This window comes from Achromobacter sp. CF-sbj1-Ac2-l (assembly GCF_052698165.1).
In genome coordinates this window covers 2,990,651-3,442,192 of record NZ_CP199855.1, presented here as the reverse complement: position 1 = coordinate 3,442,192, position 451,542 = coordinate 2,990,651, and the positions used below count along the sequence as shown (strand labels likewise).

At 69.1% G+C, this 451,542-nt stretch carries 398 protein-coding genes and 2 pseudogenes (2 of these 400 only partly in view); 206 read left to right on the top strand and 194 right to left on the bottom strand.

Annotated features, from left to right (window positions below):
* Positions 1–174: the start of a M15 family metallopeptidase gene (locus ACUDCK_RS15645; protein WP_054504393.1), read on the bottom strand. 678 nt of this gene lie to the left of the window's left edge; the window shows 174 of its 852 coding nt (coding positions 1–174); it begins with the start codon at positions 172–174; its stop codon lies off the left edge, out of view.
* Between the two features lie 190 nt (positions 175–364).
* Here ACUDCK_RS15645 and ACUDCK_RS15640 point away from each other — a divergent pair, with 190 nt between their 5' ends.
* Genes ACUDCK_RS15640 through ACUDCK_RS15615 form a run of 6 tightly spaced genes read left to right on the top strand, consistent with a single transcriptional unit; the run spans position 365 to position 9,027 of the window.
* On the top strand, positions 365–1,297 hold the full coding sequence (locus ACUDCK_RS15640) for a hypothetical protein (protein ID WP_445659242.1): 933 nt from the start codon (positions 365–367) through the stop codon (positions 1,295–1,297).
* Positions 1,298–1,323: 26 nt separating this feature from the next.
* Positions 1,324–4,200: a type VI secretion system Vgr family protein gene (locus tag ACUDCK_RS15635; RefSeq protein ID WP_175166908.1), complete on the top strand. Its 2,877-nt coding sequence runs from the start codon at positions 1,324–1,326 to the stop codon at positions 4,198–4,200.
* A gap of 8 nt (positions 4,201–4,208) precedes the next feature.
* A complete protein-coding gene (locus ACUDCK_RS15630) occupies positions 4,209–5,177 on the top strand; it encodes a DUF4123 domain-containing protein (RefSeq protein WP_175166909.1) in 969 nt (322 codons plus the stop codon).
* Positions 5,170–5,949 carry a DUF3304 domain-containing protein gene (locus ACUDCK_RS15625; RefSeq protein ID WP_063580023.1) on the top strand — a complete coding sequence of 260 codons (780 nt, stop codon included), beginning with the start codon at positions 5,170–5,172 and terminating at the stop codon, positions 5,947–5,949. The genes ACUDCK_RS15630 and ACUDCK_RS15625 overlap by 8 nt, the downstream gene beginning before the upstream one ends.
* On the top strand, positions 5,942–8,242 hold the full coding sequence (locus ACUDCK_RS15620; protein ID WP_064522801.1) for a DUF2235 domain-containing protein: 2,301 nt from the start codon (positions 5,942–5,944) through the stop codon (positions 8,240–8,242). Before ACUDCK_RS15625 ends, ACUDCK_RS15620 begins: the two co-directional genes overlap by 8 nt.
* A 35-nt stretch (positions 8,243–8,277) precedes the next feature.
* Positions 8,278–9,027, top strand: a complete 750-nt coding sequence (locus ACUDCK_RS15615) for a hypothetical protein (RefSeq protein ID WP_244976836.1) — start codon at positions 8,278–8,280, stop codon at positions 9,025–9,027.
* A 36-nt stretch (positions 9,028–9,063) separates the two neighbouring features.
* Here the strand turns inward: ACUDCK_RS15615 and ACUDCK_RS15610 are convergent, their stop codons facing one another.
* The 6 genes from ACUDCK_RS15610 to tssJ form a co-directional block, all read right to left on the bottom strand.
* Positions 9,064–9,453 (bottom strand): hypothetical protein, encoded by a 390-nt coding sequence (locus tag ACUDCK_RS15610; RefSeq protein ID WP_175166911.1) that lies wholly within the window; start codon positions 9,451–9,453, stop codon positions 9,064–9,066.
* Between the two features lie 32 nt (positions 9,454–9,485).
* A complete protein-coding gene (locus ACUDCK_RS15605; protein WP_211485659.1) occupies positions 9,486–9,980 on the bottom strand; it encodes a hypothetical protein in 495 nt (164 codons plus the stop codon).
* A gap of 127 nt (positions 9,981–10,107) precedes the next feature.
* On the bottom strand, positions 10,108–15,216 hold the full coding sequence (locus ACUDCK_RS15600; RefSeq protein WP_445659241.1) for a type VI secretion system Vgr family protein: 5,109 nt from the start codon (positions 15,214–15,216) through the stop codon (positions 10,108–10,110).
* Between the two features lie 25 nt (positions 15,217–15,241).
* Positions 15,242–16,021 carry a type IVB secretion system protein IcmH/DotU gene (icmH, locus tag ACUDCK_RS15595; RefSeq protein ID WP_054504401.1) on the bottom strand — a complete coding sequence of 260 codons (780 nt, stop codon included), beginning with the start codon at positions 16,019–16,021 and terminating at the stop codon, positions 15,242–15,244.
* 50 nt (positions 16,022–16,071) lie between these two features.
* On the bottom strand, positions 16,072–17,418 hold the full coding sequence (tssK, locus tag ACUDCK_RS15590; RefSeq protein ID WP_054504402.1) for a type VI secretion system baseplate subunit TssK: 1,347 nt from the start codon (positions 17,416–17,418) through the stop codon (positions 16,072–16,074).
* Between the two features lie 75 nt (positions 17,419–17,493).
* The gene (gene tssJ / locus ACUDCK_RS15585; protein ID WP_231132838.1) at positions 17,494–18,111 is read right to left on the bottom strand and encodes a type VI secretion system lipoprotein TssJ; all 618 of its coding nucleotides are present in this window, start codon (positions 18,109–18,111) and stop codon (positions 17,494–17,496) included.
* Between the two features lie 156 nt (positions 18,112–18,267).
* Here tssJ and ACUDCK_RS15580 point away from each other — a divergent pair, with 156 nt between their 5' ends.
* The 15 genes from ACUDCK_RS15580 (at position 18,268) to ACUDCK_RS15510 (ending at position 46,247) form a co-directional block, all read left to right on the top strand.
* Positions 18,268–19,020 carry a hypothetical protein gene (locus tag ACUDCK_RS15580; RefSeq protein ID WP_244976837.1) on the top strand — a complete coding sequence of 251 codons (753 nt, stop codon included), beginning with the start codon at positions 18,268–18,270 and terminating at the stop codon, positions 19,018–19,020.
* Positions 19,021–19,086: 66 nt separating this feature from the next.
* The gene (gene tssB, locus ACUDCK_RS15575; protein WP_054504404.1) at positions 19,087–19,611 is read left to right on the top strand and encodes a type VI secretion system contractile sheath small subunit; all 525 of its coding nucleotides are present in this window, start codon (positions 19,087–19,089) and stop codon (positions 19,609–19,611) included.
* Positions 19,604–21,094 (top strand): type VI secretion system contractile sheath large subunit, encoded by a 1,491-nt coding sequence (tssC, locus tag ACUDCK_RS15570; protein ID WP_175166913.1) that lies wholly within the window; start codon positions 19,604–19,606, stop codon positions 21,092–21,094. The genes tssB and tssC overlap by 8 nt, the downstream gene beginning before the upstream one ends.
* A gap of 40 nt (positions 21,095–21,134) precedes the next feature.
* The gene (locus tag ACUDCK_RS15565) at positions 21,135–21,638 is read left to right on the top strand and encodes an Hcp family type VI secretion system effector (RefSeq protein ID WP_006384074.1); all 504 of its coding nucleotides are present in this window, start codon (positions 21,135–21,137) and stop codon (positions 21,636–21,638) included.
* A gap of 70 nt (positions 21,639–21,708) precedes the next feature.
* Positions 21,709–22,194: a type VI secretion system baseplate subunit TssE gene (tssE, locus tag ACUDCK_RS15560; protein WP_054504406.1), complete on the top strand. Its 486-nt coding sequence runs from the start codon at positions 21,709–21,711 to the stop codon at positions 22,192–22,194.
* A 53-nt stretch (positions 22,195–22,247) separates the two neighbouring features.
* Entirely contained in the window at positions 22,248–24,086 is a 1,839-nt protein-coding gene (tssF, locus tag ACUDCK_RS15555; protein WP_054504407.1) for a type VI secretion system baseplate subunit TssF, read from the top strand.
* Positions 24,050–25,150 (top strand): type VI secretion system baseplate subunit TssG, encoded by a 1,101-nt coding sequence (gene tssG / locus ACUDCK_RS15550; RefSeq protein ID WP_054504452.1) that lies wholly within the window; start codon positions 24,050–24,052, stop codon positions 25,148–25,150. The genes tssF and tssG overlap by 37 nt, the downstream gene beginning before the upstream one ends.
* Positions 25,151–25,169: 19 nt before the next feature.
* Entirely contained in the window at positions 25,170–27,854 is a 2,685-nt protein-coding gene (gene tssH, locus ACUDCK_RS15545; RefSeq protein WP_175166914.1) for a type VI secretion system ATPase TssH, read from the top strand.
* A 16-nt stretch (positions 27,855–27,870) separates the two neighbouring features.
* Entirely contained in the window at positions 27,871–30,564 is a 2,694-nt protein-coding gene (locus ACUDCK_RS15540) for a type VI secretion system Vgr family protein (protein ID WP_175166915.1), read from the top strand.
* Positions 30,557–31,543, top strand: a complete 987-nt coding sequence (locus ACUDCK_RS15535) for a DUF4123 domain-containing protein (RefSeq protein ID WP_054504410.1) — start codon at positions 30,557–30,559, stop codon at positions 31,541–31,543. The genes ACUDCK_RS15540 and ACUDCK_RS15535 overlap by 8 nt, the downstream gene beginning before the upstream one ends.
* Positions 31,527–34,700: a toxin VasX gene (locus ACUDCK_RS15530; RefSeq protein ID WP_175166916.1), complete on the top strand. Its 3,174-nt coding sequence runs from the start codon at positions 31,527–31,529 to the stop codon at positions 34,698–34,700. The genes ACUDCK_RS15535 and ACUDCK_RS15530 overlap by 17 nt, the downstream gene beginning before the upstream one ends.
* Complete coding sequence (locus tag ACUDCK_RS15525; protein ID WP_231132837.1) at positions 34,700–35,758, top strand: hypothetical protein; 1,059 nt, start codon at positions 34,700–34,702, stop codon at positions 35,756–35,758. The genes ACUDCK_RS15530 and ACUDCK_RS15525 overlap by 1 nt, the downstream gene beginning before the upstream one ends.
* Before the next feature lie 122 nt (positions 35,759–35,880).
* On the top strand, positions 35,881–36,792 hold the full coding sequence (locus ACUDCK_RS15520) for a DUF6708 domain-containing protein (protein ID WP_244976838.1): 912 nt from the start codon (positions 35,881–35,883) through the stop codon (positions 36,790–36,792).
* A gap of 78 nt (positions 36,793–36,870) precedes the next feature.
* Positions 36,871–38,211 (top strand): carotenoid oxygenase family protein, encoded by a 1,341-nt coding sequence (locus ACUDCK_RS15515; protein ID WP_064522843.1) that lies wholly within the window; start codon positions 36,871–36,873, stop codon positions 38,209–38,211.
* Between the two features lie 413 nt (positions 38,212–38,624).
* A complete protein-coding gene (locus ACUDCK_RS15510; RefSeq protein ID WP_445659240.1) occupies positions 38,625–46,247 on the top strand; it encodes an autotransporter-associated beta strand repeat-containing protein in 7,623 nt (2,540 codons plus the stop codon).
* A gap of 64 nt (positions 46,248–46,311) precedes the next feature.
* On the opposite strand, the gene ACUDCK_RS15505 is transcribed toward ACUDCK_RS15510, so the two are convergent.
* The 6 genes from ACUDCK_RS15505 to ACUDCK_RS15480 form a co-directional block, all read right to left on the bottom strand.
* Entirely contained in the window at positions 46,312–47,055 is a 744-nt protein-coding gene (locus ACUDCK_RS15505) for a DUF2894 domain-containing protein (protein ID WP_244976839.1), read from the bottom strand.
* On the bottom strand, positions 47,045–47,701 hold the full coding sequence (locus tag ACUDCK_RS15500; RefSeq protein ID WP_175166919.1) for an OmpA family protein: 657 nt from the start codon (positions 47,699–47,701) through the stop codon (positions 47,045–47,047). The genes ACUDCK_RS15505 and ACUDCK_RS15500 overlap by 11 nt, the downstream gene beginning before the upstream one ends.
* Positions 47,698–50,997, bottom strand: coding sequence for a DUF802 domain-containing protein (locus tag ACUDCK_RS15495; protein WP_175166920.1), 3,300 nt, complete (start codon positions 50,995–50,997; stop codon positions 47,698–47,700). The genes ACUDCK_RS15500 and ACUDCK_RS15495 overlap by 4 nt, the downstream gene beginning before the upstream one ends.
* A 10-nt stretch (positions 50,998–51,007) precedes the next feature.
* Positions 51,008–51,895, bottom strand: a complete 888-nt coding sequence (locus tag ACUDCK_RS15490; protein WP_175166967.1) for a DUF3348 domain-containing protein — start codon at positions 51,893–51,895, stop codon at positions 51,008–51,010.
* A gap of 172 nt (positions 51,896–52,067) precedes the next feature.
* Positions 52,068–52,709 (bottom strand): glutamine cyclotransferase, encoded by a 642-nt coding sequence (locus tag ACUDCK_RS15485; protein WP_175166921.1) that lies wholly within the window; start codon positions 52,707–52,709, stop codon positions 52,068–52,070.
* Positions 52,710–52,745: 36 nt separating this feature from the next.
* Complete coding sequence (locus tag ACUDCK_RS15480; protein ID WP_175166922.1) at positions 52,746–53,963, bottom strand: helix-turn-helix domain-containing protein; 1,218 nt, start codon at positions 53,961–53,963, stop codon at positions 52,746–52,748.
* A 182-nt stretch (positions 53,964–54,145) separates the two neighbouring features.
* On the opposite strand from ACUDCK_RS15480, the gene ACUDCK_RS15475 reads away from it, so the two are divergent.
* Positions 54,146–55,375 (top strand): SMI1/KNR4 family protein, encoded by a 1,230-nt coding sequence (locus tag ACUDCK_RS15475; protein ID WP_175166923.1) that lies wholly within the window; start codon positions 54,146–54,148, stop codon positions 55,373–55,375.
* A 12-nt stretch (positions 55,376–55,387) separates the two neighbouring features.
* Here the strand turns inward: ACUDCK_RS15475 and ACUDCK_RS15470 are convergent, their stop codons facing one another.
* The gene (locus tag ACUDCK_RS15470; RefSeq protein ID WP_175166924.1) at positions 55,388–56,818 is read right to left on the bottom strand and encodes a CoA transferase; all 1,431 of its coding nucleotides are present in this window, start codon (positions 56,816–56,818) and stop codon (positions 55,388–55,390) included.
* 109 nt (positions 56,819–56,927) lie between these two features.
* Here ACUDCK_RS15470 and ACUDCK_RS15465 point away from each other — a divergent pair, with 109 nt between their 5' ends.
* Positions 56,928–58,139: a citrate synthase family protein gene (locus tag ACUDCK_RS15465; protein ID WP_175166925.1), complete on the top strand. Its 1,212-nt coding sequence runs from the start codon at positions 56,928–56,930 to the stop codon at positions 58,137–58,139.
* Positions 58,140–58,170: 31 nt separating this feature from the next.
* Here ACUDCK_RS15465 and ACUDCK_RS15460 read toward each other — a convergent pair whose 3' ends face one another.
* The 3 genes from ACUDCK_RS15460 to ACUDCK_RS15450 all read right to left on the bottom strand — a co-directional run bounded on the left by ACUDCK_RS15460 (position 58,171) and on the right by ACUDCK_RS15450 (position 60,103).
* Entirely contained in the window at positions 58,171–58,650 is a 480-nt protein-coding gene (locus ACUDCK_RS15460) for a DUF6882 domain-containing protein (protein ID WP_054504422.1), read from the bottom strand.
* Between the two features lie 137 nt (positions 58,651–58,787).
* Positions 58,788–59,282: a GNAT family N-acetyltransferase gene (locus ACUDCK_RS15455; RefSeq protein ID WP_175166926.1), complete on the bottom strand. Its 495-nt coding sequence runs from the start codon at positions 59,280–59,282 to the stop codon at positions 58,788–58,790.
* An 11-nt stretch (positions 59,283–59,293) separates the two neighbouring features.
* Positions 59,294–60,103: a nucleotidyltransferase domain-containing protein gene (locus ACUDCK_RS15450; RefSeq protein ID WP_064522758.1), complete on the bottom strand. Its 810-nt coding sequence runs from the start codon at positions 60,101–60,103 to the stop codon at positions 59,294–59,296.
* A 135-nt stretch (positions 60,104–60,238) separates the two neighbouring features.
* On the opposite strand from ACUDCK_RS15450, the gene ACUDCK_RS15445 reads away from it, so the two are divergent.
* Positions 60,239–60,781 carry a MarR family winged helix-turn-helix transcriptional regulator gene (locus ACUDCK_RS15445; RefSeq protein ID WP_082889686.1) on the top strand — a complete coding sequence of 181 codons (543 nt, stop codon included), beginning with the start codon at positions 60,239–60,241 and terminating at the stop codon, positions 60,779–60,781.
* Positions 60,778–61,539: a DNA alkylation repair protein gene (locus tag ACUDCK_RS15440; RefSeq protein ID WP_175166927.1), complete on the top strand. Its 762-nt coding sequence runs from the start codon at positions 60,778–60,780 to the stop codon at positions 61,537–61,539. The genes ACUDCK_RS15445 and ACUDCK_RS15440 overlap by 4 nt, the downstream gene beginning before the upstream one ends.
* Before the next feature lie 61 nt (positions 61,540–61,600).
* On the opposite strand, the gene gstA is transcribed toward ACUDCK_RS15440, so the two are convergent.
* On the bottom strand, positions 61,601–62,206 hold the full coding sequence (gene gstA, locus ACUDCK_RS15435) for a glutathione transferase GstA (RefSeq protein WP_175166928.1): 606 nt from the start codon (positions 62,204–62,206) through the stop codon (positions 61,601–61,603).
* A 112-nt stretch (positions 62,207–62,318) separates the two neighbouring features.
* Between gstA and ACUDCK_RS15430 the strand changes: the two genes are divergently transcribed.
* The 3 genes from ACUDCK_RS15430 to ACUDCK_RS15420 all read left to right on the top strand — a co-directional run bounded on the left by ACUDCK_RS15430 (position 62,319) and on the right by ACUDCK_RS15420 (position 64,605).
* Positions 62,319–63,194 (top strand): LysR family transcriptional regulator, encoded by an 876-nt coding sequence (locus ACUDCK_RS15430; RefSeq protein ID WP_175166929.1) that lies wholly within the window; start codon positions 62,319–62,321, stop codon positions 63,192–63,194.
* Positions 63,195–63,274: 80 nt separating this feature from the next.
* The gene (locus ACUDCK_RS15425; RefSeq protein ID WP_054504427.1) at positions 63,275–63,703 is read left to right on the top strand and encodes a GNAT family N-acetyltransferase; all 429 of its coding nucleotides are present in this window, start codon (positions 63,275–63,277) and stop codon (positions 63,701–63,703) included.
* 95 nt (positions 63,704–63,798) lie between these two features.
* Positions 63,799–64,605, top strand: coding sequence for a DUF169 domain-containing protein (locus ACUDCK_RS15420; RefSeq protein ID WP_175166930.1), 807 nt, complete (start codon positions 63,799–63,801; stop codon positions 64,603–64,605).
* A 41-nt stretch (positions 64,606–64,646) separates the two neighbouring features.
* Here ACUDCK_RS15420 and ACUDCK_RS15415 read toward each other — a convergent pair whose 3' ends face one another.
* Positions 64,647–65,549, bottom strand: coding sequence for a LysR family transcriptional regulator (locus tag ACUDCK_RS15415; protein ID WP_064522747.1), 903 nt, complete (start codon positions 65,547–65,549; stop codon positions 64,647–64,649).
* 107 nt (positions 65,550–65,656) lie between these two features.
* Between ACUDCK_RS15415 and ACUDCK_RS15410 the strand changes: the two genes are divergently transcribed.
* Both ACUDCK_RS15410 and ACUDCK_RS15405 read left to right on the top strand, forming a co-directional pair.
* Positions 65,657–66,865, top strand: a complete 1,209-nt coding sequence (locus tag ACUDCK_RS15410) for an MFS transporter (RefSeq protein WP_064522745.1) — start codon at positions 65,657–65,659, stop codon at positions 66,863–66,865.
* Positions 66,866–66,949: 84 nt separating this feature from the next.
* Positions 66,950–67,618, top strand: coding sequence for an HAD family hydrolase (locus ACUDCK_RS15405; protein WP_175143774.1), 669 nt, complete (start codon positions 66,950–66,952; stop codon positions 67,616–67,618).
* A 68-nt stretch (positions 67,619–67,686) separates the two neighbouring features.
* Here ACUDCK_RS15405 and ACUDCK_RS15400 read toward each other — a convergent pair whose 3' ends face one another.
* From ACUDCK_RS15400 to ACUDCK_RS15355, 10 genes are all read right to left on the bottom strand, one after another.
* Positions 67,687–68,070 carry a c-type cytochrome gene (locus ACUDCK_RS15400; RefSeq protein WP_054416582.1) on the bottom strand — a complete coding sequence of 128 codons (384 nt, stop codon included), beginning with the start codon at positions 68,068–68,070 and terminating at the stop codon, positions 67,687–67,689.
* Between the two features lie 173 nt (positions 68,071–68,243).
* Positions 68,244–69,197 carry a DMT family transporter gene (locus ACUDCK_RS15395; protein ID WP_175166931.1) on the bottom strand — a complete coding sequence of 318 codons (954 nt, stop codon included), beginning with the start codon at positions 69,195–69,197 and terminating at the stop codon, positions 68,244–68,246.
* 129 nt (positions 69,198–69,326) lie between these two features.
* Positions 69,327–70,199, bottom strand: coding sequence for an AraC family transcriptional regulator (locus tag ACUDCK_RS15390; protein WP_175166932.1), 873 nt, complete (start codon positions 70,197–70,199; stop codon positions 69,327–69,329).
* 105 nt (positions 70,200–70,304) lie between these two features.
* Positions 70,305–71,597 carry an RNA polymerase sigma factor gene (locus ACUDCK_RS15385; protein ID WP_175166933.1) on the bottom strand — a complete coding sequence of 431 codons (1,293 nt, stop codon included), beginning with the start codon at positions 71,595–71,597 and terminating at the stop codon, positions 70,305–70,307.
* Positions 71,594–72,001, bottom strand: coding sequence for a VOC family protein (locus ACUDCK_RS15380; RefSeq protein ID WP_175166934.1), 408 nt, complete (start codon positions 71,999–72,001; stop codon positions 71,594–71,596). Before ACUDCK_RS15380 ends, ACUDCK_RS15385 begins: the two co-directional genes overlap by 4 nt.
* A gap of 42 nt (positions 72,002–72,043) precedes the next feature.
* Positions 72,044–72,457 carry a YciI family protein gene (locus ACUDCK_RS15375; RefSeq protein WP_054504434.1) on the bottom strand — a complete coding sequence of 138 codons (414 nt, stop codon included), beginning with the start codon at positions 72,455–72,457 and terminating at the stop codon, positions 72,044–72,046.
* Positions 72,458–72,616: 159 nt separating this feature from the next.
* Complete coding sequence (locus ACUDCK_RS15370) at positions 72,617–72,970, bottom strand: YciI family protein (RefSeq protein WP_054504435.1); 354 nt, start codon at positions 72,968–72,970, stop codon at positions 72,617–72,619.
* Between the two features lie 127 nt (positions 72,971–73,097).
* On the bottom strand, positions 73,098–74,228 hold the full coding sequence (locus ACUDCK_RS15365; protein WP_144657624.1) for an OmpA/MotB family protein: 1,131 nt from the start codon (positions 74,226–74,228) through the stop codon (positions 73,098–73,100).
* Positions 74,225–75,088, bottom strand: a complete 864-nt coding sequence (locus ACUDCK_RS15360) for a motility protein A (protein ID WP_175166935.1) — start codon at positions 75,086–75,088, stop codon at positions 74,225–74,227. The genes ACUDCK_RS15365 and ACUDCK_RS15360 overlap by 4 nt, the downstream gene beginning before the upstream one ends.
* 277 nt (positions 75,089–75,365) lie before the next feature.
* The gene (locus ACUDCK_RS15355) at positions 75,366–75,962 is read right to left on the bottom strand and encodes a GNAT family N-acetyltransferase (RefSeq protein ID WP_175166936.1); all 597 of its coding nucleotides are present in this window, start codon (positions 75,960–75,962) and stop codon (positions 75,366–75,368) included.
* Positions 75,963–76,069: 107 nt separating this feature from the next.
* Here ACUDCK_RS15355 and ACUDCK_RS15350 point away from each other — a divergent pair, with 107 nt between their 5' ends.
* Positions 76,070–77,587 carry an NYN domain-containing protein gene (locus tag ACUDCK_RS15350; RefSeq protein WP_175166937.1) on the top strand — a complete coding sequence of 506 codons (1,518 nt, stop codon included), beginning with the start codon at positions 76,070–76,072 and terminating at the stop codon, positions 77,585–77,587.
* A gap of 41 nt (positions 77,588–77,628) precedes the next feature.
* Here the strand turns inward: ACUDCK_RS15350 and ACUDCK_RS15345 are convergent, their stop codons facing one another.
* Positions 77,629–78,459 carry an AraC family transcriptional regulator gene (locus ACUDCK_RS15345; protein ID WP_395756572.1) on the bottom strand — a complete coding sequence of 277 codons (831 nt, stop codon included), beginning with the start codon at positions 78,457–78,459 and terminating at the stop codon, positions 77,629–77,631.
* Between the two features lie 106 nt (positions 78,460–78,565).
* Here ACUDCK_RS15345 and ACUDCK_RS15340 point away from each other — a divergent pair, with 106 nt between their 5' ends.
* A complete protein-coding gene (locus ACUDCK_RS15340) occupies positions 78,566–78,862 on the top strand; it encodes a hypothetical protein (RefSeq protein ID WP_175166969.1) in 297 nt (98 codons plus the stop codon).
* Here ACUDCK_RS15340 and ygfZ read toward each other — a convergent pair.
* On the bottom strand, positions 78,852–79,850 hold the full coding sequence (ygfZ, locus tag ACUDCK_RS15335) for a CAF17-like 4Fe-4S cluster assembly/insertion protein YgfZ (RefSeq protein ID WP_064522853.1): 999 nt from the start codon (positions 79,848–79,850) through the stop codon (positions 78,852–78,854). The genes ACUDCK_RS15340 and ygfZ overlap by 11 nt on opposite strands.
* 157 nt (positions 79,851–80,007) lie before the next feature.
* Here ygfZ and mltG point away from each other — a divergent pair, with 157 nt between their 5' ends.
* The 10 genes from mltG (at position 80,008) to hutG (ending at position 88,879) form a co-directional block, all read left to right on the top strand.
* Positions 80,008–81,138: an endolytic transglycosylase MltG gene (gene mltG, locus ACUDCK_RS15330; protein WP_064522855.1), complete on the top strand. Its 1,131-nt coding sequence runs from the start codon at positions 80,008–80,010 to the stop codon at positions 81,136–81,138.
* A complete protein-coding gene (gene tmk, locus ACUDCK_RS15325) occupies positions 81,135–81,758 on the top strand; it encodes a dTMP kinase (protein WP_054504442.1) in 624 nt (207 codons plus the stop codon). The genes mltG and tmk overlap by 4 nt, the downstream gene beginning before the upstream one ends.
* Positions 81,755–82,804, top strand: a complete 1,050-nt coding sequence (gene holB / locus ACUDCK_RS15320; protein ID WP_054504443.1) for a DNA polymerase III subunit delta' — start codon at positions 81,755–81,757, stop codon at positions 82,802–82,804. The genes tmk and holB overlap by 4 nt, the downstream gene beginning before the upstream one ends.
* A 76-nt stretch (positions 82,805–82,880) precedes the next feature.
* Positions 82,881–83,651, top strand: a complete 771-nt coding sequence (locus ACUDCK_RS15315; protein WP_175166938.1) for a TatD family hydrolase — start codon at positions 82,881–82,883, stop codon at positions 83,649–83,651.
* Between the two features lie 40 nt (positions 83,652–83,691).
* Positions 83,692–84,624, top strand: coding sequence for an ankyrin repeat domain-containing protein (locus ACUDCK_RS15310; RefSeq protein ID WP_175166939.1), 933 nt, complete (start codon positions 83,692–83,694; stop codon positions 84,622–84,624).
* A 264-nt stretch (positions 84,625–84,888) separates the two neighbouring features.
* A complete protein-coding gene (locus tag ACUDCK_RS15305) occupies positions 84,889–85,626 on the top strand; it encodes an IclR family transcriptional regulator (protein ID WP_064522863.1) in 738 nt (245 codons plus the stop codon).
* Positions 85,627–85,744: 118 nt separating this feature from the next.
* Entirely contained in the window at positions 85,745–86,488 is a 744-nt protein-coding gene (locus ACUDCK_RS15300) for a transporter substrate-binding domain-containing protein (RefSeq protein ID WP_049074185.1), read from the top strand.
* Positions 86,485–87,153: an amino acid ABC transporter permease gene (locus ACUDCK_RS15295; protein ID WP_049074183.1), complete on the top strand. Its 669-nt coding sequence runs from the start codon at positions 86,485–86,487 to the stop codon at positions 87,151–87,153. Before ACUDCK_RS15300 ends, ACUDCK_RS15295 begins: the two co-directional genes overlap by 4 nt.
* Positions 87,150–87,932 (top strand): amino acid ABC transporter ATP-binding protein, encoded by a 783-nt coding sequence (locus ACUDCK_RS15290; RefSeq protein WP_277355987.1) that lies wholly within the window; start codon positions 87,150–87,152, stop codon positions 87,930–87,932. The genes ACUDCK_RS15295 and ACUDCK_RS15290 overlap by 4 nt, the downstream gene beginning before the upstream one ends.
* The gene (hutG, locus tag ACUDCK_RS15285; RefSeq protein WP_054504447.1) at positions 87,929–88,879 is read left to right on the top strand and encodes a formimidoylglutamase; all 951 of its coding nucleotides are present in this window, start codon (positions 87,929–87,931) and stop codon (positions 88,877–88,879) included. Before ACUDCK_RS15290 ends, hutG begins: the two co-directional genes overlap by 4 nt.
* 67 nt (positions 88,880–88,946) lie before the next feature.
* On the opposite strand, the gene ACUDCK_RS15280 is transcribed toward hutG, so the two are convergent.
* Entirely contained in the window at positions 88,947–90,620 is a 1,674-nt protein-coding gene (locus ACUDCK_RS15280; RefSeq protein ID WP_175166940.1) for a BBE domain-containing protein, read from the bottom strand.
* Between the two features lie 493 nt (positions 90,621–91,113).
* Here ACUDCK_RS15280 and ACUDCK_RS15275 point away from each other — a divergent pair, with 493 nt between their 5' ends.
* Positions 91,114–92,403, top strand: a complete 1,290-nt coding sequence (locus ACUDCK_RS15275; RefSeq protein WP_054504449.1) for a Glu/Leu/Phe/Val family dehydrogenase — start codon at positions 91,114–91,116, stop codon at positions 92,401–92,403.
* Between the two features lie 124 nt (positions 92,404–92,527).
* A protein-coding gene (locus tag ACUDCK_RS15270; RefSeq protein ID WP_445659239.1) for an IS3 family transposase occupies positions 92,528–93,873 on the top strand; the annotation gives its coding sequence in 2 pieces (ribosomal slippage) (positions 92,528–92,992 and positions 92,995–93,873; 1,344 coding nt in all).
* A gap of 129 nt (positions 93,874–94,002) precedes the next feature.
* Here the strand turns inward: ACUDCK_RS15270 and ACUDCK_RS15265 are convergent.
* The 6 genes from ACUDCK_RS15265 to ACUDCK_RS15240 all read right to left on the bottom strand — a co-directional run bounded on the left by ACUDCK_RS15265 (position 94,003) and on the right by ACUDCK_RS15240 (position 98,177).
* Positions 94,003–94,821 carry an RsiV family protein gene (locus tag ACUDCK_RS15265; protein ID WP_064526022.1) on the bottom strand — a complete coding sequence of 273 codons (819 nt, stop codon included), beginning with the start codon at positions 94,819–94,821 and terminating at the stop codon, positions 94,003–94,005.
* Positions 94,822–94,887: 66 nt separating this feature from the next.
* Positions 94,888–95,664 (bottom strand): lipoate--protein ligase family protein, encoded by a 777-nt coding sequence (locus ACUDCK_RS15260; RefSeq protein ID WP_175168008.1) that lies wholly within the window; start codon positions 95,662–95,664, stop codon positions 94,888–94,890.
* A complete protein-coding gene (locus ACUDCK_RS15255; RefSeq protein ID WP_006385315.1) occupies positions 95,661–95,936 on the bottom strand; it encodes a lipoate protein ligase C-terminal domain-containing protein in 276 nt (91 codons plus the stop codon). The genes ACUDCK_RS15260 and ACUDCK_RS15255 overlap by 4 nt, the downstream gene beginning before the upstream one ends.
* Before the next feature lie 41 nt (positions 95,937–95,977).
* A complete protein-coding gene (locus tag ACUDCK_RS15250) occupies positions 95,978–96,442 on the bottom strand; it encodes a GNAT family N-acetyltransferase (RefSeq protein ID WP_054504307.1) in 465 nt (154 codons plus the stop codon).
* Between the two features lie 11 nt (positions 96,443–96,453).
* Complete coding sequence (locus tag ACUDCK_RS15245) at positions 96,454–97,152, bottom strand: glutathione S-transferase N-terminal domain-containing protein (RefSeq protein ID WP_054504306.1); 699 nt, start codon at positions 97,150–97,152, stop codon at positions 96,454–96,456.
* Between the two features lie 125 nt (positions 97,153–97,277).
* Complete coding sequence (locus tag ACUDCK_RS15240) at positions 97,278–98,177, bottom strand: DMT family transporter (RefSeq protein ID WP_116792670.1); 900 nt, start codon at positions 98,175–98,177, stop codon at positions 97,278–97,280.
* 121 nt (positions 98,178–98,298) lie between these two features.
* Here ACUDCK_RS15240 and ACUDCK_RS15235 point away from each other — a divergent pair, with 121 nt between their 5' ends.
* A complete protein-coding gene (locus tag ACUDCK_RS15235; protein WP_054504305.1) occupies positions 98,299–98,766 on the top strand; it encodes an Lrp/AsnC family transcriptional regulator in 468 nt (155 codons plus the stop codon).
* A gap of 100 nt (positions 98,767–98,866) precedes the next feature.
* Here ACUDCK_RS15235 and ACUDCK_RS15230 read toward each other — a convergent pair whose 3' ends face one another.
* The 4 genes from ACUDCK_RS15230 to ACUDCK_RS15215 form a co-directional block, all read right to left on the bottom strand.
* Complete coding sequence (locus ACUDCK_RS15230) at positions 98,867–99,361, bottom strand: glutathione peroxidase (RefSeq protein ID WP_049074158.1); 495 nt, start codon at positions 99,359–99,361, stop codon at positions 98,867–98,869.
* Positions 99,362–99,376: 15 nt separating this feature from the next.
* Complete coding sequence (locus tag ACUDCK_RS15225; RefSeq protein ID WP_064526025.1) at positions 99,377–100,579, bottom strand: MFS transporter; 1,203 nt, start codon at positions 100,577–100,579, stop codon at positions 99,377–99,379.
* A 126-nt stretch (positions 100,580–100,705) separates the two neighbouring features.
* Complete coding sequence (locus ACUDCK_RS15220) at positions 100,706–101,908, bottom strand: DUF1501 domain-containing protein (protein ID WP_054504303.1); 1,203 nt, start codon at positions 101,906–101,908, stop codon at positions 100,706–100,708.
* Between the two features lie 22 nt (positions 101,909–101,930).
* Complete coding sequence (locus tag ACUDCK_RS15215) at positions 101,931–103,610, bottom strand: DUF1800 domain-containing protein (protein WP_420867716.1); 1,680 nt, start codon at positions 103,608–103,610, stop codon at positions 101,931–101,933.
* Between the two features lie 277 nt (positions 103,611–103,887).
* Here ACUDCK_RS15215 and ACUDCK_RS15210 point away from each other — a divergent pair, with 277 nt between their 5' ends.
* A complete protein-coding gene (locus ACUDCK_RS15210; protein WP_081273528.1) occupies positions 103,888–104,223 on the top strand; it encodes a hypothetical protein in 336 nt (111 codons plus the stop codon).
* Between the two features lie 57 nt (positions 104,224–104,280).
* Here ACUDCK_RS15210 and ACUDCK_RS15205 read toward each other — a convergent pair whose 3' ends face one another.
* On the bottom strand, positions 104,281–105,972 hold the full coding sequence (locus tag ACUDCK_RS15205; RefSeq protein ID WP_175168007.1) for a methyl-accepting chemotaxis protein: 1,692 nt from the start codon (positions 105,970–105,972) through the stop codon (positions 104,281–104,283).
* Positions 105,973–106,140: 168 nt separating this feature from the next.
* On the bottom strand, positions 106,141–107,559 hold the full coding sequence (gene phrB, locus ACUDCK_RS15200) for a deoxyribodipyrimidine photo-lyase (RefSeq protein ID WP_175168006.1): 1,419 nt from the start codon (positions 107,557–107,559) through the stop codon (positions 106,141–106,143).
* 302 nt (positions 107,560–107,861) lie between these two features.
* Between phrB and ACUDCK_RS15195 the strand changes: the two genes are divergently transcribed.
* On the top strand, positions 107,862–109,310 hold the full coding sequence (locus tag ACUDCK_RS15195) for a CoA transferase (RefSeq protein ID WP_081273531.1): 1,449 nt from the start codon (positions 107,862–107,864) through the stop codon (positions 109,308–109,310).
* Between the two features lie 16 nt (positions 109,311–109,326).
* On the opposite strand, the gene ACUDCK_RS15190 is transcribed toward ACUDCK_RS15195, so the two are convergent.
* The 6 genes from ACUDCK_RS15190 to ACUDCK_RS15165 all read right to left on the bottom strand — a co-directional run bounded on the left by ACUDCK_RS15190 (position 109,327) and on the right by ACUDCK_RS15165 (position 114,658).
* On the bottom strand, positions 109,327–109,866 hold the full coding sequence (locus tag ACUDCK_RS15190; protein WP_064526030.1) for a peroxiredoxin: 540 nt from the start codon (positions 109,864–109,866) through the stop codon (positions 109,327–109,329).
* Positions 109,867–109,989: 123 nt separating this feature from the next.
* Positions 109,990–111,351: a YXWGXW repeat-containing protein gene (locus ACUDCK_RS15185; RefSeq protein WP_175168005.1), complete on the bottom strand. Its 1,362-nt coding sequence runs from the start codon at positions 111,349–111,351 to the stop codon at positions 109,990–109,992.
* 31 nt (positions 111,352–111,382) lie between these two features.
* Entirely contained in the window at positions 111,383–111,541 is a 159-nt protein-coding gene (locus ACUDCK_RS15180; RefSeq protein WP_006385045.1) for a hypothetical protein, read from the bottom strand.
* A 252-nt stretch (positions 111,542–111,793) separates the two neighbouring features.
* Positions 111,794–112,201: a DoxX family protein gene (locus tag ACUDCK_RS15175; RefSeq protein WP_049074147.1), complete on the bottom strand. Its 408-nt coding sequence runs from the start codon at positions 112,199–112,201 to the stop codon at positions 111,794–111,796.
* A 175-nt stretch (positions 112,202–112,376) separates the two neighbouring features.
* Positions 112,377–113,765, bottom strand: a complete 1,389-nt coding sequence (gene dbpA / locus ACUDCK_RS15170) for an ATP-dependent RNA helicase DbpA (RefSeq protein WP_116792663.1) — start codon at positions 113,763–113,765, stop codon at positions 112,377–112,379.
* A 131-nt stretch (positions 113,766–113,896) separates the two neighbouring features.
* Complete coding sequence (locus ACUDCK_RS15165; RefSeq protein ID WP_054504298.1) at positions 113,897–114,658, bottom strand: IclR family transcriptional regulator; 762 nt, start codon at positions 114,656–114,658, stop codon at positions 113,897–113,899.
* Between the two features lie 160 nt (positions 114,659–114,818).
* On the opposite strand from ACUDCK_RS15165, the gene xsc reads away from it, so the two are divergent.
* The 10 genes from xsc to ACUDCK_RS15115 all read left to right on the top strand — a co-directional run bounded on the left by xsc (position 114,819) and on the right by ACUDCK_RS15115 (position 127,405).
* Positions 114,819–116,630 carry a sulfoacetaldehyde acetyltransferase gene (gene xsc, locus ACUDCK_RS15160; RefSeq protein ID WP_064526035.1) on the top strand — a complete coding sequence of 604 codons (1,812 nt, stop codon included), beginning with the start codon at positions 114,819–114,821 and terminating at the stop codon, positions 116,628–116,630.
* A gap of 4 nt (positions 116,631–116,634) precedes the next feature.
* On the top strand, positions 116,635–117,564 hold the full coding sequence (locus tag ACUDCK_RS15155) for a bifunctional enoyl-CoA hydratase/phosphate acetyltransferase (protein WP_445659238.1): 930 nt from the start codon (positions 116,635–116,637) through the stop codon (positions 117,562–117,564).
* A gap of 98 nt (positions 117,565–117,662) precedes the next feature.
* The gene (locus ACUDCK_RS15150; protein ID WP_445659237.1) at positions 117,663–119,282 is read left to right on the top strand and encodes an ABC transporter substrate-binding protein; all 1,620 of its coding nucleotides are present in this window, start codon (positions 117,663–117,665) and stop codon (positions 119,280–119,282) included.
* A 10-nt stretch (positions 119,283–119,292) separates the two neighbouring features.
* Complete coding sequence (locus ACUDCK_RS15145; protein ID WP_054504295.1) at positions 119,293–120,261, top strand: ABC transporter permease; 969 nt, start codon at positions 119,293–119,295, stop codon at positions 120,259–120,261.
* A complete protein-coding gene (locus ACUDCK_RS15140; RefSeq protein WP_175168002.1) occupies positions 120,258–121,160 on the top strand; it encodes an ABC transporter permease in 903 nt (300 codons plus the stop codon). Before ACUDCK_RS15145 ends, ACUDCK_RS15140 begins: the two co-directional genes overlap by 4 nt.
* Positions 121,160–122,791: a dipeptide ABC transporter ATP-binding protein gene (locus ACUDCK_RS15135; RefSeq protein ID WP_175168001.1), complete on the top strand. Its 1,632-nt coding sequence runs from the start codon at positions 121,160–121,162 to the stop codon at positions 122,789–122,791. Before ACUDCK_RS15140 ends, ACUDCK_RS15135 begins: the two co-directional genes overlap by 1 nt.
* Positions 122,784–124,460: an amidohydrolase gene (locus ACUDCK_RS15130; protein WP_175168000.1), complete on the top strand. Its 1,677-nt coding sequence runs from the start codon at positions 122,784–122,786 to the stop codon at positions 124,458–124,460. Before ACUDCK_RS15135 ends, ACUDCK_RS15130 begins: the two co-directional genes overlap by 8 nt.
* Before the next feature lies 1 nt (position 124,461).
* The gene (locus ACUDCK_RS15125) at positions 124,462–125,388 is read left to right on the top strand and encodes a CobW family GTP-binding protein (RefSeq protein ID WP_175167999.1); all 927 of its coding nucleotides are present in this window, start codon (positions 124,462–124,464) and stop codon (positions 125,386–125,388) included.
* A gap of 142 nt (positions 125,389–125,530) precedes the next feature.
* A complete protein-coding gene (locus ACUDCK_RS15120) occupies positions 125,531–125,923 on the top strand; it encodes a nuclear transport factor 2 family protein (RefSeq protein ID WP_064526043.1) in 393 nt (130 codons plus the stop codon).
* Positions 125,924–126,013: 90 nt separating this feature from the next.
* Positions 126,014–127,405, top strand: a complete 1,392-nt coding sequence (locus ACUDCK_RS15115; protein WP_175168019.1) for an NAD(P)/FAD-dependent oxidoreductase — start codon at positions 126,014–126,016, stop codon at positions 127,403–127,405.
* An 84-nt stretch (positions 127,406–127,489) separates the two neighbouring features.
* Here ACUDCK_RS15115 and ACUDCK_RS15110 read toward each other — a convergent pair whose 3' ends face one another.
* Entirely contained in the window at positions 127,490–132,853 is a 5,364-nt protein-coding gene (locus ACUDCK_RS15110) for a S6 family peptidase (RefSeq protein ID WP_244976948.1), read from the bottom strand.
* Positions 132,854–133,107: 254 nt separating this feature from the next.
* On the opposite strand from ACUDCK_RS15110, the gene ACUDCK_RS15105 reads away from it, so the two are divergent.
* Positions 133,108–133,788 (top strand): MFS transporter, encoded by a 681-nt coding sequence (locus ACUDCK_RS15105; protein ID WP_217481231.1) that lies wholly within the window; start codon positions 133,108–133,110, stop codon positions 133,786–133,788.
* 20 nt (positions 133,789–133,808) lie between these two features.
* Positions 133,809–134,027: a hypothetical protein gene (locus ACUDCK_RS15100; protein ID WP_217481230.1), complete on the top strand. Its 219-nt coding sequence runs from the start codon at positions 133,809–133,811 to the stop codon at positions 134,025–134,027.
* 56 nt (positions 134,028–134,083) lie between these two features.
* Here ACUDCK_RS15100 and ACUDCK_RS15095 read toward each other — a convergent pair whose 3' ends face one another.
* From ACUDCK_RS15095 to ACUDCK_RS15065, 7 genes are all read right to left on the bottom strand, one after another.
* Positions 134,084–134,803: a class II aldolase/adducin family protein gene (locus tag ACUDCK_RS15095; RefSeq protein ID WP_081273529.1), complete on the bottom strand. Its 720-nt coding sequence runs from the start codon at positions 134,801–134,803 to the stop codon at positions 134,084–134,086.
* Positions 134,804–134,831: 28 nt separating this feature from the next.
* Complete coding sequence (locus ACUDCK_RS15090; RefSeq protein WP_054504290.1) at positions 134,832–135,827, bottom strand: tripartite tricarboxylate transporter substrate binding protein; 996 nt, start codon at positions 135,825–135,827, stop codon at positions 134,832–134,834.
* Between the two features lie 190 nt (positions 135,828–136,017).
* Complete coding sequence (gene pdxR / locus ACUDCK_RS15085; protein ID WP_175167998.1) at positions 136,018–137,541, bottom strand: MocR-like pyridoxine biosynthesis transcription factor PdxR; 1,524 nt, start codon at positions 137,539–137,541, stop codon at positions 136,018–136,020.
* 168 nt (positions 137,542–137,709) lie between these two features.
* A complete protein-coding gene (locus ACUDCK_RS15080; RefSeq protein ID WP_063583226.1) occupies positions 137,710–138,537 on the bottom strand; it encodes an ABC transporter permease subunit in 828 nt (275 codons plus the stop codon).
* Positions 138,530–139,366 (bottom strand): taurine ABC transporter ATP-binding protein, encoded by an 837-nt coding sequence (locus tag ACUDCK_RS15075; RefSeq protein ID WP_049074125.1) that lies wholly within the window; start codon positions 139,364–139,366, stop codon positions 138,530–138,532. The genes ACUDCK_RS15080 and ACUDCK_RS15075 overlap by 8 nt, the downstream gene beginning before the upstream one ends.
* An 89-nt stretch (positions 139,367–139,455) precedes the next feature.
* On the bottom strand, positions 139,456–140,484 hold the full coding sequence (tauA, locus tag ACUDCK_RS15070) for a taurine ABC transporter substrate-binding protein (RefSeq protein WP_175167997.1): 1,029 nt from the start codon (positions 140,482–140,484) through the stop codon (positions 139,456–139,458).
* Between the two features lie 262 nt (positions 140,485–140,746).
* Entirely contained in the window at positions 140,747–141,598 is an 852-nt protein-coding gene (locus tag ACUDCK_RS15065; RefSeq protein WP_064526056.1) for a LysR family transcriptional regulator, read from the bottom strand.
* A gap of 105 nt (positions 141,599–141,703) precedes the next feature.
* On the opposite strand from ACUDCK_RS15065, the gene ACUDCK_RS15060 reads away from it, so the two are divergent.
* Positions 141,704–142,636 carry a DMT family transporter gene (locus ACUDCK_RS15060; protein ID WP_244976947.1) on the top strand — a complete coding sequence of 311 codons (933 nt, stop codon included), beginning with the start codon at positions 141,704–141,706 and terminating at the stop codon, positions 142,634–142,636.
* 73 nt (positions 142,637–142,709) lie between these two features.
* Here the strand turns inward: ACUDCK_RS15060 and folE are convergent, their stop codons facing one another.
* From folE to ACUDCK_RS15045, 3 genes are all read right to left on the bottom strand, one after another.
* Entirely contained in the window at positions 142,710–143,255 is a 546-nt protein-coding gene (gene folE, locus ACUDCK_RS15055; protein WP_026383761.1) for a GTP cyclohydrolase I FolE, read from the bottom strand.
* 99 nt (positions 143,256–143,354) lie between these two features.
* Complete coding sequence (locus ACUDCK_RS15050) at positions 143,355–144,011, bottom strand: response regulator (RefSeq protein ID WP_006387204.1); 657 nt, start codon at positions 144,009–144,011, stop codon at positions 143,355–143,357.
* Positions 144,008–145,435 (bottom strand): cache domain-containing protein, encoded by a 1,428-nt coding sequence (locus ACUDCK_RS15045; protein WP_054504286.1) that lies wholly within the window; start codon positions 145,433–145,435, stop codon positions 144,008–144,010. The genes ACUDCK_RS15050 and ACUDCK_RS15045 overlap by 4 nt, the downstream gene beginning before the upstream one ends.
* A gap of 317 nt (positions 145,436–145,752) precedes the next feature.
* Between ACUDCK_RS15045 and ACUDCK_RS15040 the strand changes: the two genes are divergently transcribed.
* The gene (locus ACUDCK_RS15040) at positions 145,753–147,837 is read left to right on the top strand and encodes a carbon starvation CstA family protein (RefSeq protein ID WP_054504285.1); all 2,085 of its coding nucleotides are present in this window, start codon (positions 145,753–145,755) and stop codon (positions 147,835–147,837) included.
* A 17-nt stretch (positions 147,838–147,854) separates the two neighbouring features.
* Positions 147,855–148,067: a YbdD/YjiX family protein gene (locus tag ACUDCK_RS15035; protein WP_100504858.1), complete on the top strand. Its 213-nt coding sequence runs from the start codon at positions 147,855–147,857 to the stop codon at positions 148,065–148,067.
* Between the two features lie 62 nt (positions 148,068–148,129).
* On the opposite strand, the gene ACUDCK_RS15030 is transcribed toward ACUDCK_RS15035, so the two are convergent.
* Positions 148,130–148,993: a DMT family transporter gene (locus ACUDCK_RS15030; RefSeq protein WP_175143806.1), complete on the bottom strand. Its 864-nt coding sequence runs from the start codon at positions 148,991–148,993 to the stop codon at positions 148,130–148,132.
* Between the two features lie 116 nt (positions 148,994–149,109).
* On the opposite strand from ACUDCK_RS15030, the gene ACUDCK_RS15025 reads away from it, so the two are divergent.
* Complete coding sequence (locus ACUDCK_RS15025; RefSeq protein WP_175143807.1) at positions 149,110–150,504, top strand: aminotransferase-like domain-containing protein; 1,395 nt, start codon at positions 149,110–149,112, stop codon at positions 150,502–150,504.
* A 25-nt stretch (positions 150,505–150,529) separates the two neighbouring features.
* On the opposite strand, the gene ACUDCK_RS15020 is transcribed toward ACUDCK_RS15025, so the two are convergent.
* Entirely contained in the window at positions 150,530–151,720 is a 1,191-nt protein-coding gene (locus tag ACUDCK_RS15020) for an MFS transporter (RefSeq protein ID WP_054504282.1), read from the bottom strand.
* A gap of 109 nt (positions 151,721–151,829) precedes the next feature.
* A complete protein-coding gene (locus tag ACUDCK_RS15015) occupies positions 151,830–152,531 on the bottom strand; it encodes a DAPG hydrolase family protein (RefSeq protein WP_420867714.1) in 702 nt (233 codons plus the stop codon).
* Between the two features lie 127 nt (positions 152,532–152,658).
* Here ACUDCK_RS15015 and ACUDCK_RS15010 point away from each other — a divergent pair, with 127 nt between their 5' ends.
* Positions 152,659–153,324, top strand: a complete 666-nt coding sequence (locus ACUDCK_RS15010) for a TetR/AcrR family transcriptional regulator (protein ID WP_175167996.1) — start codon at positions 152,659–152,661, stop codon at positions 153,322–153,324.
* Between the two features lie 157 nt (positions 153,325–153,481).
* On the top strand, positions 153,482–154,033 hold the full coding sequence (locus tag ACUDCK_RS15005) for a Dps family protein (RefSeq protein WP_049074093.1): 552 nt from the start codon (positions 153,482–153,484) through the stop codon (positions 154,031–154,033).
* A gap of 84 nt (positions 154,034–154,117) precedes the next feature.
* Here ACUDCK_RS15005 and ACUDCK_RS15000 read toward each other — a convergent pair whose 3' ends face one another.
* From ACUDCK_RS15000 to msrB, 4 genes are all read right to left on the bottom strand, one after another.
* Positions 154,118–154,618: a hypothetical protein gene (locus ACUDCK_RS15000; RefSeq protein WP_063583237.1), complete on the bottom strand. Its 501-nt coding sequence runs from the start codon at positions 154,616–154,618 to the stop codon at positions 154,118–154,120.
* A gap of 187 nt (positions 154,619–154,805) precedes the next feature.
* The gene (locus tag ACUDCK_RS14995; protein ID WP_175167995.1) at positions 154,806–157,592 is read right to left on the bottom strand and encodes an autotransporter family protein; all 2,787 of its coding nucleotides are present in this window, start codon (positions 157,590–157,592) and stop codon (positions 154,806–154,808) included.
* A 534-nt stretch (positions 157,593–158,126) separates the two neighbouring features.
* Positions 158,127–158,825, bottom strand: coding sequence for a peptide-methionine (S)-S-oxide reductase MsrA (gene msrA, locus ACUDCK_RS14990; protein ID WP_175167994.1), 699 nt, complete (start codon positions 158,823–158,825; stop codon positions 158,127–158,129).
* A 35-nt stretch (positions 158,826–158,860) separates the two neighbouring features.
* Positions 158,861–159,361 carry a peptide-methionine (R)-S-oxide reductase MsrB gene (gene msrB, locus ACUDCK_RS14985; protein ID WP_116792642.1) on the bottom strand — a complete coding sequence of 167 codons (501 nt, stop codon included), beginning with the start codon at positions 159,359–159,361 and terminating at the stop codon, positions 158,861–158,863.
* On the opposite strand from msrB, the pseudogene ACUDCK_RS14980 reads away from it, so the two are divergent.
* A pseudogene (locus ACUDCK_RS14980) lies at positions 159,349–159,696 on the top strand (pentapeptide repeat-containing protein); the annotation flags it as partial. The gene msrB and the pseudogene ACUDCK_RS14980 sit on opposite strands and share 13 nt — an antisense overlap.
* On the opposite strand, the pseudogene ACUDCK_RS14975 reads toward ACUDCK_RS14980, so the two are convergent.
* The 3 genes and pseudogenes from ACUDCK_RS14975 to ACUDCK_RS14965 form a co-directional block, all read right to left on the bottom strand.
* Positions 159,643–159,810 (bottom strand): annotated as a pseudogene (locus tag ACUDCK_RS14975) (pentapeptide MXKDX repeat protein); the annotation flags it as partial. The pseudogenes ACUDCK_RS14980 and ACUDCK_RS14975 sit on opposite strands and share 54 nt — an antisense overlap.
* A 47-nt stretch (positions 159,811–159,857) precedes the next feature.
* A complete protein-coding gene (locus ACUDCK_RS14970; RefSeq protein WP_064523105.1) occupies positions 159,858–160,649 on the bottom strand; it encodes a molybdopterin-dependent oxidoreductase in 792 nt (263 codons plus the stop codon).
* A gap of 10 nt (positions 160,650–160,659) precedes the next feature.
* The gene (locus ACUDCK_RS14965; RefSeq protein WP_175143813.1) at positions 160,660–161,298 is read right to left on the bottom strand and encodes a cytochrome b/b6 domain-containing protein; all 639 of its coding nucleotides are present in this window, start codon (positions 161,296–161,298) and stop codon (positions 160,660–160,662) included.
* 211 nt (positions 161,299–161,509) lie between these two features.
* Between ACUDCK_RS14965 and ACUDCK_RS14960 the strand changes: the two genes are divergently transcribed.
* A complete protein-coding gene (locus tag ACUDCK_RS14960) occupies positions 161,510–162,241 on the top strand; it encodes a response regulator transcription factor (protein WP_049074082.1) in 732 nt (243 codons plus the stop codon).
* Positions 162,238–163,710 carry a sensor histidine kinase gene (locus tag ACUDCK_RS14955; protein ID WP_445659236.1) on the top strand — a complete coding sequence of 491 codons (1,473 nt, stop codon included), beginning with the start codon at positions 162,238–162,240 and terminating at the stop codon, positions 163,708–163,710. Before ACUDCK_RS14960 ends, ACUDCK_RS14955 begins: the two co-directional genes overlap by 4 nt.
* A 49-nt stretch (positions 163,711–163,759) precedes the next feature.
* On the opposite strand, the gene ACUDCK_RS14950 is transcribed toward ACUDCK_RS14955, so the two are convergent.
* The 4 genes from ACUDCK_RS14950 to ACUDCK_RS14935 form a co-directional block, all read right to left on the bottom strand.
* Entirely contained in the window at positions 163,760–164,917 is a 1,158-nt protein-coding gene (locus ACUDCK_RS14950; protein ID WP_054504273.1) for an NAD(P)H-dependent flavin oxidoreductase, read from the bottom strand.
* 182 nt (positions 164,918–165,099) lie between these two features.
* Positions 165,100–166,488, bottom strand: coding sequence for a tripartite tricarboxylate transporter permease (locus tag ACUDCK_RS14945; protein ID WP_020927869.1), 1,389 nt, complete (start codon positions 166,486–166,488; stop codon positions 165,100–165,102).
* Complete coding sequence (locus ACUDCK_RS14940) at positions 166,485–166,958, bottom strand: hypothetical protein (protein ID WP_049074074.1); 474 nt, start codon at positions 166,956–166,958, stop codon at positions 166,485–166,487. Before ACUDCK_RS14940 ends, ACUDCK_RS14945 begins: the two co-directional genes overlap by 4 nt.
* Positions 166,959–167,052: 94 nt before the next feature.
* Positions 167,053–168,342 carry a hydroxymethylglutaryl-CoA reductase, degradative gene (locus tag ACUDCK_RS14935; protein ID WP_175167991.1) on the bottom strand — a complete coding sequence of 430 codons (1,290 nt, stop codon included), beginning with the start codon at positions 168,340–168,342 and terminating at the stop codon, positions 167,053–167,055.
* Between the two features lie 141 nt (positions 168,343–168,483).
* Here ACUDCK_RS14935 and ACUDCK_RS14930 point away from each other — a divergent pair, with 141 nt between their 5' ends.
* Positions 168,484–169,914, top strand: coding sequence for an aminotransferase-like domain-containing protein (locus ACUDCK_RS14930; protein ID WP_175167990.1), 1,431 nt, complete (start codon positions 168,484–168,486; stop codon positions 169,912–169,914).
* Here the strand turns inward: ACUDCK_RS14930 and ACUDCK_RS14925 are convergent.
* The 7 genes from ACUDCK_RS14925 to ACUDCK_RS14895 form a co-directional block, all read right to left on the bottom strand.
* The gene (locus tag ACUDCK_RS14925; protein ID WP_175167989.1) at positions 169,905–170,696 is read right to left on the bottom strand and encodes an anaerobic ribonucleoside-triphosphate reductase activating protein; all 792 of its coding nucleotides are present in this window, start codon (positions 170,694–170,696) and stop codon (positions 169,905–169,907) included. The two genes, ACUDCK_RS14930 and ACUDCK_RS14925, sit on opposite strands and share 10 nt — an antisense overlap.
* Positions 170,662–170,844: an anaerobic ribonucleoside-triphosphate reductase gene (gene nrdD / locus ACUDCK_RS14920; protein WP_049074065.1), complete on the bottom strand. Its 183-nt coding sequence runs from the start codon at positions 170,842–170,844 to the stop codon at positions 170,662–170,664. The genes ACUDCK_RS14925 and nrdD overlap by 35 nt, the downstream gene beginning before the upstream one ends.
* A gap of 66 nt (positions 170,845–170,910) precedes the next feature.
* The gene (locus ACUDCK_RS14915; RefSeq protein ID WP_175167988.1) at positions 170,911–172,911 is read right to left on the bottom strand and encodes a ribonucleoside triphosphate reductase; all 2,001 of its coding nucleotides are present in this window, start codon (positions 172,909–172,911) and stop codon (positions 170,911–170,913) included.
* Positions 172,912–173,050: 139 nt separating this feature from the next.
* Positions 173,051–173,401 (bottom strand): DUF3325 domain-containing protein, encoded by a 351-nt coding sequence (locus ACUDCK_RS14910; protein ID WP_049074062.1) that lies wholly within the window; start codon positions 173,399–173,401, stop codon positions 173,051–173,053.
* Positions 173,398–175,011, bottom strand: coding sequence for a PepSY-associated TM helix domain-containing protein (locus tag ACUDCK_RS14905; RefSeq protein WP_175167987.1), 1,614 nt, complete (start codon positions 175,009–175,011; stop codon positions 173,398–173,400). The genes ACUDCK_RS14910 and ACUDCK_RS14905 overlap by 4 nt, the downstream gene beginning before the upstream one ends.
* 166 nt (positions 175,012–175,177) lie before the next feature.
* Complete coding sequence (locus ACUDCK_RS14900; RefSeq protein WP_175167986.1) at positions 175,178–176,170, bottom strand: Bug family tripartite tricarboxylate transporter substrate binding protein; 993 nt, start codon at positions 176,168–176,170, stop codon at positions 175,178–175,180.
* Between the two features lie 12 nt (positions 176,171–176,182).
* On the bottom strand, positions 176,183–177,607 hold the full coding sequence (locus tag ACUDCK_RS14895) for a M20 family metallopeptidase (protein WP_175167985.1): 1,425 nt from the start codon (positions 177,605–177,607) through the stop codon (positions 176,183–176,185).
* A gap of 112 nt (positions 177,608–177,719) precedes the next feature.
* Between ACUDCK_RS14895 and ACUDCK_RS14890 the strand changes: the two genes are divergently transcribed.
* Positions 177,720–178,646, top strand: a complete 927-nt coding sequence (locus ACUDCK_RS14890; protein ID WP_054504267.1) for a LysR family transcriptional regulator — start codon at positions 177,720–177,722, stop codon at positions 178,644–178,646.
* 28 nt (positions 178,647–178,674) lie between these two features.
* Here the strand turns inward: ACUDCK_RS14890 and ACUDCK_RS14885 are convergent, their stop codons facing one another.
* From ACUDCK_RS14885 to ACUDCK_RS14870, 4 genes are all read right to left on the bottom strand, one after another.
* Entirely contained in the window at positions 178,675–181,743 is a 3,069-nt protein-coding gene (locus ACUDCK_RS14885) for an efflux RND transporter permease subunit (RefSeq protein ID WP_175167984.1), read from the bottom strand.
* On the bottom strand, positions 181,740–184,817 hold the full coding sequence (locus tag ACUDCK_RS14880; RefSeq protein ID WP_116791114.1) for a multidrug efflux RND transporter permease subunit: 3,078 nt from the start codon (positions 184,815–184,817) through the stop codon (positions 181,740–181,742). The genes ACUDCK_RS14885 and ACUDCK_RS14880 overlap by 4 nt, the downstream gene beginning before the upstream one ends.
* 4 nt (positions 184,818–184,821) lie before the next feature.
* Positions 184,822–185,994, bottom strand: coding sequence for an efflux RND transporter periplasmic adaptor subunit (locus ACUDCK_RS14875; RefSeq protein ID WP_175143824.1), 1,173 nt, complete (start codon positions 185,992–185,994; stop codon positions 184,822–184,824).
* A gap of 67 nt (positions 185,995–186,061) precedes the next feature.
* The gene (locus ACUDCK_RS14870) at positions 186,062–187,030 is read right to left on the bottom strand and encodes a LysR family transcriptional regulator (protein ID WP_175167983.1); all 969 of its coding nucleotides are present in this window, start codon (positions 187,028–187,030) and stop codon (positions 186,062–186,064) included.
* Between the two features lie 128 nt (positions 187,031–187,158).
* On the opposite strand from ACUDCK_RS14870, the gene ACUDCK_RS14865 reads away from it, so the two are divergent.
* Both ACUDCK_RS14865 and ACUDCK_RS14860 read left to right on the top strand, forming a co-directional pair.
* Positions 187,159–188,313 carry an FAD-dependent oxidoreductase gene (locus ACUDCK_RS14865; protein ID WP_175167982.1) on the top strand — a complete coding sequence of 385 codons (1,155 nt, stop codon included), beginning with the start codon at positions 187,159–187,161 and terminating at the stop codon, positions 188,311–188,313.
* A gap of 70 nt (positions 188,314–188,383) precedes the next feature.
* Entirely contained in the window at positions 188,384–189,199 is an 816-nt protein-coding gene (locus tag ACUDCK_RS14860; protein ID WP_175167981.1) for a hypothetical protein, read from the top strand.
* Between the two features lie 23 nt (positions 189,200–189,222).
* Here ACUDCK_RS14860 and ACUDCK_RS14855 read toward each other — a convergent pair whose 3' ends face one another.
* Positions 189,223–190,473 (bottom strand): NnrS family protein, encoded by a 1,251-nt coding sequence (locus ACUDCK_RS14855; protein WP_175167980.1) that lies wholly within the window; start codon positions 190,471–190,473, stop codon positions 189,223–189,225.
* Positions 190,474–190,714: 241 nt separating this feature from the next.
* Here ACUDCK_RS14855 and ACUDCK_RS14850 point away from each other — a divergent pair, with 241 nt between their 5' ends.
* The 15 genes from ACUDCK_RS14850 to ubiT all read left to right on the top strand — a co-directional run bounded on the left by ACUDCK_RS14850 (position 190,715) and on the right by ubiT (position 208,332).
* Positions 190,715–191,974, top strand: a complete 1,260-nt coding sequence (locus ACUDCK_RS14850; RefSeq protein WP_049074042.1) for an MFS transporter — start codon at positions 190,715–190,717, stop codon at positions 191,972–191,974.
* A 19-nt stretch (positions 191,975–191,993) separates the two neighbouring features.
* The gene (locus ACUDCK_RS14845; protein WP_063581760.1) at positions 191,994–193,379 is read left to right on the top strand and encodes a NarK family nitrate/nitrite MFS transporter; all 1,386 of its coding nucleotides are present in this window, start codon (positions 191,994–191,996) and stop codon (positions 193,377–193,379) included.
* 148 nt (positions 193,380–193,527) lie between these two features.
* Positions 193,528–197,283, top strand: coding sequence for a nitrate reductase subunit alpha (locus tag ACUDCK_RS14840; RefSeq protein WP_175143829.1), 3,756 nt, complete (start codon positions 193,528–193,530; stop codon positions 197,281–197,283).
* Positions 197,280–198,842 carry a nitrate reductase subunit beta gene (gene narH / locus ACUDCK_RS14835; RefSeq protein WP_175143830.1) on the top strand — a complete coding sequence of 521 codons (1,563 nt, stop codon included), beginning with the start codon at positions 197,280–197,282 and terminating at the stop codon, positions 198,840–198,842. Before ACUDCK_RS14840 ends, narH begins: the two co-directional genes overlap by 4 nt.
* 14 nt (positions 198,843–198,856) lie before the next feature.
* A complete protein-coding gene (gene narJ, locus ACUDCK_RS14830) occupies positions 198,857–199,504 on the top strand; it encodes a nitrate reductase molybdenum cofactor assembly chaperone (protein WP_175143831.1) in 648 nt (215 codons plus the stop codon).
* A 17-nt stretch (positions 199,505–199,521) separates the two neighbouring features.
* On the top strand, positions 199,522–200,205 hold the full coding sequence (gene narI, locus ACUDCK_RS14825; protein ID WP_116791123.1) for a respiratory nitrate reductase subunit gamma: 684 nt from the start codon (positions 199,522–199,524) through the stop codon (positions 200,203–200,205).
* A gap of 17 nt (positions 200,206–200,222) precedes the next feature.
* Complete coding sequence (locus ACUDCK_RS14820; RefSeq protein ID WP_116791124.1) at positions 200,223–200,993, top strand: peptidylprolyl isomerase; 771 nt, start codon at positions 200,223–200,225, stop codon at positions 200,991–200,993.
* 47 nt (positions 200,994–201,040) lie between these two features.
* Positions 201,041–202,036 carry a GTP 3',8-cyclase MoaA gene (gene moaA / locus ACUDCK_RS14815; protein ID WP_116791181.1) on the top strand — a complete coding sequence of 332 codons (996 nt, stop codon included), beginning with the start codon at positions 201,041–201,043 and terminating at the stop codon, positions 202,034–202,036.
* Positions 202,037–202,039: 3 nt separating this feature from the next.
* Entirely contained in the window at positions 202,040–202,699 is a 660-nt protein-coding gene (locus tag ACUDCK_RS14810; RefSeq protein ID WP_175167979.1) for a carbonic anhydrase, read from the top strand.
* Positions 202,696–203,193: a molybdopterin-guanine dinucleotide biosynthesis protein B gene (mobB, locus tag ACUDCK_RS14805; protein WP_026384272.1), complete on the top strand. Its 498-nt coding sequence runs from the start codon at positions 202,696–202,698 to the stop codon at positions 203,191–203,193. Before ACUDCK_RS14810 ends, mobB begins: the two co-directional genes overlap by 4 nt.
* Positions 203,194–203,293: 100 nt before the next feature.
* Entirely contained in the window at positions 203,294–205,231 is a 1,938-nt protein-coding gene (locus tag ACUDCK_RS14800) for a type IV pili methyl-accepting chemotaxis transducer N-terminal domain-containing protein (RefSeq protein ID WP_175167978.1), read from the top strand.
* Between the two features lie 12 nt (positions 205,232–205,243).
* On the top strand, positions 205,244–205,915 hold the full coding sequence (locus ACUDCK_RS14795; protein ID WP_116791128.1) for a response regulator: 672 nt from the start codon (positions 205,244–205,246) through the stop codon (positions 205,913–205,915).
* A gap of 82 nt (positions 205,916–205,997) precedes the next feature.
* Positions 205,998–207,014 carry a ubiquinone anaerobic biosynthesis protein UbiU gene (ubiU, locus tag ACUDCK_RS14790; RefSeq protein ID WP_175167977.1) on the top strand — a complete coding sequence of 339 codons (1,017 nt, stop codon included), beginning with the start codon at positions 205,998–206,000 and terminating at the stop codon, positions 207,012–207,014.
* Positions 207,011–207,901: a U32 family peptidase gene (locus ACUDCK_RS14785; protein WP_175168015.1), complete on the top strand. Its 891-nt coding sequence runs from the start codon at positions 207,011–207,013 to the stop codon at positions 207,899–207,901. Before ubiU ends, ACUDCK_RS14785 begins: the two co-directional genes overlap by 4 nt.
* Complete coding sequence (ubiT, locus tag ACUDCK_RS14780; RefSeq protein ID WP_175167976.1) at positions 207,898–208,332, top strand: ubiquinone anaerobic biosynthesis accessory factor UbiT; 435 nt, start codon at positions 207,898–207,900, stop codon at positions 208,330–208,332. The genes ACUDCK_RS14785 and ubiT overlap by 4 nt, the downstream gene beginning before the upstream one ends.
* Before the next feature lie 38 nt (positions 208,333–208,370).
* Here the strand turns inward: ubiT and ACUDCK_RS14775 are convergent, their stop codons facing one another.
* Positions 208,371–210,530, bottom strand: a complete 2,160-nt coding sequence (locus ACUDCK_RS14775; protein WP_336235373.1) for an ABC transporter permease subunit — start codon at positions 210,528–210,530, stop codon at positions 208,371–208,373.
* Between the two features lie 93 nt (positions 210,531–210,623).
* Positions 210,624–211,664, bottom strand: a complete 1,041-nt coding sequence (locus tag ACUDCK_RS14770) for an amino acid ABC transporter substrate-binding protein (RefSeq protein ID WP_175167975.1) — start codon at positions 211,662–211,664, stop codon at positions 210,624–210,626.
* A gap of 169 nt (positions 211,665–211,833) precedes the next feature.
* On the opposite strand from ACUDCK_RS14770, the gene ACUDCK_RS14765 reads away from it, so the two are divergent.
* The 3 genes from ACUDCK_RS14765 to ACUDCK_RS14755 are packed head-to-tail and all read left to right on the top strand — an operon-like array spanning position 211,834 to position 215,132.
* On the top strand, positions 211,834–212,973 hold the full coding sequence (locus tag ACUDCK_RS14765; protein WP_054504245.1) for an aminotransferase class V-fold PLP-dependent enzyme: 1,140 nt from the start codon (positions 211,834–211,836) through the stop codon (positions 212,971–212,973).
* A 39-nt stretch (positions 212,974–213,012) separates the two neighbouring features.
* Positions 213,013–214,308 carry an O-acetylhomoserine aminocarboxypropyltransferase/cysteine synthase family protein gene (locus ACUDCK_RS14760; protein ID WP_054416933.1) on the top strand — a complete coding sequence of 432 codons (1,296 nt, stop codon included), beginning with the start codon at positions 213,013–213,015 and terminating at the stop codon, positions 214,306–214,308.
* A gap of 5 nt (positions 214,309–214,313) precedes the next feature.
* The gene (locus tag ACUDCK_RS14755) at positions 214,314–215,132 is read left to right on the top strand and encodes an alpha/beta fold hydrolase (protein ID WP_231132949.1); all 819 of its coding nucleotides are present in this window, start codon (positions 214,314–214,316) and stop codon (positions 215,130–215,132) included.
* Positions 215,133–215,225: 93 nt separating this feature from the next.
* On the opposite strand, the gene ACUDCK_RS14750 is transcribed toward ACUDCK_RS14755, so the two are convergent.
* Positions 215,226–216,143 (bottom strand): AraC family transcriptional regulator, encoded by a 918-nt coding sequence (locus ACUDCK_RS14750; RefSeq protein ID WP_064525380.1) that lies wholly within the window; start codon positions 216,141–216,143, stop codon positions 215,226–215,228.
* A 211-nt stretch (positions 216,144–216,354) separates the two neighbouring features.
* On the opposite strand from ACUDCK_RS14750, the gene ACUDCK_RS14745 reads away from it, so the two are divergent.
* From ACUDCK_RS14745 to ACUDCK_RS14725, 5 genes are all read left to right on the top strand, one after another.
* On the top strand, positions 216,355–216,912 hold the full coding sequence (locus ACUDCK_RS14745; protein ID WP_054504242.1) for a carboxymuconolactone decarboxylase family protein: 558 nt from the start codon (positions 216,355–216,357) through the stop codon (positions 216,910–216,912).
* Positions 216,909–218,021 (top strand): acyl-CoA dehydrogenase family protein, encoded by a 1,113-nt coding sequence (locus ACUDCK_RS14740; protein WP_175143837.1) that lies wholly within the window; start codon positions 216,909–216,911, stop codon positions 218,019–218,021. The genes ACUDCK_RS14745 and ACUDCK_RS14740 overlap by 4 nt, the downstream gene beginning before the upstream one ends.
* Entirely contained in the window at positions 218,018–218,827 is an 810-nt protein-coding gene (locus ACUDCK_RS14735) for an ABC transporter ATP-binding protein (RefSeq protein WP_054504240.1), read from the top strand. The genes ACUDCK_RS14740 and ACUDCK_RS14735 overlap by 4 nt, the downstream gene beginning before the upstream one ends.
* Positions 218,817–220,007: an ABC transporter substrate-binding protein gene (locus ACUDCK_RS14730; protein WP_054504239.1), complete on the top strand. Its 1,191-nt coding sequence runs from the start codon at positions 218,817–218,819 to the stop codon at positions 220,005–220,007. The genes ACUDCK_RS14735 and ACUDCK_RS14730 overlap by 11 nt, the downstream gene beginning before the upstream one ends.
* Positions 220,008–220,135: 128 nt before the next feature.
* Positions 220,136–220,834: an ABC transporter permease gene (locus ACUDCK_RS14725; protein WP_082402005.1), complete on the top strand. Its 699-nt coding sequence runs from the start codon at positions 220,136–220,138 to the stop codon at positions 220,832–220,834.
* Between the two features lie 12 nt (positions 220,835–220,846).
* On the opposite strand, the gene ACUDCK_RS14720 is transcribed toward ACUDCK_RS14725, so the two are convergent.
* Positions 220,847–221,422 carry a surface-adhesin E family protein gene (locus ACUDCK_RS14720; RefSeq protein ID WP_054504238.1) on the bottom strand — a complete coding sequence of 192 codons (576 nt, stop codon included), beginning with the start codon at positions 221,420–221,422 and terminating at the stop codon, positions 220,847–220,849.
* Positions 221,423–221,595: 173 nt separating this feature from the next.
* On the opposite strand from ACUDCK_RS14720, the gene ACUDCK_RS14715 reads away from it, so the two are divergent.
* Together ACUDCK_RS14715 and ACUDCK_RS14710 are read left to right on the top strand one after the other, a co-directional pair.
* Positions 221,596–222,954, top strand: coding sequence for a hypothetical protein (locus tag ACUDCK_RS14715; protein WP_116791137.1), 1,359 nt, complete (start codon positions 221,596–221,598; stop codon positions 222,952–222,954).
* Positions 222,955–222,957: 3 nt separating this feature from the next.
* Entirely contained in the window at positions 222,958–223,413 is a 456-nt protein-coding gene (locus tag ACUDCK_RS14710; protein ID WP_064525368.1) for a GNAT family N-acetyltransferase, read from the top strand.
* Positions 223,414–223,424: 11 nt separating this feature from the next.
* Here ACUDCK_RS14710 and ACUDCK_RS14705 read toward each other — a convergent pair whose 3' ends face one another.
* The gene (locus tag ACUDCK_RS14705) at positions 223,425–224,114 is read right to left on the bottom strand and encodes a GntR family transcriptional regulator (RefSeq protein WP_054504235.1); all 690 of its coding nucleotides are present in this window, start codon (positions 224,112–224,114) and stop codon (positions 223,425–223,427) included.
* A 154-nt stretch (positions 224,115–224,268) separates the two neighbouring features.
* Here ACUDCK_RS14705 and araD point away from each other — a divergent pair, with 154 nt between their 5' ends.
* The 3 genes from araD to ACUDCK_RS14690 all read left to right on the top strand — a co-directional run bounded on the left by araD (position 224,269) and on the right by ACUDCK_RS14690 (position 227,810).
* Positions 224,269–225,999: an L-arabinonate dehydratase gene (gene araD / locus ACUDCK_RS14700; protein WP_063581779.1), complete on the top strand. Its 1,731-nt coding sequence runs from the start codon at positions 224,269–224,271 to the stop codon at positions 225,997–225,999.
* Between the two features lie 46 nt (positions 226,000–226,045).
* Positions 226,046–226,756 (top strand): ribonuclease activity regulator RraA, encoded by a 711-nt coding sequence (locus ACUDCK_RS14695; RefSeq protein WP_049073996.1) that lies wholly within the window; start codon positions 226,046–226,048, stop codon positions 226,754–226,756.
* Between the two features lie 64 nt (positions 226,757–226,820).
* A complete protein-coding gene (locus tag ACUDCK_RS14690; protein ID WP_006395211.1) occupies positions 226,821–227,810 on the top strand; it encodes a Bug family tripartite tricarboxylate transporter substrate binding protein in 990 nt (329 codons plus the stop codon).
* 60 nt (positions 227,811–227,870) lie between these two features.
* Here the strand turns inward: ACUDCK_RS14690 and ACUDCK_RS14685 are convergent, their stop codons facing one another.
* The 3 genes from ACUDCK_RS14685 to ACUDCK_RS14675 form a co-directional block, all read right to left on the bottom strand.
* A complete protein-coding gene (locus tag ACUDCK_RS14685; protein ID WP_336235369.1) occupies positions 227,871–228,884 on the bottom strand; it encodes a CAAX protease in 1,014 nt (337 codons plus the stop codon).
* 91 nt (positions 228,885–228,975) lie between these two features.
* Positions 228,976–229,950 (bottom strand): tripartite tricarboxylate transporter substrate binding protein, encoded by a 975-nt coding sequence (locus ACUDCK_RS14680; RefSeq protein WP_064525366.1) that lies wholly within the window; start codon positions 229,948–229,950, stop codon positions 228,976–228,978.
* 13 nt (positions 229,951–229,963) lie between these two features.
* Positions 229,964–230,866, bottom strand: coding sequence for a dihydrodipicolinate synthase family protein (locus tag ACUDCK_RS14675; RefSeq protein ID WP_064525362.1), 903 nt, complete (start codon positions 230,864–230,866; stop codon positions 229,964–229,966).
* A gap of 278 nt (positions 230,867–231,144) precedes the next feature.
* Here ACUDCK_RS14675 and ACUDCK_RS14670 point away from each other — a divergent pair, with 278 nt between their 5' ends.
* Entirely contained in the window at positions 231,145–231,867 is a 723-nt protein-coding gene (locus ACUDCK_RS14670; RefSeq protein WP_374700862.1) for a GntR family transcriptional regulator, read from the top strand.
* A 93-nt stretch (positions 231,868–231,960) separates the two neighbouring features.
* On the opposite strand, the gene ACUDCK_RS14665 is transcribed toward ACUDCK_RS14670, so the two are convergent.
* Together ACUDCK_RS14665 and ACUDCK_RS14660 are read right to left on the bottom strand one after the other, a co-directional pair.
* Positions 231,961–232,947 carry a tripartite tricarboxylate transporter substrate binding protein gene (locus ACUDCK_RS14665; protein WP_155865960.1) on the bottom strand — a complete coding sequence of 329 codons (987 nt, stop codon included), beginning with the start codon at positions 232,945–232,947 and terminating at the stop codon, positions 231,961–231,963.
* Positions 232,948–233,029: 82 nt separating this feature from the next.
* Entirely contained in the window at positions 233,030–234,154 is a 1,125-nt protein-coding gene (locus ACUDCK_RS14660) for a muconate/chloromuconate family cycloisomerase (RefSeq protein WP_175167973.1), read from the bottom strand.
* 107 nt (positions 234,155–234,261) lie between these two features.
* On the opposite strand from ACUDCK_RS14660, the gene ACUDCK_RS14655 reads away from it, so the two are divergent.
* Positions 234,262–235,146: a LysR family transcriptional regulator gene (locus ACUDCK_RS14655; RefSeq protein ID WP_047990854.1), complete on the top strand. Its 885-nt coding sequence runs from the start codon at positions 234,262–234,264 to the stop codon at positions 235,144–235,146.
* A gap of 99 nt (positions 235,147–235,245) precedes the next feature.
* The gene (locus ACUDCK_RS14650) at positions 235,246–235,743 is read left to right on the top strand and encodes a hypothetical protein (protein WP_054504231.1); all 498 of its coding nucleotides are present in this window, start codon (positions 235,246–235,248) and stop codon (positions 235,741–235,743) included.
* A gap of 7 nt (positions 235,744–235,750) precedes the next feature.
* On the opposite strand, the gene ACUDCK_RS14645 is transcribed toward ACUDCK_RS14650, so the two are convergent.
* Positions 235,751–236,419, bottom strand: a complete 669-nt coding sequence (locus tag ACUDCK_RS14645; protein ID WP_064525354.1) for a class I SAM-dependent methyltransferase — start codon at positions 236,417–236,419, stop codon at positions 235,751–235,753.
* Between the two features lie 170 nt (positions 236,420–236,589).
* A complete protein-coding gene (locus tag ACUDCK_RS14640; RefSeq protein ID WP_054504230.1) occupies positions 236,590–237,747 on the bottom strand; it encodes a hypothetical protein in 1,158 nt (385 codons plus the stop codon).
* A 295-nt stretch (positions 237,748–238,042) separates the two neighbouring features.
* On the opposite strand from ACUDCK_RS14640, the gene ACUDCK_RS14635 reads away from it, so the two are divergent.
* Complete coding sequence (locus ACUDCK_RS14635; protein ID WP_054504229.1) at positions 238,043–238,651, top strand: class I SAM-dependent DNA methyltransferase; 609 nt, start codon at positions 238,043–238,045, stop codon at positions 238,649–238,651.
* A gap of 26 nt (positions 238,652–238,677) precedes the next feature.
* Here ACUDCK_RS14635 and ACUDCK_RS14630 read toward each other — a convergent pair whose 3' ends face one another.
* Positions 238,678–239,253, bottom strand: a complete 576-nt coding sequence (locus ACUDCK_RS14630; RefSeq protein ID WP_064525347.1) for a hypothetical protein — start codon at positions 239,251–239,253, stop codon at positions 238,678–238,680.
* Positions 239,250–240,215, bottom strand: coding sequence for a LysR family transcriptional regulator (locus ACUDCK_RS14625; protein ID WP_175167972.1), 966 nt, complete (start codon positions 240,213–240,215; stop codon positions 239,250–239,252). The genes ACUDCK_RS14630 and ACUDCK_RS14625 overlap by 4 nt, the downstream gene beginning before the upstream one ends.
* Positions 240,216–240,355: 140 nt before the next feature.
* On the opposite strand from ACUDCK_RS14625, the gene ACUDCK_RS14620 reads away from it, so the two are divergent.
* Entirely contained in the window at positions 240,356–240,754 is a 399-nt protein-coding gene (locus ACUDCK_RS14620) for a RidA family protein (RefSeq protein ID WP_100504811.1), read from the top strand.
* An 84-nt stretch (positions 240,755–240,838) separates the two neighbouring features.
* Here ACUDCK_RS14620 and ACUDCK_RS14615 read toward each other — a convergent pair whose 3' ends face one another.
* Both ACUDCK_RS14615 and ACUDCK_RS14610 read right to left on the bottom strand, forming a co-directional pair.
* The gene (locus ACUDCK_RS14615) at positions 240,839–242,380 is read right to left on the bottom strand and encodes a hypothetical protein (RefSeq protein ID WP_175167971.1); all 1,542 of its coding nucleotides are present in this window, start codon (positions 242,378–242,380) and stop codon (positions 240,839–240,841) included.
* Between the two features lie 248 nt (positions 242,381–242,628).
* The gene (locus ACUDCK_RS14610) at positions 242,629–243,195 is read right to left on the bottom strand and encodes a hypothetical protein (protein WP_054504225.1); all 567 of its coding nucleotides are present in this window, start codon (positions 243,193–243,195) and stop codon (positions 242,629–242,631) included.
* A 305-nt stretch (positions 243,196–243,500) separates the two neighbouring features.
* On the opposite strand from ACUDCK_RS14610, the gene ACUDCK_RS14605 reads away from it, so the two are divergent.
* Complete coding sequence (locus ACUDCK_RS14605) at positions 243,501–244,334, top strand: DUF4189 domain-containing protein (protein WP_175167970.1); 834 nt, start codon at positions 243,501–243,503, stop codon at positions 244,332–244,334.
* Positions 244,335–244,417: 83 nt separating this feature from the next.
* Here ACUDCK_RS14605 and ACUDCK_RS14600 read toward each other — a convergent pair whose 3' ends face one another.
* Complete coding sequence (locus tag ACUDCK_RS14600) at positions 244,418–245,344, bottom strand: LysR family transcriptional regulator (RefSeq protein WP_054504223.1); 927 nt, start codon at positions 245,342–245,344, stop codon at positions 244,418–244,420.
* A 93-nt stretch (positions 245,345–245,437) separates the two neighbouring features.
* Between ACUDCK_RS14600 and pcp the strand changes: the two genes are divergently transcribed.
* From pcp to ACUDCK_RS14510, 18 genes are all read left to right on the top strand, one after another.
* Complete coding sequence (pcp, locus tag ACUDCK_RS14595) at positions 245,438–246,085, top strand: pyroglutamyl-peptidase I (RefSeq protein ID WP_054430555.1); 648 nt, start codon at positions 245,438–245,440, stop codon at positions 246,083–246,085.
* A gap of 13 nt (positions 246,086–246,098) precedes the next feature.
* Entirely contained in the window at positions 246,099–246,986 is an 888-nt protein-coding gene (locus tag ACUDCK_RS14590; protein WP_175167969.1) for an alpha/beta fold hydrolase, read from the top strand.
* A gap of 261 nt (positions 246,987–247,247) precedes the next feature.
* Positions 247,248–248,273, top strand: a complete 1,026-nt coding sequence (locus ACUDCK_RS14585) for a Bug family tripartite tricarboxylate transporter substrate binding protein (protein ID WP_420867713.1) — start codon at positions 247,248–247,250, stop codon at positions 248,271–248,273.
* A gap of 105 nt (positions 248,274–248,378) precedes the next feature.
* The gene (locus ACUDCK_RS14580; protein ID WP_054416957.1) at positions 248,379–249,218 is read left to right on the top strand and encodes a transporter substrate-binding domain-containing protein; all 840 of its coding nucleotides are present in this window, start codon (positions 248,379–248,381) and stop codon (positions 249,216–249,218) included.
* A 31-nt stretch (positions 249,219–249,249) separates the two neighbouring features.
* On the top strand, positions 249,250–250,110 hold the full coding sequence (locus ACUDCK_RS14575) for a transporter substrate-binding domain-containing protein (protein ID WP_054504221.1): 861 nt from the start codon (positions 249,250–249,252) through the stop codon (positions 250,108–250,110).
* Positions 250,111–250,171: 61 nt separating this feature from the next.
* Positions 250,172–251,416, top strand: coding sequence for an aminotransferase class I/II-fold pyridoxal phosphate-dependent enzyme (locus tag ACUDCK_RS14570; protein WP_054504220.1), 1,245 nt, complete (start codon positions 250,172–250,174; stop codon positions 251,414–251,416).
* Complete coding sequence (locus ACUDCK_RS14565) at positions 251,413–252,150, top strand: amino acid ABC transporter permease (protein ID WP_054416961.1); 738 nt, start codon at positions 251,413–251,415, stop codon at positions 252,148–252,150. The genes ACUDCK_RS14570 and ACUDCK_RS14565 overlap by 4 nt, the downstream gene beginning before the upstream one ends.
* A complete protein-coding gene (locus ACUDCK_RS14560; protein WP_054504219.1) occupies positions 252,140–252,958 on the top strand; it encodes an amino acid ABC transporter permease in 819 nt (272 codons plus the stop codon). The genes ACUDCK_RS14565 and ACUDCK_RS14560 overlap by 11 nt, the downstream gene beginning before the upstream one ends.
* On the top strand, positions 252,945–253,796 hold the full coding sequence (locus tag ACUDCK_RS14555; protein ID WP_175167968.1) for an amino acid ABC transporter ATP-binding protein: 852 nt from the start codon (positions 252,945–252,947) through the stop codon (positions 253,794–253,796). The genes ACUDCK_RS14560 and ACUDCK_RS14555 overlap by 14 nt, the downstream gene beginning before the upstream one ends.
* 25 nt (positions 253,797–253,821) lie before the next feature.
* Positions 253,822–254,448, top strand: coding sequence for a cysteine dioxygenase family protein (locus ACUDCK_RS14550; protein WP_047990843.1), 627 nt, complete (start codon positions 253,822–253,824; stop codon positions 254,446–254,448).
* Positions 254,445–255,650: a cystathionine beta-lyase gene (gene metC, locus ACUDCK_RS14545; protein ID WP_175167967.1), complete on the top strand. Its 1,206-nt coding sequence runs from the start codon at positions 254,445–254,447 to the stop codon at positions 255,648–255,650. Before ACUDCK_RS14550 ends, metC (ACUDCK_RS14545) begins: the two co-directional genes overlap by 4 nt.
* A 122-nt stretch (positions 255,651–255,772) precedes the next feature.
* Positions 255,773–256,120 carry a VOC family protein gene (locus tag ACUDCK_RS14540; protein ID WP_049077856.1) on the top strand — a complete coding sequence of 116 codons (348 nt, stop codon included), beginning with the start codon at positions 255,773–255,775 and terminating at the stop codon, positions 256,118–256,120.
* Between the two features lie 40 nt (positions 256,121–256,160).
* Entirely contained in the window at positions 256,161–257,090 is a 930-nt protein-coding gene (locus ACUDCK_RS14535) for a CysB family HTH-type transcriptional regulator (RefSeq protein ID WP_049073954.1), read from the top strand.
* 117 nt (positions 257,091–257,207) lie between these two features.
* Positions 257,208–259,415: a rhodanese-like domain-containing protein gene (locus ACUDCK_RS14530; protein ID WP_175167966.1), complete on the top strand. Its 2,208-nt coding sequence runs from the start codon at positions 257,208–257,210 to the stop codon at positions 259,413–259,415.
* A gap of 245 nt (positions 259,416–259,660) precedes the next feature.
* The gene (locus ACUDCK_RS14525; RefSeq protein WP_198513057.1) at positions 259,661–260,590 is read left to right on the top strand and encodes a sulfurtransferase; all 930 of its coding nucleotides are present in this window, start codon (positions 259,661–259,663) and stop codon (positions 260,588–260,590) included.
* A gap of 84 nt (positions 260,591–260,674) precedes the next feature.
* Positions 260,675–261,898 carry a YeeE/YedE family protein gene (locus tag ACUDCK_RS14520; RefSeq protein WP_420867715.1) on the top strand — a complete coding sequence of 408 codons (1,224 nt, stop codon included), beginning with the start codon at positions 260,675–260,677 and terminating at the stop codon, positions 261,896–261,898.
* 273 nt (positions 261,899–262,171) lie between these two features.
* Positions 262,172–263,374 (top strand): hypothetical protein, encoded by a 1,203-nt coding sequence (locus tag ACUDCK_RS14515; protein WP_175167965.1) that lies wholly within the window; start codon positions 262,172–262,174, stop codon positions 263,372–263,374.
* Positions 263,375–263,529: 155 nt separating this feature from the next.
* Positions 263,530–264,780 (top strand): hypothetical protein, encoded by a 1,251-nt coding sequence (locus ACUDCK_RS14510; protein WP_144657459.1) that lies wholly within the window; start codon positions 263,530–263,532, stop codon positions 264,778–264,780.
* Between the two features lie 33 nt (positions 264,781–264,813).
* Here ACUDCK_RS14510 and ACUDCK_RS14505 read toward each other — a convergent pair whose 3' ends face one another.
* From ACUDCK_RS14505 to ACUDCK_RS14485, 5 genes are all read right to left on the bottom strand, one after another.
* Positions 264,814–265,485, bottom strand: a complete 672-nt coding sequence (locus ACUDCK_RS14505) for a PepSY-associated TM helix domain-containing protein (RefSeq protein WP_054504211.1) — start codon at positions 265,483–265,485, stop codon at positions 264,814–264,816.
* Positions 265,482–265,874 (bottom strand): hypothetical protein, encoded by a 393-nt coding sequence (locus ACUDCK_RS14500; RefSeq protein ID WP_175167964.1) that lies wholly within the window; start codon positions 265,872–265,874, stop codon positions 265,482–265,484. The genes ACUDCK_RS14505 and ACUDCK_RS14500 overlap by 4 nt, the downstream gene beginning before the upstream one ends.
* A 2-nt stretch (positions 265,875–265,876) precedes the next feature.
* Positions 265,877–268,282: a TonB-dependent siderophore receptor gene (locus ACUDCK_RS14495; protein ID WP_175167963.1), complete on the bottom strand. Its 2,406-nt coding sequence runs from the start codon at positions 268,280–268,282 to the stop codon at positions 265,877–265,879.
* Between the two features lie 128 nt (positions 268,283–268,410).
* Positions 268,411–269,400 (bottom strand): FecR domain-containing protein, encoded by a 990-nt coding sequence (locus ACUDCK_RS14490; RefSeq protein WP_175167962.1) that lies wholly within the window; start codon positions 269,398–269,400, stop codon positions 268,411–268,413.
* Complete coding sequence (locus tag ACUDCK_RS14485) at positions 269,370–269,885, bottom strand: sigma-70 family RNA polymerase sigma factor (RefSeq protein WP_049073943.1); 516 nt, start codon at positions 269,883–269,885, stop codon at positions 269,370–269,372. The genes ACUDCK_RS14490 and ACUDCK_RS14485 overlap by 31 nt, the downstream gene beginning before the upstream one ends.
* A 259-nt stretch (positions 269,886–270,144) precedes the next feature.
* On the opposite strand from ACUDCK_RS14485, the gene ACUDCK_RS14480 reads away from it, so the two are divergent.
* The 3 genes from ACUDCK_RS14480 to ACUDCK_RS14470 all read left to right on the top strand — a co-directional run bounded on the left by ACUDCK_RS14480 (position 270,145) and on the right by ACUDCK_RS14470 (position 274,062).
* A complete protein-coding gene (locus tag ACUDCK_RS14480; RefSeq protein ID WP_445659235.1) occupies positions 270,145–271,332 on the top strand; it encodes a hypothetical protein in 1,188 nt (395 codons plus the stop codon).
* A 43-nt stretch (positions 271,333–271,375) separates the two neighbouring features.
* Positions 271,376–272,533 carry a hypothetical protein gene (locus ACUDCK_RS14475; RefSeq protein ID WP_445659234.1) on the top strand — a complete coding sequence of 386 codons (1,158 nt, stop codon included), beginning with the start codon at positions 271,376–271,378 and terminating at the stop codon, positions 272,531–272,533.
* Positions 272,534–272,781: 248 nt separating this feature from the next.
* The gene (locus ACUDCK_RS14470; RefSeq protein ID WP_162876553.1) at positions 272,782–274,062 is read left to right on the top strand and encodes a hypothetical protein; all 1,281 of its coding nucleotides are present in this window, start codon (positions 272,782–272,784) and stop codon (positions 274,060–274,062) included.
* An 81-nt stretch (positions 274,063–274,143) separates the two neighbouring features.
* Here ACUDCK_RS14470 and ACUDCK_RS14465 read toward each other — a convergent pair whose 3' ends face one another.
* The 5 genes from ACUDCK_RS14465 to ACUDCK_RS14445 all read right to left on the bottom strand — a co-directional run bounded on the left by ACUDCK_RS14465 (position 274,144) and on the right by ACUDCK_RS14445 (position 278,600).
* Positions 274,144–274,632, bottom strand: coding sequence for a GlcG/HbpS family heme-binding protein (locus tag ACUDCK_RS14465; protein ID WP_064525291.1), 489 nt, complete (start codon positions 274,630–274,632; stop codon positions 274,144–274,146).
* Between the two features lie 137 nt (positions 274,633–274,769).
* Positions 274,770–275,384 (bottom strand): response regulator transcription factor, encoded by a 615-nt coding sequence (locus ACUDCK_RS14460; RefSeq protein WP_175167961.1) that lies wholly within the window; start codon positions 275,382–275,384, stop codon positions 274,770–274,772.
* Positions 275,381–276,820, bottom strand: a complete 1,440-nt coding sequence (locus ACUDCK_RS14455) for a sensor histidine kinase (RefSeq protein ID WP_175167960.1) — start codon at positions 276,818–276,820, stop codon at positions 275,381–275,383. The genes ACUDCK_RS14460 and ACUDCK_RS14455 overlap by 4 nt, the downstream gene beginning before the upstream one ends.
* Before the next feature lie 63 nt (positions 276,821–276,883).
* Positions 276,884–278,044 carry an HPP family protein gene (locus ACUDCK_RS14450; protein ID WP_420867712.1) on the bottom strand — a complete coding sequence of 387 codons (1,161 nt, stop codon included), beginning with the start codon at positions 278,042–278,044 and terminating at the stop codon, positions 276,884–276,886.
* Positions 278,045–278,150: 106 nt separating this feature from the next.
* Entirely contained in the window at positions 278,151–278,600 is a 450-nt protein-coding gene (locus tag ACUDCK_RS14445) for a MarR family winged helix-turn-helix transcriptional regulator (RefSeq protein WP_054504202.1), read from the bottom strand.
* 120 nt (positions 278,601–278,720) lie between these two features.
* On the opposite strand from ACUDCK_RS14445, the gene ACUDCK_RS14440 reads away from it, so the two are divergent.
* On the top strand, positions 278,721–280,505 hold the full coding sequence (locus ACUDCK_RS14440) for a chloride channel protein (RefSeq protein ID WP_175167959.1): 1,785 nt from the start codon (positions 278,721–278,723) through the stop codon (positions 280,503–280,505).
* 33 nt (positions 280,506–280,538) lie between these two features.
* On the opposite strand, the gene ACUDCK_RS14435 is transcribed toward ACUDCK_RS14440, so the two are convergent.
* Positions 280,539–281,435: a LysR family transcriptional regulator gene (locus ACUDCK_RS14435; RefSeq protein WP_175167958.1), complete on the bottom strand. Its 897-nt coding sequence runs from the start codon at positions 281,433–281,435 to the stop codon at positions 280,539–280,541.
* A gap of 143 nt (positions 281,436–281,578) precedes the next feature.
* On the opposite strand from ACUDCK_RS14435, the gene argC reads away from it, so the two are divergent.
* The gene (argC, locus tag ACUDCK_RS14430; RefSeq protein WP_175143861.1) at positions 281,579–282,523 is read left to right on the top strand and encodes an N-acetyl-gamma-glutamyl-phosphate reductase; all 945 of its coding nucleotides are present in this window, start codon (positions 281,579–281,581) and stop codon (positions 282,521–282,523) included.
* 106 nt (positions 282,524–282,629) lie between these two features.
* Positions 282,630–283,148 (top strand): DUF6622 family protein, encoded by a 519-nt coding sequence (locus ACUDCK_RS14425; RefSeq protein ID WP_175167957.1) that lies wholly within the window; start codon positions 282,630–282,632, stop codon positions 283,146–283,148.
* A 76-nt stretch (positions 283,149–283,224) separates the two neighbouring features.
* Here ACUDCK_RS14425 and ACUDCK_RS14420 read toward each other — a convergent pair whose 3' ends face one another.
* Positions 283,225–284,151 carry a LysR family transcriptional regulator gene (locus ACUDCK_RS14420; RefSeq protein WP_240317223.1) on the bottom strand — a complete coding sequence of 309 codons (927 nt, stop codon included), beginning with the start codon at positions 284,149–284,151 and terminating at the stop codon, positions 283,225–283,227.
* Between the two features lie 139 nt (positions 284,152–284,290).
* Between ACUDCK_RS14420 and ACUDCK_RS14415 the strand changes: the two genes are divergently transcribed.
* Genes ACUDCK_RS14415 through ACUDCK_RS14400 form a run of 4 tightly spaced genes read left to right on the top strand, consistent with a single transcriptional unit; the run spans position 284,291 to position 288,660 of the window.
* A complete protein-coding gene (locus ACUDCK_RS14415; RefSeq protein ID WP_175143863.1) occupies positions 284,291–285,874 on the top strand; it encodes an ATP-dependent acyl-CoA ligase in 1,584 nt (527 codons plus the stop codon).
* Between the two features lie 37 nt (positions 285,875–285,911).
* Positions 285,912–287,225, top strand: coding sequence for an MFS transporter (locus ACUDCK_RS14410; RefSeq protein WP_175167956.1), 1,314 nt, complete (start codon positions 285,912–285,914; stop codon positions 287,223–287,225).
* Entirely contained in the window at positions 287,222–288,364 is a 1,143-nt protein-coding gene (locus ACUDCK_RS14405) for a thiolase family protein (RefSeq protein ID WP_064525261.1), read from the top strand. The genes ACUDCK_RS14410 and ACUDCK_RS14405 overlap by 4 nt, the downstream gene beginning before the upstream one ends.
* Positions 288,361–288,660, top strand: coding sequence for a zinc ribbon domain-containing protein (locus tag ACUDCK_RS14400; protein ID WP_175143865.1), 300 nt, complete (start codon positions 288,361–288,363; stop codon positions 288,658–288,660). The genes ACUDCK_RS14405 and ACUDCK_RS14400 overlap by 4 nt, the downstream gene beginning before the upstream one ends.
* A gap of 73 nt (positions 288,661–288,733) precedes the next feature.
* On the opposite strand, the gene ACUDCK_RS14395 is transcribed toward ACUDCK_RS14400, so the two are convergent.
* Positions 288,734–289,558, bottom strand: coding sequence for a TlpA family protein disulfide reductase (locus ACUDCK_RS14395; RefSeq protein ID WP_175167955.1), 825 nt, complete (start codon positions 289,556–289,558; stop codon positions 288,734–288,736).
* A 142-nt stretch (positions 289,559–289,700) separates the two neighbouring features.
* On the opposite strand from ACUDCK_RS14395, the gene ACUDCK_RS14390 reads away from it, so the two are divergent.
* From ACUDCK_RS14390 to ACUDCK_RS14375, 4 genes are all read left to right on the top strand, one after another.
* Complete coding sequence (locus ACUDCK_RS14390) at positions 289,701–290,774, top strand: NAD(P)H-dependent flavin oxidoreductase (RefSeq protein ID WP_175167954.1); 1,074 nt, start codon at positions 289,701–289,703, stop codon at positions 290,772–290,774.
* A gap of 234 nt (positions 290,775–291,008) precedes the next feature.
* Positions 291,009–291,800, top strand: coding sequence for an amino acid ABC transporter substrate-binding protein (locus ACUDCK_RS14385; RefSeq protein ID WP_049073911.1), 792 nt, complete (start codon positions 291,009–291,011; stop codon positions 291,798–291,800).
* Between the two features lie 116 nt (positions 291,801–291,916).
* The gene (locus tag ACUDCK_RS14380; protein ID WP_006384524.1) at positions 291,917–292,570 is read left to right on the top strand and encodes an amino acid ABC transporter permease; all 654 of its coding nucleotides are present in this window, start codon (positions 291,917–291,919) and stop codon (positions 292,568–292,570) included.
* A 25-nt stretch (positions 292,571–292,595) separates the two neighbouring features.
* Positions 292,596–293,348, top strand: a complete 753-nt coding sequence (locus ACUDCK_RS14375; RefSeq protein WP_026383076.1) for an amino acid ABC transporter ATP-binding protein — start codon at positions 292,596–292,598, stop codon at positions 293,346–293,348.
* A 57-nt stretch (positions 293,349–293,405) separates the two neighbouring features.
* Here ACUDCK_RS14375 and ACUDCK_RS14370 read toward each other — a convergent pair whose 3' ends face one another.
* From ACUDCK_RS14370 to ACUDCK_RS14315, 12 genes are all read right to left on the bottom strand, one after another.
* The gene (locus ACUDCK_RS14370; RefSeq protein ID WP_144657429.1) at positions 293,406–294,230 is read right to left on the bottom strand and encodes an ABC transporter ATP-binding protein; all 825 of its coding nucleotides are present in this window, start codon (positions 294,228–294,230) and stop codon (positions 293,406–293,408) included.
* Positions 294,209–295,267, bottom strand: coding sequence for a FecCD family ABC transporter permease (locus ACUDCK_RS14365; RefSeq protein ID WP_054504189.1), 1,059 nt, complete (start codon positions 295,265–295,267; stop codon positions 294,209–294,211). The genes ACUDCK_RS14370 and ACUDCK_RS14365 overlap by 22 nt, the downstream gene beginning before the upstream one ends.
* The gene (locus ACUDCK_RS14360; protein WP_244976942.1) at positions 295,264–296,301 is read right to left on the bottom strand and encodes a FecCD family ABC transporter permease; all 1,038 of its coding nucleotides are present in this window, start codon (positions 296,299–296,301) and stop codon (positions 295,264–295,266) included. The genes ACUDCK_RS14365 and ACUDCK_RS14360 overlap by 4 nt, the downstream gene beginning before the upstream one ends.
* Positions 296,301–297,416, bottom strand: coding sequence for an ABC transporter substrate-binding protein (locus ACUDCK_RS14355; protein ID WP_244976941.1), 1,116 nt, complete (start codon positions 297,414–297,416; stop codon positions 296,301–296,303). The genes ACUDCK_RS14360 and ACUDCK_RS14355 overlap by 1 nt, the downstream gene beginning before the upstream one ends.
* Before the next feature lie 39 nt (positions 297,417–297,455).
* Positions 297,456–299,672, bottom strand: a complete 2,217-nt coding sequence (gene fauA / locus ACUDCK_RS14350) for a TonB-dependent alcaligin siderophore receptor FauA (protein ID WP_155755521.1) — start codon at positions 299,670–299,672, stop codon at positions 297,456–297,458.
* A 155-nt stretch (positions 299,673–299,827) separates the two neighbouring features.
* Positions 299,828–301,057 carry a multidrug effflux MFS transporter gene (locus ACUDCK_RS14345; RefSeq protein WP_054504313.1) on the bottom strand — a complete coding sequence of 410 codons (1,230 nt, stop codon included), beginning with the start codon at positions 301,055–301,057 and terminating at the stop codon, positions 299,828–299,830.
* A 130-nt stretch (positions 301,058–301,187) separates the two neighbouring features.
* Positions 301,188–302,102, bottom strand: a complete 915-nt coding sequence (locus ACUDCK_RS14340; RefSeq protein ID WP_116791168.1) for a helix-turn-helix transcriptional regulator — start codon at positions 302,100–302,102, stop codon at positions 301,188–301,190.
* A gap of 209 nt (positions 302,103–302,311) precedes the next feature.
* Positions 302,312–303,478, bottom strand: coding sequence for an aromatic ring-hydroxylating oxygenase subunit alpha (locus ACUDCK_RS14335; protein WP_175167953.1), 1,167 nt, complete (start codon positions 303,476–303,478; stop codon positions 302,312–302,314).
* Between the two features lie 39 nt (positions 303,479–303,517).
* Positions 303,518–304,309, bottom strand: a complete 792-nt coding sequence (locus tag ACUDCK_RS14330; RefSeq protein ID WP_064525237.1) for a siderophore ferric iron reductase — start codon at positions 304,307–304,309, stop codon at positions 303,518–303,520.
* Positions 304,264–306,117 (bottom strand): IucA/IucC family protein, encoded by a 1,854-nt coding sequence (locus tag ACUDCK_RS14325; RefSeq protein ID WP_054504184.1) that lies wholly within the window; start codon positions 306,115–306,117, stop codon positions 304,264–304,266. Before ACUDCK_RS14325 ends, ACUDCK_RS14330 begins: the two co-directional genes overlap by 46 nt.
* On the bottom strand, positions 306,114–306,719 hold the full coding sequence (locus ACUDCK_RS14320) for a GNAT family N-acetyltransferase (RefSeq protein ID WP_175167952.1): 606 nt from the start codon (positions 306,717–306,719) through the stop codon (positions 306,114–306,116). The genes ACUDCK_RS14325 and ACUDCK_RS14320 overlap by 4 nt, the downstream gene beginning before the upstream one ends.
* Positions 306,720–306,736: 17 nt before the next feature.
* Complete coding sequence (locus ACUDCK_RS14315) at positions 306,737–308,134, bottom strand: lysine N(6)-hydroxylase/L-ornithine N(5)-oxygenase family protein (protein ID WP_175167951.1); 1,398 nt, start codon at positions 308,132–308,134, stop codon at positions 306,737–306,739.
* 376 nt (positions 308,135–308,510) lie between these two features.
* On the opposite strand from ACUDCK_RS14315, the gene ACUDCK_RS14310 reads away from it, so the two are divergent.
* From ACUDCK_RS14310 to ACUDCK_RS14300, 3 genes are all read left to right on the top strand, one after another.
* Positions 308,511–309,125, top strand: coding sequence for an ABC transporter ATP-binding protein (locus tag ACUDCK_RS14310; RefSeq protein WP_231132945.1), 615 nt, complete (start codon positions 308,511–308,513; stop codon positions 309,123–309,125).
* On the top strand, positions 309,116–309,916 hold the full coding sequence (locus ACUDCK_RS14305) for an ABC transporter permease (RefSeq protein ID WP_175167950.1): 801 nt from the start codon (positions 309,116–309,118) through the stop codon (positions 309,914–309,916). The genes ACUDCK_RS14310 and ACUDCK_RS14305 overlap by 10 nt, the downstream gene beginning before the upstream one ends.
* Positions 309,917–310,071: 155 nt before the next feature.
* On the top strand, positions 310,072–310,698 hold the full coding sequence (locus ACUDCK_RS14300) for a VTT domain-containing protein (RefSeq protein WP_231132944.1): 627 nt from the start codon (positions 310,072–310,074) through the stop codon (positions 310,696–310,698).
* Between the two features lie 146 nt (positions 310,699–310,844).
* On the opposite strand, the gene ACUDCK_RS14295 is transcribed toward ACUDCK_RS14300, so the two are convergent.
* Positions 310,845–313,073 carry an NADP-dependent isocitrate dehydrogenase gene (locus tag ACUDCK_RS14295; protein ID WP_175167949.1) on the bottom strand — a complete coding sequence of 743 codons (2,229 nt, stop codon included), beginning with the start codon at positions 313,071–313,073 and terminating at the stop codon, positions 310,845–310,847.
* Between the two features lie 444 nt (positions 313,074–313,517).
* On the opposite strand from ACUDCK_RS14295, the gene ACUDCK_RS14290 reads away from it, so the two are divergent.
* Both ACUDCK_RS14290 and ilvA read left to right on the top strand, forming a co-directional pair.
* Complete coding sequence (locus ACUDCK_RS14290) at positions 313,518–315,044, top strand: winged helix-turn-helix domain-containing protein (protein WP_175167948.1); 1,527 nt, start codon at positions 313,518–313,520, stop codon at positions 315,042–315,044.
* Between the two features lie 237 nt (positions 315,045–315,281).
* A complete protein-coding gene (gene ilvA, locus ACUDCK_RS14285; protein WP_081273490.1) occupies positions 315,282–316,868 on the top strand; it encodes a threonine ammonia-lyase, biosynthetic in 1,587 nt (528 codons plus the stop codon).
* Here ilvA and ACUDCK_RS14280 read toward each other — a convergent pair.
* From ACUDCK_RS14280 to ACUDCK_RS14265, 4 genes are read right to left on the bottom strand one after another with little or no spacing between them, the layout of a single operon-like run.
* Complete coding sequence (locus ACUDCK_RS14280) at positions 316,865–317,677, bottom strand: ABC transporter ATP-binding protein (RefSeq protein WP_175167947.1); 813 nt, start codon at positions 317,675–317,677, stop codon at positions 316,865–316,867. The genes ilvA and ACUDCK_RS14280 overlap by 4 nt on opposite strands.
* Before the next feature lie 4 nt (positions 317,678–317,681).
* Positions 317,682–318,137, bottom strand: coding sequence for an azurin (gene azu / locus ACUDCK_RS14275; protein ID WP_054504178.1), 456 nt, complete (start codon positions 318,135–318,137; stop codon positions 317,682–317,684).
* Positions 318,138–318,168: 31 nt separating this feature from the next.
* Positions 318,169–319,245, bottom strand: a complete 1,077-nt coding sequence (locus tag ACUDCK_RS14270) for a FecCD family ABC transporter permease (RefSeq protein ID WP_175167946.1) — start codon at positions 319,243–319,245, stop codon at positions 318,169–318,171.
* Between the two features lie 20 nt (positions 319,246–319,265).
* Complete coding sequence (locus ACUDCK_RS14265; protein WP_175167945.1) at positions 319,266–320,387, bottom strand: ABC transporter substrate-binding protein; 1,122 nt, start codon at positions 320,385–320,387, stop codon at positions 319,266–319,268.
* 215 nt (positions 320,388–320,602) lie between these two features.
* On the opposite strand from ACUDCK_RS14265, the gene ACUDCK_RS14260 reads away from it, so the two are divergent.
* Together ACUDCK_RS14260 and ACUDCK_RS14255 are read left to right on the top strand one after the other, a co-directional pair.
* On the top strand, positions 320,603–321,286 hold the full coding sequence (locus ACUDCK_RS14260; RefSeq protein ID WP_054504175.1) for a response regulator transcription factor: 684 nt from the start codon (positions 320,603–320,605) through the stop codon (positions 321,284–321,286).
* On the top strand, positions 321,279–322,583 hold the full coding sequence (locus ACUDCK_RS14255) for a sensor histidine kinase (RefSeq protein ID WP_175167944.1): 1,305 nt from the start codon (positions 321,279–321,281) through the stop codon (positions 322,581–322,583). Before ACUDCK_RS14260 ends, ACUDCK_RS14255 begins: the two co-directional genes overlap by 8 nt.
* On the opposite strand, the gene ACUDCK_RS14250 is transcribed toward ACUDCK_RS14255, so the two are convergent.
* The 10 genes from ACUDCK_RS14250 to kdgD (ACUDCK_RS14205) form a co-directional block, all read right to left on the bottom strand.
* Positions 322,561–324,894, bottom strand: a complete 2,334-nt coding sequence (locus tag ACUDCK_RS14250) for a TonB-dependent receptor (protein ID WP_175167943.1) — start codon at positions 324,892–324,894, stop codon at positions 322,561–322,563. The two genes, ACUDCK_RS14255 and ACUDCK_RS14250, sit on opposite strands and share 23 nt — an antisense overlap.
* A gap of 221 nt (positions 324,895–325,115) precedes the next feature.
* Positions 325,116–325,856, bottom strand: coding sequence for an amino acid ABC transporter ATP-binding protein (locus tag ACUDCK_RS14245; RefSeq protein ID WP_006386910.1), 741 nt, complete (start codon positions 325,854–325,856; stop codon positions 325,116–325,118).
* A 60-nt stretch (positions 325,857–325,916) separates the two neighbouring features.
* Entirely contained in the window at positions 325,917–327,020 is a 1,104-nt protein-coding gene (locus ACUDCK_RS14240) for an amino acid ABC transporter permease (RefSeq protein ID WP_175144231.1), read from the bottom strand.
* Between the two features lies 1 nt (position 327,021).
* Complete coding sequence (locus ACUDCK_RS14235; RefSeq protein ID WP_395757791.1) at positions 327,022–328,209, bottom strand: amino acid ABC transporter permease; 1,188 nt, start codon at positions 328,207–328,209, stop codon at positions 327,022–327,024.
* 3 nt (positions 328,210–328,212) lie between these two features.
* Positions 328,213–329,421 carry an aminotransferase class I/II-fold pyridoxal phosphate-dependent enzyme gene (locus tag ACUDCK_RS14230; RefSeq protein ID WP_054504563.1) on the bottom strand — a complete coding sequence of 403 codons (1,209 nt, stop codon included), beginning with the start codon at positions 329,419–329,421 and terminating at the stop codon, positions 328,213–328,215.
* A gap of 106 nt (positions 329,422–329,527) precedes the next feature.
* The gene (locus ACUDCK_RS14225; RefSeq protein ID WP_175167779.1) at positions 329,528–330,544 is read right to left on the bottom strand and encodes an amino acid ABC transporter substrate-binding protein; all 1,017 of its coding nucleotides are present in this window, start codon (positions 330,542–330,544) and stop codon (positions 329,528–329,530) included.
* Between the two features lie 460 nt (positions 330,545–331,004).
* Positions 331,005–331,727: a FadR/GntR family transcriptional regulator gene (locus tag ACUDCK_RS14220; RefSeq protein ID WP_054504564.1), complete on the bottom strand. Its 723-nt coding sequence runs from the start codon at positions 331,725–331,727 to the stop codon at positions 331,005–331,007.
* Positions 331,728–331,957: 230 nt separating this feature from the next.
* On the bottom strand, positions 331,958–332,872 hold the full coding sequence (kdgD, locus tag ACUDCK_RS14215; RefSeq protein ID WP_059270414.1) for a 5-dehydro-4-deoxyglucarate dehydratase: 915 nt from the start codon (positions 332,870–332,872) through the stop codon (positions 331,958–331,960).
* Between the two features lie 179 nt (positions 332,873–333,051).
* Entirely contained in the window at positions 333,052–334,632 is a 1,581-nt protein-coding gene (locus ACUDCK_RS14210; RefSeq protein WP_175167780.1) for an aldehyde dehydrogenase (NADP(+)), read from the bottom strand.
* A gap of 61 nt (positions 334,633–334,693) precedes the next feature.
* Positions 334,694–335,608, bottom strand: coding sequence for a 5-dehydro-4-deoxyglucarate dehydratase (kdgD, locus tag ACUDCK_RS14205; RefSeq protein ID WP_059270414.1), 915 nt, complete (start codon positions 335,606–335,608; stop codon positions 334,694–334,696).
* A gap of 247 nt (positions 335,609–335,855) precedes the next feature.
* On the opposite strand from kdgD (ACUDCK_RS14205), the gene garD reads away from it, so the two are divergent.
* Complete coding sequence (gene garD, locus ACUDCK_RS14200; protein ID WP_175167781.1) at positions 335,856–337,430, top strand: galactarate dehydratase; 1,575 nt, start codon at positions 335,856–335,858, stop codon at positions 337,428–337,430.
* Positions 337,431–337,481: 51 nt separating this feature from the next.
* Positions 337,482–338,459, top strand: coding sequence for a Bug family tripartite tricarboxylate transporter substrate binding protein (locus ACUDCK_RS14195; RefSeq protein ID WP_116793544.1), 978 nt, complete (start codon positions 337,482–337,484; stop codon positions 338,457–338,459).
* An 87-nt stretch (positions 338,460–338,546) separates the two neighbouring features.
* Here ACUDCK_RS14195 and ACUDCK_RS14190 read toward each other — a convergent pair whose 3' ends face one another.
* Positions 338,547–339,221 carry a ProQ/FinO family protein gene (locus tag ACUDCK_RS14190; protein ID WP_175167782.1) on the bottom strand — a complete coding sequence of 225 codons (675 nt, stop codon included), beginning with the start codon at positions 339,219–339,221 and terminating at the stop codon, positions 338,547–338,549.
* A 148-nt stretch (positions 339,222–339,369) separates the two neighbouring features.
* Here ACUDCK_RS14190 and ACUDCK_RS14185 point away from each other — a divergent pair, with 148 nt between their 5' ends.
* From ACUDCK_RS14185 to copD, 3 genes are all read left to right on the top strand, one after another.
* Positions 339,370–339,825, top strand: coding sequence for a hypothetical protein (locus ACUDCK_RS14185; protein ID WP_175167783.1), 456 nt, complete (start codon positions 339,370–339,372; stop codon positions 339,823–339,825).
* A gap of 189 nt (positions 339,826–340,014) precedes the next feature.
* On the top strand, positions 340,015–340,371 hold the full coding sequence (gene copC / locus ACUDCK_RS14180) for a copper homeostasis periplasmic binding protein CopC (RefSeq protein ID WP_175167784.1): 357 nt from the start codon (positions 340,015–340,017) through the stop codon (positions 340,369–340,371).
* Position 340,372: 1 nt separating this feature from the next.
* Entirely contained in the window at positions 340,373–341,260 is an 888-nt protein-coding gene (gene copD, locus ACUDCK_RS14175) for a copper homeostasis membrane protein CopD (protein WP_175167785.1), read from the top strand.
* Positions 341,261–341,297: 37 nt separating this feature from the next.
* Here copD and ACUDCK_RS14170 read toward each other — a convergent pair whose 3' ends face one another.
* From ACUDCK_RS14170 to ACUDCK_RS14135, 8 genes are all read right to left on the bottom strand, one after another.
* Complete coding sequence (locus ACUDCK_RS14170) at positions 341,298–342,758, bottom strand: hypothetical protein (protein WP_217481227.1); 1,461 nt, start codon at positions 342,756–342,758, stop codon at positions 341,298–341,300.
* Positions 342,752–343,465 (bottom strand): glutamine amidotransferase, encoded by a 714-nt coding sequence (locus tag ACUDCK_RS14165; RefSeq protein WP_175167786.1) that lies wholly within the window; start codon positions 343,463–343,465, stop codon positions 342,752–342,754. Before ACUDCK_RS14165 ends, ACUDCK_RS14170 begins: the two co-directional genes overlap by 7 nt.
* A 145-nt stretch (positions 343,466–343,610) precedes the next feature.
* Positions 343,611–344,987, bottom strand: a complete 1,377-nt coding sequence (locus ACUDCK_RS14160) for an LLM class flavin-dependent oxidoreductase (protein ID WP_175167787.1) — start codon at positions 344,985–344,987, stop codon at positions 343,611–343,613.
* Positions 344,988–345,090: 103 nt separating this feature from the next.
* Positions 345,091–345,957, bottom strand: a complete 867-nt coding sequence (locus ACUDCK_RS14155; RefSeq protein ID WP_064525120.1) for an ABC transporter ATP-binding protein — start codon at positions 345,955–345,957, stop codon at positions 345,091–345,093.
* Positions 345,958–345,975: 18 nt separating this feature from the next.
* Complete coding sequence (locus tag ACUDCK_RS14150) at positions 345,976–346,800, bottom strand: ABC transporter permease (RefSeq protein WP_116793538.1); 825 nt, start codon at positions 346,798–346,800, stop codon at positions 345,976–345,978.
* Positions 346,797–347,630 carry an ABC transporter permease gene (locus ACUDCK_RS14145; RefSeq protein ID WP_240317424.1) on the bottom strand — a complete coding sequence of 278 codons (834 nt, stop codon included), beginning with the start codon at positions 347,628–347,630 and terminating at the stop codon, positions 346,797–346,799. The genes ACUDCK_RS14150 and ACUDCK_RS14145 overlap by 4 nt, the downstream gene beginning before the upstream one ends.
* Positions 347,631–347,642: 12 nt before the next feature.
* Entirely contained in the window at positions 347,643–348,734 is a 1,092-nt protein-coding gene (locus ACUDCK_RS14140; RefSeq protein ID WP_175167788.1) for an ABC transporter substrate-binding protein, read from the bottom strand.
* An 81-nt stretch (positions 348,735–348,815) separates the two neighbouring features.
* Positions 348,816–350,339 carry an amidohydrolase family protein gene (locus tag ACUDCK_RS14135; RefSeq protein WP_175167789.1) on the bottom strand — a complete coding sequence of 508 codons (1,524 nt, stop codon included), beginning with the start codon at positions 350,337–350,339 and terminating at the stop codon, positions 348,816–348,818.
* Positions 350,340–350,503: 164 nt separating this feature from the next.
* Here ACUDCK_RS14135 and ACUDCK_RS14130 point away from each other — a divergent pair, with 164 nt between their 5' ends.
* Positions 350,504–351,766 carry an LLM class flavin-dependent oxidoreductase gene (locus ACUDCK_RS14130; protein ID WP_175167876.1) on the top strand — a complete coding sequence of 421 codons (1,263 nt, stop codon included), beginning with the start codon at positions 350,504–350,506 and terminating at the stop codon, positions 351,764–351,766.
* A gap of 12 nt (positions 351,767–351,778) precedes the next feature.
* On the opposite strand, the gene cysW is transcribed toward ACUDCK_RS14130, so the two are convergent.
* The 4 genes from cysW to ACUDCK_RS14110 all read right to left on the bottom strand — a co-directional run bounded on the left by cysW (position 351,779) and on the right by ACUDCK_RS14110 (position 355,705).
* Positions 351,779–352,606 carry a sulfate ABC transporter permease subunit CysW gene (cysW, locus tag ACUDCK_RS14125; protein WP_175167790.1) on the bottom strand — a complete coding sequence of 276 codons (828 nt, stop codon included), beginning with the start codon at positions 352,604–352,606 and terminating at the stop codon, positions 351,779–351,781.
* A gap of 3 nt (positions 352,607–352,609) precedes the next feature.
* Entirely contained in the window at positions 352,610–353,452 is an 843-nt protein-coding gene (cysT, locus tag ACUDCK_RS14120; protein ID WP_054430478.1) for a sulfate ABC transporter permease subunit CysT, read from the bottom strand.
* Positions 353,453–353,532: 80 nt separating this feature from the next.
* Positions 353,533–354,549, bottom strand: a complete 1,017-nt coding sequence (gene cysP / locus ACUDCK_RS14115) for a thiosulfate ABC transporter substrate-binding protein CysP (RefSeq protein ID WP_175167791.1) — start codon at positions 354,547–354,549, stop codon at positions 353,533–353,535.
* 211 nt (positions 354,550–354,760) lie between these two features.
* Positions 354,761–355,705 (bottom strand): LysR family transcriptional regulator, encoded by a 945-nt coding sequence (locus tag ACUDCK_RS14110; protein WP_054502460.1) that lies wholly within the window; start codon positions 355,703–355,705, stop codon positions 354,761–354,763.
* A 181-nt stretch (positions 355,706–355,886) separates the two neighbouring features.
* Between ACUDCK_RS14110 and ACUDCK_RS14105 the strand changes: the two genes are divergently transcribed.
* The 8 genes from ACUDCK_RS14105 to ACUDCK_RS14070 all read left to right on the top strand — a co-directional run bounded on the left by ACUDCK_RS14105 (position 355,887) and on the right by ACUDCK_RS14070 (position 364,898).
* Positions 355,887–357,092 (top strand): aminotransferase class V-fold PLP-dependent enzyme, encoded by a 1,206-nt coding sequence (locus tag ACUDCK_RS14105; RefSeq protein WP_054502461.1) that lies wholly within the window; start codon positions 355,887–355,889, stop codon positions 357,090–357,092.
* 45 nt (positions 357,093–357,137) lie between these two features.
* A complete protein-coding gene (locus ACUDCK_RS14100) occupies positions 357,138–358,691 on the top strand; it encodes an ABC transporter substrate-binding protein (protein WP_054502462.1) in 1,554 nt (517 codons plus the stop codon).
* A gap of 7 nt (positions 358,692–358,698) precedes the next feature.
* Complete coding sequence (locus ACUDCK_RS14095; RefSeq protein ID WP_054502463.1) at positions 358,699–359,655, top strand: ABC transporter permease; 957 nt, start codon at positions 358,699–358,701, stop codon at positions 359,653–359,655.
* Positions 359,652–360,482 (top strand): ABC transporter permease, encoded by an 831-nt coding sequence (locus ACUDCK_RS14090; RefSeq protein WP_175167792.1) that lies wholly within the window; start codon positions 359,652–359,654, stop codon positions 360,480–360,482. Before ACUDCK_RS14095 ends, ACUDCK_RS14090 begins: the two co-directional genes overlap by 4 nt.
* Positions 360,479–361,345, top strand: coding sequence for an ABC transporter ATP-binding protein (locus ACUDCK_RS14085; RefSeq protein ID WP_144657371.1), 867 nt, complete (start codon positions 360,479–360,481; stop codon positions 361,343–361,345). Before ACUDCK_RS14090 ends, ACUDCK_RS14085 begins: the two co-directional genes overlap by 4 nt.
* A complete protein-coding gene (locus ACUDCK_RS14080; RefSeq protein WP_175167793.1) occupies positions 361,342–362,163 on the top strand; it encodes an ABC transporter ATP-binding protein in 822 nt (273 codons plus the stop codon). The genes ACUDCK_RS14085 and ACUDCK_RS14080 overlap by 4 nt, the downstream gene beginning before the upstream one ends.
* 139 nt (positions 362,164–362,302) lie before the next feature.
* Positions 362,303–362,701, top strand: a complete 399-nt coding sequence (locus tag ACUDCK_RS14075) for a DUF2946 family protein (protein ID WP_175167794.1) — start codon at positions 362,303–362,305, stop codon at positions 362,699–362,701.
* Between the two features lie 88 nt (positions 362,702–362,789).
* Positions 362,790–364,898: a TonB-dependent copper receptor gene (locus ACUDCK_RS14070; RefSeq protein WP_175167795.1), complete on the top strand. Its 2,109-nt coding sequence runs from the start codon at positions 362,790–362,792 to the stop codon at positions 364,896–364,898.
* Here ACUDCK_RS14070 and ACUDCK_RS14065 read toward each other — a convergent pair.
* Complete coding sequence (locus tag ACUDCK_RS14065; RefSeq protein WP_116793526.1) at positions 364,888–365,802, bottom strand: LysR substrate-binding domain-containing protein; 915 nt, start codon at positions 365,800–365,802, stop codon at positions 364,888–364,890. The two genes, ACUDCK_RS14070 and ACUDCK_RS14065, sit on opposite strands and share 11 nt — an antisense overlap.
* Positions 365,803–365,910: 108 nt before the next feature.
* On the opposite strand from ACUDCK_RS14065, the gene metC (ACUDCK_RS14060) reads away from it, so the two are divergent.
* The 9 genes from metC (ACUDCK_RS14060) (at position 365,911) to ACUDCK_RS14020 (ending at position 377,264) form a co-directional block, all read left to right on the top strand.
* Positions 365,911–367,059, top strand: a complete 1,149-nt coding sequence (metC, locus tag ACUDCK_RS14060) for a cystathionine beta-lyase (RefSeq protein ID WP_054502470.1) — start codon at positions 365,911–365,913, stop codon at positions 367,057–367,059.
* 155 nt (positions 367,060–367,214) lie between these two features.
* Positions 367,215–368,378 carry an amino acid ABC transporter substrate-binding protein gene (locus ACUDCK_RS14055; RefSeq protein WP_175167796.1) on the top strand — a complete coding sequence of 388 codons (1,164 nt, stop codon included), beginning with the start codon at positions 367,215–367,217 and terminating at the stop codon, positions 368,376–368,378.
* 19 nt (positions 368,379–368,397) lie between these two features.
* A complete protein-coding gene (locus tag ACUDCK_RS14050) occupies positions 368,398–369,546 on the top strand; it encodes an amino acid ABC transporter permease (protein ID WP_175167797.1) in 1,149 nt (382 codons plus the stop codon).
* Positions 369,543–370,637 carry an amino acid ABC transporter permease gene (locus tag ACUDCK_RS14045; RefSeq protein ID WP_175167798.1) on the top strand — a complete coding sequence of 365 codons (1,095 nt, stop codon included), beginning with the start codon at positions 369,543–369,545 and terminating at the stop codon, positions 370,635–370,637. The genes ACUDCK_RS14050 and ACUDCK_RS14045 overlap by 4 nt, the downstream gene beginning before the upstream one ends.
* Positions 370,634–371,389, top strand: a complete 756-nt coding sequence (locus ACUDCK_RS14040) for an amino acid ABC transporter ATP-binding protein (protein WP_269873916.1) — start codon at positions 370,634–370,636, stop codon at positions 371,387–371,389. Before ACUDCK_RS14045 ends, ACUDCK_RS14040 begins: the two co-directional genes overlap by 4 nt.
* 90 nt (positions 371,390–371,479) lie before the next feature.
* Positions 371,480–371,983 (top strand): sigma-70 family RNA polymerase sigma factor, encoded by a 504-nt coding sequence (locus ACUDCK_RS14035; protein ID WP_049073825.1) that lies wholly within the window; start codon positions 371,480–371,482, stop codon positions 371,981–371,983.
* A complete protein-coding gene (locus ACUDCK_RS14030; RefSeq protein WP_175167799.1) occupies positions 371,970–372,956 on the top strand; it encodes a FecR family protein in 987 nt (328 codons plus the stop codon). The genes ACUDCK_RS14035 and ACUDCK_RS14030 overlap by 14 nt, the downstream gene beginning before the upstream one ends.
* A gap of 162 nt (positions 372,957–373,118) precedes the next feature.
* The gene (locus tag ACUDCK_RS14025) at positions 373,119–375,500 is read left to right on the top strand and encodes a TonB-dependent siderophore receptor (protein WP_244976936.1); all 2,382 of its coding nucleotides are present in this window, start codon (positions 373,119–373,121) and stop codon (positions 375,498–375,500) included.
* A gap of 90 nt (positions 375,501–375,590) precedes the next feature.
* On the top strand, positions 375,591–377,264 hold the full coding sequence (locus ACUDCK_RS14020) for an NAD(P)/FAD-dependent oxidoreductase (protein WP_175167800.1): 1,674 nt from the start codon (positions 375,591–375,593) through the stop codon (positions 377,262–377,264).
* Positions 377,265–377,378: 114 nt separating this feature from the next.
* On the opposite strand, the gene ACUDCK_RS14015 is transcribed toward ACUDCK_RS14020, so the two are convergent.
* Genes ACUDCK_RS14015 through prpB form a run of 3 tightly spaced genes read right to left on the bottom strand, consistent with a single transcriptional unit; the run spans position 377,379 to position 382,032 of the window.
* Positions 377,379–378,356 carry a Bug family tripartite tricarboxylate transporter substrate binding protein gene (locus ACUDCK_RS14015; RefSeq protein ID WP_054502477.1) on the bottom strand — a complete coding sequence of 326 codons (978 nt, stop codon included), beginning with the start codon at positions 378,354–378,356 and terminating at the stop codon, positions 377,379–377,381.
* A 38-nt stretch (positions 378,357–378,394) separates the two neighbouring features.
* On the bottom strand, positions 378,395–381,064 hold the full coding sequence (gene acnA / locus ACUDCK_RS14010) for an aconitate hydratase AcnA (RefSeq protein WP_054515229.1): 2,670 nt from the start codon (positions 381,062–381,064) through the stop codon (positions 378,395–378,397).
* Positions 381,065–381,123: 59 nt separating this feature from the next.
* On the bottom strand, positions 381,124–382,032 hold the full coding sequence (gene prpB, locus ACUDCK_RS14005) for a methylisocitrate lyase (protein ID WP_054502479.1): 909 nt from the start codon (positions 382,030–382,032) through the stop codon (positions 381,124–381,126).
* A gap of 175 nt (positions 382,033–382,207) precedes the next feature.
* Between prpB and prpR the strand changes: the two genes are divergently transcribed.
* Complete coding sequence (gene prpR / locus ACUDCK_RS14000; protein WP_082401928.1) at positions 382,208–384,154, top strand: propionate catabolism operon regulatory protein PrpR; 1,947 nt, start codon at positions 382,208–382,210, stop codon at positions 384,152–384,154.
* Between the two features lies 1 nt (position 384,155).
* On the opposite strand, the gene ACUDCK_RS13995 is transcribed toward prpR, so the two are convergent.
* Both ACUDCK_RS13995 and ACUDCK_RS13990 read right to left on the bottom strand, forming a co-directional pair.
* Entirely contained in the window at positions 384,156–385,115 is a 960-nt protein-coding gene (locus ACUDCK_RS13995) for a Bug family tripartite tricarboxylate transporter substrate binding protein (RefSeq protein WP_175167801.1), read from the bottom strand.
* A 66-nt stretch (positions 385,116–385,181) separates the two neighbouring features.
* The gene (locus ACUDCK_RS13990; RefSeq protein ID WP_175167802.1) at positions 385,182–385,991 is read right to left on the bottom strand and encodes an amidohydrolase family protein; all 810 of its coding nucleotides are present in this window, start codon (positions 385,989–385,991) and stop codon (positions 385,182–385,184) included.
* A 72-nt stretch (positions 385,992–386,063) separates the two neighbouring features.
* Between ACUDCK_RS13990 and ACUDCK_RS13985 the strand changes: the two genes are divergently transcribed.
* Positions 386,064–386,966, top strand: coding sequence for a LysR family transcriptional regulator (locus ACUDCK_RS13985; protein ID WP_081273488.1), 903 nt, complete (start codon positions 386,064–386,066; stop codon positions 386,964–386,966).
* 115 nt (positions 386,967–387,081) lie between these two features.
* Here ACUDCK_RS13985 and ACUDCK_RS13980 read toward each other — a convergent pair whose 3' ends face one another.
* Together ACUDCK_RS13980 and ACUDCK_RS13975 are read right to left on the bottom strand one after the other, a co-directional pair.
* Positions 387,082–387,540 carry a universal stress protein gene (locus ACUDCK_RS13980; RefSeq protein ID WP_175167803.1) on the bottom strand — a complete coding sequence of 153 codons (459 nt, stop codon included), beginning with the start codon at positions 387,538–387,540 and terminating at the stop codon, positions 387,082–387,084.
* 27 nt (positions 387,541–387,567) lie between these two features.
* Positions 387,568–388,401, bottom strand: a complete 834-nt coding sequence (locus ACUDCK_RS13975; protein WP_116793517.1) for a universal stress protein — start codon at positions 388,399–388,401, stop codon at positions 387,568–387,570.
* 258 nt (positions 388,402–388,659) lie between these two features.
* On the opposite strand from ACUDCK_RS13975, the gene ACUDCK_RS13970 reads away from it, so the two are divergent.
* Genes ACUDCK_RS13970 through ACUDCK_RS13960 form a run of 3 tightly spaced genes read left to right on the top strand, consistent with a single transcriptional unit; the run spans position 388,660 to position 390,117 of the window.
* A complete protein-coding gene (locus tag ACUDCK_RS13970; protein WP_049073753.1) occupies positions 388,660–389,085 on the top strand; it encodes a universal stress protein in 426 nt (141 codons plus the stop codon).
* Between the two features lie 13 nt (positions 389,086–389,098).
* Entirely contained in the window at positions 389,099–389,989 is an 891-nt protein-coding gene (locus ACUDCK_RS13965; protein ID WP_244976926.1) for a L,D-transpeptidase, read from the top strand.
* Positions 389,986–390,117 carry a hypothetical protein gene (locus ACUDCK_RS13960; RefSeq protein ID WP_275887439.1) on the top strand — a complete coding sequence of 44 codons (132 nt, stop codon included), beginning with the start codon at positions 389,986–389,988 and terminating at the stop codon, positions 390,115–390,117. Before ACUDCK_RS13965 ends, ACUDCK_RS13960 begins: the two co-directional genes overlap by 4 nt.
* A gap of 114 nt (positions 390,118–390,231) precedes the next feature.
* On the opposite strand, the gene ACUDCK_RS13955 is transcribed toward ACUDCK_RS13960, so the two are convergent.
* A complete protein-coding gene (locus tag ACUDCK_RS13955) occupies positions 390,232–391,605 on the bottom strand; it encodes an MBL fold metallo-hydrolase RNA specificity domain-containing protein (protein ID WP_175142307.1) in 1,374 nt (457 codons plus the stop codon).
* Between the two features lie 167 nt (positions 391,606–391,772).
* Here ACUDCK_RS13955 and ACUDCK_RS13950 point away from each other — a divergent pair, with 167 nt between their 5' ends.
* The 6 genes from ACUDCK_RS13950 to ACUDCK_RS13925 all read left to right on the top strand — a co-directional run bounded on the left by ACUDCK_RS13950 (position 391,773) and on the right by ACUDCK_RS13925 (position 396,124).
* Entirely contained in the window at positions 391,773–392,258 is a 486-nt protein-coding gene (locus ACUDCK_RS13950) for a CBS domain-containing protein (protein WP_049073744.1), read from the top strand.
* A complete protein-coding gene (locus ACUDCK_RS13945) occupies positions 392,255–392,776 on the top strand; it encodes a flavodoxin family protein (RefSeq protein WP_175167804.1) in 522 nt (173 codons plus the stop codon). The genes ACUDCK_RS13950 and ACUDCK_RS13945 overlap by 4 nt, the downstream gene beginning before the upstream one ends.
* A 142-nt stretch (positions 392,777–392,918) precedes the next feature.
* On the top strand, positions 392,919–394,007 hold the full coding sequence (locus ACUDCK_RS13940) for a PAS domain-containing sensor histidine kinase (RefSeq protein ID WP_175167805.1): 1,089 nt from the start codon (positions 392,919–392,921) through the stop codon (positions 394,005–394,007).
* Positions 394,004–394,657, top strand: a complete 654-nt coding sequence (locus ACUDCK_RS13935) for a response regulator (RefSeq protein WP_175167806.1) — start codon at positions 394,004–394,006, stop codon at positions 394,655–394,657. The genes ACUDCK_RS13940 and ACUDCK_RS13935 overlap by 4 nt, the downstream gene beginning before the upstream one ends.
* A 181-nt stretch (positions 394,658–394,838) precedes the next feature.
* Positions 394,839–395,567, top strand: coding sequence for a helix-turn-helix domain-containing protein (locus ACUDCK_RS13930; RefSeq protein WP_116793511.1), 729 nt, complete (start codon positions 394,839–394,841; stop codon positions 395,565–395,567).
* A gap of 110 nt (positions 395,568–395,677) precedes the next feature.
* Positions 395,678–396,124, top strand: coding sequence for a hypothetical protein (locus ACUDCK_RS13925; protein WP_175142309.1), 447 nt, complete (start codon positions 395,678–395,680; stop codon positions 396,122–396,124).
* Here the strand turns inward: ACUDCK_RS13925 and ACUDCK_RS13920 are convergent.
* Entirely contained in the window at positions 396,109–397,341 is a 1,233-nt protein-coding gene (locus tag ACUDCK_RS13920; protein ID WP_116793509.1) for an MgtC/SapB family protein, read from the bottom strand. The two genes, ACUDCK_RS13925 and ACUDCK_RS13920, sit on opposite strands and share 16 nt — an antisense overlap.
* Positions 397,342–397,546: 205 nt before the next feature.
* On the opposite strand from ACUDCK_RS13920, the gene ACUDCK_RS13915 reads away from it, so the two are divergent.
* Together ACUDCK_RS13915 and ACUDCK_RS13910 are read left to right on the top strand one after the other, a co-directional pair.
* On the top strand, positions 397,547–398,005 hold the full coding sequence (locus ACUDCK_RS13915) for a universal stress protein (RefSeq protein WP_049073734.1): 459 nt from the start codon (positions 397,547–397,549) through the stop codon (positions 398,003–398,005).
* Positions 398,006–398,037: 32 nt separating this feature from the next.
* Positions 398,038–399,339: an NRAMP family divalent metal transporter gene (locus ACUDCK_RS13910; RefSeq protein ID WP_175167808.1), complete on the top strand. Its 1,302-nt coding sequence runs from the start codon at positions 398,038–398,040 to the stop codon at positions 399,337–399,339.
* Here ACUDCK_RS13910 and ACUDCK_RS13905 read toward each other — a convergent pair.
* Positions 399,336–399,962: a hypothetical protein gene (locus ACUDCK_RS13905; protein WP_175167809.1), complete on the bottom strand. Its 627-nt coding sequence runs from the start codon at positions 399,960–399,962 to the stop codon at positions 399,336–399,338. The genes ACUDCK_RS13910 and ACUDCK_RS13905 overlap by 4 nt on opposite strands.
* 189 nt (positions 399,963–400,151) lie before the next feature.
* On the opposite strand from ACUDCK_RS13905, the gene ACUDCK_RS13900 reads away from it, so the two are divergent.
* Positions 400,152–401,930, top strand: a complete 1,779-nt coding sequence (locus tag ACUDCK_RS13900) for an adenosylcobalamin-dependent ribonucleoside-diphosphate reductase (protein ID WP_175167810.1) — start codon at positions 400,152–400,154, stop codon at positions 401,928–401,930.
* A gap of 10 nt (positions 401,931–401,940) precedes the next feature.
* Here the strand turns inward: ACUDCK_RS13900 and ACUDCK_RS13895 are convergent, their stop codons facing one another.
* Entirely contained in the window at positions 401,941–402,990 is a 1,050-nt protein-coding gene (locus tag ACUDCK_RS13895) for a CHAD domain-containing protein (RefSeq protein WP_175167811.1), read from the bottom strand.
* A 238-nt stretch (positions 402,991–403,228) separates the two neighbouring features.
* Here ACUDCK_RS13895 and ACUDCK_RS13890 point away from each other — a divergent pair, with 238 nt between their 5' ends.
* Complete coding sequence (locus ACUDCK_RS13890) at positions 403,229–403,876, top strand: BON domain-containing protein (RefSeq protein ID WP_063583044.1); 648 nt, start codon at positions 403,229–403,231, stop codon at positions 403,874–403,876.
* 79 nt (positions 403,877–403,955) lie between these two features.
* Here the strand turns inward: ACUDCK_RS13890 and ACUDCK_RS13885 are convergent, their stop codons facing one another.
* From ACUDCK_RS13885 to ACUDCK_RS13850, 8 genes are all read right to left on the bottom strand, one after another.
* Positions 403,956–404,939 (bottom strand): zinc-dependent alcohol dehydrogenase family protein, encoded by a 984-nt coding sequence (locus ACUDCK_RS13885; RefSeq protein ID WP_063583045.1) that lies wholly within the window; start codon positions 404,937–404,939, stop codon positions 403,956–403,958.
* 22 nt (positions 404,940–404,961) lie between these two features.
* The gene (locus ACUDCK_RS13880) at positions 404,962–405,609 is read right to left on the bottom strand and encodes a BON domain-containing protein (RefSeq protein ID WP_049073724.1); all 648 of its coding nucleotides are present in this window, start codon (positions 405,607–405,609) and stop codon (positions 404,962–404,964) included.
* Between the two features lie 86 nt (positions 405,610–405,695).
* Positions 405,696–406,121, bottom strand: coding sequence for an Hsp20/alpha crystallin family protein (locus ACUDCK_RS13875; protein ID WP_063568915.1), 426 nt, complete (start codon positions 406,119–406,121; stop codon positions 405,696–405,698).
* A gap of 115 nt (positions 406,122–406,236) precedes the next feature.
* On the bottom strand, positions 406,237–407,379 hold the full coding sequence (locus ACUDCK_RS13870) for a hypothetical protein (RefSeq protein WP_445659319.1): 1,143 nt from the start codon (positions 407,377–407,379) through the stop codon (positions 406,237–406,239).
* A gap of 225 nt (positions 407,380–407,604) precedes the next feature.
* Complete coding sequence (locus tag ACUDCK_RS13865) at positions 407,605–407,910, bottom strand: hypothetical protein (RefSeq protein ID WP_175167813.1); 306 nt, start codon at positions 407,908–407,910, stop codon at positions 407,605–407,607.
* Positions 407,911–407,977: 67 nt separating this feature from the next.
* On the bottom strand, positions 407,978–409,204 hold the full coding sequence (locus ACUDCK_RS13860) for a hypothetical protein (RefSeq protein ID WP_175167814.1): 1,227 nt from the start codon (positions 409,202–409,204) through the stop codon (positions 407,978–407,980).
* 144 nt (positions 409,205–409,348) lie between these two features.
* Positions 409,349–409,978: a glutathione S-transferase family protein gene (locus ACUDCK_RS13855; protein ID WP_054502486.1), complete on the bottom strand. Its 630-nt coding sequence runs from the start codon at positions 409,976–409,978 to the stop codon at positions 409,349–409,351.
* A 101-nt stretch (positions 409,979–410,079) separates the two neighbouring features.
* Positions 410,080–410,697, bottom strand: a complete 618-nt coding sequence (locus tag ACUDCK_RS13850) for a TetR/AcrR family transcriptional regulator (RefSeq protein ID WP_175167815.1) — start codon at positions 410,695–410,697, stop codon at positions 410,080–410,082.
* Between the two features lie 134 nt (positions 410,698–410,831).
* Between ACUDCK_RS13850 and ACUDCK_RS13845 the strand changes: the two genes are divergently transcribed.
* From ACUDCK_RS13845 to ACUDCK_RS13815, 7 genes are all read left to right on the top strand, one after another.
* Positions 410,832–411,902, top strand: a complete 1,071-nt coding sequence (locus ACUDCK_RS13845) for an MBL fold metallo-hydrolase (RefSeq protein ID WP_175167816.1) — start codon at positions 410,832–410,834, stop codon at positions 411,900–411,902.
* A 398-nt stretch (positions 411,903–412,300) separates the two neighbouring features.
* Positions 412,301–414,010, top strand: a complete 1,710-nt coding sequence (mqo, locus tag ACUDCK_RS13840; protein WP_175167817.1) for a malate dehydrogenase (quinone) — start codon at positions 412,301–412,303, stop codon at positions 414,008–414,010.
* Between the two features lie 152 nt (positions 414,011–414,162).
* Positions 414,163–415,143, top strand: coding sequence for a hypothetical protein (locus ACUDCK_RS13835; RefSeq protein ID WP_244976927.1), 981 nt, complete (start codon positions 414,163–414,165; stop codon positions 415,141–415,143).
* Between the two features lie 250 nt (positions 415,144–415,393).
* Positions 415,394–416,719, top strand: a complete 1,326-nt coding sequence (locus ACUDCK_RS13830; RefSeq protein ID WP_054502491.1) for an MFS transporter — start codon at positions 415,394–415,396, stop codon at positions 416,717–416,719.
* Complete coding sequence (locus ACUDCK_RS13825) at positions 416,716–417,735, top strand: histone deacetylase family protein (RefSeq protein WP_054502492.1); 1,020 nt, start codon at positions 416,716–416,718, stop codon at positions 417,733–417,735. The genes ACUDCK_RS13830 and ACUDCK_RS13825 overlap by 4 nt, the downstream gene beginning before the upstream one ends.
* Before the next feature lie 64 nt (positions 417,736–417,799).
* A complete protein-coding gene (locus ACUDCK_RS13820) occupies positions 417,800–418,771 on the top strand; it encodes a LysR family transcriptional regulator (RefSeq protein ID WP_054502493.1) in 972 nt (323 codons plus the stop codon).
* Positions 418,772–418,863: 92 nt separating this feature from the next.
* Complete coding sequence (locus ACUDCK_RS13815; protein WP_175167818.1) at positions 418,864–419,490, top strand: glutathione S-transferase family protein; 627 nt, start codon at positions 418,864–418,866, stop codon at positions 419,488–419,490.
* 96 nt (positions 419,491–419,586) lie between these two features.
* Here ACUDCK_RS13815 and ACUDCK_RS13810 read toward each other — a convergent pair whose 3' ends face one another.
* Positions 419,587–420,054, bottom strand: a complete 468-nt coding sequence (locus ACUDCK_RS13810; protein WP_175167819.1) for a DUF6389 family protein — start codon at positions 420,052–420,054, stop codon at positions 419,587–419,589.
* Positions 420,055–420,132: 78 nt separating this feature from the next.
* On the opposite strand from ACUDCK_RS13810, the gene ACUDCK_RS13805 reads away from it, so the two are divergent.
* The 3 genes from ACUDCK_RS13805 (at position 420,133) to ACUDCK_RS13795 (ending at position 422,499) form a co-directional block, all read left to right on the top strand.
* On the top strand, positions 420,133–420,663 hold the full coding sequence (locus ACUDCK_RS13805; RefSeq protein ID WP_054502496.1) for a GbsR/MarR family transcriptional regulator: 531 nt from the start codon (positions 420,133–420,135) through the stop codon (positions 420,661–420,663).
* A gap of 109 nt (positions 420,664–420,772) precedes the next feature.
* Positions 420,773–422,029, top strand: coding sequence for an SDR family oxidoreductase (locus ACUDCK_RS13800; protein WP_175167820.1), 1,257 nt, complete (start codon positions 420,773–420,775; stop codon positions 422,027–422,029).
* The gene (locus ACUDCK_RS13795) at positions 422,026–422,499 is read left to right on the top strand and encodes a DUF2269 family protein (RefSeq protein ID WP_175167821.1); all 474 of its coding nucleotides are present in this window, start codon (positions 422,026–422,028) and stop codon (positions 422,497–422,499) included. The genes ACUDCK_RS13800 and ACUDCK_RS13795 overlap by 4 nt, the downstream gene beginning before the upstream one ends.
* Positions 422,500–422,587: 88 nt before the next feature.
* Here ACUDCK_RS13795 and ACUDCK_RS13790 read toward each other — a convergent pair whose 3' ends face one another.
* The 10 genes from ACUDCK_RS13790 to ACUDCK_RS13745 all read right to left on the bottom strand — a co-directional run bounded on the left by ACUDCK_RS13790 (position 422,588) and on the right by ACUDCK_RS13745 (position 431,335).
* Complete coding sequence (locus ACUDCK_RS13790) at positions 422,588–423,568, bottom strand: Bug family tripartite tricarboxylate transporter substrate binding protein (protein WP_054502498.1); 981 nt, start codon at positions 423,566–423,568, stop codon at positions 422,588–422,590.
* A 99-nt stretch (positions 423,569–423,667) separates the two neighbouring features.
* On the bottom strand, positions 423,668–424,468 hold the full coding sequence (gene hpaH / locus ACUDCK_RS13785) for a 2-oxo-hept-4-ene-1,7-dioate hydratase (RefSeq protein WP_175167879.1): 801 nt from the start codon (positions 424,466–424,468) through the stop codon (positions 423,668–423,670).
* A gap of 49 nt (positions 424,469–424,517) precedes the next feature.
* A complete protein-coding gene (locus tag ACUDCK_RS13780; protein ID WP_231132831.1) occupies positions 424,518–424,925 on the bottom strand; it encodes a nuclear transport factor 2 family protein in 408 nt (135 codons plus the stop codon).
* A 19-nt stretch (positions 424,926–424,944) separates the two neighbouring features.
* The gene (locus ACUDCK_RS13775; protein WP_175167822.1) at positions 424,945–426,171 is read right to left on the bottom strand and encodes an NAD(P)/FAD-dependent oxidoreductase; all 1,227 of its coding nucleotides are present in this window, start codon (positions 426,169–426,171) and stop codon (positions 424,945–424,947) included.
* Complete coding sequence (locus ACUDCK_RS13770; protein WP_049073688.1) at positions 426,168–426,488, bottom strand: non-heme iron oxygenase ferredoxin subunit; 321 nt, start codon at positions 426,486–426,488, stop codon at positions 426,168–426,170. Before ACUDCK_RS13770 ends, ACUDCK_RS13775 begins: the two co-directional genes overlap by 4 nt.
* A gap of 2 nt (positions 426,489–426,490) precedes the next feature.
* Positions 426,491–427,759, bottom strand: coding sequence for an aromatic ring-hydroxylating dioxygenase subunit alpha (locus ACUDCK_RS13765; RefSeq protein ID WP_175167823.1), 1,269 nt, complete (start codon positions 427,757–427,759; stop codon positions 426,491–426,493).
* 22 nt (positions 427,760–427,781) lie between these two features.
* A complete protein-coding gene (locus ACUDCK_RS13760; protein ID WP_175167824.1) occupies positions 427,782–428,273 on the bottom strand; it encodes an aromatic-ring-hydroxylating dioxygenase subunit beta in 492 nt (163 codons plus the stop codon).
* Between the two features lie 28 nt (positions 428,274–428,301).
* Positions 428,302–429,402 (bottom strand): cupin domain-containing protein, encoded by a 1,101-nt coding sequence (locus ACUDCK_RS13755; protein ID WP_175167825.1) that lies wholly within the window; start codon positions 429,400–429,402, stop codon positions 428,302–428,304.
* 66 nt (positions 429,403–429,468) lie between these two features.
* Positions 429,469–430,467, bottom strand: a complete 999-nt coding sequence (locus tag ACUDCK_RS13750) for an ornithine cyclodeaminase family protein (RefSeq protein ID WP_175167826.1) — start codon at positions 430,465–430,467, stop codon at positions 429,469–429,471.
* Positions 430,468–430,483: 16 nt separating this feature from the next.
* Entirely contained in the window at positions 430,484–431,335 is an 852-nt protein-coding gene (locus ACUDCK_RS13745) for a fumarylacetoacetate hydrolase family protein (protein WP_175167827.1), read from the bottom strand.
* A gap of 218 nt (positions 431,336–431,553) precedes the next feature.
* Here ACUDCK_RS13745 and ACUDCK_RS13740 point away from each other — a divergent pair, with 218 nt between their 5' ends.
* Positions 431,554–432,288, top strand: a complete 735-nt coding sequence (locus tag ACUDCK_RS13740) for a GntR family transcriptional regulator (RefSeq protein ID WP_054502507.1) — start codon at positions 431,554–431,556, stop codon at positions 432,286–432,288.
* 108 nt (positions 432,289–432,396) lie between these two features.
* Here the strand turns inward: ACUDCK_RS13740 and ACUDCK_RS13735 are convergent, their stop codons facing one another.
* Complete coding sequence (locus ACUDCK_RS13735) at positions 432,397–432,744, bottom strand: hypothetical protein (protein WP_054502508.1); 348 nt, start codon at positions 432,742–432,744, stop codon at positions 432,397–432,399.
* A 118-nt stretch (positions 432,745–432,862) separates the two neighbouring features.
* On the opposite strand from ACUDCK_RS13735, the gene ACUDCK_RS13730 reads away from it, so the two are divergent.
* The 12 genes from ACUDCK_RS13730 to ACUDCK_RS13675 all read left to right on the top strand — a co-directional run bounded on the left by ACUDCK_RS13730 (position 432,863) and on the right by ACUDCK_RS13675 (position 446,235).
* A complete protein-coding gene (locus tag ACUDCK_RS13730; RefSeq protein ID WP_175167828.1) occupies positions 432,863–434,008 on the top strand; it encodes an NAD(P)/FAD-dependent oxidoreductase in 1,146 nt (381 codons plus the stop codon).
* A gap of 11 nt (positions 434,009–434,019) precedes the next feature.
* A complete protein-coding gene (locus ACUDCK_RS13725; protein WP_175167829.1) occupies positions 434,020–434,427 on the top strand; it encodes a RidA family protein in 408 nt (135 codons plus the stop codon).
* A gap of 50 nt (positions 434,428–434,477) precedes the next feature.
* Entirely contained in the window at positions 434,478–435,923 is a 1,446-nt protein-coding gene (locus ACUDCK_RS13720) for a M81 family metallopeptidase (protein WP_175142332.1), read from the top strand.
* A 49-nt stretch (positions 435,924–435,972) separates the two neighbouring features.
* Complete coding sequence (locus ACUDCK_RS13715) at positions 435,973–437,550, top strand: ABC transporter substrate-binding protein (protein WP_175167830.1); 1,578 nt, start codon at positions 435,973–435,975, stop codon at positions 437,548–437,550.
* A gap of 106 nt (positions 437,551–437,656) precedes the next feature.
* Entirely contained in the window at positions 437,657–438,592 is a 936-nt protein-coding gene (locus tag ACUDCK_RS13710) for an ABC transporter permease (protein WP_049073665.1), read from the top strand.
* A gap of 13 nt (positions 438,593–438,605) precedes the next feature.
* On the top strand, positions 438,606–439,481 hold the full coding sequence (locus ACUDCK_RS13705) for an ABC transporter permease (RefSeq protein ID WP_054502511.1): 876 nt from the start codon (positions 438,606–438,608) through the stop codon (positions 439,479–439,481).
* A gap of 8 nt (positions 439,482–439,489) precedes the next feature.
* The gene (locus ACUDCK_RS13700; RefSeq protein ID WP_244976928.1) at positions 439,490–440,503 is read left to right on the top strand and encodes an ABC transporter ATP-binding protein; all 1,014 of its coding nucleotides are present in this window, start codon (positions 439,490–439,492) and stop codon (positions 440,501–440,503) included.
* The gene (locus ACUDCK_RS13695) at positions 440,500–441,489 is read left to right on the top strand and encodes an ABC transporter ATP-binding protein (protein WP_054502513.1); all 990 of its coding nucleotides are present in this window, start codon (positions 440,500–440,502) and stop codon (positions 441,487–441,489) included. The genes ACUDCK_RS13700 and ACUDCK_RS13695 overlap by 4 nt, the downstream gene beginning before the upstream one ends.
* Positions 441,490–441,516: 27 nt before the next feature.
* Positions 441,517–442,971 carry an N-acyl-D-amino-acid deacylase family protein gene (locus tag ACUDCK_RS13690; RefSeq protein WP_064522948.1) on the top strand — a complete coding sequence of 485 codons (1,455 nt, stop codon included), beginning with the start codon at positions 441,517–441,519 and terminating at the stop codon, positions 442,969–442,971.
* Positions 442,972–443,063: 92 nt separating this feature from the next.
* Positions 443,064–443,708, top strand: a complete 645-nt coding sequence (locus ACUDCK_RS13685) for a helix-turn-helix domain-containing protein (protein ID WP_054502515.1) — start codon at positions 443,064–443,066, stop codon at positions 443,706–443,708.
* A 327-nt stretch (positions 443,709–444,035) separates the two neighbouring features.
* Positions 444,036–445,343: an APC family permease gene (locus ACUDCK_RS13680; RefSeq protein WP_144657310.1), complete on the top strand. Its 1,308-nt coding sequence runs from the start codon at positions 444,036–444,038 to the stop codon at positions 445,341–445,343.
* Positions 445,344–445,383: 40 nt separating this feature from the next.
* Entirely contained in the window at positions 445,384–446,235 is an 852-nt protein-coding gene (locus ACUDCK_RS13675; protein ID WP_064528500.1) for an SAM-dependent methyltransferase, read from the top strand.
* A 31-nt stretch (positions 446,236–446,266) separates the two neighbouring features.
* Here ACUDCK_RS13675 and ACUDCK_RS13670 read toward each other — a convergent pair whose 3' ends face one another.
* The 5 genes from ACUDCK_RS13670 to ACUDCK_RS13650 form a co-directional block, all read right to left on the bottom strand.
* Positions 446,267–447,415: a zinc-binding metallopeptidase family protein gene (locus ACUDCK_RS13670; RefSeq protein WP_175167831.1), complete on the bottom strand. Its 1,149-nt coding sequence runs from the start codon at positions 447,413–447,415 to the stop codon at positions 446,267–446,269.
* Between the two features lie 16 nt (positions 447,416–447,431).
* Entirely contained in the window at positions 447,432–448,385 is a 954-nt protein-coding gene (locus ACUDCK_RS13665) for a S66 peptidase family protein (RefSeq protein WP_054502859.1), read from the bottom strand.
* Between the two features lie 406 nt (positions 448,386–448,791).
* Positions 448,792–449,517 (bottom strand): RNA pseudouridine synthase, encoded by a 726-nt coding sequence (locus ACUDCK_RS13660; RefSeq protein ID WP_175167832.1) that lies wholly within the window; start codon positions 449,515–449,517, stop codon positions 448,792–448,794.
* A gap of 149 nt (positions 449,518–449,666) precedes the next feature.
* Positions 449,667–450,773, bottom strand: coding sequence for an AI-2E family transporter YdiK (gene ydiK, locus ACUDCK_RS13655; protein WP_175167833.1), 1,107 nt, complete (start codon positions 450,771–450,773; stop codon positions 449,667–449,669).
* Positions 450,774–450,845: 72 nt separating this feature from the next.
* Positions 450,846–451,542, bottom strand: partial view of a DNA-binding protein gene (locus ACUDCK_RS13650; protein ID WP_175167834.1) — the 3' portion only. 359 nt of this gene lie beyond the right edge of the window; 697 of the gene's 1,056 nt are visible here — the last part of the coding sequence; its start codon lies off the right edge, out of view; the stop codon is at positions 450,846–450,848.

Sequence of the window (451,542 nt, the reverse complement as noted above, 5' to 3'; positions counted from 1 at the left end):
CGCGGAGCCGCCGACCATCCCGCCCGCATGTCCCGCGCCGCGCGCCACGCGGCGCCGCATTCCCTGCGCGAACGCACGCAGGCTCCGCGCGGTTCCCGTCCGGAATGACGGAAAGACCAGCAGCGCGGAGACGCCAATCGCAAGCAGAAAATATAGGGGCAGTAGAACTAGCAACGGTATCCCTCAATCACGAAGGCGTAATCTTTTGTTCTATTCGGGATTGAGGCAAGCGCTTGGGCGTTGCAGACAGCGTCGATGCTTTAGAAATCGTAACAAGAAGCCGTGATCTAAAAGATGTCATCAGGTATTCTCGGACACCTTGGTTAAAGGAGCTTCGTGCGCCCTTGCCGACACGGGATCTCGCATGGCAGAAGACGAAAAAAGATCGCGACCACCGCCTCCTATTCCCAGCTTGCTAGCCGGACGCTCATCCTCCGCGGATGCGCAGCAGTCGTCGCGCATTCTCGCCACGCTCGAGGGCCGCGTGCCCGAAGCCGAGGCGGGGCACTTGCCGCCCAGGCAACGTTCGAGGGCGCCGCTGCGGGTGCTGCTGGTGCTGCTCCTGGTATGTCTCGGCGCGGGGCTGTGGGCGGTCTATGACACGGCGGAATTGCCGGCCGTCGTGGCGCGCATCGAGCCGGATGCCCGGCCCGCGGGCAACCCGTCCGCCGGTGGCGCCGCCGCGGTCGCGACGCAAGCCAACCCGCAGGGCAATGCTCCCGCGAGCGCGCAGGCGCGCATGCCGGCGGACGCGCCTGCGCCGCCGCCCAGCGCGGCCGCCATCATCGACGATCATCCGTTGGCGCAATTGACGCAGCCCGCCGACGAGGGCGAACCCGCCAATCCGCTGGCGGCGCTGGCCGTCACGGCCGCCGCGCCCAAGCCCGCCACCGCGCCGCGCGCCGCAACGCCGAAGGCCCCCGGCCCGACCACGCAGCGCGCCGAGCGCTCGCGCGAAGCCACCGTGATCGCCGCGGCAACGCCCGGCGCGGCGGCGTCGACGTCGAAGAGCGCGCCGGCGCGCGGCAAGGCGACGCCACGCAATGACAGCGACGCGGCCTTGCTGGCGACGCTGATGGCCTACGGCTTGCCGCCGGCGTCGCCGCCCGGCACCAAGGTCTACAAGACCGACGGTATCTTCGTGCGCGAGTTGCCGGGATCGTCGCTCGCCACCCGCCTCGGGGAATGCCGCAAGCTCGGTTTTCTCGAAAGCGAACAATGCCGCCTGCGCGTCTGCGCGGGCCACTGGGGCACGGCCCCTGAATGTCCCAACGCGCAATCCCACATCGAACCGTGATCGCGCCTGACCAAGGTTTTTCCTCGATGGATCCGACCGCAACCGCTGGCTTGTTCAATGCAGATGCCCGACTCTACCGTTTGCAAGGCGAGGGCGCGCTTGCGTCCCTGCAGGTGGAGGGTTGGATCGCGCGCGAGGCGCTTTCGAGCGTGGGCCAGTTGCGCGTGGTGGCGCTGTCGGATGACGCTGGCCTCTCGTTGCAGGACATGATTTCTCGCCCGGTCACGCTGTGGACCGCGCGCGCCGACGGCAGTCGCGCGGCGCGCAGCGGCGTGATTCGGGAAGCCGAGCTGCTGTCGGGCGACGCCGGCCTGGCGCGCTACCGGCTGACCGTGGCGCCGTGGCTGTGGCTGGCCACGCAGCGGCGCGCCAGCCGCGTGTTCGAAGGCAAGGCGGTGCTGGACATCGTGCGCCACGTGCTCGATGGCTATGAAGGTTATGTCTACCGGTTGGCGGCCGACGTCGAACCGGCGTTGGCGGGCCTGAAGCCGCGTCCCTACACCACGCAATATCGCGAGACCGACTACGACTTCCTGGCGCGCCTGCTGGCCGAGGCCGGCCTGGGCTGGACCGTGCTGGAAGACGAAAGCGTGCCCGCTCGCCACGTCGTGCAGTTGTTCGCCGACAGCCGCAACCTGGCCGAGGACGCCGAGTCCGCGAACGGCGGCATCCGCTTCCAGCGCGCCGCCGCGACCGAATCGCGCGACACCGTACAGGCGCTGGCGCGCCAGCGACGCCGCACGCCGGACAGCATCACCGTGCTGGGCTGGCATGACAGCGGCAAGCGCGCGGTGGCCGCGCAGTCGCTGGTCAATCCGGCCAGCGGCAACGGCGACGAGCATGGGCTGGATTGGTACGAGGTCGCCGGCCACGGCGGCTTTGCGGATGAAGCCCAGGCCCGCCGCCAGGCGGACCTGGCGACCGAAGCCGTGCGCGCCCGCGCGGAAACCTTCGTCGGGCGCGGGGTGGTGCGCACGTTCCGCTCGGGCACGCGCTTCACGCTGCAGGACCTCTCGTCGCTGGGGCCGGCGGGCGAAGCCGGCTTCGAACCGGTCTTTGCGCTGGACCGAGTCGAGCACGTGGGCATCAACAACCTGCCGCCCGAAACGCGCGCCTCGCTGGCGCAGCGGCTGGGCGGGCTGGATCAGTACCTGGCGCTGGATGGCGACGCCTTGGCCGGGCCGGGCGCGCAACCGCATGACGCCATCGCCTTGCGCGCGGATGCGGCCGTGCTGGCCAGGGCGCGCGAGGTCGGTTACGCCAACCGCTTCGAGGCGGTGCGCTGTGACCGTCCCTGGCGGCCCGCGCTGCCGCAACCACGTGGCGCGCGCCTGACGGGCGCGCCGTCGGTGCACGGCGTGCACACCGCTGTCGTCACCGATGCCGAGGGCGGCACGCAACCGAAAGAGCAGGACGAGATCCTGCGCAACAAGCGCGGCGACGTTCGCATCCGTTTTCATTGGCAGGCCAACGCCGCCGAGGGCGAGGCCGCCAGCCGCTGGGTTCGGGTGGCGCAGCGCCAGTCAGGCGCGGGCATGGGCATCAGCTTCGTGCCGCGCATCGGCCAGGAGGTGCTGGTGCGCTTCCTGGATGACGACATCGACCAACCCATCGTGGTGGGCGCGCTGTACAACGGCCGAGGTGAAGGCGGCACGCCCGCCACGCCCGGCGGGCGCCAGGGCGCCAAGGCCGACACGCAGGTCTATGCCGCCGCGCGCGATGGCGCGCCCAGCGCCCAGGCCAACCTGGCCTCGGGCAACGCGCCGGCCTGGCACGGCGCGGCCGGCGGCGACGAAAACCATCGCAACGCGGCCGCCTTGAGCGGCTTCAAGAGCAAGGAGTTCGGCGGCGCTGGCTACAACCAGATCGTGTTCGATGACACCGATGGCCAGTTGCGCATGCAGGTCAAGAGCAGCGCGCAGGCCAGCGAGCTGAACCTGGGACACCTGATCCACCAGGCTGGCAACTACCGCGGCGGCCTGCGTGGCCTGGGCGCCGAGCTGCGCACGGATGGCTACGGCGCGGTGCGCGGCGGCGCGGGCGTGCTGCTGAGCACGTATACGGCGACCGGCGGCCTGGCCAGCGCCATCGGCGATGCGGCCGGGGTGCAGGCGCTGGCGGGCCAGACTGAGCAGATGGCGCGTTCGCTCGACGGCGTGGCGGGCGCGCATCAGGGGCTGCGGCTGGCGACTGTGCAGGGCACGCGCGGGCCGGGCGCCAGCGTGCTCGATGGCGACAAGGCGCCGCTGGCGGCCATGCATCGCGCGGTTTCGGGCACGGTGGCCGGTGACAGCGTGGAAGGCGCGCGCGGTGACGCCTCGTCCAAGCATACCGACGCGGCGCAAGGCAAGGTGCCGCACGCCACCGATCCCGTGGTGCTGATGGCGGCGCGCGCCGGGCTGGCGCAGGTGGCCGGCCAGCACCTGCAATACACCGCCGGCGAGGCGCTGCACTGGTCGGCGGGCAAGGACCAGAACCTGGCGGTGATGGGCGCGCTGCGCCTGCACACGGGTCAGGGGCTGGGCATCGTGGCGGGACTGCAGCAGGGCGGATCGGAGTCCGGGCTGGACCTGATCTCGGCCAAGGGCAATGTCGACGTGCAGGCGCAGCACGACATCCTGCGGGTGCAGGCGCAGCAGGACATCACCATCGGCAGCGCCCAGACGGCGGTGGAATACGCCGCGCCCAAGCGCATCCGCATTGCGACGGCGGCGGGCGCCAGCATCGTGCTCGAGGGCGGCAACATCACCGTCACCGCGCCGGGCCGCATCGACGTCAAGACCGGCAACAAGCAGTTCGCCGGGCCGGACCGCCTGCCGTATGCCTTCCCCCAGTTCACCGTCTGCAAGCAGTGCGTGCTGGACGCGCAGGATGGCGTGCAGTCGATCACCGACAAAGCATGAGGGGCGGCATGATGGATTGGGAGTCGCGCCTGAACGACACGCTGGCCCAGGCAGTTGATCTGGCCGCCGATGTCGGCGCAGGATTGAATACCTTTCTGCTGGTGGATTTTCGCGGCCACGCCGAACTGTCCGCTCCGCTTCGGGCCAGCGCGGATCTGAGCCATGGCTCCATCTGGGTTGGCACCGAACTGGCGATCTACGAAGACATCGCGCCGTTGCTGATCGAGGTCGATGACCTGACCCGTTTCGAACTGTCGCGCGACCCGGGCGAGCCGCGTACCTCGGAATTGCTGCGCCTGCTGAAGCGGCTGCACCAAAGCGATAGCGGCGCGTATGCGCTGATCCATCTGGTGTCGCCCTTGCCGCTGGCCGAACTGATGGCGCACTTCGCCTATTACGGGGAGTACGGCCTGCCCGATGGCCGCGAGTACTACCTGCACCTTTACGACAGCCGCATCCTGGACCGCGCCTTCCAGGTGTGGACGCCGGCCGAGCGCGCGCGTTTCCTGGCGCCGTTCAATCTGCTGCGCTACCCGCGCCGCGACGGCACCCTGGCGCAGTGGACCGGCCCCGGCCAGCGGCCGGCCGACGATGCGCCCCGGCAGCAACCGTTCACGCTGGCGCAGCACCAGGCGCTGCTGGAGCTGGACTATCCGGACAAGCTGGCGGTGCAGATCCGCCGCATCTACCTCGGCGTGCTGGGCGAACTGCGGCAGGATGAACTGGTCGAGCGCGTGACCGAACAGATGGCGCGGGCGCGCTCATACGGCATCGCCAGCGAGCGCGACATGCTGGACTACGTGGCGTGGGGCATCACGATTTCCCCGCGCTTTGACGAACACGAGGCGATCTCGCCGGCGCTGCGCGCCTTCCAGGGCGAGGGGCTGTCGCAGGCGCTGGCACATGTGCCCGACGCGGTGTGGGATGGGCTGCTGCGGGCGGAGCAGGAACGGGAACAGGGGGTTTTGAATGCGTAAGGGCTTGGTCATTCTGTTGATGTGGCTGGGGATGCTGGCGGGATGCAATGGCGAGCCTAGCTACAAGGGACTCTCGTTCGTAACTTACAACTACACGCCTTGGGATTTGGATCGTGTCGAGGTCACGGATAAAGAGGGAAACTCGGCCACTACAGGTGCCATCATCGCGGGTGGCGGGGAAGGTTCGGTGACCTGCTGCTATCACCTCAAGGGCACCGATTTCAAGGTGCAATGGCGTGGGGCGGACGCGGAGGAGGCCCGCCAACACATGTTTGACGGCAAGTTGGAGGAGGTGATCTTCAACAAGGAGACGCCCGTCCGTTTCCCAGCGGCCGAAATTCCGCCGGGTGATGGGCCGCTATATCTGGAGTTGCACATCTACCCCGACGAGCATATGGAGCTGGCGCTGAGCCGCAAGTTGCTGGGGCAGGTACGCATTCCGATCGTCGAGGTTACGCGTTGGCTCTATGCCCAGCATCGTGACGCTCTGGGCGACTATCGCAGTAGTGCCGAGGTTCGCAGGGTTGTCGCCAAGGTGACCAAAACGGCCTGGACGAAATACCGTCTCGAGGATAAGCAGGACCTGCAGGAATACATGCTGCTGTATTTCACCGTGGCATCGAACTTCAACACCGACCCGGACATCGCGGCGCTGCTGGCCAAATCTGGTCGCCAGCCGGGCGACTTTGCCAAGGCCGTGCAGGCCTTGCCTGCGGACAAGATCGCGCATCTGAAAGCTACGGGAACCGCCCCGGGAGACAAGAATGGCTGACCGCCTACCGCCGGTGGATCGCACCCCCGCCACCGTGCTCAAGAAAATGGCCGAGAACGAGGCTGCCTATCCCAAGCAGGACTGCCAGGAATGTGGCGCCGTGATCCGCATCGGGTTCTTCTTCGACGGGTTCGGCCGCAGCCGCGATGTCGATAACAAGCATCCCACGTTCTACTCGAATATCTGTCGGCTCTGGGAAGCGCACTATGCTCATGACGACGAAGATCGTCCCGTGAATCAGTATTGGTTCCGGTTCTACTATTCAGGACTGGGCACGGAGTTGAATGCGGACGCCAAGAATGACGATTTGATCTACGGAGCGACCACCGCCGGAAAAAAAATCCTGAGCGAAGCCGCGAAGAACGCCAAGAACGCTGCCAAGAACATCACCCGCACCGACGAGATTCCGGAGACGGATGCGCTCAAGCGCTTGCGCAGCGCTACCCAGAAGATGATCAAAGAGGGCTCGTTTCAGCCGGTGGTCAAGGCGTACAAGGATGTGGTGAAGGACGTCAAGACGCTTCCCGACAAGGTGGTGCGGATCTGGAATGCCTGGGACCCGGAACGCCTGGTCAATCGAGCCAAGGGTACGGTGCGTGGTTTCTGGGCAGGCTTCAAGAAAAATCCCTTGAAAGTTGGTTGGACCGCGGCCAAGGAAGTCGCCAAGACCACGGCGCTGGAAGGCGTGCCCGTCATTCGTGACAACGAAACCGTGGCCTACCTGATGGGAACCGGTGTTGACGTGCGGGTCGATGCGGCGCTGCGCCAGTTGCGTGCGGTGCATGAGGCGGTAAGCGCCGAAATGAATAACGTGCGGCGGATCGAGATTTCGGTGTTTGGCGGCGATCGGGGAGGCGTCATGGCACGCCAGTTCATCAACGACGTGGTCAAGAAGTACCGCCGTCGCCATGACAAGGATCTCGTCTTTCCGGGCGTGAATGGCGCGCGCGAGGCTGAAATCCGCATCCGCTTCCTGGGGTTGCTCGATTCCGTCTCGTCGATCATGGATGAGAATACCTTCCTGGGTTTTCTGCCATTTACGGATCTGATCAAACAGACTCACAAGGATCGTACGCTGACGGTGCCGGGCGCAGTCGAAAAATGCGTCCACTTTGCCGCCGCGCAGGAGCTGCGTGCCAACCAGCGTGTGGATAGCCTTGAGAAAACCCGGGGTGAGCAGTATCTCTACCCCGGGTCGAGCGGGGATGTCACGGGTGTCAGTCCTGAGGGGTCGCTTGGATCACGCGGCGAGCTGTCGCGGGTGCCGTTGCGCGACATGCTGAATCTTGGCCTCTGCCACGGAGTGGGCTTCTACAGCATGGAGCAACTATTCGACAAGCGGGCGCTGACTTATGCCAAGTTCAGCATGGCTGCGTCTATCCAGGATGGCGGCCAGACATACCATATCAACGAGTTGGTTGATGCCTATCGCAGCGTAGTGAAATACGAGCCAGGCATCGACTTTATGCCCCACATGGAAGTCTTCCTGCGCTGGCTCGCCGTCCGCTACCAGGACCCCGTCTTCAAGAGCGAGCTGTCAGATCCCGCGGAAAAGTGGATCAAGGATCGCGATTTCTTCACGCCCGAACAGGAATACAACGAAGAACTCCGCCGCGTGTCGGGGCTGTCGCGCGAAGAGCGGGCAAAGCCCGAAAACACGGCTCGCCTGAAAGAACTGGAGGCGCTGAAGGACGAACGCTGGGAGCGCGCAGCGGCCAGCCGTGGCGAGTTGCCGCCCAAGCGGTTCAAGCCGTTGTGGCAGCGGCTTGAGGAGGAATACCGGGCGCTGGAAGACGCCGAGCGCAAGGATGCCGAGAACGAGCGGCGCAAAGACGAACTCCGCCGCACTAATCCTGAGCTGGTGCGCCGCATCGAACAGGTGAACCAGGGTCCGCGCGATATGCAAAAGATGCGCAACGACATCATCGTGCGCAATGGCGGCAAGTTGACCGACGAAGACCAGCCCAAGGACCCCTTCGCCGACATGAAGGCAAGGCGGGCCACCGAACAGCGCCTGCTGAACGTATGGCGCGAAGCCAGTGCCGGCAAGAATCCGCTGCCGCCCAAGGTCATGGCCCTGTTCGACTTCCTGGTGCACGACGCCATGCTGAGCAGTTGGCCGGATCACCTGCTGGCCAGCACCACGCTGTACTTCCGCACGCGCGACAAGGACATTTTCGGCAAGACCGATTTCAAGGCCGAGGAGGCGAAGTTGAAGACCGATACCGCCGCTGCGGCGCGCGTGGACCAGATGCGGGCGAACCTGGATAGTATGGCGCCGGCCCGGCCATGAAGGGGCGGCACGCAAGCCGGGTTTTCGCAATCGCATTGCTGGCCGCATCGGCCGCTTGTGGCGGCGAGCCCGAGTATCGTGGTCTGAACCTGATCGCCTACAACTACACGCCGTGGGACATCGACACCATCCTCATTTCCGACAAAGCGGGGCGGACCGCCAGCAGCGGCGCCATGGGTGTTGGCGGCGGCGAGGGATCAGTGACCTGTTGCTACACCTTGAAGGGCACGGAGTTCACGGTTCGATGGTCAGGTCTGGATGGTGAAGAGGCGATCAAGCATCTCTATGACGGTACGATGGACAGCTTGCTGTTTCGCAAGGAAACCAAGGTCCATCTCGGCCCGACGCCCATACCCGCAGGCGATGGGCCTTTGTACCTGGAACTGCACATCTACCCCGATGAGCATATGGAGCTGGCCCTGAGCCGCAAACTGCTCGGCCAGACACGCTTCCCGTTGGTCGACACGACGGACTGGCTTTACCGGGAATACCGCGGCGCATTCGAAGATTATCGGGATGGCCATGAGGTCCTGCGTGTGCTTGGCAAAGTCGCCAGGACGGCCTGGATCAAGTATCGCATCGTGGAGGAGCAAGACATGCGCCAATACATGCGCCTGTATTTCACCGTCGCCTCCGACTTCGACACCGACCCGGAAATCGCCGCGCTGCTGTCGCAACCCGGCCGCCAGCCCGGCGATTTCGCCAAGGCCGTCGCCGCATTGCCGGTGGCGACCATCGCACGCTTGAAAGCCCAGGGTACGCCGCCGGGCGACAAGAATGGTTGACGCCGACGCGGTCGCAACGCCCAGGCTACCGCGTATTCACGATTCGGACCGCGCCCCTGAGCGCCGCAGCCATCGCCGCAACCTGTTCCACAGCCAGTGCTTGATCCTGCCTCCATAGGCCCAGGACAGCACCATCAACCCCAGCATCGCCACCATGTAATACTCCGTCGCCCAGGGGGGCACCGGATTCAGCTCATGGATCCGGTCGAAGATCGGGTGAAACGGCAGGATTTCGCTGGCGGCCAGCAGGCTGAACACCAGGGCCAGCAGCGGGCCGGTGAAATGGGGCCGCTCGCCGTGGGTCGCATCGTCGGCCCAGTACCCCCAGTGGATGAAGCGCAGGACCTGGATCGCCACCACCAGCGCGGCGATGCCGACGGCCAGCGCCATGCCGCCGATGAGCAGAAGGATTTCGAGCGGAAACATGGCCGGCCGGCGTGGGCGGCGTCGCGCCGGGCCTAGGGCGCCGCCTGTACTTCGATCGTGACGGTATTGGACCGCACGCCATTGGACTCGATATAGACCTCGTACTTCGCCGGCTCCGTGGGCAGTCCCACCTGCGCCGCCAGGTCGGTGCTGAACTGCGTGCCGACGCTGATGCCCGGGCTGATCGGGATGCCCTTGGGCGGGCGCGAGCCCGGGATCTCGTCGACCTCGACGCCGGCGCGGGGCGGACGGCGCTTGTATTCGTAGGCCACGCCTTCGTAGGTCTTGCCGGTCTGGGTGTTGACCGCCACGAAGCGCGGCAACTTCTGATTTTGCGAGACGGGGATGATGCCCTGCGCGCATACCGGGATCACCAAGGCGCCGGTGGCCTGCGGCCGCACGCGCGTGGGCGCGGCGATGTTCAGTTGGTCATCGCTGCCGTGGTTGGGCGGGATGCAGGCGTGGTCCAACACGGTGCCGATGGGGGCGGTGGCGAAGGCGGGCGGGTCAATCCAGTCGGTGGTCATGGAAGCGGTCTGGGTAGCGGGTTGAGAGGGGGCGCGCGGACCGCCGACGGTCCGCGCCGACGCGGGCAGGGCGCAGAGCGCGGCCGCGAGCAGCAAAACCAGGGCCGGCGCCGCGCGGCGCCAGCCGTCAGAACGTGGGCCAGCCACCGGACATATCCACTTTGCGGACGGCCTTGGCGCAATGGACGCAGAAGCGGATGCTCATGCAGTCGGCGCCGAACATGACGCAGGCGCCGGTGTCGGCATCGCTGAACCGGTTCGCGGGCAGGCCCTGATGGCAGTGGTTGCCCCACTTGGAATAGAAAAACGGCCCCTTGTCGAGCTTGGACGAGTCCATGTCGGCTTCGTCCGGATGCGCCTGGACCCATTCCGGGCCGCTGGGCGTCATGCCGATCAGGTGGCCGATTTCATGGACGAAGGTCTCCTGCTGGTAGTTCATCGTCACCGGGTCCCAGGGGGACATCGCGGCCACGCACAGCAGGTTGGTGTTGTAGAACGCGAGACCGGCCGCCGCGCTTTCCATGAGTCGCACGCGCAATACGATCTTGCCGGACGTGGGCACGGGCAGCAGCCCCTCCAGGCGTACGTTCACCGCATGGCAGGCCTTGGGCTGGGCCGGATCGTAGGGGACCGGCGTGACCCGATCGCGTGGCACCACCGCGCGCCGCACGCCGGCGGCCGGGTCGGTGTACTCGAACAGGCATTCCAGGAACCAGTCCTGGGCCGGATCGATGTTGTACCAGAGGAAGCTGACGTCGCCGGCGGCGTCGGCGAACTGGACCTGTGTGCTGCCGGCGCCCGGGCCCGCGTTGGCGCGGATGTAAAAGGGCTGCACCGGCTTCGGCGTGGCGAGCCGGTCCACGTGGCAGGCCACGATGGTGTACGGCTCGCGCTCGGCGCCCTGCGATTGGGCGTAGACCGACCGTGCCGCGCTGCGCAGGCGGGCATCGTCAGCGCTGTTGTCGTAGATCACATCGTAATTGGCCTGGCCGCGCGTGGTCAGCGGCGGCAACTGCACCACGTCCACGCCGTGCCGCGCGTACTCGGTCGCGGTCGGCTGGAAGCCGTGGGGGCGCTGCATCGGCTCGGGGCCGGGCAGCATGATTTCCTGGATGTACAGGCGCCTGACCGTTTCCACGACCTCGGTGGAGATGATCTGGTTCTTGTCGTTGACCACCTCGAACAGATAGGTGTTCAGTCCGGCGGCTGGCAGCGCGATATCGTCGACGATCTTGGTGCCGTCCGGATCGGTGACGTAACTGTAGGAGCGCTGGCTCGGCTCGCGGTAGAGCGGCTGGCGGCTCAGTTCGCGCGCCGAGTACACCGCATTGCCCGGCCGCGGGCTGACCTTGACCGTGAAGCGGTGTTGGCCGGCCTTGTCGAAGCGCACGCGGATCTTGGGCTTGTTGGTCTGGCGGTCCAGGCTGGTGAGCGCCTGGCCGTCGTTCCAGCGTTCCTCGGCCTGCGGCAGGTTGACGTATTGCAGCTTGGCGCCGCTACGCGCCTGGTAGGCCGAGGCCACCGTGGTGGCCGGCCTTGGCGTGTCGCCCGCCGGTTCGCCGGTGGCGTCGCCGGGCACCCGCGCGGCGCCGGGCAGGTTGATGCCGGCCGCTTCCATCACGCGCCGGGCCAGGCCCGGATAGGGCGAGTTGGCCACCGCGGGGATGTTCATGATGGCTTGCGCCACCTTGGGCAGCGTCACGCTGGAAATGCTGGGCGATTGCAGGATGGCGCCCACCACCGCCGGGACCGCGGAGTGCGTCAGCCCCGGCGTGCTGAGAATGGCGCCGGCCACGGCGGGCAGGTTGCCCTGGGTGACGTCCGGCATCGACAGCAGCGTGTTCACGGTGGAGCCGAGCGCCGAGCCGCGGTCGCCGATGACGCCCATGGCCTGGGTCATCATCGGGCCGATGGCTGCGCCCACGCCGCCAGCGGATGCCGCCGCGCCCGCCGCGCCACCCGCAGCTGCCGAGGCACCCGCCGCGCCAGCGGCACCGTCCGAGGCGCCGGACAACATGCCGCCGGCTTTCGAACCCAGCGCGGCGGCCTGCGATGCCATCGCCGTGGCCTGGCCGGCCATGGCGCCGGCCTGGGAGACCGCGTCGGCGGCGTTGGCCAGGCCGGCTGGCATGGGCACGGCGCTGGCGAGCGCGCCGCCGGCGCCTTGCGCCAGGGACGCGGCGCTTTCACTTACCAGCGATTGCGTGGCATTGCCGGCGGCCGAAGCGGCGCGCCCCATCAGCGGCGGGGTGGCGCCGCTCATCAGCGACGGCGTGACCGCGCTCACCGCGGACTGCGCCATGCCGCCGGCCTTGGCCGCGACGCCCGAGACCAGGCCGGAGCCGGCTTCGGTGACGGCGCCCATGGCTTTGCCGGCCATCGCACCCAGGTCCTGCACCGGCTTGAGCACGGCGCCGGCCATTGACTTGGCTTTGTCCAGCATGCCGGAAGCGGCTGTCAGGCCGCTCGAAAGCGCGCTGGCGCCACCGGCCAGGGCCGAGCCGGGGCCGCCCGCGGCGGCCGCATCGGCGGCGGCCGGCGCGGCGGCCAGGGCGTCCGAAGCGCCAGCGGCATTGAGCGCCTTGCCTGAACCGCTCAGGGCCTGGAGCAGCGCGTTGGGCCGGTGCACCAGTTCGGCCGTCACCAGCATCGGATCGCCGACCTGGCTGGAGGGCAGCGCGGGCAGGGCGGCCGCGTCGCTGGCCGGCCCGATCAGGTTGTGCGAAGCGCCCTTGACCGAGAACATGCCCGGGCCCTTGAAGAGGATGTCGCCGCCGTCCATGACGATGCTGCCCCCGGCCGCCTGCAAGGTGATGCGCGTGTTCGCCAGGATCTCGATGCTGTCGGTGGTGGAGGTGATGGTGATGTCCTGGCCCGCCAGCATTTCCAGCATGTCGGTGTGCGCGTGGATCGACACCGGCGCGTTGGCGGCGATGGCGCGCAGGCCGCCGTCCTGCACGAACAGGCTGGTGGAACGGCCCGAGGCGCTGGCGAAGGTCTGGCGCGCCGCGACGTGGCCGTCGGCCTGGGTGGTGGCGTGCAGGTTTTCGCTGGCATGCAGGATCGCGCTGGCGGGGGTCGCCAGGTTCAGCGACGAGGGCGCGTCGACCAGCATGCGGGCGCCATCGATGCGTTCGACCGGGTCGGTGCCGCTGCGCTCGTTGGCGCTGGCCTTCACCGCCTGCTGGCCGCCGACGCTGCCGGCATAGCGGCCGTCGGCCTTCGGGTCCAGCGCCTGGATCAGCGGGTTGAATTGTTCGTTGGCCGCCAGCGCGCGCGCCTGGCTCTGCGTGGCAACGTTGTCGATACGCTGCGCGGCATGTTGCGCGCCACGCAGCAACAGCAGCGCTTCCTGCGCATCGGCCTGGGTGGAGCGGGCGCTTTCGCGGGCGTTGGCCGACAGCAGCATGCCCTGGCCCGAACGCACCACGGTCCAGGCGTCGGAACGCAGCTCGAAGCCCGTGCCGCGCCATTGGCCGCGCGAGGATTCGTCGGCGCCTTGCTGCACCAGATAGCCCAGTCCCAATTGCGACGCGGCGATGGAGCTGGACAGGCGCGTGCGCACCTGTCCGGCGGTGTCGTCGAACAGCCACTGGCTGTAGCCGCTGCCGTCCAGGGCCTGGCTGTGCCAGCCGCTGAGCGTGCCGGGATGGTTGGCATCGGCGTCCACGCCCGCGCTCCAGGGCGGCAGGTCGCTGTCGTTGTACAACTGCGCCACCACCACGGGCTGGTCGATGTCGCCGTCGAGGAATTCCACCACGACTTCGGTGCCCTGGCGCGGCAGGTGGTGCGCGCCCCAGTTCGGACCCGCTTGCGCGCCGGCCACGCGCAGCCAGGTGCCGGAGCGGTCGTCGCCGGGCGCGTTGCCGGCGTCGTCGCCGTGGCTGCGGTGGCGCAGCCCGCCCGGCAGCGGCCGTTCGCCGCGTTGCCAGGGGAACTGCACCTTGACGCGAAGGTCGCGGCCGGTGGTGACGCTGGCGTCCTGCGCCGTCACCACCAGCGCGGTCACGCCCTCGGGGGCCGTGGGCCGGGCGCGCCAGGCCGGCAGCAGCGCGGCGGCTGCCGGCTGCGCGCCGAAGTTGTTGCGATAGGCGCCGTGCTCCAGATCGGGCGTGTCCAGCGCCTGGGCGGCCTGGCTGCCCAGGTTGTTGGCGGCCTCGTGTTCCACCCACAGCAGGGTGTATTGGTTGCCGCCCAGCTCGTCGCCGGGGGCGGCATCGCCCTGCGCGTAGCGGTCGTGCTGGGTCAGCGCGAAGACGTGGCCCGGCATCATCTGGCGGGCCGTGCCGCCGCCCTCGAATTGCAGCGCGCGCGCTTCGTGCGCCTGCAGGCCGCGGCTGGCCAATTGCTCGGCCGTGGCATCGTCGGGATGGCGGCCGTGGCCGTCGTAGTCGTAGTCTTCCAGTGGCGGCAGCGCGCCGGCGTCCAGGGCCGATTCGGCATGAGCGCCGTGCGCCAGCAACGCGCGGTCGTTCCAGGCGACGCGGGTGACGGTGTTGGCGCGCAGCGCGCGCGCCGCGCCAAAGCGCGTGACGCTGTCTTCGGATTCGGTGGCGTCGCTGCGATGAAAACGCAGCGAGGCGGCGGGGTTGGCCGGCCGCGCCGCGCGGGCGTCGAACACCACCAGGCGGTGGCGCGCGCCGCCGCCGTCGGCCTGGCCTTCGCCCTGCTGGTGGTCGAAGCGAAAGCTCAGGCCGGCCTCGGCCATCAACCGCAGCACGAAGTCCAGGTCGGTCTCCCGGTACTGGGTGCGCACCGGGCGCGGCGCCAGCGGTTCGGTGATCTCGAAGGCGAACGCGGCCAGCGGGTAGTCCGCGAACACGTCGGTCAGGATGTCGGTGACCGACTTGTCCTGGAACACGAAGCTGTCGCGCCGCAGCCGCAGCGTGGCCAGCCAGGGCGCGGCGTGCAGGCGGTAGTGCGCCAGCCCGCCGTCGGCGCCCAGCGCATCCACGCCTTCCACCACCGCGTGCCAGCGGCGCTGTCCGCCATCGGCCAGCAGCAGGCCGACGCTGATCTCCTTGCCCAGCAGGGATTCGATATCCAGTTCGGCGGACGAGGACAGGCAGTCCAGCGTCAGCGCGAACAGCTCGGACACGCCTTCGCGCAGATGCATGCGTTCGACGGCGAGCGCCTCGCCCAGCGGGGTGTCGACGCGCAGCAGGCGGGCGTTCTGGGACAGCGAGGCAACATTCAGGCTGCTATAGCCCGCGGGCGGGGAGGAGCGATCGATCATGGTGCGTGGCGGTGTGCGTGAACCTTCAGGGCAGCGAGATGGTCAGGTGGGCGGCGCGCGGCCCGAGCTTGACGATGTCGTGATAGGGCGCCATGGCGGTCTGCATGTCGCCGTTCAGGAAGTGGGCCATGCCCAGGTAGGCCAGCAGGCCCAGCAGGGCGAACAGCGCGCCGATGCTCCACAGCGGCACGTCGCGCTTGAGCGTGTGGGCGATCTTGTCGGGCAGCGGCCAGTGCGGCGCGAAGCCGGCGCGCTTGCCGCGCAGCAGCGCGATCTCGTCGCCCAGGCGTGCGGTCAGGTAGCCGAGTTTTTCCTGGCCCTCGATCATGTATTTGCCCTGGAAGCCCAGCAGCAGGCACATGTAGAACACTTCCAGCGACTGCAGCCGCGGCGCGCCCTGGGCGCGCAGGTCCTCCAGGCGTGTGAAGAAGTTCTCGCCGGCCAGTTGCTCGCCGAACAGCGTCAGTTGCAGCGGTTGCAGCATCCAGGCATCGCGGATCGAGAAGCCGGAGTTCAGCACGGTTTCGTCAACCGCGGCGCAGAACGCGTACTTGGTGGCGTAGACGTCCTCGGCCGGGATGTCGAGCTTCTTGGCGCTGCGTTCGAAGTCCGCGAGGAACTGCTGCACCCGGGCCGAGAACGACGCGGCGCTGGCCGGCTCCTGCCCGCTCTTGAGCAGGAACAGCATCAGGAAACCGTCGTACAGCAGGTCCAGCAGTGACTTGGCGGGACGCGAGCCGTAGAAGTCGGCGGCGTGGGGCGGGAGCGAGGTTGCAGGCATCAGAGAGGGCGCGGCGGTGTTCATGGCGGCTCTTTCAGTGGGCGTCGGGTTGCGTCGGGTCGTACGGGCGCCGGTCAGCGGGTGACGGCGATCAGGTCCAGTTTCAGTTCGGGTATGCCGGCAGGCGCATAGATGGCGATGCTGCGGGCCTGCAGCATGCGGTCGTACAGCGAACCGCGCGTCTGCAAGGCGAAATAGCACGCGCCGGGCTTGACCGGCACCGCCGGCGGCACCTGCGGGGTGTAGGCCAGTTGCACGCCCGGCATGGCCGACAGCACCAGCTTCTCGACGTCGTCGGGCGCGCCGACCTTGAAGCGCAGCGGCACGGTCTCGGCCAGTTCGCTGGCGGGCGTTGCGGCCGACACCGACAGGTACAGCGCGGTGGTTTCGTCGAGCTTGTCGGAATCGAGCCGGCCGACGTGGAACGACGGCCGCAGTTCTTCCAGCACGATCGAGAAGTAGCGGGTCGAGATGACGGTGTCGAGCAGGTCGCGCAGGATCGTGTCGAGCTGCGCGAAGGCCGCGCCGGGCTGCTCGTGGCGATACACCGGCAGGTCGGCCAGCGTGTGCACTTTCGAGAACGTCATCAGCGCGCCGGCCAGCCGCAGCATTTCCTGGAACAGGCGCTCCGGATGCAGTTGCGGGTTGTGGAACAGGTGCGACAGCGCCGAATAGGCTTCGTTGGCGGTGTGCAGCAGCCAGAACGAGGCCACGTCGCCCGAGCGGAACTCGATGATGTTCTTGTTGGGTTCGCGGTGAAAGCCGTACAGCGCGTTGACCTTGGCCTGCAGCGCGTCCAGCAGGCGGCGCAACTGCTCGAACAGCGCGCCGCAGGCCTGCACCGTGAGGCTGGGGGCGATGAAGCTGGTGTCCAGTTCGTAACCGGCGCTGGCGGTGCGGCGCACGCGCGCCACCGGCAGGGTCAGCAGCGCGTCGCGCGGTTCGTGCTCGGACAGCAGCCGCACGTTCTTGCGCAGGAACGCCAGGTCGGCGGTGCTGGCGTTGGTGTAGAGGTCCGGCGCCGGGCTGTCCTGGTGCGCGTAGCGGGCATCGAAGCCTTGCGATTGCTGCGCGTCGCGGTAGTTGCCGCCGATGTCCTTCATCGGATGCAGGGCCAGGTAGAACACGGCCTCGCTGGCGCCGTCGAGCCCGTCCAGCGCCACGGCCGGCGGCAGGTCGTCGTTGTGCGGCGCGTTGTAGATCTCGCCGTCGGGAAAGATCGCCGACAGCTCGGTGGCGCGCAGCATGCCGTTGGCGAGCGCGGCGGCATCGAAGCGCGCCGCGCGCAGGCCCCAGGAATAGGGATGCAGCGCCCGGCTCATCTCCGCCAGGCGGGCCTCATGGTAGGCGTCCTGGCGCTGAAAATGCTGGGGCCGCAGGAACAGCCCCTCTCCCCACAGAATCTTCGCTGAATAACTCACGTTGGCGGGCTCTCGTTATTGACTATCTATATATAAAGAGGACGTTTCGGTGAACGCATCCGGCTCGCGCCGGATTCAGTTCGGGCATTGCAACGAACCGAGCCGGGACGGATCGAACGCGGGCATGCCTGGCGGCACCACGATCTTGCCGGTGGCGACCGTCATGGCGCAGGCATGCGCGCCCAGGACGATGCCGGTGTCCTCGACCTCTTTGACCTCGAACACATATTTCCAGCGCTGCGGCGCGGGCGCGTAAAACAAGGCGGCAACGGCGATATACGCGGCGCCTTTCGGCACCTTCTCGACGTTTTCGAAACGCTGGCCTGGAGTCAGGGTGATTTCGCGCGACGCGATCAGACTGTCGCCCAATGCCGCCTTTTCCTGCGCAGTATCAACCAATTGCGTGAGCGGTGCGCGCTGAAATGCCTCGGCATTCTTCAAATAGTATGCTTTCGTAACGACGGCGGTTGGCTGGCCGCTGCTCGCATTCAAATTTTCTCCGGCGTGTATCGCCAATTTCACGTCCGTGGGCGCATTTGGGTCCTTTTTCAGGCCCGCCGCATCGAGCGCCGTGCCGGTGATTCCGGCCACCGCGCCAAGGGCGGAAACCGCCGCACAACCAGTAATGACGGGGGCTGCCGCGATAAGCATCGTGGCGGCCAGGCATCGCGATAAATTGAGATGTTTTGACATGGCTCTTTATACCGGATCATTGCGACGGCATACAGATGACGGCACGTTGAGCGACATTTCGGCGTGAGTTACATGACGTAATGCCCTGTAGTGGTGTACTAACAAAAAGTTGTTGAAATACGCGGCCCTTGGTTACATCAGACACGTGCCCAAAAAATGCAACTTTCCCGGTATTTCCTCATAGGTGGCATGGTGGCGTTAATGGCCGGTTGCGCCACCACCAGCAAGCCCCAGACGGACGCTGAATACAAGCAGTCGATCACCCAGGCCACGGAGACGCTGGCCAACAAGGGCGGCGACGAGGCCGTGGCCCAATTCCAGGAAATCGCACAACGCAACCCCTCGCGCGGCGAGCCCTGGTCGTATATCGCCAAGATCCGCTTTGACGAGCAGAAGTACGGGGAAGCCATCGTCGCCGCCGACGAGGCGCTGAACCGCGATTCGAACGATTTCACCGCCAAGACGGTGCGCGCCGTGGGCGGCCTGCGGGTCGCGATGCAGTCGCTGGCGGACCTGCGCGCCGACGCGCTGCTGGCCGGCAATGCCCGCAGCGACGCGGTGGCCCTGGCCGCCGCCATGCGCGAGACGCTGGGCCAGGACGTGTTGTTCCCCGAGGGCCGCAAGCCGCCGCGCGGCGGCGGCGCGCGTCCGCCCAAGCCGCGCAACGAAGGCGCCGCCGGCACGGGCACGCCCGCAGCCGGTACGCCCGCAGCCGGTACGCCCGCAACCGGTACGCCCGCAGCCGGTACGCCCGCCACGAGCGGCGCGCCGGCCTCGGCCGCCAACACCCCCGCGACGCCCGCGGCCAGGCCGGCGCAGTCTGGCGGCGCCGCCTCGTCCGCCCAGACGCCTCCGCCCGCATCGGGCCGCGCGCCGGATCCGTTCGGCAACCTCCTCAACAAACCCTGATCGGCCGCCGGACCCGGCTGGCCGGGTCCGCTTGCCATCGTCAATACGCACCCGCTTGGAGCCCCCATGGCTAAGAAAGAAAGCGTTCAGAAAAGACTCCAGAAAGTACGCCCGCCGCGCGTCCAGTTGACCTATGACGTCGAGAAGGGCGACGCGATCGAGCAAAAGGAACTGCCCTTCGTCGTGGGTGTGGTGGGCGACTTCAGCGCCCAGTCGGAAGCCGAGCTGCCGCGCCTGAAGGACCGCAAGTTCGTCAACATCGACGTCGACAACTTCGACGACGTGATGCGCGGCCTGGAGCCGCGCGCCGCCTATCGCGTCAAGAACCGCCTGACGGAAGAGGGCGGCACCTTCGGCGTCGACCTGAAGTTCCGCTCGATCGAGGACTTCCGGCCCGAGGCGGTGGTGCAGCAGATCGAACCGCTCAAGGAATTGCTGGAGATCCGCACCAAGCTGGCCGACCTGCGCAACAAGCTGGCCGGCAACGACAAGCTGGAAGACCTGCTGGGCGAGGTGCTCAGCAGCACGGAAAAACTGCAGCAACTGACCAGCGAAGCCGGCAAGGACGGCAAGGGAGGCAGCAATGAGTAATTCCGCCGCCGCGCAGAACGCGGCCGCCCCGGCCGCCGCCGACTCGGGCCTGCTCGACCAGATCGTCGAGCAGAGCCGGGTGGCCAAATCCACTGCCGAACACGATCGCGCCAAGGACCTGATCGGCGAACTGGCGCGCGAAGTCATGAAGGGCACCGTGGTGGTGTCGGACAATCTGTCGGCCATGCTCGACGCCCGCGTGGCCGAGCTGGACCGCCTGATCTCGGCCCAGCTCAGCGAAGTCATGCACGGCGCCGAGTTCCAGAAGCTCGAAAGCACCTGGCGCGGCCTGCATTACCTGTGCCAGGAAAGCAATACCGGGCCGATGCTCAAGATCAAGGTGCTCAACGTCACCAAGCGCGACCTGGTGCGCGACTTCCAGACCGCCATCGACTTCGACCAGAGCCTGATGTTCAAGAAGGTCTACGAGGAAGAATTCGGCACCTTCGGCGGCTCGCCATTTGGCGCGCTGCTGGGCAACTTCGAGATCACCCGCCAGCCCGAGGACATGTACTTCATCGAGCAGATGTCGCACGTGGCCGCGGCCTCGCACGCCCCGTTCATCGCCTCGGCCTCGCCCGAACTGCTTGGCCTGGACAGCTTCGCCGACCTGGGCCGGCCGCGCGACCTGGCCAAGGTGTTCGACACCGTCGAATACACCAAGTGGCGCAGCTTCCGCGATTCCGAGGACTCGCGCTACGTCGGCCTGACCATGCCGCGCTTCCTGGGCCGCCTGCCGTACGACCCGAAAGAGGGCACCTCGGTGGAAGGCTTCAACTTCGTCGAGGACGTCGACGGCACCGACCATTCCAAGTACCTGTGGTGCAACGCCGCCTGGGCCTTCGGCGCGCGCCTGACCGCGGCCTTTGCCGACTTCGGCTGGTGCGCGGCAATCCGCGGCGTCGAAGGCGGCGGCCTGGTCGAGAACCTGCCGACGCACACCTTCAAGACCGACGACGGCGAGATCGCGCTGAAGTGCCCGACCGAAATCGCCATCACCGACCGGCGCGAGAAGGAACTGAGCGACCTCGGCCTGATCCCGCTGGTGCACTGCAAGAACTCCGACTACGCCGCGTTCTTCGGCGCCCAGTCGGTGCAGAAGGCCAAGAAGTACAACACCGACAGCGCCAACGCCAACGCGGTGCTGTCGGCGCAGTTGCAATACATCTTCTCCGTGTCGCGCGTGGCCCACTACCTGAAGGCGATGATGCGCGACAAGATCGGCAGTTTTGCGTCCGCGCAATCGGTCGAGAGCTTCCTGAACCGCTGGGTCTCGCAGTACGTGCTGCTGGACGACAACGCCAACCAGGAGCAGAAAGCGCAATTCCCCCTGCGGGAAGCATCGGTGCAAGTAGCCGAAGTGCCGGGTCGTCCTGGCGTGTTCCGGGCCGTGGCGTTCCTGCGGCCGCATTTCCAACTCGACGAGCTGTCGATTTCCCTGCGCCTGGTTGCGGAACTGCCCGCCCAGGCCCAGAAATCGTGATGACCGTCTGATTCAAAGCTTTTAACCGGAGAGTACTTTAATGAAGGACATCTACGTCAAATTCGGCAATCCCGCGCTCAAGGGCGAGTCCCAGGACAAGGACCACCCGGACTGGATCGAAGTGGGCTCGTGGCGCCACGAGATCATCCAGCCGCGTTCGGCCACCGCCTCGACCTCGGGCGGCCATACCGCCGAACGCACCGAGCACGGCGAAATGGTCTTCACCAAGGATCTGGACGTGGTCAGCCCGCTGCTCTACCAGCACGCCTCGGGCGGCACGACGTTTGACGAAGTGACCATCGACTTCCTGCGCGCCGACGGCGAAGGCAACCGCGTCAAGTACCTGGAAATCAAGCTCAAGTACGTGATCATCTCGCGCGTGGCGCCGGAAGTGGTCAGCGAAGGCCTGCCGCACGAATCGTTCTCGCTCAAGTACGCCGCGGTGCAGTGGAAGTACACGCAGCAGAAGGTGGGCGGCAACCAGGGCGGCAATTCCCAGGGCGCCTGGAGCCTGACCAAGAACGACAAGACCTACTCGGTCTGATCCCGACCGCGCGGCAAGGCGAAGGCCGCGGCTCGTCCCCGGGCCGCGGTTTTCCTGAAAGAGGTCCGTGATGAAGGGATTCGAACCCAGCCTGTTCGACAAGCTGTTCGAGGCGGACGGCCCGGCGCCGCACGCGCTGCGCCGCCTGTCGGTCGAGGAAATCAAGGAAACCGTCGCGCGCGACATCGAGGCCCTGCTCAATACCCGCATGGTCTTCACCGAGGCGTCGCTCAAGCGCTATCCGAACTGCCAGCGGTCGATCCTGACCTATGGCCTGTCGGATTTCTCCGGGCTCAGCCTGGCCAGCCACTACGACCGGGAATTCATCTGCCGGTCGCTGGAGCAGGCCATCGCCCGCCATGAGCCGCGGTTGACGCACGTGCGGGTGGTGCTGCAGGTCGACGGCCGCGCCACGTCGGTGCTGTATTTCGCGATCACCGCGATGCTGGACGTCGGCCCGGCCCACGAGCCGGTGACGTTCGACGCGACCCTGCAGCCGTCGACGCTGCAGTATTCGGTCAGCAAGGGCTGGGCCAAGGCCGCGGCGGCCGCCTGACAACATAAACGCACGCGGGCGCCGGCGGCCAGCCGCCGGCGAGGAAGGGAAAGATGGAAGAACTGCTGCCGTACTACGAACGCGAGCTGGGGTTCCTGCGCGGTTCGTCGCGGGATTTCGCCCAGCGCTATCCGAAGATCGCCGCGCGCCTGGGGCTATCGGGCGAGACCTGCGAGGATCCGCACGTCGAACGCATGATCGAGTCGTTCGCCCTGTTGGGCGCGCGCATCAACAAGAAGCTGGACGACGACTATCCGGAGTTCACGGAAGCGTTGTTCGAAGTGATGTACCCGCATTACCTGCGGCCGTTTCCGTCATGCTCGATCGCGCAGTTCGACATGGGCGGGGTGGCGGCGCAATTGACCGCGCCGGTGCGCGTGGCGCGGGGCACCGAATTGAAATCGCACGCCGTGCGCGGCGTGGCCTGCCGCTTCCGCACGGCCTATGACGTGACCCTGGCGCCGGTGGCCATCCGCCAGGCCACGTTCGCCTCGACCGCCAACGCGCCATCGGCCACGCAGTTGCCGCCGGGCGTGACCGGCCGGCTGTCGCTGACGCTGGCCTGCCTGGCCGAGACGCAAAGCTTCGCCACGCTGGCCGTGGACCGCCTGCGGGTCTATCTGCATGGCGAGCCGTCGTTCGTGGCGGCGCTGCGCGACTGCCTGTTCCTGCGCACCGCGGCGGCTTACATCGAAACCCAGCCCGGCCGCTGGAACCGGCTGCCTGACGTGCCGCTGGCGCAAGTGGGGCTGGCCGAGGACGACGCGCTGATCGACTTTCCGGCCAGCTCGCATCCGGCCTATCGGCTGCTGGCCGAGTACTTCGTCTTCTCCGAAAAATTCAATTTCGTCGACATCGACCTAGCGGCGCTGCGGCGCGCGGTCGGCCCGGCGCGCGAATTCACGCTGCACCTGCCGGTCAAGGGGCTGCGCGCCGATTCGAATACCGCGCGCCTGCTGGAGTCGGCGTCGGCGGATAACTTCCGGCTGGGCTGCACGCCGGTGATCAACCTGTTCGAGCAGCGCGCCGATCCCATCCGCGTCACGCATGCGGCGGCCTCCTATCCGGTGGTGGCCGACGCCCGCCGTGCCTACGGCTACGAGGTCTATTCCATCGACCGCGTGCGGCTGGTGCGGCAGAACGCGCAGGGCGATTCGGTGGTGGAGTTCCGGCCGTTCTATTCGCTGCATCACGGCGAAACGCCCGAGGGCGCCAGCCATTACTGGACCGCGCGGCGCGATGCGATGGTGGCCGAGCGCAGCCCGGGCTACGAAATGGAGATGTCCATCGTCGACATCGACTTCAACCCGGCCTTGCCACAGACCGAAACACTGAGCCTGGAACTGACCTGCACCAACCGCGACCTGCCGTCGCACCTGGCGGTGGGCCAGCCGGGCGGCGACCTGTTCCTGGAGGGCGGCTCGGTGGCGCGCGAGATCCGCATGCTGCGCCGCCCGACCCACACGCACCGCTTCCAGCAGGGCCGCGCGGCGCACTGGCGGCTGATCTCGCACCTGGCGCTGAACCACCTGTCGCTGGTGCACAGCGGCCTGCCGGCCCTGAAGGAGACGCTGCGCCTGTACGACCTGTCGCACGCGGCGGTGGCGGCGCGCCAGATCGAAGGACTGGTGGGGCTGGACTACAAGCCCGCCACCCACTGGATGCCCGGCGAGCCGTTCGCGACCTTCGTGCGCGGCATCGAAATCCGGCTGACGATCAATGAAGACAACTTCGTGGGCACAAGCCTGCATGCCTTCGTGGCGGTGCTCAACCGCTTCTTCGGCCTTTACGTGCACGCCAACAGCTTCGTGCAGTTGGTGGTGCTGTCGCGCCGCGGCGCGGAAGAGATCCTACGGTGTGCTCCATGCAACGGCGACGCGATCCTAGCGTAATCGAATCGCTGCTGGCCGAGCCGCAGCGCTTCAAGTTCTTCCAGGCCGTGCGGGTGCTGGAACTGTGGTTCGCGCGCCAGGAAGGCACGCGCGCCAAGAATGCCGTGCCGGCGCACCTGCGCTTCGTCAACTCGTCATCGCTGGGCTTTCCGGCCAGCGAGATCGCGGGGTTGACGGCCTTCGACAAGAACGGCCAGGCCCTGCATGACGCCGACGCGCGCCTGGCGGCGCTGGCGGCCGGCACGCTGGGGCGGGTGGAGATCGAGCCGGCCTTCTTCGGCCTCTTGGGCGGGCAGGGCGCCTTGCCGCTGCATTACTCCGAGATCCTCAGCCACCGCGAAAGCGCCACGCGCGATCGCGGCGCCCGCGCTTTCTTCGACATCTTCTCGAACCGGGCCGCGGCGCTGTTCTACGCGGCCTGGAAGAAGTACCGCATGCCGTTGCGGCACGAGACCGAGCAGGACCATCACTACCTGCCGCTGCTGCTGGCGCTGGGCGGGGTCGGCCATCCGGCGCTGCGCGACCGCCTGCATGCGGGCGAGGGCCGCGTGTTCGACGAATCGCTGGCGCACTACGCGGCGGCGGCGCGGCAGCGGCCGGTGTCGGCCGCGTACCTGCAGCGGGTGCTGGCCGACTATTTCCAGGTGGCCTTGCGGGTCGAACAGTTCGTCGGCCGCTGGTATCACGTGCCGCCCGAGAACCGCACCCAGTTGGGCCGGCCCGGTGCGGTGCTGGGCGTGTCCGCCATGGCGGGCGACCGCATCTGGCAGCGCGACTTGCGCATCCGGCTGTGGATCGGCCCGTTGTCCAAGTCGGCGTTCGCCGACTTCCTGCCCGGCGGCGCCCGCGCCCAGGCGCTGGAAAAGCTGCTGACGATGTTCGGCGGGCTGAGCTTCGAATACGAGGTGCGCCTGGTGATGGCCAAGGAGGACGTCGCCGGCAGCGCGCTGGGCGGCGACGCCGAGGGCGGCGGCGCGCGCCTGGGCTGGAATTCCTTTCTCTGCACCGAACCGTCGGCGTCGGACCGCGACGACGCCAGCTACGAACTGCATACCATCCACTAAGAACAAGACAACCCAGAACATGGCCACTCCCCTGAAAACCCTGATCGGGAAACTGAACCAGACCTGCCGCCAGGCCGCCGAGCGCGCCGCCAGCCTGTGCATGGCGCAAGGCCACTACGAGGTGGACCTGGAGCACCTGTTCCTGGCGCTGCTGGAAAAGCCCGCCAGCGATTTCAGCATCGTGGCGCGCCGCAGCGGCATCGAGGCCTCGGTGCTGGAGGCCGACCTGAACGCCGAGATCCGCGGCTTCAAGAACGGCAATACCCGCACCCCGGTGTTTTCGCCGCACCTGCCGCGCCTGTTCGAGCATGCCTGGCTGATCGCCTCGCTGGACACGCAGACCACCCGCATCCGTTCCGGCCACCTGTTGCTGGCGCTGCTGACCGAGCCCGATCTGGCGGCGCTGGCGCGGCGCGGCTCGCGCCTGTTCGAGTCGTTCCGGCTGGAAGAGCTGAAGCACGATTTCGCGGCCCTGACGGCCGGCTCGGAAGAGGCCGGCCAGTCCGTCGCATTGGGCGATGACGCCGCGCAGGGCGAGGCCGCCACGCCCGCGGCCGCGCTGTCCAAGACGCCGGCGCTGGACCAATACACCACCAACCTGACCGAGCGTGCCCGCGAAGGCAAGATCGACCCGGTGATCGGCCGCGATGCCGAGATCCGGCAGATGATCGACATCCTGACGCGGCGCCGCCAGAACAATCCCATCCTGACCGGCGAGGCCGGCGTCGGCAAGACCGCGGTGGTCGAAGGCCTGGCGCTGCGCATCGTGGCCGGCGACGTGCCGCCGGCGCTGGCCGGCGTGGCGCTGCGCACGCTGGACATGGGGCTCTTGCAGGCCGGCGCCAGCGTCAAGGGCGAGTTCGAGAATCGCCTGAAAAGCGTGATCGACGAGGTCAAGCAAAGCCCCACGCCCATCATCCTGTTCATCGACGAGGCCCACACCATGATCGGCGCAGGCGGGCAGGCCGGCCAGAACGATGCGGCCAACCTGCTCAAGCCGGCGCTGGCGCGCGGCGAACTGCGCACCATCGCCGCCACCACCTGGAGCGAATACAAGAAGTATTTCGAGAAGGACGCCGCGCTGGCGCGGCGCTTCCAGGTGGTCAAGGTGGAAGAGCCCAGCGAGACGCTTGCCGCCAGCATGCTGCGCGGCATGGCGCCGCTGATGGAACAGCATTTCGGCGTGCGCATCCTGGACGAAGCGATTGTGGCCGCCGCCCGCCTGTCGCACCGCTACATCAGCGGCCGCCAATTGCCGGACAAGGCGGTCGGTGTGCTGGACACCGCCTGCGCCCGGGTGGCATTGGGCCGTAGCGCCACGCCGGCCCTGATCGACGACGCCCGCCACCGCCTGGCGCGCCAGGAAACCGAGCGCGCCGCCCTGCGCCGCGAGGCCGCCGCCGGCGCCGCGCAGTCGGTCCGCCTGCGCGAACTGGACGAGGAAATGGCCGCCACCCGCCAGCAACTGGCCGACGCCGAAGCGCGCCTGGCCCAGGAAAGCGAGCTGGTGCGGCAGATCCACGCGCTGCGCGAGGAGCTGGAAGCCGCGGGCCAGGAGCCCGACGCCGAAGCGGGCGCCAAGCGCCGCGGCGGCAAGGCCGCCGAGCCGACGCCCGCCCAGGCGCAACTGGCCGAGTTGCAGCAGCAACTGCGCGCCCTGCAGGGCGATGCGCCGCTGGTGCCGGCCTACGTGGATGCGCAGGTGATCGCCGAGATCGTCTCGGCCTGGACCGGCATCCCGCTGGGCCGCATGGTCAATGACGAGATCCGCACCGTGCTGGAACTGCAGCCGCTGCTGGCCGAACGCGTGATCGGCCAGGACCACGCGCTGCACGCCATCGCCCAGCGCGTGCGCACCGCGCGCGCCGGCCTGGAAGACCCGAACAAGCCCAAGGGCGTGTTCCTGTTCGTCGGCCCCTCCGGCGTGGGCAAGACCGAGACCGCGCTGGCGGTGGCCGACATCCTGTACGGCGGCGAGCGCAAGCTGGTCACGATCAACATGAGCGAATACCAGGAGGCCCACAGCGTCTCGGGTCTGAAGGGTTCGCCGCCCGGCTACGTCGGCTACGGCGAAGGCGGGGTGCTGACCGAGGCCGTGCGGCGCCAGCCCTACAGCGTGGTGCTGCTCGATGAAATCGAGAAGGCCCATCCCGACGTGCTGGAATTGTTCTTCCAGGTGTTCGACAAGGGCGTGATGGACGACGCCGAGGGGCGCGAGATCGACTTCCGCAACACGCTCATCATCCTGACCTCCAACGTCGGCTCGTCGACCATCATGCAGGCCTGCCTGAACAAGACCGCCGAGGAGCGGCCGGACCCGGACGCTTTGCAGGAACTGCTGGCGCCGCAACTGTACAAGGCCTTCAAGCCGGCCTTCCTTGGCCGCATGAAGACCATCGCCTACTACCCGGTGGACGACGACGCCCTGGCGCGCATCATCGGCCTTAAGCTGGCCCGCATCGCCGAGCGGGTGCAGGCCAACCACCGCGCCGTGTTCGATTGGGACGACGCGCTGGTCGAGGCCGTGCTGGCGCGCTGCACCGAGGTGGACACGGGCGCGCGCAACGTCGACCACATCCTGAACGGCACGCTGTTGCCGCAGATCGCCGAGCAGGTGCTGGGCCGCATGGCGCAGGGCGAGGCGATCGCGCGCATCCGCGTCACGGCCGGCAAGAACGGCGACTTCCGCTACCGCCTGACCTGAGCCCGGAGCCAAGACCATGCCCCAGGATGCTTCCGGACTGTCCCGCCTGTCGACCGCCGGCATCGCGCAGGCCAACCGCCTGCTGGACCTGCGCACGCCGCTGGGCGATAACCGCCTGGTGGCCGAGACCCTGTCGGCCACCGAACAATTGAGTGGCGGCGCCTATCGCCTGGAGATCACTGCGCTGTCCGACGACGCGCATATTCCATTGAAGGCCCTGATGGGCCAGCCCGTCACCCTGCGCCTGCAGACCGCGCTGGACCGCGAGCAGCCGCGCCTGTGGCACGGCCACGCCACGGCGGTGCGTTTCCTGGGCGCCAACGGCGGCCTGGCGCGCTATGGGCTGACCGTGGAGCCGTGGCTGGCGTTCCTGCGGGCGCGGCGCGACAGCTTCGCCTATCAGGACAAGACGGTGATCGACATCGTCGACAGCATCTTCGGCGACTACAAGGGCCAGGGCACGCTGGCGCCGCAATGGCGCTGGGAGGTCAAGGACCGCGCCGTCTACGCCAAGCGCAGCCTGACCATCCAGTACCGCGAAACCGACTACGCCTTCATCGAACGCCTGCTGGCCGAAGAGGGCCTGTTCTACTGGGTCGAGCATGCCGACGACGGCCATACCCTGGTCATTGCCGACCACAACGATGCCTTCAAGGCCGGCCCGCAGGCCAGCGTGCGCTTTGCGCGCGCCGACGTGACCGAGACCGAAGACAGCATCCAGCGTTGGAGCCCGCGCCAGCGCTGGCAGACCAACGCCGTGCGCATGGCCAGTTGGGACTACCGCAGCGCCCAGGCGCGGCCGGTGTCGGCGCAGGCGGACGCCGGCAAGCTGGCGAACCCGTTGGAGCTGGTCAGCGACGACTACCCCGGCCAGTACGCCTACGAAGACAGCGCGCAGGGCGAGCGGCTGGCGCACAACGCGCTGGCGGCCCTGCGCGTGCGCCAGCAGAGCGTCGAGGGCGCCGGCACGGTGCGCACGCTGGCGCCAGGCCAGCGCTTCACGCTGACCGGCCACTATCAGCAGGGCGGTCCGTCCGCGTTCGTGGTGATCGCGATCACGCACCAGGCCCGCAACAACTTCGACGCCGACATGGGGCGCGCCGTCAGCGAGGCTTTGGGGGGCGACGACGGCGACGACGCCGATTTCTATCGCAACACCTTCACCTGCATCGGCAGCGACACCGAATTCCGTCCCGCGACGCAGGATGGCCACGGCGAGCGCCTGCATCCCCGTCCCACGGTGTTCGGCGCGCAGACCGCCCTGGTGATCGGCGCCGAGGAACCGGTGCACACCGACCGAGACCACCGCATCAAGGTGCAGTTCCATTGGCAGCGCGGCAAGGCTTCCAGCAGCCGGATGGCGCATCCATCAGGCGATGAGAACGCGCCCGCCAAGGATGAGCTGGGCACCTGGGTGCGGGTGGCCGAGCCGGTCGCCGGCGGCGACTGGGGCGGCCATTTCGTGCCGCGCGTGGGCCAGGAAGTGCTGGTGGAATTCCTGCACGGCGATATCGACCGTCCGGTGGTGGTGGGCGCGCTCTACAACGGCGAGGGCGCCGAGGATGCCGCGCACAACAAGGTGCAGGCGGGCGGCGCCAACGCCACCGGCAATGCGCCGGCCTGGTTCGCGGGCGCCAGCGAGGGCCACGCCCACAACGCGGTCATGTCGGGCTTCAAGACCCAGGCGCTGGCGACCAGCGGCGCGGGCACCGGCGGCTACAACCAACTGGTGCACGACGACACGCCGGGCCAGTCGCGCCTGACTGCATCGACCACGCAGGCCGATTCGCGCCTGAACCTGGGCCACGTCAAACAACAGCGCGACAACGAACGCCTGCAGGACCTGGGCCACGGCGCCGAGCTGTCGACCAAGGAGGCCGTGGCGCTGCGTGGCGGCCAGGGCCTGTTGATCAGCGCCGACCTGCGCGAGAACGCCGAGGGCGCATTGCTCGATAGCGCCGAGGCGGCCAAGCAGATCGACGCCGCCCTTGAATCGGCCAGGGAACTGGGCGACATCGCGGTCAAGCAGAAGGCTTTCCTGGAGGGGGATCCGCAGGCGCTGCCGGCGCACGAGGCGCTGGGGCACGTGCGGGACGTGGTCGAGGCGACCCAGGACGACCCCCGCGCGCAGGGGGGCGGGGCCAAGGTCGCGGCCTATAGCGAACCGCATATCCAGGTCAGCGCGCCCAGCGGCATCGGCCAATACACCCCGGGCAACGCCTTCCTGGTGGCCGGCGGCACGCTGGCACAGGTGGCGCCGGACGTGAACTGGGTCAGCAGCGCCAACCTGGCGGTGGGCGTGGCGGCCGGCGTGGTGCTGTTCACGGCGGGCCACGAGGCGGGCGGTAGCCGCCCGGTGAAGGACCGTGGCCTGCGGTTGCACGCGGCGGGCGGCAAGCTGCGCCTGCACAGCCAGGGCGCCAAGATGACCCTGACGGCAGAGAAGGCGGTGACCTTTGCCTCGGCCAGCGCGGCCGTGATGGTGCAGGCCAGGCAGCGCGTGCTCGCCACCGCCGGCGGCGCCTATCTGCGCCTGGAGGGCGGCGGTATCCAGTTGCACGCGCCGGGCAAGGTCGAGCTCAAGGCGAGCGCGCATAGCTGGGTGGGGCCGCAGACCGCCAGTGGCGACTTGGCGCTGCCCTCGGGGGAATTCAAGGATTGCCCGAGCAAGGTGAATAGCGCCGCGGCGGGAGGGTCGGCCTTTGTTTGATGGCGACTTTCTCCACGACGCGGACCGGGCCGCCTGCGCGCGGCTCTATCAGCAACTGCTGGCCGCGGCTTCACGCCCGCAGCACAGCCGGCTCTATGTGCTGATCGACCCCACTATCGAGGATCCGCTGGCCCATGCCGCGCACCGCGGGCAGGCTGTGGCATTGCCGCTCGATCGCAGCCGCTTCCTGCCCGAGCACTGCCCCTATCTGCTCGAATTGGGCGAGTTCGGTCGCGATGACGCCATCGAGCTGTCTGTCCAGGCGGCTTGCGCGGCCGCCGGTCCTGGACAGACGCATCGGCCGGTCTGTGGCTGGATCGCCAGTCCCTTGGTAGCCTCCGTGCTGGCCCGGCATCTGGCCCGCATGGCGCGTTGCCTCGTGCCGGATCGCGTCGACCCGGTGACGCTGCGCCATTGGGATCCGCGCGTCGCTGAAGTCCTGGCGCAAGTGCTGTCCAGCGACCAGATGGCCCAATGGCTGGCACCGGTCCAGGCCTGCTGGCGGCCGGGCCGCGCCGCCGGCGAACTGGAACTCCAGTACGAACGGCCAGCGACGGCCGGCGTGGCGCAAGCCGGCCCGGCCGCGCCGCTGGTGCTCGATCACGCGCAGTGCGCCGTGCTTGAACGTGCCGGCTGGGTCAACCAGGCGCTCGACGCCTTGGCCGAGGCCGGCCACCACATGGCCGAGGCCGGTCTGCGCGCGCGCGCAGACCGGCTGGTGGCGCGCGCCCAGGCGCGTTGGGGGCTGGAGACGGATACCGACATCGTCGACTACACGCTGCATGGTTTGTTGGTGCACCCGCACTTCGACCAGCACCCGGATATCCGCCACGCCATGGCGACGGTGCAGGCCAACGGCATCGCGGCGGTGGCGGCCCTGAACGACATCACGCAAGAACAATGGAACCGCGTGCGGCAATGGACCGGCGAGGCATCCGAATCGGAGCAGACAGAGGTGAGGGATGGCGGAGCTTTCTAACGCGCGCTGCGCCGCGGCGGCGAATACCTGCGGCGAAACCAAGGGCAAGTGCATCAACTGCGACAAGCAGGGCGGCGTGGCGATCATGCCGCTGGTGCCGGCGCCGTTGCCGCGCCCCATGGTGCGCGAAGCCTGGGCCAATAGCGAGCATGGCGGCGCCAGCAATACGCAATGGGAGATTCCTGCCCATCGCATGTACAGCACCTGGCTGGAAAAAAAACTGAACGCGCACGCCAAGGTGCGGCTGTTCGATCCGCGCTTCGACCCCGCCGGGCTGCCGGTGGAAACCTATTTCGTGCGCGTGCCCGCCGCCGGCTACCTGTACGTGCTCAAGCAGGACAAGACCTGGGACGGCTACCTGCTCGACAAGAAGGGCTACTACCGCAAGATCCCGGTCGCCAAGATGCCGGAGGACGCCGAAACCACCAAGCCGCTGTCCGAGGCCTGCTCGTCGGAGGGGCACAACAACACCACCACGCAGTTCATCACCATCGATCACGTGCGCAGCCCCAAGGTCTGGATCGCCTACAGCCGCTACGTCTGGGACAGGGAGACCCGCAAGGATTACGAAGACGACAAGGACGGCTGCCGCACGGCGCGGATGACCGAACTGAACCTCAAGGACATTGCCGACGGCAAGGTGGGGCCGGGCAGCACCGCGCCCAACACCTGCAAGCTGACCATGCCAGACATCACGGAGATCGTCGCCGACTACGCGCCGGCGGACGTGCAGCGCTGCCTGAACGCGGGGCTGCACAACCCGCTGCAGCTGCGCGCCGAGCCGGAACCGCAGTTGCTGACGTCGTTCATGTGGGCGGTGAATTCGAAGCTGCCAGCGTTGCAGTGGGGGGTGGGGCTGGTGCTGCCCGATCCGGTGGGGATCGTGCAGGAGTTGAATCTGCGGCGCAATATCGCGGCGGCGCGGGCGTCGGAACTGGAGGGGGCGCTCGACCCGGAGCGTGCTCGCAAGCGCATCATTGCCGATATCATCCAAGGCATGTGCTTGAGCGCCAAGGCCAATCCGGGGCCGTTCTGGGCGCCTAATTATGGGCCGGAGCGCTACCAGCGCAATATCGACACCGGTGCATGGCAGAGTTCGCTTGCCGACAGCGAGGGCAGGGTTTCGCTGATGAACCAGATCGAGAGCGTCAGTGCCCTGTTCTGCACATGGATGGGAAGTCCATGCTGGAAGCAGCAGCAGCGTTCGGATTTTCACGACAAAGACGAAATGGCCGGCGTGCGGCGTGAGTTCATGGCTGCATCGTGCGTGGCCGGGTCCGGTCATACGGAACGGGAACGAAACCAGATCTGGGGCGAACTCTGGAAGTTGCCTATCGAATCCCCTGACAATTGGTACTACCGTAGTCTGGCTGCCGGGAACCCTGATTTCCTGAAATTGCTGGCTGACACTTCGTCGGTTGACGAAGCGATCACCACGATCAAGGCTGCGGTCGACATGAGCAAGGAGTTCAGCCAGGAGTACGCGAAAAAAATCGACACTTTGCGTGAAGTCTTGAGAGCCAAGCGCCGTTACAACGAGGCGACTGCGGCGCTCGTGGAAACGGTTTCGGGGCAGTTGGCCAGGCTGCTGGTTAAAGACATCAAGACCTATAACCGGTTGATGCGCGGCGTCGCTATGACCCTGGTGACGCGCGAAGACTTGCTGGTGAAACCAACAATCCTCAGCGGTCCGCTGGAGGAGATCAAACGTTTGGTCGAAGAGGCTGCCACCAAGCCCTTGAAAGGTGCTGCGCCCGTTACCTTGGGAGATGCGCTGCCTGTTGGTCGCGGCTATTTGTCCCAACCGGGCAACCTTGGGCAGAAAGGACTCAGCCTATCGGAGTCTGTTGGAAGAGGCGTCTATCTCGATCTCCCCTCGGAGAAGACGACCATCGCAAGCGTAGTCGCGTTCACGGTCCAGAAGCTGGAACAGGGCCAGACCTTGAGCAGGGCGTTGGCAGGGGGTACGCCACTGCAGGAGCTGGAGTTGCCCATGCGCAATCCGGCCCAGGTCAATCCTTATCTGGAGACGCGAGTGGCCCTGGCTGGTTCCATTGCGGGAACGGTGTTGGGGGCGGGCATTATGTTCTTCCAGGTTCAAGGCGCAATGAATGCGTTGAACGCGATGCTCAAGGAGGACGCGGGCCTCGACGACAGGATGGTGAGCGGCGCGGGAGTCGCGGCCAATGTCCTGGCGCTGGTCAGTGTGGGTATGGACATGTCCACCACGATAGTGGCGTTGGTGTCGCAGACCGCCGCCAAGAAGGTAACCACAATGGGCGCGAGGTTTGGCCTGTTCGCCGGCGTCCTCGAAGGAGGGGCGACGCTGATCGGCGCTTCGTACAAGATATATCAGGGGAAGAATACCCGCTCCGCGTATTGGAGTAGCGCGTCCGGGTTGGCCACGATCATCGCTGGCGGGGCGTCTTATGGGCTGACCATGGCGTCGGTTTCGACCGTTGGGGGGGCGGGCGTGGCCACGGTATTGGGCGTTACGCTGGGCCCGGTAGGCTGGACATTGTTGCTGGTCGCCGCGCTGGGCGTGGCGATCTGGACCGCCATCAATGCGGCGGGTACCGACGAGGGCAACCGTCTCCCGGTGGAGTATTGGCTCGATAGCGGGGTTTTTGGAAAAAAGGAGCAGCTTTCCAACACTCAGGCCAACCCGTTCGCGATCAAGGCATCAGGGGGCCAGAAAGCGGCGCCAGCTATTCCCTTCGCCAATCTTCGCGATGAATTGCAGGCGCTGGAGCGCATTTTGTTGGTGGCGGCAGGCTATCTGATGCCGGGGGCCCGGGGCGGCGGGTATGCTTATATCCATTTTCACGTCTCCGTTCCGCGGTATATCTCGCAGAGCCGAATCAGTATCGAGTTTTTCCGCAACGAGCGCGCTGGTGCCAATACATTCCGCAAGCTGGTGGCAGCCAGGAATGCGCAACAACCCACGGTCACCGATACCCCTTCTTTTATCCCGGCGCCGACGTTCCGGTCTACGGAAATGGAAGTGGATGGATCCAGCAAGAGTGTCAAGATCGTAGGGCTGTTTCAGGTTTTCCAGGGGCAGGGCGGATTCTATTGCATGCGGGTCAAGTATTGGCCGGATGAGCACAGCCGTCCCGAGCTGGAAACGGGCTTTGAGTCTTGGGTATACATTTGATGAATCGAGCCAGCAAGAAGCAATCAGTGGGCAATGAAATTCCGGAAAAAAGCGGAGCGTGGGGCTGGCTGCTGCCCGTGGGAAAAGAGCGTGGAACGTCGACGCCTTCTGGCCATGATCATGTCGTCGAAATATCCCCGGCATGCCTGCGGCTCGTACCGCCCCGGGATTCCATGCGTGGGTATGGGGCGGCGGTAGCCTATCTGTTCGGATTGCTGATGAGTTTCACGGCGATCAATTTCATCGTGAAATTCGATCCCACCGGCCGAGGCTACGGCCAGGATTTCTTCATATTTGCAACGTTGTACGTTGTCCTTGCCTTGGTCGGCCTGATTACCGCATTGAAGCTGACGTTCGCGCTCGTGCCGGATACGGTGATCATCAGTCGCCGTCTGCGCCGCCTGTACGCGTGGGAAAAGAAGGCGGGCTGGATCGCGGTCGACTATGACCAGGCTGTTCCCTATGTTGCCAACCGCATGGTTGTCACCACGACCGGCGCGGGTGCGCTGTATCCGTTGCGTGTGGCGCAGCTGTGGCCGGGGAGCCGTCGTGTCAAGACGGGGGTGACGCCCACCAGTCCGTTCGCCAGTCCGCAGTTGGCGGGGGAGGTCTGGGAATTCATTCGGTGCTACATGGACGGGGAACCGGCACAGGCGCCGCCGGTGGCGCTGATTCCCGATCATCGCGCCAATGCGTATGCGTGGATGGACCGTGAATTGTTCTCGGACTCGGTCGATCGGCGGCACCGCTTGAAGGGAGGACTGCAGTCGGTGGCGTTCTGGTTCTTCGGCAGCATGTATTACGTGCCCAATTGGCTGGAATACTGGATCCGTTGCCACGGCCGCCGTCCGGCGCTGCCGGCGGAGTTGGCCGAGTCGATGAAGTGGGAGGGCGAGAATCCTTATCCCATTATCCCGCCCACGCCTGAAGAGCGCTTGGCGATTGAAGGCAAGCTGCCGCATATGCTGAATCGATGGCGCTTGGTAAGCGTTTTCGGGCTATTGATCTGGGTGGCGCTGCCCATCGGGTTCGTGTCGGTATTTGCGTTTTTCCTGTAGTTGGCGCGTTGACGCCGACTCGCTTGCGCCTGACGCGAGAGTATTCCCCGCTCGGTGCCGGGGGCGTCTTGCCGCCGTTTTTCCTTGACCCAGGGAGGGTCCCGATGGATTTCAACGGACTCATGTCCAAGTTTCCCAACGACCGTCCACTGACGGAATTCGAGCGTGAGCACCGACTGCTGCAGAAAAAGCGGCTGGATGTCCCGCTGCTGGCGCAACTGTGCGTGGTGAGGATGAATTCCAACAGCCTGCTGTCGGTCGACCGTTGGTATGCCTGGCGTGGTTTCGTGGCGCTGCTGGGTGCGATCGGCCTGGCCTTCGGCATCGGCGGCGTCCTGATGCTGGCCTGGATCCTGGTGGTGGACCGGCTGCCCAATGAAAACGGCCTGTGGGAAGCCGTCTTCTTCGGCATGGCCATTTGCGCGGCGCTGGGCGCGGCGAGCGCCTGGGTCGCCCAAAAGGAAATGTTCCGCTGGACCTACTATCCCATCGCGCTGGATCGCAAGCGCCGCCTGGTGCATGTGTTCCGGCTGGACGGCACCGTGCTGACCGCAGCGTGGGACAAGATCCATTTCACGCTGGGACGGGGCAGGCGCAGCTTCGGTTTGCTCAACCGGGATATCCGCAGACTGATCCTCGATCAGGACGGGGTCACGGTCAAGGAGACCTTTGCGTTCTGCATCGCCACCAGCCGCGTCGAGAATGCCTACTCGCACTGGGAGTTCCTGCGCCGCTACATGGAAGAGGGGCCGCAGGCCGTGCTGGACGCGGTGCTGTTCTGCATGCCGGTCGACGGCAAGCGCGAGAGCTTTGCCTTCGGCAAGGAGCGCATCTTCGCCAACGACGCGCAGCAGCCGGGCCTGGCCTACCTGATCTTGGCGCCCTTCAACTACCTGCACGCGATCATGCGCTGGGCCGTCATGCGCACCAGCAACATCCCGGCGTTTCCGCCCGAGATCGAGGCGACGCTGCGGCCCGAACCGGGCGATCCGTATGTCCGCGACGCGTCGATGAATCCCGAAGACTTGCGCTAATTAAATCCGGGTAATATTGACAGCGTAATTTAATCCGGGTAAAAATTGCATCCTTCTCTCACCCGAAGGATGCAAGGCATGACCCTATTCGACCTGAACACCGGCGCCACCGCGCCGCTTGCCGATGAAACCGACCTGACCGACCTGCCCGTGGAAGGCGCGCTGCCGCCCGAACTGGACGGCGCGCTGGTGCGCAACGGTCCCAACCCCCTGCGCGGCCGCTTCGAGGGCAACGACGTGCTGTCGTGGTGGCCGCAACCGGCGATGCTGCACGCCATCGTTTTCCGCGACGGCCGCGCCACCGGCTACCGCAACCGCTGGGCCCGCACCCGCCTGTGGGCGCGCGAATACGCGCCGACGCTGGCCGCAGACCTGCCCGACACCAATCCCAACGTCAATGTGCTGCGCCATGCCGGCGAGACCCTGGCGCTGGCCGAAGGCGGCGCGCCGCTGGCGATGACGGCGGGGCTGGACTTCCTGGGCGCCAGCCGCCGCCATCCCGGCCTGGCCGGCGGCATGACCGCGCATCCCAAGATCGATCCCGCCACAGGCGAGCTGATAAGCTTTCGCGCCCATTGGGAGCGCCCCTGGCTGCGCTACGGCGTGACGGGCGCCGACGGCCAGCCGCTGCTGGACCAGCTGATCGAAGTGCCGGGGCCGTCGATGATGCACGACATGGCCATCACCGCCCGCCACAGCATCCTGCTCGACCTGAACGTGGCCTACGACTTCTCGATGCTGTCGCGCGGCCACCGCATGCCGCTGCGCTGGCACGACGAGCGCCAATCGCGCCTGGGCGTGATCCCGCGCCACGGCGGGCCGGTGCGCTGGTTCGAGGTGGCGCCGTGTTTCATCCAGCACGTGGTCAACGCCCACGAGGCCGATGACGCCACGCTGGTGCTGGACGTGGTGCGCTATCCGCATTACCTGCGGCTGGCGCGCGACGGCGCCGCGTTCGAGGAAAACCCGCTGGGCGTGCTGTGGCGCTACGTGATCGACCTGGCCGGCGGCCGCGTCAGCGAACGCGCGCTCGATGATGCCGGCATCGAATTGCCGCGCATCAACGAAAGCCGCACCGGCCACGCCTACCGCTACGCCTACGCGGTGCATCAGCCTAATAATCGCGAGATGCGCGGGGTGCTGCGCTATGACCTGGAGACGGGCGCGCGGCAGAGGTATTCGGTGCCGCCGGGCGACCAGAACAGCGAACCGGTGTTCGTGCCGCGCCCCGGCGCGCGGGACGAGGATGACGGTTGGGTGCTGGTGTGTGTCTACCGGCAGGAGGGCGACCGCAGCGATGTGGTGGTGCTGGATGGGCGCGACATCGGCGCCGGACCGGTGGCCACGGTGCGCCTGCCGCGCCGGATTCCGGCGGGTTTTCATGGCGCGTGGTTGCCGCGGGAGGCGGGCGGCGCGTGAGGGCAGCGGCCGGGCGCCCGTCCCGGCCGGCGTCCGCGCCAGTCCCTATAATCGCGTGCAGCGGTCGGCCCTCGCGGCGGTCGGCCGCTTCGTGGCGTGTGCGCCGCGCAGATACGTTGGCGGTTCCGCCAAACGTATAAATAACTCCTGGCCGCTTCCTCGTTTTATCCCACCCCCCCTACCTAGAATTCTTGAGGCGCCTGCCCGTCGGCACCGCGTCCGTTTTTCATTCCCGGAAGAATCGCGCCAGCCGCCGTAGGTCGCGGCGGCCGGCGCACGTACAGGTAGTAGTCATGACCCTATTTCGAAAGGGGCCCTCGTCCCGCCGCATCTTGAACAAAAACAAGCGCGGAACACAAAAATCGGCTGCGGGCGCGACGGAACGGGGGGCGGACTCGGCCGCATTGACCGGCATGCCCGGTCATGCCGCGTGTACTCCGTTCCGCCTGCACGCGACGACCGCCGCGCTGTGCGCCGTCCTGGCGTTCGCCGGAGCGGTTCCGGATGTGCTGGCCGCCGGCCCCGAGGAAGAGGGGGCACCGGCCGATGTCCCGATGGCGGAAGACGGCACCGACGGGGTCGCCATCCGCCTGACCGGCGGCGCCAGGCAAGTCAAGCTCGAGCCTGGCGGCGGCATCGAAGGCGATATCGTACTGTCGCATGACGACAAGACGCTCACTCCGCCAAAATTGTCCATTCTCAACAGCGGCGACCAATCCGTCCGGGTAACCGGCGGCCTGGACGTCGGGACGGGGGCCGAAGTCGGATTCGCGGGCGATCCCCTCGGGCTGGATGGAAATGTCACGCTGCATGACGGTTCGGCCTTGGTCCTGCGCGGTGCGCTGCAAAGAGAGACGCCCGCCGCCAGCTTCAGCGCCGGCAAGGTGTTCCTCGGCCAGGACGTCACGCTCTCGCTGTCCGGCATCGCTCATCGGATCGTGCGCGACGCGCCGCTATTCAGCGCGGCCGGCGGCATCGAGGGCGACTTCGCCCGGCTGATGTCGGACGGATATGAAAAACGGGTCGATTACCTGACCTTGACCACCAGGAAGTCCGAGGACCAGACGCGTTATCTGGCGGACTATGACCTGACCTGGCTGGACACCGGCGGCCGGTCCCATGGCACGTTCACCATCGGTGCCGACCTGTCTGACACCATTGGCGCCGACCTGCATGACATGGCCGCCAATGGCGCCAGCGGCTGGGACGGCAGGAGCCTGACCAAGCGGGGAACGGGCGCGCTGACGCTGACGGGCGACAGCACCTACACCGGCGGCACCACGGTTGCGGCCGGCACGCTTCGGATCGGCGACGGCGGCCTGACCGGTTCCGTCACAGGAAACATCCGCAACAATGCCGCGCTGGTCTTCGATCGCGGCAATGAAGTGATCCACGCGGGGGTCATTTCCGGCGTGGGCACCGTCACCAAGCAAGGCGCCGGCACGTTGACGCTGACCGGCAACAACACCTACACCGGCCTGACCTCCGTCGACGCCGGCATGCTGCGTATCGGCGGTGGCGGCACGACCGGCGTTGTGGCGGGCGATATCGCCAACCAGGCCACGCTGGTCTTCGATCGCGGCGACACGGCGACCTACGCCGGCGTCATCTCCGGCGAGGGGGCGATGATCAAGAAGGGCACCAGCACGCTGATCCTGACCGGCGACAACACCTATACCGGCCCGACCACGATCGAGGGCGGCCAGCTGCGCATCGGCAACGGCGGCGCGACAGGCTCGCTGGCCGGCGATATCGCCAATGCCGGCACGCTGACCTTCGACCGCGGCAACGCGCTGACGTACACGGGCGTCATTTCCGGCCCCGGGGCGGTCAGCAAGATCGGCGCCGACGCGGTGAATCTGGCCGGCGCCAATACGTACGACGGCGACACCACGGTCGGCGCCGGCACGCTGGAATTCGGCAGGGCCCTCGGCGCCGCCAATACGCTGGGCGGCGGCATCACCGTGGCTGGCGGAGCCACGCTGGCCATCCATACGCCGGCAACGGTCGACATGGCCGGGGCCGCCGTCCTGAACGACGGCGCGTCCCTGTCCATCACAACGGCGCGCGCAGCGGAAGGCGAGCTGCCGGAAAGCTGGCGGGTCAAGGCCGTGACCATCGGCAATGGGGTCACCTTCAATCTGTCCGGCGTCGCGGCCGCGAGCGCGACCGACACCGCGCTGTTCAGCGCCACCGACGGCGTGATCGAGGGCGATTTCGCCCGCGTCTTCATTGGGGGCAAGGCCGACGACGGTGACGCCGCGGCCCCCGGCGTGCGTATCACGGATTTCCTGACGCTGCGCACCCGCAAATCCGACGACGGCAGAAGCTACCTGGCGAGTTACCAGCTCTCCTGGTTCGATACGCCGGCCAGGGCGCACGGCACGTTCCTGCTCGGGGCGGACGAGGAATTCGACGTCGGCGCGACCTTGAGGCGGATGCGAGCCAACGGCGACTGGGATGGCAACAGCCTGACCAAGCGCGGGGCGGGCACCTTGATCCTGAGCGGCGACAACAGCTATTTTGGCCTGACCACCGTCGAAGCAGGCACGCTGCGCGTGGGTTATGGCGGCGGCACCGGCTCGGTGAATGGCGACATCGTCAATCGCGGCGAGGTGGTTTTCGACCGCGGCAATGGGCTGACGTACCCGGGCGTCATCTCCGGCGACGGCGTCGTGACGCAGGCCGGCAGCGGCACGCTGACCTTGACCGGCGCGAATACCTATAGCGGCGGCACCAGGATCCTGGGCAGCACGCTGCGGATCGGCGACGGCGGCGCAACCGGTTCGGTGGCGGGCGATATCTTCAACGATGGCGGCCAGTTGTTCTTCGCCCGCGGCGACGACGTCACCTATGACGGCGTGATTTCCGGCACGGGCAGCGTTTTCAAGGGCTATACCTTCGATGACGGGGTGCAGTATGGGGCCGGCACGCTGACGCTGACCGGCGATCACACCTACACCGGCAGAACCACCGTCATCGCCGGCACGCTGCGGATCGGTGATGGCGGCGCCACCGGTTCCCTGGCGGGCAACGTCCTCAACAGCGCCGCGCTGGTCTTCGACCGCGCCGATGCGGCATCCTACGCGGGCATCATTTCCGGCGTGGGCACGGTCACCAAGCGAGGGACCAACACGCTGACCCTGACCGGCGAGAACACCCACTCGGGCCAGACCCTCGTCGAAGGGGGCGTGCTGCGCCTGGGCGACGGCGGCCTCACCGGTTCCGTGGCCGGTCCGGTCCTGTTGTCCGGTGACGCCGCGCTGCATTTCGACCACGGTCGCACCTGGCGGGGCACCTACGACAACGTGATTTCGGGTTCGGGTTCGGTCACGCTCACGAACGGCATGCTGATCCTGACCGGCGACAACACCTACACCGGCGGCACGCGCATCAGCAACCCCGACAGCACGCTGTTCGTGGGCTACAACGGCACCTCCGGTTCCGTGGCGGGCGATATTGTCAACGATGGCGGCAAGCTGTTCTTCGTGCGCAGCGATGATGCGATGTATGACGGCGTGATTTCCGGCACGGGGGAGGTCTACAAGGGCTATACCGTGAACGCCAGCCCCCGCGGGGATGGCACGTTGACCCTGACTGGCGACCATACCTACACCGGCAGGACCGCCCTGGTCGCTGGCACGCTGCGGCTGGGCGACGGCGGCGTCACCGGCTCCATCGCGGGCAATATCCTCAACAACGCCGCGCTGGCCTTCGATCGCAGCGATCCAGTGACCTACGCGGGCGTCATCTCCGGCGGGGGCAGGGTCGCCAAGGACGGCGACAATGTCCTCACCCTGACCGGGGGCAACACCTACACGGGCGTGACGACGATCAACGCCGGCACGCTGCGCATCGGTGACGGCGGCGCGACCGGCGCGGTAAGAGGCGATATCGTCAACCATGCCGAGCTGGTCTACGACCGCAGCGGCGCGGTGACCTACGCGGGCGCCATTTCCGGCGAGGGCACGGTTACCAAGAAGGGGACCAACACGCTGACCCTGACGGGCAACAACACCTATACCGGCCTGACCACGCTCGAAGGCGGCACGCTGCGCATCGGCAACGGCGGCACGACCGGGTTCGTGACCGGCGATATCGCCAGCGCCGCGACGGTGATCTTCGATCGCAGCGACGCGGTGACCTACTCCAGCGCCATGTCCGGCACGGGGGCGCTCGTCAAGAACGGCGCCGAGGTCCTGACCCTGACGGGTGCCAATACGTATGGCGGCGACACCAGGGTCACCGCCGGAACCCTGAAATTCGGCGACGGCGCGTCCGCCGCGGCCAACACGCTGGGCGGCGGCATGACCGTGGCCAGCGGGGCGACGCTGGACATTCATACGCCCGTCGCGGTGAATCTGGCCGGAACGGCATCCCTGCGGGACGGCTCGGTGCTGATGCTGCGCGACGCGCTGCGCAACCCGGCGTCCGCCGTCAGCCTGACCGCGGGCAAGGTGACCCTCGGCGCCGACGTCACTCTCCTGGTGTCCGGCATCGCCGACCAGATCCGGCGCAGCGTGTCGTTGTTCGAAACAGACGGCGGCATCGAGGGCGACTTTGCGCGGGTGATCTTCGACGGCTACGAAAGAAAGGTCGATTACCTGACTCTGGCCGCCAGCAAGTCCGAGGACCTGATGCGCTATCTGGCCACCTATGACCTGAGCTGGCTGGACGAGAGCGGCCAGGCGCATGGCACGTTCACGCTCGATCCGGGCGTGGCGGACACCGTCGGCGCCGACTTGCATGACATGGCCGCCAATGGCGCCACGGGCTGGGATGGCCGGAGCCTGACCAAGCAGGGTTCGGGCACGCTGACGCTGACGGGCGCTGGCACTTACACCGGCGGCACCACGATCGCCGCCGGCACGCTGCGTATCGGCGACGGCGGCGTCAGCGGCTCCGTCACGGGCGATATCCTCAACCATGCCACGCTGGTGTTCGACCGCGGCGACGCGGCAGCGCACGCGGGTGTCATTGCTGGCGAGGGCTCGGTCACCAAGCGCGGCGCCGGCACGCTCACCCTGACCGGCAACAGTACCTACGGCGGCTCGACCCGCATCGAAGCCGGCACGCTGCGCATTGGCGACGGCGGCACGGCCGGGGCCGTGGCGGGCGACATCGCCAACGACGCCACGCTGGTCTTCGAGCGTGGCGACGCGGTGAGCTACGCGGGCGTCATTTCCGGCAGCGGCACGGTCATCAACAAGGGGACCGGCACGCTGACCCTGACCGGCAACAGTACCTACAGCGGCCCGACCCGCATCGAAGCCGGCACGCTGCGCATTGGCGACGGCGGCACGGCCGGGGCCGTGGCGGGCGACATCGCCAACGACGCCACGCTGGTCTTCGAGCGTGGCGACGCGGTGAGCTACGCGGGCGTCATTTCCGGCAGCGGCACGGTCATCAACAAGGGTACCGGCACGCTGACCCTGACCGGCAACAGTACCTACAGCGGCCCGACCCGCATCGAAGCCGGCACGCTGCGCATTGGCGACGGCGGCACGGCCGGGGCCGTGGCGGGCGACATCGCCAACGACGCCACGCTGGTCTTCGAGCGTGGCGATGCGGTGAGCTACGCGGGCGTCATTTCCGGCGTGGGCACGGTCACCAAGAAGGGGAGCAACACGCTGACCCTGACCGGCAACAGCACCTACAGCGGCCCGACCCGCATCGAAGCCGGCACGCTGCGCGTCGGCAACGGCGGCACGGCCGGGGCCGTGGCGGGCGACATCGCCAACGACGCCGCGCTGGTCTTCGAGCGTGGCGACGCGGTGAGCTACGCGGGCGTCATTTCCGGCAGCGGCACAGTCATCAACAAGGGAACCGGCACGCTGACCCTGACCGGCAACAGCACCTACAGCGGCCCGACCCGCGTCGAAGCCGGCACACTGCGCATTGGCGACGGCGGCAATACCGGTTCCCTGGCGGGCGACATCGTCAATCATGGCATCCTGGCGTTTGAGCGCGGCGATGACGTGACATATGGAAGGCTGGTCTCCGGCACGGGGGCCCTGGTCAAGAATGGCACCAATACGCTGACCCTGGGCGGCGCGAATACCTATTCCGGCGCCACCCGCGTCGAGGCCGGCACGCTGAAAACCGGCGTGGTCAACGCATTCGCGCGAACCGCGGGCGTGATGATCGCGCGCGACGCCAGCCTGAATCTGGGCGGCTACAGCCAGATCATCTCGCAACTGGACAACAGCGGCGTCATCCTGTTCAACGACCTGGGCGCGCCCGTGTCGATGGCCGGCCTGACGGTCGCCGGAAACATGAAGCACAGCGGCATGCTGGTGCTCAATACATGTGCCGATTGCGCGGGTCAGGTCTATACCCAGGCTGGCGATTGGGTGGGGGATGGCGGCACCGTTTCGTTCGGCGCGGTGCTGGGCGGCGATGACAGCGTCACGGACAAGCTGATCATCGGCGGCGCGGCGAGCGGCACCACGTACGTCACCGTGGCCAACGAGGGCGGCGCTGGCGCGCAAACGGTGGAAGGGATCGAACTGATCCGCACGGCCGGGTCCACCGAAGACGCCTTCGTGCAACGCGGCCGCATCGCGGCCGGCGCCTACGATTATTTCCTGAGAAAGGGATCGGCTTCCGGAAATAGCCCGAACAGTTGGTATCTGACCAGCCTGGACATGACGCCTGAACCTCCCACGGAGAACCCGGACGTTCCTCCGGCCGACGACGGCGCGCAGATCCCCGAGGTTCCTCCGAGCGAGGATGACGCACAGGTCCCGGAACTTCCCCCGGCCGACGATGGCCCGCAGGTTCCCGAGGAGCCCCCGAGCGACGATGGCGCGCAGGATCCGGAGCTCCCCCCGGTTGACGATGGCGCGCAGGATCCCGAGGTTCCCCAGGTCGATGGCGGCGCCCAGGATCCGGAGGTTCCCCCGGTTGACGATGGCGCGGACCCCGCCGATCCCCCGCCTGGCGCGGACACGGCCGAACCCGCTGATCCTCCGGTCGATGACAAGGCCGACCTTCCCGATGGCCCCGCCGATACGCCGCCAGGGGGCAATTCCGAAGGCAATGCCAACGCGGTCCGTGTCTTCCGCCCCGAAATCGGCAGCTATGCCAGCAACCTCGCTGCCGCGAGCGTGTTGTTCAACACGAGTCTGAGCGATCGTGAAAGTGGCGAAGCGGTCGATCCCGTGACGGGGGCGCGCCGGCACGCGTGGGCCAGAACGGCCGCCGGGCGCAGCCATGGGAACATGTCGGATGGGCAGAATCAGTTCTCGGCCGACCGTAGCGTGCTGCAGATGGGCAGCGCCATCGCAGGCGGCACGTTCACGGGCAAGGACGGTTGGCGCCTGGGCGTCATGGCTGGCTATGGCAATCAGCACAGCAAGACCCGCAGCCGCCTCTCGGGCTATCAGTCGCGCGGCGCGGTGGAGGGCTACAGCGCCGGTCTGTACGGCACCTGGTATCAAGACGCGCTGACGCATCGCGGCCTGTACGTGGACGGCTGGGCGCTCTATAACCGGTTCGACAATACGGTCAAGGGCGATGGGTTGGCCAAGGAGACGTACCAAAGCCAGGGTGTCACCGCGTCCCTGGAGTCGGGTCTGCTGCTGGAAGCCGGTTCATACACAACGTACGGTGGCATGGAAAACCGCTTCCGCTTCCAGCCGCAGGTGCAGGTGCTGTGGTCCGGCGTGAAAGCCGCCGATCACACCGAGCGCACCGGCACGCGCGTGCAAGGCATGGGCGCCAACAACGTGCAGACGCGCCTGGGCGCGCGGTTGTCGATCAGCAGTGGCCATCGGTCGCGGGGGCCTGGCAAAGCGGGCACGTTCGAGACCTTCCTGGAAGCGAATTGGCTGCATGCGTCCAAACAATACGGCGTGATGCTGGACGGCGTCGGCGCCACGATCCTGGGCAACAGGAACGTGGCCGAATTGAAGGCGGGCGTGGAAGGCCAATTGACCGAGCGCCTTGGCGTCTCGGCGAGTCTGACGCGGCGGCAGGGTGGCCAGGGCCTGCGCGCCACCCAGGGGGCGCTGACCCTGACGCTGCGCTTCTGAGCGCGAGCAGCCGGGGCGCTTGCGTGGGGCCCGCGGCCTGGGTGGCCGCGGCAAGCACCGCGTATCAACGACTCTTGGCGCGGCCCCGCTTCTTGGTGGGCGCCGCGCTGGGCGCTTCCTTGGCGGGGGGCGTGGCCGCGATCACTTGTTCCATCCAGGCCAGCGTCTCGGTGTAGGTCACGAACTGCTGCAGATAGCCCGGCGACAGCTCGCGCATCAACGACAGGGCGCGGTGCACGAGCTGGTTGGAATTGAGCGGGCCGGCGTTCTTGTGCACCTGCTCCTGCGACTGGCGCACCTGGCGGTCGGCGCTCAGGCCGGACCAGATCTCGCGCAGGCCATCCAGCACCGGCAGATCCGGATAGGCATCGCGGCGCGCCTGCGCGGCGATGGCGTCGGGGTCTTCGCCGGGCGCGCCGGGGTAGGCGAGATACGCCGCCAGTTCCGCCAGCGGCCCGCGCGCGGGCTTGGGAGCCGCCGTGGCCGGCGCGGGGCTGGCATCGGGCGTGGCGGCATCGTCCAGCGCTTCGGTGGCGTTGGCCGCGCGGGCCGCGGCGACGCGCGCCGCATACGCCCGCAGCAACTGCGCCAGCCGCTCGTCCAGCCGGGCGCGGGCCGCGCCGGCGTGGGCGGCCGCGCGCCGGGCCAGCGCCTCGATGAAATGGAAACCGACCGGATCGAGCCGGTCGTCGCCGCGCTCGCGCCAGGCCTGCAAGATGGCGGACGCGGCGTCGGCGGGCGGGGCGGCGTCGGGCGCGGCATCCGCGCCGGTCGTCATCGCCAGGCCCAGGCCGCCATCACTGGCCACGCGCGGCCTCCGTGCCGTTGGACGGCTTGGGAAGGGGCATGATCTCGACCCGGCGGTTCTTCGCGCGGCCGTCTTCATCGGCGTTCGAGGCCACCGGCTGCTCGGCGCCGAAGGCGGCGGCGAACACCAGCGACGACGGCACGCCTTCGTCGATCAGGGCGCGTGTCACCGTCAGCGCGCGCTGCGCCGACAGGTCCCAGTTGTCGGCAAAGCGCCGGTTGCCCTCGCGCACCTGCTGGTCATCGGTGAAGCCGCTGACCATCAGGATCTCGTTATTGGCCTTCAGGTAGGCCGACAGCGGCTCGATCAGGCTTTTCAGCACCTCGCGGCCTTCCGGCTGCAACTGGTCGGAATTGAGCGCGAACAGCACGCTGCCGCTGATGCCGATGCGGCCGTTGATGAGCGTCACGCGGCCGGCCGCCAGCGGCGCGGCCAGGGCCTGCTCCAGCGTCTGGCGGCGCTGGGTCTCTTCCTGGCGCTGCTTGACTTCGCGTTCCAGCTGGGTCGACAGCTCCAGCTGCACGGCCACCACGCTCACCAGGATCAGCACGAAGGCGCCCAGCAGCACCGACATCAGGTCGCCGAAGACGGCCCAGGTCGGCACCGCGGGTTCCACGCCGCCGTCGATGTCCTCGCCCGCGCTCATGCCGCCTGCGCTCCGGCGGTGGCGGCGCGCTGGCTGGCCAGTTCGCGCAGGTTCTCGACGATCTGCTTTTGCGACATGGTGCTCAGGTCGACCACTTCACGCGCCTGCGCCACGTAGTAGGCCAGTTGTTCGTCGCCACGGGCGATGGACTTGTCCAGCGCCGCTTCGATGCGTTCCAGGTGCGCCACGAGCTTGTCGTTGGACTCGCCGAACAGGCGCACCGCGGCGCCGAAGGCTTCGCCCAGGCTGGCCACTTCGGCCGCGCCGCTGGTCACCTGCGCGGCCACGTCGTCCAGGCGGGCGGTCTCGGATTCGACCTGCTCGGTGAACTGCGCGCCGACCCGGTCCAGCAGGTCGGTCGACGACGACACCAGCGCGTCCACCGCGCTGCGCTGTTCGCTGGAGGCGTGGTTGACGGCATCCAGCAGCGTCGCCAGCGTGTCCAGCAGGCGGTTGCGTTCTTCCAGCATGGCGTTGTCGTAGGCCAGGCTGTCCGACAGTTTCTGGCGCAGTTCGCCGATGACTTCGGCGGCCGCGCGCGGCGCTTCGGAGGCGGCCTGCACCAGTTGGCCGATCTCGGCGATGGTGCCGCTGGCGTGGGCCTCGGTCTGGGTGGCGATGTCCTGCGCGGTCTGGGCCAGGGTGGCGCAGATTTCCTGCTGCAGGGCGGCGCTGCGGGCGCCGGCTTGTTCCCATTCGTGGCGCAGCGCTTCGGCCATGCGGCCCAGCTCGCCGGTCCAGGCGGCCAGGCGTTCCTGGTCGCGCGCGGCCAGTTCGGCCTGCAGGCCGGCCTGCGATTGGCCCAGGGTCTGCAGCAGCGATGCCGAATGCTGCTCGAAGGCGGACGCCGCCGTGGTCAGGGCCTGCTGGTTGTCGCTGGCCAGTTTCTCGTTGGCCAGTTCCTGGCGTACCTGCGCCTCGGTCCAGGCCTGCGTCACGCCGCCGGCGGCCGTTTCCAGGCGGGCCGACAGGTTTTCCAGCAGCGCGGCCTGCGCCTGGGTCTGGGTGGTCAGGTCCTGCGCGGTGCGGGTCAGCAGTTGTTCCAGTGCCTGGTGGCGCGCGGCGGTCTGCTCGCCGGCCTGGCGCCATTCGCGGCCCAGGTCGGCGGCCATAGCGCCGAGCGAGGCGTGCCAGGCGGCCAGGCGCGCTTCGTCGCGCGAGGCCAGGGCGGCCTGCAGCTCGGCATGCGACTGGTCCAGCGTGCGCAGCAGCGACGCGGAATGTTGTTCGAACGCGGCGGCGGCCGTGGCCAGGGCCTGCTGGGTGTCGCCGGCCAGCTTCTCGCTGGTCAGTTCCTGGCGCACCTGCGCCTCGGTCCAGGCCTGGGTCACGCCGGTGGCGGCCGTTTCGATGCGGGCGGCGACCGTGTCCAGCAGCGCGGCCTGCGCGTCGGAGCGGGTCGCCAGTTCCTGCGCGGTCCGCGCCAGCGTCTGGCTCACTTCCTGCTGGCGGGCGGCGGCGTGCGCGCCGGCCTGTTCCCATTCGCGGCCGAGCTTGTCGGTCAGGGCGCCGAGCGTGCTGGCCCACGTGGCCAGGCGCTGCTCGTCGCGCGAGGCCAGGGCGGCCTGCAGGTCGGCGTGCGACTGGTCCAGCGTGCGCAGCAGCGTCGAGGCGTGTTGTTCGAAGGTGGCGGCGGCGGCGGCCAGGGCTTCGCGGTTGTCGCCGGCCAGCTTGTCGCTGACCTGCGACTGGCGCTCCAGCGCCTCGTGCCATTGCGCCGAGACGTTGCCGGCAGCGCTTTCCAGGCGCGCCGACACGTTCTCCAGCAGGCTGGCCTGGGTCTGCGCGTGCTCGGTCAGTTCCTGGGCGCTGCGCGCCAGGGCCTGGTTGATTTCGAGCTGGCGCTCGGCGGCCTGCGCGCCGGCCTGCTGCCATTCCTGGCGCAGGGTGGCGGACAGCGCGCCCAGGGTTTCGGTCCACGCCGCCAGGCGTTGCTGGTCGCGCGAGGCCAGTTCGGATTGCAGGGCGGTGTGCGACTGGTTCAGCGTGCGCAGCAGCGACGCCGAGTGCTGCTCGAAGCTGGCGGCAGCGGCTGTCAGCGCCTGCAGATTGTCGCCGGCCAGTTTCTCGCTGGCCCGCTCCTGGCGGTTCAGCGCCACGTTCCAGGCTTCGGACATGCTGCCCGAGGACGCCTCCAGCCGTTCGGACACGCTGTCCAGCAGCGCGGCCGAGCGCTGCTCGAAGGTCTGCGCGAAGCGGTCCAGCGAATCGCGCAGGTCCTGCGCCAATGCTTCGCTGGCGCGCTGCTGGCCGGCCAGCGCCTGGTTCCAGATGCCGGCCACGTTGCTGGTGGCGGCCTGCAGGCCGGCGGTCATGCCGTCGAGCTGGCGCTGCACCGCCTGGGTCACGCTTTCGTGCAGCGAGGCGGTCTCGCGCGACAGGCCGGCCATGGTGGCCTCGACGGCGGGCTGCAGCGCCGCGCCGGCCGAACGGGCGCTTTCGGCCACGCTTTCCTTCATCGATTGTTCCATCACGGCGGCCAGGCGCGCGTAGGCGGCCTCGGCCTTGCCCTGGAACGCATCCTGGCTGGCGAGCTGGCGCTCGTTCAGCGTGTGGTTCTGCTGCTCCAGGTTGCGCATCATGGCGTCCAGGCGGTCGACCAGCGCGGGCATGGTCTCGGCCTGCCGTTGCAGCACTTCGGCCTGGCGCTGCAGCAGCTTGAAGCTTTCTTCGCGCTGGTGCGCCTGGCTGTACAGGCGCAGCGTGGTGGCCGCCTTGGCGTCCAGCAGTTGCGCCGCCTGGATGCGGTCGCGCCGGCACAGCGCGGCCAGCAGGCCCAGCATGGCGGAGGTGGCCACGCCCGCGATCGAGGTGCCGAAGGCGAAGCCCAGGCCCTTGACCGGCGCGGCCAGCGAGGCGCGGATGGCGGCCAGGTCGGTGGCGCTTTCCAGGGCGGTGCCGGTGCCGCGCAGCGTCACCACCATGCCCAGGAAGGTGCCCAGCATGCCCAGCAGCACCAGCAGGCCGACCAGGTAGGGCGCCAACGCCGGGCCGGGCAGGCCCACGCGTTCGCCTTCGATGCGCAGCCGCACGGCGTTGCGCAGGCCGGCCGGCAATTGGTCGAGCCAACCGCCCAGGCTGGCGGGCGCTTCCGACAGGTTGCCGACCGCGCGTCTGAGCGACGCGGTGGCCTGTTGGTAGCGCAGCAATTCAAGCGCGCCCGCCACGTAGCAGGCGCAGATCAGCAGCGTGACGGCCAGCGCCAGGGGGTTGGTGCCCGCGTAGCCCGCGCCGATCCAGCCGGCCACGGCCAGGCCGCAAATGAAAACAACGATATTGATCAGATACTTGGACATAGTGTCCCGGTTAGCTGGCGCGAAGGGTGGCAAGCAGCCCTTCCACCGGTTGTAAACGAACATCCAATTCGGCCAGCAGCACGCTGCGCATATCCTTGCGGAACGTCTCCAGCCACGCGCCCGGCGTGGGCGCGGATAAAGCGGGTTGCGGCGCCGTGCAGGCCGCCGCCTGCGCGGGCGCGGCGGCGGGAGCGTCGTCCGTTGCGCTGCCCCCCGGCGCGGCCGGCGCCTGGGCATCGGCCGCCGGCTCGTCCGCGGTTCCGGCCGGCACCCCGGTCTCGGCTTGCGCTTGCGCCGCCGCTTCCAGCGCGGCCTGTTCGGCCAGCCGCAGCCGGTCGAAATGCCCCTGCAGCAACTTCGGAATCGCGCCCAGCAGCGTCCGCTCGCGCGGCAGCAGGGCGCGGTCCATGATGGCGTCCACCACCGCCAGACGCGTCATCTCCGGCGTTTTGGCCGCGAGCATGCCGCGCAGGCGGCTGCGCAGGTTGCCGATGCTGGTTTCCATCGTGTGCTGCAACGACAGATAACGCTGACGAAAATTCGAGTAATCGGCGTCGTCGGCCTGCAGCGCCGCCACCTTGGCGGACACCTGTCCCGGCATCTGCCGCTTGGCGGCCGTGGCCGCGGTGTCGCTGGCGATGGCATCGGCCAGCGTGGTGCGGACGCGCTCGCACTCGCGCTCCTCGGCGCTGCTGAACTGGCGCGCGCCCGGCGCGATCGCCGGCGGTCGGTTGTTCAGGGCGGCGGACAGGGCAATCGCGTCAGTCCAGCCGAGCCACTGGCTCAGATGATCCGACAACGGTTGCCGGGATTCCGGCGCGTCGACTTCCGTCAGGCGAGTCAGCAAGCGAATGAGCGTCGGGCCGCTTAAACCTGTGCGCTGTGGGGCTTGCAACATACCACCAGAGTCAAAAAGGGGGGAGTTTACACGCTGGCGGGGGCTCGCTGGGTCGGAAAAGGGCCGCCGCGCCAATGCCTGCAACAATTTGTCAGGACGGCGCGGCGGCGCGGGACACCGCGGATCAGCGGGATCAGCGGGATCAGGGCGGATCGGGGCGGATCGGGGCGGATCAGGCGCTGGCGCGTGGCCGGCGCACCGCGCGCACCCGGCCGCTGCTGGCGCCGCCGCAATAGAGCACGTCGCCGCCGTCCGACTCCAGGCCGGAGACGTACACGCCGGGCGGCATCGCCAGTCGTTCCAACACCTCGCCACTGGCCGGGTCCACCCGCCGCAGCTCGCTGGCGTCGTCCTCCCAGGTGCCGTGCCACAGGTCGCCATCGACCCAGGTGACGCCGGTCACGTAGCGGTCGGACGCGATGGTGCGCAGGACGGCGCCGGTGGCGGGATCGACCTGGTGGATCCTGCGGTCCTTGTAGCGCGCGATCCAGAGCATGCCTTCGGCCCAGGTCATGCCCGAATTGCCGCCGCCTTCGGGCGCCGGCACGGTGGCCAGCACGCGGCCCGATGCCGGGTCGATTTTCTGGATGATGCTGTCGGCCAACTGGTAGAGATGCTTGCCGTCGAAGGCGGTGCCGGCGCGGGCGATGACGTCGATGGTACGAACCACATCGCCGCAGGCCGGATCCAGCGCGTGCAGCTTGTCGCCGACCGCGATCCAGATGCGGCTGCCGTCGTACGAGACGCCGTGCACGTCCGTGACGCCGGGGAAGGGGCCGTATTCACGGAGAATTTCTGCGGGCTTGGTTTTCATGACGCTTTCCTTGTTGGGAGGGGTGACGTCTCCATGCTAGGCATTCGGCAGCGGGACCGGGAGTAACAATGTCGTCGCGAAACCGGGCAGGGGCGGCGTGATCCAGCGCCGCGCCCGGCCCTGGCCGAACGGATGCGCCTGGCCGGAAGCCGCCAGCGCCTCCAGGGCGCGCTGCACCTGGCGCTGACTGGCGCCGGTGGCCAGCGCCAGCGCCGAACTGGACCAGGCTTGGCCGTCGGCCAGCAGCGCCAGCACGGCGGCGTGGCGGTCCCGCACCGGCGGCGTCAACACGGCAACGGTGTGCGCGGCCGGCATCAATGCAAAGCCTTGCCGCGTTGCCCGGATTTCTGCCCAGGGCGCCAGGGCCGCCCGCAACCGGCCGATTTCCACCCGCAGCCGCGCGCGGTGCGAGTCATCGGGATAGCGGGTGCGGAACGTCTGTGCAATCAACGCGTCGCGCGGCGCGTCGTCCGGCCACGCCTGGCCCAGCGCCTGCGCCAGGGTGAAGAGCACGGGCCGGCTGGCCAGGGGCAGGGTGCGGCCCGCGCCATGCACGGCATAACGGCACGCGTCGATCACCAGCGTATCGGACGCGAGCAGCGCTTGCACCTGCTCCAGGCGCAGCACCTGCGTGTCGCCGGCGCGGTGCAGGTGCGCGGCCGGCGCTTCCAGTACGAGCGACGCCTGGCGCACCTCGGCCTGCAGCGCCGGGATGCCGGCCGCTTGCGCGGCGCGCGCGGCCAGGTCCAGCGCGGCGCGTGCCGCCGTGGCCTGCAGGCGCCGCAGCGCAATGCCGGCCAGGGCCAGCTCGTGCACCGCTCGCAAGGCCGGTGGAAAAGGGGCGGGATTCAGTTCCGACAGCACCTGCTCGGCCTGCTCCAGCCGTCCCATCAGGATCAGGCGGCGGCCGGCCAGATAGCCGGCGTAGGCCGCATTGCGCCGGTCGCCATGTTGCTCGAGCGTGGCGCGGGCGGCGTCGAGCGCCGTCTGTGGCCAGCCCAGGTCGCGCGCGGCCAGCGCGATCTCGGCCTCGGCCACCGCGCAACGGGCGCGCGCCACCGGATCCTTGGCGCCGAACGCGCGGGCGGCGCGGCGCACCAGCGGCCGGGCCCGTTCGAAGTCGCCCAACTGCGCCAGCGCGATGCCGCGCAGTGCCAGCGCCGGCGCATCGTCGCGCAGTGCCACCCGGCTCAACGCGCCCAGCGGATCGCCGCTGGCCAGCGCCCGCGCCGCGGCCATGATCAGCCCGTCCATGACGCTCCCGCCATCGTCCCCGCGCCCCGTTGCCACGTCCATTCGTGGATGCCGCCAATCTACCACCGCGCCACGGGCGCGGGGAGTTCGTCGGCGATGCGGCAGGGCGCCTGCGTCTGCCGTGGCGTCGTCCCCATCCCCCACGGGTAGAATCCGAACCGCCATCTCCCAGGAAACCTGACATGAGCGAGCATCATTTTTCCGCCGACGACATCCAGTCGCTGCGCCAACACGGCATTGCCCTGTTCGCCGATCGCGTCCTGATCGCGGTCCAGCCGCCCCTGGACGAGGCGCGCATCGACGAGATCGAAGCGGCCTGTGCCGGCCCCTTGCCCGATGCGCTGCGCGACTTGTGGCGCCTGACCGCCGGCGGCGAACTGGCCTACGACCTGCATGCGCGCATGGACGGCAACGAAGAGGCCCTCAGTTGGTCCGAGCTGTTCTATGACGGCAGTGACCAATACCGCGACCTGGCGGGCTGGATCGAGCACGAGCAGGAATGCGCCGAAGAGGCCGCCGCGGAACGCGGCGAGGCCTGGGACGGCAAGCTGCGCTATCTGCCGATCGGCGGCTTCGAATACTGCGACCGGATCTATGTGTGCGTGGAACCCGGCCCGCGGGCCGGCAGCATCGTGGCCTGGAAGCAGGGGCTGCCGGGCTGGACGCATGCGTTGCAGCAGGACGCCATCGCGACCGTCGCGGCGGACCTGCACGCGGCCTTTGCCGCGCTCTACCTGGAACAGGATATCGACGACCCCGACAGCACCGGCATACGGGTGCTGGAATACCTGGACGAGCGCGTGGCCGATCACGGCATGCCGCAGGCCCTGGCGGACAAGCTGGCGGCGTTCTATCGGCGCGCGCTGGTGGACTGGCGCGCGCCGTTGGCGGCCGGCACGCTGGGCCAGTCGCCCACGCTGGCCAGGCTGGCCTTGCGGCATGCGTTGGCGCATGACGACGGCGCGCTGGTGGCGCAATTGGCGGCACAGGGCGTGGGCTTTGACCAGCCGTTGCGCGGCAGCGCGCTGGCGCTGGACGTGGCGCTGACGCAGCATGCCTATGCGGCGGCGCGGGCGCTGTTGCGGGCCGGCACGCCGGTCAGCGCGGAGGCGATCCATCGATTCGATCGCAAGCCGCCCGCCGACCTGGTGGCGCAGTTGCTGGCGCGCGGGGCGCGGGCCGACGGCCTGGGCGTGGCGCGCTGCGTGGCCTGCGGGTCGCCCGAGGCCGCGCGCGTGATCGCCGCCGCCGCCGGCGAGGGGATCGCGGCGGCGTATGCCGAGGCGCGCGACGCGATGGCGGCCCGCTACGAGGAAGACCTGCGCCGCGTGCGGGCGGGCAAGCTGGGCCATTACCTGGGCGTGGACGGCCTGGCCGAACGGGTGGCCAACTTGCGCGCGTTTGTGCTTTGAGTCGGCCCCGGGCTAACGCGAGCCATCGCGCCAGGCCGCCTCGGAGGATCCCAAGGCGCTTGCCGGGTAATCCCAAGATTGCGGCGTGTCCGCGATCCGCAGCGGCGGCTTGACGCGCCGGACCGGGCCCCACGCGGTTGCCTCGATTTGTTCGGACCAGTCGGCTGCGCTTTCCGGCGCCAATGCCGGCCCGCCTTCCAGCAAGCCGCCATGCGCGACCAGCAATTGGGCGCTGCGGGCGAGCGACGCGCGCGTGGTGCTGCCCGCGCCGGTGGCCAGCCGTTCGGTCAAGCCCCGGATCGCCGCCGCCGCCATCAGATAGCCGGTGCCGTGGTCCAGCGCCTGGCACGGCAACGGCACCGGGCGGTCGCCACCCTTGGCGCGCATGCCGGCCTCGGCGATGCCGGTGCTCATCTGCACCAGGCTGTCGAAGCCGCGGCGGCCCCGCCACTCACCGCTCCAGCCATAGGCGTCCAGCGATACGTCGACCAGCGTCGGGTTGAGCTGGCGGCGGCGCTCGGCGTCCAGGCCCAGGCGGGCGAGGGCGTCGGCGCGATAGCCGTGGATCAGCACGTCGGCCTGGGACAGCAGGCGTTGCAGCGTGGCCAGCCCCTCGGCGGACTTGAGGTCCAGGCGCGCGCAACGCTTGCCCAGCACGACCTCGGGCACGGTGCCGGGCTCTTCCCAGCCGGGCGGGTCGATGCGCAATACATCCGCGCCAAAGCCCGCCAGGAAGCGCGTGGCCACGGGGCCGGCCAGGATGCGGGTCAGGTCCAGCACCCGCAGACCCTGCAACGGACGCTGGCGCGAAATGCGCCAAGCAGGGCGGGCGCCGCCGCCGCTGGCGGCGCGGTGCAGCAGGGGTTCGGCGGCAACGCTTTGGCCTTGCGGATGCTGGCGCCAGGCGTCCAGGCCGCGCATGGCGGCGGCGCAACCGTTGTGTTCGACCACCGCCGCTTCCAGTTCGTCGGCGCGCCAGCCTGCCACGGCGCGGGCGACGGCGTCGCGGTCGGCGGCCACGCCCAGGACCGCCAGGGCGGCGTCGCGATGATGGGGCGCGTTGGTGTGCAGCCGGATCCAGCCGTCCGCCGCGCGGTAGTCGCCGGCGACGGCGTCCCACAGCGGCGGCATGCTCCAGCCGATGGGGCGCAGGCTGGTGCCGAACCAGAAAGAGGCCAGTCGTTGGTCGACCTCGACCGCCGGCACGGCGGGCGCACCGGCCGCGCCTGCGCCGGCCGCGACGAATTCCGCCATGGCCAGGCCGGCGGCGCCGATCGCGGCGGTGGCGAATTCCGTGACGGCGAAGGCCGAGGGCAAGGCGCCCTGGCCGGTGATGGCGACCTGGCTCAGCAGGGCGGGATCGCCGCCCGCCGCGAGCCAGAACTGGCGCAGGTAGTCGGCGGTGGCGGGCGAGGGGGGGAGGGGGCGATGGATGGCGGACATGTTGCTTGCGGGTCGTTGAGGGATGACGCCAGGATTCATCTTGCCGCATTAATTGTCAATATTGATTAATATAATCAACCCATTGCCCTCGTTCCCCGTCTCGGAACCCATGCCCAATTACCTGACCTCCGCCGCCGCGGCCACCCGCCTGGGGGTGTCGCGCCAGACCCTGTACGCCTACGTCAGCCGGGGATTGCTGCACGCCGAGACCGGCGCCACGCCGCGCGAAAGCCGCTACCTGGCCGAGGAGGTCGAACGGCTGGCGGCGCAGCGCACCCGTGGCCGCAAGCCGAAAGAGGTGGCCAAGGCGACGCTGAACTGGGGTCTGCCGGTGCTGGAGTCGGCCATCACCCTGATCGAGGATGGCCAGTTGTTCTATCGCGGTGAAAACGCCGTGGCGCTGGCGCAATCGTCCTCGGTGGAAGCGGTGGCCGCGCATCTGTGGCAATGCGACCAGGCCATGGCGTTCGGCGCGGCCGCGCCGGGGTTGCCCGAGGATCTGGCGGCGCTGTTCGCGCGCCATCGCGGCCAGCGCGCCGAGGCCGCGCTGTTGCCGCTGTTCACGGCGGCCAGCGATGACGATGCGACCGCGTTGTGGCAGCGCTCGCCCGAGCGCCAGGCGCAGGGCTGCGGCGCGCTGGTGCGCATGCTGGCGGCCTGCCTGCTGCAGACCGCGCCGGACGACGCGCCGATCCACGCGCAGTGCGCCCGCGCCTGGGGCGTGGACGCGGCGGGCGCGGATCTTATCCGCATGGCGCTGGTGCTGTGCGCCGACCACGAACTGAACGCCTCCAGTTTTACCGCGCGCTGCATCGCGTCCACGGGCGCCAGCCTGCGCGCCGGTATTGTCGGCGGGCTGGCGGCGTTGACGGGCGGCCGCCACGGCGCCACCACGGCGCGCGTCGAGGCGATGTGGGAGGAACTGGAACGTGGCGGTGGCGGCGCGGACGCCGGCCAGCGGCTGGCGCGGGGCTTGCGCGAGCGGCTGGCGCGGGGCGAAGACATGCCGGGTTTTGGCCACCACCTTTACCCCGCGGGCGATCCGCGCGCCAGCGCCTTGCTGGCGCGGATACTGCCGCGGCGCCCCGAGTGGGAGACATTGATCGAGCAGGCGTTCGAGCTGTCGGGGCAGCGGCCCTCGGTGGACTTCTCGCTGGTGGCGGTGCGGCGCCATCTGGGCCTGCCGCCGGGCGCGGCCTTCGGCCTGTTCGCGCTGGGACGCTCGATCGGCTGGCTGGCGCATGGCCTGGAGCAGCGCGGCAGCCCCGATGTGATCCGGCCGCGCGCGGCTTATACCGGGATTCATCCGGACGCGGCCTGACGGCGGCGCGGTGGCGCACGCCGCCGGCGCGTCAGGCCTTGGACAAGGTCACCTGGCCGAACGTCATCCAGACGTGGGCGGTCTCCGAGGCCTGCGCGCGGTACGAGCCGCTGGCCTCGCCCAGCCGCATCGCCACGGCGGTGAATTCCCAGGCCAGGGCGTCATCGCATGGCACCTTGCGGTGGGTGTATGCCTCCAGGCCGTGGGCCTTGCCGAAGGCCAGCGCCAGTTGGGCGTGTTCGGCCAGTTCGGCGGGCACCGACGGGTGATCCCAGCCCCACAGGAAGCTGCCGTCCTCGCTGTTGGAGGTGCCGACGATCTGCACCGGCGCTTGGGCGGTGATGCCGCCGGGCAGTTGGAACACGATCAGGCCGCTGTCCATGTCCACGGACCATTGCTCGGCCTCGTCCAGGTGCCAGGTGGCGCAGTGCGCCGAGGTGGCGGCCCGCATGCCTTCCAGGCTCTGGGCGATGTAGTTGGAAACGTCGAAGGGCTGGGTGGTGTCGGACATGCGGGGCTTTGCGGGGGATGGAAAGGCCATAGGGTACCCGCAAAGCGCTGGCCGCCGCATCGCTCATGCGCGACCGGGCCGCCGCGATCGCGCGGCGCCATGCCAAAGCGGGTGAACGGCGGCGTTCAGGTCGGCGATCAGTGACCCGGACGCGCCAGCACGTAGACGCGAGTGTCGCGGCCATAATGCGTTTCAATGGCGCGGAAGGCGAAGCCCAGCTTGTCCAGCACGCGCTGTGAGCCCAGGTTGTCGGGCCAGGTGACGGCCACCAGTTCCGTGGCGTCCAGCGCGTGCCAGGCGTAATCGCACAGTTGGCGCGCGGCTTGCGTGGCATAGCCGCGACCCCACGCCGCCCGCTGCAGCCGGTAGGCCAACTGCAACGCGCCCGTGTCCTCCAGCCGCGTCAGGCTGATCCAGCCCACCGCGACATCGTGGGGATCGACCACCGCCCAATGGCCGATGTCATCCGGCGGCGTCCGCAACCATTCCAGCAGTTCCTGGCGGCGCGCCTGCGTGGCGGGTTTGACGCCGGTGCTGTGGCGCATGACCTCGGGGTCGGATTCCAGCGCCAGGATCATGGGTACGTCGTCCGTGCGCAGGCGGCGCAGGGTGATGGTCGGGGTGGGCGGCATTGCGGCGGCGCTCAATACGTCAGCGGCGCGCCGGTCACGACTTCGTACAGGAACCGGTCCAGCCGCTCGGTCTGGCCGTCCGGCCGGTCGAAGAAGGGCGCCTTTTCCAGGGTCGGCAACGTGGTTTCCAGATAGGCGTGGATCAGCGGGAAGCGCGGGCCGTGCTCGGCCTCGCCGGCCTGCATCTTGATGGCCAGCAGCGCGTTGATCTCGTCGCGCAGCGCGGGGTCGGTGACCATGGCGTCGGCCAGGTCCGCGAAACGCATCGGCGGGATGCCGCGGCCGCTGTCGATCCATTGCGCGGCCAGCACCGGACGCAGCACGTACAGGTATTTCTTGAGCCGCACCGTGTCGCCCTGCAGCGATTCGCGGAAGTTGCGGCCGGCCATGGCCACGTAATGCCAGCGGCCCTTGATGTGCGAGAAATACTCGCTGCGGAAGTGCCGCAGCCAGGCGCTGGTGGCGTCGTCCTGGCGATACAGCACGGGCGAATCCAGCCATTCGAACAAGGTCGGGTTGGAGCCGCGCAGCAGTTGCAGCGCCTTGCGCAATTCCCAGCCGGACACGTCCAGCTCGTCGTCGATGGGCAGCTCGATCACGTCGCGCTGGGGCACCACGCGCAGGTACCAGTCCAGCTTGTGCACGTACAGGAAGCGCACGTCGTAGTCGCTGTCTGGCGAGGCGAACCCCCAGCCCCGGCTGCCGGATTCGCAGGCGAGCAGGACGCGGACATCGTGGCGCTGTTCGATGTGTTCCAGGGTCGCCATGACGCGCTCGCGGATGGCCGGGTCGATGGGGTGGGCATGCAGGATCGAAGTCATGCTTCGGATGCTAGCACTTCGCCAGGCGGGCGCCGCGCGGGGCGATTGATCGGCGGAATGTCGCCATGGCCCGCCGGGTTGCCTCATATGGTTAGGCGCCTTATCATATGCTGCCGTATCAAATGCCGAAACCCCATGCCACCCGCCATTTCCCTTATTTCCGCCATGCTGGAACCCAAGCACCACGCGCTGCTGGACGAGGCTGCCCGCCGCGGGCTGCAATCCGCGGACGGCATGCGGTTGTGCCTGCAGGTGCTGGCCCTGGCCGGCGCCATCGACCGCGATTGCGCCGCGCGCCTGGCGCCGCGGCAGTTATCGGAAGGCAAGTTCGTGCTGCTGTTCCTGCTGCACGGGCAGGCGGGCGGCCTGTCGCCGCACGAACTCGCGGCGCGCGCGGGCGTGACGCGCGCCACCGTCACCGGCCTGCTCGATGGACTGGAGCGCGACGGCTTCGTTTCGCGCCAGCCGGGCCAGGACGATCGGCGCCGGATCGCGGTGGTCCTGACGCCCAAGGGCAGGACGGCGGCGGCCAGGTTGTTCAAGGAGCACACGCAGTGGATCGGCTCGTTGTTCGACCCGCTTTCGCCCACCGAGCGGCGCCAGCTCGGCGAACTGCTGGCGAAGGTATGGCGCGGCACCGACAGCGGGCGCGCGGCGTTGGCGAAGGACGCGCCATGAGCGCCGCCCGTCGAGGCGTCAAGGACATCGGTGCCGACCGCCTGGGGCGGCTGAACGCGGGCGCGCCGGCCACGCACCTGACCGAGTGCCTGGCGGTGGACTTTGCCGTGTTGATGCAGGCGCTGGCGCCCGAGGTGGGCGCCGATGGCATCGCCGCCATGCGGGCCGCGGCGGCGCTGGGCATCTCCAGGCGCATGGCGGTGGCGGCGCGCATCCTGCATGAACGCCTGGACCCGGCCGGCTGCGCGCGGATGGCGGCGCAGGCGTCCGACACCGCGCGCGGCTGGGCCTGCTTCATGATCGGGGCGGCGCCGGACGTGCCGCTGGCGCAGCGCCTGGCGCGCATCCGGCCGTTGGCCGACGACGCGCACTTCGGCGTGCGCGAATGGGCCTGGCTGGCGCTGCGGCCGGCGTTGACGGCCGAGCTGGACGCGGCCATCACGCAACTGCAACCCTGGACGGCGCTGCCGTCCGAGCGCCTGCGCCGCTTTGCCAGCGAAGCGCTGCGGCCGCGCGGCGTCTGGTGCGCGCACATCGCCGCGCTCAAGGCGGATCCGGGGAGGGCGCTGCCGCTGCTGGAGCCGCTGCGCGCCGATCCGGCGGTCTACGTGCAGGATTCGGTGGCGAACTGGTTGAACGACGCCAGCAAGGACCAGCCCGACTGGGCCCGGCGGGTGTGTGCGCGCTGGCTGACGCACAGCCCGGTCGCGGCGACGCAGCGCATCTGCCAGCGGGCGCTGCGCACCATCGGACCGTAGCGCCGATCGTTGCGCCGCAAGCGCGGCCATCGGTGTCGATAATGCGTTGGCCGCGTGCGGCTCAACCCTGCGCTTCGGCCGCCAACGCGGCCTGCACGGCGGGGCGGGATTCGATGCGGCGCTGGAATTGCACCAGGGCAGGCCAGCGTGTCAGGTCCACGCCGAGTTGCGGCGCCCAGCACAGCACCGCGTACAGGTAGATATCGGCCACGCCATAGCGGTCCTGCACCAGGGCGTGCCGCGCGTGCAGCGCGGAGGCCACGTAATCGAGGCGTTTTTCCAGCCGCGCCTGCCACCACGTGCGCGCAGCCTCGGGCAGGTCGCGATTGAACAGCGGGCCGAATCCGCCGTGGATCTCCGCGGAGATGAAATTCAGCCATTCATGCAGCCGGTTGCGGGCCCAACTGCCGGCGGGCGGGACCAGGCCGGAATTGGGACGCAGGTCGGCCAGGTACAGGCTGATGGCGGGGCCTTCAGTCAGCACCTCACCCCCCTCGACCTCCAGCGCGGCAACGTAGCCCTTGGGGTTGATGGCCAGGAAATCGCGGCCGTCCGCGGTGCGCTTGGCGCGGTTATCGACGCGGATCAAGTCGAATCGCAGGTCCAGTTCGCGCAGCAGGATGTGGGGCGACAGCGAGCAGGTGCCGGGGGCGTAGTAGAGCTTCATGGAATCGTTTCGGGGGTGGCCCGATCTGGGGGAAAGGACACCCAGGATCGCTCGGCCTGGAGTATTCGTAAAATTACTTCTTCAGAAACAAGGAATAAGTTGAGCTACTTCCATGATGAATCTGATCCATTGGCGGCTGCTGCTGGCGGTGGTGGACGCCGGCAATATCACCCATGCCGCGCGGCAGGTGGGCATGACGCAGTCGGGCGCGAGCCAGGCCATCGCCCAGCTTGAACATCATCTGGGCGCGCCCCTGTTCACGCGCGAGCGGCGCCAGAGCGTGCCGACCGCGCTGGGACTGCGGGTGGCGCATGAGGCCCGCGCCATGCTGGCCTCGCTGGGCCGCATCCAGGCGCTGGCGCGCGAAAGCGCCGGCGTGGCCGGCGGCGTCCTGCGGCTGGCCAGCTTTCCGATGGTGTTCTCGACCATTCTGCCGCCGGTGCTGCGACGCTTCCGGCAGTTGCATCCCGCCGTCGAGGTGGTGCCGTTGGAAGCCAGCGACAGCGAGATCGAGACCTTGCTGGCCGCCGGCACCGTGGACGTGGGCGTGGTGCTCAATCCGCCCGCGCGGCGCGGCGCCTGTCCGCTGGGCGAGGACGACTGGGTGGCGGTGCTGCCGGCCTCGCATCCGCTGGCGCGCGGCGCGTCGGTGACGCTGGCGCAACTGGCGGCGCAGCCGTTCGTGCTGGCCACGGGCGGTTGCAGCGTGCACGCGGCCAGCGTCGCGGCGGATGCCGGCCTGGCGCTGGCCGACGTGCGCGCCACGGTCATGGAATGGTCCAGCGCCTACGCGCTGGTGCGCGATAACGTCGGCGTGGCCCTGGTGCCCGAACTGACGCTGCCCGAGAATCGCCGGGGCCTGCGGGTGCTGCCCCTGGCCACGCCGGTGCGGCGGCGTTTCGCGCTGGCGGCGTCGCCGCAGGCCGCCAGCGCGCCGGCGGTGCTGGCCTTGTTCGAGATGTTGCGGCAGGATGACAGCAAGGCCTGAGGGCCGGGCGCGGGCCGTTGCGCGCCGTCATCGCGGCGACATCGGGGCGGCCTACGATCGCGGTTTTTGGCCGAGGCGACATGATCATCCGCAACGCAGAAGCCGGCGACAGCGCCGATATCGTCGAATTGCTGGCCCAACTGGGCTATCCGGGCACCGCGGCTTTCCTGCCCGGGAAGATCGAACGCCTGCTGGGGCACCGCGACGCCGAGCTGCTGGTGGCCGAGGACGGCGACCGGCTGCTGGGCTTCATCGGCCTGCACTTCATGGTGCAACTGGCGCTGCCCGGAGACTTCTGCCGCATCACCTATTTCTGTGTCAGCGACGCGGCGCGCGGCAGCGGGGTGGGCCGGGCGCTGGAAGAGGCGGCCGAGGCGCTGGCGCGGGCGCGCGGCTGTGACCGCATCGAGGTGCACTGCCACCAGCGGCGCACTGACGCGCACCGCTTCTATTACCGCCAGGGCTATGAGGAATCGCCGAAGTACCTGATGAAGTCCTGCCGCCCCTGAGCGCGGGCGGCGCGGTTGCGGCCGCACAGGGTTGGCGCGCGCGCGCCGCGCTCGTGTAGTCTTGCCCGTTCCAACGACAAGTCCAAAGGACGGGCATGGAAGAGACAACCCAAGTGACCACGCAGGATGCGCCGCGCGACTGGGCGGCGCTGGTCAACGACCTGAACCGCCTGCTGCGGCTCAAGACCACGGTCATCGGCATGAAGCTGTACGAGGACGAGGCGGCGCTGGCGGGCGTGAAGGGGCTGCGCCGGCCCAGGGCCACCCATACCACCGACCAGATCGTCGGCATGGCGGCGCGGCTGGGCTGGACCGTTGGCATCACCGGCGACGACCTGGTCGGCGCGCAGTGCCGCGCGGTGATCGGCCTGGGGCCGCAGGACGAGGCCTGGCGCAGCGGCAAGGAGTACGTCGGCGTGTGGCACGCCACCGAGGCCGACGCCCGCGCGCGCCAGGAGGCCCTGTCCTGCGTGCCGGCGGGCAGGTACCGGGCGATGGTGGTGTCGCCGCTGGCCTCGGGCCGGCTCGATCCGCCCGACATCTGCCTGATCTATGCGACGCCCGGGCAGATGATCATCCTGATCAATGGCCTGCAATGGAAAAACTACCGGCGCTTCGACTGGAGCGTGGTGGGCGAGACCGCCTGTGCCGATTCGTGGGGGCGGGCGCTGGCCACCGGCGAGCCCAGCCTGTCCTTGCCCTGTTATGCCGAGCGCCGCTACGGCGGCGTGCCGGACGAGGAAATGCTGATGGCGCTGCCGCCGCGCTACCTGCCCATGGCGATCGAAGGGATGAAGGCGCTGTCGGCCAATGGCCTGCGTTATCCCATCCCGCCATACGGCATCCAGAACGACGTGCGCGCCGGCATGGGCGTGAGCTACGCGCAGCCGCCGCGCGGCTGAGACGGGCGGGCCTGGGATGGGCCTGGGATGGGCGGGGCTGTTCAGTCCCCGGCCAGCGCCGCCGCCAGCGTGCGCGCCGCCGGGCCCAGCGGCTGGTCGATGCGGTGCGCCAGGTAGACCTCCGTGGCCACCTGGCTGCCGCGCCCGAGGCTGCCGGTGGGCAGGCGCAGCAGCCGGCCTTCGGCCAGGTCGCGCTCGACCAGCCACAGCGGCAGGCGGCCCCAGCCAAGGCCTGCCAGGATCAGCGCATGTTTGGTGTCCTGGCCGCTGACGCGGCAGGTCTGCGGCGACAGCACCGCGAAGTCGCGGCCGGCGCTGAGCGTGGACGGATCGATCTGCACCACCTGCAGGTGATCGGCAAGGTCGGGCGCGGTCAGCGCCGCGCCGTCGGCCACGCGCGCGGCCAGGGGATGGTTGGCGCCGACCACCGCCACCATCTGTACCGACGACAACGCCTGCATGGCGATGCGCGGATGGCGGAAATGTTCGCCGGCGATGATGCCCAACTGGTGGCTGCCATCGAGCAGCGCGGCGATCGGTCCGCCCAGCGGCAGCACCGCGACGCGCGTGGCGACCGACGGATAGGCCGCCCGCAGGCGGTTCAGCGCGGCGCCGACCTGGGCGATCGGATACAGGGTGTCCACCGCCAGCGACAGTTCCAGCTCGACTCCTTCGCCCAATCCCTGGGCGCGGGCCCGCATGGCGTCGACCCGCAGCAGGATGTCGCGCGCATTGGCCAGCAGCGCCTGGCCTTCCGGCGTCATGACAGGGCGGTGGCCGCCCCGGTCGAACAGCTTCACGCCCAACTGCGTTTCCATGTTGGCGATGGCGTGGCTGACCGCCGACTGCACCCGCGCGAGCTGCCTGGCGGCGGCGCGGAAACTGCCGGTGTCGGCCACGGCCGCGAACACGCGTAGCTGGTCCAGGGTGAGGGCGTCTATCATCGTGCGTCCTGATCTATTTTCAAGATCGGTTCCATCAAAAGATTATCACTTATCAGAATCGGTTCCGGCCGGCATGCTGGCGGCATTGCAAGCGAGGAGAGGCAGGGATGGAAAAGGTGGAAGGCGCGGCGCGGGCCGGCCGGCCGGCGGCGACCCGTTGGGGGGCGGTGCTGGCGATCGTGGGCGCCGGCGTGGTGGCGTCGTTGCAGGTCGGCAAGGTGATCATCGCGGCGCCCTTGCTGCGGCGCGACCTGGGGCTGGACCTGGCGTCGATCGGCACGCTGACGGCGGTGTTCTCGATCCTGGGCGTGCTGGGCGGCATCGCGGCGGGCGGCGTGATCGCGCGTTTCGGCGCGCGCCGCATGCTGCTGTCGGGCCTGGCGACGGTCGCGGCGGGCACGGCGGCGGGCGCGCTGGCGCCAGGTTATGGCGCGCTGCTGACCTCGCGCGTGGTCGAGGGCCTGGGTTTCCTCCTGATCACGGTGGCAGGGCCGGCGGCCTTGCAGCGTCTGGTGCTGCCCGCCAGCCGCGACCTGGCTTTCGCGCTGTGGAGCTGCTACATGCCGGCGGGCATGGCGATCGCGATGCTGGCCTCGCAGGCCTTCGGCGACTGGCACGCCTACTGGTGGTGCGCCGGCGCGGCCGCCGTGATCGCGCTGGCCTGCGTCGCCGCGCTGGCGCCGCCCACGCCCGCCGGCGCCGGCCTGTCCTGGCGCGGGCTGCGGCAGGACACAACCGATACGCTGGGCGCGGCCGGCCCGATGCTGCTGGCGGCTTCGTTCACGCTCTACAGCCTGATGTTCTTCGCGCTGTTCACCTTCCTGCCGGTGCTGCTGATGGACAAGCTCGGCCTGCCGCTGGCCACCGCCGGGCTGTACAGCGCGGCCGCCAGCGCCGCCAACATCATCGGCAACCTGGGCGCCGGCGTGCTGTTGTCGCGCGGCTGGCGGCGCTCGACCCTGATCGCCTGCGCCAGCGTGGCGATGGGCGGGGTGGCGCTGCTGATTTTCCGCTCGGTGTTCCCGGCGATGCCGACCTTCCTGCTGTGCGTGCTGTTCTCGGCCGTGGGCGGCCTGATCCCGGCGACGCTGCTGGGCACCGCGCCGCGGGTGGCGCCGCGGCCCGCGCTGACGGCGGCCACGGTGGGCCTGGTGATGATGGGCAGCAACCTGGGGCAGGTGATCGGGCCGGTGACGGTGGGCGGGGTGATCGACCGCTATGGCTGGGCGCAGGCCTCGCTGGTGGTGGCGGCGGCGGCGCTGGGCGGCGTGGCCATCGCCTGGCGCCTGCGGCGGCTGCACGGCGCCCGCTTGTAGGCACGGGATCCGGCCGCGGCGCGCCGATGCGGCGGCTGTCATGCGAACGGCCTATCATGGGGCATTGTTCCCGCTGGAGTCCCCATGCCTACGCCCGCCCCGCGCCTGGTCATCTTCGATTGCGATGGCGTCCTGATCGATAGCGAAATCATCGCGGCCCGCGCCCAGTCGCGCGCGCTGGCCGAACACGGCATCGCCATCACGCCGCAGGAAGCGGCGCGGCGATTCGCCGGCATTCCCGACGCCGATATGTGGCAGACCCTGCAGGACGAGAACGCGCGCGCCTTGCCGGCGGATTTTGCGCGCCAGTACGCAGATCGGCTGCAGGACACCTTCCGCCAGGAGCTGCGCGCGTTGCCCGGGGTGCGCGAGACCCTGGCCGCCCTGCGCCAGCGCGGCATGGCGTATTGCGTGGCCTCCAGCAGCACGCCGCCCAAGCTGGAGGCGGCGCTCAAGCTGGTCGGGCTGTGGGAGGAATTCGCGCCCAACGTATTCAGCACCGCGCAGGTGGCGCATGGCAAGCCGGCGCCGGACGTGTTCCTGTTCGCCGCGCGGCAGATGCGCACCGCGATCCTGGAGTGCGTGGTGGTCGAGGACAGCGTGCCCGGCGTGCGCGCCGCCCGCGCCGCGCGCATGCGCGCGGTGGGCTACATCGGCGCCTCGCACAACGGGCCGGACCAGCGCAAGCGCCTGCTGGACGAAGGCGCGTTCGAGGTGATCGACGACCTGCGGCGGCTGTCGGAGATCATCTAGCCGCGGTCGTGCGCGCGCCGCCATGGCATTGCCACCGGCGCGCGTCGGCGATGGCGGCGGGCCATGCGTCAGCGGCTCTTGGCTATCACGCCGGTCATGTATTCGTTCAGGTCGCGGAAATCCTTGACCGTCCAGGCGTGCGGCGGCACCTTCACGCCGTTTTCGCGCAAGGTCCTGGGAATCAGGTCGCCGTTGGGACGCAGGATCACCGAGGACACGATGACGCCCGGATAGTCGATCAGCCGCTTCCTGAATGCGGCGGTGGTCAGATCCGGGGTGGGCGGGTTGCTTTTCCTGGCCAGCGGCCCGCTTCCCTTGATGTCCGCGCCATGGCACATGGCGCAGCGTTGCTGGAACAGATTCCTGCCGTTGATGTTCTCGGCATGGGAAGGCGAAGTTTGAACCAGCGCGGAAAATCCCAGCGCGGCCAGGGCAATCGTTGTTGTTTTCATGAAGGCGTGTGGTATCGATCGGCGTCCCGCTCGGCCGGCCCGGCGGCGCCAGGCCATGGTCCCGATCCGGGTGATGGCATCCAGGTCCTGGATCGCGCAAAAAAAAGCGCCTCGCATTCTAGGGCCTGGCGGCCTTGTCCGCTTGCCCGCGCGCGCTTGAGCGCCGACGCCGTCTAAGCGGGCAGCGGCTCGGGCTTGACCCGCACCGCGCTGAGCACGCCGATCATCAGCAGGGCGATGCCGGCCAGCGTCAACGGCTGCGGCATGCTGCCGCGCAGGATGAAGGCGTAGGCCAGCGCCGCCAGCGTCTCGAACACGATCAACTGCCCGGCCAGCGCGGTCGGCAGGCGCTGGCTGGCTTCGTTCCAGCACAGCGTGCCCAGCCACGAGGCGAACAGGCCGATGAGGATCATCAGGCCCAGGAACACCTGCGGGCGCGGCCCCAGCGGCATGTCGAAACTGCTGCCGGTGGCGGCCATGCCGCCCCACAGCAGGCCGTAGCCGGCCAGCGCCAGCGGCAGGGTGGCCACGCCCTGGGCGGTGGCCCAGGTGCGCGGACTGCGGCCCGGATGGTCGCGCAGCCAATCGGCGTTGCGCAGCGGATACCAGGTCCAGCACGCCACGGCGCCCAGCGCCAGCACGGCGCCGATGGCGTAGCGCGACAGGTCGGCGTCGGCCTCCTGGCGCAGCGCCTGCAATTCGACCTGGTTGACGCAAGCGATGCCCAGCGCGATCAGCGCCAGCGAAGGCGCCAGCCGCTTCCAGGGCAGGCGGCCGTCGCGGCGCGCGTTGCGCAGGTTGGCGCAGATGGCGATCACCACCGGCAGCGTGCCGATGATCATGGTGGGCACCGGGCCGCCGGCGCGCTGGATGGCGCTGGCCAGGCACAGGTAGTACAGCAGGTTGCCGATGGCGGCCAGCTTCAGGGCCTCGATCCAGTCGGCGCGGCTGAGCTGGCGCAGCGCCTTGCGGTCGAGCCAGGCCAGCGGGATGGCGATCAGGCCGAAAGCCAGATAGCGCGCCACCGATTGCAGGGCGGCGGGGTATTCCGGCAGCAGCAGCGGGCCGACGAACACCAGCCCCCACATCAGTCCGGCCGCCAGCGCGTACAAGGTTCCTGCCCACATGAAGATTCCCAACGGGTATTTGATAGACGGGGCAGTCTAGCGGCGGCCGGGGCGGCCGGTCTTGTACCAGATTGCTGCGGGCCGCCAGCCCCGGCGCGGCAGCCGATTCGCGGCCCGGCGCCGGGCGGCTCAGGCGCGCACCTGCCTCTGGTAGCGGGCGGGCGTGACGCCGTAGCGGCGGGTGAAGGCGCGGGTCAGGTGGGCCTGGTCGGTCAGGCCGGCGGCCAGCGCGGCCTGGGCGGGCGGCTCGCCGGCGGCCAGCAGGCGCTTGGCCTCGAACAGGCGCAGCGCCATCAGCGTCTGCTGCGGCGTGGCGTGGTACTGGGCCTGGAAGCTGCGCAGGAAGTGGAACGGACTGAGGCCGGCCACGGCGGCCAGCTCCTCCAGCGTCAGGCGGCGCGCCAGATTGGCGCGCAGATAGTCGATGACCGGCGCGAAGCGCGGCGCGCCTTCGGGCCGCGGCGGCGCCGGCACGCGCGCATGGCGCCGGAACTCGGCCAGCAACGCGTGCAGCGCGCTGTCGAACGCCAGGGGTTCGCGCGCGCCCCACAGGGCGTCGAGCAGGGCGGTGACGCGCTGCGCGCTGGCGGCGTCATGGCCCACCGCGCAATCGAACCACCAGCCGGCCTCGCCGGCCACTTCGGCGACCACGTCCGGGTCGATATAGGCCATGCGATAGCGCCAGCCGCCCGCGGTCTCGGCGCGGCCGGTGTGCAGTTCGTCCGGGTTCATCAGCACCACCGAGCCGGGCGGCGCCAGATGTTCGGCGCCGCGGTAGCGGAAGCGCTCCACGCCGGTTTCGATGGCGCCCAGGCCATAGGCCTCGTGGGTGTGCGGCTCGAAGGCGTGGCGAATGATGTGGGCGCGATACAGCTCGATGCCGGGGCGGTGCGCCGGGCGGCGGAATTCGGCGCGGTCGTTGGGATGGTCGAAGGCCTGCGGCACCCCCGCGAGCGGCGGCTCGGGGCGCGCGTCGGAGGCGGCGGGCAGGAGGGAAGCCATGGCGGGATTTAAGCACGTCCGGCGCCGGCGTGTCCGGTGGCGTGGGAAGGCTGCCGGGCGGGCGCGGCGCGCGGCCGTCGGGATGGGGGAGGGGCGCGGCGGCGCTCAGTCCGCCGCCGGCTGCCCCCGCGCCCGGGCCAGCAGCATCTCGCGCTCACGCGCGTTGCGCGTCATGGCGGCGGCGCGTTCGAATTCCGTGCGCGCCTCGGCGTGGCGCCCGAGCCTGCCCAGCAGGTCGCCGCGCACGCTGGGCAGCCAGTGGTAGTTGGCCAGCGCCGGATCGCGCGCCAGTTCGTCGGCCAGGTCCAGCCCGGCCTGCGGGCCGAAGGCCATCCCCACGGCGACGGCGCGGTTCAGTTCCACCACCGGCGACGGCATGGCCTGCGCCAGCGCGTCGTACAGCGCCACGATGCGCGGCCAGTCGGTCTCTTCCGGCCGGCGCGCACGCGCGTGGCAGGCCGCCAGCCCTGCCTGCAGCGCATACGGCCCGCTGGCCCCGCCCAGGCTTTCGGCGCGTTCCAGCGCGGCCAGGCCGCGGCGGATCAGCAGGGTGTCCCAGCGGCCGCGGTCCTGCTCCAGCAGCAGCACGGGCCGGCCCTGGGCGTCGCTGCGGGCAGGCAGCCGCGAGGCCTGCAGTTCCATCAGCGCCACCAGCCCATGCACCTCGCTGTCGCCGGGCGTCAATTCAGCCAGGATGCGGCCCAGCCGCAGCGCTTCGTCGCACAGCGCCGGCCGCATCCAGTCCTCGCCCGAGGTGGCGGCGTAGCCTTCGTTGAAGATCAGGTAGATCACTTCCAGCACCGAGGCCAGCCGCTGCGTCCGTTCCCGCGGCCCGGGCACTTCGAAAGGCACGCGCGCCGCCGACAGGCTGCGCTTGGCCCGCACGATGCGCTGGGCGATGGTGGACTCCGAGGCCAGGAAGGCGCGCGCGATCTCGGCGGTGGACAGCCCGCCCAGCAGCCTGAGCGTCAGCGCCACGCGCGCCTCGGTCGAGAGCAGCGGATGGCAGGCGGTGAACACCAGGCGCAGCAGGTCGTCGCCGATGTCGTCCTGGCGCGCGGCGTCCAGCGCCTCGACGAAATCGGGTTCGACGTCGGCCTGCAGCGCCTCCAGTTCGTGGCCGATCTGCTCGTGCTTGCGGCGGTGGATGGCGTCCAGCCGCAAGCGGTCGCGGGCGCGGTTCTTGGCGGTGGTCATGAGCCAGGCTCCCGGGTTGTCCGGCACGCCGCTGGCCGGCCAGCGCTCCAGCGCGGCCACCAGCGCGTCCTGGGCCAGTTCCTCGGCCAGGCCGACATCGCGCACCAGGCGCGCGACGCCGGCGATGACGCTGGCGGCCTCGATGCGCCAGACGGCCTCGATGGCGCGGTGGGTCGCCGCCGATCCGGCCGAGGCGGTCATGCCTGCGGCGTCGCGCCGGGTTCCATGTAGAACACTTCCCAGATGTGGCCATCCAGGTCATCGAAGCCGTGTCCGTACATGAACCCGTGGTCCTGCGGCGGGCGCGGCGCCGTGCCGCCGGCCGCCTTGGCGCGCGCGACCAGGTCGTCGACCTCGGCGCGGCTTTCGCAGGACAGCGCGATCAGGGCTTCGGTGCCGCCCTTGGCGTCGACGACGGGCTTGTTGGTGAAACCCTGGAAGAAATCCTTCACCAGCAGCATGACATAGATGTTGTCGCTGACGACCATGCAGGCGCCCTGGTCATTGGTGAAATGCGGATTGAAGCTGAACCCCAGGCTCCTGAAGAAGGCCTGCGATTTCGCCATGTCGGCGATGGGAAGGTTGACGAAGATCTGCTTGTGCATGATGGGTCTCGCGGCGGGCGTCGTTGACAGGGATGGAGCGGTTCACTGGCCGTTGCCGGGCAGGTCGCGGAAGCGATCGATTTCCTGGCCGGGGCCGAAGTCTTCCAGCTCATACATCTGCCGCACTTCGATTTCGCAGGGCTGGCCGGGGAAGGGGTCGGGAAAGCGCAGCGTCCATTGCAGGGCTTCTTCGCGCGAGCGGGCCTGGATCACCGTGTAGCCGGCGATCAGTTCCTTGGTGTCGGCGAACGGGCCGTCGATGACCTTGCGCTGTCCCTGCGCGTCGTAGTGCACCCGCCAGCCCTTGGACGACGGCTGCAGGCCGCTGGCGTCGAGCAGCACGCCGGCCTTGGCCAGGCCTTCATGGTAGGTCGCCATGGCGTCGAGCAGGCTGGCTTCGGGCAGCCTGCCGGATTCGCTGTCGGCGTTGGCGCGGACGATGATCATGAATCGCATCGGGAATCTCCTGGTATCGATGGGCCCGGCCGCACGGCGCGGCTGGGTCGGTACTGGCACGACGCATGGGACGCGCGCGAATCGACAGGGAATTGGGCGAATCAGGGTAAACACCTATCCGGGTCCGTCCTCGTCATCGCCCGCGGCGATGACCCGGCGCTACATGAAACAGGGCCCGAGTTCGCGCACCTCGACCGTGGCCCACTGCGCCGCCGGGCATTCGGCGGCCAGCGCCAGCGCCTGTTCGCGATCGTCGCAATTGAGCAGGAAGAAGCCGCCGATCATTTCCTTGGCCTCCGCGAACGGGCCGTCGACCAGCGTGCGCTGGCCGTCGCGTACCCGCAGGCGCACGCCTTCCTGGTCGGACTTGAGGGATTCGGCGCGCGCCAGCAGGCCGCGCGCCTGCAGGCCTTCGGCGTAGCGCAGCATCTGCGCGTAGGCGTCGCGCCCCTGTTCGGGCGTGCGCTCGGCGCGCTGGCCGATGGGTTCGACGATGAGCAGCATGTACGGCATGGCGGATTCCTGTTGGCGCCGGTCCGGGCGCGGGGCCGGCAGCCGCCAGATTACCGCCGTTTGGCCTGGCCCGGCCCCGCCGCGGCGCGAAAAAAAACCGGCCGGGGCCGGTTGGGATCGGGAGCGATCAGGACTGGGTGGCGGCCATGGCCTCGGTTGGCGTCAGGGTCGAGGGCGGCGCGGCTTCCAGCGGGGAGACGGCGGAAGCGGCTTCGGGGCGGGCGGCCACGGGCGCCGGCGCGGCCGCGGCCGGCTTGGCGTCGGCGGTCTTGGCATCCGTGGGCTTGGCGTTGCCGTTCGCGGCGGCGGCCGCCGGCTTGCCGTCGGCGCCCTTGGCGTCGGCCCGGGCCGGCTTGGCGGGGGCGGTGATGTCCATGATGAGTTCGACCCGGCGGTTGGCGGCGCGGCCGGCCGGCGTGTCGTTGGACTCGATCGGACGCGTTTCGGCGTAGCCCACGGCGCGCAGGCGGCTGCCGGCCACGCCGTCGCGCACCAGTTCGCGCAGCACGCTGGTGGCGCGGCTGCTGGACAGTTCCCAGTTGGAGGCGAACTGGCGGGTCTGGATCGGCACCGGGTCGCTGTGGCCTTCGACCGACACCTGGTACTCGTTCTTGTTCAGGATCGCGGCCAGGCGCTTGATCACGTCCAGGCCCGACGGACTGAGCGTGGCCTGGCCCGACGGGAACAGCAGCTCGTTGCTGATGCGGAAGCTGACCGATTGCTCGTTGATGATGACGTCGACCGACTTGCCCAGGTCGCCCAGGCCCAGCGACTCCTTGGACGGGGCCTTCAGGGGCGGGGCGGCCTGCGCAACCACCTCGCCGCCGTCGGGCGTGGCGTCGGCTGCGGCGGCGGTGGCCGTGGCGGCGGGCGCCGCCGGCTCGCCCCAACTGGCCGGGATCGCGGGCGTGTCGAATTCGGCGTATTCGCCGTCGTAGGCCGGCAGGCCCTTGGCCGCCAGGCTGCCGACGATGTCGACCTGCTTCTCGCCGGATTCGTGGAAGTCGCCATGCAGGCGCGACACGGCCAGCATCACCACCAGCATGGCCAGCAGCAGCGTGATCAGGTCCAGGTAGCTGAGCAGCCAGTTCTCGGCGTCGCTTTCAACCGTTTCATCGACGTGCCAGCGGGCGTAGCGGTCCTTGCGGTCGCTCTTGCTGGGGCGCCAGCCGCTGTTGGCCGCCGCCTTCTGCGCGCGCAACTGGGCCTGGCGGGCCTGCTCGATCCGCTGCGCCAGGGAGGGGGAAATCAGGCTCATTGGCGCGCGGCGGCGGGGCGGGTGAAGGACACGGGCTTGGCGGCGGAGGGCACCTGGCCCTCGGTCTTGCCGCGCGCGGCGGAGGCGCCGCCGTCGTAGATTTCGTCCTCGACGTGCATGACGAACGAGTTCAGGGTCTCGCGCACCACGGCCGGTCCGCGCTTCTCGCACATCATCGAGATGCCCTGCAGCACCATGTTCATGGACTCGACGCGGCGCGCGGTGCGGCGCTCGAGCTTGACCGCGATCGGCTTGCACACCAGGTTGGCCAGCAGGATGCCGTAGAAGGTGGTCATCAGGCCGATGGCCAACTGCTGGCCGATGGTGGTCATGCTGCCGTCGCCCAGCACCGCCATCAGGTTGATCAGGCCGACCAGCGTGCCCAGCATGCCGAAGGCCGGCGCGAACGTGGCCATGACGCGGAACATCTGCGCCTCGGCCATTTCACGGGCCTTGAGCCGCGCCACGCGCCATTGCAGCAGTTCGATGATCTGGTCTTCGGGGGTGTTGTCGATGATCAGTTGCACGCCGGTGCGCAGGAACGGATTGGTGACTTTCTTGAGTTCCTGTTCGACCTTGTGGACGTCGGTGTTCATCCACAATTGCGCCATGTTGACCAGTTCCTCGATGTCGCGCTGCTGGTCGTGCTGGTCGTGGCGGAACACCGTGCCGACCAGCTTGAAGACCCGCATCACTTCGGACAGCGGATAGGCGATGAACAGCGCGGCGCAGGTGCCGCCCAGCACGATGGCCAGTCCCGGCAGGTTGAAGTACATGCCGGGGTTGGTGGCGGCCAGCGCGATGACGATGACCAGGGTGAGCAGGCCGACAACGGCGCCGATGACGGTAGACGGATTCATGGATCTTGCCCGATTGCGAGGGAGCATCCCGTGCACGGAATGCGGGATGGTGGCAAATTCTAGCCACGCAAGCAGCCGGCCAATCCGTCGGAAAACGGGGCGAAAGGGGCGGTAAGCGCCGGCTTGAACCGGCGCCGGGGCGCGGCCGCTGGCGGAATAAATAGGGTCGGATTTATTTCGCGATCACGGGTTCAAGGCGGGCCAGGATGGGGGAGGCGTCGCTTCCTCCTAATGCGTCGGCAAGAACGCCGCGAGATCCGGCGGCCGCCGGCTGCGCTCAGGCCGGGCTGCCGTCCGTGCGGTCCGGCGTGGTCGACAGGCACCGCCCCCGCCATTCGTCGCGCGTGATCTCCCAGATCTCGGCCATCTGCCGTCCCGAAACGAAACCGCGTTCCTCGGTGGCCACCAGCCGCATGCCGGTGCGCTCGGACAGGCGGCGCGAGCCGTCGTTGGCCGCCGCCTTGGGCGCGCGCAGCACTGGCTCGTCCAACACCTCGAACCAGAAGGCCGTGACCGCCTCGCTCGCCTCGGTCATGAAACCCTGGCCGCGATAGTCCGGGTCGAGCCAGAAACCGCGGTGGTTGCCCGGATCGTCGCGCATCAGGCTGATCAGCCCGATCAGGCGGCCAGGCTCGGCGCGCGGGCGCAGCGACCAATGCCACTGCGCGCCACGCCGCATGGCCGGCAGCGCCACCTGTTCCACATAGGTGCGCGCGCCGTCCTCGGGGTAGGGCCAGGGCACCTGTTCGGCCAGGTAGCGCACCACGTCCCACTGCGGGAAGATGCGCTGGATGGCGGGCGCGTCGTCCAGCGACAACGGTTGCAGCAGCAGGCGTTCGGTGCTCAACGGGGGATGGAGAAGGTCGTCAGGCATCGCGGTCGCGGAAAGGGGGCGGACGGAAATGTATATCATGGGCGGCAAATCGCGGCCAATCGCCCCGGCCAGGCGGCCGGGATGACCGCCGCAACGGAGAAACACTTATGAATGCCAACGAAAACGTCAGCATGGCGCTTTTTTGCGACTTCGAGAACGTGGCGCTTGGCGTGCGCGACACCAAGTACCAGAAGTTCGACATCCGCCCGGTGCTGGAGCGCCTGCTGCTCAAGGGCAGCATCGTGGTCAAGAAGGCCTATTGCGACTGGGAGCGCTACAAGGAATTCAAGGCGCCGATGCACGAGGCCAATTTCGAGCTGATCGAAATCCCGCACGTGCGCCAGTCGGGCAAGAACTCCGCCGACATCCGGCTGGTGGTGGACGCGCTGGACTTCTGCTACACCAAGTCGCACGTCAATACCTTCGTCATCATCAGCGGCGATTCCGACTTCTCGCCGCTGGTGTCCAAGCTGCGCGAGAACAACAAGAAGGTGATCGGGGTGGGGGTCAAGCAATCCACCTCGGACCTCCTGATCGCCAATTGCGACGAATTCATCTTCTATGACGACCTGGCCCGCGAAGGCCAGCGCGCCGCCGACGCCCGCCGCGACAACCGTGGCGGCGGCAACGCCGGACAGCGCCGCTCGCCCGACGAGGAGCGCCGCCGCAAGGAAGAACTGGAAGCCCGCAAGACGCAGGCCGTGGACATGGTGGTCGAGACTTTCGAGGCGCTGATGGCCGAGCGCGGCGACAGCGGCAAGATCTGGGCCTCGGCCCTGAAGGACGCCCTCAAGCGCCGCCGGCCCGATTTCAACGAGTCCTATTACGGTTTCCGCGCCTTCGGCAACCTGCTGGACGAGGCGCAGTCGCGCGGCTTCCTGGACGTCGGGCGCGAGGAGAAATCGGGCACCTACGTGTACCGCGACAGCGCGGGCGGCACGCCTGCCAGGAGCGGCGGCAAGCCGGCGCTGCGCGCTATGGCGGCGGCGGTCGAGACGCCCGAGGGCGCGGCCGATGCGGCCGTGACCCCGGGTTCTCAGGCCGACGAAACCGATGCCAAGCCCGCGCGCGGCGCGCGCGGAGGCCGCAAGAATGCGTCGGGCGGGCGGGGCGGCCGCCCGGGCGCGGGCCAGGCGTCTGGCCGCCAGGGCGCGCCCGCGGACCGGGAGGGGGACGAACCGGTAGAGCGAGAGGATCGCGAGGCCTGGCCGCGACCTGGCCAGCCGGCCGCAGTCGAGACCGCATCGGTGGCGCCGCAAGCGGCGCCCGTCCTGGCCCCCGTGCCGGCCCCGGAGCCGGCCGCGCTGTCCGTCACGGACGACCCTCCGTCCTCCACTGAGGCGCCGGCCGAACCGAAGAGCCGGCGCGGCGCGCGCAGCGGCCGTGGCGCGGCCAAGACCGCGCGGGCGGCCAAGACGCCGGCGCCGCAAGCCAGTCACGCGGACGGCGCCGCCGAGGCGCCCGCCCGCGCCAAGGCCACGCCGCGGGACACGCCGGCCCCCGACGCCGGAACCCCGGGCAATGCGGCCGCCGATAGCGCCACGGCCGACGCCGCCCCGGCCAAGCCGGCGCGCAAGACCGCCACGCGCGCACGCCGTCCGCGCAAGGTCGCCGACGCCGAGTAAACCGGCGCGTTGGCACGGGCCGGCGCCATGCCGCCGGCCGTTCAATCTCCCACCGGACCCCGGCCGTCGTAGCGGCCGGGCGTCACGCCGTATTCCCGCTTGAACATCGCGATGAAGGCGCTGACGTTGTCATAGCCCGATTCCAGCGCGGCGGCCGTCACGCCCCGGCCGGCCGCCAATATTTCCTGCGCCCGCATCAATCGGGCGCGCTGACGCCACGCCCCCAGCGACAGGCCGGTCTCGGCCAGGAAGCGGCGCGCCAGCGTGCGCGGCGCCATGCCGATCGCGTCGGCCCAGGCGGCCAGCGGCCGGGTATCGGCCGGCGCGTCCGACAGCGCCAGCGCCAGGCGCTGCAGCCGCGGGTCGCGCGGCAGCGTCAGGCCATCGCCGGCGCGCGGCAGGGTGCGGATCTCGTCGCGCACCACGTCGGCGATGCGGATACGGACAGCGTCCCAGGCCGCATCCGGCCAGCCGGCGGCGCGCTCGACCGCCGCCAGCAGCAGCGCCGACGCCCGCAGGGCGCAGGGCGCCGCCGGCAGGTCGGCGCAGGCCGCGGGGCTGAGGTAGACGCTGTAGCCCGCGTACGGGCCATGCGAACGCAGCCCGTGCGGGCAGTCGGGCGGAATCCAGATCGCGTGCGCGGGCGGCGCGACCCATTGGCGGTCGCCCGCCACCACCGTCAGCAGCCCGCGATAGGCGCCGAACAACTGGCCGCGCGCATGCCGGTGCGTGGCGGTGTGGCGCAGCGCCGCGTCCTGGCGCCGCACGGCCAGCAGGGGCGGCCCATCGGGCGCGGCGGCCAGGTCGGGGGCGATCAGGGGCGGCGCGGCCTCGGCGGGTGCGGGGGGCGGGCAGGGGCGGCGCGTGGACAAGGGGGCTCCGGATTGGCACAAATGCGGTATTGATTGTCAAAATTACCGCAGATTTGCCGCGCGAGGGCGACTATCGTGAGTCTCTGCTCATCGACAGGAGAACATGATGCAAGCACAGGACCTATTGCCGGACGACCGCGACGCCGCCCAATTCGGGGGCGTGACCGTGCGCAAAGGCACGGTCGGCGCCTTTCTGCTGAACGCGCGGGTATGGTGCGATGCCGAGGCGGCGCCGGCCGCGCGCGAGGTCGCCGCCCGCGACATGCGGGAGGCCCTGCCGGCGCTGCGCGCGCTGGGGTTGTTCGAGGTGCTGGAGGTGCGCGATCCGGCGCTGCGGCGCTGGCTGGACGCGGCCGGGGCCGGGGCCGGGGCCGCGTCCGCGGGCGGCGAGGTTACGGCGTGATGGAATAGGGCAGCGGCGCGGCGGCGATGCGCGGACCGTCGGCCGCGCCCAGCCGCAGGTCGCCCTCGGGCAGCGCGGCCAGCGTGGTCTCGAACAGCACCGACACGCCGTCGTCGCCGCGGGCCGCGTCGACGATGCGGCCGGTCGGCTCGCCCGGCTGGGTGGCGTCGAACACGTCCTGGCCGGCCAGCCCGGCATCGGCCACGCCGGCATCGGCGATGGTGCCGAACGCCATGCGGCGCTTGACGGTGCCGCGGTAGTGGCTGCGCGCCACCACTTCCTGGCCCGGATAACAGCCCTTGGTGAAGCTGACGCCCTGGATCAGGTCCAAGTTGACGGTCTGCGGAATGAAGACGTCCTGGGTCGCCGTGGTGATCCAGGGAATGCCGGCGGCCAGGTCGGCCGCGTGCCATTGCGCGGCCGGGACCTGCCGGAGCACGGCGGCCAGCGGCGCGGCCGCGGCCAGTTGCTCGTCGGACGCGATCCACCACCAGCGCGCCACGGCGCCGGCCGAGGGCGCGGCGATCCAGGTGCCGGAAGGCAGCTCGGCGCGTTGCCAGGGCGTGCGCGGCAGGGCGCCGGCGGCGGCTTCCAGGGCGGGCAGTTGCGCCGGGTCGGCCTGCACGCCGGCCACGTGCAGCGCGGCGGGGGCCAGCTTGACCTTGGCGCGCAGCACGAACATGGACAGACGCTTGATCAGCGCCGCGGCCAGGTCCTGGCGCACCAGGGCGTACAGTTGCGGGGCATCTTCGGCCGGGGCGGCGCCGCGCCACATCACCAGGGTCGCCAGCAGGCGGCCCTTGGCGGTGCAATAGCCGGCCAGGCGGGCGGCGTCGGCGGGCAGTCCGGTGACGTCCTGGGTCAACTGACCGTGCAGGAAGGTCAGCGCATCGGCGCCGCTGGCGCTGAAAACGGCGAAATCGTCCAACGGCGCCAATTGCGCGCAACCTTCGGCGCGCGCCGGGATCGAAGAATGGAAAGCATGCATGGCTGCGTGGGCCCGTGACTCGTCATCAAAGGCTTGATGATAGCCGTGTTCTCATCGCCGCAGGCCGATGCCCGCGCAGGGCAAAGGGGCGCGTGACGCGCTCCGGCCCTCGTTTTGCTCCGACAGGTCCGCGCGATCCATTAAACTTCCCAGACTTATGAAGAAGCGACTCCGTTTTTACGTCCTGTGGTCATTCGTGCTCATCGTGCTGGCCGTCGCCGCGACCGTCGGCGCGGCCTGGCATTGGATGCATCGACCCATTCCCCTGTCGGCCGACAGGATCGATTTCGTGGTGGACCCGGGCAGCAGCCCGCGCACCGTCGCGCGCGCGCTGAACGCAGCCGGCGTGGCGGTCTGGGAGCCGGGTTTCGTCTGGATGGCGCGCCTGACCGAACAGGACAAGCTGATCAAGGCCGGCGGCTACCAGGCCATCAACGGCGACACGCCCTGGCTGCTGCTGCAACGCATGGCGCGCGGCGACATGACCCAGCGCCAGATCACCTTCCTGGAGGGCTGGACCTTCCGCCAGATCCGCCAGGCGTTGCGCGAGAATCCCGACGTCAAGCAGACGCTGGGGGACATCAGCGACGAGGCCCTGATGGAACGCCTGGGCTCGGACATCAAGCATCCGGAGGGCATGTTCTTCCCCGACACCTACATCTTCACGCCGGGCAGCACCGACTATGACCTGCTGCGCCGCGCGTACCAGGAAGGCCAGCGCATCCTCGACGACACCTGGGCCAAGCGCCAGTCCGACCTGCCGCTGTCCACGCCGTATGAAGCGCTGGTGCTGGCGTCCATCATCGAAAAGGAAACCGGCCATGGCCCGGATCGCCGCCGGGTCGCGGGCGTGTTTGCCAACCGCCTGAAGATCGGCATGCTGCTGCAGACCGACCCCACCGTCATCTACGGCATGGGCGACGCCTACCAGGGCCGCATCCGCAAGCGCGACCTGCAGACCGACACGCCCTGGAACACCTACACGCGCCCGGGCCTGCCGCCCACGCCGATCGCCGCGGCCGGCCGCGCGGCGCTCCTGGCCGCGGTGCAGCCTGAGCAGCACAAGTTCCTGTTTTTCGTCTCGCGCGGCAATGGCACCAGCGAGTTCTCGGTGAACCTGTCCGAGCACAACCGCAACGTTTCCCGCTATATCCTGGGCCAGACGCCGGCGCCCCGCCCGGCGCCTGCGGGCAGGCCCGCCGCGCCCGCCGCCGCGCCGACGCCCGAGACGGCAGCCACTTCCACGCCGGGCGACGATCCGGCGCCAGCACAAGGACAAGAACAATGACCTCACGCGGACGCTTCATTACGCTGGAGGGGGTCGACGGGGCCGGCAAGAGCACGCATACCGAGTGGATCGCCGAGTTCCTGCGCGGCCAGGGCCTGGAGGTCGTCTCCACCCGCGAGCCCGGCGGCACGCCGCTGGGCGAAAAGCTGCGGGCCCTGGTGCTGACCGACCCGATGGGCCTGGATACCGAAACCCTGCTGATGTTCGCCGCCCGCTGCGAGCACCTGCACCAGGTGATCGAGCCGGCCCTGGCGCGCGGCGCCTGGGTGGTCTGCGACCGCTACACCGACGCCACCTACGCCTACCAGGGCGGCGGCCGCGGCCTGGGGGCGGCGCGCGTGGCCGCGCTGGAAACCTGGATGCAGGCCGGCCGTCCGGACCGCACCTGGCTGTTCGACGTGCCGCTGGCGGTGGCGCGCGCGCGCCTGGCCGACGCCCGCGAGCCCGACCGCTTCGAACGCGAAGGCGCCGCCTTCTTCGAACGCACGCGCGCGGCCTACCAGGCGCGCGCCGCGGCCGAGCCCGACCGTATCCACGTGATCGATTCGACCCGCGCGATTCCCGAGATCCGCGCCGAGCTGGAAGCCGGCCTGCGCCAACTGGTGGCGGCCCGGCCATGAGCGCGCCCCAGTTCCTGCCCTGGCAGATGGAGACGGCGCGGGCCTGGCTCGGCAACCGCGAGCGTTTCGCTCACGCCTGGCTGGTGCACGGCCTGGCCGGCATCGGCAAGCTGGATTTCGCCAATGCCGCCGCCGCCAGCCTGCTGTGCGAGACGCCGCAGGACGGCCTGGCCTGCGGCCATTGCGCCGCCTGTGCCTGGTTCGCCAGCGGCAACCATCCCGACCTGCGCCGCATCCGGCCCGAGGCCGTGGCGGTCGAGGAGGGCGCCGACGCCGCCGAGGGCGCGGAAGAGGCCGAGCCGGCCACGGGCGCGGCCAAGAAAGCGCCGTCCAAGGAAATCCGCATCGACCAGATCCGTTCGCTGGAATCCTGGTTCAACACCGCCACTCATCGCGGCGGCTGGCGCGTGGCCCTGCTGTACCCCGCGCACACGCTGAACGTGGTGTCGTCCAACGCCTTGCTCAAGGTGCTGGAAGAACCGCCGCCGCATACCGTGTTCCTCCTGGTGGCCGACGCGCCCGACCGGCTGCTGCCTACGCTGGTGTCGCGCTGCCGCCGCCTGCCGCTGCCGGCGCCCGATGCCGATACCGCCTTGCAATGGCTGCGCGACCAGAATGTCGAACCGGCGCGCGAATGGCTGGCCGCGGCCGGCGGCGCGCCGCTGGCCGCGTTGCGCCTGGCGCAGAATGCCGAGACCGCCTGCCCGCCGTGGCTGTCCCAATTGGTGGGCCCGCTGGCCAAGGGCCAGACGCCCGACGTCGGCACCCTGGCCGAAACCCTGGAAAAGGCCCCGCCGCTCGAGTGGATCGACGCGCTGCAGCGCCTCTATACCGACCTGATGCTGGCCGCCGCCGGCGCGCCGGTGCGTTATTTCCCGGCGCTGGCCGCCGCCGTGGCCGAGGTCGCCGCGCGCATGAACACGGCGCGCGCGGCCGAGGCCGCGCGCTGGCTGACGCGCCAGCGGGCGCTGGCCACGCATCCCTTGAATGCCAAGCTTTTCGCCCACGCGACCTTGCAGCGCGTGGTGCTATCCTGCCAGGCGTAACCTGCCGCGGCGCGGCGGCGGATCCGGCCAGTCCGGGTCGTCGTCCGGACGCCGCGCCTTTCCTCATCCCCGTCTCATGTACGTCGATTCCCACTGCCATTTGAATTTCCCCGAGCTGGCGGCCGACCTGCCCGCCATCCTTGAGCGGATGGCCGCCAACCAGGTGACCCACGCGCTGGTCGTCAGCGTCAACATGCCTGAATGGCCGGGCCTGATGTCGCTGGTCGAGCCGCAGCCGAACCTGTGGGCCTCGGTCGGCGTGCACCCCGACTACGAGGACACGCCCGACCCCGAGCCCGAGGAGCTGGCGCGCCTGGCGGCCCACCCGAAGGTGGTGGCCATCGGCGAGACCGGGCTGGACTACTACCGCCTGTCCGAGCCGCTGGACTGGCAGCGCGAGCGTTTCCGCCGTCATATCCGCGCCGCCCGCGACACCGGCCTGCCGCTGATCGTGCACACGCGCTCGTCGGCCGAGGACACGGTGCGGATGCTGAGCGAGGAGCGCGCCGCCGAGGTCGGCGGGGTGATGCACTGTTTCACCGAGACCTGGGAAGTGGCCCAGGCCGCGCTCGACCAGAATTTCCACATCTCGCTGTCCGGCATCGTGACGTTCAAGAACGCGCATGTGGTGCACGAGGTGGCCGCCAAGGTGCCGCTGGACCGCCTGCTGATCGAAACCGACTCGCCGTACCTGGCGCCGGTGCCGTACCGGGGCAAGCTCAACGACCCATCCAAGGTGATCCACGTGGCCGAGAAGATCGCGGACCTGAAGGGCATCAGCGTGGCCGAGGTGGCACGAGCTTCAACGGAAAATTTCTTTAATCTTTTCAACAAGATAAAGAAATAATCTGACGTCAATTATTTAAAGTAATTTATCAGGATTGCCCATGGCTGCCAGCGCTGCGTTCTCCCGTCACCGCCTCGTTTCACACTGCCGCAGCGCGCTGCTGGCGCTGTGCGTCGCCGTTTCGACGCCGGCGCTGGCCCAGGCCGCCAATCCGTCGGACTGGTGGGTCTACGTCGCCAACGACTATCCGGACGAAATCAAGGATCTGCTGGCGCAGGGCGCCGACCCCAACGTGCGCTACCGCAATGGCCAGCCGGCCCTGATGCGGGCGGTGGTCGACGGGGCCTGGAAGGTGTTCGACGTGCTGGCGGCCAACCCGCGCACGGACGTCAATGCCGAGAACCCGGCCGGCGAGACGCCGCTGATGTACCTGGCCATCGCCGGCCAGACCGAGCGGGCGCGGGCGCTGATGGCGCGCGGCGCCCAGGTCAACCGGCTGGGCTGGACGCCGCTGCACTATGCGGCCTCCAAGGGCCAGTTGGCCATGGCCAGCCTGCTGCTGGAACGCAAGGCGATGGTGAACGCGCCGGCCCCCAACGGCGAAACCCCGTTGATGATGGCGGCGTTGTCGGGCAACAAGGCGATGGTCGAGCTGCTGCTGAAGGCGGGCGCCGACGTCACCACCCGCGATACCAAGGACCAGAATGCCGCGGACTGGGCCCGCACCGGCAAATCGACCAGCCTGGCCGCCGAGCTGCAAACGCTGATCGCCCAGCAGGAAGCGGCCAAGCGCGCCCGCCGCGCCAGCGGCCCGGCGGAGCCGGAAGCCGATCCGGCCGAGGCCGTCGAGGCGGCGACCGGCGTGGCTCCGGCCGATACGGCGGCGGCGCCGCCCGCCGTCCAGCCCGCGCCGCTGGACGCGCCGCCGCCGCTGGCCCAGCCGGCCGCGCCCGCCAAGCCCGCCAACGCGCCCAATGTGGGCGGCGTGTCCGGGGTGCGCCTGAACAACTACGACAAGCCCGCGACGCCCTGACCGCGGGCCGCGCCCCGCTGGTTCCAAAACCCGCCTTCTGGCGGGTTTTTTTATTGCCGGTCGCCGGCGGACCCGCGGCGCGGCTCGGGTGTGCCGGCGCCGAGGGGCGGCGGCCAGGCAAGGCTTCGGCGGTCCGGGGAGGGCGGATTCGTGATCGGGTGTTTCGGGGTTTTCCCTGTAATTTCTCAATCAGTGGGAAAAATTTCCATCGTCACCACCATAAATTGATAATCTCCCTGCCATCACCACCAGGAGTGCTTGTTGATGGATCAGTCGGTAGGACCGGGCGCGGACCGGGTGCTTTACGTGTTGGCCACGCTGGCCCGGCACGATGGCCCGCTGAGCATTGCCGCGCTGGCTGAGAAGACCGGCCTGGCGCAGAGCACGCTCTACCGCCAGGTGGCGCTGCTCAAGCGCTGGGGCTTCGTCGCCGAGCACGAGGGCGAGTACGGCCCCGGTCCGCTGTGCGTGCAACTGGCCTGGGGCTTTGACCAGTCGTCGTTCCTGATCCACGAGGCGCAGCCGGACATGGCGGCGCTGGCGGCCGCGTCGGGCGAGACCATCGGCCTGCTGGTGGCGGTCAAGGACCAGGCCGTTTGCCTGGACATGGTCGAGAGCCAGCATCCGCTGCGCTGCTCCTTCACCAAGGGCCGCGGCCTGCCGCTGGCGCGCGGCGCCTCGGCCAAGTCGCTGCTGGCCTTCATGCCGGCGCCGCGCCTGCAGGCCGCGCTGGCCATCCTGGCCCGGGAGTCGGGCGTGGATCCGGCGCGGCTGGCCGACGAACTCGAAGCCATCCGCGCCCAGGGCTACGCCGTGACCGACAGCGAAGTCGACGCCGGCGTCTGGGGCGTGAGCGTGCCGATCTTCCAGCGCGCCAACCAGGCGGTTGCCTCCATCACGCTGATGGCCCCGTCCACCCGCGCCGCCCAGCGGCCGCAGGCCTTCATCGACCTGACCGTCGCGGCCGCCCGCCGCATCTCGGGCAGGCTGCAGGCGCACTGACGCCGCCCGTTTCCGGATTCCATGTTGTCCCCGATATTCCTGCCGCCTCTCTAGACGCCATACCCCACGCCGTACCGATCGCCGTATCCGTATCCACTTTCTCCTATCAGGATTTGCCATGACCACTCGCCGCACCCTGCTGACCGCCGCCCTGACCCTGGGCCTGGCCTGGAGCATGGGCACCGCCCACGCCCAGGAAACCATCCGCGCCGTGACCGACGCCACCTTCCCGCCCATGGAGTTCGTCAAGGACGGCAAGCGCACCGGCTTTGACATCGAACTGGTCGAGGCCCTGGCCGCCGCCATGGGCAAGAAGGTCGAATGGATCGACATCGACTTCAAGGGCCTGATTCCCGCCCTGCAGGCCGGCCGCGCCGACATCGCCGTGTCCGCCATCTACATCACGCCCGAGCGCAGCAAGGTGGTGGATTTCACCGACCCGTACTACGCCGGCGGCCTGGTCGTGCTGACCAAGAAGGACGGCCCGGTCAAGACCCTGAAGGACCTGGACGGCCGCAAGGTGTCGGTGCAGGTCGGCACCAAGTCGGTCAACTACCTGAAGGAACACTATCCGTCGGTGCAGCGCGTCGAGGTCGAGAAGAACCAGGAGATGTTCAACCTGGTGCAGATCGGCCGCGCCGATGCCGCCGTGACCGGCAAGCCGGCCGCCAAGCTGTTCGCCCAGAGCACCACCGACCTGACCGTGCTGGCCGACCAGGTCACCACCGAGGACTACGGCATCGCCGTGCCCAAGAACAAGCCGGAACTGACGCGCGGCCTGAATGAGGCGCTGCAGAAGATCAAGGCCGATGGCAGCTACCAGGCCATCGTCAACAAGTGGTTCGAGGCGCCCGCGAAATGAACCTGGATTTTGCTCCCGTCTTCGCCGACTTCGACGCCCTGCTGCGCGGCGCGGTGGTCACCATCGAGGTGACCGCCGGCGCCTTGCTGCTGGGCTGTGTCATCGGCCTGCTGGTCGGCGTCGGCCGGCTCAACCCGCAGCGCAGCATCATCTACAACCTGTGCAGCGTCTACCTGCTGTTCTTTCGCGGCACGCCGCTGCTGGTGCAGTTGTTCATCTGGTTCTTCGGCCTGCCGCAGTTCGGCGTGACGCTGCCGGCGTTCGCCTGCGGCGTGCTGGGGCTGGGCATGTATTCCGGCGCCTACGTGTCGGAAATCGTGCGCGGCGCGATCCAGTCGGTCGACCGCGGCCAGACCGAGGCGGCCCGCTCGCTGGGCATGTCGTCGGGCCAGGCCATGCGCATCATCATCCTGCCGCAGGCGGTGGTGCGCATGATCCCGCCGCTGGGCAACGAGTTCATCGCGCTGATCAAGAATTCGGCGCTGGTGTCGCTGCTGACCATCCATGACCTGATGCACGAAGGGCAGAAGATCATCAGCGTGTCGTACCGCTCGCTGGAAACCTATCTGGTGGTGGCGCTGATCTATCTGGTCCTGACCACGGCCGCCATGTTGATACTGCGCAGGATCGAGCAACGCCTGCGCGCGGGGGGGATGGTGCAATGAACGCCGCGAATTCGAAAGAAATGATCCGCATCCGCGGCCTGCAGAAATCCTACGGCGACCACGCCGTGCTGCGCGGCATCGACTTCGATGTGCTGCCGTCGCAGGTGGTGGTGGTGATCGGCCCCAGCGGTTCGGGCAAAAGCACCTTGCTGCGTTGCTGCAACGGGCTGGAAGTGGCCCAGGGCGGCACTGTGGAAATCTGCGGCCAGACGCTGCAGAACGAAGGCGAGCTTTTGCCGGAGGCGGCGCTGAACCGACTGCGCATGCAGGTCGGCATGGTGTTCCAGGGCTTCAACCTGTTCCCGCACCTGTCGGTGCTGGACAACGTCACCGTCGGGCCGCGCACGCTGCGCGGCATGGGGCGTGACGAGGCCAACGCGCTGGCCGAAGACCTGTTGCGCAAGGTCGGCCTGGCGCAGAAGATGTCGGCCATGCCGGCCAGCCTGTCGGGCGGCCAGAAGCAGCGCGTGGCGATCGCCCGCGCCCTGGCGATGCAGCCCAAGGTCATGCTGTTCGATGAACCGACCTCGGCGCTGGATCCGGAACTGGTGGGCGAAGTGCTGCAGGTCATGAAGCTGCTGGCGCGCGAAGGCATGACCATGATGGTCGTGACCCACGAAATGGGCTTTGCCCGCGACGTGGCCGACGTGGTCGCGGTGATGGACGGCGGCGTGATCCTGGAATCGGGCGCGCCCGAGGTCATCTTCAGCCAGCCGCGCGAGGCCCGCACCCGCGAGTTCCTGCAGGCCGTGCTGAGCACGGGGCAGGGGGCGGCATGACGGCGGCGCAACTCGACCGGAGCCTGTGGACCGCGCGCGACGACAGCGCCGAGCGCGGCGACACGCGCCGCCTGGCGCACATCGTCGAGCCGGCCGCGGGCCAGGCGCCGGTGGCGGGCGAGCCGGTGCTGCTGGGATTCGCCTGCGATGCGGGGGTGGCCCGCAACCAGGGGCGCGTAGGCGCGGCCGCCGGCCCGGCCGGCATCCGCAAGTACATGGCCGGCCTGCCGGCGCATGGCCTGACGCGCCTGCTGGACGCGGGCGACGTGGCCTGCGAGGGCGACCAGTTGGAGGACGCGCAGGAGCGCCTGGGGCTGGCGGTGGCCGACCTGTTGCGCCAGGGCGCGCGCCCGGTGGTGCTGGGCGGCGGCCACGAGATCGCCTGGGGCAGCTTCCAGGGCCTGGCGCGCTGGCTGGCGGACCGGGGCGATGAGGGCCCGGTGCTGGTGCTGAACCTGGACGCGCATTTCGATCTGCGCACCGGCCGGCCGGGCAGTTCCGGCACGCCGTTCGACCAGATCGCGCATTACTGCGAGGCGCAGGGGCTGGCGCTGCAATACGCCTGCCTGGGCGTGTCGCGGCTGGCCAATACGCCGGCGCTGTACGCGCGGGCGGCCGAAGTGGGCGCGGTGTGGGTCGAGGACCGCGACATGCAGGAACGCCACCTGGCGGCCCGCCTGGCGAACGTCGACGCCTTGCTGGCGCGGGCCCGCCACGTCTACCTGACCATCGACCTGGACGTGCTGCCGGCGGCGGTGATGCCGGGCGTGTCGGCGCCGGCGCCCTATGGCGTGCCGATGGCGGTGATCGAGGAGATCGTGCTGCGCGTCAAGGCCAGCGGCAAGCTGCGTCTGGCCGACATGGCCGAGTACAGCCCGCGCTTCGACATCGACGGCCATGGCGCCCGCGCGGCGGCGCGCCTGGCCTGGCAACTGCTGTCCGCCTGACACGGTCCGCGGCGGACTTCCGGCCCGCCGTCATGGCCGCTCGCGCGGCGCATGGCGGCGGGCTTTTTCACGCCTGCGGCGCGGCCAGCGGGATCGACATCTCGTGGTGGAAGAGATTGTCGGGATCGACGCTGCGCTTGGTGGCGATCAGCGCGGCGGTCTTGTTGCCGTAGTACAGGTCGAGCCACTGCGGATCGACGTGGCTGTGGCTGGCGTCGGTGTACTTCATGTCGGTGTCGGGGTAATTGATGTAGCACCCCTCGAACGGCGAGCCCGGCTGGTTGCTGGGCTTGCCGCCGTACTGCGCGAAGTACTCGTCGTACAGGTCGGCGATCCACTTGATGTGGAAGGCGTCCTGCGCCGGATCGGTCCAGTACACCTGGAACTGCGACTTCAGCAGCGACGAGCGCTGGCATACGCTGGTCGGGTTGGCCGTCTCGTCGTTGCGGTTGATGCGGCCGCCGTACGAGTCGATCTGCACCAGCGCCTGGTTCAGGCGCGGATCGTCCGAGCCGTTCAGGTATTCCCACAGGGCCATGATCTCGACGTCGCTGAAATTGGCCTTGTGATAGGCGGACTTGTACTTGCCGCGCTGGTTGCTGCCCGAGCCGTTGATGCTCTGCGTCAGCCACAGCCAGTCCATCTTCTGCGCATCGTTGACCGCATGGGCCAGCATCCGCGGCGCCGGATGGACCACGCGGTGCGACGGGCCGTGCCAATGCGTGGACAGGTTGACGGCGGGGGCGGCGCTGGCCGCTGCGTTCATGGTGGCGACGAAGTCCAGGAACGGCTGGTCGCGCGCGCCGCCGACCTTGCCGTCCTTGCCGGTGTACTGGATGCTCAGCACCACGTCGCCGGTCGAGCGATGCTGCACCTTCAGCAGCGTGAACAGGCCGCCGTTGGCCTTGGCCGGGTCGGGGCTGTTCCAGTCGGCGTCGTGGTCGGCGAACCACTGCCAGTAGGCGCGCATGAAGCGCGCGAAGTTGGCGCGGCCCGTGGCGCCGGCGCCGAAGCTGGCCCAGGGGTAGGACAGCGACAGCCAGTAGGCTTCCTGGGGCGCGGCGGGCAGGTCGGCGTAGTAGTAGGTCAGGATGATGCCGTAGTTGCCGCCGCCGCCGCCGCGGCAGGCGATGAAGAGGTCGCGGTCGGCGCCGGCGCTGTGCAGGTTGACGTGCTTGGCGACCAGCTTGCGCGAACCCGGGCCCTGCGGCACCAGGATGTCCACGCCCGAGAGCCAGTCCACCGTCAGCCCGTGCAGGCGCGACAGCAGGCCGTAGCCGCCGCCGACGATGTGCCCCCCCGAACAGACCGAATAGCACGAGCCGCCGGGCAGGGTGCGGTTGGCGGTCTTGTACAGGTCCAGGTAGCCGTCCCAGTTCTGGTTGCCGGACGCGGCCGCGAAGCGGTAGCGCGCGGCGGGGTTCCAGGGCGAGGGGATGTCGCCAGCCTCGCGGTAGCGCAGGCCGGTCATCAGGCTCAGGTCGATGATGGCCAGCGGCTGGTCGTGGTCCTCGGGCAGTTTGTTGGCCACGAAGCCCTCGTAGCAGTGGCCGCCGCTGCGTACCGTGATGCGGCAGCCCTGGGCCAGCGCGGCGTTGGCCGCGTCGAGCACGTCCTGCGGGGTCTTGCAGACGTAGATGGCGTTGGCGCCCTGGCCCGTGGTGGGGAAGCGCAGGTTGAAACCCTTTTGCAGGGTCGCGTAACGCGGGTCATTGCTGTCAATCAGGGAAAAATCCGACATGCGCACCTCTATGGTTGATTTTCATGAGTGCAGTGATGCCAGCGGGAGTCGCCCGCCGGCAACGCGGGATGACAAGCTTTGGAACGCCGCCGGTGCCGGGTACCGCTAAAACCGGGGCCGGTTGATTCTGATTTAACTGGATGACGCTTTCAAGCAAGGTGCGACAGGCGCCCCGGGTCGAACTGACACGCGAATGTGATGTGGCGTCGGGGGGGCGCAGGCAAGAGGGGGGAGGGGGCGACCGGCGCCCGGTACGCAGGGCCTTGCTGGCGCCGGTGACTGGCCTGGGGCGAGTCGAGTGCTCGGGGCGGGCGCGCACAGGGTGGACGCTGCCGACGAGCGGGGCTAGGATAGGCGCAGCGTTTCGGCAGGCTCGGCAACGCTCGCGGTCTCCGTTTCCGTATTATGTCCCTAATTAATATTTTTTCATAAAATAGGGGGACACAATAAGGATATGGATAAAATGGCGCAACTTTGTCAGGAGAGCATGTCCATGTCTCAAACTCCCACCCATGCCTTGCCGTCTTATCTGAATGCCGACGATCTCGGCCCCTGGGGTAATTACCTGCAACAAGTCGACCGGGTCACGCCGTACCTCGGTTCGCTGGCGCGCTGGGTCGAGACCCTGAAGCGCCCGAAGCGCTCGCTGATCGTCGACGTGCCGATCGAGCTGGACAATGGCAGCGTGGCCCACTTCGAGGGCTATCGCGTGCAGCACAACACCTCGCGCGGCCCGGGCAAGGGCGGCGTGCGTTTCCATCAGGACGTGACGCTGTCGGAAGTGATGGCGCTGGCCGCCTGGATGTCGGTCAAGAACGCCGCGGTCAACCTGCCGTACGGCGGCGCCAAGGGCGGCATCCGCGTCGACCCGCGCAAGCTGTCGCAGTCCGAGATCGAGCGCATGACGCGCCGCTACACCTCGGAAATCGGCGTCATCATCGGCCCGTCCAAGGACATTCCCGCCCCTGACGTGAACACCAACGCCCAGACCATGGCCTGGATGATGGACACGTACTCCATGAACGAAGGCTCGACCGCCACCGGCGTCGTGACCGGCAAGCCGATCGCGCTGGGCGGCAGCCTGGGCCGCGTCGAGGCCACCGGCCGCGGCGTGTTCGTGGTCGGCTGCGAAGCCGCGCGCGACCTGAACATCGACGTGTCCAAGGCGCGCGTGGTGGTGCAGGGCTTCGGCAACGTGGGCGGCACCGCCGCCCGCCTGTTCCATGAGGCCGGCGCCAAGGTCATCGCGGCGCAGGACCATACCGGCACGGTGCACAACGCCGCCGGCCTGGACGTCCACAAGCTGCTGTCGCACGTGTCGCAGCATGGCGGCGTGGGCGGCTTCTCCGGCGGCCAGGCGATGGACAAGAACGAGTTCTGGACGCTCGAAACCGAATTCCTGATCCCGGCCGCCCTGGAAAGCCAGATCACCGCCGACAACGCCGCCAAGGTGCGCGCCAAGATCGTGGTGGAAGGCGCCAACGGCCCGACCACCCCGGAAGCCGACGACATCCTGTTCGAGCACGGCGTGTACGTGGTGCCGGACGTGCTGGCCAACGCCGGCGGCGTGACGGTGTCGTACTTCGAATGGGTGCAGGACTTCTCCAGCTTCTTCTGGAGCGAGGACGAAATCAACCAGCGCCTGGAGCGCATCATGCGCGAGGCCTACGCCTCGATCGCGCTGGTGGCCAAGGAGCACAAGGTGACGCTGCGCACCGCCGCCTTCATCGTGGCTTGCACGCGCATCCTGCAGGCCCGCCAGGTGCGCGGCCTGTACCCGTAAGTCCTTCTGGCGCCGGGCCCGGCCCGGCCCGGCGCGCGGAGGAGCCAGAGGAAGACAGGAAAACCGCCCCGACTGAACTGACCCCCGAAAGTTGGATATTGATCCGACCTTCGGGGGTTTTTACATGGCGAAGTATGAAGAGCAATTCAAGATCAAAGTGGTGCAGGCGTACCTGCAAGGCACGGACGGCTTCAAATCGGTGGCGCGCCGATACGAAGTGCCGCACTCAATGGTGCGGCGCTGGGTCGGGAGTTTTCGAGCGCATGGCGTTAACGGGTTGCGCAGGCAATCTGGCTCGTACAGCGCGGCCTTCAAACAATCGGTGCTGATCAAGATCCGGCGCGAAGGTCTGTCGGACACGCAGGCAGCGGTGTTGCTGGGGATTCGTCATACAGGGCACATTACGAAATGGCGCGCCCAGTATGATGCTGGGGGTATAGAGGCGCTGGCGCGCAAGCGCCGAGGAGCAAGCATGCCGCATAAGTACCCCCCAGAGCCGGTGTCCAAGGACATGACCAAGGAAGAACTCGAGCAAGAGCTGGCCTATCTGCGCGCGGAGAACGATTACCTAAAAAAAATGAAGGCCTTGATCGAAGCGGAGAAGACCCGGGCGCTGGTTGGAAAGCGCAAGTGGTCCAAGGATTAAGGCCCAAGCATCCGCTGGCACTACTGCTACGCGTCGCCAAGCTGTCGCGCAGCACGTTTTATTACCACCTGAAGTCGTTCGGAGCCGTGGACCCGTACACCGAGCTCAAGCAGCGCATCAGCGCGGTCTACGCCCGTCACAAGGGCCGCTACGGCTACCGCCGGATTACGGCGGTCTTGCGCCAGGCCGGTGAGCTAGTGAACCACAAGACCGTGCAGAAGCTGATGCAGGCGCTAGGCTTGAAGTCGCTGGTGCGCGCCAAGAAGTACCGGTCCTACCGAGGCCAATCGCACCACGTGGCGGCCAACGTGTTGGCGCGCGACTTCGAGGCGGCGCGTCCGAACCAAAAGTGGGTCACCGATGTGACCGAGTTCAACGTACGAGGCGAGAAGCTGTACCTGTCGCCGGTGATGGACCTATACAACGGCGAGATCGTGGCCTACGAGACCAGCCGCCGGCCGGTGTTCAAGCTCGTGGGCAGCATGCTGAAGAAGGCGCTGGCGCGGCTGCTGCCGACGGAGCGTCCAGTGCTGCACTCCGATCAGGGTTGGCAGTACCAGCAGCAGAACTACAGGCGGATGCTGGCAGATAGATCGGTGACGCAAAGCATGTCACGCAAGGGAAACTGCCTGGACAATGCCGCTATGGAAAGCTTCTTCGGCACGCTCAAGGCTGAGTTCTTCCACTTGAATCGCTTCGAAAGCATCGAGCAGTTGCAAGCCGGCATTCGACAGTACATCCGTTACTACAATCACGATCGCATCAAGCTCAAGCTAAAAGGCCTGAGCCCGGTGCAATACCGAGCTCAGGCCTTCGGGCTTTAGCTGACTGTCCAACTTCTGGGGGTCAGTTCAGACAGGGGCGGTTTCGATTTCGGGCCGCGGAGTGGGCGGGCCGCGTCGCTTACGGCCGGATGGCGGCCACCGGCGCCGCCGGCCGGAACGCGCGGGTCCTCAGGACTTGGGCAGCAGTTCCGGCTTGAGGATGCCGCGCAGGTCCGAGTACGGAATGCTCAGTTCCGGTTCGCCATGCGAGTAGGGGGCGATCGAGTAGGCGTCGTACTTGACCACGATGCCGTCGCGCGTGAGCGCGAAGTTGTCGCTTTCCTGGAACGGCCACATCTTGTTGTAGGCCGCCGGGTCGCGCTTGGCGTCCGCATTGCCGGCCAGCCACTTGGCGTGCGCCTGCCGCAACGCGGCGACGTATTCGGCGCGGCGCCCGGGAATCAGCGCTTCGTCCAGCGCCATGACGCGGCCGCGGCTGCGTTCCCAGTTCAGGTACTGGGTGGCGGGAATGCCGTGCGCGGCGCCGGTCAGGAACTGCTCGGTGTGCAGCTCGATCGAGACGATGTCGCCCACGGTGTCCTTGACGCTGGCCTTGAAGTAGGTGGCGTCGCGCGGCCGCGCGGTGGACCAGAAATATTGCGTGTATTCCGACAGCGTCTCGTACGGGCCGCGGCGATTGGCGTCGGTGCCGGTCATGTAGGCCAGTACGTGGTCGACCAGCGCGGTCAGCTTGGGGATGCCGGGAAAGGCCACGCTGTCGATTTCGATGCGAGGACAGTCGCCCTTGCAATCGGGCTTGTTGGACGCCCACTTGATGCGCTCGGTGGCCAGGTCGCCGATCTTCTCGGGCGTGGCCGTGCTGGCGGCCGCCGTCGGCGAGTCCAGCGTGATGTTGGCGGGGGGCGAACTGCCGCAGCCGGCCAGGGCCAGCAGGACGGCTCCCAAACCCGCGGCGGACAGGCCGCGCGGCTTGCGGGGAAGACGCATTGAACTACCTCCAGAAAACCCGGCCGCGCCCGCGGGCGCGACCGTCCGACTCAAACCCGCGGCGCCTCAGGGGACGACCGCGGTCCATTCGTGCGTGGAGAACTTCTCGGCGGCCTGAGCCTCGGCCTGCGCCAGCGTGGCCGCGCCCACTTGGCCCGGCGTCAGCCGGTGCAGGCTGGCGAAAGTGTCCACCATGCGCTGGATGATGACCTCGCGCGCCAGCCCGGTCTGGGTGCGCAGCGGGTCGACCCGCTTCTTGGCGCTGGTGGTGCCTTTGTCCGACAGCTTCTCGCGCCCGATGCGCAAGACTTCCACCATTTTATCGGCGTCGATGTCGTACGACATGGTGACGTGGTGCAGCACTGCCCCTGCGCGGCGGGCCTGGGCGGCGCCGCCGATCTTGCCGATGTCCGAGGCGATGTCGTTGAGCGGCTGGTACCAGGCCTTGATGCCCAGCCCCTGCAGGGCCTGCAGCACCCACGCGTCCAGGAAGGCGTAGCTTTCCTGGAAGCTCATGCCGTGCACCAGCGCCTGCGGCGCGCTCAGCGAATAGGTGATGCTGTTGCCCGGCTCGATGAACATGGCGCCGCCGCCGCTGACGCGGCGCACGACCTCGATGCCGTGGCGCCGGGCGCCCTCGGGATCGACTTCGTTCTTGAGCGATTGGAAGCGGCCGATCACGACCGCGGGCGCCGACCATTCCCAGATGCGCAGCGTGGGCGGGCGGGTGCCGGCGCCGACTTCGTCGGTGATGACGGCATCCAGCGCCATGTGCAGCGCGGGGCGTTGCGGCGCTTCGTGGATCAGTTGCCAGTCGTAGTCGTTCCAGTCGGTGCGGGTCATGCCAGCGCCCTCCGCAGCACCACCGCCACGGCCTCGGCCGAGAAGCCGAACATTTCGGTGTCGGGCGGCAGCGCCGACTGCACCGCCAGCGCCAGCTCCAGTTCGCCGGCGTCGGCCGGCAGGCCGTTCAGGCCGCGGTTGATGGCTTCCAGCGCCTCGGGCGGCTCCAGGAAGAAATCACCGCTGATGCGGACATCGGCCAGGCGGCCGTCGCGGACTTCCAGGTCCGCGACCACCAGCTTGCCGCCGGGGACTTTGTATTCGCCGTGCATGGGCGCTCCTTTATGTATCAGGCCTGGCGCCGGAGGCGGCGCTACAGGCTCAGTTTCATGCCGTCATGGCTGGCCACGAAGCCGAGGCTTTCGTAGAAGCGGCGGGCGTCGGGCCGGGCGCGGTCGGTGGTCAGTTGCACCATGGCGCATCCCTGCGCCCGGCACTGCTCGATGGCCCACTCGAACATGGCGCGTCCCAGGCCCTGGCCGCGCGCCGACGAGGCGATGCGCACGCTTTCGATCTGTCCGCGCCATTGGCCCAGCCGCGACAGGCCGGGTATGAACGATAACTGCAAACAGCCGATCAGGCGCGCGTCGCGTTCGACCACCGCGAAGAACTGGTTCGGGTCCTGCTCGATGGCGGCAAAAGCCGCAGTGTAGCGGGGGTTGAGCGGAATCGAGGGATCTTCGCGCCTGGCGCCCAGTTCGTCGTCGGCCAGCATGGCCACGATCTCGGGCAGGTCGCCCAGGCGCGCGCGGCGGAACCGCAGCGGGGAATCGGTCATGGCGGCCTCGCTCAGCGCACGTTCTGGGCGGTCTGGCCGAACAGGATGCGGCGCGACTCGTCGTCGCTGACCGAGGGCGCGGTGTTGACCTTGTCGGCCAGCGCGTAGGCGCGCTGCACGGCCGGGCGCGCGGCGATGGCGTCGAACCAGCGCTTCAGGTGCGGGAAGTCGTTCAGGTCCTGGCCCTGCTTGGCGTGCGGCACGATCCAGGGGTAGGACGCCATGTCGGCGATGGAGTAGTCGCCGGCGACGAACTCGCGGTCGGCCAGGCGCTTGTTCAGCACACCGTAGAGGCGGTTGGTTTCCTTGACGTAGCGCTCGATGGCGTAGGGGATGCGCTCGGGCGCGTAACCCGAGAAGTGGTGGTTCTGGCCGGCCATGGGGCCCAGGCCGCCCATCTGCCAGAACAGCCATTGCGAGACCTCGGCGCGGCCGCGCAGGTCGGCGGGCAGGAAGCGGCCGGTCTTTTCGGCCAGGTACTGCAGGATGGCGCCGGACTCGAACAGCGACAGCGGCGCGCCGCCGTCGGCGGGCTGCTGGTCGACGATGGCCGGAATGCGGTTGTTGGGCGCGATGGCCAGGAATTCGGGCTTGAACTGGTCGCCCTTGCTGATGTTGACCGGGTGGATCTCGTAAGGCAGTCCGGCTTCTTCCAGGAAAATCGTGATCTTGTGGCCGTTCGGGGTGGTCCAGTAATAGAGATCGATCATGGGGATTCCTCAGCGTCTTGGCGCCGCCGGCCACTGCCGGCGGATCGGAAGGTCCATGATAGCGGCGCCCCGGGCGGGCGGCCGAATACCCGGGGGCGCGGTGCGGGTTTGGCGCCCGGCCCCGTTCAGGCGGCGCCGGGCCGGGCGCCGCCGCGCAGGCGCCACTGCCAGTTCAGGCTGACGCCGGCGGCCGCCAGGAAGATCATGGCCACGCCCAGCACCTGGGTGGCGTCCATGCGGTGGCCGTACACCACCAGGTCCAGCAGGATCGCCACGGCCGGATAGATGAAGCTGAGCGCGGCGGTCGAGGTGGTCGGCAGCTTCTGGATCGCCGAATACATCAGGATGTACATCAGGCAGGTGTGGATCAGGCCCAGCGCCACCAGGTAGCCCCATTGCAGCGGGGCCGCGGGCAGCGCCTGGAAGTCGGCCATCGGCAGCAGCATCACCGCGCCCAGCGTCACCTGCACCAGCGCCAGCACCTGCGGCGGGATGCCCTTCAGGCGCTTGACGATGACGGCAGTGACGCCGTAGAGCGCCGCCGCGCCCAGCCCCAGCAGCAGGCCCGACAGATAGGCGTCGCCGCCGCTGTGGTCGGTGAGCTTGAGCACCAGCAGCAGGCCGGCGAAGGCGATCACCGACCAGGCCAGCTTGCCGCGCGTGGGCCGTTCGCCCAGGAACAGCGCGCCCAGGCCGATCAGGAAGAAGGGCTGCACGTTGTAGACGGCGGTGGCCAGCGAGATCGAGGCCAGGCGGTAGGCCGAGAACAGCAGCACCCAGTTCAGCACCAGCGCGGCGCCGGCGGCCAGGGCCAGCGCCAGAGTGCGGGCCGTGAACAGGCCGGGCTTGAGCAGGCCGCGCGCCCAGCAATACAGGAACAGCGACAGGGCGCCGAAGACGCAGCGGAAGAACACCACGTTCCAGGCGCTCTGGCCGGATTCCAGGACGAACACGCCCAGGGTGCCGGACAGGGTCATGGCGGCGGCCATCTGGGCCAGGCCAATGCGATCGGATGAGGGGGACATGGAAGGCTCCAGGGGACCATGGGTCCGTGATTCGATGGAGAAATTATCCCAGGCCGATCAGCACGGTTATATGATGTTGCTGCGGCAGTTTTGTGTTTGAACCTTCGTTCAGGTGGAATTTATGCAGAATGACCTAAAAAATGAAAGTCCGGTCCTGGACGGCATCGACCGCCGCCTGGTGGAGATGCTGACGGCCAATGCGCGCACCACCACCGCCGACCTGGCGCGCCAGGTCGGGATGTCCGCGCCGAGCGTGGCCGACCGCCTGCGGCGGCTGGAGGAATCAGGGGTGATCCGCGCCTACACGCTGGACGTCGATCCGGTGGCGCTGGGCTACACGCTGGAGGCCATCGTGCGCATCCGGCCGCTGCCCGGGCAGTTGCGGCGGGTCGAGGGCCTGATCCAGGAAATTCCGGAATTCGTCGAATGCGACAAGGTCACCGGCGATGACTGCTTCATCGCGCGGGTGGTGCTGCGTTCGATCACGCATCTGGACGGCATCCTGGAACGCGTGACCGAGTTCGCCGAGACCAACACCGCCATCGTCAAGGCGCACACCGTGCGCCGCCGGCTGCCGCCGTTGCGTTGAACGGGCACGGCGGAATCGGGCGCGTCGCCGGCGCGAAGGCCAGCGCGGCACGTCCTGTGGCGGCGCCAGGATCCGGGCGCGGCTGCCGGCTTGGCAGCCGTCAGGCGGCCGGCGCGGCTAACGCGCGGACGATGTCGTCCTTCAGCCCGGCCGGCGTGTCGGTGGGGGCGTAGCGCTTGATCACCTGGCCGTCGCGGCCCACCAGGAACTTGGTGAAGTTCCACTTGATGCCCTCGGTGCCGAAGACGCCGGGCTTCTCGCCCTTGAGCCAGCGGTACAGCGGGTCGGCGTTGGCGCCGTTGACGTCGATCTTGGCGAACAGCGGGAAGGTGATGTCGTACTGCGTGGTGCAGAAGTCGAGGATCTCGGCCTCGTTGCCCGGCTCCTGGCGGCCGAACTGGTCGCACGGGAAGCCCAGCACCGTCAGGCCGTCGTCGCGCAGGGCGCGGTACAGCTCTTCCAGGCCCGAATACTGCGGCGTAAAGCCGCATTTCGAGGCCACGTTCACCACCAGCAGCACCCGGCCGCGGTAGGCGGCCAGCGGCTGGTCGGCGCCGTGGATGTCGCGGGCCGAGAAATCGTAGATCGTGCTCATGCGGGCTCCTTGGGGTCAGGCGTCGGAACGGGACGAGGCCAGCGCGCCGGTTTGCGGCGGCTGCGCCATCCCGGCGTGGCGCCCATAGTAGCGCGTGCCCCACAGGGTCAGCAGCAACACCGCCGCGGTGATGGCCGCCGACATCCACGGCAGGTCGGTCAGCGGCAGCCCGTGGCCCAGCGCCAGGCTGCCGAGCCAGGCGCCGCCGGCGTTGCCCAGGTTGAAGGCGCCCTGGTTCAGCGTCGAGGCCAGGTTGGGGGCCTCGGCCGCCTGGTCCACGATCAACGTCTGCAGCAGCGGCACCACGGCAAAGCCGAGGGTGCCCCAGATGAAGGTCATCACCAGCATTGGCGCCAGCGCGTGGATGGCCTGGCTGAGCGCCAGGAACACCAGCAGCAGGCCCAGGAAGATGCGGCGCAGCGACACTTCCAGATTGCGGTCGCCCAGCTTGCCGCCGAGCGTGCTGCCCACCGTGAGCGCCACGCCGAATAGCAGCAGCACGCCGGTCACGCCGCGTTCTGACACGCCGGTGATGTCGCGCAGGATCGGCGCGATGTAGGTCAGCACGCAGAACAGCGCGGCCGAGGCCAGCACGCTGGCGACCAGCGGCCACAGCACGCGCACGTCGCGCAGCACGCGGAATTCGCGCAGGATGTTGCCGGGCTGCATCGGGATGCGGCCCGGCAGCCACGCCGCCAGCGCCGCCACCGCGACCAGCCCGATGCCGCTGACCACCCAGAAGGTCGAGCGCCAGCCCGCCACCTGGCCCAGCGCGGTGCCCAGCGGCACGCCCAGCACGTTGGCCAGCGTCAGGCCGGTGAACATCAGCGCGATGGCGCTGGAGCGCTGGTGGCGCGGCACCAGGTCGGCCGCCACCACCGCGCCGATGCCGAAAAAGGCGCCATGGCAGAAGGCGGTGAAGACGCGCGCCGCCATCAAGGTGGCGTAGCCGGGCGCCAGCGCACAGAGCAGGTTGCCCAGCACGAAGGTGCTGGCCAGGCCGATCAGCGTGGCCTTGCGCGGTAGCCGCGCGGTGATGATGGCCATGATGGGCGCGCCGATCACCACGCCCATGGCGTAGCCCGTGATCAGCAGGCCGGCGATGTCGATGCTGACGTCGAGGTCGGCGGCCACGTTGGGCAGCAGGCCCATGATGACGAATTCGCTGGTGCCGATGCCGAAGGCGGCGGCGGCGAGCGCGATGAGATGCAGGGGCATGTAAAAGCGGGGAGAGGGCCGGAGACGCACGGGGCCGCGGCGGCAGGGAAGGGAGCGTGGATTTTAGAGCAGCGGCCCGCGCGCGCCGGCGCAAATCCCTGTTGCCGATACGGGTATACCCTTAGTTCAGGCCAGTTTCAGGTCCAGCGGCGTGATGCCCGGGAACACCTGCGCCAGCCGCGCCGGACTCAGGCCGTACAGGCGCGAGAACAGGCCGGCGAATAGCGCGCGGTATTCGTTGAGCACCGGATAGTCGCGGTCCTGGAACAGGGTGTCGCGCCTGACCGCGACCTGGCGGCCGGCAATGCGCCCGCCCCGCACGTTGCCGCCCATCACCCAGTAGACCGTGCCGTGGCCGTGGTCGGTGCCCTTGTTGCCGTTCTCGCGGAAGGTGCGGCCGAATTCGCTGATGACCACCACCGTGGCCTGCTTCCAGGCCGGACCCATCGCATCGGCGTAGCCGGCCAGCGCCCGCCCCAACTGGCCGAGCCGGTTGGCCAGCATGCCGCTGGCGCCGCCCTGGCCGACGTGCGTATCCCAGCCGCCGACGTCGACGAAGCCGAGGTTGTAGCGGTCGCGCATGAAGCGGCCGATACGGCGCGCTTCCTGTTCCAGCCTGTCGGCCGATACGGCGTTGCCGCTGGCGGCCTCCATCTCGGCGTCGAGTTCGGCGCGCGTGGCGCCCATGATGCGCTGGCCCTCGGCGACCGAGGCGCCCAGGTCGGTGTGCTGGTACATGGCGGCGATGGCGCGGTTGTCGGCCTCGGACAGGCGCGACTTGCGGGCCGCGCCGCCCAGGTCGATGTTGGGCACGCGTTCGGCGCCGCGGAAGATCTGCGGCACCTCGGAGGTGAAGGCCGCCGCCTGTTCGTCCTTGCCGCCAAGCGTCGCGGCCAGGCGGTTCAGAAAGCCCGAGCGGAAGTCGCCGTTCCTGTCGCGGGCCGCGCCCTGGCCGAGTTCGATGCGGTTCTGGGTCTCGAAGTGGCTGCGGCTGGTGTCGTCGGTGCCGGCGAACGGCACGAAGGCCAACTGGCGCTTCTGGTAGAAGGGCATCAGGCTGTCGGCCAGCGCCGGGTGCAGGGCCCAGCCGTCGGCCAGGGGCAGCGCGGCGCCGGCGCCGCTGCCGGGCCTGGCGATGGCGATGCTCGGGCGCGACTCGTAGTAGAAGTCGCTGCCGGCCGGCACCAGCAGGCTGGCGGCGTCGTAGGCGCCGCGCATGAAGACGACCAGCAGCTTGTTGCCGGCGGCGGCCGGCGCGGCGTACAGGCGGTTGGCGCCGAAGACGAGCGGCGCCGAGGCCAGGAGTTGCAGGATGCGGCGGCGGTCCATGATGGGTTTCTCCCGCGGCGCCTCAGCGCCGCATGAATTCGGGCGAGGCCAGCAGATAGGTGTTGGCGTCCCTGGGGTTCTTCGCCTGCGCGATGGCGTCGCGGGTGGCGGGCGACAGGCGCGCGAACAGGCCGTCGCCGGCGTTCTCGCGCAACAGCTCGGGCAGGCGCGGCAGTTCGACCGGCCCCTTGTCGTCGCCTTCGCGATAGAAGGCCTGCGGCGCGGCGGCGATGGCGCGCGCCACTTCGAAGCGCGCGGTCATCTGGCCCGAGCCGGCCCAGTCCGACTGCGCCTGCGGGTAGCCGTCGGGCGTCAGGCGCTGGTTCAACGGCTGACCCAGTTGCCGCAGCATGGCCAGGCCCGGCCGCGGGTTGACGATGGGCGGCAGGTCGGCATAGGTCAGGCGCAGTGCCGAGTAAACGTAATGCACCGGGTCCTTGAACACGCCCGTCTTAAGCGACTGCGTGAATTCCGGCGAGCCATACAGCGTCTGCAAGGTGGCGGCGATGTCGCCGTCGCTGGCCTGGAAGGTCTTGGCCATCTTGTCGATCACGGAGGCCGGCGGCGCGTCGCCCATGAAGTAGGCGGCCAGCTTGGCGCTGATGAAGCGCGCGGTGGCGGGATGGCGCGCCAGCAGGTCCACGGCCTCGTCGACCTCGGCCAGGCCGGCGCCGCGGATGGTGTGCCCCAGGAAGCGCTTGTCGCCGTAATCGTGGCGCGCCGGGTTGAACAGGAACAGGCCGTCCAGCGCCACCTGATCGCGCAGCGCCGGCCGGACCTTGGGCGGCCCGTCCTGGTTGTGGATGCCCAGGCCAGTGAGGATGCGCGCCAGTTCCTGCACGTCGGCCTGCGTGTAGCCGCCCTTGACGCCCAGCGTGTGCAGCTCCATCAGTTCGCGCGCGTAGTTTTCATTGATGTGCCCGGCGGCGTTCTGGGTGTTGTCCAGGTACGCCAGCATCGCCGGCGAACGCAGCGTGGCCGCCAGCAGGTCGCGGAACTTGCCAAGCGCGTGCGGGCGGATGGCGCGTTCCTCGTACTGGTCGATGTAGGTGCCGATGTCGTTCTTGGCCGCGTAGACGTTGAAGTGGTTCATCCAGAACCAGGTCATCTGTTCCTGCAACTGGTTGGGCGAGTACAGCGCGCGGTAGAACGCGCGGCTGGCGGTGTCGTCGGCGCGCTGGCGCGAGATGGCGCGGGCGTCGCGCTGGGCCTGCTGGCTGGCGTCGGGGGCGGCGTTCTTGGCGCCCTGGCGCAGGCTGCGCTGTTCGGCGTGCGCGTCCTCGGCGCTTTGGCGCGAGATCGACAGCGCGTCGATGCGCTGCTGCACGGCGGCGGGCAGGCGCGCCTTCGGGTCGGGATGCAACTGCGCCTGCAGGTAGCGCTGCGGGCCGAGTTGGCGCATGCGCGCCAGCTCGGCGGGGGTGGCGCCCCAGGTGATGCGGTTGACCAGCGCGGCCTCGAGCGCCTGGGCCTCGGAGCCGGTGGCGGCGGCGGGTCTGGATGCGGTGGGCGGCGCGGCCGTCGCAGGGGCCGCGGCCAGCAGGGGGGCGGCGAGCAGGGGCGCGGCGAGCGCCAGGGCCGCCAATGGCGGCCGCCGGGCCGCGAGGCGACGCAGGAAGAAGCGGCGCAGGAAGAGGCGGCGTAGGAAAAAGCGACGCAGGAAAAGGAGGCGCGGGAAAAAGCGACGCGGGAAAAGGCGCATGTTCGGCATGAAGCGGCACCTTGCGGGTTGACGGTTGCGGCCTGCCTTCAGCAGGCGGTCAGGGTCGGCCGCGCGCGTTGCGGCCGAGTCTGAGCATGTGACAGGATAGTCGCACCGCCATTCCCGTCGCGGCGCTGCTTGAAACGCAAGGAAACCGATGCTTGTGCAATGCGCCGCCGCTTTCCCTGCGCGGCGCGGGGCCATTGCCGCCGATGGGCGGTCCGCGGCCTATCATGTGCCATCGCAGTCAGCGCAAGCGGCGCAAAGGAGGCCGGGCATGCGGGAAATGATCGATCGACTGGAAACCATGTTGGCCAAAGGCACCGACAATATGTTGTTGCGATTCTCGCTGGGCAAGGCCTACGCCGAGCAGGAATGCTACGGCGACGCCGAGACGCATCTGCGCGCCTCGCTGGTGTTCGATCCGGCCTACTCGGTGGCCTGGAAGTGGCTGGGCAAGGCCTGCCTCGGCCGCGGCGACAAGGCTGGCGCCCGCGCCGCCTGGGAGTCGGGCCTGAAGGCCGCGCAGGCGCGCGGCGACAAGCAGGTCGAGAAGGAATTGCTGGTATTCATCAAGCGGCTCGACAAGGAGGCCGCCGCGCCGCAAGAGTGACCCGCTATTGCCGCTTGGCCGGCCGGGTCCGCGCCCGAATCCACGCCGGCGCCGGGGCTATGAGGGACGCCGTTCCAGCAATGGTTGTCCTTGCCGGGGCGCGGTGATCAACGCCGCGGGCACGGGCGCGACGGCGCGCTTGGGCAACACGGTCTGGGCGCCCGCGATGCGGAACACCTCGATGGCGTGGCGCAGTTGGGCCCCGCGTGTGCGCAGGTTGTCGACCGCCAGGCTGGCCTGCTCCACCCGCGCCGCGTTGCTTTGCGCGGCGCTGTCGGTTTCCGAGATGGTGCGGCTGACGTTGTCGATGCCGGTGTGCTGCTCGTTGGACGTGGCGGCAATCTCGTTGACGATCTGGGTCACCTGCTGCACCGAGCCGACGATGTCGAGCATGGCCTCGCCGGCGCGCTCGACGTGGCGCACGCCGTCCTCGACCTTGTGGTTCGACGCCTCGATCAGTTCCTTGATCTCGCGCGCTGCCGTGGCGCTTTTCTGCGCCAGGCTGCGCACTTCGGAGGCCACCACCGCGAAACCCTTGCCGGCCTCGCCGGCGCGGGCCGCTTCCACTGCGGCATTGAGCGCCAGGATGTTGGTCTGGAAGGCGATGCCGTCGATGATGCCGACGATCTCGCGGATGCGCGCGGTGCTTTGCACGATGCCCTGCATTGCCCGCACCGCGTCGTCCACAACCTCGCCGCCGCGCTTGGCCACGTCGGACGCCTGGTTGGCCATCTGGTCGGCGCCGTGCGCGTTGGTGGCGGTCTGTTTCACCGTGGACGCCAGTTGTTCCATGCTGGCCGCGGCTTCCTCCAGCGAGGCTGCCTGGCGCTGCGTGTGGGCCGAGAGGTCGGCATTGCCATCGGCGATTTCGGCGGCCGAGGTCAGCGCGCTTTCGATGCCGCTGTGGACGTCGCGGGTGATGCTGACCAGGCTCTTGCGCATCACTTCCAACGAGAATTTCAGGGCCCCGATCTCGTCGCGGATGCTGGCGGGGGGCAGCGGCGTGCTGAGGTTGCCAGCGGCGATCTGGCGCGTGAAGTCGGTGGCGGTGACCAGCAGGCCGGTGATCGAGCGGGCAAAGCCCCAGCCCGAGGCGAAGATCAGGATCACGCCGCCGGCCAGCATGGCCGCCGCCAGCGCGATCTCCTCGGTGCTCATGCGGTCGAGCATGCCGCACAGCGCCACGCCGGCCGCGCCCAGGAACAGCGTCGAAGCCAGCATGGCCCAGGCCAGCATGCGCGAGCGCACGCCGGTCAGGCGCCAGATCTTGAGACGCGCCAGTACGCCGCGCAGGCCGGTCGGCTTGACCTGGCCGCGGCTGAGCCTGAAGCCGCGCGCGGTGCCGGCGCGCAGTTGCCGGTAGGCCGTGTCCGCGGCGTCGATCTGGGCCCGGGTCGGCTTGACCCGCACCGAGGCATAACAGACCGTCTCGCCGCGCTCGATGATGGGGGTGACGTTGGCCAGCACCCAGTAGAAGCCGCCATCCTTGCGGCGATTCTTGACCACGCCGGTCCAGGATTCGCCGCGCTGGATGGTGCGCCACAGGTCTTCGAACGCCTCTTCCGGCATGTCGGGGTGGCGCACGATGTTGTGGGCCGCGCCCACCAGTTCCTCGCGGGCGAAGCCGCTGACCTCCACGAACGCGGGATTGGCGTAGATGATGCGGCCGCGGGCGTCGGTGCGCGAGATCAGGTACTGCTCGTCGTGAAGCGTGTATTCCTTGTCGTAGACCGGCTGGTTGTTGCGCATGCGTCTTTCGTCCTCTGATGGGCGGGGGCGTGTTGCTGCTGCCGGATCATCGGGGACGGGCGATATCGCCGGGTTGATCTACATCAAAATATTTTGAAACGATGCGAAACGTAAACGGCCGCAAGCGGGCGGGGCCGTGATGTGATGGACGATTTTTGGCCGGCCGGCTCAGGCCTTGGGCAGGTTGCCGAAGGCCTCCAGCGCGCGCAGGCGGCTCTGCGCCAGGTCGACGATGGGCAGGGGATAGCCGGCCGCCGCGCGTTCCATCGGGCTGGGATCGTGGATGGCGCTGTCGTCCAGGTGGGCCAGCTCGGGCAGCCATTCGCGCAGGAACACGCCGCGGGGATCGAACTTGCGCGATTGCGACAGCGGATTGAAAACGCGGAAGTAGGGCACGGAATCCGCGCCGGTGGACGCGCTCCATTGCCAGCCGCCGTTGTTGGCGGCCAGGTCGCCGTCGACCAGGTGCGCCATGAACCAGGCCTCGCCCAGGCGCCAGTCGATCAGCAGGTTCTTGGACAGGAACATGGCCGTGACCATGCGCAGCCGGTTGTGCATCCAGCCCAGCACCAGCAATTGGCGCATGGCGGCGTCGACGATCGGCAGGCCGGTGCGGCCCTGCTGCCAGGCCGCGAGGTCGTCGGGCGCGTCGCGCCACGGCACCGCGGCGGTTTCCGGCTTCATCGGCCGGTGCATCGACAATTCGGGGCAGGCCGCCAGCAGATGCTGGTAGAACTCGCGCCACAGCAGTTCGTTGATCCAGGTGGCGGCGCCGGCATTGCCGCTCTCCAGCTCGCCGTGGTTGGCCGCCTGCGCCGCGCGCAGGGCCTGGCCCGGCGACAGCACGCCGGCGGCCAGGTACGGGGACAGGCAACTGGTGGCCGGCAGGCTGGGGAAGTCGCGTTCGTCGCGATAGGCGTCGATGACCCCATCGACGAAGGCGTCCAGTCGTTCGCCCGCCGCGGTCTCGCCGGCCGGCCACAGCGCGCGGATGGCGTCGCTGGCGGGCGGGTAGCCGTCGAACGCGTCGGGCAGCGGGTCGGCCTGCCAGGCCGGCGCGGCCTGCGGCCTGGGCGCCGGCGTCGCGCGCAGCGGGGCGCTGCGCAGGCGTTCGCGGCAGGCGCGCGCATATGGGGTGTAGACACGGTAGCAGTCGCCCTTGCCGGTCACCACGGTGCCCGGACGCAGCAGCGAGGCGCCGTGGTGCAGGTGCCAGTCGATGTCGGCCTCGGCCAGCCGCTGCGCCACGGCGTCGTCGCGGCGGCGCTCGTTGACGGCCCATTCGGTGTTGGCGTGCACCTGCGCGATGCCGTGTTCACGGCAGAAACCGGCCAGCGCTTCGGGCACCTGGTCCCAGGTGTCCAGCGTCAGCAGCTTCAGCGGAATGCCGAGGCGGCCCAGGTCCCGCGACAGCTCGCGCAGGTTGCGCAGCCAGAAGTCGACCTTGGCCGGCGCCTCGCCGTGGCGGCGCCATTGGCCCGGCGCGGCAATGAACAGGGCAGTGACCGTGCCCGCCTGCGCCGCGGCTGCCAGGGCGGGGTTATCGTGCAGGCGCAGGTCGGTGCGCAGCCAGATCAGGGTATGCATGAGGGCGGTCGTTCCGGAAAGGGGCGGCGGGAAGGGCGCGGCAAAGGCAGGCATTCTATCGCGCCCCGGCGGCGCCTCCGCGAGCCGGGCGGCTGCCCACACCATGTAAAAACTACGAGTAGATGTGACGGCGGTGACGGCGCGTGCGCCGCCAGCGGGCGCAGGGGGGGGACGGCGGATGCCCGGGCGATGCCGCCCGGCCGGCGGTCAAACCATGAAACACGCTGGCGCCGCCGCCTTATTGACGCCGCCGCGGCCCGCGCCATGTAATCCAATTATCGACAAAGCAAAAAATGAACGCCATGGGACATCTGATGGATTTCCGCGCGTCCTTCCTGAGGGGACGCGCACCCGCCGCCAAGACGCCAGGCGATGTATTGCAGGATCTGTGGCGTTCCTTCGACCTGCCCGGTGAATCGCTCGAGCACGTGGTGCTGATCGGTAACGAGCCGGTGCTGCCCTCCTCATTCGCGGTGGGGACGGCGGCCCAGGTCAGCATGGCGGCGGCGGCGCTGGCCGCGGCCGAGTTGTGGCATCTGCGCGGCGGCGAGCGGCAGCAGGTTGGCGTGGACATGCTGCACGCGGCGCAGGAATGCCGCAGCCACTTCCTCATCAACGGCGCCTCGCCGGATCCGCGCGATCCGATCACTGGCGTGTATCGCTGCGGCGATGGCGGCTGGGTCCGCATCCACGCCAATTTTCCGCACCATCGCGACGGCGCCCTGGCCTTGCTGGGCTGTCCGACCGGCGACGGCGCCACCCGCGAAGCGGTCGAGCAGGCGCTGGGCCGCTGGCGCGCGCAGGATTTCGAGCAGGTGGCGGCGGACGCAGGCATGGTGGTCACCGCCATGCGCAGTTTCGATGAATGGGACCGCCACCCCCAAGGGCAGGCGATCGCGGCTCAGCCGCTGCTGACGGTCGAGCGCATCGGCGAGGCCGACCCGCGGCCCCTGCCCAAGTATGGGCACGATCCGCGCCCGCTACAGGGCATCCGCGTGCTGGACCTGACCCGCATCATCGCCGGCCCGGTCTGTGGCCGGGCGTTGGCGGCCTACGGCGCCGACGTGATGCTGGTGAATTCGCCGCACCTGCCCAATATCGCCAACCTGATCGACACCAGCCGCGGCAAGCTGTCGGTGCACGCCGACCTGGACACCGCCGACGGCCGCATCGCGCTGGCCAATCTGCTGCGCAGCGCGCATGTGTTGGTGCAGGGCTATCGGCCCGGCGGCATGGCCGCGCTGGGGTTCGGTCCGCAGGACGCGGCGCGCCTGCGGCCGGGCATCGTCTACGTGTCCCTGTCCGCCTACGGCGCCTCCGGCCCATGGGCGGGCCGGCGCGGCTTCGATTCGCTGGTGCAGACCGCCGCCGGCTTCAACCATGCCGAGGCCGAGGCCGCTGGCCAGGACGCGCCCAGGGCGCTGCCGATGCAGATCCTGGATCACGCCTCGGGCTACCTGATGGCGTTCGGCGCACAGGTGGCGCTGGCGCGCCAGGCCACCGAGGGCGGCAGTTGGCATGTACAGGTGTCGCTGGCGCAGACCGCGCATTGGTTGCGCACGCTGGGCCGCATCGAAGGCGGCCTGAACCGCGCCATGCCAGGCTTCGAGGGCATGATGGAAACGGAGGCATCGGGGTTCGGCGAATTGATCGCGATGCGCCATGCCGCGCAGTTCTCGCTCACGCCGGCCCGCTGGACCCGGCCTTCCAGCCCGCCCGGCACGCATCCGACGGTGTGGCCGTTCAATTGACGGCATCGCGGCCGCGTTATTTCTTGCCGGCCTTCCAGTCGCGCAGCGCCTTCATGGTGTTGGTGACGTGGGCCTCGGGGTTCATGTTGGTGTATTCGTACAGGATCCTGCCTTCGGGCGAGATCACGTAGGACACGCGCTGGGCGCGCTCGGGCCGCGCGTCCAGCACCGCGTCGTAGGCCTTCATGATCTTGCCGTCGCTGTCGGCCGCCACCGCGAACTTGCTGCGGCATTCGCTGACCGAGAATTTGTTCAGGGTGTCGATGTCGTCGGCCGAGACGCCGATGACGGTGGCGCCCAGCGACTTGTATTCGTCGGTGGCCTCGGCGAAGTCATGGGCCTCGATGGTGCAGCCCGCCGTGAAGGCGGCGGGGTAGAAATACAGGACGACCGGACCCTTCTTGAGCGCCTCGGCCAGCTTGAAGGTGAACACATTGCCGCCAAGCGAGGCCTGGGCGCTGAAGTCGGGCGCGGGCGCGCCGACGTTGAGGGCGGCCTGGGCGGCGGGGCCGGCCAGCAGGCCGCAGGCGAGGAACAGGGGGGCAAGGCGCTTCATAGGGGTCTCCGCGAATCGATGGGCCGTGGGCCGCGTGGACATCGACGGGGCCGGGCCTGACCACTGTAGCCGCGTCGTCCGCAGGAATCCAGCCCGGCGGACGACGCGGCCGTGGTTGCGAGGTCAGTCGCGGCCGCCACGTTCATGCGGCGCGCCGCGCTCGCCGCCACCGCCGCGTTGCGGTTCCTGGCCGCCGGATGGCCGCCCGCCACCGTGTTGCGGATTGCCCTGGGGCCGGGCCTCGGGGCGGTTGGCGGGAACCGCATGCGACTCGCGTGGCGCACGGGGCGCCAGGTTGTCCGGGGCCTGGCCGGGACGCGGCCCTTGCTGCGGCCGAGCCTGGGGCTGGGCTTGCGGCGGCCGCGATTGCATCTGACTGGGCGGCTGGGCCTGTGGCGGCCTCGATTGCGCTTGACTCGGCGGTTGGGCCTGCGGCGCGTTTTGCGGTTGCCGCGCTTGCGGTTGGCCGGGCGTCTGTGCCTGCGGCGGGCGGGCCTGCTGCCCCGGCGCCTGCGCAGCACGCGGGCCGCCGGCACCGCCACGATTGAAATCCGCGCGCGGGCCGCCGGGCGTCGCGGCGCCCGGTCCACGGTCCGGGCCATTGCCCGGTCGATTCTGCGCGCCGCTTCCCGGACCGTTTCCTTGGCCATATCCTGGCCCATTTCCAGGCCCATTGCCCTGGCCCGCGCCGGGGCGCGGTCCCGCAGCCGGCCCGCCGCGGCCCGGCGCATGGTCCACGAACGCCTGCGGCGGCCGCCCCTGGTTGTGGTCGAAGAACTGGGCGCGGTTGCCGCCGGCCTCGCGCACGAAGCCGCGTTGCACGTCGGTGGGCGGATGGTGTGGCTCGTTGCGCGCGGCGACCTCACGCGGGTCGGGCCGGCGCTGGATGCCGGCCGGGCCGCCGTTGTAGCTGATGCGGCGGTTGTCGATATTGTTGTTGACCACCACCGTGTGGTTGTAGACGTTGGTGACGCGGGTGACGTTCACGTTGGTCACGGCGCGGTTGTAGAAGAAGCGGTCGTGATCCCAGTAACCGCCGACGTAGCCGATGCCGATATAACCAAAGCCGTAGTTGACGCCGCCGTAGAAGCCGATGTGCGGCCCCCAGTAACCCGCATGCCACAGGTAGACGCCGTCGACGAAGCCCCAGTAGCCCGGGGTCCACAGCGCGCCGGTGTAGGGCGCCAGCACCCAGGCGCCAGGCACCCAGAAGTAGCCGTAGCGATTCAGGCTCCAGTAACCCGGCACCCACATGTAGCCGTCGCCGGGGGCAGGCGGCTGCGTGTAGACCGGCAGGGGCGGAGGCGGTTGCGGGCTGCGGTCGATCGGCGCCAGGTTGGCATTGGCGGGATCGCCGTTGTCGTAGGCGGGGGCGGCTGGAGCGGCGGGCGGCGCGTACGTCTGCGCCATTGCGCCGGCGCAGACGGTCATCAGCACGACGGCGGCCAGGGGGCGCAGGCGGGGAAGCGGGGCGAGGGCATTCATGGCGTTTCCTTTGCGCGGCGCGGCGCGCGGATCAATAGCCGTGGTAGTAGCCACCGTGATAGTAATAGTGCGGCGCGGGGTAATAGTAATAAGCAGGCGCCGGCCGGTAATAAGCCGGGCGCGCCGGCACCACCACACAGCCGGTCAGGGCGCTGGCCATCGCCAGCATCAACAGAATCGTCTTCTTCATTTGGGATCTCCTGCCGAGCGCCTGGCGTGCGTCACGCCTTCCTTGGGCTCGTAGGGATTAGGCCATGCCCGCGGGGGCGAGTTCTGGGTCTGTAATGGATCCGAAACAGCTTTCAGGTGACGGATGTTTGCGCCGGCGTGACCGTTGATGTCGTTCGTAGCAATTGTTCCGGCGCGCGGCCCAGCGGCCGGCCGTCCATGAAAAAGGCCGCCTCGCGGCGGCCTTGAGGGGTGGCGCGAGGCGCCGGGGCGGTCAGTTCCAGCGGCCGCCGTTGCCGGCCAGGCTGAAGCGGCCGGCGCCCATGAAGGCGATGGCCAGGGCCGTGAACAGGAACATGCCTTGCAGTTCCAGCGCCCAGCCGCCGTTGTTGGTCAGGCTGCCGATCTGGCCGGTATGGGCCAGCAGGATCGCGACCACCATGTTGATGGCGATGATCAGGCCGCCCAGGCGGGTGTAGACGCCGATGATCAGCAGCACCGGCGCGATGATTTCGCCGATGTAGACGCCGTAGGCCAGGAAGCCGGGCAGGCCGTGCGAGGACAGCATGCCGGCGATGCCGCCGACGCCGCCGCCGGTGATCTTGAACAGGCCATGGAGCAGAATCAGAATGCCGAGGGTCAGGCGCAGGATCAGCTTGCCGGTGTCGTCGGATTTGATCATGGTGGATTTCTCTTATGGTGGTTAAGGGGGATGCGATGCGCCGGTTGGAGCGCACGCCGAGCCTTTGGTTCCCGCTCCCGCGCCGGCTGGCGCGGGGTGGGCCATTATTACAAATCCGGAATGTGACCAGCAAGCGTTTTGCCGGGGGGGACGGCCAGTCGGTGCTGACGAATGCTTACAGTTCCTCGAGATAGCGCATGCGGAAGCGCCGGCCCTTGATGTTGCTGTTGGACAGGCGCGAGAAAGCCTGCTTGGCGATCTTGCGGTCCAGCGCCACGTAGGCGTTGAACTCGGTGATGTTGATCTTGCCGACCTGCTCGAAGGCCAGGCCGCCGTCGCCGGTCAGGGCGCCCAGCAGGTCGCCGGGGCGCAGCTTGTCCTTCTTGCCGCCCTGGATGCACAGCGTCACCATGGGCGCGCGCAGGGGGCGGTCGGCCTTGGGGCGCAGCGATTTCAGGTCGCCCCAGGTCAGCGGCGCGCCCTGGTATTGCTCGATCAGGTTGGCCCAGCGCATTTCGTCGGGCGAGCACAGGCTCAGGGCCAGGCCTTTCTGGTCGCCGCGGCCGCTGCGGCCGATGCGGTGCACGTGGACTTCGGTGTCCTTGGTGACGTCGACGTTGATGACCGCGCCCAGGTTCTGGATGTCCAGGCCGCGCGCGGCCACGTCGGTCGCCACCAGCACGGCGCAGCTCTGGTTGGCGAACTGGATCAGGATTTCGTCGCGCTCGCGCTGTTCCAGGTCGCCGTTCAGCGCCAGGGCGCTGATGCCTTCGGCCTGCAAGCGTTCGACCAGGTCATGGCTGCGGATCTTGGTGTTGCAGAAGGCCAGCGTCGAGACCGGGCGGAAATGCGCCAGCAGCCTGGCCACCGCGTCCAGGCGTTCGGCTGGGTCGATCTCGTAGAAGATCTGTTCGATGCGGCTGGCGTCATGCTGCGCCTCGACCTTGACCTCGGCCGGGTTGCGCAGGAAGCGCGCGCTCAGCTTGCGGATGTTGTCGGGGTAGGTGGCCGAGAACAGCAGGGTCTGGCGCTTGGCGGGGCAATGCGAGGCGATCGCCACGATGTCGTCGTAGAAACCCATGTCGACCATGCGGTCGGCCTCGTCCAGCACCAGCGTGGTCAGGCCGGACAGGTCCAGGCTGCCGCGTTCCAGGTGGTCCTGGATGCGGCCGGGCGTGCCGACCACGATGTGGGTGCCGCGCGCCAGCGATTCAGCTTGCGGGCGGGCCGCGGCGCCGCCGCACAGCGTCAGGATCTTGACGTTGGCAATCTGGCGCGCCAGCCGGCGCAGCTCCTGCGCCACCTGGTCGGCCAGCTCGCGGGTCGGACAGAGCAGCAGCGCCTGCGGCGTCAGGCGGGTGGGATCGAGCTTTTGCAACACGCCCAGGCCAAAGGCAGCGGTCTTGCCGCTGCCGGTCTTGGCCTGCGCGATCAGATCGCGGCCTTCCAGGATCAGCGGCAGGCTTTGCGCCTGGATCGGCGTCATCTGCTCGAACCCCAGGCTTTGCAGGTTATCGAGCAGGGCGGGCAAAAGGGGCAGGGAAGTAAAGGGCGTCTGGGTCACGGCAGGGGCTCTCGCAGGAACTGCGATAAATACGGATTCGGCCGACAGTGTAAGGCCTGCGGGTCCCCAGGGCGCCCGGACCGGCGCACGCACCGGCCGCCGGGCGCGCGCCAATTCGGGGGCGCGTGGCGCTATCCGGCCGACGGTTCGTAGGTGCCCGCCAGCGCCCGCGCCGCTTCCTGCATGCGCGGCAGCCAGGCGCGCGCGCCGTCGATCGACAGCCGCGCCATCGGCGCGTGCAGCGCCACGGCGGCGATGGCGCGGCGCCCGCGCATGATGGGCACCGCCATGCAGACGATGCCCAGCAGGAATTCCTCGCGGTCGAAACTGGCGCCTTCCTTGCGGATCGCCAGTAGCTCGCGTTCCAGCGCCGCCGCGTCGCATAGCGTGTTGGGCGTGTAGCGCGGCAGCGGCGCCGCCGCCAGCAGCCGCGCGCGCGCCTCGCGCCGCATGTGCGCCAGGAACAGCTTGCCGCTGGCGCTGCAATGCAGCGGCACGCGCGAGCCGGGCTGCAGGTTGACGCGCAGCGGCCAGGCGGTCTCGACCCGGTCCAGGTAGATGACCTCGTCGCCGTCCAGCATGGTGCAGTTGCAGGTTTCGCCGATCTCGTCGACCAGGCTGTCGAGGATGCGGTGGCGTTCGGCCCGCAGCGGCGAATTGAGCAGGGTGTCGCGCGCCAGCAGCGCCAGCCGCGGGCCGGTGATGTAGCTCTTGCCTGCGGGCTCGCGCAGCAGCATGCCGGCGTCCACCAACCGCGACACGATGCGCAGCACGGATGGCTTGGGCAGGCCGGTGGCCTCGGTCAGCGCCGCCAGCGATACCGGCGTCTCGGAACCGGCGACCTGTTCCAGCAGGGATAGCGCGCGCAGCGCCGCGGAGGATTCGTCTTTCATCTTTCAATATTTGAAGATTTGGCGAAAGGCCGCCAGGTTGATGCGGATTCTGCAGAAAATGGAACGCTGCAGGGTGGGAAATGCGGGAGTTCTGCTGCAGTATCGGTTCACCCCGGCCAATATGCAATCCAAGCCGCGCCGGTCCGCCAGGAGAGAGACCATGAGCAGCAAACAACACATGACCCCCAGCGAAGCGTTCGTCGAGACGCTGGTGGCGCAGGGCGTCAAGGACGTTTTCGGCATCGTCGGCTCGGCCTTCATGGACGCGCTGGACCTGTTCCCGGCCGCCGGCATCCGCTTCGTGCCGACGGTGCACGAGCAGGGCGCCGCCCACATGGCCGACGGCTATTCGCGCGTCACCGGCCGCCACGGCGTCTGCATCGCGCAGAACGGCCCGGGCATCACCAACTTCGTCACCGGCGTGGCCGCGGCCTACTGGGCCCACAGCCCGGTGGTGGCGATCACGCCCGAGACCGGCACGTCCGGCATGGGCCTGGGCGGCTTCCAGGAAACCGAGCAGTTGCCGATCTTCTCGCGCATCACCAAGTACCAGGCGCACGTCAACCGCCCCGACCGCATGGCCGAATTCACCGCCAAGGCCTTCGACAACGCGCTGGCCGAGCGAGGCCCGACCCAGTTGAACATCCCGCGCGATTATTTCTATGGCGAGATCGACGTGGCCATTCCGGAGCCGCGCCGCATCCGCCGCGGCCCGGGGTCCGACGAGGACCTGGAAGCGGCCGCGCACCTCCTGGCCAGCGCCAGATTCCCGGTGATCGTCGCCGGCGGCGGCGTGCTGTTCTCGGCCGGCCAGGCCGAATGCGTGGCGCTGGCCGAATTGCTGGGCGCGCCGGTGGTCACCAGCTACCTGCACAACGACGCCTTCCCGGCCAGCCATCCGCTGTGGTGCGGACCGCTGGGCTACCAGGGCTCCAAGGCCGGCATGAAGCTGCTGTCGCAGGCCGACGTGGTGCTGGCGCTGGGCACGCGCCTGGGACCCTTCGGCACCTTGCCGCAGCACGGGCTGGACTACTGGCCGCAGAACGCGCGCATCATCCAGGTCGACGCCGACCACCGCATGCTGGGCCTGGTGCGGCCGGTGTCAGTGGGCATCTGCGGCGACGCCAAGCCGGCGGCGGCGGCGCTCGCCGCGAAATTGCGCGATCGCGAGGTCGCCTGCGTGGCCACCAAGGCGGCGCGCGGCGAAGAGATCGCGGCGCAGAAAAGCGCCTGGGAAAAGGAACTGGACGGCTGGTCGCACGAGCGCGACGACTGGAGCCTGGACATCATCGAGCACGGCGGCGGCCGCATGCATCCGCGCCGCATGCTGCGCGAACTGGAGCGCGCCATGCCCAAGCATGTGATGGTGTCCACCGACATCGGCAACATCTGCTCGGTGTCCAACAGCTACCTGCGCTTCGACGAGCCGGATTCGATGCTGGCGGCCATGAGCTTCGGCAACTGCGGCTACGCGCTGCCCGCGCTCATCGGCGCCAAGCTTGGGCGCCCGGACCGGCCGGCGGTGGCCTACGTTGGCGATGGCGCCTGGTGCATGAGCTTCCAGGAACTGCTGACCTGCGTGCGCGAACGCATCCCGGTGACGGCGGTGGTGTTCCACAACGGCCAGTGGGGCGCGGAAAAGAAGAACCAGGTGGATTTCTACGGCCGCCGTTTCGTCGGCAGCAACCTGCAGAATCCCAACTTCGCGGAACTGGCGCGGGCCATGGGCGCCGAGGGCATCCGGGTCGAGCATGCCGACCAGGTCGGCGCGGCGCTGCAGGCCGCGTGCAAGGCGCAGTCCGAGGGCAAGACCACCGTGCTGGAAATGATGGTGAGCCAGGAGCTGGGCGATCCGTTCCGCCGCGACGCGCTCAAGCAGCCGCTGCGCCTGCTGGACAAGTACAAGCGCTACGTCAACCAGCCGTTCCAGCCGGGCGAGGTGCCGCTGCCGATCGACCCGGTGCGCGGCTGACGCCATGGCCAGCGACCGCTTGTTCGAGCCGCTGCGGGCCGCGGCGCTGTCGGCCGGGCGGGTGCGCACGGCGGTGGCCTATCCGCTGTGCGCGTCCAGCCTGGGCGCCGCGGTGCAGGCGCGAGAAGCCGGCTACATCGAGCCGCTGCTGGTGGGGCCGGCGGCCCGGCTGGCGGCCTTGATGGCCGAACTGGGCCTGCGTGCCGGCTCGCTGGAGATCGTCGACACGCCCGACGACGAGGCGGCCGCCGCGCGCGCCGCCGCCGGCCTGGCGCGCGAAGGCGCCGTCGGCATGCTGATGAAAGGCAGTCTGCACACCAACCACTTCATGTCGGCGGTGGTGGCGCGCGAATCGGGCCTGCGCACCGGCCGGCGCATCAGCCATGCCTTCGTGATGGCGGCGGCCGCGTATCCCAAGCTGTTCATCCTGACGGACGCCGCCGTCAACATCGCCCCGACCCTGCAGGAGAAGGCCGACATCGCGCAGAACGCCATCGACCTCGCGCGCGCGCTGGGCGTGGCGCGGCCCAAGGTGGCGGTGCTGTGCGCCACCGAATCGGTCAACCCGGCGATGCCGGCCACGCTGGATGCGGCGGCCCTGTCGAAGATGGCCGATCGCCAGCAGATCCGCGGCGGCCAGATCGACGGCCCGCTGGCGTTCGACAACGCCATCTCGCGCCAGGCGGCCGAGCAGAAGGGCATCGTCTCGCCGGTGGCGGGCGACGCCGACATCCTGCTGGTGCCCGACATCGAGGCCGGCAACATGCTCTACAAGGAGCTGACCTGGCTGGCCGGCGCGGCCACCGCCGGGCTGGTGCTGGGCACGCGCGTGCCGGTGCTGCTGACCAGCCGTTCGGACGCGGTGCAGGCGCGGGTCGACAGTTGCGCGGTGGCGGCGCTGTATGCGCGGGCGCTGGCGGCCGGCGCGCGTTGAAGCGGGTCGCGCGCCGGCCTGGCACCATCAAGTCCGGCGGTTTGGTACTAAGCGGGGGCCCCGGGGTTGACTAGGCTAGCGCCATAGCCATCGTTTGAATGGCTCATGCCAACAATGCCAAGGGGTGGATGATGCGCAGCGCGACACGCGGCTTTGCCGCAATACTGACTGCATGGGCAATGGCGGCCGGTGCGCCGGCTGCGCAGGCCGCCGATGCGCCCAAGCCGGGCGGCACGCTGGTGATCGGCTCGACCCAGGTGCCGCGACACCTGAATGGCGCGGTGCAATCGGGCATTGCCACGGCGCTGCCCAGCGCCCAGTTGTTCGCCAGCCCGCTGCGCTACGACGCCAACTGGAAGCCGCAACCCTACCTGGCGCAGTCGTGGGAGCTGGCGCCGGACGCCAAATCGCTGACCCTGCACCTGCGCCGCGACGCGCTGTTCCACGACGGCCAGCCGGTCACGTCCGAGGACGTGGCGTTCTCGGTGATGGCGGTCAAGCAGAACCATCCGTTCCAAAGCATGCTGGCGCCCGTCGAAAGCGTCGACACGCCCGATCCCTACACGGCCGTGCTGCGCATGAGCAAACCGCACCCGGCGATCCTGCTGGCGCTGTCGCCGGCGTTGATGCCGGTGCTGCCCAAGCACATCTACGGCGACGGGCAGGACCTGAAGAACCATCCGCGCAATTCGGCCAACGTGGTCGGCTCGGGCCCCTTCACGCTCAAGGACTTCAAGCCGGGCCAGGAGATCGTGCTGGAGCGCTTCGACAAGTTCTTCGAAAAGGGCAAGCCCTACCTGGACCGGGTGGTGGTGAAGATCAATCCCGACGCCACCAACCTGCTGATCGGGCTGGAGCGCGGCGACATCGGCGTGCTGCCGTACATGACCGAGCCGACCATCCTGCGCCGCGCCAAGGACAATCCGCAGATCGTCATGACCGATCGCGGCTACGAGGGCATCGGCGCGCTTGGCTGGCTGGCGTTCAATACCGCGCGCAAGCCGCTGGACGACGTGCGCGTGCGGCAGGCCATCGCCTACGCCACCGACAAGGGGTTCATCACCAAGGCGCTGAACGCCGGCTTCGCCAAGCCGGCGGACGGGCCGATCGTGGCCTCCAGTCCCTACGCGACCCAGGACCTGAAAAAGTATCCGCTGGACCTGAAGAAGGCCGAGCAGTTGCTGGATGAAGCCGGCTTCAAGAAGGACGGCAAGGGCGAGCGCATGGCGCTGACGGTCGACTACATGCCGGGCAGCGACGTGCAGGGCAAGAACGTCGCCGAATACCTGCGCAGCCAGTTGAAGAAGATCGGCATCGCGGTGCAGGTGCGCGCCTCGCCCGACTTCCCGACCTGGGCCAAGCGCATCGCCAGCCATGACTTCGACATGACCACCGACATCGTCTTCAACTGGGGCGATCCGGTGATCGGCGTGCACCGCACCTATCTGTCGAGCAATATCCGCGACATCATCTGGACCAACACGCAGTCCTACAGGAATCCTAAGGTCGACGAACTGCTGGCGCAGGCCGGCACCGAAACCGACGAGGCCCGGCGCCGCGCGCTGTATGCGCAGTTCCAGCAGATCGTGACCGAGGACCTGCCGATCGATTTCCTGACGGTCATCCCGTACCACACGCTGTCCTCCAGGAAGGTGCATGGCCTGCCCGATGGCATCTGGGGCCTGCTGTCGCCGCTGGACGACACCTGGCTGCAATAGGAGAGCGGCCATGTTGCGCTATCTCGCGCGTCGCATCGGCTATGCCGTGGTGCTGCTGCTGGCGGTGGTGACGCTGAACTTCCTGTTGATCCACATCTCGCCGGGCGATCCGGTCGAGACCATCGCCGGCTCCATGGGCGGCATCAGCGAGGAACTGCGGGCCCAGTTGCGCACCCAGTACGGGCTGGACCGGCCGTTCCTGGTTCAACTGGGGCTGTATCTGTCGCAGGTGGCGCGCGGCGACCTGGGCTATTCCTACTTCTTCAACCTGCCGGTGGCGCAGTTGATCTGGGAGCGGGTGCCGGCCACGCTGCTGCTGGTGCTGACGTCGGTGTCCAGCGCCTTCCTGGCGGGCACCGCGCTGGGGGCGCTGGCGGCGCGCAAGCCCAACGGGCCGCTGTCGCAGGGCATCACGCTGCTGTCGATCGTGGGCTATTCCGCGCCGGTGTTCTGGACCGGCATCATCCTGATCATCCTGTTCGCGTCGCTGCTGCCGTGGTTCCCGGTGTCGGACATGCGCTCGGCGGGCGGGCCCGAGGGCGGCTGGGCCGGCGCGCTGGACGTGCTGCACCACCTGGTGCTGCCGGCCTTCACGCTGGCCTTCGTGTACCTGGCGCAGTACAGCCGGCTGGCGCGCGCCAGCGTCATGGATGCGCTGGCGGCCGACTACATCCGCACCGCGCGCGCCAAGGGCCTGCCCGAGCGCACCGTGCTGTACCGGCACGCGCTGCGCAACGGCGTGCTGCCCGTGGTGACCATGCTCGGCCTGCAATTCGGCAACGTGCTGGCCGGCGCCATCCTGGTGGAAACGGTCTTCAACTGGCCGGGGCTGGGCCGGCTGGCGTTCGATTCCGTGCTGCGGCGCGACTATCCGACCCTGCTCGGCATCCTGCTGTTCGCGTCCCTGCTGGTGGTGGTGATGAACCAGCTTACCGACCTGGCCTACCGGCTGATCGATCCCAGGATAAAGACCTCATGAGCCACGTTCCTCCCGCCATGTCCGGCGCGCCCGCGCCGGCGGTCGCCCGTGCGGCGCGGCCATCGTACGAAGCGCTGCGCGCGTTTGCCCGCAATCCGGGCGCGCTGATCGGCTTGCTGTTGCTGGCCGCCATCCTGGCGGTGGTGCTGATCGGCCCCTTGGTGATGCCGGCCGATCCCTTCGAGATCGCCAGCGCGCCGATGGAGCCGCCTGGCGGCGAGCTGCTGCTGGGCTCGGACTATATGGGCCGTGACGTGCTGACCGGCATCATCCATGGCGGGCGCGCCACCTTGCTGGTCGGCGTGGTGGCGGCGGTGCTGTCGATGGCCATCGGCATCACCGTGGGCGCGCTGGCCGGCTACTACGGCGGCTGGGTCGATGAAACGCTGATGCGCATCACCGAGTTCTTCCAGGTGCTGCCGGCGCTGTTGTTCGCCATGGTGCTGGTGACGCTGTTCTCGCCGTCGCTCGGCACCATCGCCGTGGCCATCGGCGTGGTTAGCTGGACCGCCACCGCGCGCCTGGCGCGCGGGGAATTCCTGAGCCTGAAGCGGCGCGAATACGTGCTGGCCGAAAGAGTGATCGGCTCCAGCAACGCGCGCATCATCTGGCGCGTGATCCTGCCCAACGCGCTGGCGCCGCTGATCGTCTCTGCCACGTTGGCCATCGGCACCGCCATCCTGTTCGAGGCGGGCCTGTCGTTCCTGGGGCTGGGCGATCCCAACGTGATGAGCTGGGGGCTGATGATCGGCAGCAACCGCCCCTACATCCTGACCGCCTGGTGGGCGGTGACCCTGCCGGGCGCGGCCATCTTCCTGACCGTGCTGGCGGTCAGTCTGATCGGCGACGGCCTGAACGATGCCCTCAATCCCAAGCTGGCCAGCAAACGGAGAAGCTGATGAGCGCCTTGCTTGAAGTCCGCGATCTCGGCGTGTCCTCCGCCCACGGCGGCCCGGTGGTGGTGCGCGGCGTGTCCTACACCGTCAACCGCAACGAAATCCTGTGCATGGTGGGGGAGTCGGGATCGGGCAAGTCGGTCACCGCGCAGGCCATCATGGGGCTGCTGCCGCCGGATCAGTTGCGTGTGACCCAGGGCCGTATCCTGTACGACGGGCGCGACCTGGTGGGCCTGTCGGCGGCCGAATGGCAGGGGCTGCGCGGCCGCAGGTTCGGCATGGTGTTCCAGGAGCCCATGACGGCGCTCAATCCCATCATGCGCGTGGGCCGGCAGGTGGAGGAGGTGCTGGCCTGGCACACGGACATGGACGCCGACGCGCGCAGGCAGCGGGTGCTGGAGCTGTTCGGTCAGGTGCTGCTGCCCGATCCCCGCGCCATGTACGCGGCCTTTCCATTCCAGTTGTCCGGCGGTCAGCGCCAGCGCGTGGTGATCGCGATGGCGCTGGCGCTGGAGCCGGACGTGTTGATCGCCGATGAGCCCACCACCGCGCTGGACGTGACCACGCAGGCGCAGATCCTGGCGCTTATCAAGGACATCCAGCGGCGCATGGGGATCGGCGTCATTTTCATTACCCATGATTTTGGCGTGGTGGCCGACATTGCCGACCGCATCGTGGTGATGCGCCACGGCGCGGTGGTGGAGGCGGGCGCCGCCGCCGAGATCCTGAACCGGCCGCAACATCCCTACACCCGTCAATTGATCGCGGCGGTGCCGCACAAGCCCGAGGGCAAGGACGAGGCCGCCGCCACGCCGCCGCTGATGACGGTGGCCAAGCTGTGCAAGACCTACGTCACCGGCGGCCGCCGGGTCGAGGCATTGCGGGATATTTCGCTGGAGATCCGCCAGGGCGAGACCCTGGGGCTGGTCGGCGAATCGGGCTCGGGCAAGTCCACGCTCGGCAGCGCCCTGATCGGGCTGGTGGCGCCAGACAGCGGCAGTGTGCGCCTGGACGGCCGCGAACTGGTCGGCATGACGCCAAGGGATTTCCGGCCCTACCGGCGTCAGATCCAGATGGTGTTCCAGGACCCTTACGCTTCGCTCAACCCGCGCCAGCGCGTGGTCGATTCGGTTGCGCAGGGGCCCATCGGTTTCGGCGAAAGCCGCCAGACCGCGCTGCGCGAGGCGCGCGAACTGCTGGCCCTGGTGGGGCTGGGCGGCGACGCGGGCGAGCGCTATCCGCACCAGTTCTCGGGCGGCCAGCGCCAGCGGGTCGGCATCGCCCGCGCGCTGGCGCTCAAGCCGCGGCTGCTGGTGGCCGACGAGGCCGTCTCGGCGCTGGATGTGTCGATCCAGGCGCAGGTGCTGGACCTGCTCAAGACCATCAGCGGCCAGTTCGACCTGTCGGTGCTGTTCATCACGCACGACCTGCGCGTCGCGGCGCAGATCTGCGACCGCATCGCCGTGATGCGGCACGGGCAACTGGTGGAGCTGGACCGCGCCGCCACGATTTTCTACCACCCGCGACACGAATACACGCGCCGCCTGATCGATTCGGTGCCGGGCAAGGCCTGGAACAAGCCCGACCTTCAGGCGCTGGCGGACATCACGAACAGGAGCAAGCAGCATGCATGACGCCCCGCATCCGGGACCGGCGCAAGCCGCCCGCACCACCATTTTTGCCGCCCGCGCCATCCTGACGATGAACCCGGCCCAGCCGCGCGCCACGCACGTGGCGGTGCGCGACGGCCGCATCCTGGGCGTGGGCAGCCGCGAAGACCTGGCCGGTTGGGGACCCGCTGACCTGGACGAGCGCTATGCCGACCACGTCCTGATGCCGGGGCTGGTGGAGGGGCACTGCCATCTGCCGGAAGGGGGCATGTGGCAGTTTGCCTACGTCGGCTACTACGACCGCCGCGGGCCCGACGGCCGCGTGTGGCCGGGCCTGCGAAGCTTCGAGGCGGTGGCCGCGCGCCTGCGGGAATTCGCCGCCAGCCTGGCGCCGGAACAGACACTGATCGGCTGGGGCTTCGATCCCATTTTCTTCGGCGGCCAGCGCATGAGCGTGCGCGACCTGGACGCGGTGTCGGCCGAGCGGCCCGTGGTGGTGATGCATGCCAGCATGCATCTGATGAATGTGAACACGCCGATGCTGTCCCGCGCCGGCATCGACCGCGATACGGATATCGAAGGCATCAGCCGCTTCGCCGACGGCCAGCCCAGCGGCGAGCTGTGCGAATTCGCCGCCATGTTTCCGGTAATGCGGTTGATCGGCAATCCGTTCCGCACCGTGGGCCTGTCGGAAAACGGCCTGCGCATGTTCGGCAAGGTGGCGCAGTGGGCCGGCGTCACCACCGCCACGGATCTCGTCAACGAACTGGGCGACGAGGGCCTGGCGACGCTGGCGCGGGTCACGGCCGAGCCCGACTACCCGGTGCGCATCGTGCCGGCGGCGTCGGCGCTGACCTACGCCGGCGACCCGGCCGCCTGCCTGGCGAAGCTGCGCGAGGCGGGCCGGCTCAATCATGGCAAGCTGCGCCTGGGCATGGTCAAGCTGGTGGTGGATGGCTCCATCCAGGGCTTCACCGCCAGGGTGCGCTGGCCGGGCTATTACAACGGCGCGCCCAATGGCATCTGGGTGATCGCGCCGGGCGAGCTGGACGCCATGGTGCAGGCCTATCACGACGCCGGCGCGCAGTTGCACATCCACACCAATGGCGACGAAGCCACCGAGCTGGCGATCGACGCCATCGACCGCGCCTTGCGCCGCAGCCCGAGGCGCGATCACCGCCACACGCTGCAGCATTGCCAGATGGCCGATGCCGCCCAGTTCCGCCGCATGGCCAGCCTGGGCATGTGCGTGAACCTGTTCGCCAACCACATCTTCTACTGGGGCGACGCCCATTACGCGCTGACCATGGGACCGGATCGCGCCAACCGCATGGATGCCTGCGCCTCGGCCGCGCGCGCGGGAGTCCCGTTCGCCATCCACTCGGATGCGCCCATCACGCCGCTGGGGCCGCTGTTCACCGCCTGGTGCGCCGTCAACCGCCAGACCGCCTCGGGCCGGGTGCTGGGCGAGTCCGAGCGCATCAGCGTCGAGGCGGCGTTGCATGCCATCACCCTGGGTGCGGCCTACACACTGCACATGGACCACCTGGTCGGCTCGATCGAGGTCGGCAAGCACGCCGATTTCTGCGTGCTGCGCGACGATCCGCTGGACGTGCCGCGGTCACGGCTCAAGGACATCGAGGTGCTGGGCACGGTCATCGGCGGCCGGCCGCTGGCGCCCCAGGCAGCCTGACATGGCGCGCATCCCGCTGACGGTGGTGGGCGGTTTCCTGGGCGCCGGCAAGACCACCTTGCTGAACCACGTGCTGGCGACCGGCCGCCGCCGCGCTGCGGTGCTGGTCAACGATTTCGGCCCGGTGGATATCGACGCCGGCCTCTTGGCGCAGCGCGCCGATAACGTGATCCGGCTGGCCAACGGCTGTGTCTGCTGCTCGATGGCCGGGGGCCTGGACGACGCGCTGGCGCGGGTGCTGGCATTGGATCCCGCGCCCGAATGGATCGTGATCGAGGCCAGCGGCGTGTCCGACCCCGGGCGCATCGCGCAGGTGGGCCTGTCGGATCCGCTGCTGCAACTGGAGGCGGTGGTGGTGCTGGTGGACGGCGGCAACGTACGCGATACGCTCGCGGACCCGCTGCTGGCCGATACCGTGCAACGCCAACTGCGCGCGGCCGACCTGCTGGTGCTGAACAAGACCGACCTGCTGCCGGCGGACGACCTGCCGGCGCTGCGCGACTGGCTGCGAGAGCAGTCGGATGGGGCGCCGATCGTGGCGACGCGGGAGGCGCGGGTGGAACTGGCGATGCTGGCCGGCGGCCCGTCCGAGGCCCATGCGTGCTGCGGACCGCATTGCGGCCACGCGGCGCACGATCCACGGCATCCCTTCCAAAGCTGGCTGTGGCCGGCGCCGGCCCTGTTGCACGCCGACCGTCTGGCCGACGCCCTGCGGCAACTGCCGCGCCATTGGTTGCGGGCCAAGGGCTGGGTGCGCACGGAACGCCACGGATGGGTGCTGGTGCAACTGGCCGGGCGGCGGGTGCGTTTCGACACGCGCGCGGCGCGTCCGGCCGAGGTGCAGTCGCCGGGGCTGGTCTTCATCGGCATGCGCGGCCTGACGCGCGGCGAAGAGGTCGCGGCGCGGCTGGCGCCGGCGGCCGCTTGAGTCGCGGCGCCCTCGTTCGCGCGGGCGGTCGGCTGGTGCAAGCGATTTGCCGCGTCTGGTTCTAGACCCTGCCTGGCCCCCAGCGTACCTTGGGTTCAGAGCCTGGGCGCACGTCGCGCCCGGCGATCGAGGAGGGTAGGCAATGCAAAAGACCGTCACCGTGGACATGCTGGCCGAATTCGCGGCCGCATGGAACCGCCACGATATCGACGCCCTGATGTCCTTCATGAGCGAGGACTGCGTCTTCGAAACGGTGGGGGGGCCCGAGCGCTGGGGCGCCCGGCACAGCGGTCGCGAGGCGGTCCGCGCCGCTTTCGAAGCGGCCTGGAAGAACTTCCCGGATGCGCAGTGGAACAACGGCCGCCACTGGGTGGCGGGCGAACGCGGCGTGTCGGAATGCACCTTCACCGGCACGGCCGCGGACGGCTCGCGGGTCGAGGCCGACATGGTCGACGTGTTCACCTTCCAGGACGGCAAGATCCGCGTCAAGAACGCCTTCCGCAAGCAACGCCCGGCCTTGCCGGCCCGCGCCTGAGCCGACGCCGCCACCGGACACCGCCCCATGGATGCCGCTATGTCTTCCGATCCGTCGAATACCGCCGGTACCCTCATCGACCCCGCCGGCATGCCGGCCGCGCCGCCCGCCGCCAGCCCGGCCGCCAACGCCTACGATCCGCTCTACGATCCGCTGGTGTCGGGGCCGGGACGCGGGCAGGAATACGCGCCAACCTACTGGGTCGACACGGCCGGGCCGCCCCCCGCGGACGACGGCCCGATCCACGGCGACATCGAGGCCGACGTGGTCATCGTCGGCTCGGGGTTCACCGGCCTGTCGGCGGCGCTGGCGCTGGCGCGCGACTACGGCGTGCGCGCGGTGGTGCTGGAGGCCAACCGCGCCGTGTGGGGCTGCACCAGCCGCAACGGCGGGCAAGGGCAGAACGCGTCGGGGCGGCTGTACCGCTCGCAATGGATCGAACGCTGGGGGCTGGATGTCGCGCGGCGCCTGGACGCCGAGATCCACGAGGGCTTCGATTACTGGAAGAGCCTGGTGGCGCAGATCGATTGCGACGCGCAACCCGGCGGCCATCTGTACACCGCGCATCGCGAGAAGAAGATGGCCTTCCTGCGCAACGAGGCGCGCGTGATGCGCGAACTGTTCGGCTACGACACGCACATGCTGACCAAGGCGGAACTGCGCGAGCGCTACGTCGACGACCACGAGGCGGTCGGGGCCTTGCACGAGCCGGACGGCATCGGCGTGCATCCGTTGAAACTGGCCTATGGCTACATGCGCCAGGCCCGCGCGCTGGGCGCGCGCGTCCATCCCGGCAGCCCGGTGTCGGGATGGAGCGAGGAGGGCGGCGGCTACCGGCTGCATACGCCGGGCGGCACGGTGCGCGCCAGGCGGGTGGCCTTCGCCACCGGCGGCTATACGGCGCAAGGGGTGAACGGCCTGCTCGACAACCGCATCATGCCGATCCTGTCCAATTCCATGGTGACCCGGGTGCTGACGCCGGACGAACGCGCCCGCGCCGGCCTCAAGAGCACGGTATTCATCACCGACACGCGCACGCTGCGCTTCTATTACCGGCTGCTGCCGGACGGCCGCATGCAGATCGGCAGCCGCAGCGCGCTGCGCGGCGCCGACGCGCAGCATCCGCGCCACCTGGCGCTGCTGCGGGAAGGGCTGGCGCGCAAGTTCCCGTCGCTGCGCGGCATCGAACTGGACTATGCATGGACGGGCTGGGTCGACGTCAGCCACGACATGATGCCGCGCATCACCCAGCCGGACCCGGCGCGGCAGGTTTATTACGCCTTCGGCTATGGCGGCAACGGCGTGTCGTTCTCGGCCCATGCGGGGCGCCGCCTGGCGCAGCGCATGATGGGCCAGGACGGCCTGTCGTGGAACCTGCCGATCTACGACTCGCCGCTGCCCGGGCACCTGTTCGCGCCGTTTCGCCGGCTGGGACAGGCGTTGCTGTATCGCTGGTATTACCTGCGCGACGAAGTGCTGTAGCGGCGGGGGCGTGGCGCGGAACGCGCCCGGACCATCGGCGAAGCGGGGCCGGGCGCGGTGGGCCGCGTTCAGAAAGGGGCGCGCTCAGAACTGATAACGCACGCCGATCTGGCCGTTGTAGTCGTGCTTGAGCTTGCCGGCGAAACTGCTTTCCACCTGGCTGTAGAGGCGCCAGTTGGCGGACAGCCTGGCGTTCAGCGACAGGTTCACCAGATAGCGGCTGTCGTCCGCCATCGGCTTGCGCAGCACGTCGTCCGGATTGCCGTTGTTCACGATGTCGACGCTGCCGCCGCGCCGCAGGTTCTGCAGCCGGAACAATCCGGCGGACACGGCCAGCGCCTGTTGCTCATCGGACTGCAGGTTCAGGCCGACGGCCGCGCCGATCTTGGCGTAGACCGGCCGGCTGGCATTGACGCGCACATCGACGCTGTCTTTGCCGCCATGCAGGGTGTAGCCGCTGGTGGCGCCCGCGACGACTTCGGCCGATGGCTCGATGAAGGCGCTGCCGTTGAACAGGTTCTGCCGCCATCCCGCCTGCACGCTGGCCAGCAGCGAGGTCGAGCGCGCACCTCGCGCGCCGATGTCCAGTTGGCCCGGGAACTGGTAGGTCTGGTTGGTTTTCAGGTACTTGGCGACGACGTCGATGAACGGGCCGTCCTCGTGGATCAGGGCGTAGTAGAGACCGATGCCGCCCGTGGTGTGCCGCTCCGACAACTGGCCTTCGCCCTGGCCGGAACCCTGTGTGTAGCTGCCCATGATGCCGTATAGCTGCCTGCCCTGCTTGCGGTCGAGGCCGAATTGCAGCGTGGTGTGCTTCAGGCGGATCTGCTGGTAGTCGGCCCGTCCATGGCTGGTCTTGATCCAGAGTCCGGCGTCTTCATTGAGCTGGCGCACGTCGCCCAGGCGCTTGTCGAGCTGGTTGGTTTCGAGCACGAAGGCGACGCGCGGCAGGCTGGCCAACGCGCCGGTGCGGTCGATCTGCCGGCGCACCTCGGTGATCTGTCGGATGGTGCTTTCGTCCGCCGCGACGCCCGCCTGTCCCAGGCGCTTGATGATTTCCTCGCGCGACCGCAGGCTGTCCAGCTCGGTCAGCCTCAACGACACGGCCGTGAACAGCGACAGGCCGGGCCTGGCCTGCGCGCCGCCGCCGGCATCCGGGGTGACGACAAGGACGGGATCGTCGGCGGGCTGTGGCGCGGGTTCGGTTGCGGCGGTATCGCCGGGGGCTTCAGGTGAGCCGGAGGAATCGCCCGTTTGCGGCGTGTCGGTGGCGCCGGGGTTGGTGGCGGGGCCGGGATCGCCATCGGGCGCGGCCCCGTCGCCGGGACTGGCGCCGCCGCCCTGCGGCGTCTCGATATCCGGCATTTCGGCGGGCTTTTCTACCGGCGGTTCCGCAGGTTTTTCGACTGGCGGGTCAGCGGGCTTTTCGGCCGGCGGGTCGGCGGGCTTTTCGACCGGCGTGTCGGCAGGTTTTTCGACTGGCGGGTCAGCAGGTTTTTCGACCGGCGGGTCAGCGGGCCTTTCAACCGCCCTGTACGCCAACTGCCATTTTTTCTCCGTGTCGGTGCTGACGATTTCAAGGTTGGGTACGTAGACGGTCAGGCCCTGCGTGACCGAACCGGTCTTGAAATAGCTGTCGGCCGTGCCCACGGGCGCGGACGCCAGCAGCAGACTGCCGCTGGCGTTGTCCGGCACCTCGCCACGAACCAGGAGCGTGAGGTCCAGGCTGTTGTCATCGCCCAGCGCCTCGGTAGCGACGTGGATGCTGTCGCTTGCGCCGTCCTGGGGCCGCGCGGTCAGGGCGAAATGCACGCCGCTGGCGTTCAGGGTGTCGGTTTGCAGGGTGCGCGGCGTCCAGTCGGCCGCCTGGGGCCGGGACAGCTCCACGCGGCCGCCCGTCGGCAAATGCAGCGCGTCGAACTGGCGATCCTGGCTCAAACGCCAGGGGGCGTCGCCGCGCATACTGATGAACCACCATTGCCGCTGGTCGCCGTCATGGCTGACCGCGAGGCCGCCGAGCCACGGGTTGGTGTCCTCGCTGGCGCCGGCCGTGCCATGGATGTCGGCCCGCTCCAGTTGAAACAGGTCAGCCGGCGCAGAGGAGGGGGCGCTCAGCAACAGGTCTTCGCGCGCGACTGGCGCGGCGCTGGCGGGGCGGTCGCCGAAGTCGGTGATCCGCAAGCGGTTGCCGCTGCCGCTCAGCCCGGTGGTGATAATCAGGCGGTCATGATCGCCGCCATTCGGATCGACCCGCAAGGCAAACGTGCTGTCCGTCGCGGCGACGGTGTCGGCTGTGAGGGTGTAGGCGGACGGGCTTGCCGCCGTTGGCGACAAAATGCCGGCCACGTCGGGGCCGGACTGCGCCCGCGCCATGAATCCATTCCGGGTCTGGGTCATGTCGTCGAAGCTCAACAGCGCCTGGGTCGCCTGGAGTTGTTTCAGCGTGGAATCGCCCGTGACGATCCAGTGGGCCTTTTCCTGGACCCGCATGCTGGCCTGCGCCGCGTTCACGCTTCCCGCGTAGATCGTTTCCGGCGCGTCGGCCGTGGCCGAGGCGCCCAGCGTGATGCGGCTGGCCGCCGGGCTGGAGAGGTCGCTGAACGAATGGCTGCCCGGCGCCAGGTACAGGTTCGCATTGTCGCCCTGCAACGCGATGGCCTGGGTGAAGTAATGGGCCGGACCCGCGGGCGCGCCGGACAACGTCAGCGCCGCGCCGTCCGCCAGCGTGACGGCGCCGTCGTCGTACCAGCCGCCCGAGGCCTTGAGATGCGCGCCGCGTTCCAGCGTCAAGGGACTGCCGGCGAACCGGCTGTGACCTGTCAGCGCCGCCTGATCGGAAAGCACGCTGACGGCGCTGCCGCTGGCGTCGATGGCGCCGTTGAATCTCTCGCGGATTTCCAGCGTGGAACTGTCCTGCAAGGTGACCTTTCCGTGGTAGCTGCTCTTGTCGGCATCCGTGGCGGCGATGGAGGTGCCCCGTTCCGGTTCCTGCGCCAATGGGCCGCCGTCGTTCTTGTTGATGTACAGCGACGGGCTGCCCAGGATGACCCGCGCGCGGCGCGCGTCGATGTCGCCCTGCAGCGTGGCGTTGCGCGCCAGGCGGAAAGTGCTGTCCGTCAGCGCCAGCTTGCCGAGGGTGAAATGGCGCGTTTCCCAATCCGGCTGGTCGAACGATACGGATTGGGTCAGGACCGAATCATCGCCGATATCCCGCAGCATCTGGGCGACATCCGGCGTATTGGTGGCATGGATGACGGGATGCCCCTGGAAAACCACTTCGCCCTGGCGCGCGCTGACGGCGTTGTCGCCAATGGCAATGTCGCCGTCGGCGATGAAGGCCGTGTTCGCCTGGTTGACGATGTCGACGTCGAGATTGTCTTTCAGGGATCCGGCAAAAATGAATGCCGTGCGAGGGGGAAAGTACTCCCGCTTGCGCGCATTCGCGATTTCCAGCGCGGGATCCAGGAATTGTCCGGCGTATTCCCAATAATCGTCGCTGGCTTGGGAACCCGTGGAGGGAACGGTGGCGAAGCTGTTCTGCTTCAAGACAAAAAAGCTGAGGCCGCGCTTGTACAGGTCGCCCCGCGATCCGGTGCCCGCGCGCGACGGCATGATGATGTAGTCAGTGACGGCAGCGGGGCCGACCGGGCTCAGGTTGACCGTCACGCCGGCCTTTCGGGCGGCGTGGTTGGCGATCGTGGCGCCATGGTCCAGGGCGTTGTCGGCGAGCTGGTTGAACGTGATGTCGTTGCCGTTGATGTCCAGCACGCCGCCGCGCGCGCCCCACTGGATGCGGTCGGGATTGACCTGCCTGGCGTCGCCCAGCACGACTTCGGCGCGGCCGCTGGCAATGGTGATGCCGGCGAATGCCTGGACCTTGTCGTCAGCGCCTGGCTGTTGCGCGAGGATGACCTTGCCCTCACCCACGCGCAGGCCGCCCGGGTTGACGCCGGTGCCGCCGATGGCCAGGGTGCCGGCGCCGATCTTGTGCAGGTTGTCGCCGGCTACGCCATTGACGTTCCACGCGACCGTGACGTCCTGCTTCACGTCGATGCCCGCGCCCATCCAGGTCTGGTTCGTGTCGGGGGAAACGGTGTAGTCGTTGTGGAAAGTCAGCGCGCCGGCGCCCTGGTTGACCGAGTCTTTCAGGCGGATCTGGCCCGCGCCCGTGCCGCTCGCGGTGCGAAAGGCGAGGTTCTTTCCCGCATCCAGGCCAGGGAAGTCCAGCGCGCTGTTGGCCAGCGCAAACGTCGGCGACTTCTTGTAGCCGTGCATGGCGTAGGCGGGGCCGGCGGTCTGTTGCAGGGCGCCCGTGCCTTGCGTACTGTCGAAGGTCCAGGCCAGCGCCCCGTTGCCGGCCGTGTGGATGACGTCCGGATCGTTGTCCTTCTTGAGAATGCCGTCGATGAAGTCATCGGGCAGGTGCGACCAATAGACGTAGCTGCCCTGTTCGGACATTTTCAGGTCCGCCGCCGTGCCGGCGACCACCCATTGTGCCTTCGCGGCGTCCCAGGCAAACAGGGGGGAGCCGCTGTCGCCTTGCTCCACGTATGACGGCAGCAGGCCCTTGTCTCCCTGGGCGATGACGAAAGTCTCATTCGACCAGGTCGGCGTCACCATGCCGCCCGTCGCCCATCGGTAGGCATAGCCGAGATAGTGCTCGCCGTCCTTGAGGGGCTTATTGGCAGGGTTGGGATCTTCCCCCGCCATGTTGACGCCCAGGTCTGGATTCGGGCCGACGAACTGGATACCCATGCCGACGCGGTAGAACAACGGAAACTGCTGGCGCTGCGCCTCTGTCCAGCGGTCCTTGTCGTTGCCGTCCAGCGCCGGCACCGGCGCCCGCGCCACCACGGACCTGGCGATGGGCGCGACGTCGGTCACCAGTTTGCTCATGCGGGTAAGGTCGAAATCCCATTCCTGGGTGTAATCGCGGATCGCATGATAGTTGGGATGCAAGTCTCTCCTGACCTGCGAGTACACCGTGCCGCCGAAGCGGGCCTCGTCGTGATCGACGTTGTGCGCCACGCCCACGGCGTATTGGGGCGCGATCAGGGTTTCAATGGCGCGGTCGTTGCTGACGCTGGAAAAATCGATGAACGGGATGGCGGCGCTTGTATTGCCGCGCAGCGTGCCATCCTTGTTGAGGATGGGAATGCCCAGGGCGCCGGGCTGGAAAGCCCCCTTGTTCTCGGCGAAATCGCGGTAGGTCTGGTAGGGAATGTCGATGCTGACGTAGCTGGCGCAGGCCGCGCCCGGCAAGAGGGCGGCGGCCAGCAGGGGCAGGCAGGCCGCGAGCGCGGCGCGCCGGCCTTGCCCGCGAGCGCGCCGGGTGGCGCCGATGGTCGAGCCCCGCTTGCGCGCGCCGCAGACTTCGGAGACCGGGACCAGCAGGTTTTGATGGTTGTACTTGAGCGAGTGGATCTTGTTCATGAGGAGAGGGGGCATGCGCCAATGGAAAGCGCAGGGGCGGGCATCGGGGGGGCGGTCGGCATCGCCTCGAGCAGGCGAAGGGTGTTTGCCGGGCCGCGCATCGTGGGATGGGATTGAACTTGAGTTTGGCGAGCCTGGCGTCGCAATCGTCGATAAATCAGACGGCTTCAACCTCACGGCATCGGACCAGCGGATGCGACCGAATTCCTGGTAATGTTCTGCAACCCTGGAACCTCCCGTTTGCAGAGATGCGTCGCCCGCCGCTTGCCATGCCGTCGCCCCGCGTCAATCCGCCATGCCTCGCGCCGCGCGCGGCCGCCGCCCTGTTGGGCGACCGATTGCCCGCGCGGCTGCTGGTGCCTTATCTATTGGCGGCGCTGGCGCTGGCGATCGCCTATGGCGCCAGCTTCCTGTTGGTCGATGCCTTGCGCGCGGCCGGCTTTGACGCGGCCGATGCCGGCACCGTCATCAGCATTGGCACGGTGGCGACACTGATCGGGGCCGGCGGGGCCGGCAGGCTTGCGCAGCGCGCCGGCATCCTGCCCGTGATCGCGGCGGCCGCGGTGGTCATGGCGCTGGCGATGGCCTGCTTTGCCGTGGTTGGCACGGCCGGCATCGGGATGGCCTATGCCGGCGGCGTGCTGCTGGGGCTGGGATGGGCGCTGTTCTACATGCTGGCGCCGATCCAGTTGATCCATTGCCTGAAGCCGGCGGCCCGGCTGGAGGCCCTGACCCTGTTGTCCGGTTCGCAGATGCTGGGTCTGGGGCTGGCCGCGCCGCTCGGCCATTTCCTGGCGGACAGGTTCGGCGGCGCCGCGTTCGCCTTTGCCGTCTATGCGGCGCTCAGCGCCGTGGCGGCCGCATTGGCGTGGCGGCTGCGGCGCCCGCTGGCGCGCCTGCCGCAACTGCCGCTGGACGCCGTGGCGCTGACGCCGCCGGCGATGGCCTGACGTATTCGACCCTGAACGCGATGGTCGTCAACCTGGCCGGCGAGTCGAACCTGTCCATTCCGGTGGCGTCGCAGGTATTCACCCTGGGCTACTTCGCCGGGGCGTTCGGCTTTCCGTACGTCGCGGGCAGGCTGATCGCCGCCCACGGCATCGGCTTCGCGTTGGCCGCGATGATGGCGCTGGTCGCGGTCAACATCGCTATCATCGGCGTGGTGCTGCTGCGGGGCCGCCAGGGCTGACCGTCGCGGCGTTCGCGCCGGGCGGCGTCATGGCGCCGCCCGGCGCACGGAGGCCATCAGGGCTGCCCGGATGCCTGCTTCTTCCACAGCTCCCAGGGGCGGTTCATGACGCCCGCCATCATGTCGTCGGCCATGGCGGCTTCCTCGTCGGACAGGTAGGTGATCTCGCCGTTCAGGCCGATGGCCTTCTGCTGGAGCGCCGCATTCATCTCGGTGTAGATGGCGCGGTAGACCGCCACGGGGATGTCGCCGCCCACCGCGACGAAGCCATGTCCGCGCATCAGCGAGACCTTGCTCTGGCCCAGGGTCCGCGCCAGTTCGCGGCCATGGTCGCGATTCCTGACGAGCATGTCGGTGTGGCCGAAGCAGCAACGGATGTCGAACACCGGGGCGCCGGCGCCGAGAAACCCCGCCATGTGATAGATCGGGCGCAGGCGCACATTCGATCCGGCATAGGGGATCACCGACGGCGAATGGCTGTGGACGATGGCCTGCACGTCGGGCCGCGCGCGGTAGATCTCGCCGTGGATGTAGCGCTCCAGATAGGGCTTGCGCGCGTCCGCGCCGGCCGGCTCGGAGGTCTCGTCGAATTCCATGATGTCCTGCGCGGTCACCAGTTCCGGCGCGAGCGAGCGCGACAGCAGGAAGTGCGCGGGATTGCCCGGGTGGCGGACGCTGACATGGCCGAAGCCGTCAAGGACGCCGAAACGCGCCAGGATGCGGTTGGCGGTGACCAGGTCGTCGATGACCTGTTGGTGTTGCGTGGGGGTGCTCACGTGATTTTTCCCTTGTCGTTCGTGGTGGCTATTGGGCGTCCAGCGAAATGCCGGATCTGCTGGCCAGCGCGCTGTACAGGCCGAGATCGCCGTCAAGCTGCCGCGCCATCGCGGCCGGGCCGGTCTCGACTGCCTCGTAATAGCGGTCGCGGAATTCCTGCTGCACCGCCGGGTCCTTCATCGTCGCGGCTACGGCCTCTTCGAATTTCGCTTTCACGCCCGCCGGCAGATCGCGCGGACCGAGGATGCCGAACCAGACGGAGATGTCGAGGTCGCCGAAGGGCGCGGTCTCGGCGATGGCGGGCACGTTCGGCAGGAACGAGACCCGCTGCCTGGATGCCACCGCGATCATCCGCAGCTTGCCGGCGTCGGCGTGGGGCGCCAGGTTGGGAATGGTGCTGAACAGCACCGGCACCTGGTTGCCCAGTCCGTCGTTGATGGCGGGCGCGCAACCCTTGTACGGCACGTGGACGATGTCCAGCTTCGCCATCTGCTTGACCGACTCGCCCACGAAATGCTGGGGCGTGCCGTTGCCGCAGGACGAATAGCTCAGCTTGTCCTTGTTCTGCTGGATATAAGCGACCAGTTCCGGCACTGTCCTGGCGGGAATGGCGGGGTTCACGCCCAGCGCGACCGGCGCCGAAACCAGCAGCGAGATCGGCGCCAGGCTTTTCTTTACGTCCGGCGTGCCGCGCATCTGCAGCGCGGCGTTGATCGTCAGCGTGCTGTTGGTCAAGAGGAAGGTATAGCCGTCAGGCGCCGCGCGCGCCACCTGCTGCGCGCCGATGTTGCCCGAGGCGCCCGGCTTGTTATCGACAATGACGGTCTGGCCGCCCAGCCGCTGCGGCAGTTTCGCCGCCACCAGGCGGGCCACGACGTCAGCGCCGCCGCCCGCGGCGAAGGGCACGATCAATGTGATGGGCTTGGCGGGATAGGGGGCCTGGGCCCACGCGGGCGCACCTCCCAGCGCGAGCGCGATGGCGGCGCCCAGCCGCCAGCGCCTCGCCATGCGTGGCTTGGTCATGTTGATGTCTCCGTATGGTGTTTTTATGTGGAGCCATTATCTGGACCCGGCCATGCGAGTTCCAATGAAAAAATATTATTTTCCATACGATGCCGCGTATGGCTGTATGGGCCCGCAGGGCTATGGCCCCGCCATCGGTGGCGGTCAGGCGAGGCGCGGCCTCACCGTGATGGCGCGGCGAACGGCGTCCTCACGCGGCGGCCCGCAGGCGGAAGCGGTGCACCACCTGTGCGAGTTTCTCTATGCCCGGGCCGATATGCTCGGCGCGGATGGAGGTGAAGCCGACGCGCAGGAAGTTGCGCGGCGCGCCGGCGGCGTCCATGAAGAACACCTGGCCCGGCTCCACCACCACGCCTTCGGCCTGCGCCGCCTGCGCCAACGCGGTGGCGTCCAGCCATTGCGGGCCCTTGAGCCAGCACGATGACGAGCCGGTGATGGGCACGGCGGTGAAGTCGGGCAGCCAGCGCGCCAGCGCATCGGCGAGCTCGGCGCCGCGCTTCTGGTACGCCTGCGACTGGCGCCGCAGCAGCGAATGGTGGTGCCCCAGCGAGATGAACAGCGAGAACGCGCGCTGGATATAGGCCGATGGGTGGCGCAGCATCAGGCGGCGCAGCGCGCGCAGTTCGGCGGTGAGTTCGCGCGGCGCGACGATGTAGCCGATGCGCAGCCCCGGCGCGAATGACTTGGCCAGGCTGCCGACGTAGATGACGCGGCCGTCGCGGTCCAGGCTCTTGAGCGCCGGGATGGCGCCGTCGCCCCAGCGGCTTTCGCTTTCGAAGTCGTCTTCGATGATGAGGCTGTCGGCCCGGCGCGCCAGCGTCAGCAGTTCCTCGCGTCGCGCCGGCGACAGGGTCACGGTGGTGGGGCACTGGTGGCCCGGGGTGACGAACACGTAGTCGCAGCCCAGCAGTTGGGTGCCGGTGCGCAGGCCCTGGTCGTCCACCGGCAGCGGCAGCAGGTGGCGGGTATGGCTGGCGAAGATGTTGCGCGCGTCCGGGTAGCCGGGGTCTTCCATGCCGACCACGGTGTCCTCGTTGACCAGCAGGTCGGCCAGCAGGTAGAGCGCGTGCTGGGCGCCGACGGTGATGACGATCTCCTCGGCATCGGCCCACACGCCGCGGCGCGGCAGCACCTGGGTGCGGATCTGTTCGATCAGCGCGGGATCGTCATGGGTGATGAGGTCGGGCGCCCAACTGCGGATGTCCAGCACCGACAGCGCCTTGATGCAGCATTCGCGCCAGTCGGCGGTGGGGAACAGGTCCTGGTCGAACTGGCCATAGACGAAAGGGTAGGGCTGCTTTTGCCAGTCGCGCGGCTTGACGATGTTGCGCTGGCGGCTGGGACGAAAGCGCAGCCGCTCGTCCCAGCGAACGTGGTCGACCGACGAGGCGGGCCCGCTGTCCATGCTGGGAGGCGCGGCGCGCCCTTCGAGCACGCCGTCGTGGACGAAATGACCGCTGCGTTCGCGCGATTCGAGGTAGTCTTCGCTGACCAGTTGCTGATAGGCGAACACCACGGTGTTGCGGGCAATGCGCAACTGGTCGGCCAGGTAGCGGCTGGATGGCACCGGCGCGCCGGGCGGCAGGTGCCCGCTGAGGATCGCCGACACCAGCATCTGCCGCACGCGGCCCTGCAGGCTGAGGTTGGGGGCGCTTTCCCGTTCGAACAGGCGTTCCCACAACACAGGCTTGAGCATCGAGGCCTGGCTGGACATGGCGGCTCCTTGTAGGGGGCGCGTCTGGCCCGGTCGGCACGCTGGAGCGGCCGACACCGGGGACGCGCTCCCAGGATAGAGTAGCCGTGCGAAAAAAAGGAATGCGGGATTGCCCTGTCGATGGGCAGGGTTTGGGCGTATCGGCGCAAAAATGGAACGGTGAGCGTCTTAGACCCGTCCCTTCCAAGGAATCGCGAACCTCTCCAGATACCGCACCAGCAGATCGAACGCGAAGGCGAACACGCCGATCACGATGATGCCCATGATGACCGTGTCGCTGGCCAGGAACTGCGCAGCGTTCAGCACCATGAAGCCCAGCCCGCGATCGGCCGCCACCATCTCGGCGGCCACCAGCGTGGTCCAGCCGACGCCGATGCCGATGCGCATGCCGGTGAAGATCTCGGGCATGGCGGCCTTCAGGATCACGTGCCAGACGATCTGCATGCGGCTGCCGCCCATGGCGTAGGCGGCGTGGATCTGCTCGATCGACACCGAGCGCACGCCGGCGCGCGCGGCGATCGCCATGGGCGCGAAGATGGCCAGGTAAATCAGCAGGATCTTGGGGAATTCGCCGATGCCGAACCAGATGATGATGAGGGGCAGGTAGGCCAGCGGCGGCAGCGGACGGTAGAACTCGATCGGCGGATCGAAGATGCCCCGGGCGTAGCGGTTCACGCCCATCAGGATGCCGACCGGAATGGCGGTGGCGCAGGCCAGGAAGAAGGCCGAGAACACCCGCGTCAGGCTGGCCAGGGCATGCTCGGCCAGGGTCGAGTTGGCCACGCCGTCGGTCATGGCGGACACGAACTTGCCGTACACCGCCTGCGGCGACGGCAGGAACAGCGGCTTGACCCAGCCGGCGTTGGTGGCCAGGAACCACAGCGCCAGCAGCGCGATGCTGGTCAGCAGGCTGATGTGGCCGCTGTAGCCGGCGCCCGGCGCGCCGTACACCTTGCCGGGCGCGGCGGGCCGGCGGCCGCCCAGCCCGCTAGGCATGGACGGCCTGCGCGTCGGCGGCGGCAAGTTCGTCGCCGTAGATGATGCCGAGGACTTGTTCGCGCATGGCGATGAAGTCGGGACTTGATTTGATGCCGCGGCCATCGCGCGTCTCCAGGTAGCGCCGGTTGAAGTCCGGCTGGAAGGTGTGGGTGATGCGTCCCGGGCGCGGCGACATGACGATCAGCCGCGAACCCAGGAACAGCGCCTCCTCCACGCTATGGGTGATGAAGAAGAACATCTTGCCGGTCTGGCGCCAGATATCCAGCAGCAGCTCCTGGATGGTCTCGCGCGTCAGCGCGTCCAGCGCCGCCATCGGCTCGTCCATCAGCAGCATGGCCGGATCGCAGGTCAGGGCGCGGGCGATGCCCACGCGCTGCTGCATGCCGCCCGACAACTGGTAGATCATGTGGCGGTGGAAGTCCTTCAGGCCCACCAGCTCCAGGTTGCGGCGCGCGCGGGCGCGCCGCGTCTCCTTGTCCACACCCTGCAGCTTGAGGCCGAATTCGGTGTTTTCCAGCACGTTCAGCCAGGGCAGCAGCGCGTGCTTCTGGAACACCACGCCGCGGTCGGCGCCGGGGCCGGTAATGGGGCGTCCGCCCAGCGTGATCTCGCCGTCGGTGGGTGACAGGAAACCGGCCAGGAGGCTCAGAAGGGTGGTCTTGCCGCAGCCGGAGGCGCCCAGCGCGACGACGAATTCGCCGGGTTCGATGGTCAGGTTGACGTCCTGCAGCGCGATCACCGGTCCGCTGTCGTGCAGGCCGGGGTAGGTGACGCTGACGTGGTCCGCGCGCAGGGCCTGCGCGGCGGGCGTGGCGGGTGGAGTCATGCGGGGTCCCCTTGCATGGTGCGACGCCCGCGGCCAGGCGGGCGCCGGGACCGGGCGCGGCTTGCGGCGCGCCCGGCGTCTCGCCGCGGCTATTTGGCGGCCGCTTTGGCGTACTGGTCGGTGACGTGGGCGCTGTAGTCGTCCAGCGACTTGTCGATCTGCTTCTGGTCCTTGAGGAATTTGGCGCTGGCGGCGAAGGCGCGCGCGGCGCCCGATTCCTTGCCGCCGCCCAGCCATTCGGGCGAGGCCTGTTCCTGGGCGGTGGGGAAGGTCAGCAGCGTGAGCGCGGTGGCGACGTCGTCAGGCTTGCCGCCGATCAGCTTGACGATGCTCTTGACCTGCGCCGAATCGGCGGTCCAGGCGGCCGGGTTGGCGCGATAGGCAGCGTACGACTTGGCCAGCACGGTGGTGAAGGCGGCCATGAACTTGGGGTTCTTGGCGGCCCAGGCGCGATCGACCACCAGGCCGTCGAAGGTCGGCACGCTGGCGCGGCCGATGGCTTCGGAGTCGGCGATGACCTTGCCCGTCTTCTCGATCTCGGTCAGCGCGGGCGGCCAGACGTAGGCGGCGTCGATGTCGCCGCGCTGCCAGGCGGCCACGATCTGCGGCGGCTGCATGTTCAGGATGCGCACGTCGCGCGGGTTGATCTTCCAGACCTGTTCCAGCCCCACCAGCAGGTGAAAGTGCGAGGTCGATACGAACGGCGTGGCGACGCGCTTGCCCTTCAGGTCGGCGGTGCCGTTGATGCCGGAGCCGTTGCGCGCCACCAGCGCTTCCGACTTGCCGATGTTGTCCAGGATCCAGAACAGTTGCAGGTCGACGCCGCGGGTGGCGGCTGAGGTGATGCCGGTGGAGCCGAGCACGCCGACCGGCACGTTGCCCGAGGCCAGGGCGGTGGAAATGTCGCCGCCCGAGGTGAACTGGCGCCAGTCGACCTGGTAGCCGGCGTCTTTCAGGGCGGCATCGAAGCTGCCATCGGCGATGGCGGTCAGGAAGGGGCCGACGATGAGCTGGTAGCCCACGGTCAGGCGGGTCTGGGCGTGGACGGGCGCGGCCAGCAGGGTGGCGGCCAGGCCGGCCAGGATGCCGCGGCGGATGAGGCGGTATAACGCGTTCATGGGTGATCTCCGATAGAGAATGGGCCGCGCCCCGACGCGACCCGGCTTGTGCCGGTGCGGCCTGTGGTGCCAGTTTGCCCGGATGGGGCCACAGCGCTAGGGCCAGATGCCGTATTCGATAGGAGCCAAGGGGGGTGGCCCCCCTTGGGGCGGCGGCCCGGGCGTCCTACGTCTTTTGGGGGAGAGGGGGCGGAACAAGGGGGCGAGCCGGGCGGACCCTTGCCGACAGGTCTCGCCGTGACCGGCGATCCCGCTCGTCGCGCTAGAGCCTGAAATGCCGCCGCAGGGTCTGTTCCAGCAGGTCGGTGGCCGGGGCGGTTTGCGGCGAGGCCGCGCGCAGCAGAACGATCTCATGCGCGGCAATGGCCGGCAGCGTGTCCAGCACCCGCATGGCGCTTGTCACCCGCGAGCGATCGATCAGGCTGACGGCCAGGCCCGACTCGACGCAGGCTTCGACCGCCTGGCTCGACGGACTGCTCAAGACCGTCCGCCAGGCCAGGCCCGCGCGATCCAGGCTGGTGGTCATTGCCTCCCGGTAGGGGCAGTGCGCCGCGTGCAGGGCCAAGGGCAGGGGATCGGGCAATGGCGTCCCCAGCCTGGCGCTTCCCACCCACACCGGCGTGGTCGAGGCCAGTGACTGCGGGTCCGGCCGCCGGGCCATCGCCTGCGCCGCCAGCGCAAGATGCAGGCGACCGCGCCCGACCTGGTCGCGCAGCGCCAGGCTGGGCGCCGTCGTCACTTCCAGCACGACGCCCGGCCAGTCCGCGGCGAACAGCGGCAGGATGTCGCGGATGACGTGGGCCGCGTACTCGTCGGGCAGGCCCAGCTTGATACGGCCGGCAAGCGCCGTCCCCTGGATACCGCCCAGCACCCGGTCGTGCACGCGCAGCAGCTCGGCCGTGCTGCCCAGCACACGCTGGCCCAGGGGCGTCAAGGTCACCGACTGGTTGTCGCGCTCCAGCAGCCGGCCGCCAACCACGGCCTCCAGCCGCTGGATGTGGACACTGACCGCCGCCGGGCTGCGGTGGACATGTTCGGCGGCGGCGCGGAACTGCCCCAGCCGGGCCACGGCATGGAATGTGCGCAACAGGTCGATATCCAGGGAGGCGCTCATGGTTTTGGTTTCATGAATCAGATGGCAAATATATTTTGATTTATTTGATTATGGCCTGGCTTTAAGGTCAAGGGCATGAGGACGCCCACCACGAGCAAGCCAGCCATGCCCCGCCGGGACGCCCGTAACGCCACATTCGCCCCGGGAACGGCGCCGCGCGCCGCCCTGGCGGCCGTGCCCCTGCTGGTCCTGGAGGCCGCTTTGATCGTGACGTGGAGTTCGGGGTTTGTCGGCATGCGCTTTTCGATCGATCACGCCTCGGCTTTCCTGGTGGTGTTCTGGCGCTGCGTGGTGGTGGCGCTCGCGCTGCTGCCCTGGGTGGCGGGCGAGCTGCGACGCACGCCGCCGGCGCTGCTGCTGCGCCACGCCGGCATCGGCCTGCTGGCGATGGCGGGCTATCTGGCGGGCGTTGCCAAGGGCATTGAGTACGGGGTGCCCGCGGGATTGGCCGCACTGATCGCCGACCTTTTGCCGATCGGCACGGCGCTGCTGGGCGTCGGGCTGCCTGGCCAGCGCCTGCGCCGGCAAGCCTGGCTGGGATTGTTGCTGGGATTGCTGGGCGTGGTCCTGGTCACGCGCGATGCCCTGGCCTGGGGCGGGACGCCCCTATGGACCTACAGCCTGCCGCTGCTGGGCATGCTGTCGCTGGCGCTGGCCACCCTGTGGCAGAAGCAGGCCGATTCCCCTGCGTCCATGGGGCTGCTGTCCAATCTGTGGGTGCAATGCGCGATTTCGGCGGTGGCTTTCGCCGCGCTGGCGGGCAGGGAAGGCAGCCTGCTGCCGGTTGCCAGCGCGGGGTTCGCGCTGAGCGTGCTGTGGACAGCGGCGCTGTCGACGCTGGGCGGCTACGGCCTGTATTGGATCTGCCTGCGGCGCTCGTCTCCCACCCGTGTCGCCAGCGTGCTGTACCTGAGCCCGGCGGTTACGCTGGTGTGGGCCTGGGCCATGTTCGGCGAGCCGCTGTCCTGGCTGATGCTGGTGGGCACGGCCGTGTCGGCGTGCGGCATCTGGATGGTCGTGCGGAACGAACCGCGCTAGCGCTCGCTTCGTGCGCCGACAAAAAAGCCGGTCCCGAGGGGGCCGGCCATTCCCGGGCGACGCCAGGCGCGCTTCAGCGGATCAGGCTGAGGAACTCGGCGCGGGTCGACGGGTTGTCGTGGAACTCGCCCAGCATCACCGAGGTGACCATCGACGAATTCTGCTTTTCGACGCCGCGCATCATCATGCACATGTGCTGGGCCTCGATGACCACCGCCACCCCGGCGGCGCCGGTGACGGACTGCACCGCCTCGGCCACCTGGCGGCTGAGGTTTTCCTGGATCTGCAGGCGGCGGGCGTACATCTCGACGATGCGCGCCACCTTCGACAGGCCCAGCACCTTGCCGTTGGGCAGATAGGCCACATGCGCCTTGCCGATGAAGGGCAGCATGTGGTGTTCACAGAGCGAATACAGCTCGATGTTCTTGACCAGCACGATCTCGCGCGTGTCGGAGGTGAACAGGGCGCCGTTGACGATTTCTTCCAGATTCTGGTTGTAGCCGCGGCACAGGTGGCGCATGGCCTTGGCCGCGCGCGCCGGCGTGTCCGCCAGGCCTTCGCGGGACGGGTCTTCCCCCAGTGCTTCGAGAATGGCGGTGTAGTGACTTTCCAATGACATGGGAACTCCTGGGGGCTGCGCGCCGGCGATGGCGATGAACACGCAAGTCTACTCCAGCGCGGGCCGGCTTCGCAGCCGGAAACCTGACGGCCAGAGGGGTTATACGCCGCGGTTTTCCACCGCGTATTTGATCAGTTCGGCCTGGCCGTCGATGCCCAGCTTGCGCTTGATGTTCAGGCGGTGGGTTTCGACGGTGCGCACCGACAGGCCCAGCGCCTGGGCGATCTGCTTGTTGGCGTGGCCACTGGCGATGTGGCGCAGCACGTCGCGCTCGCGCTGGGTCAGCAGGGTGGCGGGGGCGCTGGCCTGCGACAGGCGCAGCGACACGGCGGCGCTGAAGTAGGTGCGGCCGGTCATGACCGCGTCGATGGCCGCCAGGATCTCCTGGGCCGGCTCGTCCTTGAGCAGGTAGCCGCGGGCGCCGGCGCGCACCGCCTGCACCATGTATTCGGCGTTGTCGTGCATCGACAGCACCAGCACCGCGATCTGCGGATAGCGTTCATGCAACTGCGCGGTCAGCTCCAGGCCGCCCACGCCCGGCATGTTCAGGTCCATCAGCACCAGTTGCGGCAGGGTGCCGCCCAGCGGGTCCTCCGCCAGGCAGGCCTGCAGGAAGGCCAGGGCGGCGGCGGCGTTGCCGGCTTCGCCCACCACCTGCAGGTGCGGCACGGTCTCGAGGCGCAGGCGCAGGCCGTCGCGCACCAGCGGGTGGTCGTCGATCAGGAGCAGTCGGATGGGGGAGCCAGGGTCGGTCATGCGGGTCGGGAAGCGTCGGAGGCGTCGGAGAAGGGCGGCGGCAAGGGCAGCCAGGCCTGCAGGGTGGTGCCCTGGTCGGAGGTATGGAAACTGAGGCTGCCGGACAGCGCGGTCATGCGTTCGCGCATGTTGCGCAGGCCGATGCCGCGGCGCGGATCCTGCTGCACCTCGGCGTAGTCGAAGCCGCGGCCGTCGTCATGGATGGTCAGGCGCAGGTCGCGTTCGGTGTAGGCCAGCGTCAGGTCGGCGCGGCGGGCGCCGGCGTGGCGCACGACGTTGGTCAGGGCCTCCTGGGTGACGCGGAACAGGGCGGTGGCGTAGGCGTCGGGCAGCTTCACCGGCCGGCCCTGGGTCGACAGGCGCACGGTCAGCGGCGCGGCGCCGTGCTGGCTGGCGCCGGCGAATTCGCGGCCCAGGTGTTCCAGCGCGGCCGGCAGGCCCAGGTCGTCCAGCAGGGTGGGGCGCAGGTTGTGCGAGATGCGGCGCACTTCGCCCACGGCGGTATTGAGGCGGTCGAGCGCGCCGCCCAGCGGCGTGTCGATGTGCGCCAGCGCGCGCGGCTCGGCGCCGAGGGCCTGGCGCAATCGTTCGCGCGCGGCCTCCAGCGCCAGCTTGATCGACACCAGCACCTGGCTGATGCCGTCGTGCAGCTCGCGCGACAGGCGGGCGCGTTCGTCTTCCTGCGAGCGCACCAGTTGCTGCGCCATCAGCCGCAGCTTGGCGTCGGACTGGCGGTGGTCGCTGATATTGAGCGCCAGGCCGCAGGCCGCCACGCCGAGGATCGAGACCGCGGCGATGCCGGCAACCCAGGCGAACATGTTGCGGATGTTGGACTGGGCGGCGGCGTCGATGTGCGCCAGGGTCTGCTCGACGTCGTCCAGGTAGATGCCGGTGCCCAGCATCCAGCCCCAGCGTTCCAGCACCACCACGTAGCCGAGCTTTTCCACCATCTGGTGGGTCGAGGGCTTTTCCCACTGGTAGTGCACCGCCTCGCCCTGGCTGCCGCCGCGGCGGGCCGCCGTCAGCAGGTTCTGGATCACTGGCTGGCCGCGGGTGTCGCGCAGGTTCCAGAGATCCTGGCCGACCAGTTCGGGCTGGCGCGGGTGCATCAGGTTCCGTCCTTGCAGGTCGTAGACGAAGAAATAGCCGTCGTGGCCGAATTCCATCTGTGCCAGCAGCGCCAGCGCGCGCTCGCGGGCGGCGTCGCCGTCGCTGGCGTCCTGCAGCGGGGCAATCGCGCTGTAGGCCAGGCTGACGTAATGGCGCAGCTCGCTTTCCTTGCTGCCGAGCCAGGCGCTTTCCACCACTTCCTTTTCGCGCTGGGCCAGTTGCAGGCCCTGCACGTAGACGGCCACGGCGATGGCCGCCAGCGCCACCAGCAGGGGGACGGCGGCCAGCAGCAGGATTTTCAGGCGCAGCTTCATCAGGGGATTTGTATCAGCGCCGAATGCGCGTGTTGCGGTGCATCAAGGGAAAAAGGCCCACGCCGGACAGGAGTCCGCGCCGCCGATTTTACGATCCCCGCGGGGAATATGCTGCGGCGCATTCCGTAGTACCACGTAGGGGGCTTGCGTAGTTCCGCGCTTGTTGCGCCCCGGGCAAACCGAAATACTAACGCCCGCGTCGACCGGACGCCGTGCGGACGTTCGCGCCCGCCACCCTACAACAATGAGTCTGCCTACCCGCGGGACGAAAAAAGCGTTTCACGCCAAAAGCATGGCGGGAGGCAAGAGGAGCACTTATGCAAACCAGCAGTAAGGGACTGGGTCAGCACCTGGTCTGGCTGGCGGTTGCGGTCCTGGGCGCGTTCGCGCTGGGCACCGTGGCGCTGGCCAGAGGGGAGACCATCAACGCGCTATGGGTGGTGATTGCCGCCGTCTGCGTGTACTTGATCGCATACCGCTATTACAGCCGCTTCATCGCCAACAAGGTGTTCCGCCTTGATCCCACGCGCATGACGCCGGCCTGGAAGTACAACGACGGCCTGGACTACGTCCCGACCAACAAGCACGTGCTGTTCGGCCACCACTTCGCCGCCATCGCCGGCGCCGGCCCGCTGGTCGGCCCCGTGCTGGCCGCGCAGATGGGCTACCTGCCCGGCATGCTGTGGATCCTGGCCGGCGTGGTGTTCGCCGGCGCCGTGCAGGACTTCACCATCCTGTTCATCTCGACCCGCCGCGACGGCCGCTCGCTGGGCGACCTCGTCAAGTCCGAGCTGGGCAAGATCCCGGGCGTGATCGCGCTGTTCGGCGCCTTCATGATCATGGTCATCATCCTGGCGGTGCTGGCGCTGATCGTGGTCAAGGCGCTGACGCACTCGCCGTGGGGCACCTTCACGGTGGCCGCCACCATTCCCATCGCGCTGTTCATGGGCGTCTACCTGCGCTACATCCGCCCGGGCAAGATCGGCGAAGTGTCCATCATCGGCTTCGTCGGCCTGATGGCCGCCATCACCTTCGGCCAGGACGTGGCCGCGCATCCGGTCATCGGCCCGATGTTCGACTTCGACGGCAAGGGCCTGACCTGGATCCTGATCGTCTACGGCTTCATCGCCTCGGTGCTGCCCGTGTGGCTGCTGCTGGCCCCGCGCGACTACCTGTCGACCTTCCTGAAGATCGGCACCATCGTCGGCCTGGCCATCGGCATCGTGGTGGTCGCGCCCGAGCTGAAAATGCCGGCGCTGACGCAGTTCGTGGACGGCTCCGGTCCGGTGTGGTCGGGCAACCTGTTCCCGTTCCTGTTCATCACCATCGCCTGCGGCGCGGTGTCGGGCTTCCACGCCTTGATCTCGTCGGGCACCACGCCCAAGCTGATCGAGAACGAAACCCAGGCCCGCTACATCGGTTACGGCGGCATGCTGATGGAGTCGTTCGTCGCCATCATGGCGCTGGTGGCCGCTTGCGTGATCGAGCCGGGCATCTACTACGCCATGAACAGCCCGGCCGCCGTCATCGGCACCACGCCCGACCAGGTCGCCCAGGTGGTGTCCAGTTGGGGCTTCGTGATCACCCCGGCCGACCTGGTGCAGACCGCCAAGGACGTCGGTGAAAGCACCATCATCTCGCGCGCCGGCGGCGCGCCGACGCTGGCCGTGGGCATGGCGCACATCCTGCACCAGGCCATCGGCGGCCCCAGCATGATGGCGTTCTGGTACCACTTCGCCATCCTGTTCGAAGCGCTGTTCATCCTGACGGCCGTGGACGCCGGCACCCGCGCGGGCCGCTTCATGCTGCAGGACCTGCTGGGCACCTTCGCGCCGTCGCTCAAGCGCACCGAGTCGCTGCCTGCCAACCTGATCGCCACCGGCCTGTGCGTGGCGGCGTGGGGCTACTTCCTGTACCAGGGCGTGGTCGATCCGCTGGGCGGCATCAACACGCTGTGGCCGCTGTTCGGCATCGCCAACCAGATGCTGGCCGCGATCGCGCTGACGCTGGGCACCGTGGTGCTGTTCAAGATGAAGCGCGACCGCTACGCCTGGGTCACCGTGCTGCCCACGCTGTGGCTGCTGGCGTGCACCCTGACCGCCGGCTGGCAGAAGCTGTTCCATGCCGACCCCAAGGTCAGCTTCCTGTCGCACGCGGCCAAGTACAACGCCGCCATCGCCGAAGGCAAGGTGCTGGCCCCGGCCAAGTCGCTGGCGGAAATGTCGCGCGTGGTGCTGAACGACTACATCAACGCCGGCCTGTGCGCGATCTTCATGTTCGTGGTGGTCAGCATCGTGGTGTTCGGCATCCGTTCGGTGATGCGCGCCCGCGCCGAGAACCGGCCGACCGCGCGCGAGACGCCCTACGAAGCCCTGCCGGCCGTGGCCGCCGGCGCGGACTGACGCAAGGAGGCGCCGCCATGCTGTTTTCCAACATGACCTCGGCGGCCGGCGCCGCCGGCCGCTACCTCGGGCAGACCCTGCGGTTGATGGTCGGCGTGCCCGACTACGAGAACTACGTCGAGCACATGCGGCGCACCCATCCCGACCAGGAGCCCATGAGCTACGAGGACTTCTTCCGCGAGCGGCAGGACGCCCGCTACGGCGGCAAGAAACGCATCGGCTGCTGCTGACGGGCCACGGCTCGTCGATCGCGATGGCAAAAGGCGCCGGCTTTGTCCGGCGCCAATGGCGTTCAACGGGCGTGCTTGCGGGCCCCGGCCACGCAGACGACGGCGGCCAGTGTCACCAGCAGCATGGTCCAGTTGACCTGCTCATGCAGCAGCAGCGCCGCCAGGCCCAGGCCCATGAAGGGCTGGAACAACTGCAACTGGCCTACCCCGGCGATGCCGCCCTGGGCCAGGCCGCGATACCAGAACACGAAGCCGATCAGCATGCTGAACAGCGACACGTAGGCCAGGCCGATCCAGCCGGCCGCGGTGACCTGCGCGAACGACGAAGGCAGGGTCAGCAGCGCAAGCGGCAGCATTGCCGGCAGGGACAACACCAGCGCCCAACTGATGACCTGCCAGCCGCCCAGCGTGCGCGAGAGCCTGGCGCCCTCGGCGTAGCCCATGCCGCAGACCACGATGGCGGCCAGCATCAGCAGGTCGCCCTTGAGCGACACGTCCAATCCGCCCGTCAGCGCGTACCCCACCACGAAGGCCGAGCCCGCCACCGAGAACAGCCAGAATGCCGGCCGCGGCCGTTCGCCGCCGCGCAGCACCGCGAACACGGCGGTGGACAGCGGCAGCAGGCCGACGAACACGATCGAATGCGCCGAGGTGACGTGCTGCAGCGCCAGCGCCGTCAGCAGCGGAAAGCCCAGCACCACGCCGATTGCCGTCAGCATCAGGGCGGGCAGGTCGGCGCGCCGCGGTCGCGGCTGGCGCAGCAGCCACAGCAGGGCCCAGCCCAGCGCGGCGGCGATGGTGGCGCGGGCGCAGGTGAGGAAGATGGGATCCAGCTCCGCCACCGCCACCCGCGTCGCGGGCAGCGAGCCGGCGAAGATCGCCACGCCGATGAAACCGTTGATCCAACCGCTGGTTGCCTTGTCCATGCACTGCTCCGCGCAAAGCGTCCAGTGAAGCATCCGGACGCCGCGTTTCCCAGAGACAGTCCAGTACAATTTAAAATAACTGTTATGCAAAACAGTCCAGTACGGATGGAGGCGAAATGACATCAGGCGGCACCCGGATCGAGGCGGTCATGGCGCAGGTGCGATCGCGCATCGCATCGCGCGCGTACTCACCGGGTGCGCGCCTGCCGTCCGTGCGCGCGCAGGCCGGCGCCATGGGCCTGTCGGTGTCGACGGTAGTGGAGGCGTATGAACGCCTGGCCGCCGAAGGCAGCATCACGTCGCGACCAGGTTCGGGCTTCTACGTCGCCGGCCCGGTGGCGCCGCTGGCGCTGACCGAGATCGGCCCCAAGCTGGACCGCGAGATCGATCCGCTGTGGGTCTCGCGCCAGTCGCTGGAGGCCGCGCCCGACGCGCTGCGGCCCGGCTGCGGCTGGCTGCCGGGCGACTGGATGTACGAGTCCGGCATCCGCCGCGCGCTGCGCGCGCTGGCCAAGTCCGACTCCCTGGAATTGACCGATTACGCCACGCCCCTCGGCCACCCCGCGCTGCGCCAGGTCCTGTCGCGGCGCCTGGCCGCCGCCGGCATCGAGACCGCGCCCGAGCAGCTCATGCTGACCGAGTCCGGCACCCAGGCCATCGACCTGATCTGCCGCTTCCTGCTGGAACCGGGCGATACGGTGCTGGTCGATGATCCCTGCTATTTCAATTTCCACGCCTTGCTCAAGGCCCACCGCGCCTGCGTGGTCAGCGTGCCGTACACGCCACACGGGCCCGATGTGGCGCGTTTCGAGGCGGCGCTGCGCGAGCACGCGCCGCGCCTCTACATCACCAATTCGGGCATCCACAACCCCACCGGCGCGACGCTGTCGCCGCTGGTGGCGCACCGGCTGCTCAAGGCCGCCGACGGCGCGGGGCTGGTGATCGTGGAAGACGACATCTTCGCCGACTTCGAACACGCGCCGGCGCCGCGGTTGGCGGCCTTCGACGGCCTGTCACGCGTGATCCAGATCGGCAGCTTTTCCAAGACCATCTCGGCCTCGCTGCGCTGCGGCTTCATCGCGGCGCGCGGCGACTGGATCGACAGCCTGGCCGACCTGAAGATCGCCACCACGTTCGGCGGCGGGCGGCTGGCGGCCGACGTGGTGTTCCGGACCTTGACCGACAGCGGCTACCGCAGGCACATGGAGTGGGTGCGGCAGCGGCTGGCCGAGGAGCGCGACAGCGTCACGGCGCGGCTGCGGGCGCTCGGCATCGTGCCGTGGCTGCAGCCGAAGGCGGGCATGTTCCTGTGGTGCCGCCTGCCGGCCGGCATTGACGCGGCGACGGTGGCGCGATCCTGCCTGCGCGACGGCGTGGTGCTGGCGCCCGGCAACGCCTTCAGCGTGTCGCTGAGCGCGGGCGACTGCCTGCGCTTCAACGTGGCCCAGTCCACCGATCCGCGCGTATTCGACACGCTGGCGCGGGCGTTGGGCGCGGCGCGATCGGCGTGAGCGGTCCCGCGGATGGGGCCGCGCGCTAGGAGTTGTTGGCCGGCGCGTCGCGGCGGGTCCGCTTCTCGGCGGCCAGCACCAGCGGAATGGCGCAGGCCGCGCACAGCGCCATCACCAGGAAGCCTGCCGGCGCGTAACCGCGATACAGCGCGCCGCCCAGTTGAATGCTGCCAAACATGAACACCCCGCCCGACAGCAGCGCATACAGCGCGATGGCCGACGTCTTGCAGGCCGCCGGCACGCGGCGCGCGATGTACCACATGATGGCGGCATTGTTGCCGGCCAGGGTGAAGCATTGCAGCACTTGCAGCGCCGCGATCCAGCCCGGGTCGGTGGTGGCCGACAGGCCGGCCCAGCGCAGGGCGGTCATGGCGGCCGAAACCAGGATCAGCCATTGGGCGCCGAGCCGCGCCAGCACCTTGGGCGCCAGGAAGAAGAACAGCACTTCGCTGGCCACGCCCACCGCCCACAGCGTCGAGATCAGCGCCGTCGACAGGCCGCGGTCGGTCCAGTAGAGCGTGGAATACGAATACAGGAAGCCGTTGCTGGCCTGTACCAGCGACGCGGCGGCGATGCACAGCAGCAGCGGCCGGTCGCGCAGGATCTCGCGCATCGGCAGCCGCACGCGCTCGGCCGGCGCCTCCTCAGCGCTCGGGCGCGCGGCCCGCGGCAACAGGCGCACGCACGCCAGGCAGGCGACGATCAGCAGGATCGACAGCCACATCACCCAATCGGTGTCGAAGGTCTTGATGAGGTAGCCGCCGGCCACCGTCACCACGGCGAAGCCGAGCGAGCCGCAGGCGCGGATGATGGTGTAGGAATTGCCCTGGCCGCGGCTGCTGGCGATGGCCATGCGGTCGAGCAGCGGCAGCACCGCCGGGAACACGGCGTTCAGCAGCAGCGTGACGGCGAACAGCCAGGCCGGCGCCGCGCTGAACGGGTAGCAGATGAACAGCAGCAGCGAAGCGGCCAGCGCGGCGAAGATCAGGCCATGCGCGCTGCCGCGCTGGTCGGCCACGTGCGCCACCACCGGCGTCGACAGGATCTTGGGCAGGAACGAGGTCGCCACGATCAGGCCGATCAGCGCCGGGTCGAGGCCGCGGCTGGCGAACCACAGGGGAAGAAACGGGATGCTGACGCCCTGCAAGCCGTAGTACAGGAAGTAGAACCCATGCAGGGCGATAGCGCCTTGCCGGGCGTCGGGGTTGCCGCGCATAGCGATGTGACAGAAGTGTGGCTGGGAGGAAGCGCCGTAGCATACTCCTTCCGCCCGGCCGGCTCCGCGCCGCCGCGCCGGCCTTGCCATCGCAACGGCCGTGCCGGCCTTACCAGGGCAGCGGCGCGGCTTCGCCGTTGGCGTGCTCGCCGTAATAGATCGACGGCAGCAAGCGCGACAGGTAGGTGAACTCGGTATAGCAATGGCGCAGCAGGTTCAATCCCAGCACGTCGGGCACGTCCTGTTGCGGCCGTGGGCTCGACAGGCCCAGGTAAAAGCGGCTGCGCAGCACGCAGCCGAACGGCGTGTCGCGCGCCAGGTGGATCATCTGGCCATCCCGCGGATCGCCATCGGCGTCGAGTTGGATGTGGTCGCCGAAGCCGATGCGGGCGTAGATGGCCGCCGACACGTCCTGGTTGCCGTGCGCGGCGCGCAGGCGCGCGGCGTCGAAGGCCTCCTGCGGGGCGTGGAATTTCAGCCGGGCGGCCACCGGCGGCAGGTCGGCCAGCGACTCCACCGCGTGGATCGAGGCGCCGATATAGCTTTCGCCGCGCCGCCAGGCGTTGTCCCAGCCACGATGCTCGACATGGTCGTGCGGATGCCACCACTTGATGTGCTGGGTGGTCTGGAAGAACTTGAACCACCAGTCGAGCATGCGGCCCTTGCAGCCATGCAGGTCGGTGCGCGTGGCCACCACCAGGCCGCCGCCGGGCAGCCGGGCAATGCCGGTCTCCAGCCGCAGCGGCGCGGGATCGAGCAGGCTGTCCATGTCGGCGGCGATGTGCGCCGCATCGGGGTGCGGGGTGGTCATGCGAGGTCTCCGGGATAAGGGAAAGCCATAAGGGAAAGCCGATTCTACATTAAAGAAACGTAGATCGTTTCCAAAATAAGCGGACCGTGTAAGATCGCCCACTCGACATCAGGAGAACCAATCGCCCATGGCGTCCCTTGCCTCATCCGCCGCGCCGCGCCCGCGCGGCCGTCCCGCCCGACCCGACGCCGAACTGCGCGCCGCGATCCTCGACGCCGCCACCTGGCTGCTGCTGAACGAAGGCTATGGCGGCGCGACGCTGGAAGCGGTGGCCCGTCGCGCCGGCATGGCCAAGAAAACCGTGTACCGCTTCGCCGCCAATCGCGAGGACCTGGTGGCGCAGGTGGTGCGCGGCTGGACCGACAGCTTCGAGCCGGCGCTGGCGCAGGAGGTCGCCAGCGCCACCGAGGTGCTGCCGGCGCTGGCGCGGGTGCTGCAGACGATCGCCGACCGCGCCCTGTCGGCCGACGCCGTCGGCATGTTCCGTTTGTTGACGGCCGACTTTCCGGCGCGCAACGCGCTGCTGGCGGTGTATCAGGAAAACGGCATCGAGCGCGGCACCGCGATGCTGGCGGGGTGGTTCGAGAAACTGGCCGCGCGCGGTTTGATCCGCATCAAGCAACCGCGCGAGACCGCCGGCCTGCTGTTGGCCATGACCATCGCCGAACCGCTGCGGCAGATGGCGCTGGGCCTGGCCGAGCCGCTGCCGCGGGGCTCCATCGCGGATCGCATCCAGGCTTGCGTGGCGCTGTTCTCCGGGCAGGGGCGGGTGTTCGAGGTCCTGCCGGACTAGTGATGGCGTCATGCCCGCGCGGGCATATCGATTCAGCTTGGCGCCAGCCGCGCGCGGCCATTGGCAAAGCGCGCATACGGAATTACCCTGGGACGTCGCGGCGCGACCGATCGCGCCGCGCGCGTGTTTTCCGAATCATTTCCAGGAGCTGCGATTCATGGCCAAGAAACTGAATGCGAAGACCACCAAGGCGGCGAAGACGCTGCGCAAACGCCCGCTGGCAACCCCCACCGATCTGGCCGCCGCCGCCACCCGCGATATCTCCGCGGTGTTGAACCAGGTGCTGGCCGACGTGTTCGCGCTGTACCTGAAGACCAAGAACTTCCACTGGCATGTCAGCGGGCCGCATTTTCGCGACTACCACCTGCTGCTGGACGAGCAGGGCGACCAGTTGTTCGCGATGACCGATCCCATCGCCGAGCGCATCCGCAAGATCGGCGGCACCACGCTGCGTTCCATCGGCCATATCGCGCGCACCCAGCGCATCGCCGACAACGATGCCGACTACGTCCAGCCGCTGGACATGCTGGCCGAGCTGCGCGAAGACAACAAGACCCTGGCGGCCACGCTGCGCGAGGCCCACAACGTGACCGACGAGCATCGCGACATCGCCAGCTCCAGCCTCATCGAGAACTGGATCGACGAGACCGAGCGGCGCACCTGGTTCCTGTTCGAGGCCAGCCGGCAGGGCGACAGCACCGGTCATTGAACGGCGTAGGCAGCCGTTTCCCGGCCCTTGTATCGGGGGGCGGGAGAGGGCGGGGCGAAGGGCGGTCCGCCGGTTGCCGGTGTGTCAGCCCTCGCGCCCAAACCCGCCGCGGGCCCATTCCGAGGCTCGTTGCACGCTCAGCTTGTAGGTGGGCGCCACGTGGATTTCGGCCAGTTGTTCGCCCGATTCGTCGTAGGCGCTGAGCACGGCATAGGGCTCGTCCTCGTCGGGCACGATATCCAGCTTGACGGTGACGCGGCCGGCGGCCGCATCGATCTTCACGCTCTTGTGCAGCGTTGCGTGCAATTGCTGTTCGTGGCGCCGCAGGACTTCGTTGGCGGTCTTGACCAGGGTATGGAAGGCGGGCGTGTCGAGGGGCTTGGGGTTCTTCTTGTCGCGGCCCATGGTCCACGGGCCCACCAGGGCCGGTTCGGCCTGCCCGTCCAGGGTCATCTCGACGGCCCAGCCGTCGTCGTCTTCGTTCTTGATGATGCGGGCGGTCCAGCCATCGTCGCGCCACAGCGTGGCGCCCTGTTCCTTGCGGTCGTGGAAGTCGCCGTCGTCCGGCATGTGGGTGTCGTTCACTACTGTGCTGTTCCTGGGGGCATGGGTTCGCGGCCTCGCGGGCGGGGTTGACGCGCCAGGCCGAAGAGATCATGGGTGCGCAGGGCGGATATCCGGATGGCCGGATTCCGCCTGCCCCCCGCACTGTAGCGCAATGCGCGCGGGCGTTCCCGGCGCGGCGGGAACGCCCCGGTCTCGCGGCGTTGCCCTAGAAGCGCACGGCCAGCTTGAGCAGGCCCGACTGCTGGCGGTTGCCGCCGCCGAACTGCGCGTCGTAGGCGACGCCGGCGGTGGTGTTGCGGGCGAGCGCGATTTCGGCGCCCAGGCCGACCACCGCGGCATTCCTGGCGATCGGCACGCCGCGCACCGAGAACGTGCCGCCGCCGTCGAAGGCCAGTTGCTGGCTGGGCGTGACGTCGCCCATGGCGTGGCGCCAGCCCAGCGAGGCGGTCAGGCGGCCCGGCGCGCCGCTGGACTCGAACTGCCAGGCGCCGCGCACGCCCAGCGTGCTGCTGGTCACGTCGTCGGTGCGGCCCTTGCCGCGCAGGGCGGCCGATCCGCCCGATTCCTCGAAATCACGCGTGCGAAGCTGGTTCCAGGCCAGGCCGGCATAGGGTTCGATGCTGTAGGCATCGCTCAGCGGCAGGTGGTAGCCGAGTTCGCTGAAAAGCTGCGTCGACGAGGCGCGGTAGGACGACTCCAGGCGCTGGTTCAGGCTGCCGGCCGCGACGTCGCGCTTGGTGTTGATGTCGTGCCAGGTGTAGGCGGCGCCGGCCATGAAGCGCAGGTGGCCGGGACCGGCCTGGAAATTGCGGCCGCCGAAGATCGTGGCGGTGTAGCTGTCGACGTCGGTGCGCGAGGCGGAATCGGCCAGCGAGCTGTGGCTGCCGACGTAGCCGACCGCGCCGCCCAGGCGCCAGCCGCCGCCGACCGCGCCATCGCCGCCGACGAACAGGCCGCCGGACGATTGGCTGACGCTCGAGGCGTTGCCGTCGCCAGCGAAGGTGCTCCAGTTGCCGAAGGCCTGCGCCCAGACCGGCGAGGCGCCGCTTTGCGGCAGCGCGTCGGCCGACGGCGCGCCCAGTTGGGCGGTCGGCTGTCCGGCGCGCACCGGCGCGTCGAGGTTGCCGCGCAGGTGATCCAGCGGCAACGCGCGCACGCTGTCGGCCTGGCTCTGCAGCACGGTGGCGGTGCTGGCGTAGGCCTCGCCGGACAACTGCTTCAGGGCCGAACGCGCTTCATTGGGCGTCATCGTCAGCACGGCCGTGGTCACCTGGCGGGCGCCGGTGCCGGCGGCCGCAGTGCTGCCGCTGCCGACCACGGGCGAGCCGTTGCCGGGGGCCGTCGCGCCATTGCCGCCTGAGGTCGAACCGTTGCCGCTCGCGGGCGGATCTTCCTGGTCCAGCGCGCCGCCGACGCTGGCTTCGTTGCCGGTGCCGCCGATGCTGCCGATCGGCACGTCGTTGCGCGTGAGCGTCATGAAGGCATTCTTGGCGTCGTAGCTGAGCGTGGGCGTCAGGAAGGCGTAGGCGCTGGAGGCGCCGGTGAAGCGGCCCTGAATGCCGCCGTCGGCGGTGAGAATGTTGTAGGTGGTGCGCGGCGCATAGTTGCCGGCCGGGCCGACGTGCGCCACGGTGCCATCCAGCGTGGCGACGCCGGTGACGTGGATGCGGTCGCTGGCGCTGCTGGCCGGATCGGCGTGCACGCGATAGACGGTATCGGCGCCGAAGGCGAGGTTGCCGTTGACCGTCAACGTGCCGATGGGCGAGCCGTCGTTGCCCGGGGAGATCACGGCGGTGGGGTAGAGCGTGGTGGTGCCGACCTGGCCGACGCCCGCCAGCACGACCTCGCGGCCGATGTCCAGGGGGCCGTTCAGCTTGCCGTCGATCTCCAGGGCGCCGTCGGCGATCAGGATGGGGCCGCTCAGGCCGCTGCTGTCGGCCGTCAGGATCAGGGAGCCCGGGCCGGTCTTGACGAAGCCCTGGGTGCCTTGCAGCGGGTTGTGGATGGTGTCGACGAACTGGCCCGAGGCATAGGTGCCGTCGCCGACCACCAGGGCCGGCGGGTTGCCGCCGCTGCCCACCAGGGTGATGGGCGCGCCCTGCACGGTGTAGCGGTCGGTCGCGAACTGGATGCCCGACACGCGCACCGGGCCGGCGCCGCCATCGACCGTGACCGTGCCCGCCGCGCCGGTGAAGATGGCGTAGCCGCCGTCGGGCAGGGCGCCCGTGGCGTTGGTGGGGCTGTTCCAGTTGCCGCTGGCGGCGCTCCAGGTGCCATTGCCGCCGCCGGCGCGGGTGGCGGATGCCGCGCCGTTGCCGTTCCACAGATTGGTGGTGCTGGGGCCCAGGATCAGGTTGATCTGTTTGTCGCCGGTCAGCGACTGGATGGTCGCCGCGGGCTGCGAGTCGCCGGTCACGCTGCCCAGCGTCAGGCCGTTGCCGCTCAGGGTGCCGCCGTATGACAGGATGCGGTAGTAGCCGGCGTTGGTGCCCAGCGTGTTGACCGACACGTTCAACGTGGTGTTGTTCAGGGTGGCGTTGCCGGCGACCGTGATGTTGTCGCCGGTGCCGGGCTGCGTGATCGGCAGGCCCGCGTAGCCGGTCTCGAAGTCGAATACGGCGTTGTTCATCGACAGGTCGCCCCTGACGACGAGGTTGCCGTTGGATACGCCGGTGGGCGTGCCCACCGGGTAGCCGGGGGCGACGCGCGCGCCGTTCACGTCGAGGTTGCCGTTGATCGCGCCGAAGCCCGAGACGGTGCCGTTGGCGGCCGCGTTGACGTTGCCGGTGAGGGTGACGCCGGCGCCGCCGCCGTTGCCGCCGATCACCAGGGTGCCGCCGTTGACGTCAACGCCGCCGGGGAAGGCGGCCGAGCCGTCGAACACCTGCGTGCTGCCGGACGCCACCGTCAGGTCGGCCGCCATGGCGGCGCCGCAGCAGGTGGTGCTCAATGCGACCGTGGCCGTCAGCCACTTGTTCGTGCCGTATATCAAGACTGGAATCCTTTTTGTCTCGGCCCGAGGTCCCGATACCATACGCAATTGCCCACGGAAATCGTGTTTCCGGTGGCTGAAATACTTTGTATGGAATGGACGGGCCGGTGGAAAAAGGACGCAATTTATACCCGCTTTTTTGCAGATTAAAAAACTGCCTTAAAGATACCATCCAAGGCCGCGGTTTTCGGTCGTTTGGATACCAACCATTTGTTTTTATTGATGTTTTGGATACCGTCCGTCTTATCAATATGGCGGGAATTGATACATTCCATATTATCTGTCAGGCACGATAGATGCTGATTTTCTATTTTAAGAATCGGCGCGGTTTTTATTATTTATCCTGCTTATCGAGGCGCCGCGAAAAAACGTCAGGACGCGCGTTTTTTCGGCCATCGCGACGGCGCCTTCCCGGCTGCACGGCGCGCGATGGCAACGGCGGTCGCGCGTGGCGCGGCCGCCGGCGCGGCAACCCCTGCCGGCGGCCTCCAATGACAGCCCTGTCCGCCAGCCGCCCGCGGATTCAGCCGCTGCCTACGGATTCACCAGCACCGGCTTGTCGCGATACGCCGCCGGGAAGGTCTTGGCCAGGTTCTCCACCTTCGGCACGTCGTTCACCATGATGTACATGCTGTACGGGTGCCGCACCAGGTAGTCCTGGTGGTAGCCCTCGGCGGGGTAGAAGGCCTTGAGCGGTTCCACCGTGGTCGCCAGCGCCTTGGGGTACACACCGGATTTGTTCAACTGGGCGATGTAGGCCTCGGCCACCTTGCGCTGGTCGTCGTTGGCCGGGAACACCGTGGAGCGGTACTGGGTGCCGCTGTCCGGGCCCTGGCGGTTGAGCTGGGTCGGGTCGTGCGCCACCGAGAAATAGATCTGCAGCAGTTGGCCGTAGCTGACCTGCTTCGGGTCATAGGTGATTTCCACCGATTCGGCGTGGCCGGTGCGGCCGCCGCTGACGGTGTCGTAGTCGGCGGTGGCTGCCTGGCCGCCTGCGTAGCCGGAGACCGCCGATGAGACGCCCTTGACGTGCTGGAACACCGCCTGCACGCCCCAGAAGCAGCCGCCGGCGATCACGGCTTTTTCCTGGGCCGCGCCGGCCGCCGACGCGTCGAGCGCGGGCGGCGGAATGATGAAGGCGGTCTCGGCGGCGCCGGCCGTGCCGAGGGCGAACAGGGCGCCGGCGGCGACCAGCGCGGCCTGGCGGGCGCGGGAGAAGGGACGAAGGAACATGATGCGCAATCCTCGAAAAATGACGCCGGCCGCGATCAGGCCTGCGGGGTGAAGTTCATGGCCACGCCGTTCATGCAGTAGCGCAGTCCGGTCGGGCGCGGGCCGTCGTCGAAGACGTGGCCCAGGTGGCCGCCGCAATTGCCGCAATTGACGGCGGTGCGGGTCATGCCGAAGCTGCGGTCTTCCAGCGTGTCGACGGCGTGTTCCAGCGGCTGCCAGAAGCTGGGCCAGCCGGTGCCGCTGTCGAACTTGGTGGCCGACGAAAACAGCTTCTGGGCGCAGCCGGCGCAGGCGAAGGTGCCGGCGCGATGCTCGTCGTTGAGCGGGCTGGTGTAGGGCCGTTCGGTGCCCTCGCGGCGCAGCACGTCGTACTGCGCCTGGGTCAGCCTGGCGCGCCATTCGGCGTCGGTCAGGGTATAGGGGTAGGCGCGGGGCTGCGCGGCGCGCGCGGCGCGCCCGCCCAGCAGCGGCGCCAGGCCGGCGGCGGCCGCGAAGGCGCCGCCCGCGCCCAGGAAATGCCTGCGTGTCAGTCTCATGGGGGCTCCTCGGGAAAGCGGGCCCGCGCGCGGCGCGGCCGGGGCGGCGCACGCGGGACGGTTGGCGGGCGGGCTTACTTGCCCATGCTGTCCTTGCTCATGGAGCCGCCCTTGGACATGCCGTCCTTGGACATCCCTTCCTTCGACATGCCATCCTTGGCCATGCCGTCCTTCTTCATGCCGTCGTGCGACATGCCGTCCTTGGACATGGAGTTCTTCGACATGCCGTCCTTGGACATGCCGTCCTTGGACATGCCGTCCTTCGCCATGCCATCCTTGGCCATGCCATCCTTCGACATGCCGCTCTTGGCCATGCCATCCTTCGACATGCCGCTCTTGGCCATGCCGTCCTTCGACATGCCGTCCTTGGACATGCTGTCGGCCGCGTGCGCGGCGACCGCGCCAAAAGCCAGGCACAGCGAGAATGCGGCGGTGGTGAGTGTCTTCATGATGCGTTCCTCTGGTGTGTCGTGGTGGGAAAAAAAGTGAAAACCACCTAGCTGCCGCCGAACCAGTTGTAGCCCTGGTCCTCCCAGTAACCGCCCGGGTAGGTGTTGGTGACGAAAATCGCCTGGATGTGCTTGGGGTTCTTGTAGCCAAGCTTGGTGGGCATCCGCAGCTTCATCGGGAAGCCGTACTCCGGCGGCAGGGTCTTGCCGTCGTAGGTCAGCGCCAGGATCGTCTGCGGATGCAACGCGGTCGGCATGTCGATGCTGGTGTAGTAGTCATCGGCACACTTGAATCCCACATATTTCGCGGTCAGGTCGGCGCCCACGCGCTTCAGGAAGGTCGAGAACGGCACGCCGCCCCATTTGCCGATGGCGCTCCAGCCCTCGACGCAGATGTGGCGCGTGACCTGGTCGATCTGCGCCATGGCGCGCAGCTCTTCCAGCCGCCAGCGGCGCTTGTCCGCCACCATGCCGGTGACTTCCAGCCGGAAGCTCTCTTCCTCGACCTGCCGCACCTCGTCGATGCCGTAATAGGCATTGAACGGGAACGGGCGGGTGATCATCGATTCCGGGTAGGTGGGGGCCAGCTTGTTCGGATCGAAGATCCAGCCTTGCACCCGGTCGTTGAAGCGCGACACCGCGCTCAGCGCCTTTTCCACGTTCTCATCGTCGGACAGCGTGCAGCCGGACAGCATCGCCAGCCCGCCCAGCGTCAGGCTGCTGCGCAGGAAGGCGCGGCGCGAGGGCGCCTCGACCCGCTTGTCCAGGATCTTCACGGCTTCCTTCAGGATCGCCGGGCCATCCAGGCCCAGCAGCGACAGGCGTCGTTTTGCGCTCACGTCAGGCTCCTTATTTGCCGCGGATCATGGCGATCAGGCTGCGCGGCACGAGCGCCACCATGACCAGGTGGACCGCCACGAACGCCACCAGCAGCGCCATGGCGAAGAAATGGATACGGCGCGCGAATTCATAGCCGCCCAGCAGCGTGCGCAGCGTGTCGAACTGCACCGACTTCCACAGCACCAGGCCGGACAGGACCAGCACCGTGATATCCGCGATGACGAACAGGTAGGCCAGCCGCTGCACCTGGTTATAGTGGCGCGGGTCGGCATGCGACAGCTTGCCGCGCAGGGCGGCGGCCAGGTCGCGGGCGACGCCGCGCGGGCCGACCGGGAAGAACTTGCGCCACAGGCGGCCGGTGGTCAGGTTCAGCCCCAGGTAGAGCAGGCCGTTGACCAGCAGCAGCCACATGCCGGCGAAGTGCCATTGCAGCGCGCCGCCCAGCCAGCCGCCCAGGGTGGCGCCGTTGGGAAAGGTGAAGTCGAAGAACGGCGCGGCGTTGTAAATGCGCCAGCCGCTGGTCACCATGATGACCACGGCCAGCGCATTGAGCCAATGCATGATGCGCAGCCAGCCGGGATGGACCGGGCCGCGGCTGTCGGCCGCCGGGGCGGCGGGGGCGTCTGGGGTGGCGGGCGTGGCCATCATGGCGGGGCTCCTCGGGGAGGCGGTTGTTGTCGTTGGAGCCATTCTTCCCCGGGCCCGATATCGAAGTCCTCACGCAAACTTAAAATAAATGTGATAACTCGCCGGCCATGGATTGGCGACAATAGCGCTGCCGGGGGCGGATCGCCCGCGCCCGGCGTTGCCGGCCGCTGGCGGTCGGCTCACCCTGATTTCCACCCCTGACCGAGCCCCTATGGATACGCCCCGCCGCGTCCTGATCGTCGAAGACGACGCCCACATCGCCGAATTGCTGCGCCTGCACCTGCGTGACGAGGGGTACGCGGTCGAGCACGCGGCCGACGGCAACGAAGGCATGCGCCGGCTGGAGGAGGGCGGCTGGGACGCCCTGGTGCTGGACCTGATGCTGCCCGGCATCGACGGCCTGGAGATCTGCAAGCGCGCCCGCGCCATGACGCGCTACACCCCCATCATCATCACCAGCGCCCGCTCCAGCGAGGTGCACCGCATCCTCGGCCTGGAACTGGGCGCCGACGACTACCTGGCCAAGCCGTTCTCGATGCTGGAACTGGTGGCGCGGGTGCGCGCGCTGCTGCGCCGCACCGAGGCGCTGGAGCGCAATGCCCGCATCGACGCCGGCAGCCTGCGCCAGCACGGCGTGGCCATCGACCCCATTGCCCGCACCGCCTCGGTCGACGAGCGCCGGCTGGAACTGACGCCGCGTGAATTCGACCTGCTGCATTTCTTCGCCCGCAATCCCGACAAGGTGTTCTCGCGGCTGGACCTGCTGAACCAGGTCTGGGGCTACCAGCACGAAGGCTATGAGCACACCGTCAACACCCACATCAACCGGCTGCGCACCAAGATCGAGGCCGATCCGTCCAATCCGCAACGCATCCTCACGGTCTGGGGCCGCGGCTACAAGTTCGCGGCCGCGCCCGGCGCGCCGGCGGAGTCAGCATCATGAAGCGCCTGACCCTGACCCAGCGCCTGTCGGCCGTGTTCGCGCTGCTGCTGCTGGCGTGCTGCGGCGCGTCGGCCTGGCTGCAGATCTCGGCCCATGCGCGTTACGAGCAGGAAGTGGTGCAGCGCCTGTCCAGCGGACTGGCGCAGCATATCGCCGGCACCAATGAACTGATGGACGCCAACGGCTGGAAGCCGGACGCGGTGCGTTCGCTGTTCTCGATGCTGATGATGGTGAATCCCGCGGTCGAGGTCTACCTGCTGGACAACGACGGACGCATCGTCGGCGATGCCGCGCCGCCCGGGCAGATCAAGCGCGACCGGATCGACCTGGCGCCGGTGCGGCGTTTCCTGGCGGGCGGGGCGCTGCCGATCGAAGGCGACGATCCGCGCCACCTGGATACGGCCAAGGTATTTTCGGCCGCGCCGGTGCGGGTGGCGGGGCGCGACGAGGGCTATGTCTATGTGGTGTTGCAGGGCCAGGCGCATGACGCGCTGGCGATGGCTGCGTCGCGCAGCGCGGTGCTGCGCACCACCCTGTGGTCGATTGCGCTGGTGGCCTTGTTGGGCCTGGTGGCGGGCCTGGCGGCGTTCGGCCTGATCACGCGGCCGCTGCGCGGGCTGACGCGCGCGGTGCGGGCCTTTGGCGACGACGACGGCCGCGCGTTGGCGGCGCTGGAAAAGCCCGCCGACGCCACTGATGCGGGCGGCGACGAGATCTCGCTGCTGCGCCGCAGCTTCGTGCAGATGGGCCGCCGCATCTCCGAGCAATGGCGCCAGTTGACGCAACAGGACCAGCAGCGGCGCGACCTGGTGGCGAACATTTCGCACGATCTGCGCACGCCGCTGACCTCGCTGCACGGCTACCTGGAGACCCTGCGGTTGAAGGACGAGACGCTGGACGCGGCCGAGCGCCGCCGTTACCTGGACATCGCCCTGGCGCAGAGCCGCAAGGTCGGCCGGCTGGCGCAGGAACTGTTCGAGCTGGCGCGGCTGGAATCCGGGCTGGTGCGGCTGGAACCCGAGACCTTCTCGCTGCCCGAGCTGGCGCAGGACGTGATCCAGAAATTCGAATTGGCCGCCGAGGCGCGCCAGCAGCGGCTGACCACGGCGATTGACCAGGAACTGCCGCCGGTGCGCGCCGACCTGGGCATGATCGAGCGGGTGCTCACCAATCTGCTGGACAACGCCATCCGCCATACGGCGCCGGGCGGATGCATCGAGCTACGCCTGCGGCAGGCGCGCGACGGCGTGCAGGTGCGGGTCAGCGACAATGGCGCCGGCATTCCCGACGCCTTGCGCGCCGGCCTGTTCACCCGCGCCTCGGTGCTGGCGGACGGCCCGCGCGATGGCGGCGGGCTGGGGCTGGTGATCGTGCACCGCATCCTGAAGCTGCATCACAGCGATATCCGGCTGGTGCAACGGCCGGAGCCGGGCGCGGTGTTCGAGTTCGACCTGCCGGCGGCGCGCTGACGCGGCGTCAGCCGCCCGCGCGCCGCCGTAGCCTGGCGCTGGCGTGCCGTCAGGCCGCCGTCGGCATCCTGCCGTTGAGCAGGTAGTCCATCAGCTCGCGCACGCTGCGCATGGCGTCGCCGAACGGCAGCTTCGACGCGCCGCGGAAGAACAGGCCGCGGCTGACTTCGCCGCGCATGGCGGCGGCCAGCTTCAGGTCGATGCAGAACTGGCCGAAGCGCGCGATGCCGTCGCGCAGGCCGCACTGCGTCAGGCAGTCCATGCGCTGGCTGCAACGGCGCGCGTCGCAGCGGGTGCTCTCCTGCAGGGTCTTTTCCTGGCGCAGGTAGCGCGTCAGCCACGGCGTCGGCACGGCGCGCGCCGGCAGGCCGGCCACGCTGGTGAATTCGGCCAGCTTGTCGGGGTCGGCTTCCATCAGCACGCGCTTGAAGTTCTCGTGGGCGTCGCCTTCTTCGGTCACGGCGAAAGCCGTGCCCACCTGCACGCCGTCGGCGCCGTGGCCGAGCCAGTGGCGCACCTGCTCGTGGCTGCCGACGCCGCCGGCCACGATCAGGCGCGGGGCGTCGCGGCCCAGTTGCAGGTCCTGGAACAACTGGCGGCATTCGGCCAGCACGCGCTTGAAGTCGAAGCGTTCGTCGTGGATGTCGTCCAGGCGCGCGGCGCCCAGGTGGCCGCCGGCGTAGCCGGGGTGTTCGATGACCACGGCGTCGGCCATGCGGCCTTTCTTCATCCACTTTTTCAGTACGGCGGCCACGCCGCGCGCTTCCGACAGGATGGGGACCAGCGCCACCTTGGGGTAGTCGGCGGTCATGTCGGGCAGGTCCAGCGGCAGGCCGGCGCCCATGACGATGGCCTGGGCGCCGCTTTCGCAGGCCTGGCGCACCAGGGCGGGATGGTCGCGCACCGCCTTCATGACGTTGACGGCCACCACGCCGCGACCCTGCGCGGTGTCGAGCGCGGCGCGCACTTCGCGGTCCAGCGCGACGCGGTTGGCGCTGTCGATCTGTTCACGGTCGCGGCAGTCCTCGGTCTGCTCGATCAGATCGGGATGGTGATGGCGCAAGTCCACACTGGCGATGGTGCCGACCGCGTTCTGGCTGGCGACCGCGCCGGCCAGGCGATGGGCGGATACGCCGACGCCCATGCCGCCCTGGACGATGGGCAGCAATTCGCGTCCGGCGAGAGTGAGGGATTTGAACCACGTCATGAAATGGGAGCCTTTATTGGGAACAGTGGCTCCGAGGCTAGAGCAATGCATGACGCGCCGCCTTGCGCGGGATCAAGCGGGCGGGTGAAAGCGGGGAGAGGGAACGCGGCAGGGGCGTGGCCCGGCCGGGCAGACAAAAAAGGGGCGGAGCCGGCGGGCTCCGCCCTTGGCCAATGGTGGCCTTACGCCACCAGCTTGACCAGCGCCGGCACCGTCAGCACGGCGGTGTAGTAGCCCATGAACTGCACGCCGGTGTTAAAGCCGAAGAGGCGCGACAGCAGGCCGCCGAACAGGCCCATGGTCAGGATCACCAGCAGGCCCAGGAACTGGCCTTCCCACACGCTGATCACGATGATCAGGCCGACGAAGGTGGCGATGATGGCCTCGTGGCTGACCTTGCGCGACACGAACAGCGCGGCGCGGCGGGCGAAGTTCATGGCGAACGGATACGACACGATCGCCGCCAGCAGCACCGCCAGCATGCCGTAGCCCAGGAACTCCCAGTGGTTCAGCAGGTTGTGCAGGTTGTGCGTTTGGCCGCTGGCCGCGTCCACCGTGAAGCGCGGCGGCGCGTTGAACAGCGGCGCGGCCGGCCCGGCGGCCACCGGGCTGAGCGGCAGGCCGAAAGCGATCAGCGGGATCAGGGCCTCGGCGATGTAGGTCGCCTCGGTGACGCCGTTGCGCGCGCTCAGCACCGTGGTCAGGCGGTGATAGGCATGCTTGACGCGCGAGCCCACCAGTTCGCCCAGCACCACCGTCATCGCCACCGGGCTGAACACGAAGGTGGCGCTGGAGATGGTGGCGGTGGCCAGGGTCCAGCGGGTCTGGATGCGGTCCATCACCTTGAGCGGGTTGGGGAAGTAGCCCGACCAGCCCTTGACGTCCGGCGCCAGCGAGAACGTGCGCACCTTGTCGCGCATCATTTTGGCGCGGCCCTGCGGCGCGATCACGGTGAACAGGTCCGCGATCAGCGGGCCGATGGCGATGCCCAGGAAGTAGCTGATGCTGAGCTTGACGCCGTATTTGGCGGTCAGGCTCTGCAGCGCCACGATCACCACCACGAACGGCACCAGCAGCGCCACCGCGGCCCAGCGGCCGGCCGAGAAATAGGCGATCAGCACCGCCGCGGCCAGGAAGATCCACGGCGCCGACTTGGTGATGGCGCCGCCGAACGGCGCCAGCAGCACGGCGAACAGCACCGCCAGCGGCACCGCCACGAAAGCGGCGACGATGGCGCCCGACACCATCTTGCGCAGCGCGATGTGCGGCACGCCGAGCTTGCGCAGCATGTTGGCGTCCTGCAGCAGCGGCGTGGCGAGCGTGTCGCCGGGGATGCCCAGTAGCGCCGTCGGCACCGCGTGGGTCATGTGCTTGGCCACCGCGCCGGCCAGGAAGAAGGTGAAGACGCCGGCGGGCGGCACGCCCAGCAGCACCACCAGCAGCGTCAGCGGCGCCAGCGTGGTGGTCTCGTCGGTGCCGGACACCAGGCCGATGGCGGCGAACACCACCGCGCCCAGGAGGCCCATGCCGGCGGCCACCATGATCTGTTCAAGCAACACGGGATCGCTCATGCCGGCACCTCTTCACGCACGTTGCGCGGCTGGGCCTGCGGCGCCTGCGCCGCGGCGGGCGCGGCGAACAGCTCGTACAGGTCCAGTTCCTTCAGTTCCTTGACCACCGCCGGTGGCAGGTCCGCCAGCGTGCCCAGGCCGCCCGGTTGCGCGGCCAGTTCGGCCAGCACCTCGGCGCGCCAGGCCGGATCGTGCGAGGCGCTGTGCTCGACCACTTCGCGCTTGGGCGGGAACAGGCGGGCGCAGATCACGCCCGCCAGCACGCAGCCGGCCAGGCCGGCCAGCATGGCGTAGGCGTGCGCCAGCTCGGGCGAGGCGACCTTGTCGCGCAGCCAGCCGCTGGCGGCGTAGAAGCCCGCCACGCTGACGGCGATGCCGATGGCGATGGCCCACGCCAGGTGGCGCAGGTCGACCGTGTCGTTCCATACTTCGGCCAGGCGTCCGGCGGACGCCTTGCTGTCTCTTTCCATGTCTGTCTCCTTGATGGACGGGCGGCGCGGGAGGTTCCCGGCGCCGCCTCTGTTCTTGTGCGGCCGGCGTGCGTGCGCCGGCCGTGCCGCGCCGTCAGGCCGGTTTCCGCAGTTCCTCCAGCAGCGCCAGCGCGCGGTCGGCGCGCACGTCCTTTTCTTCGGCCATGCGTTTGGCCAATTGGTCGACCTCGGCGCCCACCGCGCCCACGGTCAGCGCGATGTTGCGCGCGTGCAGCGCCATGTGGCCGCGCTGGATGCCTTCGGTGGCCAGCGCCCGCAGCGCGCCCAGGTTCTGCGCCAGGCCCACGGCCACGGCGATCTCGCCCAGCTCCTGGGCCGAGCGCACCGCCATGATCTTGAGCGCCAGCCGCGCCAGCGGATGGGTCTTGGTGGCGCCGCCCACCAGGCCCACCGGCATCGGCATTTCCAGCGTGCCGACCAGGGCGCCGCTGGCGTCCTTTTCCCAATGGGTCAGCGAGGTGTAGCGGCCGTCGCGGCAGGCGTAGGCATGGGCGCCGGCCTCGACCGCGCGCCAGTCGTTGCCGGTGGCGACGATGACCGGGTCGATGCCGTTCATGATGCCCTTGTTGTGGGTGGCGGCGCGGTACGGGTCGGTGGCGGCGAATACGTAGGCGTCCAGCACGCCCTCGATGATCTCGGCGCCGCTGCGGTCCTTGGTGTCGAGGGTCTGCGGCGCCAGGCGCACGCGGGCCCGCGACAGGCGCAGGTCGGCCAGGTTCGACAGGATGCGCAGCCGCACCGTGCCACCGGTGATCTCCTCGACCAGCGGCGCCACGGCCTCGGCCATGGTGTTGACGGTGTTGGCGCCCATGGCGTCGCGCACGTCGACGATCAGGTGCAGCACCAGCATCGGGCCGCGCGGCGTGTCGGCGAACACGTGCGCCTCGATGTCCTGGCAGCCGCCGCCCAGGCCGATCAGCACCTGGTCGCGGCTGTTGGCCAGCTTGACGATGCGCTCGCGCTCGCGCAGCAGGGCAACGCGCGCGCCGTGCGGATCGGTCAGGCCCAGCACCTGCACCTGGGCGCGCATCAGCGGCCGGGTGCTGGAGGTCTCGAAGCCGCCGTTCTCGCGCGCCAGCTTGGCCATGAACGAGGCCGCGGCCACCACCGACGGTTCTTCCACCGCCATCGGCACCAGCACGTCGCGGCCATTGACCTGGAAGTTGCCGGCCACGCCCAGCGGCAGCTCGAAGGCGCCGATGACGTTCTCGATCATGCCGTCGGCGCGCTCCAGGCCGAGCGCGCCCGGTTCGGCCAGTTGCTGGCGTTCCTCGGGCGTCAGGCCGGCCGCGTCGGCGATGGCGGCGAGGCGTTGGGCGGGGGGGAGGGCGCGGAAGTTGGGCAGGCGAGAATCGGCCACCATGGCATGTGTCTCCATCTGGAAATCTAGGAATTGGGTGACCGGATTCTAGGTAAACTGTACCGGCATTCAGAGGTACAGTTTGGACGAACAGTACCATCGCACTGCACCAATTTTCGACTTTTCCCCGCTGGAAACCACGCCGTGGACGCCGACAATTCCCCGGGCCGCGCCCCGCGCGCCGCGCCCATCGCCGAAAGCCTGGCGCGCCTGATCGGGCGCCAGATCGCCGAGGGCGTCTACCGCCCGGGCGATAAATTGCCGTCGCTGCGCGAGCTGGCGCAATTGCATCGCTACGCCAAGAACACCGTGGTGGTGGCGTTCGAGATGCTGGTGGCGCGCGGGCTGGTGGAGCCGCGTCGCGGCTCGGGCTTCTACGTGCTCGACACCGGGCCGGCGCGGCGCGCCGCCGATGAAGAGCCGGGGCAGTTGAGCCGCGCCATGGACATCGTCTGGCTGATGCGCGAACAGCTCAAGACGCAGCCCGACGCCATTGCCGCCGGCGACGGTTTCCCGCCGGTGGAATGGCTGGCCGATATGCGCATGGACCGCTATCACCAGAAGGTCGTGCGCACCGGCCTGGGCACGCTGTTCCGCTATGGCAGCCGCTTTGGCTACGCGCCGCTGCGCGAGAGCCTGGTGCGCAAGCTGGGCGACGTCGGCATCAGCGCGGCGCCGTCGCAGCTGGTGCTGACGCAAGGCGCCAACGAGGCGATGGACCTGGTGATCCGCTACTTCCTGCCGCCGGGTGCGGCGGCGCTGGTGGACGATCCGGGCTACTACCCGCTGTTCGGCAAGCTCAAGCTGGCCGGCGTGCGCATGCTGGGCGTGCCGCGCCTGTCGGACGGCCCGGATCTGGCGGCGCTGGAGGCCTTGTTGCAGCGCGAGAAGCCGCGCCTGTTTTTCACGCAGTCGCTGGCGCACAATCCCACCGGTTCCGACATTTCGCCGGCCAAGGCCTACAAGCTGCTGCAACTGGCCGAGCGCCACAACCTGATCGTGGTCGAGAACGATCCGCTGGCCGACTTCAAGCCGACCTCGGCGGTGCGGCTGTCGGCGCTGGACCAGCTGGAGCGCACGGTCTACATCGGCAGTTTCTCGAAGTCGTTCTCGGCGGCGCTGCGGGTCGGCTTCATCGCCTGCGGCGCGGGCCTGGCCAGCGACCTGGCGGACCTGAAGGCGCTGGTGCACGTCAGCAGTTCGGAATACTGCGAGCGCATGGTCGACGTGATGCTGCGCGACGGCCACTACGAGCGCCACCTGGTGCGCCTGCGCCAGCGGCTGGAAGCGGCCACCGGCGACGCGCTGCGGGTGCTGGATTCGCTGGGCGCGACGGTCTACACGCGGCCCACCCGCTCGCTCTATCTGTGGGCGGCGTTTCCCGGCATCGACAATTCGCTGGCGCTGGCCGAGGACCTGATGCCGGAGAAGGTCATCATGGCGCCGGGCCGCGTGTTCAGCGTCGATCCGACGGCGGCCTCGCCCTGGTCGCGCTGCAATGTGGGCGCGGTGGCGTCGCCGCGCTTTCACGCCGCGCTGGCGGCGCGCCTGGGGCGCGGCGGCGCTCAGCGGTAGCTGAATTCCTCGAACCAGCCGCGCAGCAGGGCCTGCGCCTGCGCGCCCAGCAGCCGCGCCGGCGGGGTGCTGGGGCAATTGCGCGCGCCCTGCACCGCGAAGCGCTTGACGCCGCGCCGCGCCAGTTCGCGCGCCAGGCCCAGCAGCCGGGTCTCATCGAGCCAGTCGGGATGCCAGGTGATGCGGCATTCGAAATCCACGCCGGCGGTCAGCAACTGCGTCAGGCAGGCCTGCGCCGGACGATGCGAGTCGCGGCGGCCGGTGATGTCGTCATAGCCCTGCGCGTCGGCCTTGATGTCCAGGCCGACCCAGTCCAGGTAGCGCAGCACGTCGGCCAGCCGTAGCGGATAGATGCCGGCGGTGTGCAGGCCGATGCGGTATCCCATGCGCCGCGCCTCGCGGATCATCGACGGCAGGCGCGGCTCGCTGAGCGGCTCGCCGCCCGAGAACACCACGCCGTCCAGCAGGCCCTGGCGGTTGTCGAGGAAGGCGCGCACGTCGCGCCAGTCGTAGCGCGCGTTGCGTGTCTGCAATTCGGGGTTGTGGCAGTAGTGGCAGCGCCAGGGACAGCCGGCGATGAAGACGACGGCGGCCAGCGTGCCCGGCCAGTCCACGGTGGAGAAGGGCGTCAGGCCGCCCACCGCCGGCGAATGGCGCGGCAGCGGCTGGGCCGCCGGCCGGGGCGGCGCGGCGTGGGCCAGGCGCGGCGGGTGGCGGGCGGGGGCGGCCTTGCGGCCGCCGGCCGCTTCAGGCACGTTGTTCGACGAAGAAGCGGCGTTCATTGAATTCGCCTTGTTTGCCGGTGTTGAAGGAAGACACGGGGCGGTGATAGCCCATGACGCGGGTCCAGACTTCGCAGCGCACGCGCTGGCTGTCGTCCAGATGCGCGGCCTGCGGGGCGATGGCTTGCGGGGTGATCACGGTTTGCATGAGGGCTCCTGGGGAAAGGGCCGGGCGCGGATCGCCCGGGGGAAATAAAAGCGATGGACGCCGCGGTCAGGCCGGCGCGCAGCAAGACGCCTGCTTGGCCAGCAGTTCGGCGTCGCACTTGGGGCAGAACTCGTGGTGCCCGGCCAGATAGCCGTGGTTCGGGCAGATCGAGAACGTCGGCGTGACGGTGATGTACGGCAGGCGGAAGTTCGACAGCGCGCGCCGCACCAGTTCCTTGCAGGCGCTGGCCGACGACACGGCCTCGTTCATGTACAGGTGCAGCACGGTGCCGCCGGTGTACTTGCCCTGCAGCGCTTCCTGCAGCGCCAGCGCCTCGAACGGATCGTCGGTGTGGCCCACCGGCAGTTGGCTGGAGTTGGTGTAGTAGGGCTGCGCCTCGGTGCCCGCCTGCAGGATGCCGGGATAGCGCTTGCGATCCTCGCGAGCGAAGCGGTAGGTGGTGCCTTCGGCCGGCGTGGCCTCCAGGTTGTAGAGGTGGCCGGTCTCTTCCTGGAACTCGGTCATGCGCGCCCGCACCCGGTCCAGCAGCCGCACCGCCAGCGCGTGGCCGGCCGGCGTGGTGACGTCGTCGGCGTCGTCGCTGAAGTTGCGGATCATCTCGTTGATGCCGTTCACGCCAAGCGTGCTGAAGTGGTTGCGCAGCGTGCCGAGGTAGCGCCGGGTGTACGGATACAGGCCCTGGTCGATATAGCGCTGCACCACCTTGCGCTTGGTCTCCAGCACGTCGCGCCCGAGGCCCAGCAGGTGGTCCAGGCGCGCCATCAGCGCCGCCTCGTCGCCGCGGCAGGTATGGCCCAGGCGGGCGCAATTGATCGTCACCACGCCCACCGAGCCGGTCTGCTCGGCCGAGCCGAACAGGCCGTTGCCGCGCTTGAGCAGCTCGCGCAGGTCCAGTTGCAGGCGGCAGCACATGGAGCGCACCATGTGCGGCTCCAGGTCGGAATTGAGGAAGTTCTGGAAGTACGGCAGGCCGTAGCGCGCGGTCATCTCGAACAGGCGCTCGGTGTTGGGATGGTCCCAGTCGAAGTCGGGCGTGATGTTGTAGGTGGGAATCGGGAAGGTGAACACGCGCCCCTTGGCGTCGCCGGCCATCATCACCTCGATGTAGGCGCGGTTGATCATGTCCATCTCGGCCTGCAGGTCGCCATAGGCGAACGGCATTTCCTCGCCGCCGACGTAGGGGATCTGTTCGCGCAGGTCGGCCGGGCAGGTCCAGTCGAAGGTCAGGTTGGTGAACGGCGTCTGCGTGCCCCAGCGGCTCGGCACGTTCAGGTTGTAGATCAGCTCCTGCATGCTTTGCTTGACCTCGGCGTAGGTCATCGCATCGCGCCGGATGAAGGGCGCCATGTAGGTGTCGAACGAACTGAAGGCCTGCGCGCCGGCCCATTCGTTCTGCAGCGTGCCCAGGAAGTTGACGATCTGGCCGATGGCCGCCGACATGTGGCGCGGCGGCGTGGCCTCGATCTTGCCGGGGATGCCGTTGAAGCCCTCGGTCAGCAACTGGCGCAGCGACCAGCCGGCGCAATAGCCGCTGAGCATGTCCAGGTCGTGGATGTGGATGTCGCCGTCGCGGTGGGCCTGGCCGGCCTCGGGCGTGAAGACGTTGGACAGCCAGTAGTTGGCGGTGACCTTGCCGGCCACGTTCAGGATCAGCCCGCCCAGGCTGTAGCCCTGGTTGGCGTTGGCGTTGACGCGCCAGTCGCGCTGTTCCAGGTATTCCTCCATGGCGCTTTCCACGTCCACCAGGGTGTGGCGCAGCGCGCGCAGGCGGGCGTGCTGTTCGCGGTAGACGATGTAGGCGCGGGCGGTGCGCCAGTAGCCGGCCTTGACCAGCGTTTCCTCGACCTGGTTCTGGATGGTCTCCACGCCGGGGCAGACGTTGCCCTCGGCGGCCAGCGCCTCGATCACCGCGCCGGTCAGCGCCTGGGCCACGTCGGCGTCCAGTTCTCCGGTGCCGCGGCCGGCGGCGGCGATGGCCGCCGCGATCTTGGCGCGGTCGAATGCGACGAGCCGGCCGTCGCGCTTGAGGATGTGTTGGAGTTGCATCGCTGACACCATATGTTGTGGGGTGGAAAAACTCTACCACCACCTATGGTGTCAAAGACCGAGTCGCCGAGGCGTTTGTCAGGCCGGCTTGATGCCGGTCAAACGGCCCCGGCCGGGCCGGGGCGGGCGCAATGCGGCCCTAGAAGCCGAAGCCGACCCCGGCGATCGAGATGACCACCGCCAGCGCCGCGGTGCGCATCGCCGGGCGCGGCGACCACGACAGCATGCCGACCCACAGCAGGGCGCCGGCCGACAGCCAGCCGAGCCAGGCCACCACGCCTACGGTGTTGCCCCACAGGCCGACGCAGGGCAGCAGCGCCAGCAGCAACAGCAGGATGCCGGCGGCGCGCAGCACGCGCGAATGGCCGGCGGACGGATCGCGGCCCCAGACCTGGTCATAGTGGCGCGGCATCGCCAGGCTCAGGCAGGCCATGCCGGAATAGGTCAGCAGCAGCGCCATGGCGATGCCGTATGCGTCGTTCAGATTCATGCCGTGGCTTCCTGGGGCGGGCGGGCGTTGCGCGGCGGCGGCGCCGACAACGGTTTCTTGCGCAATCGTAGCGCGGCCCAGCCGGCCGCCAGGCCGGTGGCCACGGCCGTCAGTTCGACGCCGGCGCTTTCCCAGTCGCCACGCGCGATCTGCGCCAGCGGATGGTCGCCGATCGTCGCCAGCGACAGCAGCGGCAGCAGCAGGCACAGCGCCGACAGCGTGGCCAATTGTCCGATCCACGCGCGCCGCGGCGCGCACAGCCAGGCGTGGGCCAGCGTCAGCGCCCAGACGATGAAGAAAGCGCGCAGCTCCCAGCCGGCGCGCTGCGGCAGCGCCACCGGCAGCAGGCGGTTGGCCCACAGGTAGGCGACGCAGGCGATCGCCAGGCCGGCCAGCGCGGCCACGTTCAGGCCTTCGATCAGGCGGTAGACGCGCGCGGTGGCGGCGCCGAACTCGTTGCCCATCTTGTTGCGGCGCTTGACCATGAACAGCACCGCGCCCGTGCCCATCATCGCGGCTCCGGCCAGGCCGCACAGGAAATACAGCCATTTCATGGCCAGGCCGCCGAACTTGACCATGTGCAGGTCGGCCATCACCTGGCGCGTGAGCGGCGCGGCGCCGCCTTCGACCCCGCCGGGCGCGCGCACGCGCAGCAGTTCGCCGCTGGCGGCGGAGAATTCGGCCATGCCGGTGGTGGTGCTGATGAGGACCTGCTGGTCGGCGGCCTCGTTCCAGCCATAGACCGCGATCCGCATCGAGCCGTCTTCGGGGTTGTTGATGACGACGGCGCGGGCGGTCTGCCCGATCAGTTGTTCGGCGCGGGCCACCAGCGGTTCCAGCGGCGGCACCGCCAGCGCGGCGCCGGTCGGCGTCGGCCGGTCTTCGCGGGAGAGTTCGGCCAGGTACTGGCGCGCGGCCTCGGCGCCGCCGCCATAGGCCGCCGTGATCGGCGCGGGCATCAGCGTCAGGGCCGAGATCACGATGCCGGTGTAGGCGATCATGAACTGGAACGGCAGCGTCAGCACCGCCGTGGCGTTGTGCGCGTCCAGCCACGAGCGCTGGCCTTTTTTCGCGCGGAAGGTGAAGAAGTCCTTGAAGATGCGCTTGTGCGTCACCACGCCCGAGATCATCGCCACCAGCATCGCCATGGCCGCGAAGGCCACGATCCAGACGCCCAGCGGCTGGGCATGCAGGTTGTAGTGGAAGTCGACGAAGTGACTGCCGCCGAGCGTGGCGCGGCCGGCCGCGTGGTGCGCTTGCTCTGGCAGTTCCTGGCCGGTCTCGGGATCGAGTTCGGCGTCGGCGTATTCGCCGTTCTGGTCCAACCAGTACGCCACCAGGCCGTTGTCGTGAAAGCGGTCGACCGGCCAGATCTCCCACATGCCGGCGCCGGGGTGATGCCGCGCCATGTACCGCACCGCCAGGTCGAGCCGGCGCGCGCGATCCACCTTGACGGGCTCGCGCGCCGCCGCCTCGGCCTCGGCCGCGTGATGCTCGGGCGTCATCCAATGGGTGATGGGTTCGGCGAATACCGCCAGGGTGCCGGTCAGGAAGGCGGCGAACAGCAGCCAGGAAAACCACAGGCCGACCCAGGTGTGGAGCCAGGCCATGGAAAGACGGAAAGTGGGTTTCAGAACGCGCCTCGTTATTTTTCGACGCGGCCGCGGACCGCCGTCCTTTATTGAGAATGGTTCTGATTCTAGTCGAAATGGGGCCAGAGTAGGACGAAATCCCTACGCGCTGGCCCCGCGGCGCAACGCGGGGCGCCCGCCGGCCTCAATCCAGTTTGATGTTGGCGCGCCGGCCCACTTCGCCGAAGGTCTGCAACTCTTGCCGCATGCGCGCCGTGAAGGCCGCGCCGTCCAGGTAGACCGGTTCCAGCGCCAGATCCGTGACGGCGCGTTGCACCTGCGGATCGGCCATGATCCCGGCCACCGCGCGGTTCAGCGTGTCCAGCACGGGCTGCGGCGTGCGGGCCGGCGCCACCAGGCCGTACCAGCCCACCATCGACACGCCCGGCAGGCCGCTTTCGATGAAGGTCGGCACGTCCGGCAGTTGTGGCACGCGGTGTTCGCCGGTGACGGCCAGCGCGCGCACCTTGCCGGCCTTGACCTGCGGCGCGGCCGACGACACCGTGTCCACGCCCAGCGCGATCTCGCCGCCGATCAGGGCGGTGATGAACTGCGCGCTGCCCTTGTAGGGCACCGGCGTCATTTTGGCGCCGGCGGCCTCGGCGAACATTTCGCCCACCAGGTGCGGCGCCGATCCCGGGCCGAAGGTGCCATACATCAGGCCGCCGCTGGCGGTCTTGTCGCGCGCCAGCTCGGCGGCCTGTTGCGCGGTCTTGGCCGGCACGCTGTTCTGCGCCAGCAGCACCACCGGCGCCAGGGCCACGATGGCGATGTGCTCGAAGCTGCGGCGCGGATCGTACGGCAGGTCGCGCTTGAGCGCCGGCAGCACGGTGTAGGTGGTGCTGCCCGACAGCATCAACGTGTAGCCGTCGGGCTGCGCCTGCGCCACGGCGTTGGCGCCGATGACGGTTGACGCGCCGGGCCGGTTCTCGACGATCACGGCCTGGCCCAGCTTGCCCGACAGGCGGTTGGCCAGCAGGCGGGCCACCGCGTCGGTGGCGCCGCCGGGCGTGAACGGCACCACCAGCTTGATGGCCTGTTCGGGATAGGCGGCGTGGGCGGCGGGCGCGCCCACGGCGGCTTGGAGGGCAAGGGCCGAAAGGCAGGCCAGCGCGGCGGCGCGGATTCTGGCGATCATGGTCGGGTCCGGTCAGGGTTGGGCAATGGTAACGGGATTGCGGGCGGCCTGGCGCAACGCGGCGCCCTGGTCGCCCAGGTCCCAGAACAGGCCGGCCATGATGGCCAGGCCCTCGCGCGCCACGCTGCCCAGCAGATGTTCGTTGGGGGCGTGCTGGGCGCAGGCGGGGTAGGAATGCGGCACCCACAGCGTGGGCAGGCCGAGCAGGTCGGCGAAGATGTCGTTGGGCAGCGAACCGCCCAGGTTGGGCAGCAGCGCCGGCCGCAGGCCCGTGCTGCGCTCGATCGAGGCGGCGGCCCAGCGCGCCCACGGGTTGTCGGGCGACAGCCGGGTGGCGCCGGCCTGCATGCCGACGCGCACCTGCACGTCGCCGAAGCCGGCCTCATCGAGGTGGGCGCGCACGTGGCGTTCCAGCGCCTTCCAGTCGGTGCCGACCACGAAGCGCAACTGGCACCAGGCCGAGGCGGCCGGCGGAATGGCATTGACCGGCTTGGCCGGATCGCCGGCGCCGAAGGTCAGCACGTCCAGGCTGTTCCAGCCGAACACCTGCTCCGCGGGTGACAGCCCCGGTTCGCCCCAGTCATTGTCGATCGCGGGATCGTCGGGGCCGCCGCCGACCTCCAGGTCGGCCAGCGCCGCGGCCACCGCGGCCGGGATGGGGGGCGGGCGCAGGCCCGGCACCTGGATGCGGCCGCGCGCGTCCACCAGCGTGGCGATGGCGTGCGACAGGATGATGGCGGGGTTGGCCAGCAGGCCGCCCCAGTTGCCCGAGTGATAGCCGCGCTCGCGGGCGCGCAGCGACAGTTCGAAGTTGACCGCGCCGCGCGAGCCCATGAACAGCGTGGGGCGGGCAGCGGCCAGGCGCGGGCCGTCGCTGGCGATGAAGACGTCGGCGGCGAGAGTCTCGCGCTGCGCCTCGCAGAACGCCGCCAGGCCCGGCGAGCCGGCTTCCTCGCCGGTCTCGATCAGCCAGGTGGCGTTGAATCCCAGCCTGCCGTCGCGCGCCCGCAGGACTTCGCGCAGCGCCGCCAGGTTGATGGTGTGCTGGCCCTTGTTGTCGGCGGTGCCGCGGCCGTACCAGCGGTCGCCCTCGACCCGCAGGCGCCAGGGATCGCGGCCGGCGTCCCATTTGGCCGCGTTGCCGCGCACCACGTCGCCGTGGCCGTACAGCAGCACGGTGGGCAGCGCCGTGGACTCGATGCGCCGCGCCACCAGGATCGGCAGATCGACCCCGGCCGGGTTGGGATGGACGCGACAGGCAAAGCCGAGTTGTTCCAGGCCCGGCGCCAGCTCGTCGCTCAGGTAGGCGTGCTGGTCAGGGGCCTGGCTCGGTTCCTCGCTTTCGGTCTGGAAGGCGACGCGGCGGGCCAGGTCGGCCTGCAAGGTGCCATCGTCATAGGCGCCGGTGGCGTGGGCTAGGGCTTGTTCGCGGGTCACTGCGGTCTCGGGGGAAGCGGCGGAGGCACAAAGTTATTACGCTTATGGACATGCCACAATTAGATAATTCGCATTTGATCGTTGCCATTAAGGCAACGATTGGGGGAGCACCATGATTTCGCTGGGATTGCGGTATTTCCTGGAGGTGGCGCGCTGCGGCTCGATCGCCGGCGCGGCGGCCGCGCAGCATGTGGCGGCTTCGGCCGTGAGCCGCCAAATCGCCAAGCTGGAGGAAGAGCTTGGCATTGCGCTGTTCGAACGCCAGGCGCGTGGCATGGCCTTGAGCGAGGCAGGGCGCCAGTTGGCCGCCTACGCCAACGCCGCCGCGCTGGAGGCCGAGCGCGTCACCACCGCCATCCGCCAGCGCAGCGCGCAGGGCGACGTGACGGTGCGGCTGGCCTGTACCGAGGGCTTCGCGCACCGCTTCCTGCCGCAGTGCATGGCCGATTTCAAGCGCCTGCATCCCGAGGCGCGCTTCCATCTACTGGTGGAGCGGCCGGAGGAGGTCAACCGGCTGATCCTGGAGGGCCTGTCGCAGTTGGCGCTGCGCTACACGGTGGCGCCCGACGAGCGCCTCAAGACCGAGCTGCTGTGCCGCGCGCCGGTCTACGCCATCATGTGCCGTCGCCATCCGCTGGCCGCGCGCCGCAGCGTCGGCGTGCGCGACCTGGCGCAGGCGCCGCTGTCGCTGGGCGATCCGGGCACCACGGTGCGCGACCTGTTCGACACGGCCTGCGCCAATGCCGGCGTGCACATCGAGCCGGCCTATGTGTCCAACCATTCGGCGGCCTTCCTGCCGATGCTGCCGGGCAGCCAGATCGTGGCGTTGACGGGCTACCTGACAGTGATCGGCCTGCTCGACAGCGCCGGCCTGGTGGCGGTGCCGTTCAGCAATCCCGAAATGCGCCAGCGCAGCATCCAGGTCGTGACCTTGCGCGGCGCCACCCTGCCGCCGCTGGCGCGGGCCTTCCTGGCGCTGCTGGCCGAACGCCTGAGCGTGGCGCCGCGCGCCCCGGAAGTGGAACGGGGCGCGGGCTGAGGCGTCGGGCGCGGTGTGGACGGGCGGATCAGGCGCGGCGCGCGCGCCAGTCCGCCACCTTCAAGCGCAGCCGCTCCAGCGCCAGGTACACGATCGGCGTGGTGTACAGCGTCAGGAACTGGCTGATCATCAGCCCGCCGACGATGGTCACCCCCAGCGGCCGGCGCAGTTCCGAGCCTTCGCCCATGCCCAGCACCAGCGGCAGCGCGCCCAGCAGGCCGGCCAGGTTGGTCATGACGATGGGCCGCAGGCGCAGCATGGCGGCGCGATGGATGGCCTGTTCCGGCGTCAGGCCCTCGCGCCGCTCCAGGCCGAGCGCGAAGTCGATCATCAGGATGGCGTTCTTCATCACCACCCCCACCAGCAGGAACAGGCCGAGCAGCGCGATCAGGCTGAACTCGATATCGGCCAGCCGCAGCGCCAGCAGCGCGCCGACGCCGGCCGAGGGCAGGGTCGACAGGATGGTCAGCGGATGCAGCGGGCTTTCGTACAGGATGCCCAGCACCAGGTAGATCGCCACCAGCACGCCCAGGATCAGCCAGGGCTGGTCCTGCAGGCTCTGCTGGAAGCTGCGGGCGTCGCCGCCCAGCCGCGTCTGGATGTGGGCTGGCACCATCAGCCGCGCCATGGCGGCGTCGATGGCGGCCAGGCCCTGCTGCAGCGAGACGCCCTCAGCCAGCGAGAAGCCGACGCCGACGGCGGCAAACAGGCCGTCGTGGAACACGCGGTCATTGACCAGGCCGTGTTCGTAGGTGGCGAAGGCCGACAGCGGCACGCGGCTGCCGTCGGCCGCCACCACCTGCACCCGTTCCAGCACCTCGGGGTCCTCGGTGTAGCGCGGGTCCAGCTCCAGCACCACGCGGTATTGGTTCATCGGGTCGTACAGCGTCGCCACCTGGCGCTGGCTGAAGGAGTTGCCGAGCACGCTGGCGACGGTGCGCATGTCCACGCCCAGGCGCCGGGCGGCGGCGCGATCGATGTTGATGACCACCTGCTGGGTGGCGGCGTCGCCCACCGCGTCGACGTCGCGCAGCTCGGGAATGTCGCGCATCGCGCGCGAGATCCTGCGCGACCATTGCCGCAGCGCCGGCACGTCGCTGGCCATGATGGCCAGCTCGTGGTCGCCGGAATTGCCAAAGCCTCCCGGCATGCGCAGGTCCTGGTCGACGTTCAGGAAGAACATCCCGCCGGGCACCGGCGGGGCGTTGGCGCGCAGCCAGTCGATCACCTGGGCCGAGGATTCGCGCCGCTCGGCAACCGGCTTCAGGCGGATCAGGAACAGCGAATTGCTGATGCCCAGGCTGCCGCCGTTGTAGCCGATCACGTCCTGCACGGCCGGATGCCTGAGCACCAGTTGGCGGTAGACGTCGATCTTGGGCTGCATCACCTGGAACGAGAAGCCGTCGTCGCCGCGCACGAACCCCATCAACTGGCCGGTGTCCTGCTGCGGCAGGAAGCCCTTGGGCGCCTGCGCGTACAGATAGGCGTTCAGCGCCACCACCGCGGCCAGCAGCAGCAGGGTCAGGCGGGCGTGGCCCAACACCCGCGCCAGCGACGCGCCATACCATTGGTGGATGCGGGCGAACACCGCGCGCAGCCGCGAGGGCCGCGTTTGGGTCTCGGCCGGCGGCCGCAGCCAGCGCGCGCACAGGCTGGGAATGATGGCGACCGACACCACCAGCGAGATCAGGATGGCGGCCACCAGCGTGATCGAGAACTCGCGGAACAGCCGCTCCACCAGCCCGCCCATGAACAGGATCGACACGAACACCACCGACAGCGCCAGCGTCATCGCCACCAGGGTGAAGCCGACCTCGCGCACGCCGCGCAGGGCCGCCTGGCGCGGACCCAGGCCGCGCTCGAGGTGGCGCGAGATGTTCTCCAGCACCACGATGGCGTCGTCCACCACCAGGCCCGCGGCCACGATCAGCGCCATCAGCGACAGGTTGTTGAGCGAGAAGCCCCACAGGTACATGACGGCGAAGGTGGCGATCAGGCAGACCGGAATCGCCACGCTGGGAATGGCGGCGGCGCGGGCGCTGCCCAGGAACAGCCACACCACCAGGATCACCAGCCCCACCGCCAGCCCCAGCGTGACGTGGGCCTCGCGCAGCGTGGCGTGGATGCCGGGCGAGCGGTCCAGCACTACGGTCAGGTCGACGTCGGCCGGCATCAGCGCGCGCAGGCCGGGCAGGGCCTGGTTGATGGCGGCGATGGTCTCGATGATGTTGGCGCCCGGCTGGCGGCTGACGGTCAGTACCACCGCCGGGTTGTGGTTGTGAAAACCGCTGCTGTAGCGGTTCTCGACCGAGTCGCTGATCCGCGCCACCTGGGCCAGCCGCAGGGCGGCGCCGTCCTGGTGGCGCACGATCAGGCCGTTGTAGTCGGCGGCCGTGCGCGGCTGGCCGGGCGTGCCGACCTCCCAGCGCTGCGAGGCCGAGTCCAGTTGGCCCTGCGGACCCATGGGGGCGGCGTTGGCGATGGACTGGCGCAGGTCGTCCAGCGCCACGCCGTAGTGCGCCAGCGCATTGGGGTTGACCTGCACTCGCACCGCCGGCAGCGAGCTGCCGCCCAGCGTCACTTCGCCGACGCCGACGATCTGCGAGAGCTTCTGCGCCAGCACCGTGGCGCCCAGGTCGTAGAGCCGGCCGGCGGGTCGGGTGGGCGAGCTGAGCGCCAGCGCCATGATGGGCGCCTGCGACGGATTGACCTTGCGGTAGCTGGGATTGCCCGGCATGCCCGAGGGCAGCTCGGAGCGGGCGGCGTTGATGGCGGCCTGCACGTCGCGCGCGGCGGCGTTGATGTCGCGGTCCAGCGCGAATTGCAACAGCACGCGGGTGGCGCCCTGGTTGCTGGACGAGCTCATGGCGCTGACGCCGGCGATGCCGCCCAGCGCGCGTTCCAGCGGCGCGGCCACGGTGCTGGCCATGCTCTCGGGGCTGGCGCCGGGCAGTTCGGCGCGCACCTCGATGGTGGGGAAGTCGACCTGCGGCAGCGGCGCCACCGGCAGCAGGCGCCAGGCCACCGCGCCCAGCAGCGTCAGGGCCAGCGCCAGGAAGATGCAGGCGATGGGCCGGTGCAGCAGCGCGCGGATCATGGCGCCGGCCGGTCCGCGGGGGCGGGCAGGGCCTTGCGGCGGCCCGCGCCCAGTCGGTGGAAGAACAGGTAGACGGCGGGCGTGGTGAACAGCGTCAGCACCTGGCTGACCAGCAGGCCGCCGACCATCACCCAGCCCAGCGGCTGGCGCAGCTCGGCGCCCGAGCCGGTGGCCAGCATCAGCGGCAGGGCGCCGAACAGCGCCGCCAGCGTGGTCATCAGGATCGGCCGCAGCCGCAGCAGCGCGGCTTCGCGGATCGCCTCGCGCGGCGCCAGGCCGCGGCTGCGTTCGGCTTCCAGCGCGAAGTCGACCATCATGATGCCGTTCTTCTTGACCAGCCCGATCAGCAGGATGATGCCGATCACTGCGATCAGGTCCAGCGGCCGGCCGGTCAGCAGCAGCGCCAGCAGCGCGCCCACCGTGGCCGACGGCAGGGTCGAGAGGATGGTGACCGGGTGGATCGCGCTTTCATACAGCATGCCCAGCACCAGATACATGGTGACCACGGCGGCCAGCATCAGCCACAGGGTGTTGGACAGCGAGGCCTGGAACGCGGACGCCGCGCCCTGCAGGCGCAATTCGACGCTCGCGGGCATGGCGATGTCCTGGCGCGCCGCTTCGATGGCGGCGATGGCCGCGCCCAGTGAACCGCCGGCCGGCAGGTTGAACGAGAAATTCACGGCGGGGAACTGCGACAGGTGGTTGACCGCCAGCGGCACGGCGCGCTCGCTGACCGTGGCCAGCGCCGATAGCGGAATCGGCTGGCCGTCCGCCGTGCGCAGGTGGATGCGTTCCAGCGCTTCGGGGCTGGCGGCCAGGCGCCGGTCCACCTCCAGCACCACGCGGTACTGGTTGGACTGCGTGAACAGGGTGGCGACCTGGCGCTGGCCAAAGGCGCTGTAGAGCGCCTGGGCCACGTCGTCCATGGTCAGGCCCAGGCGCGCGGCGGCGTCGCGCGAGACCTCCAGGTAGGCCTGGCGGCCATCGCCCTGCAGGTCCGACGAGATGTCGGCCAGTTGCGGCGCGGCGGCCAGGCGCTGGGTCAGGGCGTGGCTCCAGCGCGCCAGCAGCGCGCTGTCGGGCGAGGTCAGGGTGAACTGGTATTGGCCGCGGCTGACGCGATCCTCGATGTTCAATTCCTGCACGGGTTGCAGGTACAGCGAGATGCCCTGCACCTGGCGGGCGCGGGCGTCCAGCCGCGCCATGATGTCGGCCAGCGGCGCGCCGCGCTCGCTCCAGGGCTTGAGGTTGACCAGCAGGCGGCCGGTGTTGAGGGTGGCGTTCATGCCGTCGATGCCGATGAAGGACGACAGGCTGGCGACGTCGGGGTCTTCCAGCAGGCTTTGCGCCAGCGCCTGCTGGCGCCGCGACATGGCCTCGAACGAGGTGCTTTGCGCCGACTGGGTCACGCCTTGCAGCGCGCCGCCGTCCTGCGCCGGGAAGAACCCCTTGGGCACCGCCAGGTACAGCAGCCCGGTCAGCGCGACGGTGGCCAGCATCGCCAGCAGCGTCAGGCGCTGGTGGCGCAGCGTGATGTCGAGCCAGCCGGCATAGCGCGCCTGCAGGTGGTCGAGCAGGCCGGGCGGGCGCTCGGCGTGCGGCGGCAGCAGGCGCGCGCACATCATGGGCGTCAGCGTCAGCGACACCGCCAGCGAGATCAGGATGGCCACCGCCAGCGTGATGGCGAATTCGCGGAACAGCCGGCCGACCACGTCTTCCATGAACAGCAGCGGGATCAGCACGGCGATCAGCGACAGCGTCAGCGACACCAGGGTGAAGCCGATCTGTCCGGCGCCCTTGAGCGCGGCCGCCATCGGGCTGTGGCCCTGTTCGCGGTAGCGGGCGATGTTCTCCAGCATGACGATGGCGTCGTCGACCACGAAGCCGGCGCCGATGGTCAGCGCCATCAGCGTGAGATTGTTGGTGGAGAAGCCCGCCAGGTGCATCACGCCAAACGTGCCGATCAGGGACAGCGGCACCGCCAGGCTCGGGATCAGCGTGGCCGGCAGGTTGCGCAGGAACAGGAAGGTCACCAGCACCACCAGCCCGACGGCGAAGGCCAGCTCCCATTGCACGCCGCGCACGGAGGCGCGGATGCTTTCGGTGCGGTCGGTCAGCACCCGCACCTGCGCCGCCGCCGGCAGGCTGGCGGTCAGTTGCGGCAGCAGCGCCTTGACCTGGTCGGCCACGGCGATGACGTTGGCGCCCGGCTGGCGTTGGATGTTCACCAGCACCGCCGGCTGGCGATCGACCCAGGCGGCCAGGTAGCGGTTCTCGGCGCCGTCCTCGACCGTGGCGACGTCGCCCAGCCGCACCGGCGCGCCGTTGCGCCAGGCCACGATCAGGTCGCGGTATTCCTGCGCGCTCTGCAACTGGTCGTTGGCGTCCATGATGACCGAGCGTACCGGGCCGTCGAAGCTGCCCTTGGGCTGGTTGGAGTTGGCCTTGGCGATGGCTTCCTGCACGTCGGACAGCCGCAGGCCGCGCGCGGCCAGCGCCATGGGGTTGGCCTGCACCCGCACCGCGGGCCGCTGGCCGCCGGCCAGGCTGACCATGCCTACGCCCGACAACTGCGCCAGGCGTTGCGTCATGCGCGTGTCGACCAGGTCGTAGACCTGCGGCAGCGGCAGCGAATCCGAGGTCACCGCCAGCGTCAGGATCGGCACGTCGGCCGGGTTGACCTTGCGGTACACCGGCGGCGTCGGCAGGTCGGACGGCAGCAGCGAGCCGCTGGCGCTGATGGCGGCCTGCACCTCCTGTTCGGCCACGCCCAAAGAGACGTCGAGCGAGAACTGCAGCGTGATCACCGAGATGCCGCTGCCGCTGGAGGACGACATCTGCTTGAGGCCCGGGATCTGCCCGAAGCGGCGCTCCAGCGGCGCGGTGACCGCGCGCGCGGTGACGTCGGGGCTGGCGCCGGGGTAGGGCGTGGTGACCTGGATGATGGGGTAGTCGACCTGCGGCAGCGCCGCCACCGGCAGCAGGCGCCAGGCAAGGATGCCCGACAGCAGCAGCGCCAGCATCAGGAACGAGGTGGCGACCGGGCGCAGGATGAAGGGGCGTGACAGGCTCATGGCGTTACGGCTGGGTTTCCACGATCCGCACCTCGCGGCCGTCGTGCAGGCGGTCCACGCCTTCGACCACCACGCGTTCGGCCACGGCCAGGCCGGAGCGGACTTCGACACGGCCGGCATTGGCGCGGCCCAGCGTCAGGTCGCGCCGGGTGGCGCGCTGGTCGTCGCCGATGACGAAGACAAAGGCGCCGTCGGCGCCGTACTGCACCGCCGCCGTGGGAATCGACAGCACCTCTTCCTGCCGCGCCAGCGCCAGGCGGATATTGACGAACTGGTTCGGGAACAGCGCCTCGTCGGCATTCTCGAACAGGGCGCGCAGCTTGACCGTGCCGCTGGCGGCGTGGATCTGGTTGTCCAGCGCCTGCAGGGTGCCCAGCGCGATCAGGCGGCGTTCGTCGGCGTCCCAGGCCTGCACCTGCAGGGCGGCGTCGCCGGCCTGCGCCTGGGCCTGGCGCAGCAGGTCCAGATGGGTCTCCGAAATCGAGAATAGCGCCGAGATCGGGCGCGTCTGCACCAGGGTGGCCAGGCCATTGGCGTCGGCGGCGCGCACGTGGTTGCCGGCGTCCACGCGCCGAAAGCCGATGCGGCCGTCGTGCGGCGCCTGGATGCGGGTCTGTGCCAGCAGGCGGCGGGCGTCGGCGACGCCGGCCATCAGGCGCTGGCGCTGCGCGGCGTAGCTGCGCGCCTGGGCCTCGGCGGTGTCCAGTTGCTGCCCGGCCACCGCTTCCTGGCGCGCCAGTTGCCGGTAGCGGCGCAGGTCGATCTCGGCATTGCCGAGCAACGCCTCGACGCGCGCCAGCTCGCCTTCGGCGGCCGCCAGCGCCGCCTGGTAGGGGCGCGGATCGATCTCGGCCAGCAGTTGGCCGCGGCTGACCGCCTGGCCTTCGGTGTAGTGCAGGCGCTGCAACTGGCCGTCGACCTGGCTGCGCAGCACCACCTGCGCCAGCGGCGTGATGGTGCCCAGCGCATGCAGGTCGCGTGGCAGCGGACCGCGGCGCGCGGCGGCGATGCTGACGGGCACGGGTTGCTGGGCGTAACCGGGAATGGCGGCGGCGGGCGGACCTTGCAGGGCGTAGCGCCAGATTGCCCAGCCGGCCAGCGCGGCCACGGCCAGGAAGGTGGCCAGCGCCAGCCGCTGGCGCAACGCGGCGGGGCCCGCGGAAGAAGGCAAGGGCATCTCGGTACTGCCGGGGGATAAGTTGGGGACAGTACGGATTCTAGCTGAATAATAATTATTAGCGTTTTTATATCAGCTTATCGTCAGGTTTGATGCGGCCTCCCTTGCGCCGGTTTGCCGCCGGCGCGCCCAGGCCGGCCTCGGCCAGCCGCGTCTGGATCAATTCAAGCAGCGCCCGGGCCCGCGCGCTGACCGAGTGGCGGTGGCTGTAGACCCCGAGCAACTGCAGCGGGGCCGGTTGCAGGTCCAGCGGCACTTCGCACAGGCGGCCGGCGGCCAGGTCCTCCTGGCATGAGACGGCCGCCAGGATCGCGAAGCCGATGCCCTGGCGCGCGCCCATCAGCGCCAGTTCGCCGCTGTTGACGCGGTAGCGGCTGCGCACCGGCACCTTGACGATGTCTCCGGCCGCGTCCACGAATTGCCAGGGCATGCCCTTGAGCGCGCTCAGGGTGGTGATGCAGGGCAGCGCCTTGAGCTGGCGCGCCTGGCGCGGCACGCCGACGCGGGCCAGCAGCGCGGGCGAGGCAACCACGATGCTGGGCAATATCGCCAGTTCGCGCGTGATGAGGCTGCTGTCGTCCTGGCGGCCGCGATGGAACACGATCGACAGATCGACATCCTCGCGCAGCGCGTCGATGCCATCGAGGCGGGTGTCGCAGGCCAGGTCGATGCCGGGGTGGCGATCGCAGAACTCCGCCAGGATCGGCGCCAGCAACCGTGGCGCTTCGCCCGGCATGCACAGGTGCAGCGGTCCGCGCAGTTCCTGCCTGGCCGCGCCCAGTTCCTCTTCCGTGGCGTCCAGGCTGTCCAGCAACGGCTTGGCCCGCTGGTACAGCAACTGACCGGCTTCGGTCATGCGCAGATGGCGGGTGCTGCGTTCCAGCAGCCGCAAGCCCAGCCGCCGCTCCAGTCCCGCGACATGGCGGCTGACGTTCGACGACGGCATGGCCAGGCGCCGCGCCGCGCCCGCGAAGCTCTGTTCGTCCACCACCGCCGCGTAGACGCGAACGCTGTTCAGATCCAGGGCCTGACCCATGATTATCCCGTTTGCGATATGAAAGGAACCCATTTTTCCATACTAGTTCTCACATCCGGCGGAATCTACGATGCGGATCCTGTGTGCGGCGTCGGGCCGGCACGCGGGATTTGAAGCAAGGATTCAGCATGGATATCGGAATACTGGGCGGCGGGATCGCCGGCCTGAGCGTCGCGCTCGCCCTGCATCGGTCGGGACACCGGCCGCGGGTCTACGAACGCGGCGCCGCGCCGGCCACGATGGGGGCTGGCGTGACGCTATGGCCCAATGCGGGTTGCGTGCTCGACCGGCTCGGGTTGCTGCCGGACGTCGCGGCGCTGGGGGGCAAGCCGGTGGCGATGCGCCGTTACGACCCCGCGGGCAATGCCCTGGGCGGACTCGACATCACCGCGCTGGATCGCCTGATGGGTTACCCGACCCATGCGATCCTGCGCCGCGACCTGCTGGCCGTGCTGCTGGCGCACACGGCGCGCGCCGGCATCACGGTCGAGTACGGCCATCGCGCGGTGGCGATCGAGCCGGGCGATGATGGCCGCGCCACGGCGCGGTTTGGCAATGGCGCCGCCATCCGGCCGGACCTGCTCATCGGCGCGGACGGCCGGATGGACTCGGTGGCGCGTCGGTTCGTCACGGGCGACAACACGCCGGTGTACCAAGGGTTCGTGAACTGGATCGGCGTCGCGTCGGCTCCAGGCCTGGCCGATGACATCGCCATCCAGGACTATTGGGGCGTCGGCGAGCGTTTCGGCTGCGTCGCGGTGCGGCGGGATCTGGTCTATTGGGCCGGGGCCCAGGTCCGGCCGCTGTCCGCCGCCGGGGAGGGGGCGGATCCGCGCGCGGAGGTTGCCGGCCTTTTCGCCGCTTGGGCCGCGCCGGTCGCGCGCCTCATCCAGGCGACGCCCGCCGACGCCGTGCGCCTGATTGCCGTGCATGACCTGGACACGCCGGCGGTCTGGCATCGGGACAATGTGCTGCTGGTGGGCGATGCCGCGCACGCGCCGTTGCCGACCTCGGGCCAGGGCGCGTGCCAGGCGCTGGAGGATGCCTGGCACCTGGGCCAATGCCTGGCGGCCGGGCCGCGCGACCTGGAGGCGGCGCTGGCCGCCTTCACCGCGATCCGCCGGCCCAAGACCGCCGGCTTGACCGAGCTGGCCCGCGTCCATGCGCGCGGCCTGTTCGAGCGCGATCCGGAGATCTGCCGCCTGCGCGACCAGCAGGCCAGGGCGGCCGACCCGGCGGCGGCGCTGCGGGGCTTGGCCAGCGCCTGGGGCGCAGGGCTGTGAACGGGGATAATACGGTTTTCCAGCCAGTTTCCGCCCCGGCGCGCGCCGGGCCGCTCATAGGGTTTCATCCATGCAAGAAAATACCTCCGCCGCCGCGCTGATCGACGCGCTGCGCACCGACCGCGCCGCGTTGCAGTTGTGGCAAACCGTGGCGCGCGAGTACCAGGGCAAGCATGCCAAGGTGCTGGCGCCGCTGGAGGTCACCGAGATCGAGCTCAAGGCCAGGCTGGTGCTCTGCTTCGACCATGCCGCCAGGCAGAAGGAGCTGACCAAGGCGGAACGTCAACTGGTGTCCGAGATCGCCGCGCAATTGGGGCAGGAGACGCTGTTCTCGATCCTGCTGGACGGCACGCCGGCCGAATGCGACATCGAGCGCCTAAAGGCGGTCTACCGCAAGCACAGCGGTTCCGACATCGACGCCGAAGTGGCCGAGGAACGCGAGGCCGAGGCGGCCGAGATGGCCGAGATGGCCGCCTCCGCGCAGGCCCAGGCAGACGCGCCCGCCACCGCCGCGACGTTCGCGCCGGACGCGCTGGCGCAGGCCGAGGCCTTGCTGGCGCTGGGGCCGGACGGCCTGGACGGCGTGCCCCAGGACAAGCTGGCGCTGGCCATTCCCGTGCTGCGGGAGCAACTGGCGGCCGTGAACCGCGAGCTGGCCGCGTTCGAGCGCGACTTCAAGGCCGAATACCGCTTCGATCCGGAGCAGCCGATCGACCCGGCCGACCTGATGGAAGACCTGGACGCGGAAATCGCCGATGTGCAGGACTACATCGGCGAGCTGGAGTTCGAGCTGTCGCAGTTCGTCGACATGCAGCAGCTCAAGGCCTGGCTCAAGGCCATGAAGAAGCAACTGGAAGCGACCCGCCGGCGCGAAGCGCGCGGCTGATAAACGGGGCGGCCGCCCGCGCTTCAAGGCGCCCGGCGCGGCCCGGCGGGCACGATCTTCATCATCGGCGCCGCCGGCTTGGCCGCGGCGTCCGCGCGCGGCCGGATCATCCACGGCCAGAAGCGCCACAGGTACAGGCCGAACCCCAGCGCCCAGGCGCCGGCCGACGCATGCAGCAAGCCCAGCGCGGCGCCGGTCGGCACCAGGGCGGCCAGGCGCAGCAGCGCCGCCAGGATCACCAGCGCATAGCTCAGCACCATGCTGCGGTCGGCGCGCAGCGGCCGGCCCAGGTGGCCCATCGCCGTGCGCGTGGCCATGCCGATGATCAGCACCGAGAAACCGGCCACGCCGATGACGTGCGCCGGCCAGGCGGGCCGCGCCACGTAGCCGGCCAGTTGCGCCGCGCCCGCCAGCAGGCCGAGGCCCAGGCCCAGATAACCCGCGTACAGGACCCACAGCAGCGGCACGCGGCGCGCGGCCCACGGCTTCCAGGCCAGCCACTGCGCCAGCGCCAGGATGCCGGTGACCGCGAGCAGCAGCGCGGCGGCACGCGGCGCCCCGGCCAGCAGGCCGGCAATCGCCAACACGCCGGCGCCGAGCTGCAAATGGCCGCTGCGGGTGTGGGGCGGAATTTCCAGGCCCTGCACGGCCCGCTTGGCGAAGAACGGCAGCACCCGGCGCGCGATCAGCAGCGTCAGCACCGCCATCGTCAAAAGGCCGGCGTTGAAGTAGCGCATCAGCGCCAGGTAATCGCCCGCCAGCGCGGCGCGCAGATACAGCGCGTGGGCCGCGGCCAGCGCCAGCAGCAGCAATGGCACGCCGTAGTTGCGGCGATTGCGCGTGATCCAGACGGCGCGCGCCAGGGCAATGGCGGCCGACAGGAAGAACAGCAGGTCGGCCACGGCGGCGACGGTGAAGGCCGTCATGCCGGGCGCCAGGTAGGCGCCGCGCGCCACCAGCCAGACCACACACAGCGCCGCCAGCGGCGCGCCGCGCAGCGGATTGCGGCCGGTCCAGTTGGCGCCGGCCGTCAGCAGGAAGCCGACCGCGATGGTGGCCACGAAGCCCCACAGCATCTCGTGGGCGTGCCACGGCATGGCGGTCAGCACGCCCGTCAGTCGGGCCGGCGCGAACACCCATAGCAGCACCGACAGCAACGCCCAGGCGCAGCCAGCCAGGTACAGCGGGCGAAAGCCCATTTCGGTGAAGGCGCGCCAATTCGGCCGCGGGGCGCCGTCGGCGGCGGGTTCTTCCAGGGTGAGCAGGGTGGACATGTTGGCCTTTGCGCGGATGGCCGGCGGAGCGGCCTTGAATGTGTATTTGAAATACATATTAACGCCGCCAGACGCTTTCGGCCCATCGCGCGGATTTGATCCCGCGCAAACGCGGCGGCTTTTCCGGGGTGACTAGTCACATCGGCGGCGCCGATATGGTCGGCCGGCGAATGGTGGCGGCAGGCGCGGATGCCTAGGCTTGGGGCTGTCGTATTCCGTGTGCAAAAAAGCGAGAACCACCATGGCATCAACCCACCCCTCGGCCAGCGCGCCCATGCGGGTCCTGGTATCCAGCACCTTCGCCTTCACCATCTGCTTCGCGGTATGGATGATCTTCGCGGTGCTGGGCATTCCCATCAAGACACAGCTTGGCCTGTCCGAGACCGAATTCGGCCTGCTGGCCGCCATGCCGGTGCTGACCGGCTCCCTGGTGCGCGTGCCGCTGGGCATCTGGACCGACCGCTACGGCGGCCGGCCGGTGTTCTTCGTGCTGATGCTGCTGGCGGTGGTGCCGATCTGGCTGCTGTCCTACGCCACCGAGTACTGGCAATTCCTGGTGCTGGCGCTGTTCGTGGGCCTGACCGGCGGCTCGTTCTCGGTCGGCACGCCTTACGTGGCGCGCTGGTTTCCGCGCAACAAGCAGGGCCTGGCCATGGGCGTGTTCGGCGCCGGCAATTCGGGCTCGGCCATCACCAAGTTCGTGGCGCCGGCGCTGATCGCCGCGGCCGGCGGCGCCTGGGTGATCGTGCCGCAGGTGTACGCGGTGGCCTTGCTGGTGACGGCGATCCTGTTCTGGCTGTTCTCGGCCTCGGATCCGTCGCACCGGGTGGCCGGCGGCGCCAGCCTGAAGGCGCAATTCGCGATGCTGAAGGACCCGCGCGTGTGGCGCTACTGCCAGTACTACTCGGTGGTGTTCGGCGGCTACGTGGCGCTGGCGCTCTGGATGACCAAGTACTACATCGGCGAGTATGGCTTCGACATGAAGCTGGCGGCGCTGCTGGCCGCGTGCTTCTCGCTGCCGGGCGGCGTGCTGCGCGCCATGGGCGGCTGGATCTCGGACCGCTACGGCGCCTACAAGACCACCTGGTGGGTGATGTGGGTGTGCTGGGTGGCGTTCTTCATCCTGAGCTATCCGCAGACGCACTTCACCGTGCTGACCACCGGCGGCCCGCGCCAGTTCGACATCGCCCTGGGCCCGACCAGCTTCACCATCCTGCTGTTCATCGTCGGCATCGCCATGGCGATTGGCAAGGCCTCGGTCTTCAAGTTCATCTCGGATGAGTTCGGCCAGAACATCGGCGCGGTCTCGGGCATCGTCGGCCTGGCCGGCGGCCTGGGCGGCTTCATCCTGCCGATCCTGTTCGGCGTGCTGCTCGACCTGACCGGCGTGCGCTCCAGCGCCTTCATGCTGCTGTACGGCACGGTCTGCGTCTCGCTCATCTTCATGCATTTCAGTTTCCGGCCCGAAAGCGCCGCCACCGCGCGGCGCCAAGCCGCCTGACCCCCACCGGAGAACACCTATGTCTTCCCATGTCCTGGCGCGCTGGGAGCCGGAAAACCCCGGCTTCTGGAAACAGACCGGCGCCCGCATCGCCAACCGCAACCTGTGGATTTCCATTCCCGCGCTGATGCTGGCGTTCAGCATCTGGATGCTGTGGAGCGTGGTGGTGGTCAACCTCGACCGCGCCGGCTTCATGCTGTCCAAGAACCAGTTGTTCTGGCTGACCGCGCTGCCGGCGCTGTCGGGGGCCACGCTGCGCATCTTCTATTCGTTCCTGGTGCCGGTGTTCGGCGGCCGCAAGTGGACCGCGATCTCGACCGCCTCGCTGCTGATCCCGGCGCTGGGCATGGGCTTCGCGCTGCGCGACCCGACCACCTCGTTCCCGACGCTGCTGATCCTGGCGCTGCTGTGCGGCCTGGGGGGCGGCAACTTCAGCTCCAGCATGGCCAACATCAGCTTCTTCTTTCCCAAGGACAAGAAGGGCCTGGCCACGGGCCTGAACGCCGGCATCGGCAATCTGGGCGTGTCGCTGGTGCAGTTCGTGGTGCCGGTGGTGATTTCGATGGGCGTGTTCGGCGCGCTGGGCGGCGAGCCGCAGACGATTACCGCCGGCGGCGTCCAACGCAGCCTGTGGCTGCAGAACGCCGGCTTCATCTGGGTCATTCCGATCGCGCTGGCCTCGCTGGCGGCATGGTTCGGCATGAACGACATCGCCGACGCGCGCGCCTCGTTCGCCGACCAGGCCGTGATATTCAAGCGCAAGCACAACTGGCTGATGTGCTGGCTGTACGTGGGCACCTTCGGCTCGTTCATCGGTTTCTCGGCGGGCTTTGCCATGCTGACCAAGACGCTGTTCCCGCAGGTCGACCCGACCACCTACGCCTTCCTGGGCCCGCTGGTGGGCTCGCTGACCCGGCCGGTGGGCGGCTGGGTCTCGGACAAGCTGGGCGGGGCGCGCGTCACGCTGTTCACCTTCATCGGCATGATCGCCGCGGTGCTGGGCGTGGTGATGTTCCTGCCGCTGAACGGGCAGGGCGGCGATTTCAACGGCTTCCTGGCCATGTTCATCGTGTTGTTCGCGCTGACCGGCGTGGGCAACGGCTCGACCTTCCGCATGATCCCGGTGATCTTCCTGCGCGAGCGCACCCAGGCCGCGCACGGCAAGGGCGCAGCCGCGCAGAAGCAGGCCCTGACCGACGCGGCGCGCGAATCGGCCGCGGTGCTGGGCTTTTCCGGCGCCATCGGCGCCTATGGCGGCTTTTTCATCCCGCGCAGCTTCGGCACCTCGCTGGAGCTGACCGGCAGCGCCCAGGCGGCCCTGTATTGCTTCATCGGCTTCTACGCCACCTGCGTGCTGATCACCTGGTGGTACTACGCGCGCCGCAACGCGCCGGTGCCCTGCTGAAGCGGGGCTGGCCGGGGTGACTAGTCACTCTGCCGCGCCCGCCCTGTGCCACCGGCGAATGGTCGGCGCGGCGGGCGACCACTAAAGTGATTTTGACAGCACGGATTGCAGTACGCGCCGGCCGCGCCGGCGCTCTTGGAGAAACGCAATGAGTCATTTTCTGGACCGGTTGAAGTTCATGTCGCGGGTGAAATCCACCTACGCGGACGGTCACGGGGCAGTGGTCAATGAAGACCGCAAGTGGGAAAACGCCTATCGCGCCCGCTGGCAGCACGACAAGGTGGTGCGCTCGACCCACGGGGTCAATTGCACCGGCTCGTGCTCGTGGAAGGTCTACGTCAAGAACGGCCTGATCACCTGGGAGACCCAGCAGACCGACTACCCGCGCACGCGGCCGGACCTGCCCAACCACGAGCCGCGCGGCTGTCCGCGTGGCGCGTCCTATAGCTGGTACGTCTATTCGGCGCAGCGCGTGAAGTACCCGATGATGCGCGGCCGCCTGATGGAAATGTGGCGCGAGGCGCGCAAGACCATGGACCCGATCGCGGCCTGGGAATGGATCAGCCAGGACCCGGCGCGCGCCAGGCGCTACAAGTCGGTGCGAGGGCTGGGCGGCTTCGTGCGCACGGACTGGGACACGGCCACCGAGATGATCGCCGCCGCCAATGCCTACACCATCAAGAAGTTCGGCCCCGACCGCCTGATCGGCTTTTCGCCGATTCCCGCCATGTCGATGGTCAGCTACGCCGCCGGCGCCCGCTACCTGAGCCTGCTGGGCGGCGCCTGCCTGAGCTTCTACGACTGGTATTGCGACCTGCCGCCGGCCAGCCCGCAGATCTGGGGCGAGCAGACCGACGTGCCGGAATCGGCCGACTGGTACAACTCGACCTACCTGATGGTGTGGGGCTCGAACGTGCCGCAGACCCGCACGCCCGACGCCCACTTCTACACCGAGGTCCGCTACAAGGGCACCAAGACGGTGGCGGTGTCCAGCGACTTCGGCGAAATGGTCAAGTTCGGCGACATCTGGCTGGCGCCCAAGCAGGGCACCGACGCCGCGCTGGCGATGGCCATGGGCCATGTCATCCTCAAGGAATTCCACCTGTCGGGCGCCTCGGCCTATTTCCGCGACTACGTGCGGCGCTACACCGACATGCCGATGCTGGTCCTGCTCAAGGAGCGCGACGGCTTTTATGCGCCCGACCATTTCCTGCGCGCCTCGCAGCTTGACGGCGCGCTGGGCGAGCAGAACAACCCCGACTGGAAGACGCTGGTATTCGACGAAACCAGCGGCGACCTGGTGGCGCCCAACGGCAGCATCGGCTTTCGCTGGGGCGAGGGCGCGGTCAACGGCGGCGAGAAGGTCGGCCGCTGGAACCTGGAAGCGCGCGACGGCGGCAGCGGCCGCGCCATCGAGCCGCGCCTGAGCCTGGCGGACAGCGCCGACACCGTGGTCGGCGTGGGTTTCCCGTACTTCGGCGCTGAGCACGACGAACTGCTGGTGCGCAACGTGCCGGCGCGCCGCATCCGCCTGGCCGACGGCAGCGAGGCCCTGGCGGCCACGGTGTACGACCTGCAGATGGCCAACTACGGCCTGGATCGCGGCCTGGGCGGCGGCAACGTGGCCGCGTCCTATGACGACGACGTGCCCTACACCCCGGCCTGGCAGGAAAAGCACACCGGCGTGCCGCGCGCGCAGGTGATCCAGGTGGCGCGCGAGTTCGCCCAGAACGCCCACGACACCGAGGGCAAGTCGATGGTCATCGTCGGCGCCGGCCTGAACCACTGGTACCACATGGACATGATTTACCGCGGCATCATCAACATGTTGATGATGTGCGGCTGCGTCGGCAAGAGCGGCGGCGGCTGGGCCCACTATGTGGGCCAGGAAAAGCTGCGGCCGCAGTTCGGCTGGGCGCCGCTGGCGTTCGCCTCCGACTGGGTGCGCCCGCCGCGCCAGATGAACGGCACCTCGTTCTTCTACGCCCATACCAGCCAGTGGCGCCATGAAAAGCTGAACGTGCAGGAAGTGCTGGGCCCGACCGCCGACCGCGGCCGCTATGGCGACCTCAGCATGATCGACCTGAACGCCCGCGCCGAGCGCATGGGCTGGCTGCCGTCGGCGCCGCAGCTGCGCACCAATCCGCTGGACCTGACCGCGCAGGCCGAAGCCGCCGGCAAGGACCCGGTGGCCCACGCCGTCGAGCAGCTCAAGTCCGGCGAACTGCGCATGTCCTGCGAAGACCCCGACGACCCCGCCAACTTCCCGCGCAACATGTTCGTGTGGCGCTCCAACATCCTGGGCTCCAGCGGCAAGGGCCACGAGTACTTCCTGAAGTACCTGCTGGGCACGCAGAACGCGGTGTTCGGCGACGAGGCCGAAGCCATCAAGCCGGTCGAGGTCAACTACCAGGAAGACGCGGCCGAGGGCAAGCTCGACCTGCTGACGGTGCTGGACTTCCGCATGAGCACCACTTGCCTGTACGGCGACATCGTGCTGCCGACGGCCACCTGGTACGAGAAGGACGACCTCAACACGTCCGACATGCACCCCTTCATCCACCCGCTGAGCGAAGCCGTGCAGCCGCTCTGGGAAAGCAAGACCGACTGGGAGATCTACAAGCTGCTGGCCAGGAAGTTCAGCGAGATCGGCGGCCCCTACCTGGGCAAGCGCCGCGACCTGGTGCTGACGCCGCTGATGCATGACACCCCGGGGGAACTGGGGCAGGCCTTCGAACCCAGGGACTGGAAGCTGGGCGAATGCGACCTGGTGCCGGGCAAGACCGCGCCCAACATGACCGTGGTCGAGCGCGACTACAACGACATCTACCGCAAGTTCACCTCGGTCGGTCCGCTGCTGGACAAGCTGGGCAACGGCGGCAAGGGCATCAACTGGAACACCGAGCACGAAGTGGGCGAACTGGCCGGCATCAACGAGCGCGTGGCCGAAGCTGGCGTGAGCCAGGGCCGGCCGCGGCTGGACAGCGCCATCGACGCCGCCGAAATGATCCTGACCTTCGCCCCCGAGACCAATGGCCACGTGTCGGTCAAGGCCTGGGAAGCGCTGGGCAAGATCACCGGCCGCGACCACACCCACCTGGCGGTGGGCCGCGAGCACGACAAGATCCGCTTCCGCGACATCCAGGCGCAGCCGCGCAAGATCATCTCGGCGCCGACCTGGTCGGGCCTGGAAAGCGAAGAAGTCAGCTACAACGCCGGCTACACCAACGTGCACGAGCTGATCCCGTGGCGCACCCTGACCGGCCGCCAGCAGTTCTACCAGGACCACCGCTGGATGCTGGACTTCGGCGAGGGTTCGTGCGTCTACAAGCCGGCGATCGACACCAAGACCATCGCGCCGATGCTGGGGCGCTATCCCAATGGCGAGAAGGAGCTGGTGCTGAACTGGCTGACGCCGCACCAGAAGTGGGGCATCCACAGCACCTATTCCGACAACCTGCGCATGCTGACCCTGAGCCGCGGCGGTCCCCACGTGTGGATCTCCGAGGCCGAGGCCAAGCAGGCCGGGCTGGTCGACAACGACTGGGTCGAGGTGTTCAACGTCAACGGCACGCTGACCGCGCGGGTGGTGGTGAGCCAGCGCGTGCCGGTCGGCATGTGCCTGATGTACCACGCCCAGGAAAAGATCGTGAACGTGCCGGGCGCGGAGACCAGCGGCAAGCGCGGCGGCATCCACAACTCGGTGACGCGCACCGTGCTCAAGCCGACCCACATGATCGGCGGCTACGCCCAGCAGGCCTACGGCTTCAACTACTACGGCACCGTGGGCGCCAACCGCGACGAATTCGTGGTGCTGCGCAAGATGAAGAAGGTGGACTGGCTGGAAGGCCCGCTGGTCGAGGATCCCGCCGCCCAAACGCAACAGGAAGAGAAGCAATCATGAGGATACGCGCCCAAATCGGCATGGTGCTGAATCTGGACAAGTGCATCGGCTGCCACACTTGCTCGGTCACCTGCAAGAACGTCTGGACCAGCCGCGACGGCGTCGAGTACGCCTGGTTCAACAACGTCGAGACCAAGCCCGGCATCGGCTATCCCAAGGAATGGGAGAACCAGGAGAAATGGCAGGGCGGCTGGCGCCGCACGGCGGCGGGCAAGCTGGAACCGCGCCAGGGCGGCAAGCTGCGCATCCTGGCCAACCTGTTCGCCAACCCGAACCTGCCGCAGATCGACGACTATTACGAGCCGTTCACCTTCGACTACGAGCACCTGAAGAACGCGCCGCTGTCGCAGACGCCGCCGACGGCGCGCCCGGTGTCGGTGCTGACCGGCAAGAAGATGGACAAGATCGTCTGGGGTCCGAACTGGGAGGACGACCTGGGCGGCGAATTCGCCGCGCGCAGCCGCGACGCCCTGTTCGAGGGCGTGCAGAAGGAGATGTACTCGACCTTCGAGAACACCTTCATGATGTACCTGCCGCGCCTGTGCGAACACTGCCTGAACCCGGCCTGTGTCGCCAGCTGCCCGTCGGGCTCGATCTACAAGCGCGAGGACGACGGCATCGTGCTGGTCGACCAGGACAAGTGCCGCGGCTGGCGCATGTGCATCTCGGGCTGCCCGTACAAGAAGATCTACTACAACTGGCATAGCGGCAAGGCCGAGAAGTGCACCTTCTGCTACCCGCGCATCGAGGCCGGCCAGCCGACCGTGTGCTCGGAGACCTGCGTCGGCCGCATCCGCTACCTGGGCGTGATGCTGTACGACGCCGACCAGATCGAGCGCGCCGCCGCCGTCGGCAACGAGCAGGACCTGTACCAGTCGCAGCTGGACCTGTTCCTGGATCCGCACTCGCCCGAGGTGATCGCCGCCGCGCGCGAGCAGGGCATCCCGGAATCCTGGCTGGAAGCCGCGCGCCAGTCGCCGGTCTACAAGATGGCGGTGGAGTGGCGCGTCGCCTTCCCGCTGCATCCGGAATACCGCACGCTGCCGATGGTCTGGTACATCCCGCCGCTGTCGCCGATCCAGACCGCCGCCGAGGCCGGAAAGATGCCTCAGCGCACGCTCGGCACCAGCGCCATGATCCCGGATGTGGCCAGCCTGCGCATCCCGGTGCGCTACCTGGCCAACCTGCTGACGGCGGGCAAGGAAGCCCCCGTGCTGCGGGCGCTCGAACGGATGCTGGCGATGCGCGCCTACAAGCGTGCCGAGACCGTGCATGGCGAGCGCGATACGGCCCTGCTGGAGCAGGTCGGCCTGTCGGAAGAAACCGTGCAGGACATGTACCGCATCATGGCGATTGCCGACTACGAGGACCGCTTCGTGGTGCCCAGCAGCCACAAGGAAATCGTCGAGGACAGCTTCAACGAGAAGGGCAGCTGCGGCTTCACCTTCGGCAACGGCTGCTCGGGCGGCGTCTCGGAAGGCACGCTGTTCGGCCGCAAGCCGCAGGGCAGCGAGATCTTCATCGACATGCCGAAGTCGCGCAAGAAGGCCGCGGCCTGAGACGGGAGAAAACCATGAGCCTTTATCGCCTGCTTTCCGCGCTGCTCTGCTACCCCGAACAGGAACTGCTGGACGCCCTGACCGAGGTCGAGGGCGCGCTGGCCGCCTATCCGGAAGCCGAGGAAACCCTGCAACCGCTGATCGGCCACCTCGCCAGCCAGGACCTGATCGCGCTGCAGGAGACCTACGTGGCCACCTTCGACCGCAACCGCGCCCATTCGCTGCACCTGTTCGAGCACGTGCACGGCGAAAGCCGCGACCGTGGCCAGGCCATGGTCGACCTGCTGGAGACCTACCGCCAGCACGGCTTCGAACCGGTGGTGTCGGAACTGCCGGACCACGTACCGCTGTTCCTGGAGTTCCTGGGCGTGATCGACCCGGCCGTGGCGCAGGACCTGCTGGACGACGCCATCCACGTGCTGGCCGCCATCGGCGCGCGCCTGGCGCGCAACGAGAGCCCGTACGCCAGCGTCTTCGTCGTGCTGCGCGGCCTGTCGCGGGTCACGCCGCGCGAGCAGACCGCGCCGCCGGTGCGCGACATGGACGAAGCCATGGAGACCTTCGGCGCTGGCGCCGACGGCGTCGAACCGCTGCTGCGCCCGTTCTCGGGCGACGGCGCGCAGGCCGTGCGCTTCTATCCCCGGGCGCCGGTCACCCGCTAATTTCCAGGACACGCATCATGAATTCCCTGAACCAGTTCTTCTTCGGCATCTATCCCTACATCGCCCTGACGGTGTTCCTGCTGGGCAGCCTGGCGCGCTTCGAGCGCGAGCAGTACACCTGGAAGACCGACAGCTCGCAGCTGCTGCATCGCGGCCAGCTGCGGCTGGGCAACATCCTCTTTCACGTCGGCATCCTGGGGCTGTTCTTCGGCCACCTGGTCGGCTTGCTGACCCCGGTGGTGGTGTGGGACACGCTGGGCGTGTCGCACACGCTCAAGCAGACGGTCGCCATGGTGGCCGGCGGCGTCATGGGCGGGCTGTGCCTGATCGGCCTGCTGATCCTGATCCACCGCCGCCTGAGCGACCCGCGCATCCGCAAGGCCACCCGGCCCGGCGACAAGCTGTTGCTGCTGTGGATCCTGGTGACGCTGCTGCTGGGCCTGTCGACCATCGCGCTGTCGGCCGGCCACATGGATGGCGAGATGATGGTGCGCCTGATGCACTGGGCGCAGCACATCGTGACCTTCCGCAGTGGGGCCGCCGACTTTGTGGCCGAGGTGCCGCCGCTGTTCAAGGCGCACCTCTTCATGGGTCTGACGCTGTTCGTGATCTTCCCGTTCACGCGCCTGGTGCACGTGTGGAGCGGCTTCGCGTCGCTGGGTTACCTGGGCCGCGCCTGGCAACTGGTGCGCCCGCGCTGAGCGGCAAGGAGGCCGACATGCCTGTGACCATCAATGGCGTCGAACTGACCGACGCCGACATGGAACAAGAACTGCCGCTGCATGCGGACGCGCCCAACCCGATGCGCGCCGCCACCACGGCGCTGGTGCTGCGGCGGGTGCTGCTGGACGAGGCGGCGCGGCTGGGGCTGGGGTCGGAATCGGAGCCCTTGTCCGAAGACGACGCCATCGGCGCCTTGCTGGCCCGCCAGGCCCAGGCGCCCGAGGCCGACGAGGCGGCCTGCCGCCGCTACTACCAGGCCAATCCGCAGCGCTTCATCGTGGGCGAGCTGATCGAGGCCGACCACATCCTGTTCCAGGTCACCCCCGGGGTCAACCTGGACATGCTGCGGGCCCACGCCAGCGCGGTGCTGGCGGACCTGCTGGCCGACCCCTCCGGCTTTGCCGAGGTGGCGCGGCGGCAGTCCAACTGCCCGTCGGCGGCGGTGGGCGGCAACCTGGGGCAGCTGGGGCGCGGCGACACCGTGCCCGAATTCGAGAAGGCGGTGTTCGCCTTGCCGGCGGGCGGCTTGCTGCCGCAGGTGCTGGAGACCCGCCACGGGCTGCACATCGTGCGCGTGACGCGGCGCATCGAAGGGCGCCTGCTGCCGTTCGAGCAGGTGCGCGAATCGATCGCCTCGGCCCTGGCCGCCGCCAGCCGCGACACCGCCTGGCGCCAGTATGCCCGGCTGCTGGTGGAGCGCGCCGACGTGCGCGGCATCGACCTGGGCGGCGCCGAGGACGACCGGGTGTTCGGGAGCCCGTCATGACACCCGCGCCCGCCCTGGCGGTGGCCCCGGCGGCCCCGGTCGCCGCCATGGCGTCCGCCGCGCCGCGGGGGCTGATCGACGGCTTCGGCCGCCGCATCGACTACCTGCGGGTCTCGGTCACCGACCGTTGCGACCTGCGCTGCGGCTACTGCATGCCCAAGGGCTTCAAGGGCTTCGAGGAGCCCGCCAACTGGCTGCGCCATGACGAAATGGCGCGCCTGGCGGGCCTGTTCGCCGGCCTGGGCGTGCGCCGCTTGCGGCTGACCGGCGGCGAGCCGCTGCTGCGCCGCGGCGTGGCCGGCCTGGCCGCCGCCATCGCGGCGCTGCCGGGGGTGGATGACCTGTCGCTGTCGACCAACGGCACCCAGCTGGCGCGCCATGCCGCCGCCTTGCGGGCGGCGGGCGTGCACCGCCTGAACATCAGCCTGGACACCCTGGACGCGGCCGCGTTCGGCCGCATCACCGGACGCGATTGCCTGGATGCCGTGCTGGCCGGGCTGCGGGCCGCGCGCGAGGCCGGTTTCGTGCCGATCAAGCTCAACAGCGTGGTGCATGCCGCCACGCCCGAGGCCGACGTGCGCCGGCTGCTGGACTACGCGCTGGCGCAAGGCTTCATCCTGCGCCTGATCGAGCCGATGCCGGTGGGCGATTGCGGCCGCCGCTATGCCCATGCCGACCTCGGCGAGCTGGGCGCGCGGCTGGCGGCCGACGCCGGCCTGGTGCCGGCGCTGGCGGGGCAGGGCGCGGGCCCGGCGCGCTACTGGAGCAGCGGCGGCGGCGCGCCGGTGCTGGGCGTCATCACGCCCATGTCGCGCCATTTCTGCGCCGCCTGCAACCGCGTGCGGCTGGGCGTGGACGGCACCCTGTACCTGTGCCTGGGCCAGGAAGACCAGGTGCCGCTGGGGCGGCTGCTGCGCGAGGGCGCCAGCGACGCCGACCTGGAACGGGCGATCCGCGCCGGCATCGCCGCCAAGCCGGAACGCCACGAATTCACCACCCGGCCCGAGCGCATCGTGCGTTTCATGTCGCAGACCGGAGGCTGAACCATGCGCGACATCGAACGGCTGGTGGACGGCTTCCAGCGCTTCCAGCATCAATACTACGAAGCGGCGCCGTCGCTGTACCGCAACCTGCGCGACGGCCAGCACCCCAGCACGCTGCTGGTGGGCTGCTGCGATTCGCGGGTCGATCCGGCCATGCTGCTGGGCTGCGACCCGGGCGACATCTTCACCGTGCGCAACGTCGCCAACCTGGTGCCGCCGCCCGACCGCGACCAGGGCCACCATGGCGTGCTGGCGGCGATCCAGTTCGCGGTCGAGCAACTCAAGGTCAGCCGCATCATCGTGCTGGGCCATGCCCAGTGCGGCGGCATCCGCGCGCTGATGGAGCGGCCGACGCGCGGCGACGGCGAACCGGACTACCTGAACCGCTGGATGGATATCGCCGAACCGGCGCGCCAGCGCGTGTTGAGCGACATGCCGGCGGCATCGCTGGCGGAGCACCGGCGCGCCTGCGAGCAGGCGTCCATCCTGATCTCGCTGCGCAACCTGGAGGCGCTGCCGTGCGTGCAGCGGCGCCTGCAGGCCGGCGACCTGACCCTGCACGGCTGGTACTTCGACCTGGTGGCGGGCGCTTTGCTGGCATACTCGGCCCGGGCGGACGCGTTCCTGCCCATTGTCTGTCCCTTGTTCACGGAGCCCGCATGACCCCCGTTTTCGGCATTGCCGGCCGCTCAGGCAGCGGCAAGACCACTCTGATCGAGGCCATGCTGCCGCTGCTGCGCGCGCGCGGCCTGAAGGTCAGCGTCATCAAGCACAGCCACCACGACTTCGAGATGGAGCCGCCCGGCAAGGACAGCGCGCGTTTCCGCCAGGCCGGGGCGCAGGAGGTGATGGTGGCGTCGCCGTTCCGCTATGCCATCGTGCACGAGCTGCGCGGGGCGCCGGAGCCGTCGCTGCAAGAGCAGTTGCTGCGCCTGGCGCCGGCCGACCTGGTGCTGGTGGAGGGTTTCAAGCAGGCGGCCATTCCCCGCATCGAGGTCTACCGTCCGGCGCTGGGCAAGCCGCCGCTGCATGCCGAGGACGCCGGCTTCCTGGCGATCGTGACCGACGCGGCGCTGGCCACGGACCTGCCTTGCCTGCCCCTGAACGACCCGGCCGCGGTGGCCGATTTCATCATCCGGGCGGTGCGGCAGGGTTGAGCGGAACGACTACACTGGAGTCTGCCAGCCGCGCGGCGTGCGCCTCAAGGCTGGCAATCGCCCAACCCGCTTCAGGCACGCCCGCGCGCAAGCCCAGTCCATGACCACACCCGATTCCCCCTCCGACGCCCAGGGCCTGCCGTCGCCACGCCACCGGCTGTCGACGCGCATCGTCGCCAGTTCGCTGCTGGCGTTGATCGTGGTGCTCGGCATGATCGGCCTGACGCTGTGGCTGTCGTGGCAGCTGGAAGGCGCGGGCGCGGCCATCAACGACACCGGCAGCCTGCGCATGCGCGCCAACCGGGTCGCGGTGGAGCTGATGCGGCCCGAGGCCGGGCGCCAGGCGCGCACCGAAGAGCAGGTGCAGTTGATGGACGACACCATCGCCCGCCTGGCGCGCGGCAATCCGGCCCGGCCGCTGTTCATTCCCAACGATCCGACCATCCGCCAGCATTGGCTGGGCGTGGCCGACTACTGGCGCGACATCATGCGGCCGGCGGCAATGCGCGCCATCGCCCGCGAGGACGCGGCCGAATACCTGGAGACGCTGCCCGATTTCGTTGCCCGCGCCGACGAGCTGGTGCGCATGATCGAGCAGGACAACGCCGGCAAGACCACCTCGCTGCGGCTGTCGCAGGGCGTGCTGGCGGCCATCGCCAGCGCCGGCACCCTGGCCATGATCTACCTGCTGTACCTGTGGATCATCGCGCCCGTGCTGCGCCTGCGCGACGGCCTGCAGCGCATGGCGGCGCGCGAGTTCAGCACCCGCCTGCCGGTCGAGAGCCAGGATGAATTCGGCGTGCTGGCGCGCGGCTTCAACCGCATGGCCGACGAATTGCAGAGCCTGTACACCGGCCTGGAGCAGCGGGTGGGCGAAAAGACCGCCCAGCTCGCGGCGCAGAACCGCGACATCGGCGCGCTGTACGACATGGCGGCATTCCTGAACCAGCCCAACGACATCGAGGCGATGTGCCAGGGGTTCCTGCGCCGCGTCATGTTGCAGTTCGACGCCGAGGGCGGCAGCATCCGCGCGCTCGACCCCGACAACGAAAAGCTCAACCTGGTGGTGTCGGTGGGGCTGTCCGAGGAACTGGTGGAATCCGAGCACTGCATGCGGGTCGACGACTGCTACTGCGGCGTGGCCACCCGCCAGGCCGGCGTCATCGTGATCCAAGATCTGCGCCAGGCGCCGTCGCAGGCGGAGCTGAACTGCCAGCGCGACGGTTTCGCCAGCGTGGCGGTGTTCCGCATCGTCACGCGCGACGAGGTGCTGGGCTCGTACTCCCTGCATTTCCGCCAGCCGCGCAAGCTGGCCGCGTCCGAATCGCAGTTGCTGGAAACGCTGGGGCAACTGCTGGGCGTGGCGCTGGACAACCGCCGCCTGGGCGCCCAGGCGCGTCAACTGGCGGTCGTGCAGGAGCGTGGCCTGGTCGCGCAGGGCCTGCACGACAGCCTGGCGCAAGGCCTGAATTTCCTCAACCTGCAATTGCAATTGCTGGACGCCGCCGTCAAGCGCGGCGACCAGGCCGAGGTCGAGGAGATCCTGCCGCTGCTGCGCACCGGCGTGGACGAAAGCTACAAGGACGTGCGCGAACTGCTGACCAATTTCCGCGACAAGCTGGGCCAGGGCGACCTGAAGACGGCCATCGAGGACACGGTCGAGCGCTTCCGCCGCCAGACCGGCGTGCGCACGGAGCTGGCCTTCAGCCAGGGCGTCGGCGCGCCGCTGGCGCCGGAGCAGCAATTGCAGGTGCTGTTCATCCTGCAGGAAGCGTTGTCCAACGTGCGCAAGCATTCCGAGGCCGACCGGGTCGACGTGGTGGTGCGCAACGACCGCGACTTCAACCTGCTGATCGCCGACAACGGCCAGGGCTACGATCCGGACGAAGTGGCGCAGCGTGGCGAGGCCCACATCGGCCTGCACATCATGCGCGAACGCGCCGCCCGGATGCATGCCTTGATTACAATGAAGTCCCGGCCCGGCGGTGGCACGCGCATCGCGTTGACCCTGCCCGACGCCGAACGCCAGGCCGCCTGACCCATCAAGACCATGCCCATCCGTATCCTGCTCGTCGACGACCACACCCTGTTCCGCTCGGGGATGCGCCTGCTGTTGCAGCGCCAGCCCGATTTCGAGGTCGTGGCCGAGGCCGGCGACGGCGTCGAGGGCCTCAAGCGCGCCAAGGAACTCAAGCCCGACGTGGTGCTGCTGGACCTGAACATGCCGGGCCTGTCGGGGCTGGAGACGCTGCAACTGCTGACCCAGGATCTGCCTTCCTGTGCAGTCATCATCCTCACCGTGTCGGAAGAGGCCGACGAACTCGGCCAGGCGCTGCGAGACGGCGCGCGCGGCTACCTGCTCAAGAACATCGACGCCGAGGCGCTCACCACCGCCGTCCGCCGCGCCGCCGGCGGCGAGCCGGTCATCGCCGAAAGCATGACGGCCAAGCTGGTCGAGCAGTTCCGCGGCCAGGCCAGCCTGGCCGCGCAGGCGCCGGCGGGGCAGGCCGAGCGCCATCGCCTGACGGCGCGCGAACGCCAGATCGTGCAGTGCCTGGCGCGCGGCGCCAGCAACAAGGTCATCGCGCGCGAACTCGACGTCAGCGAAAGCACGGTCAAGATCCACGTGCAGAACGTGCTGAAGAAGCTCAACCTGACCAGCCGCGTGCAGGTGGCGGTCTACGCCGTCGAACACGGGCTGCACGGCGACGATCCGGTCTGACGGCGCCGCGCCGGCTCGCGCTGGCCGCGCGGTTTGATCTGCGACAAGGCCACGGGCCGCGCCGGCCCCTAGACTGGCCGGCATGCAAATCCGAACCACTCCCCTGGAACTGGTGGCGCCGGCCGGCAGCCTGGCCGCGCTGAAAGCGGCGGTCGAGGCCGGCGCAGACACGGTCTACCTGGGCCTGAAGAACGCCACCAACGCCCGCAACTTCGCCGGGCTCAATTTCACCGAACGCGACATCCGCGCCGGCGTCGAACTGGCGCACAGCCGCCAGCGCAAGGTGCTGTTCGCCATCAACACCTTCGTGCAGGCCGGCCGCGGCCATGAATGGCGCGAGGCGGTCGACGCCGCGCATGGGCTGGGCGCGGACGCTGTCATCATGGCCGATGCCGGCCTGCTGGCCTACGCCCGCGACCGCTATCCCGACCTGCGCCTGCACCTGTCGGTGCAGGGCTCGGCCACCCACACCGACGCCATCGAACTGATGAAGGAACAGTTCGGCATCCAGCGGGTGGTGCTGCCGCGCGTGCTGACCCTGGCCGAGATCGCCCGTATCTGCGCCAACGTCAGCGTCGAGGTCGAGGTGTTCGGCTTCGGCAGCCTGTGCGTCATGGCCGAAGGGCGCTGCCTGTTGTCGTCGTACGCCACGGGCGATTCGCCCAACAACAAGGGCGTCTGTTCGCCCGCCAGTGCGGTGCGCTGGGTTGAGCAGGACGGCCGCCTGGATGCGCGCCTGAACGGCATCCTGATCGACCGCTATGGGCCTGGCGAGGCCGCCGCTTATCCGACGCTGTGCAAGGGGCGCTTCGAGGTCGACGGCCATGCCGACCATGCGCTGGAGGAACCGACCAGCCTGAACGCCATCGGCCTCTTGCCCAAACTGGCCGAGATGGGCGTGGCGGCGATCAAGATAGAAGGGCGCCAGCGCAGCCCGGCCTACGTCACGCAGGTGGTGTCCACGCTGCGCGCCGCGCTCGACAGCGCGCACGCCGATCCCAACCGCTACTCCCCCCGTCCCGAATGGAACGCCATGCTGGCGCGCCATGCCGAGGGATCCCAAGTCACGCAAGGCGCATTCGAACGTCCATGGAAATGAAACCCAAGGCTTTCCGCATCTCGGTCGGACCGTTGCTGTACTACTGGCCGCGCCAGCGCACGCTGGCGTTCTACGCTGAACTGGCCGACAGTCCGGCCGATATCCTTTACGTCGGCGAAACCGTCTGTAGCCGGCGCCACGAACTGCGCGCCGACGACTGGCTCGACCTGGCGCGCGACCTCGCGGCCGCCGGCAAGGAAGTGGTGCTGTCCGGCCGCACCCTGATCGAGACCGGCGCCGAAGCCTCGGCCCTGCGACGCCTGTGCGAGCAGCGGGATTTCATGGTCGAGGCTGGCGAGGCCGGCGCCATGCGCCACCTGGGCGGCCGGCCGTTCGTGGCCGGTCCGCACATGAACGCCTACCACGGCGGCACGCTGGAATGGCTGGCCGCGCGCGGCGCGACCCGCTTCGTCGCGCCGCTGGAAATGCACGTCAATGCGCTGGCGCGGCTGCTGGCCGAGCGGCCGGCCGGGTTGCAGGCCGAGATCATGGTGTGGGGCCGCATGGCGCTGGCGTTCTCGGCGCGCTGTTTCACCGCGCGCCACTTCCGGCTGAAAAAGGACGAGTGCGGCTTTCGCTGCATCGAGCATCCCGACGGCCTGGACATGCGCACGCGTGAATCGCGCGAGTTCCTGGCGATCAACGGCATCCAGGTGCAGTCGGCCGCCTGTCTCGACCTGCTGGACCAGGCCGCATACCTGGCCGACATGGGCGCCGACGTGCTGCGCGTCAGCCCGCAGTCGGCCGGCACGCTCGAAGCCATCGCGGCGCTGGACGCCGCGCGCGGCGGCCGCGCGCCGGAAGCGGTGCAGCCGCCGGCCGGCATCAGCCGCTGCAATGGCTATTTCCATGGACAGGCGGGGATCGCCTGGCAGGAGGCGCTATGAGCGACAGCCGATTCGCCGTGCCGGGTCTGGTCGCGCGCCTGGGCCGGCGGCTGCCCGCGCCGCTGGTGTCGCTGCACTTCGTCGCCGGGCTGGAGTTGGCGCGGCGTTTGAACTGGCTCAGCCCGCCGCCGGAACTGGAGGGCCGCAGCTTCGCCATCACCATCGAGGACCTGGGCCTGTGCAGCCGCTTCACCGTGCGCGGCGGCGTCTTTCGACCGATGTGGAACCGCGAGGCCTGCGAGCTGGAGCTGGGCGCGGGCGTGGCGGAACTGCTGGCCCTGATGCGCGGCGAGACTGATGCGGACACCTTGTTCTTCCAGCGTCGGCTGCGTATCTCCGGCGACACCGAACTGGGGTTGATCGTCAAGAACTGGCTGGACGCGGCGCCGCGTCCGGCCTGGCTGGAACGGCTGGGCGCAGGGGTGCAATAGGCGTGGCCGCGAAGGCGGCACGCGCCCGGCCGCGGATCTCAGGACGCCGCCGGTCCTTCCATGCGCCGCGCCACCCGCGACAGCGCCAGGCTGGCGCCGAAGTACAGCAGCGCCACCGCCAGGTAGACCTCGACGTGGTACGGTCGCCAGTCGGTGCCCGCCACCACCGCCTTGGCCGCGCCCAGCACGTCGAATACGCCGATGATGCTGACCAGCGAGGTGTCCTTGACCGCGCCCACGAACACGCCCAGCGCGGCCGGCGCCGCGATGCGGCGGGCCTGCGGCCAGATCACCGTCCAGTAGGCCACTGCCGGGCGCATGCCGAGCGCGCGCGCCGCCATCATCTGGCCCGGCGGAATCGCCTGCAGCGCGCCGCGCAGCACTTCGGCCAGCAGGCAGGCGGTATGCAGCGTCAGCGCGGCCAGCGCCATGCCGAACTTGGACACGCCGCCGCCCAGCAGCAGCGGCAGCACGAAGGAGGCGAACAGCAATTGCGTCACCAGCGGCACGCCGCGCACGGCCTCGATCAGCGCGGCGGCGGCGAGCGACCCGCCCAGGCTGCCGCCGCGACGTAGCAGCGCCAGGCCGAAGGCCAGCGGCAACGCGGCCAGCATCGCCGCGATCGCCAGGATCAACGTCACCAGCAGGCCGCCCCAGCGCAGCGGGCCGATGGCGCTGCCGCCCCACGGCCAGCCGCCCAGCGCGGCCGCCGTGACGGCGACCATCAGTGCGATCCACGCCAGGCGCGGGCGGGCCGCGAGCCGACCCACCCCCAGCGCGACCGCCACGGCGGCGAGCAGGGCGGCGCAGGCGACCAGCGCCTGCGCGCGGTCGGCCGGCGCCATGGCGCCGAACAGCAGCAACGGCAGGTTCTCGCCCACGGCGGCCCAGCAGGCGCCCGCGGCGGCGGCGCAGGTGGCCGGGCTGCCGCTCCAGACGGCGCGCAGCAACGCCCAATCGAGCAACGCCCAGCCGGCGGCGGCCAGCAGCAAGACCGTCAGCGCCGCGCCCAGCCAGCCGTTGATGCCGCGTCCCTCGCGCGCCAGCAGGCGCAACGCGGGCCGCTCGCCCAGGCGGGCGCCGTGGCTGTCGCCGGGGCCGTGGCGGGCGTGGCGCGCGTTCCAGGCCGACAGCGCGCCGCCCAGCGCCAGGGCCAGGCCCAGGTAGACGGCCACGGCCAGCGTGATGCCTTCCAGCGCCAGCCCGGTCTGGGTGATGGCGGTGTTGATCACGGCCATCAGCTCCTGGTAGCCGATGGCGATGGCCAGGGTGCTGTTCTTGACCAGCGCCAGGCACTGGTTGGCATACGGCGGCAGCGCTACGCGCGCGGCGTAGGGCGCGACGACGTGGCGCAGCACGCCCCAGGGCGTCAGCGCCATGGCCTGGCCGGCTTCCACCAGGCCCACCGGCACCGCCCGCACGGCGGCGCGCACGATGTCGGCGATGTAGGCGGCATGGAACACCACCAGGCCGATCACCAGGGCGGCGAATTCGATGCTGGGCTGCCAGCCGCCTTGCAGGCCCAGGCCGCGCTTGACGGGCAGATCGATGGTGACGCCGGGCAACAACGCCCAGGCCAGCGCCGTCGCCGCCAGCGCGGCCCAGGGCGCGGCGCGGCCGAGGCGATGACGCAGGCGCCAGCCGAGCAGCACGGCGCCCGCCGCCGCCAGCGCGTACGGCAGCCAGCCATGCAGCGCCGGCAATGCCAGCCCGCGGTTCGACAGCAGCACGGACGGCAGCGGCGTCCACGCCTGGCGCGCGTCCGGCAGGCGCAGCAAGAGGCCGTACCAGACGAACAATTGCAGCAGTACCGGGGTGTTGCGCAAGGGCGCGATGACGAGCGCGGCAGTGCGCGATGCCAGCGGCTGCGACGACAGCCGCAGCAGGCCCAGGCCGACGCCCAGCAGGGTGGCGAGCGGAACCGCCACCAGCGCGACCGTCAGCGTGTTCACCAGCCCGGCGGCGATCGACATCCAGTAGGGATCGTCGGGCGTCACCGGCAGCAGGCTTTCCGAAATGCGGAAGCCCGCCGGCTGGAACAGGAAGCCGAAGCCGCCGCGGATGCCGCGGGCCGCCTGCGTGGCCTCGATGTGCAGCAGCAGTAACGCCGCCAGGGCGGCAAGCCCCAGGGTCCAGGCGGCGGCTGGCCACCAGCGCCGCAGCGCGGCGTTCCAGGGCGAGGGGTGAAGGGCAATCATGTCTGTCCTGGCCTGCGCCGGAAGGCCCGGCGACTTCTCAAAAGCGCGCAGGCGAGCCGTCGGCCCGCCTGGCGGCAGCGCGTGCGTGAAGGCTTATTGGAACGGCGGCGAATACAGCAGGCCGCCCTGGTTCCATTGCCGGTTCAGGCCGCGATCGAGCTTGAGCGGCGTGGCCGCGCCCAGGTTGCGGTCCCACACCTCGCCATAGTTGCCGACGGCCTTGATCACGTTGCGGGCCCAGCCTTCGCCCAGCCCGAAGCTCTTGCCGATACCGGGGTCCAGACCCAATAGGCGGCGCACCTGCGCGTCGCTGCTTTGCGCCTGGCTGTCGACGTTCCTGGAGGTGATGCCCAGTTCCTCGGCGGCCACCAGCGCGTTGACGGTCCAGCGCACGATGGCGGTCCAGTTGGGATCGTCCTGGCGCACGAAGGGGCCGAGCGGCGACTTGTTGATGCGTTCGGGCAGGATGACGAAGTCGTCCGGATTGGCGGCGCGCGCGGCGCGGCTGGCGGCCAGCGTCGAGGCATCCGACAGGTAGACGTCGCAGCGTCCCGCGTAGAAGGCCTGTTCCAGCTCGACCAGGTTCTCGATCACCACCGGCCGATAGTTGAGCTTGTGCTTCTTGAAGTAATCGACCAGGTTCTGTTCGTTGACGGTGCCGGGCTGCACGCAGACCTGCGCGCCGTCCAGTTCGGTGGCGCTTTTCACGCCCAGCTTCTTCGGCACCAGGAAGCCCTGGCCGTCATAGAACACGATGCCGGCCGAGACGATGCCCAGGCCCGCGTCGCGGCCGGAGGTGATGGTGGTGTTGCGGTTGAGCACGTCGATCTCGCCGCCTTGCAGAGCGGGAAAGCGCTGCTGCGAGCTGAGCGGCACGAAGCGCGTTTTTTCCGGATCGCCCAGCACCGCCGCGGCCAGCGCGCGGCACAGGTCGGCGTCCAGGCCGGTCCAGCGGCCTTGCTTGTCGGCGATCGACAGGCCGGCCGAGCCCTGGCTCACGCCGCACACCAGTTCGCCGCGCTTCTTGATGGCATCGACCGTGGCGCCCGCCGTGGCGGCGTTGGCCGTGGACATCGTCATATGCGCCAGCGCCGCCGCCACCCCGGCGGCTTTGAGTAGAGAGATCAACCGCATGCCGTTCCCGTATTTGAAGTATGCAAGAAAGGCATGAATTCTAGGGCTGCGCATCGCCATTGTGAGCGACTGTATCGTCATATGGTTATGAGAACTTAGCCTTATCCAAATTCGCGTCATATACCTAGAATCCGTCCATACCAAGTTGCAGGATTGAAGAAGGTTGCGCATGAGCTGGCAGGATGAATTCCGGGAATGGTTTCCCATCACTCGCGACAAGGCCTACGCCAACATCGCCTACACCAGCCCGCTGGCGCCCAAGGTGGCCGAGGGCGTGGCCGCCTTCTTCGACGGCATCACCCATGCCCGCAGCGACAAGCCGCAATGGCTGCGCGATGCCGGCGCGCTGCGCGCGCGGCTGGCGCGGCTGATCGGCGGCGACGCGCGCCGGCTGGCCTTCACCAAGAACACCACCGAGGGCCTGAATACCGTGGCGCAGGGCCTCTCCTGGCAGGAGGGCGACAACCTGGTGGTCGACGACCAGGAACATCCCACCAATGCCTTGCCCTGGCTCAACCTGCGCCGTCGCGGCGTGCAGGTGCGGGTGCCGCCGTCGCGCGCGCACCGCTATACGGTCGATGACCTGTGGCAGCACGTCGACGCGCGCACGCGGCTAATCGCGGTGTCGTGGGTGCAGTACGGCACGGGCCTGCGCACCGACATTGCCGAACTGGGCCGGCGCTGCGCCGAGCGCGGCATCTGGCTGGTGGTCGATGGCATCCAGGGCGCGGGCCTGTTGCGCGCCGAGGTCGATGCCTGGGGCGTGGACGCGTTCGCCAGCGGCGCCCACAAGGGCTTCCTGGGACCCCTGGGCGTGGGCCTGCTGCACGTGTCGCCGCGGCTGCTCGACGCGCTCGATCCGCTGTATGTCGGCCCCTCGGAAGTCACCACGCTCGACAAGGCCGGCCTGCAGTGGCAGGTGGGCGTGTCCGATGCCGGCGACGCCCGCCGCCTGGAGACCGGCAATCTCAACTATCCCGGCATCGCCGGCTGGGCCGCGGCGCTGGATCTGATCGAGTGGGCGCGGCCAGAGCGCATCGAGCCGTGGGTGCTGGAGCTATCCGCCGCATTGAGCGACGGTTTGCGCGCCCAGGGCCTGCAGGTGGTATCGCCGGCCGACGCGGCGCTGCGCAGCACCACCACCGCCGTGCGCGTGCCCGATCCCGCCGCGGCGCTGGCGCACCTTGCCCGCGAGGGCGTGGTGGCCAGCATTGTGGAGTATGGTTACCTGCGCCTGTCCGTGGGCGCCTATAACAATCACGGGGACATCGACCGCATCCTGCGCGCCGCGCGCGGGTTCGCCGCCTGATCCCATCACCGATAACGCATTTTCGAGGAGCACTACATCATGACCGAAGCGAAGAAGCCCGACTGGCGGCTGGAAACCATCGCCGTGCACGGCGGCTACAAGCCGGACCCGACCACGCGTGCCGTGGCCGTGCCGATCTACCAGACCGTGGCCTACGCCTTTGACGACACCCAGCATGGCGCCGACCTGTTCGACCTGAAGGTCGCGGGCAACATCTACACCCGCATCATGAACCCGACCACCGACGTGCTGGAGCAGCGCGTCGCGGCCCTGGAAGGCGGCATCGCCGCGCTGGCGCTGGCCTCTGGCCAGGCCGCCGTGACCTACGCGATCCTGACCATCGCCGAGGCGGGCGACAACATCGTCTCGTCCAGCACGCTGTACGGCGGCACCTACAACCTGTTCGCCCACACGCTGCCGCAGTACGGCATCACCACGCGCTTCGCCAACCCCAGCGACCTGGCCGCCTTCGAGGCGCAGATCGATGAGCGCACCAAGGCCATCTTCGCCGAATCGGTCGGCAACCCGCTGGGCAACATCACCGACATCGCCGCGCTGGCCGAGCTGGCCCACCGCCACGGCCTGCCGCTGATCGTCGACAACACCGTGCCGTCGCCGTACCTGCTGCGTCCGATCGAGCACGGCGCCGACATCGTGGTGCAGTCGCTGACCAAGTACCTGGGCGGCCACGGCACCAGCCTGGGCGGCGCCATCATCGACTCAGGCAAGTTCCCCTGGGCCGAGCACAAGGCCCGCTTCAAGCGCCTGAACGAACCCGATGTCAGCTACCACGGCGTGGTCTACACCGAAGCCTTCGGCCCGGCCGCCTACATCGGCCGCGCCCGCGTGGTGCCGCTGCGCAACACCGGCGCGGCGATCTCGCCGTTCAATGCGTTCCAGATCCTGCAGGGCATCGAGACGCTGGCGCTGCGCGTGGACCGCATCGTCGAGAACGCGGTCAAGGTGGCCGGCTATCTGCGCGAGCATCCCAAGGTCGAGTGGGTCAACTACGCCGGCCTGCCGGACCACCCGGATCACGCCCTGGTGCGCAAGTACCTGGGCGGCAAGGCGCCCGGCCTGTTCACGTTCGGCGTGAAGGGCGGCCGCGAAGCCGGCGCGCGCTTCCAGGACGCGCTGCAGTTGTTCACGCGCCTGGTCAACATCGGCGACGCCAAGTCGCTGGCCACGCACCCGGCGTCCACCACCCATCGCCAGCTCAATCCCGAAGAGCTGCAGAAGGCGGGCGTGCGCGAGGAAACCGTGCGCCTGTCGATCGGCATCGAGCACATCGACGATCTGCTGGCCGATCTGGACCAGGCGCTGGCAAAGGTGTGAGGGGCATGAACATGATTTCCCGCAGGACCCTGTTGCAACTGGCCGCCGGGCTGCCCGCCCTGGCGGCGGCCCCGTCCATCGCGGCCCAGCCGGCCGCCGGCCGCGCCAAGACCTACGTGCTGGCGCACGGCTCCTGGCATGGCGGCTGGTGCTGGCGGCCGGTGGCCGAGCGGCTGCGCGCCGCCGGCCATCGCGTCCACGCGCCCAGCTTCACCGGCATGGGCGACCGCGCCCACCTGCTGCACAAGGGCATCACCATCGACACCTTCGTCGAGGACCTGGTGCAGGTGATCCAGAGCGAAGAACTGAACGACGTGATCCTGGTGGGCCACAGCTTCGGCGGCATCCCGATCTCGGGGGTGGCCGACCGCATTCCCGAGCGGCTGGCGCACCTGGTGTACTTCGATTCGATCGTGCTGCAAAGCGGCCAGGATGCGTTCTCGGTGTACCCCAAGGCCGACGCCGAGGCGCGCATCGCGGCCGCGTCCAAGGCCACCAACGGCCTGGCCGTGCCGATTCCCGACCCGCTGCCGGCGGCCTGGGGCTTCAAGCCGGGCAGCGCCGACGAGGCCTGGGTCAAGCGCCGCCTGACGACGCACCCGCTGGCCAGCTACACCACGCCCTTGACGCTCAGGCATCCCATCGGCAACGGCCGGCCGCGCACCTACATCCATTGCACCCAGCCCGAGCTGCCGGTGCTGGAGCAGTCGCGCCAATTGGTGAAGTCGCAGCCGGGCTGGAACTGGGTCGACATCGCCGCCCCGCACGAGGCCCACATCACGCACCCGCAGGTGCTGGCCGACCTGCTGCTGGGCCTGTCCTGACGCGCGGGCAAGTTGGGGGCCACGGCGCGCCCGATAGCGAGTGCGTAGGGTGCGCCGCGCCTCCGCGGGCCGCGGCCGGGACCGGCGTTCAGTTCAGGCGCCGCCGCGACGCCAGGCCGAGGGCGCCACGCCCTCGGTGCGTTGGAACACGCGGCTGAAGGCCGCCTGCGAGCGATAGCCGACCCGTTCGGCGGCGTCCGCGATGGCGGCGCCCTGGGCCAGCAGGCGCCGCGCCACGCGCATGCGCAGCAGTTGCAGCAATTGCGCCGGCGTGGTGCCGCTTTGCAGCGTGAAGCGGCGGTGGAAGGTGGCTTTGGACATGTGCACGTGGCGCGCCATGTCGTCCATGCTCCAGGGATCCGCCGGCCGCGCCAGGATCGCCTGCAGCAGGCCCGCCATGGCCGGGTCGCGCGCCAGCACGAACAGGCCGTGGGCCTGGCGGTCGTGGATCGCCAGGTGGCGCAGCATGAAGAAGATCAGCATGTCGGTGAGCCGCTCCAGCACCACCTCGGATGCGCCACCGTCGCGCGCGGTCTCGCCCAGGATCAGGTCGAACACGCCGCGCGCGCTCGCGTAGCGGGCATCGTCGGCGCGCAGCACCAGTATGTCGGGCAGCGTCTCGGCCACCAGGTCCGCCAGGCCCGGGCGGAATTGGAAGAAGCCGCAGGCCAGCCCGGTGCCGTCGGCCTGGCGCGGCAGCAGCGGGCGCATGTCGCGGCACACCGGAGCGTCGGCCGCGTCCAGCGGCGTCAGCGTGTGCGGCAGGTCGCGCAGGAAAAACACGCCGTCGCCCGCCGCCAGGGTCAGCGGCGCCTGACCCGTTCCCAGCTCGACGCGGCAGCGGCCGTGCAGGATAAGGTGGAAACTGGCGCGGGCCCGGCCGCTGGTGCTGGCCGACCAATTGCCGCAATACTGGCCCAGGTGATACAAGCTGGACTGCACCTCCAGGCTCGACAGCAGCAGGGCGTCGACGGCGGCTTGATCGGCGTTCGGGGCGGGCGAGGGCGGCATGGCGAAGTTGGCAAGGCGTGTGGCGGCCGTACTGGTATGGCGGCACGACCGGATCAGTTTGGCGCGATGATACGCGGGGCGCCTGGCTGGTTATAAGCGCATAGCTGAAAGTCGATAAGATCGAGCATCAGCTTGCGATCCGCGTGCATTGTCGCGCGGGGCGGGGCGCCCGCACAATCGAGTTTTCGTTGTTCCCATTCCGGAGACCCTCATGGCCCGTTTGCCCGTCCATACCGCGCAGAGCGCGCCCGAACCCACCCGCGCCGCCCTGGCCGCCGCCGAGCAGGGCGCCGGCTACCTGTCCAACCTGCTGGGCGTGCTGGCCAATGCGCCGGTGGCCCTGGAGGCCTACCAGACGCTATCGCAGATCAACGCCCGCGCCGGGCTGACGCTGCAGGAGCGCGAGGTGGTCCAACTGGTGGCCGGCACCCGCCATGGCTGCACCTTCTGCGTCGCCGGCCACACGGCGCTGGCGCGCAACAAGGCCAAGCTGTCGCCCGAGGTGGTCGACGCGCTGCGCGCCCAGGGCACGCTGCCGGACGAGCGCCTGCAGGCGCTGGCCGCTTTCACCGAAGCCGTGATCCGCACCCGTGGCCGCGTCAGCGACGCCGAACTGCAGGCGCTGCGCGAGGCCGGCTACAGCGACGGCAACGCGCTGGAGGTGATCGTCGGGGTGGGCCTGGCCACGATCTGCAACTTTGGCAACAACCTGGCGCAAACCCCGCTGAACGAGCAACTGGGCGCCTATGCCTGGAGCGGCGCGCAATGACGGCGCGGCAGCCGGACCCGCGACTGGCGCCCGGATTGGCCGCCTGGCTCGACGACCATGCCGGCGCGCTGGACGACGGCAGCCATGACGCCGCCGAGGTCCTGCCGCGATTGGCCGCGGCGGGCGTATTCCGCCTGGGCGTGCCGGCCGCGCACGGCGGCGCGCCGGGCACCGACATCGGCGACGCCATCGAGGCCGTGTCGCAGGTGGCCGAGCATTCCGTGGCCGCGGCCTTCGTGGCCTGGGGCCAGCGGGTTTTCATCGAGTACCTGCTGCGCAGCCCCAATGCCGCCTTGTCGCAGGCCTGGCTGGCGCCCTTGCTGGCGGGCGAGGTGGCCGGCGCCACCGCGCTGTCGAACGCCATGAAATTCCTCAGCGGCATCGAGTCGCTGCAGATCGGCGCGCGGCAGGATGGCGCGCACTGGGTGCTGGATGGCCGCATGCCGTGGGTCACCAACCTGCGCAAGCAGGGCTTCCTGGTGGCCGCGGCCGTCTCGGCCCCCGACGGCACGCCGGCCGTGGTGGCCTTGCCGCATGATATCGAAGGCCTGACGCGCAGCGCCGACCTGGATCTGTTGGCGCTGCAGTCCAGCAACACCGCGGCGCTGGATGTGCGCGGCGTGCGCATCGATCCGCAATGGCTGATTCACCCGGATGCGCGCCAATATCTGCCGCAGGCGCGGCCTGCGTTCGCGGGGCTGCAATGCGGCCTGTCCATCGGCCTGGCGCGACGCGCGTTGCGCGCCGCCGGCGAGGCGGGTCAGGGCCAGGCGTCGCGCGGCATCCTCGGCGAACCCTTGCAGGCGCTGGCGCGCCAGCTCGACGAGGCGACCGCGCGCCTGGTCGACGGCGTGCGCAGCGAACGTTTCGTGGCCGAACCCTGGCTGCTGTTCGAAAGCCGCATTGCGCTGGCCGAGATCGCCAGCCAGGCGGTGCAGCTCGAATTGCAGGCCAGCGGCGGCGCGGCCTACCTGAAGCCTGCCGGCGACGGTTTTGCGCGCCGCTGGCGCGAGGCCGCTTTCCTGCCCATCGTCACCCCCAGCCTGGTGCAGCTCAAGACCGAGCTGGCCAAGCGCCGGGCGCGTCTGGCGGCCGAGGGCGCCGCATGAGCGCGCCGCGTCCGGTGTTGCAGGCGCAGGGCCTGGCGCTGCGCTATGCGCAGGCGCCGGCCGACGTATTCCAGGATGTGGATCTGGTGCTGGACCGGGGCGAGGTAGTGGCGGTGCTGGGCGCCAGCGGCGCCGGCAAGTCGAGCCTGTTGCGCGTGCTGGCCGGACTGCAGCCTGCCAGTGCCGGCACGCTGCTGATGGAGGGCGCGCCACTGACTGGCGTGCATCCGCGCGTGGCGGTGGCGTTCCAGGATCCCGGCCTGCTGCCGTGGCTGTCGCTGGAACGCAATGTCGCTTTCGGCCTGGATTTCACCCATCAGCCCAGGCTGACCGCCGCCGAGCGCCGGTTGCGGATCGACCAGGCCATCGACGAGGTCGGCCTGTCGCACGCGCGCCAGTTGCGGCCGGCGCAGTTGTCCGGCGGCATGGCGCAGCGCACCGCGTTGGCGCGTTGCCTGGCGCGCCAGCCGGCGGTGCTGCTGCTGGACGAGCCGTTCGGCGCGCTCGACGAGGTCACGCGCGGCGAGATGCAGACACTGCTGCGCAAAGTGGTGGCCGACTTTCATACCGCCGCCGTCCTCATCACCCACGATATCGACGAAGCGCTGCTGCTGGCCGACCGCATCGTGCTGCTGGGCGGCGCGCCCGGACGCATCCTGGGCGTGTGGCCGGTGGACCTGCCGCAGCCGCGCGCCGATCTGTTGCCTGAAATGGGCGCGTTGCGCCTGGAAATCCTGACCCGCCTGCGCGATGCGCTGCGGGTCGCACGCGGCCAAGCCGCCAAGGAGCCTGTTGATGTGCCTTGAACACATGTCGCGTCGCGACTGGTTGAAACTGTCGGCCCTGCTGACCGCGGGCGGCGCCGCGCCGCTGTTGTCGGCATTCAATGCCCGCGCCCAGAGCGAGCCCGACGCGCCGGTGCGCATCGGCTACCTACCGATCACCGACGCCGCGCCGCTGCTGGTGGCGCATAACAATGGCCTGTTCGACAAGGCCGGCGTCAAGGCCGAGAAGCCGACCCTGCTGCGTAGCTGGGCGCAGGTGATCGAGGCCTTCATTTCCGGCCAGGTCAACGTGGTGCATCTGCTGTCGCCCATGACGGTATGGGCGCGCTTCGGCAGCCAGGTGCCCGCCAAGGTGGTGGCCTGGAACCACGTCGGCGGCTCGGGCCTGACGGTGGCGCCGGCCATCAACGGCGTCAAGGAACTGGGCGGCAAGACGGTGGCGATCCCGTTCTGGTATTCCATCCACAACGTGATGCTGCAGTACCTGCTGCGCGAGAACGGCCTGACGCCGGTGTCGCGCAAGGACGGCGCGCCGGCCGCCAACGAGGTCAACCTGGTGGTGATGGCGCCGGCCGACATGCCGCCGGCGCTGGCGCAGAACCGCATCGCCGGCTACATCGTGGCCGAGCCTTTCAACGCCGTGGCCGAGACGCTGGGCGTGGGCAAGGTGCTGCGCTTTACCGGCGACATCTGGCGCAACCACGCCTGCTGCGTGGTGTTCATGCACGAGCGCGACCTGCAGCAGCGGCCCGAGTGGTCGCAGAAGGTGGTCGACGCCATCGTCCAGGCGCAGTTGTGGATCCGCGACAACCGCGAAGAGACTGCCAGGCTGCTGTCCAAGGAAGGCATCAACCGCTATACCCCGCACGGCCTGCCGGCCTTGAGCAAGGTGCTGGCGCCGCCGCCGTCCGACCGCGAGCAATACCTGGCCAGCGGCGCGATCCGCCATGCCGACTGGGACGAACGCCGCATCGACTTCCAGCCGTATCCGTTCCCCAGCTACACCGAGGAACTGGTGCGGCGCCTGCGCGACACGCTGATCGAGGCCGACCGGGGCTTCCTGGCCGGGCTGGACCCCGCCCGCGCCGCGGCCGAGCTGGTCGATGACCGCTACGTCAAGCGCGCCATCGAGGCCGCGGGCGGCCTGCGGCGTTTCGGCTTTCCCGACGCCTACACCCGGACCGAGACGGTGCAGGCGTGACGGCGCGCGAGTCTGCCGCGGCGGGCGCGCGCGTCGCCGCACCGGTGACCGGCCCGGCGCGCGCCAGGCCGCCGCGCCAGGGGCTGCTCGCGCGCTGCGCGCTGGGGCTGGCCGGCCTGGCGGCGCTGATGGCGCTTTGGTGGCTGGGCACCGACGCGCTGGCGCCGGCCGGCGGCATGGCGCGGCGTTTCGCGCCGGGCGCCACCTTCGCCAGCCTGTGGGCATTGCTGACCGGTTCGGACCTGCCGTTGCATGTGCTGGTGAGCCTGCGCCGCGTGGCGGTGGGCCTGGGGCTGGCGTTGGCGATCGGCGTGCCGCTTGGCCTGGCCATCGGCAGCTACCGCCGTCTGGAGGCGGCGCTGTCGCCCGCGATGCAGTTCCTGCGCATGATCTCGCCGTTGTCGTGGATGCCGATCGCGGTGATGGTGTTCGGGGTAGGCGACGATCCGGTGTATTTCCTGCTGACCTTTGCCGCGGTCTGGCCAATCGTGCTGAACACGGCGGCCGGCGTCCAGCAGTTGGACGCGCGCTGGATGCTGCTGGCGCAAAGCGTGGCCGCGACCCGCTGGGAGACCCTGCGCCACGTGATCCTGCCGGGCGTGCTCGGGCATATCCTGACAGGCGTGCGGCTGGCGATCGGGATTCTCTGGATCGTGCTGGTGCCGTGCGAAATGCTCGGCGTGTCGGCCGGCATGGGGTACTTCATCCTGGACACCCGCGACCGCCTGGCCTATTCGGAATTGATGGCCATGGTGTTGTTGATCGGCGCGCTGGGCTTCCTGCTGGACGCCGCGGCGCGGGGCTTGTACCGCTACTGGCGCGGGTAGAGGCCGGCGGAGCTACTTGCGTGAACTCCTGCCCGGCGGGCAGATCAGGGCGCGCAGCTTGCGCTGGACCGGGTCGCGCGCGACCGGCGCGTTCGAAATGCCGGCCACCGGCAGCGATTCCACCAGCTCCCCGGTGGCGTCCGGGCCGGCATAGTGCTGGGTCGCGGTGATCGTGTAGGTGTTGTTGGTGCAGTTGATGGTGACGGGCTGCGTCACCGAGCCGTAGGGCTGGCCATTGGCCTCGGAGACCCGCGGCTGCGCGTAGAACCATGCCACCGTCGCCAGCATCACCAGCGGCCGCTCGGTCAGTTGCACGATCGAATCGCGGTCGTAGAACACGCCGGGCATGGACTGCGGCGCCAGCGGCTGCCAGGCCGGCGCGCCGCCAAAGACGATGCCGCGGGCATCCGGCGTGGCCGGCACGGCGCTCGCCGCGCAGGCGTCGGAGGGGACCGGATCGCCTTCGCGCGCCGTCACCACGGCGCAGGCATCGGCCGGCGTGGCCGGCGCCGCGTCCCCTGCCTGCGCCCAGGCAGGTCCCGCCAGTACAGCCAGGACCAGGGTGAGTTGCGCTTGCCTTGCTGTCATGGGGTCTTTCCTGTGGCACATCGGTGTGGGGTTTCCCCAGTATAGAGAAAGAAACCATGACGGCCGGGACCCGGCGGGGAGCGCGTCGCGGGGGTATAGTCTCGTCCGTTCGACAAGCGATGCCGACGCCGTGCCACGGGGCGCCGGCCGGGGTCGGAGGAGAGGCGACGACGATGAATATCAGGGTGCTCGCCGGTGCGGCGGCCATCGCCGTGACCGGGGTGCTGGCTTACGGGTTCTACCAACTCATGCCGGAAGGCGAGCCGCTGGCGCGCAGCGAAGTCATCGGCGAGCTCGACGGCCCGCCGCTGGCCGGCTATTCGCGCACGCGGCTGTACCGCTACGGCGAACATCAGTTCCTGGTGGGGCAACTGATCGCGGGCGACAAGGATGTCACCGGCCTGGCCAAGGCGCCGGTGCTGGACGCGTTGCTGCCGATTGCCTCGGACTGCTGCCAGCCGGAGGGCGCCGCCCGCGCCGAGGCCGCCTCGGCCGATCCGGCCCAGGGCATGCTGCAGGCGGCGGCGACAGCCCGCGACGTGCGCAACCTGGTCTACGGCGGCCGTGACAATGGCCGCTATGCGCTGCTTGGCTCGATCGGCGGCGACACCGGCGTCACGCTCATCGGCGGGCCGCAGGGGCAGACCGTGTACCTGCTGGGCGGCAACGCGCGTGGCGGCGACCGGTCCGCCGGCAGCGATGTCTGGCGTTCCGACGACCAGGGCGCGCACTGGCGCTACGAGCCCGACGTGCAACTGGGCGGGCCGCGTCGGTTCACCGTGTTCCTGACGGGCGACCGGGTCATGGCGCTGGCGGACGGCGCCGGCGACGAGCGCCTGCTGGTCAGCGAGGACGGCGCGCGCCACTGGTCGGCGCTGTCCTTGCGCGAGCAGGTCTGGCCCGACGCCGACAGCTACGGCCGGGCGTTCCAGGAACACCTGGGCCCGGGCCGCGCCGCCACGGATCAACTGGCGTACGGCTGGTCGCTGTACCCGCTGGCCGCCGACCGCGCGGTCGGCTGGAGCTGGCGCGACCGCGTCACGGCCGGCGTGGCGCGCCGTATCGAGACCCGGCGCTTCGAGATACGGTTCCAGGACGGCGCCTCGCCAGCGTTCCGCATCGCCCACGACGTGGCGGCCGTGCCGCCACAGGATCCGCGCTCGCAACCGCGGGTAGGGCAAGCCGAATACGCCACCGCCGACAACCGCATCTACCGGCTCGATCCGGCCGACAGCAACTGGCACGAGCTGGCGGCCATGCCCGCGGTGCGTGGCCAGCGTACCTGGATCGGCCAGGCCTGGTTCGGCCGCAACGGCTGGGTGGTGCAGACTTATGCCGACCACCTGTTCTCGTTCAATGACTACACCCGCACCTATTTCCACACGCGCGACCAGGGCCGCACCTGGCGGCCGTTCCAGCTATCGCCGGACCAGGAGCGCGGCCTGCTCGGCCTGGACGCCGCGGGCGAGGGCGTGCTGGTGCACGTCGAGCGCGGGGGCAAGACCATCATCGTGCGCTATGCGCTGGAGTGAGACATGACGCTGACCGTGCGCGAGGCGCGGGCCGCCGACCTGCCGGGGTTGCGCGCGCTGTTCCTGGCGACGCGCCGCGAGGCCTATCCCTGGCTGGCGCTGGCCAGCCTGCGCGCAGCCGACCTGGACGCGCAGACCGAGGGCGAACGGCTCTGGGTCGCGCTGGCCGCGGACGACGCCCTGGCAGGCTTCGTGTCGCTGTGGGAGCCGGACGACTTCATCCACCACCTGTATGTGGGCCGCGCCTGGCAGCGGCGGGGCGTGGCGCGGGCGTTGCTGCGCGCCTTGCCCCGCTGGCCGTTGACGCGCTACCGACTCAAGTGCCTGCGGCGCAACGCCGCGGCGCTGGCCTTCTACCAGGCCTGCGGTTTTGTGGAAATCGGCGCGGGCACGGGCGAGGACGGCGACTACCTGCTGCTGGAATCGCGCGGCGACCAGCCGCCGCGCGCCGAGGCCTGAGCCTCGCGGCTTCAATCGGCCTGCACGTAGTCCGGATAGCGCTTACAGATCTCGGCCACCTGGCTGAGCGTGCCCGACAGGTGCTCGCGCAGCGCCTGCTGCGCGCGCGCCGCGTCGCCCGCCGCGATCGCGTCCAGCACCCGCTGGTGGTCGTCCATGATGCGCTCGGCCTTGCCGGCCTCGGGCAGGTGCAGGCGGCGCAGTCGGTCGACATGGCCGCTGTAGCGTTGCTCCATGTCCCACAGCGCGGCGACGCCGGCGGCCGCGTGCATGTCGCGGTGGAAGGCCTGATCGGCCGCCATGAATTCCTGGTACTGGCCGGCGGCGTGGCAGACGCGCTGGCGGTCGATGCTGGCCTGCAGCCGCTGGACCAGCAGGGGGTCGGGTTGCTGCGCCAGCACGTGCACGATTTCCAGCTCGATCGACCGGCGCAGGAAATGCGCCTGGCGCGCCGCGGCGATGTCGATGCGGCTGACCACCGTGGTGTGCTGCGGATAGATCTCGACCAGGGCTTCCTCGGCCAGTTTCATGAGCGCGTCGCGGATCGGCGTCTGGCTCAGGCCGTAGGCCTCGGCCAGCGTCACGCGCGACAGCGGCGCGCCGGGCGCCAGTTCGAGGGACATGATCTGTTCGCGCAGATGTTCAAAGACTTGCGGCGCGGCGTGTCGCGAGCGGTCCAGTCTGAGCTTGGGGCTGGGCATCGGAGCGAAGTTCGGTAAAGGGGCGGGACGGGGGAATGCAGCCGCAGTGTAGCGGGTTTTCACCTAGCTGACGCACTAATGTATTAGTGTTTAAATGGTTCGGTCAATGATTTCGCCTTCTTCCTTTCACCGCATCCCAGGATCCGCTTCCCTCATGAAACGCACCTACGAAAGCCTGCGCAGCGCCGCCTGGATGGCCAAGGACGACCTGCGCTCGTTCGGCCATCGTTCCCGCATGATGCAGATGGGCTACGGCCCCGACGACTGGGCCGGTCGCCCGATCATCGCCATCATCAACACCTGGTCAGACCTGAACCCCTGCCACAGCCACTTCAAGCAGCGCGTCGAAGACGTCAAGCGCGGCGTGTTCCAGGCCGGCGGCTTCCCGGTGGAACTGCCGGCCATCTCGGTGTCGGAATCGTTCGTCAAGCCCACCACCATGCTGTACCGGAACATGCTGGCGATGGAGGCCGAGGAACTGCTGCGCAGCCACCCGGTGGACGGCGCCGTGCTGCTGGGCGGCTGCGACAAGACCACGCCGGGCCTCTTGATGGGCGCCATCAGCGCCGGGCTGCCCTGTGTCTACGTGCCCGCCGGCCCGATGCTGCGCGGCAACTGGAAGGGCAAGATCCTCGGCTCCGGCTCGGATGCCTGGAAGCTGTGGGACGAGCGCCGCGCCGGCAAGATCACGCAGGAACAATGGACCGAGGTCGAAGGCGGCATCGCCCGCAGCTACGGCACCTGCATGACCATGGGCACGGCCAGCACCATGACCGCCATCGCCGAGGCCATCGGCATGACGCTGCCGGGCGCCTCGTCGATCCCGGCGGCCGACGTCAACCACATGCGCATGTCGGCCGAATGCGGCCGCCGCGTGGTCGAGATGGTGTGGGACGACCTGACGCCGCAGCGCATCCTGACGCTGGCCTCGTTCAAGAACGCCATCAACGTGGCCATGGCCATGGGCTGCTCCACCAACGCCATCATCCACCTGGTGGCCATGTCGCGCCGCGCCGGCCATCCGGTGGGCCTGGACGACTTCGACGCCGCCAGCCGCAAGGTGCCGGTCATCGCCAACATCCGGCCCAGCGGCGACAAGTACCTGATGGAAGACTTCTTCTACGCCGGCGGCCTGCCGGCGCTGATGTCGCGCCTGGAAGGGCACCTGGACCTGTCCGCCATGACCGTCACCGGCAAGACGCTGGGCGAGAACATCGCCGGCGCCGAGGTCTACAACGACGATGTAATCCGCAAGCTCGACACCGCCATCTACGACGAGGGCGCGCTGGCGGTCCTGCGCGGCAACATCGCGCCGGACGGCTGCGTCATCAAGCCCAGCGCCTGCGCGCCGCAATACCTGCAACACACCGGCCCGGCGCTGGTGTTCGACGACTATCCCAGCATGAAGGCCGCGGTCGACGACGAGAACCTGGACGTCACCGCCGATCACATCATGATCCTGCGCAACGCCGGCCCGCAGGGCGGACCCGGCATGCCGGAGTGGGGCATGCTGCCGATCCCCACCAAGCTGGTCAAGCAGGGCGTGCGCGACATGCTGCGCCTGTCCGACGCCCGCATGAGCGGCACCAGCTATGGCGCCTGCATCCTGCACGCCGCGCCCGAGGCCTACATCGGCGGCCCGCTGGCGCTGGTCAAGACCGGCGACCTGATCACCGTCGACGTGCCGGCCCGCAGCATCCACCTGAACGTCAGCGACGAGGAGCTGGCCGCGCGCCGCGCCGCCTGGACGCCGCCGCCCAAGCGCTACGAGCGCGGCTACGGCTGGATGTACTCGCAACACATCCTGCAGGCCGACGAGGGCTGCGACTTCGACTTCCTCGAAACCAGCTTCGGCGCGCCCGTGCCGGAACCGGAAATCTTCTGAACCCTTCAACCCCGAATCGCTAGCCCTGGAGTTTTCCGTGTCAGATATGAATCCCGCCACCCGCGCCAAGCTGGCCGGCATCAGCACCGCCACGCTGTGCACCGCCTTGTTCAAGCGCGGCCTGCGCAACCAGTTCATCCAGGACGTGCGGCCACTGAACGCGACGCTGCCCAACATGGTCGGCCCGGCCTTCACGCTGCGCTACATCCCGGCGCGCGAGGACCTGAACACCATCAAGGTGTTCGAGGATCGCGCCCATCCGCAGCGCGCCGCGGTCGAGACCTGCCCGCCCGGCGCGGTGCTGGTGATGGACAGCCGCAAGGATCCGCGCGCGGCCTCGGCCGGCTCGATCCTGGTGACCCGCCTGATGAAGCGCGGCGTGGCCGGCGTGGTCACCGACGGCGGTTTTCGCGACTCGCCCGAGATCGCCGAACTCGGCTATCCCGCGTACCACAACCGGCCGTCCGCGCCGACCAACCTGACGCTGCACCAGGCGCTGGACATCAACGCGCCCATCGGCTGCGGCGACGTGGCCGTGTTCCCCGGCGACATCGTGGTGGGGGACCGCGAGGGCGTGGTGGTGATCCCCGCGCACCTGGCCGACGAGATCGCGGACGAAGCGGTGGAGATGACCGCGTTCGAGGACTTCGTTACCAGCCAGGTGCAGGCCGGCGCGTCGATCCTGGGCCTGTATCCGCCCACCGACCCGGCCACCAAGGACAAGTTCGCCGCCTGGCGCAAAGAACAGGGCCGTTGAGCCCTGGCGCCGGCCGACCGGCCGGCGACCCATGCCTATAAAACACAGAGGGCAGGAGACAAGCATGAACAAGCAACGTCGCAGCGCGCTGGCCGCGCTGCTGGCAGGACCGCTGCTGGGCGCGTGGGCGCTGCCGGCCGCGGCCGCCGAGTGGCCGGCGCAGAAGCCGATTTCCTACGTGGTGCCGTTTACCGTGGGCGGCTCCACCGACGTGGTCGGCCGCGTGCTGGCGCAGAAGCTGGGCGACCGGCTGCACCAGAACGTCATCGTCGAGAACAAGCCCGGCGCCGCCGGCGGCATCGGCGCCACCTACGTGGCCAAGGCCGCGCCCGACGGCTACACGCTGTTCGGCGGCACCATCAGCACCCACGCCATCAACGCCAGCCTCTACAAGAACCTGAAGTACGACCCGGTCAAGGACTTCGAGCCGGTCTCGCTGATCGCCTACCTGCCCAACGTGCTGCTGGTCGATCCGAACCTGGGCGTGAACTCGGTGGCCGACCTGATCGCGCTGCTCAAGAAAGACCCGTCCAAGCGCACCTTCGCCTCGTCCGGCGCCGGCACCTCCACCCACCTGGCCGGCGAATTGTTCTCCAGCATGATCGGCGTGCCGCTGACGCACGTACCCTACAAGGGCACGCCGCCGGCCATGGTCGACGTGTCCTCGGGCGCGGTGACGTTCATGTTCGACCAGATGACCGCCGCCTTGCCGCTCTTGCAGACCGGCAAGCTCAAGCTGCTGGCCGTCACCACCAAGGACCGCATCTCGCTGGCCCCCGACGTGCCCACCATGCAGGAGGCCGGCGTGCCCGGCTTCCAGATGGCCTCGTGGCAGGCGGTGTATGCGCCCAAGGGCACGCCCAAGCCCATTCTCGACAAGCTGGCCGCCGAGATCGCCGTGATCGTGAAGGAACCCGACGTGCAGGAAAAGCTCGGCAAGACCATGGGCATGGAACTGGTCGGCAGCACGCCCGACGAACTGCGCGCCCTGATGGCCACGGAGATTCCGCGCTGGGCGGAGGTGGTGAAGAAGTCGGGGGCGACGGTGGAGTAGCGTCGTCGCAATGGTTGGCCACTCCCCGGGGAACGTTGGATGCGAGTCCCCGGGATGGTTTCAGTGGGGCAGAATCAGGAACCGCCGCCGTCGGCGCCCCGAACGCATGATCGCAGGCAGCGTGACATTTTCGCGGGCGGATCGGTCCACCAGCGTTGCCAGTTTGTCCAGCGAATGGATCGGATGCGTATGCGCCTGTTGCTGAAAACGCTTTATCTCGTCCGCGGAACATACCCGTCGCGCGGCTTGCGGTAGTCCGTTGGCTTGCAATACCCGCAATGCGTCGGGGTGGATCAAGATGAGCAGGCTTTCGAGGGCGTCGATTCTTGATTGCAAGTGCCGTAGCGCGTCAGCTTCGGTCGAAACGCCGTAACGCTTCCAGACGGGTTCGTGGTGGGACAGGCGGTTGCGGAAGTCTCGCAAGGTCGAGACGAGATGACGGGCGTGGTCCAGCACAACGCCCGCCCGAGGGGCCGGCCACTGTCCGCGGAAGACCTGAGCCATGTGCTTGGGCCATATCAGGCCGCGTCCCAGGAATTCGCGGTCCAGGATGAACTCCCATGTCGAGAACGCCGTCTTGGCGATGACGCCGCTGTGCGGGATGGCCTGCGCGCGCTGCGTCACGGGACGTCGGCGTTGTTCCGCCAGATGGGCCCGCGTCGCCAAGGCGAAGTTCTCTCGCAGTGCCTTGACGGCATGGGGCTCTTGCGCCTGGGTGACGAATGAGCGGTAGTGCAGTTTGTTGCTTGCCCACCAGAAGCGTCCCAGGCTGACCACCAACGGGTCGATCGCGTTGCGTAGTGTGACTTCGGCGGCACTGATGAGCGGGTAGAACGCGCCGCAGACATGCGCGTTCCAGAGATAGACACCCATCAGCGCGGTGTCGTCGGGAGGCTGGAAAACGGTCTGATAGCTTTGAATGCGTTCGTTGCTGATGAGCGTATCAATCAGAATGGGCCGGTACGGCAGCGTGTGGGGCATGTCGCAGAAGCGCGCAAAAGACGGACCGATCGTCCTTTGACCGCGCTGGTTCCAAGAGTCTAGAATAGCGACTAGGTTGGTGATGGCTGCCAATGGGCGCAAGCCTACGCCCCATCATGTAAGACCTGATTCCCACCCCGGCCTGGAGCCGGGGTTTTTGTTTTCCGCGTCCGGATTCGCCGCGTCAGGGTTTCAGGTTCAGCTTCGGCACCAGCGCGTTGAAGGCCTGTTCCTGCCGCGCCACGTCGGCCGCGAATTGCGGTTGGTCGGCATATGACGGCGTCAGGTTCTGCTTGCGCATCAGGGCCTGGAAGTCCTGCGACTGCGCCACCTGGCGCGCGGCGACGCGCCATTTCTCGATGGCGTCGGCCGGGGCCGACTTCGGCAGGCCGATGCCGCGCCAGACGCTGAACTGCAGGTCGGCGCCGCGTTCCTTCATGGTCGGCACATCCGGCAGGGTATCGAGCCGCTTGGGCGCCATCACGGCCAGGGTGCGCAGCTTGCCGGTGTCCACGTGTTGCTGCAGTTCAGCATAGGCCACGGTGGTGGCCTGCACGTCGCCGGACAGCAGGCCCATGATGGCCGGAGCGGATCCCTGGTACGGCACGTGCACGAACTTCACGCCGGTCTGCTCGCCCAGCGCCGCGGCCGCCATGTGCGGCACGGTGCCGATGCCGGCGTTGGATACCGCCACCCGCTCCGGATTCTTCCGCGCGTAGTCGAGGAATTCCTCCACCGTCTTCCACGGCGCGTCGGCGCGCACGGTGACCGACGACGGATCGTCGGTGAAGCGGGCGATCGGCTGGAAGTCCTTGACGGTGGTCTTGCCGATGCCCATCAGCGGCACCACCAGCATTTCCGGCGTCATCAGCACCAGCTTGTAGCCGTCGGGCTGGGCGTTGGCCACGTACGACCAGCCGATCGAGCCGCTGGCGCCGGGCTTGTTGATCACCACGGTCGGTTGCGCCAGCAGCGGCGGGCGCACCGCCTCGGCGATGGCGCGGGCGGTGTTGTCGCTGCCGCCGCCGGGCTGGTAGGCGACCACCAGCTCCATCGAGCGGCTGGGATAGTCGGCCGCCATCGCGGCGGGGGCGGCCGCGACGCAGGCCAGGAAGGAGAGGGCGCTGAAGGCCAGCGCGGGCAGGCGGGTGCGGGTCATGGTGGCTCCGGTATCAGTAGCCCAGGGCTGAAAGATCCGCCAGTGTCTGGCGGGTGATGGCAAGGGTGCGTTCGCGTTCGTCGCCGGCCAGGTCCAGGCGCGGCGGCTTGACGGTTTCGGCGCTGCCGGTGATCAGGTGCTCGGCCAGCTTGATGTGCTGCACCAGCTTGACCACCGTGTCCAGGTGGAACAGCGGCGTCAGCGCCGCGTACAGCTTGCGGGCGCGCTTGAAGTCGCCTTCGACCGCCAGCCGCAGCAGCTCCACCGACGCTTTCGGCACGGCATTGGCCATGCCCGAGACCCAGGCAGTCACGCCCAGCGCGGCGCTCTCCAGCACCAGGTCGTCGACGCCGCAGACCACCGCCAGGCGGTCGCCGAAGCGCGTGATCAGGTCGGTCACGCGAGTGGTGTCGTAGGATTCCTCCTTGATGGCGACGATGGTCGGCTCCTCCAGCAACTGCGCCACCAGGTCCGGCGTCAGGTCGACGCCGTAGCCGCGCGGGTTGTTGTACAGCAGGATGGGCAGGGGGCTGGCCTGTGCCACGCTGCGATAGAACGCCACCGTTTCGCGCTCGTCCGACTTGTACGTCAGGCCGGGGAACACCATCAGCCCATCGACGCCGATCTGCGCTGCCTGGCGCGCGAAGGCCGCGGCGCGCGCGGTGCCGGTCTCGGCCACGCCGGACACCACCGGCACGCGGCCGCGCACGGTCTCGACCGCGATGCGCAGCACCTCCAGCTTTTCCTCGGGCGAAAGCTGGGCGTTCTCGCCCACCATGCCCATCATCACCACGCCGCCCACGCCGTTGACGATCAGGCGCTCCAGGCCCTGGCGGATGGCGTCCGCGTCCAGCGAGAAATCGGGTTTCAGTTTGGTGGTGACCGCGGGAAATACGCCTTGCCATTGAATGCTCATGCTGCCGCTCCTGTTGCGTGATCCGCCCGGTTTGTATTGTCGGGCTATTGATTGGATATTGGATCCAAAATAAAAGGGCCAGAAAAACGAGGCGCGCGGCCTCGAACCATCGCCCCGGCGAGGGCGCAGATTTCTGTTGGATCATGGATCCAATATACTCACATTAAACGGGTTCCGGACACCGGCTGTCTCTCGGGGTTTTCCTGGGCGTGGGGGCAGGTGGAACGGATCCGCCGCCGCCCGGCGTCCGCCGGGCGGAATCCTCCACCGGATGTGACGTGTCCCAGAATTCCTCTCCCGCCAGCGCCACCCAACCCCGCGCCGCCGCCGGATCCGCCGGCCGCCTGGTGCGCAAGACCGCCGTCGACCTGGTGGTCGACGAACTGCGCGACCGCATCCTGTCCGGCGCGATCGCGCCGGGCTCCGCCCTGCGCCAGGAACTGCTGGCCGAGGAACTGGGGGTGAGCCGGCTGCCGGTGCGCGAGGCGATCCGCCAGCTCAGCGCCGAAGGCCTGGTGGACATGATCGCGCACCGCGGCGCGTACGTCTCGATGCTCTCGCGGGCCGAAGTGCAGGAGTTCTTCGACATCCGCTTGCGGCTGGAGCCCTGGCTGCTGCGGCTGGCGGTGTCGCAGCACACGCCCGAGGAACTGGACGAGGCGGCGCGCATCGTGGCGCGGATGGACAGCGCCGAACCGCAGCAGTGGGGCCGGCTCAATTGGCAACTGCACGAACTGCTGTACCGCGCCGCGCAGCGGCCGGCGGCGCTGGCCATGGTGCGCGCGCTGCATGAAAAATCCGAACGCTACTTCCGCTTCCAGATCGTCAACGCGCCGATCCGCCAGCAGGCCCACGACGAGCACAGCGCCCTGATCGCGTTCTGTCGCCAGGGCCGCGCCGGCGAGGCCGAGGCGGCGCTGGAACACCACATCGCCGAAGCCGCCGAGCAGATCCTGGCGATTGTCGATCACCTGCTCGATACGACCGCGGCGCCGGCGTAGCGGCACAGCCGACGCAACAACGCCGGCCGGGGAAACTCCCTCGGCCGGCGCACAGCGGGCGCGTGTCGCGCCCGCGCCGAGTCCGCGCGGGACTCAGTTGATCTTGATATTGCGTTCCTTCACCAGCACCTTCCACTGCGCGGTTTCCTTGGCCAGGTAGTCGCGCAGTTCATCGGGCGTGCCGCCGATGGATTCGGCGCCGATCGAATCCAGCGTCGCCTTGACCTTGGGCTCGTTCAGGGCCTGGCGCATGGCGGCGTTGAGCTTGGCCACGACCTCGGGCGGCGTGCCGGCCGGCGCGAAGGCGGCGAACCACGGCATCAGCTCGTAGCCGGGCAGGCCGCTTTCGGCCACGGTGGGCACGTTGGGCAGCGCGGCCGAGCGCTTGGCGGTGGTCACCGCCAATGCGCGCAGCTTGCCGGCCTCGATGTGCGGCTTGGCCGACGTCACGCTGTCGAACATGTAGTCCACCTGGCCGCCCAGCAGGTCGGCGATGGCCGGGCCGCTGCCCTTGTAGGGCACATGCAGCATGTCGATCTTGGCCATCGACACGAACAGCTCGCCCGCCAGGTGGATCGAGGTGCCGACGCCGGCCGAGGCGTAGGTGTAGTGGTTGGGCTGCGCCTTGGCCTTGGATATCACTTCGTCCACGCTCTTGACGTCGTTGCGCGCGGGGTTGGTGACCAGCACGTTCGGCACCACCGCCAGCAGCGAGATCGGCGCGAAGTCCTTGATCGGGTCGTAGTTCAGGTCGGCGTACAGCGCCGGGTTCACGGCCATGCCGTTGGCCACGATCAGGATGGTGTAGCCGTCCGGCTTGGAACGCGCCACGCTGGCCGCGCCGATGTTGCCGCCGGCGCCGGCGCGGTTCTCGACGATGAACGAGGTGTTCAGTTGCTTGCCCATCGACTCGCCCAGGGTGCGGGCGATGCTGTCCATGGCGCCGCCCGGCGGGAACGGCACGATCCACTTGACCGGCCGGTCGGGATAGCCGTCGGCCATCGCGCCGCTGGCGGCGCCGAGCAGGGCCAGGCCCATGCAGGCCCGGGCGAGGTGTTTGAAAGCGTGGCGCAAAACCATGTCGTGTCTCCGTGTGCTTGAATTATTTTTCCGCGCGCCGATGCGTGGCCGGCGCGCGGGAACAACCGTGGGGCAGGGCGCGTCAGCGGTCCCTGCGGTAGAAAGCCAGTTTGTCTTCGTCCAGTTCCAGGCCCAGGCCCGGGCCGGAGGGGATCTCCATCTCGAAATCGGCGTAGCGCGGCGGGTTGGCGACGATGTCGTCCTTGAGCAGCAGCGGGCCGAACAGTTCGGTGCCCCACGACAGCCGCGGCAGGCAGGCAAAGCCGTGGGCCGATGCGATCGAGCCGACCGAGCCTTCCAGCATGGTGCCGCCGTACAGCGACATGCCGGCGGCGTCGCCGACGGCGGCGGTGCGCAGCATTTCGTGGATGCCGCCCGACTTGGCGATCTTCAGCGCCAGCACGTCGGCCGCGCCCAGGCGCGCGATGGCCAGCGCGTCCTCGGGGCCGTTGATGGCTTCGTCGGCCATGATGGGCACCACGAAGCGCGCCGCCAGCCGCGCCATGCCGGCCAGGTTGGCGCGCGGGATGGGTTGTTCGATCAAGTCGACGCCGGCCGCTTCCAGGCGCGCGATGGCGCCGGCCGCGTCGGCCTCGTTCCAGGCCTGGTTCACGTCCACCGTGACGCGGGCGCGCTCGCCCAGCGCCTGCTTGATGCGCGACACGTGGGCCACGTCGTCGGCCACGGCGCGGCGGCCGACCTTGAGCTTGAAGGTGTTGTGGCGGCGGCTGGCGAGCAGCGATTCGGCTTCCTCGATGTCGCGCGCGGTGTCGCCGCTGGCCAGGGTCCACAGCACCGGCAGGCTGGCGCGCACGGCGCCGCCCAGCAGGGTCGAGACCGACACGCCCAGGCGCTTGCCCTGGGCATCGAGCAGCGCGCTTTCCAGCGCCGACTTGGCGAAGCGGTTGCCGCGCGCCACGGTTTCCAGGCGCCGCATGGCGGCGTGGATGTTGGCCGCGTCCAGCCCGGCCAGCGCCGGCGCCAGGTAGGTGTCGATGGCCAGTTTGATGCCTTCCGGGCTTTCCTCGCCATACGACAGGCCGCCGATGGTGGTGGCCTCGCCGATGCCTTCGATGCCGTCGCTGCAGCGCAGGCGCACGATCACCAGCGTCTGGCGCTGCATCACGGCCATGGCGAGCTGGTGGGCGCGGATGGTCGGCAGATCCACCAGGATCGCCTCGACCGAGTTTATCGTTACCGGATTCATACTTTCCAGAGCAGGTTCTTCAGGTGACGTGCAGTATCGCTTGCGTTAGATCGCCAAGTCCAAGACTATATGGGTCTCCATTTATACCTTCAGGGTTTGGATAAACCATGGAACTCAGGCACCTGCGCTACTTCCAGGCGGTGGCGCGCGAGGGCAGCTTCACCCGCGCCGCCGAAGCGCTGCACATGGCGCAGCCACCGCTCAGCCGCCAGATCCGCCAGATGGAAGAGGAACTGGGCGTCGCGCTGTTCGAACGCACCACCCGCGCCCTGCGCCTGACCGAGGCCGGGCGCTTTCTGCTGGAGCAGTCGCGGCTGCTGACCGCAAGGCTGGACGAAGTGCTGGAGGGCACGCGCCGGCTGGGCCAGGCGCGGCGGCGCTGGTTCGGCATCGGCTTCGTGCCCTCGACGCTATACGGCTTCGTGCCCGAGCTGATCCGCCAATTGCGCGGCGCCGACGCGCAGGTGGAGGTCGGGCTGATGGAAATGACTACGCTGCCGCAACTGGAGGCGCTCAAGGCCGGCCGCATCGACCTGGGTATCGGCCGCATTTTGCTGGACGATCCGGCGATCGAGCGCCGTGTCCTGATGACCGAGCCGCTGATGGCCGCCGTGCCGCTGCGGCATCCGCTGGCCGGCTGCGACAGCGTGTCGGTCGACCGGCTGGCGCAGGAGCCGTTCCTGCTGTATCCGGCGCGGCCGCGGCCCAACTTCGCCGACCATGTGCTGGACCTGTTCCGCGCCGCCGGCCACGCGCCGCAGGTGGCGCAGGAGGCCAACGAGCTGCAGACCGCCATCGGCCTGGTGGCGGCCGGACTGGGCGTGACGGTGGTGCCGGCCTCGGTGCAGCGCCTGCAGCGGCGCGACGTGGCTCACGTGCGCATCGACGCCGAGGCCTTCGTGTCGCCGGTGATCGCCAGCTATCGCAAGGACGACGCCTCGCCGTTCCTGGCGCAGGCGCTGGCCCTGGCGGCGCAATTGGCCAAGGGGTAACAAAGCGTAGACGGAACGGTTACGGCCCGCCCGCTTGCGGCACACTACGCGCTTGCCATTCCCGTGCTTCCAATAACAACCGTCATAGGGACTCTCGCAATGCTGACCGTCAACATCCAGAACAAGGCCAAATGGCTGTTTTCCCAATTGGGGCAACTGGTCATCGCCGTGGGCCTGCTGTCGCTGGTATTCAACTATGCCTACCGCTACACGGTCGACCGCGACATCAATACGCCGGGCTTCTATCTGGCCACCGTGGCGCTGGCGCTGGTCGTGTTCCTGGCGGTCCGCAAGGACTATGTGTTCGTGAACCGATACGCCTTCAGCGACAGCGAAATCCAGGTCGGCACGCTGCTGGGCGTGAAGAAAACCTACCCCACGTCGCAGTATGAATTCGTGCCGTCGCTGCACAAGGCGGTGAACGTGCCCGAGCAGAAAGCGTCGCTGTCTTTCTACGTGCGCGATGCGCAGAGCAAGAAGAACGTGCGCAACTATTCCTGGGCCGGGTTCTCGCCCGAGGATTTCCAGGCGGTTTCGCGCCTGTACGGGTATCGCGGCGAGACCGATTTCAAGCAGAAGGACTTCGGCAAGCGCTAGCCGCGCGTCATGCCTTGCGGCAGACCCAGCCCTTGAACGTCAGCGCCGCGTAGAACAATTCGACGTCGGTGAAACCGGCCTCGCGCAGCAAGGCTTCATCGGCTTCGGGCGCCAGCACGGGCAGCTTTTCCCGCATTGCCTGCATGCCGCTGCGCGCCTGTTCGGCGGGCACGCCGGCCGCCACCACGAAGGCGGCGTTGCGCGCCAGCCAGGCGTCGCGTCGTTCGAGCGGAAAGCTGTGGTGGGCGACGATGAACGGCGCGCCGGGCCTGAGGCGGCGCGCGACCTCACGGACGGTCCTGAGGCGTTCGGCGGCGGGCAGGAAATGCAGCGTCAGCAGGCAGGTGGCGCCGTCGAAAGGGCCTTCGGGCGCGTCGTCGATATAGCCCTGGTGCAGCGCGGCGCGCGGGGCCAGGTCGCCCAATGTGGCGGTGGCCTGGCGCAGCATGTCGGCCGACGGATCGACGCCGTCCAGGCGCCAGCCTGGCCGCGTCTCGGCCAGCGTCCGCAGCTCCAGCCCGCCGCCGGCGCCGAGTACCAGGAGGCGGCCGTCGTCCGGCGCCTGCTCGGTCATCAGCAGGCCGATCATGCGGTGCAGGTCGCGCAGGCCGGGGACGTGGCGCGCGACCCGTTCGGCGTAGTCGTCGGAGGCGCCGGGCGTATTGGTAAAGGACATCGATGACTCCGGGCGGGACGGCGGCCAGGGCGGCGCGCCGTTATCATGAAACATATGATGTTTCATGATGGCCCCGGCGTCAAGCGGCGTGGCGACGACCGCGACCGGCCTTGGGGGTGACTCGGGGACCGCCGCCCGCAGGGAGATTCAAGCCGAGCGGCTTGGGGAATTCAGGCCGCGATGGAGAGCGCCCGCGCCGCGCCGGGAAAGTCCGGCAGCACGATATCGCAATGGCCGGGGCGGACCCAGCGCACCCGCTCGCGGGTGGCGTCGATGCAGCCGCCTTCGGCGTACACGCCCTGCGGGTCGCGGATCCGCATCATGCGTTCAAGGATGATGGCGGTGGCCTCGGGGTCGGCCAGGGTCTCGTGCACGCGTTCCTTGACGATCTGTTCATCGATATGGCGCTTGCCCGCGGCGTCGGTGCGCAGGCCGTGGCGCCAGTGGTAGATCTCGACGCACTTGGACGTCAGCGTGTACGGCGCGCCGCGTTCCCAGAAATTGTTGAACAGGCCGCCGCCCAGGTAGAACACCCAGGACCCTTCGTAGCCTTCGACGTCCGACGATTCGGCGTCGGGGTTGCGGAACCAGAGCCTGTCTCCCGGTACGTAGAAACGCTGCGGCAAGGGCGCGTCGAGCGCGCCGTATTCGTGCAGGAAGGTGTCGTGGAAACTGCCGGACATGACCGCGCGCGTTTCCCATTGGCGCTGCAGCCGGCGGCCGAGCTCGGGGTTGGCGGTCTGCAGTTCCTGCGCGATGCCGAGCACGGTGACGTATTCGGTGGCGCGGTAGCACGAGAACGAATACAACTGGCCCGAGGCCTCGGGCTGGGTGGCCTTGCGCAGCCCGTCGATCAGCGAGCGGCCCGGCAACACTGTGAAGCCGCGCACCTCGTCGTAGGTCCAGTAGTCCTCGGGCCGCTCGGCGTGTTCGGTGTCGAAGGCCAGCGCGGTCTTGCCGGCGGCCTGCACGATGTAGCGACGGATGCGCACGGCCGAGGCCAGTTCCGCCACGCTGGGGAAGTCGAAGGCGACCGGGCTGGCCAGCATCGCCAGCACGATCTCGCGGTCCAGGTCGGCTTCGTTGGCGTCGGTGCGCAGGCTCAGCGCCCGCGCCACGCCGGTGGTGTCGTGGTCGGGCAGGTAGCTGGCGGCGAAGCCTGGGGTGAGCGCGGCATGCACGCCGGTGGCGCCGGTTCGCGCCTGGCAATTGGCGGCGGCGCGCAGCCCAAGGTCGGACAGGAAGCGTTGCGTCGTTTCCAACGCCTCGGCGGCGTGGATGACAATTCCGCCCTGATCGGGAGAAGGCTGCTGCGGGGATGACGGCATGGAATACGAACCGGAAGACAACGGACAGATTATGGATAAGCGCACACGGGGCAGAGTTCCCGTCAAGCTGCAAAGGCGCGTGAATATCTGTTTCAGGCCGTGCCGGCTCGTGGAAGCCATCCCGTGGGGTCTGATCGATTGTAGGGGTGATGCCTTAATATCAGCTGTATGAATACGGCTCGCCAGCCGCAAGATTGTCATGGCGCTGTCACGCGCTAGGGCATCCGGCGCCTGGCATGACAGGCCGGCACGGTGCCGGTCCGAGACTGGATTGACGTCGGGAGGCGACGCGCAGATGATCCATCCCTTGTCCGCCGGCGTGATGGCCTTGTATCAGGCGCATGCGGCGGCGTTCGAGCGCGACCGCGGCGCCGCGTTGATCGAGCGCGCCTGGCTGGCCGACTTCCTGGCGGCGTTGCCGACGGCCACGCCGCGGGTGCTGGACATCGGCTGCGGCACCGGCGTGCCGATCGCCGGCCACCTGATCGAGCACGGCTGCCGGATTACCGGTGTCGATAGTTCGACCGCATTGCTGGCGCGCGCCGCCGCGCGCTTTCCCGAACAGGCGTGGATCGCCGCGGACATGCGCCAACTGCCTTGCGCCGGGCCGTTCGACGGCCTGATCGCGTGGCACAGTTTTTTCCATCTGTCGCCCGAGGACCAGCGGCCCATGTTCGCGCAGTTCCGGCGCCTGGCGGCGCCGGGCGCGGCGCTGATGTTCACCAGCGGCACGACGCTGGGCGAGGCCATCGGCCAGCTCGACGGCCAGCCGCTTTATCACGGCAGCCTGGACAGCGCCGAATACCGCGAGCTGCTCGCGGCCAACGGCTTCGAGGTATTGCGCCACGTCGAATGGGACGCCGCTTGCGGCAACGCGACGGTGTGGCTGGCCAGGCGGACCTGAGCCAGGCGGGGCGACGGGCCGTCAGGTCATAGATGCGGATCGCGCAGGATCGCCCGGATCCTGAGGAAGGCGTAGGCGGCGCAGCCCAGCGCGATCAGCACCACGAGCCAGGCATACGCCTTCTTGCGCTGCTTGTTGGACCAGGCGCTATCGTAGGTGGCCACCGGATCCCACAACACCTTGCCGTCCATCTGGCGCACCCCATGAACCCTGATGGGCACGTGCACGCTGAACATCTGGCCCTCGTAGACGTTCTTCAGGTCATTCGGCTCGCGGTCGGTCAGCAGTTCCAAGGTCCTTGGCAGGACGAGGCCGGTCACAACGGCGCCCGCCTCGAACGCCACGTCGGGATAGTCGTTCGAGAAATAGCAAAGAGGCCTGTAGCCGCTGTTCTGCCGGGAGCTGGCGGTCCGCGTGTAGGGGCATCCGGCCAACTTGTCCACACGCACGACGACGGCGTGCAGCGTGGCGGGATCGGGCGGCAGGTACGCCTTGTTCGCGGCGTCGAAGAGATCGCGGGACAAAATCAGTAGCATCAGGCAGAGGAACAGTGCACTTAGCGGGCGCTTGAAGCGCGCCTTGATCTCGCTCCATTCGCTCATTGGTCTGGCCTCTTCGATTGCCGTATTGTGGTGGGCGGGGGTAGGCGCGCGAATCCGGGTGGCGCATGCTCCGCCATCAGTTCCGCGACCCAGTCGATGAACACCCGCAGCTTGGCGCTGACGTGGCGGTTGGGCGGGAAGGCGATGTAGAGCGGCATCGGGTCCAGTTGCCAGTCCTCGAATAGCGGCATGAGCTCGCCGCGCGCGGCATGTTCGCGCGCCATGTAGTCGGGCAGCCACAGCACGCCCATGCCAGCCAGGCCCGCCGCCAGATAGGCGTTGCCGTCGTCCACCGCGACCACGTAGCGGCCGTGTGCGTGGACGCGTTCGTCGCCGCGCCGCATGGCGTAGGGCAGGGGCTTGCCGCTGCGCGACCAGAGGAAGCCGACGATGCGGTGGTGGCTGTCCTCGAGGTCGCGCGGATGCGCGGGCGCGCCGGCCCGTTGCAGGTAGGTGGGCGCGGCATAGACGCGCAATTGCAGGTCGCCGACGCGCCGCGCCATCAGTGACTGGTCGGTCAGTTCGCCGCCGCGCACCACGCAGTCGACGTTTTCGCCGATCACGTCGACGATGCGGTCGCTCACGCCCATGTCGAGCTGGATATCCGGATAACGCGCGTGGAAGGCGGGCAGGGCGGGCACCAGGATCATGCGCGCCAGCGGGCTGGGCACGTCGACCCGCAGGCGCCCGCGCGGCACGGACGCGGCCACGGACAGGCTGGTTTCGGCGTCGTCCATGTCGGCCAGCAGCCGCAGCACGCGCTCGTAGTAGACCGCGCCGTCGGCGGTGACGTTGACCTTGCGGGTGGTGCGGTTGAGCAGCCGCACGCGCAGGCGGGCCTCGAGCTGCTGCACCAGTTGCGTGACGCTGGTCTTGCTCATGTGCAGCGTCTCGGCCGCTTTGGTGAAGCTGCCGGTTTCCACCACGCGGGCGAAGGCCTGCATTGCGTCGAAACGGTCCATCGCCACTCCAGGGGATCAGGGGATTGTTTGCATTTTACAAACAGTGATGGACAAGCTTGCCCGTTTATCGGCGGCGGCGCCGTCCGTACAGTGCCTGCATCATCAATACGGGCTTCAAGGCCCGGGACAGGAGAATGAGTATGGCAACGCGTGATGTGGTTTTTCCGGCCGGGCGCCAGGCGCTGTATGAACGCAACCGCTATTCGCCGGCGGTGCGGTCGAATGGCTTTCTGTTCGTGTCGGGCCAGGTGGGCAGCCGCGAGGACGGCTCGCCCGAACCCGATCTGCAGGCGCAGGTGCGGCAGGCGTTCGACAACCTGAACGCGATCCTGAAGGCGGCGGGCGCCAGCTTCGAGGACGTGATTGACGTGACGGTGTTCATGGTGGATCCGGCGTCCCGCTTCGAGACCATCTGGCAGGTGGTGCCGGAATACTGGGGCCAGGCGCCGCATCCGACGCTGACGGCGGTTGGCGTGACCTGGCTGTACGGCTTCGATTTCGAGATCAAGGTGATCGCGAAACTGCCGCGGGACGCCTAGCCGGCCCTGGCGGCGGGGCAAGAAAAGCGACGGGGCAGGCCGGCGGGATCGCCGGGCCTGCCCCGTTTTGCGTGCCTCGTCGTATCAGCCGCGCAGACGCGCCACGGCTTGCGCCAGGTCTTCCTGCTTGCGGATCAGGGCGGCTTCGACCTGGTCGCGCGGGGTGCGGGTGTCGTCGCGGTGGCTGGTCAGGTCGGCCGCGCGCAGCAGGCCCATCAGGTCCTGGGTGCGGGTCTGGGTGGTGGGCGTGATGCGGCTCTGGTCGACCAGCTTGCCCTTGACGAACTTGCTCACCAGGGTCGACATGGTGCTGGACTCGGTGAACGAGGCCTGGGCCAGTTCGCCGTCTTCGTAGGCGATGTCGGTGCGGTTGCTGTAATCGTCGCGGATCTGGTGGAACGCGTAGTTCTGCGACTCGGGGTCCTTGGTCAGGTTCAGCTTCTGATCGGGCGAGAGCGCGCGGTGGAAGCTGGCGTTCAGCGACGATTGCTGCTGTTGCGTGATCGCCAGGTCGAGCTGGGGCCGGCCGCTGGAGGTGGTGTTCTGCGAGGTCTCGTAGGAGAAGGTGTCGAATTCGCGCGGCTGCAACGGATTGGACGCGACCGGGGCCTGGTTGATCGAGGCGGAGAAGTCGGCCAGGCCGGACAGCATGGTGCGATGCACTTCGGCCGGCATGCCCAGGCGCGTCGTGGTCTTGCCTTCCGGCGCCCAGTCGCCGTAGCTCTTGTGCAGGTCCGCGAAACCCGACTTGAACAGGGCCATCAGCGTGGCATCGCCTTCGCCGCGCTTCTGGGCGCTGTCGAACTTGCTCAGGTAGTTGTTGATGGCGGTCGTCTGCTGCTGGGCGCTGCCGAACTGGCTGGGCTGGCTGGCGTCGACGTTGATCTGGGCCGAGCCGGCCACGGTCTTGACCGTCAGCGAGCGTTGACCCGCGTCGGCCTGGAAATTGAAGCTGACGCGGTCGGGGCCCTCGGCGCCGACCGTGGCTTCCAGCGACACCGACGACAGCACGCTGGTGTTGAACTTGGCCAGCGCGCCCAGCGCCAGCTTGGGCGGCACCGAGGCCAGGCCATCGACGGCGTCCTGGAATGATTTGGACAGGCCGGCGATGGCGCTGCGTTCTTCCTCGGTGAGCTTGGCATCGCCCACGTCGATCTGCACGCCCAGGCCCTTTTCATTGCTTTCCAGGGTCACCGTGACCTTGGCGCCGCTGGCGGTGGTGATGCGCAGCGAGACCGAGTTGTCGGCCACGGCCGCGCCCTGGGGGGCGGCGATGCCGTCCACCGGGGCGGCGGCGCGGGCCGAGGGGATCGTCAGCGCGTAGTTGCCGCCATCGTTCTGCATGCGGCCCAGCAGGGCCGCGGCCAGGCCCTTGAACTGGCCGGTCAGCGAGGCGGCGCGGACGTTGTCGGACATCAGCGAGGAGAGCGCGTCGGGTTCCTGCACCTGCCCGGCAGCGACCGACTCGGGAGAATAGGTCAGCACGTTGGTCGGCTGGCCCAGCGTCACCGAGGTGGACGCGGGGATGTCGGGGCTGCGGTTGACGGTGGTGACGCGGGACACCCCGGGCGCCGGCGCCTGCGGGGCGATGACGAGCGGCGGGGTGTAGCTGGAGATCGTGGTCATGTCAGTGGTAGTCCTGGCGGGCAACAACTGCCCAATGAGGCTTGCCGGGGAGTATCACCATGACTAACGGCGGGCGCGGCGAAAAATTAATCTGCCGGTGATATTTATTTTTGCTTTTTGGAAGGCATTTATATTCAGTTAAGTGACAGCTTTGCGGGATTCCAAAAATAATGTCGACAAAACAGATGCCGCGCATCGCGAGATAATCGATGCGCGCGGGCGACGCCTTTCATGCACCGCCGCGGGCCTTATTTCACGACATAATTCTTCGCTTCATTTTCACCGGCCCATTTACGCAGCGCGGCGATGAATTCCGGGCAGACGTTGCCGTCGACGGTGGAATCGACAATCACGCTGTCTTTCATGCGCATCAGCACCTTGCATTCATAAATGCGGGTGCGGCCCTGGTAATAACCGCTGGTGCTTTGCTGGAATACCGGCGTCGCGGCGGTCGTGTTGGTGGCCGGGATCATGCCGACGACCTGCTGGCTGGTGCCGGTCGTCACCCATTCCTGGTAAGGCGCGGCCTGGTAGTCGGACCACTCCAGTTCCATGGTGTTGCCGACTGCGCGTTTCCGGGACGGCTCGCCCAGCGCCGCGATGGCGTCGTTGATCGAGCGGCCCTGCATGTTGCGGGCGACGTTGACGCTGGGAGAGAACGACAGGCCTTCCGAGAAGACCCGGCTGAGCGAGGGCAACGAGGAGCTGCCGCCGGAGGGCATCGGGGCGCATCCGGCCAGGCTGGCGGCGGCGATCAGGCTGGCGGCCAGGCGCAGCGTCGGACGGCGGGCGGAAAGGGGCGAGGGGAAGATCATGGCTTGTGGTCGGCGCTCCGTGTCGGTCGGGCGCGGCGGCTGCGATTGCGGGCCGGGCGCCAGGCGTTTTGTTTCTCTTCGTGACAGGCCGGGGTGGCCAGCCCTGCGACGGGAGAATGATTGCAGACTGACAGCCTGCTTACGAAATGTCCGCCATTTTTACCGATAAACGGGGCCAGCTTCCTTGCGCCAATGGTGAAATTTGTTACTCAATATGCCCGCGTCGTATTGGCAAAGGGGACGGACCGACCGATCCGCTTTGCTAAGATCGTGGCCGCTGAATCCACCCGATCCGGACACCGACCATGCTATTTGCCCGATTTTCCCCGACCATCCGCGCGGCGCTCGGCGCGCTGGCGTTGATGGCCGGCCTGCTCGCGCCGCAGGCGCACGCCGACAAACTGTATGGCGGCATTGCGACGGATGGCAAGCACGCCAAGATCTATTGGGCGCTGCCCGAGGATTCGGAAAAGGCGGCCGAAGCGGCGGCGTTGGCGGCCTGCCGCAAGGGCGGCGGCAAGGACTGCAAATCGCTGAGCTGGTTTTCGGACAGTTGTATGACGTATGCCCGCAATACCTCGAACGACCTGTTCCCCGGCAACAGCGTGTCGCCGGAAATGGCGGCCAAGAAGGCGATCCGACGCTGCACCGCCGGCAGCCCCAACGGCAAATGCTGGTTGACCACGATGCCGCTGTGCGTCGGGCCGGGCTACAGCGCGCAGGACATGGAAGCGGCCAGAAGGGCCACGCCCGCCGAGCTGGAAGCCCTGTCCGCCAAGCTCAACGACCGCGAATACTGGGGCGCCGTCGCCGAGAAGGACTCGGGCGACCTGACGTACTCGGACGGCTACCCCAATGAGAAGGACGCCCTCAACCAACTGCTGGAATGGGATGAATGCACCGGCTGCACCAAGGTGCTGACCTACCGCGACACCTGCGTCGGCATGGCCTGGGCCAAGGGCGTGAAGGGGCGCGGCACCAGCTACACCGCGCTCGATCCGGATCCGAAGGCGGCGCGCGATGCGGCGCGCAACACCTGCAGCGCCAAGAGCGGCCTGCCCAATTGCGTGGCGATGGTGCGCTGCTCGGGCCGTCCCTACATCAGCGGTTATGCCGGCGAGGACGAAAAGGCCAATTGAGATCGCCGTGAGGCGGCAGCGCGCCGCCCGGCACGCCAAGCCGGCTCCCGTACAGGGGGCCGGCTTTTTTCATGGGCGCCCGGTCAATCCGCCAGCCGCGCGGCGGCGTCGCGGACCACCTGTTGCAGCCACGCCAGCGCCGCGTCGCCGGGCGCGCGCCGGCTGCACACCATGTCGATATCGAAAGGGCCCGGGTCGACCTCGGGCGGCAGCGGCCGCAGGGTCAGGCCGGGGCCGGCCAGCCGCAAGGCGGCGCGCCGCGCCAGCGTGGCCACCAGGTCGGTGCCTTGCACCGCGTGCGGCAGCGCGACGATGTGGGCGAAGGTGCAGGCCACCCGGCGCCGCTGGCCCAGCCGCGCCAGGCTGGCGTCGACCACGCCGCGCGCCGAGCCGTCGTCGCTGGGCGTGAACAGCGCGTGCGGCAGCGCCACGTAGCGCGCCAGGTCCAGCTTGCGGCCGCGCAGCGCCGGATGCTGCCTGTCGGCGATGCAGACGAAGTGTTCCTGGTACAGCCGTTCGCGCAGCATGCGCTTGGGCGGCGCCAGGTGGCCGCCGATGGCCAGGTCGACGCTGCCGTTGTCCAGTTGCTCGTAGAGGGCGGCGCGGTCGAGCCGCGCGATGCGCAGGTCGATGCCGGGCGCGTCGCGCCGCAGCGCCGCGACGATGTGCGGCACGATCACCACGTCGGCGTAGTCGCTGGCCGCCACGGTGAAGCGGCGGCCGGCGGCGGCCTGGGGATCGAAGCCGGCGCCTTGCGCCAGCGCCTGGCGGATCTGGTCCAGCGCCGCGCTCACGGCCGGCATCAGCGCGACGGCCTTGGGCGTGGGCTGCATGCCGTCGGCGGTGCGGAGGAACAGCTCGTCCTGGAACAGCAGGCGCAGGCGGCCCAGCGCGCTGCTGACCGAGGGCTGGGCGCGGTTGATGCGCTGGCCGGCCAGGGTCACGTTGCGGGTGTCGTAGAGCGCCTCGAAGGCGACCAGCAGGTTCAGGTCGACGGCGGAAAGATTCATGCGATCAATAATACGAATAGCGATTATGGATTTCAACAATTCCATGGCGCGGTCCTACCATGGCTGGCAGCAATGGAATCGAAGGACTGCGCAATGACGACCGTACTTATTACCGGCATCGAACCGTTCGATGGCGAAACCCTGAATCCCTCCTGGGAAGCCGCGCGGCGGCTCGATGGCGCGCAAGTGGCCGGCGCCACCCTGGTGGCGCGCCAACTGCCGTGCGTGATCGGTAAGGTGGTGGGCGTGCTGCGCCAGGCCATCGAGGACACGCAACCGGACCTGGTGATCTGCCTGGGCCAGGCGGGCGGCCGCGGCGACGTGTCGATCGAACGCGTCGCGATCAACGTGGTGGACGCGCGCATCCCCGACAACGAAGGCCGCCAGCCGATCGACGAACCGGTGGTGGCGGGCGGCCCGGCGGCCTATTTCTCGACCCTGCCGATCAAGGCCATCGTGCGCGACCTGCGGCGCGCGGGCGTGCCGGCGTCGGTGTCGTCGACGGCGGGCACCTACAACTGCAACACCATCTTCTACGGCCTGTCGCACTACATCGCCACCGAGCGTCCGGCGTTGCGCGGCGGCTTCGTGCACGTGCCGTACCTGCCGGAGATGGCGGCCCATCATCCCGGCCAGCCCAGCCTGGCGCTGGAGACGCTGATCGAAGGCGTGAAGGTGATGGTGGCGACTTCGCTGGCCGTCACGGCGGATGTCAAGGAAGGCGGCGGCGCGCTGCATTGAAAGGAGACGGACGATGGATACCTTCAACGACGCCGACGCCTTCGCGCTGGACGGCGTGCCGTTCCGCCACCGGCAGGTGCGGGTGGACGGCCTGGGCTATCACGTGGTGGAAGGCGGCGCCGGGCCGGCGCTGGTCCTGCTGGCGGGGTTTCCGCAGAGCTGGTACGCGTGGCGCCGGGTCATGCCCCTGCTGGCGCCGCACTTCCGCCTCTATGCGGTGGACCTGCCCGGGCAGGGCGACTCGGACAAGCCGCTGGACGGCTACGACACTCGCGCGGCGGGCGAGCGCCTGCGGGCGCTGTTCCACACGCTGGGGCTGACGCGCTACGCGCTGGCCGGGCACGACATCGGCGCCTGGATCGCCTATCCCTACGCGGCGCGCCACGCCGACGAGGTCGAGCGCCTGGTGCTGCTGGACGCGAACATCCCCGGCGTGACGCTGCCCGCCAGCTTCGAGCTGGGACCGGACAACTGGAAGCGCTGGCATTTCCTCTTCAACACCGTGCCGGACCTGCCCGAAGCGCTGTTGCAGGGACGCGAGCGGGTGCTGATCGAGTGGTTCTTCAGCCGCAAGACCGCCAACAAGCCGGGCGTGTTCAGCCGCGCCGACCTGGATGAGTACGAGCGCGTCTACCAGACGCTGGGCGGCTTGCGCGGCATGCTGGGCTATTACCGCGCGGCGCACCAGTCGGCCGAGCAGAACCAGGCGCTGCGCGAGACGCCGTTGACGCAGCCGGTGCTGGCGCTGGGCGGCGAACACGGCAGCGCGCCCGATCTGTACGAGGCGCTGGGGCCGCTGGCGCGCGACCTGCGCGGCGGGGTGCTGGCCGATTGCGGCCACTATCTGCCGGAGGAGCAGCCGCGCGAACTGGCGCGGCGCATGCTGGCGTTCCTGGCGTAGCCGGGCGTGACCGCCGCGGCAGACGGCCGCCCCGGCAAGGGCCGCCCCGGCGAAGGGCCGCCCCGGCGAAGGGCCGCCCCGGCGAAGGGCCGCCCCGGCGAAGGGCCGCCCCGGCGAAGGGCCGCCCCGGCGAAGGGCCGCCCCGGCAAAGGACCGCCCCGGCAAAGGACCGCCCCGGCATTTCCACATTGCGCATCGGTATTTGTCCGGCGCGCGGCGCGCTCCTATCCTGGCCTGCTTGGAATTTCCGCAGGGAGCAGGATGATGGGCAATCGACGCAGATCCGTACTGAAGGCCGCGCTCGGCCTGGCCGGCGGCGTGGTGGTGGGCGCGGGCTTGTTGAGCAACATGACCGGCGCCGCGCCGGCCGCCACCGACGACGCCAGGCGCTATCCGAGCCGGCCTGTCAAGCTGATCGTGCCGATCGCGGCCGGCGGCAGCGCCGACAAGCTCGCGCGCACCGTGGCGCAGAAGCTGAGCGAGAAGTGGGGGCAGAGCGTGGTGGTGGAGAACCAGCCCGGCGCCAGCAGCGCTATCGGCAATGCCGCGGTGGCGCATGCGCGCGGCGACGGCTACACGCTGCTGCTGGGCGGCGACGCCTTGTCGCTGAACGCGCTGCAACCCGGCAAGCCGCTGTACGATCCGCTGCGCGACCTGCGCGGCGTGACCAAGGCGGTGGTCAATCCGCAGTTGCTGGTCGTGCGCCCGGGCCTGGGCGTGAAGACCTTCCAGGAATTCGTGGCGCTGGTGCGCAGCCGGCCCGGCGAGATCTCGCTGGCGCTGCCTGGCGGCAATGGCAGCCTGCAGCACCTGGCGGTGGAACTGCTCAACGAGCGCATCGGCGCCAAGACCAACCAGATTCCCTATCCGGGCGGCGGGCCGGCCACGCTGGATGTGCTGGGCGGCCATGTGGACGCCATGCTGATCACGCTGGCCGCCGCCACCGAGAACGTGCGCTCGGGCAAGCTGGTGGCGCTGGCGGTGACCACGCCGTACCGCTCCAAGGCGCTGCCCGAGGTGCCGACCATGCAGGAGGCGGGGCTGGCCGACTACGCGGTCGAGAGCTGGCAGGGCTTCGTGGTGCCGGCTTCGACGCCGAGCGCGCTGGTCGAGCGCATCCATCGCGACGTGGTGGCCGTGCTGCGCGAACCGGAGACCGCCACGCTGCTGGAGAACCTGGGCTTCGCCATCGCCGCCTCGACGCCCGAAGCGGTCGACCAGACCGTGCGCGACGACATCGCCACCTATCGCCGCGTGATTGCCACGGCCGACGTCAAGCTCCAGTAGGCGCGCCGCAACAGCGGTTTCATATTCATATCTGAAAGTCTTCTTTGTGTTGTGCGGCGCCGGACCGCAGCATAGAACTTCGTTCAATGCCCACGACACAACAACATGAAGACTCGCAATATCTCCGGCCGTATCCTGCAGGCGGCCGTCGCGCTGGCCCTGGCGGCCGGCGCCACCGGCGCCCACGCCGATGCCACGCTGGACAAGATCAAGGAACGCGGCACCGTCACCATCGGCGTATTGGCCAACGGCGGCGTGTTCGGCTCGATCGACCCGGCCACGCAGCAGCTCGTCGGCTGGAACCCCGACCTGGCGCGTGAACTGGCCAAGGGCCTGGGCGTGAAGGCCGAGCTGGTGCAGGTGCAGACCGCCACCCGCACCCAGTTCCTGATCTCGGGCAAGGTCGATCTGCTGATCGCATCGATGGAGCTGAATCCGGAGCGCGCCGAGATCCTGGGCTACGCGCCGACGCCGTTCTTCCGCGTTGGCGGCGCGGCCGCCACCCGCAAGGACAGCGGCATCGCCAAGTGGGAAGACCTGCGCGGCAAGCCGGTCTGCGTGTCGCAGGGCAGCAGCTTCGCGCGGCCCCTGCAGGCCGACTACGGCGCGGTGGTCAAGGGCTACAAGAGTTCTTCGGACTCGCTGCTGGCGCTGCGCGGCGGCCAGTGCGTGGCGGCGGTGCACGATTCGACCCTGATCCACCCGCTGTTGCGCACCAATCCCGAATGGGCCGACTACCACGCGCCCATCGCCACGGAAGTGCTGCCGGCCAATTCGGTGGTGTGGACCCGCAAGGGCGAGGCCGACACCATCGCCGCCGTCGACAAGGTGATCCAGGGCTGGCACCGCAGCGGCTGGCTGATCGCCACCGAGAAACGCCTGGACATCCAGCCGCCGCAGCCGCTGCTGCAGGAACTGCACGACAAGTACAAGCAGGGCAGTTGAGCCTCGCGCCCGCCCGTGTTGGAAAAGACCGATGAATAGACAAGCAATCAAGTGGGCCGCCGCGCTGGCGCTGGCGGCCCTGGCGACGGCGGCGCACGCCGACGCCACCCTGGACCGCGTCAAGCAGCGCGGCAAACTGGTGGTGGGCGTGGACGGAGCCAGCCCGCCGTTCGGCCTGCTCGATCCGGCCACCGGCAAGGTCGGCGGCTTCCAGACCGAGCTGGGCCGCGACATCGCCACCCGGCTCGGCGTCACGCTGGAGACGGTGCCGGTGACGGCCGCGACCCGGGTGCAGTTCCTGCAGGCTGGCAAGGTCGATCTGCTGATCGCCAACATCCAGTGGACCCAGGAACGCAGCGAGATCCTGAGCTATGCGCCGACCCCGTACAACCTCGTGGGCGGCGCGGCCATGGTGTCAAAGCGCAGCGGCATCAAGCGCTGGGAAGACCTGAAGGGCAAGGTGGCCTGCGTGTCGCAAGGCAGCAATTTCGCCAAGCCCTTGCAGGAGACTTACGGCGCGGTGGTCAAGGGCCTGCGCAACATCCCTGAATCGCTGCTGGCGCTCAAGGGCGGCAGTTGCGATGCGTCGGTGCACATCCAGCCGGCGCTGTACGAGACGCTGCACGGCCCCAACGGCAAGGAATGGGACGGCTTCGAGCTGGCCACGCCGGACCAGTTGATCCCGTCGCCCACGGTAATCTGGACCCGCCGCAACGAGGCCGATACCCGCGCCTTCGTCGATGGCGTGATCCGCGACTGGCACAAGTCCGGCCTGCTGGTGAAAGAGGCCGACAGGTTCGGCGTGCCGGCAGATTACCTAAAGCAGGCCAACGCCGACGCGCAGGCCGGCAAGTTCGACAGCGCTCCCCCCGAGGCCCAGGCCAAGCCATGACGACGGCCGCCAGGGACACGCTCGATCCCCTGAACCTGATGAATCCCGGAAAGGTCCTGTCATGACTGAATCCCTGTTTCCCGGCGTGTTCGCGCGCCGCGTCCGTGGCGTGGAGCTGTCGCCGATTGCCGCGGCCGGCGCGCGCGCCGCGCGGCTGGCGGCCGAGGGCCGCTCGATCGTGGTGCTGACCTCGGGCGAGCCCGACTTCGACACGCCCCAGGCCATCAAGGACGCCGCCGCGCTGGCGCTGGCGCAAGGCCAGACCAAGTACACGCCGACGGCCGGCACCGCCGCGCTGCGGCGCGCCGTGGCCGATGACTACCGCCAGCGCCACGGCCTGCCGACCGAGTCGGCCAACGTCATCATTTCCAACGGCGGCAAGCAGGTGATCTACCTGGCCCTGGCCGCCACGCTCGACGAGGGCGACGAGGTGATTGTGCCGACGCCGTACTGGCCCACCTTCCTGGATTCGGTGCGGGTCAACGGCGGCACGCCGGTGCTGGCGCCGACGGCACCGGCCGATGGCTTCAAGCTCACGCCGCAGGGCCTGCGCCAGGCGCTGACGCCGCGCACCAAGTGGCTGATCCTGAATTCCCCCGGCAACCCCTCCGGCGCGGTCTACAGCGAGGCCGAGCTGGCGGCCTTGGCCGCGGTGCTGCGCGAACATCCGTCGGTGCTGGTGCTGTGGGACGAGATGTACGAACAGATCTGGTTCGACGAGGCGCCCACGCACCTGCTGCGCGCCGCGCCGGACCTGGCGGGGCGCACGCTGGCGGTCAACGGCGTGTCCAAGGCCTACGCCATGACCGGCTGGCGCATCGGCTGGGGCGTGGGGCCGGCGGCGCTGATCGGCGTGCTGGAGGCGGTACAGTCGCAGGTGTCGTCGGGCCCCAGTTCGCTGGGCCAGGCCGCCGCGCTGGTGGCGTTGCAGGGCGTGGCCGACGACTTCGTCGAGAACGCGCGGCTGGCCTATGCGCGCCGGGCGCGAGTGATCGTCGACGGCCTGGGCGCGGTGCCTGGCCTGAGCGTGACGGCGCCGCGCGGCTCATTCTTCGCCTGGATTGGCGTGGCCGGCCTGATCGGCCAGGTCAGGCCCGATGGCGCCGTCATCGCCGACGATGGCGACGTGGCCGACTGGCTGCTGGAGGCCGAGGGCGTGGCGGTGGTGCGGGGCGCGGCCTATGGCTTGTCGCCGTACCTGCGGCTGTCGTTCGCCGCCTCGGACGCCAAGGTGGCGGAGGCCGTCGCGCGCATCGCCCGCGCGGTCGCGGCGCTGCGGCCGGCGGCGCTGGAGGCGGCCGCATGATCGAACAGGCATTGCAGGCCTGGGTGCATTTCTTCAAGCCCCTGGGCCTGAACTACGGCTTCGTGCTGGATCCGGGCGAGCTGTCCGCCTTCGGCCACGGCCTGCTGGTGACGCTGCAACTGTGCGCCTGGACGATTCCCGTCAGCCTGCTGTTCGGCGTGCTGATCGCGGCCGGGCTCACCAGCGGCCGGCCCTGGCTGGCGCGGCCGCTGCAGGCCTTCGTCGAGCTGACCCGCAACACGCCGACGCTGGTGCAGCTCTATTGCGCCTTCCTGGTGCTGAACATGCTCATCACGCAGAAGCTGGGCGGCGGCAGCCCGATCACGCCGTTCATGTGGGTGGTGATCGTGGTGGCGCTGCACAAGGGCGTGTTCCATGCCGAGGCGCTGCGCGCCGGCATCGAGGCGGTGCCGTCGGTGACGCTGGAGGCGGCGCGCTCGCTGGCCTTCTCGCGCCGCCAGATCCTCACGCAGGTGCAACTGCCGCTGGCGCTGCGCTTCGCGCTGCCGGCGCTGGTCAACAACCTGGTGGACCTGGTGAAGATGACCGCGATCGCCTCGGCCATCGCGGTGGGGGATGTGACCTACGAGTCCATCATGATCTGGTCGCACCGCGACAACGTGCTGGAACTGCTGCTGCTGATCCTGCTGTATTTCGGCCTGCTGACCTGGCTGGTGAGCGTGGGCGGACGCTGGCTGGAAGCGCGCTTGAGGATGCCCGGCTATGGCCAATGAACTGGTATTGAATGGCGCTGCCGCGCATCGTGCGGGCGGCGGCTGGCGGGCGCTGCTGCGGGATCCGTGGGTGGTGCTGCTGCTGGCGCTGGTCGCGCTGGGCGTCGCCTGGGCGCTGACCGACAGCGCGCCGGCCGCGGTGCGGCACCTGTGGCACTGGTCGCCGGCGCTGCTGCGCGGCCTGGGCATGAACGTGCAGATCAGCGTGCTGGCCATGGCGCTGGGCACGGCTGCCGGGCTGGTGGTGGGCGCGCTGTCGCTGTCGCCTTCGGCCCTGCTGCGGCGCCTGACGCGCATCTACGTGCTGGCGTTCCGCAACGCGCCGATCCTGGTGCTGGTGTATTTCACCACCTACGTGTTCCCGTTCGAACTGAACCTGGGCGGCTGGAACCTGCCATTCCCGGACTGGATCAAGGTGGTGATCGGGCTGGGCCTGCCGGCCAGCGCCAACGTCGCCGAGATCTTCCGCGGCGCGATCCAGTCGATCCCCGAGGCGCAGTGGGAGGCGGCGCAGTCGCTGGCGTTCCGGCGCGCGCAGATCTTCCGCATGATCGTGCTGCCGCAGTGCGTGCGGCGCATGCTGCCGTCGTGGATGAACCTGTACGCCAGCATCACCATGAGCACCTCGCTGGCCTCGCTGGTCGGCGTGCACGACCTGGTCGACACCGCCACGGTGGCCAGCAACACGGTGGCGCGCAGCGACTTCACCATCCTGGTCTATTTCACGCTATTGGCGCTGTTCTTCGCCTATTGCTATCCCATCGCGCGCTGGACGCGCCATCTGGAACGACGTTATGCGCATCACTGACAGCGGCGGCCACGCCGCGACCGACACCCCGCTGGTGAGCCTGCGGGACGTGCACCTGGCATTCGGCCAGACCGAGGTGCTCAAGGGCATCGACGTCGAGGTCCGGCCTGGCAACGCGGTGTCCATCATCGGCCCGTCGGGCTCGGGCAAGTCCACCATCCTGCGCTGCATCACCGGCCTGCTGCGGCCGCAGCGCGGCGAGATCGAGGTCGGCGGCGTGCGGGTCGACGCGCTCAAGACCGAGTCCGAACTGATCGCCCTGCGCAAGCGGGTGGGCTTCGTGTTCCAGCAATACAACCTGTTCCCGCACCTGAGCGTGCTGGAGAACCTGGTGATCTCGCCCACCAAGGTCAACGGCCAGCCGCGGGCCCAGGCCCAGGCGCTGGCGCGCGAACTGCTGGCCAAGGTGCGCATGGACCACAAGGAAAACGCCTACCCGGGCGAGCTGTCGGGCGGCCAGCAGCAACGCGTGGCCATTGCCCGCGCGCTGGCCCTGCGGCCCGAACTGATCCTGTTCGACGAAGTGACCTCGGCGCTGGATCCGGAAATGGTGGGCGAAGTGCTGACGGTAATACGCGACCTGGTGCAGGACGGCCTGACCTGCGTGCTGGTGACGCACGAAATGCGCTTCGCCCAGGAGGTGAGCGACACGGTGTACTTCACCGAAGCCGGCCGCATCGTCGAGCACGGCCCGCCGGCGCGCATCTTCGGCCGGCCGGACAGCGAGCGCACCCGCGCCTTCCTGCAACGCGCCTCGGCCGAGCCGCCGGTGCGGCGCGCCCAGGCCGATCCGATCGATGCCTACCTGACCTTTGACCCGCTGCGCCTCGCAGTGTGATGCCTTTCCGCAACCCGGAGCCGACATGACCACCGAATCTTCCGTTACTCTCGAACGCCGCCAGCAGGTGCAGGACGCCCTGGCCGACATCCGCGGCCTGCTGGCCGCCGCGCCGCTGACGCGCGACCTGCTGGCGCGGATCACCACGCGCCTGGAGCAACTGGCGCAACAGCGCGCGCTGTTTCCCGCCACCGAATTCGCGCCGCCGGCGCCGGGGCAGGGCGTGGGGGCCTCGACCCGCTACCGCCTCAATCCCGACGACGCCGCCGGCGAACCGGCGCTCTACCTGAACTCGATCAACCCGGGCAAGACCACCTTGCCGCACAACCACACCACCTGGGCGGTGATCGTGGCTCTGTCGGGCCAGGAGCTGAACCGCGTCTACCGCCGCAGCGACGACGGCTCGCAGGCCGGCCGCGCCACGCTGGAACAGGTGCGCGAAGTGGTGGTGCAGCCGGGGCAGTCGGTGTCGTTCCTGCCGGACGACATCCACAGCATCCACGTCACCGGCGATGCGCCGACCCTGCATTTCCACCTGTATGGGCAGCCGCTGGAGACGCTGTCGGGCCGCATCGGCATCGACCTGGCCACCGGCGAGATCGTCAACTACAACGCCACCCAGATGAAGCCGGGCCAGGAGCAGCGCGCATGAGCCTCGATCACGCCCACGTGCAGACCCGGCTGGTGCATGCCGGCAGTCCCGACCTGAAGCAGGGCGCCGGCCCGGTCAACGTGCCGGTGGTGCGCACCAGCACCGTGCGCTTCGCCGATACCGCCACCCATGCCGCGCTGAACGCGCAGCGCGCCGCCGGCGAACGCGTCGCCACCTACGGCCGCCATGGCCTGGACACGCACCAGGCGCTGGAAGCGGCGGTCGCGTCGCTGGAAGGCGGCCATCGCAGCATCCTGGCGCCGTCCGGCCTGTCGGCCATCGTGCTGGTGCTGCTGGCCACGCTGGCGCCGGGCGAGCATGCGCTGGTGTCGGACAGCGTCTATTCGCCGGTGCGGCGCGTCGACAAGGCGCTGCTGCAGCGCTACGGCATCGAGGTCGAATACTTCTCGCCCGACCGCGACGATCTGGCCGAACGCTTCCGCCCCAACACGCGGCTGCTGTACCTGGAGTCGCCCAGCTCGCTGCTGTTCGAAGTGCTGGACCTGCCGGCGCTGGCCGCCCAGGCGCGCAGCCGCGGCGTGCTGGTGGCCACCGACAATACCTGGAGCGGTGGGCTCTACTACCAGCCGCTGGCGCTGGGCGCCAACATCTCGATCCAGGCCGCCACCAAGTACCTGGCCGGCCATTCCGACGTGATGATGGGCGTGGTCACGGTCGACAGCCCCGAGCTGGCGCGGCAGGTCGGCGCCACCTACGACGCGCTCGGCCTGGCGGTGGGCGCGGACGATGCCTACCTGACGCTGCGCGGCCTGCGCACGCTGGACGTGCGGCTGGCGCGCCACCACCAGAACGCGCTGAGCGTGGCCGAATACCTGTCGCGCCATGGCGATGTGGAACGGGTCTTTTACCCGGCGTTGCCGCAGGATCCGGGCCATGCGCTGTGGCGGCGCGATTTCAGCGGCGCCAGCGGCCTGGTGTCGTTCGCGTTCAAGGCCGGCCAGCCTGGTGCCGCGGCGCGCTTCATCGACGCGCTGCGCTATTTCTCCATTGGCGCGTCCTGGGGCGGCTACGAGAGCCTGGCCCTGGAGGCGGCGCCGGAACGGCTGGCGGAGCACAGCGTGTGGCAGGGCGGCCATGAAGTGGTGCGCCTGCACATCGGCCTGGAGCATCCGCTGGACCTGGTCGAGGACCTCGACCGGGCCTTCGGCGCGGTCCGCGACGGCCTGCGCCGCAGCGCCTGATGCATATGCAAATGACTGCGTTTCCTTAGGGATTCTGATTATGTAGAAGCAATTACAACCTCTTTGTCCGGTTGTACCCTCGGGGTCTAGAATTTGCCTTGTTCCACGGTTGGCGGCAGGGCATGTCTTCTATTTCTTCGATCGGATCGGTACAGCTTTCCTTCGCGGCGCGGCAATTGGATGCCGTGCGCGAGTTCTACCGCGGCACCCTCGGGCTGGATGAGATGCCGGTCCCGGACGGGCGCCTGCTGTTCGCCCTGGGCGACGCGACCCTGTCGCTGTCACCCGTGGCCGAGGTCAGCCGCGAGGTGCGGGCCGACTATCTGGCGATCCGCACCCACGCCTACGACGACATTCTGCTGCGCCTGCGCGACGCCGGCTTTCATCCGGTCTGTTCGCTGCCCGACGCCTCGCCGCGCGTCATGTACGTCAAAGATCCCAGCGGCAATCAACTGGCATTTCTCGGCTAGGCCTCGTGCTCGGCTCCCTCACACAGGCCTCGGCGATTCCATGAACTTCCAGCAACTGCGTTCCGTGCGCGAGACCGTGCGCCGCGATTTCAACCTGACCGACGTATCCGAAAGCCTGCACACTTCGCAGCCTGGCGTCAGCCGCCAGATCCGCGAACTGGAGGAAGAGGTCGGCGTCGACATCTTCGTGCGCTCCGGCAAGCGGCTGATCGGCCTGACGCCGCCGGGCGAGCAGATCCTGCCGCTGGTCGAGCAGATCCTGCAGTGCGCCGACAACATCCGCCACGCCGGCGCCGAATACGCCGACAGCCGCAAGGGCGTGCTGTCGATCGCGGCCACGCATTCGCAGGCGCGCTACGCCTTGCCGCCGGTGGTCAAGGAATTCCGCCAGCGCTATCCCGACGTGGTGCTGCACCTGCACCAGGGATCGCCCAAGCAGGTCTCGGAGATGCTGCTGGAGGGCGAGGCCGACATCGGCGTGGCGACCGAGGCGGTGGCCGACTATCCCGGCCTGCTGAACCTGCCGTGCTACCGCTGGAGCCACAGCGTCATCGTGCCCAAGGGGCATCCGCTCGCCGCGGTGGACGGCGGCATCAGCCTGTCGCAGCTATCGCGCTATCCCATCATCACCTACGGGCGCGGCTACACCGGCCGGGCCCATATCGACGAGGCCTTCGCCCGCGCCGGCATCACGCCGGACATCGTCATGACGGCGATGGACGCCGACGTCATCAAGACCTATGTCGAGCTCGAACTGGGCGTGGGCATCGTGGCCGCCGTCGCCTGGGACGCCGAGCGCGACACGCGGCTGTGCGCCATTGACGCCCGCCATCTGTTCGAGATCAACCTGACGCGCCTGGCGATCCGCCGCGGGGCGTGGCTGCGCGGCTATGCCTTCCACTTCATCGAGATGTTCGTGCCGACATTGACGCGCGCGGTGGTGGACCAGGCGCTCAAGGGCGAAGCCTGAGACCGGGCGAGGGCGCGCATCGCCGGCCGCATAACCATAGACGCATTTCTACGTTGTCCGCGCCCGGTCGCGGACGTAGGCTGATTCGGTTCTTCAACCCCAGGAATTCCGGATCCCATGAGCACCCATCCCGACGCGGCCGCCGCCGCTTTCCGCCACGATACCGAACGCGCCCGCGCCGTGCGCGACTTCATCGCGCAGGTCAAGGCGCTGGCGCCGGACCCCGCGCGCGCCACGCCCGAACAACTGGCCCCGGTTGCCCGCCTGCTCGAAGCGCTCGGACGCCGCGCGGAATTGTTTCCGGCCGAGGCCTTCGCCGTGGTGCCCGGACGGCCCACCTCGATCTACCGCCTGGCCGAAGACGCGGACGGCGGCTACGCGTTGTACCTGTCGCTGGGCGAGCCCGGCAAGGCGCAGCCGCCGCACGACCACACCACCTGGGCCATCATCGCCGGCGTCTCCGGCAACGAGCGCAACGAGGTCTATGCGCGCAGCGCCGGCAATGAGCCCGGGCGCGACGTGCTGACCCACGTGCGACGAGTGGACGTGGCGGCCGGCAGTTCCATCGTGCTGGGACCGGCCGACGTGCACACCATCGAACTGGTGGGCGACGCGCCCGGCGCGCACCTGCATTTCTACGGCCTGGCGCTTGACCGCCTGCACGGCCGCGTGGTGTTCGAGAGCACCGCCGGCGGCGCCTACCGCACCTTTTCGCCGCCGGCCGCGATCTACCATGCGCGCCTGTCGCCCGCCGGGTTGCAGGAAGCGCTGCGCGGCGAGGCGGAGATCGCCGTGCTGGACGTGCGCGAAGCCGGCCGCTACGCCCGCCGCCACCTGCTGTACGCAGTGCCGGCGCCGCTGTGGCGCCTGGAAGTGCTGGCCGACCGCCTGGTGCCGCGCCGCGACACGCGCATCGTGCTGGTGGACGACGACGAGACGCTGGCGCATCAGGCCGCCGCCAAGCTGACGCGCCTGGGCTGGACCGACATCTCGGTGCTGGCCGGCGGCACCGACGGCTGGGAGCGGGAAGGGCGCGAACTGTTTTCGGGCACCAACGTGCCCAGCAAGGCCTTCGGCGAAGTCATCGAACACGAAAAGCACACGCCGTGGATCGACGTCGACGACCTGCACGAGCGGGTCGCGCGCGGCGACGACATCGTGGTGGTCGACAGCCGCACGCCGGAGGAATTCCACAACTTCACGCTGCCGTTCTCGCACAGCCTGCCGGGCGCCGAACTGGTGTACCGCATCCGCGAGCTGGCGCCGGATCCCAAGACCTTCGTGGTGGTGAACTGCGCCGGCCGCACGCGCAGCATTGTCGGCGCGCAGACGCTGATCGACGCCGGCATCCCGAACCGCGTCGCGTCGCTGCGCAACGGCACCATGGAATGGCTGCTGTCCGGCCGCGAGCTGGCCTATGGCCGTCAGGCGGCGCTGCCCGAACCGTCGGCCGACAGCGCCGCCGCCGCGCGCGAGCAGGCGCGCGGCGTGGCGCAGCGTGCCGGCATCGGCCATATCGACGCGGCCACGTTGCGCGCCTTCGAGACCGAGCAGGGCACGCGCACGCTGTACAAGTTCGACGTGCGCACCCGCGAGGAATACGAGACCGGCCACCTGCCGGGCTGGCGCTGGGCGCCTGGCGGCCAACTGGTGCAGGCCACCGACGAGTACCTGGCCACCCGGCGCGCGCGCGTGGTGCTGGCCGACTGGGACGGCGTGCGCGCCCAGACCACCGGCGCCTGGCTGGCGCAACTGGGCGCGGTCGAGGTCTACCTGTACCAGCCGCCGGCGCTGGCGGCGCTCGAACGCGGCGCCGAGCCGCGCCGCGTGCTGCGGCACCGGCCCGACGTGCCGGCGCTGCGGCCGCAGGCCTTGCAGGCGGCTATCGACGCCGGTTCGGCGGAGGTCTACGACATTGAATCGCGGTTGGCCTACGAGCGCGGCCACGTGCCCGGCGCGCGCTATGCCGCGCCGGATCGCCTGCAGGAGTTCCTGCCGGCCGACACGCAGCGGACGATCGTGTTGACGTCGCCCGACGGCGTGCTGGCCGCCGTGGCGGCGGCCGAGCTGGCCTGGCGCACCGGCCGCCCGGTGCGCTACCTGCTGGGCGGCACCCGCGCCTGGCAGGCGCAGGGCCTGCCGCTGGCGCAGGGCGCCGACGGCGTGCTGACGGGCGACGACGACCAGAGTATCAGTCCGTACCTGTTCGACGATCTCTCGGCGCGCGACCAGGGCTTTCGTGACTACCTCGATTGGGAACTGGGGTTGGTGGCGCAACTGGAGCGCGACGGCAGCGCGGATATCCGGCTGATCGCGGCGGCATAGGCGGAGCGTTTGGGTGCCGCGGGCGATGCCCAGCTAGGGCGTCCGCCGCGCGGCGCTACGGCGCCGGCCTGTCGTGAAGGCAGGCGCCGCGCTGGCCTCGCGCCGGAATTCGCGGGCGCTGGTCGCGATCGACCGCGACCTGCGCATTCCGGTAATCAGGATATGACCAGTAAATTGTTCCTGACTGTAAGCTGAACAAATATGCTCCGGATTCCCAGGCCGCATTGTGCCTGCTTCCGGAGACCATGATGTCCCTATCGAAACTGCTGGCGGGCGCCTTCGCCGCGCTGGCCGCGCTGATGGCCTTTCCCGCCACGGCGCAACATGCCAAGTACCTGGTCACCACCGAGTGGCTGGAGAAGAACCTGAACGACCCCAAGGTGCGCGTCATCGAGGTGAGCGTCAACCCCGGCCTGTTCGAGCGCGGCCACATTCCGGGCGCCAGCAACGTCAACTGGCACACCGACCTGGTCGACACCGTCAACCGCGACATCGCGCCGCCCGCGCAGTTCCAGGCCCTGTTGCAACGCACCGGGGTCAACAGCGACAGCACCACGGTGCTGTATGGCGACAACAACAACTGGTTCGCCGCGTGGGGCGCCTGGATCTTCGACATCTATGGCATCGAGAACGTCAAGATCCTGGACGGCGGCCGCAAGAAATGGGAAGCCGAGGGCCGGCCGCTGTCCAACAGCGTGAAGATCCCCGCCGCGGGCAACGCCCGCCCGAAGGACGCCAACACCGCGTTGCGCGCCCACCTGCAGGACGTACTGGCCGTGGCGCGCAAGGACAAGGCGGGCGTGCTGGTCGACATCCGCTCGGCCGATGAATACAACGGCAAGATCTTCGCGCCCAACGGCGTGCCGGAACTGGCCGTGCGCGCCGGTCACGTGCCGGGCGCGGTCAACGTCACCTGGAGCAAGCTGGTGGCGGAAGACGGCACCTTCAAGTCGGCCGACGAACTGCGCGCCATCTACCAGGCGGCGGGCGTGGACGGCAGCAAGCCCATCATCACCTATTGCCGCATCGGCGAACGCTCCAGCCATTCGTGGTTCGCGCTGCGCAAGCTGCTGGGCTACGACGTGCGCAACTACGACGGTTCGTGGACCGAGTATGGCAACAGCGTCGGTTCGCCGATCAGCAATCCGTCCGGCACCGTGTGGGGCAAGACCTGAGTGAGCGCCCAGGCAACTCCCGCGTCGCCGGCTCCGCCGCCGACGGCGTTGACGGCGGGCGCGGTCCCGCCGGACGTCCCGGCGATCGCCAATGCGGCGGCCGTGGCGCTGCTGGCCGCCATCGGCGCGGCCGCCTGGTGGCTGGCGTCGCAGCCCGAGGGTGGCCGCGGTTTGTCCCTGTCGCTGCTGCTCGGCGCCGCCTTCGGCATCGTGCTGCAGCGTTCGCGATTCTGCTTCTACTGCATCGCGCGTGACGCGATCGAACGGCGCGACCCGGCCGGCGCCTATGCCGTGCTGGTGGCGCTGGCGGTCGGCACGCTCGGCTACCACGCGGTGTTCGGCGCGTTCCTGCCCATCCCCGGGGCCGAGCGCCTGCCGCCCGGCGCGCACATCGGGCCGGTCAGCCTGGCCCTGGTGGCCGGAGCGTTCGTGTTCGGGGTCGGCATGCGCATTTCGGGCTCCTGCATCAGCGCGCACTTCTACCGCCTCGGCGAAGGCGCGCTGGCGTCGCCATTCGCCTTGCTGGGCGCGGGCGTCGGCTTCGTGCTGGGTTTCGCGTCCTGGAACACTTTGTACCTGGCCATGATCCAGCAGGCGCCGGTGGTGTGGCTGCCGCACCACCTCGGCTACGGCGGCGCCGTGCTGCTGCAAGTCGCGTTGCTGGCGTTGCTGGCGCTGGGCCTGAGCCGGCTCGGCCGGCGCGTGCCGGCCGCGCGCCAGGCCGATGGCGCGCCTGACGGCGCCGCCATCCGGCCAGCGAATGCCTCCCAGCACGCGGCGAACAACCCGGCCACGCCGCCGTCCTCGCCATGGCAAGCCGTGCTGCGGGACCGCTGGCCGCCCGCCGTCGGCGGCCTGCTGGTGGCCTTCATCGGCGTCATCGCCTATCTGCGCATCGCGCCGCTGGGCGTGACCGCCGAACTGGGTAGCGTGGCCCGCACCGCCGCGTCCGCGACCGGCGCGCTGCCTCCACGCCTGGAGGGGTTGGACACCTTCGCCGGCTGCGCCACCGTGGTCAAGCAGGCGCTGCTGTCCAACAACGGCGCCTTCGTGCTGGCGTTGGTGGCAGGCGCCTGGGCCGCCGCGCTGGCCGCCGGCGCGTTCCGGCCGCGTTTGCCGACGGCGCGTGAGATCCTGCGCAATTTCACCGGCGGGGTGCTGATGGGGTGGGGCGGCATGACCGCGCTGGGCTGCACCGTCGGCACCTTGTTGTCCGGCGTGATGGCGGGCGCCGCCTCGGGCTGGATCTTCGGCGCGGCCTGCGTGGCGGGGATCTGGGTGGCGCTGAAGCTGCGCCCCACGCGCTGAGCATCCGTCCGCTTTCCTGCGACCACCGCTTCCGCTCGACCGTTCCCGCCGATACGTTATTGCGGAGGATCGGCAATAACGGCTCCATGGGCGGGCTGGTCGAGGCGGCCCGCGCGTCTTAACAGGCGCCACGGAGGTCCGGTTGTCGGGTGGCGGCGTGGAGGCGGCGGTGGCGTGGTGTCGGAAGTATGGGGCGGGGGTGTGCGGCGTTGCCGCTGAAACCCGGTTATTGCATCGGCAGATCAGGTTCGGCGCCGAGCTGAGGCGACGGCGATGAAACGACAGTACGCGTGCCTGCTCGTGATCATGTCGGTACTGGCGATGCTTGTGCTGGTGCCGTTGTCATGGTTGCTGCCGTTCCCGCACGGGTTCACCAAAGCGCCCCTCAAGTCGGATGAGTGGGTGCAAGAGACGCCAACGATGCAGACGCCGTTCTCCCCGCCCAGCGGCGGCCGGGAGATCCGTTCGCTCAGCGTGCATCCCGATGGCAATGACTGGCTGTTCGTGGAATGCGTCCGCACCGGCGACAACCGGTGCGACGTCATGCGCTATCAATGGAAGACGGGAAAGCTGTACCGCTACGGTCTGCCCGCCGGCTACACCTATCCGTACGCCCACTATTCACCGCAGGGCAACTACATCGTGATGTCGCGGCGGCGGATCGCCGGCGATTCCGACGATGAACAGCGCCGTTCGCTCGACGCCATGCAGATCCTGCTGATGCGCAGCGATGGCGAGGGCCTCCAGATCCTTCCCTTGGCGCGGGGCAACAAGCTCTCGCCTTTTATGTCGCTGGATGAAAGCCGGATCGCATTCTGGAGGACGGGACGCATCCTGCCACCCGGACAACGCCTGGGCCTGCTCGATTTCGACATCTGGGAGTTTGATCGGGCCGACGCGACGGAACGGCCTTTTGCCGGCATCTTCAAATTCGTTTCCGGCGGCCAGGCGCAGTATCTCTCGGATGACGAGATCCTGTTCCGAACCTTCGGGCCGGCGGGGCATCTCTCGAGCTACGAGTCCCTGTATGGCAGAAGCAGCGTCTATCGCATGCGGCGCGGGGATACGCGGCTGCCCGAGCCACAGGTCTTCAGCGGCATCAAGTACGCCGAGATGCCGACGATGGATCGCGCAGGGAACCTGTATCTCTGGGGGCAGACGCCGCGCTACGGCCTGACCGTGATCCGTATTGAACCGGGAGGCCAGCGCAGGGCCTGGCAGCCGGGCCTGGGATTCATTCCGCAGGAGTTGATCTGCGATCCGGCTGGCACCTATCTCGCGGTGATCTACTGGGACCAGCCGATGGATGTCACGAACCGTCCGGGCGGCTTGGCCATGCTGGATATCGCGACGGATACCTGGACTGCGATTTCCCTGCCGTCGTGGCGGGATGCGGAAATCATTCCGGTGAACACAAGTGCGAGCGGCGTGGATAACGGCGCACGGGGCGGTTCGATCAATTCGAGGAGCTACTGATGGCTATGGAGCGTGACGCAATAAGATTGGCGGATCTGGATCCTTGGAGTCCAACAAGCTACATCCCCGTGTACGGGTTTTGGTGCGGGCCAAATTGGTCCGCAGGGGAGAGAGGGGGGGAGAAGAGCAGGGCGCAGCTGATCGAGAGCCCGGTATTGACGCGTATCGGTATTGACGGGGTGACGCCTGGAATCAGCCCCGTCGATTCGTTCTGCAAGGACCATGACATCGCCTATTTCGACGCGCAGGGGCAGCCGGATGAAGCCATGAAAAAGCTGGAAGCAGATCTCGTCTTGATGGCTAGGCTCGACCAGCTTGATTTCGACCAACTTCCGGCGGTTGAGCGCTTATATGCCCGCCTGATGTCGTTTGTATTCTTCGAGAAAATTATATGCGTTGATCTGCCCAACGCTTCGAGCGAGTGGATGGGGAGCCGCATTCTCGAACTCGCCAAGTCCTTCGAAAGACTCTTCCAGAAAATCGATGGCCTGACCTACATCGACCAGTTCGGTACCAAGATGACGGGCGTGGCCCTAGATGGCAAAGTTGGAGGCCTCGCCTATCAAATGTACTGGGTGACGGACAGGCAGGCGGACGGATCGAGCCGTATGTGGAGCTATTACAAGGATGCATTCGAAGAGGCCCACGGCGTTAGTTCTATCATAAATGAAGAGATCATCGGAGAATCTCTAAAAGAGATCATTGTCATGCGCGATGGTTCGGTCTCGGAACAGGTGGGGGACTCGGAGCCCATTACCCTGATTACGCCTGGCTACCATCCTGCCCCGGAGTTGGGCGCGGCGTCAAATAACCCGTTGGCGTCGTACGAATCCGGGCAACTTTTCTCGGGGTGGGGACTCGGGACGCCACAAGCTGGTTTGGGTGGGGGAGCATACGATCCCTATTTGCCCTTCTCGACGACTGTGCCGCCGGGAGGGCAGGATGCGGATGCTCCGGTGCTTACCGAGAGCCCAGCGTTATCCACGCCAGCTGGTTCCGGGACAAGGTATTTCGCCGAGGTCGTCGATACGCCGGGCCCCGGGGATCTGATGGGCCAGCCATCTCCGCCGATTCAGGTGGTAGGCGATGCCCCCATGGATGCTTGGATGCCATCTCCTTGGGATCCGGACCCCTTTGGGTGCTTTTCATGGGAAGGGTCGCCCGAGTTTGATGATTGCTGGGGGTTGTATTCCTTAAGCTTCTTTTCGGTGTCTGAGCCGGGCCCAACAACCGAGTTAGAGTTTGTCGAGGCTCAAAGCGGCGAGCGCGGAAGTATCGCGGACTCTATATATCGCCACGATCTCCACAATGAGCAAGAGGCGGACGATCTTGTCTATGCGCCGGTCTTGGGATTGTTTTCATCGCCCCACCCCCCCGACCTAGCAGTTGGACAAGACATATATTGAACTTATCCGCACTGCAGCCCGTCTGAGGACCGATCAGGCCCACGATTGCGCCACGGCCGCCAGGCACGCGATCACCGAAGCGAACGCAATGGCCAGCCCGATCAGCTTGCGCTTTTCCAGCTCGGTCCAGAGCAGCACGCCGGTCAGGCACAGCGCGATCAGCGCGCCGCCGATGGTGTCCGATAGCAGCACCCAGGCCACGCCAGTGCCGTTGGCGCGATGAAAATTCTGGACCACGCCCCACCAACTGGCGCTGCTGCGGCGGGCGCTGGCGGCGCCGCTTTGCGGCCAGAATTCCACCTGCACCTGATAGCCCGGCGCGCGGAACAGCGCCTGCCAGCGCTCGGGCTGGCGCGCGGAGACATCGCCCCAGCGCACATCCTGCGCCGCTTCCTTGCGGATGCGTTCGACCGGCTTGTCCAGCTTCAGGGCCTGCTGCAACCAGCGGCCCACCGCGGCGTCGGTTCGGGGCAGATCGGCGGGCGCCTGCAATTGCAGGGTCTCGACCACGGGCCCGGGCATGTCGATCTTGAGCACGGCCCGATGGTTCTGCAGGATGCCGCTGGCGCCGAACAGCAGGCCCAGCAGCGCGCCCCACAAACCGAGCCAGCCGTGGGCCTTGCGCAGCGCCTTCAGGTACTGGCCGCGGCGCGCGGGCGGACGCGGCGGCCGGGCGGTGGCGGAGTTGACGGAGGTGAGGCTCATGGCCGCGCCTCGCGCAGACGCAACGCGGTGACGGTGAAGCTGTCCGCGGTGAAATGCCGTTGCGACTCGCCGCTGTCCGCCGGATAGACCTCGGTGTCGTCCATGCTGGGTAGATAGGCGATGCCGCGGTCGGCGTCGTAGGCCATGTTGTGGGCCCAGGGCCGGGTGCCGATGGAGGCCAGCCGGCGCAGTTGGCCGGTGCGGCCCGCGTCATGGATCGACAGGCGGGCATCGGTGCCGCTGGGCCCCAGCAGCCAGCCGCGGCGCGCGTCATAGGCCTGGGCGATCAGGGCCGCGGCGGCGCAGGCGGCGGACAAGGCGGCGCGCAGGCGCGGCGCGGCTCGAAGCGGGAACGCGGCCGGCGCGGGGGCAGGGATGGACGGTTGCATGCTCAGAATTCCACCCGCGTCGACAGCACGAACTGGCGCGCGTCGCCCATGGAGATGAAGTACTGGTTGGCGCTCGAGGTGTAGTAGGTGCGGTCGAACAGATTGTTGACGTTCAACTGGAACTGCAACTTGCGGCCGGCGACGCGGGTGTCGTAGGTGGCGAAGGCGTTGACCACGGTATAGGCCGGCAGCACGAATGAGTTGGCCGAATCGCCCGGGCGGGTGCCGACGTAGCGCGCGGCGGTCCCCAGCCGCAGGCGGCCTTCGCCGATCTGGCCGGCGTTGTAGACCAGCGCCAGCGAACCGGTGTGCTGCGCCACGTTCCACAGCCGGTTGCCCTGGTACTGCGGATCATCGGTGGTGCGCGCGTCCAGATAGGCGTAGCTGGCCATGAAGTCCCAGCGCGCCGACAGCGAGCCGCTCACGTCCAGCTCGACGCCGCGCGAGCGCGCCGCGCCGCTGGTGCGCCAGTCGGTCAGCTTGGTGACGTCGTTGTATTGCGACACCAGCACGTTACGCTTGCGGATGTCGAACAGCGCCAGCGTGCCGGTGGTCTGGCCCGGCATGTCCCATTTCAGTCCCAGCTCCCACGACTTGGCCTGCTCCGGCGCCACGCCGGAGTCGATCACCGTGCCGCTGGTCAGCGGGGCGATGGTCGAGGTGGGCTTGAGCGATTCGGTATAGCTGCCATACAGCGACACCTCGGGCGTCCATTTGTAGACCAGGCCGGCGCGCGGCAGCCACTTGCCGCCCTCGATGTCGGTGTTGGTCTTGAACGGCCGGCCGCGACCCGCCAATTGCTCATAGTGCTGGTAGCGCAGCCCGCCCACCAGGATCCAGCGCTCGCCCAGGTGCAGCGAGTCCTGCAGGAAGAACGAGGTGGCGCGCAGCTTGTCGGTCTGGTCGCTGTCGCTGGCGACCACGGTGTTGCCGGGATCCTGCTGGTCGTAGACCGGATTGACGTAGCTGAAGGGCTTGGACAGGTTCTGCCGGATCAGGTCGGAACGGAAGATCTTGCGGCGCTCGTAGTCGGCGCCGAACTGCAGGTCGTTGCGCAGGCCGCCAAGATCGAGGCGGCCGTCGACGTAGCCGATCACGTAGTGGTCCGTGGACAGCGCGCCGCGGGTGCCGTCGTTGCTGCGCTTGATGGTGCCGGCCACCGGATCGATGGCGGTCACGCGCACCTGGTTGGCATCGTAGCGTTCCTGGTTCCAGCCATAGCCCAGGTGCGCCTTCCAGTTGTCGGTGACGCGCTGGTCGATGGTGACCTGGGCCAGCTCGGTGCTGCCCCACATGTTGTTGTAGGGTTCGTCCAGGCGGCGGCGCGAGGGGATGTCGAGCGGCTTGCCGGTGGTGGGATCGAGCGCGGTGCCGCGGTCGAACGGGTACAGGTAGTCGCGGTGCTCATAGGAGGCCACGATCTGCGTGTCCTGTCCATACCAGGCCAGCGACGGCGCCACCAGCGTGTCGCGGCGGCGGCCGAAATCGCGCCAGTAGTCTTCGTTCATGGTGTCGACCACCAGACGGTAGGCCAGCCGCGAGTCGCCGATCGGTCCGGTGCTGTCGAGCGTGGCGCCGACGCCGTCGCGGCCCTGGGCATAGGTCGAACCCGTCAGCGTGATGGCGTGGTACGGCGTGAGCTGCGGCCGCTTGCTGACGATGTTGATGACGCCGCCCGGGTCCATGATGCCGTAAAGCAGCGACGCCGGACCCTTCAGGACTTCGACGCTGTCGGCGGCGGCGTTCAGGCCGCGGCCCTGTACCAGCGGCATGCCGTTGTGCATGATCGAGCCGTCGCGGTTGGCGCCGAAGCCGCGCTTCATCAGCGTGTCCTGGGTGCCGGCGAGCGTGTTGCCCTGGGTGATGCCGCTGACGTTGGCCAGCGCGTCGTCCAGGTTGCGCGGGCGCTGGTCGCGCAGCACTTGGGCCGGCACCACGTTGACCGCCTGCGGCTGGTCCAGCACAGCCAGCGGCGAACGTGTCACCGAGGCCACCGGCTCCGGCTGGTAGGCGCCTTCGGCGGTGGTCGCGCCCAGCACAGTCACCGGCTCCAGTTGGGCGGCATTGTCGCCGCTGGCCACCGGCCGCACCGTGTAGACGTTGTCCGGGCGCCGCTCGGCGCGCAGGCCGGTGCCGTCCAGCAGCCGGCCGAAGCCCTGGTCCACGCTGTAGGCGCCCGACAGGCCGGGGCTCTGCTTGCCGGCCACGAGACGGCCGTCCAGCGACAGCGTCACGCCGGCCTGGCTGGCGAACTGGCTGAGCGCCTGCGACAGCGGGCCGGGCGCGACCTGGAAGCCGGCCGGCGCCTGGGCCTGCGCGGGCGTGACGGCCAGCAGGACCGTTGGCGCGGTCAGCGCGGTGGCCAGCGCGCGGGCCAGGAGCGGAAAACGGAAGGGAGGGACGTGCATGGGATTCCTTGGCGGCGGACGCGCGAAACGCGTCGTACCTCTGCAGTGCCAAGCGAAAAGAAGAAAGGGGAACTGGAAACGCGCGGCTGTTACAAAATAGTTGGGCAAGCCGCCCGCGCCGGCCGGCGCTAGGCAGCCTCCAGCCGGACCCAGCCGGGCAACACGCGCCGGGCGCGCACGGGCAGGGTGGCTTCCAGCGCGCGCAGGATGCGGTCGGTGTCGGCCAGCGGGAACACGCCCACCAGCGGCACTTGCGCGACCTCCGGCGTACAGGTGACGAAGCCGCGCCGGTAGCGCGCCAGCTCGGCGGCAAAGCGCGCCAGCGGCAGGCCGTCGGCCACCAGCTCGCCCCGGGTCCAGGCGTCGCGGGCGGGGTCGAGCGGTTCGGCCGCGTCGATGACGCGGCCGCTGAACCCCGTGCGGGTGCCGGCCTGCGCGATGCGGACGGGGGCATCGTCGGGACGGATCTCGACCGCGCCGGCGTAGACATCGAGCCAGGCGCGGCCGCCGTCGCGCAGCACGGCAAAGCGGGTGCCCAGCGCCCGCAGTTGCGCATAGCCCACGTCCAACAGGAACGGCCGGGCCGGCGCGCGCGGATCGGGATGGGTGTCGATCAGGGTTTCGCCGTCCACCAGCACCACGCGGCGCGCCCGCGCGTCAAAGCGCAGGTTGACCGCGCTGGCGGTGTTCAGCCACAGCCGCGAGCCGTCCTCCAGCGCGGCCTGGCGGGTCTGGCCGACATCGGTGCGCAGGTCGGCCAACTGGCGGCGGGTGGCCGGCTGGTTCCAGGCGGCGGCGCCCACGCCGCCGACGCCGGCCAGCAGCATCAGCGTGCGCAGCGCGCGGCGGCGGCCGCGTCCGGCGCCGGTCAGGGCCTCCAGCGCCGGCTGGCCGGCCACGGATTCGAAGCGCGCGCTGATCGCGGCCACGGCGTCCCAGGCGCGGCGGTGTTCCGGCCGGGCATCGAGCCAGGCCTGCCATTGGCGGGTATCGTCGGCGCTGGCGCGCTCGTCGCCCAGGCGCGCGAACCAGTCGGCCGCGGCTTCGAGCACGCGGCGGTCGGGCGGGGCGGACAGCGTGGCGGGCCTCACCAGACGCCGTCCGCGATCAACAGGCATTGCAGCATCACCTGCGCCATGTATTTCTTCACCATGCGCTCGGACACGTCCAGGCGCTGGCCGATCTCGGCATAGGTGTAGCCGCCCAGTTGCGCCAGCAGGAAAGCCTCGCGGGCGCGGGCCGGCAGGCGCTGCAGCATGGCGTCGATCTCGACCAGCGCCTCCAGCACCAGCGCGCGCCGCTCGGGCGAGGGCGCGCAGGCCTCGGGGCGCTGGGCCAGGGCTTGCAGATAGGCGTGTTCGAGATCGCGGCGGCGCCACAGGTTGACCATCAGGCCGTGGGCGATGCGGGCGAGGAAGGCGCGCGGTTCGCGCAGGCCGGGCGTGTCGCGGGCGGCGATCAGGCGCACGAAGGTGTCCTGGGCCAGATCGGCGGCGTCGTGGTCGTCGCGCAGGCGACGCCGCAGCCACGCCGTCAGCCAGGCGTGGTGCGAGCGATAGAGCGTGTCGACGGCGTGGGGAGCCGGGAGGTCGCCGGGCGGCACGGGGACTCCAAACCTGAAAGAGTAATGGGAATGGTTCCTATTATAGCTATTCGGGCCTGGAGTTCCAGCGGGGGATGTGCTTAGTCGTTGCGCTGGGCGAGGAACCGCCGCTGTTCCGCGTGCAGCGGATGGCTGTCGACGCGCCTGGCCATTTCCTGAGTACTCGTCTGCTTTCGCAGGGCAGCGCATTTCGCCGCCTGGATCATCCATATACGTTGTCGAACATTGCTCCGCTGCCTTGGCGGGCGTCTGAACGTATATGGAAGCGACGATGAAGCGAAATCGCGCGTGGATCTTCGTGGCAACGGTGGCGCTGATTTGCGTGCTGCCGTTGTGGTGGTCGCTCTGGACTTCGGCCTCCCCGGTCGCGAACGAGAAAAGGGCGCCCGTCGCTGTGGTGGAAACGCCGACCACGCGGACGCCGTTTTCTCCTCCGAACGGTGGCAGGGATATCCGCTCGTTGAGCGTGCATCCGAATGGCGTGGATTGGCTGTTTGTCGAATGCGCCCAGGATGGCGATAACCGCTGCGACGTCATGCGCTACCGACTCGATTCCGGCCGGCTGTATCGCTACGCGTTGCCGCCGGCCTATTCCTATACCTACGCGCGCTATTCACCCAAAGGCAATTTCATCGTGATGTCGCGCAGGCCTGTCTATGGCGGGTCGGAAGATGCCTTGGAGCGCTCGCTCCATGACAGTGAAATCGTGTTGATGCACCAGGACGGCCGCGGGCTGGAGGTCATCCCGACAGCGCCCGGCAACAAGCTGTGGCCGTTCATGTCACCGGACGAGACGCGCATCGCGTTCTGGCGAGCCGCTCGTCTGGTGCCGCCTGGCAAGCGCATCCGCCTGTTCGATTTCGATATCCGGGAATTTGATCGACGCGACAGAGTGGAACGGCCCTTTGCCCGCGTCTTTCATTTTGTCGACGGTGGGCAGGCGCAATACATCTCGGACGACGAGATCTTGTTTGAATCTTATGGGCCGATAGATCATTTCTCGGAATACCACCGTCGCTATGACGGCAATGAAATCTATCGAATGAAGCGAGGAGCCGACACGGTGCCGACTCCTGATGTGTTCGATGGAATCGAACATATCAGGATGCCGTCCATGGATCGTGCAGGCAGTCTGTGCCTGTGGGGCCAGACACCCCGTTATGGCCTGACGGTTATCCGTATTGCGGCCGACGGTGAGCGCAGTGCATGGCTGCAAGAAGACGGGTCGGAGGCGTCGTTCGATCCCAGGGAAGTGGTCTGCGATCCGAACGGCAAATATATCGCGTCCATTTATCGGGATCATCCCCTACGTTTTGGTGGCGGGGCAGGGGGGCTCGCCATGCTCGACATTGCTGCCAAGAAATGGTCAGCATTGCCGTTGCCGTCATGGGGGGAGGCAGAGAAGATTCCTGTCCCGGTCTCCAAAGAAAGTGACGCTGCGTCGTGAGTTCGAGGGAGCGATGATGAAAGGAAATCGTGTTTGGATTTTCATGGCAATCGTGGTGGTGGTTTGCGTGGCGCCGCTGTGGCGGTCGCCCTTGATATTGGTTCCTCCGGTTGCAAACGAGAGAACAGCGACTGCCGCTGTGGTGGAAACGCCGACCACGCGGACGCCGTTTTCTCCTCCGAACGGTGGCAGGGATATCCGCTCGTTGAGCGTGCATCCGAATGGCGTGGATTGGCTGTTTGTCGAATGCGCCCAAAGCGGCGACAACCGCTGCGACGTCATGCGCTACCGACTCGATTCCGGCCGGCTGTATCGCTACGCGTTGCCGCCGGCCTATTCCTATACCTACGCGCGCTATTCACCCAAAGGCAATTTCATCGTGATGTCGCGCAGGCCTGTCTATGGAGACACCGAAGAGGACCTGCGCCGTTCGCTTCATGACCTGCAAATCGTGCTGATGCATGAAGACGGCAGCGCCTTGGAGGTTGTGCCGGTTGCGCCGGGCAATAAGTTGTCGCCGTTCATGTCTCCCGACGAGTCGCGGATCGCATTCTGGCGCAGTGAGCGCCTTGTTCCCCCCGGTCGGCGGGTGCGGCTCCTGGAGTTCGATATCTGGGAGTTCGATCGGCGCGGCATGCATGAACAGCCGTTCGCGGGCATCTTCAAATTCGTGGACGGTGGCCAGGCGCAATACATCTCGGACGATGAGATCCTGCTTGAATCCTTTGGTCCATCCCGGCTGTTTTCACGCTATCACGAGATATACGCGGGCAGTGAAATCTATCGGATGCGTCGGGGTAATGAGGTCGTGCCGACTCCGGATGTTTTCGACGGAATCGAGCATGTGCGCATGCCATCCATGGATCGCGCAGGAAATCTCTGCCTCTGGGGGCAGACACCGCGCTACGGACTCACTGTTATCCGGATTTCCCTGGACGGGCGGCGCCAAGCCTGGCAAGAGGGGCCGTCGCAGCTCGGCCCGTCGTTCGAACCCCGGGAAATGGTCTGCGATCAGGCAGGAAAGTACATCGCGTCGATCTATCGGGATCATTCTGTGGGTCTGGGTGGTGGAACGGGAGGTATGGCCATGCTCGACATCGCAACTGATACATGGTCTACGCTTCCGCTTCCCTCAGCGCGGGAAGCGGAAGAAATCCCGGTCATTGACTCGCGCGACGAGATGCGTCGCGTTGGACATTGATCCTTTAAGGCAGAGGAAACAAAATGGCATCCGAAGAGGGCGGCATTAGATTTCAAGATACTGGTTGGTATCCGACAAGCTGGCTTCCGGTATACGGACGATGGTGCGGGCCAGATTGGTCCGCGGGGGAGCGGGGCACAACCAAGAGCGTGGCCGAACTTGATAAAGAACCTGCTTTGCGGCGTATAGGTCCCGCAGGAGGGCTAGAGGTAGACAGTCCATTGGATTGGCTTTGCAAACAGCATGATTTGGCCTATCTCGACGCGGAGAAGGAACCAGGCAGTGAAGCAATGCAGAAATTTAAAGCGGATAAGGATCTGCTGATAAAGATTGCCGCGCTCGACGAGAATCTGCTTACGACAGATGAGAAAAGCTACGTCAAACTGATGACGGCCGCATTCGCCGCAAAGATCTTCACCGTGGATTTCCCCGCGCTTCTTGACGAGGGGGCCATGACGGCCATTAAGGATCTGATGCTATCGCTCCATGGCCTCCTCGACGGGATTGATGGGCTGTCCTATATGGATCAGTTCGGCGCCATGATGTGGGGAGCGGTCAATAAAGGATACCTCCATGGCGGATTCGGCGATCTTGAGTTCTGGGACATCCCGTTCACACGATTCACGCTCATCGCGACCGATACGGCGGGGGGCAGTGCGGTAATTTCGTATTACGAGGATCCGTATCGGGAAGCGCATGGCATCGCAGCCGTGGTCGCGGGCGAAATAGTCGAAGGATCGTCCCGAACGATCACCCTCTATGATGGGGGCTTTGTCACTTCGCAATCCGGTCTGCAAGACCCTGTCGTGCTGGCGGAGCCTTCGACCATGGCTTGGCCCGGGCTGTATCTCGACGATCTTCAGGTCTTTCCTGACGCGATTCCAGGTCCATCAAAGGGATGGATACCGGCGCCCGGATCGGGTGAGGTGGATTTGGCCGATATGCCAATCCCGCCAATGATCGGCAGCACACCGGCTGTCTCCTATCCTCTGCCATCAGTTCCGCAGCCAGCAGCGTCCTGGCCTTCCAGCCCCGAATCTTCCCCGCCGTCTAGCGCCTCATCCGATGAGCCCTCCGATGGTCCCTACTATGCGGAGCTGGTTGACCCACCATTTCCCCCTGATGGGACCGGTCCGAAGGGGCCGCCATCGCCACCGATCAAGGTGTATGGTGATCCTCTGAATAACCCCCTCACGTTGGATGCCCTTTGGAGTTTGTATGATTGTGACGAGGATCCCGATTTTGTGTGCGTCACACTGAGTGAAAACATCATGGCGTACGCGCAAAGTCCGAGTTGGGGTGGCGCGTTCCTGGCATTTGAGGACGAGCGAATTTCTGACTATTTGGGAACAGCGGAGCCGCTTGCTGCGCGAAATGTGTTCGACGAGTGGCTTCCGGAGGCGACCCTCCCGCAGGCCAATGTCGTAGGGCAGAGCTTTGACGACATGGATGCGATGGCGATGCAGCTTGGTTCCGGGCAGGACGTTTTGCTGCACCCCGATGGACACTGGACAGAGTTCGCTATTTGATGAAACGCTCGAAGCCGAATGCGCGCATGATGCCGAATGCAGCCGGCCATCCGGCGGCATTCGGGGTCAGATTCGCCCGCCTTACTTGAACAACGCCGCGTTCTCTTCCAGCACCGCATCCGCGCATTGCGCGTCCAGGTTGCCGCCGGGCGCGCCGGCCACGCCGATGGCGCCGATGACGTTGTTGCCGGCCTTGATCGGCACGCCGCCGCCCAGCAGCAGATAGCCGGGGATGTCGGTCAGGTTGGCGGCGCCGGGGTTCTTCTGCGCGTTCTCCATGATGGCCAGCGTCGGCGCCTTGGCCGAGGCCGAGGTGAAGGCCTTGGCGCGGCTCGCCTCGATGGTGTGGGGGCCGGCGTTGTCGGCGCGCACGAAGGCCTTGAGCAGGCCGGCGCGGTCGACCACCGAGGCGCTGACGTTGTAGCCCTTGGCCTGGCAGGCGGCGACGGCGGCGGTGGCCAGCTTCTGGGCGTCGGCGGTCGAGATATTGCTTTCGGTGAGCACGGCGGCGTGGGCGGCGCCGCTGACGGCGAGCGTGGCAACCAGGGCGGCGAGCGGGTGGCGGGTCATGGTCTGCGTCCTTTATTCGTGTGGGGATCAGGAGCAGTCAGTGTGGCCAAAAGGCTGGCGGCGCGGTATACGCCCGATTACCCACGCGCCTCCGTAGCGCTACGGAGGCGGCGTGCGCGACGAGGCTGACGGTGGCGTCACTCCAGCAGCGTGGCGTACTGGCGGATCAACTGCGCCAGCGAGTCGGCCTCGAGCTTGGCGAACACATTGGCGCGGTAGGTTTCGACGGTCCGCGGTGACAGGTCGAATTCGCGCGCGATCTCCTTGTTGCTCAGGCCCTGCACGATGCGCTCCAGCACCTCGTGCTCGCGCGCGGACAGGCGCGCCAGGCGGTCGGCAGCGGCCTGGGTCACGGCCAGGCGTTCGCGACGGGCGATGTGGCCGCGCACGGCGGACTGCACCGCGTCCAGAAAGATGTCGTCGTCCACCGGCTTCTGCAGGAATTCCATGGCGCCACCCTTGAAGGCGCGGCGGCACAGGTCGACGTTGGCGTGGCCGGTCAGCATTACCACCGGCAGGTCGGAGGCTTCGGCCAGGCGCGCCAGCACATCGAGTCCGCTGATGCCGGGCATGCGGATGTCGAGCACCACGCAGCCGATGGTGCGCGGCGACAACTGCGCCAGGAACTGCTGCGGATCGCCGTAGCCGGCGCTGCGCAGGCCGACGCTGCGCAGCAGCAGCGCCAGCGCGTCGCGTACGGCGTCGTCGTCGTCCACCAGGTAGACCAGCGGCGATTGGTCGGGCAGGCTCATGCGGGGCCTCCGGCCAGGGGCAGGGTCAGGCTGAAGCAGGCGCCCGAAGGCTGCAGGTTGCGCGCGGCCAGGCGGCCGTCCATCGCGCCAGCCAGCGTTTCGCACAGCGCCAGCCCCAGGCCCATGCCCTGCGCGCGGGTGGTATAGAACGGCGTGAACAGCCGCGGCAGCGCGTCGGCTGCGATGCCCGGTCCGTTGTCGCTGACGCTGAAGACGTAGGTGGCGCCGTCGGCGCGGCCTTCGAGCGTGATCTGGCGCGGCCCCGGGGCATCGGCCAGCGCGTCGGCGGCATTCTGCACCAGGTTGTGCAGGATCTGTTCGAGCGCGACCCGCTCGGCCAGGGGCCGCGCCTGCGGGCTGGCGTTGTGCCATTGCAGGCGGATGCCCTGGCGCGCCAGTTCGGGCTCGCGCAGGAAACGCAGCGAGGCTGCCAGCGCGTCGGGATCCAGCGCCTCGCGCCGGCCGGGCGCGCTGGGCTGCACCAGCGCCCGCATGCGGCTGATGATATCGGCGGCGCGCTTGGCCTGTTCCGCGCTGGCCAGCAGGGCGCGGCGTACGCTGGGGCGTTCTTCCTCGTCGTCCAGCAGGCGTTGCGCGGCGCGGGTCTGCGCCAGGATCGCGGTCAGAGGCTGGTTCAGTTCGTGGGCGATGCCGGCGGCCATTTCGCCCAGCGTGCTCAGCCGCGCCATGGATGCCAGCCGCGCCTGTTCCTGCTGGCGCCGCGCCTCGGCGCGCGAGCGCCGCATGGCGGTGATGCCCGCCACCAGCAGCGCGCTGGTCAGGCCCCACAGACTCCAGGGCAGCCAGGGCCAGGAGGCGGGCGTGAGGGTGCGCGTGCTGTGCAGCGCGAACGGCTGGCTGGCCGCGCCCAGCGGCTTGGCGAGCGCCAGTGGCCAGCCGGGGCCGGCCGGCGCCGGCTGGCGTTGCAGCAGGGGCAGCGGCTGTTCGCCGATGGCGAGCGTCAGGTTGGCCAGGCCAGAGGGGAAGTCGGCGGCGGGCACGAGTTCGCGGGCGTCCACCAGCAGGCTCCAGCCGGACGGCGCCACCAGCCAGTAGCGCGCGGCATCCAGCGGCAGCGTGACAGGGCGGCCCAGGGTGCGGGCCTGCTCGACCGCGGCGCGCAGGCCGGGCGGTTCGGCCGTGCTGCCCGCCCAGGCGCCGTCGGGCAGGTAGCCGAGCGCCTGCAACTGCGGCATGGCCGGCCGCAGGCTGGGAAACAGCCGTTCGGGCGCGGGCGGGTGCGACAGCGCGGACAGCGTCGCCAGCACGGCCTCGTGCTGCACGGTCTTCTGGCTCAGCATGCGCTGCGCCACGCTGGTGTCCTGGAAGAAGCGTTCGTATTGGTCGACGTAGTGCTGGCGCCCGATCCAGAGGGCGCCCAGGCAGAACAGGACCAGCCAGGCGAGGAGGGCGCGGTGGCGCAGCGGGGGATTCACGCTGGAATTATGCCCCGTGGCCGATCCGGCGCGGAATCCGTAGGGCTACGGAGGCGTCGCGGCTCACGCCGCCAGGCGGCCGTCGTGGCCGGGCGCGGCCTGGGCGGCGGCCGACAGCGCCATCTGGTGCAGGGCGGCGACCAGGTCCGACTGGGTCACCAGGCCGGCCAGCACGCGGCCCTCGTCCAGCACAGGCACGCAGTGCAGGGCGTCGGACATGGGGCGGGCCAGTTCGATCGCGGGCAGGTCGGGCGTGGCGAACGGCACCTCGGAACGCATGCAGTCGGCCACCAGCAGGTCGGCCGGCGCGCCGCCCGCGGCCGCGACCTGGGCTGGACGGCCGCGTCGGGCCAGCGCGTCCGCCTGCGCCAGCATGCCGGCGTAGTGACCGGCGGAATCGAGCACCGGCAGCCATTGCAGGCGGTGCTTGTCGAACAGGCGCACGGCGTAGTCCAGCGGATCCTGCTGCCGCGCCACGACCACGTCGCGCGACATGATGTCGGCGCAGCGCACGTCGCCGAAGCGCCGCCGGCTGGCGCGCAGTTCGGCGGCCAGCACGATGTCCTCGAGATCTTCCTTGCTGATGTCGAGCAGCTCGCCGCGCTGCGCCAGGGCCTCGTCCAGGTCGGTGCGCGAGAAGCCCAGGCGGGCGCTGGGCGCCGGGTCGCGGGTCTGGTGGCCGGGCGCGGACTCGACGTGGCGCCGCGGATAGTTGCGCCTGAGCAGGCCGTTGAAGACCACGGCGATGCCCAGCAGGATGGCGGAATTCAAGGCCACCGGCCACAGCGCGAAGCCATAGCCCAGCGCCGCCACCTGCGGCCCGCCCAGCACCGCGGTCAGCGCCACCGCGCCGCTGGGCGGATGCAGGCAGCGCAGCGAGAACATGGCGGCGATGGCCAGCGCCGCCGCCGTGGCCGCGGCCACGCCGGGATCGGCTATCGCCTGCGCGCAGAACACGCCGATCAACGCCGACACCAGGTTGCCCGCCATGATCGACCAGGGTTGCGCCAGCGGGCTGGCCGGCGCGGCGAACAGCAGCACGGCCGACGCGCCCATCGGCGCGATGAACCAGGGATTGGCGTTGCCCAGCGCGTGGTGGCCGACCCATTCAGTGCAGAACAGCCCGACCAGCGCGCCCAACGCGCCATAGAGCTTTTCGCGCAGATTGACGCCAACCGGCGCCGGCGCGAACGCACCGAGCCAGCGCTTGATAGCCACAGCCAAAACTTTACCTCGCCGCTTCAGATATATCGGGGGACGACAATTTATCACGCGGCGCGCCGGCCGGCGGCATGAGCTTGTGCCGCCGGGTCATGAGAGGCGGGCGGAATCACCGCTCGGCGTCGTCGCCGATGCGGGCCAGCAGGCGGGTCAGCAACGGCCGCATGGCGCGTAGTTCTTCGAGGTGCGAGGCCGACAGGCTGGCCAGGATGCGCTCGGCCTTGTCCGTCAGCACCACCTCGACGCGGCGGCCGTCTTCAGGGTCGGGTTCGCGGCTGACGAGGTCCAGCCGTTCGAGGCGATTGACCAGTTCGGCGGCGGTATGCGGGCGCACCAGCAGGCGCTCGGCGATCTCGCCGACATAGAGGCCGCGGCGGCCGGGCGCGCCGGGCCGGCTGCCCTTGATGGCCAGCAACGCCTGGTGCTGCTGCGGCATCAGGTCGAGGCCGGCCGCGGCGTTTTCGCTGAAGGCGGCGAACTTGCGCAGCGCGTAGCGGAAATCGGCCAGCAACTCGTAGTCGGTGGCGGATGGCAGGGCGGGGGCTGGGGAACGTTTCACCCGGCCGATTCTAATATATATCGTGATACGATACATTTGATTTTTCGCAAACAGCGGCCGATCACCGTCCTCGCGGACGCAGCGGCCGCGCGTTCCGTTTCCCTCTCCTCGCCTCGAACCATGCCTCCCGTTTCCTCTTCCGTGCGCGCCTTGCGGCTGGGCGACTTCACCACCGACAAGCGTGTCGTGCTGCTGATGGCGCTGGCCGTGCCGACCGGCCTGGCCAGCGTGGCCGCCGCCTGGGCCTTGCTGCGCCTGATCGCGCTGTGCACCAACCTGGCCTACCACGGCCTGTTCTCGTTCGCCGACCTGCCCATCACCACCGGGCGCCTGGGGCCGACGTCGGTGGCCATTCCCGTCATTGGCTGCCTCATCATCGGCCTGATGGCGCGCTACGGCTCGGAGAAGATCCGCGGCCACGGCATTCCGGAAGCGATGGAAGCCATCCTGATCGGCAAGAGCCGCATCGCGCCCAAGGTGGCGGTGCTCAAGCCGGTGTCGTCCGCCATCTCGATCGGCACTGGCGGTCCCTTCGGCGCGGAAGGCCCCATCATCATGACCGGCGGGGCCATCGGCTCGCTGCTGGCGCAGACCATCCACCTGAACGACGGCGAGCGCAAGACGCTGCTGGTGGCCGGCGCCGCCGCGGGCATGACGGCGATCTTCGCCACGCCCCTGGCGGCGGTGTTGCTGGCGGTGGAGCTGCTGCTGTTCGAGTGGAAGCCGCGCAGCTTCCTGCCGGTGGCCACCGCGGCGCTGGTGGCGGCCGTGGCGCGCGCCTTCGCGCTCGATGGCGGGCCGGTCTTCAGCTATGCCGGCGTCATGGCATTCACCCCGTGGCATCTGGTGGCCTGCGCCGCCGTGGGCGTGTTGGCGGGGCTGGGCTCGGGCGCGCTGACGGCACTGGTCTACGCGGCCGAGGACCTGTTCGAGAAACTGCCGCTGCACTGGATGTGGTGGCCGGCGCTGGGCGGCCTGGCCATCGGCATCGGCGGCCTGATCGATCCGGCCGCGCTGGGCGTGGGCTACGACAACATCCGCCATCTGCTGGCGGGCGACCTGGCCTTGCAGGCGGTCTTGCTGCTGCTGGTGGTGAAGGTGGCGATCTGGTCGATCGCGCTGGGCTCGGGCACCTCGGGCGGGGTGCTGGCGCCTTTGCTGATCTTCGGCGGCGCGCTCGGCGCGCTGGCCACGCCTCTGCTGCCGCCGGCCGTGCCGGGCTTCTGGGCGCTGGTGGGCATGGCGGCGATGATGGGCGGCACCATGCGGGCGCCCTTGACGGCGACGTTGTTCGCGGTCGAGCTGACCGGCAACCTGGGGGCCTTGCTGCCGGTGCTGGCGGCCTGCGTGTTCGCCTACGGCGTCACGGTGCTGCTGCTGCGCCGCTCGATCCTGACCGAAAAGATCGCGCGGCGCGGCCACCATGTCAGCCGCGAGTACCGCGTCGATCCGTTCGACCTGCTGCGCGCCAGCCAGGTGATGACCACGCCGGCGCAGACGCTGCCCGCCAGCCTGACGGTGGCACAGGCGATCGCGCATTTCACCACCGCGCAACCGGTCCACACCAGCTATCCCGTGGTCGATGAGGTCGGGGCGGCGGTGGGCGAGGTGACGCGCGCCGACAGCCTGGCCTGGGCGCTGGAACCGGCACTGCATGGGCGGACGCTGGCGCAGGCGCTGTCAGGGCGAGAACTGGTCCATGGCTTTCCCGAGGAACTGGCCAGCCAGATCGCCGACCGCATGGCGCTGTCCGGCGCTGGCCGCGTGCCGATCCTGGACCGCGACAGCGGCCGGGTGCTGGGCATCGTCGGCCGCAAGGACCTGTTCCGCAGCCGCGCCCGGCGGCTGCGCGAGGAGGCCGAGCGCGCGTCGTTCCTGCGGCGGGCGTCGTCCGCGGGCGGCTGAGTCCATCGGCCGCTTCGACGGGCCGACGCCAGGCTAGGCGCGGTCGTCGGCCGCGCGCAATTGCCAGAGGGCGTCGAGCACGTGCTGGGTGGCGCGTTCGACCTGCCCGTCGCGATGGGCGATGCCCAGCGGCCGCCACAGCGCCGGGCGCAGCGGCCGCATGGCGATGCGCGGGTCGGCCTGAGGCGCGGTGGCTTCGTGCGGCAGCAGCGTGGCGCCGTAGCCGGCCGCCACCAGGCTCTTGATGGCATCGTTGTAGTTCAGTTGGATGCGCGGCCGCGGCTGCAGCCCGGCGCTGGCGAACCATTCGCCGGTCTGGCGCGACAGGCGCGTGCTGGCGTCGTTCAGGATCAGCGGCCGGTCGCCAAGCCAGGCCGGCGTGACGCGCGCCGGCGGGTTCCAGGCGGCGGGCAGGAAAGCCATGATGGGATCGCGCCGCCAGGGCCGCAGCACCAGGCCCGGCACCGGCGGCTGCGGCAACGCCACCAGGCCCACGTCGAGCGCGCCGTCGACCAGTTGCTGCAGGGTTTCCTGCGAGGTCAGCACGGCCACCTGGACATCGATGCCCGGGTGTTCGCGGCCAAGCGCTTCCAGCGCCTGCGGCAGCAGGTGGGCGATGGCGCCGGTCGACGCCCCCAACCGCACCCGGCCGGCCAGGCCCTGCACCTGGCGCTGCACGTCGTCGAGCGCCTGGTCGGCCTCGGCCAGGATGCGGCGCGCGCGCTCCAGCAGGGTGTCGCCGATGGGCGTGGGGCGGACCTGGCCGCGCTTGCGCGTCAGCAGCGTCGCGCCGACGCGCGCCTCCAGGTCGGCCACGTGCAGGCTGACGGTGGGCGGCGCCAGGTGCAGCGCACGGGCGGCGTCGGCGAAAGAACCGAGGTCGGCGATGGCGACCAGGGTGCGCAGGCGGTCCAGGTTGATTTCACGCATGGCGGTTTCGTTCAGGAATTCTGAATCTTGTCGTCATGATATTCGACTTTTCGTATGGCGTGAGATCGGCAATCATGAACACCCGGATCCATTTCCGACCCAATCCGCCGGCGCCACGCCGGCTCTTTCGCAAGGCCACGCACATGACGCATCCCCTAGTATTCATCGACGGCGACCAGGGCACCACCGGTCTGCAGATCCACGAACGGCTGCGGGGCCGCACCGACCTGCGCCTGCTGACGCTGGCCGAGGGCGACCGCAAGGATCCGAGGCGGCGCGCCGAGGCCATCAACGCCAGCGACATCGCCATCCTGTGCCTGCCCGACGAGCCCGCGCGCCAGGCGGTGGCGTCCATCGTCAATCCCGAGGTGCGGGTGATCGACGCGAGTTCGGCGCACCGCACCACCGCGGGCTGGGTCTACGGCTTCCCGGAAATGGACGCCGGGCAGGCGCAGCGCATCGCCCAGGCCAAGCGCGTCAGCAATCCTGGCTGCTACCCAACGGGCGCCATCGCCCTGATGCGCCCGCTGGTGCAGGCCGGCCTGGTGCCGGCCGACTATCCGTTCAGCGTGTACGCGGTGTCCGGCTATTCGGGCGGCGGCCGCGCCAGCGTCGATGCCTATGAGGGGCCGGGCGCCACCGGCGGGCTGGCCTTCCAGGTCTACGGACTGGGCCTGGCGCACAAGCACACCCCGGAAATCGAGCGCCACGCCGGCCTGACACAGCGGCCCGTGTTCGTGCCGTCGTACGGGGCGTTCCGCCAGGGCATCGTGCTGACCGTGCCGCTGCAACTGCGGCTGCTGCCCGCTGGCGTCAGCGCCGCGCGCTTGCAGGACTGCCTGGCCGGCCACTATGCTGGCGCCCGCCACGTGCAGGTGGTGGCGGCGCAGGACGCGGCGGCGCACACGTTCCTGGACCCGCAGGCGCTCAACGGCACCAACGACCTGCGGCTGGCCGTGTACGGCAACGCTGACCATGGCCAGGTGCTGCTGAGCGCGGTGTTCGACAACCTCGGCAAGGGCGCGTCGGGCGCGGCGGTGCAGAACCTGGATCTGATGCTGGACGCGCTGGCCCTGGCCGAGGCCTGAAGCGCCAGCGGTTTGTCAGGCGATTTCTGCTCAACTGGGCAGGCGCTGCCGTTCCGGCCGCGCCTGCCTGGGATCCCCTGCCTGGAATCCGCCGCCTGAAGCTTGCATGACCCTGGAAATCCTGCACCGCACGCCGCTCTGGGTATGGGTCCTGTTCGCGCTGCTGCTGTACCGCGGCATACGCGCGCTGCGGCCGCGTCAGCTCTCGGTGTCGCGCACTTTCCTGTTGCCGGTGCTGTTCCTGGTCTGGGTGTTGGTGTCGATCCATGGGGAGGTCACGGACCTGCGGACCGCCTACGAGGCTTTCGCGGCCGGCATGGCCGTGGGCGGCGTGCTCGGCTGGATCTTGTGGTCGCGGGCGGGCCGCGCCACCTATCACCGGGAAACAGGCATGATCGAGCGGCCGGGGTCGCCGATCACGCTGGTCCTGCTAGTGCTGGCCTTCGCGTCCAAGTTCGTGCTGATGACGATGCTGGCGCGCAACCACGGACTGGCCGCCGATGCCGTGTTCTCGGCGGCATTTGGCGGCGTGTCCGGGCTGGTCGACGGCATGTTCTGGGGCGGCACGCTGTCGCAGGTGTGGCACCTGCGACACCTGGCACTGCCGCCGCTGGCGCGGCGCTGACACGGCGGGCGCCAGGCGGACACGTCGGCCGGCGGTGGCTGCCCGCTTCCTTGCGCGAGCCTGTTGCGAGATCCGATCACATCGATGCGCCCGCCGAGCCGCCCGCATCGCGGTCCGCCAGCGTGTCCACCACCAGCGTGCGCAGCCAGCGCGTGCCGGGGTCGCTCTCGAAACGCGGGTGCCAGTGCACCGTGACGCTCAGCGGCGGCAACGCCAGCGGCAGCGGCCGGATCTCGAAGGCGTTGTCGCGGTTGAACCAGACCGCGGCGCGGTATGGCAGGGTGACGGTCAGGTCGGTGCGTCGCACGATCTCGGCGGCGGCCGAGAAATGCGGCAACGTCAGGTACGGCTGGCGGTGCAGACCGGCTTCGCCTAACACGTCGTCCAACAGACGGTGGGCGCTGGCGCGCGAGGCCACCAGAATGTGGTCGAGCCGCTTGAACTGGCCCCGCGTCAGCCCGGCCGACAACACCGGGTGGCCGCGCCGGCCCATGCAGGCATAGCGCTCGCTGAACAGGTCGGCGTGGCGCGTGTGGCGGCCCAGGCCGGCCAGGTTGCCGATGGCCAGGTCGATGTCGCCATCCTTGAGCGCCTGCGGCAGTTGTTCCAGCGCCACCTCCACCACCTCCACCTGCAGGCGCGGCGCCAGCGCGTGCACGCGTTCCATCAGGCTGGGCAGGAATACCATCTCGCCGATATCCGACATCGACAGCCGGAACCGCCGCGTGCTGCTGGCAGGTTCGAAATGCTGCCGCAGGCTGACCGCCTCGGCAAAGCTATTCATGCCGCGTTCGATCGGGTCGGCCAGCGCGAAGGCCACCGGCGTGGGCCGCATGCCCGAAGGGGTGCGCACGAACAGGGGATCGTCGAACTTCTCGCGCAACCGGGCCAGGGCATAGCTCACGGCGGGCTGCGTCAATTGCAGGCGCTGGGCCGCGCGGGTGACGCTGCGTTCATGCAGCACCGTCAGGAAAACCCGCATGAGATTCAAGTCGAAGTCCACGCTCGCCCTTGTTATCAGTCTGGTTTATGCAATGAATAATACCCATAAATTTGACACATAAATAGTTGATTCCTAGACTAATTTTCATGAGCCGCGGCAGTGATCACGCGGCCGCCGACAACAAGGGGAAGAGCACGTCATGCATGCATTGACTTTGCCGTCGCTGTTGCGCGACCAGGCGGCACGCCAGGGAACGCGGCCGTGGATCCAGGCGCCGGGCGGCGCGCTGCGTTACGCCGAGGCGCCCGAGCACGCGGCCCGCTGGGCGGCGCTGCTGGCCCAGGCCGGCGTGGGCCGTGGCGACCGTGTCGGCCTGATGGCCGGCAACCGCATCGAGTTCATGTCGCTGGTGCTGGGTTGCGGCTGGCTGGGCGCGGTGGTGGTGCCGATCAACACCGCGTCGCGCGGCATGCAGTTGCAGCACATCCTGGCCAACAGCGGTTGCGTGCTGCTGGTGGCGGATCGGGCCTCCTGTCCGGCACTGGCCGGCCTCGACGCCGCCGGCCTGGCCCTGCGCCAGATCTGGCTGCTGGACGATGGCGCGGACGGCTCGGCCGCCGCTGCGTCCGGCCTGCCGGCCCCCGCCGCCGCGCTGCCGGCCTTGCCGGACGGGCTCGCGCCCGAGGCCGACCTGGGCCCCGGCGATACGCTGGCGATTCTCTACACCTCCGGCACCTCGGGTCTGTCCAAGGGCGTGTGCTGCCCGCACGCGCAATTCCATTGGTGGGGCGTCATCGCCGCCCGCAACCTGGAGATCGGCGCCGACGACGTGCTCTACACCAGCCTGCCGCTGTTCCATACCAACGCGCTGAACGCCTGTTTCCAGGCGCTGGCGACCGGCGCCTCGATCGTCTGCGACGAGCGCTTTTCGGTCAGCCGCTATTTCGAGCGGCTGGCGGCCACGGGCGCCACCGTCACCTATCTGCTGGGCGCGATGGTGCCGATGTTGCTGGCGCGTGAAACGTCGGCGGCCGAACGCGGCCACCGCACCCGCATCGCGCTGGCGCCGGGCGTGCCCGAACGCTTCCATGCCGTCTTCACCGAGCGCACTGGCATCGCGCTGCTGGAAGGCTACGGCTCCACTGAAACCAACTTTGCGCTGGGCGGCACGCTGGCCGAGCAGCGGCCGGGCGCGATGGGCCGGGTCGCGCCCGAGTTCGACGCCATCGTCGCGGACGAGCACGACGCGCCGCTGCCGGACGGCGAGGCCGGCGAACTGCTGCTGCGGGCGCGGCCGCCGTTCGCCATCGCCACCGGCTACTTCGGCATGGCCGACAAGACGGTCGAGGCCTGGCGCAACCTGTGGTTCCACACCGGCGACCGCGTGGTGCGCGACGCCGACGGCTACTTCCGCTTCCTGGACCGCATGAAGGACGCGATCCGCCGGCGCGGCGAGAACATCTCGTCGTACGAGGTCGAGCAGGTGCTGCTGGCGCATCCGTCGGTGGCAGTGGCGGCGGTCTACGCCGTGCGCTCGGAGCTGGCCGAGGACGAGGTCATGGCGGCGCTGGTCTGCAAGCCGGGCTGTGCGCTCACGCCCGAGGCGCTGCTGGATTTCTGCCAGCCGCGCATGCCGTATTTCGCCGTGCCGCGCTACCTGCGCGTGCTGGACGACCTGCCGCGCACCGAGAACGGCAAGGTCCGCAAGTTCCGGTTGCGCGATGAGGGCGTGACGGGCGACACCTGGGATCGCGACGCCGCCGGCTACCGCGTGGCGCGCTGAATCCCGTCCATATATATATAAAACAAGGGGTAAGACCATGACGTTGGCATACCAGGGCGCGGCGCAGAGCGCCGACGAGCAGGCCCGCAGGAAGCGCACGCGGCGGGTGGTGATGGCGTCCGTCGCGGGCAACGCGATGGAGTGGTACGACTTTTTCATCTACGGCACGGCGGCGGCGCTGGTGTTCGGCGAGCTGTTCTTTCCCAAGGGCACCGATCCGCTGCTGGGCACCATGGGCGCCTTCGCCGGCTTTGCGGTGGGCTTTCTGGCGCGGCCGCTGGGCGGCGTGGTCTTCGGCCACATCGGCGACCGCTACGGCCGCAAGCTGGCGCTGGAATGGACGCTGGGCATCATGGGCGCGGCCACCTTCCTGATCGGGCTGTTGCCCACCTATGAGCAGATCGGCATCTGGGCGCCGGTGGCGATGGTGGTGCTGCGCGTGCTGCAAGGCGCGGCGGCCGGCGGCGAATGGGGCGGCGGCGTGCTGCTCATCAGCGAGGCGGTGGGCGGCAAGCGCCGCGGCTATTTTTCGTCGTTCAGCCAGTTGGGCGTGGCGGGCGGCTTTGTGTTGTCTTCCGGCGTCTTCATGCTGGCGCAGCAACTGCCGCAGGAGGCCTTCATGAGCTGGGGCTGGCGCCTGCCGTTCCTCCTGAGCGTGCTGATCTTCGGCATCGGCCTGTACATCCGCAAGCACATCCCGGAAAGCGAAGAATTCGTGCAGGCCAGGAAGACCGCCAAGCGCGGCATGCCGGCGGTGGAGGTGTTCCGCCGCTATCCGCGCCAGGTGTTCACGGCCATGGGGCTGCGCGTGGCGGAGAACGGCGGCTCGTACATCTTCCTGGCGTTCGCGCTGGCCTACGGCAAGTTCCTGGGCATTCCCAATGACGTGATGCTGGGCGGGGTGCTGGCGTCCATGTTCATCGAGCTGGGCACGCTGGTGTGGTTCGGCCACCTGTCGGACCGCATCGGCCGGCGCACCGTCTACCTGATCGGCTCGGCCGGCTTGATGCTGGCGGCGTTTCCGTTCTTCTGGCTGGTGCAGACCAAGGAGCCGGTGTGGATCTTCCTGGCGTTCTTCCTGGGCAATACGGTCTGCCACGCGGCCATGATCGGCACCCAACCGGCGTACTTCGCCGAGCTGTTCCCGGCCGAGGTGCGCTACACCGGCCTGGCGCTCGGCCACGAGCTGGCCTCGGTGTTCGCTGGCGGCCTGTCTCCGCTGATCGCCATGGCGCTGCTGCGCAAGTATGAATCGGCCACGCCGGTGGCGTGGTTTCTGGTGGGGATGGCGGCCATCACGGTCATCACCTTGCTGCTGACGCGCGAGCCGCCGCGCCAGGAATCGGCATGAGCGCCGGTCCCGGCATCGTCGGCGTGGGCGAGACGCCCGCGCTGCGCCATCCCGAGCCCGGCTGCGACACGGCCACGCTGATCGCGCGGGCGGTGCGGCTGGCGCTGGACGACGCCGGGTTGAGGCCGGCGGACGTCGACGGCCTGGGGTTGGCCTCGTTCACGCTGCGCCCCGACCGCGCCATCGACATGGCGTGGCGGCTCGGGCTGACGCTGGACTGGTGCATGCAGGACGAGATGGGCGGCGCCAGCGCCATCAACCTGCTGCGCCACGCCTGGCTGGCGCTGCGGGCCGGGCAGGCGCGCACCATCGTGCTGGTGGCGGGCGACCATTTCAGCGGCGCCGACTTTGCCGCGCTGGTGGGGCGCTATAACCGCAGCGCGCAGGATTACCTGAGCCCCCTGGGCTGCGCCGGACCGAACCCGCTCTTCGCCATGCTGACGCAGCGCCAGATGGCGCAAACCGGCCTGCGGCGGGAGGATTATGGCGCGCTGTGCGTGGCGCAGCGCGCCTGGGCGGCGGGCAATCCCAACGCTGCCTATCGCCAGCCGCTGACGCTGGCGCAGTATCTGGAGGCGCCGATGGTGGCCGAGCCGCTGGGCCGGCTCGATTGCGTGCCGGTGGTCAGCGGCGCCTGCGCGCTGGTGCTGCAGGCGCGGCCGCAAGGCGTGCACGTCGCGCTGCGGGCCAGCGGCGCGCGCTACAACGCCGACCAGCAGGAGGGCGACGGACTGGTGACCGGTATCGCCGGATTCGCGCCCGCGCTGTGGGCCGAGGCTGGCCTCGGGCCGCAAGACATGGACGTGGTCGGCGTGTACGACGATTACCCGGCCATGGCCGTGGCGCAGTTGTGCGACCTGGGCCTGGCGCCGGCGGACGACCTGCCGGGGTTCATTGCGCGCCGCATCGCCTCGCGCGAGTTGCCGGTCAATACGGCGGGCGGCCAGTTGTCGGCGGGACAGGCCGGCACGGCCGGCGGCATGCATGGGCTGGCGGAAGTGGCGCGCCAATTGCTGGGCCGCGCCGGCGCGCGGCAGGTGGCGGGTGCGCGCCACGGCGTGGCGACCGGCTACGGCATGGTGCAGTTGCGCTACGGCATGTGCGCCAACGCCGCGGTGCTGGCCAGGGAGGACGCATGAGTTTCAACGTGATGGAATGCGCGCAGTGCGGGCACCGGGTCTATCCGGCGCGATTGTGGTGCCCGGCGTGCGGACACGAACGGGCGCGCGAGGTGGCGGTGGAGCAAGCTGAACTGCTGGCGTGGACCCGGGTGCCGGGCAAGGGCGGCGATGCCGACGGCGTCTTCGCTACCGTCAATGCGCTGCCGCGCGGGCCGCTGCTGGTGGTGCGCCTGGCGGATATGCCGCAAGGGGTGGGGCAACGCTTGCGTCTGCTGACACGGACGGCGCAAGGGGTGGCGCTGCCCTGGGCGTAAGCGTTGTCCGAGGGCGACGCGGTGCCGGGCGAGGGCTGACAGCCCGGAATCGGCCTTGGCGGGAGCGCGCCGATCAGCGCTGCGCGTCGGCCGCGCGGATCGATTGCAGCCGTTGCGCCAGCGCGGGGCTCGACAGTTCGCCGACGCGCACGTCCATCAGCCGGCCCTGGGCATCGAGGAACAGGGTCGCCGGCAGGCCGCGGTTGCTCATCTGGCGCGAGGCGTCGCCGGCCGGATCGAGCAAGGCGTTGGCAAGCGATGGCGCGTGCTCATCCAGGTATTGGCGGACGGTGGCCGCCGCTTCGCCCTGGTTCAGAAAGACGAAATGGATGTCGGGGTTGGCCGCCTGCGCCTGCTCGAAGGCCGGCATTTCGCGGCGGCACGGCGGGCACCAACTGGCCCACAGGTTCACGACCATCGGCTTGCCGTGAAAGGCGGCCAGCGTGGTGGCGGCGCCGTCCATGTGTTGCAGCGACAGTTCCGCCAACTGCGGCTGCGTCTGGGCCGGCGGCGCCAGCAGGCGGCCGCCGCCGAGCCAGACCGCCGTGCCCAGCGCCATCGCGACCAACACGGCGCGGCGTGGAGCGAGTTGGCGCAGCACGGCGTAGGCGCCGTAGGCCAGCGCCGCGGCCAGTCCGGCGGAACCGGCCCAGCCGCCGTCGCGCAGGTCGAGAATCCTGAGCGGGGCCTGCAGGAAGTGATCGCGGTATTGCCAGACGAAGGTCAGCCGCGCCACCAGCAGGCCCAGCAGCAGGCAGCGCCACAAGACGCGGCTGGCGTCCTCGGCGCGCGCGCCGGCCAGCAGGCGGCTGGCGAGCAGGCCGATGGCGACGGCGGCCGCCAGCAGCGCGAGCTCGATCGGAAACACCAGGGGGCCGAGACGGAGGGCGGGGCTCATGCGGCGCGCTCCCGGCGCGCGGCCACGCCGGGGCGGCCGTTGCTGCGAAATTCCATGGCGTGATGCGAGTAGGGACAAGGCCCAAGGCTAGCACGCCGTTGCGATATGCTTGGGCATCCTTCCCCGCCGTCGTGTGCCCTCGATGAAATCGCTGCCTTCGCTGTTGCCCCTGATCCAAGCGCCGATGGTCGGCTCTTTCAGCCCGCTGACCATCGCCGCATGCCGCGCCGGGGCCCTCGGCTCGCTGGCCTGCGCGGCGCTCGGCCCGGACACGCTGCGCGAGCAGATCGCCGCGATCCGCGCGCAGACCGATGCGCCGTTCAACCTGAATTTCTTCAGCCACACCCCGCCGGCGCCCGACGAGGCGGCCCAGATCCGTTGGCGCGAGACGCTTGCGCCGTACTACCGCGAGGCCGGGCTGGACCTGTCGGCCGCCGGCAGCGGCCCGGGCCGCGCGCCATTCGACGAAGCCATGTGCCAGGTGGTCGAGGAATCGCGCCCGGCGGTGGTCAGCTTCCATTTCGGCCTGCCCGACGACGCGCTGCTGGAGCGGGTGCGGCGCGCCGGCGCCATGGTGCTGTCGTCCGCCACCACCGTCGAGGAGGCGCGCTGGCTCGACGCCCGGGGCGTGGACGCCATCATCGCCCAGGGCGTGGAGGCGGGCGGCCATCGCGGCATGTTCCTGATCGATGACATCGGCGCGCAACCCGGCCTGTACGCCTTGTTGCCGCAGGTGGTGGACGCGGTGGGCGTGCCGGTGATCGCGGCCGGCGGCATCGCCGACGGGCGTGGCAACGCCGCGGCCTTCGCGCTGGGCGCGGCGGCCGCGCAACTGGGCACCGCCTATCTGCTGACGCCGCAGGCCGGCCGTTCAGCCATCCACCGCCAGGCGGTGCTGGCCGCGCGCGACGATGCCACGCGCCTGACCAATCTGTACACCGGCCGCCCGGCGCGCGGGCTGCTGACGCGCTTCATGCGCGAACAGGGACCGATGAGCGCGGCGGCGCCGGCGTTTCCGCTGGCGACCGGGGCGGTCGATCCGCTGCGGGCGGCGGTGGAAAAGACCGGCAGCGGGGATTTCTCGCTGCTGTGGTCGGGCGAGGCCGCGGCGCTGGCGCGCGAGACCGACGCCGAGGCGCTGACCCGCCAGTTGTGGGACGACGCGCTCGACTGCGCGGCCGGCCTGCGCGGGGGCATGGCGGCGCGGGCCGGCTAGGGCCTCGCGGCCTGTCCGGGGGTTGGCGAATGTGCCGTCAGGCGGCGCCTGGGCGTTGACGCCGTTGGGGGCGGGCAACCCGTTCCCTGGCAGGATCTTGTCCGGCGCTATCGCTTGGCCCTATATATGGCCACGATGAAACACATATTTCCAGGGACGCTAAAATAACCGGCTCGCGGCTTTCGTCGAGCCCTCCGGCCTTCTTCATTCCTGCGCCTCGCGCCCTCGATAAATATGAAAAAACTGACTGCTGTTCTTCTCGTGTCCGCCACCACGATGCTGACCGCCTGCGGCCCGTCCGACAACGCGCCGGCCGCCAGCGCGCAGGCCCCGGCCGCCGCCCGCAAGGTCGTCGTCGGTTTGGACGACAACTTCCCGCCCATGGGTTTCCGCGACGCCAACAACCAGATCGTCGGTTTCGACGTCGACATGGCCAAGGAAGCCAGCAAGCGCCTGGGGCTGGAAGTCGAATTCAAGCCGATCGACTGGAGCGCCAAGGAAGCCGAGCTGAACGGCAAGCGCGTCGACGTGCTCTGGAACGGCCTGACCATCACCGAAGAGCGCAAGAAGAACATCAGCTTCACCGCCCCCTACATGGCCAACCACCAGATCATCATCGTCGGCAATGCCTCGCCGGTGAAGGCCAAGGCCGATCTGGCCGGCAAGGTGGTCGGCGCCCAGGACGGCAGCAGCGCCACCGACGCCATCGCCAAGGACCCGGTCGCCGGCAGCATCAAGGAAGTCAAGAAGTTCGGCGACAACGTCACCGCGCTGATGGACCTGGCCGCCGGCCGCCTGGACGCTATCGTGGTCGACGAAGTGGTGGGCCGCTACCTGATCAGCAAGCGCGCCGGCGAATACCGCGTGCTGGACGACAACTTCGGCACCGAAGACTACGGCGTCGGCGTGCGCAAGGACGATACCGAGCTGCTGGCCAAGCTCGACAAGACCCTGGATTCGATGAAGCAGGACGGCACCGCCGGCCGCATCGCCACCCAGTGGTTCGGCGCCAACATCGTCAAGTAAGCTCCCGGGAAACGCCCGGACCGCGCCGCGGTCCGGGCGTTTTTCAGTCCGGCGATTGCCCGCGCCGCCCATCCCGCTCCTGATTTCTCCCGCCGGCAAGGCGCCCACCCATCCGCATGGACTACGTACTCTCCCTCCTGGGACCCCTGGCGCAAGGCGCGAAAGTGACCTTGACGCTGTTCTTCATCACGCTGGCGCTGGCCGTGCCGCTGGGCCTGGTGCTGGCGCTGCTGCGGATCTCCAAGTGGGGCTTCGTCAGCCAGCTGGTCAACGGCTACATCTGGCTGATGCGCGGCACGCCGCTGATGCTGCAGATGCTGTTCATCTACTTCGCGCTGCCGTTCGTGCCGGTGGTGGGGGTGCGCCTGCCCGACTTCCCGGCGGCGGTGGTGGCGTTCGCGCTGAACTACGCGGCCTATTTCGCCGAGATCTTCCGCGCCGGCATCCAGTCGGTGGACCGCGGCCAGTACGAGGGCAGCAAGGTGCTGGGCATGACCTACCTGCAGACGCTGCGCCGCATCGTGCTGCCGCAGATGGTGCAGCGGGTGCTGCCGCCCATGAGCAACGAGACCATCACGCTGGTCAAGGACACCTCCCTGATCTACGTGCTGGCGCTCAACGACATCCTGCGCACCGCGCGCGGCATCGTGCAGCGCGACTTCACGACCACGCCGTTCCTGGTCGCGGCCGCCTTCTATCTCATCATGACGCTGGTGTTGACGTGGTTCTTCCAGCGTATGGAAAAGCGCTATGCCAAATACGACCAGTAATCCGTCCGCCGGCGGTCGCGGCGCCATGATCTCGGCGCGCGGCATCGTCAAGTCGTTCGGCGCCAACCGGGTGCTGGACCAGGTCTCGCTGGAATTGGGCAAGGGCGAGGTGGTGGCGGTGATCGGGCCGTCGGGCTCGGGCAAGAGCACCTTCCTGCGCTGCCTGAACCACCTGGAGACCATCGACGACGGCACCATCGAGATCGAGGGCGAAGCCCTGGCCACGGCGGTGCCGGGCGGCCAGAGCCGCTACGCCAGCGATGGCGACGTGCGCCGCATCTGCCGCAAGATGGGCATGGTGTTCCAGTCGTTCAACCTGTTCCCGCACATGACCGTGCTGCAGAACATCATCGAAGCGCCCATGATCGTCAAGGGCATGCCGCGCGCCGCCATCGTGCCCAAGGCCGAGGAATTGCTGCGCAAGGTCGGCCTGCTGAACAAGCGCGACAACTATCCCACACGCCTGTCCGGCGGCCAGAAGCAGCGCGTGGCCATCGCCCGCGCGCTGGCGATGGAACCCGACATCATGCTGTTCGACGAGCCGACCTCGGCGCTCGACCCCGAGCTGACCGGCGAAGTGCTGCGCACCATGCGCCAGCTGGCCGACGAGCACATGACCATGCTGGTCGTGACCCACGAAATGGGTTTCGCCCGCGAAGTGGCGCACCGCGTCATCTTCATGGACGAGGGCCGCATCGTCGAAGAGGCGCCGTCGGCCGACTTCTTCCGCGCGCCCCAGCATCCGCGCAGCCGCGAGTTCCTGGCGCACATGCTGTAAGGGCGGTATCGGCGCCGGGCGGCTTGGCGCGGTCTGGGCGCCGCCGGCGCGCCGGCCTCAGCCCTGGCCGCCGCGCCGGGGCACGACCATGGGGCTGCCGGTCTCCGGATCCGGCAGCACCCGGCATTCCAGATCGAACACCTGCCGCATGGCGTCCTCCGTGACCACCTGGCGCACCTCGCCCTGCGCGGCGATGCGGCCGGACCGCATCATGACGACCCGGTCGGCATAGCGGAACGCCAGGTTCAGGTCATGCAGCACCACCACCAGCGTGCGGCCGGCGCGGTGCAGTCGCGCGCACAGCTCCAGCAGGTCGATCTGGTGGCGGATGTCCAGGAACGTGGTGGGTTCGTCCAGCAGCATGATGCCGGCGTCCTGCGCCAGCACCAGCGCCAACCAGGCGCGTTGGCGCTGGCCGCCGGACAGCGTGTGCACGGGATGATCGGCCAGGTCCGCCAGGTCGGTGTCGGCCAGCGCCGCGTCGACCGCCCGGGCGTCGGCGGGCGACCACTGCCGCAACAGGGTCTGGTGCGGATAACGGCCGCGCGCCACCAGGTCGCGCACCGTGATCATTTCCGGGGCCACCGGGTTCTGCGGCAGATAGGCCAGGCGCCGCGCCACCGCCTTGCGCCGCAGGCTGGCCAGGTCCGCGCCGTCCAGCAGCGCCTGGCCCTGGCTGGGCGCCAGCGCGCCGCCGAGCACCCGCAGGAGCGTGGACTTGCCGCAGCCGTTGGGGCCGACCACCGCCGTGAACGCGCCCGGGGCCACCGTGAGCGACAGGTCGCGCAGCACGGGCCTGTCGCCGTAGGACAGGTGGACTTGCCGCAGTTGCAGCGCGGACGCGCCGGGGGAAGGGGGGGTCACGTGGAGGTCTTGCGCCATTCGAGTACCAGCAGGAAAGCAAGATAGACGCCGCCGATGCCGGCGGTCAGGACGCCGACCGGCAGCCCGTTGGGGCCAGCCAGGCGGGTCAGCAGGTCGGCGCCGGCCAGCAGCACGGCGCCGGTCAGGGCCGCCAGCAGCGGTTGCGGGCCGCTCGCGGGCACGCAGCGGCGGGCGATCTGCGGCGCCGCCAGGGCGATGAAGGCGATCGGCCCGGCCACCGCGACCGCGGCGGCCGCGGCCAGTACCGCCACCAGCGTGGCCGCCAGGCGGCTGCGGGCCGGCGGCGCGCCCAGGGCCTGGGCCAGGTCATCGCCCATCTCCAGCAGGCGCAGGCGGGCGCACAGCGCCAGCGCCAGCGGCAGCAGCACGGCGCAGGCCGATCCGATCAGGGCAACGTCGTGCCAGGTCCTGCCGGCCAGGCTGCCGTTGAGCCAGGTGGCCGCCAGATAGGCCTGTTCTCGCCGCAGGTTGGACAGGCCGTATTGCACGAAGGCGAAGGCGATCGCACCCACGGCGATGCCGGCGATGACCATGCGCTGCGGCGCGGCGAAGCCGGCGCCGGAGCCGAACCAGACGCCGGCCGTGGCCAGCAGCGCGCCCGCCGCCGCGCCCCAGGCCACCGGCATCAGGCCCGGCCAGACCATGGCCACCGCCACGGCGCCGGCGGAGGCGCCAGCCGTCAGGCCGATGACGTCGGGGCTGCCCAGCGGATTGCGCGTCAGGCTCTGGAACAGCGCGCCCGACAGGCCCAGCGCGGCGCCCGCCCCCAGCGCCGACAGGGCGCGCGGCAGGCGCACCGTTTGCACCAGCCATTGCTCCACGGCGCCGCCGCTGCCTCGCAGCGCCTGCCACATCGCGGCCCAGGACAAGCCGGGGTCGCCGGCGCGCAAAGCGGTGACGAACAGGACGCCGGCCATCGCCAGCAGCAGCGCGGCGCAGGCCAGTGAGCGCGGCGCGACAGGCCAGGCCAGCCACGCCCCGATGCGCAGCAGCGGGCGGCGGCGAGCGGCCATGGCCGGCGCGGCGCGGGTCATGCCGGGCTCCGCGCGCGGCTGCGCAACGCCGCCAACAGGAAGGGCGCGCCGATGAAGGCGACCACTACGCCGGTGAGCAGCTCCGCGGGCGCGCGCAGCAGCCGCGCCAGGATGTCGGCCACCAGCATCAGCAGCGGGCCCAGCACCACGCAGTACGCCAGCAGCCAGCGCAGGTCCGGCCCCGCGTGGCGGCGGGCGATATGCGGCACGGCCAGGCCCACGAAGGCGATGGGGCCGGCGGCGGCGGTGGCGGCCGCGGCCAGCACCGCCACGCACAGCAGGCCCAGCGCGCGATACAGGCCGGCGCGCAGGCCCAGCGCCTGCGCCAGCGCGTGGCCCAGCGCCAGCAGATTGAGCGGCCGCGCCAGGCCCGCGGCCAGCAGCAGGCCAAAACCGATGTAGGGCACGGCGCGCCATGCCGCGTCGAGCGATTGGCCCGCCAGCGATCCCACGGCCCAGAAGCGGTAGGCATCGAAAATGTCGTCGCGCAGCAGCGCCACCGCCTGCACATAGGCGAACAGCACCGCGTTGACGGCGGCGCCGGCCAGGATCAGCCGCACCGGTTGCAGCCCGCGGCCGCCGGCGCCGATCAGGTACACCGCCGCCGCGGCGCCCAGCGAGCCGGGCAGCGCGGCCCAGAATGGATGCGCCGGCAGGCCGCCCAGGACCAGCGCGGCGGTCACGATGGACGCGGCCGCGCCGGCATTCACCCCGAGCAGGCCCGGCTCGGCCAGCGGATTGCGGGTCAGCGCCTGGATCAGCGCCCCAGCGACCGCCAGGGCCGCGCCGCTCAGCACGGCCAGCAGGGTGCGCGGAATGCGCGAGGCCACTACCAGCGCCGCGTGGCTGTCGTCGGGCTGCAGCAGCGCGCGCCAGACCGTGGCCGCCGACAGGCCGCGCGAGCCGAGCCACAGGCTTGCCAGCACGGCGGCGGCCAACAGCATACAGGCGCCCAGCAGCAGTGGCGCGCGCAGGCGTGGGCTGTGGGAGGGCGTGCCATCGACGCGCGCCGCGCGGGGCTGGCGCGGCGGCATCAGGGCGCGGCTCCGCCGGCCTGGGCATGACGCGCGGCCTGCGCCAGTTGCGGCGCCAGCCGGTCGAGCATCCAGGCCACCGCCAGCGGCGTGCCGGATGACGAGGCCATGACCAGCGCCGGGTCGCTCAGCGCCACGTAGGCGCCGCGCCGCACCGCGGCAATCGAGGCATACAGGGGCAGGGCCGCGGCGCGGTCGCGCTCTTCCGGGGTGTAGAACCAGGACACCAGGATGTCGGCGTCGCCGAGCGCATCGGCGTGCTCGAAGCCCAGGTAGTGGGCGAAATGCCCGGCGCTGGCCCGCAGGCCGCGCACCGACGGCGCCAGGGTCAGGCCCATGGCCGCGAGCGTATCGACGCGCGGATCGCCGGCGACGTAGGCAGCGAAATTGCCCGAGCCCAGGTCGGCGCGTACATAGGCGAAGGTCTTGCCGGCCAGTTCGGGGTAGCGGCGCGCGGCCTGCGCCAGCGCGTCGTGGATGCGCGCCTTGAGCGGCCCGGCGGCCTCGCGCCTGCCGAGCGCCGTGGCGATCAGGTCGATCTGCGTGTCGACGGGCGTCAGGAACGGCTGGCCGGGATAGGCCACCACCGGCACCAGCCGCGACAGTTGCGCGTAGGCCTCGGGCGTGACGCCGGAGAACGGCGCCAGCACCACGTCCGGGCGCAAGGCGATGATCTTTTCGATATCCAGTTCGGGGTACACCGTGATGCGCTCGGGCAGAGGCTGGCCGGTGGCCTCGATGGCGGCGCGCACCCAGGGCCAGTAATGGTCGGCGTCGCCGCCCCAGTCGGCGCGGCCCACGCCCACCGGCACCACGCCCAGCGCCAGCGCCAGGTCGTCGGCGCCCAGGCCCAGGGTGACGACGCGCCGGGGCGGGGCCGTGATGACCGCCTTGCCAAGCGCGCTGTCAAGCGTCACCGGAAAACCGGCAGCCGGCGCATCGGCGCCGTCGCGCGGCGCGGGGCCGGCCGTGTTCGTAGCGGCGGTGGGCGTCGCGGTGGCGGCGGGCGGCGCGGGCCGGTCGCACGCCGACAGGGTGCAGGCCATGGCCAACGCCGCCGCGCACTGGGCGGCGCGGCGGCGCCAGGGCACCGCGATGAATCGATGCAAACGCATTGTGCCGGGAAGCTCCTTGGTGGGTCGTCAGCCGCCGCTTCAGTACTGCGCGCGCAGCGTCAGCATGACGTTGCGCGGCGCGCCATACCAGCCCTGGCTGTAGAAGCCGATCTGGTCGTAGTACTTGCGGTCGAACACGTTGTTCAGGTTGAGGGTGGCCGAGACCTGCTTGCTGAAGTCGAAGCGGGCCATCAGGTTGACCAGCGCGTAGCTGCCTTGCTCCACGTCCACATTGCCGCGCGGGCTGGCGGCGGAGCGGTAGATGCGGCTTTGCCAGTCGACACCGCCGCCCACGGTCAGGCGGTGCAGATCGCCCGGCAGGCGGTAGGTGGTGTAGACCTTGAACAGGCTGCGCGGATGGCTGGTGTTGATCGGCTTGCCGTCGGCGTCCTTGGCGGTGAAGTGGGTGTAGCTGGCGCCGAGGTTCCAGCCGGGCATGAGCTGGCCGCTGGTCTCCAGTTCGAAGCCTTCGACCTTGGCGCCGGAGACGGCGCGGTACGCCTGGGTGCCGGGCATGCCGATGACCGACTCGCCCGGGATGGCCTGTGCCAGGTTGTTCTGGCGGGTCTGGTACAGCGATGCGGAGGCGTTCAGCAAGCCGTCCAGGTAGGCCGCCTTCAGGCCGACCTCGTAGCTCTTGCCGTCGATCGGCGGCAGGATCGAGCCGCTGGGCGAACGGGCGTTCTGCGGCTGGAAGATCTCCGTGTAGCTGGCGTAGGCCGTGTAGGTGCTGTTGATGTCGTACAGCAGGCCGGCGTAGGGCGTGAACTGGTCGTTGATCTTGTACTGGCGCTTGCTGCCGAAGTAGGTCTGGTTGGTCTCCCAGTTGCTCCAGCGTCCGCCCAGGATCAGGTGCAGCGGATCGGCCAGCGAGAAGCGGCCCACCGCGTAGGCGCCGGTCTGCTTGACGCGAAGGTCGTCCGCGGGCGTCTTGTTGGCGGCCCAGGTGGGTTCGGCGATGTGATCCTGGCGCCAGTCGAAGAAGCTGCCCAGCGCGGGCTTGGCGCCGGTCTGCAGGTACTGGCCGATATTGCTGTGGTCGTTGACGCTCATCCAGCCCAGCGCCAGTTCGTGCTTGCGCCCGAACAACTGGAACGGACCCGACACCGTCAGGTGGATGTCATCGCGCGAACGGTCGCCATCATAGTTGTTGTACGCGCTGGTCATGCCGGCGCCGGTGACGCGGTCGGGGTAGCCGCCGCGGAACAACTGCTTCATGCGGTAGTCGCCATCGTTGTGGCTGTAGGCCGCGCGCACCTTCCAGTCATTGGCGAAGCGATGCGTCAGGTCGACGAAGGTGGTGGTGGACTCGGTGTCGATGCGGGCCCAGCGGGTGTTGTTGGCCACCGAGCGGTTGAAGTCGGTGCGCGAGCCGTCGCTGTAGAACAGCGGAAAGCCGCTGCCGAAACCGTTGCTCTGGTTGCGGGAATACTCGATGCCGGCGGTCAGCACCGTGTCCGGCGTGAGGTCGGCGCTGATGACCCCATAGAAGGTGCGCTTGCGCGAATCCAGGAAGGTCACGTAGCTGTCGCCCTGGTCATAGGCGGCGACGAAGCGCGAGCGGATGCGGCCGCCTTCGGTGACCGGCACCGACAGGTCCAGGTTGCCGCCGACCTGGTTCCAACTGCCGGCGCTGGCGCTGCCGGACAAGGCGAACTCGCGCAGCGGCTTCTTGCGGATGAAGTTGACGGCGGCCGACGGATTGCCTGAACCGGTCATCAGGCCGGTGGCGCCGCGCACGATCTCGACGCGGTCGTAGATGGCCGAGTCGATGTCGGTGGCGCCGTAGTTCCACAGGCTGAGGATGGGCGAGTTCAGGCCGTCGAACTGGAAGTTGTCGATATCGAAGCCGCGCGACGAGAACGCAAAGCGGTTGCTGTCGCTGCGCGAGACCGAAATGCCCGGCGCGCTGGCCAGGATCGCGCCGGTGTCGCGCAGGCCCTGGTCCTCGATCTGCTGGCGCGTCACCACGCTGACGGACTGCGGCGTCTCGCGCGGCGACAGCGTCAGGCCGGTGGCCGTGTTCATGGCATCGGTGGTGTAGGAATGGGTGCCTTCGGTGGTGCCCGGTATGCCGGCGCCGCTGACGGTGACGGCGGGCAGTTGCGCCACGTCGCCGCTATCGGCGCTGGCGGCGCTCTGGGCGGTGGCCTGCTGGTGGGTAAGGGCGGAGCAGAACAGGGCCGTCTGAATCGCGTAGACAAGGGGACGCACCCGGCGCGGACGCGCGGCGGGCAGGGGCGGTACGAACGGCATGAGGACGAGCTCCAGCGGAAAAATTTGGTAATGAGAATTATTGATTTTTACCGTTGTGCTGATGTATGCCGGACGACGCGATGCATATGGAGAATGCCGTTGGCCCGGTGCGCCGCCGCGCGGACATGCCCGCTCGAAACCCGCGGGCCGGCACGCTAGCCCAGGCCGGCCTCGGTCTTGGCCACGGGGGCGGCGCGGCGGTGCAGCCAGGCCCAGCCGATGGCGCTGGCGGCCACGCAGGCCAGCATGGCCGCCGCCAGCCGCAGCGGCTGGCCATAGACCAGCGGCACGCCCCAGCCGCTGGCCACGGAGAACGTCAGCATCTGCATGAAACCCAGCACGGACGCGGCGGTGCCCGACAGGTCCGGCACATGCCCCAGGATGCGCAATGTCATGGCCGGTACGCCCATGGCCAGGCCGCAGGTGTACAGGCCGGGCAGCAGCACCGCCCAGGGCAGGCGCGGCGGCTCGGCGGCGGCCATGTACAGCACATAGGCCAGGCAACTGCCCCCCATCAGCAGATAGGCCAGCAGCGTGATGCGCCCATCCGACCAGTGCCCCGCCTTGCGCGCCGCCAGCAGCGCGCCGGCCATGGCGCCGGCCACCAGCGGCACGAACAGATAGGCGAAATCGGTTTCCGGCAAACCCAGGACGTTGACGATGAAATCGGGCGCCGCCCCGATCAGGAACCCCTGGGCGGCGAACAGCAGGCTGAACGCCGCGCCCAGCGCGGCATAGCGCCGGTTGCCCAGCACGCGCGCATAGTTGCCGCCCAGCGTGCGCCAGGCCAGCGGCTGGCGCCGCTCGGGCGGCAGCGTTTCGGGCAGGCGCCGCGCGCACAGCAGCCAGGCGGCGCCGGCCAGCGCGGTCAGCAGCAGGAACACGGATCGCCAACCCTGGTGCGCGGCCAGGTAGCCGCCCAGGATCGGGGCCAGCGCCGGCGACAGGTTGAACACCAGGATCAGGTAGGACATGGCGCGGCGCGCCACCGCGCCGTCGTAGCAGTCGCGGATGATGGCCTGTCCGACCACGATGCCGGCGCCGGCCGACAGGCCCTGCACCGCGCGCCCGGCCAGCAGCCAGCCGAAGCTCGGCGCCAGCGCCGCCATCAGCGCGCCGGCGACGTACACCCCCAGCGCCGTGAGCACGACGCGGCGCCGTCCCAGCGAGTCGGACAGCGTGCCATGCAGCAGCAGCATGGAGGCATAGCACGCCATGTACACGCCCAGCGTCAGTTGTACGGTTTCCTGCGGAACGGCGAATTCCCGGCCCAGCGCCCCGAATGCGGGCAGGTACGCGTCGATGGTGGCGGGGGCGACACAGGACAGCAGGCCCAGCATCAACACCATGACGGGAAAGGAAGGCAGGGGTTCGCGGCGTGACACGACGGCATCCATGGCAGGGGCTTCCCGGGCTGGGAAGCGCTGTCGCATGGTCGCCCGTCATGGCGGGTTGCAGGAATGGAGAACGCCGCGAGAGCAATGGGCGCCGCCGTAAGCCATGCACGGCCGGCGCTCAGTTCAGTTCGCTGGGCGCGATGCCGTAGCGTTCGCGGAACGCCGTGGCGAAGTTGGTGGCGTGGCGGTAGCCGACGAAGTGCGCGGCCTGCTGCACGCTGCATCCCTGGGCCAGTTGTTCGCGCGCCACCTCCAGGCGGCGCTCGCGCAGCCAGCTAAAGACCGAGCGCTGGTAGGCGGCCTGGAACTTGGCGCGCAGCGTGCTGGGGCTCATGCAGGCCAGCCGCGCCAGGTCGTCCAGCGTATGTTCCTCTCCGGGCGCGTTGTACAGGCGTTCGCGCACCCGTTCCAGCAACTGGCGATCGCGCTCGGAAACGGCGCTGTCGGCCGGCGCGCGCTGTTCCAGCGTGGCCAGGGCGTGCGCCAGCAACTGCGTGGCCACGCCTTCGCGCAGCATGGCCTGCAGCGGGCCGTCCCAGCCGCAATCGAGCAGGTGTTCGATGGCCTGCAGCAGATGGCCCTGCACCTGCCAGCGGCGCAGCCGCAGCGACGGTGAACGCAGCGCCTTCCAGATCAGCTCGCTGGTCGGGTCGTCGCCCGCGCCATCCGGGTCGGACAGCGACAGGTTGACGCTGCGCAGGCGCTGGCCGGGCGCGTGGATGCCGGTCATGGCGACGGTGTCGCCGTACAGCGCGCTGACGCCGCTGTGCGCGGCCAGCCTGACGTCGTCATGGCGATCGATGCGGGTCTGGGCGTTGCCCTGCAGCATGACGATGGCCGAAAAACGTGGCGACATCATCGAGGTGGCTTCGTAGTGCTGGTGCACGCGCACATCGGACAGCACCAGCGTCAGGCCGGGGCGGATCGCGTGGGTCTCGACCCGGCCTTCGGCGATGCAGAGGGTTTCCGGATCGCCCCGCAGCGCGCCGCTCAACTGCGGCAGTCGGTAGTGGAAACCGCTCTGGCTGCCCATGCGGTTGAAGTCGGCGACGGTGAATTGGGCGGGGGAGGGTGATGGGTTCAAGATCGTCACTCGCGTTACGGGATGAGCCCCTAAGATGGCCGTTCACAAGCCATTGGATGTGAGAATGAGAATAACATATGTTCGCATTGTTGCAGCTATTCTCACCGATCTGGCACCATTTTGTGGCGCCATGCCCATTTCCCCTCCCGCCACCCGCCTCAAGGCGCCGCGCAATCGCCCAGCTCGTCTCCCATGATGTCGCGATACCACTCGTGGAAATGCTGCATGCCGTCCTCCATCGGCGACTGGTAGGGGCCGCTTTCGGAAGTGCCGCGGCGCAGCAGCGCCAGCCGGCCGGCGTCCATGCGTTCGCCGATCTCGTCATCCTCGACCGCCGTCTCCATGTAGGCCGCGCGCTGCGCCTCGACGAATTCGCGTTCGAACAGGGCGATCTCCTCCGGGTAGTAGAACTCGGCGATGTTGATGGTTTCCTGCGGGCTCTTGGGGTACAGCGTGGAAAGCACCAGCACGTGCGGGTACAGCTCGATCATGTGGGTGGGGAAGTAGGTCACCCAGATCGCGCCGAACTCGGGCGCCGAGCCATCGCGATAGCGCATCAGCGTGTCGTGCCAGTCGCGGTAGACGTCGGAGCCGGGCTTTTCCAGCGAATCGTGCACGCCCACGCGCTGCAGGCTGTGCCGGCGGCCGAATTCCCAGCTCAGGTCGTCGCAGGTGACGAAGCGCCCCAGTCCGGGATGGAACGGCCCGACGTGATAGTCCTCCAGGTAGACCTCGATGAAGGTCTTCCAGTTGTAGTTGCACTGGTGCACCTCGACGTGGTCCAGTACGTAGTCGGAGAAATCGAATTCCGGGCGCTCGAACATGTGGCCCAGGTCGGCGCGCGGGTCGCGCGGGCCTTCGAACAGCAGGCCATGGCAGTTCTTCAAGGGGAAGCGCGGCAGGTTCAGGCATGGCGTGCTGGGGAACTGCGGCGCGCCCAGGATCTGGCCGCGGTTGTCGTAGGTCCAGCGATGCAGCGGGCAGACGATGTTGCCGCCGCTGGCCGACAGGTTGCCGGCGGGGTTGCCGGGGCCGGTGACCGCGCCGGTCTCGCCGCCCAGGATCAGCGCCTGCCGGTGGCGGCAGACGTTCGAGACCAGCTCGACGCCCTGGGCATTGCGCACCAGCACGCGGCCGCCGTCCTCGTGCGGCAGGCGGCGCCAGTCGCCCGGCTCGGGCACGCCTTTCTCGTGGCCCACGTACAGGGCCGATTGCTTGAATATCCGTTCCTGTTCGCGGGCGAACAGGGCTTCGTCGAAATAGGCCCGAACGTGCAGCGGGCTCAACGCCTCGCGCACATGCTCAAGGCGGCCAATGTCCGTCATTTCCGACTCCTTGTGCCATCCCGCAAGGCCCGGCCGCCCTCAGGCGGGCACGGCGCTCTCGGCGTCGATCCGGGTCATGCGTTCGGCAAGATCCAATTTGGGGCAGGTGCTGCAGTAGTCGCTGTCGCGCCTGCGGAAGTAGTGGCAGCAGACCTGCCGGTCCACGGCGATGACCGGCAGGTCCGCGCGCCGCCAGGTCAGGTAGCCGCTGCGTCCCGGGACGCCGAGCAGGTCCATCCAGGCGCCGGCCTGCCGCTGGGCCCAGGCATTGGCGGCGTCGCCGTCGTCATGGCGCGCCGCCAGCAGCGCGTAGAGCACGCAATCGGCCTGCATGCACTCGGCGGCGCGCGGGCTGACCCGCAGCACCTGGGTCAATTCACGGTAGAAGGTGGCGCAGATATTGCGCAGTTGCGCGGCGGCGGCCTGCATGCGTTCGCGCAGGCCGGCGCGCAAGGGGGCATGGCGCTCCAGGGTATAGCCGATGATGAAGCCGTCGTCCGGCACCGGCTGGGTCATGCGCGACAGGTCCGGCACGATCTCGCTGCGGTGCGCGGCGATCACGCTCAGGTAGACGGGCTGCCAGATCAGCAGCCCCCAGCAGCGCAAAGCCAGGTAGTGCGGCCCGGCTTCCGGATAGCGCTGCCCCCAGACATCGCGCAACCGCGCGATGGCCTGGGCGTTGTCGGCGCCCGGGCGGATGCCCGGCCCGGGCGCCGCCGCGACCTGGCCCGACAGCCCGGGCACCAGGCGGCCGGTCAGCGCCAGCAGGTCGTCCAGATCGTGGTTCACGCAAGCGCTCGCACGGTGTCGGCCTGGCCCTGGCCCAGCCATTGCGGGCGATAGCGGGCGATCGGATTGGCCAGGTTGGGCGCCATCTGGAAGCTGCCGATGGGGTCCGCCAGGTTGACCATCTGCAGGTTGTTGGCCAGTTGCAGGCGGTTCAGGCACGAATGGATCATCTCGGGGGCGAACAGATCGTACTGGCGATACTTTTCCAGCCGCTCGGGATGGGCCTCCTGGTAGGCGGTGATGCGGCCGGCCACCAGTTTCCAGAAGGCGTCCTCGTCCATCACGCCGTGGTCGGCCAGCACTTGCGCCAGGTGGCGGAAGTAGCCCTCGAACACATCGACGAAGATGGTCAGCAGCTTGTATTCCTCGGGCACATCGGCGGCCAGGCGGCGGGCGTTCTCGGGCAGGGCGGCGTTCGGGTTGAGGATCGACGATTCCTCGGCGATGTCCTTCATGAAGGCGCGCACGGGCACGTGGTCCTCGACCACCAGGATGACGTTCTCGCCGTGCGGCATGAACACCAGGTCATGGGCGTAGAAGCAATGCACCAGCGGCGTGAGGTAGGCATCGACGTAGCGCTCCAGCCACGCGGCAGCGTCCAGACCCGAGGCGCGGATCAGCTCGGGCAGCAAGGCGCCGCCCTGCGGATCGACGTGCAGCAGCGCCGCCATGGTCATCAGGCGCTGGTTGGCGCCGATCAGCGCGGTGGGATTCTCGCGCCACAGCGCCGAGAACATCTTCTTGTAGGGCGTGTCGACCGAGATGGCCGCTTCGTAGTAGTAGTTGCGGAATCCCAGCGAGGCCGCTTCGCGCAGGATGGTGAAGCCGTTGCGGCGCAGCCACGGGTCCGACGAGATCAGCCCGTGCAGGTATTCGTTGATGGCCGGCGTGCCGGACATGTAGTACGGCGACAGGCCGCGCATGAAGCCCATGTTCAGGATCGACAGCGAGGTCTTGACGTAGTGCTTGCCGGGCTGGCTGATGTTGTAGAAGGTGCGGATCGACTGCTGCGCCAGGTAATCGTCGTCGCCATAGCCCAGGCACACGATCTTGCGCGTGGCCACGTAGGGGGCGAACGCCAGCGACAGCTTGTTGAACCACTGCCACGGATGGGAGGGCATGAAGTAGTAATCGGCCGGGTCCAGTCCCTGGTCGCGCAGGGTCTGGGTGTGGCGCGCGACGGTATCCGCGCCCAGTTCGTCGCGCAGCAGGCTGTCGTAGTCCATGGTCGACAGGCAGGCGAAGTGGGCATTGTCCTTGTGCACCGCCAGCCACATCACGCGGATCGGGCTGGCGCATTCCGGGGCGTAGACGTGATAGTCCTCGGCGTCGAAACCCAGGCGGCCGTTGTTGGCGACGAAGCTGGGATGGCCTTCGATCATCGAGGTCTCGATGGTCTGGTAATCGGCCACCGCCAATTCGGCGGCCGAGGGCGCGGCGCGGGTGTGCTTGTAGGCGCTGCCGTGCAGCGTGCTGGTGATCTCGTCCAGGTAGATCGGCAGGCGGTCCTCGGGCATGCCGAGCTTGTCGCGGATCTCGATGACGAACTGCAGCGCGTCCAGCGGCGCGGGCGTGCCGGCCATGGTCTTGCTGATGGATTCGGGCGGGATGCGCCAGTGGCGCATGGCCATCAGTTGCGCGTCGAACTGGTACTCGGCATGGCCGTCGGCCAGGACCAGGCGGTAGCGGTCAAAGCCGGGCGCCTCGGCGGGGCCGAGCCGTTCGGGCTCCAGCAGCCATTCGTGGGCATATTCCGAGATGGCCTTCTTCACCAACAGGCGGTTCACTTTGTCCCAGACCTCGGGCGCGAGGTGGCTGGCGATCTGGGCGGGATGGGGCTGGGTGCTCATAGGGAAGACTCCTGGAGTTGGGCCTGTTCAAACTGCTGCCGGGTGCAGAAGGCGATGCTGGCGGTCTTCTCGCGAAAACGCGCCTGGCCGGCATAGACAAAACCCATGGCCAGGTTGAGCGCATGGATCTTGCCGTTGTTGCTGTCGGGTTCCACCACCACGCGCCGGGCCTGGAGGCGGTCGAACATGAAGCGCATCACGAAGGCCAGCACGTTGCGGCTGAAATTCGGGATGCGCACGCGCGGCGGGCCGATGAAGATGTGCATGCCGAGGTCGCCGGGGCGCACCGGGTAGTGCTCGCCGACCTGGTCATGGGCGGGGTCGTAGCATTCCACCAGGAAGGCGGGGCGGCCGTCGTGGCTGCCGAGCCAGGCGCCGGCATGGCCGCTTTCGACCAGGGCCTCGTAGAAGTCGCGCACCTGCGCTTCGGTGAACGTCTGCATCGACCAGAAATGCGCGTAGTCCATCGCGAACCACTGGCGCAGCAGGGCGGCGTCGCCGGCGGGATCGAGCGGGCGCAGCGCCAGGCCCGCGCCCTCGTCGTAGTGGCTGCGCGCCTGGCGGTCGATCTCGCCCAGGAAGGCGGCGGTCATGGTGATCATGGCGGGCTCCCGGGGCATCAGACGGTGGCGGCGCGATGGCCGTCCAGCATGGGCATCAGTTCCGGCGCGACGCCGCCGCGGCACGCCGGCGCCGGCTGGGCCGCGCGATGCGCCAACACGCCGCTGGCCGGCGGACGGAAGTCCTGCAGCGCGGTGCGCGGTTCGACGGCGTAGTGCTCATGGCCGGTCAGTTCGCGCAGGATCTGCGAATTGCGGTAGCAGCAGAAGCCCAGGTCGGGATTGGTGACGCCATGGCTGAGCAGGCCGCTGTTCTGCACGAAGATCTCGTTGCCGCCGTGGTCGATGCTGTAGTTGCGGGCGATCTGGTAGTTGCCGTCCTCGGCCCAGGCGATGCGGTCGTGGATCGGATTGACGCACGCGGGGATGCTGCGGGCATAGCCGGTGGCCAGCACCAGGCCGTCGGCCGCGTGCGAGAACACCTGCCCGGTGTCGACGTGGCGGAACTCCAGGTGGTAGCGGGCGGCGTGGCGGTCGTAACGGCTGGCGCACAACTCGGCATTGGTCAGCAGCGTATAGCGGCGGTCGCCGTTGTGGATCTTCTCGTCCAGCAGGTCGTAGATCTGGTTGATGAGCGAGGCGTTGATGCCCTTGTACAGACTGCTCTGCTCGGCCAGGATCTGGCGGCGGCGGTCTTCGGGCAGGTCGTAGAAGTAGTTGGTGTAGTCCGGCGAGATCAGCTCCAGCGTGAGCTTGGTGTTCTCCATCTGGAAAAAGCGCGGCGAACGGGTGATCCAGGCCAGGCTGTAGTCGTGTTCGTCGCTGTCGCGCAGCAGGTCGTGGAACACCTCGGCCGCGCTCTGGCCGCTGCCGACGATGGTGATCGAGGCGCGCCGCTGCAGTTGCTCCTTGTGCCGCAGATACTCGGCGCTGTGGATGTAGGGCGCCTCGCGCCGGTCGCAGCAGGGCGGCAGCACCGGCTGCGACCCCAGGCCCAGCACCAGCTTGCGGCAGCGGACCATGAAGCGTTCGCCATTGACGCTGTGCTGGCCGGTGACCAGGTAGGTGTCGGTCTCGGGGTCGTGCAGCACGCTCTGCACGTCGCTGTTGAAGCGCAGGTTGGGCAGGCGCGCGGCCACCCACTTGCAGTAGCGGTTGTACTCTGCGCGCGTGAGATAGTGGTTCTCGCGCATGTAGTACGAATAGATGCGGCCGGTCTGCTTGCTGTAGTTCAGGTAGCTGTATTCGCTGCGAGGGTCGGCCAGGCTGACCAGATCGGCCAGGAACGGGTTCTGCAGGGTGGAGGCCTCGATCAGCATGCCGGGGTGCCAGTCGAAGCCCGGCTTCTTGTCCAGGAAGAGGGCGCGCACGCCGGGCAGCGGGGCCGACAGGCAGGCCAGGCTGAGATTGAAAGGGCCTAGGCCGATCGCGACGAAGTCATAGATTTCACGGTTCATGATGGTTACGCCTTTTGCGGAGTCTCTCGTTGCACGGACGATGCCCGGGGCAGGGCATACTCGGAACAGGGCCGGCTAATCAGGCGGAACGGGACGCGAGCGGCTAGTCGGTCCGTCGGTCCACTGCAACAACAAAGAATTTCCATCGCCGGTATTGCATGAATTGAACATCTGTTTGGGTATGATTTTCATTTGCAATATTGGCACTCTAGCAAATGCGCCCTGGGCGCGACGCATCGCCCGCGCCATGCAGGCGGCGCTCATATGCAGGGTGGCAAAGCGCATAGGGACACGATCGGCGGGCATATCGTCATGCGGCGCCAGCGCCGGCAACGCGCCGGTGCGGCGCGGACAAGCGCGGGTTATGCTTGCCGCCATGTCAGATAAACGTCCCGTGCTCAGGCTGCGCGGTGTCTACAGCGAGCGCTTGTCGCCCGTCAGCCTGGATCTTGCGGCGGGGGAATGCGCCGCCATCACCGGCCCTTCGGGTTCGGGCAAATCGCTGCTGTTGCGCCAGGTCGCCGACCTGGACCCCGGCCACGGCGAAATCGAACTCGACGGCGCGCCGCGTTCGGGCATGCGCGGCCATCAATGGCGCCGCCAGGTGATCTACTGCCAGGCCGAGGCCGGCTGGTGGGACGACCACGTCGCCCCGCACTTCGCCGATCGCGCGCGGGCCGCCGAGCTGATGCAGCGCATGGGCCTGCCCGCCGGGAAAATGGACGCGCTGGTGCAGGAGCTGTCCACCGGCGAACGCCAGCGGGCCGCCCTGGCGCGCGCACTGGCGCTGGCGCCGCGCGCGCTGTTGCTGGATGAACCCACCGCCGCGCTCGATCCCGCCGCCACCGAATTGGTGGAAGCCGAGCTGCGCCGATACCTGGACGGCGGCGCGGCCATCCTGATGGTGACGCACAACCCTGACCAGGCCCGGCGCATGGCCCGCCGCGGCTGGCGCATGGCGCAGGGCAAGCTGGAGCCGCAATGGACGTGATCAAACTGCAGGCCACCGACCTGATCATCGCTTCGCTGCTGGTTGTGCTGTCGGCCGGCATTTCCTTCGCGCTGCGGCTCAACCTGCAGAGGCAGGTGCTGTGGGCGGCGCTGCGCACCGTGGTGCAGTTGCTGCTGGTCGGCCACATCCTGCGCATCGTGTTCGCGCACGCGGCGCCCTGGCTGACGGCGCTGGTGGTGGCCGTGATGATGGCGCTGGCGGCGCGCGAGGTCGCCGCCCGGCCCAAGGCGCGCCTGGCCGGCCGCGGCAACGGTTATGTGGGCGCCATGGCCGTCGTCGCCACGACGGTCATCACCGCGCTGTTCATCCTGTCGACCGCGCTGCGGCCCGAACCGTGGTACGACCCGCGCTACACGATCGCGCTGGTCGGCATCGTGCTGGGCAGCGTGCTCAACGCGGCCAGCCTGGCGCTGGACAGCGTGTTGTCCGGCGTGCGCCGCGAAAAGCTGGCCATCGAGGCGCGCCTGTCGCTGGGTGCCACGGCGCACCAGGCCTTCGCGGCGCTGCTGCGGGAATCCGTGCGCCGCGGCATCGTGCCCAGCATCAACCAGATGTCGGCGGCGGGCATCATCACGCTGCCCGGCATCATGACCGGCCAGATCATCGCCGGCATGGATCCCATCGATGCCGCCAAGTACCAGATCCTGTTGATGTTCCTGCTCTGTGGCGCCAGCGGCATGGCGGCCATGGGCGCGGCCTACGGCGCCATGCGGCGGCTGACGGACGAGCGTGGCCGGTTGCGGCTCGATCGGCTGATGGCGGACCGCTAGCGCGGGCGGCGCCCATGGCCGCCTCGCGTCGACCAGGCCGCGCCGGCAAATTTGATGAAATATCGACGGGCTCTGCCGCATACTTCGCCCCTCCATGGAATGGCCGGCGTCACCGGCCGCAAAAGAAGGGCGGGATCCGTATGGGCATTACCGAGATGTTTGCGTGGTTGACCAGCGAGCAGGGCCTGATGGCGCTGCTGGCGCAAAACTGGATCTTGGGCACCTGCATCATCGCCGCCATTGTGTTCATCGAGACCGGCCTGGTGGTGATGCCGTTCCTGCCGGGCGATTCGCTGTTGTTCGCGGCCGGCGCATTCCTGGGCCTGGCGGGCATCGATCCGCTGGTGTCGCTGGCGGCCATCACGGCCGCCGCCATTGCCGGCGACGCGCTCAACTATGCCATTGCCTCTTCCCGCTGGGGCCAGAAGCTCGCCCACAGCCGCTGGGTCAAGCGCGAGCACCTTGAGCGGGCGCGCGCCTATTTCGCGCGCTATGGCGCCATGACCATCACGGTGGCGCGCTTCGTGCCCATCGTGCGCACGCTGGCGCCGTTCGTGGCGGGACTGTCGCAGATGCCGCGCCGCACGTTCTTCATCTACAACGTGGTCGGCGCCATTGCCTGGTGCGGCTCGATGCTGCTGGCCGGCTACTGGCTCGGCTCGATCGCGTGGGTGCGCGCCAACCTGCACTGGGTGTCGGTCATCATCATCGGGCTGTCGCTGATTCCGGTGGCGCTGCAAGGGTTGCAGATCCGCCGGGCGCGCGGGGTATCGCGGGCCTGAGCGGCGCGGGTCGACGGCGCGATGCCGCGTCGGGCCCTGGCCCGCGGTCCGGCGGGCAACCCCGGCGCAAAGAAAAAGCCGGCGGCTCCTTGCGGAACCGCCGGCTTTTTTTGCGCCACCGGGCCGGGCGGCCCGGGGCGGGGAGCTTAGCCGATGTTGGCCAGCACCTGGTTCAGCGTGGCGCTGGGGCGCATGGCGCGGCTGGCCTTGTCTTCGTTCGGCTGGTAGTAGCCGCCGATGTCGACCGGCTTGCCCTGGGCGGCCTTGAGCTCTTCCAGGATCTTGGCTTCGCCTTGCGCGAAGGCGGCGGCGGCCGGGGCGAACAGCGCGGCCAGCGCGCGGTCGTCGGTCTGCTCGGCCAGGGCCTGGGCCCAGTACATCGCCAGGTAGAAGTGGCTGCCGCGGTTGTCCAGGCCGCCGACCTTGCGGTCGGGCGACTTGTTCTCGTCCAGGAACTTGGCGGTGGCCAGGTCCAGCGTCTTGCCCAGCACCAGGGCGCGGGCGTTGTCGTAGGCGCGGCCCAGGTGATCCAGCGACGCGGCCAGGGCCATGAACTCACCCAGCGAGTCCCAGCGCAGGAAGCCTTCTTCCAGGAACTGCTGCACGTGCTTGGGCGCCGAACCGCCGGCGCCGGTTTCGAACAGGCCGCCGCCGGCGACCAGCGGCACGATCGACAGCATCTTGGCGCTGGTGCCCAGCTCCATGATGGGGAACAGGTCGGTCAGGTAGTCGCGCAGCACGTTGCCGGTGACGGAGATGGTGTCCAGGCCTTCGCGGATGCGCTTGAGCGAGAACTTGGTGGCCTCGACCGGCGCCAGGATGCGCAGATCCAGGCCGTTGGTGTCGTGGTCGTTCAGGTACTGCTTGACCTTGGCGATGACCTGGGCGTCGTGGGCGCGCTTTTCGTCCAGCCAGAACACGGCCGGCGTCTGGCTGACGCGGGCGCGGGTGACGGCCAGCTTGACCCAGTCCTGGATGGCGGCGTCCTTGGTCTGGCACATGCGCCAGAGGTCGCCGGCCTCGACGGCCTGCTCCAGCAGCACCTTGCCCGAGGCGTCGGTGACGCGCACGGTGCCGGTGGCGGGGACCACGAAGGTCTTGTTGTGCGAGCCGTATTCCTCGGCGGCCTGGGCCATCAGGCCGACGTTGGGCACGCTGCCCATCGTGACCGGATTGAAGGCGCCGTGCTGCTTGCAGTCGTCGATGACGGCCTGGTAGACGCCGGCGTAGCAGCGGTCGGGGATGACGGCCTTGGCGTCCTGCAGCTTGCCTTCGGCGTTCCACATCTTGCCCGAATCGCGGATCATGGCGGGCATGGAGGCGTCGACGATGACGTCGCTGGGCACGTGCAGGTTGGTGATGCCCTTGTCGGAGTTCACCATGGCCAGTTGGGGCAGCGTCTTGTAGGCGGCGTCGATGTCGGCGGTGATCGCGGCCTGCTGGTCGGCGGGCAGCGATTGGATCTTGGCGTACAGGTCGCCGATGCCGTTGTTGGGATCGAAGCCGGCCTGCTTGAGGACGGCGGCGTGCTTGGCCAGCACGTCCTTGTAGAACACCGACACCACGTGGCCGAAGATGACGGGGTCGGAGACCTTCATCATGGTGGCCTTCAGGTGCACCGAGAACAGCACGCCCTGGGCGCGCGCGTCGTCGATCTGGGCCTGCAGGAAGGTCTTGAGCTTGGCGGTCGACAGCACGGCGGCGTCGATGATCTCGCCGGCCTTGACCGGGGTCTTTTCCTTCAGCACGGTCTTGGTGCCGTCGGCGGCGGTCAGTTCGATCTTGACGTCGCCGGCTTCGGCGATCAGGGCCGACTTTTCGGTGCCGTAGAAGTCGCCGCTGTCCATGTGCGCCACGTGGGCCTTGGAGTCAGCCGTCCAGGCGCCCATCTTGTGCGGGTGCTTGCGGGCGTAGTTCTTCACCGACAGCGGGGCGCGGCGGTCGGAGTTGCCTTCGCGCAGCACGGGGTTGACGGCGCTGCCCTTGACCTTGTCGTAGCGCGCCTTGACGTCGCGCTCGGTGTCGTTGGCCGGGGCGTCCGGGTAGTCGGGCAGCTTGTAGCCCTGGTCCTGCAGTTCCTTGATGGCGGCCTTGAGCTGCGGCATCGAGGCGCTGATGTTCGGCAGCTTGATGATGTTGGCTTCGGGCTGGACCGCCAGGGCGCCCAGCTCGGACAGGGCGTCGCCCAGCTTCTGGCTGTCGTCGAGGTAGTCGGGGAACAGGGCGATGATGCGGCCCGCCAGGGAGATGTCGCGGGTCTCGACCGTGATGCCAGCGGACTTCGCGAAGGTCTGGACGATCGGCAGCAGGGAACGGGTTGCAAGCGCCGGAGCTTCGTCGGTGAGGGTGTAGATAATCTTCGGAGTAAGAGACATGATCCTTGAATCTGTTCGGCGGTGGCGCTAGGCGCAAACCCGAACATGCTATGCGGCGTCAGCCGGTAGATGTTGTCGAGAGTGGGTTCGTATGGGCAGACCCGGGCAGGCCCCGATCGGCTCAACATGGCGCCGCCCGTCCTTTATGTGCTGGTCCAATTGCCCGACCGCCTGGAAGGTGCGAGTGCCACGAGTCGAACATTGTAATACCGTGGCCCGCGCGGCGGGCGCGGAAATGGGCGCCAATCGTCCGCGGCGCGTGCGCGGGACATCGAAAAATGGGATTTTTACCCCAGGAATGGCGCCAAATCGGCGCAATCTGCTGGCTACGACCTGCAAGTATTGGCTAATATTCGGCATCTTCCCGTGCCGCCTGGCGGGGCGGGACAGAGCGGGGCGCCGGATGACGATGGGCGTTGTAGCGCCCTGGCGTGGAGAGAGTCAATGCGGTTTGGCAATTTGTTGTTCGATCCGAAGTTCCGCTATGCCAGCCGTACCGATGGCAAGACAATCCAATTCACGCCGGTCGAGACCGCCGCGCTGGCGCTGCTGACCGCGCACGTCGGCCAGATCCTGCCGCGCCAGCGCCTGCTGGACGCCACCCAGCGCGGCGAGGCCGAGGCGCTCGAGCGCAGCGTCGACCTGCTCATCAACCGACTGCGCGGCAAGCTTGGCGATTCGGCGCGCGCGCCGCGTTTCATCGCCACCAGCTACGGCGAAGGCTATAGCTGGATCGCCGCGCCCGAGGCGGGGCCGGGCGGCGACGTTTATGTCGCCATCGGCCCGGCGGCGGGGCCCGAGGCGTTGCGCGCCGAGCCTCGGGTGCGGGCCTTCCTGACCGAACTGGCCGACGCCCTGAGGGCGCGGCTGCCGAGCGAACGCGGCGTCAGCCTGCTGTCGCTGGCCGCGGCGAACGAGGCGAAGGCGCCGTTCCGGGTCGAGGTCGGGCTGCGCCAGGACGAGGCCGGGGTGCATTGCGCGGTGGTGCTGCGCGAAGCCGCCAGCGGCGCCGCGCTGCGCGCCGAGCGCTGGACCATCGCGCCCACTGACGAGGCCGAGGTCGGCCACACCGCTGCCGCCGCCTTTGCCGCCTCGCTCAAGAGCGAGATCTGGCGCAGCCTGGCGCGCGCCCGCGGCGACGTGGCCGGCCCCACCGACGAGCCGATCGAACTGCGCCTGCATCGTGCCGCCGTGCTGTTGGCGCGCACGCCGCAAAGCTGGCTGGAGTCGGAAATCGAGCTGCAAAAGCTGCGCGCCGAGCAGCCGGACGATCCGCAGACCGCCCTGATGTGGGCCTCGCATCTCTACGCCAGGCTGGTGCTGGACCTGACCAGCGATCCGGCCGAGCTGGAACCGCAGATCGAGGCGCTGGTGTTCCAGGCGTTGCCCCATGTGCGCGACAACCCGATGCTGGCGCTGGCGGCCGCCAAGCTGCTGTGCTTTCTCAGCCATGGGCACCTGGAACTGGCCGAGGCGCTGGCCGAGGAGGCGTTTGCCCAAAGCACCGCGTTCGCGTCGGCCTTCGCGGTGCTGGGACAATTGCGGCTGAACCGCGGGCGCCTGCAGGAAGCCATCGACTACTTCGACCAAGGCATCGAGCTGGCCGAGGCGGGCTCGGAGTTCCAGGTATTCCTGATGGTCCTCAAGTGCACCACGCTGCTGGCGCTGGACGACCGCCAGGCCTGCCTGGCGGCCTGCGAGGCGCTGTACCGGACCAAGCCGTTGACGCGGGCGCAGATGGGGCTGTTCCTGTCTTCGCCCGACGAAGTGCTGCCCGACGACCTGCGCCAGATCCTGCTGGGGCTGGACGCGGACCTGCTGCGCCGGCTGCTGGCGCATTTCGAATATCTGTTCGTGCGGCGCGTGCCGGATGCGGCAGCCAGGAAGAACATGTTCCGCGGCGTGCTGGCGCAATTGGCGCGGCACCGGCCGCTCGACGGACTGCCGGCGCGCGTGAGCGCCTACCTGTAGCCGCCGCGGCGGGGGTGCGCACCGCGCGATGACGCGTTCGATTTGACAAACCGACGCGCATGCGGGAAGCTACGCCCCATGACTTTCCGCGCCGTCCGCATTTCGCTGATTATTACCATCATTCCTGGAATGGTGGGTTAACGCGCGACCGCAGTCAGTCAAACAAACCCGCCCCACGAGGCGGGTTTTTTGTTGCCGCCTCTGCCGGGCCCAGTCCCCACGCCGCAGAGAGTTTTCATGCAACAACCGCAAGCCGCCACCGCCAATACCTCCGAGACCGACGCCTTCGCCCCGGGCCGCGCCACGCCCATGGAATACCTGCGCCAGATCCTGACGGCGCGGGTCTACGACATCGCCCGCGAGACCGAGCTGGACCCCGCCCAGGGCCTGTCGCGCCGGCTCGGCAACCGCGTGCACCTCAAGCGCGAGGACAACCAGCCGGTGTTTTCGTTCAAGGTGCGCGGCGCCTACAACAAGATGCGCAACACGCCGCAGGCGGCGCTGGAACGCGGCGTCATCACCGCCTCGGCCGGCAACCACGCCCAGGGCGTCGCGATCTCCGCCGCCCGGCTCGGCGTGCGCGCCACCATCGTGGTGCCGCAGACCGCGCCGCAGGTGAAGGTGGACGCGGTGCGCGCCTTCGGCGGTCCGACGGTGCAGGTGGTGCTGGCGGGCGATTCCTACAGCGATGCCTATGCCTACGCGCAGACGCTGGCCCGCGACCAGGACCTGACCTTCATCCCGGCGTTCGATGATCCCTACGTCATCGCCGGCCAGGGCACGGTCGGCATGGAGATCCTGCGCCAGCACCCGGGACGGCTGGACGCGGTGTTCGTGCCGATCGGCGGCGGCAGCCTGGCGGCGGGGGTGTCGGTGTACATGAAAGCGGTGGATCCGTCGGTCAAGGTGATCGGGGTGCAGACGGTCGATTCCAGCGCCATGGCGCAGTCGATGCAGGTGGGCGAGCGGGTCAGCCTGGCCGAGGTCGGCCTGTTCTCGGACGGCACGGCGGTCAAGCTGGTGGGCGAAGAAACCTTCCGCCTGTGCCGCCAGTACCTGGACGAGATCATCCTGGTGGATACCGATGCGGTCTGCGCGGCGATCAAGGACGTGTTCCTGGACACCCGCAGCGTGCTGGAACCGGCGGGCGCGCTGGCGCTGGCCGGACTGAAGCAGTATGTCGAGCGCGAGGGCGCACAGGGGCAGTCGCTGGTGGCGATCACCTCGGGCGCCAACATGAATTTCGACCGCATGCGCTTCGTGGCGGACCGGGCCGAGGTGGGCGAGGCGCGCGAAGCCGTGTTCGCCGTGACGCTGCCCGAGGAGCGCGGCAGTTTCCGCCGCTTCTGCGCGGTGATGGGGCAGCGCAGCGTGACCGAATTCAACTACCGCATCGCCGATGCCAACACCGCCCGCATCTTCGTCAGCGTGCAGATCGCGCGCCGCGGCGAGGCCGCGGACATTATGCGTGGCCTGGAGCAGGAAGGCTTCGCGGTCAGCGACCTGAGCCACAACGAAGTCTCCAAGCAGCATATCCGCTACATGGTGGGCGGGCGCTCGCCGCTGGCGGGCGGCGAACGGCTGTTCCGCTTCGAGTTCCCGGAGCGTCCGGGCGCGCTGATGAAATTCCTGTCGGCAATGGCGCCGAACTGGAACATCAGCCTGTTTCACTACCGCAACCAGGGCGCGGACTTCAGTTCGGTGCTGGTCGGCATCCAGGCGCCGCTGGCGGACGACGCCGCGCTGGACCGCTTCCTGGCGCAGTTGGGCTACGCGCATTGGGAAGAGACGGCGAACGAGGCGTACCGGCAGTTCCTGATCTAGGCGGCGGCCAACCCATCATGGGCCAGCCCGTGATGGGCCAGCCCGTCCACATGCACCTGGGGTTGGCCTTGCGGGCAGCGCTCCACCCGCGCCAGCACGCCGTAGGCGCGGCGCAGCGTATCGGGGGTGACCACGGCTTGTGGCGGGCCTTCGGCCAGCAGGACGCCGCCGTGCAGCAGCAGGGCATGGTCGGCGTGGCGCAGCGCGATGTTCAGGTCGTGCAGCACCACCAGCGTGATGAGCCGGTGGCGGACGGTCTGGCGCCGCAGCACGTCCATGACGTGGAACTGGTAGTTCAGGTCCAGCGCCGACAGCGGTTCGTCCAACAGCAGCAGGCGCGGACGCCGCACCAGCGCCTGCGCCAGTGACGCCAACTGCTTCTGGCCGCCGGACAGCTCGTCGAGGTAGCGGCTGGCGAGATGGCCGATGCCCAGTTCGGCTAGTACCTGCATGGCCTCGCGCATCAAGGCGTCGCCGCCCTGGCGCGCGCGGCCCGAGCGGGCCGCCACCAGCACCGACTCCAGCACGGTCATGTGAACGCCCTTGGGCAGGGCCTGGGGCATGTACATGGCGTGCTCGGCGCGGCGGGCCGGAGAGAGGCCGGCGAAATCCGCGCCGTCCAGCCGCAGGTCGCCGCCAAGCATGGGATTGAGCCCCGCCAGCGTCTTGAGCAGCGTCGATTTGCCGCTGCCGTTCGGTCCCAGCAGCGCCGTCAGCGTGCCCTCGGGCAGCGGCGCCGCCCGCAGGGCGCGCAGCACCGGGCGGTTGCCATAGCCGGCGGTGAGCGAGCGGATGTCCAGCGAGGCCATGGCGTCAGCGCTGCAGCGCCAGCGTGCCGCGCATGTGCTGGGCGTGGGCCGGGAACGAGCAATAGAAGGTGTAGGACTCACCCGCGGCCAGGCGGCTGACGGGGAACGTGACGGTGGCGGTTTCACCGCCGCCGAGCATCGGCGTCCTGGCCAGGATGCGGCCGTCGCCCGGCGCCAGGAAGTCGTGCGCCGCGCCGGCCTTGATGCCGTCGACCATGACCGCGTCGATGTCCTCGGTCTTGGTCAGCACCCAGTTGTGGCCGGCCTTTTCCTTGCTGTTCTTGCCGGTGTGGATGAGGCGCACCGTGAAGTCCTTGCAGATCGCCGGGACCACGATGTGGTTGGGCGCGAACTTCTTGCCGGGCTGGCCTTCGACGTCGATGCCGCAGGCGGGATCGGCGGCGTGGGCGGCGCCGGTGGCCAGCAGGGCGAGGAAGGCGAGCGGGTAGCGGTATTGCATGGGGAGGCGTCTCCAGGGGCAGGGGAAGGCGTCAGCCACGCTTGAGGGCGCGGATGACGATGGTGAGAAAGAAGGGAATGCCGACCAGCGAGGTCACGATGCCGACCGGGATGAGGGCGCCGGGCAGCACGGTCTTGGAGGCGACCGAGGCCAGCGACAGGATCAGGGCGCCGGCCAGCGCGCTGCCGGGCAGGTAGTAGCGATGGTCCTCGCCCAGCAGCAGGCGGGCGATGTGCGGCGCCACCAGCCCGACGAAGCCGATGGTGCCGACGAAGGACACCGCCAGCGCCGCCAGCGCGCTGACCCGCAGCAGGCTGACCAGGCGCAGGCGCTTGACGTCGATGCCGAAGCTGGCGGCGCGTTCCTCGCCCAGCCGCACCGCGGTCAGCTTCCACGCGTCGCGCAGCGAGAACGGCAACGCCAGCGCCAGCGCGGCAGCCATCACGCCCACGGTGGTCCAGGTGGCGCGCGCCAGACTGCCCATGGTCCAGAACACGATGCCTTGCAGCGCTTCCTCGCTGGCGATGAACTGCAGCAGCATGACCAGGGCCTGGAACGAATACACCAGCGCGATGCCGAACAGCACCACGCCCAGCGTCGAACCGCCGCGCCAGCGCGCCACGCGCTCCAGGATCAGCACCGACACCAGGGTGCTGGCGAAGGCCGACAGCGACACCACCATGCCGGGCGGCAGCGCCGGCACGTGCCAGTCCAACGTGATGGCCAGCGAGGCGCCGAACGCGGCCGCGGCCGACACGCCCAGCGTATAGGGGCTGGCCAGGGGGTTGTCCAGCATGGTCTGCATCTCGGCGCCGCCCAGGCCCAGGGCCAGGCCCACCAGCAGCGCCATCAGGGCGTAGGGCAGGCGGAACTGCCAGACGATGACGCGGGTGCCAGCGTCGGCGGCGTCGGGGTGCAGCAGGGTGCGCAGCAGGTCGAGCGGCGCCAGGCCCGCCGGGCCGGTGGCGACGTCGGCCAGCAGGCTGATGGCGATGGCCACGGCCAGCGCCAGGGCCAGCGCCAGCCGCCGCCGGCGGGTGCGATGGTAGCGGGCGACGGGATCGTCCAGGACGCCGTCGGCCGCGAGGGCGGTAGCGGAACTCTGCATGATGGCGTGCCTGCCTGCCGTCAACGGGCGGCGGGTGCGGTCCAGTAGGTGCCGGCGCCGTCCACATCGAGGAAGTCGCGATACAGCGTGGCCAGCGTGGCGTCCGGGTCCAGCGCGCCGGCGCGTTCGGGGTACAGCCACTTGGCCATCGCCTCGATTGCCGCGACGTTGTAGGGCGAGTTGTAGAACGCGTGCCAGATGCCGAAGGCACGGCCGCGCTTGACCGCGTCCAGGTCGCGAATGCCGTCGCGTTGCAGCAGGGTCGAGAGGCTGGCGGCGGACACGTCGGCGGCAGCGCCGGGGCCCGCCAGCAGGCCGGGACGGCCGGGGTCGGAGCGGCTGCCGGTGGCGATGTAGACCTGTGGCTGGGCCTTCAGCAGGAATTCCATGCTGACGTCGCCGATCGCGCCCGGCAGCACCGGGGCCGCCACATTGACGCCGCCGGCCGTCTCCAGCAGGTCGCCGAAGCTGCCGTTGCCGGTGGTGTGGCAGCAGGCGGGCCAGACGCCGGCCAGCATTTCCACGAATACGCGAGGACGCTCGGCCTGCGGCACCGGCTGCACCAGTTCGCGCACCTTGGCCAGGTGCGACTCATAGAACGCGATGTAGCGCTCGGCCTGTTCCGGACGGTCGAGCGCCTGGCCCAGGATGCGCAGGCTGGGCACGGTGTTCTGGACCGGATGCTGGCGGAAATCGATGAACACGACCGGAATGCCGGCCTGCTGCAGCGACGCGATCATCGGGTTGTTGCGGCCCGGGCCGTGGCCGCTCAGGCTGAAGATGGCCACGTCCGGCTTGAGCGAGACGATCTTCTCCGGGCTGACGCTGGCCTCCGAGGTGGTGCCGATCAGCGGCACCTCGGCCGCCTTGGGGAAACGCTTGATCAGTTGCTGCCAGGAATAGGGATCCTGCTGCTTGAGCTCGCCCTGCCAGCCGACCACGCGCGCCACCGGGTCGGCGCGGTCCAGCAACGCCATGGCGAAGACGAAGCGGCCTTCGCCCAGCAGCACTCGCCGCGGATGATCGGGCACGGTGACGACGCGGCCGGCCAGGTCGGTCACCTGGCCGGCCTGGGCGCCGGGCAGGGCGCAGAGCAGGGCGGTGGCGGCCAGCGCCGCGCGGAACATGTTTTTCAAACGCATGGGGAGATCCCGATCCAGTGGCCACGACACGCCCCGCGGGCTTGCGGGTAACGCGAACCATTCCTATCGGCAGGCAGTCTCCGTCATCAGGGTTCAAGAATTCGTTAAGACGCGCCCCGGGTTGTGGCGGCCCCGTCGCGAAACGGCTGGCGTCCGTGGCGGGATCGGGGCCGCGCTTACAATCTGAGATTGATTTACATTCCCCGCACCGCCCCATGCGCGTTCTTGTCATCGAAGACGACCCCGATATCCTGGCGAACATCACGCATCACCTGACGCGCCGCGGCTACATCGTCGACTGCGCCGAGGATGGTTTGCGCGGCTACGCCATGGCGGCCGAGGGCGGTTTCGACCTGATCGTGCTCGACCTGATGCTGCCGCGGCTGGACGGCTACGACCTGTGCCGCCGGCTGCGCGCGGAGGCGCGCTGCGATACGCCTGTCATCATGGTGACCGCGCGCGACACGCTGGACAACCGGCTGACGGGGTTCGACGCTGGCGCCGATGATTACCTGGTCAAGCCGTTCGCCCTGGCGGAGCTGGCGGCGCGCGTCAAGGCCCTGCTGCACCGCGCCCATGGGGCCGGCGCAGCGCGGGTGCTGCAGGTAGGCGACCTGACGCTGGATACCGGCACCCTGGCGCTGGCGCGGGCCGGACAGCCGCTGCGGCTGCCGCCTTCGCCGCTGCAACTGCTGATGCTGCTGATGCGCGCCAGCCCCGCGGTGGTGCACCGAGGCCGGCTGGAAGAGGCGCTGTGGCGCGATTCGCCGCCGGACAGCGATAGCCTGCGCACGCACATCCACCAGATCCGCCAGGTGGTGGACAAGCCGTTCGCCACGCCGCTGCTGCACACCGTGCACGGCATCGGCTACCAAATGCGGGCCGGCGACGATGCGTAGCGCGCGGCGCGGGCTGGCGCGCTATCTGGTACGCACCTACCTGCTGCTGGCGCTGCTCGTTGGCGGCGCGCTGACCTGGGTCTCGGTCTGGAGCGTGAACACGCTCGAAGTCCATCTGCAGCGCATCGACATGGGCATGGCGGTGGAACGGGTGCGCAACGATTTCCTGGCCGGCGTCGATCCCGGACGGCCGCACCGTTTCTTCCATGGCGCGCCGGGCAGCGAAGCGTTTCCGGCGGGGCTGCGGGGCCTGGCGCCGGGCTTTCACAAGATCGAGCGCGAGGGCCGCGTCTGGCACGTCATGGTGGACGACAAGGACGGCCAGCGCTACATGCTGCTGCGCGACTACACCGAGTACGAACGCAACCAGTCCACTTCGCACTGGACCGTGGTCAGCGGCCTGGCCGGCGGCCTGGTGCTGGCGTTCGTGCTGGGCACCCTGGCGACGCGGCGCATGCTGCGGCCGCTGGCGCGGCTGGCGGCGCAGGTCACGGCGCGCGGCGCGCAGCCGCCCCAGACCCGCCTGGCGGCGGACTATCCGCCGGACGAGATCGGTAGGCTGGCGGACGCTTTCGACGCCACCTACAACCAGCTCGAACAGGCGCTGCGGCGCGAACAGTTGTTCACGGCGGACGTCGGCCATGAATTGCGCACGCCGCTGATGGTGATTTCCAGCTCCTGCGAGCTGCTGCTGGACGAACCCGGCCTGGACGCCGACGGCAGCGCTCGCGTGCGGCGCATCGCCGCGGCCGCGGCCGACATGGGCGAACGGCTCGATACCTACCTGATGCTGGCGCGCGGGCGCGACGCCAGTGACCAGTTCAAGCGCGAAAGCGCCGGCGGCGCGGCGCGTGAACAACTGGCGGCCTGGAGCGCGATGGCGCAGCGGCGCGGCATGTCGCTCGTACTCGAAGCGCCGGCGCAGGCGAGCGCGGCGGATCCAGACGATGCGCAGGCCGACGCGCCGCGTTTTCCCGCGCCCTTGCTGCGCGCGCTGCTGTCCAACCTGATCCGCAACTCGCTGCAGTACGCCGGCCCGGGCGCGCGCGTCACGATCAGCGCCGGCGCGGACTACCTGCAGGTGGCAGATGACGGCCCGGGCATCCCCCTGGAACGGCAGGAAGCCGTCTTCAGCCCGTTCGTGCGCGGCGCGCAGCCCGATGCCGGCAACCTGGGGCTGGGGCTGTCGCTGGTGCGGCGCATCTGCGAGCACCAGGGCTGGCGCGTGTCGCTGCGGTCGGCGCCCGGGCAGGGCAGCGTGTTCAGGGTGGACCTCAGAACGACAGCTCGGCCGTGAAGGTTACGGTGCGGCCGGCGCCGGGCACGCCATAGAGCTGGAATCCGTCGAGCGAGGCGCCGACGCGGCTGTAGTAGAACTTGTTGAACAGGTTCTCCACGTTCATGCCCAGGGTCAGCGACTTGTCGACGCGATAGCGCGCGGCGACCGAGTGCAGCCAGTACGACGGCGCCTTCTCGTCGTCGCGTATCCAGATGGGATGAGTGCCGGACGGACCCGACACCGTGGAACTATTGTTGTTCTTGCCGCCTACGTACTTGTTATCGGTGTAGCGCCGCTTACCCACATATTGCGCGCCGTAGCTCAGCGAAAGCTTGTCGGTGGCCGCGTACGTGGTCCACAGGTTGAACGTCAGGTCCGGCACGTTCTTGGCTTCCTCGCCGCTGTTGGCGCCCTTTGTAATGCGGCTCTTCAAGGCGCTGACGCCGGCGAAGGCCGACCAGCGCGGGGTGAGGTTGCCCGCCAGCCCCAGCTCGATGCCGTCGACCCGCTTGGCGGGCAGCGCGCGCACCACGTCGGTGGCGTCGTCGCCATACTCCCAGGAGTCGGACAGCTCGGTGCGGAACACCGCGCCTGCCAGCGACAGGTCGCCCTGGGCCAGGTCCCACTTCCCGCCCAGCTCGTAGGTCTTGGACACCGCCGGCTTGTAGCTGTCGCCGCCGGTGGCGCCGTAGATGTTGTTGTTGGTCGAGGCGCCCAGCGCGGACGGCTGCGCGGCCTGGCTGTAGGCGGCGTAGAGGCTGGCCTCGGGCACCGGTTTGTAGGTCACGCCGAGGCGGCCGCTCCAGGCGCCGTCCTCGACCCGGTTGGTGCCGTGCTTGCCGGCGGAGCCGGTGACCTGCGTGACGCGGAACCGGTCATAGCGCAGCGCGCCCTGCAGCAGCCATTGCGGCGTCAGCGTCAGCGTGTCGCCCACGTACAGGCCGGTGTTGAAGACCTCGGCGCGGTTGCCGTCGGCGCCCTTGACCTTATCGACCCCGCCCATGTCGACGCCGCCGTTGTTGCGCAGGTCGAAGGTCGGGTTGGTCGACGGCGCCTTGATGGTGCGTTCGTGATCGCCGTAGGTCTCCTTGTAGAACTCCACGCCGGTCACCAATTGGTGCTTGATGGCGCCGGTCTGGAAATCCAGGCTCAGGTTGGTCTGGTTGGCCAGGATGGTGTAGCGCTTGGAGGTGCCGAAGTCGTTGCCGCGCAGTTGGCCATCGGGGCTGGGGTTGTCCAGCGCCACATAGCCGCTGTACGAGGGGATGCCGTCGGCGCTGTTGACCAGCGGCCCGGCGCCGGCGTAGCCGTAGGAGGTGCGCGAGGCGCTGTTCAGGCGCGCCGGCGACAGCACGCCGATGCGGTCGGTCTGTTCCCAGCGGCTGATGTTGGACAGGCGAACGCGGTCGTTGAAATCATGTTCCGCCTTCAGGGTGGCCTGGTCGGTGCGGGTCTGTTCGGTGTACAGCGACGGATCGCCGTACCAGGCGTTGCGCGATACGTTCGGCATGCGCTGGCCGCCGGTGCCGCGCTGGATCGGCACGCCGCCGTCGGGAATGTTGTTGTCTTCCTGGTGCAGGTAGTTCAGGGTGACGCGGGTGGGCGTGCCCAGCCCCATCGCCAGCGAGGCCGCCATGCCGGAGCGGTCGAACTCGGTCACGTCGCGCTCGGCCACGCCGTTGTGGTGGCGCATCAGGTTGATGCGCAGCGCCGAGCTGTCGGTCAGTTCCTGGTTCAGATCGGCCGTGATGCGACGGTAGTGGTCAGTGCCCAGGCCGCCGGACGCCTTGTAGAACGAGCCCAGCCGGGCTTCCTTGCTGACGAGGTTGACGCTGCCGCCGACCGCCGAGATGCCGGACTCGATCGAGCCGGTGCCCTTGAAGACCTCGGCCCGTTCCAGGTTGAAGATGTCGGTGCGGCTGGACATGCCGGCGTCGCGGATGCCGTCCACGGTGATGCTCTGTTCCGCCGAGAAGCCGCGGATGGTGAACATGTCGCCCCAGCCCAGGTTGCCCTCGCCGGAGCTGAAGGTGATGCCGGGAACGTTACGCAGCACGTCCTGCAGGCTCTGGGCATGCTGCTCTTCCAGCACCTCGTGCGGCACCACCGTGATGCTTTGCGGGGTGTTCAGCAGCGGCTGGGTGAATTTGCCGGACTGCACGTGGTCGGTCTTGTAGGGCGCCGGGCTGTCGGCCTGCACCGTCACCGGCGCCAGCACCGTGGCGTTGTCGCTGGCCGGCTGCGCCTGCGCGCTGGCGGCGGCGCCAAGCGCCACGCCCAGGGTCTTGAACGCCATCGCGCGGGGATGAGAGGGTTTGTACTGCGCCATCGTCGGGTTCCAGGAAAGTGCCAATGAGAATCGTTAGCGATTCTAGGAAGGCCCATCTCAAGATCTCGTTAAGGCGAGGGGCGCCATCGTCATGGGGGGCCGCTCCGAACGCGGCGGTGGCCGCTGACGGCTGGGCGGGGTATTCCGGCGGTCCGAAAAAAACGCCTTCCGGGGGAAGGCGTTTTCGCGACAGGCGTGGAAGCGGGCAGGCCCGCCCGGCCTCAATGCAGGATCTGGCTCAGGAACAGCTTGGTGCGCTCGTTCTGCGGGTTGTCGAAGAACTCGTCCGGGCTGTTCTGCTCGATGATCTCGCCGCGGTCCATGAAGATGACGCGGTTGGCGACCTTGCGCGCGAAGCCCATTTCGTGGGTCACGCACAGCATCGTCATGCCGCTTTCCTGGGCCAGGTTGACCATCACGTCCAGCACTTCCTTGACCATTTCCGGGTCCAGCGCCGAGGTCGGCTCATCGAACAACATGATCTTGGGGCTCATGCACAGCGAACGGGCGATGGCCACGCGCTGCTGCTGGCCGCCCGAGAGCTGGCCGGGGAATTTCTTGGCCTGGTCCGGGATGCGCACGCGCTCCAGGTATTTCATGGCCGTGGCCTCGGCTTCGGCGCGCGGCTTCTTCAAGACCCACATCGGGCCCAGCGTCAGGTTCTCCAGCACCGTCAGGTGCGGGAACAGGTTGAAGTGCTGGAACACCATGCCGACGTCCTTGCGGATGGTCTCGATGTGCTTGAGGTCATTGGTGAGCTCCGTGCCGTCCACGATGATGTGGCCTTTCTGGTGCTCTTCGAGCCGGTTGATGCAGCGGATCATGGTGGACTTGCCCGAGCCGGACGGCCCGCACACCACGATGCGCTCGCCCGGCGCCACGTCCAGGTTGATGTTGCGCAGCACGTGGAACTGGCCGTACCACTTGTTCACGTCCTGCAGTCGAATGATGGCATCAGACATGCCTGTACTCCCGTAAATATCGCATTGCGGGTCCGCCGGTGGCGGACCCGCGGCAAGGTTCTAGCGTGCGTGGCCCGTGGCCAGGCGTTTTTCCAGCGCCTGGCTGTATTTGGACATGGAGAAGCAGAAGACGAAGTAGATCAGCGAGATGAACAGATACGCCTCCACCCCGAATCCGCGCCATGCCGCGTCGGACAGGGCCGCCTTGGCCGCCAGCGTCAGGTCGAAGATGCCGATGATCACCACCAGCGACGTGTCCTTGAACAGCGCGATGAAGATGCTGACCAGCGGCGGGATCACGATCTTGAGCGCCTGCGGCAGGATGATCTTGCGCATCTGCTGCCAGTAGTTCAGGCCGAGCGAATCGGCGCCTTCGTACTGGCCCTTGGGGATCGCCTGCAACCCGCCGCGCACCGTTTCGGCGATGTACGCGGCCGCGAACATGATGATCGCGATCTGCGCGCGCAGCAGCTTGTCGATGGAGAAGCCTTCGGGCAGGAACAGCGGCAGCATCACCGACGACATGAACAGCAGGCTGATCAGCGGCACGCCGCGGATCAGCTCGATGTACACGACGCACAGCGCCTTGATGGCCGGCATCTTCGAGCGCCGGCCCAGGGCCAGCAGCACGCCGATCGGGAAGGCGAAGGCGATGCCGAACGTCGACAGGATCAGCGTCAGCGGCAGGCCGCCCCAGCGCGCGTTCTCGACGTAGGTCAGGCCCAGCACGCCGCCCCACATCAGGATCGCCACGGCGGTCAGGCCGACGGTCCAGATAATGGCGAGCTTCCAGTTCCAGAAACGGCGGATGCCGCTGCACACGATCACCGCGACCAGGATGATGGTCGCGATCAGCGGCCGCCATTGTTCGTCGTAGGGATAGGTGCCGAACAGGATCAGCCGGTGCTTCTCGATGATGAAGGCCCAGCAGGCCCCGCCCACCGAGGCGCGGCATTCCTGCGCGTTGGCGGCGGTGAAGTTGGCGCGGATAACCGCCCACTCGACCAGCGCCGGCACCGACATCAACAGGAACCACGCCAGCAGCACCGTGATCAGGATGTTCAGCGGCGAGGAAAACAGGCGCGAGCGCAGCCACGCCCACGCGCCGACATGGGTCTTGGGCGGCGGCAGCCCTTCGCTGGGGGTATGCGTAGTGCTGCTCATATCAACGCTCCACCAGCGCGATGCGCTTGTTGTACCAGTTCATGAAGATCGAGATCGACAGGCTGACCGTGAGGTACGCGCCCATGATGATGAGAATGCCCTCGATGGCCTGCCCGGTCTGGTTCAGCGTGGTGTTGACCACCGACACGATGTCCGGGTAGCCGATGGCCACGGCCAGCGAGCTGTTTTTCAACAGATTGAGATACTGGCTGGTCATGGGCGGAATGATGACCCGCAAGGCTTGCGGCAGCACCACCAGGCGCAGGGCCAGCGGCCGCCGCAATCCGAGGGCGCCGGCCGCTTCCCATTGGCCGTTGCCGACCGCCTGGATGCCCGAGCGCACCACCTCGGCGATGAACGCCGCGGTGTAGATCACCAGGCCCAGCAGCAGCGCCGCGAACTCCGGCGTCAGCGTCAGGCCGCCCGTGAAGTTGAAGCCCTTCAGTTCCGGCATGTCCAGTGTCAGCGAGGCGCCGCTGGCGAGCCAGCCGATCACCGGCAGGGCGATCAAGAGGCCGATGGCCGCGCGGCCCAGCGGGAACGCCTGGCCGGTCGCTTCCTGGCGCTTCCGGCCCCAGTGGCCCAGGAACAGGATGGCGACGACCGCCAGGCCCAGCCCGGCCAGCACCCAGTCGAGCGAGGCGCCTTCCAGCCCCGGCACCTTGAGGCCGCGGTTGGAGATGAAGACGCCCGGCAGCGGATGGTGCGCCTGGCGCGGACCCGGCATGTTCTCGGTGATGAGCGCATACCAGAAGAACAACTGCAGCAGCAGCGGCACATTGCGCATGACCTCGACGTAGATCGAGGCCAGCCGCGCCACCAGCCAGTTCCTGGACAGCCGGCCCACGCCGATCAGCACGCCCAGCACGGTGGCGGCCACCAGCGCCAGCAGGCCGACCCGCAGCGTGTTCAGGATGCCCACGACGATGGCGCGGCCGTAGGTGTCGGCCGGCCCGTAGGCGATGGGCGATTCGCCGATGGCGAAACCGGCTTCGCGCGCGAGGAAGCCGAAGCCGGTAGCGATGTTGCGCAGCGCCAGGTTCTGCAGGGTGTTGTGGACCAGGAACCAGATCGCCGATCCCGCCAGCGCCAGCGCCAGGGCCTGGTAGGCCAGGGCGCGGGTGGCGGGATCGTTCCAGGACCAGCGGCGCGGCGCTCGCCGCGCGTTGGCATTGTTCTGCTTGCCCACGGTTCAGCCCGCCATCAGCGCGCCGACCGCGGCGGCCAGCCGGTCCATGCCCTGTTCGATTACTTCGGTGGCGGTGGCGAAGGAGAACCGCACATACGGCGACAGGCCGTACGAACCGCCGTCGATCACCGCCACGCCTGCCTGGCGCAGGAAGAACAGGCTGACATCCAGGTCGGTCTTGAGTTCGCCGTCCGGCCCCTTGCGGCCGATCAGGCCGGCGACGTTGGCATAGACGTAAAAGGCGCCGTCGGGCGTGGCGCAGGAAATGCCGGGAATCGCATTCAGGCGCCGCACGATCAGGTCGCGGCGCGCCTTGAAGATGGCGACCATCTCGGTCACGCTGGACTGGTCGCCTTCGAGCGCGGCCTGGGCCGCGGCCTGCGAGATGGCGCTGGGGCAACTGGTGCTTTGCGACATGACCGTGCTCATGGCCTTGATGAGGTCGGCCGGGCCGGCGCCGTAGCCGATGCGCCAGCCGGTCATGGCGTAGGCCTTGGACATGCCGTTGACGATCAGCGTGCGCTCGGCCAGGCGCGGCTCGACCTGCACCGGCGAGACGTGCGCTTCGGCGCCGTAGCAGAACGGCGCGTAGATTTCGTCGCTCAGGATCCAGACGCGCGGATGGCGCACCAGCACTTCTGTCAGGGCACGCATCTCGGCGCGGCTGTAGACCGCGCCGCTGGGGTTGCTGGGCGAATTCAGGATCAGCCAGCGGGTGCGCGGGGTGATGGCCGCCTCCAGGCTGGCGGCGTCGAGCTTGAAGCCCTGCGATTCGGGTCCGGTCACGACCACCGGCTTGCCCTCGTTGAGCAGCACCATGTCGGGATACGACACCCAGTACGGCGCGCACACGATCACTTCGTCGCCCGGTTCCAGGCTGGCGGTCAGGGCCGCGCCGATGATCTGCTTGGCGCCGGCGCCCACGGTGATCTGGTCCAGGCCGTACTTGGCGCCCAGGGTCTGCTCCAGGCTGCCGGCGATGGCGCGGCGCAGGCCCGGGGTGCCGTTGGGGCTGGTGTAGCGGATATCGCCGCCGGCGATGGCGTCCTGGCCGGCGCGCGCGATGTGGGCGGGCGTGGCCATGTCGGGCTCGCCCAGGGTGAAGTCGGCGATCTCGCGCCCGGCGCGGCGCAATTCGTCGACCACGATCTTGGCGGCCATGCTGGGGGAGGGTTTGATCTGCTTGAGGCGGGCGTTGACGATGCTGTTCATGGTGACTGCTTCAAAGAATGCGGAGGCCGGCGCGAGGCGGCCAGTCCGCGGAAATCGGGAAAACGCGGCGCGACCCGGCGCCATCGCCGGGCCGCGCGAGAGTCGCTCAGCGCACGGGCCAGCCGTACATCAGGCCGCCCTGGGTCCACAGCTTGTTCAGGCCGCGGTCCAGCTTCAGGGGGCTGTCCTTGCCCATGGCGCGGTCGTAGCTTTCGCCGTAGTTGCCGACCTGCTTGATGATGTTGTAGGCCCACTTGTCGTCCAGGCCCAGGTTCTTGCCCATGCCGGGCGTCACGCCCAGGATGCGCTGCACGTTGGGGTTGGTGCTCTTGAGCATCTCGTCGACGTTCTTGGACGTGATGCCGTATTCCTCGGCTTCGAGCATGGCGTTGAGCGACCAGCGCACCACGTTGAACCACTGTTCGTCGCCCTGGCGCACCATGGGGCCGAGCGGTTCCTTGGACAGGTTCTCCGGCAGGATCTCCCAGTCGTCCGGCTTGGCCAGGCGGGTGCGCATGTTGGCGGCGGTGTTGGACTTGTCGTTGGTGTAGGCGTCGCAGCGGCCCGACTCCAGCAGGCGGAAGTTCTCGTCGTAGTTCTCGACCAGCACCGGCTTGAAGGTGATGCCGCGGGCGCGGAAGTAGTCGGCCAGGTTCAGTTCGGTGGTGGTGCCGGGCTGCACGCAGACCGTGGCGCCGTCCAGTTCCTTGACCGTCTTGACGTTCATCGACTTCTTCACGATCAGGCCCTGGGCGTCGTAGAAGTTCACGCCCACGCCGATCAGGCCCAGGGTGGTGTCGCGCGTCAGGGTCTGGGTGGTGTTGCGCGACAGCATGTCGATCTCGCCCGATTGCAGGGCCGTGAACTTGGCCTGCGCGGTCAGCACGTTGCCCTTGACCTTCGAGGCGTCGCCGAACATCGCGGCGGCCACGGCGCGGCACATGTCCACGTCCAGGCCGGTCCATTCGCCCTTGCTGTCGAGCACCGAGAAACCGGGAATGCCGGCAAAGCCGCATTGCAGGAAGCCTTTTTTCTTGACGGCTTCGAAGGTGACGCCGGCCTGGGCGCCTGAGGCAACGCACAACAGGGTCGCCGCGAAGGCGGTGGTCAGGAACTTGCGCATGAGAGTGTTCTCCAGGGGTACGGAAAAGGGCAGGGAATGGCTAGGAAACAGACCGGCGGCGCACCGTCGCGTCCCCCGGGCGGGCGGGATGGGACAGGCGCTTGGGACGGGGAGGGGAAAGGCGGGGCGTCAGCGACGATGGCCTTCCGGGCGGGCCTTACCGGTGGAGGCGGGCGGCGTAGCGTTGGAAGGTCGGGCGGGGGACAGGCAACAGGCTCATCGGCGGCACTTGGACGGCAGATCTTGCATAACTGATGCGACGTATGATGGCAGCCATCATACAAGTGAGCAAGTCAGGGGATTCCCGTAATTTGCAATGTCGGCAGCGGTTATATGGCGCGAGCGGCCGGGCGCCATGAGGGCGCGGCGCGCGGCAGGCGACGGGCCTGGGCGGGGCGGCGCGTGGCCGCCCCGGAGGATTCCGCGGCGCCAGTCGCGCCGGGAACGGGACCGGGGCCGGTCAGGCCGGCGGGTTGGACAGCAGCTTGCGGTAGCGGGCGATGCTGTCGCCCAGGTGGCGGGCCATGGCGGCGCGCGCGGCGCCGGGATCGCGGCGCATGATGGCGGTCAGGATGGCTTCGTGCTCCAGCACGTTGCGGGTCTCGTAGACCTCCAGCTCTTCGGGGGTCTTGCCGCCGTGCTTGATGTTCAGGTCCAGCATCACGTCGCGCACCGCCGCCTGCAGCAGGGCCGGGAAGTGCGGGTTGTTGGACGCGCGCGCGATCGACAGGTGGAACTCGTAGTCGGCCTTGACGGCGGCTTCCATGTCGCGGGTGGCGCGGTTGAAGGCGTCGAAGGCTTCGACGATGCCGCTCAGGTCGGCGGCGCTGCGGCGCTCGGCCGCCAGGCCACAGGCCTCGACCTCGAGGCCGGCGCGCAGCTCCATGATGTGCAGCGCCCAGCGCGGATCGGCGGCCGGGGCGACGACGAAATCGATGGGCTTTTCGCGGTCTTCGGTGACGAACACGCCGATGCCGGCCTTGCTGACCAGCCGGCCGCTCAGGCGCATCGAGGCCACGGCCTCGCGGATCACGGTGCGGCTGACGTCGAATTCGGCGCACAGCGCATGCTCGGACGGCAGCTTGTCGCCGGGGCGGTACTGACGGGCGTCCAGCCGCTTGGTCAGTTCGTCGATCACGACGTCGGTCAGGCGCGAGCGCGGGCGGGGCCGGGGAGTTTCCATTGTCTCTCTTGTAGGGTTGCGGCGCCGGGAGGGCCGTAACCCCTATGATAAACGCCCGATGCCGTATGACAGCATACAGGAGCGTTATCGGGCCATGGCTGGGGCGGGCTCATGGCGCCGTGGCCGTGGCGCCCAAAGCAGGACGCCCTCCGGTGGGCGGAGGGCGTCCTGGCTGCGCGGAACCGCAAGAGGCAGTGGTCGGCGCGTGGCCGCCCGTTGCGGGCTGGCGTTTACTGCGGGCCGAGCTTGCGGATCAGGGCGTCGAGCATCTCCAGTTCCTCGGGATGCAGGTCGGTCAGCGGCGCGCGCACGGGGCCGGCATCGTGGCCGACCAGCTTGGCGCCAGCCTTGACGATGCTGACGGCGTAGCCGGCGCAGCGGTTGCGGATCTCCAGGTAGGGCAGGAAGAACTCGTCGAGCAGGCGGTTGGTGGTGTCGTGGTCATTGGCGGCGATGGCGCGGTAGAACTGCATCGCGGTCTTGGGCACGAAGTTGAAGACGGCCGACGAGTAGACCGGCACGCCGAGCGCGCGGTAAGCGGCGGCATAGACCTCGGCGGTGGGCAGGCCGCCCAGGTACGAGAAGCGGTCGCCCAGCTTGCGGCGGATGCGGACCATGGCTTCGATATCGCCGACGCCGTCCTTGAAGCCGATCAGGTTGGGGCAGCGCTCGGCCAGGCGGGCCAGGTGGTCGGCCGACAGGCGCGACTGGGCGCGGTTGTAGACGATGACGCCGATCTTGACGGACTTGCAGACCTGTTCGACGTGGTCGGCGATGCCTTGCTGGGAGGCCTCGGTCAGGTAGTGCGGCAGCAGCAGCACGCCCTTGGCGCCCAGGCGCTCGGCTTCCTGGGCGTAGGCGATGGCCAGGCGGGTGGGGCCGCCTGCGCCGGCCAGGATCGGCACTTTGCCGGCGCAGGTGGTGACGGCGGTGCGGATGACATCCGAATACTCGTCGGGGGCCAGCGAGAAGAACTCGCCGGTGCCGCCGGCGGCGAACAGGGCGGTGGCGCCGTAGGGGGCCAGCCATTCCAGGCGCTGGGCATAGGTCTTGGCGTTGAAGTTGCCTTGCGCGTCGAAATCGGTCACGGGGAAGGAGAGCAGTCCTTCCGAGACGATGGCCTTGAGTTCCTGGGGTGTGGTCATGCCTGGGTCCATTGAAGCGAAGTGAAGGCCGCCGTAGCGTCATGCCCGCGGCCGGGATTGGGTAACTTAAGATGTATGTCATCGTACAACATACAAGCTGAATCGACAATGCCTGTGCGCCGATCCAAAAGAAAACGGGCGGCCCACGGCCGCCCGTTCATGGCTTCGCCGGAAGCGGATCAGGCCGACAGCACGCCGTCGGTCATGCGCGGCAGGCCAAGCGGATTGGCGCGCTTGAGGCCGTCGGGCAGCAGCGCGTCGGGCAGGTCCTGGTAGCAGACCGGGCGCAGGAAACGGCGGATGGCGGTGGCGCCGACCGAGGTCGAGGCGGGATTGGAGGTGGCCGGGAACGGGCCGCCGTGCACCATCGCATGGCTGACTTCGACGCCGGTGGGATAGCCGTTGGCCAGGATCCGGCCGGCCTTGCGTTCGAGCACCGGCAGCAGGCCGCGCGCCATGTCGGCGTCGGCTTCGTCCACGAACAGGGTCGCGGTCAACTGGCCTTCCAGGTGCTCGGCCACCGCGCGCATCTGCGCGGCGTCGCGGCATGCCACCACCAGCGAGGCGGGGCCGAAGACTTCGGCCTCCAGCTCGGGCGAGGCCAGGAAGCGGGCGGCGTCGGTGCCGAAGACGGCGGGGCCGGCGGCGTTGGCGGCGGGCCGCGAGGCTTCGCCGCGTCCCAGCGTGGCGACGCTGGCGTGGCCGGCCAGGGCCTGTTCGCCCTGTGTGTAGGCGGCGAAGATGCCGGGGGTCAGCATGGTGGCGGCGCCCTTGGCCTGCACCGCCTGGCCGGCGGCCTGGCGGAAGCGCTCCAGCGCCGGGCCTTCGATGCCGATTACCAGGCCGGGGTTGGTGCAGAACTGGCCCACGCCCATGACCAGCGATTCGACGAAGCCCTTGGCGATGGTCTCGGCGCGCGCTTCCAGGGCGGCGGGCAGCAGGAAGACCGGGTTGATGCTGGACATCTCGGCATACACCGGGATCGGCACCGGGCGCGCGTTGGCGGCCGCCACCAGGGCCAGGCCGCCGCGGCGCGAGCCGGTGAAGCCGACCGCGGTGATGGCCGGGTGCGTCGCCAGCGCGGTGCCGATCTCGTTGCCGGCGCCGAACAGCAGCGAAAACACGCCTTCGGGCAGGCCGTGCCTGGCCACCGCTTGCTGGATCACCCGGCCCACCATTTCGGAGGTGCCGGGATGGGCGTTGTGCGCCTTGACGATCACCGGGCAGCCGGCGGCCAGCGCCGACGCGGTGTCGCCGCCCGCCACCGAGAACGCCAGCGGGAAGTTGCTGGCGCCGAATACGGCCACCGGGCCCAGCGGCACGTTGGCCAGGCGCAGGTCGGCGCGCGGCAGCGGCTGGCGGTCGGGTTGGGCGGGGTCGACGGTGGCGTCCAGGAAGTAGCCGTCGCGCACCACGCGCGCGAACAGGCGCAACTGGCCGACGGTACGGCCGCGCTCGCCCTGCAGGCGGGCCAGCGGCAGGCCGGTCTCCAGGTGGGTGCGCTCGATCAGCGCATCGCCCAGTGCCAGGATGCCTTCGGCGATGCTCTCGAGGAATTGCGCGCGGGTCTCGAGCGGCGCGGCGCGGTAGGGGTCGAACGCGGCGGCGGCCAGTTCCGCGGCGCGCGCTACGTCCTCGGCGGTGCCGGCGCGGAAACCGGGTTGCAGCGGTTCGCCGCGGGCCGGGTCGATGGCGTGCAGCGGGGCGCCGGCGCCCTTTACGGACTGGGCGCCGATCAACATATTGCCGGTCAAGGTCATGAATCTCTCCGAATGAAAACGCCCCCGGAACGGGGGCGACCAGGTGTGGCGCGTCGCGGGCCTATTGCGGGCCGAGCTTGCGGATCAGGGCGTCGAGCATCTCCAGTTCCTCGGGATGCAGGTCGGTCAGCGGCGCGCGCACGGGGCCGGCATCGTGGCCGACCAGCTTGGCGCCAGCCTTGACGATGCTGACGGCGTAGCCGGCGCAGCGGTTGCGGATCTCCAGGTAGGGCAGGAAGAACTCGTCGAGCAGGCGGTTGGTGGTGTCGTGGTCATTGGCGGCGATGGCGCGGTAGAACTGCATCGCGGTCTTGGGCACGAAGTTGAAGACGGCCGACGAGTAGACCGGCACGCCGAGCGCGCGGTAAGCGGCGGCATAGACCTCGGCGGTGGGCAGGCCGCCCAGGTACGAGAAGCGGTCGCCCAGCTTGCGGCGGATGCGGACCATGGCTTCGATATCGCCGACGCCGTCCTTGAAGCCGATCAGGTTGGGGCAGCGCTCGGCCAGGCGGGCCAGGTGGTCGGCCGACAGGCGCGACTGGGCGCGGTTGTAGACGATGACGCCGATCTTGACGGACTTGCAGACCTGTTCGACGTGGTCGGCGATGCCTTGCTGGGAGGCCTCGGTCAGGTAGTGCGGCAGCAGCAGCACGCCCTTGGCGCCCAGGCGCTCGGCTTCCTGGGCGTAGGCGATGGCCAGGCGGGTGGGGCCGCCTGCGCCGGCCAGGATCGGCACTTTGCCGGCGCAGGTGGTGACGGCGGTGCGGATGACATCCGAATACTCGTCGGGGGCCAGCGAGAAGAACTCGCCGGTGCCGCCGGCGGCGAACAGGGCGGTGGCGCCGTAGGGGGCCAGCCATTCCAGGCGCTGGGCATAGGTCTTGGCGTTGAAGTTGCCTTGCGCGTCGAAATCGGTCACGGGGAAGGAGAGCAATCCTTCCGAGACGATGGCCTTGAGCTCCTGCGGCGTGGTCATGGGCGGGTTTCCGTAAGTGGCGGGGTGACCGCTGGCAGGCGTGCCTGTCGCGCGGACCCGATTGAATAGGTACGTCATCGTACAACATGATTTTGGTCGGTTCAACCGATTGCCCAGCGCTTGCAGACGTAATGTTCGGGAAATCCGCAATGCGAGCCAGGCTTGGGGCAAAGCATAATTGCATTGGTTGTACGATAACGTATCGCGCGCCGCCTGCCGCGGCGCCCCATTCTCAGAGGACTCCCCCATGCTGCCCGCGGCTGGCCCAGCGCCCGTGCTGATCAAGATTCATCCCGAGGACAACGTCGCCATCGTCGCCAATGACGGCGGCCTGGCGGCCGGCGCCGCGCTGGCCGACGGCCTGACGCTGGCCGAGGCCGTGCCGCAAGGCCACAAGGTGGCGCTGCGCGACCTGGCGCAGGGCGAGCCGGTGCGCCGCTACAACGTCATCGTGGGCTACGCCGCGCGCGACCTGCCGCGCGGCAGTTGGGTCAATGAACGCGTCACCACCATGCCCGCCGCGCGCACGCTGCAGGACCTGCCGGTCGGTACGCGCAAGCGCGCGCCGCTGCCGCCGCTGGAAGGCTACACGTTCGAGGGTTACCGCAATGCCGACGGCACCGTCGGCACGCGCAACATCCTGGCGATCAGCACCACGGTGCAATGCGTGCAGGGCGTGGTCGAACACGCGGTCGAGCGCATCCGCCGCGAGCTGTTGCCGCGCTATCCCAACGTCGACGGGGTGGTGGGCATCGAGCACACCTATGGCTGCGGCGTCGCCATCGACGCGCCGGGCGCGGCGATTCCGGTGCGCACGCTGCACAACATCGCCCGCAATCCCAACTTCGGCGGCACCGCGATGGTGGTGAGCCTGGGCTGCGAGAAACTGCAGCCCGAGCGCCTGCTGGCGCCCGGCGCCATCCCGATCCGCGCTGGCGAGGGCATGGCGGCAGACGGCGGCGTCGATACCATCGTGCTGCAGGACGACGAACACGTGGGCTTCGAGTCCATGATCGCCAACCTCATGCGCACCGCCGAGCGCCATCTGCGGATCCTGGACCAGCGCCGCCGCGAAACCTGTCCGGTGTCGGAGCTGGTGGTGGGCGTGCAGTGCGGCGGCAGCGACGCGTTCTCGGGCGTGACGGCCAATCCGGCGGTCGGCTTCGCGGCCGACCTGGTGGTGCGCGCCGGCGGCACCGTGATGTTCTCGGAAAACACCGAGGTGCGCGACGGCATCGACCAGTTGACCGCGCGCGCCGCCACGCCGGAAGTGGCGCAGGCGCTGGTGCGCGAAATGGCCTGGTACGACGAATACCTGCAACGCGGCAGCGCCGACCGCAGCGCCAACACCAGCCCCGGCAACAAGAAGGGCGGCCTGTCCAACATCGTCGAGAAGGCGATGGGGTCGATCATCAAGTCCGGCACGTCCAATATCGATGGCGTGCTGTCGCCGGGCGAACGGCTGACGCGCAAGGGCCTGATCTTCGCGGCCACGCCGGCCAGCGATTTCATCTGCGGCACGCTGCAGTTGGCGGCGGGCATGAACCTGCACATCTTCACGACCGGCCGCGGCACGCCTTATGGGCTGGCGCAGGTGCCGGTGATCAAGGTCGCCACCCGCAGCGACCTGGCGCGGCGCTGGCACGACCTGATGGATGTGGACGCCGGCCGCATCGCCACCGGCCAGGCCAGCATCGAGGACGTGGGCTGGGAGCTGTTCCGTCTGATGCTGGACGTGGCCAGCGGCCGGCGCCAGACCTGTGCCGAGGCGCTCAAGCTGCACAACGCCCTGGCGCTGTTCAACCCGGGTCCGGTGACCTGACGCCTGTCAGGCGGGCCCGTACACGCTAAATACAACGACAACGGAGACAACATGGATTCAAACAGAAGGCACCTGCTGGCCGCCGCCGCCGCGCTGGGACTGGCGCGGCTGACGCCGGCCTGGGCCCAGGCGGACGCATGGCCGACGCGGCCGGTGCGCATCGTGGTGCCGTACCCGCCCGGCGGTTCGTCGGACATCATCGCCCGCGTGATCGCGCCGCGCCTGGCCGAAGCGCTCAAGCAGACGGTGGTGGTCGAGAACAAGCCGGGCGCCAACGGCAACCTGGGCGCCGGCATCGTGGTGCAGTCGGCGCAGGAGGGCCACTCGGTGCTGCTCTGCGACGTCGGCGCGCTGGCGATCAGCCCGTCGGTCTACACCAAGCTGTCGTTCGATCCATCCAAGGATCTGCGCGCGGTCGGCATGCTGGCGTATTCGCCGCACGTGCTGGCGGTGCATCCCGATGTGCCCGCCAGGACCGTGCCGGAGCTGGTGGCGCTGTCGAAGAAGCAACGCCTGAATTTCGCCGTCACCGCCATCGGCAGCGCGCCGCACCTGGCGGCCGTGGCGGTGCAGCAGGCCACCGGCGCGCAATGGGAATACGTGCCCTACAAGGGCGGTTCGCAGGCGGTGACGGACACCATCGGCGGCCAGACCCAGGTCATCATGAACGGCCTGCTGGCGACGCTGCCGCACATCAAGGGCGGCAAGCTGCGCGCGATCGCGATCTCGAAGAAGGAACGCATGCAACTGGTGGCCGACATCCCGACGATTTCGGAGCAGGGCGTGGCGGGCTTCGAGTCCGGCACCTGGCAGGGCGTGATGGCGCCCGTCACCACCACCGACAAGACCGCCAGCCTGCTGGCCGCGCTGATGGGCCAGATCGTCAACCAGCCCGACGTGAAATCGCAACTGAACGAGCAGGGCGCCGAGATCGTGGTGCGCGATCCGGTGCAACTGGCGCAGTTCTTCAACAGCGAGCGGGCGCGCTGGGCCAAGGTGGTGCAGAGCGCCGATATCCGGCTGGATTGAGGCGGGCGGCTCCGCCCGGCCCTCCAAAGCACCGCGGACCGTGGAGCGCCTGGCGCCGCACGGTCCGCGTTCTTTGGGATGCAGCGATCAGTCGGCCGTCTGCGTATCCGACGGCGCCTGGGCCGGCGTTGCCACCGAGGTATCGACAGACTTATCGACAGACGTGTCGACCGTCGCGTCCACGGACGTGGCGGCGGGCGCGGCGGCCTCGACCTGCGCCGGCTGCTGGGCGCCTTCCGCGGCCGGCTTGCCCTTGTTCGCATTGCCCTTGCCGCCGCGACCGCCCGCCTTGGCGTGGCGGCGCGAGGCCATCCGCTTGGCGTGCTGCGCCTCGTTGGCGGTGACGGCGCCGGCGGGTTCGCCGTTCAGGTCCACGCGCGCGGCGGCCTCGACCATGCAGTCCCAGTAGCGGCGGCCGTCACACCAGGTCTTGACGGCCTGCTTGATCTCGTCGGCGCTGAGCTGCAGGGCCTTGGCGTGTTGCACCAGATCCTCGAGCACGCCCAGCTTGAGCGGCACCTTGGGCGCCGGCTTCTTGGGGAAGGCCTTGGGGAATTGCCGTTGCAACCGCGAAATGGCGATCAGCACCGGGTCGACCGCCGGCGCCTCGCGTCGTTCGCCAGCCGGCGAACGCGCAGGTTTCTTCCGGGCGGCAGCCGCATCGTCGGACGGACGCGCGGAGGGCTTGCGCGACCCCGCTTCGTTGGCGGCCGGACGGGCGGGTTTCTTTTTGGAAGCCGCCTCTTCGGGAGCCTGCTTCACGAGCAGTTCTCGGATTGCGGCGAGCTGTTCTAGACCCATGGTGTGCTGCGACTTCAAATGTTGAAAGCGTGGAGCATAACAGTTGTAGCGGGTCAGATTGAAGTTGCGGCCCTCCGGCGGCCGTCGTAAGCTCGTGGCCACCATGGGGATGCACACGCCGGTTACGTTTACAAGCCCGTCCGCCGCCACCCGCCGCGCGGTGGCGTGGCTGGCGGCGGCGTTGCTGGTTTTCCAGTCGCTGGTGGCCTCCGCGGCGTTCGGCGCGCCCGCGCCGGCGGCGTCCGCGGGGGTGTCCGGAAATGGCGCCAGCGTCATCCTCTGCACCGCCAGCGGTCCGCGCGTGGTGGTGTTGGCGGCGGATGCACCGGCCAGCCCGTCCGCGGCCGGCCATGACGCCGGGGCCCTGGGCGGCCCGTTGCCGCACTGCTGCGCATCGACCTGCGCCATGCTGGGCGGGGCTTGCCCGCCCGCGCCAGCCGGCATCGCCTGGCGCCTGCCGGCCGAGCTGCCGGCGTTGCCTTTTGCCATCGACGTCGCGCCGCATCCCCGCGGCGAGCCGCTGTGGCTGCCACAGCAGTCACGGGCCCCGCCGCGCGCGGCCTGATGCCGTTTTCGCGCCGCGCCTGCACGGTTTCGCCCGGCTCGCTCGTCGTTGACACGCACGGGACCCCGGCCCTGGCGCCTGCCTCGCCCCGTCTCGCGCGCCATTCCTTTCGCGACTTTCCCCCGCGCCTGCCGCGCGTCTCTTATTCGCCACGCGGCCCCGCGCCGCCCATTTTCCAGGAGATTCATCATGTTCAAACCCGTTCTGATCGCCGCCACGCTGATCCTGGCCCCGCAATGGGCCTGGGCCCACGCCCACCTGCAGCGCGCTACGCCGGCCGACAAGGCCGAAGTGGCCACGCCGTCCTCGGTGAGCGCCAGCTTTTCCGAAGGGCTGGAGCCCGCGTTTTCCACGCTGACCGTGCTGGATGCCGCCGGCAAGCCCGCCGTCACGGCCAAGGCGGCGCCGGCGCCCGGCGACGACAAGACCCTGGTGCTGCCGGTGGCCCAGCCGCTGCCGGTCGGCGCCTACACGGTCAAATGGCAAGCGCTGTCCAAGGACGGCCACAAGACCGACGGCGCCTGGACCTTCACGGTCAAGCCTTGAGATGACCCCGTTGTTGCTGGCGTTCGCGCTGTGCCGGGCCCTCGCCGCCGGCGCGGTGGCGGTGTTGTTCGGCGCTGGCGCGATGCTGGCCCTGGGCGGTTCGCCCCGCCTCGGGCTGGAGACGGAAGCCGCGCTGCGGCGCGCTTTCCGCCTGGCGGGGATCGTCGGCCTCGTCGCCACGCTGTGCCTGTTGCCGTTGCAGGCCGCCAGCATCGCCGGCGACTGGCACGCGATGTTCGATGAAGACATGCTCGACACCGTCATCCTGCAGACGCGCTACGGGCAGGTCTGGATCGTGCGGGCGCTGGCCGCGGCGGCGCTGCTGGGCGTGGTGCTCGGCTTGCGGCCCGGCAGCCCCAGCCTGATCGCCGGGGTCGCCGCGCTGGCGCTGGCGCCGCTGGCCCTGAGCGGCCATGCGGCGATGCACGAGGGCTGGTTGGGGTTGGCGCACGCGCTGAATGACTTCCTGCACGTGCTGGCGGCGGCGTTCTGGCTGGGATCGCTGCTGGTCTTCCTGCTGTGGCTGGCGGCTTGGCGGCGGCCGGCGTGGCGGCGGGACGCCACGCGGGCGCTGCTGCGGTTTTCGGCCTGGGGGCATGTGGCCGTGGCCGTGCTGCTGTTGAGCGGCGTCGCCAATGCGGTGCTGATTCTCGGCCCCGGGTTGCCCGACCCAGCCTCCGGATACGTGCAGGCGTTGATGGTCAAGGTGGCGCTGGCGCTGGCCATGACGGGCCTGGCGCTGTGCAACCGCTATCGCTGGATCGCGCGCATCCGGACACAACCCGTGGTGGCGTTGCGCGCGATCCGGCGCAACACGCTGTGGGAGCTGGCGCTGGGCGCGTTGGTGGTGGCGGTGGCGGGCCTGCTGGGGCTGACGTCGCCGCACTAGCCTGCGCCCGCCACGTTGGCCGGGCGCGGCGGGCGGTTCAGCCCGCCAGCACCAGCAGCAGCGCCAGGCCCAGCAGGATGGCGAAGGCGCTCAGCGCGAACGGCAGCAGTTGCGCGTAGACCGCGCGCTCCTGTCCGCGGCCGTGGGCCAGGCCGGCGGCGATCGACATGCGGATCGGCGAGAAGAATCCCATCGACGTGCCCGACACGTGCAGCAGCGCGGCCGCCGCCGGCAGGCTCAGGCCGGCGTGCAGCGCCAGCGATAGCTGCGACGGCATGAACAGGCTGTTGGGCGCGTTGCCGCTGTTGGCCAGGATGCCGAAGGCGCCGGCCAGCAGCGGCGTCAGCAGCAGCGTCCAGTCCTGCAGGCTGCGGAACAACCCATCCGCGAAAGCCTGCGAAATGCCGGCGCCGGCCAGCACCTCGGCCATCATCGCGAACAGGAACACGGACAGCACCGCGTGCTTGCCGGTGTTCCAGGCGTGGCGCGCATTACCGGCCAGCAGGCCGGGCTGGCGGCGCAGCAGCGCCATCAGCAGCGCGCCGCCGATCAGCCAGCTCCCGGCGTGCAGGAAAGGCGCCCAGGCGGGCAGGTCGGGATAGGGCGCGATCCTGGCCAGCCGGGCCAGGGCCGGGTTCAGGCCTGGCGTCAGGCGCGTCACCACCAGGCAGGCTATCAGCACGATGTAGGGCAGGGCGCCGCGCGCCGCCGTGCGCAGCTCGGCGCGGCCGGGCCGGCGGTCGAGCACGAAACGCAGCACGATCAGCGGGCCATAGGCCGCCAGCAAGGCGGTCTCGGGCCCCAGCAGCGCCGTGGCCGCCGTCAGCAGCGCCAGGCAGGCCAGCATCCAGCCGGCCTCGCGGGCGCGCTCGTTGGCGGCGGCCGGCAGTCCGGCGCGGTTCGCGGTGCGCCAGAACAATGTCATCCAGACGATCATCAGCAGGGCCACCGGCACCATGCCGACCAGCGCCAGATGGGCTGCCGGCACGCGCGCATAGGCCGAGGCCAGCAGCGTGCCGCTGCCCATGGCGCCCCAGGGGATCAGGGTCTGGCTCAACAGCGCGAACACCATCAGCTCGCGCGGCTTGAAGCCGAGCGGCCGGATCAGCAGCACCGTGCCCAGCATGCCGACGCCGAAGCCGGTGGCCGACTCCGCGAAAGGGCCGATCAGGAAACAGGCGAAGAACAGCAGGCGGCGCCGCGCCAGCGGGTCGGCCGGCGCCAGCGCGTCACGCTGGCCGGGATCGCCGCGCGCGGCCATCTGCCAGAACAGCAGGCCGCCCAGGATGTAGGGAGTGATGATGGCGCCGATCCACAGGCCGCGCGCCAGGGCATGGCCCAGATGGCCCGCGCCGAAGACGCCAGGCGCGCTGAACAGGGCCACCGGTGCGGCCGCCAGCAGGCCCAGCACGGCGGCCAGGGTGGTGTTCAGGCGGCCGCTGGCGATGGCGGCAATGACGATCAGCGCCGGCAGCGACCACAGCAGGTAGGTCAGCATGCCGCCGCGAAGCCGCGCAGGATCGATTGCGCGTGCGGGGTAGGCGCCAGGGCGGCGCGCAGCGCGGCGACGTCATGGCCGTCCGCCGCGAGCAGGCCCTGGCGCCGCGCCAGGCAGGCGTCCATCAGGCCGGCGGTGAATTCGGGGTGGAACTGCACCGACAGCGCGCGCGGGCCGTAACGCAGCACCTGGTGCGGATCGTGCGCCGTGCCGGCCAGCACCGTCGCGGTCGCGGGCGGCCGCAGCACGCTCTGCTCGTGCGTCAGGTGCGCCAGGAAACGGTCGGGCAGGCTCGCCAGCAGCGGATCGGCGGCCGCGGCGGGCAGGCACTGAACCGTATGCAGGCCGATTTCGCGGCCGCGCGGGTGATAGTCGACCACGCCGCCGAACGCGTGCGCCATCAGTTGATGGCCATAGCAGATGCCTAGCAGCGGCAACTGCGCGGCCATGGCGTCGCGCAGCCATTGCGCGGTGCGCTCGCTCCACGGCTCGCGGTCGGTCACCATGGACCAGGAGCCGGTCAGCACCGCGCCGCGCAGCGAGGCGGGGTCGGGCAGCGCGTCGCTGGCGGCGGGATGCAGGACCGCCAGGGGGACGTCGATGCCGTCCAGGGCGGCGGCGACCCAGTCGGCCTGTTCGCCGTGGGTGGCGCGCAGGTCTTCGGGCGGACGGCCCATTTGCAGGATGGCGAGCGGTTTGTGCGGCATGTCGGTGGCGGAATCGGCGCGGGGTCCGGACGGACCCCGCGCCATGATGAGGCCAGCGCGGTCATTCATCAATATGAAAAACCGCCTATCTGCTATGAGCCAGGATGATATCGCCGGGCCGCCTGGCGTCCCGCCACGCCCGGCCTCAGGCGGAGGCGGCTTCCGCCTCGGCGACAGCGGCTTGCGCCGCCGCCACGGCCCGATGCGGCGGACGCGCCAGGCCGAGATGCTGGCGCAGCGTGGCGCCCTCATACTCACTGCGGAACAGGCCGCGGCGGCGCAGCTCCGGCAGCGCCAGTTCGATGAAGTCGTCCAGCCCGCCGGGCAGCCATGGCGACATGATGTTGAAGCCGTCGGCGCCATCTTCCTCGAACCATTGCTGCAACTGATCGGCCACGCTCTGCGGCGTGCCGACCACCTGCTGGTGGCCGCGGGCGCCGGCGATGCGCAGGTACAGCTCGCGGATCGTCAGGTTGTCGCGCCGCGCCAGATCGATCAGCAACTGCTGGCGGCTCTTGCCGCCGTTGGTCTCGGGCAGGTCGGGCAGGGGCCCGTCGACCGGATACCCCGACAGGTCGAAGCCGCCGATCATGTTGGACAGCAACTGCACGCCGACCACCGGATGGATCAGGTCCTGCAGGCTCGCGAACTTGTCCTCGGCCTCGGCCTGGGTGCGGCCGATCACGGGAAAGATGCCGGGCATGATCTTGATATCGTCGGGATCGCGGCCGTACGCCACGGCGCGGCCCTTGATGTCGCGGTAGAACGCCTGGGCTTCGTCGAAGGTCTGGAGGGCCACGAAGATGACCTCGGCGGTGCGCGCCGCCAGGTCGCGGCCGGCGGGCGAGGCGCCGGCCTGCACCACCACCGGCCGGCCCTGCGGCGAACGCGACACGTTCAACGGCCCGCGCACCGAGAAATGCTCGCCGCGATGGCGCAGCGGATGCAGCTTGGCGGGGTCGAAGTACTGGCCGCTGGCCTTGTCGCGCAGGAAGGCGTCGTCCTCCCAACTGTCCCACAACCCCAGCACCACGTCGTGGAATTCGGCGGCGCGGGCGTAGCGGCGGGCGTGTTCCACGTGTTCGTCCAGGTTGAAGTTCTGCGCCTCGCCCTGGCCGCTGGAGGTCACCAGGTTCCAGCCCGAACGGCCGCCGCTGATGTGGTCGAGCGAGGCGAACTTGCGCGCCACGTGGTAGGGCTCGTTGTAGGTGGTGGAGACGGTGGCGATCAGGCCGATCTTCTCGGTCACGGCGGCCAGCGCCGACAGCAGCGTCAGCGGCTCGAAATGGTCGCTGCGCGCGGTGCGCGACAGCGATGGCAGGTCGGTGTTGCGCACGCCGACCGAGTCGGCCAGGAAGATCGCATCGAACTTGGCGGCCTCGGCGCGCCGCGCCAGTTCGACATAGTGGCGGAAATTGACCGGCGCATCGGCCTGGGCCTCGGGATGGCGCCAGGCGGCGATGTGGTGGCCGGTCTGCATCAGGAAGGCGCCGAGCTTGATCTGGCGCGAGGGGCGGGTCATGGGTTTCCCTCCAAAAGGAATGGCGGCCTCGCTCGGGCGGCGGCCGTCGGCAAGTGACGAAACAGCGGTCAGGGCGCGACAAGTGGCGTGGCCGTCGCAGGCATCACCAGGCCATCCGCAGCGAGGCCAGCGACGGCAGCGCCGGCACGCCGCCGGCCGCCTCCGCGCCCAGCGGCGGGCTGTCGTCGGCGGGCGCGCCGTCCGGCTCCAGGAAGTCGGACAGCACGTCGTCGCGCAGGCGGATGAAGCGTGGATCGCTGCGGTTGCGGGCGTGCGCCAACGGCACGTCGACGATGCGGCGGATGCGCCCCGGGCGCGGCTGCATGATCACCACCCGGTCGCCCAGGTAGACCGCTTCCTCGACATCGTGCGTCACCAGGAGCATGGTGATGCGCTCCTTCTGCCAGATGCGCTGCAACTCGGTCTGCAGCCGCGCCCGGGTCAGCGCGTCGAGCGCCCCGAAGGGTTCGTCCAGCAGCAGCACGCGCGGCCGGTTGACCAGGCCGCGCGCGATCGCCACGCGCTGCGCCATGCCGCCCGAGATCTGGTGGGGATACGACTGCTCGAAGCCCTCCAGCCCCACCAGGGCGATGTGCTCGGCCACCCGGTCGCGCTTTTCGTTGTTGGAAATCGCCGCGTTGCGCAGGCCCACGGCGATGTTCTGCGCCACCGTCAGCCACGGGAACAGGCGGTGGTCCTGGAAGACGATGCCGCGTTCCGGCCCGGTGCCGCGCACCGGCTCGCCGCCCAGCGTGATGGCGCCCTCGAAGCTGTCGTCCAGCCCCAGGATCAGGCGCAGCAGGGTGGACTTGCCGCAGCCGCTGGCGCCGACGATGGAAACGAACTGGCCTGCGGGGATGTCCAGGTCCACGCCCGTGAGCACCTGCAGCACGCCGCCCTCGGCCTGGGCGCTGGGATAACGCTTGCCGACCGCCTGCAGCGACAGGTCCAGCGAAGTAGGTTGAGTCATGCCTGAGTTTTCCTGCGGTTATTGGTCCTGCCCGCGCAGGCGCGCGAGCCGCCGTTCGGCCACGCGGGCCAGGGCATTCATGAGCCAGCCGATCACCCCGACCACGAACATGCCGAAGATCACCAGGTCCATCTGGAAATGTTCGCTGCCCTCGATCAGCAGGTTGCCGATGCCGACACCCGCCACCAGCAGGTATTCGGCGCCGATGGTGGCCAGCCAGGAATAGATCAGCGCCAGGTAGACGCCGGTGAAGATGGCCGGCGCGGCGGCCGGCAGCACCACCTGGGCGAAGGTCTGCCAGCGGCTGTAGCCGTAGACCCGCGCCACCTCCAGCAACTTGGGCGGCGCGTTGCGCACGCCATCGCAGGTGTTGACCACCACCGGCACCAGCGCCGCCAGCGACAGGAACACCACCTTGGCGGTGTCGCCCAGCCCGAACCACACCGAGATCAGCGGAATCCAGGCGAACAGCGAGATCTGTTTGAAGGTGTTGAAGCTCGGCCCCACCAGCCGGTTGAACAGCGGCGACAGGCCCAGCAGCACCCCCAGCAGCAGGCCCGAGACCGTGCCGATGGCGAATCCGGTCAGCTCGCGCGCCAGGCTGGCGCCCAGTGCGCGCCACAGCTTGCCGCCGACGATCTGGTCGGCGGCGGTGGCCAGCACCTTGCCGGGCGACACCAGCAGGGCCGAGTTCACCAGGTCGGCGCGCGCCAGCAGCCACCACAGCGCGATGGCGGCCACCGGCAGCACCAGGCCGCGCCACCGACCGCCGCCGCGCACGGCCAGCGGTTGCGCCAGCGCCAGTTCGGCCGCGTCGCGCGAGGCAGGCGTGGGCGCGTTCATGGCCGCACCTGTACGTTGGCGGCGCCGCGGCGGCCGTGGATCAGGCGCGTCTCGGTCCAGTCGAGCAGCCGGTCGATGGCGTAACCGATGGCGCCCACCACGATCACCGCGGCCATCACCAGGTCGAGCTGGAACAGTTGGCGGCCATAGACGATCAGGTAGCCCAGGCCCTCGCTGGAGGCCACCAGCTCGACCACCACCAGCGACAGCCAGGCCTTGGTGAAGCCCAGCCGCAGGCCGGTGAAGAGCGTCGGCAGGGCCAGCGGCACCACCACCTCCAGCACTTCCTGGCGCCGGCTGTAGCCATAGACCCGCGCCACTTCGCGCAGCGTCGGGCTGGCCTGGCGAAAGCCCTGCAAGGTATTGAGCGTGACGGGCACCAGCGCCGCCTTGGCGATCAGGATGTACTTGAGCGGTTCGCCGATGCCGACGATCAGCAGCACGAACGGCAGCCAGGCCAGCACCGGGATCTGCACCAGCGCGTTGAAGGTCGGCAGCACGTAGGCCTCGAGCCGGCGAGACAGGCCCATCGCCGTGCCCAGCAGCAGCCCCAGCAGGCTGCCCAGGGCAAAGCCGACCAGCACCCGTTGCAGGCTGGCGCGGGTGTTCAGCCACAGGTCGCCGCTGGTCGCCAGGTCGCGCAGGGTGTCCCAGACGAAGGCGGGCGGCGGCAGCACCTGCGGCGAGATCCAGCCCTGGCTGGCGCCAGTCTGCCACAGCGTCAGCAGCGCCAGCGGCAGCAGCCAGGGCGCGGCGGTCCAGGCCGCCTGGCGCGCCCAGGCCGGCGCCGGGGCCAGGCGCGGCAGGGCGTGATGAGAAAGAGAGGCCATGGCGCGGTCCCGTCAGCGCGCAGCCTGCGCCGGGCCCGATACCGGCTTGCCGGCGGCGTCGAAGGCGGTCCAGTAGCGCTCCAGCCCCTGGGCCTTGAGCGCATTCTGCAGATAGCGCGGATCGAACCAGCCGTCCAGCGAGACCTCGCGGCGGATCAGCTTGAGCTTGGCGGCGTCGGCCACCACCGCCTTGTAGCGGGCGATGATGAAGTCGTCGATCAGCGGCGAGTTGCGCGAGGCCAGGTCCTGCTTGTCGAACTCGGCCTGCCACGAGGCGTAGGGCACGCCGCTCTTTTCCCAGATCTTGAAGAGGGCGTCGCGGTTCTTCTCGTCGGACGACCACTGCGCGGCGCGCACGAACACGTCCACCACCTTTTGCACCTGGGCGGGATTCTCGCGCTCGAAGTCCTCGCGCACCAGCAGCGAGGCCTGGCGGGTGTAGGCGGGATCCTGGCCCTGGGTGCTGTAGATGACCTTGGCCAGGCCCTGGTCGCGCACCTTGAACCATTCGTAGCCGCCGAAGGCCGCGTCCACGCCGTTGGACACCAGCGCCGCCTGGGCGCTGCCGGCATCCAGGTTGACGCCCTTGATGTCGCGCTCGGCCAGGCCATGCGCGGCCAGCACGTTGATCGCCACCAGGTGGCCGTTGGTGCCGCGGAAGATCGACACCTTGCGGTCCTTCAGGTCCTCGATGGACTTGAGCGGGGAGTTCGGCGGCGTCACCAGGTACAGGTTGTTGCGCGCGCCGCTGACCAGCAGCAGCTTGGTCTTCAGGCCGTTGGCGCGGCCCACCACCTGCGGCAGGTCGCCCTGGTAGGCGAAGTCGATCTGCTTGTTCGACAGCGCCTCGTTGACGGCCGGGCCGGCGCCCTTGAAGAACAGCCACTCGACCTTGACGCCGTCGGCGGCGAAGGCCTGTTCCAGCCACTGGTTGACGCGCACCACGCCGCCCGGCGAGCCGCCCCAGGTGATCGGGTCGCCGCCGCCGGCCGTGGCCACGCCGACGCGGATCACGTCGGCGGCCCGGGCGCTGCCGCCCCACGCCGCCAGGGCCACCAGGCCCAGCGCGGCAACGCGTTTACTCAGGATCGTCAATGACTTCATGGAAAGACTCATTCAGGAAAGGATCGGGCAACCGGCCGGCATCACGCCGCCCGGCGGTCTGGCAAACAGCGGCGGGCGGGATCAGGCGGCCGCGCGCGCGGGCGCGGCGGCGAGCTTGCGCTCGATGGCGGTGCCCTGGAAGAAGGCCGGATTGGCCTCGGTATAGAAGCGGTAGGGGTTGCCGAACACCAGCGCCTTGAAGTCCTGCGCGCTAATCACGCCCTGTTCGACCAGGTCCCAGCTTTCGGCCAGCGGCGCGGTCAGGTCGGGCACGTCCCAGTGGCCGATGTCCGAGGACCAGATGGCGTTGATCTTCACGCCGAGCGGATTGACCTTGTCGTTGAAGGCCGCCGCCACGGTGCGGTCGTCGGATTCCGAGCCGAAGTAGAAGCTGTCGACCCAGCGCTTGCGGATGTCCTCGACCGACTCGATGCCGGCGGCGGCGAAGTCGTCCAGTTCGTCCGGATGCGGGTCGCGGCTGTGCGGCAGGGCCGAGATGCCCAGGCTGTCGCGCAGCAACTGCTGCGGGTCGATGTCGCGGCCCCGGATGAAATCGGCGCCGTAGCGCTGGAACAGCTCGTGCAGCAGCGCCACGTCGGCGTTGGCCGGGTTGTAGTTCTGCACCGCGGCGCGGTTGCGCTTTTCCCAGCGGTCCACCAGGTGGGTGTAGACGTGCGAGCCCCAGTCGGCGCCGCCTTCCAGCAGCGCCACGCGCAGGTTCGGAAAGCGCCGCGTGACGCCGCCGAAGAACAGCGCCTTGGCGAAGGCCTGCGAGCCATCGGCGAAGTGGCCGATGTGGTTGAACATGTAGTTGCTGATGGAATGGCGCCCGGTCCAGCCCTGGCTGCCGTAGTGCGTGGTGACCGGCACGCCCAGCTCGACCACCTTGGCCCAGAACGGGTCGTAGTCGTACTCGCTGTCGATGCCGTAGAAGTCGATGTAGCTGGCGTGTTTCGAGATCTCGGGATGGTCGGCGGCGGGATACTTGCGCGCGATCGCCTTGATCGGCCGCTTCACGCCGCCGGCGATGTTAATGACTTTCAGGCCCAGCGTCTTGACCGCGAACTCCAGTTCCTCGATGCCTTCCTGCGGCGTGTTCAGCGGAATGCCGGCCACCGGCGTCAGGCGGTCGCTGTACTTGCGGTACTGGTCGGCATGGAAGTGGTTGATGGCGCGGTGCAGCGGCTGGCGGAACTCGTCGCCCGCGGCCAGCGGCGCCAGGACGTCATTGGGGAACAGCACGGAGTAGTCCGCGCCTTGCTCGGCCAGGCGCTCGTTGAGCAGCTCGGGTAGGGTGTAGGTGGCCAGGTCCAGCGTGTTGCGCGTGACCCGCGCCCACCAGGGCGAGCGCAGGGTGCGGTTGTCCTGGCGCTCGGCCGGCGTCTGCTGGTACCAGTCCTTGCCGCCGCTCTTGGTGGCGAAGCGCGAGCCCAGCGCCTTGCGCAGCGCATCCACCAGCTTGCCGCCGCCGTAGTGCTGGACATAGTCCTCCAGGACCGGCGCGTAATCGTTGACGTGCACGTCGGTGTCGATCACCGGGAAATCCAGGGTCGCCTTGACGGCGGCGGATCGTGACGCGTGGCTCGGGTGCAAAGGCTGGTTCATGCTGGCGCTCTCCGTGGGTCATGTCGCGAGGCGCAGGGGAAGGTTCCTGCTTGCCCGGCAAACATTACGGGAGCGCCGCGCGGCGACCAACGAAGGATTGGTTGTTTAGTTGTGCGTCATGACCAAATAACCGGCGCACGCTCGACGCGCCGGCTTATAGCCATATAGCGCCAGGTTGGTTCGCCTGGCCGTCGGAGCGCGCCTTCGAGCACCTCAAGCGCTACGCCCAGGCGCTGGAGCGGGCGCGCTTCGACGCGTTCTTCATGGCGGATCACCTGGCGCTGCTGAACATGCCGATCGAGGCGCTCAAGCGCAGCCATACCGCCACTTCGTTCGAGCCGTTCACGCTGCTGTCCGCGTTGAGCCAGGTGACCGAGCGGCTGGGGCTGGTGGCGACCGCGTCGACCACCTTCGATGAACCGTTCCACGTGGCGCGGCGCTTCGCCTCGCTCGACCACCTGAGCCAGGGGCGCGCCGGCTGGAACATCGTGACCACCTCCAATCCCGACGCCGCGCTCAATTTCGGCCGCACCGAACAGCCCGACCATGCCCGGCGTTATGCCCGCGCCCGCGAGTTCTACGACGTGGTCACGGGCCTGTGGGACAGTTGGGCCGACGACGCCTTCATCCGCGACGCCGACAGCGGCATCTATTTCGATCCGGCGCGCCTGCGCACGCTGGATCACCGCGGCGAACACCTGTCGGTGCGCGGACCGCTGCACATCGCGCGGCCGGTGCAGGGCTGGCCGGTGATCGTGCAGGCCGGCGCCTCCGAGCCCGGCCGGCAACTGGCGGCGGAGACCGCCGAGGTGGTATTCGCCGCCTCTGCCACGCTGGAGGACGGGCAACGCTTCTATGCCGACGTCAAGGGCCGCATGGACGCGCTGGGGCGCGACCGCGACCATCTCAAGATCCTGCCCGGCGTGCTGGTGGTGGTGGGCGAGACCGATGACCAGGCGCGGGCCATCCGCGCGCGCCTGGTCAGCCTGGTGCACTACGAAAGCGCGATCGCCTCGCTGTCGGTCGCGCTGGGGTGCGACGCCTCGCGCTTCGATCCGGACGCGCCGCTGCCGCCGTTGCCCGAGACCAACGCCAGCAAGAGCAGCCAGGAACGCGTGCTGCGCCTGGCCGAGCGCGAATCGCTCACGGTGCGTCAACTGGCGCAGCGCCTGGGCGGCTATGGCGGGCTGGCGATGGTCGGCACCGCCGCGCGCATCGCCGACCAGATGCAGGAATGGCTGGAGACCGAGGCATCCGACGGCTTCAACGTCATGTTCCCGTGGCTGCCGGGCGGCCTGGACGCTTTCGTCGGCCAGGTCGTGCCGGAACTGCAGCGGCGCGGCATCTTCCGGCGCGAGTACGAGGGCCGCACCCTGCGCGAGAACCTGGGGCTGCCGCGTCCGGCCAACCGCCATTTCACGCCGTGACGGGCACCGCGGTCAGTGCGTCGGCGCGGGACGGGCCTCGCCCCGGCGCCGCTCCATATAGGTCTTGACCACCAGTGTCAGCAGCGCCATGCAGGCCAGCAGCGCCGCCGCCGTGAAGGCGGCAACGGTCTTGTAGTCATCGTTGAGCTGTTCGATCAGCAGCGGCAGCGTCAGCGTCTTGCCCCGGATGGCGCCGGCCACCACCGACACCGCGCCGAACTCGCCGACCGCGCGCGCATTGGTGATGACCGCGCCGTACAGCAGGCCCCACTTGATGTTGGGCAGTGTCACGCGGCGGAAGATCTGCCAGCCGCTGGCGCCCAGCGTCAGCGCGGCCAGTTCCTCTTCCTGGCCTTGCGCCTGCATCAGCGGAATCAGCAGGCGCGCGACGAACGGCGAGGTCACGAACACCGTCACCATCAGGATGCCGGGCCAGGCGAACATCAGTTGCACGCCGTGGCCGCTGAGGCAGCGGCCGAAGATGCCTTCCAGGCCGTACACCACCAGGTAGCACAGGCCCGCCACCACCGGCGAGGTGGCGTAGGGAATGTCGACCAGCGCCACCAGCAGGCGGCGGCCGCGGAAATCGTAGCGCGTCACGCACCAGGCCAGCAGCACGCCGAACACCAGGTTGACGGGCACGCTGACCACCGCGGCCAGCAAGGTCAGGCTGATGGCGGCGCGCATGTCGCTGGCGCCCAGGTTCTGCAGCAGGGCGTCGAAGCCGCCGGCGATCACCCGGGCGAAGATCAGGGCCAGCGGCAAGGCCAGCAACAGCAGGGCGGCGAGCAGGCCGGCGCCGATCAGCAGGCGGCGCGGCCAGGGGGAAGGGCGCGTCATGGCTCAGATTCCCGGCACGCGCTGCCACGGCAGCAGGCGGCCCTGCAGCACCTGCAGGGCGAACAGCAGCAGCAGGGAGGCCGCCAGCACCACGGTCGCGATGGCGGCGGCGGCGGGGTAGTTGTATTCGGCCAGGCGGCTGAAGATCATCAACGACGTCACCTCGGTCTTGTAGGGAATGTTGCCGGCGATCATGACCACCGCGCCGAATTCGCCCAGGCTGCGGATGAAGGCCTGCGAGCCGCCGGTGAACAGGGCCGGCACCAGCGCCGGCAGCAGGATGCGCCAGGCGGTCTGGCCCGGGCTGGCGCCGAGCGTGCGGGCGGCTTCCTCGTATTCGGCCCCGATGTCGGCCAGCACCGGCTGCACCGAGCGCACCACGAACGGCAGGCTGGTGAAGATCATGGCGATCACCAGGCCCGGGAATGCATACGAAATCTTGATGCCCAGCGGCGCGAACCATTGGCCGACCCAGCCGCCCGGCGCCAGCAGCACCGACAGGGTCAGCCCGGCCACGGCCGTGGGCAGCGCGAATGGCAGGTCGATGGCGGCGTCCAGCAGGGCCCGCCCGGGGAAGCGGTAGCGCACCAGGATCCAGGCCAGCAACAGGCCGATGACCAGCACCACGGCGGTCGAATAGAACGCCGCCAGCAGCGTGACGCGGTAGCTGGCGAGCACGCGCGGGTCGGTGACGGCCTGCCAGTACTGGCCCCAGCTCATCTGGCTGCTGTAGAGCGGCAGGGCCGACAGCGGCAACAGGATCACGAGCGTGATGAACAGGCTGCTGACGCCGAAACTGAGGCCGAAGCCGGGCAGGACGGGATGCTGCCGGAAGAACGTGGACATGCGGACCTGAACGTAAAAACGCCAGCCACCCTCGCGGGCGGCCGGCTGACGAGACGGAAGGCGGGGATCGACGCGGCGCGTCAGCGGCCGGCGCCCAGCAGTTGGTCGAGCACGCCGTTGGCGGCGAAGTGGGTCTTGGTGATCTGGTCCCACGAGCCCAGCACGTCCTGCGGATTGATCAGCCGGATCGACGGAAAGCGGCTGGCCGCGGCCTTGACCGCCTCGGGGTCATGCACCCGGTAGTTGAAATCGGTCAGCAGCTTCTGGATGGCAGGCGAGTACTGGAATTGCAGATAGGCCTCGGCGACCTTGCGCGTGCCTTTCTCGTCGGCGACCTTGTCGACCACCGCCACCGGGAACTCGGCCAGCACGCTGACCGGCGGCACCACCACCTCGAAGCCCTGCGCCTTGAACTCGTCGCCCTTGGCGATGTTGTTGACCTCGGATTCGAAGGTCAGCAGCGCGTCGCCCTGGTTGTTCTGGGCAAACGCCACGGTCGCGCCGCGGCCGCCGGTGGGAAAGCTCTCCACGTTCTTGAGCAGCTTGCCGACGAAGGTGCGGGTCTGCGCGTCGTCGCCCTTGAACTTCTCGTTGGCGTAGAGCCAGGCGCCCAGGTACGAGTAGCGCGCGTTGCCCGAGGTCTTGGGATTCGGGAACACCAGCTTGACGTCGTCGCGCACCAGGTCGTCCCAGGTCTTGATGTTCTTGGGATTGCCCTTGCGCACCAGGAAGGCGATGGTGCTGTAGTAGGGCGAGCTGTTGTTGGCGAACTTCTTCTGCCAGTCGGCGGCCAGCAGCTTGTTCTGCGCCAGGATGTCGACGTCGGGCACCTGGTTGAAGGTCACCACGTCGGCCTTCAGGCCCTGGATGATCGACTGCGCCTGGCGCGAGGTGCCGGCGAACGACTGTTCGATCGTGACGTCCTGCCCGGTCCTGGCCTTCCAGTCGGCCTGGAATTTCGGATTGATGGCGGCGAACAGTTCGCGCGCGATGTCATAGGACGTGTTGAGCAGGGCCTGGGGCGCTTGCTGGGCTTGGGCGGCGCTGGCGGCCAGCGCCGTCAGCGTCAGGGCCGAGGCGAGCAGTCGTTTGAGCAAAGGGCTTCTCCGGATGAAAGACGCTACGCGGGAAACCCGCGGCCGGGGCGAAAGGCCCCGATACCGCATGATGCTTATGCCGGCCGATATTTGGAAATATTCAATTACCTTTAACTCATAGCCGGGCGTTGTAACCGGCGCGCCGCACCCGCGTTTTCCGGCATGTGGTGGTCTTGCGGATCGACCAGGCCTGGCGCGGGCGGCGCCGGTCTCACGGGAACGCCATCAACGCGTCGCTTTCCGCGGGATCGAGCTCGATCAGTTCGACCCGTTCCGGCGCCATCTCCTTGACCAGCCGGATCAGCATGCGGGCGAACTCGCGCGCCTGCTCCGACGGCGCAAAGGCGCTGGGCAACAGGAAGCCGTAGGGCATGGTCAGCCGCGGCTCGAAATCGCGCAGCACGATGCCCGGCACATTGGCCGCCAGGATCGGATCGGCCAGCGCAATGCCGATGCCCAGCGCCGCCAACTGGCAGGCCGACTGGCCGGAGGAAGTTTCCATCACCAGCCGCAACGGCAGCCGGCGCCTGGCCATCAGATCGTCGATGTGCTGACGCAGCAGGGTGAACGGGCGCAGCGCGATGAAAGGCTCGTCCTGGATGTCGTCGGCGGTGACCACCGCCTTGGCCGCCAGCCGATGGCCCTCGGGCATGGCGATCACCAGCCGCACCTGGGCGAAGGTGCGCGAGATGATGCCGGGGAAGTCGATCGGCAGCGCCGCCACGCCCAGGTCGAACTGCTGCCCGGACATCCACAGGCCGACGTCGACCCGCGAGCGCACCTCCAGCGACACCCGCGTATGCGGATGACTGCGGGCAAACTCGGCGATGGCGCGCGGCGTGACGCTGTAGGCGAAGTACGGCTGGGTCAGGATGCGCAGCCAGGCGTCCTGCCTGTCGCGGATCGAATCGGCGATGCGCGAGACCTCTTCGAACCCGGCCAGGATGTGGCGCGTGCCTTCGTAAAAGCGCAGGCATTCCTGCGTCGGGATCAGGCCGCGCCCCTGGCGCAGGAACAGCGGAAAGCCGACTTCCTCCTCCAGTGCCGAGATCAGCCGGCTGATCTGCGGCTGGGTCCGATGCATGCGATGCGCGGCCTCGGTAACGCTGCCGGTCTCGAGCACGGCGCGCAGCGCCTGCAGGCGGTTCAGGCGCATAGGGACAAACCCCGATGGGTCGGACAGGGGGGTGGCGCTAGTTGGATACCGCGCCAGAGGGAAAATCGCCTTGGCTGCGCCAACACATTACAAAAGCGCATGAATCAATACTCCAAACGAAATTGACGCATGAATTCACGCAATCTTAGGATCATCCCACCTTCAATGAAAGAGGCGCGGCGTGAATATCCTCGACAAACCGGTTTCCGTGGGCGGACCCGCGGCACTTTTTCCCGATGACCGCAACGGCATCGAACAGCTCGACTGGAGCAATATCGGCGACGCGTTCCCGATCAAGCAGCGGCGGGCCTACCTGAACAACGCCTCGATCGGAGCGCTGAGCCTGCCGGTGGTGGCGGCGGTGAACCGCTTCATGGAGGACGTGCGCGACAACGGCCGCAACGCCTATCCGGAGTGGTGCCGCTACGCCGAGGAGACCATCAAGGCCCGCATCGGCCGCCTGATCGGCGCCCATCGCGATGAGATCGCCTACGTCAAGAACACCACCGAAGGGCTGGTTAACGTGGCCAACGGCTTTCCCTGGCGCGACGGCGACAACCTGATCCTGCCGGACATCGAATACCCGTCCAACGTCTATTGCTGGATGAAGCTGGCCGCGCGCGGCGTGACCATCCGCTGGGTCAAGAACCGCAACGGCCGCATCCTCGTCGATGACATCCGCAAGCTGATGGACGACCGCACCCGCCTGGTGTCGCTGAGCGCGGTGCAGTTCTCCAACGGCTTTCGCCAGGACCTGGAGGCCACCGCCAACCTGTGCAACGAGCGCGGCGTCTACCTGAACCTGGACGCGATCCAGTGGGCCGGTTCGCTCGAACTGGACGTGGAGAGGTTGGGCGTCCATTTCCTGTCGGTGGGCGGCCACAAGTGGATGCTGGCGCCGATCGGCACCGGCTATTTCTATTGCCGCAAGAGCGTGCTGGGCCTGCTGGATCCGCCCAGCGTGGGCTATCACAGCGTCGACAGCACCGAGGACCACATGCACTACCTGCTGGAGTACCGGGCCAACGCCGGGCGCTTCGAGGAGGCCCTGGCCAACTTCACCGGCATCTGGGGCCTGGACGCCGCGGTGCGCATCCAATTGGCGCTGACGCCGGCCCGGATCGAATCGCATATCCTGGAGCTGACCGATTACGCCAGCGCCGCGCTGCAACGCAAGGGCTACCAGATCGTCAGCTCGCGCGCGCCGGGCGAGGCCTCGGGCAACCTGTCGTTCAAGCACTCGGGCCAGGATGCGCAGGAACTGGCGCTGCGCCTGCGCGAGGCGGGCGTGGATCTGGCGGTGCGCGGCGGCAACCTGCGCATTTCGCCGAGCTACTACAACGATTCCACTGAAATTGACCGCCTGGTCGAGGCGCTGCCGTCCTGAGGGCGCGCCTGGCAAGCGGATAATCCAGAGCAAAAGGGGTACAACATGACGTTCAAGCAGACCTGGCGCCGGATGGCGCAACTGGCGGGCGCGTGCGCGCTGGCGGCCGCCGCCGCGGTCGCGCACGCGGCCGACACGCCCAAGCCCGGCGGCACGCTGCGCTATGGCACGGTGTCGGAAATCGTGTCGCTCGATCCGCACGTCTACGGCGGCAGCGCCTGGAAGGTCCTGATCGAGGCGCTCTACAGCCCGCTGGCGGGCTACGACAAGAGCGGCGCCATCGTGCCGCGCCTGGCGCAAAGCTGGGACCAGCCCGACGCCCGCACGATCGTGTTCCACCTGCGGCCCGACGTGGCGTTCCAGGACGGCACGCCGGTGACCGCCGACGACGTCAAGTTCTCGCTCGACCGCATCCTGGAGCCGGGCACCGGCGCCACGCTGCGCTCGAACCTGCTGGGCGCCACCGTCACCGTGGTGGATCGCGCCACCGTCAAGGTCGAAAAGCCGTCGCCCGACGCCACCATGCTGAGCGTGCTGGCCTTGCCCGAGGCGGCCATCGTGTCGCGCAAGTGGGTCGAGAGCGGCGCCAACCTGAAGCTGTCGGCCAACGGCACCGGCCCGTTCCTCTTGAAGAGCTACGAACCCGCCGTGCGCGCCAGCCTGGTGCGCAACCCGCGCTATTTTGTGGCCGGGCAGCCGTACCTGGACGGCGTTGACTTCCGCATGATCAAAAGCGACGACGCGCGCGTCAACGCGCTGCGCAGCCAGTCGCTGGACATGATCGACTTCGTGCCGTGGAAGGACATCGACGTCCTGCGCCGCAATGCCGGCACCAGGATCGACACCGCCGGCGGCGCCTTCATGAGCGTCTGGTTCAACGCCAGCAAGAAGCCGTTCGATGATGCCCGCGTGCGCCGCGCGGTGTCGTACGCCATCGACCGCGAGGCCGTGTCCAAGGCCGCCTTCTTCGGCTATGGCAAGCCCATCTACGGCGCGCCGACGCCCGAGGATTCGCCGTACTACGACAAGTCGCTGGACGGCACCTACAAGCGCGACACCGCCAAGGCCCGCGCGCTGCTGGCCGAGGCCGGCTACGCCAACGGCGTGGACGCGTCGATGGTGGTGTTCCAGGGCCTGGGCATCTACACCACGATGGCGCAGGTGGTGCAGGCCAACCTGAAAGATGTCGGCATCAACCTGAAGCTGGAGCCGGTCGAATGGGCCACGCTGGTCGAGCGCAAGAACCGCGGCGACTATGACTCGATGATCTACGGCGTGTCGGTCAAGCTGCCCGACCCCGATGCCTACGCCTATTACCTGGGCGGCGACTCCAGCTATTGGGCAAAGCCGATCGGCTACCGCGACCCCGAGCTGGAAAAACTGCTGGCCGAGGGCCGCGCGCTGACCGACACGAAGGCGCGCCAGCCGATCTACCAGCAGGCCGAAAAGCGCATCCTGGAGACCAGTCCCTGGGTGTTCGTGAGCTGGCGCGAACAGGCCCAGGGCTACCTGCGCAAGGTGCACGGCTACACGCAGTTGGGCGGCGCGCTGAGCGAAAGCAGCCCGGGCATTTCGCTACCGACCATGTGGATCAACTGAGGCCGGCATGCTGCCTTTCCTGTTCAGACGCCTGGCGTCGGCCATCGTCACCCTGGCGCTGGCGACGGGCGTGGTCTTCATCGCCATCCACCTGCTGCCGGGCGATCCGGTCGCCATCATGCTGGGCGATCAGGCCGGCAGCGATCCGGTGGCCGTGGCGCGGGTGCGCTCCCAGCTCGGCCTGGACCTGCCGCTAGGCACGCAGTTCACGCACTGGGCCGGCGCGCTGGCGCGCGGCGACCTGGGCGTGTCGCTGCGCACCGGCGAGCCGGTGGCCGACGAGCTGGCGCGGCGCATTCCGCGCAGCCTGGAACTGATCGGCGCCGGCCTGCTGGTGGCCGTGCTGCTGGGAGTGCCGCTGGGCGTGGTGGCGGCGCGCTCGCGCGGCCGGCTGGCGGGCGCCGCGGCCTCGGTGGTGGCGGTGGCCGGCTTCTCGGCGCCGGTGTTCGTGCTGGGCATCCTGCTGGTGCTGCTGTTCAGCCTGGCGCTGGGCTGGCTGCCGTCGTCGGGCTTCGTGGCGTTCTCGGACGATCCCGCGCAGCACCTGCTGGCGCTGATTCTGCCGTCGCTGACCATCGGCCTGAACTTCATGGGCGTGGTGGCGCGCATGACCCGCGCCAGCCTGTCAGACGTCATGGGCCGCGACTACGTCAAGCTGGCCCGCGCCAAGGGTCTGCCGCGCGGCAAGGCGATCCTGCGGCACGCGCTGCCCAACGCGCTGGTGCCGGTCATCGCCATCGTCGGCGTGCGCGCCGGCAACCTGCTGGGAGGCACCGTCATCATCGAGGCCCTGTTCGACTGGCCGGGCCTGAGTTCGCTGCTGGTGAGCGCTGCCTTCTCGCGCGACTATCCGGTGATCCAGGGCTCGCTGCTGGCCATCTTCGCCTTGTTCATCCTGATCAGCCTGGTCATCGACCTGGCGCAGGGTTTCGTCGACCCCCGCATCCGCAGGCCCTCCGCATGATCGCATTCCTTCGAGCTTCCAAGGCCGGCGTGCCGGTGCACCTGGCGCTGGGCTTCCTGACGGTGGTGGTGCTGGCCGCCGTCTTCGGGCCGGCGCTGGGGCTGGCCGATCCCTATCTCATCGACGCCGCCAATCTGCTGTCGTCGCCATCCTGGCAGCACTGGCTGGGCACCGACGAGCTGGGGCGCGACCTGCTGGCCCGCGCGGTGTACGGCGCCCGCGTGTCGCTGTCGGTGGCCGCGGCCGCCGTGATCCTGGCCGGCGTGCTGGGCGTGGCCGTCGGCGTGGGCGTGGCATTCCTGGGCCGCCGCGCCGAAGCGGCTGCCATCCGGGTGGTGGACGTGTTCGTGTCGCTGCCGGAGATTTTCGTGGCGCTGGTGGTGCTGGCCTTCATCGGCGGCAACCTGCCGACGCTGGTCGCCACCATCGGCGTGCTGTACGCGCCGCAGTTCGCCCGGGTCGCGTGGGGCGTGGCGCGCGGCATCCGGGCGCGCGAGCACGTGCTGGCGGCCAGTTCGCTGGGCGCGGGCACCGGCTGGATCATCTGGCACGAGGTGCTGCCCAACATGCGCTCCATCATCGCGGTGCAGGCCTCGTTCACTTTTTCCTTCGCGATGCTGCTGGAGGCGGGCCTGAGCTTTCTCGGGCTGGGCGTGCGTCCGCCGGTGCCGTCGTGGGGGCAGATGGTCGGCTCGCTCAAGGATTACCTGTTCACAAATCCATGGCCTGTGCTGGTGCCGGCGCTGGCGCTGTTCTTCACGGTGCTGGCCGTCAACGTGCTGGGCGACTGGCTGCAGGACGCGCTCAATCCGGAGTTGCAACGATGAGCCCCGAAACGGATGTGCTGCTGTCGGTCAGGAACCTGACCGTCGATTTCGACACGCCGCAGGGGACGTTCGCCGCGGTCAAGGGCGTGGACCTGACCCTGCGGCGCGGCGAGGTGGTGTGCCTGGTGGGCGAATCGGGCTCGGGCAAATCGGTCACCGGCTTTTCCCTGATGGGATTGGTGGACGCGCCCGGACGGGTCGCGGCCGACGAGCTGCGTTTCGCCGGCCGCGACCTGTTGCGCGCCACCGAGCGCGAACGCGACGCGCTGCGCGGCAAGGACATCGCCATGGTGTTCCAGGAGCCGATGACCGCCCTCAACCCCGGCCGCAACGTCGGCAGCCAGATTGCCGAAGTCATGCGCATCCATGGCGACATCGGCCGCCAGGCCGCCTGGGAGCGGGCGGTGGCGCTGCTGGAGCGGGTCGGCATCCGCGAACCGGCGCAGCGCGCCAAGGCCTATCCGCATGAGCTGTCCGGCGGGATGCGGCAGCGGGTCATGATCGCCATCGCCTGCGCCTTGTCGCCACGGCTGATCATCGCCGACGAGCCGACCACCGCGCTGGACGTGACGGTGCAGGCCCAGGTGCTGGAACTGCTGTTTTCGATCCAGGCCGAGACCGGCGCCGCCGTGCTGTTCATCACGCACGACCTGGGCGTGGTGGCCGAGATCGCCGACCGCGTGGTGGTGATGCGGGCGGGCGAAGTGGTGGAGGAGGGCGACGTGGGCCAGATCTTCGGCCGGCCCGCGCATCCCTACACCCAGGCGCTGCTGGCCGCCGTGCCGGACGTCGACGCGCCGCGCGATCGCGGCCGCCGGCTGGCGCGGCGTGCGCGGGCCGAGGCACAAGGATCCTCATCATGAGCGAATTCATTTTGCGCGCCGAAGGCGTCACCAAGGATTATGTCGCCACCCGCGGCCTGCTGGGCCAGCCGACGCGGCTGGTGCACGCGGTCAGGGGCGTCAGCCTGGCGGTGGCGCCGGGCACCACACTGGCGCTGGTAGGCGAATCGGGATCCGGCAAGAGCACCCTGGGCCGCTGCATCGCCGGACTGTTGCGTCCAACCTCAGGCCATATCGAGCTGGCGGGCCACGACGTGCGCCATCTGGCGGGCAGTCGGCTGATGGCGTTCCGGCGCCAGGTGCAAACGATTTTCCAGGATCCCTATTCCAGCCTGAATCCGCGCCGCCGGGTCGGCGACGCCATCATGGACGGCATGGTGATCCACAAACTGTACTCGCCCGACGAGCGCCGCGACCGCATGCAGGCGCTGCTGGCGCGGGTGGGACTGCGGCCCGAGCACGCGCAGCGCTTCCCGCACCAGTTCTCGGGCGGCCAGCGCCAGCGCATCGCCATCGCCCGCGCCCTGGCGCTGGAGCCGCGCTTCATCATCGCCGACGAGGCCGTGTCGGCGCTCGACGTCTCGGTCAAGGCGCAGGTGCTGGACCTGCTGGCCGACCTGCAGGCCGAGCAGGGGCTGACCTACCTGTTCATCTCGCACGACCTGGGCGTGGTGCGTCATTTCGCCGACCGGGTCGCCATCATGGCCGCGGGCGAACTGGTGGAAGAGGGCGAGTGCGACCGCATCTTCGAGGCGCCCGCGCAGGACTACACGCGCAGGTTGATCGCCGCCGTGCCGCGCCCCGATCCGTCGCGCCGTCGCCTGCGCCAGGCGGCCTGATCCGGGGCGCGGGCTTGACGCGGATCAAGCCCGCGCATCGGCCGCGGCCGTTGACGCGTTTCCGAACGTCCTACAAGGCGCCGCGCACCTTTTTGGCCGGATCCTGCGTGCTACCATCGGCGCCTTCGAGGGGATGCGAATGCACACGGGCGCCAATACCGGGAGACGATGGACCGCGTTAGCCGTGGCGTTCCTGTTCGTGTTCCAGGCGCTGATCGCCTCCGCCGCGCTGCCCGGCCCCGGCGCCAGGGCGGGCGCCACCACCATCATCTGCACGGCCAGCGGCCCGCGCGTGGTCACGCTGGACGCCGAGGGCGGCGTCGCGCAGGACGCGCAACAACACAGCGGCGCCTTGCCGCATTGCTGCTTCGCCGGCTGCGCCATGCTCGGCGCCGCGGCGTTGTCCGGGCTGCTGCCGCTGGCCTGGCGCCTGCCCGTGGTGCGGCAGGCGCTGCCGGCGCCCACCGTCGACATCCACTTCTCCAGCGCGCAGGCGCGATTGCCGCGGCAGTCGCGCGCGCCGCCCGTCCTGGCCTGAACCCCACCCGTTCCCGTTGTTGCTGGCGCGCCTTGCTTGCGGCCCGCGTGGCCGCGCGCGTCCAGCCCGTTCAGATCCAGAGACTCTCATGCACAAGAACAACGACATCCTGCGGGCGACCGGCCTGGCCTGCGCCCTGGCCGCGTCGTTTCCCGCCTGGCCGCAGGCCGCCGGCGTCGACGCCATCACGACCGTCGATCCGGTGGTGATCACCGGCGTGGCCCCGAGCGCGCCGCTGACCTTCACGACCGACCCCAAGATCCCGCGCCAGCCCCTGCCGGCCAGCGACGGCACCGACTACCTCAAGACCATTCCCGGCTTTTCGGCCATCCGCAACGGCGGCACCAACGGCGACCCGGTATTGCGCGGCATGTTCGGCTCGCGCCTGAACATCCTGACCAACGGCACCTCGATGCCCGGCGCCTGCCCGGCGCGCATGGACGCGCCCAGCTCGTACATCTCGCCCGAAAACTTCGACAAGCTGACCGTCATCAAGGGCCCGCAGACGGTGCTGTGGGGGCCGGGCGCCTCGGCCGGCACCATCCGCTTCGACCGCGACACGCCGCGTTTCACCGAGCCCGGCGTGCGCTTGGACGGCAGCCTCGTGGGCGGATCAAACGGCCGCAACGACCAGGCCGCCGACCTGACCGTGGGCAACGACAAGGTCTACACCCGCATTACCGCCAACCACTCGCACGCCCAGGACTACAAGGACGGCGACGGCAACAAGGTGCCGTCGCGCTGGGACAAGTGGAACGCCGACCTGGCGCTGGGTTTCACGCCCGACGCCGACACGCTGTACGAGCTGACGGCCGGCACCGGCGATGGCAACGCGCGCTACGCCGGGCGCGGCATGGACGGCTCGCAGTTCAAGCGCGAAAGCTTCGGCCTGCGCTTCGAGAAGCGCAACCTGGGCGGCGTGCTGGACAAGCTGGAGGCGCAGCTCTACTACAACTACGCAGATCACGTGATGGACAACTACACGCTGCGCACGCCGGACCCGCACGGCATGATGCCGATGGCGATGGCCTCGAACGTGGATCGCGCCACCTGGGGCGGGCGCGTCGCCGGCACCTGGAACCTGGCGCCGGACCTGAGCCTGGTGACCGGACTGGATTTCCAGCAGAGCCGGCACCGCTCTCGCAGCGGCACGGACACGGTCTCGTACCGCTCGCAGAACTGGGTCAAGGACGCGAGCTTCGCCAATACCGGCCTGTTCGGCGAGCTGACCTGGCACGCCACGCAGGACAGCCGCATCATCGGCGGGGCGCGGGTGGACTGGGCCTCGGCCAAGGACTTCCGCCGCGACAATGGTTCGATGATGATGCCGATGCCCAACCCGACGGCCGGCGAACGCCGCAACGAGACGCTGCCCAGCGGCTTCCTGCGCTACGAACGGGACCTGGCGGACCTGCCGGCCACGGTGTACGTCGGCCTGGGCCACGCGGAACGCTTCCCGGACTACTGGGAACTGTTCTCGCCGAAAAAGGGACCCGACGGCTCGGTCAATGCGTTCCGCGGCGTCAAGCCCGAAAAGACGACGCAGCTCGATTTCGGCGCGCAGTACAAGACCGAGACCCTGGATGCCTGGCTGTCCGGCTACGCCGGCTATGTCGACGACTTCATCCTCTTCGACTACGCCAAGCGCGGCATGGGGGGCATGGGAGGCATGGGCGGCATGCATGGCGGCCATGGCGGACACGGCAGTTCGACGCAGGCCGCCAACATCGACGCCCGCATCGCCGGCGGCGAACTGGGGCTGTCCTACCAGGCGGCGCCGCGCTGGAAGCTGGGCGCGACGCTGGCGTATGCCTGGGGCCAGAATCGCAGCGACGGCCGCGCCTTGCCGCAGATGCCGCCATTGGAGGCCAAGCTCAGCGCCGCCTACGACGACGGCACCTGGTCGGCCGGCGCGCTGTGGCGGCTGGTGGCGGCGCAGCGCCGCTACGCGCTGAACCAGGGCAACGTGGTGGGCAAGGACTTCGGCCCCAGCGCCGGCTTCGGCGTGTTCTCGCTGAACGGCGGCTACGCGGTCAGCAAGCAGGTCAAGCTGTCGCTGGGCGTGGACAACCTGTTCAACAAGACCTACGCCGAGCACCTGAACCTGGCGGGCGACGCCGGCTTCGGCTTTGCCGCCAACACGGCCTTCAATGAACCCGGCCGCACCCTCTGGGCGCGCCTGAGCTTCAAGTACTGAGCGCCGTCCGGATCCGCTTGAGGTCCCGTTCCAGCTCGATGCGCATCGCTTTCAGCAACGCCCGCGCGTTTTCCGAAAGCGGTGTGCCGGGCCGGAACACCAGCAGGCACGCAAAGCCGATGTCCAATTCCAGCGGCTTGATGGCCAGCCCGCGCGCCAGGTAGTCCAGCGCCATGACCGGATGCACCATGCCGATGCCCACGCCGTGCAGGGCGAACTCGCAGACGGAGTTGGAGTAGGGCGTCTCCAGCACCGGGCGCAGCGCCAGGCCCTGGTCGTGCAGCGCCGCTTCCAGCCGTCGACGGCTGGCGTCCTCGGGGTTGAGCGCGATGAAGGCGTGCTCGGTCAGGTCGCGCAGCGTGATGCGCGGCCGCGCCGCCAGCGGATGGCGGCTGTGCATGGCGATCACGCCCGGCAGCCGCAGGAATTCCGAGTGCTCCAGGCCGGCTACCGACAGCTCGTCGGCCATCAGGCCGAAATCGAGCTGGCCGGCCGTGACCTGCCGCAGCACCTCGCGCGAACTCATGATCTGGAACGACATCTGGATGCGGCGGTCCTGCAGGCCGAAGGCGGCAATGGCGCGCGGCATGAAACCGGTGCCCAGCGCCGGCAGCGAGCCGACCGCCAGGCGCCCGACGCCGAACGATTTCAGGCTGCGGATGCGGTGCTCGATCAACTCGAAGCCGGCGAAGCAGCGGTCCACTTCCTCCATCAGCGCGCCGGCCTCCTGGGTCGGCACCAGCCGGCCGCGCACGCGCTCGAAGAGGCGCAGTTCCGACGAGGTTTCCAGCTTGCGGATGGCCTGGCTCACCGCCGGCTGCGAAATGCCCAGCAGGGTGGCGGCCTTGCTGGTGGTGCCGGCCTGCATCACGGCCCGGAAGACCTGGATCTCGCGCATGTCCATCTATAAGTCCCGCTTATTGACTAAGTTTTTTCGATTGTTGAGGCAATGGTGGGAAAGACAGACACTGGCGCTGTTCCCGATCACTCCTAAGCCCAGCAAATAGAGTAGATGAAAGCTATCAATCAGACTAATAGAGATTTCGCCAGTCTCTCGCCCGCCGTCCAGCGGGCCTCCACCGTGGTGTTCGATTCGCTCGACGCCTTCGTCAACCGCAAGCACCGCCAGCCCGACGGCTTCAGCTACGGCGTCACCGGCACGCCCACCGCGCGCCTGCTGGAAGACCGCATCGCCGCGCTGGAAGGCGGCCGCCACTGCGTCATCACGCCGTCGGGCGCGGCGGCGCTGATGACGGTGGTGATGGGCTTCGTGCGCGGCGGCGACCACCTGCTGCTGTCGGCCGCCTGCTACGGCGCGCTCAAGACCTTCGGCGAGAAATGGCTGGCGCACATGGGCGTGGACGTCGAGCTGTACGACCCGTCCATCGGCGCGGGCATCGAGGCCTTGATCCGCCCGGCCACCCGCATGATCTGCATCGAGGCGCCAGGCACCGTCACCATGGAAATGGTCGACGTGCCCGCCATCGCCGCCGCCGCCCGACGCCATGGCGTGCTGACCATGATGGACAACACCTGGGCCAGCCCGCTGGGTTTCCAGCCGCTGGCGCACGGCGTCGACTTCAGCGTCGAGGCCGCCACCAAGTTCTTCGGCGGCCATTCGGACGTGCTGATGGGCAGCATCAGCATGAACGACGCCGACCACTACGCCGTGTTGCGCGAGACCCAGAGCATCCTGGGCCAGCAGGTCAGCCCGGACGATTGTTTCCTGGTGCTGCGCGGCCTGGAGACGCTGGCGCTGCGGCTGCGCGCGCAGAGCGACGCGACGCTGCGCGTGGCCGAGTGGCTGCAAAGCCAGCCGCAGGTCGAGCGCCTGCTGTATCCGCCGCTGCCGTCGGACCCGGGCCATGGCCTGTGGAAGCGCGACTTCCGCACCAACGGCTGCCTGTTCTCGATGGTGCTGACGCCGGCGCCCGAGGCGGCTTTCAACGGTTTCTTCGATTCGCTGCGTCATTTCGCCATCGGCGCCAGTTGGGGCGGCGTGCACAGCCTGGCCGCCTATTACCCGGCGGGCTTGCAGGCGGGCCGTGCCTTCCCGGCGACCGACCGGCCGATCGTGCGCCTGTCGATCGGGCTGGAGGACGTGGACACGCTCAAGGACGACCTGCGCGGCGCGCTGGCGGCGTACCAGGCGCAACGCTGAGCGCCGGCCGGCAAGGGTGCAGGCCGAGCGTTCGCCGCTGGCGCCGCCCCGCACGCCGGCTCGCGCCGAATCCAGTTCAACACACCGGCCGGCCGCGCATGGCCGACCGGCACGAAGCGCCCCGAGGCGCTCACCACATAGCAAGGGGAATTGCCATGTTCAGCTTCAAGCAGACTTACCGTTGTCTCGCCCTGGCCATCGCGGCCTGCGTCCCGGCCGCCGTGCCGGCCCTGGCCGCCGCCCAGCCCGCGGCGCAACCCGCGACACAAACCGCGACACAAACCGCGACACAAACCGCGACACAAACCGCGACACAAGCGCCCGCCGCCGGCGCCTCGCCGGTGGCGGCGGCCGTCACCCAGGCCAACAGCCCCACGGTCGACCAGATCCGCGCCCGCGGCTACGTCATCTGCGGCTCCGGCCATGGCACCACCGGCTTCTCGGCGCCCGACAAGGACGGCAACTGGAAGGGCCTGGACGTCGACACCTGCCGCGCCATCGCCATCGCGGTGCTGGGCGACGCCAGCAAGACGCGCTTCGTGCCGCTGACGGGCCAGCAACGGCTGACCGCCTTGCAGACCGGCCAGATCGACGTCCTGCCGCGCACCACCTCGTGGACCCTGCGGCGCGATGCCAACGGCATCAACTTCACCTACCCGAATTACTACGAGTACGACGCCTTCATGGTGCGCAAGGACCTGGGCATCACCCAGACCAAGGACATGAACGGCGCCACCATCTGCGTGCAGACCGGCTCGACCAACGAGGTCACGGTGGCCGACCTGTCGCGCAAGTTCAAGCTGGGCCTGAAGACCGTGCTGTTCGACAACGTCGCGGCCTCGCGCCAGGCGTTCTTCTCCGGGCGCTGCGACGGCCTGATCACCGACGCCTCGGCGCTGGCGGCGGTGCGCGCGACCCAGGCGCAGAACCCGGACGACTACGTGATCTTCCCGGCCAGCGGCCACAGCGAGGCGCTGACGCCGTCGGTGCGCCATGGCGACGACCGCTGGTTCGACATCGTCAAATGGGTCATCCAGGTGCCGATCGCCGCCGAGGACATGGGCATCACCCAGGCCAACGTCGACGACATGCTCAAGTCCGACGATCCGCGCATCGCCCGCTTCCTGGGCAAGGAGCCCGGCAACGGCAAGGCGCTGGGGCTGGATGAGCGCTGGGCCTACAACATCGTCAAGCAGCTGGGCAACTATGGCGAGATCTTCGAGCGCAACGTCGGCAAGAACAGCCCGATGAAGCTCGAGCGCGGCATGAACCGCCTGTATCGCGACGGCGGCCTGATGTACCCGTACGTCTTCAACTGAGCGGCGGGCGGGGCTCATCATGTTCAAGCGACTCTGGTTCGACGGCCGCGCCCGGTCCGTCCTGGCGCAACTGCTGATCGCCGGCGCCTTCGTCGGCGGCGTGGGCTGGCTGGCCTGGAACGCCCACGCCAACCTGACCCAGCGCGGCATCGCCATGGGTTTTGACTACCTCGGCGAGGCGGCCCGTTTCCCCATCGCCGAAAGCCTGCTGGCCTACCAGCCCACCGACAGCTACGGCCGCGCCTTCCTGGTGGGGCTGGCCAACACGCTGTACATCTCGGCGCTGGTGATCGCGGCTTCGACGCTGCTGGGCTTCGGCCTGGCGCTGGCGCGCCGCAGCCGCCATCCGCTGGTGACGGGCGTGGCCACGGTCTACCTGGAAGCCGTGCGCAACACGCCGCTGGTGGTGCAACTGCTGTTCTGGTACAGCCTGGTGACGATCAACCTGCCGCCGGCGCGGCAGGCGCTGCAGCCGCTGCCGGGCGTGTTCCTGTCGGTGCGCGGGCTGTTCTTTCCGAGCCTGTCGTTGCAGGGCGATACCGGGCCGCTGTGGTGGGCGTTGGGCGCGGCGGCGCTGCTGCTGTGGGGCGCGTGGCGCCTGGCGCGCCGGTCGGTGGCGCCGCGCATGCCGTGGCGCAGCCTGGGCCTGGTCGCGGCGCTGGCATTGGTGGCCGCCGTGGGGCAGTGGGGCGGCGCCACGCTGCACGCCGACGTGCCGGCGCTGCGCGGCCTGAATTTTGCCGGCGGCAGCGCCTTCACGCCGGAATTCACCGCCTTGCTGGTGGGACTGACGATCTACTCGGCCGCGTTCTCCGGCGAGATCATCCGCGGCGGCATCGACGCGGTGCCCGCCGGCCAGTGGGAAGCGGCCCATTCGCTGGGCCTGAAGCCCGGCGCCGCGTTGCGCTGGATCGTGGTGCCGCAGGCGCTGCGCGTGATCATCCCGCCGATGACCAGCCAGTACCTGTCCATCATCAAGAACACCACGCTGGCGCTGGCGGTGGGCTACCCGGACCTGTCCTTCGTCATCACCACCACCATCAACCAGACCGGCCAGGCCATCGAGGGCGTGGCGGTGCTGATGGCGGTGTACCTGAGCATCAGCCTGAGCGTGTCGCTCTTCATGAATCTGTACAACCGCCGCATCCTGAGGACGCAACGCGCATGAGCCTGTCCCATCCTTCCTCTCTGCCGCGGGTTCTGCCGCCGCCGGCGGACCGCCGCGACAGCGCCTGGCATCGCCTGTTCGGCAGCGCCGTCAGCGCGCTCGCCACCGTGGCCACGCTGGCGCTGGTGCTGGCCGCGGCCGGCAAGCTGCTGAACTGGGCGGTGCTGGATGCCGTCTGGCCGGGCGCCACGGGCGCCGTCTGCCGTCAGGCCAGCGGCGCCTGCTGGGCCTTCCTGGGCGAAAAAATGCGCCAGATCCTGTTCGGCATCTATCCGCCCGGCGAGCAATGGCGGCCCACCGTGGTCTGCCTGTTCATCCTGGCGATGACGGTGTTCTCGCTCAGCCCGCGCCAATGGCGCGCCCGCACGGCGGTCATCTGGATCGCGGGGCTGCTGGCGGGCCTGGCGCTGATGCAGGGCGGCATGTTCGGCCTGGCGCGGGTGCCAACCTCGTCTTGGGGCGGCCTGCCGATCACGCTGCTGCTGGCAGTATGCGCGCTGGGCGCTGGCCTGCCGCTGGGCGTGCTGCTGGCGCTGGGACGCCGCGGCAGCCTGCCGACGGCGCGCTTCATCAGTATCGGCGTGATCGAGCTGATCCGGGGACTGCCGCTGGTCAGCCTGCTGTTCATGGCCTCGATCGTGCTGCCCATCATGCTGCCGGCCGGCATGACCATCGACAGTCTGCTGCGCGCCGGCATCGCGCTGACGGTGTTCTCGGCCGCCTACCTGGCCGAGGTGATCCGCGGCGGCCTGCAGGCCATTCCGCCCGGGCAGGCCGAGGCCTCGCGCGCGCTGGGGCTCTCATGGTGGCAGATGACGCGTCTGGTGGTGCTGCCGCAGGCGCTGCGCAAGGTGATCGCGCCGCTCACCAACACCGCCATCGTGATGATCAAGAACACCAGCCTGGTGCTGATCGTGGGCCTGTTCGACCTGCTCAGCTCGGGGCGCGCGGCGTTGACCGATCCGGCCTGGCCCACGCCCTACGTCGAGACCTATCTCTTCATTGCATCGATCTATTTCTGCATCTGCTTCGGCCTGTCGCGCTATTCGATGTGGCTGGAGCATCGCTATAAAAAAGGGGAACTCCGATGACCACGCCTTGCGCCGCCACGCCGCCCGCCATCGCCATCGCCGGCATGCACAAGTGGTATGGCGACTTCCATGTGCTACAGGACATCAACCTGCAGGTCCGGGCGGGCGAGCGCCTGGTGATCTGCGGGCCGTCCGGTTCCGGCAAATCCACCATGATCCGCTGCATCAACCGGCTCGAACGCCACCAGCAGGGCTCCATCGTGGTCAACGGGGTTGAGCTGAGCGACGACCTGCGCGCCGTGGACGGCGTGCGCACCGACGCCGGCATGGTGTTCCAGCACTTCAACCTGTTCCCGCACCTGACCGTGCTGGAGAACTGCATCCTGGCGCCGACCCAGGTGCGGCGCATGCCGCGCGCGCAGGCGGTGGATCTGGCCATGCGCTACCTGGAGCGGGTGCGCATTCCCGACCAGGCCGGCAAGTACCCGGGCCAGTTGTCGGGCGGGCAGCAGCAGCGGGTGGCCATCGCCCGCTCGCTCTGCATGCAGCCGCGCATCATGCTGTTCGACGAGCCGACCTCGGCGCTGGATCCGGAGATGGTCAAGGAAGTGCTGGACACCATGACCTCGCTGGCCGAGGACGGCATGACCATGCTGTGCGTGACCCACGAGATGGGCTTTGCCCGCAACGTCGCCGACCGGGTGGTGTTCATGGACGGCGGCCGCATCATCGAGATGGGCGAGCCGGGCGATTTCTTCGACAACCCCCGGCATGAACGCACGCGCGCCTTCCTGGAGCGCATCCTGCATTAAGGAGGGCAGGGCGGCGGACGCAGCCATCAGGCCCGGTTTGTTTATGAAAATGGAAACCATTATCATGCATGCCTCTGTCGATTGTGCGTCATGTCCTCGCGTCCGTCCCGTCCCTCCGGCTTCCTGGCCTATTACGAAGAGCTGCTCGCGGTCTGGACCCGCAAGCTGGGCTGCCGCGACGCCGCGCGCGACCTGGCCCACGACGCGCTGGTGAAGTGCCTGGAAACCGACCCGGCGCAGGTGGCGCAGCCGCGCGCCTATCTGCACCAGGCCGCGCGCAATGCGGCCGTCGACCAGTTCCGCCGCGACGGCGGGCAGGAATGGGTGCCGCTTGATACCATTGCCGACCACGCCAGCCCCTTGGGCGACCCGATGGCCCAGGCGCGCACCGGCCAGCTGGGCCAGGCACTGGAAGCGGCGCTGGCGGAACTGCCGCTCAAGTGCCGCCAGGTGTTCGTCTGGCAGCGGCTGGAAGGTCTGACGCAGGCCGAGATCGCCGAACGCATGGGATTGAGCAAGAACATGGTCGAGAAATACATGATCCGTACCGCGCTGCATCTGCGCGAGCGGCTGGGGGCGTATGCGCCCCACTGACGCCGCATCGCCCGGGCAGGCCGGCCGCGAGGCCGGCGCCGACGCCATCCGCGCCGAGGCGGCGCGCTGGTTCGCGCGCGCCCATTCCGGCGAGTGGGACGCCGCGCGGGAACAGGCGCGCGCCGACTGGCTGGCGGCCGATCCGCGCCACGCCTATGAGTACCGCCTGCTGGAATCGATCTGGCAGGCCGCGGACGCCGTCGCGCCCGAGCGCCTGCGCGCCCTGGCCGAAGCGCCGCGCCGCACGGCCCGTTCCGGACGGCGCGCCGCGCTGGCCCTGAGCCTGGGCGCCGCGATCGTCGCCGTGGGCGGCTGGGCGCTGTGGCCGCGCGGCGCGGGCTGGACCGAATACCAGACACAGATTGGCGAACTGCGCAGCGTGGCGCTGTCCGACGGTTCCCGCGCCGAATTGAATAGCAACAGCCATATCCGCGTGCGCTTTGACGATGCCGAGCGGCGCGTGCTGCTGGTGGCGGGCGAGGCGCTGTTCTCGGTCGAGAAGAACGCCGGCCGCCCGTTCGTGGTGGATGCCGGCTTGGGCACCGCCACCGTGACCGGCACGCGCTTCGACGTGCGCCGCGACGCGGACCAAGTGCGGGTGCTGGTGGAGTCGGGTTCGGTCAAGGTGGCCGGCGCGCACGACGCGGCGGCCGTGCCGGTCGCGGCCGGGCAGGGCGTACGCATCGGAGCGGCCGGGCAGGCTGGAGGGGTCGAGCCCGCCGACGTGGCGGCGACGCTGGCCTGGCGCGGCGGCCAGATCCGCTTCAGCAATACCGACCTGGCCACGGCGGCGCGGGAAGTATCGCGGTACCGGCAGCATCCTGTCGTGCTGGGAGCCGGGGTGGCGCATCTCACCGTGACCAGCGTGTTCCAGACCCGCGACACGGACGCCTTCCTGACGGCTTTGCCGCACATCCTGCCGGTGCAGGTGCGCCAGCTGGCCGACGGCCGCAGCGAGATTTCGGCGCGTTGACGCTGTTACAAAATAGTTCGGCCGGGTATTCAGGTTTTTTTGCCGTATTGCGTCTTCTTCTTGATTCCGTGGGGCATGGGGCCCATCGATGACGGATCAGGAGCAGAAGCTGTGGTTCACAAGAAAATGGGACAAGGCGCGCCGGTGGCCGCGCGCCTGACGATGGCCGCGATGGCGGCAGTGCTGGCGTTCGGTCCGGGGATGGCCGACGCGCAGGCGACGGCGCCCGTCGCCATCGACATGCCGGCGCAATCGCTCGACCAGGCGCTCAAGCGGCTGGCCGAAACGCACGGCCTGCAGATTTTCTATGCGCCCCAGACCGTGGCCGGCATGCAGGCGCCGGCGCTGTCCGGGTCCATGACGCCGCAACAGGCGCTGGCCGCGCTGCTGCAGGGCAAACCATTGCGGCTGCGGCAGGAAGGCTCGGCCACCATCATCGAACCCGAGGCGGCCAGCGGCGGCGCCACCGTGATGGCGCCGATCGAGGTCAGCGCCTCGCGCACGGCCAGCAACCTGGTCAGCCCCGTGCAGCAGACCATCGTGCTGGAGCGCGACGCCTTGCAGGAACTGCGCACCGGCTCGGACAGCCTGGCCAGCGTGCTGGCCAAGACCGTGCCGGGCATGGCCGATTCCAGCCGCACCATGACCGACTATGGCCAGACGCTGCGCGGACGCGGCGTGCTGGTGCTGGTGGACGGCATTCCGTTGAACACCAACCGCGATTCGTCGCGCAATCTGGCCAACATCGACCCGGCCACCATCGAGCGCGTCGAAGTGCTGCGCGGCAGCAGCTCGATCTACGGCGCCGGGGCCACCGGCGGCATCGTCTCGATCACCACCCGGCCCGCCGGCGGCGAACCGGTGGCCGAAACCACCGTGACCGCCGTCAGCCCGCTGAGCCGGCTGAATTCGGACGGGCTGGGCGGCCAACTGCAGCAGCATTTCGCTGGCAGCCAGGGCATGCTGGACTACGCGCTGGACCTGGGCGCGCGCCACAACGGCGCCTCCTACGACGCGCGCGGCCGCCGCATCGCGCCCGAACCCAGCCAGGGCGATCTGTTCGACTCCAACATCTACAGCCTGGGCGGCAAGCTGGGCCTGCGGCTGGACGACAAGCAGCGCCTGCAGCTGTCGGCCAGCTACTACAACGCCGACCAGCATTCCGATTACACCTCGGATCCCTCGGTCGGCCGCCTGCCGCCGGGCACGGCGCGCGCGCTGCCGCTCAGCGGCCTGGACCTGGCCGACCAGAACCAGATCCGCAACACGCTGGTGAACCTGGAATACCAGCACCTGGACCTGCTGGGCAGCAAGGTCACGGCGCAGATGTACTACCGCGACTACTACACGCGCTTCACGCCGTTCGACGCGCGCGCCGTGGTCACGCGCGGCGGCAACGTCGACCAGGTGATGCAGAACAGCAAGGTGTTCGGCAGCCGGCTGACGATCGACACGCCGCTGGGCGAGCAGTCGAAACTGCTGTGGGGCATGGACTTCAACCAGGAACGCAGCGACATGCCGATCGACGTGTTCGACGCGGCGGCCTACGACGCCAGCGGCGGCCGGGTGTTCCGCAAGACCGGCCGCCTGACCTACATGCCCGAGCTGACCTCGCGCAGCACCGGTATCTTCGGCCAGCTGGAGCACCGCTTTAACGAGCAATGGTCGGTGCAGGGCGGGGCGCGCTACGAGTACGCCACCGCCCGCTTCGGCGACTTCGTGCCGCTGTCGCAATCGCGCGTGGCGTCGCCAGCCTCGGTGCGGGGCGGCTCGGTCAGCTACGACGCCTTCCTGTTCAACGCCGGCCTGACCTACGCGCCGATCCGCGGCCAGGAGCTGTACGCCAACTTCAGCCAGGGCTTCCAGCTGCCGGACATCGGCGTGCAGATGCGCAACGCGCGGCCGGGCTTCGACATCGGCTCGTCGGACCTGCAGCCGGTCAAGACCAACAACTACGAGCTGGGCTGGCGCGGCGGGGTGGGCAACACCACGGCGTCGCTGGCGCTGTTCTACACCACCTCCAAGCTGGGCGATGTGCAGAGCTTCAACAACGGCCTGATCCTGACCCGCACCGAGGAGCGCATCCACGGCATCGAGGCGACGGTGGACTACCTGACCGACGACGAGAAGTGGGGCACGGGCGGCACGTTCACGTGGATGAAGGGACGCGAGCGGCCCGACAACGGCCAATGGCGCGACATGACCGGCTACCGCATCCCGCCGCTCAAGCTCACCGCGTACTTGCAGTACCGGCCCAACGAGCGCTGGAGCAACCGCATCCAGGCCAATTACTTCGGGGCCAAGGACTACCGGCTGGATGGCGTCGAGAGTTTCGGCCGCCGCGACGTGGGCAGCTACTTCACGGTGGACCTGATGAGCCGCTACCAGGTCACGCCGAAGGACACGCTGATCGTCGGGATCGAGAACCTGTTCAACCGCGACTATTACCCGCTCTATAGCCAGTTGATGCGCACCAGCACCAATACCAGCCGCCTGCCGGCCCCGGGCACGGTGCTGACGCTGACGTACCAGCATCGCTGGTAGCGACCGGGAAGGGGCAAGGGGCAAGGGCCGTCGGCGTGTTTTAATACGCGTTTTACGAGCCCTTGAACCCTGACACGGTTCCCCTGCCTCATGTTGCGCCTGACCGAAATCATCCTGCCCCTGTCGACCTCCCAGGACGACATCGAAAACACCCTGCGCGCCGCGGCCTGTAGCCGCCTGGGGATCGCCCCGGAAGCCCTGCGCGCGTTGACCATCTTCCGCCGCAGCTATGACGCGCGCAAGCGCAGCGCCATCACGCTGACCTATTCCGTGGATGTCGAGGTGGCCGACGAGGCCGCCGTGCTCAAGCGCGTCGCCGGCCTGCGCACGGTGATGCCGACGCCGCCCATGGAATACCAGTACGTCGGCCACGCGCCGGCCGATCTGCCCGAGAGCCGTCGCCCCGTCGTGATCGGCTTCGGCCCCTGCGGCCTGTTCGCGGCGCTGATCCTGGCCCAGATGGGGTTCCGGCCCATCATCCTGGAGCGCGGCCGGGTGGTGCGCGAGCGCACCAAGGACACCTGGGGGCTGTGGCGCAAGAACACCCTGCAGCCGGAGTCGAACGTGCAGTTCGGCGAGGGCGGGGCGGGCACGTTCTCGGACGGCAAGCTCTCGACCCAGGTCAAGGACCCCAAGCATTACGGCCGCAAGGTGCTGCAGGAATTCGTCGCCGCCGATGCGCCGCCCGAGATCCTGTATGTCAGCAAGCCGCACATCGGCACCTTCCGCCTGGTCAAGATGATCGAGCAGATGCGCGCGCAGATCGCCGCGCTGGGCGGCGAGTTCCGCTTCGAGAGCCGCGTGGACGATATCGAGATCGAGGACGGCCGGGTGCGCGGCGTGCGTCTGGCGGGCGGGGAGTTCATTGCCGCCAGCCACGTGGTGCTGGCGGTGGGCCACAGCGCCCGCGACACCTTCTGCATGCTGCACAAGCGCGGGGTGTTCATGGAAGCCAAGCCGTTCTCGCTGGGGTTCCGCATCGAGCATCCGCAGTCGGTGATCGACCGCGCCCGCTTCGGTCCCAGCGCCGGCCATCCGGTGCTGGGCGCGGCCGACTACAAGCTGGTGCACCATGCCGGCAACGGCCGCGCGGTCTACAGCTTCTGCATGTGCCCGGGCGGCACCGTGGTGGCCGCCGCGTCGGAGCCCGGCGGCGTGGTCACCAATGGCATGAGCCAGTATTCGCGCAACGAGCGCAATGCCAATGCCGGCATCGTGGTCGGCATCGAGCCCAAGGACTTTCCCGGCATCGAGGACTCGCCGCTGGCGGGCATCGACTTCCAGCGCCATTGGGAAAAGCGCGCTTACGAACTGGGCGGCGGCGATTACAGCGCGCCGGCGCAGTTGGTGGGCGACTTCCTGGCGGGCCGGCCGTCGACCGCGCTGGGCAGCGTCATGCCGTCGTACAAGCCGGGCGTGACGCTCACCGACCTGTCGTCCAGCCTGCCGGACTACGCCATCGCCGCCATCCGCGAAGCCCTTCCGGCGTTCGAGCGCCAGATCAAGGGCTTTTCCATGCACGACGCGGTGCTGACCGGCGTCGAGACGCGCACCTCGTCGCCGCTGCGCATCACGCGCCGCGACGATTTCCAGAGCATGAACACCGACGGGCTGTTCCCGGCGGGCGAGGGCGCGGGCTACGCGGGCGGCATCATGTCGGCCGCCATCGACGGCATGAAGGTGGCCGAGGCGGTGGCGCTGCACCTGCTGGGCCGCGACGACATCACCGGCGGCAATCGTCGCGGCGCCAGCGACGACTATTGATACGCGCCCGGGCCGTTGGCGACCGGGCGCGTTTGCTGCGCCTGGCGCGGCGCATCGAGGCCGGCATGGTGATCCTGGAGGGCGGCCGCGGCGCCGCCCATCCCTCGCCGCAGCTCATTCCGCCTTCATGTTGGCGCTCTTGACGATCCCGCCCAGCCGCTTGTCCTCGGCGGCGATGAAGCTGCCGAACTTCTCCACCGAGCCGGGAATCGCCTCGTAGCCCGCGTCCGCCAACTGCTGCCGGACCTTGGGCGTGGCCATGACGTCGGCGATGGCCTGGTTCATCGCCTTGATGACGTCCTGCGGCGTGCCCTTGGGCGCATACATGCCGCCCCAGTGGGTGATGTTGATCTGGGCGAAGCCCTGTTCCGCCGTGGTGGGCGTGTCGGGCAGCAGCGGCGAGCGGTGGTCCGCCGTGGCCGCCAGCGCGCGCACCCGGCCCGAAGCGATATAGCTGCGCACCGACACCGCCGCCTCCGAGGCCGCGTCGACCTGGCCGCCCATCAGCGCGGTGGAACTCTCGGAACCGCTCTTGTAGGGCACGACCGTGACCGGCACCTTGAGCGCCTGGCCCAGCATTTCCGCGACGAAGTGGCCAGTGCTGCCGGTGCCGGCGGTGGCGAACAGGATGGGGCGCTTCTCCTTGGCGGCCTGTTGCTGCCAGTCCTTGAGCGAATGGATCTTGCTGTTGGCGCTGACGACAATGACCGAGGACGATTCGAACAGCAGTCCGACCGGCACCAGATCGCTGTCCTCATAGGGCATCTTGCTGCGCAGCAGCTTGTTGGTGATGGCGCCATTGCCGGCCACCAGGAAGGTGTAGCCATCGGCCGGGGCCTTGGCCACCATGTCCGAGCCGATGATGCCGCCCGCCCCGGGGCGGTTGTCGATGATGACGGGCTGCTTGAGATGATCGGACAGCCCGGTGGCGAAGATCCGCGTCATGTTGTCGAGCTGGCCGCCCGCCGAAAACGGCACGACAAGTCGCACCGGCTTCTCGGGCCAGGCGGCGGCGCTCGCGGCGGACGCCGTCATCACGCCCGCCGCGAGCGCGAGGGCGTACAGGGGATGCTTGAATCGGTCGAACTTCATGTTGTCTCCTTGGTAGGGCGTGAGGCGCTGCCTCATCTTTATGGTTGTGAAACGCGCTGCGAATCCTCCAGGGCCTGGCGCAGCACGGCGGGCAGGATGCCGCCCGCGCGCCAGATATCCATTTCGTGTTCGTTGTCCAGGCGGCAGAGCAGCGCCAGCGTGCGCGGCGCGCCAACGCCGCGGATCACGCACCGCGCCTCGCCCTGGGGCGCCAGGTCGGCCGGAATCTCGAGGTCGAACGTCTCGCTGCCGTCCAGGCCCAGCGTCAGGCGCGTGACGCCTGACGGCAACTGCAGCGGCAGGACGCCCATGTTCACCAGGTTGGAGCGGTGGATGCGCTCGAAGCTCTCGGCGATGACCGCGCGCACGCCCAGCAACCGCGTGCCTTTCGCTGCCCAGTCGCGCGACGAGCCATTGCCGTAATCCTTGCCCGCGACCACCACCACCGGCACGCCCGCGTCGCGGTAGCGCATGGCCACGTCGTAGATCGGCTGGATCTCGCCGTCGGGCTGGTGGCGCGTCAGTCCGGCCGGGCCTTGTGGCAGCAGTTCGTTGACCAGCGTCGGCTGCGCGAAAGTGGCGCGCATCATCACGCGGTGGTTGCCGCGGCGCGCCAGGTAGGTGTGCAGCGCATCGGCCGGCACGCCCAGCGACAGCAGGTAACGCCCGGCGCTCGATTCGGGCGGGATCTCGTTGGCGGGCGAGATATGGTCGGTGGTGACCGAGTCGCCCAGGATGAGCAGGGCGCGCGCGCCCTCGATGCGCACCGCGCCGGTCTGCGGCGGCACGTCCAGATAGGGCGGGCGGCGCAGGTAGAGGCTGTCGGCGTCCCACGGATAGCAGGCGCCGCTGCCGCCGGGCAGGGCCTGCCAGGCCGGATCGCCCTCGAATACGTCGCGGTAGCGTTCGGTGAACATCGCCGGCCGCAAGTAGCCTGCCACCACGGCGTCGATCTCGGCGTCGCTGGGCCACAGGTCCGCCAGCATCACGGCCGTGCCATCGGCGCGCCAGCCGACCGCTTCGCGTTGCAAGTCGCGCATGACCGTGCCGGCCAGCGCATAGGCCACCACCATCGGCGGCGACACCAGGTAATTGGCGCGCGCCAGCGGATGGACACGGCCGGGGAAATTGCGGTTGCCCGACAGCACCGCCGCCACGCGCGGCGAGCCGTCCGCAATGCGTTGCTCCACCGCCGGCGCGAGCGAGCCCGACAGCCCGGCACAGGTCGCGCAGCCATAGCCGGCGGCGTGAAAACCCACCGCGTCCAGCGCGTCCTGCAGTCCGCTGGCGCGCAGGTAGTCGGTCACCACCCGCGAGCCGGGCGTGAACGACGTCTTGGTCCACGCCGCGGGCCGCAGCCCCAGCGTCCGCGCCTTGCGCGCCAGCAGCCCGGCGGCCACCAGCAGGCGCGGATTGGAGGTGTTGGTGCAACTGGTGATCGCCGCCAACACCACCGCGCCCTGCGGCAGGTCGGCATGCTCATGGCGGGGCAGGGCGGCGGTGGCCTTGGCGAAGGTCAGCGGCACTTCCTCCAGCGGCAGGCGGTCCTGCGGCCGGCTGGGACCGGCCGCCACGCGCGTGAACTGCGACAGATCGACCTCGACCAGCCGGCTGTAGCCGGGACGTTCCTGCGTGCGCCAGAGCCCGGCGGCCTGGGCATAGCGCCGCACGCGTTCGATGTGCGCCGCGTCGCGGCCGGTGCGGGCCAGATAGGCCAGGGTTTCCTCGTCGACCGGGAAGTAGGCGCAGGTCGAGCCGTACTCGGGCGCCATGTTCGCCAGCGTGGCGCGGTCTTCCAGCGATAGCACGCCGTCCAGCGCCTCGCCGGTGAACTCGACGAACTGCGCCACCACCTTGGCCTCGCGCAGGACGCGGGTCAGGTTGAGCACCAGGTCGGTGGCGGTGACGCCAGGCGCCGGCTGGTTGAACAACCGCACGCCGATGACCTCGGGCGCGCGCAACACCAGCGCGTCGCCCAGCATCGCGGCCTCCGCCTCGATACCGCCGACGCCCCAGCCCAGCACGCCTAGGGCATTGACCATGGTGGTGTGGCTGTCGGTGCCGACCAGGGTGTCGGGACAGGTCACCGCCGCGCCCTGCGGCGTGCGCCGCATGGTGGCCACCTCGGCCAGGTACTCGATGTTGATCTGGTGCAGGATGCCCTTGCCGGGCGGCACCAGGCGCAGATTGTCGAACGCGCCCTGGGCCCATTTGAGGAAGGTGTAGCGTTCGCGGTTCTGGCGGTATTCGCGCGCCTCGTTGGCCTGGCGCGCGCCGGCATGGCCGCCTTCCTCGGCGATCAGCGAATGATCGACGATCAGGTCGGTGGGAATGAGGGGATTGATGCGGCGCGGGTCGCCGCCGCGCGCCTGCAGCGCATCGCGCATGGCGGCCAGGTCGATCAGGCTGGGAATGCCGCTGACGTCCTGCGCCAGCACCCGCGTCGGATGCAGCCAGACATCGGCGGGCGCGTCCGGCGCTGGCGCGTCGGGATGATAGGCCTGCAACAGGGCCAACGCGTGCGGCCGATGGCCGTGGAGGGCACTTTCATGCCGCAACGCGTTCTCGATCAGCACGCGCGCCACGTAGGGCAGGCGGCCGGCCTGCAGGCCGTGCTCGGCGGCGAAGGCCGGCACGCTGAAATGGCGGCCATATTCCGCGTCCGGGTCATAGGCCTGCAGATAGGGATCTTGCTCGGGGGGCTGCACGATGCGTTTGTCTCCGTTCCGTTGTCGCCGGGTCGGCGCCCGGCTGTCTTCAGCGCGTATCAGGCGGCCTTGCCAGCGTACAGCGCGTCCAGCCGCGCTTCATAGGCGAAATAGCCGATGCTTTCATAGAGTTCCATGCGCGTCTGCATCTGGTCGATCATGCCGCGCTGGGTGCCGTCGCGGCGGATCGCCTCGTAGGTGCGCTGGGCCGCGCGGTTCATGGCGCGAAACGCCGACAGCGGATAGAGCACCATGGCGACCTGGGCGGCTGCCAGTTCCTGCACCGTCAACAGCGGCGTCTGGCCGAATTCGGTGATGTTGGCCAGGATGGGCGCTGGCAGCGCGCGGGCGAAATCGCGGAAGCCCTCGAGGTCGTGGACCGCTTCGGGAAAGGCGATGTCGGCGCCGGCCTCGATGCAGGCGGACAGCCGCTCCAACGCGCTCTGCCGGCCTTCGCTGGCCAGCGCATCGGTGCGGGCGATGATGACGAAGTGCGGATCGGTACGGGCGTCGACCGCCGCCTTGATGCGATCGACCATCTCCGGCAGGGACACCACTTCCTTGTTGGGGCGATGGCCGCAACGCTTGGCGCCGGCCTGGTCCTCGATCTGCATGGCGGCGGCGCCGGCGGCGATCATCGAACGGGTGGTGCGCGCCACATTGAAGGCCGACGCGCCAAAGCCGGTGTCGACATCGACCACCAGGGGCAGGGGGCAGACCTCGGTGATGCGGCGCACGTCCGTCAGCACGTCCTCCAGGCCGACGATGCCCAGGTCGGGCACGCCCAGCGAACCCGCCGCCACGCCGCCGCCCGACAGGTAGATGGCGCGAAAGCCGGCCTGCCGCGCGAGCAGCGCGTGGTTGGCGTTGATGGCGCCGACCACCTGCAGAGGCTGCTCGGCCTGCATCGCCATGCGCAGCCGCAGGCCGGCGCTGGCCGGCAGGTCGGGTTCGGGGGAAGTCATCATGGGGAGCTCCGTGGTGGGTAAGGGCAGGGGAGGAATGACTTCCATCAAGCAAGATACATGCCAATCGCATCCGCACTGGGGCCGAAGGCGGTGGAGCGGGGTAGGGTTTTCATAATTGAAATGCGGCCATCGCAATGATGAAATCCCCTCTTCGAGTTTCGTTACCGGTGCCGCCATGCTGACTGTCCCGACGCCCGTGGAATCCGACCTGGCGGCGCTGCCGCGCATCTGGGCCGTGGGCGTGGCGCGCATCGCCCGCACCTTCGCCCAGATCCTGCCCAGTTATGCCCAGCGCGGCGAATTCAAGCTAATCGAGGCCGGTTTCGACGCGGCCGCCAGCGTCATCAACGAGGCCGCGCGCCAGGGCCGCGTCGACGTGGTGGTGGCCGCCGGCCTGAACGGCAGCTATCTGCGGCGCCACGTCACGGTGCCGGTGGTGCAGGTCAAGATCAGCGGCTTCGAGGTCATGAACGCGCTGGCCACCGCACGCCGGATCTCGCCGCGCGTGGCCCTGCTGGGCCAGCACGCGCAGTATCCCGAGCTGCAGACCTTCATGCAGACCTTCGCCGTCGACATCCTGGTGCGCACTTACCGCGACCAGGACGACGCGCTGGCGCAGGCCAAGCAGCTCAAGGACGAAGGCATCGAGGTCCTGGTCGGTTCGGGCCTGATCGTCGACTACGCCGAGCGCATGGGACTGGCCGGCGTGCTGGTGTATTCGCTGGCCACGGTGGCCGCGTGCATCGAGGACGCCATCGAGATCACGCGCCTGCAACGCGTCGAGTCGGGCCGGCGCGACTACCTGAACGCCGTGCTGGCCAATCTCGACGAGGGCGTGGCCGCCGTCGACGCCGCCGGCCGCGTGCAGGCGCTCAATCCCGCCGTCGAACGCCTGCTGGGCATCACCGCCGCCGGCCTGGCCGGACGGCGGCTGGAGGAAATATCGCCGGCGCTGTCGCTGGACGAGGTGCTGCGCACAGGCAAGCGCGAAGCCGAATCGGTGCATCGGCTCGGCGGCAAGATGGTGGTGGTGAACCGCATTCCGCTGGCCAGCGGCGCCGGCCTGTCGGGCGCGGTGCTGACCTTGCAGGAAGCCGGCGCCATCCACCGCGCCGACCGCAGCCTGCGCACGCGGGCCCGCACCCCAGTGCGCACCGTGCGCTACACGCTGGACGACCTGCACGGCCAGTCCGCCCCGTTGGCAAAGGCCCGCATGCTCGGCCTGCGCTACGCCCGGGTCGATTCGACCGTGCTGATCGGCGGCGAAAGCGGCACCGGCAAGGAAGTCATGGCCCAGGGCATCCACCAGGCCAGCGCGCGCCATCATTTCCCCTTCATCGCGGTCAACTGCGCCTCGCTGCCCGAAACCCTGCTGGAAAGCGAGCTGTTCGGGTACGAGGACGGCGCCTTCAGCGGCGCGCGCCGCGGCGGCAAGCCCGGGCTGTTCGAGGCGGCCCACAACGGCACGCTGTTCCTGGACGAGATCGGCGACATGCCGCCGGCGTTGCAGATCCGCCTGCTCCGCGTGCTGCAGGAGCGGCAGGTGATGCCCGTGGGCGGCAGCGAACCGGTGCCCGTCAATGTGCGCATCATGGCTGCCACTCATCGCGACCTGGCGGCCATGGTGGCGGCCGGCGCGTTCCGCCAGGATCTCTTTTTCCGCCTGAACATCCTGCGCATCGACATGCCGACACTGCGCGAGCGCCGCGACGACATCTGGCTGCTGGCGCAGCACCTGTACCAGCGGGTGCGGCAGAACCTGGGCCTGGCCGGCGAGCCGCCGTTGCCCGAAGCCTTGCGCGACGCGTTGCTGGCGCACGACTGGCCCGGCAACATCCGCGAACTGGAGAACGTGCTGGAACGCCTGGCGGTGTTCCTGGCGGAAATGCCCGAGACACCGCTCGACCCGGAAGTGCGGCGCATCCTGGCCGACGTGGCGCCGGAACTGACGCGAGGCGCCGCCCACTCGGAGCCGGGCGACCTGGCCTCGCACGGCCGGCGCCAGCAGGCGGCGCATGTGCGCGAGGTGCTGACCCGCTGCGGCGGCGACCGGCGCAAGGCCTGCGAACAGTTGGGAATCAGCCCGACCACGCTGTGGCGGTGGTTGCGCACGGGCGCTTGACTCATTTCGACGACAGCTTGAGCCCTTCGGCGACCTTGCCCAGTGCGGCATACTCCCGCTCGATCTGCGCGCGGAAGGCGTCGCCCGTCACGATGGCGATCTGTTCGCCCGCATCCTCGACAAAACTGCGCGTCGCCGCGGATTGCGCCGCGGCGGTGAATGCCCGCTCCAGCGCCCGCACGCGCTCGGGCGGCGTATTCCTGGGCGCCAGAATGCCGCGCCACAGCAGCGTCTGTTCCTCGCCCAGGCCCAGTTCGTTCAGGCTGGTGGCTTGCGGCAGCGCCGCCACTTTGTCGGCCGAGGTCAATTGGAGGCATTTGACCTTGCCGCTCTTCACGTAGGGCAGCACCGGGGGAATGGATCCCACATACATGTCGATGTGCCCGCCCAGCAACGCCAGCAGGGTGTCGCCAGCCCCTTTGTAGGGAATGTCGCGTTGATGGATGTCCTGGCGGTCGAAGATCCGTTGCGCCGCCAACTGTCCCGGGCCGCCCGCGCCATCGGTGCCGAATGTATAGCGATTCGGCGCCTTGCGCAGCAACTGCATCAGTTGCTTGCCGTCGTCCGCGGCGAAGTCGTGCTGCACGCACATGACGTAGGGCGCGCTGGTCAACTGGGCAACGGCAATGTAGTCCTTGGGCGTGTAGGAAACCGGCGTGGTGTGCGGCGCCACCGTCACCGGCCCCAGCCAGACCCCGGCGATCGTGTTGCCGTCGGGCGCGGCGCGCACCATCTGCGTGACGCCGATGCTGCCGCCGGCGCCGCCCACGTTGACCACCACCACCGGCGCGCCCAGATGCGGTTCGGCGTCCTTGGCCAACATGCGGAAGAAGCCGTCGGTGCCGCCTCCCGCCGTGGTGGGAACGATCAGGCGGATCGGCTCGGCGGCAAGGGCGCCGCCCGCGATCAGCGAGCCAAGGGCCAGGGCAAACGCCCGGGCGGTGAAGGAAAAACGGGGCATGGCGGTCTCCTGAGGTGGCGCCGCCTGAAAGCCGGCGCCACGGGTCGTTGATTGTTATGGGAAAAATCAGCCTTCAAAATCGAACAGCAGCTTCGGGGTATCGCGCAGGATGATGTCGCGCGGGCCCGGGTCGGGCAGCCAATCGCCCAACCAGTCCAGGCAGCGCCCGTAGTCGACCTCGCTCTCGTGCGATACCCACGGCCAATCCGTGCCCCAGAGCAGGCGCTGCGCGCCGGCTTCGCGCAGCAGCAGGGCGCTCAACGCCGCCGCATCCTGGCCCGCCAGACGGTAGGGCGCGGACAGCTTGATCCAGGTCTGGCCTTGGGCAAGCGCTTCGCGCAACAGGCCCAGCGTCGGAAATCCCGGCGTCAGGCCGCCAAAATGGTCCAGGACCAGCCGCACGCCGCTGGCCAGGATCGGAGGGAGCACCGCGGCCAGATGCTCGCCTTCGACATAGACCTCGACGTGCATGCCGCGCTCGCGCAACCTTGGATAAAGGGCGCGGTAGGCGCGGCTGCCGCTGTCTGGCAGGGGCCGGCGGCGCAACCAGTTCAGGCGCACGCCGCGCACGCCATGGGCGTACAGCATGTCCAGCTCCGCGTCGCCGATCTCCGGCTCGACGAGGGCGGTGCCGCGCAGGCGGCCGCCCGCGACCTGCAATGACCGCAGCAACAGGCCGTTGTCGCTGCCGTAGAAGCTGGGCGCGGTCAGGACGCCATAGCAGATGCCGTGGGCGTCCAGGACTCGCAGGTACTCATCGACTTCGGCATTGTGCAAGGGCGCCGAATGGCGGCCGGCAACCAGAGGCAGATCCGTGCGCAGGACGTGGGCGTGGCAGTCCGCGGCGCCAGCGGGAAGATTGAGCGGGGGTGTCATGCACGGCATCCTATCAATAGGATTTACTTTCTTCTAATTAAAGTTCCTGGCGGTTATATATAAAATTTCCTGATGAGACGATTTTCCATTCCCCAGATGGAGGCCCTGCTGGCGATCGCCCGGCTGGGTTCCTTCCAGGCGGCCGCCGAGCACATGAATGTGACCCAGCCGACCATTTCCCTGCGCATCCGCGAACTGGAATCGGCGCTGGGCGTACGCTTGTTCGAGCGCGAGGGCAGGCGAGCAGTGCTGACAGCGGAAGGGGTGCTGGCGCGGCGCTACGCCGAGCAGGCGGTCGGCGTGCTCGATGAACTGGAAACCCGCCTGCGCACCGGCGACCCCTTACAGGGCCGGCTGCGGGTGGGCGCGTCGGAAACCATGGCGATGGCGTGCCTGCCGGCCATCGTCCGGCAACTCGAACAGCGCTATCCGCGCCTGCAGGTCGAACTGACCATCGCCAACAGCCTGGTGCTCAGCGAGCGCCTGAACACCAACCAGCTCGATATCGCCTTTCTCATCGACGCCGGCGTCAGCCATCATTTGCAGGTTGAACCGCTGGCCTGGGCCGAGGTGGCCTGGATCGGGCTGGACCCGCGCCCGCGGTTGCGGGCAGTGGACCTGGCCGCGCAGAAATTATTCGTGGTGCCGCCGCCGTCGCCGCTGCACCAGGTAGTGGCCGCCTGGTGCAGCCAGGAACGCACGCCATTGCCGGAATTCAGCACCTGCACAAGCGTGGCCATCATCGTCGGACTGATAACCGCCGGCGTCGGCATGAGTGCGCTGCCGGTCAGCGTGATGGCCGATGCGCTGGCCAGAGGCACCGTGGTGCGCTACGAACAGGAGCGGCCGTTCGCTCCGCTGCGATTGTGCGCGGCATATCCGCGGGTGGCCGACATGGCCGGGCTGGACGCCGTGGTTCGTATCGCAAGGCAGGAACTGGCGCAGGCGCCGTATTTTTCGGTGATCGAGGCTTGAAATCGGGAAAGGCGCGGCGGTTGGACGGGATGGGAATGCACGCCGCTGTGGGTCTCGTCGTAATACGCATAATGTATATTATGTAAAGTAAGATTATCTCCTCGGACCGCCGCTTTCAGGCCGCACGAACCAGCAACACCGGCGCCGAGGCGGCGCGCACCACGCCTTCCGCGCAACTGCCCAGCAAGGCGCGGTCGACACCGCGACGCCCGTGCGTGCCCATCACGATCAGGTCGGCCGGCCAGCTCCGTGCGATTTCCAGGATGCGCTCCCGCACCGGCAGGCCCAGATCGTCGTACAGCGCGGTCTGGACCACGGCGCCCGCGGCGCTGGCGCGCGCCGCTGCCCGCGCCAGCAACTGGGCGCCGTCCTGGCGCAGCTGGCTGATCAGTTCGCCGGTGTAATAGCCCGCATAGGGATTGAACGCCATTGAAATGGACAGATCGTCCAGGACGTGGATGACGCGCAGTTCGGAATGCGACAGCTTGGCGAGGCCGATGGCCTCGTCCAGCGCGCGATCCGACGCGTGGCTGCCGTCGATGGCCACGAGAATGCGCCGATGTTCGGCTGGCATGGCGGTCTCCCGGATCCTGGCGCCCGGCTAGTGCGAAAACAGCACCGGCACGGTCATCGCCGCCAGCAACGAACGCGTGGCGCCGCCCAGTATCCATTGGCGGGCGCGGCTATGCCCGTACGCGCCCATGACGATGAGATCGGCGCCGAAGTCGGCGGCGGCGTCCAGGATGGCGTCGCCGATGCCCGCTTCGCGCGCGTCGCGCGTCTCGGATTCCAAGGGCGGAAAGCCGTGGCTGGCGCAGTACGCCGCCAGATCCTCGTAAGCGGCCTGCCGCTCGGGATCTTCATCGGCGCCTTGCAGCGTCAGGACGCGCAGCGCGACGGCGCTGCGCAGCATGGGCGCGGCGTCGGCCAGCGCCCGCGCCGCCTCGCGGCCCCGGTTCCAGCAATACAGCGCCCGAATGCCGATGGTCTCGAACGTGCCTGCCGTCGGCAGGACGATGACGGGACGTCCGGCGGCAAGCAGGGTCTGCGGCACGAAATCGTCACCGGTCGCCGCTTCGATGTCATAGCCGTTTTCCTGGCTGACGATGACGACATCGGAATAGCGCGCGTGGCGCGCCAGGCAGTCGGCCGGCGTGTCGTCGCCCTGCCGCCAGGAGATCGCCACGCCGGCCTGCGCGGCAGCCTGACTGAACGCCTCCTGCGTGGCCGCGCGCCCTTTCGTATTGATTTCCTTGATGATTTCCATTGAGCGGGCCCACAGGCCGCCCTCGTCGTAGAAATAGCCAGGCTGCATGTGGCTGGCGAAGATGCCGGTGAGATGGGCGTCATGCGCCTTGGCCATCCGCAGGGCGATATCGATACGGCGTCTGCAATCGACGCCATTGTCCAGGTGCACGGCGATACGGCGGAACATGGCGGAGTCTCCAGGAGGATGCGGCGTTGTCCGGCCGGCGGGCGGCGAGCCCGCGGCGCGGGTCGGGATGTTCCGCCATCTTGCGCCGCCGACGGCGTGGGACGTTGACCTTTGTCAACCCCGCCAGCCGGCGAACCCGATCGGTTGCCGCCGCCGCAAGACTGGGAAGAATCGCGCCAGCTTGACCCGCGTCAATGGCCGGTGGACGCGCGGCGCGATGATGACAGTTGCCGCTCCCCTTCCCCGCCAGGAGGTTCCATGAAAAACGTGCTTATCCCGGTCGACGGATCCGCCAATTCGCTGCGCGCCGTGCGCTACATGATCGACCATGTCCGTGAACACGGCGCGTGCAACCTGCATCTGCTGAACGTACAGCCGCCTATCGTCTCCGGCGCGGTGCTGGCGTTCGTGTCCCATGACATGATCCAGCAATACTACGAGGACGAAGCCAGGACGGCGCTCGCCGATGCCAAGGCGGCGCTGGACAAGGCGGGCATCATGTATCAATCGAACCTGCGCGTGGGCAATGTCGCCGAGTCCATCCAGGCATACGCGGCCGAACACCAGTGCGACCACATCGTGATGGGCTCGCGCGGGCTGGGCGCCGCCGGCAGCCTGATGCTGGGCTCGGTGGCCCTGAAACTGCTGCATGCCGTGCACGTGCCGGTGGTCATGGTGAACTAGCGGCGAGCCCATCATGACCAGCGCGCAGCCCGCACCGCGCCAGGCAGGCGCCCTGCCCGCGCCGGGCCGTCCGGCCAGCCGGCGTCCGTCGCCGCGCGCCGTCATGGCCTGGCGCCTCGCGCTGGCCGCCCTGCTGCCGGCGGCCGGCGCGGCGGCGCAGCCTCTCCCGCCGGCCCCCGCCGCGCAAGTGGCCCGCGCCTTCGGCGAGCAGGTCACGCCGACGCTGACGCCGCCCGCCGACGAACAGGCGCGCTACGGAGAATTGGCGGCGCAGGCCCTGCGGGCGGCCGGCATCACGCCGCTCGGTCCGCAGTTCGTTATCGTGGTGGATCGGGATATCCAGGTGCAGGCGGCGTTGCTGTACTGGCTGGCGCAGCCGCCGCTGTTCCTGGGGGCTACGCCTGTGTCCACCGGCCGGGTCGGCCAGTTCGACCATTTCGAGACGCCCACGGGCGTTTTCAGCCACACGCTCGCCAACCCCGATTTCCGCGCCGAAGGCACCCGCAACGCCAACGGCATCCTCGGCTATGGGGCCAAGGGCATGCGGGTCTACGACTTCGGCTGGCAGACCGCCAACAAGGGATGGGGCGACCGCGCGCCCGCGACCATGCGCCTGCAGATGCACGCGACCGACCCGTATGTACTGGAACAGCGCCTGGGCACGGCCCAATCGAAAGGCTGCATCCGCATCCCGGCGACATTCAATCGCCTGATCGACCGGCTCGGGCTGCTGGATGCCGACTACGAGCTGGCCGCCGCGCTGGTGACGCCTCCCTGGGTGCTGCTGCGTGACCGCGCGCCGGTGACCGGCGCCGGCCGCTACCTGATCATCGTCGACAGCGGCCGTTCGACGCGTCCGGCATGGGCGGTACCCGCCGCGCCCGCCAAAGGAAAACCGCCATGACCTCCCTGCCCTCCCATGCCGAGGTGCAGCGCCTGCACGCCTACTCGCAGGCCAGCAATTACCTGTGCGCCGGGATGCTGGCCCGCGTGCCGCGCCTGCGCCACTGCGGCGCCGCCGTCCGCGAGTAGTGGCTGGCAAGGCGCAACCAGCAGGTGGCCCAGGCACGCGCCGAAGGCATCGACAGCGACGACATCCGCGACGGCAGATGGCCGACTTACGAGGCGCGGCGTGATTGATGCCGGTCAGGCCAGTTCAACCCTGTCGTTCTGTTCCATGACCCGGCAGCGCCAGCCCAGTTCGTCCTTGATCCGCAGGCGCAGCGCGTCGGCGGCGTCGGGTTCGCCGTGCACGATGAAGGTCTCGCGGGGCGGCTGCGTAAAGCCGCCCAACCAGCGCAGGATCTCGTCGGCGTCGGCGTGCGCCGACAGCATCGACAGGTTGTCGATTTCCGCGCGCACGGGAATGTAGCCGCCGTGGATCTTGACCGTCGCCGCGCCATCCAGCATGGCGGCGCCCCGGGTGCCCATGGCCTGGAAACCGGCGAACAGGACCGTGTTGCGCGGATCCGGCAGATAGTGCTTGAGATGGTGGATCACGCGGCCGCCGGTGGCCATGCCGCTTGCCGACACGATGATCTTCGGCATGGGCGAGGCATCGAGCGCCTTGGACTGCTCCACGTCGGTGACGCAGGTCGCCATGCCGAAGGCCGCGCGTGCGTCGGCCAGCGTCAGCCGCTGGTCGGCCAGGTGCCGCAGGTACACGTCCACCGCGCCGCTGGCCATCGGGCTGTCCAGGAATACCGGCAGGTCGTGCGGCAGGCGCCCCGCCTGCCTGAGCTGCCACAGGTAATACAGCAACGCTTGCGCCCGGCCCACGGCGAACGACGGAATCACCACCGTGCCGCCGCGCCTGACCGTGCGCAGGATGATGGCCTCCAGGGCGACCAGCACGCTTTCCTTGCTGTGGGCGCGGTTGCCGTAGGTGGATTCGAGCACCAGATAGTCGGCCTGCGGGATCGGCAGCGGCGCCGGCATGAGCGGATCGCCATGGCGTCCCAGGTCGCCGCTGAAGACCAGGCGGCCGCCCGGGTACTCGAGTTCGACGATGGAGGCCCCCAGGATATGGCCGGCGCGGTGCAGCCGCGCCCGACAGCCGCCGGGCAGTTCGATCGCGGTCTCGAACTCCTGGGGCCGCAGCGCCGCGATCGCGCGTTGCGCGTCCGCCACCGTATAGAGCGGCAGCGCGGGCTTGTGGCTGGATAGATTGTGCCGGTTCAGGTAATCGGCATCGGCTTCCTGCAGGTGGGCGCTGTCGAGCAGCAGCAGCCGGCACAGGTCGAGCGTGGCGTGGGAACAATGGACCGGCCCCTGAAAACCGTCTCGCACCAGGCGCGGCAGGTAGCCCGAATGGTCCAGGTGCGCATGCGACAGCACCACCGCGTCGATGTCGGCGGGCGGCACCTGGAACGGCGCCCAATTGCGCAGCCGCAAGGTCTTCACACCCTGGAACAGGCCGCAATCGAGCAGGATCCGCCGGCCGTCGATCTCCAGCAGGTGGCGCGAGCCGGTGACGGTGCCGGCGGCGCCCAGGAAACACAGCATCGGATGGTTCGACATGGTTCCTCCTTGCGGATGCGCTGCCAGCATCGCACGGCGCGCGCCCATGGGAAATGGCGCGCGGCGCGCGGCTTGACCTAGATCAAGACCGCGCCCGGCGGGCGGATCAAGATGAAGACAAGGCGCCCCGCCAGCCAGGGTACGCCCCTTTTCCCCTGGAGAACAGCATGCTCGCGAGCGAACTCATGACCCCGAATCCCTATTGCGTCAATGCCAGAACGCCCGTTTCCCAGATCATGCGCGCGATGGTCGAGCGGGAAATCAGCGCCGTCATGGTCGTCGGCGACGACGGCACCTTGATCGGCCTGATCAGCGAAGGCGACCTGGTGCGCCGGCAGGACAGCGCCCACCAGAAAAAACTCGACCACTGGCTGGCGCAACTGGCCGAAGGCGAACCCTTGAACCTGGAATTCCTGCACAGCCTGCAACTGGGCGAGCGCGCCGCCGCCAGCGTCATGAGCAGCCCGGTGATCACCGTCGACGAATCGGCGCCCCTGTCGCGGATCGCCGACCTGTTGCTCAAGCATGCCATCAAGCGCGTGCCGGTCACGCGCGACGGCAAGCTGGTGGGCGTGGTCAGCCGCCGCGATATCCTGCGCGCCCTGCTGGCCCAGGATGAGCGCGATTCTCCCGCCCGCAAGGAGGCATCATGACCCGCATCGGTATCGTGTTCTATTCGCGCAGCGGCACCGCGCGCGCGGTGGCCGAACGCCTGGCCGCCATGACCCAATGGCCGGTCCATGAGATCCGCGACCCACAGCCCCGGCTCGGCTTGCGCGGGGACCTGCGCTGCATCGTCGACGTGCTCTTCAAGCGCAGCCCGGCGTACCGCTACGACGGGCCGGCGCTCGACGCCTATGACCACGTGGTGCTGATCGCGCCGGTGTGGCTGCGATCGCTGGCCGCGCCTATGCGCGCATTCCTGCGCAATGCGCACCAGGGAATCCGGGCCTATTCAGTGATCTGCGTGATGTCCGGATATGGCGGCTTTCGCGCGGTCGACGACATGGCCAGCGCGATCGGCGCCAAGCCGCGCTCGATCCTGCTGCTCAAGCAGTTCGACGTGCTGGCCGGCGAGAGCGACGCGGCGCTGTGCCGTTTCAAGGCGCAGTTGCGGGCCTTCGGCGGCGCGGGTGATTGGGACGACCCGGTGCTGCCCGCCGTCGACTGAACGTCGGGAGAACAAAAGGGGGACGGCTCGCGCCCGCCCCTTCAGGCCCCGTGCATCGCGACTATGGCGCACGGCGGGGAACTGTGCTGCAATCAATCCAGACCCCCCGTCCGGTCCTGGAACGCGCATATCCCACCCGCCCATGGAGCCCCCGGCCAACGCGCCACCGCTTCTCGATATCATCCAGTCCGCCACGGAACCCATCATCACGGTCGACGCGCAACAGCGCATCGTGATGTTCAACCCGGCGGCGGAGCGCGTTTTCCTGCGCCAGGCCGACCAGGCCATCGGCGCCAGTCTCGACATCCTGATACCCGTCCGTTTTCGCGCCGTGCATGCCCGGCATGTCGAGCGCTTTCGCCATACCGGCATTTCCGAGCGCAAGATGGGGCTGGGCGCGCCGCTGTGGGGCCTGCGCGCCAACGGCGAGGAATTTCCCATGGAAGCCTCGATTTCGCAGACACAGGGCGAAGCCGGCGTGTTCCTGTCGATTTTCCTGCGCGACATCACCGAGCGGCAGCGGGTCGACCAGGCCCTGCTGGCCTCGCGCGACGAACTGACGCGGCTGTCCAATGCCCTGTTGCACGTACGCGAGCAGGAAAAAAAGCACATTGCGCGGGAATTGCACGATGACCTCGGCCAGAGCCTGACAGCGCTGACCATGGAACTGTCGCAACTGGCCGCGCGCCTGTCGCCGCACGACCAGGACCTGCATGACCGGGTCGAGGCCATGCGCCGCCTCATCAAACTGACTTTCACCTCGTTGCGGCGCATCGCCGCCGACCTGCGGCCAGTCATGCTCGATGACCTCGGGCTGGCCGCGGCGATCGAATGGCTGGTGTCGAATTTCGTGTCACGCTATGGCATCGCCACCGACGCGCATATCGACATCGGCGCCGGCGAACCCGCCAAGCAGGTGGCGACGACACTGTATCGCGTGGTCCAGGAGGCCCTGACCAATATCGCCCGGCACGCGCAGGCCAGCCAGGTGCAGGTGCGGTTGTCCTGCAGCGCCACCGAGTGCTGTCTGGTGGTGCAGGACAACGGCGTGGGCGCGACACCGGAAAGCCTGACGCGCAAGCTGTCCTTTTCGCTGGGCCTGCAGGGCATTCGCGAACGGGTGCGCCTGCTCAACGGCGACGTCAGCATCACGACGCGACGGCAAGGCGGTTTCCGCCTGAAGGCCACCCTGCCGTCCCAGCCGCCGCAGCCGCCTTGGGAGACGCCATGATCGCCGTCATGCTTGCGGATGACCATACCCTGGTGCGCGAGGGCCTGCGCCGCCTGCTGGAACCGACCGGCGACATCTCGGTGCAGGGCGAGGCCGGCAACGGCGCCGAAGCGCTGCGCTTGCTGGCCGAGCGGCCATGGGACCTGCTGGTGCTGGACCTGTCCATGCCGGGCCACGACGGCATCGACCTGATCCGCCTGATACGCCGCGACTACCCCGCCGTGCCGATCCTGGTATTGACGATGCACGGCGAACCGCAATACGCGGTCCAGGCCATCAAGGCCGGCGCGGCGGGCTATCTCACCAAGGACAGCGCCGCCACGGAGTTGGTGCAGGCCGTGCGCCGGGTTGCCGCCGGCGGCCGCTACCTGAGTCCGTCGGTGGCCGAGAGCGTTGCCTTCGAGCGGCATGCCGACGGCGCCCTGCAACCGCATCTGTCCCTGTCCGATCGGGAGTCGGCGGTGTTCCTCCACCTCGCCCGGGGCCTGAACAACGCCGATATCGGGCGGCTGCTTTTCCTGAGCGTCAAGACGGTCAGTACCTATAAAAGCCGGATCCTGGTGAAGATGCGCCTGCGCAACCAGGCCGACCTGGTCCGCTACGCGCTCAAGCACCGGTTGATCGATGACCAGGAAGGCCCCGCCGGCTGACCAGGTCGCACGACGGTGTAGGAATATTCCTACACCCGATCGGGGGCGATTCGTATGGGAACTGGCGGGTTGCGCCGATAGCGCCGTCCCCGGCCGCCGCGCATACTGCTTGCATGCGCGTGCCGGTCGCGCGCCCGCCTCGATTTCTGCCTGGATACCCCCCACCCGATGAGGTGCAACCATGGACACGACCTCGCTCTCGCTGTCGACTCCCCCGCCGGTCAATCAGGCGTTGCCGCGCGACTGCGCCTCCTGCGAGGTGGCGCGCCTGTGCCATCCACAGGACTGGACGTCCCTGGCGCCGGCCGCGCGCGGGCGGCGCAGCGTGCGCCGGGGCGAAGCGCTGTATCGCGCCGGTGACGCATTGCACAACCTGTATCTGCTGCGCGCCGGGTCGATGAAGATCCGCGTCACCAATACGTCGGGTCTGGAGCAGATCACCGCGTTCCCGGGAGCGGGTTCGCTGCTGGGCCTGGATGCCATCGAAACTGGCATCCATACCTGCGATGCCATTGCGCTGGAGGACTCGGTGGCCTGCGCCCTGCCCTACCGCGAACTGGAGGCCAATTGCGAGCAGGATGCCGAGGCGGGGCGTCAGTTCCATCGCCTGATCGCGCACGACATGAACCATTGCCAGCGCCTGCTGCTGACCCTGGGTCGCATGACGACGGACGAACGCATCGCCAGCTTCCTGGTCGAGACCTCCGAGCAGATGGCCGCGCATGGTTACTCGTCGCGCCAGTTCGTGCTCAAAATGACGCGCGAGGACATTGCCAACCACCTGGGCATGAAAATCGAAACCGTGTGCCGCGTTTTCGCGCGCCTGCAGGCGGCGTCACTGCTCCTGGTAAGCAAGCGCCACCTGGAGATCCTCGACGTCGACGCCCTGCGCCGCTTGAGTTGCGGCTGACCCGGCCGCGTAGTTGAGTTTGGTCAATGTCGGCGGGGCCGGCGGGCCTATGCTGGGTATTCCAGGCGGCGCGGGCGCATGCATGCGCCGTCCCCGTGGAGAGACCCGCCATGCAACTTGACTACGAACCCCATGCCGCGCTGTACAAGTACGGCTTCAACACCCTGCTGGCCTCGGCCTCGGGCTATTTCGACACCCTGCGACAGTTGCGCACGTTGCAGCTCAGGACCGACAAGGAAATGCTGGCGTTCGTCCAGCATGCCCGCGACCAGGTCGACGCCGCCGACACCGCCGGCGCCTTGCTCGCGGTGCAGCAGAGCTTCATGCTGGAGCTGTTCGGACGAGAGCTGGCCTACCTGCGGGAACTGGAAAAGATCGCGCGCGAAGCCTCCGCCTCGACGGCCGCCGCCATCCGCAGCAGCCAGAGTCCCTGGCAGGAACGCATGGCGCAGATCGCCGAAGGCGCGGCGCAGTTTCTGTCGCAGGGCAACGGGGCCGGCGGCGATCGCCAGGGCGATGCGGCCGCCGCCGACCGCCACGCTCAACCGACCGCGTAGCCGGCCCAGGCGGCCACTATCATCAGCAGCAGCCCGGGCACCACCTGGGCCGCGAAACGGCGTCCGCCGCTCGCGGCCGCGAACACCGCCTTGCTCAAGGCATTGGCCGACAACGCAGCCAGCACCGGCACCACGGTCTGCGCCGGCAGGACGCGGTCGGCGGCGGCCAGCGTCGCCACCGAGGCCGCCGCCGCATGGGTGTCGACGAAGCCGCCAAGCAATGCCGCCAGCGCGATGCCCCTTTGCCCCAGCCAGGCATTCAACGCGGCCACCCCGACCAGCACGGCGGCCGCGATCAGCGCCAGCATCAGGGCCGCCTGCGGCTTGAAAGGCCGTCCGGGCTCCACTGGCGTGGCCGGCGGCTGGCGCATCGCGCGCAACAGAAACATCGCGCCATAGGCCAGCGCGGCCGCGCCGCTACATACCAGCGGCAGCAGCAGGGCCTGCAGCGTGGCCGGGCTGATCGCCAGCAGCACCGCCGCCATCAGCACCAGGGTCGAGATCGAGGACAACACCGCGCCCGCCACGGCGGGTCCCATCAACGATGGCTCGGCGGCCACCCGCTGGCCCATCGCGCCGATGGTCACCGTGCTGGAAATGAAGCCCGATGCGAAGCCGGCCAGCGGCAGCCCGATGCGCGGTCCGAACAGCCTCAAGGCGACGTGGCCGGCCGCGCTGACCGCCATCACCAGCACGGTGAACTTCCAGACGGTGCGCAGGTTCAGGGCCTGGAACGGCCCGAGGTAGGCATCCGGCAGCATGGGCAGCACCACCAGCGCGGCAGCCGCCAGGATCAGCCCGTCGACCATTTCCTCGCGGCTCAGGACCTTGCGCACGAACCGATGCAGACGCGTACGCGCCGCCAGCAGGATGGCGGCCGTCACGGCCAGGCCCGACGCCAGCACCGGGTCGCGCAGGCACAGGCCGCCCAGCAGCAGGTTCAACAGCAAGGCCGCCTGGGTGGCCATGCCCTGCCCCGTCCCCGCGGCCCGCGCGTGCGCCAGCAACAGCAGTCCCAATGCCGCCGCCGCGAGGCCCACCAGCAGCGCGCCGCCCAGGTACATGGCGACGGCGCCAAGCAATGACGTCAGGGCAAACGTGCGCACGCCGGCGGTTGGCCGGGCCAATGCGCCGCGTTTGCGCCGCTCGCGCTCCACGCCCATCAGCAAGCCGATGCCGAGCGCGATCGCGAACGGGAGTGGAGTCTGCGTGTCCATGATGTCACGTCAATGCGCCGAAGACGGCGCGGCCGCCCGAAGCCTCATTGTTGCGCCAAAACGGGCCCGGCGGGAATCGGCAATCCGGCCGATCCACGCCCGCCGGCCGATTTCCACGGCGGTTGACTCCCGTCAACATCGACGCGGTCGCGCGCTCCTAACGTAAACCCACGGCAAGCCCATTCCCCTATTTCGGAGAACTCGCATGTATCAACGCATCCTAGTACCCGTCGACGGCAGCCCGACGTCGGAACGCGGCTTGCAGGAAGCCATCCGCCTGGCCCTGCTGACGCACGCCAGCCTGCGCCTGATCCACGTGATCGACGAAATGTCCTTCATGCTCGGCATCGACGCCTACGGCTACGCCGCCGGCGAACTGCTGGACCTGCTGCGCAAGGACGGCACCGAAATTCTGCAGCAGGCCAGCGCCACCGTGCGCGCGCAAGGCGTGCCGGTCGACAGCGTGCTGTATGAAAATCTGGACAAGACCGTGCAGCAGCGCATCATCGCCGAAGCCGAAATGTGGAAGGCGGACCTCATCGTGATCGGCACGCACGGCCGTCGCGGCGTGCGCCGACTGGTGCTGGGCAGCAGCGCCGAAGGCGTCCTGCGCACCTCGCCCGTGCCGGTGTTGCTGGTGCGCGCGCCAGAGGAATCCGCGTGATTCCAGGGCGGCACCGGGCGGGGTGATGCGGCATGCGCGCGCCGAGCCACCGGCCCGCGGCGGGCCGGCGCCGGGCGCGGCCCCGCCGGTCCGCTGCCTCGCCCTACAGTCCGCGGCAGTTGGGCGCCGGCCTGATCACCGGCGCGGCCGACGACGATCCCAGCGGCATCGCCACCTATTCCCAGGCCGGCGCCCAGTTCGGCTACGCGATGCTGTGGACGATGCCGCTGACGCTGCCGCTGATGGTGGCGATCCAGCTGGTGAGCGCGCGGATCGGCTACGTGACGCGGCGCGGCCTGGCGGCCAACATCAAGCGCGCCTTCGCGCCGCCGGTCTTGTGGCTGGTGGTCGGCCTGCTGGTGATGGCCAACACGCTCAACCTGGCGGCGGACATCGCCGCCATGGCACAGGCGCTGCACCTGGCGGTGGGCGGCCCGCGCGGCGGCTATGCCGTCGGCATCGGCGCGCTGTGCCTGGCGTTGCAGGTGTTCATGCGCTACCAGGCCTATGTGCGCTGGCTGAAATGGCTGACGCTGGCCCTGCTGGCCTACGTCGCGGTGGCCTTTACCATTGAACTGGACTGGGGCGAGCTGGCGCGCCAGCTCGCCCTGCCCCGCCTGGCGCTCGGCCGTGACGCGCTGCTGATGATCGTGGCGGTGTTTGGCACCACCATCAGCCCCTATCTGTTCTTCTGGCAGGCCGCGCTCGAGATGGAATCGGGTCGGGACGGGCTGACGCGCTCGGCCGGCGAAGTGCGGCGGCAACTGCGGCGCATCCGCGCCGACACGCTGGTCGGCATGACGTTCTCGAACCTGATCGGCTTTTTCATCATACTGGCCACCGCCGCCACGCTGCATGTTGGCGGCGGCGTCCGCATCGAAACCTCGGCGCAGGCGGCCGAGGCGCTGCGGCCCGTGGCCGGCGACCTCTGCTTCCTGCTGTTCTGCCTGGGCATCGTCGGCACCGGCCTGCTGGCGGTGCCGGTGCTGGCGGGATCGGCCGCGTATGCCGTGGCCGAGGCCGCCGGCCTGTCCGCCACCCTGGATGCCCGGCTGGGGCGGGGCGAGGGACACGCGTTCTACGCGGTCATCGCCGCCGCGACGGCGGGCGGCGTGGCGCTGTGCTTCGCGCCGGTCGACCCGGTCGAGGAATTGTTCTGGGCCGCGGTGCTCAACGGCGTGGTGGCCCTGCCCATCATGGCCGTGATGATGGTGTTGGCGTCCCGGCGCGCGGTGATGGGGACGCACGTGATCGGGCCGCGCCTGCGGCTGGCGGGATGGTGCGCCACGGTGGCGATGGGAGGTGTCGTCGCCGCCATGCTGGCCACGCTCTAGCGGCTCGCCCGCTCGCCCGCACAGGCCGTGGCGGCGTCCCCGCACATGACCAGCGGGACCTTGATGAACTGACTGCCTGACAGGGACAGGCCGCGCAACAGGCGATCCGTCGACAGGATGAAGCCGGCGATCGGCGCGACCGTGGGCGCGCGCGGCCCCGCCATGGCGCTTTCGTCCAGGATCTGGATGGTGCCGTTCTCACCCTCGATCCAACCGGGGCCGGCCAGGAACGCGCGCAACGCGTCGTGGGCGGAAAAGAACAGCACGACGGCCTTGCCGTCGAGGCCGAGAATGGCGCCGGCCGGGCCGGCGATGACGTTGTAATAGGTGCGCTCGCCGCTGGCTTCGATCAGGACGCCGCGCCCGTAGGCCACGCCCAGGATGCCGCCGTCGGCGCGCAGGCCGGGCACCACCAGCACGCCGAAGGCGCGCGCCACCAGGGCCTGCGCGGGGGGCGAGAGCCGGTACAGCCGCGCCAGGGTGGCCTCGGCTTCGCGGTCGATCCGGTCCAGCATCGCGGGCGGCACCGCCAGCGGGCCCGGGGCCGGCTGGGCCCGCGCGGCGCTGGTCAGCAGCAGGGCCAGCAGAAGAAAGAGCAGCAACAGGAGGATGGGCTTTTTCATGAGGCGCTCCCGTGGTGGGCGGCATGGCGGACGCGGCGGCGCCGCCTGGCCAGGATTCACCTTGATTGACGCACGGGCGCGCCGACACGCTGTTGACAAGTGTCAACCAGTGGGCGGCGTGGCGATGCTACACCGGGTTGTCGGCGCGGACCTCCCGGACGCGCCGCCGGCCTTGCGAGGACGCGCGTCATGCCGCCATCCGCGGATATCTCCGATCTGGTCTTCGCCGACCGCTACGCCCGGCCCGGCGAAGCGACGCGGCGCGACACCTACCGCCGGGTGGCGACGGCGCTGGCGTGCTGCGAGGCCGCGCCCGACCGCGCCCGCCACGCCGCGCGCTTCTTCGACAATTTCCTGGCGGGCGCAATCGGCGCCGGCCGCATCATGGCCAACGCCGGCGCGGGCGATGACGCCACCATGGTGAATTGCTTCGTGCAGCCGGCCATCGACGCGGCGCCCGGGTGGCCGGCCAGTGTCGATGCCGCGCTGGCGCGCGCCGTGCGTACCCTGCGCATGGGCGGTGGCGTGGGCTACGACTTCACCCCGGTGCCGCCGGCGGGAAGCGGCGCGGGCGGCGTCTGTGCCGCCATCGACCGCTACGACCAGGCCTGCCAGGCGCTCGCCGCCAGCGGGCGCCGGCGCGGCGCGCAGATGGCGGTGCTGGCGTGCGACCACCCCGACCTGCCCGCGTTCCTGCGGGCCAAGGCGGGCCGTCGTCGCTGGCCGACGTTCAACCTTTCCGTGGCGCTGAGCGACCGCTTCCTGCGGGCGGTGGAACACGACGCATCCTGGGACCTGCGCCACGTCAGCCCCCCGGCGTCTGGCGCGGTAGCGCCGCAGGCGGCCCGCGACAGCGACGGCTGCTGGCGCTACACCCGCCTGCCGGCGAGACAACTTTGGGAGTGGATCACCAGCGCGGCCTGGCGTGACGCCGAGCCGGGAGTGCTTTTCATCGATACGATCAACGCCCTGAATCCGCTGCGCGGCAGCGAATGGCTGGCCGCCACCAACCCCTGCGGTGAACAACCCTTGCCCGCCTATGGCAGCTGCGTGCTCGGCCCGATCCATGTCTCGCGCTTCGTGCGCCATCCGTTCGGCGTGGGCGGGCCCGCCGGTTTCGACTTCAGCGCGCTGGCGCGGCGCGTGCGCATCCAGGTGCGGCTGCTGGACAACGTGCTGGAGCTGACCCGGTGGCCCTTGCCCGAACAGGCCGCCGAAGCGCGGGCCAAGCGTCGCATCGGCGTCGGCCTGTCGGGTCTGGCCGACACCCTGCTGATGCTGGGGTTGGACTATGGCGAGGCGCCCGCGCGGGCCTGCGCGGCGCGCATCGCGCGCTGTATCCGCGACAACGCCTATCTGGCATCGGCCGAATTGGCGGGCGAACGCGGCGCCTTCCCGGCGTTCCAGCCGGCCGCCTACCTGGGCGCCGGCGCTTGCGGCCTGCCGCGCCTGCCGCCGGCCGTCCGCGCAGCCATCGCGCGGCATGGCCTGCGCAACAGTCATCTGGTGTCGTTCGCGCCCACCGGCAGCGTCAGTATCGCCTTCTTCGACAATTGTTCGTCGGGGATCGAGGCGGTCCATGCCTGGCAATACTCACGCCGGCTGCGCCTGGGCGGCGGCGAGCCGGTTTCCGTGCGGGCGACCAATCCGGCCTGGCGCTTGTGGCATCGCCTGCACGGTGACGCCGCCGCCCTGCCCGCCTGTTTCCGCCGCGCGGCCGAGTTGCCCGCGGCGGCGCATCTGGCCATGCAAGCGGCCTTGCAACCCTGGGTCGATGCGGCGATTTCCAAGACCGTGCCGTTGCCGCCGGCCAGCACACCGGCCGATGTCGGCGCCCTGTTCCTGCAGGCCTGGCGCCAGGGCGTGAAAGGCCTGACCGTGTTCCGGCCGGATCCGGCCATGACGGCGGTGCTGGAACCGGCCCCGGACCCGGCCGGCGCGTGCGCGGCCGCCCGCGCGGCGGGTTGAGGGCTGCGCGCTACGCTGCTGCCGGCAGTCTTGCGGGCGCGCCCTCCGCCAGGCGCCGCGCCACGCGCCCCTGCTTGCGCGCCGCCCAGAACGACGGCGCTCGCAGGAAGCGCCTGCCGGCCTTGCGCGCCTCGGCCTGGGCTTGGCGCCGCAGGCGTCGGCAGGCGTCATCCAGGCCTTGGCGCGCCAGTTTGCCGGTGGCCAGGCTGACGCAGGTATCCGGCGCCAGGCGCGCCGCGGTGCGCAAATCCTGCGTGCCGCCCAGCGCCGCCTGCAGGTCAGCCAGGCCCTTGGCATAGCGTTCCAGCCGGCGCGAGGGACACAGTTGCAACAGCGCGTCGCTGGCGTAGCGCAGGCGCTTGATCTCGATGCGGGTCTGGTGCTCGCGCCGGGCGCCCTGCCCCTCGGCCTCCAGGCGGCCGCGCAGCGCCGCGTCCCAGCGCTCTAGCCGACGGCGCATGGCGCGGTACAGCGCCTTGGGCTTGCGCTCGGCCAGGGCCGCGTGCATTTCATCGCTGCGCTCGCGCAGCAGGCGCACCATGCCGTCGAAGCGCTCGTTGCGCAGACTGGCGTACATTTCGGCATGCGCCACGTCCGAGCGCGCGCCCGCCCGCCGCAGCGAGACCTCGCGGTCGATATCCGGCTCCGCCTCGCACAGCCGCGGCAGGACGTCGGCCACGAACACATCCCAATCTCGCGCCCGCGACAGGGGCTGCATGGCCCAGGCGACCTCCCGGCGCAGCGCGCGCCGCAACGGCTGCCGGTCGGCCGGACGCGGCAACAGGTCCGACAAGGCGCACAACCGGCGCACGTAGATCCGCAGGTCGTGGATGAGGTCGGGCGCGGCCTGTCCTACCGCGGCATCGCCTTCCCTCAAGCGCCGCACGCGCCCGTGGATCTCGCCGAACCAGATCGCGGCGACGGCGTGCAGCCCGTCCCGCAAGGGAGATGGCGCGGCGGCGCCATTGCCCTCGGGCCTGGCCCGTGGCGCAGGCGTGGCGCCAGCGGGTTCCCGTGCGCCGCCGCCGTTGGCGGCGGTGCGCTTGGTTGATCGCGTCATGACCGCGCTCCTGGTGATTGGGTCAATCCCACGGTACTCGCGCCCGCCAGGGGCTTATTGACGCTAGTCAAGCTTGGCGGCCGCAAGCACCGGCACGGCCCCAATTCTTGAGTTGACCAGACTCAATACGCGCCGTGCCCTGGGCGCGAGACTGGACCTGCGGAGCGCCCAGTTCCCTGTGGGCCGTGCCCGCACATCCGCCGCTCCCTTCTACCTCAGTTGCCATTGGAGATTCAACATGAAAGACGAAGAACTACGCCGCAGTGTCCTGGACGCCCTGGAATTCGATCCGCGCATCGACGCCTCCGGCATCGGCGTCGCCGCGTCCGGCGGCGTCGTCACGCTGACCGGCCACGTTGGGACCTACAGCGAAAAGTACGACGCCGAACGGATCGTTTCGCATCTCAAAGGCGTCAAAGGCATTGCCCAGGACCTCGAAGTGCGCACCGCCCTGCAGCAGCAAAACTCGGATGACGAACTGGCCCGGCGCGCGATCAGCAGCATTGGCTGGAACGGCTCGGTGCCGGACGGCAAAGTCCAGGTGAAAGTCCAGCAGGGCTGGGTCACCCTGACTGGCCAGGTCGGCTGGCACTATCAGCGCGCGGCCGCCGAAAGCGCGGTCCGGCGGCTGTCCGGGGTCAAGGGCGTTTCGAATCTGATCACCCTGGAAGCGGGAGTGCCCGTGGGCGATATCAAGGAGCGTATCCAGAATGCGCTCAAGCGCAGCGCGGAGCTGGAGGCCAATGACATCCAGGTATCGGTGCACGACCGCAAGGTGACGCTGACCGGCAAGGTCAGGAGTTGGGCGGACCGGCACACCGCCGAACTGGCCGCCTGGAGCACCCCCAGCGTAGCGGGCGTGGATGACCGCCTGGAAATCCGCTGACCGTCGCCGGCACGGCCTTGCCGCGCGCTCCATGCGGCGCGGCACGGTCGCCGGGACGCCACGATGGCCGTGGCGGGCGTCAGGGAATCAGCACCGCGGTGGCTTGCAACCGCCCTTGGCGCAAGTCTTCCAGGGCCGCATTGGCATGTTCGAGCGGATAAGTGTGGATGTCGCAATGTACGCCCGCCGCCGAGGCGAGTGCCAGGAACTCCCGGCCATCCGCGCGCGTCAGGTTCGCCACCGACACCAGCTTGCGCTCGCCCCACAGCAGCCGGTAGGGGAATGCGGGAATATCCGTCATGTGGATCCCGCCGCAGACCACGCAACCGCCTTTGCGCACCGCTTGCAAGGCCATCGGCACCAACTCGCCAAGGGGCGCGAAGATGATGGCCGCGTCCAGCGGCTCGGGCGGCGCCTGCCCACTGTCACCGGCCCACACCGCGCCTAGCGCCCGTGCATGCTGCTGGGCCGCCGTATCACCGGGTCGGGTGAAAGCATGGACGCGGCGGCGCTGCCACGCGCAGACCCGGGCCAGCACCTGGCCCGCCGAGCCAAAGCCGTACACGCCCAGACGCGTCGCTTCGCCGGCCGCGCGCAGGGCACGCCAGCCGATCAGGCCGGCGCACATCCACGGCGCCATCGACTCGGCCGCGCCATCCTGCGGCAGCGGGTAAAGATAGGCGGCCTCCGCCAGCATGTGCGAGGCAAAGCCGCCGTCCCGTGTGTAACCGGTGAAAGCGGCCGCGTCGCACAGGTTTTCGCGGCCGGAAAGGCAGAATGCGCAGCGTCCGCAGGTCCATGCCAGCCAGGCGGCGCCCATCCGCCTGCCCAATAGGCGGGGATCGACGCCCGCGCCGGTCTCCTCGACCACCCCAACCACTTCGTGTCCCGGCGTGACGGGATAGCGCAAGCCTGGCAGGTCGCCGTCCACGACATGCAGGTCCGTGCGGCAGACGGCGCACGCCTCGACCTTGAGCCTTACCTGGCCCGCGGCCGGCCGCGGCGTGGGCCGCCGCTCCAATGCCAGCGACGCACCCCGCGTCGGTTGCGACATGGCTCGCATGGCCGGTCGCGCCGCGACGGGATCAGCCCACCACCAGCCTGTCGGCCACCTCGACCACGCCCGGGGCCGACCAGGCGGCGCGTTCGGCCGCGCCCCGCTCGCTCCAGCTGTTGACGCAGCCGTTCAGCGTCACCTTGTTGTCCTGCACGCTGACCTGGACCCGGTTGGCTTCCAGCTGGGCGCTGCGCAGCAAGGCGTCTTCGATGCGCCGCTTGATGTCGCCGGCGCGCACGCTGGGCACGACTTCGATGGTGTTCGAAATGCCGATCACGCCGGAGAGCTTGCGCACCGCGCGTTCGGCGGCGTCTCGCTGGTAGAACCACTCCACATTGCCGCTCAGCGTGACCCAGCCTTTTTGCACGGTGACCTGCACCTTGCCATCGGGCACGGTGGCGTCCCAGGCAATGATGCTGAGCGCGCGCGCGGCGATCTGGTCGTCCGCCAGCTGCTTGGCCGCCGCGGTGCGCACCTGGATTTCCTGGGCGATGCCGCGCACGCCTTTCACATGCTGCACCGTATGCTCGGCGGCCAGTTTCTGCGCATAACTGCCGACGTGGCCGCTGAGCGTCACCACGCCGTTCTCCACCGCCACGCCGATGTGCAGGTCGTCGATGCTGGGCTCGAATGCCAGCGCCTGCAGCACCCGCTCCCGCAGTTGTTCGTCACTCATGATGTTCTCCTGGTGCCGGGACCGGGACACCCGGTCCGCGTACATCGCCCGGGCGCGTCGCGCCCCTGGCATCCTGGGGCGTGGCGCTATTCGATCCGCAGCGTCTTGCCTTGGCTGCCCGCTATTTTCGGCAGCGTTAGCACCAGCACGCCGTTTTCGCAGGCCGCCTTGGCGGCGGACGCATCGATCGGGCTTGCCAGGGTGACCGAGCGCTCGATCTGGCCCCAGTAGCGCTCCCTGCGCAGGACCTTGCCTTCTTCCTTGACTTCGCTGCGCTGTTCCTTGTTGGCGGAAATCATGACGGTGGCGCCGTCGATCTGCACCGAGATGTCCTTCTTGTCGACGCCGGGCAATTCGGCCTTCAGGACATACTTGTCGCCGTCCTCGGTGACGTCGAGGTCCATGCGTGGCGATTCGCCGTCGGCGCGCTGCCGCAGCGGCCGCAGGAAAGCTTGGAAGACGTCCGCGAACGGATCGGCGGAGACGGCGCTGTAGGGGGTGAGGCGAGACATGATGGCTCCTTCAATAGCGGTGTGGACACACCTGTCCCGCCATCTTGAGCCGTCGTCTCCGGCGCTTGTTGACCTTTATCAAGCAGAAATCGCGCCCCTATTTCGACCGAGGCGATCACCGTCCCTGCAGCCGGACGAGCGCGGCCGCCAGGTCATCGCGCGCCTGGCCAGGCGCGGCGTGGTCGAGCGCCTGCCGCAGCGGTGCGACGGCGGCCTGGTCCGTCCGAAGCAGCATTGCCTGCACGGATGACCGCAGCAACGGATCGTCACTGCGCAGCCGCGCGTCGATCGCCGCCTCGATCACCGCCGATGCAATTTCAGCCGGCAACGGCCAAGATTCACCCGCCACCGCCGCCATCATCGTCGCCTTGTCCACGAGCCGTGTGGCGTCGGCCTCCCCTTTGATCGAGCCCGCAAGATACAGCAGCCCGGCCGGGCCGCTCTGCGCGAGCGTGCGCCACACGACCCTGGAGGACGTGTTGGAGCGCGATACGGCATCGATCATCGCCTGTGCGATGGCGTCATCGGGCTTGGGAAAGCCGCCGAGCGTGACGATGAGGCGTTCACGCGCTTCATCGGAGGGAGCCCTTTCCAGTGCCAAGATCAGCTCGCGCACGATATCGCGATAGCCTGTGGACCCTGGCCCCAGCGTCTGGGCGATCTGGATGCGGACAGCGGGCGATGTTGATGCCGCGCTGGCGGCATCGAGTTTCAGGCGCACGTCGTCCGGCAAGGGCAGGCCTGCGGCGATCTGCGCCAGATCTCCCAGCGTTCTTTCATCCCGCGTGTCGCGGATGGCCTGAAAAATGGTCTCGGACGCCCCTCGAGTCGCGGTCCATAGCGCCGTCCGCGTTGAAGCACGATCCGGCTCCGCCTGCGCCTGCCGCAAATGCGCGAGCAAGGGGCCTGCCATGGCGGCGCGTCCAGGCGCGTCGGCCACGGCGAGAATCCTGGCCACCGCGTTCATGCGCGGCTGTGGGACATTGCCGGCCATGTCCCGCGCCATGGCCTGTATCAACGCGTCGGACAGGCCGACGCCGCCTTGACGGCGTTGCGAGAGAAACGGCGCCGTCCAGAGCTGTTCGGCCAATGCCTGCGCGGCCTGGGTTTTCTCGCCTTCGTCCTGCGCGGCCACATAGCGGCGCGCGATCTCAGCAAACCTGCGCTGGTGCTCCGCCGACAGTTCCTCGCGCGGCGGGGACTGCCGGGGCGGGTCCGGAAGACCGGCCGCGGCGGCTCCGGCGGCCGTCAATCCCAAGATGGCTGACAGCCCGAATGGTCGCAATGCCGGGCCGCATGCCCGCCACGCCGGTCGCCGCACGGCGAGCCTGCGCAGGTTGTGTGCCCATTGCCAAAACGTGTTGATAGGTCAGGCTCCGTATTCAGGTAAGGACGCTGGTCACGCTTCCGGGTGGATACCCAGTGCGGCGTGAGTCCGTATATTAGCCGGCGCTCCTGGCGGTCGCCGGTCGCGCTACGGCGCTCAGCCCGGATGGAACTTGTACAGCGCGCATGCCAGAAAACCCGCTGCCAGCGCGAGATGGATGGCAATCCCCTGCCGGCCTTGCAGGATCGACGCAGGCCGTCTTGCGCGGATCGCCCAGGCGAGCAAGCCGGAATGCGCCAGCAGCAGGCCGACCGGCCACAGCGCCAGGTAAAGCAGCACCCCGAGCGGGTCGGGGCCATAGCCGTCGCCATGGCGCGGCGCTTCATAGACGGCGGCGGTGATTGCCCAAACCGCGAGCGTCAGCAGGCTCACAATGAAACTTATCCGGTAGTACAGAAACAAGGGATCCCCTTTGTTTTTGTGAAAGCGTCATCGCTCCGGTCATCGCGCTCATGCAAGCGTTCTCGACTCAATTTCCCAGCAGCCGCACCGTCTGCGGGTTGTAGCCGGCATAGGCGCCGGCGCCGCAGGCGACGACCGCTCGCGCTTGCGGCGGCACGCCGGTGGCGCGCACGGCCAGCTCGCCGCCACGCAGCCGGAATTCCCGGAACCGCTCCGCGGCCACCGAGCCATCCGGCAGGAAATACAGCCGCACCCGTGGCAGCCCCTTGTCGGGATCCGCCTGGCTCGCGGCGCTGAAAGTGGGCACCACCGCCCTCGCCTCGTGCCAGCGCGAGGGATCTTCCAGCGTCTGCCAGCGCACGCGCAGCGGCTGTTCCAGGTCCAGCATGGCAGGGCTCCCGCCCCGTCCCGGGTCGCAGGGTTCGCCGGCCTGGCTGCGCGCCGCCTGGCCGCCCAGGTCCAGCGTCTGGCCGTTGATTTCCAGGCGGGCGATTGCCTGCGTCGTGTAGTTGTCGAGGCTGACTATCGTCAGTCCCGGGGGGCGCGCGGCTGTCATGGCCTCCTCGGTCGTGCCGGCAAAGCGCTCGATGGTCGGCGCGACCTCGACGTGGTCGGCGTAATGGAAGTACTGATAGATCAGCAGCGCCGCCTCGCCGTAGGCGAATGCCGGCAGCAGCTTGTCCAGATCGGGCGCGGGCAGGCGCCGCAGAGGCAGGGAATCGCCGGCATTGCCATCCTGCGAGGAATACGCATAGCGCGCGATGTCTGGCTTCAGGTGCGCGCCGGCGTAGGGAAACGTGCCAGCCGCCACCAGGTTCGCGCCGGGATAGCGGCGAAAGCGCGAGAACCGGTCGTTTTGCGCCGAAGCGGGTTCCATGTAAGGCGAGCCGCCGCCATCGTTCGAAGATGCGGCGCGATAGTCCAGCCAGAGCGTGCGGCCGCTGAAGTTGACGTGGTTTTCAGTGATGGCCGGGTTGGCATCGCGGAAACGGTCGGCGCCCGCCCGGCGCACGGTGTCGTCCACCGGCACGATCAGCAGCGCCAGCAGCGAGGGCAGGAACAGCAACGCGTGTACCCGGCCGGGCACCTTGCCGCGATCCCGCACCAGGTACGCGACCCAGGTCAGCGCCAATACGATGGCCAGCGGGCCGCCGTACAGAATGCCGTACGACAGCAGCGCCGCCATGCCCCAGCCGAGGTTGTCGCTGAAGACGGCGAGCAGGCCAAGCGAGGCCAGCAGCGTCGCCAGCGCGAACGACACGATGATGCCAAACAGATAGTTCGTGATTTTCAATCGATCAGGCCTCGTCGGACTGCCCTGGGATGGGCGGCGGGGTCTTGGGGATGCGGCATGGGGATCCGGCCCCGGCAACGATAACAGAGGCCCGGATCTTGCCAGGACGAACCCCCCCTCTAAGGCGTGCCGCGGGCGACCGGGTCAGGCCGGGTCGGCGCGTCCATCGGGCCAGGGATCGGCCCATGCCGGCAGGCGCGCCAGGCCATCGAGCCATTGCACGATGTTCGGGAACGGCGCCATCGGCATGGTGGATGTTCGCCAGTACGCCGCCATCGACGCGAGTTGGAAGTCGGCGATCGTCAGCCGGCCGCACGCGACGTGATCGCGCCGCTGCAGATGCGTGTCCAGCACCGCCGCATACCGGTTGAAATCCTTGCCCTTGCCCGCCAGTTGGCTCTCGTCCGGCGGCCCGATGCCGAAGGTGGGTTTGACGATGTGCTCGAAGTAGTACGGCGACACCGCCTGTGCCCAGTGGCAATCGTTCCACGACAGCCAGCGCAGCACCTCGATCTGTTCCCGCGCATCGGTCGGCCACATGTCCGAGCCGGCCTTGACGCACAGGTAGGCCATGATCGCCGACGATTCCCACAGCCGGTAATCGCCGTCCACCAGGGCCGGCGCCTTCATGTTGGGATTGATGGCGGCGTAGTCGGGTCGTCGCAGCGCGCCCGCCATCAGGTCCATCTCGACGAGTTCGGCCTCAATACCCAGGTGCTTGACCAGGGCCAGAACACGCCGTGGCGCCTGCGCCTGGATCCAATAGATCTGCATGGGTTGCTCCTCGGGGTGTCGATAGGGTCACGACTTGCGAAACACCATACCCACGCGGCCGGCCTGGCGTCAAAGGACGTTGCATTGGGACACGGCCAACTTCATTCTCCGCGCCCGTAGCACCCCAGGAACATCGCCACCGCCGAATCCACCACCCGATCGCGCTCGGCCGCGCCCAGCGGCGGCTGCCCCAGCGTGACCTGCGGCCAGAAGGCGAAGCTTTTGATCAGCCCCTGCAATTGCTGGCCGGCGAATTCCGGCTCGACGTCGGCCAGGCGGCCGTCGGCGATGGCGCCGCGGATCCAGGCGGTTTCGCCGCCCTCCTTCGCGCCCATGCGGCAGACGATGGCCTGGGCCCGTTCCGGCGTGTGGATGATCTCGGCCATGGCGACGCGCGCCAGGTCGATGAAGTTGGGGTCGCCCAGCAATTCCAGCTTGCGCATCAGCAGGTGTCGCAACTGCGTAGCCAGCGGCTGGTCGGCGCGATAGGTCACGCCGGCGTTGGCGACGCTGCGGTTCCACAGGTGTTCCAGCATCAGCCCGAACAGCTCGTCCTTGCTGGGAAAGTGGTTGTAGACGGTGCGCTTGGACACGCCGGCGGCGGCGGCGATGCGGTCCATGCTGGTGGCCTCGTAGCCCGCCGTGCGGAATTCCTCCACGGCGGCGCTGAGGATGGCCTCGCGCTTCCTGTCGGTAAGCCGCTGTGGAGCTTCTGCCATGGGAACGTCCTAAGGAAAAGATAGCGAAAATTTTACACTCTGCGGTGTACTTTCAAGGAAAACGAAATTACACTGATCAGTATACTTTTTGACGGACGCCCTGTCCGTTCCCCCTTCCCCGCCAGGACTCCGCCGTGACTCCCTCGACGCCCGTCGCTTCCCCCAACTCGCCGTCCGGTCCCGCCGGCCCGACGCATCATCGTGACGGCCGATTCCACAACTCCCGGCCGCGCCCGTCGCTCGGATTCTGGCAGGGCCTCAAGCTCACCTGGGCGTTCCTGTTCGGCAAGCCGGCCGGCACGGTGCCCGACCAGCCGATTCCGGTGCGGCCGCTGACCCGCGCCGACCTGGGCGCGGCGCCCGACCGCAGCCTGTTCCGGTTGGGGCATTCGACGCTGCTGCTGAAACTGCGCGGCCGCTTCTGGCTCACCGACCCGGTGTTCTCGAAACGCGCCTCGCCGGTGCAATGGGCCGGCCCGGCGCGTTTCCATGCGCCGCCCGTCGACCTGGACGACCTGCCGCCGATCGCCGGCGTGATCCTGTCCCACAATCACTACGACCACCTCGACCGTGCCGCCGTGACCCGGCTGGCCGCGCGCACGGGCCGCTTCATCGCGCCGCTGGGCGTGGGCGACCAGTTGATCGCCTGGGGCATCGACCCCGCCAAGGTCGAGCAACTGGACTGGTGGCAGTCCACCGAAGTCGACGGACTGCGCCTGACCGCCACGCCGGCCCAGCATTTCTCGGGCCGGGGGCTGACCGACAGCGACCGCAGCCTGTGGGCCTCGTGGGTCATCGACGACAACGGCATGCGGGTATTCTTCAGCGGCGACAGCGGCTACTTCGACGGCTTCAAGGCCATCGGCGACGCGTACGGCCCGTTCGACCTGACATTGATGGAGACTGGCGCCTACGACAAGCGCTGGGCCTTCGTGCACATGCAGCCCGAGGAAACGCTGCAGGCCCACCTGGACCTGCGCGGCCGCTGGCTGCTGCCGATCCACAATGGCACCTTCGACCTGGCCATGCACGCGTGGCAGGAACCGTTCGAGCGCATCGCCACCCTGGCCGCCGCCCATGGGGTGGCGCTGACCACCCCGGAAATGGGCGAGCGGCTGGACCTGAACGCGCCGCATGCCGGATCGCCCTGGTGGCGCCTGGCCACGGCGCGCAAACCGCTCACCAGCCAGCCCGTCGCCGGCTGACGGCCGCGGGCCGCGCCGCCCAAGGCGCACCGGCCCGGCGCCACGAACGTGTGGCGCCAATGCGTTTACAATCACGGCGCAACGCGTATTGCGCCAAAACCAATGCCCGCGACCCGGGTATTGCGGCCAGACGAAGCCGCTTCGTCTAGTCTTGGGCCTGCACGCAAGACCTGACACGGGCTCCCGCCCCAGGGATACCCGGCCGCTTGGCCGGGCGCCGGGGCTCGTCAGGCACCCACCCAACCCTGTTCGCAACCTCCCCCGCCCCGGCTTGCCGCCTTGGACGCGTGGATCGCTGTTTGCGTGTTTGACCGCCCCGGAGGTGCCCACCCCCCTTTTTCTCCGTAGTGCCTACAACGACAACAACATAATCCTTTGAACCGTAAGGTCTAATACCCATGAGAAAGTTTCTCAAAATCGTGGGCAGCCTGGTGGTGACGGTGGTGGTCGCGGCCGCCCTGTTCCTGTACTGGCCCCTGCATCAACGTTCGGTCCCGGCAGCCGACAACGACAAGCCCCTGGACGCCGTGCTCGTCGGCGGCGGCATCATGAGCGTGACGCTCGCCACCTACCTGCAGGAATTGCAGCCGGACTGGCGCGTCGAACTGTTCGAACGGCTCGACGGCGTGGCGCTGGAAAGCTCCAACGGCTGGAACAATGCGGGCACCGGCCACTCGGGTTTCGCCGAGCTGAACTACACCCCCGAGATGCCCGACGGTTCGGTCGACATCAAGCGCGCCATCAACATCGCCGAGCAGTTCGAGATCTCGCGCCAGTTCTGGGCGCACCAGGTCAAGACCGGCCGACTCGGCCAGCCGTCGGACTTCATCAACCCGACCGGCCACATGAGCTTCGTCTGGGGCGATGACCGCATCGAATACCTGCGCAAGCGCCGCGATGCCCTGGTCAAGAGCCCGCTGTTCTATGGCATGGAATATTCCACCGACCCGGCGCGGATCCGCCAGTGGGCGCCGCTGCTGATGGAAGGCCGCGACGCCAGCCAGAAGGTCGCCGCCACCTACATGCCGCTGGGCACCGACGTGAACTTCGGCGTCATCACCAACCAGTTGACCCAGGGCCTGCAGCGCAACCCCAACTTCAAGCTGCAACTGCAGCATGAGGTCACCGCGTTGCGCCAGAACGGCGACAAGACCTGGAACGTCACGGTCAAGGACCTGAAGACCAACCAGGAGCGCACGGTGAAGTCGCGCTTCGTCTTCATCGGCGCGGGCGGCGCCTCGCTCAAGGTGCTGCAGTTGTCCGGCATTCCCGAATCGAAGAACTACGCAGGCTTCCCGGTGGGCGGCCAGTTCCTGGCCTTCGACGCGCCGGCCATCGCCGGCCGCCACGAGGTCAAGGCCTACGGCATGGCCGATACCGATTCGCCGCCGATGTCGGTGCCGCACCTGGACGCGCGCAAGCTCGACGGCAAGCCGGTGGTGCTGTTCGGCCCGTTCGCGCTGGCCACGACCAAGTTCCTCAAGCAGGGCTCGGCCTTCGACCTGTTCTCGTCGGTCAACCACAACAACGTCGCCAGCATGGTGGACGTGGGGCTGGAGAACCTGGACCTGGTCAAGTACCTGGTGGACCAGGCGCAACTGACCGACGCCGACCGCCACGCCCAGTTGCTCAAGTACTTCCCGCAGGCCAAGCCCGAAGACTGGCGCCTGGTGACGGCCGGTGAACGCGTGCAGGTCATCAAGCGCGATCCGGAGAAAGGCGCGATCCTGCAGTTCGGCACCGAAGTCGTGACCGACAAGGACAACACCATCGCCGCCCTGCTGGGCGCTTCGCCCGGCGCCTCGACCTCGCCGCCCATCATGCTGCACCTGCTGGCCAAGGCCTTCCCGCAGCAGATGGAAGCGGGCTGGAAGGCGCGCCTGAAGGAGATCATTCCGTCGTACGGCCAGAAGCTCAACGACAGTCCGGCGCTGACCAACCAGATCCGCGCCATGACGAGCCAGGTGCTGCACCTGCCGTACGTGGAAGTGCCGGTGCAGGATGCCGCGCCCGCCGCGCCGGCCGTGACGCCGGTGGCGCCCGCCGCCCGGGAGCCAGGCGCGCCGGCGCCAGGCCGCAATGCCAACACGGAAATGCAGGCGCTGTAAGGCCCGCCCCGCCCTCCCTCGCCGGAGGGCTTTTTTGCTCGCGATGCGGCTTGCGGGCACGCCCGCAAGCCGCATCGCGGCCGCGCTTTTACGCTACGCCGTCGCGGCGGATCGCCGGCGTCATTGTGCTAAGGTGCCCCATCGGCAACCCGATGATGACAAGCACAATGCGCCATCCCCTGATCCGCCCGCGAACGCCCTGCGCGGCCGTCCTGTTGTCGCTGTCCCTGGCCGCCATGGCCGGCCCGTCGCAGGCCCGCACGATATATAACGACAAGGGCTTGCGGGTCGAGGAAACCGACATCGGCTTCCAGGACTACCTGGAAGGCAGGCGGCGCAACGCCAGCCAATACACCCTGGCCTACCAGCGCCAGCCGCTCTGCGGCAAGGGCGTCAAGCTGGGCGAGCGTTTCCTGCCGGCGGGCGACCCGCGCCGCGCGCGCGACTACTTCTGCGGCCCCGCCAAGCCGATCAACCCGCACGGGGTGCTGGCCTTTGTCACCCGCACCTCCGGCCACGGCAACCTGCTGTACCTGGATGTCGGCGGCGGCGATCTGCGCATCACCGACATCCCGGTGCAGAAGGAAGGCGACGGCGACAGCATCGGGAGCCTGGTGTTCCTGGACGCCGGCGAACCCGGCTGGACGCGCTACGAAAACGGCTGGTACGAGACCACGCTGATCCGCCACGAACCATTCCAGGCCGTGAGGCTGGGACCCGGCCGCCTGCTGGATATCGACAACGGCGTGGCCTTCCTGCTGGTGCCGCGCGACCAGGAGGTGCAGACCGTCAAGCCGGCCAGCCTGGGCCAGACCGCCAACGGCACGCCGGTGGTGATCGCCGCCGAGCTGCGCCAGCGGCCGACGCCCGTGCGGTTTCGCGCGGTGGACCTGGCCACTGGCCGCGAGCTGGCCAGCGTGGCCGCGGGCGATGCCTGCCTGGATGCGCCGAGCATGGATTTCTGGGGTACCGGCAGCGCTTCGTCGGCCCAGGTGCCGTATGCCGAGCTGGCCGTGTGGCGGTCGCGCAATCTGGTCTACGTGGCCGGGGCCAAGCCATCCTTGCGCCTGGCGGCGGCCAACGAACTGCGCCCGCTGGCCAATTGCCGGCGCGACTGGCAGCCGGCGCGCTGAGGCGCGTCCATGCCTGCCGCCCGCTTTACCGGGCGTACGGGGCACTCCCACGATCCCGCTGAACCGCTGCGCCAATCTCGGAGCGCGAGACGGACGCGGACGGTTCTGCGCGCATCGTCGCTCAATACTAGGGTTTCCACTCATAAATACGCTGAATTTCGCGGATAAGAATTCAGAATTTTTCTTATGCCAGGGGCGCGCGTATAACGGTTGGCGCAGCAATCTGAACCAACCTGCAAGAGAGAAAATCATGAGGGGAAATACCAAGACGGGCCACCAGCCGGTGCGCGCGTCGACCGCCGCATTCATCGGCACGATGATCGAGTGGTACGACTTTTATATCTACGCCACCGCCGCCGCGCTGGTGTTCGGCAAACTGTTCTTTCCGTCCGCCACTGGCTTTTACGGCACGCTGGCGGCCTTCGGCACCTTCGCCGTGGGCTTTTTCGCGCGGCCGCTGGGCGGCGCCCTGTTCGGCCACATCGGCGACCGCATCGGCCGCAAGAAATCGCTGGTCATCACGCTGTTGATGATGGGCACCGTGACGGTGCTGATCGGCCTGCTGCCGACCTATGCCTCGATCGGCTTCTGGGCGCCGGTGCTGCTGGTGCTGCTGCGCATCGTCCAGGGCGTGGCGGTGGGCGGCGAATGGGGCGGCGCGGTGCTGATGGCGGGCGAACACTCGCCCGACAAGAACAAGCGCACCTTCTTCGCCTCATTCGCGCAGCTTGGCAGCCCGGCCGGCCTGATCCTGTCGATGCTGATGTTCAAACTGGTGACCGGGCTGGACGATGCCGCCTTCCTGAGCTGGGGCTGGCGCGTGCCGTTCCTGTTCTCGGCGGTGCTGCTGGTGGTGGGCTTCGTGATCCGCCTGAGCGTCAACGAGTCGCCCGACTTTCTCGAGGAGAAGCAGGCCCAGGCCAAGCGCGCCAAGCCGGCCCGGGCGCCGCTGACGCAGGTGCTGACCGGCGCGCCGCGCCTGCTGGCGTTGGCCGTGGGCGCCAACGTGCTGGGCATCGCCGGGTTCTACTTCACCAGCACCTTCATGATCGCCTACACGACCCAGTACGTCGGCCTGAACCGCGCGGTGATCCTGGACTGCCTGCTGGTGGTGTCGATCATGCAGTTCTTCATCACGCCGCTGGCGGCCTATATCGCCAGCCGCGTCGGCAACCTGCGCTTTCTGGCGACGATGGCGCTGGTGTCGGTGTTCACGCCGTACGCCATGTTCAACCTGGTGGACCTGGGTTCGCTCGGGTCGATCACGCTGGGCATCGGCGTGGCGGTACTGTTCATGGGCGCCTATTATGCGGTGATCGCCGGCTTTGTCAGCGACAGCTTCCCCACGGCGATCCGCTACACCGGGATTTCCATGGCCTACCAGTTGTCGGGCGCCATTTTCGGCGGCCTGACGCCGATGCTGGGCACGGTGCTGGCCGAGAACTTCAAGGGCCAGTGGTGGCCGCTGGCCGTGCTGTTCTCGGTGATTTCGCTGCTTTCGCTGGTATCCGTGCTGTCACTGGGCGCCTGCCGCCAGCGTCATGTCCAACTGCAACCCGAGGCTCGACAAGCATGAAGGCGTACTTCCACGACGATCAGAAACTGCATCATCCGCAGACCTATTTCTCGCGCGGCAAGATGCGCACGCCGCAGGAAGTGCCGTCGCGCCTGGACGCGCTGGCGCAGGCGGCGCGCAACCTGGGCTTCGATGTGCAGGCGCCGGCCGACCACGGCAGCGCCGCGCTCGAGGCGGTGCATACGCCCGCCTACCTGCGTTTCCTGCAGAACGCCCACGCCGACTGGAAGAAACTGCCCGAGGATTGGGGCGACGAAGTTGTCTCCAACGTCTTCGTGCGCGAACCCAACGCGCTGCGCGGCGTGCTGGCGCAAGCCGCCCGCTACCTGGCCGACGGCAGTTGCCCGGTGGGACCGCACACCTGGCATTCCGCCTACTGGTCGGCGCAATGCGCCATTGCCGGCGCCGACCGCATCGCGGCCGGCGACCGCCACGCCTACGCCATCTGCCGTCCGCCCGGGCACCATGCGCGCCGCGACGCGGCCGGCGGCTTCTGCTACCTGAACAACGCCGCCATCGCCGCCCAGCGCCTGCGCGACACCTACGGGCGCGTCGCCATCCTGGACACCGACATGCACCACGGCCAGGGCATCCAGGACATCTTCTACGAACGCAACGACGTGCTGTACGTGTCGATCCACGGCGACCCGGAGAATTTCTATCCGGTGGTCGCGGGTTTCGAGGACGAGCGCGGCGCGGGCGAAGGCTACGGCTACAACCTCAACCTGCCGATGCCGCACGGTTCGCCCGAGTCGGTGTTCTTCGACCGCCTGCGCGAGGCGCGCGCCGCGATCGAGCAATTCCAGCCGGACGCGCTGGTGCTGTCGCTGGGTTTCGACATCTTCGAGAAAGACCCGCAAGCCATGGTGGCGGTGTCGGAAGACGGCTTCGAACGGCTCGGGCGCGAAATTGCCGCACTCAAGCTGCCGACCTTGATCGTGCAGGAAGGCGGCTACTATATCGAGGGCTTGGAATCGAACGCCGCGCGCTTCTTCGCGGGGCTGGCCGGAACCTGAACATGGAACCGGCATGGCGGACGGAAACCGGCCTTGTCCTTTCGCCGGAATCCGCCACGCCGCCATGTGCCCTGCCCCCGCCCGCCCTGCCAACAGCCTGTCGCTCGCGCCCGAGCGCATGGACTGGAACCTGCTGCGCACCTTCATGTTCGTGGTGCAGGCGCGCGGCGTGGGCCGGGCGGCGCAGGCGCTGCACCTGAGCCAGCCCGCGGTCAGCCAGGCGCTCAAACGACTCGAGGACGCGGTGGGAGGCATGCTGCTGCACCGCCGCAACGGCGAGTTTCGCCTGACCGGCCTGGGCGAGGAGATCTACGCCGTGGCCCGCGACATGTACGGCGCCATGGCGCGCATCGAGACCGCCGCCTCGCAGGAGCGCGAGGAGGTCGCGGGCACGCTGCGGCTGCTGGTCATGAGCCGAATCCAAAGCGCGGCCTACGACGACTTCCTGGCCGACTTCCACCAGCGTCATCCCAGGATCGAATTCCACATCGAGGTGCTGCCCAGCGCCGACATCCTCGACGCCCTGTCCAAGCGCGTGCCGGCGCTGGGCCTGTGCCTGTGCCGCAAGCCGGTCGAGGCGCTGGAGCGCCGGCTGTTCCTGCGCCACCACTACGCGGTGGTCTGCGGCCGGCGCCATCCGCTGTTCTCGCGGCCGCGGGTGGGCATCGAAGACCTGATGGACCAGAACTTCGTCTGTTTCGCCAGCGACCAGATCGGCGACACGCTGTCGCCGCTGACCATCTTCCGCGACCAGCAGGGCTTCACCGGCCGCATCGTCGGCACCTCGCCGCACATCGAGGAGGTGCGGCGCATGGTGGTGGCCGGGATCGGCCTGAGCTTCCTGCCCGAGCACCTGATCGTGCCGGACGTGGTGAACGGCGAATTGCGGCGCCTGCCGCCCAACGAGAGCGTGGCCGAGATCGACGTGTTCCTGACCTGGCACCGGCAGCGCAAGCTGAGCGCGGCCGAGACGGCCTACCTGGAGGCGTTCGAGCGCTTCCTGGCGCGCACGCCCCTGGCGGCCCGCGCCCGCTGAGCGGGCGCTACCTCCCATAGGCGGCGCCGGCGGTTATGGCGATAATGACCCCTTGCGCTTTGCCACCCGTCACCACCGCTCAAGAGGACGCCATGTCTCGTTGGACCTTCTACACCGCGCCGGGCACCTGTGCCCTGGCCACCCACATCGCCTTGCAGGAAGCCGGCGCCGAGTTCGACGTCGTCAAGCTGGATTTCGGCGCGGGGCAGCAGCAAAGCCCGGAATTCCTGCGCGTCAATCCCAAGGGGCGGGTGCCGGCGCTGGCCACCGAGCATGGCGTGCTGACCGAAACGCCGGCCCTGCTTGCCTTCGTGGCGCAGCGCTTCCCGGCGGCGGGGCTGGCGCCGCTGGACGACCCGTTCGCGTTCGCCCGCCTGCAGGAACTGAACAGCTACCTGGCGTCCACCGCCCATGTGGCGCACGCCCACAAGCGGCGCGGCGCGCGCTGGGCCGACGACCCGGCGGCGCACGAAGCCATGCGCGCCAAGGTGCCGGAAACCATGACGGCCGTGGCCGCGTACCTGGAATCGCAGATAGCCGGGCCCTGGGCGCTGGGCGACCGCTTCAGCGTGGCCGACGCCTATCTCTACACCATCGGCACCTGGCTGGATGGCGACGGCGTGGACATGGCGCGCTTTCCGGCGCTGACCGCCTACCTGGCGCGGGTCGCGGCGCGGCCGGCGGTGCAGCGCGCCCTGGCACAGGCCAAGGCCGAATAAGGCGCGCCCGACCAAGCCGGGTTCGAGCAAGCCGCTTCCGAACAAGGGCGTTTGAACAAAGCACGTCCCGACAAGACTCGCGGCGCGCGGGCCGGCTCAGCGCTGGGCCGGCGCCGCGTCCGCCGACAGGCTGCGCGGCGTGGTCGTGCCGTAGTCCTCGTCCGCATAGATGCAGGCCGGCAGCGGTGAAACCGCCCGGCCGCCCCGCTCCCACAAGGCCTCGATCCAGTCGGCCGCGGTGTCGGCGATGACGTCCTGCACGCAGAAGCCGGGATCGCGCCTGAACATCGGCACCGGCGGCGTCAGGCCGGTTTCGCCGTGCACCACGTCAAACAGGTTGCGGTGGCCTTCGATGGCCTTGTTCAGCACGTACAGGTCGGGCCCGTCCAGGCCGATGACCACGGAGAACGTGCCCTCGCCGTCCTGGTCGGGGAAGATGCCGAACTGGATCTCGCGCGCCTTTTCCGGCAGGCGCGGAAACAGGCCGGCCAGCACGCGCAGGGCGGCGTCGGAGTGGGCATCGAGTTCACGCCGCAAGGCAATTTGGTAATCGTGTTGGTTCATGCCGCGAGCTTAGCGGATCACGGATATTTCTGTTATTTCTGTCTTGACAGAAATAACAGAAATATCTACAGTGGCCCCATGAAACTGACTCCGATCGCCGAACGCTTCATCCTCCATTGGGGCGAAATGGGTTCACGCTGGGGCGTGAACCGCACCGTGGCGCAGATCCATGCCCTGCTCTACCTGCTGGGCCGGCCTGTGCCCGCCGAGGAAATCGCCGAGACGCTGGGCGTGGCGCGCTCGAACGTCAGCAACAGCCTCAAGGAACTGCAGGCCTGGCGCCTGGCCAAGGTGGTGCACGTCATGGACGACCGCCGCGACCATTTCGAAACCTCCACCGACATCTGGGAGCTTTTCAAGCTGATCGTCGAGGGCCGGCGCCAGCGCGAGATCGATCCCACGCTGACCATGCTGCGCGACACGCTGGCCAGCCCCGAGATGGCCGACGAGACCCCGCTCACCGCCCAGCGCGTGCGCGAGACGCTGGATTTCCTGGAGATTCTCACCACCTGGTCGGACGAAATGCTGCGCATGAAGCCCGACACTTTGATGAAGACGCTTGGCATGGGCGCCAAGATCAGCAAGACAATGCGGCGCACCAAGGGTTGACGACGTGGCGGGACCTCGATCCCGCCTTTTTTTGTCCACATATTTCTGTCTATACAGAAATATCAGAAATTAAAGAATCGATGATGCAGACTCACGGAGGGCGGAATCCATGAACATCCTGGTATGCGGCGCGAACGGTTTCATCGGCCGGGCGTTGTGCGAGGCCCTGGCGCGCGATGGCCACCGGGTGCTCAGGGGCGTGCGCCAGCCCCGGCGGCAGGACGAGATCGCCGTGGACTACCTCTCCGACACGACACCCGAAGACTGGGTGGACCGGTTGCGCGGCATCCACGTCGTCATCAACGCGGTTGGCATCCTGGTCGAAGGCGGCGGCCGCGATTTCGACCGCATCCATCGCCGCGCGCCGATCGCGCTGTTCGACGCCGCGGTCCTGGCCGGCGTCAGGCAGGTGCTGCAACTGTCGGCGCTGGGCGCACAGCGCGGCGATACCCCCTACTTCCAGAGCAAGCGCGCGGCCGACGACCATTTGCGCACCCTGCCGGTCGCGCATCACATCCTGCGGCCGGCGTTGGTCTATGGCGAGCATGGCGCGTCGGCGCGTTTTTTCCGCGCCGTGGCGTCGCTGCCCTTGCACCTCCTGCCCGCCGGCGGGCGACAGGCGTTGCGGCCGATCCACGTCGACGAACTGGCCGAAATCGTTGTCCGGCTGGTGCACGGCGCGGCGGACGCCCCGGCGGTGCTGGACCTGGCGGGCGGCACCGAAGTCAGCTTCAAGCGCATGCTGGCGACCTACCGTCAATCGCTGGGGTTCCCCGCCGCGTGGACCCTCGCCGTGCCCGGCGCGCTGATCAGCGCCAGCGCCCTGCTGCTCGATCGCGTGCCCGGTTCGCTGCTGACGCGCGACACCTGGCGCATGCTGCGCGCGGGCAACAGCGCCGACCCGTCCGCCACGGCGCGGGCGCTGGGACGGATGCCGGCGGGGCTGGAGACCTTCATCCCCGCCGCCGAGGCGCCCGCGTTGCGTCAGCAGGCCCTGGCGGCCTGGCGGCCCGCGCTGCTGCGCGGCGCGCTGGCGCTGATCTGGCTCTGGACCGCCGTGTGCAGCGCCTTCGTCTATCCGGTGGAGGGAAGCCTGGCGCTGCTGGCGCCGGTCGGCCTGCACGGATCGGCGGCCCTGGCGGCCCTCTACCTGGCCGCGGCGCTGGACGGCGCGCTGGGCATCGCCACGCTGTGGCGGCCCGGACGGCGGCTCTGGGCCGCGCAACTCGCGCTGGTGCTCGGGTACTCCGCGGTGATCGCCATCGCGCTGCCGGAATTCCTGTGGCATCCCTTCGGTCCGCTGCTGAAAAACGCCGCCGTCATCGCGCTCCTGTTCATTCTGCTCAGCGAGGAAACCCAATCATGAACGCCTATCTCACGATCAAGACCCTGCACATCCTGTCGTCCGTCCTGCTGGTGGGAACCGGTTTCGGCACCGCGTTCTACCTTTTCTTCGCCAACCGCACCGGCTCGGTGCCGGCCATCGCGGCGGTCTCGAAGCTGGTGGTGCGGGCCGACCTGTGGTTCACCACGCCCGCCGTGGTGGCGCAGCCGCTGACCGGATTGTGGCTGGCGCATGCCGCCGGCTGGAACTGGAGCACGCCGTGGATCGGCCTGTCGATCGGCCTGTATCTGCTGGCGGGCGCCTGCTGGCTGCCGGTGGTGTGGCTGCAGTACGAAATGGCCAAGATGGCGGACGGCGCCCACGCGGCCGGCGCCGTGGCGTTGCCGGCGCGCTACTGGCGCTTCGCGCGCTATTGGGAATGGCTGGGTTACCCGGCGTTCCTGGCGATGGTGGCGGTGTATTTCCTGATGGTGCTCAAGCCAGCGCTATAGGCGCCGGGCAATCCGGCCCAGCGGCTGGCCCTGCCCCACCCCTGTGGCGAGACCCGCGCCGGGCCGGCGCGGATCACGCGCGCCGGGTTCAGTCGATGGCGGCGCCGGCCGTCTTCACGACCTTGCCGAGCCGCGTGTACTCCTGGGCGCCGAATTCAGCCAGCGACTGACGCGTGGTCGGCGACGGGATCGCGCCGCGCGATTCCAGCGCCTGCTTGACCTCGGGACGCGCCAGGGCGCGCCCCACGGCGGCGTTGAGCTTGTCGAGGATCGCGGTTGGCGTGCCCTTGGGCGCATAGAGCCCGTCCCAGGCGAAAAACTCGTAGCCTTTGACGCCGGCCTCGCTCATGGTCGGGATATCCGGATTCGAGCGCACCCGTTCCGGCGTGGTCACGCCCAGCGCGCGCAGCTTGCCCGCCGCGATCTGGCCCGACACGTTCGGCATGACGTCGATCAGTAGCGAAACGCGGCCGCCCAGCAGGTCCGTCATGGCCGCGCTGCCGCCCTTGTACGGGATGTGCATGATCCTGACCCCCGCCATCTGGTTCAGCAGCTCACAGGCCAGGTGCGATGAGGTGCCGTTGCCGGCCGAGCCACAGGTCAGTTCGCCTGGATGCGACTTGGCGTAGGCCAGCAGTTGCGCCAGCGACTTGAAGCGCTCGTCGCTGGCATTGACCACCAGCGCCGCCGCGATCACGGTAAAGCGCGAGACCGGCTCGAAGTCACCCGGCGCATAGCCCGGCGACTTGTACAGCCAGTGATTGGTTGCCTGGGTGCCGTTGGTGCCGTACGACAGCGTGTAGCCGTCGGGATTGGCGCGCGCCACGATGGCGGTGCCGATGTTGCCGCCCGCGCCAGGCCGGTTCTCAATGATGATGGACTGCCCGAGTTCGCGCGACAGCGGCTCGGCCACCAGCCGGGCCAGGGTATCGCCGCCGCCGCCGGCGGCGAACGGCACCACCAGCGTGATGGCGTGGCTGGGCCAGGCGGCCGATTGCGCCGAGGCGGGATTCGCGGCCAGCGACAGGCAGGCGGCCGCGAGGCAGAGCGAGGTCTTGATGAGGGTCATGGTTTGTCTCCTTGGGGGTCGGGACCGCGCGCCCATTGGTTTTGGTGTGGCGGGCGCGCGGGGCAAATCTCGGATCGGTCGGTGACAGGCCTCCGGTGGTCAGGCGAAGCGGCAACTGACCGCGCCGAGCCGGCCGTAGTCCACGTGAAAGGTGTCGCCCCGCTGGGCAAACACGGGCCGCGTGAATGAGCCGCTCAAAATGATCTGGCCGGCTTCGAGCGCCACGTCATGGGTGGCCAGCTTGTTGGCCAGCCACACCACGCCGTTGGCGGGATGGTTGAGCACGCCCGCCGCCAGGCCGGTCTCCTCGATCACGGCGTTGCGCGACATCATGGCGCCGACCCAGCGCAGGTCCACCTCGCCGACCCGCACCGGCCGGCCGCCCATCACCACGCCGGCGTTGGCGGCGTTGTCGGCGATGGTGTCGAAGACCTTGCGCGGCCGCTTGCTGTCGGGGTCGATCTGGTGCGAACGCGCGTCGATGATTTCAAGCGCGGGAATCACGTAGCGCACCGCGTCCAGCACATCGAACAGCGTCACGCCCGGCCCCTTGAGCCGCCGCTCCAGGATGAAGGCCAGCTCGACCTCGACCCGGGGCACGATGAAGCGGTCGTGGGGGATATCGGCGCCGTCGTCGAACAGCATGTCGTCCAGCAAGGCGCCGTAGTCGGGCTCGTCGATCTGCGAGGACAGTTGCATGGCGCGCGAGGTCAGGCCGATCTTGTGGCCGACCAGCCGGCGGCCGCCGGCGATCTTGGCCGCCACCCATTCGCGCTGGATGGCGTAGGCGTCGGCGATGGTGATGTCGGGATGTTCGAGCGAGAGCTGGCGCACCTGGGTACGGCTGCGTTCGGCCTGGTCCAGTCGCTGGGCCAGCGCCTTGATGGTCGCGGCGTCCATGGAGGTTCCTTGGAATGTCATGGGATTTTCCGGCAGGGTTCGGGGAATGTCATTCGGGCGGCAGGTGGCGCCGGCTGCGCTTTTCCGCCAGCAGCCAGTCCTGGCCGCTGGCAACCAGCCGGTCCTGGCAGTCGCGGATGGCAACCAGGCGCGGCGCCCCGCCCTGCACTTGCGGATCGCTGTCGTAGGCGGTGAGGAAATAGCCGACCCTGGCCTGCGACCCGCTGTGTTCGAGCAGGCGCAGGTTGGTGATGACGTGGCAGGTGGTGCGCTGCGGCGCGCGCGCCTCCAGGGCCGCCAGCACCTCGCGCGGCCCGGTCAGCAGTTGGCCCTGGCGCAGCCAGGTGCCATCTGGCGCCATCAGCGCGGCGGCGGCCTCGTGGTGTCGGGTGTCCAGCGCGTGGAAAAAGGCCAGGACGACCGCCTCGCAGGCGGCCTTGGCGTATTCGGTCTGCATTCGGTTCTCCATCAGGGGGTCAGTCGATCCGGGCGCTGGACAACGGCGCGTCGGCGCGCGCCAGTTGCGCGGGGTCCACCTGGGTGCCTTGCGCGATCCACTGGCGCAACTGACGCAGTTCGCGCGCCGCGTTCACCGCCACGGCGCCGATGACGCGGCCGCCATCGTCCAGCGCCACCGACAGCAGCGCCCGCGCGTCCGCCTGGGGCCGCAGCACTTCGCGGGCGGCGCGCGCCGGAAAGCCGGCGATCTGCACCATGGCGTCGTACTGTTCCGACCAGACCGCGCCGCTGGGCTGGTAAGGCTGGCCAGCATCCAGCGCCGACAGCGCCGCCGCCGCGCCCTGGTCCTGGGCGTTCTGCCAGGATTCGAGGCGGATGGGGCCGCCGCCGGCGGGCGCGGCCACCGCCACGTCGCCGGCGGCCAGCACATCGGGCGCCGACGTGCGGCAGTATTCATCGACCAGCACGCCGCGCTCGCAGGCGACGCCGGCCTCGCGCGCCAGGGCGTCGTTGGCCTGCATGCCCACGCCCAGCACCACGGCGTCCGCTTCGATTCGGCTGCCGTCCGCCAGCTCGACGACGCAGCCGCCTTCGGGGCGCGCATGCACCGCGCGCAGGCTGGCGTTCAAGCGCAGCGCCACCCCCTGCCCGGCATGCAGCGCCGCCAGGTGGGCCGAGACGCCGGGCGGCACGCTGCGGGCGCACAGGCGCGGCGCCTGCTCCAGCACCGTGGTGGCGCAGCCCGCCTGGCGCGCGGTGGCGGCCACTTCCAGGCCGATCCAGCCGCCGCCGGCAATGACAATACGGCGGCCGGGGCCCAGGCGGGCCCGCAGGCGCAGGGCATCGTCGCGGGTGCGCAGCACATGCACGGCCGCGGCGTCGGCGCCGGGCAAGGCCGGCACGATGGGACGGCCGCCGGTGCACAGGATCAGTTTGTCGTAGCTGAGCGTGGCGCCGTCGGACGTCTCGACCTGATGGCGCTCGGGCCACAGCCGCGTTGCCGCGACGCCGGGCCGGAAGGTGATATCGAGTTCGGCCAGCCGTTCCAGGGAAAACAGCTCGGTGCTTTCAGGCGCCGCCTGGCCGCCCAGCACCGCCTTGCTCAAGGGGGGCCGCTCGTAGGGCGCGTGCGGTTCATCGCCCAGCAGCACGATGCGGCCGGCGTAGCCGCGGCCGCGCAGCGTGGCCGCCGCCCAGCCGCCCGCCTGCCCCGCGCCGACGATGACGATGGCGCCCGCTTTCACGGGGCCTCCGCGCTCAAATAGATGGTGCCGGCCTCGACCCGCACCGCGTAGCGGCGCAGGTCGGTGGTGACGGGCGGGCATTGGGGTTTGCCGCTACGGATGTCGAACACGCCCTGGTGCAAGGGGCATTCGATGGTGCCGTCTTCCATATAGCCGTCGGCCAGGCTGGCGTTGCCGTGCGGACAGCGGTCCTGGGTGGCGCAGATATCGCCCTGCAGGTCGTACAGGCACACGGCCTCGCCATCCAGCGCGACGCGCAGCGTGCCAGTGTCGGGAGAGATGTCGCCCACCTGGGCGACCGGGGTCCAGGTCGTCATGGTCACAGCCCCATCGCGTTGCGGTAGTAGTCGTAGAACGAGCGGATCAGCACTTCGGTCACCATGTAGTCGGCCGGCTCGGTGTCGCGCCCGCCCATCTCGACGATGCCGCGCGCCTCGGGGTAGCCGGTGACGCCGATCTGCACCTGGTTCAGCATCTCGCTGTCGTCCATCGAGACGAAGCCGGCCGGGCCGAGCAGGTTGGCGTGCTTCAGGCGCAGGCGGGTCATTTCCTCGTCATCGTCCTCGTAGCCGTAGTAGGTGAAGACGAGTTCATGCTCGGTCGGGCCGCGCGGGATCACGTGGCGGGTCTTGAGCGAATTGGCCTGGATGCCGAACTGGGCGGCCGGAAAGACCCAGGCGCCGCCGACCCGGCCGCGGTTGAATTCCGCGCGCGGGGTGACGGTTTCCAGGTCGAGCAGCTCCAGGTCGTCGCGGAAGCGGCTCATCTCGCTGGTGGCCTCGGTCTTCTTCTTGCCCTCGTTGTGCGACACCATCACGCTGTGGGCGCCGCCGCCGGTGGGAATGCACTCGGACTTGGAATCCGCGCGCCACAGGCCGAAGGTGATGTAGAAGGTGTGCAGCAAGGTGGCGTGGTACGGGTCCTTCAGGTTCTCCAGGTACATCTTCCAGTTGCTGGGGATGAGCTGGCGGCTGTAGCCCAGCAGCTTGAGCTTCTTGCCCGGCAGCATGTGGTCGATCTCGGCCAGCACCTCGGGGCCGCAGTAGTCCTCGAAACTGGGCGCATCGTCGGCGAACGTCGCCCAGATCGAGCCGCCGCGGTTGACACTGCGCAGCTTGCGGATGCCGTTCTGCCTGGGGTCGAAGTCGCGCGGCATGCCGCCCTTGCCCATGGCGCCGCGGCGGAACGGGACGCCCTGCAGGTTGCCGTCCAGGTCGTAGTTCCACTGGTGGTATGGGCAGGTGAAGTCGGTCACCTTGCCGGTGTTCTGCCAGCAGATCTGGGCGCCGCGGTGGGCGCAGCGGTTCTCCAGCACGTTGATCTCGCCGCTTTCGGTGCGCACCATGATGACCGGGCGGTTGCCGATCCAGTTGCGCTTGTAGCAGCCGGTTTCGGGCACTTCGCACTCCAGGCCGACGTAGTTCCAGGTGCGGCCGCCGAAGAAGACGTCCATTTCCTTCTGGAAGATGGCGGGGTCGGTGTAGACCCAGTTGGGAATGCGCGTGTAGCCCTCCTTGGGCCAGCGGCGCTCGATATGGATGGGGGCCGCGGCGGGAGTTTCCAGCACGGCGGAATCGGAACAGGTCATGGCGGGTTTCCTGGCAGCGGGATCAGAGGGGAACGATGAGCGAGGTGCGCACGCGGTAGTTGTCGTAGACGCAGTCGCGGCGGGCCAGCAGCGGGCCTTGCGGCGTCAGGCGCAGCTCGTCCAGGTAGCGGCCCACCATGTTCAGCGTGGGCTCGCGGTCGGACAGCGACTCCATCACGGCGAAGTTGGCCTGGGCCACGATGCGCTCGCCCTGCGCTTCGATGGCGCGCACGCCGCTGATGAAGTGGCGCAGCGAGCGCGGTTCGAACATGGTGGTTTCGCGCAGCGCGGTGACGCGGTCGCGCAGCATGTTCTTGTTCATGCAATAGATCAGGCCGAGCGGCAGGCCGGCGTCGTGGTTCTCGCGCGACAGCACGCGGTAATGGCAGTCCTCGGTGAAGAAGTCGGGCCATTCCTCCAGCCGGTCTTCGTCCAGGCAGTAGGCGTAGTCGTCGTAGAAATCGCGCAGGCGGGCGCGCAGCGAGGTGTCGTCGGGCAATTGGATCTGGGTCATGGGAATTTCCGGAATGCGAGCGGCGCGCTCAGGACGCGGCGGCCAGTTGCGCCAGGTTGCTTTCGAAACCGCCCTGGCTGCCGAGCGCCAGGATCGGTTCCTGCATGCGCTCCTGCCAGATCAGGGATTCCATGGCGATCTGCAGGGGGTGGTCCTGCACCGTCAGGGCCGAGGTGGTCTCGGTGCCCGAGTGGTGCGAATGCATGGCCCAGCCGGGCGCCGACAGGATCAGGTCGCCGGCCTTCCAGTCCAGCCGCACGCCGTTGACCTTGCTGTAGCCGTTGCCGCGCAGGTAGTAGTTGATGGCCGACGAGCTGTGGCGGTGCGGCACGTGGTGGTTGTCCGGCGGCGACGATGAAATCGTGGCGAAGAAGCTGTGGGTGGTGCCGATGCGGCGTTCGGTGGCCGGGTTGTACAGCACGAACAGGCGCCGGCCGTTATAGCCGCGCGCCATGTCCTCGACGCTGGGCAGGTGGCGCGAGACCGCCGCCCAGGGCCAGTGCAGCGCCTTCGATTCGAGCACGTCGATGTCGATCAGCCACTCGTAGCCCATCAGCCAGGCGCCTTCCGGCGTGATCTGTTCGCGCAGCGCCAGGTCACGCGCGCGCACCGACTCGGGCGAGCGGGCGGGCGCCGGGCGGGTGTTGGCGTCGGCCGGCGGCACGTCGCCCTCGAATTCCTCGACGTAGTGGATCTCGAGCTTTTCCAGTAGCGGCGCGTTGGAGTACGACAGCCGCACCCAGGGCGTCTGGCCGTCATTGCGGTACGAATGCACCTGCATCGCAGGCGTGTTCCACACGTCCCAGCGGCTCACCGCGATTTCGCGGCCGGCCACCGTGGCCACGCCTTCGCCGCTGATACAGATCTCCAGCATGTTGGAGTTCTTGCGCAGGTTGAAGGTGCGTTCGCCGGGGTTGACGACGTTGATGGTGACGTCCGTGCCAGGGGCCAGGCCCAGACCTGGCGCGGTCGCCAGCGGATGGGCGATGAGCGAGGCGCGGCGGCCGTTGGCGGGGCGCGGCGCGTCGATCAGGCGGGCGATCTCCAGGTCGATCTCCTCCTTGGGGATCACGATCGATGGCCATTTGTTCTGTTCGCGGGGCGCGGCCCCGCTGACGTCGATGAACATGTCTATCTCCTGTGGCCGGCGGGCGGTGCGCGCCGGCGTCATGGTGCTTTGAAGGGGTAATCGAAATCAGGGCTGCGCCAGCAGCAGGTTCTCGCGGGTCTGCGGTGGCAGGGCGACGCCCAGCCCGTGATCGCGGGCGTGCTCGTACGCCACCTGCGCCATCGCCAGGTCCGACAGGCCCATGCCCATGCCCTTGAACAACGTCAGCCGCGCATCCGGCTCACGGGTCTCGCCGCGCGCCAGCAGGTCGCCCAGCACCGCCACGCCGTCCCACGGCGCGCCGTCCGCGCCATAGCGTTCGCGCAGTTCGCGCGAGCCGCGCCGGGCGTTTTCCAGGTCGTCCACCACCACGCGGTCGGCGCGCTCGAACACGTCCTGGCTGAATTCGGCCTTGGCCGGCAGGATCGCGCCCACCGCGTTCAGGTGGCGGCAGTCGGCCAGCCGGGCCGCGTCGACGAAGGGCTCGACGGCGCGGGTGATCAGCGTCACGATCTCGGCGCCGTCCAGCGCGTGTTCCAGCGTGGGCGATTCCTCGATGGCGAAGGTGTACTTGCCGGACACGGCATCGACGAAGGCGCGGCGCTTTGCCGGCGTCGGGCTGTAGACCCGCACGCGCCGCAGCTTGCGCACCGCGGCCAATGCGGCCAGTTGCGTCACTGCCTGCGGTCCGGTGCCGATCAGGGCGGCCTGCGTCGCGTTCTCGGGCGCCAGGGCGCGGGTGGCCACGCCGCTGATGGCGGCGGTGCGCAACATGCCCAGCGCGCGCGCTTCGATCACCGCCCGCAACAGGCCGGTGTCGGCGTCGAACAGGCTGAACAGCGACCCGCCGCCCGCCTTGGTGTGGACCCAGGTTTTAAAACCGGCATAGCCGCCGGGGCCGGGCCGCACCGAGCCCAATGCATGCATCGAGCTGCCGTCGCCCCAGGTGGCCAGCGCCTTGGGCACGTTGCGCGCGCCCTCCTTCGCCTGCGCCACCAGCATGCGCTGCAGCGCGTCGATGGCGCGCGGGATGGTCAGCGCCGCCACCACGTCTTTTTCGGTGAGATACCGCAATGCCTCGGTCATGCCTGTGTCCTTCGTGTCATTGGGGGTGGACGGGTTCGTCCGCCACCGTGTTGCGCAGCGTGCCGACGCCCGGCACCTCGATCTCCAGCGTGTCGCCAGCCGCCAGGAAGCGCGGCGGCTGGCGGCTGGAGCCGACGCCTTCGGGCGTGCCGGTGGCGATCACGTCGCCGGGGGCCAGCGGCGTGAAGGCGCTGATGTAGGCGATCAGTTCTGGAATGGGGAAGATCAGGTCGGCCAGCTCGCCCTGCTGCACGGTCTCGCCGTTCAGGCGCGTCTCGATCCGCAGGCGCGCCGGGTCGCCGATCTCGTCGGCGGTGACCAGCCAGGGGCCGATCGCGCCGCTGCGCTCGAAGTTCTTGCCGGGCGTGACCTGGGCGTTGTGCTTCTGGAAGTCCCGCACCGAGTTTTCGGCCATGCAGGTGTAGCCGGCCACGTGGGCCAGGGCGTCGCGCGCCGCGATGTGACGCCCTGCCCGACCGATCACCACCGCCAGTTCGCCCTCGTAGTCGAAGCGGTCGGAGGCGCGCGGCTTCCAGACCGGCGCGCCGTGGCCGACGAAGCTGTCGGGATAGCGGGCGAACAGCGAGGGATGGCGCGGCAGCTCGCGGCCGGCCTCGGCCACATGGCGGCCGTAGTTCAGGCCGACGCAGAGGATCTTGCGCGGCGCCGGCACCGGCGGCAGCCATTGCAGGCCGGCTAGCGCAATGCCGGGGCCGTCCTGGCCGGCAGCCGCTTGCGCGATGGCCTCGATGCCCGCCGCCAGCGCAGTGGCCAGATCGGGCCAGTACCGCGTCAACGGCACGACCTCGGCGTCGCGCAGCACGCCCCAGGCCGGCTGGCCCGCATGCTCGAAGCTGATCAGCTTCATCTTGTCTCCTGTCCTGTGGGCGATCTTCCTGGCATGCAATTGAGTGACGTATTGCATGCATTCGGTGGCTTTTAAGTGCCTCGACCGCTGTTTTTCCGAATTATTGCATGCAATTTTGATAAATCGCAAGGTCGGACTGTTTTTTTGATGCGCGATTGCATGCAATTTTGTAGGTACACTGGAGGCCCCTTCAGATATGTTTCAGCCGACGATCCGCTATGGCCGCTCAGATCGACAAAGTGATTTCCGAACTCCGGGACATGGTGCTTTCCGGCGCCCTGCAACCCGGCGAACGCGTGGTGGAACTGCAGTTCTCGGCGCGCCTGGGCGTGTCGCGCACGCCGCTGCGCATCGCGCTGACCGAGCTGGAAAAGGAAGGCCTGCTGGAACGCCTGCCTTCGCGCGGCTTTCGCGTGCGGGCGTTCACCGTCGACGAGATCGGCGACGCGGTCGAAGTGCGGGGGGTGCTGGAAGGCATGGCGGCGCGGCTGTTGGCCGAGCGCGGCGCCAGCGCCGAGGTGCTGGAGCAGTTGTCGCAGGCGGTGGAGGAGGGCCGCGCCCTGCTGGCGCCGGCGCGGCGCGACCCCAAGGCCACGGTGGACGCGCGCGCCTGGGGGCAGATCAACCGCCGCTTCCACGAGATCCTGTGCGAAGCGGCCGGCAACCGCGCCCTGCTGTCGGCGCTGGAACACAACAACAAGACGCCGCTGGCCGGCCCGGCCGCGCTGACGCTGCCGTCTACGCCGTCGCAGTTGGAGACGCCCTTCGTGTTACGGGCGCAATCGGATCACGAGGACCTGCTGCGGGCGATCACGCGGCGCGAGGCCGCGCGCGCCGAGAACCTCATGCGCGAGCACGCCTACCGCAGCCGCGAGAACAAGCGCGTGCTGCTGGAATCCCTGCGGGGGGGCGTGGCGGGCGTGGCGCAACCGGCCGATAGCGCGGCGGCTTAGCGCCCTGCGGCCTCGCGGCATGCGCGCGGCCCCGACCCGTCTACATGGCGCAGGGCAGCCCGGCGGCGGGGAACGTCGGTGCGATGGGGCCGCCAGGCCAGGCTGCATTCAGAACAGCCGGCGCACGCGCTCGCGGATGGCGCCGGCATAGGCCCAGCACCACACCGCCAGCGCCAGCATCGCCACCGTGAAATAGGCGCGCGCCTCCAGCGGCACCGGATTCAGGCGCGACAACGTCGGGAACGGCTCGTAGCCGATGAAGTCGCTGGCGGCCAGCGCGCTGAACAGCAGCGCCAGCACCGGGCCGGTGAAATGCGGGCGTTCGCCGCGGGTCCGCGGATCGGCCCGGAATCGCCAGTGGAACAAGCGCAGCAACTGGATCACGACGGCGGCCAGCGGAACGACCAGGGCAAGCTGCAGTACGAGCAGCGCAACGATGACTTGAGTGGGAAGCATGGCCGCGATTTTACGCGGCCTCGCGGCGCGCTACGGGACAACCCCTATTACTGCGCGATATGCAAACAACTATCGTATTCGAGAATTATCAAATAAGAGAATTCTCGCTTCCGACAAAATGGCCGCAGACCCTACTTACGATTACGCCGTCATCGGCGCCGGCATCGCCGGCGCTTCCGTGGCCTACCGCCTGAGCGCGGCCGCCTCCGTGGTGGTGCTGGAGCGCGAGGCACAGCCCGGCTACCACTCCACCGGCCGTTCGGCCGCCATGTTCATGGAGACCTACGGCACCGCGCAGATCAAGGCGCTGACGCGAGCCAGCCGCGACTTCTACGAACATCCGCCGCAGGGTTTCTGCGAGCATCCCCTGCTGAGCCCGCGCGGCGTGCTGTACATCGCCGCGCCCGACCAGCAGGACCTGCTGCGCGAGGTCTACGACGAATTCCGCAGCCAGTCGCCCAACGTCACGCTGATCGACGCCGAACAGGCGCTGGCGCGCGTGCCCTGCCTGCGGCCTGACCAGTTGTGCGGCGCCATCGAGGAGCCGGACGCCCGCGATATCGACGTCCATGCCTTGCACCAGGGCTTCCTGCGCGGCATGACGCGCCAGGGCGCGGTGCTGCGCAACAACGCCGAGCTGGTTGCCGCCACGTACGAGGACGGCGCCTGGACCCTGACGCTGGCCGGCGGCGAGCCGCTGCGGGCGCGGGTGTTGGTGAACGCGGCGGGCGCCTGGGCCGATCAGGCCGCCGCGCTGTGCGGCGTGCGGCCGGTGGGCCTGCAGCCCTGCCGCCGCACCGCCTTTACTTTCACCGGGCCGGACGACATCGACTTCGCGCACTGGCCGGCCGTGGTCGGGGTCGACGAGAGCTTCTATTTCAAGCCCGACGCCGGCCAGTTGCTGGGCTCGCCCGCCAATGCCGATCCGGTGCCGGCGCACGACGTGGTGCCCGAGGAACTGGACGTGGCTACCGGCATCTACCGCATCGAAGCGGCCACCTCGCTGACCATCCGCCGCCCGCGCCACACCTGGGCCGGCCTGCGCTCGTTCGTCGCCGACGGCGATTTCGTGATCGGATGGGATCCGGCCACGCCCGCTTTCTTCTGGCTCGCGGCCCAGGGCGGCTACGGCATCCAGTCCGCCGCCGGCGTCTCGCGCCTGGCCGCCGACCTGCTGCTCGACCTGCCGTTGAACGACAGCCTGACCGCGCAGGGGGTCGACCCCGCGCGCCTGTCGCCGGCCCGCTTCTCCCCTTCCCGATAGGAGCCCGTTCCATGAGCCAAGCCATCCAGCGCCTGCCCAGCAGCCTGCCCTTCCCCTTCTCGCGGGCCGTGAAGGCCGGCGGCTTCCTTTTCCTGTCGGGGCAGGTGCCGATGAGCGCCGCCGGCGAGGTGGTGCGCGGCGACATCCAGACCCAGACCCGCGCGGCCTGCGAGCGCATCGTCGAAAGCCTGGCGGCCGGCGGCGCGCGGCTGGACCAGGTGGTCAAGGCCACCGTGTGGCTGTCGGACATGAGCCATTTCGCCGGTTTCAACGAGGTTTACAAGGAATTCTTCGGCGCGGCGCTGCCGGTGCGCTCGACGGTGGCGTCGGCGCTGGCGCTGAACGTCGATGTGGAAATCGAAGTGCAGGCGTATATCGGGCATGACCCAAGCGGGCAGGACGAAAGCGGGCAGGACTGAAGTTCGACACGGCGGCAAGAACGGACAACCCTAAAGCACGGAGCGATCGCATGAAGATTTTTTCCGGGTCCCTGGCGACCGAGACCAATACCTTCTCCCCCATTCCGACCGGCCTGTCGGCCTATCGGTCGCGCGGCTACTACCCGGCCGGCCAGCACCCGGACCGCATGCAGATGTTCTCCGGCCCCCTGTGGGCCGCGCGCCAGCGCGCCCAGGGCAAGGACTGGACGCTGATCGAGGGCATGACGGCGGGCGCGACGCCGGCCGGCCTGACCACCCGCCACGCCTACGAGACCCTGCGCGACGAACTGCTGGATGACCTGCGCCGCGCCGGCAAGGTCGACATCGCGCTGTTCGGCCTGCACGGCGCGATGGTGGCCGATGGCTATGATGATTGCGAAGGCGACCTGCTGCGGCGGGCGCGCGAGATCGTCGGCCCGGACACGGTGATCGGCGCCGAGCTGGATCCGCACTGCCACCTGACCGACGCCATGGTGAACAGCGCCGATTTCCTGGTGTGCTTCAAGGAGTACCCGCACACCGACATCCTGGACCGCGCCTACGACCTGGTCGACCTGTGCGTGGCGCGCGCCGAGGGCCGCATCAAGCCGACGCGCGCGGTCTTCGACTGCGAAATGATCTCCATCATGCACACCAGCCGCGAGCCGATGCGCGGTTTCGTCGACCGCCTGCTGGCGATGGAAGGCAAGGAAGGCGTGCTGTCGGTGTCGATCGCGCACGGCTTTCCGTGGGGCGATACGCCCGACATGGGCTCCAAGGTGCTGGTCTACACCGATGGCGACGCCGGCCAGGCCGAACGCCTGGCGCGCGCGCTGGGCGAGGAGATCATCGCTTTCCGCGACCAGTTGGCGCCGCCCTACCCCGGCGCCGACGAGGCGCTGGACCAGGCGCTGGCACTGGCCGATTTCCCCGTGGTGCTGGCCGACTCGGCCGACAACGCCGGCGGCGGCGCGCCCAGCGACGCCACCTTCATCCTGGAACGCGTGCTGGCGCGCGGCATCCAGGACGTGGCGACCGGGCCGTTCTGGGACCCGGTGGCCGTGCAGCTCTGTTTCGAGGCCGGCCAGGGCGCGCAGATCAAGCTGCGCATCGGCGGCAAGGTGGCGCCGGTGTCGGGCCAGCCGCTGGACCTGGCCTGTGAGATCGTCGCGCTCAAGCGCGACGCCATCATGACCGGGCTGGCCGGCACGCCCGCGCTGCTGGGCGACGTGGCCGTGGTGCGCAGCCAGGGCGTGACCATCGTCATGACCACCAATCGCACCCAGGCCATGGACACCGACCTGTTCACGCAGTTCGGCGTCGATCTGGGCGCGATGAAGCTGGTCATCCCGAAGTCGTCGCAGCACTTCTACGCCTCGTACTCGAAGCTCGGTCGCCACGTCATCTACGTCGAGACGCCCGGCGCCATCACGCAGGACTACAACGCGCTGCCGTTCACCAAGCGCAAGTTGCCGAAATGGCCCTTCAAGGGCTGATATCCAACCATTGCCCACGCAGGCAACCGGACAAAACAAGGGGATGACCATGATGAAACGATTCAGCCTGCTGGGCGCCGCCGCCCTGCTGGCCTGCGGGCTGGCCGCGGGCCAGCCGGCCCAGGCCCAGGCCAAGACGCTGCGGATGGTGCCGCACGCGGACCTGAAGACGCTGGACCCGCTGTTCAACACCGCCTATATCACCCGCAACCACGGCTACATGGTGTTCGACACGCTGTTCGCGCAGGACAGCCAGGGCCTGCCCAAGCCGCAGATGGTGGAAAGCTGGACCGCCTCGCCCGACGGCAAGGCCTGGACCTTCAAGTTGCGCCCGGGTTTGAAGTTCAACGACGGCACCCCGGTGACCGCCGAAGACTGCATCTCCTCGCTGCAGCGCTGGGCCAAGAAGGACACGATGGGCCAGGCGCTGATGGCCGCCGGCGCCGAACTGGCCGCCACCGGTCCCGACAGCTTCTCGCTGACGCTCAAGCAGCCATTCGGCCTGGTGCTGGACGCGCTCGCCAAGCCGTCGGGCATGCCGCCGTTCATCATGCCCAAGCGCCTGGCGCAGACCGACGCCAACACCCCCGTCACGGAAATGGTCGGCTCCGGCCCGTTCCTGTTCAAGCGCGATGAGTGGGTGCCGGGCAACAAGGTGGTGTACGTCAAGAACCCGGCCTACGTGCCGCGCAACGAACCGGCCGACGGCCTGGCCGGCGGCAAGGTCGCCAAGGTCGACCGGGTCGAATGGATCTACATTCCCGACGGCAATACCGCCACGGCCGCGCTGATGAACGGCGAGGTCGACATGATCGAGCAGACCACGCCCGACTTCCTGCCGGTGCTGGAAAGCAACCCGGACATCAAGCTGAACACCTCGGTCGCCACCCAGGGCATGGCCATCGTCAACGCGCTGCATCCGCCGTTCGACAAGCCGCAGGCGCGCCAGGCGCTGTACTACCTGTTCAGCCAGAAGGAAATGCTGGCGGCCATCGGCTATCCGGAGAAGTACCGCGTCGACTACTGCGCCACGCTGTACATCTGCGGCTCGCCGCTGGCCACCGACGCCGGCGCGGCGCCCTACGCCAAGCCCGACCTGGCGCGCGCCAAGCAACTGCTGCAGGAGGCCGGCTACAAGGGCGAGAAGATCGTGGTGCTCTACCCCACCGACCACATCAGCGCGCCCGCTGTCATGGTGCTGACGCAGAACATGAAGAAGGCCGGCCTCAAGGTCGACCTGCAATCCATGGACTGGGCCTCGCTGGCGGCGCGCCGCCTGAAGAAGGATCCGCCCGAGCAAGGCGGCTGGAGCCTGTTCGTGACCTGGGGCGGCTACTACGACGCCAGCACGCCGCTGACCAACCCGTGGCTGTCGGCCGCCTGCGGCAACAGCCTGCCGGGCTGGCCCTGCGACAAGGAACTGGACGCGCTGCGCACCCAGTGGATCCAGGAACCCGACGCCGCCAGGCGCAAGGACATCGCGGCGCAGTTGCAGGCCCGCGCCTACCAGACGGTGCCGTACGTCATGTGGGGCGAATTCAAGCCGGTGTCGGCGATCCGCGGGCTGTCGCACACGGAGCTGATGAAGACCGGCATCCCCGTGATGTGGAACGTGGAAAAACCATAACGCGGCGCGGGACCGCGCGTGATCGCCACGCGCGCCCCGCCTCTGCACAATCAGGCCGCCGCCCAGCGCCCCGTGCGCGCCGCGCCAGGCTAGGGGGAAACCCAGCGTGAAATACATCCTGCGCCGCATCGCGGCCGTCATTCCCGTCATGGCCGTGGTGGCGGTCGTGGTGTTCATGTTGATCCACCTGTCGCCGGGCGACCCGGCGGCGGTGATCGCGGGCGACAACGCCACCACCGAGGACGTCGAGAAGATTCGCCAGAACCTGGGCCTGGACAAGCCGCTGCTGACGCAGTTCGGCATCTGGGTCGGGCATCTGGCCACCGGCGACCTGGGCACCTCGATCGCCACCCAGATGCCGGTGGCGCAACTGATCGGCCAGCGCATGGGGCCGACCCTGTCGATCGCCATCTTCACCATGCTGTTCGCGGTGCTGGTCGCCGTGCCGCTGGGCGTGCTGGCGGCCTGGAATGCCGGGCGCTTGCTGGACCGGCTGGTGATGATCGGCGCGGTCTGTGCCTTCTCGGTGCCGGTGTTCCTGATCGGCTACAGCCTCGTGTACGGCTTTTCCATCAAGCTGGGCTGGCTGCCGGTGCAAGGCTACAAGCCGCTGGCCGACGGCCTGGCGCCGTATCTGCGGCACCTGGTGCTGCCCTGTCTGTCGCTGGGGCTGGTGTACATGGCCCTGCTGACCCGCATGACCCGCGCCACCATGCTGGAGGCGCTGTCGGAAGACTACATCCGCACCGCGCGCGCCAAGGGCCTGGCGGCCGGCCCGATCGTCTGGCACGCGCTCAAGAACGCCGCCAACCCCATCGTCACCACCATCGGCGTCGGCGTGGCGCTGCTGATCGGCGGCGTGGTGGTCACGGAAACCGTGTTCGCCATTCCCGGCCTGGGCCGCCTGACCATCGACGCCGTGCTGCGCCACGACTATCCCGTGATCCAGGGCGTGCTGCTGGTCGCCTCGGGCATCTACGTGCTGATCAACCTGCTGGTCGACCTGAGCTACCGCCTGTTCGACCCGCGCATCCGCTATTGAAAAGGGGCGATCCATGACCACCACCACCCTGCCCCTGGCCGCGGCGCGCCCGCGCTGGCGCCGCGCCGGCCGCTCGCTGCGCCGCCACCCGATGCTGTACGTCGGCTGCGCCATCCTGCTGGCGCTCGCGCTGATCGCGCTGGCCGCGCCCTGGCTGACCGCGGTCGATCCGCTGGACATCAACCCGATGGCGCGCATGAAGCCGCCGTCGGCCGAACACTTCTTCGGCACCGACGCGCTGGGCCGCGATGTCTATGCCCGCACCTTGTGGGGAGCGCGCGTATCGCTGCTGGTCGGCGTCGTGGTCGCGCTGGTGTCGACCGCGGGCGGCGTCCTGCTGGGCATGCTGGCCGGCTACTTCCGCCGCCTGGACGCCGTGATCATGCGCATCATGGACGGCCTGATGGCGATTCCGGGCGTGCTGCTGGCGATCGCGCTGATGGCCACGCTCAAGGGCGGCCTGGGCACCGTGATCGTGGCCATCGTGGTGCCCGAGGTGCCGCGCGTGGTGCGGCTGGTGCGCGCCCTGGTGCTGACCATCCGCGAGCAGCCCTATATCGAGGCGGCGGTGGCCGCCGGCACGCGCGTGCCGGCCATCCTGCTGCGCCACATCCTGCCCAACCTGTTCGCGCCGCTGATGGTGCAGGCCACCTTCATCGCGGCCTCGGCCATCCTGACCGAGGCGGTGCTGAGCTTCCTGGGCGTGGGCATCCCGCCGCAGATCCCGAGCTGGGGCAACATCATGGCCGAGGGCCGCAACTTTGTCGCGGTGGCGTTCCACATCATCCTGTATCCGGGCCTGTTCCTGGGCGTGGCCGTGCTGGCCGTCAATCTGGTGGGCGACGGGCTGCGCGACATGCTCGATCCGCGCCTGGCGAAAAAGCTGTAGGAGCGCGCATGCCATCCCAACCTGTCCTGCAAGTGAATGACCTGACCACCTGTTTCGACGGCGACGAGACCACGGTGCTGGCCGTGGACGGCCTGTCGTTCGACCTGATGCCGGGCGAGACCCTCGGCCTGGTGGGCGAATCCGGCTGCGGCAAGAGCGTCACGTCGCTGTCCATCATGCGGCTGCTGCGCACGCCCGGGCGCGTGGCGCGCGGCAGCGTCGAATTCGACGGCCGCGACCTGCTGGCCCTGCCCGAGAAGGCCATGCGGGCCGTGCGCGGCAACCAGTTGTCGATGATCTTCCAGGAGCCGATGACCTCGCTCAATCCGGTCTTCACGATCGGCCGCCAGATCAGCGAGCCGCTGATGCTGCACCAGGGCCTGTCGCGGCGCGAGGCCATGCAGCAGGCCGAGGCGCTGCTGGAGCTGGTGCAGATCTCCGACCCGGCGCGGCGCGTGCACGAATACCCCTACCAGCTATCCGGCGGCATGCGCCAGCGCGCCATGATCGCCATGGCGCTGGCCTGCCAGCCCAAAGTGCTGATCGCCGACGAGCCGACCACCGCGCTGGACGTGACCATCCAGGCGCAGATCCTGCACCTGCTGCGCGACATCCAGGCGCGGCTGGGCACGGCCATCGTGCTGATCACCCACGACCTGGGCGTGGTGGCGCAGATGTGCCAGCGCGTCATCGTCATGTACGCGGGCCGCAAGGTCGAGGAAGGCAGCGTCGACGACGTGCTGGACCGCGCCGCCCATCCCTATACCCAGGCGCTGATCCGTTCGCTGCCCGACTTCGTCGACGGCCAGGACCACAGCGCCCGCCTGGCCGAGCTGCCCGGCATCGTGCCGGTGGTGACGCCCGAATCGCGCGGCTGCGCCTTTGCCGCGCGCTGTCCCCAGGCCCTGCCGCGCTGTGCCGACGAGACGCCGCCCGAGGTCGCCGCCGGCGACCGCCACCGCGTCTGGTGCTGGGCGCGCCAGGCCGCGCCGGCCGCCACGATGGAGCAAGACCCGCGATGAACCTGCACGACGCCCCCTTTCCCGCCGCCGTCGCCACGGCGTCCGCCGCCCCCATGCTGCAAGTGACCGACCTGAAGAAGCACTTCCCGCTGGAGGGCGGCAAGGTGCTGCGCGCCGTGGACGGCGTGTCGCTGTCGGTGGCGCGCGGCCAGACCCTGAGCCTGGTGGGCGAGTCCGGCTGCGGCAAGTCGACCACCGGCAAGTGCCTGATCCGCCTGACCGATCCCACCGCGGGCCGCATCCTGCTCGAAGGCGCCGACCTGGCCGCGATGAACAGCGGCCAGTTGCGCGCCATGCGGCGGCGCATGCAGTTCATCTTCCAGGACCCGTTTTCGTCGATGAACCCGCGCATGCGGGTGCGCGACATCATCGGCGAGCCGCTGCGCAACTTCGGCTACGGCCGCGAGGCCATCCGCGAACGGGTGGCGCAGTTGCTGGCCCGCGTCAGTCTGCGCCCGGACGCCGCCGACCGCTACCCGCACGAGTTCTCCGGCGGCCAGCGCCAGCGCATCGTCATCGCCCGCGCCCTGGCGCCGGAACCAGGCCTGATCGTCTGCGACGAACCGGTCTCGGCGCTGGACGTGTCGGTGCAGGCGCAGGTCATCAACCTGCTTATGGATTTGCAGCGCGACCTGGGCCTGACCTATGTGTTCATCTCGCACGACCTGAGCGTGGTGCGCCACATCAGCCACCAGGTGGCGGTGATGTACCTGGGCAGGATCGTCGAGACCGGCACCCGCGACGCGGTCTTCAACCACCCGGCCCACCCCTACACCCGCGCCCTGCTGGCCGCGGTGCCCTCGGCCCGTCGCGGCGAACGCGCGCCCGTCGCGGTGCTCAAGGGCGAGATTCCCAGTCCGCTGGCGCCGCCGTCCGGTTGCGCCTTCCGCACCCGCTGTCCGCAGGCGCAGGCCCGCTGCGCCCAGGAAACGCCCGTGGCGCGCCCGGTCGGCGCCGGCCAGTTGGTCGCTTGCCATTTCGCCTGAGCCGCCTCGACATTCACCGGAGATCCCATGACTTCATCCGAATCGCAGCCTTTCGACTACCTGTTTGTCGGCGGCACCGTCATCGACGGCGCCAACACGCCAGGACGGCGCGCCGACCTCGGCGTGCGGGGCGACCGCATCGCCGCCATCGGCGACCTGTCCGACGCCCCGGCGCGCCACCGGATCGACGTCGCCGGCCAGGTGCTGGCGCCGGGATTCATCGACTCGCACACCCACGACGACAACTACCTGCTCAAGCGCCGCGACATGACCCCCAAGATATCCCAGGGCGTCACCACGGTGGTCACGGGAAACTGCGGCATCAGCCTGGCGCCGCTGGCGCACGCCAACCCGCCGGCGCCGCTCGACCTGCTGGACGAAGGCGGCTCGTACCATTTCACGCGTTTCGCCGACTATCTTGACGCCTTGCGCGCCACGCCCGCGGCGGTCAACGCCGCCTGCATGGTGGGCCACTCGACGTTGCGCGCCGCCGTCATGCCCGACCTGCAACGCGCGGCCACCGACGCCGAGATCGACGCCATGCGCGCGCTGGCCGAGGAAGCCATGGCCAGCGGCGCCATCGGCATTTCCACCGGCGCCTTCTACCCGCCCGCGGCCCGCGCCACCACCGAGGAGATCATCGAGGTCTGCCGCCCGCTGAGCACACATGGCGGCATCTACGCCACCCACATGCGCGACGAAGGCGAACACATCGTGGCGGCGCTGGAGGAGACCTTCCGCATCGGCCGCGAGCTGGACGTGCCGGTGGTGATCTCGCACCACAAGGTCATGGGCCAGCCCAATTTCGGCCGCTCGCGCGAGACGCTGCCGCTGATCGAGGCCGCGATGGCGCGCCAGGACGTGTCGCTGGATGCCTATCCCTACGTGGCCGGCTCGACCATGCTCAAGCAGGACCGCGTGCTGCTGGCCGGCCGCACCATCATCACCTGGTGCAAGCCCTTTCCCGACCTGAGCGGGCGCGACCTGGACGAGGTCGCGGCCGAGCGTGGCAAGTCCAAGTACGACGTGGTGCCCGAGCTGCAGCCGGCCGGCGCCATCTACTTCATGATGGACGAACCCGACGTGCAGCGCATTCTGGCGTTCGGCCCCACCATGATCGGCTCGGACGGCCTGCCGCACGACGAGCGCCCCCACCCGCGGCTGTGGGGCACCTTTCCGCGGGTGCTGGGCCACTACGCCCGCGACCTGGGCCTGTTCCCGCTGGAGACGGCGGTCTGGAAGATGACCGGCCTGACGGCCCAGCGCTTCGGCCTGGCCGAACGCGGGCAACTGCGGCCGGGCTACTTCGCCGACCTGGTGGTGTTCGATCCCGCCACCGTGGCCGATACCGCCACCTTCGAGCGGCCGACCGAACGCGCCGCCGGCATCCATTCGGTGTATGTCAACGGCGCGCCCGTCTGGCGCGAGCAGGCCTTCACAGGCCGGCATGCCGGCCGCGTGCTGGCGCGCACGCCCGCCTGAGCCTCGCCGCCTTATACAATCCGGCGTACGCGCGGCGGGGCTTGCGGGCCCCGCCCCTCCTTCGCCAACCCCCTAGACGCCCGGACCGCTACATGGCCCCTACCCGCAAGACGGCCCCACCCGACATCGTGGGCAAGGAAGTAATGGGCGCCCGCCTGCGCGCCGAGCGCAAGGCCCGGAAAATGACGCTGCAGGCCCTGTCGCAAGCCAGCGGCATCGCGGTATCGACGCTGTCCAAGGCCGAGCTGGGCCAGATCGCCCTGAGCTACGAGAAATTCGCCGCGCTGGCGCGCGCGCTGGACATCGACATGACGCGCATGTTCATGCTGGGCGACGCGCCCCAGGCCGAGGTGGCCCCCACCTACGTAAAGAACAAGCTCAGCGACGCCCGCGACTACGCCACCGACAACTACCACTACCGGCTGCTGATGGGCGAATACCCGGGCAAGAAGATGATGCCGATGCTGGCGCTGATCGATTCGCGCAAGGTAGTCGAGTTCGAGGACTACATCCGCCACCCCGGGCAGGAATTCGCGCTGGTGTTGTCAGGCAAGGTCCGCATCCAGTTCGAGAACGGCGACAGCGTGGTGCTGAACCGGTTGGAGTCCGCCTATTTCGACAGCGGCATCGGCCACGTCTACCTGTCGCTGAGCAAGAAGCCCGCAGAAGTGCTGGCGGTCTGCAGCGACCTGGATGAAGTGCCGTCCCGCCTGAAGCCGGTGTCGCCCAAGAACTAGCCCTCAAGAAGCAGCCCCCCAAGAAGTAGTCTCCCAAGAAGTAGTCCCTTTCGCTTGCCCGCCTCCCGGCGGGCGCTCCCCCGCGCCTGGCCGAGGCCGGCATCGGCTACGGGAAATCCCGTAGAAACTTTCCTTCCCCGCCCGGGGTCACTCTTTATTCAGCTAATTGTCAGACTTAGCGCCTGACACGCCGCACGCTCGTGCGCTGGCGATCCCCGGGAGAATTCGATGCCGCCTTTGCCCCGTTCCTTGCGCCCCAGCCCCAGTGCAGCCGGCGCGGGGAGCGGCGCGGGCGCGCACGCGCTCGGCCCGCCCGGTTTGTCGGTGATGGATGCAACCGTGGTGCTGGTGGGTGTGGTGATCGGCATCGGCATCTTCGGCTTTCCGCCGCTGGTCGCGCAGCACGCCACGTCCGAGGCGATGTACCTGGCCTACTGGGCCGCGGGCGGACTGGTGATGCTGGTGGGCGCGCTCTGCTATGCCGAACTGGGCGCGGCCTATCCCGGCGCGGGCGGGGAATACCTGTATCTGTCGCGCGCCTGGGGGCCGCGGGTCGGCCTGCTGTTCGCCTGGGCGCGCTGCACCGTGATCCAGACCGGCGCGATCGCCGTGGTGGCCTTCATCTATGGCGACTACGCGCAACAACTGCTGCCGCTCGGCACGCATGGGGCCACCGTGCACGCGGCGCTGTCGGTGATCGGACTGACCGCGCTGAACGTGGCCGGCACGCGCCATTCCAAGCGCCTGCAATGGCTGTTCACGATCCTGACGCTGGTCGCGCTGACGGCGGTGCTGGGCGCCGCCCTGTTCACCGCCTCGCCCGCCGCCCCCGCGCCGGCGCCGCTGGGCGGCAACGCCGCCGGGCTGATGGGCATGGGCATGGTATTCGTGCTGCTGACCTACGGCGGCTGGAACGAGGCCGCCTATCTCAGCGGCGAGCTGCGCAATCCCGGCCGCAACATGGCGCGCGTGCTGCTGATCGGCACCGTGGTGGTGACCGGCGCCTATCTCTTGACCAACCTCGCCCTGCTGGAACTGTTCGGCCTGCAAGGGCTGCGCGACACGCCGGCGCTGGGCGCGGCGGTGATGCAACTGGCCGCCGGTCCGTATGCCGCCGCCCTGCTGAGCCTGGTGATCTGCGCCACCGCGCTCAGCACCATCAACGGCACCATCATCACCGGTGCCCGCGTCTATTACGCGCTGGGCCGCGACGTGCCGCGGCTGCGCGCGCTGGCCGGCTGGAGCGAACGCAATGAAACGCCGGTCAGCGCGCTGTTGGCGCAAGGCGTCATCACGCTGGTCCTGCTGGCGGTGGGCGCCTTCAGCCACAACGCGGTGCAGACCATGGTGGCCTACACCGCGCCGGTGTTCTGGCTGTTCATGCTGCTGGTGGCCGCATCGGTATGGCGCCTGCGGCAGCGTGACCCCGCGCGCGCCCGGCCGTTTCGCGTGCCCCTGTATCCGCTGACCCCTGCCCTGCTGGCGCTGACCTGCGCCGGCCTGGTCTATTCCAGCGCCGCCTACGCTGGCGCCGGGGCCCTGATCGGCCTGGGCGTACTGGTGCTGGGCGTGCCGATGCTGCGACTGCTGCGCCCGCACGAAGCGCGCGACCTGGACAGGCGTGGTCCGCAATGAGCCGCCCCTCCCGCTTTTCTTTGCCCTAGGAGTCTTCATCATGCAACGTGCCCATTCGTCCCATTCGCCCGCCCGCCGCTGGCCCCTCATGGCATCGGCGCTGGCGCTGGCCCTGTCCCTTGCGGTGCTGGCCGAGGCCCGCGCCGATGCCGCCAGCCCGCGGGCTGCCGCGACCGAAGACTACGTGCCCGATGTCGGCCAGGATGGCAAGGACGTCATCTGGGTGCCGACTCCGCAGACGCTGGTGGACAAGATGCTCGACATGGCCCAGGTCACGCCGCAGGACCGCCTGATGGACCTGGGATCCGGCGACGGCCGCACCGTCATCACCGCCGCCCAGCGCGGCCTGACCGCCAAGGGCATCGAGTACAACCCCGACCTGGTGGCGCTCTCGCGCAGCAATGCCGCCAAGGCGGGCGTGTCCCGCCGCGCCACCTTCGAGGTCGCCGACCTGTTCGAAACCGACCTGTCGCAGGCCGACGTCATCACCATGTTCCTGTTGTCGACCATCAACGAGAAGCTGCGGCCCAAGCTGCTGGAGCTGCCGCCGGGCACCCGCATCGTGTCCAACACCTTCCGCATGGGCGACTGGGAGCCGGATGCCTCCGAAACCGTCACCGAGGCCTGCCAGACCTACTGCAACGCGCTGCTGTGGGTGGTGCCGGCCAGGGTCGACGGCCGCTGGCAGGTGGGCGGCCGCACGCTGCAACTGGAACAGCGGTACCAGATGCTGTCGGGCAAGCTCGGATCCAGCGAGATCTCGGACGCGCGAATGGATGGCCGCACCATCTCGTTCACCGCCGACGGCATACGCTACACCGGCGAAGTCAACGGCGCCACCATGCAGGGCAGCGCCGCCGGCAAGGGCGAATGGTCGGCCCGTCGCATCTAGGGCGGCCGCCCCGCGGGAGCCGGACGCGGCGTCAGCGCGGCGCGGTCTGGATCACCCGGTGCACGAACTGCAGCTTGCCCACCACCGCGGCGGGCAGCACAAAGGGATAGAAGTCGCGCTGGCCCATGCTGCGCGACAGCTCGTTGAGCACGCCGGTCAGCGCCACCCAGCCATTGACCAGATCGAGAAAGCGCTGACCTTCGGGATCGTCCGGGTCGTACAGCGACGCCCGGGTGAAGGGATCGCTGGCCTGGTCCAGCGGCAGCCGCGCCATGCCGAAGCTGAAGGCGGTGTCCAGCGCGTCCATCATGTGCAGGTAGTGGGCCCAGGTCTCGGCCCAGTCTTCCCAAGGATGCGACGAAGCGTAGGCGCTGATGAAGCGCTGCGCCCAATCGGCCGGCGCGCCCTGGTCGTAATGGCGCCGCAATGCCTGCGCGTAGTCATCGCGCTCGTCGCCGAACACCTGGCGGAATGGCGCCAGCCAGGGGCCGCCGGCCACCAGCCGATCCCAGTAGAAATGGCCGATCTCATGGCGGAAATGCCCCACCAGCGTGCGGTATGGCTCGTGCATCGCCTCACGCACCTGGACCCGGTACGCGTCGTCAGCCTCGTGGATATTGAGCGTGATCAGCCCCTGGCCGTGTCCCGTGAGCAGCGGCGAGCCATCGTCGGGCGGCGCCAGCAGGTCGAACGCCAGCCCGCCGTCGCCCGGCGTGCGCGCCCGCGGGATCGGCAGTCCCAGCGTCAGCAGTTGGGCGATCACCTGGCGCTTGGCGCTCTCGACCTTGCGCCACAGCGTCCCGTTGCCCGGCACCGACAGGTCGGGAATGGTGCGATTGAGGCCGCAGGCGATACAGAGATGATCGGCGCGCGCGGCCGGCAGCAGCCAATTGCAGGCAGCCGGCGACGAAAAATTGGCGCAGCGCTTGAAGATTCTGCCGCGCACCCGCCCGGCCTCGACCCAGGCGCCTTCCGTCTTGCCCGGGTCCAGCGCGACGATGTGGCCGTGGCGCGGATCGAAGCCCAGTTGCCGGTGGCAGTTAAGGCACTCGGTGTTGTTGAAGAACACCCGCTGGCCGCAGACACACTGGAATGCCTTGGCGCGGGCGTGACGCTGCCGCGGACGCCGGCGCTCGGGCGCGTTCAACTGGCGGCTCAGGGCATCGAAGAAAGGATTCATGCGACCGGTCTCCGGGCTACAGCGGCGCGGCCTGGACCGCCACCGCCTGTTCCAGCCGCAGGCCGCGCCGCTGGGTGTCCAGCGTCACCAGCGCGCCGAGGGGCAGCGTCAGGTTGGGGTCGCCATGGCCGCTGGGCCAGGCGGCCAGCACCGGGATGCCGCGCGCCTGGAATTGCTCCAGCAGCAGCGGGAACAACAGGCTCTGGCCGACCGCGTCGCCCCCCGGCAGCCCCAGCCGGGTGAAATTGCCGGCCAGCACGCCCTTGATGCGATCGAACTTGCCTGCCGCGCGCAACTGCGACAGCAACCGATCGATGCGCGGCAGCGCCTCATTGACATCCTCGATGAACAGGATCGCGTCCCGTGTCGCGATCTCGTGGCGCGAGCCGATCATGGCCGCGACCAGCGCCAGGTTGCCGCCCACCAGCCGGCCGCTGGCCACGCCGGGCGCCAGCACCACCGGGTTGGATTCCGGCGGCGCGTCGATCCAGCCGCCCTGCCCGATCTGGCCGCCGACCATCGCCAGCACGTGGCTGGCGGTTGGCTCCTGTTTACCCGCCACCAGGTCCTGCGCCAGCATCGGCCCGTGAAACGTCACGAAGCCCGCGTGACGCTGGATCGCCAGGTGCAGCGCAGTGATGTCGCTATAGCCGATGAAGGGCTTGGGGTGCTGGCGCAGCAGGCCGATATCGAGCCGATCCGCCAGCCGCCAGGAGCCGAACCCGCCCTGCAGGCACCACACCGCGTCAATGGCCGGATCGGCAAAGGCCGCGTGCAGGTCGTTGAGCCGGGCGTCGTCGTCACCGGCCAGGTAGTCGTACGGCGCGTCGCCGCGGGTCAAGGCGGCCGGCATGATGCGCGGGTCGTAACCGCGCGCCTGCAGCCATTCGGCCGCCTCGAAAGCCGCGCCCTCGGCGGCGGAGGCCGGCGCCACGATGGCAACGCGCCCCCCCGGCCGCAGGGCTGGCACGGGCGCATCGCGCCGCGGCGCCGCGGCGGACTGCGCGGAAGACGGCGCCGCCGCGCCGCGATCGCCCGGCCCGGCCACCCGGCTTGCACACCCCGCCAGCGCCAGACCGGACAGGCCCAGCGCGCCGGCGGCCTTGAGCAGGCCGCGCCGTGCGGGATCGTTCAGAGCGCGCCCCTCGCCTTGCCTTGCGGGCATATGCCATCCTTTTTAGATGATGTTTTATTGTTCTTATTTATCAATAAGTTAAATGATAAACCGAGAATCCAGATGAAGTCTGGAGCACGTTATCCCAGAATTCACTTCAACTTATTCCAGAATCTACTTTAAGTGCGTAACGGCCCATCCGGCAGGCGAGCTCCGTCTCGAATCCGCCCGCGTTCCGCCTCCGGCATCCTGACCTGCGCCGCTAGAAGCGTTCGTACTCCAGCCGGTAGCGCCACTGCCCCACCGCCAGTCCGGCCATCGGCAGGCGGCCGATGCGGATGCGGCGCAAGGCTTGCAGTTGCAGGCCGACGCTGTCACAGGCGTACTCGATGAAGCCCAATGCGGGCGTCTTCAACGCAAAGCGCAGATGGCTTTCGTTCTGCCAACTGACCTTCATCGGCGCGGCCGGCCGGCCCTCATAGGCCAGGCCGCGCTGCAGGCGCGCCAGCGCCGCCGCATCGAGCGTGCCGCGCACCTGCGCGATGTATTCCTGCTCGACATGCCGCCCCTCTTCCAGCAACTTGCGCGCCACCGCGAACTCCTGGGTATAGACCACCAGTCCGCTGGCCGCGCGCTCGAGGGGCGTGGCCAGCTTCAGGCCATTGAACATGCGCTTGAGGTAGCGTTGCCCAGACCGGTCGCCAGGCATGAGGTTGGCTGGCACGACCAGGTTCAGCGCCGATTCGACCGGGTCCGAGGCCGACAGGCCGGCCGGCTTGTGCACCAGCACGCTGACCGGGCGCATTTCTTCCAGGCGGGCGCCGGGCAGCAGGCTGACCGTCTGGCCCGCCCGGACGCGATAGCCGGGCTCCTCGACCACCTTGCCGTCCACGGCGACCCAGCCGCCCTCGATATAGCGCTCGGCGTCGCCGCGCGAACAGGATTTTTCGGTGGCCAGGCGCTTGGCCAGGCGGACGCTGTCGCTCATGGCCGGCCCGCCTGTCGGAGGGTGGCCTGGGAACGGGAAGGGAAAGCAAGCGGCGGGTACGTCGTCATCTCGGATACTGCATCAAAAACGGAAAAGGCCGGCGTCGCGAGGCATCGCGCCAACGCGGTGACAGCGTCTGGCCCGAGATGTTACGCCCTTTCCCGAGGCGGCCGCGGCTCAGGCGCGGTCGCCTCGGGCGGCGGCACCTCGTCGACCCAGGCCTTGAGCAACGTCGAGGTCACCGCCAGGATCACCGGGCCGATGAACAGACCGACGATGCCAAAGGCGAACATGCCGCCCAGCACACCGGCCAGGATCAGCAGCATCGACAGGTTCACGCCGCGCTTGATCAGCATCGGCCGCAGCAGATTGTCGAGCATGGTCACCAGCGCTGCCCACACCAGCAGCAGGATCGCGGCCACTTTCATATCGTTCTGGAACAGCCAGATCACCCCGCCCAGCAACGGCAGGAACGGCCCCAGTTGGGCCAGGCACAGCATCAACATCAGCGCGGTGATGATCCCCGCCGCCGGCACCCCGGCGATCCACAGGCCCAGCCCGCCCAGCGCCGACTGCACCACCGCCGTCACCACGATACCCAGCGCCACGGCGCGTATCGACAGCCCCGCCAGGAGGATCGCCGCCACGCCGCGATGGCCGGCCAGGCGGTTGGCGAAGCGCTGCACGAAATTGGCGGCGACGTCGCCCTGGCTATAGAGAATGCCGGCGATGACGATAGTGATCAGCATGTGCATGACAAACACGCCAACGATGGCCGCATTGCTCAGCAGCCACTTGGCCGCCATGGTCACATAGGGCTCCAGGCGCGCCAGCAGCCCGCCCGCGCCGGCGTCGGCCAGCGCCTGCCATTCCTGCGCGATGCGCGGCCCGCCCAGCGGGATGCCCTGCACCCAGCCCGGCGGCGCCATCAGGGCGTAATCGGGCAGACTCTTGATCGCGGTCATGATGGCGCCGCCATGCAGCGCCAGGGTCGAGATGGCCTGGTACAGCGGCAGCACGATCACCACCAGCAGCACGATCAGCATGGCCACCGTCGCCATCCAGCGTCGGCCGCCGCAGCGCTTTTGCACCGCCAGCATCACCGGCCAGGTGGCCACCACGATGGTGGTGGCCCAGATCAGCCCGAACAGGAAGGGTTTCAGCACGTAGAGGCTGCCGATCATCAGGGCCGACAGGATGACGATGACGAGCAGATTGCGGGCAAGGTCCGCGGGCGGGCGTGGGTTCGGGTTCAAACGGTGCTCCAGGCAGCGGCCGCGCAAGGATCGGGCCGTGTACGAATTTATCCGAAAACCCCGTCGACATCCCTATTTGGCCCCGCCGGGCGTGGGCCGCACCGCCACCCGGGCGGCGATCAGGTGGTGCGTCAGCTCCAGCAACTGCTCATCGCGCGTCCGCAACTGGCCCAGCAGGTCCGTCAACTGGGCGTCGCTGGCCGCCAGCCGCTGGGTCAGGTCCTGTTCGCGGCGACGCGAGGCCTGCAGCGCCTCCTGGGCGACGGCCACGTCGGCCAGTTGCCGGCTCAACTGCGCCTGAGCCTCGCCGCGCGCGGCCAGCACCTCGGCCTGGGCCGCCCGCAGCCGGTCGGCGGCATCCGATTCCGCGCCGCGCAGGCGCTCGGCCGCCTGAGCCAGCGCCTGGCGCGCCTGTTCGGCCTGTTGCTGCTGGGCGGCCTGGAGTTCATCCAGCCGCGCTTGCAGGCGTTTGACGTTGCCGCGCTCGGCGTCCAGTTCATTGAGCCAGCGGCGCTCGTGAGCGGCATGGCGCTCCTGCGCGGCGGCCAGGGCCTCGGCCTGCTCGCCCCGGGCGCGCTCGGCATCGGCCACGTGCGCCAGCAAGGCATTGCGCGCGTCCGCCAGTTGCCGCTGCTCGATCGCCAGGGCCTCGTCGCGCTGGCGCAACTGCGCCTCGGCGGCCCGCAGGCGTTCCTCGGTGGCGGCCAGTTGCCCGGTCGCCACCTTCAAGCCCTCCTGCAGGTCGCGCTCGCGGTTTTCCAGGTTTGCC

What these genes read in the sequence shown, in the direction of transcription:
- ACUDCK_RS15640 (WP_445659242.1), top strand. Translation starts at nt 365, where the DNA reads ATGGCAGAAGACGAAAAAAGATCGCGACCACCGCCTCCTATTCCCAGC.
- ACUDCK_RS15635 (WP_175166908.1), top strand. Translation starts at nt 1,324, where the DNA reads ATGGATCCGACCGCAACCGCTGGCTTGTTCAATGCAGATGCCCGACTC.
- ACUDCK_RS15630 (WP_175166909.1), top strand. Translation starts at nt 4,209, where the DNA reads ATGATGGATTGGGAGTCGCGCCTGAACGACACGCTGGCCCAGGCAGTT.
- ACUDCK_RS15625 (WP_063580023.1), top strand. Translation starts at nt 5,170, where the DNA reads ATGCGTAAGGGCTTGGTCATTCTGTTGATGTGGCTGGGGATGCTGGCG.
- ACUDCK_RS15620 (WP_064522801.1), top strand. Translation starts at nt 5,942, where the DNA reads ATGGCTGACCGCCTACCGCCGGTGGATCGCACCCCCGCCACCGTGCTC.
- ACUDCK_RS15610 (WP_175166911.1), bottom strand. Translation starts at nt 9,453, where the DNA reads ATGTTTCCGCTCGAAATCCTTCTGCTCATCGGCGGCATGGCGCTGGCC.
- ACUDCK_RS15605 (WP_211485659.1), bottom strand. Translation starts at nt 9,980, where the DNA reads ATGACCACCGACTGGATTGACCCGCCCGCCTTCGCCACCGCCCCCATC.
- ACUDCK_RS15600 (WP_445659241.1), bottom strand. Translation starts at nt 15,216, where the DNA reads ATGATCGATCGCTCCTCCCCGCCCGCGGGCTATAGCAGCCTGAATGTT.
- icmH (WP_054504401.1), bottom strand. Translation starts at nt 16,021, where the DNA reads ATGAACACCGCCGCGCCCTCTCTGATGCCTGCAACCTCGCTCCCGCCC.
- tssJ (WP_231132838.1), bottom strand. Translation starts at nt 18,111, where the DNA reads ATGTCAAAACATCTCAATTTATCGCGATGCCTGGCCGCCACGATGCTT.
- ACUDCK_RS15580 (WP_244976837.1), top strand. Translation starts at nt 18,268, where the DNA reads ATGCAACTTTCCCGGTATTTCCTCATAGGTGGCATGGTGGCGTTAATG.
- tssB (WP_054504404.1), top strand. Translation starts at nt 19,087, where the DNA reads ATGGCTAAGAAAGAAAGCGTTCAGAAAAGACTCCAGAAAGTACGCCCG.
- tssC (WP_175166913.1), top strand. Translation starts at nt 19,604, where the DNA reads ATGAGTAATTCCGCCGCCGCGCAGAACGCGGCCGCCCCGGCCGCCGCC.
- ACUDCK_RS15565 (WP_006384074.1), top strand. Translation starts at nt 21,135, where the DNA reads ATGAAGGACATCTACGTCAAATTCGGCAATCCCGCGCTCAAGGGCGAG.
- tssE (WP_054504406.1), top strand. Translation starts at nt 21,709, where the DNA reads ATGAAGGGATTCGAACCCAGCCTGTTCGACAAGCTGTTCGAGGCGGAC.
- tssF (WP_054504407.1), top strand. Translation starts at nt 22,248, where the DNA reads ATGGAAGAACTGCTGCCGTACTACGAACGCGAGCTGGGGTTCCTGCGC.
- tssH (WP_175166914.1), top strand. Translation starts at nt 25,170, where the DNA reads ATGGCCACTCCCCTGAAAACCCTGATCGGGAAACTGAACCAGACCTGC.
- ACUDCK_RS15540 (WP_175166915.1), top strand. Translation starts at nt 27,871, where the DNA reads ATGCCCCAGGATGCTTCCGGACTGTCCCGCCTGTCGACCGCCGGCATC.
- ACUDCK_RS15530 (WP_175166916.1), top strand. Translation starts at nt 31,527, where the DNA reads ATGGCGGAGCTTTCTAACGCGCGCTGCGCCGCGGCGGCGAATACCTGC.
- ACUDCK_RS15525 (WP_231132837.1), top strand. Translation starts at nt 34,700, where the DNA reads ATGAATCGAGCCAGCAAGAAGCAATCAGTGGGCAATGAAATTCCGGAA.
- ACUDCK_RS15520 (WP_244976838.1), top strand. Translation starts at nt 35,881, where the DNA reads ATGTCCAAGTTTCCCAACGACCGTCCACTGACGGAATTCGAGCGTGAG.
- ACUDCK_RS15515 (WP_064522843.1), top strand. Translation starts at nt 36,871, where the DNA reads ATGACCCTATTCGACCTGAACACCGGCGCCACCGCGCCGCTTGCCGAT.
- ACUDCK_RS15510 (WP_445659240.1), top strand. Translation starts at nt 38,625, where the DNA reads ATGCCCGGTCATGCCGCGTGTACTCCGTTCCGCCTGCACGCGACGACC.
- ACUDCK_RS15500 (WP_175166919.1), bottom strand. Translation starts at nt 47,701, where the DNA reads ATGAGCGCGGGCGAGGACATCGACGGCGGCGTGGAACCCGCGGTGCCG.
- ACUDCK_RS15495 (WP_175166920.1), bottom strand. Translation starts at nt 50,997, where the DNA reads ATGTCCAAGTATCTGATCAATATCGTTGTTTTCATTTGCGGCCTGGCC.
- ACUDCK_RS15490 (WP_175166967.1), bottom strand. Translation starts at nt 51,895, where the DNA reads ATGTTGCAAGCCCCACAGCGCACAGGTTTAAGCGGCCCGACGCTCATT.
- ACUDCK_RS15485 (WP_175166921.1), bottom strand. Translation starts at nt 52,709, where the DNA reads ATGAAAACCAAGCCCGCAGAAATTCTCCGTGAATACGGCCCCTTCCCC.
- ACUDCK_RS15480 (WP_175166922.1), bottom strand. Translation starts at nt 53,963, where the DNA reads ATGGACGGGCTGATCATGGCCGCGGCGCGGGCGCTGGCCAGCGGCGAT.
- ACUDCK_RS15475 (WP_175166923.1), top strand. Translation starts at nt 54,146, where the DNA reads ATGAGCGAGCATCATTTTTCCGCCGACGACATCCAGTCGCTGCGCCAA.
- ACUDCK_RS15470 (WP_175166924.1), bottom strand. Translation starts at nt 56,818, where the DNA reads ATGTCCGCCATCCATCGCCCCCTCCCCCCCTCGCCCGCCACCGCCGAC.
- ACUDCK_RS15465 (WP_175166925.1), top strand. Translation starts at nt 56,928, where the DNA reads ATGCCCAATTACCTGACCTCCGCCGCCGCGGCCACCCGCCTGGGGGTG.
- ACUDCK_RS15460 (WP_054504422.1), bottom strand. Translation starts at nt 58,650, where the DNA reads ATGTCCGACACCACCCAGCCCTTCGACGTTTCCAACTACATCGCCCAG.
- ACUDCK_RS15455 (WP_175166926.1), bottom strand. Translation starts at nt 59,282, where the DNA reads ATGCCGCCCACCCCGACCATCACCCTGCGCCGCCTGCGCACGGACGAC.
- ACUDCK_RS15450 (WP_064522758.1), bottom strand. Translation starts at nt 60,103, where the DNA reads ATGACTTCGATCCTGCATGCCCACCCCATCGACCCGGCCATCCGCGAG.
- ACUDCK_RS15445 (WP_082889686.1), top strand. Translation starts at nt 60,239, where the DNA reads ATGCCACCCGCCATTTCCCTTATTTCCGCCATGCTGGAACCCAAGCAC.
- ACUDCK_RS15440 (WP_175166927.1), top strand. Translation starts at nt 60,778, where the DNA reads ATGAGCGCCGCCCGTCGAGGCGTCAAGGACATCGGTGCCGACCGCCTG.
- gstA (WP_175166928.1), bottom strand. Translation starts at nt 62,206, where the DNA reads ATGAAGCTCTACTACGCCCCCGGCACCTGCTCGCTGTCGCCCCACATC.
- ACUDCK_RS15430 (WP_175166929.1), top strand. Translation starts at nt 62,319, where the DNA reads ATGATGAATCTGATCCATTGGCGGCTGCTGCTGGCGGTGGTGGACGCC.
- ACUDCK_RS15425 (WP_054504427.1), top strand. Translation starts at nt 63,275, where the DNA reads ATGATCATCCGCAACGCAGAAGCCGGCGACAGCGCCGATATCGTCGAA.
- ACUDCK_RS15420 (WP_175166930.1), top strand. Translation starts at nt 63,799, where the DNA reads ATGGAAGAGACAACCCAAGTGACCACGCAGGATGCGCCGCGCGACTGG.
- ACUDCK_RS15415 (WP_064522747.1), bottom strand. Translation starts at nt 65,549, where the DNA reads ATGATAGACGCCCTCACCCTGGACCAGCTACGCGTGTTCGCGGCCGTG.
- ACUDCK_RS15410 (WP_064522745.1), top strand. Translation starts at nt 65,657, where the DNA reads ATGGAAAAGGTGGAAGGCGCGGCGCGGGCCGGCCGGCCGGCGGCGACC.
- ACUDCK_RS15405 (WP_175143774.1), top strand. Translation starts at nt 66,950, where the DNA reads ATGCCTACGCCCGCCCCGCGCCTGGTCATCTTCGATTGCGATGGCGTC.
- ACUDCK_RS15400 (WP_054416582.1), bottom strand. Translation starts at nt 68,070, where the DNA reads ATGAAAACAACAACGATTGCCCTGGCCGCGCTGGGATTTTCCGCGCTG.
- ACUDCK_RS15395 (WP_175166931.1), bottom strand. Translation starts at nt 69,197, where the DNA reads ATGTGGGCAGGAACCTTGTACGCGCTGGCGGCCGGACTGATGTGGGGG.
- ACUDCK_RS15390 (WP_175166932.1), bottom strand. Translation starts at nt 70,199, where the DNA reads ATGGCTTCCCTCCTGCCCGCCGCCTCCGACGCGCGCCCCGAGCCGCCG.
- ACUDCK_RS15385 (WP_175166933.1), bottom strand. Translation starts at nt 71,597, where the DNA reads ATGACCGCCTCGGCCGGATCGGCGGCGACCCACCGCGCCATCGAGGCC.
- ACUDCK_RS15380 (WP_175166934.1), bottom strand. Translation starts at nt 72,001, where the DNA reads ATGCACAAGCAGATCTTCGTCAACCTTCCCATCGCCGACATGGCGAAA.
- ACUDCK_RS15375 (WP_054504434.1), bottom strand. Translation starts at nt 72,457, where the DNA reads ATGCGATTCATGATCATCGTCCGCGCCAACGCCGACAGCGAATCCGGC.
- ACUDCK_RS15370 (WP_054504435.1), bottom strand. Translation starts at nt 72,970, where the DNA reads ATGCCGTACATGCTGCTCATCGTCGAACCCATCGGCCAGCGCGCCGAG.
- ACUDCK_RS15365 (WP_144657624.1), bottom strand. Translation starts at nt 74,228, where the DNA reads ATGAGCCTGATTTCCCCCTCCCTGGCGCAGCGGATCGAGCAGGCCCGC.
- ACUDCK_RS15360 (WP_175166935.1), bottom strand. Translation starts at nt 75,088, where the DNA reads ATGAATCCGTCTACCGTCATCGGCGCCGTTGTCGGCCTGCTCACCCTG.
- ACUDCK_RS15355 (WP_175166936.1), bottom strand. Translation starts at nt 75,962, where the DNA reads ATGCCTGACGACCTTCTCCATCCCCCGTTGAGCACCGAACGCCTGCTG.
- ACUDCK_RS15350 (WP_175166937.1), top strand. Translation starts at nt 76,070, where the DNA reads ATGAATGCCAACGAAAACGTCAGCATGGCGCTTTTTTGCGACTTCGAG.
- ACUDCK_RS15340 (WP_175166969.1), top strand. Translation starts at nt 78,566, where the DNA reads ATGCAAGCACAGGACCTATTGCCGGACGACCGCGACGCCGCCCAATTC.
- ygfZ (WP_064522853.1), bottom strand. Translation starts at nt 79,850, where the DNA reads ATGCATGCTTTCCATTCTTCGATCCCGGCGCGCGCCGAAGGTTGCGCG.
- mltG (WP_064522855.1), top strand. Translation starts at nt 80,008, where the DNA reads ATGAAGAAGCGACTCCGTTTTTACGTCCTGTGGTCATTCGTGCTCATC.
- tmk (WP_054504442.1), top strand. Translation starts at nt 81,135, where the DNA reads ATGACCTCACGCGGACGCTTCATTACGCTGGAGGGGGTCGACGGGGCC.
- holB (WP_054504443.1), top strand. Translation starts at nt 81,755, where the DNA reads ATGAGCGCGCCCCAGTTCCTGCCCTGGCAGATGGAGACGGCGCGGGCC.
- ACUDCK_RS15315 (WP_175166938.1), top strand. Translation starts at nt 82,881, where the DNA reads ATGTACGTCGATTCCCACTGCCATTTGAATTTCCCCGAGCTGGCGGCC.
- ACUDCK_RS15310 (WP_175166939.1), top strand. Translation starts at nt 83,692, where the DNA reads ATGGCTGCCAGCGCTGCGTTCTCCCGTCACCGCCTCGTTTCACACTGC.
- ACUDCK_RS15305 (WP_064522863.1), top strand. Translation starts at nt 84,889, where the DNA reads ATGGATCAGTCGGTAGGACCGGGCGCGGACCGGGTGCTTTACGTGTTG.
- ACUDCK_RS15300 (WP_049074185.1), top strand. Translation starts at nt 85,745, where the DNA reads ATGACCACTCGCCGCACCCTGCTGACCGCCGCCCTGACCCTGGGCCTG.
- ACUDCK_RS15295 (WP_049074183.1), top strand. Translation starts at nt 86,485, where the DNA reads ATGAACCTGGATTTTGCTCCCGTCTTCGCCGACTTCGACGCCCTGCTG.
- ACUDCK_RS15290 (WP_277355987.1), top strand. Translation starts at nt 87,150, where the DNA reads ATGAACGCCGCGAATTCGAAAGAAATGATCCGCATCCGCGGCCTGCAG.
- hutG (WP_054504447.1), top strand. Translation starts at nt 87,929, where the DNA reads ATGACGGCGGCGCAACTCGACCGGAGCCTGTGGACCGCGCGCGACGAC.
- ACUDCK_RS15280 (WP_175166940.1), bottom strand. Translation starts at nt 90,620, where the DNA reads ATGTCGGATTTTTCCCTGATTGACAGCAATGACCCGCGTTACGCGACC.
- ACUDCK_RS15275 (WP_054504449.1), top strand. Translation starts at nt 91,114, where the DNA reads ATGTCTCAAACTCCCACCCATGCCTTGCCGTCTTATCTGAATGCCGAC.
- ACUDCK_RS15265 (WP_064526022.1), bottom strand. Translation starts at nt 94,821, where the DNA reads ATGCGTCTTCCCCGCAAGCCGCGCGGCCTGTCCGCCGCGGGTTTGGGA.
- ACUDCK_RS15260 (WP_175168008.1), bottom strand. Translation starts at nt 95,664, where the DNA reads ATGACCCGCACCGACTGGAACGACTACGACTGGCAACTGATCCACGAA.
- ACUDCK_RS15255 (WP_006385315.1), bottom strand. Translation starts at nt 95,936, where the DNA reads ATGCACGGCGAATACAAAGTCCCCGGCGGCAAGCTGGTGGTCGCGGAC.
- ACUDCK_RS15250 (WP_054504307.1), bottom strand. Translation starts at nt 96,442, where the DNA reads ATGACCGATTCCCCGCTGCGGTTCCGCCGCGCGCGCCTGGGCGACCTG.
- ACUDCK_RS15245 (WP_054504306.1), bottom strand. Translation starts at nt 97,152, where the DNA reads ATGATCGATCTCTATTACTGGACCACCCCGAACGGCCACAAGATCACG.
- ACUDCK_RS15240 (WP_116792670.1), bottom strand. Translation starts at nt 98,177, where the DNA reads ATGTCCCCCTCATCCGATCGCATTGGCCTGGCCCAGATGGCCGCCGCC.
- ACUDCK_RS15235 (WP_054504305.1), top strand. Translation starts at nt 98,299, where the DNA reads ATGCAGAATGACCTAAAAAATGAAAGTCCGGTCCTGGACGGCATCGAC.
- ACUDCK_RS15230 (WP_049074158.1), bottom strand. Translation starts at nt 99,361, where the DNA reads ATGAGCACGATCTACGATTTCTCGGCCCGCGACATCCACGGCGCCGAC.
- ACUDCK_RS15225 (WP_064526025.1), bottom strand. Translation starts at nt 100,579, where the DNA reads ATGCCCCTGCATCTCATCGCGCTCGCCGCCGCCGCCTTCGGCATCGGC.
- ACUDCK_RS15220 (WP_054504303.1), bottom strand. Translation starts at nt 101,908, where the DNA reads ATGGACCGCCGCCGCATCCTGCAACTCCTGGCCTCGGCGCCGCTCGTC.
- ACUDCK_RS15215 (WP_420867716.1), bottom strand. Translation starts at nt 103,610, where the DNA reads ATGCGCCTTTTCCCGCGTCGCTTTTTCCCGCGCCTCCTTTTCCTGCGT.
- ACUDCK_RS15210 (WP_081273528.1), top strand. Translation starts at nt 103,888, where the DNA reads ATGCGGGAAATGATCGATCGACTGGAAACCATGTTGGCCAAAGGCACC.
- ACUDCK_RS15205 (WP_175168007.1), bottom strand. Translation starts at nt 105,972, where the DNA reads ATGCGCAACAACCAGCCGGTCTACGACAAGGAATACACGCTTCACGAC.
- phrB (WP_175168006.1), bottom strand. Translation starts at nt 107,559, where the DNA reads ATGCATACCCTGATCTGGCTGCGCACCGACCTGCGCCTGCACGATAAC.
- ACUDCK_RS15195 (WP_081273531.1), top strand. Translation starts at nt 107,862, where the DNA reads ATGGGACATCTGATGGATTTCCGCGCGTCCTTCCTGAGGGGACGCGCA.
- ACUDCK_RS15190 (WP_064526030.1), bottom strand. Translation starts at nt 109,866, where the DNA reads ATGAAGCGCCTTGCCCCCCTGTTCCTCGCCTGCGGCCTGCTGGCCGGC.
- ACUDCK_RS15185 (WP_175168005.1), bottom strand. Translation starts at nt 111,351, where the DNA reads ATGAATGCCCTCGCCCCGCTTCCCCGCCTGCGCCCCCTGGCCGCCGTC.
- ACUDCK_RS15180 (WP_006385045.1), bottom strand. Translation starts at nt 111,541, where the DNA reads ATGAAGAAGACGATTCTGTTGATGCTGGCGATGGCCAGCGCCCTGACC.
- ACUDCK_RS15175 (WP_049074147.1), bottom strand. Translation starts at nt 112,201, where the DNA reads ATGATCAAATCCGACGACACCGGCAAGCTGATCCTGCGCCTGACCCTC.
- ACUDCK_RS15165 (WP_054504298.1), bottom strand. Translation starts at nt 114,658, where the DNA reads ATGAAAGACGAATCCTCCGCGGCGCTGCGCGCGCTATCCCTGCTGGAA.
- xsc (WP_064526035.1), top strand. Translation starts at nt 114,819, where the DNA reads ATGAGCAGCAAACAACACATGACCCCCAGCGAAGCGTTCGTCGAGACG.
- ACUDCK_RS15155 (WP_445659238.1), top strand. Translation starts at nt 116,635, where the DNA reads ATGGCCAGCGACCGCTTGTTCGAGCCGCTGCGGGCCGCGGCGCTGTCG.
- ACUDCK_RS15150 (WP_445659237.1), top strand. Translation starts at nt 117,663, where the DNA reads ATGGCTCATGCCAACAATGCCAAGGGGTGGATGATGCGCAGCGCGACA.
- ACUDCK_RS15145 (WP_054504295.1), top strand. Translation starts at nt 119,293, where the DNA reads ATGTTGCGCTATCTCGCGCGTCGCATCGGCTATGCCGTGGTGCTGCTG.
- ACUDCK_RS15140 (WP_175168002.1), top strand. Translation starts at nt 120,258, where the DNA reads ATGAGCCACGTTCCTCCCGCCATGTCCGGCGCGCCCGCGCCGGCGGTC.
- ACUDCK_RS15135 (WP_175168001.1), top strand. Translation starts at nt 121,160, where the DNA reads ATGAGCGCCTTGCTTGAAGTCCGCGATCTCGGCGTGTCCTCCGCCCAC.
- ACUDCK_RS15130 (WP_175168000.1), top strand. Translation starts at nt 122,784, where the DNA reads ATGCATGACGCCCCGCATCCGGGACCGGCGCAAGCCGCCCGCACCACC.
- ACUDCK_RS15125 (WP_175167999.1), top strand. Translation starts at nt 124,462, where the DNA reads ATGGCGCGCATCCCGCTGACGGTGGTGGGCGGTTTCCTGGGCGCCGGC.
- ACUDCK_RS15120 (WP_064526043.1), top strand. Translation starts at nt 125,531, where the DNA reads ATGCAAAAGACCGTCACCGTGGACATGCTGGCCGAATTCGCGGCCGCA.
- ACUDCK_RS15115 (WP_175168019.1), top strand. Translation starts at nt 126,014, where the DNA reads ATGCCGGCCGCGCCGCCCGCCGCCAGCCCGGCCGCCAACGCCTACGAT.
- ACUDCK_RS15110 (WP_244976948.1), bottom strand. Translation starts at nt 132,853, where the DNA reads ATGCCCCCTCTCCTCATGAACAAGATCCACTCGCTCAAGTACAACCAT.
- ACUDCK_RS15105 (WP_217481231.1), top strand. Translation starts at nt 133,108, where the DNA reads ATGCCGTCGCCCCGCGTCAATCCGCCATGCCTCGCGCCGCGCGCGGCC.
- ACUDCK_RS15100 (WP_217481230.1), top strand. Translation starts at nt 133,809, where the DNA reads ATGGTCGTCAACCTGGCCGGCGAGTCGAACCTGTCCATTCCGGTGGCG.
- ACUDCK_RS15090 (WP_054504290.1), bottom strand. Translation starts at nt 135,827, where the DNA reads ATGACCAAGCCACGCATGGCGAGGCGCTGGCGGCTGGGCGCCGCCATC.
- pdxR (WP_175167998.1), bottom strand. Translation starts at nt 137,541, where the DNA reads ATGTCCAGCCAGGCCTCGATGCTCAAGCCTGTGTTGTGGGAACGCCTG.
- ACUDCK_RS15080 (WP_063583226.1), bottom strand. Translation starts at nt 138,537, where the DNA reads ATGCCTAGCGGGCTGGGCGGCCGCCGGCCCGCCGCGCCCGGCAAGGTG.
- ACUDCK_RS15075 (WP_049074125.1), bottom strand. Translation starts at nt 139,366, where the DNA reads ATGACTCCACCCGCCACGCCCGCCGCGCAGGCCCTGCGCGCGGACCAC.
- tauA (WP_175167997.1), bottom strand. Translation starts at nt 140,484, where the DNA reads ATGAACGCGTTATACCGCCTCATCCGCCGCGGCATCCTGGCCGGCCTG.
- ACUDCK_RS15065 (WP_064526056.1), bottom strand. Translation starts at nt 141,598, where the DNA reads ATGAGCGCCTCCCTGGATATCGACCTGTTGCGCACATTCCATGCCGTG.
- ACUDCK_RS15060 (WP_244976947.1), top strand. Translation starts at nt 141,704, where the DNA reads ATGCCCCGCCGGGACGCCCGTAACGCCACATTCGCCCCGGGAACGGCG.
- folE (WP_026383761.1), bottom strand. Translation starts at nt 143,255, where the DNA reads ATGTCATTGGAAAGTCACTACACCGCCATTCTCGAAGCACTGGGGGAA.
- ACUDCK_RS15050 (WP_006387204.1), bottom strand. Translation starts at nt 144,011, where the DNA reads ATGACCGACCCTGGCTCCCCCATCCGACTGCTCCTGATCGACGACCAC.
- ACUDCK_RS15045 (WP_054504286.1), bottom strand. Translation starts at nt 145,435, where the DNA reads ATGAAGCTGCGCCTGAAAATCCTGCTGCTGGCCGCCGTCCCCCTGCTG.
- ACUDCK_RS15040 (WP_054504285.1), top strand. Translation starts at nt 145,753, where the DNA reads ATGCAAACCAGCAGTAAGGGACTGGGTCAGCACCTGGTCTGGCTGGCG.
- ACUDCK_RS15035 (WP_100504858.1), top strand. Translation starts at nt 147,855, where the DNA reads ATGCTGTTTTCCAACATGACCTCGGCGGCCGGCGCCGCCGGCCGCTAC.
- ACUDCK_RS15030 (WP_175143806.1), bottom strand. Translation starts at nt 148,993, where the DNA reads ATGGACAAGGCAACCAGCGGTTGGATCAACGGTTTCATCGGCGTGGCG.
- ACUDCK_RS15025 (WP_175143807.1), top strand. Translation starts at nt 149,110, where the DNA reads ATGACATCAGGCGGCACCCGGATCGAGGCGGTCATGGCGCAGGTGCGA.
- ACUDCK_RS15020 (WP_054504282.1), bottom strand. Translation starts at nt 151,720, where the DNA reads ATGCGCGGCAACCCCGACGCCCGGCAAGGCGCTATCGCCCTGCATGGG.
- ACUDCK_RS15015 (WP_420867714.1), bottom strand. Translation starts at nt 152,531, where the DNA reads ATGACCACCCCGCACCCCGATGCGGCGCACATCGCCGCCGACATGGAC.
- ACUDCK_RS15010 (WP_175167996.1), top strand. Translation starts at nt 152,659, where the DNA reads ATGGCGTCCCTTGCCTCATCCGCCGCGCCGCGCCCGCGCGGCCGTCCC.
- ACUDCK_RS15005 (WP_049074093.1), top strand. Translation starts at nt 153,482, where the DNA reads ATGGCCAAGAAACTGAATGCGAAGACCACCAAGGCGGCGAAGACGCTG.
- msrA (WP_175167994.1), bottom strand. Translation starts at nt 158,825, where the DNA reads ATGTTCCTTCGTCCCTTCTCCCGCGCCCGCCAGGCCGCGCTGGTCGCC.
- msrB (WP_116792642.1), bottom strand. Translation starts at nt 159,361, where the DNA reads ATGAGACTGACACGCAGGCATTTCCTGGGCGCGGGCGGCGCCTTCGCG.
- ACUDCK_RS14965 (WP_175143813.1), bottom strand. Translation starts at nt 161,298, where the DNA reads ATGATGGCCACGCCCGCCACCCCAGACGCCCCCGCCGCCCCGGCGGCC.
- ACUDCK_RS14960 (WP_049074082.1), top strand. Translation starts at nt 161,510, where the DNA reads ATGGATACGCCCCGCCGCGTCCTGATCGTCGAAGACGACGCCCACATC.
- ACUDCK_RS14955 (WP_445659236.1), top strand. Translation starts at nt 162,238, where the DNA reads ATGAAGCGCCTGACCCTGACCCAGCGCCTGTCGGCCGTGTTCGCGCTG.
- ACUDCK_RS14950 (WP_054504273.1), bottom strand. Translation starts at nt 164,917, where the DNA reads ATGACGTGGTTCAAATCCCTCACTCTCGCCGGACGCGAATTGCTGCCC.
- ACUDCK_RS14945 (WP_020927869.1), bottom strand. Translation starts at nt 166,488, where the DNA reads ATGAGCGATCCCGTGTTGCTTGAACAGATCATGGTGGCCGCCGGCATG.
- ACUDCK_RS14940 (WP_049074074.1), bottom strand. Translation starts at nt 166,958, where the DNA reads ATGGAAAGAGACAGCAAGGCGTCCGCCGGACGCCTGGCCGAAGTATGG.
- ACUDCK_RS14935 (WP_175167991.1), bottom strand. Translation starts at nt 168,342, where the DNA reads ATGGTGGCCGATTCTCGCCTGCCCAACTTCCGCGCCCTCCCCCCCGCC.
- ACUDCK_RS14925 (WP_175167989.1), bottom strand. Translation starts at nt 170,696, where the DNA reads ATGAACGCCGCTTCTTCGTCGAACAACGTGCCTGAAGCGGCCGGCGGC.
- nrdD (WP_049074065.1), bottom strand. Translation starts at nt 170,844, where the DNA reads ATGCAAACCGTGATCACCCCGCAAGCCATCGCCCCGCAGGCCGCGCAT.
- ACUDCK_RS14915 (WP_175167988.1), bottom strand. Translation starts at nt 172,911, where the DNA reads ATGCAACTCCAACACATCCTCAAGCGCGACGGCCGGCTCGTCGCATTC.
- ACUDCK_RS14910 (WP_049074062.1), bottom strand. Translation starts at nt 173,401, where the DNA reads ATGAATCTGAACGACGCATACGGCATCGCCATGGCGCTGCTGCTGACC.
- ACUDCK_RS14905 (WP_175167987.1), bottom strand. Translation starts at nt 175,011, where the DNA reads ATGGCCTGGCTCCACACCTGGGTCGGCCTGTGGTTTTCCTGGCTGCTG.
- ACUDCK_RS14900 (WP_175167986.1), bottom strand. Translation starts at nt 176,170, where the DNA reads ATGATCGCCAGAATCCGCGCCGCCGCGCTGGCCTGCCTTTCGGCCCTT.
- ACUDCK_RS14890 (WP_054504267.1), top strand. Translation starts at nt 177,720, where the DNA reads ATGATTTCGCTGGGATTGCGGTATTTCCTGGAGGTGGCGCGCTGCGGC.
- ACUDCK_RS14885 (WP_175167984.1), bottom strand. Translation starts at nt 181,743, where the DNA reads ATGATCCGCGCGCTGCTGCACCGGCCCATCGCCTGCATCTTCCTGGCG.
- ACUDCK_RS14880 (WP_116791114.1), bottom strand. Translation starts at nt 184,817, where the DNA reads ATGAGCCTGTCACGCCCCTTCATCCTGCGCCCGGTCGCCACCTCGTTC.
- ACUDCK_RS14875 (WP_175143824.1), bottom strand. Translation starts at nt 185,994, where the DNA reads ATGCCCTTGCCTTCTTCCGCGGGCCCCGCCGCGTTGCGCCAGCGGCTG.
- ACUDCK_RS14870 (WP_175167983.1), bottom strand. Translation starts at nt 187,030, where the DNA reads ATGGGTCAGGCCCTGGATCTGAACAGCGTTCGCGTCTACGCGGCGGTG.
- ACUDCK_RS14865 (WP_175167982.1), top strand. Translation starts at nt 187,159, where the DNA reads ATGGATATCGGAATACTGGGCGGCGGGATCGCCGGCCTGAGCGTCGCG.
- ACUDCK_RS14860 (WP_175167981.1), top strand. Translation starts at nt 188,384, where the DNA reads ATGCAAGAAAATACCTCCGCCGCCGCGCTGATCGACGCGCTGCGCACC.
- ACUDCK_RS14855 (WP_175167980.1), bottom strand. Translation starts at nt 190,473, where the DNA reads ATGTCCACCCTGCTCACCCTGGAAGAACCCGCCGCCGACGGCGCCCCG.
- ACUDCK_RS14850 (WP_049074042.1), top strand. Translation starts at nt 190,715, where the DNA reads ATGGCATCAACCCACCCCTCGGCCAGCGCGCCCATGCGGGTCCTGGTA.
- ACUDCK_RS14845 (WP_063581760.1), top strand. Translation starts at nt 191,994, where the DNA reads ATGTCTTCCCATGTCCTGGCGCGCTGGGAGCCGGAAAACCCCGGCTTC.
- ACUDCK_RS14840 (WP_175143829.1), top strand. Translation starts at nt 193,528, where the DNA reads ATGAGTCATTTTCTGGACCGGTTGAAGTTCATGTCGCGGGTGAAATCC.
- narH (WP_175143830.1), top strand. Translation starts at nt 197,280, where the DNA reads ATGAGGATACGCGCCCAAATCGGCATGGTGCTGAATCTGGACAAGTGC.
- narJ (WP_175143831.1), top strand. Translation starts at nt 198,857, where the DNA reads ATGAGCCTTTATCGCCTGCTTTCCGCGCTGCTCTGCTACCCCGAACAG.
- narI (WP_116791123.1), top strand. Translation starts at nt 199,522, where the DNA reads ATGAATTCCCTGAACCAGTTCTTCTTCGGCATCTATCCCTACATCGCC.
- ACUDCK_RS14820 (WP_116791124.1), top strand. Translation starts at nt 200,223, where the DNA reads ATGCCTGTGACCATCAATGGCGTCGAACTGACCGACGCCGACATGGAA.
- moaA (WP_116791181.1), top strand. Translation starts at nt 201,041, where the DNA reads ATGGCGTCCGCCGCGCCGCGGGGGCTGATCGACGGCTTCGGCCGCCGC.
- ACUDCK_RS14810 (WP_175167979.1), top strand. Translation starts at nt 202,040, where the DNA reads ATGCGCGACATCGAACGGCTGGTGGACGGCTTCCAGCGCTTCCAGCAT.
- mobB (WP_026384272.1), top strand. Translation starts at nt 202,696, where the DNA reads ATGACCCCCGTTTTCGGCATTGCCGGCCGCTCAGGCAGCGGCAAGACC.
- ACUDCK_RS14800 (WP_175167978.1), top strand. Translation starts at nt 203,294, where the DNA reads ATGACCACACCCGATTCCCCCTCCGACGCCCAGGGCCTGCCGTCGCCA.
- ACUDCK_RS14795 (WP_116791128.1), top strand. Translation starts at nt 205,244, where the DNA reads ATGCCCATCCGTATCCTGCTCGTCGACGACCACACCCTGTTCCGCTCG.
- ubiU (WP_175167977.1), top strand. Translation starts at nt 205,998, where the DNA reads ATGCAAATCCGAACCACTCCCCTGGAACTGGTGGCGCCGGCCGGCAGC.
- ACUDCK_RS14785 (WP_175168015.1), top strand. Translation starts at nt 207,011, where the DNA reads ATGAAACCCAAGGCTTTCCGCATCTCGGTCGGACCGTTGCTGTACTAC.
- ubiT (WP_175167976.1), top strand. Translation starts at nt 207,898, where the DNA reads ATGAGCGACAGCCGATTCGCCGTGCCGGGTCTGGTCGCGCGCCTGGGC.
- ACUDCK_RS14775 (WP_336235373.1), bottom strand. Translation starts at nt 210,530, where the DNA reads ATGATTGCCCTTCACCCCTCGCCCTGGAACGCCGCGCTGCGGCGCTGG.
- ACUDCK_RS14770 (WP_175167975.1), bottom strand. Translation starts at nt 211,664, where the DNA reads ATGCGGTTGATCTCTCTACTCAAAGCCGCCGGGGTGGCGGCGGCGCTG.
- ACUDCK_RS14765 (WP_054504245.1), top strand. Translation starts at nt 211,834, where the DNA reads ATGAGCTGGCAGGATGAATTCCGGGAATGGTTTCCCATCACTCGCGAC.
- ACUDCK_RS14760 (WP_054416933.1), top strand. Translation starts at nt 213,013, where the DNA reads ATGACCGAAGCGAAGAAGCCCGACTGGCGGCTGGAAACCATCGCCGTG.
- ACUDCK_RS14755 (WP_231132949.1), top strand. Translation starts at nt 214,314, where the DNA reads ATGAACATGATTTCCCGCAGGACCCTGTTGCAACTGGCCGCCGGGCTG.
- ACUDCK_RS14750 (WP_064525380.1), bottom strand. Translation starts at nt 216,143, where the DNA reads ATGCCGCCCTCGCCCGCCCCGAACGCCGATCAAGCCGCCGTCGACGCC.
- ACUDCK_RS14745 (WP_054504242.1), top strand. Translation starts at nt 216,355, where the DNA reads ATGGCCCGTTTGCCCGTCCATACCGCGCAGAGCGCGCCCGAACCCACC.
- ACUDCK_RS14740 (WP_175143837.1), top strand. Translation starts at nt 216,909, where the DNA reads ATGACGGCGCGGCAGCCGGACCCGCGACTGGCGCCCGGATTGGCCGCC.
- ACUDCK_RS14735 (WP_054504240.1), top strand. Translation starts at nt 218,018, where the DNA reads ATGAGCGCGCCGCGTCCGGTGTTGCAGGCGCAGGGCCTGGCGCTGCGC.
- ACUDCK_RS14730 (WP_054504239.1), top strand. Translation starts at nt 218,817, where the DNA reads ATGTGCCTTGAACACATGTCGCGTCGCGACTGGTTGAAACTGTCGGCC.
- ACUDCK_RS14725 (WP_082402005.1), top strand. Translation starts at nt 220,136, where the DNA reads ATGGCGCTTTGGTGGCTGGGCACCGACGCGCTGGCGCCGGCCGGCGGC.
- ACUDCK_RS14720 (WP_054504238.1), bottom strand. Translation starts at nt 221,422, where the DNA reads ATGACAGCAAGGCAAGCGCAACTCACCCTGGTCCTGGCTGTACTGGCG.
- ACUDCK_RS14715 (WP_116791137.1), top strand. Translation starts at nt 221,596, where the DNA reads ATGAATATCAGGGTGCTCGCCGGTGCGGCGGCCATCGCCGTGACCGGG.
- ACUDCK_RS14710 (WP_064525368.1), top strand. Translation starts at nt 222,958, where the DNA reads ATGACGCTGACCGTGCGCGAGGCGCGGGCCGCCGACCTGCCGGGGTTG.
- ACUDCK_RS14705 (WP_054504235.1), bottom strand. Translation starts at nt 224,114, where the DNA reads ATGCCCAGCCCCAAGCTCAGACTGGACCGCTCGCGACACGCCGCGCCG.
- araD (WP_063581779.1), top strand. Translation starts at nt 224,269, where the DNA reads ATGAAACGCACCTACGAAAGCCTGCGCAGCGCCGCCTGGATGGCCAAG.
- ACUDCK_RS14695 (WP_049073996.1), top strand. Translation starts at nt 226,046, where the DNA reads ATGAATCCCGCCACCCGCGCCAAGCTGGCCGGCATCAGCACCGCCACG.
- ACUDCK_RS14690 (WP_006395211.1), top strand. Translation starts at nt 226,821, where the DNA reads ATGAACAAGCAACGTCGCAGCGCGCTGGCCGCGCTGCTGGCAGGACCG.
- ACUDCK_RS14680 (WP_064525366.1), bottom strand. Translation starts at nt 229,950, where the DNA reads ATGACCCGCACCCGCCTGCCCGCGCTGGCCTTCAGCGCCCTCTCCTTC.
- ACUDCK_RS14675 (WP_064525362.1), bottom strand. Translation starts at nt 230,866, where the DNA reads ATGAGCATTCAATGGCAAGGCGTATTTCCCGCGGTCACCACCAAACTG.
- ACUDCK_RS14665 (WP_155865960.1), bottom strand. Translation starts at nt 232,947, where the DNA reads ATGGTTTTGCGCCACGCTTTCAAACACCTCGCCCGGGCCTGCATGGGC.
- ACUDCK_RS14660 (WP_175167973.1), bottom strand. Translation starts at nt 234,154, where the DNA reads ATGAATCCGGTAACGATAAACTCGGTCGAGGCGATCCTGGTGGATCTG.
- ACUDCK_RS14655 (WP_047990854.1), top strand. Translation starts at nt 234,262, where the DNA reads ATGGAACTCAGGCACCTGCGCTACTTCCAGGCGGTGGCGCGCGAGGGC.
- ACUDCK_RS14650 (WP_054504231.1), top strand. Translation starts at nt 235,246, where the DNA reads ATGCTGACCGTCAACATCCAGAACAAGGCCAAATGGCTGTTTTCCCAA.
- ACUDCK_RS14645 (WP_064525354.1), bottom strand. Translation starts at nt 236,419, where the DNA reads ATGTCCTTTACCAATACGCCCGGCGCCTCCGACGACTACGCCGAACGG.
- ACUDCK_RS14640 (WP_054504230.1), bottom strand. Translation starts at nt 237,747, where the DNA reads ATGCCGTCATCCCCGCAGCAGCCTTCTCCCGATCAGGGCGGAATTGTC.
- ACUDCK_RS14635 (WP_054504229.1), top strand. Translation starts at nt 238,043, where the DNA reads ATGATCCATCCCTTGTCCGCCGGCGTGATGGCCTTGTATCAGGCGCAT.
- ACUDCK_RS14630 (WP_064525347.1), bottom strand. Translation starts at nt 239,253, where the DNA reads ATGAGCGAATGGAGCGAGATCAAGGCGCGCTTCAAGCGCCCGCTAAGT.
- ACUDCK_RS14625 (WP_175167972.1), bottom strand. Translation starts at nt 240,215, where the DNA reads ATGGACCGTTTCGACGCAATGCAGGCCTTCGCCCGCGTGGTGGAAACC.
- ACUDCK_RS14620 (WP_100504811.1), top strand. Translation starts at nt 240,356, where the DNA reads ATGGCAACGCGTGATGTGGTTTTTCCGGCCGGGCGCCAGGCGCTGTAT.
- ACUDCK_RS14615 (WP_175167971.1), bottom strand. Translation starts at nt 242,380, where the DNA reads ATGACCACGATCTCCAGCTACACCCCGCCGCTCGTCATCGCCCCGCAG.
- ACUDCK_RS14610 (WP_054504225.1), bottom strand. Translation starts at nt 243,195, where the DNA reads ATGATCTTCCCCTCGCCCCTTTCCGCCCGCCGTCCGACGCTGCGCCTG.
- ACUDCK_RS14605 (WP_175167970.1), top strand. Translation starts at nt 243,501, where the DNA reads ATGCTATTTGCCCGATTTTCCCCGACCATCCGCGCGGCGCTCGGCGCG.
- ACUDCK_RS14600 (WP_054504223.1), bottom strand. Translation starts at nt 245,344, where the DNA reads ATGAATCTTTCCGCCGTCGACCTGAACCTGCTGGTCGCCTTCGAGGCG.
- pcp (WP_054430555.1), top strand. Translation starts at nt 245,438, where the DNA reads ATGACGACCGTACTTATTACCGGCATCGAACCGTTCGATGGCGAAACC.
- ACUDCK_RS14590 (WP_175167969.1), top strand. Translation starts at nt 246,099, where the DNA reads ATGGATACCTTCAACGACGCCGACGCCTTCGCGCTGGACGGCGTGCCG.
- ACUDCK_RS14585 (WP_420867713.1), top strand. Translation starts at nt 247,248, where the DNA reads ATGATGGGCAATCGACGCAGATCCGTACTGAAGGCCGCGCTCGGCCTG.
- ACUDCK_RS14580 (WP_054416957.1), top strand. Translation starts at nt 248,379, where the DNA reads ATGAAGACTCGCAATATCTCCGGCCGTATCCTGCAGGCGGCCGTCGCG.
- ACUDCK_RS14575 (WP_054504221.1), top strand. Translation starts at nt 249,250, where the DNA reads ATGAATAGACAAGCAATCAAGTGGGCCGCCGCGCTGGCGCTGGCGGCC.
- ACUDCK_RS14570 (WP_054504220.1), top strand. Translation starts at nt 250,172, where the DNA reads ATGACTGAATCCCTGTTTCCCGGCGTGTTCGCGCGCCGCGTCCGTGGC.
- ACUDCK_RS14565 (WP_054416961.1), top strand. Translation starts at nt 251,413, where the DNA reads ATGATCGAACAGGCATTGCAGGCCTGGGTGCATTTCTTCAAGCCCCTG.
- ACUDCK_RS14560 (WP_054504219.1), top strand. Translation starts at nt 252,140, where the DNA reads ATGGCCAATGAACTGGTATTGAATGGCGCTGCCGCGCATCGTGCGGGC.
- ACUDCK_RS14555 (WP_175167968.1), top strand. Translation starts at nt 252,945, where the DNA reads ATGCGCATCACTGACAGCGGCGGCCACGCCGCGACCGACACCCCGCTG.
- ACUDCK_RS14550 (WP_047990843.1), top strand. Translation starts at nt 253,822, where the DNA reads ATGACCACCGAATCTTCCGTTACTCTCGAACGCCGCCAGCAGGTGCAG.
- metC (WP_175167967.1), top strand. Translation starts at nt 254,445, where the DNA reads ATGAGCCTCGATCACGCCCACGTGCAGACCCGGCTGGTGCATGCCGGC.
- ACUDCK_RS14540 (WP_049077856.1), top strand. Translation starts at nt 255,773, where the DNA reads ATGTCTTCTATTTCTTCGATCGGATCGGTACAGCTTTCCTTCGCGGCG.
- ACUDCK_RS14535 (WP_049073954.1), top strand. Translation starts at nt 256,161, where the DNA reads ATGAACTTCCAGCAACTGCGTTCCGTGCGCGAGACCGTGCGCCGCGAT.
- ACUDCK_RS14530 (WP_175167966.1), top strand. Translation starts at nt 257,208, where the DNA reads ATGAGCACCCATCCCGACGCGGCCGCCGCCGCTTTCCGCCACGATACC.
- ACUDCK_RS14525 (WP_198513057.1), top strand. Translation starts at nt 259,661, where the DNA reads ATGATGTCCCTATCGAAACTGCTGGCGGGCGCCTTCGCCGCGCTGGCC.
- ACUDCK_RS14515 (WP_175167965.1), top strand. Translation starts at nt 262,172, where the DNA reads ATGAAACGACAGTACGCGTGCCTGCTCGTGATCATGTCGGTACTGGCG.
- ACUDCK_RS14505 (WP_054504211.1), bottom strand. Translation starts at nt 265,485, where the DNA reads ATGAGCCTCACCTCCGTCAACTCCGCCACCGCCCGGCCGCCGCGTCCG.
- ACUDCK_RS14500 (WP_175167964.1), bottom strand. Translation starts at nt 265,874, where the DNA reads ATGCAACCGTCCATCCCTGCCCCCGCGCCGGCCGCGTTCCCGCTTCGA.
- ACUDCK_RS14495 (WP_175167963.1), bottom strand. Translation starts at nt 268,282, where the DNA reads ATGCACGTCCCTCCCTTCCGTTTTCCGCTCCTGGCCCGCGCGCTGGCC.
- ACUDCK_RS14490 (WP_175167962.1), bottom strand. Translation starts at nt 269,400, where the DNA reads ATGCCTGTTGATCGCGGACGGCGTCTGGTGAGGCCCGCCACGCTGTCC.
- ACUDCK_RS14480 (WP_445659235.1), top strand. Translation starts at nt 270,145, where the DNA reads ATGGAAGCGACGATGAAGCGAAATCGCGCGTGGATCTTCGTGGCAACG.
- ACUDCK_RS14475 (WP_445659234.1), top strand. Translation starts at nt 271,376, where the DNA reads ATGGCAATCGTGGTGGTGGTTTGCGTGGCGCCGCTGTGGCGGTCGCCC.
- ACUDCK_RS14465 (WP_064525291.1), bottom strand. Translation starts at nt 274,632, where the DNA reads ATGACCCGCCACCCGCTCGCCGCCCTGGTTGCCACGCTCGCCGTCAGC.
- ACUDCK_RS14460 (WP_175167961.1), bottom strand. Translation starts at nt 275,384, where the DNA reads ATGAGCCTGCCCGACCAATCGCCGCTGGTCTACCTGGTGGACGACGAC.
- ACUDCK_RS14440 (WP_175167959.1), top strand. Translation starts at nt 278,721, where the DNA reads ATGCCTCCCGTTTCCTCTTCCGTGCGCGCCTTGCGGCTGGGCGACTTC.
- ACUDCK_RS14435 (WP_175167958.1), bottom strand. Translation starts at nt 281,435, where the DNA reads ATGCGTGAAATCAACCTGGACCGCCTGCGCACCCTGGTCGCCATCGCC.
- argC (WP_175143861.1), top strand. Translation starts at nt 281,579, where the DNA reads ATGACGCATCCCCTAGTATTCATCGACGGCGACCAGGGCACCACCGGT.
- ACUDCK_RS14425 (WP_175167957.1), top strand. Translation starts at nt 282,630, where the DNA reads ATGACCCTGGAAATCCTGCACCGCACGCCGCTCTGGGTATGGGTCCTG.
- ACUDCK_RS14415 (WP_175143863.1), top strand. Translation starts at nt 284,291, where the DNA reads ATGCATGCATTGACTTTGCCGTCGCTGTTGCGCGACCAGGCGGCACGC.
- ACUDCK_RS14410 (WP_175167956.1), top strand. Translation starts at nt 285,912, where the DNA reads ATGACGTTGGCATACCAGGGCGCGGCGCAGAGCGCCGACGAGCAGGCC.
- ACUDCK_RS14405 (WP_064525261.1), top strand. Translation starts at nt 287,222, where the DNA reads ATGAGCGCCGGTCCCGGCATCGTCGGCGTGGGCGAGACGCCCGCGCTG.
- ACUDCK_RS14400 (WP_175143865.1), top strand. Translation starts at nt 288,361, where the DNA reads ATGAGTTTCAACGTGATGGAATGCGCGCAGTGCGGGCACCGGGTCTAT.
- ACUDCK_RS14395 (WP_175167955.1), bottom strand. Translation starts at nt 289,558, where the DNA reads ATGAGCCCCGCCCTCCGTCTCGGCCCCCTGGTGTTTCCGATCGAGCTC.
- ACUDCK_RS14390 (WP_175167954.1), top strand. Translation starts at nt 289,701, where the DNA reads ATGAAATCGCTGCCTTCGCTGTTGCCCCTGATCCAAGCGCCGATGGTC.
- ACUDCK_RS14385 (WP_049073911.1), top strand. Translation starts at nt 291,009, where the DNA reads ATGAAAAAACTGACTGCTGTTCTTCTCGTGTCCGCCACCACGATGCTG.
- ACUDCK_RS14380 (WP_006384524.1), top strand. Translation starts at nt 291,917, where the DNA reads ATGGACTACGTACTCTCCCTCCTGGGACCCCTGGCGCAAGGCGCGAAA.
- ACUDCK_RS14375 (WP_026383076.1), top strand. Translation starts at nt 292,596, where the DNA reads ATGATCTCGGCGCGCGGCATCGTCAAGTCGTTCGGCGCCAACCGGGTG.
- ACUDCK_RS14370 (WP_144657429.1), bottom strand. Translation starts at nt 294,230, where the DNA reads ATGGCGCAAGACCTCCACGTGACCCCCCCTTCCCCCGGCGCGTCCGCG.
- ACUDCK_RS14365 (WP_054504189.1), bottom strand. Translation starts at nt 295,267, where the DNA reads ATGACCCGCGCCGCGCCGGCCATGGCCGCTCGCCGCCGCCCGCTGCTG.
- ACUDCK_RS14360 (WP_244976942.1), bottom strand. Translation starts at nt 296,301, where the DNA reads ATGCCGCCGCGCCAGCCCCGCGCGGCGCGCGTCGATGGCACGCCCTCC.
- ACUDCK_RS14355 (WP_244976941.1), bottom strand. Translation starts at nt 297,416, where the DNA reads ATGCGTTTGCATCGATTCATCGCGGTGCCCTGGCGCCGCCGCGCCGCC.
- fauA (WP_155755521.1), bottom strand. Translation starts at nt 299,672, where the DNA reads ATGCCGTTCGTACCGCCCCTGCCCGCCGCGCGTCCGCGCCGGGTGCGT.
- ACUDCK_RS14340 (WP_116791168.1), bottom strand. Translation starts at nt 302,102, where the DNA reads ATGGGCAGCCAGAGCGGTTTCCACTACCGACTGCCGCAGTTGAGCGGC.
- ACUDCK_RS14335 (WP_175167953.1), bottom strand. Translation starts at nt 303,478, where the DNA reads ATGACGGACATTGGCCGCCTTGAGCATGTGCGCGAGGCGTTGAGCCCG.
- ACUDCK_RS14330 (WP_064525237.1), bottom strand. Translation starts at nt 304,309, where the DNA reads ATGGCTGGGCCAGGGCCAGGCCGACACCGTGCGAGCGCTTGCGTGAAC.
- ACUDCK_RS14325 (WP_054504184.1), bottom strand. Translation starts at nt 306,117, where the DNA reads ATGAGCACCCAGCCCCATCCCGCCCAGATCGCCAGCCACCTCGCGCCC.
- ACUDCK_RS14320 (WP_175167952.1), bottom strand. Translation starts at nt 306,719, where the DNA reads ATGATCACCATGACCGCCGCCTTCCTGGGCGAGATCGACCGCCAGGCG.
- ACUDCK_RS14315 (WP_175167951.1), bottom strand. Translation starts at nt 308,134, where the DNA reads ATGAACCGTGAAATCTATGACTTCGTCGCGATCGGCCTAGGCCCTTTC.
- ACUDCK_RS14310 (WP_231132945.1), top strand. Translation starts at nt 308,511, where the DNA reads ATGTCAGATAAACGTCCCGTGCTCAGGCTGCGCGGTGTCTACAGCGAG.
- ACUDCK_RS14305 (WP_175167950.1), top strand. Translation starts at nt 309,116, where the DNA reads ATGGACGTGATCAAACTGCAGGCCACCGACCTGATCATCGCTTCGCTG.
- ACUDCK_RS14300 (WP_231132944.1), top strand. Translation starts at nt 310,072, where the DNA reads ATGTTTGCGTGGTTGACCAGCGAGCAGGGCCTGATGGCGCTGCTGGCG.
- ACUDCK_RS14295 (WP_175167949.1), bottom strand. Translation starts at nt 313,073, where the DNA reads ATGTCTCTTACTCCGAAGATTATCTACACCCTCACCGACGAAGCTCCG.
- ACUDCK_RS14290 (WP_175167948.1), top strand. Translation starts at nt 313,518, where the DNA reads ATGCGGTTTGGCAATTTGTTGTTCGATCCGAAGTTCCGCTATGCCAGC.
- ilvA (WP_081273490.1), top strand. Translation starts at nt 315,282, where the DNA reads ATGCAACAACCGCAAGCCGCCACCGCCAATACCTCCGAGACCGACGCC.
- ACUDCK_RS14280 (WP_175167947.1), bottom strand. Translation starts at nt 317,677, where the DNA reads ATGGCCTCGCTGGACATCCGCTCGCTCACCGCCGGCTATGGCAACCGC.
- azu (WP_054504178.1), bottom strand. Translation starts at nt 318,137, where the DNA reads ATGCAATACCGCTACCCGCTCGCCTTCCTCGCCCTGCTGGCCACCGGC.
- ACUDCK_RS14270 (WP_175167946.1), bottom strand. Translation starts at nt 319,245, where the DNA reads ATGCAGAGTTCCGCTACCGCCCTCGCGGCCGACGGCGTCCTGGACGAT.
- ACUDCK_RS14265 (WP_175167945.1), bottom strand. Translation starts at nt 320,387, where the DNA reads ATGCGTTTGAAAAACATGTTCCGCGCGGCGCTGGCCGCCACCGCCCTG.
- ACUDCK_RS14260 (WP_054504175.1), top strand. Translation starts at nt 320,603, where the DNA reads ATGCGCGTTCTTGTCATCGAAGACGACCCCGATATCCTGGCGAACATC.
- ACUDCK_RS14255 (WP_175167944.1), top strand. Translation starts at nt 321,279, where the DNA reads ATGCGTAGCGCGCGGCGCGGGCTGGCGCGCTATCTGGTACGCACCTAC.
- ACUDCK_RS14250 (WP_175167943.1), bottom strand. Translation starts at nt 324,894, where the DNA reads ATGGCGCAGTACAAACCCTCTCATCCCCGCGCGATGGCGTTCAAGACC.
- ACUDCK_RS14245 (WP_006386910.1), bottom strand. Translation starts at nt 325,856, where the DNA reads ATGTCTGATGCCATCATTCGACTGCAGGACGTGAACAAGTGGTACGGC.
- ACUDCK_RS14240 (WP_175144231.1), bottom strand. Translation starts at nt 327,020, where the DNA reads ATGAGCAGCACTACGCATACCCCCAGCGAAGGGCTGCCGCCGCCCAAG.
- ACUDCK_RS14230 (WP_054504563.1), bottom strand. Translation starts at nt 329,421, where the DNA reads ATGAACAGCATCGTCAACGCCCGCCTCAAGCAGATCAAACCCTCCCCC.
- ACUDCK_RS14225 (WP_175167779.1), bottom strand. Translation starts at nt 330,544, where the DNA reads ATGCGCAAGTTCCTGACCACCGCCTTCGCGGCGACCCTGTTGTGCGTT.
- ACUDCK_RS14220 (WP_054504564.1), bottom strand. Translation starts at nt 331,727, where the DNA reads ATGGAAACTCCCCGGCCCCGCCCGCGCTCGCGCCTGACCGACGTCGTG.
- kdgD (WP_059270414.1), bottom strand. Translation starts at nt 332,872, where the DNA reads ATGACCACACCCCAGGAACTCAAGGCCATCGTCTCGGAAGGACTGCTC.
- ACUDCK_RS14210 (WP_175167780.1), bottom strand. Translation starts at nt 334,632, where the DNA reads ATGACCTTGACCGGCAATATGTTGATCGGCGCCCAGTCCGTAAAGGGC.
- kdgD (WP_059270414.1), bottom strand. Translation starts at nt 335,608, where the DNA reads ATGACCACGCCGCAGGAGCTCAAGGCCATCGTCTCGGAAGGATTGCTC.
- garD (WP_175167781.1), top strand. Translation starts at nt 335,856, where the DNA reads ATGCTGCCCGCGGCTGGCCCAGCGCCCGTGCTGATCAAGATTCATCCC.
- ACUDCK_RS14195 (WP_116793544.1), top strand. Translation starts at nt 337,482, where the DNA reads ATGGATTCAAACAGAAGGCACCTGCTGGCCGCCGCCGCCGCGCTGGGA.
- ACUDCK_RS14185 (WP_175167783.1), top strand. Translation starts at nt 339,370, where the DNA reads ATGCACACGCCGGTTACGTTTACAAGCCCGTCCGCCGCCACCCGCCGC.
- copC (WP_175167784.1), top strand. Translation starts at nt 340,015, where the DNA reads ATGTTCAAACCCGTTCTGATCGCCGCCACGCTGATCCTGGCCCCGCAA.
- copD (WP_175167785.1), top strand. Translation starts at nt 340,373, where the DNA reads ATGACCCCGTTGTTGCTGGCGTTCGCGCTGTGCCGGGCCCTCGCCGCC.
- ACUDCK_RS14170 (WP_217481227.1), bottom strand. Translation starts at nt 342,758, where the DNA reads ATGCTGACCTACCTGCTGTGGTCGCTGCCGGCGCTGATCGTCATTGCC.
- ACUDCK_RS14165 (WP_175167786.1), bottom strand. Translation starts at nt 343,465, where the DNA reads ATGCCGCACAAACCGCTCGCCATCCTGCAAATGGGCCGTCCGCCCGAA.
- ACUDCK_RS14160 (WP_175167787.1), bottom strand. Translation starts at nt 344,987, where the DNA reads ATGACCCGCCCCTCGCGCCAGATCAAGCTCGGCGCCTTCCTGATGCAG.
- ACUDCK_RS14155 (WP_064525120.1), bottom strand. Translation starts at nt 345,957, where the DNA reads ATGACTCAACCTACTTCGCTGGACCTGTCGCTGCAGGCGGTCGGCAAG.
- ACUDCK_RS14150 (WP_116793538.1), bottom strand. Translation starts at nt 346,800, where the DNA reads ATGAACGCGCCCACGCCTGCCTCGCGCGACGCGGCCGAACTGGCGCTG.
- ACUDCK_RS14145 (WP_240317424.1), bottom strand. Translation starts at nt 347,630, where the DNA reads ATGGCCTCTCTTTCTCATCACGCCCTGCCGCGCCTGGCCCCGGCGCCG.
- ACUDCK_RS14140 (WP_175167788.1), bottom strand. Translation starts at nt 348,734, where the DNA reads ATGAAGTCATTGACGATCCTGAGTAAACGCGTTGCCGCGCTGGGCCTG.
- ACUDCK_RS14135 (WP_175167789.1), bottom strand. Translation starts at nt 350,339, where the DNA reads ATGAACCAGCCTTTGCACCCGAGCCACGCGTCACGATCCGCCGCCGTC.
- cysW (WP_175167790.1), bottom strand. Translation starts at nt 352,606, where the DNA reads ATGACGCGCCCTTCCCCCTGGCCGCGCCGCCTGCTGATCGGCGCCGGC.
- cysT (WP_054430478.1), bottom strand. Translation starts at nt 353,452, where the DNA reads ATGTCCACGTTCTTCCGGCAGCATCCCGTCCTGCCCGGCTTCGGCCTC.
- ACUDCK_RS14110 (WP_054502460.1), bottom strand. Translation starts at nt 355,705, where the DNA reads ATGCGCCTGAACCGCCTGCAGGCGCTGCGCGCCGTGCTCGAGACCGGC.
- ACUDCK_RS14100 (WP_054502462.1), top strand. Translation starts at nt 357,138, where the DNA reads ATGACGTTCAAGCAGACCTGGCGCCGGATGGCGCAACTGGCGGGCGCG.
- ACUDCK_RS14095 (WP_054502463.1), top strand. Translation starts at nt 358,699, where the DNA reads ATGCTGCCTTTCCTGTTCAGACGCCTGGCGTCGGCCATCGTCACCCTG.
- ACUDCK_RS14090 (WP_175167792.1), top strand. Translation starts at nt 359,652, where the DNA reads ATGATCGCATTCCTTCGAGCTTCCAAGGCCGGCGTGCCGGTGCACCTG.
- ACUDCK_RS14085 (WP_144657371.1), top strand. Translation starts at nt 360,479, where the DNA reads ATGAGCCCCGAAACGGATGTGCTGCTGTCGGTCAGGAACCTGACCGTC.
- ACUDCK_RS14080 (WP_175167793.1), top strand. Translation starts at nt 361,342, where the DNA reads ATGAGCGAATTCATTTTGCGCGCCGAAGGCGTCACCAAGGATTATGTC.
- ACUDCK_RS14075 (WP_175167794.1), top strand. Translation starts at nt 362,303, where the DNA reads ATGCACACGGGCGCCAATACCGGGAGACGATGGACCGCGTTAGCCGTG.
- ACUDCK_RS14070 (WP_175167795.1), top strand. Translation starts at nt 362,790, where the DNA reads ATGCACAAGAACAACGACATCCTGCGGGCGACCGGCCTGGCCTGCGCC.
- ACUDCK_RS14065 (WP_116793526.1), bottom strand. Translation starts at nt 365,802, where the DNA reads ATGGACATGCGCGAGATCCAGGTCTTCCGGGCCGTGATGCAGGCCGGC.
- metC (WP_054502470.1), top strand. Translation starts at nt 365,911, where the DNA reads ATGAAAGCTATCAATCAGACTAATAGAGATTTCGCCAGTCTCTCGCCC.
- ACUDCK_RS14055 (WP_175167796.1), top strand. Translation starts at nt 367,215, where the DNA reads ATGTTCAGCTTCAAGCAGACTTACCGTTGTCTCGCCCTGGCCATCGCG.
- ACUDCK_RS14050 (WP_175167797.1), top strand. Translation starts at nt 368,398, where the DNA reads ATGTTCAAGCGACTCTGGTTCGACGGCCGCGCCCGGTCCGTCCTGGCG.
- ACUDCK_RS14045 (WP_175167798.1), top strand. Translation starts at nt 369,543, where the DNA reads ATGAGCCTGTCCCATCCTTCCTCTCTGCCGCGGGTTCTGCCGCCGCCG.
- ACUDCK_RS14040 (WP_269873916.1), top strand. Translation starts at nt 370,634, where the DNA reads ATGACCACGCCTTGCGCCGCCACGCCGCCCGCCATCGCCATCGCCGGC.
- ACUDCK_RS14035 (WP_049073825.1), top strand. Translation starts at nt 371,480, where the DNA reads ATGTCCTCGCGTCCGTCCCGTCCCTCCGGCTTCCTGGCCTATTACGAA.
- ACUDCK_RS14030 (WP_175167799.1), top strand. Translation starts at nt 371,970, where the DNA reads ATGCGCCCCACTGACGCCGCATCGCCCGGGCAGGCCGGCCGCGAGGCC.
- ACUDCK_RS14025 (WP_244976936.1), top strand. Translation starts at nt 373,119, where the DNA reads ATGGCCGCGATGGCGGCAGTGCTGGCGTTCGGTCCGGGGATGGCCGAC.
- ACUDCK_RS14020 (WP_175167800.1), top strand. Translation starts at nt 375,591, where the DNA reads ATGTTGCGCCTGACCGAAATCATCCTGCCCCTGTCGACCTCCCAGGAC.
- ACUDCK_RS14015 (WP_054502477.1), bottom strand. Translation starts at nt 378,356, where the DNA reads ATGAAGTTCGACCGATTCAAGCATCCCCTGTACGCCCTCGCGCTCGCG.
- prpB (WP_054502479.1), bottom strand. Translation starts at nt 382,032, where the DNA reads ATGATGACTTCCCCCGAACCCGACCTGCCGGCCAGCGCCGGCCTGCGG.
- prpR (WP_082401928.1), top strand. Translation starts at nt 382,208, where the DNA reads ATGCTGACTGTCCCGACGCCCGTGGAATCCGACCTGGCGGCGCTGCCG.
- ACUDCK_RS13995 (WP_175167801.1), bottom strand. Translation starts at nt 385,115, where the DNA reads ATGCCCCGTTTTTCCTTCACCGCCCGGGCGTTTGCCCTGGCCCTTGGC.
- ACUDCK_RS13990 (WP_175167802.1), bottom strand. Translation starts at nt 385,991, where the DNA reads ATGACACCCCCGCTCAATCTTCCCGCTGGCGCCGCGGACTGCCACGCC.
- ACUDCK_RS13985 (WP_081273488.1), top strand. Translation starts at nt 386,064, where the DNA reads ATGAGACGATTTTCCATTCCCCAGATGGAGGCCCTGCTGGCGATCGCC.
- ACUDCK_RS13980 (WP_175167803.1), bottom strand. Translation starts at nt 387,540, where the DNA reads ATGCCAGCCGAACATCGGCGCATTCTCGTGGCCATCGACGGCAGCCAC.
- ACUDCK_RS13975 (WP_116793517.1), bottom strand. Translation starts at nt 388,401, where the DNA reads ATGTTCCGCCGTATCGCCGTGCACCTGGACAATGGCGTCGATTGCAGA.
- ACUDCK_RS13970 (WP_049073753.1), top strand. Translation starts at nt 388,660, where the DNA reads ATGAAAAACGTGCTTATCCCGGTCGACGGATCCGCCAATTCGCTGCGC.
- ACUDCK_RS13965 (WP_244976926.1), top strand. Translation starts at nt 389,099, where the DNA reads ATGACCAGCGCGCAGCCCGCACCGCGCCAGGCAGGCGCCCTGCCCGCG.
- ACUDCK_RS13960 (WP_275887439.1), top strand. Translation starts at nt 389,986, where the DNA reads ATGACCTCCCTGCCCTCCCATGCCGAGGTGCAGCGCCTGCACGCCTAC.
- ACUDCK_RS13955 (WP_175142307.1), bottom strand. Translation starts at nt 391,605, where the DNA reads ATGTCGAACCATCCGATGCTGTGTTTCCTGGGCGCCGCCGGCACCGTC.
- ACUDCK_RS13950 (WP_049073744.1), top strand. Translation starts at nt 391,773, where the DNA reads ATGCTCGCGAGCGAACTCATGACCCCGAATCCCTATTGCGTCAATGCC.
- ACUDCK_RS13945 (WP_175167804.1), top strand. Translation starts at nt 392,255, where the DNA reads ATGACCCGCATCGGTATCGTGTTCTATTCGCGCAGCGGCACCGCGCGC.
- ACUDCK_RS13940 (WP_175167805.1), top strand. Translation starts at nt 392,919, where the DNA reads ATGGAGCCCCCGGCCAACGCGCCACCGCTTCTCGATATCATCCAGTCC.
- ACUDCK_RS13935 (WP_175167806.1), top strand. Translation starts at nt 394,004, where the DNA reads ATGATCGCCGTCATGCTTGCGGATGACCATACCCTGGTGCGCGAGGGC.
- ACUDCK_RS13930 (WP_116793511.1), top strand. Translation starts at nt 394,839, where the DNA reads ATGGACACGACCTCGCTCTCGCTGTCGACTCCCCCGCCGGTCAATCAG.
- ACUDCK_RS13925 (WP_175142309.1), top strand. Translation starts at nt 395,678, where the DNA reads ATGCAACTTGACTACGAACCCCATGCCGCGCTGTACAAGTACGGCTTC.
- ACUDCK_RS13920 (WP_116793509.1), bottom strand. Translation starts at nt 397,341, where the DNA reads ATGGACACGCAGACTCCACTCCCGTTCGCGATCGCGCTCGGCATCGGC.
- ACUDCK_RS13915 (WP_049073734.1), top strand. Translation starts at nt 397,547, where the DNA reads ATGTATCAACGCATCCTAGTACCCGTCGACGGCAGCCCGACGTCGGAA.
- ACUDCK_RS13910 (WP_175167808.1), top strand. Translation starts at nt 398,038, where the DNA reads ATGCGCGCGCCGAGCCACCGGCCCGCGGCGGGCCGGCGCCGGGCGCGG.
- ACUDCK_RS13905 (WP_175167809.1), bottom strand. Translation starts at nt 399,962, where the DNA reads ATGAAAAAGCCCATCCTCCTGTTGCTGCTCTTTCTTCTGCTGGCCCTG.
- ACUDCK_RS13900 (WP_175167810.1), top strand. Translation starts at nt 400,152, where the DNA reads ATGCCGCCATCCGCGGATATCTCCGATCTGGTCTTCGCCGACCGCTAC.
- ACUDCK_RS13895 (WP_175167811.1), bottom strand. Translation starts at nt 402,990, where the DNA reads ATGACGCGATCAACCAAGCGCACCGCCGCCAACGGCGGCGGCGCACGG.
- ACUDCK_RS13890 (WP_063583044.1), top strand. Translation starts at nt 403,229, where the DNA reads ATGAAAGACGAAGAACTACGCCGCAGTGTCCTGGACGCCCTGGAATTC.
- ACUDCK_RS13885 (WP_063583045.1), bottom strand. Translation starts at nt 404,939, where the DNA reads ATGCGAGCCATGTCGCAACCGACGCGGGGTGCGTCGCTGGCATTGGAG.
- ACUDCK_RS13880 (WP_049073724.1), bottom strand. Translation starts at nt 405,609, where the DNA reads ATGAGTGACGAACAACTGCGGGAGCGGGTGCTGCAGGCGCTGGCATTC.
- ACUDCK_RS13875 (WP_063568915.1), bottom strand. Translation starts at nt 406,121, where the DNA reads ATGTCTCGCCTCACCCCCTACAGCGCCGTCTCCGCCGATCCGTTCGCG.
- ACUDCK_RS13855 (WP_054502486.1), bottom strand. Translation starts at nt 409,978, where the DNA reads ATGCAGATCTATTGGATCCAGGCGCAGGCGCCACGGCGTGTTCTGGCC.
- ACUDCK_RS13850 (WP_175167815.1), bottom strand. Translation starts at nt 410,697, where the DNA reads ATGGCAGAAGCTCCACAGCGGCTTACCGACAGGAAGCGCGAGGCCATC.
- mqo (WP_175167817.1), top strand. Translation starts at nt 412,301, where the DNA reads ATGAGAAAGTTTCTCAAAATCGTGGGCAGCCTGGTGGTGACGGTGGTG.
- ACUDCK_RS13835 (WP_244976927.1), top strand. Translation starts at nt 414,163, where the DNA reads ATGATGACAAGCACAATGCGCCATCCCCTGATCCGCCCGCGAACGCCC.
- ACUDCK_RS13830 (WP_054502491.1), top strand. Translation starts at nt 415,394, where the DNA reads ATGAGGGGAAATACCAAGACGGGCCACCAGCCGGTGCGCGCGTCGACC.
- ACUDCK_RS13825 (WP_054502492.1), top strand. Translation starts at nt 416,716, where the DNA reads ATGAAGGCGTACTTCCACGACGATCAGAAACTGCATCATCCGCAGACC.
- ACUDCK_RS13820 (WP_054502493.1), top strand. Translation starts at nt 417,800, where the DNA reads ATGTGCCCTGCCCCCGCCCGCCCTGCCAACAGCCTGTCGCTCGCGCCC.
- ACUDCK_RS13815 (WP_175167818.1), top strand. Translation starts at nt 418,864, where the DNA reads ATGTCTCGTTGGACCTTCTACACCGCGCCGGGCACCTGTGCCCTGGCC.
- ACUDCK_RS13810 (WP_175167819.1), bottom strand. Translation starts at nt 420,054, where the DNA reads ATGAACCAACACGATTACCAAATTGCCTTGCGGCGTGAACTCGATGCC.
- ACUDCK_RS13805 (WP_054502496.1), top strand. Translation starts at nt 420,133, where the DNA reads ATGAAACTGACTCCGATCGCCGAACGCTTCATCCTCCATTGGGGCGAA.
- ACUDCK_RS13800 (WP_175167820.1), top strand. Translation starts at nt 420,773, where the DNA reads ATGAACATCCTGGTATGCGGCGCGAACGGTTTCATCGGCCGGGCGTTG.
- ACUDCK_RS13795 (WP_175167821.1), top strand. Translation starts at nt 422,026, where the DNA reads ATGAACGCCTATCTCACGATCAAGACCCTGCACATCCTGTCGTCCGTC.
- ACUDCK_RS13790 (WP_054502498.1), bottom strand. Translation starts at nt 423,568, where the DNA reads ATGACCCTCATCAAGACCTCGCTCTGCCTCGCGGCCGCCTGCCTGTCG.
- hpaH (WP_175167879.1), bottom strand. Translation starts at nt 424,468, where the DNA reads ATGGACGCCGCGACCATCAAGGCGCTGGCCCAGCGACTGGACCAGGCC.
- ACUDCK_RS13780 (WP_231132831.1), bottom strand. Translation starts at nt 424,925, where the DNA reads ATGCAGACCGAATACGCCAAGGCCGCCTGCGAGGCGGTCGTCCTGGCC.
- ACUDCK_RS13770 (WP_049073688.1), bottom strand. Translation starts at nt 426,488, where the DNA reads ATGACGACCTGGACCCCGGTCGCCCAGGTGGGCGACATCTCTCCCGAC.
- ACUDCK_RS13765 (WP_175167823.1), bottom strand. Translation starts at nt 427,759, where the DNA reads ATGACCTGTTCCGATTCCGCCGTGCTGGAAACTCCCGCCGCGGCCCCC.
- ACUDCK_RS13760 (WP_175167824.1), bottom strand. Translation starts at nt 428,273, where the DNA reads ATGACCCAGATCCAATTGCCCGACGACACCTCGCTGCGCGCCCGCCTG.
- ACUDCK_RS13755 (WP_175167825.1), bottom strand. Translation starts at nt 429,402, where the DNA reads ATGTTCATCGACGTCAGCGGGGCCGCGCCCCGCGAACAGAACAAATGG.
- ACUDCK_RS13750 (WP_175167826.1), bottom strand. Translation starts at nt 430,467, where the DNA reads ATGACCGAGGCATTGCGGTATCTCACCGAAAAAGACGTGGTGGCGGCG.
- ACUDCK_RS13745 (WP_175167827.1), bottom strand. Translation starts at nt 431,335, where the DNA reads ATGAAGCTGATCAGCTTCGAGCATGCGGGCCAGCCGGCCTGGGGCGTG.
- ACUDCK_RS13740 (WP_054502507.1), top strand. Translation starts at nt 431,554, where the DNA reads ATGGCCGCTCAGATCGACAAAGTGATTTCCGAACTCCGGGACATGGTG.
- ACUDCK_RS13735 (WP_054502508.1), bottom strand. Translation starts at nt 432,744, where the DNA reads ATGCTTCCCACTCAAGTCATCGTTGCGCTGCTCGTACTGCAGCTTGCC.
- ACUDCK_RS13730 (WP_175167828.1), top strand. Translation starts at nt 432,863, where the DNA reads ATGGCCGCAGACCCTACTTACGATTACGCCGTCATCGGCGCCGGCATC.
- ACUDCK_RS13725 (WP_175167829.1), top strand. Translation starts at nt 434,020, where the DNA reads ATGAGCCAAGCCATCCAGCGCCTGCCCAGCAGCCTGCCCTTCCCCTTC.
- ACUDCK_RS13720 (WP_175142332.1), top strand. Translation starts at nt 434,478, where the DNA reads ATGAAGATTTTTTCCGGGTCCCTGGCGACCGAGACCAATACCTTCTCC.
- ACUDCK_RS13715 (WP_175167830.1), top strand. Translation starts at nt 435,973, where the DNA reads ATGATGAAACGATTCAGCCTGCTGGGCGCCGCCGCCCTGCTGGCCTGC.
- ACUDCK_RS13705 (WP_054502511.1), top strand. Translation starts at nt 438,606, where the DNA reads ATGACCACCACCACCCTGCCCCTGGCCGCGGCGCGCCCGCGCTGGCGC.
- ACUDCK_RS13700 (WP_244976928.1), top strand. Translation starts at nt 439,490, where the DNA reads ATGCCATCCCAACCTGTCCTGCAAGTGAATGACCTGACCACCTGTTTC.
- ACUDCK_RS13695 (WP_054502513.1), top strand. Translation starts at nt 440,500, where the DNA reads ATGAACCTGCACGACGCCCCCTTTCCCGCCGCCGTCGCCACGGCGTCC.
- ACUDCK_RS13690 (WP_064522948.1), top strand. Translation starts at nt 441,517, where the DNA reads ATGACTTCATCCGAATCGCAGCCTTTCGACTACCTGTTTGTCGGCGGC.
- ACUDCK_RS13685 (WP_054502515.1), top strand. Translation starts at nt 443,064, where the DNA reads ATGGCCCCTACCCGCAAGACGGCCCCACCCGACATCGTGGGCAAGGAA.
- ACUDCK_RS13680 (WP_144657310.1), top strand. Translation starts at nt 444,036, where the DNA reads ATGGATGCAACCGTGGTGCTGGTGGGTGTGGTGATCGGCATCGGCATC.
- ACUDCK_RS13675 (WP_064528500.1), top strand. Translation starts at nt 445,384, where the DNA reads ATGCAACGTGCCCATTCGTCCCATTCGCCCGCCCGCCGCTGGCCCCTC.
- ACUDCK_RS13670 (WP_175167831.1), bottom strand. Translation starts at nt 447,415, where the DNA reads ATGAATCCTTTCTTCGATGCCCTGAGCCGCCAGTTGAACGCGCCCGAG.
- ACUDCK_RS13660 (WP_175167832.1), bottom strand. Translation starts at nt 449,517, where the DNA reads ATGAGCGACAGCGTCCGCCTGGCCAAGCGCCTGGCCACCGAAAAATCC.